Below are 461,373 nucleotides of genomic sequence, written 5' to 3'. Positions count from 1 at the left end.
CGGCCACGAGTTCCAGACTGACGGCAGAACCGTGTTGGGACAGCATCTTTCTCGTGGCGTTGAGAACCGTTTCGGTACTCACATTCAATTTTCTATCCATGTTTCTCAGACCCTCCCACGCCCCGTGCGTTCGTCAAGAGACTGATATCAAAGAAGATATTTTCACTTTACTGTAAAGTCAAATATGTTGAAGGCTAACAATTAACTGCCATTCGACCTGACGCGTGGGAGAGAACGCGGTGTGGAATCAAGCGCGATAGACTGCTGCGCCGCCCATCATTCCGGCACCTGCGGCGGTTAGCAGGATGGTTTCGCCTTCTGCAAAAGCTTTGCTTTCATTGGCAATCGACAGCGATAGCGGAACTGTCGCAGCGGAGGAATTGCCAAAGGTTGCGATTGTCCGGACCGCTTTAGCCGGATCGATTCCCAGATTATGTGCCACAGCATCGAACATGCGCGCATTGGCCTGATGCGGGATGAAGCGATCAATGTGTGCCGATTCGATTCCGGCTTTCGCAAGCGCATTTTTGGAGGCGACGGTCATAAGATCGACCGCGCGGGAAAACACCTCGCGACCATCGCTCATCGTCATCAGAAATTGCTCTGGCGGCAAATCGGGAGAAAATGGCTGGTTGCTGCCGCCGGACGGGATCGAAATCAGGTCATAACCGCTTCCGTCGGAAGTCAGATCAGCCGAGAGGATGCCGCGTTGCGGGTCTTCATCCGGCACCAGTACAACGGCTCCGGCCGCATCGGCGAAGAGGACGGCGCTTGCGCGTTCAGCGGGATTGATGCGGCGGCTCAGAATATTGGCGGCGACCACAAGGACAGGGCGTTTATGGCTGCGCACAAAGCCATCGGCCAGCGTCAGCGCATAGAGAAAGCCCGCACACGCCCCCGCCAGATCGATGGCGCCGGATCGTGCAAGGCCGAGCTTTTGCGCCAGCAGCGGCGCTGACGGCGGCAGCAGATGATCCGGCGTGGAGGTGGCCAGCAAAGTCAGCGCGACGTCTTCGCGGGCGATGGCGGCATTGTTGAGCGCCATGTCTCCAGCCATGGCTGCAAGCCCGCTCAATGTCTCGCCATCGCCTGCCCAATAGCGCGTGCGGATACCCGTGCGGCGTTCGATCCAGCCCAGTTCCAGACCGAGTTGCTGTTCGATCTCACCGTTTTCCACGCGGCGTTTTGGCACCGCATGACCGAACCCTGCCATGCGGGAGGAGCGGCACGAGCTCATAGTGCCCGCCCCGTCACGATGGATGCCACATCGTCAATCGCGTTGTAGAGGGCGGTCAACTCCTCGCTGGTCACACAATAGGGCGGCATCAGATAAATCACATTACCAAGCGGGCGGATCAGCAAGTTCCGCTCGCGAAACAATTTGCGCATCTGTTGGCCGATTTCTGCAAGATAGCCGCCGGAAGGTACGGCAATATCAAGCGCGGCAATCGTTCCCGCCTGCCGGATGCTGGCAAAGCGCCGGTCGCCTGCAAATCGCGTCAGATTGTGTTCATGAAACTCCTCGATGGAGCGAATGCGGCTCAAGACCGGCTCCTGCTGCCAGACTTCGAGATTGGCGACAGCGGCGGCGCAGGCAATCGGATTGGCGGTATAGGAGCTTGAGTGAAAAAAGGTCTTGCGTCGGTCGGTCGACAGATGCACATCGAAGATCGCCGGGGTGCAAAGCGTTGCCGCCAGCGGCAAGGCACCGCCGGTCAGTCCTTTGGAAACGCATAGGATATCCGGCGTGATGCGCGCCTGTTCACAGGCAAAGACGGTTCCGGTTCGTCCCCAGCCGGTCATGACCTCGTCGGCGATCAGCAGGCATTCGAAACGTTTGGCGATCTGTTTCAGTTCTGTCAGGAGCGCTGGGCGATAGGTTTTCATGCCGCCCGCACCGAGAACAAGTGGCTCGATCAGCAAGGCCGCTACGTGACCTGCCCTGCAATACTCCTCGAACATATCGAGTGTGCGCTGTTCATTGCCTTTTTCGGGAAAGGGCAGCCGGTCAACGCCAAACAGCAAAGGTTCATAGGCGGCATTGAACACGCCGCGCTCTCCAGTGGACATGGTGCCGATGGTATCGCCGTGATAGCTGTGTTCCATCACGACGATACGGTCGCGCTTTTGCCCGGTATTGTGAAAATAGCCGAGCGCCATTTTCAGCGCCACTTCCACCGCGGTCGAACCGCTGTCCGAATAAAAGACGTGCTGCAGGCCGGGCGGTGCGATTTCAATCAGCCCTTCCGCCAGCTGTTCGGAAGGCGCATGGGAATATTCGGCAAAGATGATCTGGTCGAAGCTTTCCGTGGCGGCGCGGATTGCCTGCATGATTAAAGGGTGTCGGTGACCATGGGTGATGACCCACCAGGAGGAGATTGCATCAAGAATGCGCTTGCCGCTCTCGTCGATCAGATAAGCGCCCTCCGTCGAAACGATGCGCTGCATCTCCGTTTCCAGCGCGTGCTGGGTGAAGGGGTGCCAGACGGTCTGCCGCTTCATGCCCACACCTCCACGAAGCTGCCGAGATCGAAATTTTCTTCGAAGGCATGCATCAATACGCCTTCGGAAAGTGACGGCAATAATGGCAGGCGACCGAGAATGCGCACACCGCTCATTTTGGCGATGATGCGCTGGGTTTCGGGATTCTCATCGCCGATAAAGGCAATGCCGCATATTGGCGTCCGGCGATGCTTCAGCGCTTCGACCGACAAGAGCGTGTGATTGATCGTGCCAAGATTGGTGCGGGCGCAGACAATGACAGGAATTTTCCACTGCGCGAATATATCGGCAAAAACCAGATCGTCCGAAAGCGGCACCAGCAAGCCGCCAGCGCCTTCGATGACCAGCGGTCCGTCGGTTGCGGGGACAGTGAGTGCGTCGGCGGAGATTGCCGCGCTGTCCAGCGCTGCCGATTGATGGGGGGAAAGCGGTGCCGAGAGCCGGTAAGCTTCCGGTAAAATGCGGCTTTGGGGCAGGCCGACGAGCTTTGCTACCGCTTCACTGTCGGTCTCCGCATCAAGGCCGGATTGCACCGGCTTCCAGTAATAGCCGTCAAGGGCGGCGGTGAGTGCGGCTGAAAAGACCGTTTTCCCGATGCCGGTATCCGTGCCGGAGACGACGAGGCGCGTTGTCATGGTCTGTCTTTCCTGATTGCGATGGAAAGCCGTTCAAACATCTCGGTGATCTGGCTTTCATTGGCATTGAGCGTGATGGATAGTCTGAGCCGGGCGGTCCCTTCCGGCACGGTCGGAGGGCGGATAGCCCTGATATCGAAACCATCGGCGCGCATGGCCTCGGCAATGCGCATGGCGCGGAAATTATCGCCGATCAGGATCGGCATGATGTGCGAACCACTGGGTTTGAGACCCAGAAGCGAAACGACCAGCGATCCAGCATGGCCGGTCAGCGTCTGCAATTGCTGACGACGCTCTGGCTCGTCTGCGATCATCCGCAGGGCCTCGCGCACGCCCGCTGCCATCAAGGGCGATGGCGCGGTCGAATAGATGAAGTTGCGGGCGCGGTTGACCAGATAATCGCGGAGTATGGCGGGCAATTGCAGCAATGCGCCGGACAGGCCCAAAGCCTTGCCACACGTATGCAACACCAGCACATTGTCGCGATTTTCGAGGTCTGCCGCCAGTCCACGTCCTTGCGAGCCATAAATGCCAGTGGCGTGGGCTTCATCGATGACCAGAAATCCGTCATGGCGGGTCGCCAGTGCGGCCAGTTCTGCGATGGGAGCCATATCGCCGTCCATGGAATAAAGGCTTTCAACGGCAATCCACGGACGGCCCTTGCCGCCCTTGCGCCGCCAGCCACTGATTGCCGTGTCGAAAGCATCGACATCATTATGTTGCACGAAGACCGCGTCTGCCTTGCTGGATGAAATTCCTTCATGGACGCTGGCATGGATCAGCGCGTCGCAAACGATCAGATCCCCACGTTGCGGCAGGGCCGCGAAAAGCGCCGTATTGGCAGCAAAACCAGTACCGAAATAGAGCACTTTTTCTGCGCCGACAAAGGCGGCTGCTTCACTTTCGAGCGCTTCATGCTCGACGTGATTGCCGCGCAACAGCCGCGATCCGCCAGCACCCGCCGGGACGCCCCGGTCGAGAGCCGCAGCGATTGCGGCCCTGAGGCGTGGTGAATTGGCGAGGCCCAGATAATCGTTCGAGGTGAAATCGACGCCCTTTTGCGGGGAAAGGGTGCGCAGGCGCGATTTCCGCTCAAGACCCTCAAGCGTTGCCTGATAACGGGCGAGTGCGGGAATGCTCAACGCATCTGCTCCAGTGTCATCGGCTTGAGACCGAGCCGCCGGAAGAGCGCACTGTCGTGATCCTCGCCGGGATTGTCGGCGGTCAGCAGCGTGTCGCCGACAAAGATCGAATTGGCCCCGGCTAAGAAGCATAGTGCTTGCGTTTCATCGCTCATATCGGTGCGCCCGGCGGAAAGCCGCACATAGGAGGTTGGCATCAGAATGCGGGCCAGCGCGATGGTGCGGATGAAATCGAACGGGTCGATGGGCGCGGCATTGGCAAGCCGCGATCCGGGGATCGGGATCAGCATGTTGATCGGCACGCTTTCGGGCGGTGTCGGAAGGCTGGCCAGTGTGACCAGCATCGAAATGCGGTCATCGACGGTTTCGCCCATGCCGAGAATGCCGCCCGCACACACCTTGATGCCAGCATCGCGGACATTCGCCAGCGTTTCCAGCCGGTCTTCGAAAGTCCGGGTAGTGATAATTTCGGGGTAAAACCGCTCCGACGTGTCGATATTGTGGTTGTAGTAATCGAGCCCGGCGTCGGAAAGGCGTGCCGATTGTTCCGGCGTCAGCATGCCAAGCGTCATGCAGGTTTCCATGCCCATCGCCTTGACGCCTTCGACCATGGCGACAAGCATGTCCATGTCGCGCTCCTTGGGACTGCGCCATGCCGCACCCATGCAATAGCGTGTCGCGCCGCCTTCCTGTGCCTTGCGCGCTTCCGCCAGTACGCGCTCGACTTCCATCAGCTTGGAGGCTTTCAGCCCGGTCGGATAATGCGCCGACTGGCTGCAATAGCCGCAATCCTCCGCACAGCCGCCCGTCTTGATGGAAAGCAGCCTGCTCATCTGAATGGCATCGGGGTCAAAATGCTGTCGATGGATTTCCTGCGCGCGGAAGATCAGCTGGATGAAGGGTAAATTATAGATAATTCTAGCAAGATTGAGCGACTCATTTTGTTCAATTGGTGAATCAACGCCAAGTTTTTGGCTAATTATCTCATTAATCTCAGTCATATAGCGGCTCTTCCCATCTTTAATAGATTTGATTCTTGATTTATCTATATTTTAGATGGGTGCATTCATGCAAGCGGCTAAAGATTGCCAGATGTCGACAGTGGTGAGCTTCTAGGGAGGGCTGGCATCGGGCCGGAAGCTGGGTTCCACACATCGCAAGGCTGCGGACACGAAACTGGCGAGGGAAGAATAGCGCTTCAGAGGAACCAGCCAGAACAGCTGAAGCCGCATATCCCCGCGCTCTGAAGCGCGGGGAGGGAGGGGAATTCATTTCACCCAGATGACGCGGCGCGTCTGCGGCTCAACGAGTGCCGGGCGCTGATCGATATAGACGTAGGAATAATTCGGCTGATCCGGGACGGCCACCAGTGGCACATCTTCCGGTATCACCATGCCTTCCGTCAACTCGCCTTCGATGGTGATGGGCTCAATTGGATGGCTTTCAATGAAGGTCACGACATCATCCGGCACAACGGGCACGGGAGGGCCTGCATTGGGTCCTTCGTCATAATAAACCACCTGCCGGTTCTGCATCGAAACGATCACCGGTTCGCCATTCACATAGATATAGCCGAAGTCGGGATTGTCCGGGATGGGGCGCACGACAACAGCTTCCGGCACCACATAGCCCTGAGCGATATCGTCCTGAATAACGACCGGATCGACGGGATGGGCGATGACATAATCGCGTGCGGACTGGGGCACTTCGATGATGACAGCATCCTGCGCGGCGGCCAGACCGGTTGTCGCAAGAAATGCTGCCGCTGTAAGAATAAGAGCCTTTTTCATTGCATCGTCTCACTTTCTGTCTTGCCCCGCAGCGGTGGATAAACCTGCACGCGGACAATCTGTTCCCCCTGCGGCGCGCACATCGTGCAACAGGCTGCAATATTCGACCCGTCGCTAGCGATCAGGGCCATGCAAAAAGCGAGCAAAGAGGAAGGGTAAGCGTAGGACGCTCCCTCAACCATAAACTGCGTGAAATCGAGTTTCCGTTGCGACTGGCAAAAAATAGTTGGCTTTGTTGTGGTAATCCGCCGTCGTTCGGATTACTCAGACTTATCCCCTCAAGACAGACCGTCACCCGTTTCGGGCGGCTTAGAGTATGGCGTATGACCCCCAAGAGCCAAGGCTACTTCTTCACGATCCTCGCGGTGACCATTTTTGCGGCGCAGGACGGCATATCGAAATATCTTGGCACGCATTACTCGCCGATTTTCATCACGATGATCCGCTACTGGGTGTTCGCAATTTTCGTCATTCTGCTGGCCATGCGGTCTGGCGGAATCGTCAAGGTCGCTTCCACGAAGCGCCCCTTTCTGCAGATTACTCGTGGTGTGTTATTGGCGGCGGAAATCGTCACCTTCATTTTCGGCCTCAGCCGGGCCGGAATGGCCATGGCGCAGTCGGTCTTTCAGGGCGCGCCACTGCTGGTCACCATGCTTTCCGTGCCGTTTCTGGGCGAAAAGGTCGGCTGGCGTCGCTGGACGGCGATCATTATCGGCCTGTGCGGCGTGCTTTTGATCATCAACCCGGTCAATGCGCATTTCGATGCCAATATCCTGTTTTCCGTGGCTGCGACCTTCATGTTCGCGATCTATGCCGTGGCAACGCGTGCGGTGAGCAAGGATGACGACGCCATGACCAGCTTCTTCTATACGGGGGTCGGGGGTGTCGTGGTGCTGACGGCGGCGGGCGTTTTTTATCTCGTACCCATCGCGCCGCATGACTGGTTCTGGATGGCCGCGCTCTGTGTTTGCGGCATTTCGAGCCATTATTGCCTTATCCGCGCTTATGACATTCTCGAAGCGGGCGAAGTGCAGCCGCTAACCTATCTCCAGCTGGTCATCGGCGCTTTTATCGCCACGCTTGTTTTCCACGAAACGCTGACATGGAACGTCATCGCTGGCGCTTTCATCGTTGTTGGCGCTGGTCTGTTCTCCATGTTCCGCGAGCGTAGCCTGTCGCTGAAACGCACCACAAGCGCGACGACGCCCTGAACCAAAAATGAATTTAAAATTCCTCTGCTGCCGACGACAAAAAATAACGGGTTTCGTTGTAGCAATCTGTGATGGCGGAGATTACTCAAAACTATTCCTTTAAGCAGATTTTCACCTGTTGCGGGCGGTTTTGAGTATTGCATATGACCCCCAAGAGCCGAGGCTACCTGTTCAAAATTGCCTCCGTATCCATCTTTGCGGTGCAGAATGGCCTGTCGAAATATCTTGGCACGGCCTATTCGCCAATCTTCATTGCGATGGTCCGTTACTGGGTGTTCGCGGCCTTTGTCATTCTGCTGGCCATGCGGTCCGGGGGCATCGTGAAGGCTGCGTCCACGAAGCATCCCTTTCTCCAGATTGCCCGGGGTGTCATATTGGCTGTTGGTGTTGTCGCAGCGATTTTTGCCTTGAGCCGGGCAGGCCTTGCCGTAGCGCAAACGATCTTTCAAAGTTCGCCTTTGCTGGTCACCATGCTTTCCGTACCGTTTCTGGGCGAAAAGGTCAGGTGGCCGCGTTGGATGGCGGTCACCCTTGGTCTGGGCGGTGTGCTTTTGATCATCAACCCGGTCAATGCGCATTTTGATGCCAATGTTCTGTTCGCCGTGGCGGCTTCCTGTCTCTTGGCGATTTATGTCGTGGCAATGCGTGCGGTCAGCAGGGATGACGACACTATGACAAGCTTCTTCTATACGGCGATCGGCGGCGCTGTGGTGCTGACAGCCGTGGGTGTCTTTTATATCGTACCTATCGCGCCGGAGGATTGGCTGTGGCTGGAAGCGTGCTGCGTGTGCGGCATTGCGAGCCATTGCTGCCTCATCCGGGCTTACGAAATCCTTGAAGCGGGGGAATTGCAGCCGCTGACCTATCTCCAGCTGCTCATAACCGCTTTTATCGCCACGCTGGTTTTCCACGAAATGCTGACATGGAACGTCATTGCTGGCGCTTTCATCGTTGTTGGCGCTGGTCTGTTCTCCATGATCCGCGAGCGGAACCTGTCGCTGAAACGCACCACAAGCGCGACGTCGCTCTGATCCATAAATGAATCCGAGGTCAAATTCTCTTGAGCGGCTATGTTTCGCCGTGATCTGTGATATATGCCGTCAACGGTGGAGGACTGAGTTTACTGCTCGCAGTTTTGTGTGAGTCGTCCATTGTTTACTCGCTGATCGGCATTGTCTCGGCGAGCGAGACCGCAGCGCTGGAATAGCCATGAGTGTCAGCCTCGAGAGCCAGAATTCAACCGCCGAAGCCGCAGCTTCGGAGGGCAAAAGCAATTTTCGCATCATCGCACTGATCGTCGCCAGCGCCATGCTGATGGAACAGCTCGATGCGACCATTCTGGCCACGGCACTGCCGACCATGGCGCGCGATTTCAATGTCGGGGCGCCTTCCATGAGCGTGGCACTGACTTCCTATCTGCTGAGCCTTGCGATTTTCATCCCGGCCAGTGGCAAGATCGCCGACCGCTTCGGCACGCGCACGGTTTTCCGCTTCGCGATTGCAATCTTCATTCTGGGTTCCGTGCTCTGCGCGCAGGCGCCGAACCTGCCCTGTCTGGTCGCGGCCCGGCTGTTGCAGGGCGCAGGCGGCGCGATGATGCTGCCGGTCGGTCGTCTGGTGCTGATCCGCTCCGTGGAACGCAAAGACCTCATCGCCGCCATGTCGTGGATGCTGGTGCCAGCCCTTATGGGCCCCATTCTCGGGCCGCCGCTTGGCGGTCTGTTTGTGACATATCTGGACTGGCGCTGGATTTTCTACATCAATGTTCCCATCGGCATTCTGGGCATGATTTTCGTGTCGCTTTATATCGGCGAATATAAAAGCGAAACGCGTGAACCGTTCGATTTCATGGGCTTGATCCTGTCCGGTATTGCGCTCGGTGCCCTGCTGTTCAGTCTGGAAACGGCGAGCAATCACGAAGGCGGGAACCTGGCGCTGAAACTCTTTGTGGTCGGCATTGTCTTCGGGGTTGCCACAATCGTCCATTCGCGCCGTCATCCGGCGCCGATGCTCGATTTTTCTCTGCTGCGGATTGAAAGCTTCGGAACCTCGATGATTGCGGGGTCGATCACTCGTATCACGCAGGGCGCGCATCCGTTTCTGCTGCCGCTGATGCTTCAGATCGGCTTTGGCCTGTCTGCCGTGGCGGCGGGCAATATGGTGCTTGCGACTGCGCTTGGTGCGCTGGCCATGAAGGCCTTCGCGCCGCGCATTATCCGGCAGTTCGGCTTCCGGATGTCGCTGGTCGTCAATGGCATATTCTCTGCATGCAGCTATGCGATCTGCGCCTTTTTCACGCCGGACTGGCCGCACTGGCTGATCTTCATCGTGCTGGCCATGTCGGGCTTTTCCATGTCGTTCCAGTTCACTGCCTATAACACCGTGGCGTATGACCGGGTGGACGCAAAGCGGATGAGTTCCGCCAACAGCTTCTATTCAACGTTCCAGCAGCTCATGCTGTCGGTCGGCGTTTGTGTGGCGGCACTGATACTGCATGCATCCATGAACCTGCATGCCCGTGACGTGCCCGTCATCTCCGATTTCTCGACGGCGTTTCTCGTCGTCACCGGCATTTCGCTGACGGCAACCTTCTGGAACCTGCGTTTTGCCAAAAATGCAGGCGAACAGATGCGGGGCAAGTAAGCGACAACGAAAAAAGCCTCCTTGCCGAGCGTTCCCGACAAGGAGGCTTTTGTTCAGATACGCTTCTTGTGTTCGGTCGATTATTCCTCGAACCAGATTTTTTCCGCCAGACGATAGCCGCTCATATCGCCGCCGGATGGCGTCGGGGTAAAGCCCTTGATCTTGTCCGTTGCTGCGGCAAGGTTGTCGGCAAAGAGCGGGATAAGCTCGCCGCCTTCATCCACCATGATTACCTGAATGTCATGGTAGATTTTCTTGCGCTTTCCCTCGTCCAGTTCGACGCGGGCTTCAGCAAGCAGCTTGTCGAAGGCTTCGTTCTTCCAGGCGGTTTCGTTCCACGGCGCATCCGATTGCAGGATCATCGACAGCATGGCGTCGGCGGTCGGGCGAACGGCCCAGTTGGAGGCGACGAACGGGCGCTTCAGCCAGATTTCGTCCCAATAGCCGTCGGACGGCACGCGTTCCACGTCGATGGTGATACCGGCCTTGGCGGCTGCTGCCTGATAGACCTGCGCCGCATCAACCGCGCCGGGGAAACCGTTTTCGGAAACGACCAGCGGAATATTTCCGCTATAGCCTGACTTCTTGAAGTGGAAGGCCGCCTTTTCCGGGTCGTAGGCGCGCTGCGGAATGTCCTTGGAATAATACGGGTTTGACGACGAAATCGGATTGTCGTTGCCAATTGAGCCGGTGCCGCCGAGAATGCTCTTCTGCAGTTCTTCGCGGTCGATGGCGTATTTCAGCGCCAGACGCACATCGTTATTGTCGAAAGGCGCCGTGTCGACCCGCATTGGCAGGCAATACATGGTGTTTTCCGGCGTTTTCAGGATCTGCACGCCGGGACGCGACGAAACGAGACCTACCGAGCGGGCGTCTACGCGATTGACGACATGCACCTGCCCGCTCAGCAATGCGGCCATGCGGGCGGTCGCATCGCTCATGGCGATGGTTTCGACGGATTCCACATTGGCGCGATCCGGCGCCCAATAGTTCGGGTTGCGGCGAGTCAGCGCCCGGACGCCCGGCTGGAAATCTTCCAGAATGAAAGCGCCGGTGCCGATACCCTTGTCGAAATCCGCATCGAGCGGCGTGATACCAAGATGCACGTCGGTCAGAGCTGCCGGGAAGTCGGCATTGCCCTTGTCGAGCGTGATCGTCACTTCGTAAGGATCGGTAGCCTTCAATTCCGTCACGGCGAGCAGGAAGCCTTTGCCACCGGAATTGCTGTTTTCGCCGCGATGATGGTTCAGCGAATAGATGACGTCCTCGGCCTTCAGCTCTTTGCCGTTATGGAACTGGATGCCCTTCTTGAGCTTGAAAACCCACTGCGATGCATCGGGCTTGGTCGCTTCCCAGCTTTCGACAAGCGCACCGTAGAGGCGACCGTCCGGGGTCGGTTCAAGCAGGGTGTTGAAGAGCTGGAAACCCACCGAATACATATAGGCTTCCGGATAATAGGCCGGATCGAGGCGGTCTGAACTCGACGCCGTGTCGAGACCCATGATCAGGTGGCCGCCCTTGCGTGGCGCGGCATCCTGCGCGCGCGCCTGACCGGGCATCCAGAAGCTGCCGGTCGCGCCAAGCGCCAGCGCGCTGCCTGCTCCAAGCAAAAACTGACGGCGATTTGGGGAAAGAGAGTTGGGGTTGTGATCCGACATGGCGGGTACTCGCATTGTATGAATTGGGCCTGGGTTGCAGGCGTACTCCTGGGTTCCGTTCTATCGGGACCGCTGGTTGCATTCGTGGTAATTTTTTCTAATTTCTACGCAATTTCTGTAATAATTTTCAATAGCTATTATCATGATCCTGCGTGTACGGAGCGTTTCGCGTAACTTATGATTGCCTGCTTCCATTTGGGATTTGACTGCGCGGTATCACACTGTCAAACGTCTGCGTGAAATCCTGCTGGTGTTTTCCTGATCGTGCCTTTCAGTGAACCGCGGCATATATGAAATGATGCGATTGAACAGTCGAATGCGCAGATTGCCGGATCAGAACATTGTTATCGTCGGAGCAGGGCTGGTGGGCTCGGCCATTGCCTGGGGGCTACTCCGCTCTGGCATACGCCCGCTGCTTCTTGATGGTGAAGACCTTTCGTTGCGCGCATCACGTGCCAATTTCGCGCTCATCTGGGTGCAGGGAAAGGGTGTCGGCGCTCCACATTATGCGCGTTGGACGATGCAATCGGCGCGGCTGTGGCCGACATTGGCAGATGATCTGCGTGAAGTAACCGGCATCGATGTCGCCTTGAAACAGAAGGGCGCCTTCATTTTCTGCTACGACGAGCGAGAGCTTGAAATGTACACGGGCGATGTAGAGGCCGTTGCACGTGAACTGGGCCATGACGCGCCGGAGCATGTCGTGCTCGACCACAGCGGAACGGCAAAAATGCTGCCGTCAATTGGTCGTGATGTTATCGGCTCGATCTATTCCCCCATGGATGGCGACGTGAATTCACTGCGTCTGTTTCATGCTTTGCATGAAGGCATGTTGAAGCTCGGCGCTTCCTATCAGCCGCACAGCGAAGTGACCTCGGTTACTCCGCAAGACGGCGGGTTTCTGCTGCGTGGCACTTGGGGCGAAGTTTTCACCGAGCGCGTTGTCCTTGCGGCTGGCAATGGCAACCCCGTCCTGGCTCAAGGTGTCGGCTTGCATACGCCGGTGGTGCGCAGCAAAGGGCAGATTCTGGTGACGGAAAAATGTGCGCCATTCTTTCCCTATACGGCGGCGACGCTGCGCCAGACCGATGAGGGCGGTGTCATGATCGGCGATAGTCAGGAGACGCATACGGACCGGATTGCCACCAATCAGGATATCAGCGCGGTTCTCGCCAACCGGGCTGTGCGGGCCTTTCCGCATCTGGCGGAGGTCAATGTCGTGCGAAGCTGGGCCGGGTTTCGCGTCAAGACACCGGATGGCTTGCCGATCTATGAGCAGTCCGCGAGCCATCCCGGCGCTTACGTGGTCATGTGCCATTCCGGCGTAACGCTGGCAGCCAATCACGCCATTACGATTGCGCAGCAAATCGCAACCGATGCAAAGCATCTGGCGGATGATGCATTCTCCGGGCGGAGGTTCCATGTTTCGTAAAACCGACATTCCGAACGAAACCGTGTCGATTACCTTCGATGCGCGCCCGCTGACCGTGTCTGCACATGTAACGGTCGCCGCCGCCTTGCTTGGCGAGGGCATAACCAAGCTTAGAAACAGTGTCGTGGGCGATCAACCACGCGCCGCCTATTGCCTGATGGGCGTCTGTTTCGAGTGCCTTGTTACCATCGATGGCGTGCAGAACCGGCAGGCCTGCATGACACAAGTGTCTGACGGAATGGTCATTTCATCCCAAAGTGGCGCTCGCGCTGTGGAGGGGAGTGATAATGTTTAGGACAATTTCCGACATTCACGCGCTCGATATGTTGTACGACCTCGCCATCATTGGTGCAGGCGCGGCAGGCATGGCTGCTGCTGCCGAAGCGAGCGCAATCGGCGCAAAGGTGGTGCTGTTCGACGAAAATCCGGCAGCGGGCGGGCAGATTTATCGTGGCATTGAGCAGAATAGACCTGAGCGCCGACCCTTTCTCGGCAAAGACTATTGGCACGGCAAGGATGTTCTGAAAGCTTTTCTGGCAAGCGAAACAACCTATGTGCCGCAGGCGCTTGTCTGGAGCGTCGAACAGCGGGAAGAACCGAACGGAACCGGCGTTGAACTGCGGGTGTCGGCAGGCGGCAAAAGCGGGATCGTTCATGCGCGCCGCGTTGTCTTTGCGACCGGAGCGATGGAACGCCCGATGCCCGTCAAAGGCTGGACATTGCCGGGCGTGATGACCGTTGGTGCGGCGCAGATTGCATTGAAGGCTGCCGGGCTCATTCCAGAAGGGCGCGTCGTGCTGGCGGGAACAGGGCCGCTGCTCTACCTGTTCGCAGAGCAGCTTTTGAAAGCTGGTGGCAAGATCGCTGCCTTGCTCGATACGACACCGGCGGAAAACTGCCGAAAAGCCATGCCGCATTTTCTGTCGTTCCTCACCTCGCCTTATGGATTGAAGGGGCTTTCGCTGCTCTTGAAAGTGCGAAAATCGGTGCCTGTCTTTTCCGGGGTTACGAGCATCGCCATTTCTGGAGAGGAGAGGGCCGAGGCCATCGTTTTTACGGCAAATGGCAAGGAACACAGGCTTGCCGTCGATAGTGTGTTTCTGCATCAGGGTGTTATTCCGAACAATAATCTCGCCAATGCGTCCGGTTGCGCGCTTGTCTGGAACGATGGGCAGAAGTGCTTCCAACCGAAACTGAGCGAGAACGGTCGAAGCTCGGTCGAGGCGATCTATGTTGCGGGCGATGGCGGCGGTATCGGCGGTGCCCTGCTTGCTGAGGTGAGCGGGCGCATTGCGGCACTGGCCGCCTGTCAGGATATTTTTCCGGAACGAGCAGCAGGCTTGCAACCGAAGATCGATGTTCTGCGCAAGCAGGGCCGACGGTTGGGGCGGGGGCGGGGTTTCATTGATGCGCTTTATCAGCCGGGGCAGGCCTTTCGCGCCCCAGCGGATCGCGGTGTGATCGTCTGTCGCTGTGAAGAAGTGACCGTGGGAACAATCCGCGATGCCGCGCCGCATGTCGTTGGTCCCAACCAGCTCAAGACCATGGTGCGCTGCGGCATGGGGCCATGTCAGGGACGTCTTTGCAGTTCCACGGTGACTGAAATTCTGGCCGAAGTGCGCAATTGCACGCCGGAACAGATCGGTTTTTATCGTCTGCGCGCGCCGGTAAAGCCGGTGCCGTTGGGCGAGATTGCCGCTTTGCCGCAAACACCAGATGCGATTTGCGCTGTGGCGGGGGAGTATTCGGAAACAGTCGAAACCCCTTGAAAAGATTGAAGATAAAACATCGGGGGATGCTTGATTTTTATTGGCTCGGTTCGGGTCAAGAAGTAAAAAATTTCTGCCCGCCGCGCGGTGGCAGTAAGAATTTGATCTTAACTTAAATAAGTAAGTATCGATTCTTTGGCATTCTGTCGCTAAACTCCCGCTTCAATATGGGCGAGAGCACGCGCCGAAAACCGCGAAAGACGGGTCTCGGGCAGAATGTGCGCGACAATAAATAGTTAGAGCGCCGATCCGGCACTGTCGGATCGCAAGCGCTTTACAGGGGTGCGGAGTTAATCTTGGAGCTAGACCAGAACACGCTATTCTTCGCAGCGGGCTTGTGTTCGCTTGCGGTGGCGCTGACGATTTTGAGTGTCTGGTATCAGAACCGGATGGACAGGTTCCTGCTCTGGGGTTGCCTGGGCATGATCCTGCTCGGCGCGGGCGCCGTGCTCAACTATTCCGGCCTCCTGGCGCTGGTTCCGTCGCTGGTCATTGCTTTCAGCGTCATGACGGTGGGCTTCGTTTTGCTGTTTGTCGGCGCAAGGCAGATATCCAGCAATCCGGTCAACAGGAAGCAACTCGTCGCATTTTCGATCATAGCGATTGCCGCTGTTCTGGGGCCGATTGTCTTGGGCGTTGCCGGTATCGGCATTGCGCTCTTCAACTTCATTGCCGCATTTCTGCTGTTCATCACCGCCAGGGAATATGTCTCGGTCTATGAGGAGGCTCCGGTTCCCGTTGTTGGCATGATGGTGCTTTATCTGCTGACGGCCATATCGTTTTTGCTCTGCGGTTCCGTCATTGTCTTTGACCGGCAATGGACGCTGACCAGTATGCCGAGCAATCTGGCGGAAGATTTCAATGCCATCATGGCGATCATCGGCATTACGGGGATCGGGGCGCTATCACTGACCTTCACGCAGTCGCGTGTGGCGCGTCGCCATGCGAACGAAGCGCGCACGGACAGCCTGACAGGGTTGCTCAACCGGCGGGCGCTTTACGACAGTCTGGCCATCGATGTGATGCGCATCGGCGATTCCGTTATCGTGTTCGATCTGGATGCCTTCAAGTCGATCAATGACAGTCACGGCCATACGGTCGGGGATCGCGTATTGCTGGAATTCGCAGGCATCATTCGTGCCTATGCCGGGCAGGATGCGCTGATTGCGCGCATAGGCGGCGAGGAATTCGTGCTCATCCTGCGCCAAACGTCCAATGTGAATGTTCTGGCGATCGCGGACAAAATCCGCAAGGCTTTTGCTTCGGCGTCTTTCGATACGACGCATGCTCCTTTCAGCACCACCACCAGCGCCGGTATCGCTTTTCTGACCGCGGCGGATACCGGGTTTGAGACGGTTTTCCGTCGCGCGGATGCCGCGCTTTATCGCGCCAAGGATCTGGGACGTAACCGTATCTGTACGGAATTGCAGATTGTAGCCTGATTATTTCTTCCAAAATGGAAGGAATTAGCTTCGTTTCACCCGGCTAATCAGCGGGTGTTTTCTCTGACAATATCCGGTTCAATAATCAATGGTTTGAAACGAGGCATCTATCCGGCGTCTCGTACTTCATGCGAACATCAAGGACAGACGCCATGCTGGTAGACGGAAAATGGACTGAAGACTGGCAGCCGGTTCAGGCCAAGGATGAGAAGGGCGGCTTCGTGCGCCAGATTTCCGGTTTCCGCAACTGGGTCACACCGGATGGCAGCGCGGGACCGACCGGCGAGGCGGGTTTCAAGGCGGAAGCCGACCGCTATCATCTCTATGTCGCCTATATCTGCCCATGGGCCTCGCGCACGCTGATCGCGCGCAAGCTAAAAGGGCTGGACAAGCTCATTTCGATCTCGGTGGTAGAGCCTGCGCTGACGGATCAGGGCTGGCGTTTCGGTGACTATCCGGGGTCCAACCGCGACAGCCTCAATGGCGCAACCTATATGCATGAGCTCTATACCAAAGCCGATCCCCACTATACGGGACGCGCCACCGTGCCGGTACTTTGGGACAAAAAGACCAAAACCATCGTCAACAACGAATCCGCCGACATCGTGCGTATGTTCAACACCGGTTTTGGCGATCTCGCCAATAACGATATCGACCTTTATCCCGAGCCGTTGCGCGGCGAAATCGATGCGCTCAACGAACACATCTATCCGAGCCTGAACAACGGCGTCTATCGGGCGGGCTTCGCCACCACGCAGATCGCCTATGACGAAGCCTTCCGCGACGTGTTCCGCACGCTTGATGAACTGGAGGCAAGGCTTTCGGCCAAGGGGCCGTTCCTGTTCGGGGAACAGTTCACCGAAACGGATATCCGCCTCTTCGTTACTCTGGTGCGCTTCGATGCGGCCTATCATGGCCTGTTCAAGTGCAATCTGCGTCGGCTGGTTGATTATGCGGCGCTCAGCGCCTGGCTGACGCGCATTTTGGATATTCGCGGCATTCGGGAAACGGCCAACATCGACCATATCAAGCGCGGTTATTATTCCATCAAGGCGCTGAACCCCACCGGCATCGTGCCGCTTGGCCCTGATCTTCCGGGACTGGCTCCCGTCCAAATTTGAAAGCGAATGACAGACAAATGCGTTCTTTGGTAATTTTCCTTCACGGTGTCGGCAGTCGCGGCGCGGACCTCGCTTCGCTTGGCACGTTCTGGGCCGATAGCTTGCCCGGCACCGTATTTGCAGCGCCTGATGCGCCTTTTGCCTTCGATCAGGGGGGCTCGGGCCATCAGTGGTTCAGCGTCAGCGGCGTCACCCCGGCCAACCGTCCGCAGCGGATTGTTGAGGCGCGTGCGCCTTTTGATGAAACACTGACAAGGATCATTTCCGAACACGGCTTCGCCGACAAACTCGACCGCGTGGCACTGGTCGGTTTTTCGCAAGGAGCGATCATGTCGCTTGACGCTCTGGTTTCGGGTCGCTGGCCCATTGCCGCTGTGGTTGCCTTTTCTGGCAGGCTGGCTTCGCCAGAACCGTTTACGCCGACGCTTGCGACGCAGGCCATGCTTGTGCACGGCAGCGCCGATCCGGTTATTCCGGCAAGCGAATCCGAAAGCGCGAATGCGCGCCTTGGCGAGATTGGCGTGAATTCCACCTGCCACATCTTTCCCGGTGTCAGCCATACGATATCAGCCGACGGAGCCGTCATGGCTGCAGCCTTTCTGCGGTCTGCTTTGAAGCTTGGATAATTTCCATATTCAGCTATTTTCCTGTTCTTAAGCGGAAGAAAATAGCTGAAATGGAAGCAATCGATGGATCGGCTTGACTGCGAACGGATGTTCGTTGCGGTGCTGGATACGGGCAGTTTTTCTGCGGCGGCGCAACGGCTTGGAACGAGCAGCGGTCAGGCGTCCAAACTCGTGTCACGGCTGGAAGCCGATCTGGGTGTCCAGCTTATCAAGCGCACCACGCGCGCCTTGTCGCCGACCGAGGTGGGGTACGCCTATTATGAGCGCATGAAAGGCCTGTTGCAGGACTTTGACGCGCTGGAAGCCGCGGTGCGCAATGCATCGGGCGCTCCGACTGGACGCATCCGGCTGACGGCTCCCTTGTCATTCGGCACCTTGCGGCTGACGCCCGTATTGCTGCAATTCGCGCAATCTTTTCCAGATATCCAGATTGATGTGAGCTTTTCTGATCGGGTTGTCAGTCTGGTCGATGAAGGTTTCGATATCGGGGTTCGGATCGGAAAGCCGCTCGACAGCAGCCTGATTGCCCGCAAACTGTGCGATGCGCGGGTGGTTCTGGTGGCCGCACCCTCCTACCTTGCCGAACATGGAACGCCGGTTCATCCACAGGAACTGACGCAGCATAGATGCATCATTGATACGAATTTCCGCGATCCTTATGTCTGGCGTTTCGCTTCCTCACAAGGCGGCGAGGGTGAGGCGGTCAATGTTGCAGGCCGGTTGCATTTTTCCAATGGCGAAGCCTGTCTCGATGCGGCCCTTGCCGGATTGGGCATAGCCCACGTCCCAACATTCATTGCCGGGCCGTCCATCCGTGAGGGCGGGTGCAGCGGCTCCTTGGCGAGTTTGAAAGCGCGCCGCTTGGCATCCATGCAGTCTATCCGCCTGCGCGCCATCTGGCGATCAAGGTACGCACCCTCGTCGACTATCTAGCGGAGAGTTTTCGCGGTGAGCCTGACTGGGATCGCGGTTGGAACTAAACAGGTTGCGGCCGCCGGAAGGCGGGCGTCGGCTCGCAGGTTTTAGCCTGCGGTGTCTTGTTCAAGCCGGCGCCAGTTGACGACAAGCTCTTCACGGAAAGCAAAGCGCACCAGATGCCGCACGACCACATCCTGCAACTGTGTCAGCGAAGGCTGATCGGGCGAGGTGAGGGCGATATGCAGAAATGCATCATCGGCCCGTAACCGGCAGTCGCCGATGGAGAAGCTGATCTGCCCCGCTGCCGGATCGAAAGTGACCGGCAGCTTATGCGCAAAATGCTTGGCCAATTGCTGCAAATAGCGGCTGGCATGGGCGGTCGCGATGGACGCTTCAGAATCCACAACCGTATTCGACGTGTCCATCAGCTTTCCTCCACAATGCGGGCAGCTTCGTTGAGTGCGGTGACGATGGCTTCAGCGCTTGCGGCATCCATCGGTCCACGATGCAGCCTTTGGCGAACCGTCATCTTCAGACTTTTCAGCGCGTGAATGACGGTGTGCGGCATCTCGCCGTTGTTTTCGGCAAAACTGCTTATTCTGCTCAAAAGCGCATCGGCTGCGGCACGGTTTGCGACCAGAAAGGCCTCACCCTCTGCCGTGATGCGATTGAGCTTCTTGCCTGAAACGCCGGGTTCGGTGACGGTGTAGCCCATGTCGTCCAGCCATGAGAGCGTCGGATAGATCACGCCTGGGCTTGGCGTGTAAACGCCTTGCAGCCGTTCGGAAATATCCTTGATCAGCTCATATCCATGACGGGGACGTTCGGCGATCATGGTAAGGACCAGCAGGCGCAGGTCGCCATAATCGAAAATCCGCTCACGACGGTGACCGCCTCGGCCACCACGTCGTTCGCCCCGATGGTCGTCATGTTCGCCATAGGAATGTTCCCCGCGATGACGGCCATGCCCACCGAAGGGACCACCCCGGTGACCGCCGCGATGATCGCCATGGCGACCGTGACGATGGCGGGTTTCTTCTTGTTCCGGATGATTTGGGCGATCCGGATCGCCATTGCTTGTGTTTGTCATGACCACAAGATAAATCCCGATATATCGAAAAACAAGATATATCGGGATTAATTTTTCGTAATGCGTTTCGGTCTGTCACTTGAACAGAAGGTCGACCTGCGCTTCGAACATGGTTGCGCTGTCGATCAGGCTATCCTGTCCGAGAAGGCCGTTATGGACGATGCTCATCCACACGGGCGCGGTCAGCAGATGCGGATAGGTTTTCAGGATGGTGCCCTTCAGCTCTCCGCGTTCTTCAGCCACGTCGATCAGCCAGCGTATCCGATCCAGAAAAGGCTCGTAGACCTCGGTGCGATAAACTTCCGTGAGATAGGGAAAGGCATGTCCTTCGGCGAGCACAAGCCGCGCCACAGTCGCGCGCCCCTTGTCCTCGATGGTCCGCATCACCGGGATCATGGTGCGTTTGCAATAATCGGAAACCCGCTCGTCCGCCCTGATCGGGAAGTTTTCAATCTCACCGAGCGGGTTGGTCACGATATCGCGGACGATGCCAGCAAAGAGATCTTCCTTGGTGTCGAAATAGCGGTAGGCCGTGCCTTTGGCGAGGCTGGCGCGTTCGGCGATACCGGCCATGGTCGCATTGGCATAGCCCTTGTCCAGAAACTCACGCATCGCAGAGCGAATGATCTGCCTGCGGGTGCGCGCCGTCTTCTCTGGGCTGGGACCGCGCGTTCTGGGCACCCTTGTTGCCGTGCGAGGCTCGGTCTTCTGCGCTTCAGCACGATTGGTCGTCGGATTGTTGACCATGGCTGTATTCCCTTCCTCATGGCATCGTCGTGTCAAAGCAGCTTGCAGAACGATTCCAGTTGAATTGGTGTTTTTGCGTGCTCCATCTTAGTGTTGTCGCGCATTATGCCACACAGAACTATTGCAGTTTTTTGCCGGGAATACTTTACGTGCACTATTGGCGATTAATTTTTGAAACCGCACCTACAGCGCGATTACATAAAACTTGGAGTCCACCGCCATGACAGGAAAACTCTCTGGCAGGGCAGACCGTTCCACCACGGTAAAACCATTCTTTTCATAAAAACGGTGTGCGCCGAGAAACTTATCCGTTGTTCCAAGATAAATGCGGCGAATGCCTTTTTCCCGGGCATGAGCGAGCAGGGCAGACAACAACTTGCTGGCAGTCCCAATCCCGGAACCCCGATAGGCAGCGGCGACGAACATTTTCCGCAGAGCGGCTTCGTTGTTGCCGATATCCTTGAGCGCGATTGTTCCTACGACATGCCCATCGTGTTCCGCAACCCAGAACTCCCCGCTGCCTAACCGATAAAAGCTGTCGATGGAATTGAGGTCGGGCTGGTCCTCGGCGGTTATGGCGATGCCATATTCGTCCCGCTGGATCGGCAGGATAACGGAAAATACGCCTTCCAGATCAGTTGGTTGAAAAGGGCGAACGGAGACGAAAACGGGTGTGGTGGTGTCGGCCATAAGGGGAGCATTTCATCAAAGGAAAGGATGACGGATTGTTAGCGCAAAATCAGCTGAGATCAATCGGTTCTGACGAGCGTGGGTGTGTCGCTCCGCAGTCAGAACTTGCGATAGATAAAGCTATCCGGGATGGGAGCAGCGGCGTTTTCCTGCGCCATGGCCGTCACCGTATCGCGCAGCGGTGAGCGTACACAGACCGGATCGGTCGCGCTTGCATCACCAGCCAGCGCCATCGCCTGACAGCGGCAGCCGCCGAAGTCTATCTCCTTGCGCTCGCAACTGCGGCAGAGGTCGGGCATCCAGTCATCGCCGCGATAGGCATTAAAGGCCTCGCCATCAAACCAGATATCGGCCAGTCCCTTATCGCGAACATTGTCGAAGCGAAGCGACGGGATTGTTTCTGCGGCATGGCACGGCAGCACGCGCCCGTCGGGCGTAACATTGAGGCCAACCCGGCCCCAACCGCCCATGCAGGCTTTCGGATAGGACGAATAATAATCAGCCGGAACATAGTCGATCACAAGTCGGCCTTCGAGACGCTTGCGCGCTTCAGCGACGGTCTGGTTGGCTTTGGCGACCTGATCGCGTGTCGGCAAAAGCGCCGCCTTGTTTTTCTCCGCCCAGCCGTGAAATTGCACGGTTGCAATTTCGATGCGGCGCGCGCCAAGCGTTAGCGCAAGCTCCAGCATCGCGTCGAGCTGGTCCATGTTCTGCTTGTGGCAGACGGCATTGACGGTCAGCGGAATGCCCGCCGTCGTGACCCAGTTCGCGACGGCCATCTTGCGTTCGAACCCGCCTTTATATCCGCCGATACGGTCAGCCGATGCGGCGTCGGTGCCTTGTATGGAAAGTTGCACATGGTCGAGACCAGCTTGCCCGAGTGCGTCCACACGCGCTTGCGTGAGACCGATGCCCGAGGTGATGAGGTTCGTGTAAAGCCCAAGCTTGACTGCGGCCCCAGTCAACTCAAGAAGATCGCGCCGCGTAGCCGGTTCTCCACCGGAAAGGTGCAGGTGCAAAACGCCCATTTTGGCGGCCTGACGAAAGACCTCTATCCACTCTTCAGTCGAAAGCTCCTGCTTTACGCCAATCAGTTCCAGCGGGTTGGAACAATAGGGGCAGGCAAGGGGGCAGCGATGCGTCAATTCGGCAAGCAAAGCTATCGGCGGCGGTGCCAGCCGTTTCAGCTTTGCTTCCTGAATTGCCAGATTCATGTCTGAACCTCGATCATGCGGCGGTTGGCCAGTTCCTGAACGAAGGCCAGCACATCGCTGCCGACCTGTTCGCGTGGCGCATTGAATTCCAATGCAAAAGCATCGCAAATCGCATCGATGCTGCGCACACCATCAAGCGCATTGACGATCAGGATCGCAATATCGTCGAGGGCCATGGCGCGCTCTGGCGCCAGAAGCACGGTTTGTCCGCGCACCTCATCGACGCGCAGTCTCACACCACGCGCAAGCGTTACGATATCGGCCGGTTTGATGGCGACGCTGCCTGTCTCGCTCATGCGGAAACCCTCTTTTCTGCCAGAGCCTTGTCCCATGCGGCATTCACGCCTTGCCTGCCATCCCACGCGCCAGGCGGGATCATGCCGGGGGCCACATAGGCCGCATAAAGCGCATCAAGCTGCGCCCACAGCACATCCGTTTTGAAGGTCAGGGCAGCGGCCACAGCATCCTGCTTTTCCAAAGTGTCGGCATGTTCCAGCACATAGGCAAGACCATATTCGACATCGACCGGCGCTTCGTTGAGCCGCTGGCGGAAATAGGACAGCGCGTCTTCATCGGCAAAGGCATAATGCTTCAACAGACCCGCAATGCGGTCTTTATGGATCTTCGGTGCGAAGAGTTCTGTCAGCGACGATGCGACCGCATCCAGCAGCGGCTTGTCACGGACATAGTGGACATAAGCACCCACCGCAAAGCGGGTTGCCGCCAGAATGCCCTTGCCGGACGCCACATAGTTGGGATCAAGGCCAACGGCTTCGGCCAGCTTGAGCCAGCGCCGGATGCCGCCGCCTTCATGGATGCCGCCGTCGTGGTCTTCGATCCGCGAGCGCCAGGCGCGGCGCATATCGACATCCTCGCAGCGTGAAAGGAACGCTGCATCCTTCATGGGAATGCTGCTTTGATAGCAATAGCGATTGATTACCCAGGCGCGCACTTCCGTGATGGTGCATTCGCCGCCATGCAGCCGGATGTGGAACGGATGCTTGTCGTGATAACGCTCGTGACCGATGGCCAGAAGTCGGGCGTGGAATGTGTCCTTGTCGGCAGCGTCTTTCATAAAGCGATCTCCTTGCCGTCAAAGGCGATTTCGAACCCGTTATCCTCGACCAGCTTCCGTTCGGGGCCATCACGCCAGACCGGGTTCGTATTATTGATATGGACATATATCTTGCGTCGCACGGCCACCTTGGCGAGCGCTTTCAGGCTGCCCTCGTTGCCCGAGATGGACATATGCCCCATGCGTTGACCGGTCTTGATGCCGGTGCCGGATTTGATCATCTCGTCATCGGTGAAAAGCGTGCCGTCGAAATAAAGAATTTCGGCGCCGCTGATCCGAGCCTTGAGATCGTCGCGCAGCAGCGCACAACCCGGAATGTAATAAATCCGGTGCCTGACCGTGATGAGTTCGACCCCAACCGTCTGCTCGCCCTCAAGTGCCGTGTCCGGGTTTTCGCTTTCCATGAAGAGCGGCACTTTTCCGGGCACGGAAAACAATCGCGCCTCGATGCCGGGCACCAGCATGAAGGGCTCATTCAGCGCCACGATTTCCTGCGTTACGAAAGCCGGATCGAGCGCATTGAAAATCGGATTTGCAGCGAGAATATCGCGAATGGCAGCAGTCATCACCAGCCGGAACGGCTGCTTTTCCCGCAGCGTCAAAAGACCGGCGATGTGATCTATATCGCCATTGGTCAGGAGCACGGTCTTGATCGGACTGTCACGCAACGCTCGCGGATGCAAGGCGGGTGTGTTGATCAGTTGCTGTCGCAGGTCGGGCGATGCGTTGAGCAGCGCCCAGCTGTCGCCATCCGATGTGACGGCCAGCGAGGACTGGGTTTGCGGCATAATTCCATCCGGCAGGCCCAATCGCGCCAGACGGCAGTTTTCACAACCACAATTCCACTGAGGGAGACCGCCGCCAGCGGCGGCCCCAATCACGATTGCGCGGAACTCCGTCATGAAACTGTTCCCGCGTCTGGGGAGACAGTTCAGAACAGGATTGGTTCGTCACCGTCTGCCGGTGCATAGCGATTGATTTCCATGCCGCAGCTAACTTCGATGAACTTCGGTGCATGCCAGGACAGAGATTTCGTCATGCGGCTTCTCCTTGGTTGGACGAATGATAACATTGTACCACCTATAAACTAGGAAGAGCCGCGCCGTTTGGTAGGCCAGATCAACCCAATTTTACCACAGGCTCAGCTATGTCGATAAACGCCTTGTCCTATCTTGCGCTATCCGTTCCGCCCTTCTTGTCCTTGATCGGCGCGTTGCCGTGGATGAGATCGCGCCCGGCATAAATGCCTTCGGTCAATTCGATTGTGAGGCGATCACTGTCGCGGCGGCGAACATCTTCCATGACACGCGCGCGCTCCTCTTCATCGACGTCCAGCATTTCCAGCGCTTTTTCGCCAAGAGCCAGCGCCGATTCAAAGGTCTCGCGGATTTGATATTCGACACCCGCATTGATGAGTTCGATGGCATGTTCGCGGTCGAGGGATCTTGCCAATACCGGAACAAGCGGAAATTCCGCCTTCACCAGTTCCGCGATTTTCAGGCTGGCTTCGCGGTCGTCAACGCTGATGACGATCAGTCGCGCATGATGTGCGCCCGCAGCATGCAGTATGTCGAGGCGCGAGCCGTCGCCGAAATAGACCTTGAAGCCGAAGTCCTTCGCGTTGCGGATGGCATCGGTGTTGGTTTCAATAATGGAAATCGAACAGCTGTTTCCAAGGAGCGGCTGGCTGACGATCTGCCCGAAACGGCCAAAGCCGATCAGGAGGACGCTGGCGGACAGATTGTCCGCCGTCTCGACATCTTCCATGGAAGGCACGGGTTTTGGCATCAGCCGGTCATGCAGGATGATCATGATCGGCGTGAGCGCCATGGAGACAATGATCGTCGCCGTCAGAATCGCATTGGCCTCGGCATCGATGATGTTGACCGCCGTGGCGGCAGCATAAAGGACGAAGGCGAACTCACCGCCCTGCGCCATCAGAACGGCCCGTTCGACGGCTTCACGGTTGCTGGCGCGAAACAAGCGGGCAACCGCATAGATACCGAACATTTTCAAGAGCATATAGGCGATGACCGCAACGATGATCAACTGCCAGCTGGCCGCAATCACCGCAAGGTCGAGCGACATGCCAACGCCGAGAAAGAACAGGCCGAGCAGCACACCGCGAAATGGTTCGACATCGGCTTCAAGCTGGTGGCGGAAGGTGGATTCCGACAGCAGTACGCCAGCAAGAAATGCGCCCATCGCCATCGATAGCCCGCCGAGTTGCATGGCAAGCGCTGCACCCAGCACGACGAAAAGTGCTGCCGCCGTCATCACCTCGCGGGCTTTGGCTTTGCCGAGAATGCGGAATAACGGGTCGAGCAGATAGCGCCCGGCCAGGATCAGGCCGACGATGGAGGCAAGCCCGATGGCAATGCCGGTCAGACGGTCGGCGAGCGTCGTTTCTTCGCCGCCCGGTGCCAGAAAGGCCACGAGCGCCAGAAGCGGCACGATGGCTAGGTCTTCGAGCAGCAGAATTGCAACGATGCGGCGACCTTTCGGCAGACCCATGGCCCGCCGTTCTTCCAGCATTTGCATCACGATGGCAGTCGACGTCAGCACGAAACCGGTGCCTGCGACGAAGCTTTGCGCAACCGGATAGCCAAGCGTAAGGCCGACGATAGTGAGAAGACCGATACAGAGTGCCACCTGTGCCAGACCGAGACCGAAGATTTCACCGCGCATAGACCACAGGCGCGAGGGCTGCATCTCCAGACCGATGATGAACAGGAACATCACCACGCCGAGTTCGGCAACATGCAGGATCGCCTGCGGATCGGAAAATAGTCCAAGACCGAACGGCCCGATGATCAGCCCGGCTGCGAGATAACCGAGAACCGAGCCGAGACCGAGCCGTTTGAACAAAGGCACTGCAATGACGGCTGCGCCCAAAAGCACGACGATGGGGATAAGATCGAAACCGCCATGATGGGCGGCTTCGGCGGCGTGGGTTGCGGTTTCAGCAGCGGCCATCGGCTATTTCCTTGCCAGTGCCAGCATTTGGCTGGCAAAAATGTGGGGGAGAGCAAAGATTGCAAAAAGAATCGGGTGTTCCGAAGTCAATGTATCGCTACGGTTGAGGAGGAGCGAGTCTCGGCATGTTCTGCACAAAGCAAATATTGCGGGGCTATGGTCTATTGCAATTATTTTTTGTAGTCTCCATGTAGTTTGTGCCCGCTAGAGGAAGCGGGCTATGGGGAGGTCCGCCGCAAGGCGGCTTTGCGTCTGATTTGGGAGGACATATGCGTAGGTTTATTCTGGCCGTAACGTCGGTCGCTGCTTTGGCAATGATGGGAGCCGGTTCGGCGTCGGCGGAAGATTACAAGCTGCTCGCGCCGGCTGCCCCGGGCGGCGGCTGGGACCAGACGGCACGCACGATGCAGAGTGTGCTTCAGGACGAAAAGATCTCCAGCAGCGTACAGGTTATCAACGTACCGGGTGCCGGTGGCACTATCGGTCTGGCGCAGTTCGTCAATCAGAACAAGGGCGACGCCAGCCAGCTGATTGTTGGCGGTTATGTGATGGTCGGCGCAATCCTGACCAACAAATCGCCGGTAACGCTGGATCAGGTCACGCCGATTGCGCGCCTGACAGGCGAATATGAAGCCATTGTTGTTCCCGCCGCATCCGATATTCAAAATCTCGGCGATCTCGTCGCCAAGCTGAAGGCCGATCCTGGTTCCGTATCCTGGGGTGGCGGTTCGGCAGGCGGCACCGATCACATCACGGCTGGCCTTTTTGCAAAGGCGGCTGGCGTCGATCCGACCAAGGTGAACTACATCGCGTTTTCAGGTGGCGGTGAAGCATTGGCCGCTATTCTCGGCAATCAGGTGACGGTCGGCATTTCCGGTTACGGCGAATTCGACTCGCAGATCAAGGCCGGTACGCTGCGCATCATCGGCATTTCCAGCGATGAGCGAGTGGAAGGCATCGATGCGCCCACCTTTAAGGAAGGCGGCGTGGACGTCTCCATCCAGAACTGGCGCATGGTTGCTGCCGCTCCGGGCATCACGGCTGAACAGGAAGCCGCGATCAACGCCGATGTCGAAAAGCTCGTGAAATCGGAATCCTGGCAGAAGGCGCTGAAGGATAAGGGTTGGGCCGATACCTATCTCGCCGGTCCGGCATTCAAGGAACAGCTCGCCAAGGATGTCGCGGCGACTGAGACAATCCTCAAGGAAATCGGCCTCGTCAAATGACAGGGTCTCAACAGCACGATGAGCGTCGCCCTGACAGGGCGGCGCCGGATATCGCCGCTCTTGTCATCGCTTTCATTCTGGCTGCCGTTTCGATCGCCATTGCCTGGTCCACGGCCTATGGCAACGAGGTGACGAGTTACTCGCCGGTCGGCCCGAAAACCGTTCCGTATGTCGTTGCCGCAGGATTGTTCGGCCTTGCCATATGGACAGTTATCGAAGCGCTACGCGGTGATTTTCCCGAAAGAGAGCATCAGGAAATTGCCCCCATGGCGTGGATCATCGGCGGTCTGGCTATCCAGATGCTGACGATGAAGACAGCCGGGTTTTCGCTGGCCACCGGATTGCTGTTCGCGGCAACCGCACGCGGCTTTGGCTATCGCAAGTTCTGGATCAGCGTTCCGGCAGGCATCATCTTTGCCTTCGTGATCTGGTTCATATTCGCGCGTGGTCTTCAGCTGTCGCTGCCATCCGGCTGGCTTGAACGTTTCGTCTAACGGCGAGGGCACATTATGGATACTGTAGCACTTCTCGCCAACGGACTGCTGGTGGCGTTGGAGCCATCGAACCTCCTCTATGCTCTGATCGGCGTGACGCTCGGCACGGCAGTCGGCGTTTTGCCGGGCATCGGCCCGGCGCTGACGGTCGCGCTTCTGCTGCCAGTTACCTACAAGCTGGACCCGTCCGGCTCGCTCATCATGTTTGCCGGTATTTATTATGGCGGCATGTATGGCGGCTCGACCACTTCGATCCTTCTCAATACGCCGGGTGAAAGCGCCTCCATCGTCACCGCGCTGGAAGGCAACAAAATGGCAAGGGCCGGGCGCGGCGGGCCAGCACTGGCCACGGCTGCCATCGGCTCATTCATTGCGGGTCTTATCGCCACGCTTGCGCTCGCCTTCGTCGCGCCGTTCGTGGTGAAATTCGCGCTATCCTTCGGCCCGTCAGAATATTTCGCCCTGATGTTGCTCGCTTTCATGACAGTCTCGGCGGCTTTCGGCGATTCCACCCTTCGCGGCCTCACATCGCTATTCATCGGACTTGCGCTTGGCCTGATCGGTATCGATCAGCTGACCGGACAGGCGCGCCTTGTGATGGGCACGCCGAACCTGCTCGACGGCATCAATGTCACGACGCTTGCCGTGGCGCTGTTTGCTATCGGTGAAACGCTGGCGGTGGTGTCGAAGAAGCTCGGCCCGGACGATGAAGTCATTGCCGTCAAAGGCTCGGTCTGGATGACCAAAAACGACTGGAAGCGCTCGTGGATGCCATGGCTGCGCGGCACGGCCATCGGCTTCCCGATTGGGGCCATGCCTGCGGGCGGTGCCGACGTATCAAGCTTCCTGTCCTATTCGGCGGAACGCCAGTTCTCCAAACATCCGGAAGAATTCGGCAAGGGCGCAATCGAAGGTGTTGCCGGGCCAGAAGCTGCCAACAACGCTTCGGCTGCCGGAACGCTCGTGCCACTTCTGACGCTTGGTCTGCCGACCACTGCTACAGCCGCGATCATGCTGGCTGGTTTCCAGCAGTTCGGCTTGCAGCCGGGACCGCTTCTTTTCGTGACCAATGCTTCGCTGGTCTGGGGACTGGTTGCGAGCTTGCTCGTCGCCAATCTGATGCTGCTGGTTTTGAACCTGCCGCTGATCGGCCTGTGGGTGAAGATGCTCACCATCCCGCGCCATTGGCTTTATGCAGGCATTCTGGTGTTTGCGACACTCGGCACAATTGGCGCCAATGCGTCCACGTCGATGCTGTTTGGACTGCCGGTTTCCTTCGAACTTGGCCTGCTCCTGGCATTCGGCCTGCTCGGCTATGTGCTGCGGCGCTTTTCCTATCCGATTGCGCCAGTGGTCGTTGGTCTGATCCTTGGGCCGATGGCGGAAAAGAGCTTGCGTCAGGCGTTGCAGATCAGTCAGGGCAACCCGATGGCGCTCGTCCATTCCTGGGTGTCGGTCGCGCTGATCGCGCTCGCAATTGCCGCTGTCGTCGTGCCGATGATCATGCGCCAGCGCGGCAAGGGCGATCTTTTGAAGCAGATGGCCACCGACGAAGATTGATCAAAAAAGAGGCTCCGGCAGCACCGGGGCCTCTTGATAGCTCCGATTTGGTGACACGGAGTTGGACATGTAGTCATCGGGACAAGAAGCTAAAATTGATCTCATTGAAAGGGAGATCATTATGCATAAGTATTTTTTATTTATCGTATTCGGCGCTGCTTTTTTTCCGAACACCGGTGCTTACGCCAACATCCGGACCAGCCTTCATAACCCGCCTGCAATGACACATATTCACCTGGCTCGCGATGCGAGGCAAGTAAATAAGCGGTATATAGGTGGTTTTGATACGGAAGATGAATGTAAGAAAGTTTGCCGTATCACTCCAGGAGATAACTACTGGTACTGCACGCGCTATTATACTATTTGGGATTGTCGTATATGGAGCAACTAGGGAAAGTATAGGTTGATTTTGATTGCTAGTAAAGATAAAAAGCCCCGGTGTTTGGCCGGGGCTGTTCAAAACGCGGATACTTGATACTCTTTACGCGAAAATTATCCGTGAATTTCGCGGAACTGCTTTGCATTGATGCCGAGCGTCTCGAGGTCTTTCGCGGCAGGCTGATGACCAACCCGCACCGCAGCCGAAGCGCGGACAGCGCTACCAAATTGCGCGAATGCACGACCGAAACGATTGTTAAAACGGGCAAACATTTTTCATCTCCAGTCCGGACAGTTTCTTCGTCCGTGACTTTTAAATGGCGATGAAGCCGGGCGTTTTGAAGAGAGTTCCGTGCATGCCTGCCATGCAGCACGTGCATGTGGTGGCCACCGCCATCAGGCGGTGGCTTTTCCCGCTGAATATCGTTCATCGCGAAATGAGACGTTATTGCGTGGGGTTTTCTTCCACGAGCGCAGGCGTCGGGTCGGATGTAGCGACGGCGGGCGGTCCTTCGACGCCGCGCTGGCGTTCGCGGATGAATGTGAACATGCCGGAAATGACGATCAGCACAATGCCGATCAGCATCGCCATATCGATATGATCGTGGAAGACGAAATAGCCGAACAGGATCGCCCAGATCATCTGGCTATATTGCGGCGATGCAATCGCACTGGCAGGCGCGTGATGTGCCGCCAGCATGAGCAGAATATTGGCGAGTGCTGCCAGCAGGCCATATCCAGCCAGATAGACCCATTGCATCGTATCGGGTGCCTGATAGGTCGGCAGCATCAGCGCGCCGCAGATGACGATGGGGCCGATGAGCCCGCTTGTATAAAGCGAGATGCGCTTTTCCTGTTTACCCATCACGCGGAAAATGATGATGCCGACTGCGCCACCCATGCCGCCGGCGAGCGCACCGAGATGGCCAATGGACAATTCGCGGAAGCCGGGCCGCAGAACCACCAGAACACCCGCAAAGCCGATGGCGACTGCCAGCCAGCGCCGCCAGCCGACCTGTTCCTTGAGGAACACGACGGACAATATAGTGACGAATGCAGGCAACAGGAAAATCAGGGCGAAAGCTTCCGCCATTGAAAGATGTGTAAATGCGGTGACGCTGCCGACAGTCCCCATCGTGGTCGTGACCATGCGCAGAAACCACATCTTCACATTGGTGGTTCGAAACATATCGAGCCAGCTGTCGGTGGCTTTCTTGGTGAAAGGGACGGCAAGCAAACCGAGCACTGCGCCGAAAAAGGCGGTTTCGTAGGGAGACAGCGAGCCGTCAATGAATTTGACGCAGGCATCACTGATAGCGAATGCAGCATAGGAAGCAAACGCGAGGAAAATTCCGTAAAGCATGACTATGTCCGTAAAGACGGGTCCGAAACCGCGGAGGCCGAAAAGAGGGGAGGAGGCTCTTGTCGATCCTCTAATCGATTGGAGACACATTGGCAAAAGACATTTTAGTAAAACTGCTGCTGAGCCAGTATAAATCGAGAGGTGCGATTTCGCCTTTTTCAAGGCTTGGAGCTCTCGCGAAAACGCATGCCTCATTTGCAATCATATCCGTGGTGGAAATTTAGACAAACGCCTATTTCATGCTCATCCAAACGAGGAGAGAGCAAATGAACATTCGTCAGAAATTCCAGCAGTATGTATCCCGTCGCCGTGCAGTTCGTGAACTCGGTGCAATGGACGACCATCTTCTTGCCGACATCGGCGTTTCGCGTTCGCAGATTCAGAGCGCCGTATTCGGTCGATAAGTGCTTATGGAGCGTCTTTCGAAGGATCGCCCCGCAAGTACAATTGAAATAAAGTGACAAAGCGTCGGTCTCCAGTCCCGGCGCTTTTGCTTTTTCTGCCTTGCCATAGAGTATTTTAGCAATTTCTTTTGTGATCAGCGCATTCCAGCTGGCAATTCTATTCCTCCGATTCTTTAAAAATTCGAGCTTGCAGACGGGTGATATAACTGTCGCATGGCTGTTGTTTTGCCGTGGGATCCACTCTCTTTTCGCCGGTTTTTTCGAAATCCAATCGCATTTGGGACATTTCTGATCCCGTTTTGAGACAACTTTGAATTGTTTCTTGCATGGTCTCTCATATACTCAATCTCGCGGGGGCTGATGATGAAGAGCATTTCAAGGTTGAGATGTTCAGGCTTTGAGTGCTTCTTCATCGTCGCTCTCTTTTCAGAGCAATGACTATTCAAACGATTGTTACAGCGGCTTGGCCGTAATATTGTGTGAAAACATCTATACTGAGACTGGCATCCTTGCGCATCGGGCGATCAGATTGCTAACTGATCGCCCGATGACATAAAAGCTCACAAGGCGATGGGGCTCGCAAGATGATGGACCTCCTATGGCGCGGTATCCTGATTGGGATCGGCGCAACAGTGGTGATGGATATTTGGGCAATCGTACTGGCAGCTATGCCGGGACAGGCTGCTCCAAACTGGGGGCGGGTTGGTCGCTGGTTTTGGCACCTTCGCAAAGGCCAGATATTCCATGACGATATAGGCCAGGCTGCGCCCTACAAGCACGAGGTCGCGCTTGGCTGGATCGGCCATTATGGTGTCGGCATTCTCTATGGCGTGATTTTCGCTTTCTATGGCGGGGCGGCGTGGTTCGAGGACCCTGTCTTTCTGCCCGTCTGGATCTTCGGCATATTAACGGTCGCTGCCGGTTGGTTTCTGCTGCAGCCGGGGCTGGGAATCGGCTGGGCGGCATCCCGTTTGCCGAATGCGCGTCATGTCCGTATTATGAACCTCGTCGCGCATACATTTTTTGCGCTTGGCATGTATGCGACCGCGCTTTTGCTGAAAAGCGCTTTCTAATCAGCATGTTGAAGATCGCATTCGTCGCCAAGACGGGTGCTTTTTTTGAAGCACTTTCAAATATTTCCCCGCAAATGGGGAACTGGTGTTCGGGGACAAGTCAGTCCACACTTCATCAAGTCAATAAATAGGCATTCTCAAGGCAGAATTGTGTGCAGATCGTGTAGAGAACTGTGCATTGCCTGCAATGAGGTGTATGGGGAACCAGTCCGTCCGTGCAAAATGCGGCGGCGTCTAACATTTTGGCAATCCCAAAGGGTTGCTCCATTCTGCATTCCGTGGCGGCGCAGCAAATCTGTCCGTGGCGGAATTGGCGTGGGCACCCAAGAAATGGGCCTACTTGCCTCGGAGGAACGATGCTCGAAAAGCTGTTCAAATTACGGGAACATGGCACCAACGCGCGGACGGAAATCATCGCCGGCGTAACGACCTTCCTGACCATGTCCTACATCATCTTCGTCAACCCGGATATCCTGTCCACCACGGGCATGGATAAGAGCGCGGTGTTCGTGGCGACCTGTCTTGCGGCAGCGCTCGGCTCGATCATCATGGCTCTCGTTGCCAACTGGCCGATCGGCATGGCGCCCGGCATGGGCCTCAACGCGTTCTTCGCGTTCACGGTCGTTGGAGCCATGGGCTTCAGCTGGCAGCAGGCGCTTGGTGCGGTTTTCATTTCCGGCATCATCTTCCTCCTTCTGACAGTAACGGGTATCCGCCGCTGGCTGGTTGAAGGCATCCCGCATTCGCTGCGCAGCGCCATCGCCGCCGGTATCGGCATGTTCCTGGCGTTGATCGGCCTCAAAACCGCAGGCGTCGTGGTTGGCAATGAAGCAACGCTCGTCGGACTCGGCGATCTGACCAAAGCTGGCACCCTGCTCGCTATTGCCGGTTTCTTCATCATCGCGGTTCTGGATGCGCTCAAGGTTCGTGGTTCGATCCTGATCGGCATTCTGGTGATTACGATTGCATCGATTGCGCTCGGCATCAGCCAGTTCAATGGCGTGTTCTCTGCACCGCCAAGCCTTGCGCCGACCTTCCTGCAGCTTGATGTCATGGGCGCGCTCCACACCGGCATTCTGCACGTGATCCTCGTCTTTGTTCTGGTCGAAGTTTTCGACGCCACGGGCACGCTGATCGGCGTTGCCAAGCGTGGCGGCCTGATCGAACCGGGCAAGCCGAACCGTCTCGGCCGCGCACTTTTTGCCGATAGCACGGCCATTCTCGGCGGCTCGCTGCTCGGTACCTCGTCCACGACGGCTTATGTCGAAAGCGCCTCCGGCGTGCAGGCAGGCGGTCGCACCGGTCTCACGGCGCTCGTCGTGGCGCTGCTGTTTCTTGCAGCGCTGTTCATTTCGCCGCTCGCCGGTTCGGTGCCTGCTTATGCAACCGCACCCGCGCTGATCTATGTGGCTTGCCTCATGATGCGCGAACTGACCGAGATTGAATGGAGCGACATTACGGAAGCAACGCCTGCCGCGTTGACGGCTCTGGCCATTCCGCTCACCTATTCGATCGCCAACGGTCTTGCCTTTGGCTTCATCAGCTATGTCGTGCTCAAGGCCTTCACAGGCAAGGCACGTGAGGTTCACCTCGCAACCTGGCTGGTGGCGGCACTGTTCGTGATCCGCTTCGCGTTCTTCGCAGAATAGTCTTGCAGCGCTGGGCGTCCGCGCCCGGCGCACTTCCTGACCAGAGATGAGGAGAGAGCCTTTGCAGTCGAACGATTTGAAGCTTCTGGAACGACTGATTGAAGTTCTCGAGAATGATATCATCCCGCTGACGGAAAAAGGCGTTGCCGCTGGCAACAAGATTTTCGGTGCAGCCCTGCTGCAAAAGTCCGATCTTTCGCTCGTTTTGGCAGAAACCAACAACGAGACGGAAAACCCGCTTTGGCATGGTGAAGTGCACACGCTGAAGCGCTTTTATGAAATGCCGGAAAAGGGCAGGCCGAACACCAAGGATATGGTGTTCTTTTCCACCCATGAGCCATGCTCAATGTGCCTTTCGGCCATCACCTGGAGCGGCTTCGACAATTTCTATTATCTGTTCAGCCATGAAGATTCGCGCGATGCGTTTTCAATTCCGCACGATCTGAAAATTCTCAAAGAAGTTTTCACGCTGGAACCGGGCGGCTATAATCGTGACAATGCCTTCTGGCATAGCCATTCCCTGCCGAAGCTCGTTGCAAGTTTGCCGGAGCCGGATCGTTCGCGGCTAGAAAAGCGTCTTGATGCCATTCGCGCGAAATATGATGCGATGTCCGGCGCTTATCAGGCCCACAAGGATGGTAACGCAATCCCGCTGAACTAAAAACTTTAGCGCGCGAAGGCCGATTATTTTTTACCGAAGCTTGACAGGCCGACGGGTTACGCCGCACATCGCTCGTGTTGCGTGATCCGGTTTTGTTTCAGCGAAGACTTTTTGACTTCGCATGCCGGTGCCAGCGTGTCGGCGAGCCTGTGAGGATATTGATGCTGCGTATGATTGTTATGGGCGTTTCGGGTTCCGGAAAGTCCACTGTCGGTGAGAAGATCGCTGCCGAATTGCAGCTGCCCTTTCTGGAAGGGGATTCCCTCCACCCCAAGGCCAATGTCGATAAAATGTCGGCGGGCATTCCGCTTCAGGATGAAGACCGCTGGCCGTGGCTGGACAAGATCGGCGAACAGCTTGCCGCTGCAAATGATGGCATCGTCGTTTCCTGTTCCGCTTTGAAAAAGACCTATCGCGACCGCTTACGCGCTGCTGCCGGTGCACCGGTTCTGATTATCTTCCTCGATGGAACATTCGAAGTTCTCCACGAGCATATGGGACACCGCACTGGCCATTTCATGCCGGTCGCCATGCTCGAAAGCCAGATCGCGACGTTGGAAAACCCGGTGGGCGAGCCGCTTGTTTTCCGGGCAGACGTTGCCGGCCCGGTGGGGAAAATCGTGGCGGAGAGCCTTGCCTGGGTTCGCGCGCAGAAGCTCTGAGCGGTCCTATTTCAGCGGCCAGAAGAACATCAATGTCGGCACGGTTACGATCGCGATGATGATGGAAAGCGGCAGCCCAAGGCGGGAATAATCACTGAATTTGTAACCGCCCGGTCCCATGACCAGCGTGTTGCATTGATGGCCGATGGGCGTGAGGAAATCGCATCCCGCGCCGATCGCCACCGCCATCAGGAAAGCTTCAGGCCTGAAGCCAAGACCAGCGGCAAAGCTGGTTGCAATGGGTGCCATGACCAGAACCGTGGCGGCATTGTTGAGAAACGGCGTCACCATCATTGCGGCGACCAAGATCAGCGCCAGTGCACCGGCGGGTGGCAGCTGATGACCAATGGTGGCGAGGGATTCGGCGATCAGATCAGTGCCGCCTGTGGTCCTGAGTGCGTCCGATACGGGTATGAGCGCCGCGAGCATCACCAGAATAGGTCCGTCGATCTCGTCATAAACTTCGTTGAGCGGGATCACCTTAAAAAGCAGCATCGCAACCGCAGCTGCGAAAAACGCAATGGCAACCGGTACGATGCTGAAAGCGGTCGCGCCAATGGCGACAATCAGAATTGCCAGTGGTATCAGGCTCTTGCGGACATTTCCAAGCATCAGCTTGCGCCGCGCCAGAGGCAAAAGCTCGAATTCCGGCAGGAAGGTCGAAAGACTGGCCTGTCTGCCTTGCAGCACCAGCACGTCACCAAAGCGCAGGCGCACTTCGCTCAATCGTTCCGTGATGCGCTCGCCGGGACGACTGACGGCGAGGAGATTGACGTCATAGCGCGCATAAAGCTCGAGCCGTTGCGCCGAAAGATCGACAAGATGGGAATTCTTGCCGATGACGGCTTCAACCACCTCAATGTCGGTCGAGCCGCTCGTGTCTTTCGGGTCGCGATTTTCGGACAGGGTCAGCTTTCCGGCGCTGACAACCGTATCGAGCGCTTTCGGATCGCCTTCCAGCATGACGATATCGTCTTCGGCAAGGACTGTGTCGGGCAGGGGCGTGATGCGCCCTTCCTTGCGGATGATGGCTGTGACCATCGCCTCACCTTCGGCGGGACGGATCAGTTCGGATATCTGCTTGCCTACCAGTGGCGAGGATTTTGAAACACGGGCTTCGGAAGCGTAGTTCTTGATCTTGATCGCTTCGTTGAGCGAAACGTTCTCGCGGGTGCGCTGCGGCACCAGCCAGTAAAAGCACACGAGATAGACGAGGCCGACAGCGGCAAGCACAGCGCCGACCGGCGTGAAATCGAACATGGTGAAAGGCTCGCCGACCATTTCGCCGCGAATACGCGAAACGACGATATTGGGCGAGGTGCCAACTTGCGTCATCAGCCCGCCGAGCAGCGCGCCGAAGGCCATCGGCATCAGGAATGTCGAGGGCGAGACATTGGAGCGGCGGGCAAACTGAAAGGCGACAGGGATCATGATCGCCAGCGCGCCGACATTCTTCACGAAGGCGGAAAGAACCGTCACGATGGCGACCAGCACGGCCAGCTGCAATCGAACGCTGTTCATTTCGGGCAGGAACCGCTGAACGGCAAGCTGCATCAGGCCAGAGCGTGCGACGCCCGCGCTAACCACCAGCGCACTGCCGACAATGATGACGATATCGTCGCTAAACCCACTGAACGCCTGGTCATAGGGGACGACACCGACCGCGATGGCAAGCAGAAGCGCGCAAAGCGCCACGATGTCGTATCGAAACTTGCCCCAGATAAAAGCCCCCATCATGAGTACGATCACAGCGAAGGACAGTATCTGTTGATGAGTCATTCAGTACGCATTCCCAGAAATGAGAAAATTATTCCCTTTCTGTGTAACGCATAAAATTTCAAACGGAAATTGATTATTCAAGGTGATGTAAACATTGCGCATATAAGAAAAGGCGGCGTCTTGCGCTCTGGTTGCAGAGCGCAAGACTGTTTCAATCAGTCGCCGATACGGCGGCCATTCGCATCAAAAAGATGCACGTTCTGCGCTGAAGCGCCGACCTTCACGACTTCATCGATTGCATGGCCCGAGCGTCCGGCCACGCGGAAGACCAGCGGCTTGCCATCGGAAAGCGAGCCATGGATGAAGCTTTCCGCGCCAACCAGTTCAATAGCGTCAATGCGCACATCGGCGTTGAAGCCATCTGCCGGCGGTTCTCCGGCTTCGATGATCTCGAATATCTTCCGGGCGCACGCCGAGCGTGAAACTGCCTGACGGGATAGTGATGGCACTGCCCGGCTGCCACAGCGTGCTTGCGCCGCCTTCCATTAGGTTCATCGACGGGGAACCAATGAAGGTTGCCACAAAGGTCGAAGCAGGCTTTTCGTAAAGCTCGATGGGCGTGCCGACCTGCTCGATATTCCCGGCATTGAGCACGACGAGGCGGTCAGCCATGGTCATGGCTTCCATCTGGTCGTGGGTCACATAAACACTGGTGGTGCCGAGCGAACGTTGCAGGCGCTTGATCTCGACGCGCATCTGAACGCGCAGTTTAGCATCGAGGTTGGAAAGCGGCTCGTCGAACAGGAATGCCGCCGGTTCGCGCACGATGGCGCGGCCCATGGCAACGCGCTGGCGCTGGCCGCCCGAAAGCTGGCGCGGCTTGCGGTCAAGAAACTGCTCGATCTCCAGCGCCTTGGCGGCCTTAGCGATCCGGCGTTCGATCTCGTCTTTCGGCGTTTTGCGGTTTCTAAGGCCATAAGCGAGGTTATCGCGCACCGACATATGCGGATAAAGCGCATAGTTCTGGAACACCATGGCGATGTCGCGTTCGGCTGGCTCGACATCGTTGACCACACGGTCGCCAATGGCAATCGTGCCGCCAGTGATGCCTTCAAGCCCTGCGATCATGCGCAATAATGTGGACTTGCCGCAGCCTGATGGGCCGACGAGAACGACGAATTCGCCATCCTGAATATCCAGTGAAACGCCTTTGATGACTTCAATGCCGGCACCATAGCTCTTGCGGACATTATCAAGAACGATTTTGCTCATTATTTTTCCGTTTCCACGAGACCTTTGACGAACCAACGCTGCATCAGCACGACAACGAGGATCGGCGGGATGATGGCCAGAATTGCCGTTACCATGACATAGTTCCATGGGGTGGATGCGTCGGCCCAATCGACCATGCGGCGCAGGCCGATGATGATCGTGTTCATTTTCGCATCATTGGTAACGAGCAGGGGCCACAGATACTGGGTCCATCCGTAAATGAAGAGAATGACGAAAAGCGCTGCGATATTCGTCTTCGACAGCGGCAGGAGAATGTCGCGCATGAAGCGGAACGGTCCTGCATTGTCGATGCGCGCGGCTTCGACCAGTTCTCCCGGAATGGTCAGGAAGAACTGCCGGAACAGGAAGGTCGCCGTCGCCGATGCCATCAGGGGCAGTGTAAGCCCTGCATAGGTATCGATCAGGCCAAGATCGACGATGACCTTGTAGGTGGGCAGGATGCGCACTTCGACCGGCAGCATCAGCGTCACAAAAATCATCCAGAAAAAGAACATGCGCAGCGGAAAGCGGAAGAAGACAATCGCAAAGGCCGACATGAACGAGATGATGATCTTGCCGATGGCAATCGCCATCGCCACGACGAACGAGTTCCACAAGAGCCGTTCAAGGCTGACACCGACAACGCGCTCCACGCCGCCGAATATGGCTTCGTTATAGTTCTCGATGAGATTATCGCCGGGCAGGAGCGAGATAGGCGGGCGGATGATTTCCGACGAGCTCATCGTCGAGGCGATGAAGGTGTAATAAATCGGAAAGGCGACGATGATGATCCCGATGATCAGGATCAGGTGGCCGATCAGATTGGAGATTGGGCGTTTTTCGATCATGGCCGCCTCGCTCACGAATAATGCACGCGCTTCTCAACGAAGCGGAACTGGAAGGCAGTCAGGGCGATGACGATGGCCATCAGGATGACCGATTGGGCCGACGACGAGCCGAGGTTCAGATTGACGAAGCCATCATTGTAAACCTTGTAGACTAGCGTTTCCGTGGCCTTGGCAGGACCGCCGCCGGTGACGGCATGGATGATGCCGAATGTATCGAAGAAGGCATAGGTCGTGTTGACTACCAGCAGGAAGAACGAAGTCGGTGCCAGCAGTGGAAACACGATGGTCCAGAAGCGCCGCGCGCCGCGCGCGCCATCGATTGCCGCTGCTTCGATTAAGGACTTAGGAATTGCCTGCAAGCCTGCAACAAAGAACAGGAAATTGTAGGAAATCTGTTTCCACGCCGCCGCGAAAACAACGAGGCCCATAGCCTGATTGCCATCCAGAAGCGGGTCCCATGCGATGCCGTTGCGGCGCAGTATATAGGCGAGTGTACCCATCGCCGGGTTGAACATGAACAGCCACAGCATGCCAGCGACCGCAGGTGCCACGGCATAGGGCCAGATCAGCAATGTGCGATAAAAGGTCTTGCCGCGTATGACGCGGTCGGCTGCGGTCGCCAGCAACAAGGCTGCGCCCATGGCCACAAAAGCCGTCAGGACGTTGAAGACAATCGTGACCCTGAAGGAATGCAGATAGTTCGGGTCCGAGAGAACCGCGCTGAAATTTGCCAGCCCTACGAAGGTGGATTTCAGGCCGAACGCGTCTTCACGCATGAAGGACTGATAAATGGCCTGACTGGCGGGCCAGAAGAAGAACACCAGCGTCAGCGCGATTTGCGGCGCCAGCAGGAAATAGGGCAAGATCTTATTGGGGAATGTGACTTTCTGCACGGCGATTTCCTTGCAGGAAACAAAGCCGCCCACTCGATTAAGAGCAGGCGGCATTGCTTGATTTAAAACTTATTGTGCGGCTGCGATCGCATCGTTTCCACGCTTGACAGCGTTTTCTAGCGCGGTCTTCGCGTCCTGCTTGCCGCCGAGCATGGCTTCGAACTCTTCGTTCAGGATATCGCGCACCTGCGGCAGATTGACGAGGCGCACGCCCTTGGAGTTCTCGGTCGGGGCCTTGCCCATCATCTGCAGGATCGGCGTTTCGCGCCCCGGATTCTTTTCATAGAAATCCGACTTCTTGGTTTCTTCGTAAGCCGCCAGCGTCACCGGCAGATAGCCGGACTTCTCGTGCAGCTTGACCTGAATCTTGGTCTGCGACAGGAAGTTGAAGAACTGCGCAATGCCCTTGTACTGGTCGTCGCTGAGGCCAGCGAAAACCCAGAGAGCCGCACCGCCGGGAATGGTGTTCTGAGGCCCATGACCTTCATAATAGGGCAGCTGGCCGATACCGTAATTGGTGCCGGATTTGACCACATCGCCGAGACCACCGGACGATTCCGTCAGCATGGCGCATTCGCCCGAGGTGAAGAGCTGCTTTGCTTCCGAGGTGCGACCGCCATAGCGGAAAGTGCCATCCTTGGCGAGATCGGCAATCGACTGGAAATGCTGGATGTAAAGCGGGGAATTGATTTCCAGCTTCACATCGGTGCCGCCGAGGCCGTTTTCGTTGGTGCCATAGGGCACGTTGTTCCAGGCTGCGAAGTTTTCGGTCTGGATCCAGGTCAGCCAGGTCGAGGTGAAACCGCAAGCCGCAGCGCCGCTCGTCTTGATCTTTTTGGCGGCTTCAAACACTTCCGGCCAGGTCTTTGGCGGGTTGTTCTCATCCAGACCAGCCTTCTTGAAGGCATCCTTGTTGTAATAGAGGATTGGCGACGAGGAATTATACGGGAAGGACAGCATGGTGCCGTCCGGCTTGGAGTAATAAGCGACGATACCCGGCAGATATTGCGACTTGTCGAACTTGAAGCCGCCCTTTTCCAGCACTTCCGCTGCCGGAACCACGGCACCCTCTGCACCCATCATCACGCCACTGCCAGCGTCGAAGACCTGAAGAATTGCCGGCGGCTGCTTGGAACGGAACGCGGCAATGCCAGCGTTCAACGTTTCCGGATAGCTGCCTTTATAGACCGGAACAACCTTGTAATCGCTCTGGCTTTCGTTGAACTCCTTGGTGAGTTCGTTGATCATTTCGTTGTTGGCGCCGGTCATGCCGTGCCACCAGGACAACTCGGTCTGGGCAAATGCCTGCGAACCGATGCAAAGAGCAAGCGCGCCTGTAAGCGCAGAGGTCGAGATCAGACGGGTAAGCATGTTTCCTCCTCGGAGTTGAGGTTGCGTGAATATCAGGAACAGCGAAGCCTGCTCGCGATAACTCCGGAACCTGCATTATCGTTATTACGCTTATATGAATGCAATTTTTAGGGAAGGATCAACCTTCGATTTCACCTATGTCAGAGTAAACCCGAAAATAGTAGCTATCGAAAAGAAAAAAATCGAAAGCCCCGCGAAAAATTGTGAGTGGCTGTGGATTAACTGCGGAGGTTTTATGACGTTACAGGAGACGGGTGTTGCTGTCTTGAGCAAAAAATATAGGAGGCCCGGAATGCCTCCTCGATACTTTGTCTGGATTCGCAGAATTGTTTCGGTCTTATTGGCCCCAGCTGCGCTCCAGCACGTCAATCCAGTTTCCATGGGCCAGTTTGACGAGGGATGCATCGTCATAACCATGTGCCCGGAAGGTTTGGATCACACGCTGAAGGTCGGCGACGCTATGCAGGCTGTTCGAGATCGTCGTGCCGTCGAAGTCCGAACCAAGCGCGATGTGATCGATGCCGATGCGGTTGACGATATAGTCGGCATGGCGCACCAGCTCGTTCAGATCGGTATTCGGGTCGCGTTTGCCATCTTCGCGCAGAAAGCCGACGCCGAAATTCAGGCCGACAAGACCACCGGTATCGCGAATGGCGTCAAGCTGCCGGTCGGTGAGATTGCGGCTTTGCTGGCAAAGCGCATGGGCATTGGAGTGCGACGCAACCAGCGGTGCATCGGATAGAGCGGCAATATCCCAGAAGCCTTTTTCATTCATATGGGAAAGATCGACCATGACCTTCAGTTCATTGCAGGCGCGGATCAGCGCCTTGCCGTGATCGGTCAGGCCCGCCCCGATATCGGGCGATGATGGAAAACGGAAGGGAATGCCATGGGCAAAAATATTGGGGCGGCTCCAGACAGGGCCGAGCGTTCGGAGGCCGGCTGCGTGCAGCACATAAAGCGCATCGAGGCTTTCATCGAAAGCTTCCACCCCTTCAATGTGAAAAACGGAAGCAAAGATGCCCTTGGCAAAAGCGTCGCGAATGTCCGCAGCCGTCCGGCAGATGCGGACCTGCCCTTCCGACTTGCGTTCGATGTTCTGCAGAATGGACGCCATGCCCAGCGTCGCCTTCATGGCATCGGGCTGGCTTGGCGTTGGCAGATTGCCGTCGGCGTCAAGCTCACGGGCAGGAGACGGAACATAGACCGCGCATAGTCCACCGCCGAGGCCCCCCTTGCGGGCGCGGGGCAGGTCGATATGCCCGACATCTTCGCCTTCCAGGAAGCGCTTTTCAGGCGTAGGCTTGTTGGAAGACCACAGGCGCAGCAGAACATCATTGTGCCCATCGAATACCGGAATCAATTGTTCTGTCGCCATGTTGGGAGTTTTCCTTCACGCTGATCATTCAGTTCAATGGCGTAGTGGACCCGCTGAGGGCAAATTGCAAACGAGTTTTCTGCGCCATGTGTCTCACACCGTACAGTGAGGCGGTCTTGCGTGGACAAGAGAATCCCATTTATCTGCGGTCGGCTACGATCCCATGCTATGGTGCTGCGATGTTTCTTGAGACAGTGAACATTCGGCATCCGGGATTGTGGAACAGCTCGGCGGCGGGGGAATTGCGCATGCAGGGAGCGTTGAAATGCAAGAGCTGTCTGACGGAGATTTTATGCCAATGCATGCGGACTGGAACGCTGCCTCACAGGCTGCGAAGGTCTATTCGAGAAGCTGGGCGAAGGATGAGCCCGGCGGTGTGATTATCGGTTTTGATCTGGACGGGGTCAAATTCGCTTATGCGGGCGGGCTGGAAAGCCTCGCAACGGGGGTTCCCTTTACGGCCAATACGGTCGTGCGCTACGCGTCCATCACCAAGCATTTGTTCTGCGCCATGGTTCTGAGCCATAGCGATGTCATAAGCCTCGATGATCGTCTCGGTGACCATCTGCCGGAACTGCAAAGCCCGCTGGCGGATGTGAGCGTGGGCCGTGCGCTGGATATGACCGGCGGCCTGCCTGATACGCGCGAATGCCTGACACTGCTTGGTCTTTCCGTCTACACGCAGACTGAAGCAAACCAGCTTCTGGATTTTATAGCATCGCTGACGCGGCTCAATTTTGAAGCAGGCAGCGAAATTTCCTATTCCAATACCGGCTATCGGCTGGTGGAAGCCGCGCTGGAACGCAAAGGCTTAAGCTTTCGCGATTTCATAAAGGCCAAAGTTGCGGCACCGCTTGGCCTTTCAATTGATGCGCCCGATCTGTGGAACGATCCGATCAAGGGATTGGCGCCGGGTTACTTTCAGGCGGGCGACAAGTGGCAATTGAGCGCTGCTGGCTTGCATCTTTCCGCTTCGGGTTGTCTGGTCGGCAGCGGCATGGCCTTGACGATCTGGGCGCAAGCGCTTCTGGAAGGCGAGGGTGCTTACAGGGGATTGCTCGCAAAACTCTCTGCGGAACGCACCCTGTCGAACGGACGTCCGACCGGCTATGGTCTGGGCCTGCGCTGGAACGGCGTGGACGGACGGGCATTTGTCGGCCATGGCGGTTCGCATCCCGGTTACAAGAGCTATTTTCTGCTCGATCCGCTTGCGAAAAGCGGCATGGTTGTTGTGTCCAACCGGGAAGACGCCGACACTTATAGGATCGCGCGCGATTGTATGGCCGCCCTCTATAGTTTGCAGCTGCCCGATACCGATTGCACGATCCCGGACGGATTGTACGTTGCCGAAACCGGGTCGCTATGGCTCGAAATGCGCAATGGCGTCGCCAATTGCCTTGATGCCCAAGAAACGCTCTACAGCGTTGGTGATGGCTGGTTCTCGTCCCTTTCTGCGTCGTCGCCGGTCAAGCTGCGCTGGACGGGTGACGTGCTGGAAGGTGAAATCGGCTATGCCCCGTGTCGCCTGAATCCGGCATCGGTGTCGCCTGCCGGAAGAGAACTGGATGGCCACTGGCAGGCATCGGCTTATGGCGCCAGTTTCGATATCAGGGACGGGCATGTCATTTGGGGAATCGGTCCCACACGCCGCGCCATACCGCTGGAAGACATGGGCAATGGACGGGCGCTCTTCACGCTGCAAGACGGCCCGTGGACGCGGCGCGTCTGTCTGCACCAGCTCGACGGTAATCGTCTCGAACTGGTTTTGAGCCGCAGCCGCATCATGGAATATCGCCGCTGACAACGCGGTATTGTTATCGACGGCGCGGCGGAAGGGCGACCTTACCGCCGCGTCTTGCATTATGATAACCTCTTTCGAATTGATTCAGTTGTGAATGGAGTAAGCGATGCTGGAACGGATGATCGATCAAGGCGTGGGCCGCGAGCCTGCCGATATCGTGCTGAAGGGTGGCCGCTTCTTCGATCTTGTCACCGGCGAGCTGGTGGAAAGCGATATTGCAATCTGCGGGGATCGCATTGTCGGCACGTTCGGGACCTATTCCGGCAAGCAGGAAATCGACATTTCGGGGCGCATCGTCGTGCCGGGCTTTATCGATACGCATCTGCACATCGAATCCTCGCACATCACGCCGCATGAATTCGATCGCTGCGTACTGCCGCAAGGCGTGACGACGGTGATCTGCGATCCGCATGAAATCGCCAATGTTCTGGGCGCGGAGGGCATTAAGTTCTTCCTCGACAGCGCGCTGGAAACCGTGATGGATATCCGCGTTCAGCTGTCAAGCTGCGTGCCTGCCACCCATATGGAAACGGCGGGTGCGGAACTGCTGATCGGCGATCTTCTGCCCTTCGCGGATCATCCAAAGGTGATCGGTCTGGCCGAGTTCATGAATTTTCCGGGTGTTCTGGCCAAAGACCCCGAATGCATGGCCAAACTCAACGCATTTCAGGGGCGACACATCGACGGTCATGCACCACTGCTGCGCGGCAAGGACCTGAACGGCTACATTTCCGTCGGCATTCGTACCGAACATGAGGCGACAAGTGCCGAAGAAGCGCTGGAGAAGATGCGCAAGGGCATGCATGTTCTGGTCCGCGAAGGTTCGGTTTCCAAGGACCTCAAGGCGCTGATGCCGATCATCACCGAGCGCCACGCGCAGTTTCTGGCGCTTTGCACCGACGACCGCAATCCGCTCGATATCGCTGATCAGGGCCATCTCGATTATCTGATCCGCACCGCTATTGCGGGCGGCGTGTCGCCTTTGGCCATCTATCGTGCGGCCAGTGTTTCGGCGGCCCGTGCATTTGGCCTGTTTGACCGGGGGCTGGTAGCGCCGGGGCAGCGCGCCGATCTCGTGATCGTGGACAGTCTGGAAGGTTGTCATGCCGCGATCGTCCTCTCGGCAGGACGTGTGGTTTCGGAAGAGCTTTTTGCCCAGCGCAAGACAATCGCCGAAGTGGGGCGCAACAGCGTGAAGGCGCAGCGTGTCAGTGCTGCCAATTTCCGTTCGCATTCCAACAGCGGCAAGACGCGCGCCATTGGCATCATTCCCGGCAAGATCATCACCGAAAGCCTCGAATTCGAGCTGAAAGTCGGATCGAAGGGTGTTGAACCCGATCTCGAACAGGATGTTGTGAAAATCGCGGTGGTTGAGCGCCACGGCAAGAATGGCAATATCGCCACCGGTTTTGTGCATGGTTTCGGGTTGAAAGCGGGAGCCATTGCTTCAACTGTCAGCCATGACAGCCACAATATTTGTGCCGTCGGCACATCGGACGAGGATATTGCGGTCGCCGCCAACCGGCTTGGCGAGATCGAAGGCGGTTTCGTGGTGGTTCGCGATGGCAAGGTGCTGGCCGAACTACCTTTGCCCATCGCCGGACTGATGAGCGACCAGCCTTATGAGGTGGTGCGGGAGGAATTGCGCAAGCTGCGCCATGCTGCCGAAGAACTGGGCTCGGTTCTGGAAGAACCATTCCTGCAACTGGCCTTTGTCGCACTGCCGGTTATCCCACATCTGAAAATCACGGATCGCGGTCTGGTGGACGTGGACAAGTTCGAATTTGTCGGCAACTGAGCGCTAGCTCAGTTTGCTGGCAGCGCTGAATCTGTTCGAAAGGAAACCCACAAAAGCAAAAATCCCGGACGAAGCCGGGATTTTGATCGTTGCCTTGCTGGAAACTGGAGCGGGCGAAGGGATTCGAACCCTCGACCCCAACCTTGGCAAGGTTGTGCTCTACCCCTGAGCTACACCCGCTCGCGCCAGTTTCGACCTGAAAACGTTTCCGAAGGAAGTCGTTTCCATCAGGCAGGCGCTATATGGACTAAGGCATTTCGGAATGCAACAGGGAAATTACAATAAAATGTCGTTTTCCGGAGATTGTCCAAAGTTCGGTTCGGGTGGTTACAGCCGTGCATGCCATGGTCTATAAACCTGAACGGAACAATTTGAATATTGAATGGAAATGGGTGGAATCATGGCTTTGTCGCCGAAGGAGCTTCTCGACTATCTGCAAAATCTCGGTATCGAGGTGACGACCGTGGAACACCCGCCTTTGTTCACGGTTGCGGATTCTCAAGGCTTGCGTGGCGAAATTCCCGGCGGACACACCAAAAACCTGTTCCTGAAGGACAAGAAGGACAATTTCTTTCTCGTGACCGTGGAGGAAGATGCCGTGGTCGATCTGAAGTCGATCCATCAGGTGATCGGTGCGGCAAGCCGCGTTTCGTTTGGCAAACCGGAAAAGCTGCTGGAATATCTGGGTGTCATTCCGGGATCGGTGACAGTGTTCGGCGCGATCAACGACCGCGACCACAATGTTCAGGTCGTCATCGATGCGGATCTGATGAAATATGATGTCATCAACGGACACCCGCTGACCAACGAAGCCACCACCTCGATCCGGCGCGAAGACCTCATCGCCTTCCTGAAATCGACCGGTCACGAACCACGTATCCTTGCAGTATCAGAAGGTGCGAAGGCAGACGCAACGGTATAGACTACGCGTCTTGAAATCCGCCGGAACAGATACAAATTGACAAGCACGAACTGAAAAGATCGACACCGGCCTTGATGCGGGGTGCATGAACAGGGCCGGAAGATATGAGGAATATTCCATGACCAGCCAGAACAATCCTTACGCCAATACGGGCGGCCAGATGACGGCAAATGTTTCTTTCGGTTCGGCGCCGGCACCCGTGGGCGGGGCGGATCTGATCAAGGATACGACGACTGCGGCATTTCAGACCGATGTGCTGGCCGAATCGCGCCAGCAGCCGGTTCTGGTCGATTTTTGGGCTCCGTGGTGCGGGCCCTGCAAGCAGCTGACGCCGGTTATCGAAAAGGCCGTCAAGGAAGCGGGCGGCGTGGTCAAGCTCGTCAAGATGAACATCGACGATCACCCGTCCATTCCGGGCCAGCTTGGCATCCAGTCCATCCCGGCGGTTATCGCCTTCGTCAACGGCCAGCCGGTTGATGGCTTCATGGGTGCACTGCCGGAATCGAAGGTGAAGGAATTCATCGCCAAGATCGGCGGGCCAAGCGATCAGGAAAGCGCGATTGCCGAGGCGGTAACAGCCGGGCAGGAACTGCTTGAATCCGGCGATTACGTTCAGGCTGGTGAGATTTTCAGTTCCATTCTTCAAGCCGCACCCGACAATGTCGATGCGATTGTCGGTCTGGCGTCTTGCGTTCTGGAATCGGGCGATGCCGAACAGGCACGCGAAATTCTGGCCGCCATTCCTGCCGATAAGCAGAATGCCGTATCGGTGCGCGCGCTCGAAGCCAAGCTGGCGCTTGCCGATCAGGTCAAGCTGATTGGTGACCCGGTTGAATTGGAAAAGCGTCTTCAGGCTGATCCGCAGGACTATCAGGCGCGTTTCGATCTGGCGCAGGTGCGCAATGCGCAGGGCCGTCGCGACGATGCCGCCAACGAACTGCTGGCCATCATGAAGGCCGACCGCAGCTGGAACGAGGATGGCGCGCGTAAGCAACTGCTCCAGTTCTTCGAAGCATGGGGCAATACGGACCCGGCGACGCTTTCGGCCCGCCGGAAGCTGTCTTCGCTGCTGTTTTCGTAGGCGATAAAAGCGGCGGGAAATCTGACTGTCAGGATGCTGCGCGCGTGGATTGCGCGAAGCATCCCAAAGGAGGTTGCAATGCAAGTGGGTAATGCCCGCTACAGAACGGGTTCCGACATTCCGGACCTGGTTCCGATATTTCCGCTGAAAGGTGCCCTGCTTTTGCCCGGCGGCCAACTGCCGCTGAACATATTCGAGCCGCGTTATCTGGCGATGGTGGAAAACGCGCTTGCCGGAAAGCGGATCATCGGCATGATCCAGCCGCAAATCGATGACGACGACGACGAGGGCGTCAATGAACTGGACGAAAGCCTTCGTCCGCCGCTGAGCAGCATTGGGTGTCTCGGTCGCATAACGACCTATGCGGAGACCGGCGACGGACGGCTTCTGATCACGCTTCAGGGCATTTGCCGTTTCCGTATCAAGGAGGAGGTCAATTGCCGCCAGCCTTATCGCCAGTGCCGGATCATGCCGTTTCTGGCCGATCTGGAAGAGGCGCGCGACACGGCTGATATCGACCGTGAAGCGCTGCTTCGTGCCTTCCGCGACTATCTGGAAGCGCATAATCTGGAAGCCGACTGGGAAAGCATCTCCCGCGCCGGAAATGAAACGCTCGTCAATGCGCTGTCGATCATGTCGCCCTTTGGGCCTGCCGAAAAGCAGGCATTGCTGGAGGCGCCCGACCTCAAGACGCGTGCTGCGACGCTGATCGCCATTACGGAAATGGTGCTGGCGAGAGTGAAAGACGACGATTACGGATCGCGCCTGCAATGATCCGGAGGATATGAAATGGTGAATGATAAAACTGAAACCGGCAGCATCGATGTGCGCCTTCTGGAACTGCTTGTCTGTCCGCTGACCAAAGGCGCGCTGGAATATGACGCGGAGCACAGCGAACTGATTTCGCGCAAGGCAAAGCTTGCCTATCCGGTGCGCGGCGGCATACCCATCATGCTGCCATCCGAAGCGCGGACGCTTGTGGACTGAGTGTCAGCATAGGTTATTTAATTTCTGCACAAGCCTCGATCTTTTTCATAAGTTTCATGCCTGCTGATTGTTGCCTGCCACGCAACAGGGCTCTATAACCCTCCCGGAACTTTGAAAAACAATTTCGGAAGACGCCCGGTTTTTCGTAATTGTGCATTGAAAAACAGAGGCTTGGCATTATGGCAACCAGAAAACTTCTTCTCCTGCCCGGCGATGGCATCGGTCCCGAAGCCATGGCGGAAGTCCGCAAGATCATCGCTTACCTCAATTCGGACCTTAAGCTCGGCTTTGAAACCGAAGAAGGTCTGGTTGGCGGCTGCGCTTACGACGCGCACGGTCAGGCGATTTCGGATGCCGATATGGAGAAGGCGCTGGCAGCCGATGCCACGCTGTTTGGCGCTGTTGGCGGCCCGAAGTGGGATAGCGTGCCTTATGAAGTGCGCCCGGAAGCCGGTCTTCTGCGCCTGCGCAAGGACATGCAGCTTTACGCAAACTTGCGTCCGGCCATTTGCTATCCGGCGCTCGCACATTCCTCTTCGCTGAAGCCGGAAGTGATCGAAGGCCTCGACATTCTTATCCTGCGCGAATTGACCGGCGGCGTTTACTTCGGCGAGCCGAAGGAAATCATCGACCTCGGCAACGGCCAGAAGCGCGGGATCGACACGCAGGTTTATGACACCTACGAAATCGAGCGCATCACCGATGTGGCTTTTGAGCTGGCGCGCACGCGCCGCAACAAGGTCACCTCGATGGAAAAGCGCAATGTGATGAAGTCGGGCGTGCTCTGGAATCAGGTCGTCACCGCGCGTCACAAGGAAAAGCATTCCGACGTGGAACTGGAACACATGCTGGCCGACGCTGGCGGCATGCAGCTCGTCCGCTGGCCGAAGCAGTTCGACGTCATCGTGACCGACAATCTGTTCGGTGACATGCTGTCGGACGTCGCTGCCATGCTGACCGGTTCGCTCGGCATGTTGCCGTCGGCTTCGCTTGGCGCAGTCGATGCCAAGACCGGCAAGCGCAAGGCGCTTTACGAGCCGGTCCATGGCTCCGCACCGGATATCGCTGGCAAGGGCATTGCAAACCCGATCGCCATGATCGCGTCGCTGGCCATGTGCCTGCGTTATTCGTTCAATCTGGTTGCCGAAGCCGACCGTCTGGAAGCAGCGATTGCCGGTGTTCTGGACGATGGCATCCGCACGGCGGACATCTGGTCGGAAGGCACAACCAAGGTTGGCACCACCGAAATGGGTGATGCGATCCTCGCCAAATTCAAGGCGCTTTCGGCTTAATCACCCGCTGAAGAATTGCGAAATTGGAAAGCCCGCCGGATAGTTCCGGCGGGCTTTTTCTTATTGAAATAAACGCCCGATTTGAGGCTGTAATTTCTGCATAGACGGATAAGAATGCGTGTCATGTTGTTCACGCTTCCAAACCAAGACAAACTTTACGACGCGCTGTTGGCCCGCGATGCCTCTTATGAGGGCAGGGCCTACGTCGGTGTCGTTTCCACCGGCATTTTTTGCCGCCTGACTTGCCCGGCGCGCAAGCCGCGCCGGGAAAACTGCCGTTTTTTCGCTTCGGTTGCCGAATGCATGGCGGATGGTTTTCGCGCCTGCAAAAGGTGCCATCCGTTGCAGCCTGCAGCCGAAGCGGAGCCTTCCATCAAGAGATTGCTCGATGCTCTGGAAGCCGATCCCGAACGGCGATGGAGCGAAGATGATGTCGCGCGCATGGGGCTTGATCTCTCCACCGTGCGGCGCAGCTTCCGGCGACATTTCGGCATGACATTTCTGGAAATGGCGCGGCAGGAACGTTTGCGTCACGGCTTTCAGGCATTGGCTGACGGAGGCCGGGTCATCGACGCGCAGATCGATGCGGGCTTTGAATCGCCGGAGGCGTTCCGCAGCGCCTTTGGCCGTATTCTTGGTCTTCCTCCCGCAAAACTGCGCGGCGACGGTCTGTTGCGCGCCGATTGGATCAAGTCGCCGCTCGGAACGATGATTGCCATTTGCGATGCGAAAAACCTGCATCTGCTGGAATTTGCCGACCGCAAGGCGCTCTCTTCCGAGTTGAAGAAACTCTATGCGACTTCTCGTGGAGATATCGGTATTGGTCGCTTCAACACGCATGATCTGGTCGAGCGGCAGCTGAATGCTTTCTTTGCAGGCAAGTCGCCGACCTTCGATCTGCCCATGGTCTTGCATGGCAGCGCGTTCATGCAGTCCGTGTGGCGGGAACTTCAGACGATTGGGGCAGGGGAAACACGCAGCTATAGCGAGTTGGCGCAAGCAATCGACAAGCCGCTTGCGGTGAGGGCTGTTGCGCGGGCCAATGGTGCCAATCAGATTGCCATCATCATACCGTGTCATCGCGTGATCGGCGCCGACGGATCATTGACCGGCTATGGCGGCGGTCTCTGGCGCAAGCAGAAACTGATTGAGATCGAAGCGCAATATCGCTGAAAATTCGTTGGGTGTACGCAAAAACGCCGCCCTTTCGGGGCGGCGTTTCGCATTGTCGTTATTGCCGGATTAGTCGAGCTTGTGCAGATCGACGCCCTTGGTTTCCTTCACGAAGATCATGCCGATCACGAAGGTGATGGAGGCGATGACGATCGGATACCAGAGGCCATAGTAGATGTCGCCCTTGGCCGCGCTGAGTGCGAACACGCCAGCCGGAAGCAGACCACCGAACCAGCCATTGCCGATATGGTAAGGCAGCGACATGCCGGTGTAGCGGATGCGGGTCGGGAACATTTCCACCAGGATTGCAGCGATTGGGCCATAAACCATCGTCACATAGATGACGAGGATGGTCAGGATCGCAATCGTCATGACCCAGTTCACCTTGGCAGGGTCTGCCACCATCTTGAATGCGCCTGCATTCGGAATGGTGTAGACGGCCTGATCGGTGCTGACGCCGAGACCTTCGGCTTCAGTCTGGGTCAGGAGCTTCTGCTTGACCAGATCGGCAGCAGGAACCATCGCCTTATCGCCACCGCGGACAGCATCAGCACTCAGCTGGAGTTCCGGATTGGCGGCCAGGAAGGCGTCAAGCTTGCTGTCCGGCACCTTGGCAGGATCGCGGACCAGTGGGAAGCCTGCCTTCTGGAGAGCCAGGTTCACGCCATGAGCGAGTTCAGCCTGCTTGCCGGCAGCACCTGCACCAGCCTGAACGGCATCAAAGGACGTAATCGTCGCGTCGCCGATGGTGACGGTTGCAGGCGTTCCAGCCGCAGCGGTCTGCACGACTTCGTAAGGCACCGAGCTCTTGGCGAGGAAGCTGGTCGCAACATCGCAGGAGCTGGTAAACTTGGACGTGCCGGTGGCGTTGAACTGGAAGTTACAATCGCCAGGGGCCGCGGTGACGGTTGCCTTGATGGTCTGCTCAGCCTGCGCCAGCGCCGGATTTGCGGCATTGGTCAGCGCCTTGAACAGCGGGAAGTAGGTTACAGCCGCCAGAAGCAGGCCCGCCATGATGATCGGCTTACGGCCGATCTTGTCCGACAGCCAGCCGAAGAAGACGAAGCCGCCGGTGCCGAGCAGCAGGGCGATAGCAACCATGATATTGGCCGACTGATTTTCCACCTTCAAAACGTTCTGAAGGAAGAACAATGCGTAGAACTGGCCGCAATACCAGACCACGGCCTGACCGGCGGTGAGGCCGAACAATGCGATAAGCGCGATCTTGGCATTTTTCCACTGGCCGAAAGCTTCGGATAGCGGAGCCTTCGAGGTCTTGCCTTCTTCCTTCATGCGCTTGAACGCAGGCGACTCGCTCATCTGCATGCGGATCCAGACGGAAATACCGAGCAGGAGAACCGAGACGAGGAACGGAATACGCCAGCCCCAGGCGGCAAAGGCTTCCTTGCTCATCATAGTCTGGATGCCGAGGATCACCAGCAACGACAGGAACAGGCCAAGCGTTGCAGTGGTCTGAATCCACGAGGTGAAGAAACCGCGACGGTTATTCGGCGCATGTTCTGCGACATAGGTTGCCGCGCCACCATATTCGCCACCGAGTGCGAGACCCTGAAGCATGCGCAGCACGATCAGGATGATGGGCGCCAGAATGCCGAGCGTTGCCGAACCAGGCAGAAGACCGACCAAAAAGGTCGATGCGCCCATGATGACGATGGTGACGAGAAAGGTGTATTTGCGTCCGACGAGATCGCCAAGGCGACCGAAGACGAGCGCACCGAACGGACGCACCAGAAAGCCCGCCGCAAAAGCCAGCAGGACGAAGATGTTGCGCGTTGCTTCGGGATATTCGTTGAAGAAGGCTGCGCCGATAAAGGAAGCGAGCGTTCCGTAAAGGTAAAAGTCGTACCATTCGAAGACGGTACCAAGCGACGATGCAAAGATGACTTTGCGTTCTTCGCCCGTCATTTTCTGCGTGCCGACATCGGCACTTGACGAGACTGCCATTAATCTGTCCTCCCAAACAGAGCCCTTAAAGGGCAATGCAAGACTGGGGTTCATTCGACGTACAAATGTAACCAGTCCGATGCGCCGCCTTGTATCCCAACAAGTGAGGCGCACTCCTCACCAAATTATGATGAACCTAAAAAAGGAGATTCGGGCAGTAGTCTTTAGTATGAGACAAAATCGACAGCTTGACGCCCGCCGGTTTTGCTTGCGGTGCAAAAAAATACAGGGCGGAAGCGGTGGAGAATTGACTCCATTCATAAAGCGCGTAAAAGCAATGCCGAACGAAGGAGAACTCGCGTGCAACGCGTTAACGTAGCGTCAGTTTCGTCTGGAACTGCCGGCATGAATGCCGGAGCAGTACGCATGCCTTCGATTACCAAAAAACTCACGGCCATCACTAAAACGACCACGAAAACGGTCTGATTCCCTTGGCCTGCTCGCCCTCTCCCCGGGTCTGGCCCGGGGACGGAAAACCCGCGTGGCCTGCGGGGTTCCGGATCTGGAAGCGGAGAGGGACAGGAGACGAAAAATGGGTTTCAAGGTAGCAGTAGTCGGCGCCACCGGTAATGTCGGGCGCGAAATGCTCAATATTCTAGAAGAACGCGGTTTTCCAGCCGATGAAGTTGTGGCGCTCGCATCGCGTCGCAGCCAGGGCACGGAAGTATCTTACGGCGACAAGACGCTGAAGGTTCGCGCGCTCGACACTTACGATTTTTCCGACACGGACATTTGCCTGATGTCTGCTGGCGGCAATATTTCGAAGGAATGGTCGCCGAAGATCGGCAAGCAGGGCTGCGTCGTCATCGATAATTCGTCGGCCTGGCGTTACGACATGGACGTGCCGCTGATCGTGCCGGAAGTAAACCCGGATGCCATCACGGGCTTCACCAAGAAGAACATTATTGCCAACCCGAACTGCTCGACTGCGCAGCTCGTTGTTGCGCTGAAGCCGCTGCATGACGCTGCCAAGATCAAGCGCGTCGTCGTTTCGACCTACCAGTCGGTTTCCGGCGCGGGCAAGGAAGGTATGGACGAGCTGTTCGAACAGTCGCGCGCTGTGTTCGTTGCTGACCCGGTCACGGCGAAGAAGTTCACCAAGCGCATTGCGTTCAACGTGATCCCGCACATCGATGTCTTCATGGAAGACGGTTACACCAAGGAAGAATGGAAGATGGTGGCCGAAACCAAGAAGATGCTCGATCCGAAGATCAAGCTGACGGCAACCGCAGTGCGCGTTCCTGTCTTCATCGGTCATTCGGAAGCGGTGAATATCGAGTTCGAAAACCCGCTTTCGCCGGAAGAAGCCCGCGAAATCCTGCGCGAAGCGCCGGGTTGCCAGGTTATCGACAAGCGCGAAGACGGCGGCTACATCACGCCATATGAATCTGCTGGTGAAGACGCGACTTATATCAGCCGTATCCGTGAAGACATTACTGTCGAAAACGGTCTGGCCATGTGGGTCGTCTCGGACAATCTGCGCAAGGGCGCAGCGCTCAATACGATCCAGATTGCAGAACTGTTGGTCGCTCGCGGCCTGATCAAGCCAAAGGCGCTTGCTGCCTGATAGAGCTTGTTATGTAGTGAAATGCAAAAGCGCCGGGAAACCGGCGCTTTTATTTTGCGGCGAATATCTAGCGTTCCACGCTGTCGGCAAGATTGCCGCGAATGTCGAGCAGGCGGGAGCGCAAATCCTTCAGCTCATCGACGGGCTGACCGAGCGCACAGAGAATTTGATCCGGTACAGATTCAGCCGCTTCCCGTAACATAAGTCCTTCGTCCGTAAGTGTGATGCGCACTTGCCGTTCGTCCTGTGGATCGCGGCGGCGCGTGATGCGTCCTGCCGTTTCAAGCCGTTTCAGGAGTGGCGTCAGCGTCCCTGAATCGAGATGGAGCTTCGCGCCGATTTCGGAAACGGTCTGGTCGTCCTTTTCCCACAGCACCAGCATCACCAGGAACTGCGGATAGGTCAGGTCCAGTTTGCTCAAGATCGGCTGGTATGCGCGCGTCAGCGCATTTGCGGTCGAATAAATCGCAAAGCAGAGCATGTTTGAAAGTTTGAGAAAAGAGTCCTGTGTCATGCGCCAATTCCTTCGAGCGCTGTTCCAGCGCATATCCTTCATACCATAAATCATGCGCAATTGCATTGTGCATCACTTAATTGTGAGAAATGATTTTGCAAAATTAGATTGCGCACAATTTAATTTTCGATAGCTTGTCTTCGGAGACAAATTATCACCGAAGGAGAAATCGAATGGCTATTCTCTACACCACCCAGTCCACAGCAACCGGCGGACGCACGGGCAGCGCCAAGACCGCAGATGGTCGTCTTAGCGTCGTTCTCGACACGCCGAAGGAACTCGGTGGTCAGGGCGGCGAGGGCACCAATCCCGAGCAGCTTTTTGCGTCCGGCTATGCGGCCTGCTTCCTTGGCGCGCTGAAGTTTGTTGCTTCGAAGGAAAAGGTTGCCATTGCTGCCGACAGCACTGTGACAGCAACCGTTGGCATCGGCCCGCGCGAAGACGGCACCGGCTTCGGTCTCGATGTTGCGCTTGAAGTGGCGCTTCCGGGTGTCGAGAAGGCAAAGGCGCAGGAGCTGGTCAATGCGGCTCACATTGTTTGCCCTTATTCGCATGCCACGCGCGGTAATATCGACGTGCGCTTGAGCGTCGCCTGACCCAAACAAAAAGGCGCCCGATCAGGGCGCCTTTTTGAATTGATATTCGGCAGAAATTATTCTGCCTGGGCTTCGATGGCTTCCATGTCGTCATCCGACAGGCCAAAGTGATGGCCGATCTCATGGATAAGCACATGGGTGACGATATCGCCCAGCGTCTCCTGATTTTCAGACCAGTAATCCAGAATGGCGCGACGATAGAGCGTGATGCGGTTGGGACCATCGCCGGTCTGCAGGCTGAAACGCTCGCCAATGCCGCGACCTTCAAAAAGGCCGAGCAGGTCGAATGGCGTGTCCAGCCCCATATCCTCGATGATCTGGTCTTCAGGAAAATCGGCGATCTGGATGATGATGTCGCCGCACAACGCACGAAACTCCTGCGGCAGATGCGCAAGAGCTTCAATCGCGATGGATTCAACTTCGTCCAGCGAGGGCGAGAAACGTCCCGCCCAGTCGCCGCTTTGATCTTCTCGGGCCATTCCAGCCAATCGTGTCCTGTTCAATTGCTCAGGCCACAGGGCTTAAAGGCCGCGTAAATTGCATTGTGTGTCATCAGGCCCAGGGACGCAGTTCGGCGCGCTTGGCTTCGAACGTGTCGATGCTCTTTGCCTTTTCCATGGTCAGGCCGATATCGTCCAGACCGTTGAGCAGGCAGTGGCGCTTGAAGTCGTCGAGATCGAAGGAAATCGTGCCGCCGTCAGGGCCATGAATTTCCTTTGCTTCGAGATCGACGGTGAGGGTGGCATTGGCACCGCGCGAGGCGTCGTCCATCAGCTTGTCGAGATCTTCCTGGCTGACCTTGATCGGCAGAATGCCGTTCTTGAAGCAGTTATTATAGAAGATGTCGGCAAACGAGGTCGAAATCACGCAACGGATACCAAAATCGAGCAGAGCCCAAGGGGCGTGCTCGCGCGAGGAGCCGCAGCCGAAATTATCGCCTGCAACCAGGATCTGGGCATTGCGATAGCCGGGCTTGTTCAGCACGAAATCAGGGTTTTCGGAACCGTCTTCATTAAAGCGCATTTCCGCAAACAGTCCCTTGCTCAGGCCCGTGCGCTTGATCGTCTTCAGGTAATCCTTCGGAATGATCATATCCGTGTCGATGTTGACGATCGGCAGGGAGCGGCGACGCCGGTGAGCTTGGTGAACTTATCCATGTCCTGAACCTGTCGGTTGGGTATTTGCTATATTGCGAACTGGTTTACATCAGCATTGCCGAGAGTCAACGTTTCAGGCCCAAACTGCCCAATAGGTCGCAACCTGCGGCGAATTTATCGAACCATCCAGACCGTTTTGAGGCGATCCGGACGGTTCGATAGTTGATTACTGCGCATAATCCTGTCGGGAAATCCCGTCAACCTTTCTGAATCATGCGCTGTAAATGCCGCATCCGCAATTATTGGACGTTCAACGCCACACCGCCGCTCTCGCTGCCGGTCAGGCGGCGGGATTTTCCGTCACTGCCGACAACAATGGTAAAGCGCCGGCGCCGCATCGACATATTTGGCGAAACGGCGACATCGATCGCCGGGTCGAATTGCAATGTGATCCGCCACAGGTCGGGCTTGATTGTTTCCTCGACGGCTATAATACGAGCGTCGAAGGGCGTGGTGTGAAACATGCCGGAGATGCGCTGGCCGACACGGTAGGGGGCGGTGTCGTCCTGCGCGGCAACCGGTGTTGCTTCCACCTTGCCGCCCGTGGCGGCAAGCGTGTTCCAGTCACGCGTGCCTGACTGGCGGGCCACGAGATCAAGCGCCTTACCGTGGCTGATGGTGATGCCTTCCTCGCTCAAAGCCTGCCGCAAACGGCGAGCCTGATGCTTGAAGTCAATAGTGGTGTGCCCAGCGGTCAAAGCTGTGGTCATGGTTTTCGCTCCTGATTGTGAGCGGCGTTTTCATGAACGGGTGCCCGCATTGCCGTTTCTGCCGTCACGGGACAGGAACGTGTATTTCGAATGCTTTACCGTGGCTTGAAACCTGCGGGCGGCTGGCGCATTCAACCGAAGGCTGGAAAATAGGCGGGCAGGGCACGGATTTCAAGCCCCCGCTTTGAAGGGAGCTTTAACCCGCTCCCAAGGCTTGCACCGTGTCGCAGTTCCGTGCACAAATCGGCCATGAAAACAATCGCTCGTCCACGCCGTTCCGTTCTGTTCGTTCCTGCCGCCAATCCGCGCGCGCTGGAAAAATCGCTCACGCTTGCAGCCGATTGCGTGATCTACGATCTGGAAGATTCCGTTGCGCCCGAAGCAAAGCAATCAGCGCGCGAGGCGTTGGTTGCGCATTTTGCAGCGCATCCGAAACCGGCCTTTGAGCGGATCATTCGCGTCAATTCTGGCGAGACGCCATGGGGCAAGGATGATGTGGCCGCAGCGGCTGATATGGGTGCCGACGCCATTCTCCTGCCGAAGGTCGAGCGACCGCAGGACATTATCGATGCGGCCAATCGGCTTGATCGCAAGGATGCTGATCCGTCTGTCGGCGTTTGGGCGATGATTGAAACTCCGCGCGGCATTTTGAACGCGGATGAAATAGCCATGCTCGGCCATCGCTCGGCAGTGCGGCTCGCCTGTTTCGTTGTTGGTCCGAACGATATTGCACGGGAAACTGGTGTTCGCCCGCAAGCCGGGCGGCCTTATCTCGTGCCGTGGCTGATGCAGATCATTCTCGCGGCGCGAGCAGGCGGGTTTACTGTTCTCGATGGCGTGTTCAACGATTTTCGCGATTCTGTCGGCTTTGAAGCCGAGTGTTTGCAAGGGGCCGCGATGGGCTTCGACGGCAAGACGCTTATTCATCCGGGTCAGATCGAGGCCGCCAATCGCGCCTTCTCACCGACGGATGAGGAAGTGGCGCATGCACGGGCCGTTGTCGATCTGTTTGCTCAACCAGAAAATGCGGATAAGGGCGTTGTGTCACTGGATGGCCAGATGATCGAACGGCTGCATCTGGCAATGGCCGAAAAGCTGCTCGCGAAAGCATTTCCAGCAAAAGTGTGAAACGGTTTTGCGTTTGGAAATGCGTAATAAATAGAACCAACGCGGGCCTGAAATTTAACAAAGGAAGACAGACTATGAAGCTCTATCGTTTCATCACCGGACCGGATGATTCCGCATTTTGCCACCGCGTTACGGCGGCGCTCAACAAGGGCTGGCAGCTCCATGGCTCGCCGACCTATGCCTTCAATGCGGCAACCGGCGTGATGCAGTGCGGCCAGCCGGTTGTGAAGGAAGTTGATGGCGTTGACTATACGCCGGATATAAAGCTCGGCGAATATTGATGGCCGTCCGTCGCATCGTCGCCAATATAGCTGCCAGCGACCCTGCGGCGGCAAAACGCTTCTATGGCGAATTGTTGGGCCTCGACGTGGCGATGGATTTCGGCTGGATCGTGACCTATGCCACCGATGCGCAGGCGCGCGTGCAGGTGAGCATCATGCGTGAAGGTGGTTCGGGCACGCCGGTGCCCGATCTTTCCATCGAGGTGGACGACGTAGACGCCACGCTGGAGCAGGCAATCGCGATGGGGTTTCCTATCGAATACGGTCCGGCGGATGAGGATTGGGGCGTGCGCCGCTTTTTCGTACGCGATCCTTTTGGGCGGTTGGTCAATATCCTGACCCATAAGAACTGAAAAGGCCGGTTTCCCGGCCTTTTGCTTGATTAGTTCAACCCGCGCTTTTCGATCATCGCATCCGGTGTCGGCATCTTGCCGCGGAATGCTTTGTACAGATCTTCCGGGTCGCGACTGCCGCCAGCGGCATAGATGTGCTGCTCCAGCTTGGCGGCGAGTTCCGGGTTGAAAGCGTCGCCGGTTTCCTCGAAAGCCGAGAACGCATCCGCATCCAGCACTTCCGACCACATGTAGGAATAGTAACCGGCGGAGTAGCCATCGCCGGAGAACACATGGGTGAAATGCGGTGTGCGGTGGCGCATGATGATCGCATCAGGCATGGAAAGCTTTTCGAGCGTTTTTGCCTCGAAGGACAGCGGATCGGCGATCTTCTCATTACCGGTATGGAAAGCCATATCCACCAGCGCGGACGCGGTAAATTCAACCGTGTTGAAACCGGCATTGAACGAACGCGCCGCCAAAACCTTATCGAGCAGGGCTTTCGGCATTGCTTCGCCGGTGCGGTAATGCACGGCGTATTTTTCCAGAACGGCGGGTACGGTCAGCCAATGTTCGTAAAGCTGCGACGGCAGTTCCACGAAATCGCGCGATACGGCAGTGCCGGAAACGGCAGGCCACGTCACATCCGATAGAAGTCCGTGCAGCGCATGGCCGAACTCGTGGAACAGCGTGCGGGCATCATCGAGCGACAGCAGGGCGGGTTCACCGGCCTTCGGCTTGGCGAAATTCATCACATTGTAGATGATCGGCTTCTGGCCGCCGTCGAGCTTGTGGCTGGATTGCAGCGCACTCATCCAAGCGCCGGAACGCTTCGATGTCCGGGCGAAATAATCGCCGAGGAAAAGACCGCGTTCGCTGCCATCCGGGTTGAAAACCTGAAACACGCGCACGTCCGGGTGCCAGGCGGCAATGCCCTTCTTCTCTTCGAAGCGAACGCCGAACAGGCGCGTGGCCACATCGAAGCTCGCTTCGATGATCTTTTCCAGTTGCAGATAAGGCTTTAACTCGGCCTCGTCGAAGGCAAAGCGTTCGGCCCGCAACTTTTCTGCATAGAAACGCCAGTCCCATGGCGCGACTTTGTGATTGCTGCCATCGGCGGCGATCAGGCGCTCAAGCTCTGCCTGTTCTTCACCAGCCTTTGCGCGTGCCTTGTCCCAAACGGGTTCCAGCAGGTCCATGACGGCCTTTGGCGTCTTGGCCATGGTGTCGTCCAGCTTATAGGCTGCAAAATTGGCATAGCCGAGCAGATGGGCCTTGCGCTCGCGCAGTTCGACCATCTCACGCACAATCTCGCGATTGTCGGAGTCGTTGCCATTCTCGCCGCGCTTGGCCCAGGCATTGAAAGCCTGCTCGCGTAAGGCGCGGTTTTCTGAGAAGGTGAGGAATGGCTCGACGATGGAACGCGACAGCGTAACTGCATAAGCATCCGGTTTGCCGCGTTCGCTTGCTGCGCTCTGCATGGCGTTTTTCAGAAAATCCGGCAGCCCGGCGAGATCGGCTTCATCGGTGATGAACAGTGCCCAGCTCGACTCGTCTTTCAGCACATTCTGGCCGAAGCGTGCACCGAGACCGGCAAGCTTCTCGTTGATGCCAGCGAGTTCCGCCTTGCCAGCTTCATCGAGTTTCGCGCCGGACCGGACAAAACCCTTCCAGGTCTTTTCCAGAACGCGTTTGGTTTCCGTGTCGAGATCAAGCAGATCGCGATTGTCATAGAGCGCGTCGATCCGGGCGAACAAAGCCGGGTCCATCATGATGCGCGAATAATGACGCGACATTTTCGGCGCAATTTCCCGCTCCAGTGCTTGAATGGTGTCGTTGCTATGGGCGCCTGCGCGCATCCAGAAAATGGCCGACACATGGTCAAGCGCCTTGCCTGTCAGTTGCAAGGCCTTCAGCGTGTTTTCGATGGTTGCTTCGCCAGTTGCGCTGGCAATGGCTTCCACCTCGGCGAGATCGGATGCGAGCGCTGCCTCAAAGGCTGGCGCGAAATCGTCGTCTTTGAATGCGGTGAAATCCGGCAGGCCCAGCGGTCCGGTCCATTCTGTGAGCGCATGATTATAGGTGGGCTTGTCGGACATGATGAAACTCCGGATCAAATGAATTCGATGGTCAAGACTTAAGGTTTCGGTGTCGGGTGAGCAAGGGCGTTCAACCGGCTTTTACGGTTAAGGCGCCAGACGACAGCATTCGACGCCTTGCTCGCAAAAACCTCTTCAGATTACTGTGTGGGGCTTGACTTTAAGGGCGACCAAGCGCACATCACGCTGGCTGTCCGAAGTCTCTTTGCGACAGCAATCTTCAACCGGAGTTTTATTCTCTTATGCCCAGCGACAGTCACAGTCGATTGTGTCAGCCGTCAAGGTAGCCGTGTACTGATCGCTTGAGGTCAGCTTGCACGATCTGCCTTTGACGGCGGATCGACGGAAAGGCAAGCTTAATGACCGACAACAACTTCTCTCCGGAAGTGCTTGATGTTGCCGACCTCCCGGCGGCTGCGATTGCTGCACGTATCGCCGAAATGCATACGGGCGATGCCGTTGAGCTATTGAACGAGCTCGAAGATGATGACGCAATCTCCGTCTTCGGACAGCTCACCCATGAAGATGCCATCCGCCTGCTTGACCAGCCGGAACTGCATCGTACCGCCGAAATCGTAGCGGCGCTTGCGCCGGGGCTTGCGAGCCTTCTTTTGGACGGTATGTCAGCTGACCGTTCGACGGACGTGTTTCAGGAACTCGACGAGGGTGACCGTGCGCGGCTGTTCGCCATTCTGGCCCCGGAAACCAAGGCCAATCTGAAAAAACTTATGGGCTATCCGCCGAATACGGCCGGTTCGCTCATGACGACCGAATTCATCGCCGTGCCGTCGAACTGGAATGTGGCCGAGACGCTCGATCATATTCGCAAGGTAGAGCGCACGCGCGAAACCGTCTACGCGATTTACGTGGTTGATCCGAAGTCCCGCGCCCTTGAAGGCGTGGTCAGCCTGCGCCGCCTGATCATCCGCGAGCCGGAAGAACCGATTCTGTCGATTGTCCGTGACGAAGAACCGATCACCATTGCGCCACTCACCAGCCGCGAAGACGTTGCGCGCCTGTTCCGCAAGCACGATCTTCTGGCCGTCCCCGTTGTGGATGAAAGCCGCCATATCATCGGCATTGTGACGGTGGACGACGTGCTTGACGCCATCACCGAAGATGCCAGCGAAGACGCCTATCGCTTCGGCGGCATGGAGGCGCTGGACAAGCCTTATATGCGCATTGGCTTCGGCGAAATGTTGAAGAAGCGCGCTGGCTGGCTGGGCGTTCTGTTTCTTGGCGAGATGCTAACGGCGAGCGCCATGCAGCATTTCGAGATGGAGCTGGAAAAGGCGCTCGTGCTGACGCTGTTCATTCCGCTCATCATGTCGTCGGGCGGTAATTCCGGTTCGCAGGCCACCTCGCTGATTATCCGTGCGCTGGCCTTGCAGGAAGTGAAGCTCAAGGATTGGTGGCGTGTCGCGTTGCGCGAACTGCCGACCGGGCTTGCTCTCGGCAGTTTCCTCGGCCTGATCGGCATTGTCCGCATTGCCGTGTGGCAGACGATTGGCATCTATGACTATGGAGAACACTGGATTCTGGTCGCTCTGACCGTCGGCATGGCGCTCGTCTGTATCGTGATGTTCGGCTCGCTGACTGGCTCAATGCTGCCTTTTGCGTTGAAACGGCTTGGATTCGATCCGGCCAGTGCGTCAGCGCCTTTCGTGGCGACATTGGTCGATGTGACGGGTCTTGTCATTTATTTCAGCGTCGCCATTGTCATACTTTCTGGCACTTTGTTGTAGCGCTTGGTGCCGACTCCGCACGCCGACTGACAAAAAACTGACAGAATGACGGTGTAAAAGCGCCGATAAACAAGGGTTTTTCGCGAGAAATAAGGGGCAGTGTCGCGCTGCCCCTTTCTAAAACGCAAAAAAACCTGTAAGAGCGCCGCATTGTTTTTCCGCGCGGGTCTGTTGGCGCGGCTCCCAACTCATATAGAAGTGATCTCCATATGGAATTGCGTAATATCGCTATTATCGCACACGTCGATCATGGCAAAACCACACTGGTCGATGAACTGCTGAAGCAGTCTGGCTCGTTCCGCGACAACCAGCGCGTTGCAGAACGCATGATGGATTCCAACGACATCGAAAAGGAACGCGGGATCACCATTCTCGCCAAGGCGACCTCGGTTGTCTGGAAGAATACCCGCATCAACATCGTCGACACACCCGGCCACGCCGACTTCGGCGGTGAAGTTGAGCGTATCCTTTCGATGGTGGACGGCGCTATCGTTCTCGTTGACGCCGCCGAAGGCCCGATGCCGCAGACGAAGTTCGTCGTTGGCAAGGCGCTGAAGGTTGGTCTGCGTCCGATCGTTGCGATCAACAAGATCGACCGTCCGGATGGCCGTCATGAAGAAGTCATCAACGAAGTGTTCGACCTCTTCGCCAATCTCGACGCTACCGACGAACAGCTGGACTTCCCGATCCTGTACGGTTCTGGCCGTAACGGCTGGATGGCGCTGAACCCGGAAGGTCCGCAGGACGAAGGTCTGGCCCCGCTGTTTGACCTCGTGCTCAAGCACGTTCCGGCACCGAAGGTTGCTGAAGGCCCGTTCCGCATGATCGGCACGATCCTTGAAGCCGATCCGTTCCTTGGCCGCATCATCACCGGACGCATCCATTCCGGCTCGATCAAGTCGAACCAGGCCGTCAAGGTTCTCGGTCAGGACGGTTCGCTGCTCGAAACCGGTCGTATCTCGAAGATTCTCGCATTCCGCGGCATCGAACGTCAGGCCATCGACGAAGCACAGGCAGGCGACATTGTTGCCATTGCCGGTCTTTCGAAGGGCACCGTTGCAGACACGTTCTGCGATCCTTCGGTCAGCGAGCCTCTGGCAGCGCAGCCAATCGATCCGCCGACCGTGACCATGTCCTTCATCGTCAACGACAGCCCTTATGCGGGCACTGAAGGCGACAAGGTAACGAGCCGCGTTATTCGTGACCGTCTGCTCAAGGAAGCAGAAGGCAACGTTGCGCTCAAGATCGAAGAATCGAACGAAAAAGATTCGTTCTTCGTGTCGGGTCGTGGTGAATTGCAGCTCGCAGTTTTGATCGAAAACATGCGCCGCGAAGGCTTCGAACTTGGCGTTTCGCGTCCGCGCGTCGTCATGAAGGACGGCGAAAACGGCGAGAAGCTTGAGCCGATCGAAGAAGTCGTCATCGACGTCGATGAAGAATATTCGGGCACCGTTGTTCAGAAGATGTCGGAACGCAAGGCCGAAATGGTCGAGCTGCGTCCTTCGGGCGGCAACCGCGTTCGTATGGTGTTCTACGCACCGACCCGTGGTCTGATCGGCTATCAGTCGGAACTTCTGACCGATACGCGCGGCACGGCGATCATGAACCGTCTGTTCCACGATTATCAGCCATATAAGGGTGAAATCTCGGGCCGTAACAACGGCGTTCTGATTTCCAACGATCAGGGCGAAGCTGTTGCTTACGCGCTGTTCAACCTTGAAGATCGCGGCCCGATGATCATCGACGCTGGCGTCAAGGTCTATCAGGGCATGCTGATCGGCATTCATAGCCGCGACAACGATCTGGAAGTCAACGTTCTGAAGGGCAAGAAGCTCACCAACATCCGCGCCGCTGGCAAGGATGAAGCCGTGAAGCTCACCCCGCCGATCAAGATGACGCTGGAACGCGCCCTGTCATGGATTCAGGACGACGAACTGGTTGAAGTGACGCCGAAGTCGATCCGCCTTCGCAAGCTCTATCTCGATCCGAATGAGCGCAAGCGCTTTGAAAAGAGCAAGTCGAGCGCTGCATAAGTTCGACAACACAAAAGAAAACGGCGCCTTCGGGCGCCGTTTTTGTTTGCAGTTTTGTGGTGAAAAACGCCGTTAGCGCTCTCCGCGACGATAGGGCTGCATCAGCGCTTGCGGAACGCGCGCGCGCCTTGCCATGACGATCAGCGCGATAATCGACATGATGTAGGGGATCATCAGGAAAAGCTGGTAAGGAACCGCCTTCCCATAGACCGTTTGCAGGCGAAGCTGAAAAGCATCGAACAGCGCGAACAGCAATGCGCCCAGCAATGCACGGGCGGGCTTCCACGATGCGAAAACGACGAGCGCGATACACACCCAGCCGCGTCCCTGCATCATGGTCGGGAAGAACGAGTTGAACGCCGAAAGCGTCAGGAACGCGCCACCAACCGCCATCAATGCACTGCCGAACATGATCGTGAAAATGCGCACACGGATCGGGTTGATGCCTTGCGCCTCGGCGGCATGAGGACTTTCTCCGGTCATGCGAATGGCAAGGCCGAGCGGTGTGCGGAAAAGCACATAGCCAAGCAAAAGTGCCAGCGGAATGGCGATCCATGTCAACGCTGTCTGTGTGCCCAATACCTGCCCGATAAAAGGCACATCAGCGAGGAACGACGGGTTCACGGGCTGAAACGGCGTGATTGTCGGCGGCGTCGAGGAGAGCGGCACCAGCAGTCGGAACAGGAAATAGCTGAGACTTGAAGCAAACAGCGTAATGCCAAGACCGACCACATGCTGCGACAGCCCGAGCGGGACAGTCAACGCCGCGTGCAGCAGGCCGAACAGCGCGCCCGAAGCGGCAGCGGCCAGCACACCCACCCACAGATCCGCCCCGTTATAGACAGTCAGCCAGCCGATCATCGCGCCAAAGGTCATGATGCCTTCGATGCCGAGATTGAGCACGCCTGCGCGTTCGCAATAAAGCGCGCCGAGCGTGCCGAAGATCAGCGGCGTTGCGATGCGCAGGACCGAGACCCAGAGGCCAGCAGAAAGCAGGATATCCATCAACTCGTTCATCGGGCGATCCTGTATTGGGTGAAGAACAATGCGACGAGCATGGTCAGGAGCGACAGCGCCACGGTGACGTCGGCAATGAAGCTCGGAATGCCGATGGCGCGGCTCATGCCGTCTGCGCCAACGAACATGGCGGCGGCAAAGAGCGCCGAGAAGATCGCGCCGATCGGGTTTAAGTTGGCGAGCATCGCGACGATAATGCCGGCATAACCGAAGCCCGGCGAAAGGTCGGTCGTGACATAGCCCTTCACACCCATGACCTGAATGGCGCCCGCCAGACCTGCCAGACCGCCGGAGATACAGGCGACCTTGATCAGTGTGCGACCGAGGGGAACACCTGCAAAACGCGCCGCACCCGGATTGATACCGGCGGCCTTGGTTTCAAGGCCGAACACGGTGCGCTTCTGCACATAGGCAATGATCAGCGCAAGCGCGATGGCGATCAGGATGCCGATATGCAGTCGCATACCCGCCATGATTTTCGGCAGCACGGCGGCATCCGGCACCGGTTCAGACTGTGGCCAGCCAAAGGCCAGCGGGTCTTTCATCGGCCCTTCGATCATCATGGAAACGAACAGCACGGCAACGAAGTTCAAAAGCAGTGTCGTCACCACTTCATCGACGCCGAAGCGCAAGCGAAGGCCGAGCGGGATCAGTAGAAAAATCATGCCAGCAATCGCGCCGACAATCAGCAGCAGCGGAATTAGGAGCGGCGCGGGCAACTGCAATTGCGTGCCCATGGCCACCACGGCCAGCGCGCCCATATAGAACTGTCCCTCAGCACCGATATTCCAAAGCTTGGAGCGGAAGGCGACAGCGGCGGCAAGGCCGGTCAGCATCAGCGGCGTGGCGCGTGTCAGCGTCTCGCTGATCGACAGCTTGTTGCCAAATGCGCCGATGGCGATCTGGCGGAAGGATTCGACCACCGGCGCACCGGCGGCGGCTATCAGCAGGCCCGCCAGCACGAAAGCGGCCAGGACCGCAATGATCGGTGCCGTAGTCACCAACGCCATGGGCCGCGTTTCGCGTCGTTCAATACGCATCAATTCAGCCCCTTCTTGGTATTTGCCTGCCATTCGCCAGCCATCATGAGGCCCAGTCTCTGCGCATTGGCTTCTTCTGCATCGATAGGCGGGGAGAGGCGGCCCTTAACAATCGCTTGAACACGATCCGCCAAGCCAATGATTTCATCAAGATCTTCGGAAATCAGCAGAACGGCTGCGCCCTTGGCGCGCGCTTCGAGAATGCGGGTGTGGATGGCCGCGACCGCGCCTTCATCCAGTCCGCGTGTCGGCTGCGCCGCGATGAGAATGCGCGGCGCGGTCTCCAGATTGCGACCCAAAATGAGCTTTTGCATATTGCCGCCGGAAAGCAGGCGGATACGACTATCCGGTGTGCCGCCGCGCACATCGAAATCCGTGATAATACGGTCGGTGAATTCGCGTGCCGCAGTGCGATTGACCAGAATACCGTTCGAGAATTTCGGATCGCGCACGCGCTCCAGAATGGCATTTTCCCACAAGGTCAGATCGCCAATGGCGCCTTCAGCATTCCGGTCTTCGGGAATACGCCCGACACCTTCTGCCACAAAGCGGCGCGGATCGAATTTGGTCACGGTCTGCCCCAACATGATAAGCGCGCCGCTTGCCGGCTGGCTAAGGCCCGAAACCAACCGTCCGAGCGCTGCTTGCCCATTGCCGGACACACCGATAATGCCGAGCGTTTCACCGGCACGAACCTGAAAATTCAGTTCCGAAAGGCGAGCAATTCCGTCCTCCACAACCGTGACATTGCTGGCTTCCAGCAACGTTTCGCCGGGGGTTGCAGCGGCGCGGGCAGGGCGCGAAACACGTCGTCCCACCATCAGTTCGGCCAGTTCTTCCTTGGAAGTCTCAGAAGCCTTGCGCTCGGCGACAAGCTTGCCGCCGCGCAGCACGATAACCCGGTCGGCGGCGGACATGACTTCATGCAGTTTGTGCGAGATGAAGATCAGCGACAGGCCTTGGCGGGCCATTTCTTTGAGCGTCGCGAACAGGCCTTCCGCTTCCTGCGTCGTCAGAACGGCGGTCGGTTCATCGAGGATCAGCACATCCGCGTCGTTATAAAGCGCTTTCAGAATTTCGACGCGCTGCTGCTCACCGACCGAAAGATCGCCAAGCCGCGCATCAGGATCGACCTTGAGGCCAAAACGCTCTGCAATCTGCGCGATCTTGGCGCGCGCTGCACCATGCGCGGATTTGAGCTTCCAGAGGCTTTCTGTGCCGGTAATGATGTTTTCCAGAACCGTGAGGTTGGGTGCGAGGGTGAAATGCTGGTGCACCATGCCTACGCCCGCATCGATGGCTGCGCGCGGCTTGCCCTGCGGGATTTCAACGCCCTTGACGAAGACACGTCCTTCATCCGGCACATAATGGCCGAACAGGATGTTCATCAACGTGGTTTTACCCGCGCCGTTTTCGCCGAGAAAAGCGAGGATTTCGCCACGCTCCAGCTTCAGCGAAATATCGTCATTGGCTGTAAGTGCACCGAAGCGCTTGGTGATGTTTTGCAGTTCAAGAACTGTTGTCGTCATTGGTTCAACCCCGCAACGGGAAATTTATGCTGCCAGCGGCGATCCGCTTCCAGCCGCTGACCGGCATTCAGAAGTAGCCTGTCCGCGCCCATGGGCGCGATAAGCTGCACGGCTAACGGCATCCCGTTGGCATCTTCTCCGAATGGTAGAGAAAGCGCCGGGAAACCGGAAATATTGGCAAGCGCCGCATAGGGCGCAAATTCGTTCATCTTCCGCCAGTGATTGTCCACATCGCCATGGTTCATCGGAAACGAGCCCAATGGCAAGGGCGCTCTGGAAAGCATCGGGGTTATCAGCACATCAATATCGCGGAAAATCTGCCAGAGCATATGCGAAGCGCTGACAGCGCCGTTCATGGCACGATAGAGCGCGGTTGCATCAAACCCGCGTCCACGCTCTGCAACCGCGCGGGTGAGCGGTTCCAGTTTCTCCTGATCGATTGCTAGAAAGTCGATTGCGGCTGCAAGATTGACGGAAATGATGCGATCGAATGCGCGTGCGCTGGAAGCGACAAGAGGACTTAGATCCTGCGCGGGGATTTCGCGGATGGCATGGCCTTGCGCTTCCAGAAAACGGGCGGCATCGGTCACAACCTGCATACGCTCTGCTGTGACAGGATAAGCGGCAAGGTCTTCCGCGACAAAGCCGACGCGCAGACGTTCCGGCAGCTCGCCCGCGCTCATGGCCGGATCAGGCAGAAAGCCCTCGGTGTTGCCCTCGACGAGCGGAAGCAGTGTCTTCGCATCGCGGATCGAGCGACACAGCGCAAACTCGCTGGCGATACCGGCGAGATAATTGCCGAAATGCGGTCCGGCGGGCATCGCGCCACGGCTCGGCTTCAGGCCGATCAGACCGCAGGTAGCGGCAGGTACGCGAATGGAGCCGCCTGCATCCGTTGCGTGGGCGATGCTGACAATCCCGGCTGCGACGGCTGCCGCCGCGCCACCGGATGAGCCAGCGGGAGAAAGTGTTCCATCGAATGGATGGCGAGCCAGTGGGCCGCTTTCCGGTTCGCTGGCGAGTGCAAGGCCGAATTCCGGCACGGTGGTCGTGCCGAAGAAATTGAGGCCCGCTTTGCGCAGGCGACTACCAAGCTCGGAATCCATTTGCGGCGAAGCGTTTTCGAAGGCACGCGAGCCAAGCCGGATCGGCAGACCGGCGCAAGGGCCGCCCAAATCCTTGAACAGCGATGGGATGCCCGCAAACGGAGCTTTGTCGGCGTGCGCGTCAAAGGCTGCGGCATTGGTACGGCCCAGTTCAGGATCGAGATATGCAATGGCGCCCAGAGGGCGCCATTTTTCTGCGGCTTCGAGGGCGGCATCCATGGCCTCTCGCGCATTTAAAACGCCTCCGGCAATCGCTTGCGCGAGTGCTGTTGCGTCCTGATGCTTGCTGTCGAATGCCACTTCTGCCGCCCTGTTTGCTGCTGTCTTACTTGGGCTCAGCCGCGTTCGGCTTGTACTCGAACTTGCCAGCCTTGATCTCGGCGCGTCGCGCTTCCATCTTGGCTTCGGCTTCTGCCGGTGCGACGCCCTTGACGTAGACGATGTCGTTGCCGCCTTCCTTCATGAGGCTGAATGGCGTGTAATCCTTACCGGTCGGCTGGGCGGCTTTCACATCTGCAATCGCTGCATTAAGGATTGGGCGGAAGTACCACATTGCATTGGCAAAAACCGTATCCGGATAGCGCGGTGTATAGTCGATCAGCGAACCGATTGCCTTGATGCCGCGTTCCTTGGCGGCGTCGGCGGTGCCGATGCGTTCGCCGAACAGAATGTCTGCGCCGGAATCGATCTGGGCAAGACCGGCTTCACGCGCCTTCGGCGGATCGAAGAAGGTGCCGATGAAGGATGCAATGAATTTCGCATCTGGACGGGTTTCCTTCACGCCATCCTGGAAGGCGTTCATCAGCATGTTGACTTCCGGGATCGGCACAGCGCCGACCGAACCGAAAGTGCCCGACTTGCTCATCGCGCCTGCCAGCATGCCTGCAAGATAGGCTGCTTCGAAATTCCAGGTGCCGAACACGCCGAAATTGTCGCCCTGCGGCTTACCGGAGGAACCCATGACAAAAGTGGTCTGCGGATAATCGCCAGCAACCTGACGCGCTTCGCGTTCGACGGCATAGGATTCGCCGACGATCAGCTTGATGCCCTGTTCGGCATATTCGCGCATGGCGCGGGGATAGTCGCTCGCCGAAACGCCTTCGGAGAAGACATATTCGATGACGCCTTCGTCATTGGCCTGCTTCAGTGCTTCGTGCAGGCGGGAGTTCCAGGCGTTTTCAACCGGCGAGGCGTGAATGCCTGCAACCTTCAGCTTTTCATCCGCTGCGAAAACACGCGTGGAAATCGCAGTTGCGCCGAGTGCCGCAGACATCGCAAGAATGTCGCGGCGGGTAAAGTTCGATAATTTGGCCATTTGGACCCCTCTTAAGGTGGTGTTTGTGCGTGCTTTCCATGCGCGACGGATTGCCCTGCACCCTGATCAGGAGGAGCATAAGCAATGTCTCGTATTTCCGACTAATCTGCCTTTAATTCAAGCGCTTTTATCGGTCGCTTGAAAAACAGGCACTGGTTTGTTGCTGCGTCGTGTTTGTTCAGCCGATGGGTGCGTAATCGGCGCCATCAACCGAAGACGGACGGCCTTCGAGATTGAGCGCACTGACACGCTGCGGCGTTTCAGCAATGATCTTGCCTCGCTTCACGACCGTCAGGCGGTTGGCCTTGAGGCGCAGCGCTTCCAGCGGGTCACGCGCCTGCAACACGACGAAGTCTGCATTGCAGCCCTTTTCAAGACCATAACCTTCCAGACCGAGCGCCTTGGCCGAATTGACGGTCAACGCATTGAAGACCTGTTTTTTGCCTTCGATGGACGTCATCTGCGCCACATGAACCGCCATATGACCCACTTCCAGCATGTCGCCGGAGCCCATCGAGTACCATGGGTCCATAACACAATCATGACCGAAGGCGACATTAACGCCAGCAGCCATCAGTTCCGGCACGCGGGTCATGCCGCGACGCTTTGGATAGGTGTCGGCGCGTCCCTGCAATGTGATATTGATGAGCGGGTTCGGAATAGCGTTCATCTGCGCTTCCGCAATCAGCGGAATGAGCTTGGAAACATAGTAATTGTCCATGGAATGCATGGATGTGAGGTGCGAGCCCGATACGCGACCCTGAAGCCCGAAACGCACGGTCTGGGCGGCCAGCGTTTCCACATGACGCGACATTGGATCATCGGTTTCGTCGCAATGAATATCGACCGGCAGGCCGCGCTCGGCGGCAATCCGGCAGAGTTCTTCCAGCGATGCAGCGCCATCGGCCATGGTGCGCTCGAAATGCGGAATGCCGCCGACCACATCGAGGCCCATATCGAGCGAGCGGTTGACGAGATCAACCGCGCCCGGCGAACGATAGTAACCGTCCTGTGGGAAGGCGACGAGTTGCAGATCGATATACGGCTTTACCTTTTCGCGCACCTCGATCATCGCTTCCGCCGTCAGGAGACGCGGATCGCTGACATCGACATGGCTGCGAATGGCCAGCAGGCCTTGGCAGACGGCCAGATCGCAATAGCGCAAGGCGCGCTCGACCATGGCTTCAACGGTCAGCATGGGCTTGAGTTCGCCCCAGAGCGCGATCCCTTCCAGAAGCGTACCGGAACGGTTGAGGCGCGGCAGGCCGAGCGACAGCGTTGCGTCCATATGGAAATGCGGATCGACGAAAGGCGGCGTGACGAGGCGGTTGGAAGCGTCGATTTCCCTGGCAGCCTGATGCTCGCCCTTGGACGGTACGATATCGGCAATCTTGCCGTCCTTGACCAGAATGTCCTGCTTCTCACGACCGTCAGGGAGATTAGCGTTTCTCACAATCAAATCGAACATCGGCAGGCCTCTTAAGTCATTGCAGGAAGATCAAGGCTGTTAAAAAACAGCACATTTCTAAAATGCCTTATACCCTCCGCGCCGTGGGCGCAATGGCGGGCAATGCGTAAGGGGTCGTCATCTACACAGGAACATGATAGGCCGCAAAATCATAGTTGCAGGATTGCCATGTTCACGATCAGTCGCATCGAAACCTATAGTCAGGAAATCAAGAAAAGTCGGTTTCTGGCAATTGCCGCGCCTGTTGCGAGCGAGCAGGCGGCGAAGGATTTCCTGAGCGAACATTCGGACCTTGCGGCCAATCACAATTGCTGGGCCTGGCGTATGGGGCAGAACTATCGTTTCAGCGACGACGGCGAGCCAAGCGGCACGGCGGGCAAGCCGATCCTGCAAGCCATCGACGGTCAGCAGCTCGACAATATTGCGGTGGTGGTGATCCGTTGGTTCGGCGGCATTCTGCTCGGTAGCGGCGGCTTGATGCGCGCCTATGGCGGCACGGCGGCGACCTGCCTGCGACAGGCGGAGAAGACCGCGGTGATCCCGATGATCGGTTTTGCCTTTGCCTGCGATTTTTCCGACCACGCGCTGTTGAAAGCGCGGCTGACCGCTGTGGATCATGTCGCGATTGCGCAGGAGAGTTTTACCGCCAATGGCGTGGAAATAACCGGCGCAATGCCTATTGCCGCGCAGGATGACCTGTCGCGGCTCGTGACGGACCTGACACGCGGCAAATCCGTCATCAAATTTGACGATTAGATATTGCCGCCCTTGGATGAATATTGCTGGCGCTTGTTTTCATACATCAGAAGATCGGCGCGTTTGGCGACGGCTTCCAGCGTTTCTCCCGGCGTGGTGGTTGCCGTGCCGATGGACAGGTTGAGCTGCAATTGGGAATAGTACTGATTGTTGATTTCAACCAGCCGCTTGATGTCTTCCACCATGGCTTCCGCGCCGCGCTCATCCACATAAGGCAGCACAATTGCAAATTCGTCGCCGCCGATCCGCGCGGCATGGCCGGGCAGCTTGACGGCTTCGTTCAGAACTTCGCCGATACGGCGCAGCAATCCGTCGCCTGACGCATGTCCCCAAAGATCATTGGCAGACTTGAGGCCATTTAGATCGATGATGATGATGGAAACAGGCAGGTGGCCCTTCCGCTCCAGCCGGTTGAGCTCATCCACATAAAAGGCGCGGTTGTGCAGCTTGGTCAGCACGTCGTGCTTGCCGAGATATTCCAGATAGGCTTCGGCCTTTTTGCGTGCGGTGATGTCCGTCAGCGCCACCTGCACCAGCGACCAGTCATTTTCATGGCCGGGCAGGACCGAGAACTGCAACAGAACGTGGCGTTCAGTGCCATCGAGTGCGTAGTTGATCACTTCGCGACGCTGGAACAGAATGCCATTCCACAGGTCGATCAGCTGTTCGCGGAAATGCGCTTCCATTTCTCCGCGCAGAATCTGCGGCAGGGATTGCAGCAATGTCTGCTTGTCGGGCGCGAGGAAAAGCTCCAGCGTCTCGTTGTTGATTTCCAGCACGCGGATTTCGCTCATGCACTGGCGCACGAATTCCGGGTGCACATCGGTGAACACGCGGAAATCGATAATGCCGCGCTCTCGCACATCGTCCATCAGTTCCTTGATGCGGCTGAAATCCTCAACCCACAGCGAAACCGGCGAATGCTCGAACAGGCCTTGCGCATGACGCTTGTGGCGATCCTGCTCGCGCATCGCGTTTTCGCGTGCGGTTACGTCTTCAATCGACAGGAGGACACGATCCCAGCTTTGTTCGTGACCGGGCAGGATACGGCCCTTCAGCTGAATATCGATGCGCCGGCCTTCCAGCGAATAGTTGATCGTGTTGCTGTAGAACGTGTCGGAGCCGTTCCAGAGCTGCACCATCTCGTCGATATGCGGTTCCAGCATATCGTCGCGGAAAACGCGCTCCAGATTGGTGACGAGGTGATCGATATCCTTCGCCTCGAACAGCGAAAGCGTCTTGCGGTTAACCGCGAGAACCCGGATGTGACTCGTGCAGATGCGAAGACGGCTCGTGTCTTCCATCAGAAAAGTCTTAAGGTCAGTGATGCCTTCCGACCGCCATGTATCGAACTGCTTGCGAAGACCGCTATAGTCTTCAAGCCAAAGAGAAATAGGAGCCAGATCGAAGATGCTGGCTTTGTCGTTCACGGCCGTCTCGATGTTCATTAGGTTCCCGCTTTTAACACCACCCTATTGCGAGGCGGCAATAAAATATCAGGGGCGCCTTATATTATGAAAGTGTTGAATAGACCAGCGGCTTTGAAGTCACAGCGATGCAATATTTATAACACTAAATAAGAAAATGCTGTTTCTTTGTGAGCCGGACGGCTTTGCCTTTTAGCTATCTGCACGAAAGACATAGGCTTTGTGTGCAGCGCTTATTGAAATTCGCCATTGCCATCACCATTCTGGCTTTTGCACATTATTCCACGCCAAATGTGGTTCATTTTCCTTGCGAACGAAGCAAAATTTTACGAGGTGTCTGGTATGAAAACCTGGAAGTGGTTGCATGAAACGAATTGAGTTGATGATTGAGAACATCATTCTGGCCTCGCGTTGGCTGTTGGTGGTTTTCTATCTGGGTTTGGCCATTGCCTTGGCCATTTATGCCGTATCTTTTGCGGGTAAGCTTTTCGACTTCGCCAGCAAGGCCACGTCGCTGAACGACACCGATACGATCCTGAAAATATTGGGGCTGATCGATGCGGCGCTGATTGCCAGCCTCGTGGTAATGGTGATCATTTCCGGCTATGAAAATTTTGTCAGCCGCTTCGATCAGGCGGGCGACGAGGTGCACTGGTTGGGCACGATTGATGCCGGTTCGCTCAAGATCAAGGTCGCGTCGACGATTGTAGCCATCTCGTCGATCCATCTTTTGCAGATATTCCTGAATGCCACGACCTATACGTCGAACCAGCTTATGTGGTTCACGATCATACATCTGGCCTTCGTCGTGTCTGCGCTGTTCCTTGCCTATATCGACAAGCTCACAGCCAAGGATAAGGGCAAGGCCAAAGGCAAGATCGAACCGAATATCTGATCGGCCTTCGCAGGCGTCAACACAGATCAAAAACGCCCGGCACTGCCGGGCTTTTTTATTTTTCTGGATGCTAATAAAGGAATTTGATCGCAATCAATGAAATCAAGCCGCTGGCGTGGGTTGATAGCGCCGGGACGTGTTCCATATCGCCTATGGGATGCGTTGCATTGCCATTCATCAAATCACTCAGGAAAGGATGAATCATGTCGGCTAACACGAAAGTTGCGCTCGTCACCGGTGCGGCACAGGGCATCGGTCGGGGCATCGCCCTTCGGCTGGCCAAGGACGGTTTTGATGTCGCACTGGTCGATCTCAAGGCGGACAAACTCAATGCTGTCAAAAAAAGAGGTGGAAGCCCTGGGCCGCAAGGCGTCCACATTCTCAGCCGATGTCAGCAAACGCGACGATGTCTATGCCGCTATCGACCATGCGGAAAAGGAACTGAGCGGTTTCGACGTGATCGTCAACAATGCCGGTATCGCGCAGGTTCAGCCGATTGCGGATGTGAAGCCGGAAGAGGTCGAGCGTATTTTCCGCATCAATGTCGATGGTGTGCTCTGGGGCATTCAGGCGGCTGCCGCCAAGTTCAAGGTGCGCAACCAGAAGGGCAAGATCATCAATGCTTCGTCCATTGCCGGTCATGATGGTTTTGCAATGCTCGGTGTTTACTCCGCCACGAAATTCGCCGTGCGTGCGCTGACGCAGGCCGCAGCCAAGGAATATGCAAGCGCGGGCATTACCGTGAACGCCTATTGCCCCGGCATCGTGGGCACCGACATGTGGGTGGAAATCGACGAGCGTTTCGCCGAGATTACCGGCGCGCCGAAAGGTGAAACCTACAAGAAATATGTCGACGGCATTGCGCTTGGTCGCGCCCAGACGCCGGACGATGTGGCATCTCTCGTCTCTTTCCTGGCGAGCCCGGATTCCGACTACATCACCGGTCAGGCCATCCTGACCGATGGCGGTATCGTCTACCGTTGATCCTACGTAAAGCGGGAAGATACCCCGCGCTTTCGCACGTGGGGTATCTGTCATTTATCCGGAAGCACCCTGTGTTAAACTGACCTCCTTGAAAGAGGAGAGAGCTGCCCATGGCACGTTTAACGGCAAAAGACTTCCCGCAGGAACTGCTCGAGCTTTACGACTTTTACGCGCATGGCAAGATCACCAAACGCCAGTTTCTCGACCGGGCCGCAAAGTTCGCCGTCGGCACGATGACGGCAACCGCTATATTGGCATCGCTCAGCCCGGATTACGCCATGGCGCAGCAGGTTGAGTTTACCGATCCTGATATTCTGGCCGAATACATCACCTATCCATCACCGGAGGGCACCGGTCAGGTACGCGCCTATCTTGTCCGTCCTGCGAAGGTGCAGGGCAAGGTTCCGGCGGTCGTGGTGGTGCACGAGAACCGCGGCCTCAACCCTTATATCGAGGATGTCGCGCGCCGTGTGGCCAAGGCCGGTTTCATCGCATTGGCACCGGATGGTCTTACGTCGGTCGGCGGCTATCCCGGCAATGACGAAAAGGGCCGCGAATTGCAGCAGCAGGTCGACCCGACCAAGCTGATGAACGACTTCTTCGCTGCCGTCGATTTCATGATGAAAAGCGATCTGACCACCGGCAAGGTCGGGATCACCGGCTTCTGCTATGGTGGTGGCGTTGCCAATGCGGCAGCAGTCGCCTTTCCCGAACTGGCCGCTGCCGTGCCGTTTTATGGTCGGCAGGCACCCAAAGACGAGGTTTCGCGCATCAAGGCGCCAATCTTGCTTCATTATGCCGAGTTGGACACGCGTATCAACGAAGGCTGGCCGGCCTATGAAGAAGCGCTGAAAAAGAACGGCAAGACCTACGAGGCCTATATCTATCCGGGCGTCAATCACGGCTTCCACAATGATTCCACCCCACGCTATGACGAGGCCGCCGCCAAGCTCGCCTGGGACAGAACAATCGCCTGGTTTAGGCGCTATCTGGCGTGATCAGGCCTTGGATTTAACCGCCTTGACGACATGTACGATGCCGACAATGACGGCCCCGATCAGGATGGCGAGCACTGCTTGCAGGAAAGACGTTGCGATCCACTCCAGAACGCCGCCGAAGCTGCTGCCTTCGGTCGGCAGATGGGCGACGATGTTGTGAATGAATTCCTCGACGCTGTGAACGCCGATCGATGCCAGACCGTGAACGATGATGCTGCCGCCAACCCAGAGCATGGCGACGGTGCCTACGGTGCTGAGCACCTTGAGCACGATGGGCATACCCGCAACCAGACCCTTGCCGAACCGCTTACCAAAACCGGTATGGGCATTGCGGGCAAGCGCGACACCCATGTCATCGAGCTTGACGATAAAGCCGACAACGCCATAAACGGCGAAGGTGATCAGGACGGCGACACAAACAAGGATCGCCGCCTGCGTATAGACATTCGAAGGCGGCAGACCGGCAAGCGTGAGTGCCATGATCTCCGCTGACAGGATGAAGTCGGTTCGGATGGCCCCGCTCACAGTTGTCGCTTCAATTTCCTTCGCGGTGGTGGCCTTTGTTTCCGCTTGTTCCTCATCCTTATGCGGCACGAAAAACTCGACCAGCTTTTCCGTGCCCTCAAATGCGAGATAGGCGCCGCCGATCATCAGAAGCGGCATGATGAGACCGGGCGCGAAATAGCTGAAGATCAGCGCCAGCGGCAGCAGAAAGATCAGCTTGTTGCGCAGCGATCCCTTGGTGATTTTCCAGATGACCGGCAATTCCCGTTCCGGCTTCAGACCAACGACATATTTCGGCGTCACCGCCGTATCATCAATCACAATGCCTGCCGCCTTGGCGCTGGCCTTTGCGGTTTGTCCAGCCACGTCATCCAAAGAGGCCGCCGCCATTTTTGCGATTGCTGCCACGTCATCGAGAAGTGCAAACAAGCCGGACGCCATGGGAGGCCTTTCTTTGTCATTGCGATAAAGGTTAGCTAAACTTGTAGGGGGCCTCAGTCCAGCACCTATTGGCAGGGAAAGCCAATTGTATTCGATCTGGAGACAATCTGTGTATGATTGTCAATATATCCAGATGCATTCCGATCATTATATCTTGCTGCAACACAACAGGAGAGATCGCCATGCTTAATCAGATCAAAGGCCTTCACCACGTTACGTCGCTGGCAGCAGATGCCCGTTCGAACAACAAGTTCTTCACGGATGTGCTGGGATTGCGCCGCGTCAAGAAGACCGTGAACTTCGATGATCCGAGCGTTTATCACCTCTATTACGGCGATGAAGTCGGCACGCCGGGCACCGTCATGACCTATTTCCCCTTTCCCGGCATTCAGCGCGGTCGCGATGGTACGGGCGAGGTGGGAACAACCGTTTTTGCAGTCCCGCAAGGCTCGCTCGGTTTCTGGAAGGATCGCTTCGCGCAATCCGCCGTCACGGTCGAATCGGAAGATGCAGCTTTTGGCGAAAAGCGCGTCTTCTTCCGTGGCCCGGATGGCGACAGCTTCGCTCTGGTGGAAGTGAAGGACGATCCGCGCGAGCCTTGGGCGCATGAAGGCATCGATGCCGATCACGCCATTCGCGGCTTTCATTCGGTTTCGATGCGCTTGCGTGACGAGGGCGCGACTTCGGAACTGCTCAACTATATGGGCTATCAGAAACTGGACGCGAAGGATGGCATTACCCGTCTCATCATGCCGGAAGGCAACGGAGCCGGTGTGATCGATCTTCAGACCTTGCCTTCTGTCGGTCGTAACCAGCAGGGAGCAGGTTCGGTGCACCACGTCGCCTTCGCGGTCGAAAACCGCGAAAAGCAGCTGGAAGTTCGCAAGGCCCTGATGGATACCGGCTATAATGTCACTCCAGTGATCGACCGCGATTATTTCTGGGCGATCTACTTCCGGACACCGGGTGGTGTTCTGTTCGAAGTCGCAACAAACGAACCCGGCTTTGATCGCGACGAAGACACCGCGCATTTGGGCGAAGCTCTGAAGCTGCCGTCGCAGCACCAGCATCTTCGTGCTTATCTCGAAGAACATCTCGACAAGATTTAAGCGCGAGCAGGAGACAGATTATGACCATTCAGACCTACGTGCACCGGCTGAAGGCCGGTGCGGTCGGCGCGCCGCTGTTCATTGTCTTTCACGGCACCGGCGGCGATGAAAATCAGTTCTTCGGTTTGGCCGAACAGCTTTTGCCGGAGGCGACCATTGTTTCCCCGCGCGGCGACGTGTCGGAATTTGGTGCCGCCCGCTTCTTCCGTCGGACGGGCGAGGGCGTCTATGACATGCCAGACCTTGCCCGCGCCACGGACAAAATGGCTGCGTTTATCGCCGCTCTGGTCGAAGAGTATCAGCCGTCGGAAGTGATCGCTTTGGGTTATTCAAACGGGGCCAATATCATGGCCAATCTGCTGATCGAGAAAGGCAGGATATTTGACAAGGCAGTGCTTCTACATCCGCTTATCCCGTTCAAACCAGCGAATAATCCGGGGTTGGAAGGCGTGAAAATCCTGATGACGGCTGGCCGAATGGACCCGATCTGCCCGCCGGATTTCACGGAGGCGCTCGCGCACTACTTTGAAAGCCAGCAGGCCTACGTCGATCTTGTCTGGCATCCGGGCGGTCATGAACTGCGCCAGACCGAACTGACAGCTGTGCAGGAATTCCTCGGCTGACAAAGTCGATCACCGCCATTCGTAAGGATGGCGGTGATTTTTATCTCTGTGGAACTCCAGATACCGCACTTGATTTTATCAATATATATTATATGTAAGCGTATATTGAATTTGGAGTTGCCTCATGGATAGTGTTACGGGCACCCTTGCCGTCATGTCGCGCCAGCAGATGGAAAATCGTGCGGGCGAAGTGGCCGAATTGCTGCGCACCCTGTCGCATCCGGCCCGTCTGATGCTGGCCTGTGCGCTGGCGGAAAAAGAATATTCGGTTGGTGAATTGGAACATGGGCTTGGCATTCGTCAGCCGACCCTGTCGCAGCAACTCGGTGTACTGCGGGAATCCGGCATCGTCGAAACCCGGCGCGAAGCCAAGCAAATATTCTATCGCCTGACGGAAACCAAGGCGGCGCAGCTTATCGAGGCGCTGTATGGCATCTTCTGTCATGACGCGCCTAAGGGAGATTTGTCATGATGACCTATCTCCAGTCGCTGGCAGGCGGCATGCTTCTCGGTGCAGCGGCGATTTTTCTTCTGATTTTCAATGGTCGCATTGCCGGTATCAGCGGTATCGTCGGCAGATTGCTGAACGGAAGTCAGGCCGCGCTCAATGCAGCTTTCGTTCTTGGCCTCATTCTCGGTCCGTTGGTCTATGCTGCGCTTTTCGGGAGCTTTCCTGCTACAACCATTTCGGCTTCCTGGCCGATTATCGTCGTCGCCGGTCTTCTGGTCGGCATTGGAACGCGCATGGGCTCGGGCTGCACATCTGGCCACGGTATCCTCGGCATGGCCCGTTTTTCCAAACGTTCCATCGCTGCAACAATCACCTTTCTGATAACTGGTGTTGCAGCAGCAACTCTCGCGGGAGTTCTGTTATGAAAAGTTTCGCTTATTACCGGCTCGCGGCAGCTCTTTTCACAGGCGCGTTATTCGGGTTCGGATTGTCGCTTTCAGGCATGATCGACCCGTCACGGGTGCAGGGCTTTTTGAATATCGCAAGCGGTCACTGGGACCCCAGCCTTGCATTCGTGCTCGGCGGCGCTCTTCTGGTCGCCATCCCGGGCGTAATGCTACAGCGTAAGCTGGCAAAGCCGGTGCTGGATGACAGCTTTCACCTCCCCGAAAAGACCCAGATCGACCGGCCTCTGCTGTTTGGCTCGGCGTTGTTCGGTCTCGGCTGGGGACTGGCCGGCTTCTGCCCGGGACCTGCGGTCGCAGCCTTGTCTATCGGCTTGCCGCAGGTCTGGTTATTCGTGGCTGCCATGGCGGCAGGCATGATCATTCACGACCGTTTTTGGAAGGCTTAAAGCCCGCGCGCAATCACGAGTCGCTGAACTTCGCTCGTGCCTTCATAAATCTGGCAGACGCGCACATCGCGATAGATGCGCTCAACCGGATAATCGGCAAGGTAGCCATAGCCGCCGTGAATCTGGATGGCGGCGGAACAGACTTCCTCTGCCATTTCCGACGCCACAAGCTTGGCCATCGAGGCTTCCGTCAGGCAGGGTTTGCCCGCCTCGCGCAAGGCTGCGGCATGCAGGACCATCTGGCGGGCCGTTTCGATCTTCGTCGCCATATCGGCAAGACGGAAGGCTACGGCCTGATGTTCGGCAATCGGCTTGCCGAAGGTGATGCGCTCTTTGGCATAGTCGCGGGCTGCTTCGAAAGCGGCGCGCGCCATGCCCACGGCCTGCGCGGCAATGCCGATGCGTCCGCCTTCAAGATTGGCAAGCGCAATTTTATAGCCTTCACCTTCCGCCCCCAGCCGGTTTTCCAGTGGCACGCGCATATTGGTGAAAGCCAGCGCGCAGGTATCGGATGAATGCTGGCCGAGCTTGTGTTCGACCGTCATGACCTCGTAGCCTGGTGTGTCGGTCGGCACGATAAAGGCCGAAATGCCCTTCTTGCCCGCAGCGGGATCGGTGACCGCAAAGACAATCACCACACTGCCATTCTTGCCGGACGTGATGAATTGCTTGGAGCCGTCGATCACATAATGATCGCCATCAAGCCGGGCGCGGGTTTTCAGCGCCGACGCATCGGATCCGGCCTGCGGTTCAGTCAAAGCAAAGCCGCCGATCCATTCGCCCGAAGCCATTTTCGGCAAAAAGCGGCGTTTCTGGTCCTCCGTCCCGAAGCGCAGGATGGGTACGCAGCCCACCGAGGAATGCACCGAAACGATGGTGGAGCAGGCGCCGTCGCCTGCCGCGATTTCTTCCAGAGCCAGCGCATAGGCCACCATGCCGAGGTCGGAGCCGCCCCATTCTTCCGGCACAAGCATGCCGAGAAAGCCAAGTTCGCCCATCTCGGTCAGTTCCGCACGCGGAAAGGCATGTTCGCGGTCACGTTGGGCGGCACCCGGTGCCAGACGCTCCTGCGCGTAATCGCGGACAGCCTCGCGGATCTGCTCCTGCGTATCGGTCAGAAGCATCACACGATCCTTTCAATGCCGATTGAGGTGGCTTCGCCGCCGCCGAGGCAGATACCAGCCACGCCGCGTTTCAGGCCATGCGTTTCAAGTGCGGCGAGCAGCGTCACCAGAATGCGCGCGCCGGAAGCGCCGATCGGGTGGCCGAGCGCGCAAGCGCCGCCATGAATATTGACCTTGTCGTGCGCCAGATCGAGATCGCGCATGGCCGCCATCGTGACGACAGCGAAAGCTTCATTGATCTCGAACAGATCGACATCCTTGAGGTTCCAGCCGATCTTTTCCGAGAGCTTGCTGATTGCGCCGATAGGCGCGGTCGCAAAAAGGTTCGGCTTGTCGGCATAGGTCGCATGACCAACCAGCACCGCGCGCGGGGTCAAGCCACGCTTCTCCGCTTCAGATGCGCGCATCAGGACGAGCGCCGCAGCGCCATCGGAAATCGACGAGGAATTGGCCGCCGTTACTGTGCCGCCATCGCGGAATGCAGGGCGCAGCGAGGGGATCTTGTCGAGCTTCGCCTTGCCGGGCTGTTCGTCAATCGAAACCTGCACCTCGGCGCGACCGGATTTCACCGTGACGGGTGTGATCTCTGCCGCAAACAGACCGTCCTTGATGGCCTTTTGCGCGCGGGTCAGCGAGGCAATGGCGAACTCGTCCTGCGCTTCACGGGTGAACTGGTAGGCTTCCGCGCAATCTTCCGCAAAAGTGCCCATCAGGCGGCCCTTGTCATAGGCATCCTCAAGACCGTCGAGGAACATATGATCCAGAATCTGGCCGTGGCCCATGCGATAGCCGCCACGCGCCTTGGACAGCAGGTGGGGCGCGTTGGTCATGCTTTCCATACCGCCGGAAACGATCACATCCGCCGAACCGGCCAGCAACAGATCATGCGCCAGCATGGTGGCTTTCATGCCCGAACCGCACATTTTGTTGACGGTCGTAGCCCCGGTCGAAACGGGCAGTCCAGCCTTGATCGAAGCCTGCCGCGCCGGGGCCTGTCCCTGACCCGCAGGCAGGACACAGCCCATCAAAACTTCTTCGACAGCTTCTGGTGCCAGACCCGCACCGGCCAGTGCGCCGCTGATTGCTGCCGCGCCGAGATCGGTCGCCTGCGCGCCGGAAAAGTCGCCCTGAAAGCCGCCCATGGGGGTGCGGGTTGCGCCGACAATGACAATAGGATCGCTGTGGGACATGATTATTCCTCGCTTCCTGATGGTGAATTTATTTCGCAGCCATGCGCAGCGCACCGTCGAGACGGATGACTTCGCCGTTGAGCATCTGGTTTTCCGCAATGTGGCGCACGAGCGCTGCATATTCCGCCGGGCGTCCAAGCCGCGACGGGAACGGCACCGATGCGCCGAGCGCGTCCTGCACGTCCTGCGGCATGCCTGCCATCATCGGTGTCTCGAAAATGCCGGGGGCAATTGTCATGACGCGAATGCCGTGGCGCGCCAGTTCACGCGCGACAGGCAAGGTCATGGCCGCAACGCCGCCCTTCGAGGCGGAGTAGGCGGCCTGTCCGATCTGGCCGTCAAAGGCGGCAACCGAGGCGGTGTTGATGATCAATCCGCGTTCGCCGCCATCGCCCGGTTCATTATTTGCCATGGCTTCGGCTACCAGCCGCAGCATGTTGAAGGTTCCGATCAGATTGATCGAAATGGTGCGCGCAAAACTGTCGAATTTGTGTGGACCTTCGCGGCCTAGCACCTTTTCGCCCGGCGCAATGCCTGCGCAATTGACGAGCGCATCGATACGGCCAAAAGCCTTGAGCGCGGCAGCAATGGCAGCTTGTCCATCTGCCTCGCTGGTCACGTCGGTGCGCTGGAACATAGCGGCTGCACCAAGCGCTTTCGCCGCCGCTTCACCCGCTTCCGTGTTGACATCCAGAAGGGCTACCTTGCCGCCAGCTTCGACAACCATCCTGGCCACAGCCGCGCCGAGACCTGAGCCCGCGCCGGTGATCAGAAATACCCGATCTTGAATCTGCATAATTGTACCTCAGGCTGTTGTCTGTTGCTGTTTGTCGATTTCTGCCTTGCGCAGCAGAAAGCGCTGGATTTTTCCGCTTGGCGTTTTCGGCAGCTCGCTGACGAAATCGATCTCGCGCGGATAGGCATGGGCGGAAAGCCGTTTCTTCACATGTTGCGCCAGTTCTTCGGCAAGCGCGGGCGTGCCTTCCTGTCCGGGTGCCAGAATGACGAATGCCTTGACGATTTCGGTGCGTTGCGGATCAGGAACGCCGACGACCGCCGCCTCATTGACCGCCGGATGCTCCAGCAGGGCGCTTTCCACGTCGAACGGTCCGATGCGATAGCCGGATGAGGTGATGACATCATCGGCACGACCAATGAAGCTGACGGAACCGTCGTCTTCGAATTCCACCGTATCGCCGGTGCGGTAATAGCCGCCTGCAATGGCTGGTGTTTCCTGCTTGTAATAACCGAAAAACCAGAGCAGTGGCGATTTTGCGATATCGATGGCGAGAACACCCGGCTGGTTCGGGCCGAGTTCATTTCCGGCCTCATCCAGAACCGCGACGCGATAGCCCGGCATGGCATAGCCCGCCGAACCCTGACGCACGGCATGTTCAAGACCGTGGTGATTGTTGACCACCATGCCGAGTTCCGTCTGTCCGTAATGGTCGTGGATCGGCGCGCCGAGATTGGCGTCGAACCAGCGGATCACTTCCGGATTGAGTGGCTCGCCCGCACTGGAAACCACGCGCAGACGTCCCTTGATCCGGGCTGCCGCCTCCGGGCCTGCCGCCATCAACAGGCGAAAGGCGGTTGGCGAACCGGCCAGACTGGTAACGCCCAGACGTTCGATAATGTCGTAGGTGCTTTCGGCGTTGAAACCGCCTTCGTAAAGCGTGGTGGCGATGCCCAGTTGCAGTGGGCCCGTCACGGCATAGTAAAGCCCATAGGCCCAGCCGGGATCGGCAATATTCCAGAAAATGTCGTCGGATCGCAGGCCCACGGCTTCGCGCATATAGGCGCCAAAGGCGAGCAGTGCGAAAAGCGGAACCGGCACGCCTTTTGGCAGGCCAGCCGTGCCGGAGGTGGACATCATCATGAAAAGATCATCACCCTTGCGCATGACAGGCGGACAATCGGTGGAGGCAGCGGCGAGCGCTGCGCGGAAATCGATATCAGCGGCAGGTGCGGTTTCGTCGGGCGCAAGTATCGTTGCGACCTGCGGGCAATTTTCGACTTCGTCAAGCTTGCTGCGATTGGCAAGATTGGTCACGACCAGTTTTGCATCGCTTGTCTTGAGACGGTGTTCGATGGCCTTTGGACCGAAAGCGGTGAAGAGCGGCTGATATATAGCGCCGATACGCCAGGCACCGAGAATGGTTGCAACAAGTTCGGGTGTGCGTGGCAGGAGACCGGCAACGACATCGCCCGCACTGACGCCTGCATTCTTCAGCACGTTGCCGACTTTTGCGGAAAGATCGCGCAATTTTTCAAAGGTGAGTTCTGTCACCTGGCCGTCGGCGGAAATCGCGCGCAGCGCTATCCGGTTCTCGCCGACATAACGGTCGCAGCATTCCACGCAGGCATTGAGGCCGGTGTCGGGATGGCCCGCAAGCTGTGTGATGGCATGATCGAGTTCAAACTTTGCCACGGCGTCATCATAACGCACACGCTGCGTGAAAGCAGACGCTTCAGTCATTCCGGTATTCCTCCCAGACTAGTCACGGCAGCGCCAAGCTCCTCTAGTAACGCTGCGAGGAAGAGGTTAATCCCTCAATCATTGCAAACAATGACATTAGAGGTCTTAATTGGTGACCGTTTTTGCAATAAAGTTCAGTCCATGGAACGCCATAATATCACACCCGGCTTCGTTGAAGATGCTTTGGAAAGCGTGCGCCAGCGTGGCATCGATACCGCGCCATTGATGGCGGCAGTCGGTTTGCCGGATAGACTGACCGAGCCGGTCACGAATATCCAATACGGTCGCCTGTGGTGGCTGATTGCCGAAACCATCGATGATGAGTTCTTCGGTTTGGCCGCACGCCCGATGCGGCCCGGCAGCTTCAACCTGCTTTGTCATGCCGTTTTACATGCGGGCACTCTGGAGCGTGCCTTGCGCCGTGCCTTGCAGTTTCTCAATGTCGTGCTGGACGATCCGCGTGGCGAATTGCGCATTCGCGACGGCATGGCGCATATCGTGCTGACGGATGCAGGTTCGCCGCGCCCAGCCTTCGCCTATCGCGCCTACTGGCTAATCCTGATGGGCGTGGCGTGCTGGCTGGTGGGGCGGCGCATTCCGTTGCGAACACTCGATTTCGCCTGTCCGGCACCCGTGGACCGGCAGGATTATCGAAAATTCTTCGGCGCGCCGGTGCTGTTCGATCAGTCCGCAACGCGACTGGTTTTCGATTCATCCTATCTGGCCTTGCCGATCATTCGCAGCGACGTAGCGCTCGAAAATTTTCTGCGTGAGGCTCCGGCCAATATCCTGATCCGCTATCGCCACGATCACGACATTTCCTCACGGGTTCGCGGGCATCTGAGTCAGATGCCTGCGCAGGAATGGCCTTCATTCGAAGATATAGCCGTACAGTTGAAAATGTCCGCCCCGACGCTGCGGCGCAGGCTGAAAGCCGAAGGGCAGAGTTTTGGAACGATCAAGGACGAGTTGCGCTTCGTAACAGCACAGCAACTGTTGCAGGAGGACAGGCTGACCGTTGCGGAAGTTGCGGCGGAACTCGGCTATAGCGAGCCCAGCGCATTCTATCGCGCCTTTCAAAAATGGATCGGGCAAAGCCCCGGGACATTCAGAAAAATCGAGCCTTCCCAATAAAGGCCAGCGGGTGCAAGCGCATCTGCTCCAACTTTTTTGCGAATGAAAGCGTTAATATCTGTACCCGGCGGTTCTCCGGTGTTAAAGCACCCGCGCAACAAGAACTGGCGGCCTCCCACCGCGCAAGCAGCTGACATATCCGAAAATATCGTATTGACGACAGATTTGGCTTCATTCATGTCGTAATCCGACCGTTTGCTGTTCCAGCCTGGAAACCCTGACAATGACCGAACGTCTTTCTTTCGCCCGTGATCGCATCAATGTTCTTCTTCTCGAAGGCATCAATCCGACTGCCGTTGAATACTTCAAATCCTCCGGCTACACGAATGTCACGCATCTTCCCAAGGCGCTGGACAAAGCCGATCTGATTGAAGCGATTTCGCATGCGCATATCATCGGTATCCGCTCGCGCACGCAGCTGACCGAAGAAATCTTCGCCGCAGCGAACCGTCTGGTTGCAGTCGGCTGCTTTTCCGTCGGCACCAATCAGGTCGATCTGAAAGCGGCCCGCAAGCGCGGCATTCCGGTTTTCAACGCGCCGTTTTCCAATACGCGCTCGGTTGCAGAATTGGTGATCGGCGAGATCATCATGCTGATGCGTCGCATTTTCCCGCGGTCGGTATCGGCTCATGCCGGCGGCTGGGATAAGACTGCGACCGGCAGCCGCGAAGTGCGCGGCAAGACGCTCGGCATTATCGGATACGGCAATATTGGCTCGCAGGTCGGCAATCTGGCCGAAAGCCTCGGCATGACCGTTCGCTACTACGACACATCCGACAAGCTGCAATACGGCAATGTGAAGCCAACGGCGACACTCGACGAATTGCTGAAGATTTCCGATGTCGTCAGCCTGCATGTACCGTCGAACAAGTCCACGTCGAAGCTCATCACCGAAGCACGACTGCGCAAGATGAAGAAGGGCGCCTTCCTCATCAACAATGCGCGGGGCACGGTTGTCGATCTGGATGCGCTGGCAAAAGTTCTTCAGGAAGGCCATCTTGCCGGTGCGGCAATCGACGTTTTCCCGGTCGAGCCTGCTTCCAACAACGACAAGTTCGTTTCACCGATTCAGGGCATCGAGAATGTCATTCTGACGCCGCATATTGGCGGTTCGACGGAAGAAGCGCAGGAGCGCATCGGCATCGAAGTGACGCGCAAGCTGATCGAATATTCCGATGTTGGCTCGACGCTGGGCGCCGTGAACTTCCCGCAGGTTCAGCTTCCGCCGCGCCCGACCGGCACGCGCTTCATGCATGTGCATGAAAACCGTCCCGGCATCCTCAACAGCCTGATGAACATTTTCTCCACGCATGGCATCAACATCGCCAGCCAGTTTCTGCAGACGGATGGCGAAGTGGGCTATCTCGTGATGGAAGCTGACGGCGTCGGCGAGGCCAGCGACGACATTCTGAACGCCATGCGCGAAATTCCCGGCACCATTCGCGCGCGCCTTCTGTACTAACAGTCAAAACAGCTGTTTTAATTCTATGACGGCGTACCCCGGTGCGCCGTCATATTCGTTTCAAGAAACTGTATTATATGCCCGGCAAATAAGGACTTTTTGCCATGCAGTTTTTAAAGACATTTGATCTCTTTCCTTTTCTGGATACGGTCGTCAGCCTGACCGCAGCATTCATTTTCGGCACGCTGATCGGCGCGGAACGCCAGTATCGGCAGCGGACCGCAGGACTGCGCACCAATGCTCTGGTGGCGCTCGGCGCTGCCGCTTTCGTCGACCTTGCGGTACGTATTGCCGGGGCGCCGGAATCCACGCGTGTAATTGCCTATGTCATTTCGGGTATCGGCTTTCTGGGCGCAGGCGTCATCATGAAAGAGGGCATGAATGTGCGCGGCCTCAACACTGCCGCGACGCTCTGGTGCTCGGCAGCAGTGGGCGCATTTGCGGGAACCGACATGGTTGCCGAAGCTGCGTTGCTCACGGTTTTTATCCTGTTCGGCAACACGCTTCTGCGTCACCTCGTCAATCTCATCAGCCGCATCCCGATCCATGAACGCGCTTTGGAGCAAACTTACGAAGTGCGCGTCATCGCTTCTCATGACGGGATGGAGGAACTGCGCGAATTGCTGGTCGAACGGCTGGAAGACGCGAAGTATCCGGTCAGCGACGTGGAGATCACTGATCGCAACCCGAAAACCGTGGAGATACTGGCAACCCTGGTCAGCACATCCATCGAGCCGGATGAAATCGAGGCAGTCACTGCTTTCATGGAAAAGCAGAACGGCGTTTTCTATGCGGGCTGGGAAGGCAGTTCGAAGGACTGACGCTCGAAGGCTATGCGCTTATCGGTCGATGCGCGTGGAAAGCACAATGGACGACATGGTGCGTTCCACGCCTTCAAGCGCGCCGATCCTGTCGAGAACTGCGTCCAGTTCCTGAATAGAGGGCGCTTCAACCACGACAATCATATCGAAATGACCGCTGACGGAATGGAGCGTTCTGACCGTCATCATGCCGCGCAGCGCGGTTTCAACCTTTGGCGCTAGTTTGGGCAGTGCTGTCACTAGCACATGGGCGCGCACCAGATCGCGCTCGAATTCCGGTGCGATTCGAACGGTATAGCCCTCGATGACGCCCTGCTTTTCCAGCTTTTCGATGCGGCTTTGCACAGTTGTTCGCGAGACGCCCAGGCGTCGGGCGAGCTCGGCTGTGGAAGCGCGCGCGTTTTCACGAAGGAGGGCGATGAGGTTCAGGTCTGCATTTGTCGGCATAATGCATAATTATTACGGCATAATGTGCAAAGAAACAACGTCAGATCGTCGGTTCATACGCTTCTTTTTGCATAAGACTATGCGATTCTTGCATATCGAATTGCATTCCAGTGGGACCAGAAAGGCCAAGGGGAAAACAAAATGAAACAGATCGTTGTCGTCGGCGCAGGTAAAATCGGTGCAACCATTGCCGATCTTCTGGCTTCCACAGGTGAGTATGACGTCACCGTCGTCGATCGTTCGCAGGCACAGCTCGACGCGCTGGAATCCGGTGCCGCAGTCAAGACGCAGGCGCTCGACATTGAAGACGCCAAGGCGCTTGAAGCTGCCCTTACCGGCAAGTTTGCCGTGCTGAGCGCCGCTCCGTTCCACCTGACCACCCGCATCGCCGAAGCCGCTGCCAAGGCAGGCGTTCACTATCTCGATCTGACCGAAGACGTTGCCAGCACGCGCCGCGTGAAGGAACTGGCCCAGGACGCCAAGACGGCTTTCATCCCGCAGTGTGGCCTTGCCCCGGGCTTCATCTCCATCGTCGCTTATGATCTGGCCAAGCGTTTCGACAAGCTCGATAGCGTTCGCATGCGCGTCGGCGCTCTGCCGCAATATCCGTCCAATGCGCTCAACTACAACCTGACCTGGAGCACCGACGGCGTCATCAACGAATATATCGAGCCTTGCGAAGCCATCGTGGACGGCGAACTGTCGGAAGTTCCAGCGCTGGAAGAACGTGAAGAATTCTCGCTCGACGGCGTGACCTATGAAGCGTTCAACACCTCGGGCGGACTCGGCACGCTGTGCGAAACACTGGAAGGCAAGGTGCGCACCCTCAACTACCGCACCATTCGCTATCCGGGCCACGTTGCGCTTATGAAGGCGCTTCTGAACGATCTCGGCCTGCGTCATCGCCGCGAAGTTCTGAAGGACATCTTCGAAAACGCGCTACCGACTACGCTTCAGGACGTTGTCGTGATCTTCGTGACCGTTTCCGGCACCAAGAATGGCCGTCTGGTTCAAGAAACCTACGCAAACAAGGTTTATGCTGCGCAGGTTGGCAAGATCGTCCGTTCCGGCATCCAGATCACCACGGCTTCGGCCATTTGCGCGGTGCTCGACATGCTGGCCAAGGGCGACCTGCCGCAGAAAGGCTTCATTCGTCAGGAAGACATCACGCTGGAAGCATTCCTCGCGAACCGCTTCGGCAAGGCCTATGCACAGGACGACCATTCCACGCGTCTGGTTGCCTGATTTTTCTGGGCTGATGAACTTGGGCTCACTGCGTGTCAGCGCAGTGAGCCCTTTCGTGCTTTTGGCCAAGGGGGCTTGCCACCGGGGCTTTGAGAAACGGGCGAACTCTCGCCTCATGCAACGGCACTCCGGTCAACAGCCGGAATTGCACAGGACTATGAAACAGGGAAATCATGTTGAAATCAGTTTTGCTGGCCGGTCTGGCCACTGTCGTCCTCGCCTTGCCCGTTCAGGCCAAGGAATGGAAGGAAATCCGTATCGCCAGCGAGGGCGCATATCCTCCGTTCAATTACATGTCGCCAGAAGGCAAGCTCGTTGGCTTCGATCTCGATATCGCCAATGCTCTGTGCGAAGCCATGGAAGCCAAGTGCACGGTCGTCGCCAATGATTGGGATGGCATGATCCCCGGCCTGCAGGCCAACAAGTTCGACGCAGTGATCGCATCGATGGCCATCACGCCGGAACGCGAACAGCAGGTTGCCTTTACCGAGCGCTATTACACGACGCCGCTTGCGGTCGTCGTGCCCAAGGATACGGACCTCACTTCGCTTGAACCGTCGGCATTTGATGGCAAGACCATCGGCGCACAGGCTGGCACCACGCAGGGCAATTATGCCGATGACGTTTATGGCAAGGCTGGCGCTGACGTGAAGCTCTATCCGACCGCCGACGAAGCCAATGCCGATCTGGAAAGCGGTCGCGTCGATGCGATTGCAGCCGACAAGTTCCTCGCTGCCGACTGGCTGAAGAAGCAGGGCGCGGATTGCTGCAAGTTCCTCGGCGACATTCCGGGTTCCGAAACCAAAATCGCCGTGGCGCTGCGCAAGGGCGATGACGATCTGCGCGAGCAGTTCAATGCCGCGATCAAGAAGATCCGCGAAAACGGCACCTACGACACGATCCGCAAGAAGTACTTCGATTTCGACATCTATTGATCTTAAAATATCATCGGATGCCGCCAAAAGGCTACTTGATGTTGGCGGCATCCGGTGCTTCAGTCAAACTGAAGCCGATGAGGTTCGCGCGCTGCACTAAACAGCGAATTTCTGTCGGACGAACTAAAAAGCAGTCAACAAAATAAGCATTTAAGGGGAAACCATCATGCTGAAATCTATCCTTGCCGCGGGCCTTTTTGCTGGCCTTTCCACTGTGGCCGCCGTTATTCCGGCGCAGGCAAAGGAATGGAAGGAAATTCGCATCGCGACGGAAGGCGCTTATCCGCCCTTCAACTTCGTTGCTGCTGACGGCTCCCTTCAGGGGATGGACGTTGAAATTGGAAAAGCGCTCTGCGCTGCCATGCAAGCCAAGTGCACGATTGTCGCCAATGACTGGGACGGCATGATCCCCGGCCTGAAGTCGAATAAGTTCGACGCTGTTCTCGCTTCCATGAGCATCACCGAAGAGCGCAAGAAGCAGGTCGCATTCACGGACAAATATTATTCCACGCCGCTCGCAGTCGCCGTTCCGAAGGACAGCGCGATCACTTCGGTTGACGTTGAAGCGTTGAAGGGCAAGACCATCGGCGCGCAGGCTTCCACGACGCAGGCAACCTATGCCGAAGACGTTTATGCAAAGGGTGGTGCCGAAGCCAAACTTTACCCGACCGCCGACGAAGCCAATGCCGATCTCAAGAGCGGTCGTCTGGATGCCGTCGTGTCGGACAAGTTCCCGCTCGTGGATTGGCTTAAGGCTGATGGCGCTGATTGCTGCAAGCTGCTCGGAGACGTGCCGGGAACGCAGACCGCAGCCGGTATTGCCGTCCGGCAGGAAGACAACGATCTGCGCGAACAGCTGAATGCCGCGATCAAGAAAATCCGCGATGACGGCACCTATGCCACCATCGTGAAGAAATATTTCGACTTCGACATTTATTGATCCCGACCAGCAGCAGACTTTGCTGCAAGCAGAAACGCGCCAGCTAAACGCTGGCGCGTATTGTAATGAGAATGCCGGAAATACCGATGCAAAATCAGGATATTATCGTTCTAGGCGCTGGCATTGTCGGCGTTTCGGCTGCGCTTCATTTGCAGGCGCGCGGACGTTCCGTCTGTCTGATCGACAAGGCAGAGCCGGGGCAGGGAACGAGTTTCGGCAATGCCGGCCTGATCGAACGCTCCAGCGTCATTCCCTATTCCTTTCCGCAGGGTTTTGGGAAGCTTCTGCGCTACGCCACCAATCGCCGTACCGATGTGCGCTATTCTCCGCTTTATGTTCCGCGGATGGCGCGCTGGCTTTACCGTTACTGGCGGGAATCGTCGCCGGAACGTCTGGAGATTGCCGCGCAGGCCATGCTGCCGCTGATCGAAGCAAGCGTGCATGAGCATGATGCTCTGATTGCAGAGGCGGGCTGCGAAAAGCTCATTCGCAAACAGGGCTGGATGCAGGTTTACCGCAACCAATCCGCTTTTGATGCCGCGGTGCGTCGTCTACCCAATTTACAGCGTTTTAATCTGGCCTATGACATTCTGGATGCCGGAGCCTTGCGCGCACGCGAAACCGCTCTGGGCGAGGTTGCGGGTGCCATTCACTGGCTCGATCCCAAATCGGTGGTCAATCCGGCTGGACTTGTGCGGGCCTACGCCGATCTATTCATCAATCGCGGCGGCAGATTTGTACATGGCGACGCGTCAACGCTGGCGCAGAATGGCGACAACTGGCAGGTGACGACGCGGGAAGGGCCGGTTAAGGCGCGTGAGGTTGTCGTGGCGCTTGGGCCTCAGTCGGGGCTCATTTTCCGCCGCTTCGGCTATCCCATTCCGCTGGGCATCAAACGCGGCCATCACCTGCATTTCGCAATGCGCAACAATACGCGACTGGGCCATACAGTGGTGGATGAGGAAGCCGGTTACGTTTTGGCGCCGATGGTGCAGGGTGTACGGCTGACCACCGGCATCGAATTCGCTTCGCCCTCGGCTGCGGCCAATCGTATCCAGCTTGGAAAGACGGAGAAGATTGCGCGGCGTCTGGTGCCGCAGCTTGGAGAGCCGGTGGACAGCACGCCATGGCTTGGTCTGCGCCCATGCCTACCAGACATGCGACCGGTGATTGGTCCGGCACCGCGCCACAAGGGATTGTGGTTCGATTTCGGCCACGCCCATCATGGCCTGACGCTGGGCCCTGCAAGCGGACGCCTCATCGCTGAAATGATGACAGGCGAGAAAACCTATATCGATCCGACGCCTTATTCGGCAGAACGCTTCCTGTAATCGTTGAATATTTTGTGACAGGCTTGTCAGAGGCGACGAAGCGGGGCTATCAATTCACCCCTCACATTATTCCGCAGTTCTGCGGACCAATTGATCCGGAAAATCCTCGTGAAAAAGAATTCCCTGGGCCGCACCGGCCTCTCTGTCACTGAAATTTGCCTCGGAACCATGACCTGGGGTGTGCAGAACACCGAAGCCGACGCCCACGAACAGCTGGATATTGCTGTCGATGCAGGCATCAACTTCATCGACACGGCGGAAGGCTATGCCATTCCGATGAGCGCTGAAAGCTACGGCAAGACCGAGACCTATATCGGCAACTGGTTCAAGAAATCGGGCAAGCGCGACAAGGTCATTCTCGCCAGCAAAATTGCGGGCGGCGGTCGTCAGGAGTGGATTCGCGGCGGCGCCCGCCCAAGCCGCGCCAGTGTGCGCGAGGCGGTTGAGAACAGCCTGAAGCGCCTTCAGACCGATCACATCGATCTTTACCAGATCCATTGGCCGATGCGCTCGCATTATCATTTCGGACAGGGGTGGAATTTTGATTTCACCAAGAACGATGCGAAGTCGGAATTGCAGCATATGCATGACACTTTGCTCGGCTTCGACGATATGGTTCGCGAAGGCAAGATCCGTCATGTCGGTCTTTCCAACGAAACCGCATGGGGAACGATGCGCTGGCTGCGTCTGGCTGAGGAACACGGTCTGCCGCGCATGGCGTCGATCCAGAACGAATATGGTCTGTTGCAGCGCCACTATGATTACGACATGGCTGAAGTGTCTTTGGCGGAAGATATCGGACTGCTGGCCTATTCGACACTCGCCGCAGGCGTGCTGACGGGCAAATATCTTGGCGGCAATGTGCCAGCCGGTTCACGCGCGGCGGTCACCGATGGCGGCCTGTGGCGTGACAATTCCCATTCGGAACCGGTGGTGCGTGCTTATATCGATGTTGCCAGGAAGCATGGCCTCGATATCGCCCAGATGGGCATTGCCTTCTCGTTGACCCGCCCGTTCATGACCTCGGTCATCATCGGGGCCACGACTGTTGAGCAGCTAAAGACGGATATCGCGGCCCATGAGCTGAAACTGTCGGACGAAGTGCTGGCTGATATTGCGGAAGTTTACCGCAACAATCCGCGCCCGCTCTGATCGCGCTCAATAGAGCGCGGTTCGATGTGATTGGATCAGATCGGCGCTCTAATTCTTTGTTTTAACGCGCATCTTTTCCGAAAACCGTTTCACACTTTTCGGGATGCGCTCTAATGCTGACTATGAAAAGCCCGGTTTTGACCGGGCTTTCTGTTATCCGGCCAGATAAATCTCATTCTTGACGATCCACTGGTCGATTGGGGTCATGCTGGACGAACTGACAATGACCATGCGATCAAAACGAAGACTACGACCGGACAGTGCATCTGAAAGACGTTTCATTTCGACGCGTTTCTCCGGCGTCTCATGAACGCCATAGGCAAGAGACACATGCGGGACGAAACTTGCGAGATCGTCCATGCCCGAAATGCCGATTGTATCTCGCTTCAAATTCATCAGCGGCGGCGTTTTCTCCAATTCGGCATAGAACGAACGGAAATACGCTTCCGTTGTAGTTATACCGTCGATCTTGATATCGAGCGGCTTGCGCCCTATCGCAAGGCTGAGAATCAGCGGTTGAAGCTCTTCAGCCGAACGTTCCATATCGGGGATCAAGGTCGCATGCGGTTCGAAAACTGGTGTATCAAAGCGAAGCGCCAGATCGCGAACTATCGTTTCGAGAAACTGGAGGTCGCCACGCGACGGGCGCAGCCAGACGGAATGAAATGTCATGGGTCAGGCACCCTTTGCGCCCTTGGTCGCATGGTCGGTTTTCAGTGGCCGCACACTACCGCGCAGAATGAGCGGCATGTCCAGGATAATCGTCTGCGGCGGCTCATTGGGTGCGCTTTGTCGTTCATCGAGCAGGCGAACGATTTCCGCCGAAAGGCGCTCCGCATTCTGATCGAATGTCGTCAGACGATATGCGCCCCAGCGCGCCTCGGCCACATTATCGAAACCGATGATCGAAAGGTCCTCCGGAATGCTGAGATTATAGACATCGCGCGCGCAGTCCATCAGGCCAAACGCCATCAGATCATTGACGCAAAGCACGGCTTCAACCCGATCCTTATCGCCAAGAAGCAGCGAACCGGCGGCGAACCCGCTGTCATAGTCCGTCAGTTCACCGCGCTGCACGACCACCGGCAGGCCCATACTGGCCGCCTTGGCTACAAATGCTTGCTCTCGTTCCACAAGGCTCGGACTGCCGACGCTTGATGTAATCAGGCCAAGCTTTTTTAAACCCCGCGCAGTAAAAACATCGACCGCCGTTTCTGCTGCGAGTTTGTTGTTGGCGTGGACGCGGTCTGCCCCGGCCTCGGTCCGGCCCACGAGAATGAGCGGTTGGCCATTTCGCTGCGCCAGTTCGACGAAGGACGAGGAAGGCATGCCCGACAAAACCACCGTCGCTTCCGCACGATAGCGCAACAGCGCCTCGTGGGCGGCAGAAAGGTTCTCGCCATGCTGACCGGTGGGGATCAAAACCGGCACATTGCCGCGCGCCGCAAGACGTCGGGAAAGGGTGGCGATCTGGCGGGCACGAAAAGGGCTGTCGGGATCGGCGGCGATCATGCCGACGATACGGCTGCGGTGGGCGAGAAGACCGCGAGCAAGATCATTGACCTGATAGCCAAGCTTGTCGGCGGCTTTCAGCACTTTCTCGCGGGTTGCAGCCGAGACGCTCGCGCCGGGCGTGAAGGTGCGCGAGACGGCGGAGCGCGAAACGCCTGCTTCCTGCGCCACTTCATGCGCGCTGATGAAGCGCGGGCCACCACTGGCGTCCTGATCCTGCTGAGCCATTTCTAGCGCCCCACTTTCGAAAGAACATCGGCGCGAAGAAAGCGCTCCACAACGAACATGAATGCAATCGACGGCACAAGCAGTATCAAAGCGCTGATTGATGCAATCTGATAGTTGCCGCCAGAGCTTGCCGTATAGAGCAAGAGCGGCAGGGTGGAAATGTCCGGTGCGCCCACGAAATAGGTCCCGGTAAATTCATCCAGCGATTCGAGGAAAACGAAGATTGCGCTTGCCAGCAGCCCCGGTGCGGCGATTGGCAATGTGATGTCGAAGAAGGTTTTCATCGCGGAAGCGCCCATGGAACGCGCGGCTTCTTCAAGCTCGCTGTCGATGGCCGAGAAGGCAGCGGTTGCAATCCAGACCGCATAGACCAGACCATGCGTGACATGCACCAACACCACGCCGATGATCGTGCCGTTGAGGCCGAACGAATAGAACATTTGCGCGATGTTCACATAGACCGGGAGGTTGGGAAAGGCTTGCGGGATCAGGAGCGTCAGCAGGATCAGGCCACGAAACGGCAGTTTCAGCCTTGCCAGCGCATAGCCCGCTGGAATGGCCAGACCAAGCGAGACGATCACGGTCAGGATCGCGATGAGAACACTGGTTCCAAGCGACGACAAGGCATTGCCGCGCGGCGAAAACACATTCGCCCAGAAGGAGAAACCGTATTGCAGCGGCAGTGTGTGTGGAAAATACCAACGTTCCGCCACAGCCCACAGGAGGAGGTTGGCCAGCGGGCCGAAAATCGCGAAGGCCAGAAGGCCGAGTATGATGCCGCGCGGTATCCAGCGCCAGTCGAAGGTGGTGCTCATTTGCCGTGCTCCTTCATGGTCTGGCGCAGATAGATCCACGCCACCAGACTGGTCATCAGCAGCGAAATCGTGCCAAGCGCATTGGCGACACCGTAATCGCCATAGGCATTGATGCGGAAGGCCATATTGGCGGTAATCATGGTGGGTGATTGCGCGTTGATCATCAGCGGTACGGACAGGACCGACATCATGGTCACGAAGCTTAAGATAAGCCCCACAAGAAGCGTCTGGCGCACCTGTGGCAGAACAATCTCGATCAGGATACGCAGGCGTCCTGCGCCCAGATTGCGGGCGGATTCAATGGTGCTTCTGTCGAGCGAAGCCATAGCGCCTGCCAGCAGCAGGGTGACGAACGGGGTCTGTTTCCAGACGAAAGCGATGGTAATGCCGCGCCAGTCAAGAAAGCTCATCGCCTGCAACGGCGTCAATATGCCGGTTTCGATCAGCAGGCTGTTCATCAGACCGTTCTTGGCGAGAAAGGTCCGCAAAATCTGTCCGACGACGATAAAGGGAATGAACAAGGGCCAGCGATAGAGCCACCGCAGGACCGCGACAGCGCGCGGATTGGAGCCGAGCGTCAGGTAACCGCTGATCACGATGGAAAGCAGCGCTATCAGCGCCGACGACAGCACGACGATCAGCAATGTGAACAGAATGTCGCTTGAATAAAGCTCGAATGTCTTGGTAAAATTGCCGAAACCCCATTGCCCGGACACATAAAATGCTCCGGTGAGGGCGCCGAACAGCGGCACGATGAACAATACCACGACGATTGCCAATGCAGGCGCGACCAGCAGTAAACCCGTCAGTCTTGGCGACATTCGAGACCTCATGAAAACGATGGAATGCCGGATGCGCCTGCGGCGGCGCATCCGGCAACGCGGTTATCAGTTGCCAACTTGACGTTCGTAGGCTTCGAGAATGGCGGTGTTGTACGGCGCAATCGGGAAGGACTTGCCGAACTTGCCCAGATCATCTGACGAGATATCGGTGAAAAGCTTGTTCCAGGTGTCGGCATCGAGTTCCGATTTGACGTTATCGGCGTCAATGCCCGGATACCAGTTGAAGCGCTTCACAATGCCTTCGGCCTGAACCTTCGGGCTGGTTGCCAGCGCGACGAACTTTTCGGCCAGTTCTTTATTCGCACTCTTTTCCGGGATCACATAATGCATCGGCTGGCCCGGCATGCCCGGCTCAGGCAGAACAAGCTTCATTTCCGGCGGCAACTGGCCATTGGCCTTCCATGAATAGAACATATCCACCCAGACCGGACCCATGGCGATTTCGCCACGGCTTAGCATGTCGAGCGTTCCGGCATTGCCCGGCGTCAGGGTCGCGTTCTTGGTGAACTCCTTCAGCGATGCAAAAGCCTTGTCCCAATTCTTGGCTTCGCCTTCTTCAAACGGTCCCTGCTGAAGCTTGTTCGCATCGCCGCCATAGGCATAAATCCAGCCCATGACGAAGCTGACGCCCGAAGCACCGCCCTTGATGCCGTTATAGCCGAACTGCTTCGGATTTTCCTTGGCCCAGGCGACAAGCTCATCATAGCTCTTGGGCGGTGTGGCGACGAGTGCGGGATTATAGGCAAGCGCGGTCTGGCTGTTGAACATCGGCATGACATAGCCGTCGACATTGGTGCCGAGCGCCATCTTGGCATTGCCGCGGGTTACCAGCTTGCCGGTTTCGATCTTGCCGCGATAATTCTCAAGGAATTTGCCGGTGACCATCGGCCCGGCGAATTTTTCATGGATGACGGCAACGTCCGTATCCCATTTTTCGACATCCGCCTTGGACTGGGCTTCGAAACGCTCGAGAATCTTCTGCGAACCGGCATCGCCCGGGCCGGTGCCGACAACGCGCACGGTCGTGCCCGGATTTTCCTTCTCGAACAATGGTCCGAGATACTGGTTGACGTAATCGACCATGTTCTGGTCACCGGCGGTAAGCACCGTCAGTTCGTCGGCGGATGCAGGGGCCACGGTAAGACCGAGTACCATTGCTGCTTTCAGGACCGTTCTCATGAAAAACTCCTGTTAAATCCGGATCATCCGGTTTGTGGATTGCGATTGGGATGCAAGGCATCCTGTTGCTTCATCGGGAATTTTTAAGCTGCTGCGGACTGGTTGATGCCCGCAGTTACTGACATTGGCCGAGCCGAAACGCCGCCCGGCAAAACTGGTGCGGGACTACTTGTCGAACAGAAACAGCGCCTGTTCGGGTATCTGGATTTCGACATCCGTACCGGGTTGGTGGCTTTCCTGCGCATCGACCATGATATGGCGGTCGCCGATGCTGACCATGTGTCGCCAAAGGCCGCCGGGATAGCTGGTCTGCTCCACCCTGCCTGTGAGGACGAGGGCAGGTGCATTGTCGCGCTGTGTGCCCGGCTTTACGAGATGCGCAGCTTCGCTGCGGAAGCGCGCGGAAGCGATCCCGTCGGAAAGAGTGCGCCTTCCGGCTGGAATAGTGCTTGCCTTGTTATGCGCGCCTGCCGCGATTTCGATCCTGTCAGCTTTGATCGCAACAGGCAGTTCAATCAGATTTTCCGCGCCCATGAAGGCGGCCACAAAATCGGACGCCGGATGGTTGTAGACTTCCTCGGGTGCGCCAGCCTGGGCGATCTCGCCATTGTTGAGAATCACGATCCGATCCGCCATGACCATCGCCTCTTCGCGATCATGGGTCACGTGAACCGCCGTAATACCCAGACGGCGCTGCAAGGCGTTGATTTCATGACGCACCGACAGACGAATACGCGCGTCAAGATTGGAGAGGGGCTCGTCAAGAAGCAGAATGTCGGGCTGGATGGCCAGTGCACGACCCAGCGCGACGCGCTGGCGCTGACCTCCGGACAAAGCTGCGGGCTTCCTTTCCAGCAGTGCGTCGAGGCCAAGCAGGCGGGCAACTTCCTGCACCTTCTGCTTGATCGTGTCTTTGGCAATACCGCGAATGCGCAGACCATAGCCGATGTTCTGCGCAACCGTCATGTGCGGCCACAACGCATAGGACTGGAATACCAGCGCCATGCCGCGCTTGTCCGGGGGCAGGCGAGTCACATCAGCACCATTGACCCTGATCGCGCCGCTGCTGGGCGTGTTGAAACCAGCGATTGCACGCAGCAGGGTTGTTTTTCCACAACCTGACGATCCGAGCAGGGCAACGAATTCGCCTTTGCGGACCGACAGATCTACCCCTTTGAGAACCTCATTATTGCCATAACGAACGCGCGCGCTCGCCACCTCCAGAAAAGCTGGCATAGGCGTCTCCTCCCCAGGATCGCCGGCTGCTTCTGTTTTTTCTGCACAGCCGTGCAATTCAGATTGAAACATCTTTATGAGACCTCGACAAGCGGCAAAAACAGTTCCAATGCAGAAACAGCGCGAATGCACCCCCACATCGTGGCCCCCTGTTTAGCGGGCCTTTATTACAGCGGTGTGACGCAGCGCGACCGAGGTGGACAGCTTTGCATTCAATTCGGACAGGCCCTGTGCATTATTCAAGGTCGATGAAGAAGCCGTCAAGGAAGCCCAAACCGCGCTGCATTTCGGTTTTCAATGGATGCAAAAATGCAATGGCGTGCAACAGCCCCAATATCCGCCTGATTTACATGAGAAGCTGCTAATGAGAGCAAAGGAAGGATACAACAACGGAGCCTTATTCCGTGCCGCAACACGTTTTGTCCGGCTTCAATAATTCGGTTGCATAATCTTTCAATTGCAACTAAAGATTGATTTGCGGCATTCACACGGTTTTTGAGGGAAGGCCGTTTTGATTTTCTAAAATCCAGGGGGAATACAGGTTTCGAGTCCGTTCCATTAAACCCGTGGCGCTCCCAATATTTATTCTTTTTTTCGGTTTGATGATTGAGGATAATATGAGCATCTTCATGAAGAATAACTCAATGAATTTTTCTACTTATGATCCATCGCCAGTAATCAACGCAATGCAGCTGGCATCGCTGGATGGCGGTGGCAAACCCGATATTGATTACGGTTTTTCAGACATTGGCGAGAGGACGTATCACTCGCTCGAAACCATAGCCATCATCGTGCTCGAAATGGTGCGCGGGTTGAGATGGAAGCCCTTTGAGGGGCCTGAGGAGACCATCAATTGCCCGGCAGGTATGACGTTCATCATTCCCGCTCACATGAGCTGCGCAATTGTGTGGCCCCAAAATACCGCGCATCTGACGGTGACGCTCGACACGTCGTTCTTCTCGGCGGAAGAATGCGAAGAAGCTACCCATAGCTGGACGCCAATTCATTTTTCCAACAGACAGTGCCTGCAACTGGCGCAGATCCTTTGGGGCGAGCTACAAGTATCACCTCATGTAAGCAGCACCTATATGGATGCGTTCCGCACGGTGCTGACAGGCGTGCTGGTGCGCAATGCGTCTATCGCCCGCGGTAGCAACAAACAACAGTTTGGGCTCAGCAATTATGCCTGCCGGCAGATTGAGAATTATCTCAGGGAAAATTATCGCCAGCAGGTATCTGTGCCGGACATGGCATCCCTGATCGGGATTTCAGCGGGCCATTTTGCAACCTGTTTTCGCGCAAGCTTCGGTCTCACACCACATCAATATCTGATGCGACTGCGGCTGGACGAAGCCGAGCGATGCCTGCGCGAGACCGATATATCCTTGAGTGAGCTTGCCGCCACGTTGGGTTTCTCCAGCCAGAGCCACATGACGACTGCGCTTCGGAAATATCGCCATCTGACGCCGGGAGAAGTCCGGCGGCGCAGTTACGCGCAGCGGCGGAAGAATCTGTCCTGAACCATCAACTGATACGCGGACTCGGATTGGCCCGGCTTCATGCCGGGCCATGTCGTTTCTATCGCGTTGGTTCTGTTGAGCGCTCAGGCCTGCAACGGCGCGAGATATCAGTTTCCCGTGCCACCATTGGCATTTGAGGACGCGTTGCGGCGCACCCATTTGCGCCAGATGTAGATTTCGCTGCGCCGGCGGATACGACGAACCCGGTGAGAATCGTGAGAAAGCACGATCAGGCCAAGCGGAAGCATCCAAAAACCCAGCACAGGAAGAAAACCCAGTGCACCACCGGCCACCAGAGTGCCGCCCAACATGCGGCGCATCATCACCGATTGGGGAATCGGGATTCGCCGACCAAGAATCAAAATGACCTTGCGGGGCGCTTTGGGGTTCGTTTCTTCGTTCACTGGACCAGGTCTCTCCACAGCTGCTGCATATTTTTTACGTCTGAATGTCCCAGAGAATATAGGGTTTCGTGAGGCAGATGCAAAAAGTTGGAAAAAATACGATTTTGCCCTTTGCAAACCCGAAATCCTTTTGCTATACGCCACATCGCTGACGCAACGAGCACCTGTTCCCCGGTAGCTCAGTGGTAGAGCAACCGGCTGTTAACCGGTTGGTCGCTGGTTCGAATCCGGCCCGGGGAGCCACTTCAATTGCTGAAGTTGCTTAATATCTCAATCACTTGCACAAAACTAGTCAAGCATTGCATTAGCAATGGACTGTGACTGAACGGCGTTTTACCCGTTTCAGTTCAGGCAAATTTCTCCATCTTTAAATCGTCACGTGCAGAGCGCGAATCACTTCGCCGCAGTGGCACATTGGGCCGCAGAACCGTCATTGAATGCTGATGGCTTCAGGCAGGCGCAGGAGAGCGTTCAGTCGATTTTTCCGCAATCCCCAGTCCAGAGATGAATCACGAGCCAGCGGGCTGCGCTGGAGCCGCAGGGTGCCGTTGTGCGGAGAAGAGCAGGTCCGGTTTGAGATCCCCCATCCCGACATAGGGATTTGCGTGGTTTGCCAATATCCAAAGACTGATCGTGGCTGTGAGCACGTAGAGGATCAGGGCACGCCGCCCGGCAAGCGGTCGGTCGGCATGGACCGAAGCAATCGTGATGGCTGTCAGCAGGGTCAGGAAAAGGACGAGATACCACTTGGATTCGTCGATCGACGCGCTCGCCACCGCCAATCGCTCATTACGGGCATCCTGAAGTTCGTCAAAATCATTGACGAGTTGCGAGACAATCGGACCGGGCAGGCCCGAAAGCGCAATCTTTTGGACCATGGCGCGAATCTCCAGAATCGCGTGATCCACTTCCAATGTCGAAGCCGTGTTGTTCCGTCGTCCCCATTCATCGTCGACCACGATGGTGCGATAGTTGAGCACCGCAGTCTTTAGTTCCTCATCGTTGAGAACCAAGGGGTTAGCTGTATCCAGCAATCGGTGGATGGCAGAGCGCTCCTTGCTCACCGAAAAATCGGCGCGAGAATTGAGCGACCATGCGTCGGCAGCGACAAAGCCAATGGAAAGCGCCCATGCGGTTGCAATCGTTCCGAGAAAGGCTGGTGCAGGTATGGAAAAAATATCGTGTTTGGCGTGCACATTGAGATATCGTAGCGCGCAATAGCCTATAGCGAATAGTATAAGAGCAAAAGCTATGAAAAACAAAAAAGACGGCATAGGTGGGAAATTCTAGAAACGTCGCGAGCATTGTTTATGTCTCCACCTAACCCCTGAATAGTGGGGGGCAATAATAACTGCTCGTCCGGCTCTGGCAATCGAGAGCGCAAACAATAAACAGAAAGGTCGGCCCGTAAACAACGCCGACGCGGAACCTCCGGGGAGGGAGTTTTGATGATTTATCCTGTGCATGACAGTCATGGTAATCGCATCGGCACCATCATGCCTGAAGACAGCGAAAACCCCGAGGAACGCTGGATCGCCTACGCGCTGCACAATCAGCGAATGGCCTTCGGCAGCTGGCAGGCAGCACGGGACTGGATTGAAAGAAAAGCCGCAGATGAGGGCGCGCGATAAGCCACTTCCGAAAGATGTTCCGCGTGCTTCTTTTCGGTTAACCTAATTTAGCGGTTTCATGTGCATTTAAAACTGACATAGCTATACTTTTTTTGAAAAGGAACTGTCACGCTTGGGAGAATATTGATGCTACGGATTGCAGCTGTTGGTCTTGCTTCGCTTTTTCTTTGTCTGCCTGCGACGGCGGCCTCTAAAAAATGCGCCAATGCGCAAGATCAGGCCACGATGACCCAATGCGCTGGCGATGATTTTTCTGCTGCCGAAAAGAAGCTCGCCGGCAACTTCAGGGAAATCCAGAAGCGTCTTGCCGATGACGCAGATGGAAAGGCGCGGTTTGTCAAAGCCCAGCGCGCATGGATTGCATTCAGAGATGCCGAATGCGGTTTCAATGCGGGCAATTCTTCCGGTGGCAGCATCTATCCGATGCTTGTTGCCAGCTGCAAAACCGACCTGACCGAGCAGCGCAATAAGCAACTGCGGACTTATCTAAGCTGCGAAGAGGGTGATCTCAGTTGTCCGGTTCCGGCTAATTGATTCTTTGCTTCCGAATCGCTGCGCCATATTTCGGGCTGCAACGGGGCGCAAACTCCCGATCGGAAGAACAGGCGGAACTATAAACGATCATATGCCTGTCTTCCGAACCAAGGAGGATATGCCGTGAAAACGATGCTTCTAGCGATCGGATTGGTCGCGCTATCGACGGCTGGCGCGTTTGCAGCCGAACCTGCCAAGATGATGGATAGCCAGTCCGGCAAAATACTGACCACGCCGAAGGGCATGACGCTCTATACGTTTGACAAGGACGAAGGCGGTAAATCGTCCTGCGATGCCAAATGCCTGAAGATGTGGCCTGCATTTCATGCCGACAAAGGCGCAAAATCGGACGGCGACTTTTCTGTCGTCAAAGCCACGGACGGCAAGGATATGTGGGCTTACAAGGGAATGCCGCTTTATCGTTACCACGACGACATGAAGATGGGTGACGTTAAAGGCGACGGCAAGGGCGGCGTCTGGCACGTCGTCAAATGAAAGAGGGCGCTACGGCGCCCTTTTCGCTTCTAATCGTCATGAAATCATCCGCGTATGGTGACGGCGTAAAGCAAAGCCAGAAAATTGACGAGCATGAAGCCTGTTCCCATATAGGGCAAGGCCTTTGCAAAAAAAGAACTGCAGCTTGGCCATAAATCATCTCCGCAATTGAACGATTGCGGCACTCTACGAGCCATTTCAATCCAGGATTCGGCAGCGAGGTTTCCAGCTGTTGCAATTTGTAACGTCAGATTGCCGACGAGGGATCAATTTCCGGTCGGCGCTGTCGCGCCGGAAACACCCTTGTCGGGAACCGGCGGTTTGTTACCGTCCGGATTGGTCACCATGGTCAAAGCCGCTAATGCCAGCAGAATGGGGGCGGCCAGCATGGCCACGCGCAAAACGAAGCAAGCCGCGTGCTTCACTCGTCTCCATGTCGGCGCTTGTCTCATGGCCTTATTGTTGCACAGCCTGTCCTTTCCAATGCGTTAACAGATCGTAATGTTCTAAAATTCCCCAATCACACTGGCCGCAGGCGTTCATTCGTAGGCCAAGAGAAAACACCAAGGATTTTTTACACAAAGGGCTCGAATCGCTTGACGAAGTGGGCAGGGATCAATATTGGAACTGCGCAGAGCCGAACCAATTGATTTGGAAACGCTCTCAGGAAGGCCTCGTGGCGGAGTGGTTACGCAGAGGACTGCAAATCCTTGCACCCCGGTTCGATTCCGGGCGAGGCCTCCATCTCTTTCTCAAAATCACTGTAAGCGGTTGATATCCAAGGTTTTATTTTCTTGGGTGTGGCAATCTATTCACACGGTGTTCTGCCGCACTTTGATCGGGTGTGGCAAACCATGCCGTCTTTTGGCTCTCAGCCTCCGCAATATGTTCGCCCCGGCTTAGTAACTGACTGAAATTTCAATACTGTGGAGGGCGTCTAGATGCCGAAATACGGCATGTGCCGTATATCATCGAGGCCAAATCTGGCGTTTTCTAAACGCCGGATTGTGCGTCAACGCCCGCATGATCTCATCGTATATCGGCGTCAGCTGGCGGGGCCAGCAAAGGAGGAACGATGAAGACCATAGCTTTGTTAGCCGTTGGTGCATTCATGATGGCAGGAACTGCATTTGCGACCGCGCCAACGAACGGAAACCTGGATACCCAGACGGTAAAGTCCGATAAATCTACCGGGGTCATTGTCGCGGGCGGCAAGAACAGGAGCGGATTTACGACCAGTTCGGGATCGGGTTTCAGCGGTGGACGGACCATTTTCGGCGGTTGAATGATTTGCCCCGTTTAGGCGGGGCAGACGCTCACATGTGCTCTCCCGCAAGAGAGTTCTGCCTTAATGCTTATGCCTGCAGATAGTGTATCAAAACGAAATCCGGCGTTCGCAGTACAAACGGCTCTTTGAACGGCCACGGCACCAATGTGTCAGGTGACGTCATCCTGGGCTATGATGCCGCCTTCGCCTTCGAGGATCGCTATGCGTTTGGCTTCGGAGGCGGTGAATTTCAAGCGAACGCCAACTCCGCGCGTTCATCTTCCGGGATAAAAACTGCGCCGAGATCTTCCAACGCGCTTTGTAGCTGATTGATCGTTTCAGCGGACGGCTTGTCGATCTTCCGCTCAAAATCTTCGATAACCGATGCATCCACCTTGGATAGTTTGGCGAGGTTATCGCGTGAAATCTCAACGAGCGCGCGGCCTGCTCGACACAATGGGCCTGTCAGCATTTTTAACCTCCATGTTTTAGCTGCGGGAATTGAACCGTGAGTCTAAAGCGGAAACAAGTCGGATAACGCGGTGAATTCCCGTCAGGCCGCCAATCACTCAGTCGTGGTCGTCATGATCGCGGTCGGATGGTGTCTGCGTGCGGGCGAGATTACCTTTTGAGAAAGTATAGCCGGTCTCAACTGCATTCAGCCCGAACTTGTTGCGCAGGCGATCAATCGCGGTTTCGGCGACAGCACGCTTTGTGGCCTGCGTATCGACCAGATCTGGCGGGTCAGCCCGGTCGCTTGAGGATAGCTCGCCGACACCGATTCCAAGCAGCCGGAATTTGGTGCCATCCAGCTCCTTTTCCAGAAGCTGCAATCCATGCCGGAAAATGCGGTCAGCCAGCTGGGTCGGGTCCGAAAGCTGGCGATTGCGGGTGCGTAGCTTGAAGTCCTGCGTCTTGAGCTTGAGGACGACAGTGCGCCCGGCAATTTCGCCTGCTTTGAGCCGTCGCGATACTTTTTCTGCAAGCGCACGCAAAACAGGAACCAGATCGGCCGCAGTGGAAAGATCGGTGCTGAAGGTCGTTTCCGCCGAAACGCTTTTCATATCATGTTCCGGCTCTACCCGTCGGCTGTCCTGCCCCCGCGACAGGCGATAGAGACGCTGGCCCATGGTGCCATAGGCCTTCATCAGCCCGCCTTCATCCATCGTCTGGAGCTGGCCTATGCTGCGGATGCCGTCGCTTTGCAGCTTGGCCGCAAATGCTTTGCCGACGCCCCAGATCATGCTCACCGGCTTATCGCGCAGAAAATCGAGCGCCTCGGCTTCTCCAATAACGGAAAACCCGCGCGGCTTTTCCAGATCGGAGGCCACCTTGGCGAGATATTTGCAATAGGACAGGCCGATGGATGCGCTGATTCCAATCTCGCTTTCCACGCGCTTGGAAAAGCGTGCGAGAACCACGGCGGGCGGCGCCTTGTGCAGCCGTTCTGTACCGCTGAGATCGAGAAACGCTTCGTCAATGGAAAGCGGCTCAACCAATGGGGTGAGATCACGCATCAGCTGGCGCACTTCGCGCCCCACGCGGGCATATTTCTCCATATTAGGCTTGATAACGACCGCCTCGGGACAGGCTTCCAGCGCCTTGAACATCGGCATCGCCGAACGCACACCATGAATACGGGCGAGGTAACACGCTGTCGAAACGACGCCGCGCTTGCCGCCGCCGATGATGAGCGGCTTGTCGCGCAATTCAGGATTATCGCGCTTTTCAACAGAAGCGTAGAAGGCGTCGCAATCGATATGCGCCAGCGTCAGCTTGTACAATTCCGGATGTCGCACCAGGCGCGGGCTGCCGCAGGAATAACACCGGCGCACCGAAGCACTCTTCTGTAGCGACAGGCAGTCGCGACATAAGCCTTGCTCCGAACTGTTTCCGGCGAAATTCTCAACCATCGTCCACATGCGCAGCTTCGTCGTCTGGCCCAGCTTCGACTCGATGAAGCCTGCTCAAACGAACATAAAAGGAACATGCTTTGTATATCACCAATCCCGCGCCACGCCACTGGCAGAGGCGCGCGCAACCGTCATGCTCTTGACATTGGCAGCGATATCACCAAGTTTAGTGTTATGAACAACCGTTTCGCCGCCATACTCCATCGGGTTCAACCGATCGCGGGATAAAGGCCCTCGAGTCCTGCCTAGCGCAGAAGGACTCCGGGGATGGTTCGTCGCTTGCCTCAAGCGAATTCGACAAGCGCTTTCATGAAAACATCCCAATAATCCGCTTCGAGCCATCATGCTCGGAGATATTTATCTTTTATAACAGTGAGCTATCGCCATGAGCGTCAAGAATCGCAAGAAGCCCAATATTGTCGTCAGCGACGTCGATTACGAGCGCCTGATGGGGCTGGCCAACAGCGTCGCCGAGCAGCACGAGGAAATCGCCGACGAGCTGATGGCCGAACTTGACCGCGCCAAGGTCGTGCCTGCCAAGCGGCTGCCGCAAAATGTGGTGCATATGGGTTCGGTGGTCGAATTCCGTTCCAATGACGGACATGAGCGCCGCGTGACGCTGGTTTATCCGGGCGAGGCGGACATTGCACAGGGCAAGGTTTCGATTCTGACCCCGATTGGCACGGCATTGATCGGGCTTGCACCCGGCCAGTCGATTTCATGGACTGCACGCGACGGGCGGGCGCATGAGCTGAACGTTCTCAATGTGTCCGCGGCGGAAGAGGTCGTCACCGGGCCGAGCGCAGCCTGATTTCAGCGCAAAAACAGGGCGGTGTCGGTCGAATCAGTCGGCGCCGCTTTGCAAATGCTGGCCCGCACCGCCGGGCAAGAAAGACGCCGCTTTCTGGATGATAGCCGGGTCACGCCCGGTTTCTTCGCAAAAGCGCATCAGCGTTGGCTCGTGGCTTAAGAAAAACTGCAGCACACCGGCCAGAAAGCCCGGCTCACGCGCTGCCTGACGGATGGACGAGGCTTCGATGCCCGTCAGCGCTAGAAAGCGCGGGAGTAAATCCTTGTCCTGCGCAAGCCAGGCCAAAGCTTCAATGGCGAGACCCTGCGCTTCTGTTTCGTTCATAAGCGTTTTCATCGTCACCTCCATTTCAGCCGATCCATGCAGCCGCCACGCGGGCCTGCAATTGTTTTCATATAAGATGCAGGTCCTTGTAGCGACAACGGAATTATTTGCCTTTCGTCAATGAAATGAGGTTAAATCATAGAGTGGACCGAGGGGAATGTCGGTGCACACACTGTTTGGTGTCAGCCAATGCCAGTAGATGAATGAATAATCGGGCCGGGCAGTTGCCCCAGGGAAGTTTCGATGACGAAAAGCGTAATGATCGTCGAAGACAACGAATTGAATATGAAGTTGTTTCGCGATCTTATCGAAGCCAGCGGATACGAAACGATCCGGACACGAAACGGTCTAGAGGCGCTTGATCTCGCACGCGAACACCGGCCAGATCTCATTCTCATGGATATTCAGCTTCCGGAAGTCTCAGGTCTGGAAGTGACCAAGTGGCTGAAAGACGATGAAGAACTGCGCCATATTCCGGTGATCGCGGTCACGGCTTTCGCCATGAAAGGCGACGAGGAACGCATCCGGCAGGGCGGATGCGAGGCCTATATATCCAAGCCAATTTCTGTTCCAAGATTTATAGAAACGATAAAGTCTTATCTGGGCGACGCTTAGGCTCGACCAGGCGAGGGGGATCATGACTGCCAGAATTCTCGTCGTCGATGATGTGGCTTCCAATGTGAAGCTTCTGGAGGCAAGGCTGCTTGCTGAGTATTACGAAGTTGTCAGCGCTTATAACGGATCAGATGCTTTCGAAATCTGCTTAGGCGGGCAGATTGACGTTGTCCTGCTGGATGTTCTCATGCCGGGCATGGATGGCTTCGAAGTTTGCCGCAAGCTGAAGGACGACCCGCGCACCTCCAATATTCCTGTGGTCATGGTGACGTCGCTTGACCGCCCGGAAGACAAGATTCGTGGGTTGGAGGCGGGTGCAGATGATTTTCTCTCCAAGCCGGTCAATGATCTCCATCTGATGTCGCGCGTGAAAAGCCTCGCCCGCCTGAAGCTGGTCTCGGACGAACTGTTCCAGCGCAGCAACAGCGTGGCCGATGCCGAGGTGGAGGCGCTGCTTTCAGCCAAGGTTTCTGGTTCCGGTCCGAACTTGCAGGATGCCGCCCGCATCCTCGTTGTGGACGAGGATGAAACGGCGGCAGCACGGCTGCGCGTTATTTTGGGCGAAACCTATCGGGTCGATATCGCCACAGACGCCAATGCTGCTCTCATCAAGGCCATCGAGGCGGATTATGACAGCATCGTCGTTTCGGCGGCTTTCACCTATTACGACCCGCTGCGCCTCTGCTCCCAATTGCGCACCATCGAGCGTACCCGACTGGTGCCGATCATCCTGATTGTGCGGGAAGACGAAGGCGCGCTTGTTGTTCGCGCGCTGGAGCTTGGCGTTAACGATTATCTGATGCGCCCGCTGGAAAAGCTGGAACTTTTTGCGCGGCTGCGCACGCAGATCAAGCGCAAGTGCTACAATGATCTGCTGCGGCAGAGCCTGAACCGCTCGATCACCATGGCGGTAACGGACGATCTCACGGGGCTGCACAACCGCCGCTATCTCGATACGCATATGCCGGTGCTCTATAGCCGCGCCACGGGCCGGGAGCGCCCGCTGACGGTCATCATGATCGACTTCGACTATTTCAAGCGCGTCAACGACCAGTACGGGCATGATGCTGGCGACGATGTCCTGCGCGAATTCGCATCGCGCCTGCGCAAGAATATCCGCGGTATGGACCTGATGTGTCGCTATGGTGGCGAGGAGTTCATCGTCGTGCTGCCGGATACGGATTTGCAGGCTGGTGCAGCCGTTGCAGAGCGTATCCGCACCTCTGTGGAGGCAGTGCCTTTCTCGGTCGCTAGCGGGCGCCACAAGGTCAATATGACGATCAGTGTCGGTCTGGCTGGCTTGCGCCTGATCGGCGACAGCGTGGAAGCGCTGTTCGACAGAACTGATGCTGCGCTTTATCTTGCCAAGAAGAATGGTCGGAATCGCGTTGTCGCTTCGGCTGCCTGAATGTTTTGATAAACAGCAGATCAAAAACAAAAAGCCGTCTCGTGAGAGACGGCTTTTTTGATTCCGGTCACCGCATGGGCAACGCGGGAAACGAATTACTTGATCTTCGTTTCCTTGAACTCGACGTGCTTGCGCGCAATCGGGTCGTACTTGGTCTTTGTCATCTTTTCCGTCATCGTGCGGCTGTTCTTCTTCGTAACGTAGAAGAAGCCGGTGTCAGCGGTCGACAAAAGCTTGATCTTGATCGTCGTAGCCTTGGCCATATCGAAATACCTGCTCTTTAACTTTGCCGGAGCATCACCTTTTCGGAAACCGGACCCGCTTATCGGGCTCCCATTCTCCGGGGTCATACTCTATGGATGGTAACCGCCAGCGATTCCGGCAATTCACCCGGCAGCGGAAATTCGCCGCATAACTACGGATTGGGGCCGAAAAGTCAAGTCCGCTTCTTTCTGAAAAGCAGTCTTCCTGCTGCAAAGATCGCATATGCGGCAAAAAATACCCCAAGCGTCCACGAAAAACCTGCCGGGCCGAAAGCATCCATGCCGACACCCACGGCCTGCGGGCCTGCCAGCATGCCAATTGCATAGCAGAACACGAAGGCGGCATTGGCCGACGCCAGTTCGCGGCCTGTGAGTTCGGAACCAAGATGCGCAAGACCGACCGTGTAGAGACCAGCCACCACGCCACCCCACAGGAACAGCACGCCCGCCATCAGATACCAGTGTTGCATCAGATAGGGCAGCGCGATCATGCCGATGAGGCCTGTGACTGCGCAGAACAGCAGAAGCTTGCGGCGGTCGGGAATCTTGTCGCTGATGATGCCAAGCGGAATTTGCAGCAGCACATTGCCGAGACCGATCATCGTCAGCAACAACGCAGCATCCGCTTCCGGATAGCCAATGCGCGCGCCAAAGACCGGGAAAAGCGCGAAGCCGCCTGTTTCCACGGCACCAAAGACGAAGACCGCCATGGTCGCGGTTGGCACGGCGAAGATAAACGGCAGGAAGGGAACATGTTCACCTTCCTCGAAATCCGGGCTGTCGCGCCAGGCAATTGTCACCGGGATGAGCGCAATCATGATGATTGCGAATCCAACGAAGAATGGTAGGCCACCGGCGCTGCCGATCTTTGAGAAAAGCCATGGTCCGAGCGCGAAACCGAGCGAGAGCGACGTGGAATAGATCCCAAGCACCAGTCCGCGTTTTTCAGGTGGTGCTGATGCATTGATCCAATATTCTGACAGGACGAACAGCACCGTCAGCGCGAAATGCAGCACGATGCGCAACGCGAACCATGCCCAGAGCGGCTGGAAAAAATGAAAGCCGAGGAAGGCAATACCGCCGATGACGAGCATCAGAAAGATGGCTCTGACCACGCCGAGCTTCGCCGCAATCGGAGCGGCGAGGGGGCGGCGGCAATCGAGGCAAGCCCGGCAACAGCGGTATTGGCGCCGATAAGGCTTGCCGAATGACCGCGGGCTTCCAGCAGCACGCTCAAAAGCGGAATGCCCAGCCCGATAGCTGCACCCACTGCGCTGATGGTCGCAATGGCCGCAGCAAGCGAACGCCAGTGCATCTGGCCTTCCTGCGGAAGAGCGCCGTTCACGCCTTCCGTGCTTGTTTTGGCAGAATCACGGTCGGTTGCTGGAATTTCTGTATTCATCAGGTCAGATCACTTCACGGACAAAGCGGCCGTGCCGCACACGGTATTGCACCACCGGAAGGGCCGCAGGCAAATCAAGGCGTGTTTCAGCCAGTAGATTTTGTGCTTCCTCCAGGATGATCTGGGTAATGCGAGCGAGATCGAGTTTGCCCACATCATCGATCGATACCCAGTCGAGATTTTCCAGTTCACCGCTTGGTGCGAGCTTTTGCTTGCCGAATTCCGGCAGGCTGTCGCAAAATGCGATGAAGAAGCGTGTATCGAATCGACGGACATGTTCCGGCGGGGTCACGGCACGCGCAAAATAGCGCAGGCTGGACAAAGCGGGCAGGGCGCCCTGGCCGAGAAAGGCCCGCCAGTCCTGATGATTGGCCGCGGGGCCAAACGGCGGTTCAGCCGAAGAATCGCTGTTGACCGGATGCGCCACACGGAGACCGGTTTCCTCGAATGTTTCGCGGATGGCGCAGAGGCCAAGCGCGCGGGCGCGACGCATCGAGGGGCGGGAACCCATGCCATTCAGAAGTTTCAATGTGTCGTCGTGGCTGAGTTCGCTCGAAGCTGAAATCGCGCCGTCAATTGAATCGGCACGGCCGCCAGGAAACACGAATTTTCCCGGCATGAAGGCAAGGCTGTGATGGCGCTTGCCCATCAGCACGCAAGGCTTGCCGGATGAACGGTCGATCAGAAGCAGCGAGGCTGCGTCGCGCGGGCGCAGCACCTTCTTCTTCTGTTCAGCCAAGGGCGTGGAAACTGTCACGGTCATGATAGCCGGATCAGGTCACGTCGCCGTAGTCGCCTTCGCCCTTGCCCCCGAAACCATGCATGTAAAGCGCCCATTGCAGGCCGATGGTTGCCCCTTTGAGCGGCTGGAGCAGCATGAGCGACAAAATGACCGTCAGCGGCCCCCAGATCGCCATATGTGCCCACAGCGACAGGTTGGTCGTGGCTTCCACGCCCATGAAAGCGCCGACCACGATGTGACCGACAACCAGAATCGTCAAATAGGCCGGAAGGTCATCAGCACGCTGTTCGGTATAATCCTCGTTACAGACGGAACATTTGGCGACCGGCTTGACGAAAGCGCGGAAAAGCTTGCCTTCGCCGCAATGCGGACAGCGGCAGCGGAAACCGCGCCACATGGCCTCGCCAAGCGGGCGCTTGGGATGGGCTTTTCTGCTGGTTTCGCCACCGAAAACCTGAATGTTCTGCGCGGAATTGGCCTCAAGCGTGCTCATTACCGACCTCTCTTCTTGTGACGCGGGATGCCCGAAGGCTTGCCCTTTCGTCCGCGCATCGTCCGGGTTGCCTTGTGATGCGAGCGCGTCGACATCGGCAGGGGATGCGGTTCCGATACCATCTCAAAACGAAGCGCGCCCGCAACGGGGAGCGCCTCAACCAGCCTGACCGTGACAGTATCACCGAGGCGGAAGCCTTTTCCGCTTCTTTCTCCGGCAATCGCATGGTTGGCTTCGTCATATAAATAGTATTCATGACCCAAAGTTGAAATGGGCACCAGTCCATCCGCGCCATATGTCGCAAGGTTCACGAAAAGACCGGCCCGGGTAACACCCGTCACGCGACCTTCATACTCGTCACCGAGATGTGAAGCGAGGAAATGCGCGATCAAACGATCCACGGTTTCACGCTCTGCCAGCATGGCGCGGCGCTCGGTTGAGGAAATCAGCGCGGAGATTTCCTCAAGGCGCGCTTCCTCATCGGTCGTTATTCCGTCCTTGCCAAGCCTCAGCGCCTTGATCAGCGCGCGATGCACGATCAGATCGGCATAACGGCGGATTGGTGAGGTGAAATGCGCATAGCGGCGCAGATGCAGCCCGAAATGCCCGATATTGTCAGGGCTGTATATGGCTTGGCTCTGCGTGCGCAGCACGACCTGATTGACCAGTTCCTGATGATCGGTGTCCTCGACAGCCACCAGAATACGGTTGAACTGCGATGGTTGCAGCGGCCCGCCCTTGGCGAGATTGAGGTCGAGCGTGCGCAGAAATTCGCGCAGGCTTTCCTGCTTGGCAAGCGCCGGCTCGTCGTGGATGCGGAAGATCAATGGCTGACGATGATCTTCCAGTGTTTCAGCTGCCGCGACATTGGCCTGAATCATGAACTCTTCGATGAGTTTGTGCGCATCGAGACGTTCCGGCACGATCACCTTGTCCACCTTGCCATCCGGCGTCAGCAGGATTTTCTTTTCAGGGAGATCGAGTTCCAGCGGCTCGCGGGCGTCCCGCCCGCGCTTCAACACCGCATAAGCTGCCCAAAGCGGCTTCAGCACACTATCGAGGATCGGTGCCGTCTTGTCATCTGTCGCGCCGTCAATGGCGGCTTGAGCCTGACCATAGGCAAGCTTGGCGGCAGAGCGCATCATGATGCGGTGAAACTTGTGCGATTTCTTTCTGCCGTCAGCGGCAAAGACCATCCGCACAGCCAAGGCCGGGCGGTCTTCCAGCTCGCGCAGCGAACAGAGATTGTTCGATATGCGCTCTGGCAGCATCGGCACAACCCGGTCCGGGAAATAGACGGAATTGCCGCGCTTCAAAGCTTCCCGGTCCAGCGCCGAACCGGGGCGTATATAGGCCGCCACATCGGCAATCGCCACGATAACGATCTGGCCACCGGGGTTTTCCGGGTCGGTATCCGGCTCCGCATAGACGGCGTCGTCATGGTCCTTGGCGTCGGCCGGGTCGATGGTGAGAAGCGGAACCGCGCGCCAGTCTTCGCGGCCATCGAGCGTCGCGGGCTTGGCATCTTCGGATTCGCGGATCACTTCATCCGGGAACACATGCGGAATTTCATGTTCGTGGATGGCGATCATCGACAGCGCCTTTTCGCTATCGATAGAACCAACCACCTGTCGGACCTTGCCACGCGGCAGCCCCTGACGGCGCGACGAGATCAGTTCGACTTCCACCAAATCGCCGCTTTCGGCATTTTCCAGTTGGGCAGGGTCAAGCTGCACTTCCGCCTGCTTGCGATCCACAGGCTCCAGCCGCCACTCGCCATTGCCAAGCTTGCGTACAACGCCCAGCACCGCATCGGTGCGGTGTTCGAGCCGCTTCATCACGCGCGCGGTATAGTCCGGTCCGTCGCGGTCCTCATTGCGGAAAATCTTCGCGAGAACGCGGTCACCGACACCGACCGCCGGACCGCCTTCGGACGCCTTGTTAAGCCGCGTGCGGCGCACCAGCACCACGGGCGGCTTGCCATAGGCGGCCTCGTCCCATTCGGCTGGACGGGCCAGCAACCCGCCATCCTCGTCGCGTCCCGTGACATCCAGTACGGTGACGCTTGGCAATGAGCCGGGACGTGAAAGCTTGCGTGCACGCTTTTCGACAAGACCGTCATCGGCCAGTTCGCGCAACAGGTCTTTCAGATAGACCCGTGCATCGCCCTTGATATTGAACGCCTTGGCAAGTTCACGCTTTCCAGCGCGATCAGGATTTTCCTCAATATATTTGAGGACTTCCTCACGCGTCGGCAGAAAGGCATGCGGATCACCCGCATGCGCCTCTGATTTCGCCTGTGCTGCACGCCGTTCGGTCCGTGCGGATCGACCGGAATCGGGTTTGGGAAAACGACGTGCCAATTGTTACTCCTCTGCCGCTGCGGCCTTCTTAGCCTTCGGAGCGGCTTTTGCCTTTGCGGGCGCTTTCCTTGCTGTCGGCTTTTTGGCTGCGGCTTTCTTTTCCGTACTGGCGGCAGATTTGCGGGCAGGGGCTTTCTTGCCCTTGGTCGAGCCAGCCTTTTCGGTGATCAGCGCCAGCGCTTCTTCCAGCGTGACACTTGCCGGGTCCTTGCCCTTTGGCAAAGTCGCATTGACCTTGCCCCAGTTCACATAAGGACCATAGCGTCCGTCGCGCACCGTGATCGACCCGCCATCCGGGTGGTCGCCAAGCGTTGCCAGCGCCGCAGGTGTCGAACGCCCGCGACCGCCCTTCGACTGCTTGTCTGCCAGCACCGAAACGGCGCGGTTGAGACCGACCGAGAACACTTCTTCGGCATTTTCCAGATTGGCGAATGTGCCGTCATGGCTGACATAAGGCCCATAACGCCCGATGCCCGCTGAAATCATCTTGCCGGTTTCCGGATGCTGGCCCACATCGCGCGGTAGCGACAGCAGGGCCACAGCCTTTTCATGGTCGACCGTATCCAGCGTCCAGCCTTTCGGCAGGCTGGCGCGCTTGGCTTCCTTGCCTTCGCCGCGCTGGATATAGGGACCGAAACGGCCAGTCCGCGCAGTGATTTCCTCACCCGTAAACGGATCCTTGCCGAGTGACTTCGGCTCATCAGCTGCTGCTGCCTCGCCATTGGCTTCGCCGCCGAGCTGACGGGTAAATTTGCACTCGGGATAGTTGGAGCAGCCGACAAACGCGCCATACTTGCCAAGTTTCAGTGACAGCACGCCGGTGCCGCAGGTCGGGCACGAACGCGGATCGCTGCCGTCTTCGCGAGCGGGGAAAGCCAGCGGCGCCAGTTCCTCGTTCAGCGCATCAAGAACATTGGTAACGCGCAGTTCCTTGATGTCATCGACCGAGCCGGAGAAATCGCGCCAGAAATCACGCAGCACGTCTTTCCAGGAAAGCTTGCCATCGGAAATGAGATCGAGCTTCTCTTCAAGGCTCGCCGTGAAATCATATTCGACATAGCGGTCGAAGAAGCTTTCAAGGAAAGCCGTGACCAGACGGCCCTTCGGTTCCGGGATCAGCTTGCGCTTGTCCATGCTGATATATTCGCGGTCGCGCAGCGTGGCGAGCGTGGCGGCATAGGTCGAAGGACGACCGATGCCCAGCTCTTCCATCTTCTTGATCAGCGAGGCTTCCGAATAGCGCGGCGGCGGTTCGGTCGAATGCTGGGTGGCATCGATCTTTTCGCGCGCCAGCGCTTCGCCACTACGAATCTCCGGCAGCTTTGCGCTGTCCTCGTCGTCGTCCTCTTCCTCGCGATGATCCATATAGGCTGCAAGGAAGCCGTCAAACTTTGTCACCGAGCCATTGGCGCGCAGCATGGCCGAGCGCGAACCATTGACGGCTTCAATGTCGGCCGTGGTGCGCTCGATATCGGCGGCCTGCATCTGGCTGGCGATAGCGCGCTTCCAGATCAGCTCATAAAGCCGCGCCTGATCTTCATCGAGATAACGGCGCACTTCCTTCGGATGACGCGAAAAATCGGTCGGACGAATGGCTTCGTGCGCTTCCTGCGCGTTCTTGGCCTTGCTGGAATAATAGCGCGGCTTTTCGGGCACATATTTCGCGCCGAACGTCTCGCCAATGGCCTGACGTGCGGCAGTGATCGCTTCCGGCGCCATCTGCACGCCGTCGGTACGCATATAGGTGATGAGACCGGCGGTCTCGCCACCGATATCCACGCCTTCATAAAGGCGCTGCGCCACCTGCATGGTACGCGACGCCGAGAAACCGAGCTGGCCGGAAGCGGCCTGCTGCAAGGTCGAAGTGGTGAAAGGTGGTCCGGGATTGCGCTTGGTCGGCTTGGCTTCGACCGAAATAGCCTTAAAGCTTGCGCCTTCCAGCATGGTGCGGATGCCGGTTGCCTGTTCACCATTCTTGATGTCGAGCTTGCCGAGCTTTTTGCCGTCCACGGCGGTCAGCCGCGCTGTGAAGCTGTCACTGCGCGGCGTCTTCAAAAGAGCGGCAATGTTCCAGTATTCTTCGCGAATGAAACGCTCGATTTCCGACTCGCGGTCGGCGACGAGGCGCAGGGCGACGGACTGCACGCGGCCAGCCGAACGTGCGCCCGGCAGTTTACGCCACAGAACCGGCGACAGCGTGAAACCGAAGAGATAGTCGAGCGCACGGCGCGCAAGATAGGCATCGACCAGCGGCTCGTCGATATCGCGCGGATTGGCGATGGCGTCGAGAACGGCCTTCTTGGTAATGGCGTTGAACGCGACGCGCTTGACCGTCTTGCCCTTCAGCGCCTTTTTCTGATTGAGCACTTCCAGCACGTGCCAGGAAATGGCTTCACCTTCGCGATCCGGATCGGTTGCGAGAATGAGGCCATCGCTGTCTTTCAGCGCCTTGACGATATCTGACAGTCGCTTGGAGGAATTGCCGTCCACTTCCCACGACATGGCAAAATCTTCGTCCGGACGCACCGAACCATCCTTGGCTGGCAAGTCTCGCACGTGACCAAACGATGCCAGAACCTTATAGTTCGAGCCCAGATACTTATTGATAGTTTTCGCCTTGGCAGGCGATTCGACAACAACGACGTTCATTTAAAACAGCCCAGATTCGCGCCCCGCAGAGGCGTTTTGCCTCCCAACCGCGTCATATTTGTTGCCTTCCACATGAACAGAGGGCGGCGTTTGGTCAAGAGTGCGAGACAAAAAATCGCGAAATACAACTATAAATAGTGATTGCTAGATATGTAACTTTTGGTAGATTTGGAGCCAAATATGGTCGGAGCGTTCATAATTTGCATAGTGATTTTCTAATAAAGCTACTTGCTTATTTGTTGGGGGCAGCATGAAGCAACGTCGTGAAGATAATCCTGAGACCCTCGTATATATAGAACAGATGCTGGGCGAACTTGGGAAACTGGCAAAGAAGACAGACAATCCCTTATTGGCTTACATGATTCAAATGGCTTCGGAAGAGGCGAAGGATCTGATTGAGGGGAAGCGAAATCATTAAAGGAACGGGCGGGGCACAGATTACCCCTCGGGGAGGAGGGCGATCTGATTACCGGGATAGCGCACAAGGCGACCGGCCAGATCGAATTCCAGCAGAATAAGCTGGACCTGACTGGCACCAATGCCGGTATGGCGGACAAGACTATCGATATCGACCGGGCTCGGACCAAGGACATCCATAATGCGGTAACGTTCCTCATCCGTCATGAGCGCGGGCAGTTCATCCAGCGGTTCTTCCAGTTGATGGTTACCGTCAGCCTGTGGAACTTCAGCGCTAAAAGGTCTTGCGGTCGCAAGATCGGATTGAGTGCCTCGATCACATCTTCCACGCCGGTGACCAGTGTTGCGCCTTGTTTCAGGAGCGCGTTGGTGCCACGGGCGCGTGGGTCCAGCGGTGAGCCGGGCACGGCAAAAACCGTGCGGCCCATTTCGCCCGCCATCCGCGCGCTGATCAGCGAACCGGAGCGTTCCGCCGCTTCCACAACGATCAGGCCGAGCGAAAGCCCGGCAATGATGCGGTTACGGCGCGGAAAATCGCGGGATCGCGGTTCTGCGCCCATCGGCATTTCGGTGATCAAAGCGCCGTCATGTTCGGGGATTGCGCGGTATAGCGGCAGGTTTTCAGGCGGGTAGGGGCGATCCAGCCCTCCGGCCAGCACGGCGACCGTGCCGCTTGCCAAGCTGGCCTTGTGTGCGGCGGCATCAATGCCACGCGCGAGCCCGGAAATCACGGCAAAGCCCGCATCGCCGAGATCACGCGCCAGTTTCTCCGTGAAGCGCGCACCCACAACAGAAGCATTGCGCGAGCCGACGATGGCAACGGGTGGCTTGCGGAACACGTTCTCACCGCCCTTGATGATCACCAAAGGCGGCGGCGCTTCGCAGTTCTTCAGTTGCGCGGGATAATCCGGTTCGCCCATGCCGACGAGGCGAGCGCCATGGCGCTCAATTGCCTCCAGCTCACGCTCGGCATCTTCCATCGGCGTAATGCGAAGTGGTCTGGTGCTGCCGCCCCGGATATTGAGATCGGGTAGCCGCTCCAACGCATTGGCGGCGGAACCGCAAAAAAGGATAAGGTCGCGAAAGGTAACCGCACCGATATTGTCGGTGCGAATAAGGCGCAGCCAGTTCAATCTCTGGCGATCTGAGAGGCGAATTCCGGCTTTTGAATTCGCGCCCTCCATCACCCCTTGGCTCCGATCCGGCTTTCTGTGCCGTTCAGAAGCCGCTTAATATTGGCGTGGTGCTTGAAGAAGATGATCACTGTCAGCACTGCAAACAGGCCCGCAATCGCGTGGTCGCCTTTGAAATAAAGGCCAATCGGCACGATGACACTGGCCAGAAGCGCGGATAGCGACGAATAACGCGTGACAATTGCGGTTACGATCCAGACAGCGGCGAAGATCAAGGCGCCGGGCCATGCCAGGCCGATCAGAATGCCGAGATAGGTGGCAACGCCTTTGCCGCCCTTGAAGCCGATCCATACCGGAAAGAGATGGCCGATAAAGGCACCAAAGCCCGCAGCAATCGCGGCACCTTCGCCATAGCGCCATGCGACCAGCACCGCAAAGGTGCCCTTCAGCGCATCGAGAATGAGCGTCGCAGCGGCGAGCTTCTTGTTGCCGGTGCGCAGCACATTGGTTGCGCCGATATTGCCCGAGCCGATGGACCGCACATCGCCCAAGCCCGCCAGTCGGGTCAGGATCAGCCCGAAGGGGATGGAACCGAGGAGATAGCCGAAAATAAGTGTCGCGATGTGCACGAGATTAAAGAAACCGGTTTCGGCCATATAGATTCCCTCTGGCTTTTATTGTTATCCAAGGTCCCGAAAAGAGTTCTCCTGTCGGGACTATGGATTCTTATGCCGAATAAACGGTCTTGCCGGCGACTATAGTGCGGACAACGCGACCCTGAAAGCGGGCGCTTTCAAAACAGCTGTTCTTCGAAAGCGAATGCAGCTCTTCCTCCCGCACAATCCACGGCTCGTCGAGATCGACAATGGCAAGGTCTGCCGACGCGCCGGGCTTCAGCGTACCGGCATCGAGGCCGAAAATCTTCGCCGGGGCGGTAGACAGCACTTCAACCAGACGCAACAGCGGGATGCTGTCATTGTGATAAAGACGAAGGGCTGCGCCCAGAAGCGTTTCCAGGCCGATGGCTCCGGCTTCTGCATCCGCAAAGGGCAGGCGCTTGGTGTCGACGTCCTGCGGATCATGCGCGGAGACCACAATATCGATCGTGCCGTTCTTGACCGCCTCGACCATGGCAAGCCGGTCCTGTTCACTGCGCAGCGGCGGCGACAGGCGGAAGAAGGTGCGGAACTCGCCAATGTCGTTCTCATTGAGCGACAAGTGGTTGATCGACACACCTGCCGTCACCTTGGCGCCAAGGTCCTTGGCACGGCACATGGCTTCTGCCGACATGGCGCAGGAAAGCTGTGCCGCGTGATAATTGCTGTTGGTCAGCGCGGCGAGGCGCAGATCGCGCTCCAGCGGGATGACCTCGGCTTCACGCGGGCTCCCGGACAAGCCGAGCCAGCTTGCGAACAGGCCTTCATTCATCACGCCGTTGGCACCGAGATAGGGGTCACGGGTTTCGCAGGCGATGACCGCGTTGAAATCGCGGGCATAGGTCAGTGCGCGGCGCATCAGCTGCGTATTGGCTATTGTCTGACGGCCTTCGGTGAAGGCGACCGCACCGGCATCGCGCAACAGACCAATCTCAGTCATTTCTTCGCCATGCAGCCCTTTGGTGATAGCAGCCGCCGGGTGCACATTGACGATGGCCGTATCCCGCGCGGTGCGCTTGACGAATTCGACCAGCGCCACATCATCAATGACCGGATCGGTATCCGGCATCATGATGATAGAAGTCACACCACCCGCGGCAGCAGCGCGGCTGGCTGAAGCGATGGTTTCGCGGTGTTCTGCGCCTGGCTCGCCGATAAACACCCGCGAATCGACCAGACCGGGCAGAACTGCCTTACCGTCCAGATCGATGATTTCCGCACCTTCCGGTGCGCCCTGATTACGGGCATCCGCTCCGGCGGCAACGATCTTGCCGTCGCGGATCAGCACACTGCCGGTTTCATCGAGACCGCGTGACGGATCGACGATGCGCGCATTTTCAAACAGAACGGCGCTCATGCTGCTTCTCCGTTGCTTGGATTTCGGCGCGGATCGAGTAGGGCTTCCATCACGGCCATGCGCACCGCAACGCCCATTTCCACCTGCTGCTGGATGACGCTCTGCGGGCCATCGGCGACATCCGAGGCGATTTCGACGCCACGGTTCATCGGACCGGGATGCATGACGAGCGCGTCAGGCTTGGCGTGTTTCAGTTTTTCCTTATCGAGGCCGTAGAAGCGGAAATATTCACGCACCGACGGCACGAAGGCACCTGCCATGCGCTCGCGTTGCAAGCGCAACATCATGACCACATCGGCGTCTTTCAGACCTTCCTCCATCGAGTTGAAGACTTCGACACTCATATCCGCCATGCCGGAAGGCAGAAGCGTGGATGGCGCGACGACACGCACGCGCGCACCGAGGGCGTTGAGAAGCAGAATGTTGGAGCGCGCCACACGTGAGTGGAGCACATCGCCGCAAATGGCGACAATCAGGTTTTCGATCTGGCCTTTGGCGCGACGGATCGTCAGCGCATCGAGCAGGGCCTGTGTGGGATGTTCATGCGCGCCGTCGCCCGCATTGACGACCGAGCAGCCGACCTTTTGCGCGAGCAGGGCGGCAGCTCCGGCGGACGCATGGCGTATGACCAGAATATCCGGTTGCATCGCGTTCAGCGTCATCGCCGTATCGATGAGCGTTTCGCCCTTCTTGACCGACGAATTGCCGACCGACATGTTCATCACGTCGGCACCGAGCCGTTTACCGGCCAGTTCGAACGACGATTGCGTTCGCGTCGATGCTTCGAAGAAAAGATTGATTTGCGTGCGACCGCGCAGCACGGACTTTTTCTTCTCTGGCTGCCGGGATACGGCGATTTCCTGATCGGCAAGATCAAGGAGGCAGAGAATGTCCAGGGGCGATAGCCCCTTGATACCAAGCAGGTGGCGGTGAGGGAAAAGCGGAGAGACCGGTTCTTTTATCATGGCAAGTCACCCGTATAGGACCATAGCACTAAGCCCGCAACCGTCCTTATAACGGCATCTGCCGATTCCCCAAGAAAAACCTGTGTCGTTTGAGCGACAAATTCGGGAATGGATGGCAAATTTTTAGCAAATGCGGTGCAAGACGGTTAAGTTGAACAAAACGAACAGCACGGAATGAGCCTTTGAAAACGCACGAAGTCACCAACCAGACGCCGCCCATGACAGGCACCAATGCATATCTGGGCGATCCGCTTCTGATGCAGATTGCGGCTCGTTTTCCAAAAGAGCTCCACAATGAGCTGGAACAGACAGGGCGTTTCGTGCTGTCGGCGGAAGCGCAGGATCTGGCGCGACTGGCTAATACGGAACTGCCAAAGCTGCGCACCCATGACCGGCAGGGCAACCGTATCGATCTGGTCGAATATCACCCGGCCTATCACGCACTCATGCGCCGCTCCATCGCCCAGGGCCTGCATTGCTCGATCTGGGAAGACAATCCGGCTGAAACCGGTCGCCGTCATCAGGCGCGCGCCGCACGCTTTTATCTGACCGCACAGCTTGAGGCCGGGCACCTTTGCCCACTCACCATGACAAGCGCCTCGCTTGCGGCATTGATGGGCGCGCCGGACATCTACAAAGAGTGGTCTCCGGCGGTCCTGTCGCGCAAATACGACTTTTCTCAAAAGCCCGCGCTCGGCAAAAACGGCGTCACGCTCGGCATGGGCATGACGGAAAAGCAGGGCGGCACGGATGTGCGCACCAACACGACCCGCGCGACAGTCAATGAGGACGGCACCTATACGATCACCGGGCATAAATGGTTCATGTCTGCGCCGATGTCGGATGCGTTTTTGGTTCTGGCGCAGGTCGATGAGCAGCTTTCCTGCTTTCTGGTTCCGCGCCTCACTTCGGAAGGTAAAGGCAACGGCTTTGCCTTCCAGCGTCTCAAGGACAAGCTCGGCAACAAGTCCAACGCCTCTTCGGAAGTCGAGTTCGACGGCGCGATCGGCCAGCTGATCGGCAATCCGGGCGAGGGCGTGAAAACCATCATGGACATGGTAACGCTGACACGGCTTGATTGTGCCGTCGCATCGGCAGGCCTGATGCGCTCCGGTCTGGCCGAGGCCGTGCACCACTGCCGTCACCGCGAGGTCTTCGGTAAGTCTCTGATCGAGCAGCCTTTGATGAGCCGTGTTCTGGCCGATATGGCGCTGGATGTTGCTGGTGCGACAGCGCTTTCCATGCGCCTTGCCCGCGCCTTTGACATGGCGGCTGGTGATCGCGCCGAAGCTGCCTTCGCCCGCTGCATGACGCCGGTGGTGAAATATTGGGTGTGCAAGATTGCGCCTGCCTTGCTTTACGAAGCCATGGAGTGTCTTGGCGGCAACGGCTATATCGAAGACGGCAATCTAGCCCGCGCCTATCGCGAAGCGCCGGTCAACGCCATATGGGAAGGTTCTGGCAATGTCATGGCGCTGGACGTGGCGCGGGTGCTTTCGCGTGCGCCCGGTCTGTTTGACGAAGTGCTGGAATGGATCGGCGGACAACTTGGCCAGCGCGGGCAGGGCACCATCGACGTTCTGCGCGCTGCTTTGCAACTGACGGAAAGCGATCAGGGGGTTGCCCGTCTTCTGACGGAACAGCTTGCCTATGCGGCTGCGGCGGCGGAATTGCGCCAGCTCGGCGCTGACGACATTGCCGATGCCTTCATCGAAACCCGGCTCGGCGGCCAGTGGCGCAGCACCTATGGCATGCTCGATGCGCGCCATGATGCGATGCGCATTCTCGACCAGCTTTATCCGGCGTCGTAATCGTCATCGGCTTCCGACCGCCTGATCAGATGCAGGCGGTCGAGCGCGCCTTGCAGGATGAAGGCAGCAGCAGCCGGATCGATGCGTTCGGCGCGCTTGCCGCGTGATACATCCATGCCGATCAGCGCGCGTTCAGCGGCAACGGTGGACAGCCGTTCATCCCAGAACACGAAGGGCAGATCGGTCAGCGGCTGCATGGTGCGCACGAAAGCGCGGGTTGCCTGAACACGGGGACCGGAAGTGCCGTCCATATTCATAGGCAAGCCGATCACGATCACGCCGACCCTATCCGCCTCCAGCGCCTTCAAAAGCGTTTGCGCATCGAGCGTGAATTTCACGCGTTTGATGACTGGACGCGGATTGGCAAAGGAGAAACCGAGGTCCGAAACGGCGACGCCTATGGTTTTGGTGCCAAGGTCCAATCCGGCAATCGTCTGACCGGGCTTCAGCAGCGCCGGGATTTCCTCGATTTCAACGATAGCCATAAGTCCTCATCGGAATTTGAAGTGGTCTTCATATTGCTTTCAACTTTATGGGCGTCATATCTGTTCTCAACCCGGAAATCGAGATCGAAGGAGAATCTTCATGAAACTGACCTGGCTTGGCCATGCCGCCTTCCGCATTGAAACCGCAAAGGCGGTCATCCTCATCGATCCGTTCCTGAACGGTAATCCCGGGGCGAAAGGCATCGACTTCAAGGAAGCGACCAAAGGCGTCACCCATATTGCACTGACCCACGGCCACGGCGATCACATCGGCGACACGGTTGCCATTGCCAAGGAGCATGGCGCGACGGTTATCGCCAATGCCGATCTGGCAAGCTGGCTCGGCACACAGGGCGTTGAAAAGCTCGAGATGGGCAACACCGGCGGCACGCAGTCGCATGACGGCTTCACCGTCACCTTTGTCAATGCGCTGCATTCCTCGGCTTTTCTGACGGAAAACGGCGTCTCACAGGCGCTCGGCAACCCGAACGGTCTGGTGTTCCACTTTGAAGAAGACCCAACGCTTTATCACATGGGCGATACGGATATTTTCTCCGACATGGCGCTTATCAACGAGTTGCACCAACCGGAAATCGGCATTGTGCCGGTTGGCGACCGCTTCACCATGGGCGGTGCGGTGGCGGCTTTGGCCTGCCAGCGTTACTTCAACTTCAAGACCGTGTTGCCGTGCCATTACGGTTCGTTCCCGATCATCGACCAGACCGCGGAAAAGTTTGTGGCCGGTATGGCCGATCATCCCGGCACGAAGGTTCTGGCAGATCCTGCCGGCACCGTTCACAGCTTCTAATCCCCGTTGAAGCGCCAAGAAATGTTGCGCTTCAACAATCGCGCCGTTATAGCCGTAGCAAAGAACCTTCAGGGTGGCGGGTCGCCGCCCTGATACAGCATTTGCGGAGAACAGAATGTCCGTCGATATTTCCACCGTCAAACGCGTTGCGCATCTCGCGCGCATCGCCGTCAGCGAAGACGATGCCGAGCGCATGACCGGTGAACTCAATGCAATTCTGGGCTTTGTCGAGCAATTGAACGAAGTCAATGTTGACGGCGTCGAGCCGATGACCTCGGTGACGCCGATGAATATGCGCCTGCGCGACGACAAGGTGACCGATGGCGGCATCGCCGATGCCGTGGTTGCCAATGCGCCAGTCACGGAAGACAATTTCTTCGTCGTTCCGAAAGTCGTGGAGTAGGCCATGGCCGTTCGGGTTTCCGTCGAGACCCCATTGCAGGACGATGTGCGCGAGCTGGTCGAGCACCTGAACGCGCATATGCTGCCGCTGTCACCACTGGAATTCCAGTTCAAGATGACAGTTGAGCAGATGGCGGAGCCGGATACCACGGTTTTCGTGGCCCGCGACGAGACGGGCAGGGCTGTCGGTTGCGGCGCTTTGAAGCTGCATGAAGACGGCATCGGCGAGTTGAAACGAATGTTCACCCGCCCGGAAGTGCGCGGCAAACGTGTGGGGTCTGCTCTCGTGGATGCGATTGTCGATGCGGCAAACGCCAAAAACGTTTCCCGCCTTGTGCTCGAAACCGGGACGGGCCCCGGCTTTGCCGGTGCCTGGCGGCTTTATGAGAATTCGGGTTTTACGCGCTGCGGTGTGGTTCTGGACTATCCGGACTCCGAATACAGCGCCTTTTTTGAAAAGCGTCTCTCTGAGGCGCACTGACAGGATTTGACGATGAGCGAACTGACCGCACTGACCATTGCCGAAGCGCGCGACAAGCTGAAGGCCAAGGCCATCACCGCGACCGAGCTGACCGATGCCTATCTGGCCGCTATCGACACCGCCAATGAAGCCATCAATGCCTATGTGACCGTTACGCACGATCAGGCGCGTTCCATGGCCAAGGCCTCGGATGAGCGCATCGCCAAGGGCGAAGCGGGCACGCTGGAAGGCATCCCGCTCGGCGTGAAAGACCTGTTCGCAACCAAGGGTGTGCATACGCAGGCTTGCTCGCATATTCTCGACGGCTTCAAGCCGGAATATGAATCGACCGTCACCGCCAATCTCTGGGCTGACGGCGCGGTCATGCTGGGCAAGCTCAACATGGACGAATTCGCCATGGGCTCGTCCAACGAAACCTCCTATTATGGCTCGGTCAAGAACCCGTGGCGCGCCAAGGGTTCCAATGCCGATCTGGTGCCGGGCGGTTCGTCCGGCGGTTCGGCTGCTGCCGTCGCCGCACAGCTTTGCGCCGGCGCCACCGCGACCGATACGGGCGGCTCGATCCGCCAGCCTGCAGCCTTCACCGGCACGGTCGGCATCAAGCCGACCTATGGACGCGTGTCGCGCTGGGGCACGGTTGCCTTCGCTTCGTCGCTCGATCAGGCTGGTCCGATTGCCCGCGACGTACGCGATGCCGCTATTCTGCTCAAGTCCATGGCATCGCTCGACCTGAAGGACACCACCTCGGTCGATCTGCCGGTGCCGGATTATGAAGCCGCCATCGGCAAGTCGCTGAAGGGCATCAAGATCGGCATTCCGCGGGAATATCGCGTCGATGGCATGCCGGGCGAGATCGAAGAACTGTGGCAGAAGGGCATCCAGTATCTGAAGGATGCCGGTGCCGAGATCGTCGATATTTCGCTGCCGCACACGAAATATGCGCTGCCTGCTTATTACATCGTCGCACCGGCGGAAGCTTCGTCCAACCTCGCGCGCTATGACGGCGTGCGCTATGGCCTGCGTGTGCCCGGCAAGGATATTGCCGACATGTACGAGCAGACCCGCGCGGCCGGTTTCGGCAAGGAAGTGAAGCGCCGTATCGTGATCGGCACCTATGTGTTGTCAGCTGGTTATTACGACGCCTATTATCTGCGCGCCCAGAAAGTTCGCACGCTGATCAAGAAAGACTTCGAGGACGTTTTCGCCAAGGGCGTGCACGCAATCCTCACGCCTGCGACGCCGTCGGCTGCATTCGGCCTTGCCGATGAAGACCTCGCCAACGATCCGGTCAAGATGTACCTCAACGACATCTTCACCGTGACTGTGAACATGGCCGGTCTTCCGGGCATTGCAGTGCCTGCTGGCATCAACGGGCAGGGGCTGCCGCTCGGTCTTCAGCTGATTGGCCGCCCGTTCGAGGAAGAAACACTGTTCCAGACAGCCCACGCTATCGAGCAGGCTGCCGGACGCTTCACTCCGGCCAAATGGTGGTAAAAGTCGAAACTGCAATTCGCCGGGGATTGCATCGGCCCGAAAATCGAAGTCGATTTTCGGAAAGCACGATGCAACACTCAGAAGATATCGAGCGTCCTTTGTGCGTCCTTTCGGACACACGGCGCTCGATGGCCGGCGAATTTGTTTTCATGGCCGCTCTTGCGGTCAGGGCGTGGGAAATCCCTGCCAAGACAGGTCCCTTAAGCGATCAACGTCGTGCAGAGCTGGAAGCGAATTTCCTTGGTTATCTGCATGAAAATGCCGACGGCGTTTTGGTTGCGGAGCTCGACGGAAAAATCCTCGGCTGGGGTGCGCGCGTTCCCGGCAGCAATTATATCGCCGATCTCTGGATCGATCCGCCCTATCACGGACAGGGCATCGGCAGACGCATTCTCGACGCGCTGATGGCGCAAATTCTGCTGGATGGCTTCGATTCAGTAACGATTGGCACACATGCCGATAATCTCCCGGCCATCGGCCTTTACGAGAAAATGGGCTTTCGCATCGAGTGGCGCGGCGAAGAAGCTTCTGTCAGCATGGGCCGTGTTGTTGAAAAAGTGCGTATGCGTGCAACGCTTTGAAACCCCTTGGAGTGCACCCCTTCTGTTGCCGAACAGTCCGGCGCGCCTATCCTTCTCTTGAGAGTTCCAGTTTTTCTTAGGAGGAGGGCTATCATGTGGATCATGCTGACGGATGTGAGTGGCGAAAAGCTCGCGATCAATTTCAACCACGTTCTATCCTATAATGCCTACGGTACTGGCACACGCATTCTGACGATGAGTGCGGACCAGACTTTCTTCGTTAAGGAATCGCTGGAAGATATCGAGTCGCGCCTCGGTATCAACGTGAAAGCGTAAAAATCTTTCTTTTCAGTCAGTTGAAATATCTGGCTCAGATATAAATAAAGCGGCGGTTGGCCAAAACCAACGCGCCGCTCTCTGTTCATGATAAGCTTAATTTAAATGTCGAGTTCTTCCACGAAAGCAGCGCGATCCGTGATGAAGCGGAAACGGGCTTCCGGCTTGGTTCCCATCAGTTCATCGACGGTGTTGCGGGTTTCATCGATATAGTCTTCGTCCACCTGCACCCGCAGCAGCGTGCGCTTCTTCGGGTCCATGGTGGTTTCCTTCAACTGCTCGGCGCGCATTTCGCCGAGACCTTTGAAGCGACCGATTTCCACCTTGCCGCGTCCGGTAAACATGGTACGCAGCAATTCGTCCTTATGGGCGTCATCGCGGGCATAGGCTGTCTTGCCGCCTTGGCTCAGACGGTAAAGCGGCGGTACGGCCAGATAAAGGTGGCCGTTACGGATCAGTTCCGGCATTTCCTGATAGAAGAAAGTGATCAGCAGCGATGCGATATGCGCGCCGTCCACGTCGGCATCGGTCATGATGATCACGCGGTCATAACGCAGGTCGTCTTCGCGATAATTCTTCCGCGTGCCACTACCCAGCGCCTGAATGAGATCGGCAATCTGCTGGTTTGCTGTCAGCTTTTCGCGGCCAGCGCTGGCGACGTTCAGAATCTTGCCGCGCAGCGGCAGGATCGCCTGCGTGGCGCGATTGCGCGCCTGCTTCGCCGAACCGCCTGCCGAGTCACCTTCGACGATGAACAATTCCGCACCCGCTGCCGCATTCTGTGTGCAGTCGGCCAGTTTGCCGGGCAGGCGCAGCTTGCGCGTTGCGCTCTTGCGCACCGTTTCCTTTTCCTGACGACGGCGCAGACGTTCTTCCGCTCGGTCCACCACCCAGTCGAGCAGGCGCGAGGCTTCCTGCGGTGAGGCCGCGAGCCAGTGGTCGAACGGATCGCGGATTGCATTTTCCACAATGCGCTGCGCTTCCACCGTCGCCAGCTTATCCTTGGTCTGACCGACGAATTCCGGTTCGCGGATGAAGACCGACAACATGCCCGCAGCCGAAACCATGACGTCATCCGTCGTGATGATCGAAGCGCGCTTGTTATTGGTCAGTTCCGCATAGGCCTTGAGACCACGCGTCAGCGCAATGCGCAGGCCAGCCTCATGCGTGCCGCCATCGGCAGTCGGAATCGTATTACAATAGGAATGGACGAAGCCGTCGCCGCCATACCACGTGACCGCCCATTCGACGGCGCCGTGCCCGCCCTGCTTCTCGGTCTTGCCGGCAAAAAGCTCGCGGGTAACCTGATGTTCCTTGCCAAGGGAGGCCTGAAGATAGTCCTTCAGACCACCGGGGAAGTGGAACACGGCCTTTTCAGGTGTTTCCTTTTTCGGGTCGAGCAGCGAAGGATCGCAGTTCCAGCGGATTTCGACGCCGCCGAACAGGTAAGCCTTCGACCGCGCCATGCGATAAAGCCGGTGCGGGTCGAAATGCGCCGTCTTGCCGAAAATATCCGGATCCGGGTGAAAGCGAACACGTGTGCCGCGACGATTATGCACTTCGCCTGCATCTTCCAACCCGCCCTGCGGAATACCGCGCGAAAAGCGCTGGCGATAAAGACGACGGTTGCGCGCGACTTCCACTTCCAGCACGTCGGACAGCGCATTGACCACCGAAACGCCGACGCCGTGCAGGCCGCCCGATGTTTCATAGGCCTTGCCGTCGAACTTGCCGCCCGCATGCAGCTTGGTCATGATGACTTCAAGCGTGGACTTGCCCGGCACCTGCGGGTGTTCGTCAACCGGAATGCCGCGGCCATTATCGGAAACGGTGATGAAACCTTCTGCATCGAGGCTGACTTCGATGAAATTTGCATGGCCTGCCACCGCTTCATCCATCGAGTTATCGATGACTTCCGCAAATAGGTGGTGCAATGCCTTTTCGTCGGTGCCACCGATATACATGCCGGGGCGCAAACGCACCGGCTCCAGCCCTTCGAGAACGCGGATGGACGAGGCGTTGTAATCATCGCCACCTGATGAAACCGGCGGGGCCTTGGTCGCAACCGGCTTTGCAGCCTGTTGAACAGGTGCAGACGGCAATGGCGTTGCCGCAGGTGGTGCGACGGGTTGAGGCGCGGCGCTCTGTTCCGTGCGTCGTTCCACCTGCCGCTCCCGGGCATTATTCACCACTCTCGAAAAGAGATCGTTGCTGTCGTCCATCTTTACCCGATAAGCTCTCTGTCAGAATTTCAGGAAGGACCATGCGGCTTGCTGCCCCGGCATGGACCGAAAATATACTGTCTGCGAATCATCCGAATGATGCCATGCGCAGCCGTGAAAGGCGAATGAAGTTCGCCTTACGTTCCACTTTCGCACGGCTTTATCAAAGGATTTCGCGTGATGTCGTGTCGGTTTGCACCAGAAACAAGGCGAAAGTCAAACAAGCGGCTGTTCATTCGATGAATATGATGGAAACGGGGCCGTTGTTGGCCTACAGCGAACAAACGAGCATTTAGAAGAAATCGTGAGCGGGAAATGCAGGGCAGCGCGGCAGGCGGCGTAGAAGCGCATGTAAAAGGCATGGCCATTATGGTCGTCTCGGTGCTGATGCTGCCGCTGATGGACGCCATCGGCAAATGGCTGGCCATGATGGATAATATGCCTCCGGCAACCGTCACGTTCATGCGCTTTTTCGTGCAATGCTGGTTGATGTTCTTCATTCTGCTTGTGGCAGGTGGTGGGGTGGCGGCACTTCGCACGCAGCATCTGGCGGGCAACCTCATACGCGGGGTTCTGATGGGCTTTGGCGGCCTCTGCTTTTTCACAGCTGTCAAATATATGCCACTTGCCGACGCCATGGCCGTATTCTTCGCAGAGCCGCTTATTTTGACGCTGCTTTCGGCGATCTTCCTCAAGGAGAAAGTTGGCTGGCGGCGCTTTAGCGCGGTCGGCATCGGCCTTATCGGTACGATGATCGTCATCCAGCCAAGCTTCGAGATTTTCGGCGCGGTGTCGTTGCTGCCGCTGGCGACGGCGGTTACATTCGCGATCTATCTGATCCTGAACCGCAAATTCGGCGCGAAGGAGAGCCCGCTCGTCATGCAGTTTTACGCAGGCGTTGGCGGCTGGGTGTTTGCGGGGCTCGCCATGCTCGTCGGGCCAACCATGGGCCTCGAAGATTTGAGCTTCGGCGTGCCCAACGGCATCCAGCCCTGGCTGCTGTTGCTGCTTCTGGGCACTATCGGCACGGTCAGCCATTTGATGGTCGTGCACGCCTTCAAACTGGCGCCAGCTTCCATGCTGGCACCGTTTCAATATCTGGAAATCGTGAATGCGGTTCTGGTCGGGCTGATCGTCTTCGGCGATTTTCCAACGCCATCCAAATGGTTTGGCATCGTGATCATCATCGGCTCGGGCTTCTATGTCTTCATGCGCGAGCGCAAACTAAAGGTCGAAGCCTGACGCTTACTTCACCGCGCGACGACCGAATACGTTTTCGAACGCCTTGCCGAGCGCCACATCCATATCGCCCAAGGTCACGGGCAGGCCGAGATCGACGAGGCTCGTGACGCCGTGTTCTGAAATGCCGCACGGCACGATGCCGCCGTAATGGCCGAGATTCGGCTCCACATTGATGGCGATGCCATGAAAGCTGACCCAGCGGCGCAGACGAATGCCGATAGCGGCAATCTTGTCCTCGCACATATCACCATTGGCAAGCCGAGGCTTTTCAGGGCGCATCACCCAAACACCGACGCGATCTTCGCGGCGCTCGCCCTTCACGTTGAATTCGGCGAGGCTTTCAATGATCCATTGTTCCAGTGCGGCCACGAAAGCGCGCACGTCTTCCCGCCGGCGCTTCAAATCCAGCATCACATAGGCCACACGCTGGCCCGGACCGTGATAGGTATATTCGCCGCCGCGCCCGGTGTTGAACACCGGTAAACTGTCCGGCGTCAGCAGGTCTTCTGCCCGCGCGCTCGTGCCCGCCGTATAAAGGGGAGGGTGTTCCACCAGCCAGACGAGTTCACTCGCCGTGCCTTCGCGGATGGCCTGCACCCGCGCTTCCATGAAGGCGAGCGCTTCCTCGTAATCGGTAAGCCCATCCGCGACGAGCCATTCCACCGGCGGCGCATCGGCGTCCACAGGCAAGAACTGCACGTTGAGCGCGTCGCGTTGCGGCTTGGAGGAACTATCCATAAGTGATGCAGAATTGGTCATGATGGCAGCATATGGCGGTTTTCAGCGCCCGTTTCCAGATGTCAAAATGCCTCTGCTCTTCACTGAACCGCGAGCGGCACTTCCGTTTCGCAGCGATTGCGGCCAGCCTGCTTGGCCCGATAGAGCGCCTGATCGGCGGCGTCGACCAGATGCGTATAGTCCGGATGGCCATTGAATGTGGCGATGCCGATGGAAAGCGTCACGGTGTCCACCGTGCCATTGGTCAGATTGAATGTCTGTTGCTCGACCAGCTTACGCAGCTCTTCGCCAATACCAAAGGCCCTGTGTTCGTCGGTTTCGACGAGCGCGACCAGAAACTCTTCCCCGCCATAGCGGAAGACAAAATCTCCCGGACGGCAATGGGCCAGAATCGTTTCTGCGACCTGCTGCAATACGGCGTCGCCACCGCCATGCCCATGGGTGTCGTTGATCTTCTTGAAATGATCGATATCGACCATCAAAATGCTGAGATCGAGTCCTTTCTGCGAGGCCATGCGGATTTCGCGGGTCAGAATAGGCGGCAGAAAACGGCGGTTCAGGGCGCGTGTCAGCGGATCACGGCCTGTCTCCATCGTTGCTGCGGCCTGAAACAATTCCGCCAGCAGAAACTTCGCTTCGCCAATCCTCGTCTGAAACTCGGCCATCGCAGCTGGAAGCGCTGCCGGGTCACTTTTGCGGGCCGTATTCAAAGTTGGCAACAACTCATAGTCGATGAGACTGACGGTCTGACGCAGACGTTCAAGCGTTGCCGAACCGGAAAACAGCATATCAGCCTTGTGCTGCAGCCACAGGCCGAAATCCGAGCTGCCGAGCAAGAGCAGTGGGCTGTCGCCGTTGCCATAAAGGTTGAACAACAGGGACTGGCTCCATTCCATCAGGGCGGCGCGCTGCGATTCCCGTTCGAGTGGAATGTCGTGGCTTAGCGTGAAGGCGCGATAGGCTTCGTCCGTTTGGGCGCTTTTGCGCGCGTCTTTGACGAAGGCCTGACTCATGATTTCAATGGCAATATCGACCGCATTGCTGACATGCACGATCAGCCGAGCCAGCGCATCGGGCTCCGGCACAGTCTTCTTCAACTGGCGGATGATTTCGTTTTTCAGCAGCCGTGCGCCCTGCATGACGATATGGATCGGCACCTGAATACGCGCATGAACCTCGCCAATCTTGCGCTGTTCCTGCACGAAAGCGGCGACATCCGTGGGACGGCTCACCAGGAGATGAACCAGCCAGTCGCTGAGCGAATGTTGCAGACGATCATGCACGACAGTTTGCGACAGGAAGACCGCCGCCTCGCGATTTTGCATCAGGCGACTATAAAAGATGTCCACGAAGCTCTGTTTGTGCTGCTCGACCAGATCCGACAAAAGCCGCGACTGGTCTTCAGACAGGTGCGAGACCAGCTCTACCCATTCCTCTTCGGTCGCCCCAAGGCCTGTTTGAGATCCCCACCGCGTTGCATCGTTCAACAAGGCCGCACCACCCATATCCAAAATCCCGCCAAGCGCTGCCAGTTCCAGCAACCATCGTTACCGGCCAAGACCGATTGAAATGGGGAACAGGATTCTGCAGCTTTCTTCAGGTTCTATAAGGTGTGCTCGGCGGAACTCAATGCCTTATGTCGTTGATGCGCGAATTTGCCTGCGAACGGCGTTGCTCGGGGAAATTCGGGGTCGAAAAAGCCCTCGAAGTCGCTGTGGCGCCGTTTTTATGCCTTCAGCCGGTTAATTTCGCCGTTTCATACTTCATAGTAAATTACTGAAATATAGGAGGTAAATTGCGTTCGGCTTGAAATTTGATATGATTGCTAATCATATTCAGGGTGCATTCATGTGGGAGACTTCATGATGCATGCACCTGAAAAGGAGAAGCATAATGAAGAGCAACCTTACAAGTTTTTGGTCTGGCAAGGCATTGCTGGCCGGAACGATTGGCGCGACACTTCTGATCGGCGCCATCGCACCCGCAGCTGCGGCGCCGGTCATGCCTTCGGCTCCAGCTGTCGCCAACGAAAACATCCAGCAGGTTCGCGACCACTGGAGAGGCCGCGGCGGACATTGGAACGGTTACCGCCATGGACCACGTCCGGGCTGGCATGGCGGCGGTTATCGCCCGGGGCCGGGCTATTGGAACGGCCATCGCGGCTATAACTACTACCGACATGGCTATCGCCGCCACAGCGACGGCTGGTGGTATCCGCTTGCGGCCTTCGGTGCGGGCGCAATCATTGGCGGAGCCATCGCGGCCCCCCGCCTCCGCCGGTCTACCGCGCTCCAGCCTATAACAGAAGTTCACATGTCGAATGGTGCTATGACCGTTACCGGTCCTACCGCAGCTCGGACAATACGTTCCAGCCTTACAATGGTCCGCGCCAGCAGTGCTATTCGCCGTATCGCTGATAGATTCGGCCTCAATGAATAGGAAGTCGCCCTTCGGGGCGGCTTTTCTTTTGCAAAAAGCAGCTAAAAACCATCAGCTTGCGCTGATTGAAGCCAGTCTCGTTTCGCGATGGCGCGGGATTACGTGCAGTTGACAGGATTTTTTGAATTTATGTTGGAGAAACGTGATTTTATGGTGTTGACCATTCTAAAACTCGCCCTTATGTTCCGCCGCACTTCCAGGGACGATTTGTTCCTCAGGGAGCGCGTAGCTCAGCCGGTAGAGCAACTGACTTTTAATCAGTAGGTCCAGGGTTCGAATCCCTGCGCGCTCACCACTTTTCCAAGACCTTATTTGATCGATTCTCCGGTCTTTGGATCGATTTTGATTTCGACTTTCGCGCCGTTCTTCATGAAATACTCGATCTCATAATAGCCACGATCATTCCAATCGACTTCATCGACATATGACACGTCCGAGGTTTGCTCGATCTTCGAAATGATTTCAGAAAGTTTTTGACCTTCAGGGGCGGCGGCTGACGCCAGACCACAGGTCGTTGCAAATGCCAGAACGGTAAGCATCAAACGCATTGGTTCTCTCCATTTTCCATTGTTACATGGGGAGATATAGGCCCGCATTCATCAATGTTAAGAAACTAAATCCTCGGCACCTCGAATCTGGTCGCCTACGACCCTTCTTCCTCGACGGCAGTTTGTGCGATCTGTTGGGAACCGCTGTTGATCTGTTGCGCGGCAAGGAAGCCAAGCCAGACCGCAATGAGGCAAAGGATAACCGAAATGCCGATATTGAGCAGAGCTTTGCCGGCCTGGCCTGCTCGCAGGAGATCCAGTGTCTGCAGGCTGAATGAAGAAAATGTGGTGAAGCCGCCGCACACGCCGACCATGAAGGCGATACGCCAGATTTCCGGCACCGCAAAGCGCCCCTGTTCGAGTGTCAGCGCACCGAAAAAGGAAATAGCAAACGATCCGGCTATGTTGATGACGATTGTGCCCCAGGGAAGGTCGCGACTGACCGGCAACATCAAAAGCGCGAGCCAGTAACGCGCTACACTTCCGATTGCGCCGCCGAGAGCCACCATGATGGTTGCTTGCATAATTCACCTGTCAAAATTGCGGAACGAAATGCCTGCTGGAGAAAGTCGGGCAGGGGATAACCCACAGCCCCGACAGCTTCCCGCTATCGACGCATTGCGTTCCTGTTGTCAATTCGAGCAGGAGTCATCAGCCAGAAGCGGCGGTTTCGGGAGACCCCCATTCCCATCATGCGCATTATTTATATAGAATAGCCGCACGCCCCGTCAACGCGGCTGGAGCTTCACAATCGCGCAACCCGATTCCGCAACGCATCGCTGATGCGATAAATAGTGGAGGTCGGTGCGGGAAGGGTACGTCGCATGAATGCAACTTTCTTCAGGTAGCGGTCGATCTTCCAGGTGGCCCATGTTCCACCGCGGAAATAGCCCACATCACCGGCTTTCAGCGTTCGATGTTTTCCGTCGGCATCGGTGACATGCACCTCGCCTTCGAGAATATAAACCGTTTCATCCCAGCCGAAATACCAGCGAAATTCGCCCGCGGTGCAATCCCAGATCGCAGTGAAAGCCGCGCGGTCGCCGCTGGCGGATTGCTCGCATGAACGTGCCTTTGGCGATCCAGCCAGTATCCATTCAGGATTAATCGGCGCGGATTTCAGCTCCATGTCGAATGCATTATCGGCAATGAGCGCAGGCTTCGCCGGTGTGTTAAAAATATTAGGCTTAAAGACATTTGGCATAGTACGCGCAACCGCCATAACGGCTGTCGCCAGCATAAATTTCCAGGCCATGGTATCCCCCCGATCCACAATGGCCTGTTCTTAGTTGTAAATCGTCGGAAAAGTATTAATTCGCGAATAAAATTTGGCGCGGCGAAACCAGAAATACTGTTCCCAACGGCGCATTCCATGCTTCAATTTTATTGAACTTATGGGGCGTTTTAGCCAATGAAAATGAAAATAAGCTTGTGATAAGTGTGATGACGAACCCTCTGTCAGAGGGCATTGTCAGATCGATTTCAATAAGAGGCGCGCGAGCTAATGAGCCAGACGAAGCTATTTTCTCCTTTGGACGTGGGCGGTTTGCATCTGAAAAACCGCATTGTCATTGCCCCGATGTGCCAATATTCGGCTGAAGACGGCAAAACTACCGATTGGCATCTGATGCATCTGGGTAGTCTCGCTCAATCCGGAGCAGGGCTGTTGACGATTGAGGCAACGGCAGTCAGCCCTGAAGGCCGGATCAGTTATGCGGATGTCGGGCTTTATTCCGATGAAACCGAAGCCGCGCTGGAACGGACGCTCGACGGTATTCGTCGCTGGTCATCCATGCCCATCGCCATACAGCTTGCGCATGCAGGCCGCAAAGCATCTACTGATTTGCCGTGGCAAGGTGGACGCCAGATTGCGCCGCAGCACGAGAACGGCTGGCAGACCATTGCGCCATCTGCAGTGGCGTTTAACCCCGCCGACAATGCTCCGACAGCGATGGATAAAGACGAGTTGAAGCGCATCCGCGATGCATTTGTAAGCGCTGCCAAACGCTCGGCGCGGCTCGGTCTCGATGCAATCCAGGTGCACGGAGCCCATGGTTACCTTTTGCACGAATTCCTGTCGCCGCTCTCGAACAAGCGCGACGATGAATATGGCGGCTCGCTGGAAAACCGTCTGCGTTTTCCGCTCGAAGTGTTCGACGCTGTTCGCGCCGCTTTCCCAGCGGATCGTCCGGTCACGATGCGCGTTTCCGGAACGGATTGGGTCGAAGGCGGTTGGGATATCGAACAGACCGTAGCGTTCTCGCAAGCTTTGGCCGCAAGAGGTTGCGCAGCAATTCACGTTTCGAGCGGCGGCCTTGATGCGGCACAGAAAATTCCAGTCGGCCCGAGCTATCAGGTACCGCTGGCGCGCGCTGTAAAAGCGGCTGTCAATATTCCCGTCGTTGCTGTCGGTCTGATTACCGATTTCGAGCAGGCTGAAGCCATTCTGGCCACTGGTGATGCTGATATGATCGGACTCGCACGCACGGTTCTCTATGATCCGCGCTGGCCGTGGCATGCGGCGGCGCATTTCGGCGAAACGATTGAGGCGGCTCCCCAGTTTCTGCGTTCACAGCCGCGCCAGTTCCGCAATCTCTTCACACAGGCAAAGTAACGAACACCCGCCAAGCAGGATTCAACGGGGCAGCCTAAAGCATGTCGCTGTTAACCGGATTCGGGATTCCCGTTTGGCTTGATCTGTGATTCACTTGTCTCATGGAAGGAGATGCACCATGGGCAAGCCGCATCCGATTGAGTTGCGTGAGCGTGTCGTTGCGTTTGTGAATGAGGGCAATAGTCACCGGGAAGCCGCTCGGCATTTCCGTGTTTCGCCTCGGTTCGTCAACAACATGATGATCCTGTATCGGTCATCCGGCTGTCTGGCCGCCGCCAGGCAGGGCCACCCGCCTGGTAGTGTGAAGCTTTTGGCTCATGGTGATTGGGTCCGCGAGCAGATGTCCGCCCGTGGCGAAACGACTTTGGACGAACTGTGCGTTGCGCTCGCGGAGCGCGGTATTGAAGTCCACCGCGCCACGGTCGGGCGATTTCTACACCGACTTGGGCTGAGTAATAAAAAAAAGCCTCAAGGCAAGCGAGCAGCGTAGACCAGAGATCGCCAAGGCGCGTGATCTTTGGATCAATCGCCGAAAGCGGTTCTTCAACAAGGCCTTGTCGCGTCTCATCTTTATCGATGAGACTTCCACGAATACGCGCCTGACAAAACGCACCGGATGGTCTGCCAAAGGCAGGCGCTTTGCCGCCTATGCGCCCTTCGGAAAATGGAAGACACAGACCTTCATTGCCGGACTGCGCTGCCATGGCCTGACCGCGCCATGGATCGTCGATGCACCGATGAACAGCCGCATCTTCGAAACCTGGATCGAGACACAGCTTGTGCCGACACTGTCAGCCGGTGATATAGTCATCCTCGACAATGTCGGCTTCCACAAAAGCCGGAAGGCTGAGCAACTGGTCAAGGCAAAGGGCGCTTGGTTTCTCTTCCTGCCGCCCTATTCGCCGGACCTGAACCCAATCGAAATGGCTTTCTCAAAACTCAAGGCACTTCTGAGAAAGCGAGCAGCACGCAGCTTCGACGCCATCTCAAAAGCACTTGGCGATATCATCAGTCTCTTCTCCATCAATGAATGCCAGAACTTCTTTAAGGCTGCTGGGTATGAGGCCGAATAAATGCGACACGCTTTAGGCTGCCCCCAACTGCCACGCTTAATTGCATAAGCTATGTTATGGAACATAAGTATCCATAAGTTTGCGACACAACAGCAAAACCCGACCGTGCATTATTTTTGGTGTTGGGGGCGGTAATTTTCGAAATGCAAACATTCTGGCTTGTCGTCCGGCCTATAGATTCACCCAGATAATCAAGTTGCAGCCTTGCGGTTGAACGTTATCCCCAGCCAACCCCCGAGTGAAAATTCATCCGAATCGAGTTTGAATTTCTGTCCCTTCAACTGACAAACGGAAGCCTCAAACCCTAGAAATTACGGAGATTTTTGCCAGAATCTGATGTAAAATAGAGTGGCAAAATTGTACGGAAATTCGTTTTTCCGTACCCGTTTTCGCCCACAAAAATCGCTCCCAATTTTTTGATTATTTGTATTGATTCAATGTGTTGCTAAGTTCGCTTGCATGTGGTCCGCTTATCCATAAGATGCAGGACATTTCATAAATTTCAAAAGAGGGGTTCTTAAATGTATCGGAAATTTCTACTGACAGGCGTATGTCTTCTGGCACTGGCAGGTGCGGCATCTGCCGAAACCGTACTCAATCGCGGTAATGACACAGATCCGGCCACTCTCGACCATCACCGCACCTCCAGTGTTGCCGAGGGTAACGTGCTGCGCGATCTCTATGACGGTCTGACCATTCAGGATGCTGACGGCAAGGCAATTCCCGGCGTCGCCAAGTCCTGGGATGTTTCCGAAGACGGCACGGTCTACACCTTCCATCTGCGTGACAATGCGAAATGGTCGAATGGCGATCCGGTCACCGCAGGTGATTTTCAGTTCACGTTCCGTCGTCTGATGGACCCGAAGACAGCTGCCGGTTATGCCAGCATGCTGTTTGTCATCAAGAACGCAGAAGATATTGCAGGCGGTAAAAAGCCTGTCGACCAGCTTGGCGTTGAAGCTCTCGACGACCATACGCTGAAGATCACGTTGAACGCCCCTGCTCCGTATTTTCTCGAGCTTCTGACACACCAAACCGGCTTTCCGATGAATCAGAAAAGCGTTGAGGCCAATGGCGACAAGTTCACCACGCCCGGCAAGATGGTGACCAACGGCGCCTATATGCTTGAGAGCTTCACGCCGAACGACAAGATCGTCATGAAGAAGAACCCGTATTATTATGAAGCGGATCAGGTGAAGATCGATACGGTGAACTGGATTCCCTTTGAAGACCGCGCCAGCTGTATGCGCCGCTTCGAGGCCAAGGAAGTGCAAATCTGTTCCGACGTTCCCGCCGAGCAGATGGATTATGTGAAGAAAAATCTCGCCAAGGAATTCCGCATGGCGCCTTATCTCGGCGTCTATTATCTGCCGGTCAAAGGCAAATCGGCGGACAGCAAGCTGAAGGACGTCAAAGTGCGTCAGGCGATCTCGCTGGCCATCGACCGTGAATTTCTGGCCGATCAGGTCTGGCAGGGAACGATGCTGCCCGGCTATTCCATGGTGCCGCCCGGTATCGCCAATTACCTGAAAGACGCGCCGAAGCTCGATTATTCCGACGACATGCTGGAGCGTGAGGACAAGGCCAAGGAGCTTCTGAAAGAAGCCGGCGTAGAGCCAAATACGCTCTCCATCGAGTTGCTTTACAACACGTCCGAGAACAACAAGAACACCATGGCGGCCATTGCCGACATGCTGGGCAATATTGGCGTGAAGGCCTCGCTCAACGAGACCGAAGGCGCAACTTATTTCAATTTCATGCGCGATGACGGCCCGTTTGATATCGCGCGTGCTGGCTGGATCGGCGATTACAACGACCCGCAGAACTTCCTGTTCATCAGCCAGGGCAATGTCAGCTTCAACTATTCCAAGTGGAAGAACGCCGACTATGACGCGCTGATGGCCAAGGCGGAAAAGACCACCGATCTCGGTGAACGCGCCAAGGTGCTGGGCGAAGCCGAAAAAATCCAGCTTGATGAAGTGGGCAATATTCCGATCCTCTATTACTCCTCGCGCGCGCTCGTTTCGGACAAGGTCGCCGGATGGAACGACAATCTTATGGATAGCCACAAGACCCGCTGGCTTTCCCTCAAACAGTAATTTCAGACAGGGCTGCGCTTGGTGGCGCGGCCCTATTTTTTGACGGAAAAGGGACGAGATACCCCTCTCCCGCCAGCGTTTCCGTTTTCGCCTTACGATGGGCGAAAGCAGACAAAATACCAGAACAACAATAATCTAAAGCCCTTAGTGGGATTTGCCGGACAGGTTTTTGACCATCCGGCAAAGAAGGGACAACGACATGCTGGGCTATACGCTCCGACGATTGGGTAGTGCGATACCCACGGTCTTCATTATCGTCACGCTGACATTTTTTCTGATTCGGCTCGCGCCGGGCGGCCCATTCGACCTTGAGCGCCCGATTGATCCGCTGATCCTCGAAAACCTCAAGCGCGCCTATAATATGGACGCGCCGCTCTGGCAGCAGTATCTGATTTATCTTGGTAATCTCTTGCAGGGCGATCTCGGCCCGAGCTTTACGCGGCGCGATTTTTCCGTGAATGACCTGTTCGCGTCAGGTTTGCCGGTGTCGATCATGCTTGGCACTTTGGGCCTGACGCTGGCGGCGATCATCGGCACTTTTCTCGGCACGCTTGCCGCGCTGAAGCAGAATTCCGCCGTCGATTATTTCGTGGTGGCTCTGGCGACCTTCGGCATCACAACGCCCAATTTTGTTGTAGCCCCCCTTCTCAGCCTGCTCTTCGGCGTCATTCTGGGCTGGGTTCCGGCAGGCGGTTGGTCATCGGCCAATGTCACCTACTGGATATTGCCGGTGCTGACGCTTGCTCTGCCGCAAGTGGGGGTTATTGCCCGTCTGGTGCGTGGCGCAACCATTGAAGCGTTGCGCGCCAATCATGTGCGCACCGCCCGCGCCTATGGCTTGCCGACCCGTGTTGTGGTTGGCGTTCATGCTTTGCGTGCTGCTATGCTGCCCGCCGTTTCCTATCTTGGGCCGACTGCCGCCGCCCTCCTCACAGGTTCGGTTGTGGTCGAGACGATTTTCGGCATTCCGGGCATCGGACGCTATTTCGTGCAGGGCGCGCTCAGCCGTGATTACACGCTCGTCATGGGCACGGTTGTGGTGATCTCGATCTTCGTCGTGGTGTTCAATCTGATTGTCGATCTTCTCTATGCATGGCTTGATCCGAGGGTTCGCTATGACTGATCTGACCGTACCAACGGAAACCGCCGAATTGAGCATGCCAAGCCGCTCGCTCTGGCAGGATGCATGGCTGCGCCTGCGCAGGAACAAGGCCGCCGTCGCCAGCGCTATCGTGCTTGCCGTCTTGGCTCTTGCGGGCATTTTCGGGCCGATGCTGAGCCCGCATCCTTATGACAAGATTTATCCGCAGTTCGTGCGTGTTGCGCCAAGCCTCGAAGCCTATCCGCGCGCGGATACGATCCTGCCCGGCCTTGAACGCGAACTCGCCCGCGCGCGATTGAAGGCCTCCGCCGAACCGGAACTGACCGGCAACAACATCATTGTCGACTTTACGGCGCAACGCCCAACCGACGACCGTGTTCTGCGTTATTTCCAGCGCTCCGATCTGTTCAGCAATCCGAAGGTGGAACTGGCCGCCGACGGCCTGAGCGGCAAGCTGACGCTCAACGTAAGCCGAAATTATTTCCTGCTTGGCACGGATAATCTCGGTCGCGATCTGATGACGCGCATCTTCATCGGCGTGCGCATGTCGCTGGCCATCGGCCTGCTAGCCTCGGCCATGTCGCTGGTGCTGGGCGTCTCCTTCGGTGCGATTTCCGGCTATCTCGGCGGGCGCATCGACAATGTCATGATGCGTGTTGTCGATATCCTTTATTCGCTGCCGTTTATCTTCTTTGTGATCCTGATGCTCGTCTTCTTCGGGCGGTCAATATTCATCATCTTCATTGCCATCGGCGCGACAGAATGGCTGGATATGGCACGCATCGTGCGCGGCCAGACATTAAGCCTCAAGCGGCAGGAATTTGTACAGGCGGCGGAAGCGCTCGGCGCTACACGGCGCGGGGTCATCACGCGGCATATCATTCCCAACGCGCTGGGCCCGGTGATCGTCTTCGTCACATTGCTTGTGCCGAAAGCCATTCTGCTGGAAAGCCTGCTCTCCTTCCTCGGCCTTGGTGTGCAAGACCCCCTCACCTCGCTCGGCTTGCTGATCTCGGAAGGTGCCCAAAACATGCGCGGTGCAAGCTGGCAATTGATCTGGCCCGCAGCAACATTGACCATCATTCTGTTTGCGCTGAACTTTTTGGGCGACGGCCTGCGTGACAGTCTTGACCCGAAGGACCGCTGAGATGACGAAGGAAACCATTCTGAGCGTTCGCGATCTGCGCGTGACCTTCGACACCCATGATGGCCCGGTTCCGGCAGTGCGTGGTATCGACCTCGACGTCAAGGCCGGGGAAACGGTGGCTATTGTGGGGGAATCGGGTTCCGGCAAAAGCCAGACAACAATGGCGCTGATGGGGCTGTTGGCGCGCAACGGCAAGGCAACAGGACAGGCGCTCTATCGCGGTCAAGACCTGATCGGCATGTCCGACAAGGCGCTGAACAACATTCGCGGCGCCAAGATCACCATGATCTTTCAGGAGCCGATGACTTCGCTCGATCCGCTCTATCGCATCGGCGACCAGCTTGCCGAACCGTTGCGCTATCACCGCGGCATGAGCAAGAAACAGGCGCGCCCGCGCATTCTGGAACTGCTGAAACTCGTTGGCATTCCGGAGCCGGAACGCCGCTTCGACAGCTATCCTTACGAACTGTCGGGCGGCCAGCGTCAGCGCGTGATGATCGCCATGGCGCTCGCCAACGAGCCCGATATTCTGATTGCCGATGAGCCGACCACGGCGCTCGATGTCACCATTCAGGCGCAGATACTCGATCTCCTGGCCGATCTGCAACAGCGCCTTGGCATGGCGGTTGTGTTCATCACCCATGACCTCGGCATCGTACGCCGCTTTGCCGACCGGGTTTATGTGATGCGCTCCGGCGAGGTGGTCGAGACCAACCAAACGGAGGCGCTTTTTACCGGGCCGCAGCACGCGTACACCCGGATGTTGCTTGATGCCGAACCGGAAGGCGAAAAGCTGCCACCGCCGGATGAAGCGCCTGTCTTGGTCCGCGCCGATAATGTCAAGGTCAACTTCCTGATCCACAAACCTTGGCTCGGCGCTGCCAATTACATGACCGCCGTTAACAATGTCTCGCTCACGCTCAAGGAAGGTCAGACCATTGGCATCGTTGGCGAGTCCGGTTCGGGCAAATCCACGCTCGGCCGTGCTATCCTGCGGCTTCTCGATTCCGAGGGCCGCATCGCCTATCTCGGCAAGGAATTGCCGCGCGACCCGCAAGCCATGCGCCCGAAACGCCGGGAACTGCAACTGGTCTTTCAGGACCCGTTTGGTTCGCTCAGCCCGCGCATGACGGTGGGGCGCATCATCACCGAAGGGCTGCTGATCCACGAGCCACAGCTTTCAGCCAGGGAGCGTGACCGTCGGGCGCAGGAAGCGCTGAAAGAAGTCGGGCTGGACCCCGCCATGCGCAATCGCTACCCGCATGAATTTTCAGGCGGACAGCGCCAGCGTATCGCGATTGCCCGCACGATGATCTTGAAACCACGCGTCATCGTTCTGGACGAGCCCACAAGCGCGCTCGACCGCTCGGTGCAGAAGCAGATCGTGGCACTGCTGCGTGATCTGCAAAAGGACCACGGCCTTTCCTATCTATTCATCAGCCATGATATGGCCGTGGTTCGCGCCGTGTCGGATTATGTGATCGTGATGCGCAATGGCAGGATCGTTGAACAAGGCGACACCGAACAAATCTTCGATCATCCTCGTGAAGACTATACCAAGACGCTGATGGCGGCAGCGCTCAGCGAGGAACGTTTCGGTTCGGCAAGCTAACGCAACCGATATTTTGCAATACAGACGATGAAAACGGGGCTTCGGCCCCGTTTTTTATTGCCCGGTTTAGAACTGCGAAGAAACGATGTGTCCGGCTGTAATTTCAAAATAGGTATCAATAAAACAAAGGCAACTAATAGGCGTTGTAAAATAAATATTAAAATGAACAAACTGTCATATTCCTTATATTATTGCAGAAATATTGCAAGCCTAAGTATTTGGAATGAAATTATTCTCAATAAAATAAGGAATGAAATCTGAAATAATTTCACCTAAACCGGGAGAGATATATGCGAAGTTCTCGTCGAATTGTTCGATTATTAGCTGCGACTATTTATCTGTTTCCTTCTTATTCCAACGCGCAACAGGCCGAACCATCTCGAGCATTCACGTCCGACGCGGAATATCTGGCAAGCTGGGGCCTCCCCATGATCAACCCCATCCCCGCATACCGACGCGGTTTTACAGGAAAAGGCATCACGGTCGCCGTGCTCGACACTGGCATTGATATCTACCATCCGGAATTTGCCGGGAAAGTGCATCCCTGGTCGAGAAACTTCGGCACTTTCATGCACGAGCGGGATGTTCGGGACCTTCAGCGAAACGGGACGCCCATCGGGCACGGAACCCATGTCAGCGGCACCATCGCCGCAGCCCGCAATGGAACCGGCATGCATGGCGTTGCCTATGATGCACAAATCCTCGCCTTGCGGGCCATCGTGCCGGACCGGCAATATGACGCGATCAACAGGGCACTGCGCTATGCATCAACGACAGGGGTGAAGGTGCTGAACGGCAGCTATGGCCCCTATGCGTTTCCTACCCCTTACAACAATCGCAATTATCAACGGTTGAGCTATCAGCCGATTCTGTATGGCAACTATCTTCGTAATGATTACGAGGCACTGAAAGTCGCCGCCAAAGCCGATATCGTCATGGTCTTCGCTGCCGGCAATAATTACAAGGTTCAGCCATATTCGTCAGCGCAGCCGAGCGGCAGCGCCCTGTTTCCTGCAATCACACCCCAGAATACCGCGCTCGGCAAATATAAATTTGTCGATGGTCGCCGCCGCGATCTCGACATGAACAATCCCAACACATTCCGCCTTTTGGCACCGAATGATCCTGCCGTCGCCAATCTCGACTTTTCGGATTTGAGAGGCTCGATCATTGCCGTTGTTTCCGTTGGTCCAAACCGGCAAATTGCGAGCTACAGCAATCGCTGCGGTATTGCGGCAGAATGGTGCATGGCGGCCCCAGGCGGTGATACGGGCGGCGCTGTTTACTCGACCTATCCCGGTGGCGGTTATTCCTACATGCAGGGCACATCCATGGCGACGCCGCATGTGGCCGGTGCCGCCGCCGTTGTGCGTCAAGCCTTTCCCTATATGAATGCGCGGCAGACCATTGAAACCCTGCTGACCACCGCCACCAATATCGGCCCGACCGAAATCTACGGCCAAGGCCTCCTGAACCTTGGCGCTGCGATCAACGGGCCGATGAAATTCCGCCATGCCGAAGGTTTCGACGTCGATACGCAGGGCTATTCTTCAACGTGGTCCAATCCCATCTCCGGCATCGGCGGTCTGACAAAACGTGGCGCAGGCATTCTGCGGCTCACCGGTGATAATAGCTTTACCGGCGATTCCGCAGTCGTCGGCGGAACGCTGATCTTCGACGGCGACAACTACACATCCGTCCGGGTTGCAAGAGCCGGGCGACTAAGCGGCATCGGCAGCGTCCAATCCGTGACCAACGAAACCGGCGGTGTTGTCGCTCCCGGTGATAATGGTGTCGGCACACTGACCGTCAAAGGCGATTACATCGGCAAAGGCGGCACGGTCGAGATTGCCACCGGTATCGGTGCCGATAATAGAGAGACCAGCCGTCTGGTCATAGCTGGCGACAGTTCCGGCAACAGCCAGCTTCGCCTTGTTTCCTATGGCCAGTCCAGCCAGCAGATTGCCGATGATACCAAGATCATCGAGGTTGCAGGCAATCCGGCGGGTACATTCGCGCTCGCAGGCGATTATACGACGGAAGACGGCGAAGCGGCGGTTGTCAGCGGCGTCTATGCCTACGAAATCACCGCAACACCTGACCAGCCGACCGAAGCCCCCTCGCCTGCGGCGTCAGAACCCGCTGCTTCTGCGGCAACCGCGAACAGCGTGGCGCTGACTGGTGACGGCGGATTTTATCTCCGCAATACATCCGCCAATGGCGAAAAGCGCTACAATCCGTCCATGCCGATCTATGAAGGCTATGCCCGCAATATGCAGGCGTTGAACCAGATGCCAAGTTTGCAGCAGCGCGTCGGCAATCGATACTGGACCGGTGATATATTGCCGAGTGAGGATATCAAGGACGGCCATGCGACGGCAGGTCCGGATATCGCCATCGACAAATATGGCGTCTGGGGCCGTATCGAAGGAACCCACAGCAAATTTGCGGCGGGCGGCTCCACCGCCGATGTGACGCAGGATATCGGCGTATTCGTCATGCAGGCCGGTATCGACGCGATGTTTCACGAGAGCGAATCCGGTCGCCTGATCGGCAGTCTGACGGCGCAATATGGCAAAGCCAGCAGTGATATCTCGTCGTTTAGTGGCGATGGCACCATCGACACCGACGGCTGGGGATTAGGCGGCGCACTCACCTGGTATGGCAATAATGGCTATTATCTCGATGGACAGCTCCAGTTGACCTGGTATGACAGCAAGCTCGTGTCCGATACACTTAAAAAGTCATTGGCCGATGGCAATAAGGGCTTTGGCTATGGTCTCAGCCTTGAAGGTGGACGACGTATCGAAGTCAACGAACATTGGTCGATCACACCGCAGGCGCAGCTTGTCTGGTCTTCGGTGGATTTCGACAGTTTCCACGATGTCGCGGGCGTACCTCTCGATCTGCGTAACGGCGACAGCCTCAATGCCCGCATTGGGCTGGCGGCGGAATACCATAATGCATGGCATGACGAAAATAACAGGCTGACCCAGACCAAACTCTATGTCGCCGCCAATCTCTATCAGGAGTTCATGAACGACTATAAGATCAGAGCGGGTGGTGTTGATTTCAAAAGCGAAAACGACAAAACCTGGGGCGGTATCGGCGCCGGTGGAACCTATGCCTGGGCCGATGGCAAATATGCGCTGTTCGGCGAAGGCATGGTCAAGACCAGCTTCGAGGATTTCGGCGATAATTATAGCCTCAAGGGAACGCTCGGTTTCAAGGTAAACTGGTAATCTCACTTCATAACAACCAGAGGACCCCGACAGGGGTCTTCAATTAGAAAGCAGATTTCGGGACGTTTCAGCAGCGGCCTATGCTAAAAAGCCTTATGAGAGATTTGTTTGATCAGCTTGAACCCGTGGAGATTCTTGCGCCCGGCGCAGTACTTCTGCACGGCTTCGCATTGCCGGAGGAAGAAGCGATTTTGAAATCAGTCGCGGATGTCAGCGCCGCCGCGCCATTTCGGCATATGGTGACGCCCGGTGGCTATCGCATGTCGGTCGCCATGACCAATTGCGGGCAAGCGGGCTGGGTAACCGACAAAACTGGCTATGGATATAGCGCCAATGACCCTGAAACCGGGAAGCCATGGCCAGCCATGCCGGACGCCCTTCGGTCTCTCGCTGAAAATGCCGCCCGACAGGCCGGATATCCCGATTTTTCGCCCGATGCCTGCCTGATCAACCGTTACGAGCCCGGCGCAAAGCTGTCCTTGCATCAGGACAAGGACGAGCGTGATTTCGCCAATCCGATTGTATCGGTTTCGCTTGGTCTTCCCGCTACCTTCCAGTTTGGCGGTCTTAAACGCAACGACCCGATCACCAAATACCCCTTGCACCATGGCGATGTGGTTGTCTGGGGTGGCCCGTCACGCCTTTATCACCATGGCATATTGGCGCTGAAAGATGGCGAACACGACAAGGTTGGTCGTGTTCGCCTCAATCTGACTTTCCGAAAAGCGTTTTAAACGCCTAGTTCAAAGCCTGCTGGCGCGTTTCGACATTGATCAGGAACGCAATCACACCTGCGAGCGCCAGAAGGCCAGCAAACATTGCGACAGCCACGTTGAAGCTCTGGCTGATGACGATGGCCAAAGCCGACGGCGCCAAAAGGCCACCAAGACGCGCCATGGCACCTGCCGCGCCCATGCCGCTGGCGCGCAGGGCTGTCGGATAAAGCTCCGGCGTGAAGGCATAGAGCGCGCCCCATGTGCCGAGCAGCGCGAAGCTCATGATCAGGATCGATGCGCCGACTACAGCCGAACTATCGGCAATCGTGAACAAGGCACAGGCCGCAGCGCTGATGAACAGGAAGCTGATCAGCGTCTTGCGACGGCCCCATGTTTCGACGCCGTAAGCGGCGAGTGCATAGCCCGGCAATTGCGCCAGCGCCACCACGACCAGAAAGCCGTAACCGCGCACGAAGCCGAAGCCGTCACCGGCGAGCTTGGCCGGTATCCAGGTGAAAATGCCGTAATAGGACACGGAAACGAGAAACCAGATCGCGAGCGTTGCGAGCGTGCGCTGGCGAAGCTTTGGCGACAAAAGCCGTTCATCCGTCACGAGAAGCGGGGCTTCAAGCCGCGCCTTCGGCGGCAGTTCCGGCTTTCCGTTGCGGCGCAACACGCGGTTCATCACCGATTTTGCTTCATCCGCGCGACCGGATTTCAAAAGATGCATTGGTGATTCCGGCACCCAGAGGCGCAGCCAGATACCGATAAGCGCAGGCGCTGCGGTGACGACGAAAATATAGCGCCATGCATCCTCGACACCGGCAAGGCTCGCGGCCCATGCGGCTAGCGCGATCACCACGGTGCCCACGGCCCAGAAACCTTCCAGCATGACCAGCCAGCGACCACGGTTCCTGGAGGGCAAAAACTCAGCCATCATGGCATAATCGACAGGCAGCGTTCCACCGACGGCCACGCCGGTCAGGAAACGCAGTGCAAGCAGAACTTCGAAACCAGGTGCGAAGGCTGACAGCAGACCAAACACGGCATCGCACGCGACGGTGATCAGCAGCACACGGCGACGGCCATATTTATCGGCGAGTCTGCCGAACACGGCTGCACCGACCAACATGCCGAAGAAGAAAAGCGTTCCGGTTTGCAATGCCTGCGGCACGGTCAGCCCGAATGTTTTTGCAATGGACGCTGCTGTGAAGCCGACAGCCAGAACCTGCATCGCGTCCGCTGCCCAGACGAGGCCGAAAACCCCGAGCAAGCCTCGTTGGAATGCGCCCGTCCCCGCCTGATCGAGCGATTGTTCGATGGTGATCTTCATGCCGTCTACGTCCCTCTCCGGCCGAATAAAGTGCGAGCATTTACAGCGCTGCGCATGCCGTCCTGTCAATCGCTGTTTTCTGAAACTGCACCGTCTTTTGCCTGCAAAAAAGCCCACAGGCTTTCAGCACGTGTCGAAAGCGGTGCATCGTGGCGGAAGATGCGAATTTCCGTCGTCAGATCCCAATAGGGATCGACCGAAGCGGGCACCATATCGCCACGACGGATTTCTTCTAGAACCAGACTTTCCGGCAGCCATGCCATGCCCCACCCGGCCTGAACCATCGCTTTGAGACCGATAGACATGGTGTTCTCATGCACGACCTTGCGCGCAAAACTTGGACCGGACGCAAATTTCTGCGCCAGAGCCGCGCCGAAGAATGAAAAGTCGCCATAGCTGAGATAGGGCAGTGGCGCGCCGGTCTCGATAGCGCGATCCAGCACAGGCCCTTCCCCGGACGGCAACGACACCGGGATCAGCCTTTCTGTGCCCAGAATGATCGACGGAAACCGTTCCCTGTCGATCAGGATCGGCACTGACGGATGCGCATAAGTCAGAAAGAAATCGACTTCGCCTTCGGTCAGGGTCGCGATATTGTCTTCAAACCCGCCGCGATCCGGCGCCAGATGCGAATGAATATTGCCGATGGTCGCATCAATCCCCTTCAGCCATTGCGGAAAGAACGTGACGGTCAAAGTATGCAAGGCAGAAAATTTCAGCGCAGGGTTTTGTCCTTGCCGGCTTGGCTGAAGGCTTCTGCGCGTGGCGTAAAACTGCCGGACCGCATCTTCCGCGACGTGAAGAAAGGTCTTCCCTTCATGGGTCAACTGAGCCGGAAAGGTGGCGCGATTGACGAGCGTTACCCCCAGCCAGACCTCAAGCTGCTTGATCCGCCGCGAAAAGGCCGACTGCGTCACATGGCGCGCCTCTGCCGCCCGGGAGAAGCTCGACGTTGACGCAAGCGCGATGAAGTCTTCCAGCCATTTCAGTTCCATAGGCGCTCCTTAGGGGAGTAGGGGAATAAGGGAGTAAGGGAATAGGGCAGTAAGGCAGTATGTTTGCGTCTCGGACAGGCGATAACAACAGCTATCCACCTATTCCCTTACTCCCTTATTCCCCTACTCTCTTCCCCTTATGCAATTTCTGCATAGTGATTGCAAAACATAGCATTGGCCAGCCAAATTCTTTTTTCCTACCGTCCTTTCAATCGAGAAATGCAGATGCCGAGGACGTATTTTGGCCAGAGTAATTTATGTGAACGGAGCCTTCGTCGACGAAAGCGACGCAAAGGTTTCGGTTTTTGATCGCGGCTTTCTGTTTGGCGACGGAATCTACGAAGTGAGCGCTGTGATCGATGGACGTCTGGTCGATAATGATCTTCATCTCGCCCGGCTGGAACGCTCGGTCAAAGAAATCGACATCGCCCTGCCCGTCTCGCTTGACGATATTCGCAAGGCGCAGATTGAACTCATCCGCCGCAACACGCTGCGCGAAGGCGTGGTCTATATGCAGGTGACGCGTGGCGAAGCTGATCGCGATTTTGTCTATGCAGACGATATCAAGCCCAATCTGGTGATGTTCACGCAGGCCAAAAATCTGGCCAATGCACCGTCGGTGCTGCATGGGGTTCGTGTCGATGTCACACCGGATACGCGCTGGGCACGCCGCGATATCAAGACCGTCATGCTGCTGGCGCAGGTGATGGCCAAGAAACAGGCCAAGAGCAAAGGCTTTCATGAAGTCTGGCTGGTTGAAGACGGCTTTGTCACCGAAGGCGCTTCATCGACCGCCTTCATCATTTCGCATGACAATGTGCTGGTGACCCGTCCCAATTCGCATTCCATCCTGCCCGGCTGCACGCGCCGGGCCGTTCTGAAAATCGCCGAAGAACAGAACCTCACCATCGAGGAGCGGCTGTTCACGGTCGATGAAGCCAAGGCCGCCAAAGAGGCCTTTCTCACGAGCGCATCGAGCTTCGTGACGCCGATTATCGGCATTCAGGACCACACCATCGGCGATGGCAAGCCGGGTCCGCATACGCGTCGTCTGCAGGAAATCTACATGGATCTGGCCCGCACGGGTGCAGAAGCCGTTCTCTAACCCAAAAGAAAGCAAGAGGGGAATATGACAATAAAAAACCTATTTAAGTCAGCAGCTTATGGCGCATTGTTCGCAAGCGTCGCCACAGCGGCAGGAGTAAGCAGTGCGTCTGCCGCCACCGAAGGTTACGGCGATTGCCCGCTGATCGGAGATAAGGGATCGGCATCGATCACCCCGGCTGTGCCCGGTCAGTTCACCGTCATCATCAACCTGCCTGCCATCGGCCAGTTCAATGGCGATACGCCGGACACGATCAAGGACGGCTATGAATTCTGCATGGCCGTTAATATTGCGCATCGCCTTGGCCTTGAGAAAGTAAAGCTGGTCAACGCCTCGTTTGACTCCATCGTTGCAGGCCAGAACAAGGATTATGACATCGCGCTGGCGCTGATCTCCGTCACCGAACCGCGCAAGAAGGTCGTTGATTTCTCCACGCCTTACATGAACTCCGATTATGGTGTAGCGGCCCGCGCCGACAAGCCGGTGACGGAAGCTGAAATGAAGACGGTGAAGGTCGGCACGCAGGCTGGCACGACGCTGGTTCCTTTCGCGCAGGAAACGCTGAAAGTTGCAAGCCTCGATGTCTTCGACGACACCGCGTCGATGTTCACCGCGCTTGCCGCTGGCAAGGTCAATGCCGTGATGACCGATCTGTCGATCATTCTCGGTCAGGTGAAGAATTCCAACGGCAAGCTGGCAGTGGTCGGCAAGTATGAATCCAGCGGCGAAACCGCCGGTATTTATCCGAAGGGCACGGAAAACAAGAAAGTCATCGATCAGCTGATCGCCGACATGGGAAAAGACGGAACCCTGAAGAAGCTGGAAGCAGCCTATTTGCTGCCGTCATGGGGCATGTCTCCGTCCGACGTTCCACTTTGGAAGCCTTGATCTGACGGTTGGCCGGGCCGCGCCTGCGATGGCAGCCGCGGCCCGGTCTTCCGATTTTGACACCGTGGCAGCACGTTTCCAAAACGGCGCGCGACCACCTTGCCTCAGCGAGAATATCTATGTCCCATCCGGCACCGGAAGCCAGCGCAGAGCGCGCGCGGCAATGGCGCAGCCGAAACAAAGTCCGCACCCATAGCGGTCGGTCCTTGTTGGCTTTCGCCTTTTCGTTCATCACCCTTCTGGCTTCGGCGCAGACCGTCCACAGTGTGACCAGCTATACGATCTCGCAGGGCTGGCCTGCGACGCCCGTTCTGACCATCGGCTGGTTGCTGCTTTTGGCTCCGCTCGCCGTATTGTGGTTCGCCTGGCGGGCTGTACAGCTTTCAATGCAGGCCGGGAAAAGCGCCGATATCTACGCGGGCCGGGAACTGGGTGCACGTGCTTCGGATATGTCCTGGCAGGTCATCTCCTATGCCGTTGCCGTGCTGATCCTCTGCGCTGGCGCATGGTTCATGATCGTCAATGATGCTGCGGTCAGCCGCACTTTCTTCGATGTCAGCCTGATTGCCAAGTCGGCGGGTACCGTACTCAAGGCCTTCGGCACCAACATCGTCATCTTCTTCGTTTCAGCCATTCTGATCCTGGTCTGGGCGCTGGTCATTGCGATTGCCCGCACGCTTCCCGGAATGGCTGGCAGGCCGATCCGCCTGCTCGCCACCTTCTACAGCGATCTGTTTCGCGGCCTGCCCGCCATCATCACGATCTATCTCATCGGTTTCGGGCTGCCCCTGACGGGCCTGCCGATCCTGAAAGACCTGTCGTCCAATGCCTATGCGATCATCGCGCTGACGCTGACCTATGGTGCCTACACGTCCGAAGTCTATCGCGCCGGCATTGAAAGCGTGCATCCAAGCCAGATTGCAGCAGCGCGCTCGCTCGGTCTCTCTTATGTCCGCACCATGCGCTATGTCGTGGTTCCGCTGGCCGTGCGCGGCATCATTCCGCCGCTGATGAACAACTGCATCAGCTTGCAGAAAGATACGGCGCTGGTCGCGATCATCGGCACCATCGACGCCTTCAACCAGTCGAAAATCATCGCCAGCAATTATTTCAACCTGTCGGCTGTCACCACCGTCGCCATTCTGTTCATCCTGATCACCATTCCGCAGGCCCGTTTTGTCGATCGTCTGATCGAACGGGATCGCCGGAAAATGCGTTCGAGTATGTGAGGAATACGGATATGGCACTCGTTGAAATCGACAAGGCAATCAAGCGTTATGGATCGCTGGAGGTTCTGTCCGGCATCAGCCTCGACATCGAAGAGCATCAGGTCGTTTGTCTGATCGGCCCTTCGGGCTGCGGCAAGTCCACGCTTCTGCGCTGCATCAACCGGCTCGAGACCATTGATGAAGGCGAAATCCGCCTGCATGGTGACCGTGTGACCGGACCGGGCGTTGACCTCGATGTCCTGCGCCGCGAAATCGGCATCGTGTTTCAGGGCTATAACCTGTTTCCGCATATGACCGTGATGGAAAACGTCACGCTCGGCCCGACAAAGGTGCTGGGCATGCCGGTCAAACAGGCGCAGGAAAAAGGGCTTGCCCTCCTTGCCCGTATCGGCCTTGACCACAAGGCGAAGGAATATCCGGACCGGCTTTCCGGCGGACAACAGCAGCGCGTCGCCATCGTTCGGGCGCTGATGATGGACCCGACATTGCTGCTTCTGGATGAGATCACCTCGGCGCTCGATCCAGAACTGGTATCGGAAGTGCTTGATATCGTGCGCGATCTGGCGACCAAGGGCATGACCATGGTGCTGGCCACCCATGAAATGGGTTTTGCACGTGAGGTTGCAGACAAGGTCTGTTTCCTGCAAAACGGTAAGGTCTATGAAGAAGGTCCGCCGTCGCAAATCTTCGGCAATCCGCAGGGCGAGCGCACACAAGCCTTTCTCAAGCGTATTATCGAAGCCGGGCGTCTCTGACCCACAGGTCTTTTAAAAACGGAACTATGACATGACTGCAACCGCACGTGACTTCGGCATCATCTGTGGCACCATGCCAACCGGCGCAAAAAATGCCATCACTGATGTGCCGGGTGTGCGGGTCGGCCACCACACTCTGCGCTATGGCGATATCAATACCGGCGTGACGGCCATTTTGCCTCATGATGGCAATCTGTATCGGCGTAAGGTTCTGGCTGCCTGCGATATCATCAACGGGTTCGGCAAGAGTACGGGGCTGGTTCAGATTGAGGAACTCGGCACGCTGGAAACGCCGATCCTGCTGACCAACACTTTTGGCGTCGGCACCTGCGCCAACGCCCTTATCCGCGACGCAATTGCCGCCAATCCCGATATCGGACGCACCACCGCCACCGTCAATCCGGTGGTTTTGGAATGCAATGACGGTCCGCTCAGCGACATTCAGGCCATGGCCGTAACCGAGGAACACGCGCGCCTTGCCTTGCAAGCAGCAAGCGACGACGTGGCCCAGGGTAATGTCGGAGCTGGAACCGGCATGAGCTGCTTTGGCTTTAAAGGCGGTATTGGTTCATCGTCCCGGCAATTCGTGCTGGATGGCTCGACCCATCATCTTGGTATTCTAGCGCTAACCAATTTCGGACGCGCTGGGGACCTCGTGCTTCCCGATGGACGCCGCCCCTCGCCCAAGGCCGAAGCGCAACCAGAAAAAGGCTCGGTCATTCTCGTGCTCGCAACCGATGTGCCCATGGAACACCGACAGCTGAAACGCGTCACGCGTCGTTGTGGTGCGGGTCTGGCGCGGCTCGGCGCATTCTGGGGCCACGGCAGTGGTGATATTGCTGTCGGCTTTTCAACCGCCGTGACTTTCGATCACGACGAGCCGAGTGACTTCACCCGGATATCGGTCCTCAATGAAAACCGGATCGACACGCTGTTTCGCGCCGCGGCGGAGGCAACGCAGGAAGCGGTGTTGAATTCCATGTGCGCGGCGGAAGCCATGCGCGGACGTGCCGCAAACCGCCGTTCATTGGCCGACTGGCTTGCCGCAAACGCCGCATAGGCCACTGCCCCCCAATATTTCAGTCCCCGTTCCGGCAACTGAACGGGGGCACATAGTTGGCGTTGTAACCACAACGCGAATATCATATTCCTCGCGCATCCGTCACTGTAATCGGAAGTCTGATCGCAGCTCTTTCAAGCATTATAAATAGTATAGCCAATTTTATTGCTAGCAATTTAAAAATATGTTGCCTCGATGTACATACTCTCCAATCCATATTAAAAACAATGCGAATTTTTTATTGATTACTTTGAGGAAATATCAAAATTTCGAAAGTCCCCCTTTGCGCGATTTTGTTGTTTTTTCCGTTCAGCGCGGGCTGTGTTGCAGTTGGGCCGGATTATCGCGCCCCTGTCATCAATACGCCCCCCGCGTGGAACAGTAAGGCCAGCACCGTTGCTCCCAATCTCGCAGACTGGTGGAAAAACCTGCGCGATCCAATTCTGGACCAGCTCATTGCTGACGGCATTGAGGGCAGTCCTAACGTTGCGATAGCAAAAGCAAAAGTACGCCAGGCGCGCGCCAGCTACGCGTCGGCGGGTGGCACACTTTATCCGTCCGTGGATGGAAAAGGCAGTTTCACGCGTTCTGGTGGTGGTGGCAGCGCCGCCACTAGCACGTCGAGTTTCGGGTTAGATCCTGCATGGGATATCGATTTGTTCGGCGCGAACCGGCGCGGTGTCGAAGCGGCGTATTACGCAAAAGAGTCGGCGAGCGAACAGTTGCGTGCGGCGCTCGTCAGTCTGATCGGTGATATCGCAACCAATTATGTCCAGTTGCGCGGCGCGCAGGCGCAGATCGCAATCGCCGGGCGCAATGCTGCTTCACAGCGCCGAACTGTTGCCCTCACCCGCACGCAACTGGAAGCCGGCAACATATCACAGGTTGATCTGCTGAGCGCACAAACGCAGGCCGATACCACAGAGGCCGAAATTCCTTCACTGCGCATCAGCTATGCCAGTTCTCTGAACAAGCTATCCACGCTGACGGGGCGTTCGTCGCTTGCGCTGGCCGCGATATTGGACAGGCCCCGGCCCTTGCCTTCCGCACCGCGCAGAATAGCTGCCGGATTACCTGCAAATCTCTTACTAAGCCGCCCCGACATCCGCGCTGCAGAACGAGATTATGCTGCCGCAACAGCCAAGATTGGCCAGAGTCAGGCGACACTTTATCCAAGCGTCTCCCTTATTGGCAAAATCGATACCGGCGGTGCAAACTTTGGCGATCTTGCCCGTTTGTCGACCATAGGCTGGTCATTCGGTCCCAACCTCACGATACCTGTTTTCCAGGGCGGCAAGCTGCTTGCTGATGTTGATGCGGCCCGGGCAACGCGGGACGAGGCTTTCATCAAATACCGCCAAACTATTCTGGACAGTTTGAGCGAAGTGGAAAACGCCAGTGTCCAATTCAACCAGAACCGTCTGCGCATCGCTCAGCTCGAGAAGATTGTGGGTAACAACCGTAAGATCACTGCGTTGACGCTCGACCAGTTCAAGGCCGGATCCAAAAATTTCCTCGACGTCCTCAACGCCCAACGCAGTTTGCTCGATCAGGAAAACGCGTTGGCGCAAGCACGCGTGGAGATCATCACCAACTACGTCGCTTTGCAGAAGGCACTCGGCGGAGGTTGGAACGGTCGGATCGACATCGACAGATCTGAAGTCGTGGACGGCTATACTGGTCCGCATCTCATGAAACCTCCCATGGCGACCGCGCCTGATCATCCTGCGAGGCCGCAATGAATTCCGCCAACTCTGTATCGAAGCGACGTTTTCGCAAACGTTGGGGCGCGGCCCTCCTTGTCTTGATGCTGGCCGCTGGTCTGTCGTTCGAACAGTGGTCCGCTCACGAGCCGCTGCCCGAGATGACAACCGTAGAACGCGGTGACCTTGAAAGCTCTGTGGTTGCGTCGGGCACATTGCGCCCTAAAAATCTGGTTGCCATTGGCACTCAGGCCACGGGGCGGATACTTTCGCTCAAAGTGAAAACCGGACAGCATGTGAAACAGGGCGAAGTCGTCGCGCTCATCGATGCCGCGAGCCAGCAGAACGATCTGGACAAAGCCCAGGCAACACTGCGTCAGAACGAGGCCACTCGTCAGCAGAACCTCGCCGATCTGGAACTGGCGAAGCTGGATCTTGCCCGCAATCAGGCGATGATCGGAAAAAATGCTGTCGCGCGATCTGAATATGACAAAGCAGTAGCCGGATTGAAAAAGCAAAAAGCGGCCTTGGCCAATACGGAAGCCTTGATCGCGGCGTCGAAGGTTGAAGTCCGTATCGCGGAAACCAAGCTTGCCTACACTCGGATCACGGCTCCCATTGATGGCACCATACTTTCAACGGTGGCGCAGGAGGGCCAGAACGTCAACGCGCAGCAAACCGTCCCGACAATCGCGATCCTCGGTCAGCTCGACACGATGACGGTGGAAGCCGATATTTCGGAAGCGGATATTACGCAGGTGCACGATGGCCTGCCGATCTACTTCACCATTTCCGGAAGAAATTCAAAACGTTACGATGCAAAGCTCGAAACAATCGAGCCTGCGCCGGATTCCGTTGTGAGCGACAAGAGCTTCGGCACCAGCAACGGCCTGTCGGCTTCAAGCGGCGTGACGGCCTCTGCCGTTTATTACAAAGGCAAGTTCAGCATTCCCAACACCGATGGTCTGCTTCGCACCTATATGACGGCGGAGATCCATATCGTTCTGGCGAAGGTCAAAAATGTCCTGCTCGCTCCTGTGTCGGCGCTGAAACCGCTCGGTAATGACGACCCGGATAGTCCGGGTAAAGCAACCGTCCGCGTGCTGAATGCCTATGGAACGCTGGAGGAGCGCACCGTGGAAACCGGAATCACCGACAAGATCAACACGGAAATCCGCTCAGGCTTGCAGGAAGGTGACAAGATCGTCACCGACAATCAGGAAACCACTGTAACGACTGACGGTGCCTGACATGAGCGATATGCCGTTGATTTTGTTGAAGGCTGTTTCGCGCCATTACCCATCCGGCGACGGTTTCACCACGGTCCTGCGCGATATCGACCTCACCATCCAGTGCGGCGAGATGGTGGCGATTGTCGGTGCGTCCGGTTCTGGAAAATCCACGCTGATGAATATTCTGGGCTGTCTGGATCGTCCCTCGGAAGGGCAATATCTGATTTCAGGACGTTCAACGGCGAAACTGGAGCCGGATGAACTGGCTCAGCTGCGGCGGGAGCATTTTGGTTTTATCTTTCAGCGCTATCACCTGCTGAATGAGCTGGACGCAGTCGGCAATGTCGAAATACCCGCGATTTATGCGGGACAGGCGCGTGAAGCGCGGCGCGAACGCGCCCATGAAATCCTGCGGCGGCTTGGCATGAGCGGTCGGACGCACCACCGGCCCAACCAGCTTTCCGGCGGCCAGCAACAGCGTGTGTCGATAGCCCGCGCGCTCATCAACAACGCTGATGTCATACTCGCAGACGAACCGACCGGCGCGCTCGATAGCCGGAGCGGCGAAGAAGTACTCGGCATTCTTCAGGAACTGAACCGTGAAGGCCGCACGATCATCATTGTCACGCATGACAGGGCTGTCGCGGCGCGCGCAAACCGCATCATCGAAATCCACGACGGAGAAATCACAGCCGATACGCTGAAGGCTGTCGATTGCCGCAGCATTCGGACCAATGATCCCCTTGCTGCATCGGAGTCGGAAAAACATAATCTTTTCAGCGGTATGCGTGATCGCTTTAAAGAAGCCTTTGCGATGGCCTTGCGCTCCATGAACGCGCACCGCATGCGAACATTCCTCACCATGCTGGGGATCATTATCGGAACGGCCTCCGTCGTCTGCGTCACGGCACTAGGGCAAGGTTCACAACAGCGCATCCTCGAACAGATCAGCAGCCTCGGCACCAACACGCTCTATATCGGCCCCGGAACCGGCTATGGCGATCTGAAAGCGGCGCTTGTCACCACATTGAACGTTGACGACGCAAACGAACTGGCCAAGCTGCCCTATGTCGTCGCGGCAACACCTGAAAGTTCCACGATGGGAACGGTCCGCGTTGGCAACAAGGAAGTCAGCATCACGGTCAATGGTGTCAGCGAACGTTATTTTGCGACCCGTAAAAGCAAGCTGGTTGAGGGGCGTTTCTTCGACAAAAGAAGTCTCGATAATCTCGCGCAGGACGCGGTGATCGACACGAACACCAAAAAGGAATTGTTCCCCAACGAGCAGGGCACCGTGGTCGGCAGGGTCGTTTTTCTGAAACAGATTCCTGTACGGATCGTCGGAGTTACCAAAGCCGATGAACAAGGCATGTCCGGATCGAGCAAGTTGGAATTGTTTCTGCCCTATACAACTGTTCAGACGCGCATGACCGGCTCGCGCGCTTTGCAGTCGATAGCCGTTCGCATTCGCGACACTATGGACCCGGCGATCGCCGAAAAGATGGTGACGGCGTTTCTGCAAAGGCGTCATGGCAAAAAGGACTTTTTCATCTTCAACAGCGACACATTGCAGAAAACCATTCAGGCCACGACGGCAATGCTGGCCCTCCTTGTGGCGAGCATCGCGGGCATTTCGCTCTTTGTTGGGGGAATCGGCGTGATGAACATCATGCTGGTCGCAGTTTCGGAAAGAATCAACGAGATCGGCGTGCGCATGGCAGTTGGGGCGCGGCAAAGCGATATCCTGCAACAATTCCTCATCGAATCTATCTTGGTCTGTCTGATCGGCGGCATTGTCGGGGTGCTTGTCGCTGGCGGTTTCGGTCTGCTGTTCGCGCAGTTCAGCACAATGTTCAAACTGATCTACTCGCCGACATCCATTGTAGCGGCGCTGCTGTGTTCCAGCCTTATCGGAATCGGATTCGGTTTCATGCCCGCCCGCAATGCCTCCCGACTCGATCCCGTCGTAGCGCTTGCCCGTGACTGAGCCGCGCACCGGCAGCGTTTCGGGTAACGCGCTTTAAGGGAGTAATTTATATTCACAACCCATGCGGGTTTTCATATTTCTAATAAAATTCATTAACTTATAATACTTACTATTTGTTTTTGTTGACTATTCTTGTTCTTTGGAATGAATTTCCCCACAGAAAACCAGCTGTCAACCGCGGCGACCCTGTCAGAATTTTCTGGGCGACGGCGAATTTATGAAGGGGGTTGTTAACCTTCATTTTTTATTACTTGGGCTCATTCAGGCGACAGTATCTATGGTTCAGGTATCATGCGTAATTTGAGAGAAAATTTCCCCCATTCGAATGGAAATCATACAGAGAACGCCTCGGACCCGAAGCCCCAGCGTGGCCAGACGGAGGCGCGTAATCCGACAGATGACGGCGCCTGGAAAATCCATTTTTCTCTGGGCGAGAATGTCCGTTTCACCCGCACGCCGGAAGTGGAACTGATGCGTCGTCGCGGCGAGGACCTGCCGGATGTCAACGCTCGCCCGCAGGTTCAGCCTGTTGCGGAAGCGCAGGAAGCCGTTGTTGAAAAAGCAGCCGAAGTCCAACCAATGGCGGTCGCCGCATTGCAGCAGAGCGTTTCGCTCGGCATGGTGCAACCGCCCGTCGTACCCGTTCCGCCTGCCCTGCCGGTCATGCCAGCTGCCGTCGCGGCACCTGTCGTTCAGGCGATACCAGAACCTGTGGTAGCGCAGGCTCCTATCGCGCCCGCAACTGACATCACAACGTCTGCCTTCGCCTATATTTCCGACTTCGCCTTCTGGGAAGGATGCGATGTTGAGGCAAGCCTTGCGCCGACCGTGCCGCTTGTTGCTGCGGTACCCGCCGCTCCCAAAAAGCCAGCGCCGACTGTTGAATCCATTCTGGCACAGTTCCGCATTCGTGAATGGAACAGCCAGCCGGAAGAAACGCCGGTTGCGGCAGTTGTTGCTGAACCACAGCCAGTAACAGAAGTTCCGACTCCTGAACCCATTGTAGCGTCAGAACCTGTCGCCGTGGCTCCAGTCATTGCTCTGGTTGCAAAGGCAAAGGCAATCGCTCCGAAGAAGGTCGAAGCTGCACCGCAGATTGCGGAAGTTGCCGAGGTTTCAGGTGAAGCGACCGAAGACGATGTGGTGCTTGCCGTCGCAGAAGCCGAAGAGCACAGCGTTGAAGAAATCGAAGCGCCTGCACCAGTCGCAGCTACGCCTGCTCCGGCAAAGGCTGCGCCGTCGATTGCCCTCTATCAGCCGCAACCCCTCCCCCGCGCGGAAGCCCCGGTCATTCACGGCGAGTACGAATTCCCGCCACGCGAGTTGCTGCAAATGCCGCCCGCACTGGATGGCAATGTCATCACGCAGGAAATGCTGGAACGCAGCGCAGGTCTGCTGGAAAGCGTGCTGGAAGATTTCGGCGTGCGCGGCGAGATCATCCATGTCCGTCCCGGTCCGGTGGTCACGCTCTATGAATTCGAGCCTGCTCCGGGTGTGAAGTCCTCGCGTGTCATCGGCCTCGCTGACGATATCGCCCGCTCCATGTCGGCGCTCTCCGCCCGCGTGGCTGTGGTTCCGGGTCGCAACGTCATCGGCATCGAATTGCCGAATGCCAATCGCGAAACCGTCTATCTGCGCGAGATGATCGACTCCCGCACCTTCGAAGCATCGAATTACCGCCTGCCGCTTTGCCTTGGCAAAGGCATTGGTGGCGAGCCGATCATTGCTGAACTCGCCAAGATGCCTCACCTGCTGGTCGCCGGCACCACGGGCTCGGGCAAGTCGGTTGCTATCAACACCATGATCCTGTCGTTGCTCTATCGGTTCAAGCCGGAAGAATGCCGCCTGATCATGGTCGATCCGAAGATGCTGGAACTGTCGATCTATGATGGCATTCCGCACCTGCTCACCCCCGTCGTGACCGACCCGAAAAAGGCCGTTGTTGCCCTGAAATGGGCCGTGCGCGAGATGGAAGAGCGCTATCGCAAGATGGCCCGCCTCGGCGTCCGCAATATCGAGGGTTTCAACGCCCGTGCGGCTTCGGCCAAGGGCAAGGGCGAAACCGTCATGTGCACCGTGCAGGCTGGTTTCGACAAGGAAACCGGCGAGCCGACCTATATTCAGGAAGAACTCGACCTGACGCCCATGCCGTATATCGTGGTCATCATCGATGAAATGGCCGACCTGATGATGGTTGCGGGCAAGGATATCGAAGGCGCGGTGCAGCGTCTGGCGCAGATGGCCCGTGCCGCTGGTATTCACCTGATCATGGCGACCCAGCGTCCAAGCGTTGATGTCATCACTGGCACGATCAAGGCCAACTTCCCGACCCGTATTTCCTTCCAGGTTACGTCGAAAATCGACAGCCGCACCATTCTCGGTGAAATGGGCGCCGAACAGCTTCTCGGCCAGGGCGACATGCTGCATATGGCCGGTGGCGGTCGTATCGTCCGCGTCCATGGACCGTTCGTTTCGGACGAGGAAGTGGAACAGGTCGTCAATCATCTGAAGGAACAGGGTCGCCCGGATTATCTGGCAACCGTGACGGAAGATGAGGACGCCGAAGAAGAAACCGCCGATGCGGCTGTCTTCGACGCGACGTCGATGGGGTCCGAAGACGGCGACGACGTCTATGATCAGGCGGTCAAAGTGGTGCTGCGCGACAAGAAGTGCTCAACCTCCTACATCCAGCGCCGTCTCGGCATTGGCTACAACCGTGCAGCCTCGCTCGTCGAGCGCATGGAAAAGGAAGGTCTGGTCGGACCTGCGAACCATGTCGGCAAGCGCGAGATTCTCACGGGCAATCGCGACTGATTTAATCGATATAATCACTTTAAAAGGCCGGTTTGCGAAAGCGAATCGGCCTTTTCTCATCCAATCTCAAGCGCTTGCGCGATGTTGCAAGAATGCCCTTGTCAATATGTAAATTATGATTAATACTTTGGATATTCGTACATTCTTGATGACCGGCCGGGGTAGCCCGGATGCTACTCTGTGCCCAAAAAAACAGGGAGAATGGTTGATGAAAAGCATAATCATTGGGCCTACCGACAAGGATCGTACAGTTACGCAGCAGATACTGCATCGCATTCATGAGCAGATGCCAAAGCCGTCTGAAGACAAGACGCAGGTTTGCAATGTTTTGCGCCGTTCGAAGGGCGGTTATTCGCACCGGCGGCACAAGGTTCACAAGCTTGCCTGATTTTGCCCCATGAATTGAATATTATGTCGGTTCGTTATCAGCGCCACATGCCATTCTCGGCCTGCTGGCGCTGTTATTTTATCCGCTCCAAACTATCTAAATCCGCATGGCTGGTTTATGAGGGAGCATTGCTCCAGTTTCAGTAAATTCAGGAATGTGCGATGACGACCGAAGCCGATGGAAACGACGTGAAAAAGAAATCCGGTTTCTTTCTCGGTTTTATGGCCGTTTTGGCTGGCCTGTTTTTCCTGCTTTTTATGGGTCTTGGCGTCTGGCAGATCGAACGTTTGCAATGGAAACTCGATCTGATCTCGCGCGTGGATGCTCGCGTCCACGCCGAGCCCGTTGCTGCGCCGGGCAAAGATGACTGGGCCAATGTCAATCAGAAGGACGATGAATATCGTCATGTCACCATCACCGGCACTTATCTGAACGATAAGGAAGTGCTTGTGCGTGCGTTGACCGAACGCGGCGCCGGCTATTGGATACTCACGCCGTTGCGCACTGCTGATGGATCACTGACCTATATCAATCGCGGCTTTGTGCCGGGCGACAAGCGTGATCTGTCAACCCGCCCGGAAACGCAGATTGCCGGTGAAACGACCGTGACCGGACTTCTGCGCATGCCGGAGCCGGATGGGTTCTTCCTGCGGCCCAACGATCCAGAGAAGAACAGCTGGAACTCTCGCGATGTTGCGGCTTTCGCCGCGAAAGAGAAACTTGGCACCGTCGCACCCTATTTCATCGATGTGGACGCCAAGTCCAATCCGGGCAACCAGCCGATCGGCGGGTTGACGGTTGTATCCTTCCGAAACAGCCATCTGTCCTATGCAATCACCTGGTTTGCGCTCGCAGCCATGGTCGCCGGGGCTGCGGTGTTCGTCTGGCGTTACGAGCGCAAATCCAGAGCTTAAACATGCAATGCGTGGCCAAGCGCCTTCATGCTGGCCTCGGCAAAGCCTTCGCCCAAGGTCGGATGTGCATGGATTGTCCCAGCAATATCTTCAAGGCGCGCGCCCATTTCAACGGCTTGCGCAAAGGCAGACGACAGTTCAGAAATACCGACACCGACCGCCTGAATCCCCAGAATGACGTGATTGTCTGCCCGCGCCACCACGCGGATAAAACCGTCTTCCCTCTCAACCGTCATGGCGCGGCCATTTGCCTGAAACGGAAAAATACCGGTCTGCGTATTGTGGCCTGCCTTGCGCGCCTCATCGGGCAGCAGTCCCACCGTTACGATTTCCGGGTCGGTGAAGCAGACGGCGGGGATGCAGCGCTTGTCCCAGGCCTGCTTGCCGCCCGCGATGATCTCGGCAACCATTTCGCCCTGCGCCATGGCGCGATGCGCCAGCATCGGCTCTCCCGTGACATCGCCAATTGCGTAAACGCCGCGCATCGACGTGCGGCAGCGATCATCAATGCGGATGAAACGCCCATCCATATCGAGCCGGATTTCGCTCAGACCCCAGCCGTCAGTCTGCGGCTTGCGCCCGACCGTCACCAGCACCTTGTCGGCCTCGATGCGTTTCGCTGAACCGTCAGCCGCCAACACTTCCAGCGCCTTGCCGTCGGCGGTCAGTCCCTTGGCCGATGTGCTGGTCAACACCTCCACGCCAAGCGCTTTCAATCGTGCCATGACGGGACGCGTCAGTTCGGCATCATATTGCGGCAGGATGCGGTCGGTGGCTTCCACCACGGTGACTTTGGAACCCAGCTTGGCGTAAGCCGTGCCGATTTCGAGCCCGATATAACCACCGCCCACAACAGCTAACTTCTCCGGTATCGCTCCCAGAGACAGGGCTTCCGTGGACGAAATGATATTGCCACCGAAGGGCAGCGCCTCGATTTCAACCGGCACGGAGCCGGTGGCAATCACGATATTTTCCGCATGAATGGTCTGGCGGCCCGTATCGGTGTCAACCAGCACGGTCTTGCCGTCCATGAACCGCGCCTGCCCCTGAAACATGCGCACGCGCGACCGTTTCAACAGCCCTGCGACGCCGCTATTCAGCCGATTGACGATGCCGTCCTTCCATTCAAGCGTTTTGCCAAAATCGATAGCCGGATTTTGCGCGGTAATACCGAGTGCGCCTTTCGATGCGAAATGCGTCACGCGGTGGAATTCATCCGCCGCATGGATCAGCGCTTTCGACGGAATACAGCCGACATTGAGGCAGGTGCCGCCGAGGCGCTTTCGCTCGACCAGCACGGTGTCGATGCCGAGTTGCCCTGCCCGGATGCCACAGACATAGCCGCCGGGACCGCCACCGATGATCAGAAGTTTGCAGTTAATCTCACTCATAAGTTCAGCCTTCCACAAAGATCATCGCAGGCGTTTCGATGAGGCTTTTCAGCTTCTGCACAAAGACAGCCGCATCCCATCCATCGATCACCCGATGATCGAAGCTGCATGAAAGGTTCATCATCTTGCGCGGCACGAACTGGGTTCCGTCCCACATTGGACGCACGGCAATCTTGTTGACGCCGACAATCGCGACTTCCGGTCGATTGATGATCGGTGTCGTGGCAATCGCCCCGAGCGGTCCAAGCGACGTGATGGTGATGGTGGAGCCGCTCAGTTCTTCCCGCTTTGCCGTGCCGTTGCGGGCGGCGTCGGTCACACGCGATAGCTCGGAAGCTGCTGCGAAAACGGTCATGCTCTCGGCATGACGCACCACGGGGACGATCAGGCCATTTGGTGTCTGTGTGGCAATGCCCACATGCACACCGCCAAACTGGCGGATAATATCGGCTTCATCATCGAAATGCGCATTGAGACCCGGCTGTTCTTTCGCCGCCTTGACGATGGCGCGGATGACGAATGGCAACAACGTCAGGCGCGGACGCCCTTCCTTCTTCTCATTGTTGAGACTGGTGCGTAGCTCTTCAAGCTGCGTGACATCGACTTCCTCAACAATGGTAATATGGGGAATATGGCGTTTTGCATCCGCCATTCGTTCGGCGATCTTGCGCCGAAGCCCGATCACTTTGATTTCGTTAACGGATGTATCGGCGGCATAGCCGGACAAGGCCGTTGCAGCCCCGCTTTCGGCCTCAAAAAACGCGTCCAGATCTTCATGCGTGATGCGGCCCGCAGGGCCGGTTCCGCGAACACGTCGTAGATCGACACCCGCGTCGCGCGCGCGCAACCGGACCGATGGCGTGGCCAGAGGCTTTTCGCCTTCTGCCCGGACAGGGCCAGCGCCCGCAAAAGTGCGGCTCGGGGTTTCACGCTTTGGTGCTGCCGGCTTTGGCGGAACGGGCGTCTGCAACAAGACCGGCACTTCCGGATTCTGCGGCTTTGGCGTTTCAGCCTCTATCGGACTATGCGCTGGCTCTTCCGCCTTCGGTTCCGCGCTTGCACCGGAAGCACCTTCGATTTCAAGCCGCACCAGTTCAGAACCGACGGCGATCTTTTCCCCCACTTCGCCATTGATCGCGATGACTTTGCCAGCGCGTGATGACGGGATTTCCACCGTCGCCTTGTCAGTCATGACAGCGGCCAGAAGATCATCCTCACGAATGATATCGCCAACCTTCACATGCCATTCGACAAGTTCTGCCTCGGCAACGCCTTCGCCAACATCGGGGAGTTTGATTGTAAAATGAGCCATGGTCTCTCCCCTCACGCTTCCATGATAGACACAAGTGCGCGACCGACACGATCAGGACCGGGGAAATATGCCCATTCCTGCGCATGCGGATAAGGCGTGTCCCAACCGGTCACGCGAATGACAGGCGCTTCGAGGTGATAGAAGCAATCGCGTTGCACGAGTGCCGCGAGTTCGGCGCCATAGCCACAGGTCAGCGTTGCTTCATGCACGATGACGCAACGGCCCGTCTTGCGCACCGATGCCATGATCGTCTCCGTATCGAGCGGCAGAAGCGTGCGCAGATCGATGATTTCGGCATCGACGCCGGTTTCCTCGGCGGCGGCCAGCGCCACATGCACCATGGTGCCATAGGCCAGCACCGTAACCGCGCTGCCCTCGCGGCGAATGGCGGCCTTGCCGAGTGGAACCGTATAATAACCTTCCGGCACTTCGCCCAGATCGTGCTTCTTCCACGACGTCACCGGCTTGTCGTGATGGCCGTCGAAGGGGCCGTTATAAAGCCGTTTCGGCTCGAACATGATCACCGGATCGGGATCTTCAATGGCTGCAAGCAGCAGGCCTTTGGCGTCGGCTGGTGTGGACGGCATGACCGTCTTCAAGCCCGACACATGGGTGAAAAGCGCTTCCGGGCTTTGGCTGTGGGTTTGCCCGCCATAAATACCGCCACCGGATGGCATGCGGATCACGATGGGGCATGTGAACTCGCCCGCCGAGCGATAGCGCAGACGGGCGGCTTCGGAAACAATCTGGTCATAGGCCGGATAGACATAATCCGCGAACTGCACCTCGATGCATGGGCGCAAGCCGTAAGCCGCCATGCCAATTGCCGTGCCGACAATACCAAGCTCGCTGATCGGCGCATCGAAACAGCGCTCCTTGCCGTATTTCTTCTGCAAACCGGCGGTGCAGCGAAACACGCCGCCGAAATAGCCGACATCCTCACCGAACACGACCACGTTCTTGTCGCGCTCCATGGCAATGTCGTGGGCATTTTGGATCGCCTCGATCATTGTCATTCTGGGCATAGTCATCTTGGTCATTGATCAGAACCCCGCTTCCTGACGCTGGCGAACAAGATGCGGCGGCGTTTCTGCGTAAACATCCTCGAACATGTCGCGCATGGACGGTTTGCGCCCGTCATGCAGGGTGCCAATGGCTTCCGCCTCGCGCTGCGCGCTGACGACAAGGTCCATCACTTCCGCTTCCGCCTGCTTGTGGCGGTCTTCCGACCAGACGCCGCGCAAGATCAGATAGTTCTTCAGTCGCAAGATCGGATCGCCAAGCGGCCATGCATCGCTTTCCGCCTTGGGGCGATAAGCGGACGGGTCGTCCGAAGTGGAATGGCCGCCAGCGCGATAGGTCACATATTCAATGATCGTTGGGCCAAGATTGCGCCGCGCGCGCTCGACCGCCCATTTGGCAACAGCGTGAACGGCCAGATAGTCATTGCCGTCAACGCGCAGCGCCGGAATGCCGAAACCATGCCCGCGCGCCGCGAAAGTACCGGAGCCACCGCGTGCAATCCCCTGAAATGTCGAAATCGCCCACTGGTTGTTGACGATGTTCATCACCACAGGCGCCTTGTAGGTCGAGGCGAACACAAGGGCTGCGTGAAAGTCGCTTTCAGCCGTCGAGCCGTCGCCGATCCATGCGGCGGCAATTTTGGTGTCGTGGCTGATTGCCGAGGCCATCGCCCAGCCGACAGCCTGCGTATATTGCGTCGCGAGATTGCCGGAAATGGTGAAGAAGCCGTGTTCCTTGGAGGAATACATCACCGGAAGCTGGCGGCCCTTCAGCGGGTCCTGCTCGTTGGAGAAAATCTGGTTCATCATGGTGACGAGCGGATAATCATCAGCAATCAGAAGTCCGGCCTGCCGATAGGTGGGGAAATTCATGTCGCCCTTGCGCAGCGCCTTGCGAAAGGCGCAGCTGACTGCCTCCTCGCCCAGATGCTGCATGTAGAACGACGTCTTGCCCTGACGTTGCGCCATCATCATACGCGCATCATAGGCACGCAGGATCATCATGTGGCGCAGACCGTCTTTCAGCTCGTCATCGGTGAGCGTCCCGGCCCACGGACCAACCGCCTCGCCTTCGCGATTGAGCACGCGAATGATGCTGAAAGCCAGATCGCGCATCGCTTCCGGCTTTTCGTCTATTTCCGGTCTTCTGACACTGCCAGCACGAGGAATTTTGACATGGGAGAAATCCGGCGCATCGCCGGGCCGCCATTCCGGTTCGGGAACATGCAGGGATAGTACGACATCGTCGCTCATGCGGGCATACCTCGCAATGGGCCAAGAACTGGCCTCGCAAAACTGGCACTGAATGTCGAACGGGTGGAATTCTGTTTGGGTCCGGCGAACAGGCTTCTTCAAAACCCGGTTTCCGGGTGGCCTTTCAAACACAGATTGACCGCATTCCTCCCATGCGACGTGAAGCCGGTTTTCCTCCTCCGATTTCACTGTCATTCAGGGTGATACGGGTTACAAAATAAAGCAAGATTATTTTCATGGCCTCGAGAGGTGATCCTGAAGTTTAGTTCTCCTACCTGAAAATGCATCGCTTCATGAGGTCAATGAAATAAGTGTATTTCCATGTTTTATATAGGATTTGATATGGAATGTTTCGGCGGTCATGCGCGCAATTTTCTTACGCAGCATTGACGAATGCGTCAGTACCATCTGGTACTCTATCGAGCGATATCCGCTTCATCCGATAGTGCCTGAGGCACTTTGTCCACCGCGTCGCGATGATAAAACTCACAGAAAATGCGATCCGGGAACCTGATTCTCGCGGGCACAAAAAACCGCGCTTGAAACAAGCGCGGTTCAATTTCATCGAATGTCGAATGGTTTAGCGGACAGCCTTGCCGTCATCGTCAAAGCGATGCGTCTTGTCCGCTTCCGGCGACACGAAGATGATGTCATCTTCCGTATAATGGTGTTCACCAAACAGGCGAACGGTGATGAGTCCCGCCGCTTCGGTTTCCACATAAAGAATGGTATCCGCACCAAGATGTTCGGCGTGAATGACCTTGCCCTTCCATTTGCCGCTTTCGCGGCTGACGCCGAGATGTTCCGGACGGATGCCGATGGTCTTCGCGCCCGTTTCACCGATACGGCCCGCTTCGACGAAATTCATCTGCGGCGACCCGATGAAGCCTGCCACGAACAGATTGTCAGGCTTGTTATAAAGCTCCATCGGCGAGCCGATCTGTTCAATCCGACCCGCATTCAGCACCACGATGCGGTCAGCAAGCGTCATCGCCTCGACCTGATCGTGGGTGACATAGATCATCGTCGCCTTCAACTCACGATGCAGCTTGGCAATTTCGAGACGCGTTTGCACGCGCAACGCGGCATCGAGATTGGATAAAGGCTCGTCAAACAGGAACAGTTCCGGGTCACGCACGAGCGCGCGACCGATAGCGACGCGCTGGCGCTGGCCGCCCGACAGTTCCGCCGGACGTCGTGCCAGATAGGGATCAAGCGACAGCATGGATGAAGCGCGCGTAACGCGGCTTTCAATCTGCTCCTTCGGCGCGCCGGACTGTTTCAGGCCAAGGCCCATATTGTCCTTCACCGTCAGATGCGGATAAAGCGCATAAGACTGGAACACCATCGCGATGCCGCGCTTGGAAGGCGGGATGACGGTCACGTCCTTGTCGTTGATCAGCACCTGACCCGACGAAACATCTTCAAGGCCGGCAATCGAGCGCAAAAGCGTCGATTTTCCGCAGCCGGAAGGACCGACGAAAATGATGAACTCGCCGTCGCGCACTTCCAGATTGATATCTTTCAGAACAGCCTGCGCACCGTAGCTCTTATGTACCGATTTGAGGAGAAGCGATCCCACGAAGCAATTCCTTATAGTTTGACAGGCTGGCCGAGACGCACGCTTTCGTCAGCGGCGAGACAGATGCGCAGCGATTGCAGCGCGTCATCCATATGGCGGTTGAGATCGATATCCTCGCGAATGGCCTTCAGCATGTAAGCCTGCTCGCGTTCGCACAATTCCTGATGGCCCGGCTCGTCGGACATGGAAAGATCCGTATCGGGTTTGAGGAATTTGCCGTCCGCCCCGCGTTCGGCACGATGGATGCGGATGGTCGAGGTTTTTGTGTGTGCATCCACATCGTCGGACTTGGTGACGGCCTCGTTCATGACGATGGAGACGCAGCCATTCGGCGATATGACATCCTTCACGAAGAAGGCCGTTTCCGACATCATCGGCCCCCAGCCCGCCTCGTACCAGCCAATCGTGCCGTCATCGAAAAACACCTGAAGATGACCGTAATTATACATGTCCGGCTTGATTTCATCGGAAAGGCGCAGGCCCATGCCGCGCACTTCCACCGGCTTGGCATCGGTGATCTGGCACATGACATCCACATAATGCACACCGCAATCGACAATCGGCGATGTGGTGTTCATCAGGTTCTTGTGCGTTTCCCAGGTCGCGCCGCTCGACTGCTGGTTGAGGTTCATACGGAAGACATAAGGACCGCCAAGCTGGCGTGCTTCGGAGATCAGCCGCATCCAGGACGGATGATGGCGCAGAATATAACCGATGACGAGCTTGCGTCCGTTGGCCCGCGCGCAGTCGATGACGCGGCGTGCATCTTCCACCGTCGTCGCCAGCGGCTTTTCGACAAAGACATGCGCGCCCTGCTCCATCGCGGCCACAGCGTAATCCGCATGGCTTTCCGAATAGGTGGCAATGCAGGCCATGTCCGGCTTCAACTCGGCCAATGCCTCGTGAAACGACGGATGAATTTCATAACCGGCAAGTTCATCCGGAACCGCAACTTTGGTGCGATTCACAAGACCGACGATCTCGAAGCCCGGATTGCGGTGATAGGCCAGCGCATGGCTGCGGCCCATATTGCCGAGACCGGCGGACAGGACGCGGACCGGGGCCTGTTGGGTTGATGAACTCATTTAACAGCTCCGGCAGTAATGCCGCGGATCAATTGCCGCGAGAAGAGGACGTAGAGGACGAGGATCGGGAACATTGCCAGCGACAGCGCCGCCAGAACCGCGTTCCAGTTGGTGACGAACTGGCCGATGAAAAGCTGCGAGCCGAGCGTGACCGTCTTGGTGGCTTCGCCGGGCGCAAGGATCAGCGGGAACCAGAGGTCGTTCCAGATCGGAATCATGGTGAAGACGGCGACCGTCGCCATGGCAGGCCGGATCAGCGGCAGCACCAGCTTGAAGAAGATCGCATATTCCGACATGCCGTCTATTCGCCCGGCATTTTTCAGATCGTCGGACACAGTTCGCATGAATTCGGACAGGATGAAGATGGCAAGCGGCAAGCCTTGAGCCGTATAGACGAGGATCAGCGAGGTCAGGCTGTTGACAAGCCCCACCGCGACCATGCCCTGCAACAATGCAACCGTACCGAGCCGGATCGGGATCATGATGCCGATGGCCAGATAAAGCCCCATTAGCGTGTTGCCCTTGAACCGATATTCCGACAGGGCAAAGGCAGCCATGGCGCCAAACAGGATGACGAAGAAGATGCTCGCCACCGTGACAATGGTGCTGTTCTGGAAATAGGTCAGGAACGAGCCCTGTTTCAGAACCGTTTCATAGCCGATCAGGCTAAAGCTTTCCGGTGTCGGAAACTGCAGCGGCGTGCGAAAAATCGCGTTGCGGTCCTTGAAGGAATTGATCAACGTCAGCGCCACCGGAAAGACGGCGACAAGCATATAGATGATCAATGCCGCATGAACGAACGTTGTGCGAAGGGGCGAAGTGCGTGCTTTCGACATGATTTCTCGCTCCTCAGAATTGATAGCGGCGCATGCGACGCTGGATGCCGAACAGATAGAGCGACACACCGGCGAGGATGATGAGGAACATCACGGCGGCGATGGTGGCGCCCATGGACGGATTGCCAAGCTGCAACTGGAAGCCGAAGAAGGTGCGGTACAGGAAGGTGCCCAGAATGTCGGTCGCCTTGTCCGGCCCCGCGAGTGCGCCCTGCATCGAATAGACCAGGTCGAACGCGTTGAAATTCGCAACAAAAGTCATGACCGAGATCAGGCCAATCGATGGCAGAATGAGCGGCAGCTTGATCTTCCAGAACTGGCTCCAGCCGGTAATGCCATCGCATTCGGCAGCTTCGATGATTTCATCGGGAATATTGAGCAACGCCGCGTAGATCAACATCATTGGAATACCGACGAACTGCCAGACGGAAACAAGCGACACCGTGACCAGTGCTGTTTCGGCCTTGCCGAGCCATGGCCCAAAGGCCCATTTCATGCCCACCAGATCCATCATCCATGGCGCAACGCCCCAGATCGGCGACAGGATAAGCTTCCAGATAAAGCCGACAATCACGAAGGAGAGTAGCGTCGGCAGAAAGATCGCCGTGCGATAGAAGGCGGCAAAACGCAATCTCGGCAGCGACAGCATGGCTGCCAGCAAAATGCCGATCGGGTTTTGAACCAGCATATGAATACAGAAGAATATGACGTTGTTTTTCAACGCATTCCAGAAATCACGCGACCAGTTTGCATCGCCGAAAAGCGTCTGGAAATTGGCAAAGCCGACAAAGACGCGCTGCCCGTCCACGACATTGAAGAACGCTTGCCGCAATGTCTCGATCAGTGGCAGCACCATGACGAGCGTATAAACCAGCACGCAAGGCAACAGGAACACAAGAATGTGCCATCGCCTCGGGCGTTTTTGCTCAATGATTGGCAGGTCGGCAGACTGGCTCATCAACACTCGCTGTTCTTCGGCTTATGCGGTTCTTGCGAACATTCTTTTGCCGTGAGACTGACATGGATCGCGTAATGCGCGAAAGAAAAACTGCCTGTTAGGCGCCTTGCAAGTCTGTTCGGCATCGAAAATGCACACGGGCGGCCTGCCCTCAAGCAAAGCCGCCCGTGAATGATCATATTACTTCGCAGGCTTGTACCAGCTGTCGAGGCCTTCCTGCAGCTTCTTGGCGGCATCTTCCGGCGTTACAGTGCCGTTGATGACGTTAGCTGACTGAACCCAGGTTTCGTTTTCCAGGTTCGGCGTGCCGCGCGACAGGATCTGGTAGGTCGAACGGATCGTCGGCTTGCACTTTTCGCGCCAGGACACGAATTCCTGTGCCAGCGGATCGGACATCTTCACAGCCGTCGAATTCAGGCTGAAGAAGCCCGGCAGCGCGTTTGCGTAGATTTCCGCGAATTCCGGCGAAGCCACCCAGTTCAGGAACACTTTGGCCTGTTCGGCATTCTTGCTCGAAGCATTCAGGCCGAGACCGATATCGTTGTGATCCGAGATGTAGCAGCTGTCGCCTGCATTCTTAACCGGCGGCGGGAATGCGCCCATCTTGAACTGCGCCTGCGTGTTGAACAGGCCAATTTCCCACGAACCTGCCGGATAAATCGCGGCGCGACCGAGCGTGAAGAGATTCTGGCTGTCCGGATAGGTCTGTGCTTCAAAACCGTCGCCCAGATAATCCTTCCACTTGGCAAGAACCTTGAACGGCTCAACCCATGGCTCGTCGGTCAGCTTCTGCTCGCCAGCGATCAACGCCTTGCGGCCTTCCTCACCCTTCCAGTAGGTCGGACCGATATTCTGGTAGCCCATGGTCGCGGCTTCCCACATATCCTTCGTGCCCATGGCCATCGGGATATAAGTGCCGTCCGCCTTGATCTTCTCAAGCACGTCGAAGAACTCGGCTTCGGTCGCCGGAGCCTTCAGGCCGAGCTTGTCAAAGGCTTCCTGATTATAGATGAAGCCGTGAATGACCGAAGCCATCGGCACGCAGAAAGCTTTCTTGCCATCGTCGGTGGTCCATGCGGACTTGGCGACGTCGGAAAAATTCTTCATGCCTTCCAGATCGGTGAGATCGGCAAGCTTGCCTTTGTTGAACAGCTCCAACGAAGTGTCGAACGGACGGCATGAAATCAGATCGCCGCCCGAGCCAGCATCCAGCTTGGCATTGAGAGCGGCGTTATATTCTGTCGGCGCGCTTGGCGCGAAATTGATTTTGATGCCCGGATTCTTTGCTTCAAAGGCCGGAATGATCTTTTCCTGCCAGATTTGCAGATCGTCGTTACGCCAGCTTTCAACCGTCAGCGTGACGTCCTGAGCCAATGCGGCAGAACCCGACGCCAGCAGCGTCGAACCCAGCAGCATGAATTTCAAGGTATTGCGAACCATTTGACCTTCTCCCGTTTTTTTGAACGCAGACGCACAAAAGAGGCGAGATACGCCTGTCCATTGCGATACACCACGTTAATAACGATGGCCCATCACGGTACGGGATAAGTGCCGGCTCCGCCGGTCTTCGCTCCATCCCATTTCCGCGCGACCCTCGCCTGTTAACAACCTTTGGCGACCCCTGGCGGCATTGCGCTCCCCTTTGATTGAATTTAATGCCAAAAACGTACCAATTGTCCAGCGAAGTTTACGAAATTCTCGCATAAAAATTGGAGGCAAGATAATTTACCTCACTTTATCAACGCATTAATCAAATTTGCTCGTCTCCGATAAATCTGCTTGGTTAATGGTATTTTTTTGGTATCTTCAAGCTGGAGGTATCTCATGGCAGAGTTTTTCATTGGCGTGGACGGGGGCGGCACCGGATGCCGCGCTGTGGTGGCAGATGGCAACGGTGCGATTCTCGGAACGGGACGCAGCGGATCGGCCAATATTGTCACTGATCCGCAGACTTCGCTCGTCAATGTACGTGCAGCCATAGACAATGCCTTCGCCGATGCGGGGCTGGACCAAAGCCACTATGACGAAAGCCATGCGGTGCTCGGACTTGCTGGCGGCAATGTCCAAGGCGCGGGCCTGCCTATTGAACGCGGCCTCCCCTTTGCTCACGCCAATGTCGAGTTCGACGGTCTTATCGCATTGCAGGGTGCGCTTGGCGATCAGGACGGGATCGTGGCCATTTTAGGCACCGGAACGGCCTATATCGTCCGGCAGCACGAACGAATTCATTCGGTCGGTGGCTGGGGGTTTCCGCTCAGCGATCTTGGCAGCGGCGCGCGGCTTGGACAAAGCTTGTTGCAAGAATGCCTGCTGGTGCATGACGGCATTCATCCCCGCAGCCGCCTGACAACAGACGTGCTCAATGAGTTCGGCAATAATCCCGACAATCTGGTTGAATTCGCCTGGACGGCAAAGCCGGGCGATTTCGGCAAATATGCTCCGCGTATTTTCCAATATGCTGCTAATGGCGATGAGACCGCGCGCATGCTTCTGCAACGCTCGGCAGGCTATGTCAGCGAAACGCTGGACATGTTGATTGCTCAGGGCGCGGAACGGATCAGTTTGTTGGGCGGGATGGCGCCGCTTTATGTGGAGTGGCTCCCCGCAAGCCAGCAGAAGCTCATTGTTCAACCGGCAGCGGACGCTTTGACCGGAGCTTTGCAGCTCGCGCTCAAGCGCTACGGCCACAAGGATGAGGCGCGTGCATGAGCGGCAATTTCAGCGCCTTTCTCCCCAAAAACCTTCAGGGCACTGCGCCAACTTCTGGCGCGGGACCGCTTTACATGCAGCTGCGCCAGTCGCTGGAGGCAGCGATTCGTGCCGGACATCTTGCCGATGGCGAGGCGCTGCCGCCCGAACGTGACATTGCGGAATATGCTAATATCAGCCGCGTAACTGTGCGCAAGGCGGTGGACGATCTCGTCAAATCGGGACTTCTGGTGCGTCGTCACGGCTCCGGCACTTTTGTTGTGCGCCCGAGCGAGCGGGTGCAGCAGTCGCTTTCCATGCTCACATCTTTTACCGAAGACATGGCGCGGCGCGGCATCGCCACCCAATCCAAATGGCTGGAACGCGGCCTCTATTATCCGTCGCCCGAAGAAATGATGAAGCTTGGCGTTTCATCCGAAACCCGGGTTGCGCGACTTGGCCGTTTGCGCATGGCAAGCGATCTTCCGCTGGCTATCGAGCGCGCCAGCTTGTCGAGCGAAGTTTTGCCCGATCCCGATGCAGTCAAGGGATCGCTCTATGCCGAACTCGGACGTACCGGCTTTCGTCCGGTACGCGCCGTGCAGCGCATCTCCGCCTGCAACATCAAGGACCCCGATGCCCGGATACTCGGCGTCAAGACCGGCGATGCCGGTTTGTCCATCGAGCGTATTTCCTATCTCGCATCAGGCCGCGCGGTCGAGTTCACCAAATCGCTCTATCGTGGTGATGCCTATGATTTCGTAGCGGAACTCTCGATACCATCGGCCTAAGACCAATATCAGCCCATAAAGAAAACGGCCCGTTTCCGGGCCGCTCCGTTTGTTAGTGATGCTTCGTACCTTGGTGTGCCAGATCTGCAGTCGGATCGGCTGCAAGACGCTTGCGTGCCCGGTCGTCCATCAGTTCATACCACATGGCATTGAGCACAGCGAAAGCTGCGGCGAGCGGCAAGCCCAGAAGCCAGGAAAAATACCACATATTGCTTTCCTTTCTTAGATTGAAAGGCGCGGGCGGCTAAGCCGCCCGCTGCCCGATCAATAAGCGTGGTTGCTCTCGTCTTCGATCATATCCTTGTCCACCTTGCCCCACAGCACCCGGTAAACCCAGGACGTGTAGGCAACGATGATCGGCAGGAAGATGAGCGTTACGACCAGCATAATGAACAAGGTCATGTGGCTGGAAGACGAATCCCAAACCGTCAGGCTTGCCCGGGGATCGAGCGAAGACGGCAGAATGAACGGGAACATAGACACACCGACCGACGAGATGATGCCGAAGATCGTGAGCTTGCCCAGCAGAAGCGGAGCAACTTCACGTCCGCCACGCAGTGTCAGAAACACCGCAATCGCGCCCAGAATGCCAAGCGCCGGAGCAATCAGCAGGATCGGATAATTCGCATAGTTGGCAAACCATGCGCTGTGATCCAGCTCCACCGTCTTGCGCAGCGGATTGGAAGGTCCATCGGTAACGACGGCGCTTGTGATCCGGTAGCCCGACACCCAGAACCAGCTGGCAACACCGGCCAGAGCATAAAGAACGAGCGTGAGAAGTGCGGCGATGCTGCCATAACGCCGCGCTCGTTGCTGAATTTCTCCGGTAGTTTTGAGGACCAGCCACGAGGCGCCATGCATCGACAGCATGGTGACCGACAACACGCCGCACACAAGTGCAAACGGGTTGAGCAGACCGAAGAACGAACCCTCATAGAATATCTGGAGATCATCGTTGAGACGGAACGGTACGCCCTGCAACACATTGCCGACTGCGACGCCGAAGATCAGAGCCGGTACAAACCCGCCGATGAACAGGGCAATGTCCCAGCCGCGACGCCATGCCTTGCCCTCACGCTTCGAGCGGTATTTGAAACCAACCGGGCGCAGGATGAGGGCAAACAGGATAACGAACATCGCCAGATAGAAGCCCGAGAAGGACACCGCATAGAGCGGTGGCCAGGCGGCGAAGATTGCGCCGCCGCCGAGGATCAGCCAGACCTGATTGCCTTCCCAGACTGGGCCGATCGTGTTGATGATGACGCGACGCTCGACATCCGTTTTGCCGACGAGCGGCATCAGAATATCCACGCCCAAATCAAACCCGTCCATCGCGGCAAAGCCGATCAGCAGCACGCCGAGCAGTACCCACCAGATGATGCGAAGGGTTTCATAGTCCAACAATTCGCTGAGTATCATGGTCCTTACTCCGCTGGCGCAATGCTGGCAGGTGCAAGCATGGCTTCAGGTTTGCTGTCGGGTTCCGGCCCGGCTTTGATAGCGCGGATCATCAGGCCCATTTCGATGATGAACAGGACTGTGTAGATCGCGACAAAGCCGATGATGGTGAGCAGAACCGTCGACGCGCCGAGATTGGAGACGGCAACTGCTGTCGGCAGAATGCCTTCGATAATCCATGGCTGACGTCCGAATTCGGCGACGATCCAGCCCATTTCGGCAGCGATCCACGGCAGCGGAATTGCAAAGACCGCCACTTTCAAAAGGAAGCGATGCTGATCAAGCTTGCGCCGCGCCGACAGCACAAAGAACGTGCCAGTCAGCAAGATCAAGGCGAAACCGATGGCAACCATGATGCGGAATGCCCAGAACAGCGGCAGAACACCCGGAACCGTGTCGTTTGCGGCCTTGGTGATCTGTTCGTCGGTAGCCGTGCGCGGATCGTCCACATAACGCTTCAGAAGAAGCGCATAGCCCAGCCATTGGCTGTTGTCGGCGAAAACGTCCTTCACATCCTGTGGCACCGCACTGGTGTCGCCAGCGGCACGGATTTTCTGCAACGCATCATAGGCGACGATACCGTTGCGGATATGGTTCTCCGCATTCTGAACCAGTTCGTTGATGCCCTGGATCGGCGTAGTTAGCGAACGCGTGCCGATCAACCCCATGACCCACGGAATTTGCACTGCGAAATGGGTTTCGCGCGCCTGCTGGTCCGGGATGCCGAAAGCGGTAAACGGCGCGGGTGCCGGTTCCGTTTCCCACATAGCTTCGATGGCGGCGATCTTCATCTTCTGGTGTTCGTTGGCCAGATAACCGCTTTCATCGCCCAGAACGACGACGGAAAGCGAAGCGGCCAGACCGAACGATGCGGCAACCGTCATCGAACGCTTGGCGAGCTCAACCGAGCGTCCTTTCAGGAGATACCAGGCGGAAACCCCCAGAACGAACACCGATGCAGTCGCATAACCGGCTGAAACCGTATGTACGAATTTGGCCTGCGCCACCGGGTTCATCAGAACCGCGAAGAAATCGGTGATTTCCATGCGCATGGTTTCGGGATTGAAGGCCGATCCGACCGGGTTCTGCATCCAGCCATTGGCGATGAGAATCCACAAGGCGGAGAAATTCGATCCCGCCGCGACGGCATAGGTCGCGATCAGATGGCCCACCTTGGAAAGACGGTCCCAACCAAAGAAGAACAGACCCACAAAGGTCGCTTCGAGGAAGAAGGCCATCAGGCCTTCAATGGCCAGCGGGGCGCCGAAAATATCGCCCACATAATGGCTGTAATAGCTCCAGTTCATGCCGAACTGGAATTCCATCACAATGCCCGTCGCGACACCGATCGCGAAGTTGATGCCAAACAGAGTACCCCAGAATTTCGTCATCTGTCGCCAGATGAGTCGCCCCGTCATCACATAAACGGTTTCCATGATGGCCAGCAGCACGGAAAGACCCAACGTCAGAGGTACGAAGAGGAAGTGATAAAGTGCCGTGATTGCAAACTGCAATCGCGACAGGGAGACAATATCGAGTTCCATCTTTTTCAGCCGGTAATCCCCGGCCCTCCTAGAGCATTTGCGGCCGGAAAAATCCCCGGCATCGCAGAATGCGACCAAAACGAGTTCATTTTGCACGTCGCATTAATTGGCAGACGCGACGCGCTTTCGCGTAACGGGCGTGGTCATGACATTGCCCGTTTGAAACGAAGATCGGATAAAGACCGCCCGCCGTTTCCATTCTCATGTGTTGGCAAAGCCCCTGATAGATGGACCTTCGCCCGCCCGGCTTACCTCATGGTATTGAGTATCTCACCGAAACGCTGGTCACTCATGCGCACAGACTCAACTAGAGCGCCTTGATTCAAAACAATGATCCGGTCGCAAATCCGCGCTTCGCGCTGGATATGTGTGGCGACAAGCAAGGTTTGTCCGCCCGACTGCGCCCGCAACCGCGCCAGCACATCTTCGGCCGTCGCCCCGTCGAGCCCCTCGGTCGGTTCGTCGAGAAGCCATAAGGACGATTCGCTTAATAACAGGCGCGCCAGAGCAAGACGCCGCGCCTGCCCGCCGGATAATCCCAGACCGCCCTCGCCCAGCATCGTGTCGAGACCGCTCGGCAGGGTTTCGACGAATTCTCCGAGACCAGCGGTCTGCAAAGCCTGCATCAGCGCCGCATCATCGGCGTCCGGTTTGGCGAGCCGCAGATTATCGCGAAGGCTATCCTGAAAAAGCTCTGTGCGCTGGGTCAGCAAACAACTGGCCAGCACTCTAGCGCTGCCGTCCTTCACCGCGATTTCACCTGCGAGCACGTTGAACAGCGTCGATTTCCCTGCACCGCTGGTGCCAACGATGGCGACGCGCTCGCCCTCTTCGACGGTAAGATTGATGGATTTCAGGGCATCGACGGCTGCATCGTCATGGCGAACAGACAGGTTTTGAAGCTGTATTGCCAAACCATCCGGCGGCGTAGGTAGACCGGCAACCACCTTCTCATCACGCAATTGCGGGCCAACGCGCCGGGCAGCCAGAATGGTGCGGCCAAGTTCCATCGCGCCGCGCCGTAGCGCCGCGAAAGGCTCCATTGCGCCAAGAATAACCAGCATCGCCAAAGCTGCAACCGGAGCGCCGATTGTCCCCGCCTGCACCAGCCAGCCAGCGCCAATAAGGCCGCCAGCCAAAAGTGCGGCATGGGCCACCCCAAGCCCCGCGCCGGTTCTGATCTCGACGCGGTTCAGTGTGCGGTCAGACGCCGCCACATAACTGTCAGCCCGGATAAGCGCTTCATTTTGTCCCTGCATCCGCCCGGCCATCAGCAGTTCCGTCTGGCCCGCAACAAGATCGACCGTGCGGGCGCGCAATGCTTCCGTGCCCTTGGCGCGCCTGCGCATCGGCTTTTCCGAACGTCGTGCAGCCAATAACGGCAGGCTCAATCCGACGAGAAGAAGGAGAAGTGCAACAGCAAGTCCGAACAGCGGGTGCATCAGTGCAAGCGCTATGCCAGCCACAAGCGCGGTTGCGAGCGCGGCGCCAATCGGCACGACGACACGCAGATAAAGCGAATCCAGCGCATCGATATCCGCAGTCAAGCGGAACAGAAGCCGTGCCGGGCGCTTCAACAGCGCATTGGCCGCTGCCGGTTTTGCCCAGCTGCGAAACAGCGTTTCGCGCAGCGCCGCCAGAATGGCGAGTGTGGCGTCGTGGGTGACAAGGCGTTCGAGGTAACGCGCGCCTGTGCGCACGATCGCGAGAAACCTTATACCGGCAGCTGGTGCGAAAACGTCGAACACGATGGCGGTTGCAAGGCTGAGGCCCGCAATGGCGGTTGCCGTAATGAACCAACCGGAAAGACCGAGCAGCGCGATGCCAGCCAACACCGTGACCGTAGCCGCGGCAATGCCTGCATAAAGGGCGGAACCTTTGGTTCTGAAAAACAGGCGCAGGATCGGGCGGAGTGCTTGCAGACCGTTCATTCGGCTGCCCTCCTCTGCCACAACGGATCACTATCTTGATTGTCAGCCAAGCGTATGATGCGGTCCATTTTGCGCGCCAGTCCCTCATCATGGGTAGCGACAATCAGGGTCTTGCCCTTGGCCAATCGCAACAGGCTGTCCGCAATATGCTTGGCCGTCTCTTGGTCGAGATGGGCCGTCGGCTCGTCGGCAAGGATAATATCGGCCTTAGGATCGACCGCGATGCGCGCCAGTGCAAGCCGCAACGCCTCGCCGCCAGAAAGCCCGGCACCGTTCTCGCCGATAACACCATTGCCGGTGATGCCCACAACATGCGCCAGCGCCATATCTTCGATGATCGAGGCGGTGGGGCTGACAGTGGTTTCGCGTCCGAGCGTGATATTGTGGCGCGCGGAGCCCGCGAATATATGCGGCTTTTGGCCGATCCAGCTCATGCGTTGGCGCAGGGACATTGCATTTTCAGGAGCCATGGCGATTCCGCCAATTCTTATCGCGCCGGTCTCCGGCGCAGCCAGTCCGGCAATCAACGCCAGAATGGTAGACTTGCCGTAACCACTTGGCGCAAGCAGAGCGACGTGTTCGCCCGCTTCGATTGCCAGGTTGAAGCCTGTTAAAACCGCAGGCCCTGCCGGATATTGAAAACCGACATCGTGTAGTTGAACGGTCGGGTCTGTTTCCGTCAGTTCGTTCGCCGCGACACCGCTGCCGCCAACAACCGGCATGGCATGACGGCTCAGATTCTCCAATGCATCGATTGCAGCTTCACCTGACGCACGGTCGTGCCAGACGGCGGAAAGGTCGCGCAAAGGTTCGAAGAAAGCAGGAGAAAGCAACAGGATGAACAGGCCTTCGCCCAGCGTCAGCTTCTGTCCCCATGCGCCGAACTGCAAGGTGCCAAGTAGGTGAAACCCGATATAGACGGCGACCATGGCAACGCCAAGCGCTGCAAAAAGCTCCAGCACTGCGGACGACAGGAAAGCAATCCGGAGAACCTTCATTGTCTTTGTACGCAGGGTCTCGGCATTATCACGCAGCCGCGTGGCTGTCGCATCCACGGCATGAAAACTGCGGATGGTCGTCAGACCGCGCAGCCGGTCCAGCAGAAAACCATTCATGCCGCCAAGCGCCACCAGCTGCTTTTCGCTGGCAGCTTTTGCCCGCCAGCCAATGAGCGCCATGAAGATCGGAATCAGCGGTGCTGCAATCAGGAGAACAAGCGCCGCCGCCCACGAAAACCAGAAGACGGCCAGCAGGATCGCCAGCGGCACCAGCATGACCCGAATGCGCACCGGCACAAAACGCGACAGATAAGGCACGACCATTTCCGCCTGTTCGGCGAGAATACTTGCAGCTTCACCCGACGATGGCCGGGCGGTGTCGAGCGGCGACCGGCTGGAAAGCGCTGCAAAAGCGCGCTCGCGCAAGGCTGTCAGTTCAGCACGGGCAGCGTCAAACGCCTTGGCCGCACCAGCACCGTCAATCAGACTGCGCAGGCAACCCAGCACGAATATGCCAAGTGCCGCATAGTAAATCCGATTGTCGAAACCGGTATCGGCGAGCCGCCCGCTGGCATAGGCTATCAGCCCGGCCTGCGGCAGCCACAAAAGCGCTGCCAGTGCCTGAAGATTTGCCCCCGCCGAAGCATGGCCGGAACCGTCCGGCGCTGAGAACGACGCTTGGAAGACCGTGGGCGGCCTTTGCCGCTTTGCGCCTTTCCGTCGTCTGGCGTCAGATTTTCCGCCAGTTGCTCCGTTTGGGGGACATCAGATGTCAATCTCGCTTTGGCTCCTTCTTGGCCGATGTTCGTCCGCGCCCCAAAGCCACAATCCTGTCGGTGGTTTCGAGGAAGCGGGTCACCTTCGCGCCCAGCGCCAGAAGGCTTGTAAGACGGTCGGTATCGAGCTTCTTCACGTCGTCGTACCAATTGGTCAGCCGCTCGATCAGGCTGTACATGTCTTTCATGCGCTCCTGAGCGTAGCGGTCGCTGTCATCCTGCGGCGCTTCCATCAGCACTTCGCGCAGAACCGACAGTGTCGGATCGATCTCGCGCTTCTTGCGCTCTTCGGCAAGCGTACGCAGAATCTGCCAGACGTCATCCGGCGTCGTGAAGAAATCGCGACGGTCGCCGGGAATGTGCTTCAGCAGCACAAGATTCCAGCCTTGCAGTTCGCGTATGCCCATGGAGACATTCGAGCGTGACACGCCGAGTGCGTCGACGATCTCGTCGGCGCACATCGGCTGGGGCGACAGGTAGAGCAGCGCGTAAATCTGCCCCACCGTGCGATTGATGCCCCAACGGCTGCCCATCTCTCCAAAGTGGAGCACGAACGACTGAACGATTGGCGACAATTCCAAAATTCTCTCTCCCGTACTTTCTGAATTTTCAGAAATTACTGAAATCCAGATAATCTAAATGATGAAAACCTTCAATCCGTCTGACCATCGATGCGCCGCATCCGGACAATTGGCCGCAGCCAGTAAGCACTCCTCCAAATGCCACCAGCCGCTCCTTCCGAACCCAACAGGCCGCAGGCAATATGCTTCAGATTCGGGAAAGAGCGAATATCGTGACCGAACAAGAGGATATGAGTCTTTAAGCGAACCCGAAAAAGCTCAATCCGTCCGTCCGAAAAACGATGGCGGCCCTTCTGGAAAGAAGCCGCTGAATTTCCCCGTTCTGCACTGCGGAAAAGCCGAAAACGCCCTTTCCGCACCCTCAAGCATGATGTCTACCGGCCTCAATCGGGGTCGGAAGATGAAGGCAGCTCCTTGCTGTCCTGCGTCGTGTCGCGATGGATCACGGCGCGGCTGAGCAGCATGAGCGTCACCGGCGTTGTGATGACCACAAAGACGGTAATCAACACTTCATGCAGAATCGGCTTCGATTGCAAGATGGAGAAAAATATGATTGAAGCAATCAAGATTCCCCCAGCCCCAAAAGACGAGCCGATGGTCGGCGCGTGGATGCGTTCATAAAAGGTCTTGAAACGCACAAGGCCAATGCATCCGACAAGCGTCAGGAAAGCACCGGCGACGAGAAAAAACGAAATGAGGATGGCGGCCCAGAGCGGGATTTCGGCTGCATGGATCATTCGATCACCTCCCCGCGCATCAGGAATTTGGCGAGCGCGACAGTGGCGACGAAGCCGAGCAACGCGATAATCAGTGCTGCTTCGAAATAAAGAACACTGCCGGTGCGAATGCCGAAAGTAATCAGCAGCAGCAGTGCATTGAGATAAAGCGCATCGGTGGCAAGCACGCGGTCCTGCGCGCGGGGTCCGATAAGCAGACGGTAGACCGCGCAGCCAATAGCGCCGATCAACATCAATTGTGCAGCGAGCAGAGCCCAGAAGATGATAACGGCGCTCATGCGGATTTCTCCTTCTCGACGATGTCTGCTGCGCCGAAAATCGCGATCAGCGGCTTTTCGTATTTTTGCTTGATCAGATCACGCCAAACCTGCGCTTCCTCAAGGTCGAGCACGTGAATGGTCAGTTCGCGGCGCGCGCTATGATGATCCACCCACGCTGTGCCGGGGGTGGCTGTTACCACGCAGGCGAGAACCGCCAGCGCTGTACGGTTTTCCAGCTCCAGTGGGATAACCACGAAGCCGGGACGCCGCTTGCGGTTGGACAGGATAATGCGCGTGACGGTAATATTCGATTGCAGAATATCGAGGCTGAACGTGACGAAAAGCCGGAACATCGTCGGGATAGAGCGCAGATGGTTTTTCTGCGGCTGAAGCGCCGTCATGATCTGGCAGGCGAACAGCGCGATAATCGCGCCAAGGATAAGCTGCGCGCGGGTGAAACCGTTCAGCAGCAGCCAGAACAGGACAAGCGCCGCGAACATCAGCGGATATGGCAGGATCTTTTTCATTCTACCCCCGCCGCTTGCGCGTCCGTTGCCTTGGACGGCTCATATTCGACCTTGGGTGCTTTCAGGACACTGTTGATATAATCGGACGGATTGTGTAGCGAACGCGCCGTTTCATCCATGTAGCGCATGGCTGGACCGGCTGCGATTGTCAGCGCAAGGCAGAGCCCCAGAAGTCCTGCAATCGGCACGACTTCTCGCACCAGAACACGTGGCACATTGCCTTCGAGCGAGGCCCAGAAGGTGCGGATGCCGGTACGCGTCATGGCGATGAGCGCCGAAAGGCCGGACAGGAGAATCAGCGCAATCAGCGCCCAGCTTGCCGGACTGACCGGCATGGCGAGTTGCGGCGCCGCCCCGTCACCGTTGAAGACTGCAGCAAGGATGAGGAACTTGGCGATGAAACCCGAGAATGGCGGCAGGCCGATCAGCAAAATGGCGCAGATCGCGAAGAACGTGCCAAGGATGGCAAGGGTCGCGGGCAAGACCGCGCCGACCTCTTCTTCCTCTTCTTCTTCCTCGTCATCGCCATAGGCTTCCATCGTCACCGCAAGAACGTTGGCTGCGGCGTCCTGTCCGCGTTCGACCAGTTCGATCAGCAGGAAGAATGCGGCAATCGTCAGCGTGGAACTGACCATGTAAAACAGCGCCGCCCCGGCCATGGCGGTGTTGCCACTGCCGATGGCAGCCAGAAGAGTGCCCGACGAAACAAGAATGCTGTAGCTTGCGAGCCTGCCCATGGCCTGCGACGCGACCACGCCGATCAGGCCGAAGGCCAGCGTGACCATGCCGCCGAAATAGAGCCAGTCATTGCCGAAACCGTAAGACGAGCCGGCATCCAGCCCGAACATCAGCGGCGACAGGCGCAGCAGCACATAAATGCCGACCTTGCTCATGATCGCGAAGATCGCGGCAACCGGCGCTGCGGCTGCCGTATAGGTCGGCGCCAACCAGAAATTAAGCGGCCACATGCCAGCCTTGATCAGGAAAGCGACGCCCAGCACCGCCGCACCGGCTTCCAGCAGCATACGGTCCTCGGGCGCAACCTGCGTGATCCGCTGCGCAAGGTCCGCCATATTGAGCGTTCCGGTAACACCGTAGATGAGGCTCACGCCAATCAGGAACAGCGACGACGCCACCAGATTGACCGCGATATAATGCAACCCCGCCTTGACGCGGGCCGGGCCTGAGCCATGCAGCGCCAGACCGTAGGAAGCGGCCAGCATAACTTCGAAGAAAACGAACAGGTTGAACAGATCGCCGGTGAGGAACGCGCCGTTCAGCCCCATCAGCAAAAGCTGGAAAATCGTATGGAAATGTGGGCTTGCCTTGTGCCAATGCGCCAGCGCGAAGCTGAGCGCGGCCATTCCGAGCAGACTTGCCAGCAACAGCATCAACGCCGCCAGCCTGTCGAGCACCAGCACGATGCCGAACGGTGCGGGCCAATTGCCGATCAGATAGACGATGGCTTCCGGTGCTTTTTCGCTGGCCATGCCGACCAGCATGCAGGCAATGCCGATCAGGCCGAGCGTCGAGAGCGAGTTGATCGCCATCTTCAGCTTGCGGCTGCGCTCGTCGATCAACAGCAGCACAGCCGCCGTTACCAGCGGCAGAAGGATCGGAGCAACGATGAGGTGTGATTTCCAATCCATCATCAGTTCTCCTTGCCGTCGACATGGTCGGTGCGTGTCAGGCCGCGCGAGGCGAGCAACACGACAAGGAAGAGCGCCGTCATGGCGAAGCCGATAACGATTGCCGTCAGCACAAGCGCCTGCGGCACCGGATCGGTATATTGGGCCGCCTGTACGTCCACTCCGGGTCCAGCACCGGCGCAGCGTTGGAACGCAGCCGCCCCATCGAGAAGATGAACAAATTGACCGCATAGGAGATCAGCGACAGGCCAATCGCCACCTGAAACGTGCGCGGACGCAGCACCAGCCAGACGCCGGAAGCCATCAGCACCCCGATTGCGAGAGCAAGAACCAGCTCCATCAGTTCTCCTCCTTCGCAGTCGCTGCGGCGAGTTTCTCGACGCGATGTTTACGGATCGATTGGTGCGCCAGCGCGATCAAGACAATAACCGTCGCGCCCACAACAAGCGCGAAAACGCCGAAATCGAACAGCAACGCGCTTGCCACCGGCAATTTTCCAACCTGGGGTATGTCCACATACTGGAAGAACGAGGTCAGGAACGGATAGCCGAACAGCCATGCACCCGAACCGGTTGCCGCAGCGCTGAGCAGACCCACACCGATCCAGCGCAAAGGCAGAATGCGCAGCCGGTCTTCAACCCAGCGCGTTCCAGCAGCCAGATATTGCAGGATGAAGGCAATCGCCAGCGCAACACCGGCCGCAAAACCGCCGCCCGGCAGATCATGCCCACGCAGGAACAGATGCACGGCCAAAACGATGATGACCGGAAACAGCCATTGCATGATGACCGACGGCACGGCCAGATAATCGTTCAGCGTCTCGCCCGCTTTGCGGTCGGGCATGGCCTCGTCATAGGCGTCCTGAATCTTCTGCTGCGCGGTCGAGCCGGTAGAATCCGGCGCGGGACGGAAACGACGCAGCAACGCAAAGACCGTCAGGCCGACAATGCCGAGGACGGCGATCTCACCGAATGTATCGAAAGCGCGGAAATCGACCAGAATGACATTGACGACATTCTTGCCGCCGCCACCCGAATAGGCGTTTTGCAGGAAATAATCGCCGATGCTGTTAGGCGACGGGCGCGTCATCATCGCATAGGCAATGATCGAAACGCCGACCCCACTAGCAACAGCCAGCACAAGATCGCGATAGCGACGGATACGTGGGCCGATCTTCACCGGAACCGGATCGGGATCTTCCCAACGCTTCGGCAGCCAGCGCAGACCGAGCAAAAGCAGAACCGTCGTGACGATTTCCACCAGAAGCTGCGTGACGGCAAGATCGGGCGCGGAAAGCCAGACAAAGGTGATGCAGGTCATGAGCCCCGCCCCGCCAAGCAGGATCAAGGCGGCGAGACGATGGAATTTAGCCTGATAGGCAGCGCCCACGGCGCAGGCACAGCCAAGAAGCCAGAGGCCGGCGAAAATCGGATCAACCGGCTGCGGCCCCAATAGACCCGAGCGCAGACCATCCTCAATCAGCGGCCATGCAGCAACCACAACGGCCACCGCCACGATGATGCGCAATTGCGGCTGCAAGCGGCGCGTGCTGAGGAAATTTTCAGCCTTACGCGCCCAGTTCCATGACAACGTCACCAGTACGCGCTCGAAAATGCGCTGACCTTGCAGGTGCCGGAACAGCGGCGGTCCATCCTCGCTGGTTGTCAGATAGTTTTTCAAGCACCAGTGCAGAAGTACGCCACCGATCATCGCGGCGATACTCATCATCAGGGGCAGATTGAAACCATGCCAGACTGCGAGACTATATTCCGGCGTCGCATCGCCAAGCACCGAGCGCACCGCCGAATGCAAGAATGGACCAATGGACAGGCCAGGAACGATGCCGATCAGAAGGCAGAGCAGAACGAGAAGTTCTATAGGGCGGCGCATCCAGTGCGGCGGTTCATGCGGCTCTCGCGGCAGATCATGCGGCGGCGGGCCGAAGAAGGTCGAGTAAATGAAGCGGATCGAATAGGCCACTGTGAAGATGCTGGCGAGCGTCGCCACGTAAGGGGTGATCGTGTCGAGCCAGGACGCAAGATGCGTTTCAACCGCCTCGGCAAAGAACATTTCCTTGGAAATGAAACCGTTCAGCAGCGGAACGCCAGCCATAGCAGCGCTCGCCACCATGGCGAGTGTCGCCGTATAGGGCATTAATCGGAACAATCCGCTCAGGCGACGCATATCGCGCGTTCCGGTTTCATGGTCGATGATGCCTGCCGCCATGAAGAGCGACGCCTTGAAAATGGCATGGTTGACCATGTGGAAGATCGCGGCCACCGCAGCAAGCGGACTACCGAGGCTCAACAGCGCCGTAATCAGACCCAGATTGCTGATCGTAGAATAGGCGAGCAGCCCTTTGAGGTCCTGCTGGAACACAGCAAAGAAGCTAGCAAGCAAAAGCGTGATCAGGCCCGCAGAACCCAATATCCAGAACCATTCCTCGGTTCCGGCGAGCACCGGCCACAGGCGGGCCAGCAGGAACACGCCTGCCTTCACCATGGTCGCCGAATGGAGATAGGCCGAAACGGGCGTTGGCGCAGCCATGGCGTTCGGCAGCCAGAAATGGAACGGAAACTGCGCGCTTTTGGTGAAAGCCGCAAGCAAGATCAAGATGAGCGCGACGGTATATAGCGGATGGGTGCGAACCTCGTTGCCCGCTGCCAGCACGACATCGAGATCATAACTGCCGACGATATGACCGAGCAGCAGCATGCCCGCCAGCAGACAGAAGCCGCCAATGCCGGTGACCGTCAGCGCCATACGCGCGCCATCGCGCGCACTGGCATTATGATACCAGTAGCCGATGAGCAGGAACGAGAAGATACTCGTCAGTTCCCAAAAAACCGCAAGCAGGATGATATTGCCGGACAGAACGACGCCCAGCATGGATCCCATGAAGGAGAGCAGGAACGAGAAGAAACGCGGTACCGGATCGTCAGGTGACATGTAATAGCGCGCATAAATCACGACCAGAAGGCCGATGCCGGTGATCAGCATGGCAAACAGCCAAGCGAAACCGTCCATGCGCAATGTCACATTGAGACCGTAGGCGGGCAGCCAATCGACTGTGCCGCGCAAAACTTTCCCGTCCGAGACGATGGGATAAAGACTGGCTGTGACAATGAAGGCGACGAGAGCGATGGCTGCCGTGAACCAGGCGGAACCGCTTCGGTCCGCGCCCCTGAAAAGACCCGTGATGACGCTGCCAATAAAAGGAAGAAGGACAAGCAGGAAAAGCATTCTGCCGTCCATCGTCATGCGCCCAAGGCCTCCAATCCGCTCTTACTGTCTATAATCACACACATCTGGTCCGAAAGCTGTTCACACTTTTGGAGATGCGCTCCACTTTGTCGTAATTTCCGGGCGCAAAACCGTCAGGCACTTTTGCAGGAAACGCTTTACAACTGATCCGGCGCATGCGCGGCTCAGGCGAGCAGCAACTGAAATGCCCCGATCAGATGTTGTGAGGAATCATATATTCCGATGTCGTTATTATGACCGGCCAGCCAATATATTGGCAATAGCTTTCGATAGTTTATATGGGACAAATCAGAGGCTTATCGCAATTTTCTGACTTTTTGGCCGCCAATTCCACGCGAATCTCTTTCTTTCGCCGCATATCAGCCCCTGCAACCTTGCCTTTAAGGGCAACTTGCCACGAAAATCTTGTCGGTGAACGATCAGCAGCACGGCATCGCTGGTCGAAAGATTCGTTTCAGGCTTCCCCTTCAAACAAGGTCTCGACCAGCCTGGCCGCCTGAACGCGAATATCCGGAACGGCTGTCGATTCCCAGAAGACGCCCTTCGTCACCGGACCGATAGCAAAGAACGAGCCCGACGGTTCACCGCGCGCATTGATCAGCTGGAAATCCTTGGTGACATCCAGACCGAGATCAAGCGCATCGGGCTTTGCCAGCCCATGCTCCATAAGGCCAAGCAAGGCGAGATTGCGTGTCGTTGAAAACCTTGGGTTTCCGCCACGGCAATCGATGATCGTCGCGATTTTCAGCCGCTGGAACGAACCCGTATGACGCTCGCGATAGCGGATCGTCATATCCGTTTCGTTTTCCTGCACGGAAAGAAGCCGACCTGCTGCAATTTCAAGCTGCCCCGAGGCGCGCGCTGCGTCGATCCGATCAGCGACAGCGGGCGCCATACGATGACGGTGCGTGTCCCACCAGGGCCGCAGATGACGCAGAAAACTTTCACGTTGCGCCAGCGGCAACCGCGTCCAGATATGCTGCGTGTGCGGTCGCAGCGCATCCATGACAGCGCGCCAGTTCGAACCCGCAGTGTCGGCCTCCTGCATCAAAGCGCGAACGCGACGCAACAGACCGACAATACCGGACGCGACGAATAACGAATCGGTATCAACGTCAAACGGCTCCACCGCCGCATGGCGCGCAGGCACCAGTCCGCGCCGGGAGATCGCATGAATGGTTCCCTGATGCCCACGATCAAGCAGCGATAGCACGCTATCGACCATCGACAGTCCAGTCCCGAAAATCGCCACCGGCGCATCAGCCGGAATGTCGAAATAGCCGCTACTGGACCAGTATTCGGCAACATTCGCGCCAGAAACGGCAATCGCCGTTTCGTTGCCCGTCGCGACAATCACCGCATCTGCGGAAACAATCTCGCCTTTTTCAGTGACCACGGCAGGCTTGCCGCCGTCGAGTACGACATCGACAATCTCGCGCTGATCGACAACCAGTCTGGGTGCGTCGCCTGCACGGTATTGTTCGACAAGATCGTTCAGGTAATCGCGATAAAGCCTGCGAGGTGCGAATGACTGCGGTTGCCATTCATTGGCGATTTTAGCGCCTGCCGTCGTTTGCCGCGTGTGAAGCCAGTTCAGGAAATGATCGGGATTGCCGGGAAAAGCGCTCATATTGCTGGCGCGAACATTGAGAAGGTGGCCGGGATTTTCCGTCGAATAGGCGATTCCCCTGCCGATCTGGCCGGATCGCTCAAAAATGCGAACCATCGCATCACGCGAGCGCTCCAGCACTTGCGCCGCAAGAATGACGCCGCTCGCGCCGCCACCGATAATGACAAAAGACTTCAAACTATCGTGACCTATCCCATTTCGCGACGGTTTCACCCTCTGAACAGGTTCCGTCGTCCTTCCCATAATCCCACCAATTTAATAAGATTCCAACATCGTGCCCAAGATGTAAACCCCGGTTTGGCTGGGAATTTCCCCACAACGCACAGGCTCCGCCCCGTTATCGCTGATCAATATGGAAACAATGGCGGCTTCACTATCCCAATTTGTTGACAGTGTGTCTCTGAAAAGCGGGCTGGCGTTGAACGGTTTGACCCCAATATCTTGGGGCACGTCATGAATGTAACTTCTGGACATTCTGCATCGATAGATGTGTCGGGAAGTTCGCAATCTACTGCAACATCAGGATTAGAACGAATGAACAACAGCCATCTCGCATCCATCAAGAAGCGTCGCACCCAGTATGCTCTTGGCAAGAACCTCCCGCTCGCAAAGGAGCAGGTTGCGGAACTGATCCGCGAAGCCGTCAAGCACACGCCTTCATCGTTCAACTCGCAGAGCTCGCGTGCAGTCATCCTGTTTGGCGCTGAAAGCGACAAGCTGTGGAACATTGCCAAGGAAGAACTGCGCAAGATCGTTCCTGCCGATGCCTTTGCGCAGACGGAAGGCAAGCTCAACAGCTTCGCAGCCGGTGCTGGCACGGTTCTCTTCTTCGAAGACCAGAACGTCGTGAAGGGCCTGCAGGAGCAGTTCGCACTTTATGCCGACAACTTCCCGGTCTGGTCGGAACAGTCGGGCGGCATGGCGCAGCATTCGGTCTGGACTGCCCTCTCCGACGCCGGTATTGGCGCCAGCCTTCAGCACTACAACCCGCTGATCGACGCGGAAGTCGCCAAGACCTGGGATATTCCGTCGTCGTGGAAGCTGCGCGCCCAGATGCCGTTTGGTTCCAATGAACAGCCTTTCGGCGAAAAGACCTTCATGGATGACGGCGAGCGCTTCAAGGTATTCGGCTGATCCCGAATTTAAAAATACGAGACAGGGCCGGAGATTTTCTCTGGCCTTTTCTTTTTGCGGGCACAATATTGCCTTATCAACGCACTCTATATTGTGAACCTTCCCAAAATAGGAATCTAATGGCGACGCGCCAAAGCGAGTCGTGAACCGCCGCTTGCTCAAAAAATGAGGCGCATTTTCTATGCATGGTCCGGCCCAAACATTCGTCGTGACCGAAGGGGAAGTTGCATGACCACCGGAATCCTGTCCTTCAATCATCGTCGCCCGCGCGATACAGCCTCCAGAACGAGCCTCCAGTCTGGCTTTGTGCGACGCCTGTTGCGCAGCACAATTCCCGCCGCACTGGCTTTTGGCCTGCTGCTTTCAGCGGCACCAAAGGCTGTGCAGGCGGCCACGCCAGCCGATACGCTGGTCATCGCCATGGGAATTGATGACGTCATCTCGCTCGATCCTGCGGAAATCTTCGAAATCACCACCTCGGAAGTGCTCACCAGCACTTATGAGCGTCTGGTGACGACCGATACTAAAGACCCGACCAAGATCATCCCGCAGATCGCCGAAAGCTGGACGTTCTCGGAGGATGGGCGCTCGATCACCTTCAAGATTCGCAAAGGCCTGAAATTCGCCTCCGGCAATCCGTTGACGGCACAGGACGCTGCCTATTCGCTGCAACGCGCGATCAAAATGGACATGAGCCCGGCGTTCATCTTGAGCCAGTTTGGCCTGACGCGCGATAATGCCGATCAGAATATCGTGGCGACCGATGACGAAACGCTGGTTTTCACCACCGGAAAGGCGTTTGCGCCAAGCTTCGTTCTGAACTGCCTCACCTCCAGCGTTGCATCCATCGTGGACAGCAAACTGGTCAAGGAACACGAGCAGAAGACTGAAAAGACTGACGCTCACCCTTATGAAACCGACTTTGGCTATGAATGGCTGAAGGGCAATTATGCCGGTTCTGGTCCGTTCGCATTGAAACAATGGCGCGCCAATGAAGTGCTGCTTCTCGAACGCAATGAGAATTATGCCGATGCCAAGCCTGCGATGAAGCGCGTCATCTATCGTCATGTGAAGGAAGGCAGCTCGCAGCGTCTGCTTTTGCAGGCGGGCGATATCGACATTGCGCGCAATCTGGAACCGGGTGACCTTGAAACGCTGAGCAAGGACGACAAGTATCACGTTCTCGCCGCCCCCAAGGGACGCGTCTATTATCTGGTTGCAAACCAGAATGTCCCTGAACTTGCAAAGCCGGAAGTGCGCCAGGCAATCAAATATCTCATTGATTACAACACCATTGAATCCCAGCTGATCAAGGGTATCGGTCGCACCCATCAGTCCTTCCTGCCGCTTGGCATGTTTGGCGCGGTGGATGACAAGCCTTTCACTTACGACGTGGACAAGGCCAAGGAACTGCTTACTAAAGCCGGTTTGAAAGACGGCTTCAAGGTGACGCTCGATGTCCGCAATACGCAGCCAGGCGTCGGCATTGCCGAAAACATCCAGCAGACCATGCGCAATGCCGGTATCGACGTGGAAATCCTGCAAGGCGACGGCAAGCTGACGACGACCAAGGTGCGTGCGCGCAAGCATCAGCTGGCTCTCGGCATCTGGGGGCCGGATTATTGGGATCCGCACACCAATGCGGTGACCTTCACCAACAATCCTAACAATGGCGAGGATGTATCCATGCGCACCAATGCCTGGCAGGCGCATTGGGATATTCCAGACCTGACTGCTGAAACCATGGCTGCCGCCGAAGAGCGCGATACTGCCAAGCGTGAAGCGATGTATCATGATCTTCAGAAGAAGTTTCAGGAAACGAGCCCGTTCGCGATCCTTTACCAGCAGATCGAAACGGCTGTGACCGGTGCCAACGTGCACGGTTTCAACATGGTCGCCGACGCGAACTACATTCAGACCGTGACGAAAGACTAACGAAAAAAGACCGGGCATCCTCTGATGCCCGGTCTTTTTTTAGACAACTGAATTTTCCTATTTAGTCTTCAAAACAGAATGGCGGCAACTGTACGAGCGCCGATTTCAGCGCTTCGGACCAGCTTTCGGATACCGTCTGGTAATAAGGGTCCGTTGCCTCGAAGCGCCGTTGCACGCCGGTCTTGAGGCTATCAGTTTCGTAAATCTGCATATCCAGCGGAAGGCCGACAGAGAGATTGGCTTTCAGCGTGGAATCGAACGAGACGAGCAGCAGCTTCACTGCATCCTCGAAGCTCATATCCGGCTGATAAGCGCGCACCAGAATGGGCTTGCCATATTTGTTCTCGCCGATTTGGAAAAACGGAGTATCGACCGAGCTTTCGATGAAATTGCCTTCGGGATAAATATAGAACAGTCGCGGTTGGCCGCCTTTGATCTGCCCGCCCAGAATGAACGAAGCGCCGAACGCATCCGCTGCCTTCTGGCCGCCGGTAGCAGAACTCTGAATCACTTCCTTGACCGTATCACCAACCAGCCGTGCAACCTGAAACATGGACGGCGCGTCGAACACCGACGGGTGACGGTCAGCGGGCGCCTTCATCCGTTCTTCCAGCAAACTGGCGACTGATTGCGTCGTGGCAAGATTGCCAGCCGAGAGCAGGACGATGACGCGGTCACCGGGCTTCGACCAGCTCCGCATCTTAGAAAATTTCGAAATATTGTCGAGCCCCGCATTCGTCCGGGTGTCGGACATGAACACAAGGCCACGATCGATTTTCATTCCAACGCAATAGGTCATCGGCAGTATCCGGCAGGCGATATCATCGTTCTCGTCCGATCACTGCCCTACATTGATGTGAACCGCAAGGCTTTCGACCGTTCCACCAAGCCGAACGCCTGAAATTGGAGCCGCATCGCGATAATCGAGCCCGGTCGCCAGACGCACATAGCGATCATTCGGGCAAATATTATTCGCCGCATCGAAACCAACCCAACCCAATCCGTCGATATGCGCTTCCGCCCAGGCGTGACTTGCAGTCTGGTCTTCCACGCCCTCCATCATGAGATAGCCGGAGACATACCGCGCCGGAATGCCGAGCAGCCGCGCGACAGACAGGAAGATGTGGCTATGGTCCTGACAGACGCCCTTGCCCGCGCCGAGCGCCGTTTCCGCATCGGTGAAAACGCTGGTTGTGCCGGGCATATAGGCGACAGAACCATGGACGCGGTTCATCAACTCGTGAAGCAGGGCAAGCCGCTCCTGCCCGGTTGAAACTTCGCCCGCGAGCGCGCGAATGCCCTCGCCCGGCAGAGTCAGTTCGGTTTCGCGTTCGAACAGCCATAAGGGCGCATAGCCATAGACCGGACCGAGTACGCCGACACCGTCTTCCACATCGACAGTGCCGCTGGCGGTGATGATAATCTCGCTGGTATTGCGCTGGTGCTGCACCAGGTCGGTCTTGTTTCCGAAACCGTCGATATAGGAGACTTCCGGTTCGCCGCCTTCGATTGTCAGCTCCCAGTGCTTCACCATCTGTCCCGGCACGGTCGGCGGGCGCAAACGCAAACGCTGCACCGCATAGGGCACCGGATGTTCATAAACATAATGCGAAACGTGCCGGATATTGAGCTGCAAGCGAGGACCTCAATTGAAATTATAGGTTTCAGCGATCTCGTTGCCGAGCCGGTTGTTGCATTTGATGAAGTCCGTCAGGAATTCATGCAGACCAACATCGAAGATTGCACTTATGTCCTGATTTTGCAGTGTCGAAAAGATTTTCTCCCCTGTTTCATGACAGGTAGCATGGCTGTCATAGTCCTTGGACAGAAAATCCAGATGCTCGTTGATGCTGCGATAGCAATAATTAAGCGAGCGTGGCATGCGTCCGTTCAGGATCAGATAATCCGCGACATGCGCCGGACGATAATCCCCGTCATAGACCCAGCGATAGGAGCGATGCGCCGAGACCGAGCGCAGGATCGACTCCCACTGATAATTATCGAGCGTTGTCCCGACATAGGAAATGGCCGGCAGCAGCACATAATATTTCACGTCCAGGATGCGCGCGGTGTTGTCGGCGCGTTCAATGAATGTGCCCAGGCCCGCAAAATCGAAAATCTCGTTGCGCAGCATGGTCCCGTGAAAGGCTCCGCGGATCAGTGCCGTTTCGCGCTTGATCTGGTCGAGAAGCGGCGGCAGGTCGCTTTCCTTGAGCGGCTTGCTCAGCGACTTCTTCAAAAGCATCCACGCTTCATTGACGCTTTCCCACGCCTCGCGCGTCAAAGCGGTGCGCACCATGCGCGCATTGGAACGCGCCGTCTCAAAACAAGACATCACGCTTGACGGATTGCTGGTATCACGCAGCAGGAAATCGGCTACATTCGCCGCATTATACGCATCGTATCTTGCGGAAAAGGCCTGACTGGCGCCCGCCGACACCACCACGGAAGACCATTCTTCCGGCGCGTCGGACGTCTTGGTCAGAGCCATACGCAATCCGGCATCCACCAGGCGAGCCATATTTTCCGCCCGCTCAATGTAGCGGAACATCCAGAAAAGCCCGTTTGCCGTGCGGCCTAAAAGCATGAATTCATTCCCCTTATCGAGCCTTTAAGGCTCCATCTTCACGCGCCGGTCTTAATGCCGGATTTTGCGTACAAATTCGTTTCTGCTTCAGTTCTAGTCGTCCAGAACCCAGGTGTCCTTGGTGCCACCGCCCTGACTGGAATTCACCACCAGCGATCCTTCCTTCAGCGCCACGCGGGTCAAACCGCCGGGCGTGATGCGGATACGGTCGGAAACCAGCACGAACGGGCGCAGATCGACATGGCGCGGCGCGAGACCCTTTTCGGTAAAGATCGGGGTGGTGGAAAGCGCCAGTGTCGGCTGCGCGATATAATTGCGCGGACGCGCCTTCAGCTTTTTCGCAAAGGCTTCGCGTTCAGCCTTGGTGGATGCAGGCCCCACCAGCATGCCGTAACCGCCGGAACCGTGCACTTCCTTGACGACAAGATCGGCCAGATTGTCGAGCACATAGGCCAGACTGTCCGGTTCCGAGCAGCGCCATGTCGGCACGTTTTCGAGGATCGCCTTGCGGCCCGTATAGAACTCTACGATTTCCGGCATATAGGAATAGATCGCCTTGTCGTCGGCAATGCCGGTGCCCGGTGCATTGGCAATGGTGATATTGCCCGCGCGGTAGACATCCATGATACCTGCGACGCCAAGTGTCGAATCCGGACGGAACGTCAGAGGATCGAGATAGGCGTCGTCCACGCGACGGTAAAGCACGTCGATGGCGCGATAGCCCTGCGTGGTTCGCATGGCGACGCGCCCATCAACCACCCGCAGATCGCTGCCCTCCACCAGTTCGACGCCCATCTGGTCGGCCAGAAACGCGTGTTCGAAATAGGCGGAATTATAAATGCCGGGCGTCAGAACCGCGACGGTCGGCACGCCCTGCGTACCGGGAGGCGCGACGCTCGCCAGCGACTGGCGCAGCAATTGCGGATAGTTCTCAACCGGGCGAACCTTGACGTTCTGGAACAGCTCCGGGAACAGCTGCATCATCGTTTCGCGGTTTTCCAGCATATAGGAAACACCGGACGGCGTGCGGGCATTGTCTTCCAGCACGTAGAACTGGTTCTCTGCGGTGCGCACGATATCGACGCCGATAATATGCGTATAGACGTTGCCGGGCGGACGAAAGCCGATCATCTCGGGCAGAAATGCCTCGTTCCTGGTGATCAGTTCTTTCGGGATGCGCCCTGCCCTGACAATTTCCTGCCGATGATAAATATCGTCGAGAAACGCGTTAAGCGCCATGACGCGCTGTTCGATGCCTTGCGAAAGACGCCGCCATTCCTGACCGGAAATGATGCGCGGGATGATATCGAAAGGGATAAGCCGTTCGGCTGCTTCCTGATCCCCGTAAACCGCGAAAGTAATGCCCGTCTTGCGAAAGACGCTTTCTGCGTCCTGAGATTTCTGCAGAAGCTTGCCAGAATCCTGGCCGTCGAGCCATTGTTTGAGAAATTCGTAAGGTGGCCGGACATTCCCGCCATGGTTGAGCATTTCATCAAATGGCTTCACTGAGTACCCCTTTTTCCGCTATTATTCAGCGCGACTTTGGGGAAATGCAAGCATTGAAATCATATAAAAGTGCAAAGCAGGGTTGCGCAATTCGTCGTGATGACAACGGACGAATTGGAATGTAGACTCCCGGCCAAACTGGGAATCGCTTGGCCCGTTTCTATCCCGGACGATGTGCCTTGACGACCGCCGGGTCGGTTTCGATACGGCCAGCACCGATCAAATCAAGACAATATGGGATAGCCGGAAAGACCGCCTGCAAGGTCATTGCGATGGATGCAGGCTTGCCCGGCAGGTTGAGAATAAAGCTCTTGCCGCGGCTGCCCGCCGTCTGGCGCGAGAGAATAGCTGTCGGCGTTTGTTCGAGGCTGACGCGGCGCATCAACTCGCCAAAACCCGGCAATTCCTTGTGCAGAACGGCATGCATGGCTTCTGTTGTCTCGTCGCGCGGGCTTGGCCCCGTGCCGCCCGTCGTCAGGATCAGATCGCAAGCCTCATCATCGCAAAGCGCGATCAGCGTATCGCGTACCGACGCCATCCCGTCGGGAATGACGCGCTTCACCGTTTCGTAAGGCGTGACGATGGCGTTCTTCAGCCATGCTTCGATGGCCGGGCCGCTCAAATCCTCATATTCGCCACGGCTTGCGCGGTCGGAAACGGTAACAACGCCGATTTTCAAAACTGCATCCCCAAATCCTCTGAACGACGGCACTCATATCGTCCACCCGCGACAATGTGAAGACACCGTGTTCCGTTCCATGCTTGACGCGGGTGCAAAACCGCTATCAACGTCAATCGTAGCCCGCGCGTCGAAGGATGCGCAATATCACCGCCAAAAGCTTCTTCCGGTCATCATGATCATCAAGCGCAACGATCTCATTTTTGCGGTACGGACCACCGCCGCATCGCTGATCGCGCTTTATATTGCCTTCCTGATGAATATGGATGACCCGAAATGGGCCGCCATGACGGTCTGGATTGTCGCTCAAAGCAGCCGTGCAATGAGCGTTTCCAAGAGCATCTATCGCCTCATGGGCACGGCAATCGGCGTCGTGGTCGCGGTGTTGCTCACGGCAATCTTCATCCAGACACCCACTCTGTTTCTGCTGGTGCTCGCAGGCTGGATCGGCCTTTGTACTGCGCTTTCGACGGGCCTGCGCAACTTCCGCTCCTATGGCGCGGTGCTTGCCGGCTATACGGCTGCCATCGTCGCCATCGACTCTTTGTCCGACCCGGAAAATGTGTTTGAAATCGCTGTATCGCGGTTGATCTACATTGCATTGGGCATCGTGACCGAAGCCATCATCACCTGGCTGTTCAGCACCGATAATCCCTTTGAGGAAGCACGTGCGCAGCTTGGAAAATTCATGCGGCAGACGGCCAAGCTCTGCGCAGAAATGCTGGGCGGTGAAGCCGGAACCGGCGCGCTGCAAACCGCCTATCGCAATGCCATCGCCTTCGATACGGCCATTGAGTACAAGGCCGCGAGTTCCGTCACGGTCAGGCGCAGCGTTGGCTATCTCAGGCAGGCGATGGTGGTCACGCTGCAACAGGCATCGGCTGTGCGCGCCATATTGGAAATGCCATCACAAACCACGAGCGGCGATCCATTGTTGCTGGAAGCCAAAAACGCCATGGCGCAGATCGCCGATGGCGACGAAACCGTTGATCTCGAAGCTCTGCGCGAAAAGATCATGCGCACGGCGGAAGAAGAAACGAGCGGCAATACCGATCTCACTTCCGGGCGGCTGATGTTTTTGTATCGCCTAAGAAGCATGCTCGGTTTTCAGGAACAGGCACTCGCCATCGAAGCCGAACTCGACACCGCGCATCCGAAAGCGAACCGTGTACGGCTTTCCTACCATGTCGATCACACGGCAGCGTTTATCAACGGTATTCGCGCATTTGTGGCGCTGGCCGCAGCATCCGCGATCTGGATCTTCACCGCATGGCCATCCGGTCCAGGTTTCGTCATCGTGGTTGGTGTGGTCAACGCGCTTTTCGCAACCCGGCCAAACCCGGTTGCCAGCGGAACGGAATTTTTGAAAGGCTCGGCGATTGCCGCAATCGTGGCGGCCATCATGAATTTTGGCGTTTTGCCCGTCATTTGGGGGTTCCTCCCCTTCACCATCGTCATAGCGCCCGTTCTGATCTGCGCCGGGCTTGCCATGCGCAATCCGTCTACCATCGCCAAAGGATCGGCATTCGCCATTTTTTTCTGGGATTTGATTGGCCCTGACAATTTCACGCGACCCGACGCCACGTCCTTTCTGAATGGCGTGCTTGCGCTGCTTCTCGGCATCGGTATTGGCACGCTTGTCTTCTCGCTGCTTTTTCCACCGAACGACTATGCCGCGCAGCGCCGCATGAAGCGCGCCATGCGCGACAGCCTGAAGAAGATCGGTGCGGCGCCACGTTCCATCTCCATCGAGGCGTGGATCAGCCAAAGTGCTGACCGTATCTCGCGTCTGCTCATAACCGAGACCTCTGCCGCATCACCTGAGGCGCATCAGGATTTGCGCGGTATGCTGGCCGTCCTGAACCTCGGCTCTGCGGCACTGGAACTGGCACAATTCACCGACCATCCCCAGCCGGATGTCCGCCTAGCAGTCCGCAACATGCTGCGGACATTGGCGGTTTTCGAGCCTGTAATGCTGATTGAAACCACCACGGCTGGCGCAGGCCAGATTCTGGCCGCATCGGAAGCTGCCAGAGCTGCGGAAAAAGACCGGTTGTTGCACGCGGCTGCACTCATGCAAGCCATGGCCATGACGACGGAAGCGAATGCTGCATTCCTGCGTTGACGTCTATTCCATAAAAGCAGGCATCAGTAAGAGATGCATTATTGATTAAAACAATACTTATTTATGCAACAATTATTCCAAAAAAATTCAAATATTTTAGAAGACGTAAACGATTGCCGGTTACTATCTATGGTCATATGCTATAGTGAGCTTTAGCAAACTGGAAAGTTTTCGAACACAGACTTGCGGTGGCAAGCCCCCACCGGTCACATTGCGGAATGCATGGAAATGCCATTTTCGAGGGATTATTACTTCGGACGTTTCAAGGCCGACGAACTGGCAAGGTTGCAACAGGCCTATATTCAGTCCTGCGCAGCCATCGGTTGCTGCCCGATCACCTCGCCTTTGAAGGACGAGCTGGTCCGCGAAATCATCCAGATTTATGAGTGCGGCGTTTCCCAGCCTGAGAAGATCGCCGAACTCATGAAGCAGATCGAAAGCGTCAAACACCGTGCCGATCAGGCCCAGACGCTCGACCAATTTGCCGTTATACACTCCAAGACTGCATAAGCCCTGTTAGAGATCCGGGACTTATTCCGCAGCATCCGCCAGATAGCCGAATTGCAGCACATTTTGGGGCGCTTTTACGCCCGGCAACAGACGCTCATCGTCAATCGGTTCGCCCAGATGTGTCGTCACCGGAATGATGCCCGCCCAGATCGGTAGCGCATAATCCGGCTCGTCATCCTTGGGTGGACCGGAGCGGACTTTCGCTGACGCTTCATTCAGTTCCAGTTCCAGCAGCATGGTCGCCTTCAGTTCCTTGGCCATCATCGGGCGTAGCCCTTCCCAGCGATCAGGAAAAAGCCCATTCACGAAGTTGCGCAAATGTCGCTCCTTCGCCACAACATCGGTAATTTTCTTCGCCGTACCGAAAGCCATCACGGAACGATAATTGCAGGAATGGTGAAAGGCAGAACGCGCCAGCACCAACCCGTCCAATGTTGCGAAGCTGACGCAGACTTCCGCTTCCTCACAAGCTTCCAACATGCGGCTTGCCGAGGATCCGTGCCAGTAAATGAAATTGCCTTCCCGCCATACGAGCGTCGGCGACACATAGGGCGCGCCGTTGAAAACATAGGCTACATGGGCGAGCGGCTGAGCATCAATGATCGCGTGAACACTGTCCGCATCATAGCGGCCGCGATCATGCAGGCGCTTCACTCTGGTTCTTTCTGTTGGGGCATTCGTCATGCTGGTCGGTCCTGTTTGCATTTGCACTTTCGATGCATGCAAAATGCCGTCATAGTGGTATGTTGAAAATAACCACTTATAAGATACTGAACCATGCCACTTATCGCATCGATACCGGAATTCGGGATTGACCGTACGAGCGCTACGCCTCTCGCCGTTCAGCTTGCAGAACAGATAAGGCAGGCCGTTCTGACCGGAAGGCTGAAGCCTGAAAGTCGCCTTCCCTCGACCCGCGCTTTTGCGGAAGAACTGGGCGTCTCGCGCGCCACAGCGCTTGCGGCTTATGACCAGCTGATCGCGGAAGGTTATCTGGAAGGCAGGCACGGTTCAGGGACGCGCATTGCCGCTCAATTGCCGGATGTAACGTTGAAAACCGGGCCAACGGGCAGCGCCCCGACAGCGAAGACGACCACCAAGGCAACACTTACACCGCAGCCCTTTCAGCAAGGTGTATTCGACAGCGATCACTTTCCACATGCGGAATGGGGCAAATTGCTTGGGCGCATCTGGCGCAAGCCTGACACCAACCTGCTGAACGGCAACGATCCATTCGGCTATTTTCCGCTGCGTGTCGCGCTTGCCCGCCATCTGCATGAATGGCGCGGCATGGCGGTGGATGCAGGGCAAATTCTGATTACCGGCGGCAGTACCGACGCATTTTCGCTTCTCCGGGCAGCCATCTTCGAACCAGGCGACAAAATCTGGATGGAGGAGCCCGGCTATTCGCCTGCCCGTAACATTCTCGGCGGTCAGGGAATCGATGTTGTTTCCGTGCCGGTCGATGACAACGGTCTTGATGTGGCCGCCGGGCGACAAAGCGCGATGCAGGCACGTGCGGCTTTTGTAACACCGGCCCGCCATCATCCGACGGGTGTAACCATGCCGCTGGCGCGACGGCTCGATCTCATTGCCTGGGCGCGCGAAAGCGACGCATTCATCATCGAAGACGACTATGACAGCGAGCATCGCTATATCGGTCAGCCGCTTCCGGCCCTTATGTCGCTCGACCGCGACCGCATTCTTTATATCGGCAGTTTCTCGAAGGTATTTTCACCCGTCTTGCGGCTCGGCTTCCTGATCGTGCCTCTGCATTTGACGGAAAAGTATCGCACACTCCGGCGCGAACTTTTGCCGCCGCCGTCGATGCTTGCGCAACCGGCACTGGCACAATTCATCGAAACTGGCGCTTTTGCCCAGCACATCAGGCGAATGCGCCGTCTCTACGCGGCGCGTCGTAACAAGCTTATTGCGGCACTATCCCCCGGTGAACCGTCGCTTTTCAGCATTGAAGCGCCCCCCGCCGGGCTGACGCTTTTGCTGGCGCTTTCAGACGAGCAAAACGATGTGATGCTTGCAAATAAACTCGCCGACAGCGGTATAAAGGTTCAGCCTCTGTCGCCACTCTATGGCATTTTCCAACCAAGACAGGGACTTATCCTCGGTTTCTCAGGCTTTGAAGAAGCTTCTCTGGAGAAATCTGCAACAGCGCTGATAAAAATCCTCGAAAGCTCAATTTGAACATCGTGCGTTAGCACTTTCGTAAACTTTGGATTCAGTTTTTGCAGGTAATCTGACCTGAGCAATGACTCGGGAGAGCGTTGCAGCCCATTTGTTCTGAGTACGGGTGCCCATGCGTTCTTCGCCTTCGCGTTCTTTGGTCGTGTCTGCCATTGCGCTCGCTTGCGCCGCCCTGTCGGGCTGCACATCGAGTTCCGGCATCGACAGCATCATGCTCCAGCCGAAACCCTCGGCGGAGATGACCAGTTCTGTTGTGAGGCCGGTTCCGCCCGCAGCCGTAACCGAAACAGCAAGCGCGCCACGCGCGCAGCCACTCCCCCGCAAGAAGAGGTGCTTGCCTGGGCCGGACCTGTTCCAGACGGCGGACAGTTCAAGGTGCAGCCGCCTGCGCCGGTTGCGCCGCAACCGCGCGGGCCATTGCAGGAGCGCCCCGTCGCGCAGATACCTACACCCGTGCCGCAAACCGAAGCACCGCGCATGCCTGCACCGCAGGTGGCGGCCTATCCGGCAGTGCGTCTGGAACCGCAAGCGCGCACGGCACAAGATCGCTCCAGAATCTACAGCCATCGCTTCCGCGATGCGAAGCCGATCAATTTTGGCCGTGCATCGCCGCGCAAACTCGCCGTGCATGGCGTAGACGTGTCGCGCTGGCAGGGGGATATCGACTGGCCGAAGCTGCGCACGCAAGGCGCGAACTTCGCCTATATCAAGGCCACAGACGGCGGTGATCATCTCGACCCGATGTTCCGCAAGAACTGGCGCGAGGCCAAGGCCGCCGGTATCAAGCGCGGCGCTTATCACTTCTTCTATTGGTGCCGTGTCGCCAGCGAACAGGCTGACTGGTTCATCCGCAACGTGCCGAAAGACCCCGACGCACTGCCGCCGGTGATCGACGTGGAATGGAATGGCGATTCCGCCTGCCGCCGCCGCCCGTCGCCGCAACAGGTGCGTGAAAAGATGCAGGTCTTCATGGACAAGCTGGAGCGCCATTACGGCAAGCGCCCGGTCATCTATACCGCTCCGGATTTCTACGATGACAATCTGAAAGGTGCGTTCACCAACTATCCGTTCTGGTTGCGCGCTGTGGCACAACACCCATCGAAGGTCTATCCGGGCCGTCCATGGCTGTTCTGGCAATATTCTGGATCGGGCCTGTCTCAGGGCGTGAGCAACAAGATCGATCTCAATGTTTTCCATGGCTCCGAAGCAGAATGGCATCGCTGGCTGGAACGGGTCGGCAGCTGATAGTGCTTCATCCCAAACAAAACCCCGGAATTTCCATTCCGGGGTTTTGTTTATTCAGCGGCAGTCACTTCTTGCCGATATTTTCCAGATCGTACGGCGTCGACTGGTAAATTTCATTGATCCAGTTGCCGAACAGCAGATGCGCGTGGCCACGCCAGCGGTTTTGCGGCGGGCGGGTCGCGTCGTCGTCCGGGAAATAATTTGCGGGCACCTTGGTTTCAGGCTCAGCCTGAATATCGCGGAAATATTCGTCGGCCAACGACGTCGTGTCATATTCGACGTGGTTGAACATGTGCAGCGCCCGATGGCGTGGGTCTTCCAGCAGACAAAGGCCGGATTCAGCGCTATCGACGAGAACATTCAGGCCGCTATCCTGCGGAATGTCTTCCTTGCGCACTTCCGTCCAGCGCGAAACCGGAATGGTGAAATCGTCCGAAAATCCGCGCAGATAGGGCGAGGCCGGGGCAAGGTTCTGCTGGCTGTAGACACCGGAGGCCTTGGCCGGAAGTTCATACTTGCCCATACCATGGAAATGATGGACGGCGGCCTGCGCCGACCAGCAGATGTTCAAAGAACGATGCACATGGGTCTGCGTCCAGTCGAAAACGCGCTGCAATTCATCCCAATAGGTCACTTCTTCGAAGTTCAACCGTTCCACTGGCGCACCGGTGATTACGAAGCCATCGAAGCGTTCGTCACGCACATCTTCCCATGGGCGATAGAAGGAGAGCATGTGATCGGCGGAGGTGTGGCGCGCGACGTGATTGGTAATGCGCACGAGCGTCAGTTCCACCTGAAGCGGTGTCGCGCCTAAAAGGCGGGCGATCTGCGTTTCCGTGGTCGCCTTGTTGGGCATGAGATTGAGCAGGCCGATGCGCAAGGGCCGAATGTCCTGACGCACGGCATCCGCCTCGCGCATGACCATAACGCCCTCGGCCTGGAGAACACTGGTTGCTGGCAGATCGTCAGGAATTTTTATCGGCATGATCGCGTCGGTCCCTAGTTCTGTCAGGTCGACGCGAGTGGCTTTATCCGCATAGTTGCCGGTTTGGCCACATCCTCCTTTTTCAGGGAGTACCACCTTGCCCGGAGCGGCAGGTTGGCGTTGGGCGTCTCCCCAACTCTTGATGTATTCGCACTTCTACTCAAACGCAGGCATAATGGCAATAGCTTTACGCAACGACAGCCGTGGCTGGAACAAATGTCCGCTTTCCACGTTGTTCGAAGTGCCCGCATACTGTCTCAGGCTCTTGTTTCGGTTTGAGGGCAACAGGGAGGGAGAAAATGAGCAACATCATATTTTGGACCGGAATTCTGATTCTGCCGATACTGGTGGGAACAGCGTTCGCCTATCTGCGCCATTATCATCACGAAGACGACTTCTGACGTAAAACCAGAAGCCGCCTATGGATTTAGAAGTTTATGCGCTTTTGCGCACGCTCTTTATTGTGTCGCTGAAACCAGCGAGAAGGCAACGCCCTTCGGATCAAGACATTGGATGATCCACTCGCCATTCGGGACTTCCGTTGGTCCGAATGTCACCGTACCGCCCAGCGATTTCACACGTTCGGCAGCAGCGTTCGTTCCATCCACCATGAAATAAAAGCCCCAGCCACTTGGCACATTCGGCGGTGCGGTCATGATGCCGCCCGCATCTGCTCCGTTTACGCTAAAGATCTTATATTTGCCCATTGCGCCCATATCGAAGTCGCGCGCCAGCTTCCAGCCAAACACTTTCTCATAGAAACCAAAGGCTTCTTCGCCATTCTTGGCATAAAGCTCATGCCAGCTCGGATGGCCCACCTTGCGCGAACCGAAATCAGCCGGAGGCTCCGGCGGGTCTTTCGGCTCGAACAGCGCAAAGACCGAGCCTTGAGGGTCTGCCACGACAGCAAATCGCCCGACGCTTGGGATATCATGAGCCGGTTGCAGGATTTTGCCGCCTGCGGCTGTGACCTTCTCGGACATGGCGTCTACGTCGGCCACGCCGATATAGCCAAGCCAGCCGGGCTTTGTGTCACAATTTTCGCTCGGCATATCGGAAAGCGCCATCATACCGGCAACCGCACAACCCGGTGCTTCAAACAGCGTGTAGTTCACGCCGGGAACACCTGAGTCTTTCGTGTTCCAGCCGACGACCTTGCCGTAAAAATTTGCGGCCTCGGCGGCATCTTCAGTCATCAGTTCGTACCAGACGAACGGTGATGCTCTGTTATTCATTGTCATTCCTCCCAGAATTTGATTTTGGCGTTCAACTGCAGCAGCTGTGGTTTGCTGCAGGCGCGGCATATTCATCGTGGCGCCTCACGAAATGCATGGTGCTGTCTTCGTTGCGTCCTTTGGGTGCGCGGTCGAGGATCATGAGTGTGCTGATCCACTCCTCAATGCCGCGCGCATAGCTGGAATAGGTATGGTAGATCGTGCCGTCGTCGGCCTTGATGAAGGCGCTCATACCGGGCAGTTCATCATGCGCCTGTTCCGGCGGCAGCTTGTCGAAATTGTAGAAGACGCGCCCTTCTTCGATCTCGGCCTTGTCGAACGATACATGGAAATCGAAGTTGAAATCACCGCCATAGGACGACACCCATGGAAAGTGCCAGCCCATGCGGCGCTTGTAGTCTTCAAGCTTCGCAAGCGGCCCACGCGAAACGGCAATGAGCGTGACATCGTGATTGTTGAGATGGGGCAGCGCGCCGTCGAGATTGTCGGCCAGGAATGAACAGCCGACGCAGCCCTGCTCCCATTCCGGCCCGAACATGAAGTGATAGACGACCAGCTGGCTGCGTCCGTCAAAAAGCTCTGCCAGCGTTCGGCGTCCTGTCGGGGTGTCGAAGACATAGTCTTTCTCCACCTTGACCCAGGGCAGCGCCTGTCTTTCCTGATTGACGCGATCGCGAAGATGCGTCGCTTCCTTTTCTCTGGCCAAAAGCGCGCGCCGCGCCTCCAGCCAGACTTCGCGGGATACGACTTCATTCATGATGCAAGTCCTCCTCCGCCCCCGGATGGTAAAACGCCCAGTTTTTATAGGATATTAGCTTGACGATTTACATTGATATCAATATTAATGGATCATGTCAAACGCTGCCGAAGTTCCTTTTGAAACGACCCTTTTAGTCAAAGACACCTGCCTTTGTCTGCATGTTCAGCGCGCGGCCCGCGCACTTGCACGGCGATTTGACGAAGCACTTCGTCCGGCTGGCATGACGAATGGGCAATTCTCCCTGATGATGTCGCTCAATCGGCCCTCGCCGCCGCCAATGAAGCCGGTTGCCGAATTGCTGGCAATGGATCAGACCACCCTCACCGCCGCTTTAAAGCCGCTGCAAAGGCAGGGCTGGGTGGAAATACTGGTCAATCCCGCTGACCGGCGTGAGCGCCTGCTGCAACTGACACCGGAAGGCAAAGCGGCACTGGCTGCCGCTGTCCCCATCTGGACCTCCACGCATGCGGAAATCGAAAAGAACCTGTCGCAAGGCAATGGCGACCAGATCCGTAGCGATCTGATTGCGCTGTCGTTCTAAAATTTCAAAACTCGGCCTCAGATAGTCTGCAAGAATTCATGCAGCACGACGGCCTGATTGTGTTCCTCGTCCTTCGCGCCATAGAGTAAAGTCAGCGGCGCATCACCGGCCTTGGCAACCAGCGCTGAGAGATCCGGCAATTTATTTTGCAACTCGCGGTGATAGCGTTTCTGAAACTCGCCCCACTTCGACAGATCATGATTGAACCATTTGCGAAGCTCCGTGGACGGGGCAACATCTTTCGCCCAGAGATTGATGGCGGCCTTCTCCTTGGTCATGCCGCGCGGCCAGACACGATCAACCAGAACCCGGTAGCCATCATCAGGTGATGGCGCTTCGTAGATCCGTTTGAGGCGAATATCGGTCAAGTTGGAATCTCCGCATCGTCGCTACTGTCACTTATTTAACGTAGCTGCGGGGAATAGGCGACAACAGAAGCGCCACGCGGGGGCGCAGCGCTTCTGTGTTTCGCAGGATTACGCGGCTTTGCCGAGCAAACCGTGCGGATCCAAGACGAACTTTTTCGCCACACCCTGATCGAAGCTTTCATAACCGGCTGCCGCATCTTCAAGCGAAATGACTTCCGCATTGACGATTTCGGCAATATTCAAACGCCCGTGCAGGATCGCCTGCATCAGTTGTCGGTTATATTTCAACACCGGCGTCTGCCCGGTATGGAACGATTGCGCCTTGGCCCAGCCAAGCCCGAAGCGAAGCGACAGGCTTCCCTGCTTGGCCGCGCCGTCCACCGCGCCCGGATCTTCCGTCACGTAAAGTCCCGGAATACCAACGGACCCGGCAGGGCGCGTGATTTCCATCATCTGGTTCAGCACGATGGCAGGCTGCTCACCACCGCTATGGCCTCTGGCTTCGAAGCCCACCGCGTCAATGGCGCTGTCAACCTCGTTGCTGCCGGTGACTTCCGCAATCATGTCGCCCAGACGGTCGCTGGCGGAAAGGTCGATCGGCTCGAACCCGACCTTGCGGGCATGTTCCAGACGTTCCTTGTTGAAGTCTCCGACCATCACGACAGCCGCGCCAAGAATTCGCGCGGAAGCCGCCGCCGCCAGGCCGACAGGTCCGGCACCGGCCACATAGACCACCGACCCGACACCGACACCCGCCTTGACCGCGCCGTGAAAGCCCGTTGGCAAAATATCCGACAACATGGTCAGATCGCGAATTTTCTCCATCGCCCGGTCACGATCCGGGAATTTCAGCAGATTGAAATCGGCGTAAGGCACCATGACATAGCGGGCCTGCCCACCGATCCAGCCACCCATATCGACATAGCCATAGGCGCCGCCAGCGCGTGACGGATTGACGGTCAGGCAGACGCCTGTGTCCTGCTCCTTGCAGCAACGGCAACGACCACAGGCAACATTGAACGGCACGGATACGATGTCGCCGACATCAAGCATCTCGACATCTGCGCCCTTTTCGATGATCTCGCCGGTAATCTCATGACCAAGCACAAGTCCGGGCATCGCCGTCGTGCGACCGCGCACCATATGCTGGTCCGACCCGCATATATTGGTCGAGATGACTTTGAGAATGACGCCGTGACCGAGTTTCCTCCCATCAGGTGCAGACAGCACCGGGTCTTCGATATCACGGACTTCGACTTTTCCGGGTCGCATATAGACGACGCCACGGTTCCTGCTCATGTCTACCTCCTCCAGGTTGGACAACAAACGAAGATGTCAGAAGTGAAAACGTAACGGCGATGGGAGCAATGCTCAGTCTCAATCGCGACACGTCTCATTCAATTTGCACGCCGCAGAACAGCCGTCATAATTGCGGGTGATGATAATAGAACATTGTATATATTAGCGAAGCAGCTTGACTCTGGGTTGTGCGCAAGCTTCACATGACGCGGATTCTTTCCGCTCTTCCAGGGGACATTGGTCGGGCATGAAATCGCAAGGAGAGGCAGATGCTTAACGGTTTCAAACGGCAACTCGGGCGTGCGCTATCGGCACAGATTTTCCTGACGCTGGCTGCAATCACCGGTTTGACCGCAGGGCTTGCGATTGCGCCTGCGCCTTCGAACGCCGCTGAAACGCGCCGTATCGAGATAACTGAAGATAGCGATTATTTCGGCTTCGACCTGCGCACCCAGAAGAACCTCACGCTGGACCAGTGCAAGAGCACCTGCCTCGGTGACAATGCCTGCCGTGCCTTCACCTATAATCCGAAGGTGAAGTGGTGCTTCCTCAAGACGGATTTCAACAAGCTCAATCCCTCTGTCGGTTCCATTGCGGGTAAGGTTGTATCGGGCGCGGCCAAGGACACCGCCAAAGCTGACATTGGTGCCCCACCGGCCATCACCTTCTTCGCTGACAATCTTGTCGACGAAGCGCGCCGTTTCCGCACCTCTATCCTGGCTGCCGACAGCAGCGAGGGCCTCAGCACCCTGAAGGCCGATGCAGCCACGGCGCTCGCCAACAGCGACCCGCGCACGGCGATGGAAAAGTTTGCAGCCGCAGCGGGTGCTGCTCCTGACGACAGCGCGCTCTGGACCGGGCTTGCTCTCGCCACTTTGGCGACCGAGCCTTCCAACAGCGAAGAGACGGCCAAGTTCAAACGCGACGCCACATCAGCAGCCTGGAACGGCTATCAGACCTCGCGCAGCAAGGCCGCGCGCGCCGACGCGCTGAACGCGATGGCGCAGGCGCTTGACCGTCGCGAGCTGTCCCGCCCTGCGCTTCAGGCCTATGATGCGAGCCTCAATCTCGTCAATTCAGCTTCCGTTCGCGCTGCCTATGAAGACCTCAAGGCCCGCAAGGGTTTCCGCATCGTTGACCACAGCGTCGATAATGACAATGCGTCGCCGCGCATCTGCGCCCAGTTTTCCGAAGAACTGGTCAAGAGCGGTGCCGACTATTCCAGTTTCGTGACGCTGGATAGCGCTGCGCCCAAGGCGATTGAAGCCAAGGATCGCCAGATTTGTGTCGAAGGTCTGGAACACGGCCGCACCTATAGCGTGACGTTCCGCGCCGGCTTGCCTGCCGCCATTGGCGAAACGCTGCCAGCGCCGGTAACCCTGTCTGTCTATGTGCAGGACCGCGCACCCTCGGTACGCTTTACTGGCGACAGCTTTGTGCTGCCTGCCAAGGCGCGTCGTGGCATTCCGCTGGTCAGCGTGAATATGGATGCGGCCAAGGTGAAGCTCTATCGCATCGGCGACCGCTCCTTGGCGCAGCTTCTGTCTGGTTATCAGTTTCTGCGTCAGCTCGACGGCTATGATGTCAGTACGGTTTCCGACCAGATGGGCGCGCCCGTCTGGGAAGGTGAGATCGAAACGGCTGGCGGCGAGCTGAACAAGGAAGCCACCACCAGTTTCCCCATCGATGAAGCACTGCCGCAGCGCAAACCGGGCGTTTATGTGCTAACGGCAGAACCGATCAAGGCAAGCGGTGAAAGCTATGACACCAAGGCAACGCAATGGTTCGTCGTATCGGATATCGGCCTTTCGACCTATGCCGGTCAGGATGGCATCAATGTCTTCGCGCGATCACTTGAAACGGCTGAGCCCCTTTCCGGCGTCAAGCTGACGCTGCTGGCCCGCAACAATGAAGTGCTGGGTGAAGCGACAACCGATAGCGACGGTCGCGCCACCTTTACCGCCGGTCTCACCCGCGGCTCCGGCGGCATGGTTCCCGCCGTCATGATGGCCAATCAGGGCGAAGACGATTTCGTCTTCCTCGATATGGCGCGTGCTGGCTTCGATCTCTCAGATCGCGGCGTCACCGGTCGTGCAGCGCCCAAGGCGCTCGACGTCTATGCCTGGACCGAACGCGGCATCTATCGTGCAGGCGAAGTGGTTCATGCCGCTGCCCTTGCCCGGGACGATGCGTCGCTCGCCGTGGACAATCTGCCGCTGACCTTCATCTTCACGCGCCCAGACGGCGTGGAAGACCGCCGCCTCGTCTCGGACAGCAGCAAGGTTGGTGGACATTCCGTCGACCTGACACTGCCCGCCAATGCCATGCGTGGCACATGGAACCTGAATATCTACACCGACCCCAAGCAACCGGCGGTCGCATCGCAGATGTTCCTGGTTCAAGATTTCGTGCCAGACCGCATCGAGTTCGACCTGACATCGGACAAGCCGGAAATTGCGAGCGGCGAAGCTGCCAATGTGACCGTCGATGGACGTTTCCTTTATGGTGCGCCCGCAGCCGGTCTGGCGCTGGAAGGCGAAGTCACGCTTTCAACCAAGCGCGACTGGGACCGTTTCGAGGGCTATTATTTCGGTTTGGCCGATGAAGGTCAGGGCGAAGCTACCCGTCTGCCACTCGACCAACTGCCCAAGGTTGGCGACGATGGCAAGGCGACATTCCCGGTCGTGATTGACGACCTGCCATCCACCACCCGTCTGATCAATGCAGCCGTCACCGTTCGCATGCGCGAAAGCGGCGGTCGTGCTGTGGAACGCAAGCTTGACCTTGCCGTTCGTCCGCAAGGATCGATGATCGGTATCCGGCCAGATTTTTCCGGCGATGAAGTACCGCAAGGCGGCACCGCAAAATTCAGCTTCATCGCTTCCGACGCCAAGGGCAACCGCACCAACATTGACGGCGCGGTCTGGTCGCTGGTGAAAGTCGAGCGCAATTACCAATGGTATCGCAGCGGCAATAGCTGGAACTACGAGCCGGTCACATTCACCAAGTCGATCGCAACCGGCAAGATCGACCTCAAGGCCGATGTGGAAGCCAGCATCACTCAGCCGGTCGACTGGGGCCGCTATCGTCTTGAAATCGAGACGGGGGATGCTTCGGGTCCGGCTTCAAGCTACGAATTCGACGCGGGCTGGTATGTGGCCGCAACCTCGACGGAAACGCCCGACGGCCTCGAAATCGCGCTCGACAAGGATCATTATGCAGCCGGTGAAACCGCCAAGCTGAAGGTCAGCCCACGTTTTGCCGGTGAACTGCTGATCACCATCGGCGCAGAAAAGCTGCTGACGACCATCAGCGAAAGCGTTTCGGCGGATGGCGCAACCATAGACATTCCAGTCGGCGAGGACTGGGGTGCTGGCGCTTACGTCACTGCAACGCTGTTCCGTCCGGGCAGCGCGCAAGAAAGCCGCATGCCCGCCCGTGCTATTGGCCTCAAATGGCTGAAGGTTGATCCTGCCGACAAGCAACTGGCAGTCAAGCTGACGCCACCGGAGAAAGCCACTCCGCGCGGCACGCTCTCGGTTCCCGTTTCTGTGGAAAATGCAGGCGGCGAACAGGCCTATGTCATGGTCGCCGCTGTCGATGTCGGCATTTTGAACCTCACGCGCTATCAGCCGCCTAATCCGGACAACTGGTTCTTCGGCCAGCGCCAGCTCGGTCTTGAACTGCGCGATATGTACGGACGCCTTATCGATGGTTCGCTGGGCACCACCGGCAAGCTGCGCACCGGCGGCGACGGCGGCAACATGGCAGCTGAAGGCAGCCCGCCGACTGAAAAGCTGGTCGCGCTTTTCTCCGGCCCGGTCGAGCTGGATAGCGATGGCAAGGCAACCATTGATTTCGATATTCCGCAATTCAACGGCACTGTCCGCGTCATGGCCGTAGCTTGGACAGTCAAGGCCGTGGGTCACGCTTCCAGCGATGTGATCGTGCGCGATCCGGTGGTCATTACGGCTGGTCTGCCGCGCTTCATGGCGCCGGGAGATCAGGCGACACTGCGCCTCGATATCGCCAATACGGACGCGCCCGATGGAAATTACCGTCTTAGCGTCGAAACGAGCGACAATCTCGGCACGGAAATCGGCTCTTATCCCGACACGCTTGCGCTGGCCGGTGGCAAACGCCATTCCGTCGCTGTGCCGCTCAACGCGCAGAAGACCGGACAGGGCAATATTACGATACGCCTTGCCAATGATGCCGGACTGGCCATCGAACAGAAGCTTTCGCTGCCGGTGCGTCCCGTCGATCTGCCAGTCACGACACGTCAGGTGGTCAGCCTTCCGGCCAATGGCGGTAGTCTCAAGATCGATGGCGGCCTGCTTTCCGAAAGCCTGCTCGACGGTGCTTTCGTGAGCGTCGGCGTCACCCGCAGCGCGGCGTTCGACGTGCCGTCGCTTCTGATGGCGCTTGATCGCTATCCTTATGGGTGTGCTGAGCAGACCACGAGCCGCGCCCTGCCCTTGCTTTATCTGAGCGAGATGGCGGCAGGCTCCGAAGCAAGTGCTGGCCTTGGCGATCAGGATGAACTGAAAAAGCGCGTGCAGGACGCCATCTATCGCGTGCTGAGCTATCAGTCTTCGTCCGGTTCGTTCGGCCTGTGGGGACCGGGTTCCGGCGACCTGTGGCTTGACGCCTATGTCACCGACTTCCTCACCCGTGCCCGCGAGAAGGGCTATGTGGTTCCGCAGGAAGCCCTGCTCTCGTCGCTGTCGAACCTGCAAAATGCGCTCGGCTATACGACCGACGCCAAGGAAAAAGGCAACGAAATCGCCTACTCGCTCTATGTGCTGGCGCGCAACAAGAAGGCTTCGGTCGGCGATCTGCGTTATTACGCGGATACGCAGCTCGATAATTTTGCAAGCCCGATGGCGATTGCCCAACTGGCCGCCGGACTGGCGCTTTATGGCGACCAGCAGCGTTCGGACCGGGTGTTCAACGTCGCTCTCGACCGGGCAAGCACCAATACGGCATTTGACTATAATCGCTCCGATTATGGTTCGCGGCTGCGTGATGGCGCGGCCATGCTGGCGCTGGCCGCCGAAAGCAAGCCTGCGCCGAAAGTGCTGCCTTCGCTTGTCACGCTGGTCGGTTACGAACGCGACCAGGCGAAATATCTCAGCACGCAGGATCAGGCGTGGATGCTGCTCGCAGCCCGTGGTCTCAAGGAGAACAATGCAGCGATTAATCTCGATATCAACGGCACGGCCCATGATGGCGCTTTCTCCGAACGCGTCAATGGCAACGCGCTGGAAGCTGAACCACTTGTTCTGACAAACAGGGGCAGTGATGCAGTGGACGCGGTTGTAACAGCCGTTGCGCCGCCCGCGCAATCGCTGCCTGCCGGTGGCGAAGGCTTCAACATCGAGCGTGCCTATTACACGCTCGATGGACAGGAAGCCAACATCACCAGCATCAATCAGAACGAGCGTTTCGTCGTGGTGTTGAAGATCGACGATCTGCAACAATGGCAGTCGCGCCTGCTGGTCACCGATCTTCTGCCAGCCGGTCTGGAACTCGACAATCCGGGCCTCGTTTCGAGTGCCGATCTCGGCAACTTCCCATGGCTCGAAAGCACGCAGGCCGCGCATCTCGAATTCCGCGATGATCGCTTCGTCGCTGCGTTTGACCGCTCGGCAGGTGAGAAAAAGCAGATTGTTCTTGCCTATGTCGTACGTGCAGTGACGCCGGGGCTTTACACCCATCCGGCGGCGACCGTCGAGGACATGTATCGCCCGCAATATGCTGCGCGCACGGCGACTGGCATGATGGAGGTCACTGCGCCGTAGGACGGGCTTTCGGATAAGATATGAAACGGCGTTGGAAAATAGCAATTGGCGGTGCCGTAGTTCTCGGCATCGCCGCCGTTGCGACGGTCGGCCTTGACTGGCTCGACCGCGCTTTTCCTCCACCCTTGCCTGAACGCCTGACCATTTCCACGGAAGTGATGGACCGTGACGGTGAATTGTTGCGCGCCTATGCGACACCGGACGGCTATTGGCGTCTCAATACACGCATTGAAGATGTCGATCCGAAATTCGTGAAAATGCTGATCGCCTATGAGGATAAGCGCTTTTACGATCATAGCGGTATCGATCTCTGGGCCTTGGCGCGCGCAGCGGTGCAGCTTGCAGGCAACCAACGCATCGTGTCCGGCGGCTCCACCCTCTCCATGCAGTTGGCCCGGCTCATCGAACCACGCGAAAGCCGCAGCTTCGGCTCCAAATTCCGCCAGCTTGCCCGCGCCATGCAAATCGAGCGCCGTTTGAGCAAGGACCAGATATTAGAGCGTTATCTGACACTTGCCCCCTATGGCGGCAATCTGGAAGGCGTGCGCTCAGCATCGCTTGCCTATTTCGGCAAGGAGCCACTGCGGCTCACCACATCGGAAGCCGCAATGCTCGTCGCGCTGCCGCAATTGCCGGAACGTCGTCGTCCGGACCGCGCCGCCAGCACCGCACGCATGGCGCGTGATCGCGTGTTGACGCGAATGGTTCAGGCCGATGTTCTGACCAACGACGAAGCCGAACGCGGCAAGCGCGAGGCGATCTCCGCCGCCCGTCATGCTTTACCCGCCCTTGCGGCACACTTTACAGATCTGGCGCTCAAGAAAGCGCCGACAGAAGCCCGCCACACACTGACGCTGAAGAAATCCGTCCAACGGGGTCTCGAAGCATCGGCCCGCGAGGCGGCATCAAAACTTGGACCCACAGTGTCAGTGGCCATGGTGCTGGCCGATAGCCGCAACGGCAATATTCTCGGCGAAGTCGGGTCCGCGGATTATTTCGATGGCAGACGGCAAGGCTGGATCGACATGACGCGCGCCGTGCGCTCGCCTGGATCGACGCTCAAGCCATTCATCTACGGGCTGGCCTTCGAACAGGGCATGATTGCGCAGGAAACCATCATCGAAGACCGCCCGCAGGACTTTGCCGGTTATCGCCCGCGCAATTTTGACATGAGCTATCAGGGCGATGTCAGTATCCGTCAGGCGCTGCAAATGTCGCTGAACGTCCCGACCGTCAGCCTGCTGGACGCTATCGGTCCTGCCCGGTTGACCACGCGGTTTCGGCAGGCGGGTGTCAGCCTGCAACTGCCCAAGAACGAGATCACCCGGTCTCGCCATCGGGCTTGGCGGCGCCGGGATCAGCCTGCGCGATCTGGTGCAGCTTTATACCGGCCTTGCCAATGGCGGACGTGGAGCCGCCTTGCGCGACGGAACCGAAATGGCAGAGCCGACGCAACCGTCCGGCCCTATTCTCACAGAACAAGCCTCATGGCAGATCGGCGATATTCTGGCCGGTGTCGTGCCTCCTCAAGGGGCACCCCGCCGTGGCCTCGCTTACAAGACCGGCACATCCTATGGTTATCGCGATGCATGGTCGGTCGGCTATGACGGGCGTTATGTTCTCGGCGTCTGGGTCGGGCGCGCCGATGGCGGTTCCGTGCCAGGGCTTGCCGGTTATGCATCCGCCGCGCCAATTTTGTTCGATGCTTTCGTCAAGTCGGGCGTGGTTTCCGTGCCATTGCCGCGCGCGCCAGCCGGAACATTCCGCACGGCCCGTGCCGATTTGCCTGTTACGCAGACACGGTTTTCGTCGGCGAGCGATCCGCTCCCTGTGCTGAAAGCCGCAACCGAACCCGCACCGCGCATCATTTTTCCGCCCGATGGCGCGCATGTGGAGTTAAAAGCACTGACTGAAACCGCATCGCCGCTGGTGCTGAAATTGCAGGGCGGGCGCGCACCGTTTCGCTGGCTCGCCAACGGCAAGCCCGTGGCAGAGCCGGAACGCCGCCGCACCGCCACATGGCAACCGGACGGCACGGGCTACTCGACCCTGACCGTGATCGACGCCGCAGGCCGCGCGGCAAGCGTGAAGATTTTCGTGGAATAGCGCTTATTGCGCCGCTTCCGCGACGACCTCGCGAACCTCAGTCTTTTTCTCCAGCGACATGACTTTCAGATTGCCGGAAAACAATATGCCGGTGATCGGCAGAACAGGTTCGGCTGGCAGTTCATCCTGACGAACGCTATCCTTCGGCACATGCAGCTTGTGTTCGACATCGCTATCCGCACCGGAAAGCGTCAACGCGACATTGCCCCGCGCGTCGAGAAGATTGGTGCCGTAGAGAAATTCGAAGCTCAGCATGGAGACGAGAAACTTGTACGTTCCGTCGCGCACACCACCCTTCATCATCGCTGCGCGGTGCAGCTCGTCGCGGATCTTGACATCGAGCGGCGGAATGCGTGGATCGCAGACATAGCCGACCGCCAGCAACTGGCCGTTGTCCACTTCAAAGCGCATACGCTCATTGCCGAGGTTCAGGGCGGAAATGGAAAAGCGGCGGTTGCTATATTCCACCGGAACACGCCCCAGCCGCTTGCATAGCTGCTCGCCACTTAAGGCGCGTGCATTGGCAAAGTGGTCGGGATCGATTGCAAAGGGAAGCGCCTTTGGACGATGGGGCGCGGAGAGCGCCGGTTCGAGCACATCAGCAATCAGGTTGGCGACGATGGTGGTGGCGATGGGCCGCGAATAATGCCCCTGATCGAGATAGAAAGACGGGTTGGTCACGGCATCGCGACCATATTGCTGCATCAGCATGCGCGAAACATCGGCGCAGATCGTGCCATACCATTGCGAGATGTAATTGATGCCCGCATCGATAGACGGAACCGAATTGAGGAAAGACCCGTTGCGCGCACCGAAGACGAGCGTTGCGATACGCAGGTTCGGATTGCGCTCCAATGCATAGCGGATAATCCCTTCATAGAACCGCGCCCAATGGCGGAAGGGCCTGCGCTCGTCGCCATAGACGAAAGCGTCGTTGATCGCATATTCGATCAGCAGCAATTCGCAGTCTTCCAGCTGCTCGAAAATCTTCAGCTGATAAAGACCGAGCGCGCTCGTCGTACCGCCGACCGCCAGATCGGCAACGATATCCAACTCCACCCCGCGTCGCGCCATGGTTGAAAGCAGGGTCGGCAGATAGCCGGGCAGCATGACGGTGTTGGAACCGCCAATGATTACAGTCTTGAGTTTCATTTCGTCACCGTTGCGGCCTGACCTGCAGGGGTCAGAGCCCCGCAGCGCCAGACGCCGTAATTTCCCTCATCCCAATCGAAATAATAAGCAGCCGCGATCTGGCCGCTATCCATCATCTGGCGAAAGCGTTCCCGCGCTTTCTCGACCAGTTGCTGGCGGTTATTGTCATCTGCCGGGCAGGCCTTGGATTTGTTGGCAAAGCCCCATTCCGTGATCCAGCACGGCTTTCCATCGGCACCGCCGCAGAAGGAAAGCGCCTTATCGACATGCTTGGCCCGCGCCGCCCGCGTTCCACTGCTGCCGGGATAAATGTGAATCCCGTAGCCATCGGCCACCGTATCGAGGCCGTGCTTTTTCAGAAGATCGGTGAAGGCCGCCGGATCGACCGTATCGATCCCGCGTCGATCTGCGTCGGCAAAGGGGATATCCGAAAGCCCCGCTGAAACCACCTTTGCGCCCGCATTGTGTCTGGTTTTCGCCAGTTCGGTACGAACGACGCGCAGCAGTTCGACATATTTCTCCGCGCCCTTCTCCACGAGAGGCAGTTCTTCCATTTCGCTCAGCGAGCGAGCGGTCTTTGTCTTTTCCTTCGGCAGAATGGCCAGATCGCCATTATAGGCGCCCCAGTTGATTTCGTTGCCGGTCTCGACACCGATCAGCTTCACGCCAAGCGCGTCGATTTTCTGCAACGCATCACCAATCGCTGTCTGAAAGCGTTTCGGATCAATATCCGATAGCCGGTACATGTCCCAGATACGGCCTCGCCCTGAACGCGGCTTTGTGCCTTCCGGATAGAAGTCCACATTGTTCAGCGAAACTTCCAGCAGGACTGCGAGCTTCTTCTCATGCGCAAGCCGCACTGCATCAATGCTCTGGTCGATTGGCCGCGTCAGCGAAAGCCGCACGGCAACAACGCCATTCTTCACCATCTGGTCGAAGATCTGTTCGCGCTCCCCAGCGGGCAACCAGGCCATATTGACCCGGTTGACGCCGAAGCGCGTATCGGCAAGAGCACCGTTCGGCACGATGTTGAGCAGGACAGCACCCAAAAGCGCTGCAATTGCCCGTTTGCTGCCCCCGGTGCTCCTGACCGTCAGTTTCATCGGATACCGATATCCTTCAGCGCGCCGTTGAAATTGGCTTCGCATTCCGAATAACGATTGATGGCGGCGGGCACATCGATCTTCGAAAGGAAGTCGCGCAGGTAAGCCTTTTTCTGCGGTTCACGGTTCCACACGCTGGCATCAATATGCGGAAAACCGACAAAACCCAGCATTTCGCGCATTCGGTCATCGACGGCGATCATCAGCCCCGGAATGCCGGACTGCATGCCGATGATCGTGCCGTGGAAGCGGCGGCTCAAGCCGAAATCCTGACTGGAAATCCAGCTGCGCCATTTGTGCGTATCGAAGAACACCAGCAGCTCATTCTTGCGCTGCCATTTTTCCATATGCTTGTATTCGACAGGCGCCGTGATGCGGCTTGCCGCCTGATCATAGGCTTCGGAGTGGTCTTCACCCGCCATGTTCATGTTGTAGACGATCACTTCGTCCTGAAGGACATAGCTTGCGACACTGTCCTTTTCGAGCAGCGCATGCGCGTCCACAATCGTATCAGCAACGCTGCCGAGATAGCCGCCGAAAGAGATTTTCTGCGCGTCCGCAAGGCTTGGATCAGCCAGACGGCTCAGCGAGCGTTTCATCTGGTCCGGTGCATAATAAAGCGATGGACAGCCGGTCGGACGGACATATTTCATGCCCGCATCCTTCAGGAATTCCGCCGTGAAATGGCCACGGGTCAGAAAGAAGCTTTCCTTGCGGCGCAGAATTTCAAGGAAGCGGCGCGTGCCTTCCGGCAGCTCTTCCTTCAGATTTTCCTTCTTCTGAATACCGATACCCATGACGACAATCGGCATGTTCAGCTTTTCAAAGACGAAGGATTCGGTCGTTGCCGCATAGCCCGGGCGCAAGAGATTCGCCGAGGCGAACAGGCAAAGATCAAAGCTCTCATTGAGCTTTGCATAGGTGTCCGGTGAATTGAGGCTGTTGGCGAGATGCCAGAACGGAACATAGGTCACGTCGTGGCCGCGCACGGCGTTGGCTGCGCCCTCACCGATAAGATAATTACCTGTATTGGCAATCTTCTTGACCTGATCGATCACATCCTTCTTCGTGCGGATAGGTTCGAAATAGGGGCGATGCTTCACGCTCGCCCCGGAAACACTTTCGACGGTCCGCATCAAATATGACGGAATGCCGGTAATCATTATGCGCATGATGATCCATCTTCGCTGGAGTTATAAAACGGCTCGTGGATTGGGAGCTATCCAATGCCGATTTCTGAAAGGGCGCTTCGGAAGTTGCGTTCGCGGTCCGAATATTTTTCGATCACGTCGGGGATGTTCATCGCCGCAATATGATCGCTCACGAATGCGCGCCGGTCGTTGGCGGCGTTGAGATCGCGGGCGTCGATCTTCGGCAGGCCGGAGAAATTCAGCATTTCGCGCATGCGATCATCGACAGCCACCATCAGGCTCGGCACGCCAGCCTGCATGGAAATGACATTGCCGTGGAAACGGCGACCGAAGGAGAAATCCATGGTCGAGCACCAGGCACGCCACTGATTGGTGTCGAGAAAAGCGTGAACGCTGATCTTCTTCTTGAGATCGCCGGAGCCCTTATAGGTGAGCGGGCCGACCAGTTCGCCTGTGGTCGAATCGTAGGCGCGGCCATTGGCGTCTGGCTCAAGCTGCATGTCGAAATGCAAAAGCTCATCCTGCACGACATAGGCCGAACGACCATCATCGGAACTAAGTGCATTCATGTCTCCGATGGTTTCCAGTTCCGCGCCCATATAGCCGGTGAAGACGGTGCGACCCTCGCCCACTTTCACATCCGGCAAGCGGCTGATTGCCTTGCGCATATTGTCGGGACGGAAATAGAGCGACGGACAGCCAACCGGGCGAACATAGGAAAAGCCCTGATCGCGCAGATAACCGGCGGCATTCTCGCCGCGCGTGAGGAAATAATGCTCACGGGATTTCAGGACTTCGAGAAGCTTCTTCGTGCCTGCTGGCAGACCGTCTTCACCTTCAATGTCCGGACGATTCTGAATGCCGATACCGAGCATCACCACCGGCATGTCGAGCTTGGACAGGACGAGTGCTTCAGCATCCGCTGACAGGCCCTTGCGCAACAGATTGGCGCAGGTAAAGACGCAGATGTCGAATTCCTTGTTGATCTCTTCGAGACCAGTCCCGTTATTGATGCAGTTATAAAGATGCCAGAAGGGAACATGTTTTGCAGATGGCAGAAGGGCGGTCATGGCGCCCTCTCCAATCAGATAATTACCCGTGTTGCTGATGTTCTTCAGTTCCTGGATAAAGTTATCCTTGGATTCCGAATCCCGCTGCTTTTCCGAATAATAAACCTGCGCTTTGTCCGCGCGCTGGATGAGGCGGGTCAAATGGCTCGGAATGCCGGTGACGAGAATTCGTGGGTTGGCTGGGCGGCTCATAGGTCGACCTTTCTGGTATGATCAGGCAACTGCGCGGCCGGGGAGAACGGCAATCGCGCTGGCATCATCTGCAACGTCCGGCTGGGAAGACCGGGATTTCGGATAGACAGGGCTGATTTCATTGGCCCAGTCCGTGAAGTCGGAAAACGCAGCGCTCCATGTGCGGTGCGCCGCCGAGGCAAGCGCGCCTTCGGCCGTGCGCATCAAGGCGTCACTGTCCTGCGCAAGAATGGTCAGGATACGCGTCATGTCGGAGACGATCTGCGCATCATTGCCATTGCGGATCAGGATGCCGTCACGGCCATGATTAATGAGCTCGTCAACCGCACCGACCGCTGTTGCAACCGGCACACAGCCAAGCTGTTGCGCTTCCGCGATCATCAATGGCGCGCCCTCCCAACGGGAAGGCATCAGAAGCACATCGGCCCAGGCAAGATGGTTTGCGATGTCCTTGCCGTCGAAGACCGGCGGCGACACGCGAACGCCCGCCTCTTGCAGCTTCGTCATCCAGGATGCGCTCGGATCGTCGGACAGAATCTCTCCACCAATTGCCTGTGCGTCGAAGGAAATGCCCTGCTCTCGCAGCTTCATGATCGCGTCGTGCAGCCGGTCGATGCCCTTCTGGCGGTCAAGGCGGCCCATATAGAGGATGCGCAGAGGTCGGCCTTTTCGGCCTTCCTTGCGGGCTGCTGTCACCTGCGCGCGCTGCTTCGCATCGATTGAGAAGCTGGCGCCATTGGGCACCGAGAACACTTTCTCGAACGGCACGCCAAAACTGTGCAGGTAGATTTTCAGCTGATCCGAACAGGTGAGAAACGCATCATAGGCATGTTCGAAGGCGATGGCCGCATAAGGCTGTCCAGCCTGACGGCGGAAGACCGTTTCGTCCACCACATGGAGATAACAGGCCGTGCGCGTTCCCTCGGATCGAAGCTTGCCCATCAGCGGATGTGCGGCCATGACGTGGTTGTTCACGACCAGATCGAAGCCTGAAAGCTGACCACGGAGAATGCTCCAGTCGAGCGGATGATCCTCGGTGATGAAATCCTGCCCCAGAAAACGGTTCGTATCGCCCCAGGCCGGAATACCATCCTTCCAGAAATGGAGATAATCGAAGGACTGGTCGAACTCGTCCAGCACGTCCATGCGTTCATTGCCGAGGACGAAGAGATGGGTTTCAAAGCCCTGATTCTTCAATTCGCGGCCTGCGGCATAGGCCACCTTTTCCGCGCCGCCAAACGATGCGTTCGGAACCAGAACGGCAGCCGTCTTTTTCTTCGCTGGATTATGGCCGAGCGGCAGGACAGGCCCGCCGCCCAGCTCGTCACGCAGCACCTGATACATGTCCGACAAAGCGGGCAGACGGCGCGGACGCCACGTCCAGCGCATTGCCGCGCTCTGCTTGAGCGGGCTTGTGGCAATCGACGTGACCAGATTGAGCATGGATTGTTCCGGTCGCGACAAAGCGCGACGCTGGCGCACCCGCGGGAATGGAAAGCGCACTTTCATACGCGCCGATGTGGGCCACAATTGCTGCGTGCCGAGCGAGGCGAACCAGTTCAGCGCATCGTTCTCGATAATGTCCCGGATCAGTCGGGTCGAAACGAAAATCAGATCAGCATGCGGCTGTCGCGTACCGGATGGCATGATTTCCGTATCGATCCGCCGCTCGTTTTCGACATTCGTCAGTTCCACGAAAACGATATTGGCCTGCTCAGCGAGCTTCTCCAATCGCGACAGAATGTTCGGGAACAAGCGTGAGCGCGCCAGCAGTTTCAGCGTCTCGGTATTGGATGAGGCGAGGAATGGCGGGAAATGGAAATTATCGGGTTCCGACACACTGCCCCAAAAGGCCCGGATCGCATCATCGAATTTGAGATCGGTCGCACCGAGGCTCGGATCGGTGAAGAAACTGACGGTTCCCTCGCCTGCGCGAATGACGCCATAGCGCGGGCATTCCTCATGCTCGAAACCAACCAGAGTAGGACGACGGAACAGCGCCTTATGTCGCTTGCGCAGGAAATTGATCGAACCGGAACGGTCGCGATTGGCTTCCTTGAAGCGGCTTTCTGCGCGCAGACGATATTCGAAGCCGGTGTCATGGCACGGCGTACCAACAAAGCCTGCCTCAATCGCCGAAAGCCAGAATTCCCAGTCTTCAAATCCGTTCTGGCGGTCATCATCGAAGCGCACACCGCTGCGGAACACATCCGCCGATATCATCGACCCCGTATCGCAGATATTGTCCGTGATGCAGTGGATGAGCCGCGAATAGCTGTCGCCATAATGGGCACGCCAGTTGACCGAAAACGTATCGATATTCGTGTAGACCCAGCCCGCATTCGACGCGAGAAGCTTGCGGTAAAGCGTATCGATGGTGTGCGGCTGCACACGATTGTCGGCATCGACGAAATAGACCGCCTTGACGTCCGGCATCTCGTCGAGAATGTATTCAACAGCGCGATTGCGCGCGCCGCCCGGGCCGGCGTTTTCGCCGAATATCACATGGATATTCGGATGGGCTGCGGAATAAAGCGCCAGACTGTCGAATACCTCGCGGCGCGGATCGCCATCGACCGACACAACAATCTGCGTGCGGAACACGGTCTGTGACGCGAGGATCGATTCCAGTGCCTCAAGCGCCAGCGCCGCATGGCCGTAGAGCGGCATGGCGATGACGATCAAATCCTTCGATCTATCGTACATTCGCGGCCTCTTTCAGCACCTCTTGGGCGGGACTGGCTTCGATGTGCTTGACCAGCCGGAAGTTGAACACTTTCAGCCATGAGAAATCGACGGAATCGCCTGCCGCCTTGCTCAGCACGATGAGGTCCATCGTGCGGTCGATGGGTTCTTCCAGCATGAAATTGATGTCGATGGGACGATTGGGCGCCACTTCCGACCAGCCACTGAACAGCACCTGCGAACGCCGCCGGTCCATGGAAGCCAGCGCACCGATTTCTTCCTGCGCATCCGATGCCAGATTGACGAGCAGCAGACCGACAGCGCAAGCTTGGCCCTCGGGGTGATCGATCACAGCACGGGCCGAAATCCGCACGGTCCCCGGCGCGACCACGCGGCGGATGGCAGCGGCGGTGATCCCCTCTGCAAGCGGGTGGCAACCGATAGCGTCTTCGTGTTCCAGAAAACGTACCGTCGGGAAATCCGGCGTAAGCGGTGTCACCGAAACATTGGTGACATTGCGCAGCAATTCAATCGGCAGACGGTAATCATCCACCTTGCGACCGTTGATCATCGATGTCGGCACGATGGCGTTTGGCAGCGATGCCGGACGCACACCCGGCAGACCGGTGAAAATCCGCAGCGCCAGTGGGCGCATGTCGAGATCGGCATGCGGAATGCGCGCACGCGCGGCATAGCGCTCATTGGCGATCACATTGCCCAGCGAGATTTCTGGCGGCACGCCGCCCGTCGCCGCGATGCGAAGCCGCAACGTTCGATGGCTGCCGTCACAGGCTTTCGGGAGCGAGAAGAAGTTCCACTCCGAATGCAGCGTGCCATAAGGCACCAGCCATTCGGCGATACCCTCGCCGTTTTCGAGATAGTCCAGGGTGACGATCAGCTGACCGTTACGGTTGGCGGGCAGATCGCGGAAATGCAGCGCAAAGCCCGACACGGCATAGCTCGACACCGGGAAAAGCTGTTCGATTTCAGATTCGCGCAGCAGGCGCGCAAAGCCTTCGTCCTTGGGATCGACCAAAGGCGCGTGGCTGAATATCTCGGTGGAAGAATCCCAGTTGCGCGCATGAAAGGCGTCTTCGATAGCGCGATAGTTCTCGAACATCGTTTCGCGCTCACGTCGCAGCATGGCAAGTTCTGCATGCACCTTGCTGACATGCCCGACAAGGCGGTCCAGACTGCTTTCCAGCAGCTGGGTCACCAGCATGGGCACGGTTTCAGGCCCTGCCTCATCGACGCGCACAACCGGCACTTCCGGTATGGTGCGCATGCGATAAAGCTGCTGCAGTATAGCGTTCAGTTCGTGGGCGCCTTCATCGGAAGCGGCAACCGCGATGAGTGGAAATGTATTCGCCAGACGCAGACGCTTGCCGTCGCCTTCGACGAAAGCAGTCACGTCGCCCAGAGAAGTCGCCTCCAGCGCTTCACGATCACGCATCGAAGCAATGGCATAGCGGCGGTTCTTCCGCCCCGAGATCGCAGGAAGTGGTGTGCTCAACATAGTCGTCCATTGTCTGATGGCCGATTGGGAGGTTCGGCTTACAAGTACAATGAGAAAATACAGACAATGTATTGTCAACAGGGATATAGCATCAACTATATGATAATATTGCGAATAATTGGAAGCGGTTTAATTCAAAATTTGAAACAATATGCATCTATATTCATTATACGTCGTAAATACGCAGAATTGCGGGCTATTATATTATAAAACAAACCCTTGAATGCCCGATTGTCGCCACATACTGCTCATCGAACATTCAATACTGCGTCGATCAACGTTTTTTGCTGACGTAAACATTCCGACAACCGAAAGCGATTTTCGACGGTTCTGCGTGCCGCCGCGCGCATTTGAAGGCAAGCATCGGGGTGGGCTAGGATATCCAGCACTGTTTGAGCCAGCACATCCGTGTCATAAAATGGAACAAGCAGACCATTTTGACCGGCACGGATCACCTCGCGCACCGGCGGCGTGTCGGACCCGATGATGAGGGCGCCGCACGCCATGGCCTCGATCACCGACCAGGACAGCACGAACGGATAGGTCAGATAAATATGCGCTGTCGATATCTGGTAGAGCTTGCGCAAATCTGCATGGGGGATGGCCCCCAGAAACACCACCCTGTCGGGCGGCAAGTCGTGATTGCACACCAGATGTTCGCGCCATGATCCTCCACCCGGCGGCGGCGTTCCATAGCTGACCCCGTCTCCGCCGACGAAGACGAAGATGGCGTCCTTGTTCTGGCGAATGACTTTCGCCGCGGCCTCCAGCGCCTGCGGGAAGCCCCGATAGGGTTCGAGATCGCGCGACACGAAGGTGATGACGCGCGATTCTCCGGCCTTCAAAACGCGACCGTCGGTTAGCTGCAAAGATGCATGGCGGTCGGGATAGAAAACCTTGGTATCGACGCCCTCATGCACGACGGCGATGCGATTTTGCACAGCCTTCGGATATAAGCTCTTCTGCCAGTGTGTCGGGCTGAAACCGCCATCCATGCTTTCAAGCGTGACGAGCTGCGCCATATTTCTAAGCCGCAGCCGCTTCCGCATCTCCACATCAGGCTTGTCGTCGGGCGCAAAGCCGACATCCGCACCATGCGCCCGATAGAAAAATTCGCAATAGCCAAGCGCCGGCGTCGAGGGCAGCACGTCCTTGACGAACATCATGCTGCCCCAGCCGATATGACCGATGACTATGTCCGGCGGTTGACCGTGTCGCGCCATCGCTTCAAGCGTTTCGGCGACACGGTAACCGATCCGGGTATGATGATCCGGAACCTCGAGATATCTGGCCATCGCACCATCGGTGCGAGGACCAGATTCAACTCTGTGGCGAATGACGCGGACCGCAGGGAGGCGACGGTCCACCGTTTCGCAAATCAGGCTTACATCATGTCCGCTCTCGGCCAGATGTCCGGCGAAAGCAGCGAACTGACCAAATCCACGTCTGTGCACAAAAGCTATATGCATGTCACAAAACGTGTACGATTTTTGGTCGTTTTTCGTCGATCAACATCAAATGCCATACCGTGCGGCGTTGCCCCACAGCAATTCCAGCCTGTGTAAAGTCTGGTATGCGATTTCGAGATTTCTAAGATCATCGTCATCGCGAGCAAGGATATGATGATAGTCCCTGCTGGCGTTTCTCAGGTTCATGCAAAGGCGTTCGCCCTTGTCTGTCAGACGAATGCGCGCCGACCTTTTGTCTCGCTGGGAGGCGACACGATCGACATAACCACCATCGGTAAGCTGCTTTAAATAATAGGAAATGTTGGACCCGACATAATGCCCGCGATCCAGTAGTTCACCCACAGTGAGTTCAACATCGCCGATCGCCATCAGAACAAGCGTCTGTGCCGGGCCAATGTCCTCTACCCCCAGCTTGGTAAGCTCCGTCTTCAGAAGGCTCACAAAGCGGCGGTTCACTCTTTCAATCATCCGGGCCAGTTCGAAATGTGTAATAACGACTGTATGCACCGGATTTCTGCGTTCCTGTTTCTCGGCGGTTACTTCAGGAAAATCGACGGCTGAGTATCCGTCAATTGATGTTTCGACTTCCACTCCCTCGTGCAGAAGTTTTTGCATCTCTTACTCTCCATTTTCAATTTTACTTCAAATTTTGAAGAAATTTTCAATTAGATTTTCTTGTCTCCTTTCGCATTTCCCCGCCGTAATAACTTTTTTCCGTCACATTCTGAGCGGTATTACTTGAATAATACTGATAGAAGGGTGACTCTCTTTAGGGATATCCACGACCTGTGACCATACCAAGGCAGACCGCGTATGAACGATACTGGCCAAAAGAACCCAAATGGCAAGAGCTCCGTCGGCAAAAAAGCCACCGATGAAGTGGGGATTTCGCCGAAAAGCCTAATTTACCGGGCCCGGCGCGTGTTCCTGTCAGGGCTGCTTTATGCGGTGCTTTTAAGTGCCTGTATCAATTTGCTACAACTCACCGTACCGCTCTACATGTTGCAGGTTCATGACCGCGTCCTGAACAGCCGCAGTCTCGATACACTGACCATGCTGACGATTCTCGCGGTCGGCGCGATGATCGTATTCGGCGTTCTGGAGTTTATCCGGGCGTTGTCGTTTCAGGCCATGGGCACCGCGCTTGTGCGCCGTCTCAACCTGGCCGTGTTGACCGCCGCCGTTCAGGCCTCGGTCGATCAGGGGCTGCCGAAAGCGACGCAGACCCTGCGCGACCTGACCGAATTGCGTGGCTTCCTGACCTCGCCCGCCATCAATGCCCCGCTCGACGCGGCATGGTCGCCGATCTTCCTCGGCGTCCTGTTTCTGCTCCATCCGATGCTCGGCGTGATCGGCGTGATAGCGGTCGTCATTCTGGTTGCCTGCGGTCTGTTGACCGATCTCCTGACGCGTAATCTCATTCAGGAGGCCAATCAGGCCAATATCGAAGCCGTGACGAAAATCGGTAGCAGCCTGCGCCACGCGGAAGTCATCGAGGCTATGGGCATGCTGCCTGCTCTCGCCCGTCGCTGGCGCACTGTGCAGATGCAGGCGCTCGAAGTGCTCGACCTCGGCGGCACCCGCGTGAAAGCCCTGTCGTCTATTGCACGTACAGCGCGCTTCATCATCCAGATTGCTTCGCTCGGCATCGGTACGCTGCTTGCCATGCAGCAGGAAATCACCCCCGGCGCGATGATCGCGACCAGCATCATCATCGGTCGCCTGCTGATGCCTTTCGACCGCATCGTTGAGAACTGGCGTCAGTGGGTCAGCGCCATAGCAAGCTGGAAGCGCGTTCAGTCGCTCCTGTCTGAAAACCTCGCCGTGCGCCAGACCATGCCGACGCCGCGCCCCAATGGCGATCTGGTGATCGACAAGCTGATTTATGCCGCGCCCGGCGTTGAAGTTCCGATCATCAAGGGCATCTCCTTTTCAATTTCGCCCGGTGAAGTGCTGGGCGTCGTCGGCCCCTCGGCTGCAGGTAAATCCACACTTGCGCGCCTGCTGATCGGCATCGTTAAACCCACCTCGGGCGGTGTCTTCCTCGACGGCAACAATGTCTATCTTTGGGAGCGCGGTTCGTTCGGCGAGATCGCCGGTTACCTGCCGCAGTCGGTTTCGCTTTTGGACGGCACAATCAAGGACAACATTGCGCGCATGGGCGACAGCGATCCACATCGTGTGCTGGAAGCCGCCCGTCTTGCCGATGTGCACGAGATGATCGGGCGCATGCCGCTCGGCTACGACACGCCGGTCGGTGATGGGCGGCTGACGCTTTCGGGCGGCCAGCGCCAGCGCATCGGCCTTGCGCGCTGCCTCTATAATCGCCCGCGTCTGATCGTGCTTGATGAACCCAATTCCAATCTCGACGCCATCGGCGAACGCGCCCTGATGCGCGCCATCGAACATGCGCGCGACGACGGTGCCATTGTCATCATGATCGCCCATCGCCCGACCATCATGCAGGTTGCCGACAAGCTGCTGGTGCTGGAAAACGGCCGTATCACCCAGTTCGGCCCGCGCACCGACGTTGTGGCGTCGCTGACGCCCGGCAACAATAATCCGCAGGCAGGAGCCGTAAACTCATGACCGGAAAATCCGTCATTCCGCGCCGTGTTTCGAATTTGCTCGCGCCGCGTGCAGAATCGTCAGACCACACGGCACTTACCCGCTTCGGCAGCGTCAAACCCGAATGGGCCTATGATCTGGAACGCGAGGACAACCAGTCTCCGCTGCGCCGCCTGATCATCGCGGGCCTCGCCACTATCGGCGTCGCTTTTGGCGGCTTCTTCGCCTGGGCCTATTCTGCCGAGCTCGGCAGTGCCGCTGTCGCCAACGGAACCGTCATCGTCGATTCCAAGCGCAAGACGATCAGCCATCTGGAAGGTGGCATTCTCGACCGGTTGCTGGTGCAGGAAGGCGATCTGGTCAAGGCTGGCCAACCACTGCTTCGTCTCGATGCCACCAAGGCCCGCTCACAGCTGAAATCGCTGGAAAGCCGTCGGATCGGCCTCATCGCCAAACTGGCGCGCCTGCGGGCCGAGCAGGCCGGTGAAACCGAAATCACCTTCCCCGATAAATTCGCGGAAGGTGGCGAGAACGCAGAAAATGCCATGCGCGCCGAGCAGATCTTCTTCGAAAAGCGGAAGACCCAGAAGCGTAGCAAGATCGATATTCAGCAGAAAACCATCGAGCAATATACCGAACAGGCCAAGGCATCGACGGCGCAGATCGCCGCCACCGACCGCCAGATCGCGTTGATCGAAGAGCAACGCAAGGCAATCGCCAGCCTGGTCGAAAAAGGCTTTGCGCAGAAATCCAAGCTGACCGAAATCGAGACCCGGTTGAGCCAGCTTGCGGGCGACCGGGGTGAATATACCGGCGACAAGGCCAAAGCCGAACAAGCCAAGGCAGGCGCAGAATTCGCCCTTTCCGGCATTGAAAGCGACCTGCAATCGGAGATTGCCGGTGAAATCACGACCAGTCAGGTCGAACTTTCTGACGCGGAAGAGCAGATCATCGCGGCGAAAGACGTGATGCGTCGCGTTGAGGTGCTCGCCCCGCAGGACGGCATCGTCGCCAATATTCGCCTGCGCACACCGGGCGGGGTCATCTCTCCCGCCGAAGCGATCATGGATATCGTTCCTGAAAATGAACCGCTTCTGGTGGAAATGAAAGTCAGCCCCAACGATATCGACAGCGTTGCGGTGGGTTCAAAGGCGCAGATCAAGCTGACTGCCTATAATCAGCGGTCCATGGCGCCCTTCGATGGCAAACTGACCTATATCGCCGCCGACCAGACGATCGACGACAAAACCAACACGGCCTATTTCGTGGCCCGCGCTGAGATTAATCCGGATTCTTTGTCCGCCAATCCGACAGCCCGTATGTATCCGGGCATGCCCGCCGAAGTCATCATCGTGCACAAGGAACGCCGCGCAATCGACTATATTGTTTCGCCGATCACCGACAGTCTGAACCGCGCATTCCGCGAGGATTAAGGTCGAAACTGCGCGTTCTTACCCGGACATTTAGAAAATGCGTTCTACAGTATAGTTTGAATTAAGTACGCAATTTCAAATTCTATCGCCGCCGCGCATTGGAAACGATGCGCGGCGGCATCGTTTTGAAAAACAGGCATTTTCTTGACAATTCCGTGACGTTTCAAATTTTGAAGCAATTTGCGCTTAAATATAATCCAAATACAAATTATATTTGATACAAAAGTAATTTTAAAAGAAGTTCACAATTCTGGAATATAAATTTTCCGTAATAAATTGTTACACGGCATTTCTATAATTATACCATTTTCCGATGTTGTATTTATCAAAGATACGTATCAGACTACTACGAGCATAATGGTCGGAGCATTCCGGCTTGTGAAACCCAACGGAACACAAGGAGAAGCAGATGGCCACTCTAGAAGGCGGCGCCTACGACGACGTGTTGTTCGGCTCCCGCTTTGACGATTTCATCCGTGCCCATGGCGGTGATGATCTCGTTTTCGGAGGGGATGGCAATGACACCATCTTCGGTGGGAATGGCAGCGACATTCTTTTCGGCGGTACGGGGAACGACACCCTATTCGGCGAGAATGGCAATGACATTCTTTACGGCAATGAAGGAAACGATGTCCTGAGCGGCGGCAATGGCAGCGACGTGCTGTTTGGCGGCAATGGAGATGACATTCTCCAGGGCGGCAACGGCAGTGACCTGCTCTATGGCGGCGCGCACAACGATATCCTGTATGGCGGCAACGGCAACGACATCCTTGATGGCGGCGCCGGAAACGACATCCTTATCGGGGGCAACGGGAGCGACACGTTCCTGTTCAATGGTGGCGGCGGAAACGACGTCATTCTCGACTTCAATCCTGGCGAGGACATCCTTCAGATTCAGAAGGGTATCAATGGCCTCGACATTTCGTCCGCGGACGATCTTGCCGATCGCGTCACGCAGGTTGGTGGCAATGTCGTTGTCGATCTCGGCAATGGCGACAGCGTTACCCTCGTGAACACCAGTGCCGACGACGTACAGTCGCATCCCGACCAGTACTTCACCGTTCACTGATTGAACCAATGATGGCGTGCCCGGCAGCCTCCCGCCGGGCACGTTTTCTTTTGAAGCGAATTCCGAAAAGTGACTGCCAGTTTTCGGATCAGAATGCGGGCTTGTTGTTGAATTCCTGCATCCGACAAGAATGAAAGGGTATTCGCATTGAACCTCGACCATTCGGCGGAATTTGCAAGCGGCATCGGGGCAAGCGATATCGGCTCGCGCGACCTCCGGGAAAGCAAACCCGAAAACCTTTCGATTTGCCGTCTTTGCGCCGATATTGCAGTGATTGCCTGGGATATTCCAAGCCCGGCACGCCAGTCGACCAAATGCGCGCTCGAAATGCCTGTTCAGCCGGTGCCTCTGCTGAGCGTCGGCATTCCGCTGGAAAGCGGCGGCACGCGTATGTTCTGGGCCATGCGCACCGGCAGCGAGCCGGTCGAGTTTGCGCTTTCTGCGGGTTCCCTCGGCCCCACTGTTCAGACCGTTCTCTACCCCGCCAACGAACTTGCATCCTTTGATAGCGAGCGCATCCTGTCGGACCTGACGCTGCCCGGGCATATCAAGCTGCTCTCGACCATTCTCTCCACGTGGCGCAGCGCGTTTCGCCTGTCGCGCAATCAGACTTTTGCAGCCCTCGTCCGTGACATCACGCTGGCGCTGACCCCGGAACCGCGCGATATCCAGAACTGTGGCCAGCCGGTTGCAGGGCATCATCTACTGGAAACCGCCGTTGACCCGATGCTGGGCGAAATTTCTGCCATCTATGGCGTCAGTAATGGAAGCGTCATCGTCATCCCGCCGCGCTTCACGGTCGGACAGCAATCACGCAAGGCGTGGCAACCCTGCCATCTTCTGGTCGAATCGCCACAGGATCTGCCATCATCCTTTCTGTTCGTCCTAACAGGACAAAAAGGTGTTGCGATCCGCAAACTCGCCGATGGCCCGTCAGAGCCGATGGATTTCGGCAAATGGTGGTCCAAATGGCAAGGCAATGCCGATCTGCGCGAATTTCTGGTTGGCGAACTCGCCAAACTCGGCACAAGCGGCCCTGCGGTCGCCATCGATCTGCAAAGCCGTTCGCCTCTTCCGGTGCGCCAGATCACGCAATCCGCAAGCCATAACCCGGCAGCGGAAATCGATCTCGCGCTTGCACTGGATAACGGGCTGATCGTTGGCGGGTGGTATCACGATCCCTCCGCCATGCTGGGCGATATCGAATATCTGCCGGCCAATGGCAGTGCGATTTCGCTGAAAGCCCATTTCCACAAATTCCCCGGCAAGATCGCCAAGCGTGAAGATGCCCCGCAGGCCGATGTGACGGGTTTCGTCGCGTGGCTGCCTGCGGCCAAGCACCTTGGCCCACTTCTGCAACCGCGTTTCCAGATGCGGCTTACATCCGGTGCAACCGCGCCGCTTGTTCCTGCCCCGCAGCCATTCGAACCGGCGGAGCAGCGCAAGCGCATCTTGCGCGCCGTGCCGCCGCAACATGCCCGCCCGAAGGTGTTCGAGACCATTCTCGCCCCGGCCTTGACCGAAGTGGAAAAGAAGCTCGGCGCAACCGTGCGCATTTCGGAGGTCAAGGATTTCGGCACGATACCCGCCAATCCGGTCGCCTCAATCGTCATTCCGCTTTATCGCAATCTCGATTTTCTGCGCTTCCAGTTTTCGGCCATGGCGACCGATCCATGGATCGTCCGCAATGCCGAACTGATTTTCGTTCTCGATCTGCCGGAAATACACGACGACACCGAGCATATGCTGGGCGGCCTGCATATATTGCACGATCTGCCGTTTCGCCTTGTCATCATGAACCGCAATGGCGGTTATGCCCGCGCCTGCAATGCCGGTGCAAGCGTAGCAACGGGCACCGCCATTGTGATGCTGAATTCTGATGTCGTGCCGGAAAAGCACGGCTGGCTGCAACAGCTTCTGCAACCGCTCTTCGATAACAAGCGGCTTGGAGCTATCGGCCCTCGCCTGCTGTTCGAAGACGGCTCGCTCCAGCATGCGGGCCTCTATTTCGCTCGTGACCGCCACGGCGTCTGGCTCAACCATCATTATTACAAGGGCATGCCCGGCAGCTATGCTCCTGCCCTTGTGGGACGCGATGTGCCCGGCGTTACTGGTGCCTGCCTTATAACCCGCAAGGATATCTTGGATCTCGTCGGCGGATATACTGAAGACTATGTGATCGGCGACTATGAAGACAGCGATCTTTGCCTGAAAATCCGCCAGCTCGGCTTTCAGGTCTACTACGACCCTGCCGTGGCGCTCTACCATTTCGAGCGGCGCTCGATCCGCCGCAGCGCCGATTATATGCGTGGTCTCGCCAGCCAATATAATTCCTGGCTGCATACCCAGCGCTGGGATGAAGACATCACCGACCTGATGGCTCCGCCTGAAGACGAAGCGCAGACCGCGCCGTCGGCCAATGTGATCGATGCCAAATATGAAAGGAGCGTCGCTTGACCGACGTGGTAGCGCTGAAACAGCCTGAAACCAAACTTCCAATCCCCGAAGAACAGATCGGCTGGCTGACACGCGCCGTCTTGAAGAACCGCTTCCTGCCCTCTCCCGACCCCAACAGCGTGTTTGTCGGCGACGGCGATTTCCGGGCTGTCGGTGCCGAGTTTCTCGGACATTTCATCCGCAAAGGTGGCCTCAGGCCCGACGCGCGCGTTCTCGATATCGGTTCGGGCATCGGGCGCATGGCGGTGCCACTGACGCAATATCTCGACCCAGCCAAAGGTCGTTATGCGGGCATCGACCCGGTTGCGGGCGGGACAAGCTGGTGTCGCCAGCATATCAGCGCGCTTTATCCGAACTTTCAGTTCCAACATATCGACATTGCCCATGCGCTCTATAATCCGCGTGGCGCTGTCGATGGCCTTCACCTCGTTCTGCCGTTTCCCGACAAGAGCGTCGATTTCGTCATCATGACATCGGTGGTGACACATCTCGACGCTGACGAAGTCAAAGTCTATCTGCGGGAGATCGCGCGCGTGCTGGCGCCCGGCGGCAAATTGTTCATGACGGCGTTTGTCGTGGATGATATTGCCGCGCGCGATCGCCATGGCAAACGCGATCCGCGCCTCAGTTTCGAACGCAGCGGTGCGGGGCCCTGCTGGTATGTGCCGGAACTTCCGCCGCTTGCCGCCGTCGGCTTTGAGAACGGCTTTATGGATCGCGCCCTTGCAGGTGTCGGCCTGTCGCTGGAACTGAAATCCTTCGGTCACTGGCGCGGGATCGCATCCGACCATTATCAGGACCTCTTCATCGCAACACGCGGAGGCGCTGCCTGATGGCCGAACGCATGCTCGTTGCTGCCCATAATCACCCCTCGCTGCATCCCGGCGGGACGGAAATCTTCGCGCATGACCTGTTCCGCGCCTATCAGCGCGCCGGTTGCGAAGCATTGTTTCTGGGAGCCACCAACAAGATTCACCGTCAGGAACGCCCGGGAACCAGCTTTCAGAGCATAGGTAACGGCGGCGATGAAATCCTGCTCTGGTCGGGTCATTTTGACCGTTTCAACCTGAGCCAGGTCGATCTCTACGGCATCGTGCCGGACATTGTGGAACTGCTGAAGGATTTTCGCCCGGATGTGGTGCATCTTCACCATCTGTTGCTGCTGGGCGCAGAATTTCCGCATATCGTCCGCCGCACATTGCCGGATTGCCGTATCGTCCTGACATTGCACGACTATTACCCGATCTGTCACCATGACGGGCTGATGGTGCGTACGACCGGCAAGGAACTCTGCTACGGCGCCAGCCCGGATCGCTGTCATGCCTGTTTCAAGGACATAGCGCTCGACAAATTCGTACTGCGCGAGCGCCATATCAAATCATTGTTGAGCGCTGTTGACGCCTTCGTGTCTCCCAGCGAATTCCTGAAACAGCGTTATGTTGACTGGGGCCTGTCGGAAGAGCTGATCAGCGTCATTCCCAACGGCCAGCCGGAGCGCCCTGCTATCGACACCCCGCGCCGCGCAAGAACCAAGCCTGTCTTCGGCTATTTCGGCAATCTGAACCCATGGAAGGGCGCGACGGTTCTGCTCCGGGCAGCGCAGCAACTCATCAATGAAGGTTTCGATTTCGAATTGCGCGTGCATGGTGCGGCACCCTTTCAAAGCGAGAGCTTTGTCAGCGAGATCGACCAGCTTTTCTCTGACACGGCCCCCTTCGTGCAACGGCGTGGCGCCTATCGGCGTGAAGATATCGCGCAGCTTATCCGCACCGTCGATTGCGCCATCATGCCGTCGATCTGGTGGGAAAATGCGCCCCTCGTCATTCAGGAAGCGCAGGGACAGGATTGCCCGGTCATCTGCTCCAATATCGGCGGCATGGCTGAAATGATTACGGACGGCGTGAACGGACTGACCGTTCCGCCCAATGATCCGCAGGCGCTGGCGGAAGCCATGCGTCGTATGGCGGAAAACCCGGAGCTGCGTCAGTCGCTGAGCCGCAATGCACGCCATCCGGACACTATCGACACGACGGCATCGCGCTATCTCGATCTGATCGGAACACTGCGAACGACCCGTGTCGAGGCAGCATAAGAGGTACACTATGAACATCGCGACCAAAGTTCCAGCCGAAGGGGCAGCAAATCCGGCAGCAGCACAGACTGCATCTGCCGCACCTCAGAGGACAGAAGCCATGAAAGGACGCGTTGACGCCATCGAGGAAGGCCGCCTTTACGGCTGGGCGTTTGATCCCGGAGCGCCCACGGAACGGCTTTTGATCCGCGTTCTTCTTGATGACAAACCCATCGCGGAAGCACCGGCGGACAAGGAACGTCCCGACCTGAAGCGCAACGGCATCGGCGACGGCCTGCATGCTTTCGAAGTGATGCTGCCGCAATTCGCGGCTGCCCGCGCCGGTGAACTTGTTGTCGTCGCAGCCAATGCGGCAGGCAATGAGCAGAAACTGCGTGTGCCGAAGCCCGACGAACAGGCCGCCGAAGCGCTAATTGCAGCGCCGATGACGCGCATTCTCGACAAGCTCGACATGCTGATGGCCGCGCAACGCCAATTGCAGGTCAACCAGCGTTCACTGCAACGCGTAGCCCCGGTGCTCGATAGTTCGGGCAACGCTGCGCCTGCCGAAATGGCGGACATAGCCACATCCGTCGACGGATTGCGCACCGATCTGCATCAACGCATGACCGAGCTCGACGTGCACATCATGCGCATGGATGGTGTGGTCGCTGGGCTCGAAAAGCGCATTGACGACGTGCGCAAACGCGCCGGTGGCGACGTGAAGCTGCTATTCATGCTGATGTATGTGATGGCGGGCTTCGTCGCGGGTGCTATCCTGACGCTTTTCGTGATGCGCTGAGGGGAAACCCATGACGCAAGACGAACGACCCGCCACGCAGCAACCGGCAGTAAAACCTGCCCGACCATCGGAACGCCCGCCCATGATGATGGAAGGCGAGATGGTTGTCGGCTGTGTGATCGAGGATACGCTTCTGCTCGTGCTTGGGATCGGCAATGCGACCGGCGATCAGGTCACTGCCTTTCTGAATGGCGATCCGGCATTGAGCGTCAAGGTGAACATCGTCACCTGGCCGCTGAAGGAGCCGTCGCCCGCCGGAACCCATGGATTCGTCGCGATTGTGCCGACCGGCATTTTGCGCCGGGGCATCTTGAAGACGATCATGTTCCAGCACAAGGCGAAGGTCGCGCGTTACAATTTCGCCTCGCGCGCAGCACCTGTGGCCGATTTCGTCGCCATGATCGGCGATCTGGCCGGGCCGAGCCTGCCAACGGTCATCGATGAACTGGTGGAAGGGCTGATCTCCGGTCCTATCGGACGCAAGAAACTTGCCGCCATCACCGTTCTTTTGCAGGTGGGTGCGCGCTCCGATGGCTGTATCGAGCTGATTGGCGGCAGCGATGAAGGCGAGATTTTCGTTCAGGGCTGGGCGCAGGATTTGACGCCCGCCGTCACACGACTGCTCATCAGCGGCAAAAACTCTTCACTGGCGGAATGTTCGATCAGCGTTTTCGCGCGCCCCGATCTCAACGATCAGGCGTCGGGCTTTGCCGGATTGCTGCTTGCCAATGAGCCGGTAGAGCCCAACGACATTGAACGGCTGTTGTTTCGCGGGCGGCGCGGCTGGCGCTTCACGGAAGTCTATGATCGCAGGCTGCTGGCGGGATCGCGCGAGACGCCAAGCCATATTCGCGCCATCCTGCCGCGTGTGCGCAGTTCGACGGATATTTTGCTCCGGCTGCGCTCCGCCGCCAACCGCTTTGACGGCGGCGAGACCGTTTCCGGCCTGCCTTTCCCGGTGCGGCTTGGCATCGACAATGTGTTCCGTGTTGAGGGCAGCGGCATACTGGTTTCCGGCTGGCTACTCGACCCCGACAGCCATGTGGAAAGCGTCAAGCTGCGCCGCCATCGCGGCGAGATACAGATCGACGGCACATGGACCCGTTATGACCGGCCTGACGTCACCCGCGAATTCGACAACCAGCCGCCCTTCAATGCCGGTCTCGACCCGAACCGCCATGCGCATGGTTTCGTGGCCTTTGCACCTGAACTCGCGGGCGATAGCACATCACCCTTCTATATCGAGCTTGCCATCAGCGATGGACGCCGCGCCTTTCATCCGCTGACGCCGACCCGTGTCACATCACGCGATGCGATTGTCCGGCAGATACGCGCGACGGACCCGAATGCCTGGGCGCTGCGCCACATTGTCGATCAGCAGCTTGTTCCGCTGCTCAGCGGCGTCAGCCGCCCGGCGCCAGAAGTGTTTGGCGTGGTCGATCTCGGCCCGTTCGAAGACGCGGTCAATCACGCCGCCAATCTGGCGATCATCATCGGCGTCGATGAACGAGTAGAAGAGATCGAGCCTTTGCTGGCCCTGCTCGCACTCGATCCCGAAACCCGCATCGCGCCGATTGTCATTTCGGCGGCGACGGAAATCATCGACCGCATCGGCGTGCAGGTTCGAAGGCTCGCCGACTTCTATCGTCTGTGCATCCGCCTTGTTTCTGCCAGCGGCTCGGAAGACCTCTACGATGCGCTGGAAGTGGGCGCGCGCGCCGTTACAACCGACAAGGTGGTCTTTTTGGCAGGTTCGCTGTTGCCGCGACGCGCAGGCTGGTTGAACAAGCTCGTCACGGCCTATGACGCGCATCACGACTGCGTACTGTCGCCGACACTCGTTTACGAAGACGATTCCATCCGCTGGGCCGGAACCTGGGTTGCCGGCCCGCAATCGGATCGCGCCCTCATCAGCCGTTATGCCGGTTATCCGATGGATTCCGTTTCCGGCATGTCTCTTACCGAAGTCGCCACCGCGACCTTCGAATGCTGCATCCTGCCCCGTGATGCGTTGTTTTCGGTCGGCGGATTCACGCGCGGCTATCTCGGCACGCATGAAAAAGGCCTCGACCTTGGCTTGAAACTCAAACAATCCGGCCTGCGCTCCTATTGGCTGCCATCAGCGCAAATGCTTGGCTCCGACGATGTGTCTGTCACCGACCGGGCATCAACCATCGCATTGATCGAGCGGATCGACCGTCAGGTCTTTGATGCGCGCTGGTCGACTATTCTTGCTGGCAGGCGCAGCGCACCGATTGAGGAACCCGCATGAGCGACAAACTCCGCGTTCTGGTTATATCGCACGCCCACCCGTCGATTTCCCTCGGCGGCGGTGAAATCGCATCTTATAATTTGCACAAGGGCCTGAACGCCATTCCCGGCGTGCAGTCGGTCTATTTAGCCCGCGCCGGGCACCCGATTCCGCGTCATGGCACGACGGCATTGATGAGCATGCGCCGCGCCAGCGACGAAATCCTGTTTCATGCCGACGAATACGATCACTTCTACCTGTCGAACAAGAACACGGACGAAATCCGTCGCGATCTGCTGCGTTTCGTGCGCGATTTCGATCCGGATATCGTGCATTTCCATCATGTGATGGGACTCGGACTGGAAACGCTTTACGCAATCCGCGAGGCCTTGCCGGATCGCATTATTCTGGTCACGTTCCATGAATTCCTGTCGATCTGCAACAATGACGGCCAGATGGTCAAAGCCGGAACCTCGAAGCTTTGCAACGAGGCCTCGCCCATCGATTGCCACGCCTGCTTTCCGCAGGTTCCGCCAGCGCGGTTTCTCAAGCGCGAGCGCTTTGTGCGCGGGATGCTGGAACTGGCCGATGCCTTCATTTCGCCAAGCCAGTTTCTGGCAAACCGCTATCATGAATGGGGGCTGAGCCCCGACAAGATGGCCGTCATCGAAAATGGGATCGCCATCCGCGAAGTTACGCCGCCACGCGAACTGACCGGCCCGAACCCGCGCCGCAGCCGCTTCGCCTTTTTCGGCCAGATCAATCCGTTCAAAGGCATAGATGTGCTGGTTGATGCGGTATCGCGTGTGCCGGAACAGGTGTGGGGCGAAGATTCCCGCCTGATGATTTTCGGCGGCAATCTGGAAAAGCAGCCGCCCGCCTTTCAGGAGCGCATGCAGAAACTGATCGAAGAGGCTGGTCCCCGCGTGCGCTTTTATGGTGCTTACCAGAATTCGGAAATGCCGCGTCTCATGCAATCGGTCGATTGGGTGGTGATGCCGTCGATCTGGTGGGAAAATTCACCCATCGTTATTCAGGAAGCCTTGCATCATCGTCGCCCGGTGATCTGCTCCGACATTGGCGGCATGGCCGAGAAAATCCGCGACGGTGAAGACGGTCTGCATTTCCGCGTCCGCAGCGCTGAAGATCTGGCTGACCGTTTCACGGAAGTTCTAAGCGAGCCGAGCATATGGGATCGACTTCACAATTCCATCCGTCGTCCTGTACACTATGTGGATTGCGCCAAGGAACATCTCGACCTTTATAACCGATTGCGCGAGGCGAAGCCTCGCAAACCGAAGCCGACAGTGAGTGAAACTGTCCTCTCTCAGGCAAGCTGAGCCTGGCTCGTCTGAACTTAAACTCAACTAAAGGAAAACCGAATGGCCCGTGCCCCCCGCGCCCTCGTGATGATTCCCGCTGGAGAAGTGTATGACCACGACAATGTGCGCTGGTATCGTCACACCGACGTGCAGGGCAGCATCAACCACTATCACAATATCGGCGATGCTTTCGTGTTCGAGTCATCGCTCAAGCTGATGAATTATGAAAAGGCGTCCGAGCTTCCCATAACCGCTTATTCGCCGGAAAAGATCGACCAACTGCGCGAGGAATATGACTATGTCATCCTGCGCGGGTCGAACTATGTCAACAAGGACATGAACTGGCGCGAGAGTATCGCCGTCCTGCAACGGTTGAAACTGCCCGTCATCGCTTTTGGCATTGGCGCGCAGGCCCCCTCCAAGGGTGCGCTGGAACTTTCCGAAGAAACCAAGGCCGTGCTACGCATCATCGCGGATTCGACCGTTTCCATCGGCGTTCGCGGCGCTTATACGGCGCAGGTCCTGAACGATATCGGCATTCGCAATGTGCGCATCATCGGTTGCCCCACGGCCTTCCGCCGCAACAACCAGCATTTGCGCATCAAGCTGCCGCCGCTCGACAGCGTGCAAAAGGTTGGCGTCACTGTACGCCGCGAGGTTTCACCTGCCTATGCACAGGACATTGAGCAATATCTCACCCGCCACCGTGATCTCATCAAGACAATGGCGCGGCGCTTCGACGTTACCCTCATGGCGCAAGGCGAGATTGACGAGAAAAAGATGGTATTCGGCACGCCCGAGCAGAAGGAAGAGGCCATCGCCGCACTGAAAGGCCATCGCTGGACCGCCGACTGGTATTTCGATGATGAAATCGAAAACCTCTACCGGAACAAGATGTTCTATTCCGATGTTGTGGCCGACTATGAGAACCTCGTGCGTCAGCAGCAGCTTGTGCTTGGTTATCGCCTGCACGGAAACCTGATGGCGCTCGCCAATGGCGTGCCGTCTGTCTATTTCACCTATGACAGCCGTACCGCCGAATTTGCCGAGACCTACAAGATTCCGAGCTATGACGTGTTCAGCGACAAGCCGTTCCGTCTGGAAGACTATTGGGATCAGTCGCTATTCGACAAATACAACCGCGCATGGTTTGAGACCTATGCGGAGATGAAGCAGTTTCTCGATGAAAACGGCATCGACAACAAGATGACCGATACCGGCTTGCCGGTGGAAACGCTCAAAGTCGCCTGATCTTTCTGCGACCTTATTTCGAGCGTCTTGCCTTCGCCGCTGCTGGTTTGGGACTGTCGGCGGCAATGGGCTTGTCCTTCTGTTCTTCGGCCAGCAGCGACCATGCGGCAATAAACATGGCGGCGATCAACGGCCCGATGACAAAGCCGTTAATGCCGACCAGTGAAATGCCGCCAACCGTCGAGATCAGCACCACATAGTCCGGCATGCGCGTGCCCTTGCCGACCAGCGGTGGGCGCAGCAGATTATCCACGAGACCGATAACCAGCGTTCCGATCAGGACCAGAATGACGCCTTTGCCCCAGTCGCCGCTGACGAAGAACCATACGGCGGCAGGCACCCAGACGAGAGCTGCGCCAACCGCTGGTAGCATGGAAAAGAAGGTCATCATCACGCCCCACAGCAGGGCGGCTTCGATGCCCAGCAGCCAGAAAGCGACGCCGCCGATCAAACCCTGAATGATCGCGATGATGATATTGCCTTTGACCGTCGCACGGATAACAGCGGTGAATTTCTCCAAAAACTGGCGCGTGTAGTCATCGCTCAGCGGGATTGCCTGCCGGATTCTGCGTCCAAGATCCGCACCGTCGCGAAACAGGAAGAACAGCAGATAGAGCATGATGCCGAAGCCGATAAAAAATTGCAGCGTGTTCTGGCCAAAGCTGACCAGACGCCCAGCGAATAGCTGGCTGCCTTGTAGGATCGTCGATGAAATTCGCGAGCGCCATTCGGCGAAACTGCCAAGCTCAAAGCGCTTGAGCCAGTCTTCCAGCGAATCCGGCAGTACGGAAAGAATGCTGGTGATATAGCTGTTCAGGTCAAATTCCCGGCTGCTCAGTCGTTGGTAAAGCGAGTTTCCTTCCTGCACCAGCGAGCTGAAAATGATCAGCATTGGAATGATGACCAGACAGATACACATCAGCACCGACATGAAAGCCGCTAGATTGCGCCGTCCGCGCAGAACCCGCACGAGATATTGCTGAACCGGATAGAAGATAACGGCGAGAATGACCGCCCACAGGACTGCGGTGTAATAAGGGATGAGCAGCCAGGCGAAGGCGATCGTGACGAGCGCCAGTAGAATATAGAAGCTTACGCGCTGGACGGACATATTCACTCACCGACATTGTCTTGGGAGTAAACCCTGCCCAAAATCCGCTTTTTATTCAATAGGGTATTTCCGGCGGGGACTCGGAGACGCCAGCCGAAATGTCAAGCTGCGGCCCGGATGGAAACCGGGGCAGTTTGGGGCAGAACGCGCGCAATGGCACTGAGAAGGTCACTTTTCGACACGACGCCGACCACAAACCTGTTCTCGTCCACGATCACCGCCACATGCGTCAGACCATCGGTCAGGACCGGAAGCAGGCCCATTGCCGCATCGTCCGGGGCAGCCGTGATCGCCGGGACCACATGATCCTTGAGGCTTTCACCGGGCTGAACCAGCTCACGCAGGCCCACCATGCCAGTCAGTCGCCCATCCGCGCCCGTCACCGGCAAGGTCAGGATGCGATGGCGCAGAAGAAGATGACGGGCCTGATCGGCGGTATCGTTTTCCCCAATGCTGATGACGTCACGAGACATGATATCGGCGCAGGTCAGATCGCCATGCGCGCGGATCGATGCCTGCAACTCAACCTGCCGCAGCAACCGGCCAAGATCGTTGCGATCAATGTCGAAACTTTCGTCCAGTGTGTTCAGCGCTTCATCGATATCCTCTTCGCGGATGCCTGCCCGCACGGAAGGGGGCAAGTCCTTGGTCGCGTGCATGCTCACCGGGGCAGCCGCCACATTATGCGGATATTTGCGCCGGGAAAGCTTGTGAAACAGGATGCCCAGCCCCACCAGCAGACATGAATTGAAGCCGACCGGCACAAGCGGGAACCACAGTCCCCAGCTGGCGACCGCCTGACCACCCAGCACAGCCGTCAGCGCAGCAGCGCCGCCGGGCGGATGCAGGCTGCGGGTGACCGACATGGCTGCGATTGCCAGCGAAACGCCAAGACCGATGGCGAGCGCCGGATCGCTGACATACTGGGCCACAATCACACCCACTAGCGCCGAAATCGTATTGCCGCCGATGATCGACCATGGCTGCGCAAGCGGACTGTTCGGCACGGCGAACAGCAGCACCGCCGAAGCGCCGATGGGTGCAACGATCAGCGGCAGATATGGCCCCTTACCCAACAAAAGCCCCGAGACGAAACCGGTGAGAGCAATGCCCACCAGCGCACCGACACAGGCAATGGCGCGTTCGCGCAGCGTTGCGCCAGCAAGCATCGGATTAAACATCCGGAATCGCCACCAAGGCGCTCCGTTATGGTCAGGAGGATTATGTCGTGTCATGTCACACTACAGCCAGAGGCGGCCTGTCTATTCCGAGCTTTCCCGGGAACTGCAACAGATCCCGCAATTCATGGAGCGTGAGTATCCTGTCTCCGGTATATGCGAACAAGAAAGCAAATCCGCATGTCTCGGATGAGAAAAGAAAATTCTTCCGCTATTGAAAGCTTAATAAGAAAATCGGCCTCACCAGCATTTCCGCTCCCAATAGCATAAGCCCGACAAGAAACCAGAGGCGAAACCGTTCTGGACTTATTTTATGGCGGAAAAGCTGCCCAAGCCCCATGCCAGCCAGCGCAGGCAGGACAGCTGCGAGCGAAATCAGAAGGATATCGCCGCTATAGGCCTGATGTGAGGAGAGCCCGATCGCCAGCGCAATCGTCGATACCGTGAAGGACAATCCCAGCGCCTGCACGAGATCGTCTTTCTTCAAGCCCAGTGCCTGAAGATAGGGAACGGCTGGAATCACAAACACACCGGTCGCACCGGCAATCAGGCCGGTCAATAAACCGATCAGCGGAGACAGCCAGACTTCATGCCGCCGCGATACCTGCCACTGTCGGGCGAAAAGGGTGTATCCGGCATAAATGACCAGACTTGCGCCGAGCAGCGACGCCGTCAGGATCGTTTCACCGCCCACCAGCAGGAAGGAGCCGATCCACGTTCCAGCGATGATTGCGACCATCATCGCCCACAGGCGCAGAGCCAGCGCACGAAAACTTGGCCCGGCCAGCAGCTGCCAAACATTGGTAATGAATGACGGAACAATCAGCAGGCTCGCGGCAGTGAGCGGCGAGATCAACGCCCCCAATACACCCATGGCGACAGTCGGCAACCCCATGCCGGTCAGGCCTTTGACGAAGCCTGCGCCGAGGAAAGTAAGCGTAATCGTGACGAGAAGTGCGACGGATTGGGTCATGCTTCCGCTATAGAGAATTCCCCATTTTGCGAAATGCGGAAGTTCCATATTCTGCCTTCGGCTTTACCGAAGGCAGAATATAAGCGATAAATATGCATGCGTTTTGACCTCACAGACCTTCGCCTTTTCATCGCCGTTGCCGACGCCGGAAGTATTACGCATGGCGCAACGGAAGTGGGGCTCGCCCTGCCCTCGGCCAGCGAACGCCTGCGTGACATGGAAGCCATTGGCGAGGTCAAGCTTCTCGAACGCGGCAGACGCGGCGTCACCCTCACTGCGGCGGGTGAAGCGCTTGCCCATCATGCGCGCCTCGTGCTGCGCCAGATGACCGACATGCATGCGGACCTCATCACCCATGCCAAAGGCATGCGCTCAACCGTGCGCGTGGCAGCCAACACAGCCGCTGTGACCGAATATCTTCCCATGCGGCTCGCGCAGTTCATGGCAGACAATCCACAGATCGACGTCGAACTGAAAGAACGGCAGAGCGCGGAAATCGCAAGGTCCGTTGCGAGCGGCTTTGTCGAGATCGGCATATTGTCCAACGCGGTCGATACCGGTGGTCTGGTTCTCATCCCCTTCACCATCGACCGGCTGGTTCTCATCACCGGGCAGCAGCACTCCCTTGCCGCCAGAAAATCGACGTGTCTTGCCGATGTCCTGCATGAACCGTTCATTGGCCTCTATTCCGGCGCGCTCTACGATCACATCGAAGCGCATGCGGCACGCCTTGGCGTCAAGCTGAAGATGCGCACGCGACTGCGCACATTCGAGAGCATTTGCCCCATGGTCGCCGCTGGCGTCGGCCTGGCGATCATCCCGGAACTGGTCGCTCATCGCATGATGACAACGACGAGCATCGTGCCGATTGCGCTGACGGACACTTGGGCCACACGGCATTTGTCGCTTTGCATACGCGCGCCGGACGAACTGACATCATCAGCCCGCGCGCTGATCGAACATCTTTCGGCAGAAACTCTGGTAGCGCTTCCCACGATTCAATCTTAACCGGAACGCTCTAGAAAACTTGCGGAGGCCCATCCTCTTGTCTATCACACGGCATCGAAGAACATGTTGTTTGGAAGCCGATGGCCACGCAGGACGAAGCAATCATCAGAACGGTTGGCGTTTCCGTCAGTTTTGACGGCGCGATGGCTCTGAATTCGGTCGATGCCTCGGTTCAATCCGGGCGGATAACGGTCATTTGCGGGGCCAATGGTTCGGGCAAAAGCACACTGTTGCGCAGCATGGCGCGGCTTCAGACGCCAACGAGCGGACAGGTTCTGTTTGACAGTGAAGACATCAACCGCATGAAACGGATTGATCTGGCCCGCAAGATCGCCGTGCTGGGGCAGATGCCGGAAATTCCCGCTGGCCTGACCGTCGAAGAACTGGTCGAAAACGGACGTCACCCGCATCGAGGTCTGTTTTCCCGACTGGGCAATCATGACCGAAAGGCAATCGAACGCGCCATCACGCAAACCGGCCTGCAAGCCCTGCGTCATCGTCAGGTGGCTTCGCTATCTGGCGGCGAACGTCAGCGCGCATGGGTTGCGCTGGCGCTGGCGCAGGAACCATCCGCCCTGTTTCTCGATGAGCCGACGAATTTTCTCGATATCCGCCATCAGGCCGAGTTGCTGACATTGCTCAAGCAATTGAACCGCGATCATGGGCTGACCATCGTTGCTGTTCTGCACGACCTCAATCAGGTGCTGGAACTGGCCGACGACGTTATCCTGATGCGTAAAGGCCGCTTGATGGCTTCTGGCTCTCCTGAAGAGGTATTCACAACGGAACGCCTCCGAGAAGCTTTCGATTTCGATATCGAAGTGACCGCGCACCCGGTTCTGCCGATCCCTTTCTGCATGCCACGCTGGGTCAACCATGTATACAACAAGCCATCTGCCGGAAATCAGCAGAACGAGCGGAGCGCGGAATGACCGCGCAGCCTCTGATCACAAGCCAAACTCAACCGGCAGGTTTCACAATTGGAATTGTCGTTCTGGCAATCCTGCTGCTGATCGCGCTGACGGCCGCCGAACTCGTCATCGGCAGTGGAAATGTCGCGCTACAGGACGTTTTGCAGTCGCCGTCGCGGCCGCAAACGCTGGCGCAGATTATCATCGAAACCATTCGCCTGCCCCGCGCAATCGCTGCCATATTGGTCGGCGCAGCGCTTGCCGCCGCTGGCACGGTGATGCAGACCATTTTGCGCAACCCGCTTGCCGCGCCAGACATTCTGGCTGTCACCAGCGGCGCGCAACTGGCCCTGGTTGTTTCCAGTCTGCTGCTTCCATTTGCCTTTCCGGGCTTCCTCGCCACGATCATCGGCGGCGCACTGGGCGGAACATTATGCCTGCTGGTCGGCGGCGGTTTGCGCGCCCAAGCGGTTCGGCTGGCACTGGCGGGCGTGGCGGTATCCCTCGCCTTCTCGGCGCTTTCTTCCGCCATCATATTGATTGCAGATGATCGCGCGTCCGGCATCATCCTGTGGTCTTCCGGCATGCTGGAACAAACAGGCTGGGCTAAAGTTGCACCGCTCGCCCCCTTTATTGTCGGAGCCATCCTGCTGCTGGTCGCCCTTGCCCGCCAGTTCGACGTCATGGCGCTCGGCAGCGACATGGCGGCAAGCCTTGGGCTTGGCAAAGCGACTGCGCTGATCGGCCTTCTGGCCACAATCGTGCTATCAGGTGCTGCCGTTACCATTGCTGGGCCTATCGGTTTCATTGGTCTCGCAGTGCCCAATCTGCTCCGCGCCACTGGCATGGTTCGGCACAAAGCGCTTTTGCCCGCAGCCTGCCTGTGGGGAGCGGTTGCGCTGCTTTCAGCCGACATTGCCGCACAATGGATGAGCAGCGCCGGCACCATCATCCCGACCGGAATCCTCGCTGCCTGTTTCGCAGCACCGGCGCTGATCTTCGTCTTGCGTCGTATGAAAGCGGAGGCACCCGCCCACAACGCGCAGATCCTCGGGAAAACCATATTCAAGCGACCGGTCGCACTTTATGAGAGCCTTGGCATGGTTCTGTTAGCAGCTCTTCTGGCCGGGCTTCTGTTCGGCGACGGCATCGCAGGACGCGACATTGACTGGCAGGCGATACAGGCACTGCGCGCGCCACGCGTGTTGGTGGCCATGGGCGCGGGCGCTTTGCTCGCAATGGCTGGATTGTTGTTGCAAGCCGTGACGCGCAACCCGCTTTCCGGCCCGGAAACTCTGGGCCTCGCACAAGGCGCAGTACTCGCAAGCCTCGTCGCACTGCTCGGCGGCATCATTCCGGGAAGCGCGCTTTTTGCGCTCTGCTCGGCAGGCGGCGCCTGTCTTGTGGTCTTGCTTCTAAGCCTGCTCGGCAAAAACCTGTCACCGACCCGCACGGCGCTGACCGGACTTGCAGTGGCAGCCAGCCTTTCAGCGTTGAGCACGATTGTGGTGATTGAGGCAAAGCTTCAGATTGCCGAAGCACTTGCCTGGCTCGCAGGCTCCACCCATGGGCGCAACTGGCAGGATGTGGCGGCGCTTGCCCCCTGGCTTCTGCTGATCGCTATTGCACTTGCATTCGCGAAACGCCTCGACATTCTGGCGCTCGGTCGCGATGCGGCGGAATCTCTTGGCGTGGATACGGCCATGACCCGCTTATGGCTACTACTACTGTCAGCCCTTTCTGTGGCAGGCGCGGTGTCCGCCGTGGGCGCAATTGGCTTCGTGGGATTGATCGCGCCGCATGCAGCGCGCCTTTGTTGCGGGGCGCGCTACCGACATCAGTTGCCAGTGACAGCGTTGATCGGCGCAATATTGACCGTTCTGGCTGATACGCTGGGCCGCGCGATCTTCGCTCCGCAGGAAATCCCGGCGGGCATCGTGACGGCCTTCATTGGTACGCCACTCTTCATTCTGCTGATGCGCAGACAATCGCGCTGATTGCCAATCTCACAATAAAACCTCGATGAGAAGCGCCGGATTCGAGGGAGAACCAACACTGCTCACCGAGTGAGGACGGCGCTAACCGTCCTGTTTGACGCATCCGCGAATTACCGAGCGGCCATCACACCAGCGATAAGACCGGTTGCCGCGGTAATCAGAAGATACTGATTATCGACCTTCACCCAACGCTGCCCCTTGCCCGGTGCACGAAGCCCATAACGCTTGTAATCCTTGACTTCGCTTTGACGCGAACCATTGAAGCGCTGCCCTTTAGACCAGCCCTTTGCGGACTGTTTCTTGTTCTGCACCTGGTGCACTGCTGGTTTGCGCTGCGGCTGGTTGTCACGAGCTTGCGCCAACGGCGCGCCAATGAACGAAAGAGCAATCGCCGCGAGTAGAATTTTCTTGAACATGTTATTCTCCTTTCGTGATGAACTCACGCTACCCAACCCGCTATGAACAATAAATGAATTAAAACGAGAATAATCATTAAATAAAATCAATGTTATTATTGATTTTTCAATTCCATATTATTTCTTATTATTTGTAATTTAATAGGTATAAACTTGATAAGTTAAATTATAAATTCAAACTATTTAAATGATTTTCTTATTATTGTATATTTAATAAAGTATAATATTCTATATATTGAGAACGATCGATCACGCCAAGCGCAGGCTTGGAAAGCCAAAACCGTCGCCGGTTTTGACGGCACCATCGAAAACAAAAAGGGAAATAATGGCGGAGGGGTGGGATTCGAACCCACGGTACAGTCTCCTGCACGCCGGTTTTCAAGACCGGTGCCTTAAACCGCTCGGCCACCCCTCCAAGTGATTGTAATGTCTTCTTTTCCCTCAGCGGGAAAAGCAGCAAATCACCGATTTGCGAACCAATCACTCAACGGGTGACTTCTTAGCAGCTTTTATCGCCGCGTCAACTTGATCGCGACCGTTCTGTACGATCTCTCAGGGGAACCGCAACTTCGCCGGAAAACAAAAAAAGGCCGGGGCGAAAACGCACCGACCTTCCTGATCCATCGCTTTCCTACCAGTGCCAGTACATCCGTGGTCAAAAGCATTAAACGATGGCGGCAATAGCGAGCAACAGACGCGTCCAGCGCTCTTAAGCTTTGCCGATGGGAGCGATATAGGTGGCCAATGTGTTCAAAACAAGTCCGTGCGGGAAAAAATAGCATCTGCGCCACATCATGCTGTCCATCCGGTCTGCATTTCGTCGTTTATCGGCAATTATTATTCAATTGACCAATTCCACCAAAATTATAACAGTTCTAGGGTTGCTCTCATCGTTGATGAGACATAAACTTGAGTTTAATTATCATCATAAAGGGAAGCCATGAGTCTGGAATCCGTAAAGGCATTTTTTGCTGACAAGGCGCCCGAAGTCGAAGTCATCGAATTGCCGACCAGCACCGCGACCGTAGCTCTGGCTGCAGAAGCGCACGGCGTGGAACCTGGCCAGATCGCAAAGACGCTTTCCTTCTCGACCAAGGACCAGACAATTCTTGTTGTCACACGCGGCGATGCGCGTATCGACAATCGCAAGTTCAAGGATCGCTTCGGCACCAAGCCGCGTATGCTGGACGCCGACACCGTACTGGCCGAAACCAGCCATCCAGTCGGCGGCGTGTGCCCCTTCGGCTTGCCGAGCGCGCTTCCCGTCTATTGCGATGTCTCGCTGAAAGCATTCGAGGAAGTGGTTCCGGCAGCGGGGGCAACCAACAGCGCGGTTCGTATTGCGCCTGACAGGATGGCCGCATTGGTAACCGCCGAGTGGATCGACGTTTGCCAGTGAAATGCAAGCCGGGCACAGGAGGGCTCGCAATCAGAAAAATACGACTCGTTTTTTCCACTTTAAATGTGGTGAAAGACCTCGTATATATTAAGAATGATTCTAAACTGGGCCATCAAGGAAATCCGGTTTCCATGAAAATGCCATGAGCTGAGAGTGTTCTCGGCGCGGCTTTGTGGAGTTCAACCGAAATTTCGGTCCAGATTTTGGAACCAGGATACAAAGAGCGAGGGCATTTTCCGACCTGACTTGGTCGGGTTTGAAAATGCTCTGGACGTGCTGAAAGGAACTGTCATGCGCCTTACTCGCCAGACGAATTATGCCGTTCGGATACTCATGTACTGTGCCGCGAATGAAGGCAAGCTGAGCCGCATTCCGGAAATTGCTCGCGCTTACAGCGTTTCGGAGCTTTTTCTTTTCAAGATTTTGCAGCCGCTCGTGGAAAACGGGCTGGTAGAAACCGTGCGCGGTCGCAATGGCGGCGTGCGCCTTGGCCGTGCGGCCAACGATATCAGCCTGTTCGATGTCGTGCGCGTCACCGAAGAAAATTTCGCCATGGCGGAATGTTTTGAAAACGATGCGACCGAGTGCCCACTGGTCGATAGCTGCGCCCTTAACTCAGCGCTGCGTGAAGCGCTGAACGCCTTCTTCGGCGTCTTGATGAAATACAGCATTTCAGACCTCGTAAAAGCCCGCCCGAATGTACGCGCCCTGCTCGGTCTCGATGAAATGGAAGAACAGCGCGTCGCGAGCTAATCCTGCGACAGCGTGAGAAGCAAAAGGTCCGGTGAAAACCGGACCTTTTATAATGCGTTGAGGTTACTCAGCGGCGGCGCGATAGGCCGATTGCGGCAGCACGAAGGGCACACCACGCGCAGGCGGCACCCCTACCCGCAGCGCGCATTCATAAACCCGTTCCAGCCGTTCATCGGTCAGCGCCTCCTGCGGGGAGCCGATTGTGTCGAGCCTGCCCTGACACATCACCGCGATCCGGTCGGCGAACATGGCCGTCAGATTGAGATCGTGCAGAATGGCGATCACGCCGCCGCCTTCAGCGGCAAAATCCCGCGCGATCTCCATCACAACGATCTGGTGCCGGATATCGAGGCTCGAAATCGGCTCATCCAGAAAAAGATAACGCGCGGAGCCATCGACCACGGGCCTCCAGACCTGGCAAAGCACGCGGGCGAGTTGCACCCTTTGTTGCTCGCCGCCGGAAAGTTCCTGATAGAGCCTGCCGCCGAAGCCGCCAAGGTCCACCCGCTGCAAGGCGAGGTCGGGCAAGCCAGTTTCCAGATCGCGCGACAGGCCGCTATAGCCGCCTGTCAAACCAAGGCCGACGATCTCGCGTACCGTGAACGGAAAGGACAAGGCGCTCGCCTGCGGCAGCACCGCGCGACGCGCCGCCATTTCCCATGGCTTGATATCCTTAAATGACCGCCCGTCCAGAAAGGCACCGCCTGTAAAGGGCACATCGCCGGAAAGAGCGCGCAAAAGCGTCGTCTTGCCCGATCCGTTGGGACCGACGATTGCCGTCACCTCTCCAGCGCGCGCCGTAAAATCGATGTTCTCGATAATCGACTTGCCCGAGAGACGAACACTGAGTGCCTTGGTTTCAATCATGACAGTTTCACAGATCAAGAAGGCCGCGCTGGCGCAGCAATATCCAGAGGAAGAACGGCGCGCCGCACATGGCGGTGATGATGCCGATGGGCAATTCCGCCGGTGCAACGATGGTGCGGCTGACCGCATCGGCCAGCAACAGCAGTATGGCACCCAGCAGAGCCGACGCAGGCAGAAGATAGCGGTGATCCGGGCCGATGCTGAGACGCAGCATATGCGGCACCACGATACCGATAAAGCCAATGCCGCCCGCTACCGCCACGGTCGCGCCAGTGGCCGCAGCCACGGTAACGATGGCGACATTCTTGATGCGCTGCACCTGAATGCCGAGATGTCCGGCGGCGGCTTCGCCCAATGCCAGAGCGTTGAGACCGCGCGCCAGCATTGGCGCTGCAATCAGCACCACGGCGATAATGGGTCCGGCAGCGACGATCTTGCTCCAGGTCGCACCCGCAAGCGAACCAAGACCCCAGAAGGTCAGATCGCGCAACTGCCGGTCGTCGGCCATGTAGACCAGAACGCCGGTCGCAGCCCCCGCCAGCGCGCCAAGCGCGATGCCCGCCAAAAGCATGGTGGCAACAGAGGTGCGCCCGCGTCGGGTCGCAACCCGGTAGAGCAACAAGGTTGTGGCAAGGCCGCCGAAGAAGGCAGCCAATGGCAGCGCGTAGATGCCGAGAACGGCGATAACAGGCGCCAGAACGGTGCCGCCCAATACGATCATCGACACCGCACCAAGACTGGCGCCCGAGGCCACGCCCACCAGACCCGGATCGGCAAGCGGATTGCGGAACAGGCCCTGCATGACGGCACCAGACACGGCAAGCCCCGCACCGATCAACATGCCGAGGATAATGCGCGGCAGGCGGATTTCCATAATAATCAGATGATCACGCTGGAAGGTTTCCGCGCCCTCGCCGCCAGCAAACCCGCGCAGCAGCGTGAGAAGCGAAGCATCCGAAGCCCCTGCCGTGAGGCTGAACAAAGCTGTCAGGCAGAGGACAACCGCCAGCACGACCAGCACCATGCGCGCGCGTTGCGTGCGATCCCCGACCTTTGCGCTGTTTGAGCCGGCGTTCTTCCGACTGTCTCCGGCTCGATGACGCATGGTGAAGGGCTCTCCGCCTGCCACACGGCCTTGGCTGGTCATTTGCTTATTCCTCATGTCGGATGCGTGATCCGATTATTGCGCTGCTGGCGCACCATAGAGTTTTGCCGACAATTCACGAATGGCAGCACCGGTGCGCGGGCCAAAGCCCAGCAGATAAAGCGCGTCCATGGCGACGACATTTTTGTTGCGGCCCGCAGGTGTGCTTGCAATGGCCGGGTTCTTCAAAAGTTCATCCGGACCGACACCGTCACCACCGTTGTTCATCATCAAAACCATATCCGGTGCGGCCTTGCCGATGGCTTCATCGGTCAGCTGCTTGTAACCGGGATATCCAGTGATGACGTTCACACCCCCTGCAAGCTTGATCATGCCGTCAGCCGCCGTACCCGTTCCAGACGCCATCAGACGCCCACTAGCGCCGTTCAAAACGAACAGCACGCGCTTGCGTTGCTCATGCGCAGCGGCGGCCTTTTTCAGCAGCCTGAAGATCGCTCGCAACGCTATCCGCCAGCGCCCTGGCTTTGTCTTCGAGGCCAAGCGCCTTGCCGACAGCTTCGATCTTCGCAATGACGCTTTTGCCGGTATAATCTTCCGGCACGATGACCATCGGCACCGAGGCCTTCTTCAAGACCTCCAGCGTGTCCTGCGGCCCGCTGCCCTGAATGAGCAAGATGCCGGTCGGGTTGACCGACAGCACCCCTTCGGGCGCCAGCTGGCGCATGTAGCCGACATCTGGCAGAGCCTTCGATTCCGCTGGATAGGTGCTGGTCTGGTCGCGTGCGACAAGCATCTTTTCCGCGCCAAGCGCATAGATGATCTCCGTCAGCGGCCCGCCGACGGAAACAATGCGGGACGTATCGGCAAAACGCTCGACGGTATCGGCACCGGCAATGCCGGTTGCCAATGACCAAGCCAAAGCGGCGACAGCCCCAACGCGCATGAAACGTGCTGAAATGACAGACATGATGCGCGTCCTATGCAGCGGTCGACCGGGGAAGACGCGGCAGGTTTTCAGCAATCATGCGCCAGTCGGCCAATTCCGCCTCACCCTCGTGACGCTCACCGAAGAACTGCACGATCAGTTCGCCATTGGCGTCGTAAGCTTCCAGCGAAGTCACATGACCGTCCTTGGTCGGCTTGCGCACGACCCAGGCATCGGCAATGTGATCGAGACGCAGATGCATGTGGAAGGTCGGATCAAGCACATTGAGCCATGGGCCCATCATCTTGATCTCATGGATCGGGCCGGTATGGATCTGGATGCAGCCGCGATTGCCGACAAAGCACATGATCGGCAGCTGTTGCTGCACAGCGTGGTTCATCATCGCTTCCACGGATGAAAGATCAACACGCCAAGCGAAATCCTGTCCGGCAAGATGCATGGCCTGATGGCGGTCAACGCCAAAATCCTTCAGCAGCCCCATGAACTGATGCACATCGGTCAAAGCGCTCCAGCGCTCGCGGAAGGCATCGGTATCGACAAGCGCGACATTGGCCTTTGCACCTTTCGGCGCAATCGCGGTCGTTTCGATAGAACCCGACTGATCATCAAGCAGAAGTTCGGTGACAAGCGCCTCATAGGCTTCAACATCGGATGCCGGGCGCAGGTGAATCTTGTGAACGGCCTCACCGGAGGCATCGAAGAATTGCAGGCTGCGGCGCAGTTCCTCGCCGTCCTTTTTGCGAACCGCAAAACCATGCACCCAATGCTTCGGGAAAATACGCAGATCAATCTGCTTGCCCAGCACGATCGACGCATGCGGGCCCCAAACGGCCTTTTCGAACGGTCCGATCTTTTCGTGCACGACACTTTCGTTGCGCGTCAGCGCCATCACTTCGCCAAGGGTCGATGCGCGCTTAAGCAATGTCTCGACATCCACGCGAATGCGGCGGGCCGAAATGGCGGCATCGTCGCCGAGGCCACAATGGGCAGCAACGAAATCAGCTTCTGAAATACCGAGGCTCTGCGCGAAATCGCGTTCACGCGCCTTCGGGTTGTCCGCCCGTGCCTGAAGAATCTGCTCTGGGGAGGGCTTGGAATGTTGCGTCATGTGTGTCGTGCCTACTTGTTCAAAATGAGCTTGCCTTGGCGGGTAATCTTGAGGCGATAGAGCGATCCGCCATGCTCTATCCCTACCTCGCGGGAGCCGTCGAAAAGTTCGCGGCTGCCATAAATTTTGATCTGCGCTTCTTTCAGGGTCGCGCGAATCGGCGGCGCGGTGCGCTCAACCGAACGCCCCGTTCGGTCGCCAGTATTGTCGCCTGCCGGACCGTCGATCATGCGATTGGCAGAACGGTCGGCGGCGTGCCCGCGGGGCAAACGCACTTGCATGTCGATATGAATACGCCTGTTCATTTTATCGCCCTGACGTTGACTTGAAAGCTCCGCTCGGAAGCCCCGTTTTCACAAAACCATATCCGCCTGTTCATCGCGAAATTGATTTGTTGACATCACTAGTCATGTTTACTAATCACTGCATTACTGGATTAATCGAGTCAAGTTTAAATCTCGCCCTTCCAGCGCAAGCCACGAAGAATTCGTCTTCGCCAGCCAGCAGAGCTGCCTCCATATTGGAAGCATTCTAAACAATTGAATTCTCAGGGCTTCCTGCCGTGTCTCAGGTCGGCGGGGGAGCACATTTGCGCAGAGGAAATACAGCAATGCGGGCGACTGGTGGGGTACACAAGCGTTCATTCCTGGCGAGCAGCGGGCTCGCAGTCATTCTTGTCGCGATGGCATCGCAGTCATGGGCGCAGGAGCAAAAAGCAGCCGAAGGCGAAAACGACGTCACGCTAAAGACGATCACCATCCGGGGCGATGGCGCCAGGGGTGATGCGACCTACAACACGCCCGCCGCCGTCAGCACTGTTTCCAGCGAAGAGCTTCGCCGCAACGGCGATGTGAAGCTGGACGATGTGCTACGCGACAAGCCGGGCGTCTTCACCCGCATGAACGGCTCCCAGCCGGGCGTGGCCGTCAATATTCGCGGCTTCGAAGGTTCTGGACGCGTCAACATGATGGTCGATGGCGTTCGTCAGAACTTCCGCTTCACCGGCCATGAGGCGCAGGGCTTCACCTATGTCGATCCGAACCTTCTCGCCGATATCGACATTTCGCGCGGCGCAGTGACCGGCACCGGCGGCGGCGGGCTCGCAGGCAGCGTCAATTTCCGCACGCTCGGCGTGGATGACATCGTCCGTCAGGGCCAGCAATATGGTGTTCTCGGACGCGCCTCGTGGGGCAGCAACGGCGTCGGTTTCTCTGAAATGCTGGCCGCCGGTGCGCGCGTCAATTCGATGGGCGTTGCCGCAGCCATCAGCCGCCGCGATTCCAACAATTACAAGAATGGCGATGGCGTTGAACAGCCGGATACCGGTCAGGAACTGACCTCCGGGCTCGTCAAAACCGAGTTCGGCTTCGGCGAAGATCACAAGCTGGCGCTTGGCGGTGTTTTTTACAACAACGATTTTGGTGCCAATTCCTACGATCAGAACGTCAAGAACAAGACGTTCACGGCGAATTACACCTACAATCCGTCGGATAACGACCTGATCGACCTGCATGTCAACGCTTACTACAATCGCCTCGACATGACCTATTACAACAGCCTGTCCACGGGCCTTCCGGGCAGCGCGACAGGCCGTGGCATCACCGACAAGGGCTATGGCTTCGATATTTCGAACACATCGCGCTTCAATGTCGGCGAAGTGGGCGTCAAGTGGAACTACGGCGTCGAATATTTCCGCGACAACATTTCGGGCGACAATTCCGGCGTCAATCCAGTCGACGGACGCAGCAGCAACGGCGCAGTCTTCTCCGAAACCACCTTCAGCTACGGCATTGTCGACCTGATCGCCGGCCTGCGCTACGACTTCTTCAACACTTCTGGCAGCGCCGATACCGGCCTTGCCAATTTCGGTGACGGCGGCCTCTACGACGTCGATATTTCCAAGCAGCGCCTCGATCCGAAAATCACGCTGGCGATCAACGCGACCGACTGGTTGCAGCCATACGTGACCTATTCCCAGAGCATGCGTTCGCCAACGCTGCAGGAAACCATGTTGGGCGGCAACCATCCCGGCTCGACAAGCGTCAGCTTCCTGCCGAATCCGACCCTATCGCCTGAAACCCAGAAGGGTTGGGAAATCGGCGTAAACCTCAAGAAAGACGATCTGTTTCTTGCTGGAGACTTGCTGCGTCTGAAGGCCGATTATTACGACATGGATGTCGAGGACTACATCACGTCCACGTTCAACCCGACCTATCGCAAGTACCAGTTCGTCAATGTCGACGGCACTTCGCAGGTGCGCGGCTTCGAACTCGAAGCGATGTATGACGCAGGCATGGCCTTCGGCGGCATTACATATACCCACTCGAAGTCGGAACTTCCGGCGCAGACCCCAGGTCTCGGTGCAGGTCAGTACATGCCGGATGATGTCTTCTCCGTCAGCGGCGGCGCACGCTTCCTCGAGCGCAAGCTGACGGTTGGCGGTCGCTACTCCTATGTTTCGGGCGGCGATACCGTCGGTTACACCGGCGTTACCCAGTCCGACAGCTATGGCCTCGTGGATGTGTTCGCCAATTACAAGTTCACCGAGAACGTCGATCTGACTTTGAAGGTCAATAACCTGTTCGACAAGAGCTATACGCCATTCCTGAGCACATCAGGCTCCGGTCAGGGTCGTACGTTCCTCGTGGCGACACAGTTCCAGTTCTGACCATGGCGGGCGCCTGATCGCCCGTTTTAACCGTCGCATCTGTGAAGACTGGCCCACCTTCTGACCGCGGCTGTGGCCTTCTGATCCCGAGATGCGACGCGGCGCGTGCGGCCTTGACCCCGCACGCGCCTGAAATTCGAATTCAGTTTTCTGGCCATGCCGGCCCGAAAACCCATATAGTCGATCTAAAGCCAGTCCAAACCTAATGGAAAAGGATGAGCCATGTTCATAGCCATGAATCGCTTCAAGGTGCGCGTCGGCAGCGAAGCCGATTTCGAAGCCGTCTGGAAAAACCGCGATTCCACGCTTTCCGATTTGCCGGGCTTTGAAACGTTCCACCTGCTGCGCGGCGCAACCAATGAGGAAGAAGGCTATACGCTCTATGCTTCCCATACGGTCTGGCGCAGCCGCGAAGACTTTGTCTTCTGGACCAAGTCGGAACAGTTCCGCGAAGCGCATCGCAATGCCGGAACCAACAAGCCTCTCTATCTCGGACCACCGCAGTTTGAAGGCTTCAGTGCCGTCGAAGGCGCCTAGTGGATTGAATTTGGCGTTTTAATCCCGGCTGACACATAAGCTGTTTCAAACGTCAAATTCGAAAAAGCCATCGGATTACGCTTCAAGCCATTGCCACGCCCACCTTTTCCACATGGGTGCGGCGAAATGGCACAGCCTCTATCGGCATCGCTTCAACGCCCTTCCCGATAGAGCATTTTAACAGACAATTAGTGTTTAAACATGGGTAGTTAACTCATATTTAGAATGATTCTAAGTTATTGTTTTTTAGAACATTTCAAAAACATAGAATTTGACAGATACCCCGCTCGCCAGCCATAACCTGACCTAGTTTGGCGAGTTTAACAGACCGTCGAAATAGACCTTTAATGTTCGGGCCTTTAACCCTTGCAATTGGAGGAACCATTGTCCGGTTCATCTTGGCCTTGCGCCACCAGTAAAATAACGCTGCGCGTTTCCAGCAGCGATCTTGAAGTAGAAGTACCGGGCAATCAGGTAAACTTCCTCCGTTTTTCGCATTCCGCGTCGGGTTTTTACTGCCAAAACGGCATGGGAGTATCCATCTCATGCTAGTTTGCAGCTGTAACGTCATCACAGATAAAGATATCGAAGCAGTTGTGATCGAACTTCTCGATCAGGACTGCTGGCAGCTTATCGTCCCCGGCACCGTCTATAATGCCATGTCCAAGCGCGGCCGCTGCTGCGGCTGCTTCCCAAACGTCGTAGAAACGATCATAAGGGTGACTGAAGAGTATCATCTTCGTCACAACCAAATGGACGAAAACGTTATCCAGTTCATGGATCGTGTACGTTCTCTACGCGACAAATTCGGGAGTTCATGGAATGAAAGGCGAACCAAAGGTCATCGAGCGGCTTAACGAGGCTCTGTTTCTCGAGCTCGGCGCCGTCAACCAGTATTGGCTGCACTACCGCCTGCTGAACGACTGGGGTTTCACGCGTCTTGCCAAGAAAGAGCGTGAAGAATCCATCGAAGAGATGCATCACGCTGACAAGATCATCGACCGCATCATCTTCCTCGAAGGTCACCCAAACCTGCAGACTCTCGCACCGCTGCGCATCGGCCAGAACGTCAAGGAAGTTCTGGAAGCCGATCTTGCCGGTGAATATGACGCTCGTGCTTCCTACAAGAAGTCGCGCGAAATCTGCGACGAACTCGGCGACTACGTTTCCAAGCAGCTTTTCGACGAGCTTCTGGCGGATGAAGAAGGTCATATCGACTTCCTCGAAACCCAGCTCGACCTGCTGTCCAAGATCGGTGAAGAACGCTACGGCCTGCTGAACGCTGCTCCCGCCGACGCTGCCGAATAAGCCTGTTTCACAGGATGTTATGAAACCGGGACCTCGAGTCCCGGTTTTTTTTATTGCCTATAACAACCCGCCGCTTTTCGATGCTGCGGCCCTGGCTGCGGCAACACTACCCGGCATCCAAGCTTTACCTTGGCCCCTTGGTCGTGGTATTGCGCGCGCAATTTCCGAAATTTGCAAGGTTTCCCCAATGAGCGCACCGCGCGTCAGTTTCGTTTCACTTGGCTGCCCGAAGGCGCTGGTTGATTCCGAACGCATCATCACCAGCCTCCGCTCGGAAGGCTATGAAATCTCCCGCAAGCATGACGGCGCCGATCTGGTGATCGTCAACACCTGCGGCTTTCTCGATTCTGCCCGCGATGAGTCGCTTGATGCCATCGGCCTCGCTCTCAACGAAAACGGCAAGGTGATCGTCACCGGCTGCCTCGGTGCCGAACCGGAGGTCATCCGCGAACGTCACCCGAATGTTCTCGCCATCACCGGCCCACAGGCCTATGAAAGCGTCATGAGTGCCGTGCACGAAGCTGCCCCGCCCGCGCATGATCCGTTCGTCGATCTGGTGCCGCCGCAGGGTGTGAAGCTCACGCCGCGCCATTATGCCTATCTGAAGATTTCCGAGGGCTGCTCGAACCGCTGCTCTTTCTGCATCATTCCGGCGCTGCGCGGCGATCTCGTCTCGCGCCCGATCGATCAGGTGCTGCGCGAGGCCGAGAAGCTGGTGAGCGCCGGGGTCAAGGAAATCCTTGTTATCTCTCAGGATACGAGCGCCTACGGCCTCGACATCAAGTATCAGGAAGCCATGTGGCAGGACCGTACGGTCCGCACAAAATTCCTCGACCTTTCGCGCGAACTGGGCGACATGGGCGTCTGGGTGCGCATGCACTATGTCTACCCCTACCCGCATGTCGACGAAGTCATTCCGCTGATGGCGGAGGGCAAAATTCTGCCTTACCTCGATATTCCGTTCCAGCATGCTTCGCCTGCGGTTCTGAAAAACATGCGCCGCCCAGCCCATCAGGAAAAGACCTCGCGCCGCATTCAGGCATGGCGTGAAACCTGCCCTGATCTGGCGGTACGCTCGACCTTTATCGTCGGCTATCCGGGTGAAACGGAAGAGGATTTCCAGCTGCTGCTCGACTGGCTCGACGAAGCCAAGATCGAACGCGCGGGCTGCTTCAAATATGAGCCGGTCAAGGGTGCAAAGGCCAATGATCTTGGTCTTGAGCAGGTGCCGGAAGAAATCAAGGAAGCCCGCTGGCATCGTTTCATGGCTAAGCAACAGCAGATATCCACCAATCTTCTCAAGAAGAAAGTCGGCAAGCGTCTGCCGGTCATTATTGACGAGGCAAACGGCACCGTTGCCAAGGGCCGCACCCGCTATGACGCACCCGAAATCGACGGCAGCGTGCATATCCAGTCGCGCCGACCGCTGCGCGTCGGCGACATTGTGACTGTAAAGATCGAAGCGAGCGACGCCTACGATCTGCATGGCATCGCGGTCTGATGGTGGCTCCGGCTGCCATTGCCATCAGAAAAGCAACATCGGCAGATGTGGCGGCTATCGTCGCCATGCTTGCCGATGACGGGCTTGGCGCAAAGCGCGAAGACGCCAGTCTGCCATTGCGCGACGAATATCTGAATGCCTTCGCAGCCATCGACGCCGATCCGAACCAGTTTCTGGCCGTGGTCGAGCATGACGGGCGGATCATTGGCTGCATGCAGCTGAGCTTCATTCCGGGCCTGTCCCGCCTGGGCCAATGGCGCGGCCAGATCGAAAGTGTGCGCATAGCGAGCGATATTCGCGGCGGCGGCATTGGTCGTCAGATGATCGAATGGGCTATCGAGAAATGCCGCGAACGGGGCTGCGGGCTGGTGCAGCTCACCACGGACAAATCCCGTTCCGATGCGCTGCGTTTTTATCAGTCGCTTGGTTTCACCGACAGTCATGAAGGCCTTAAACTGTCGCTTTAAGAAAGCTCTGTAAAAAAGCTTATAAAAAAGAAAAAGGGCGCTTGAGGCGCCCTTCTTTTTTTGCCTGTGAACTATGCTTACTGCGGGAGCTTGTCGTCCACGCCAGCGACATAGAAATTCAGGCCAAGCAGGGTCTTGTCGTCGGCCTGTTCGCCAGCCTTCAGCCATTCCGAACCGTCCTGCTTCTTGATCGGGCCGGTGAAAGGCTTCAGTTCGCCAGACTTGATCTTGGCTTCGGTTTCCTCGGCCAGTTTCTTCACGTCATCCGGCATGTTGGTGTAAGGCGCCATCTTGACGAGGCCTTCCTTCATGCCCCACCAGACATTCTGGCTCTTCCAGCTGCCGTCGAGAACAGCCTTGGTGCGGTCGATATAGTATGGACCCCATTCGTCCACGACTGCCGTAAGCTGCGTGTCGGGGGCGAACTTGATCATGTCCGAAGCCTGACCAAAAGCCTTGATGCCGCGATCATGCGCCACCTGAATGGCAGCGGTGGAATCGGTGTGCTGGGTGATGATGTCCACGCCCTGATCGATCAGAGCCTTGGCGGCATCAGCTTCCTTGCCCGGATCGAACCAGGAATTGACCCAGATTACCTTGACCTTGAATTCAGGATTGATCGACTGTGCGCCGAGCATAAAGGCATTGATGCCCTGCACGACTTCCGGAACCGGCACTGAGGCGATGTAACCGGCAACGCCCTTGGTCGACATCTTGGCGGCGATCACGCCCTGCACATAACGGCCTTCATAGAAGCGCGCATTATAGGCTGACATGTTGTCGGCGGTTTTATAGCCGGTCGCATGCTCGAACTTCACCTTCGGGAACTTCTTGGCGACCTTGACGGTCGGGTCCATATAGCCGAACGAGGTCGTGAAAATCAGCTGATTGCCAGCGCGCGCCAGACGTTCGATGGAACGCTCGGCGTCAGCACCTTCCGGCACGTTTTCAAGAAAGGTGGTCTCGATCTTGTCGCCCAGCGCTTCGACCAGTTCCTTGCGCGCCTGATCATGCTGATAGGTCCAGCCGAAGTCGCCCGGAGGTCCGATATAGATGAAGCCCACTTTGAGTTTGTCTTCTGCATGCGCCGCGCCGCCGAGCATAAAGCTGGCAGCGGTGGCGATGGCCATAAGCGTCTTTTTCATGGTCCCTGCACTCCTTGTTTGCACCCTATAAAAACGAAACCGTCCTGTCGTGGGAACCGGTTCGCGTTTAACCCCTATCTGTCCGGAACGAACGGCTTACCGAGCGACGCAGGCGTGTTCATCATCGTCAGGCGCTTGTTGCGCGAGATGATGACCAGCACCACGATGGTCGCGATATAGGGCAACGCCGAAAGCAATTGCGACGGCAGGCCGAAACCAAGCGCCTGCGCATGCAGCTGGCCGATGGTCACAGCGCCAAAAAGATAAGCCCCGATCAGCACCCGCCATGGTCGCCACGACGCAAAAACGACGAGCGCCAAAGCGATCCAGCCGCGACCGGCGGTCATGTTTTCCACCCATTGCGGCACATAGACGAGCGAGAGTTGCGCGCCCGCAAGGCCTGCGCAGGCACCGCCGAACAGCACCGCCAGATAGCGTGTGCGCACCACATGCACGCCAAGCGCATGGGCGGAACCGTGGCTGTCGCCAATGGCGCGCAAGGTGAGCCCCGCGCGCGTGCGAAACAGGAACCACGTCACTGCTGCAACCAGCATGAGCGAGAAGTAAAAGATCGGGTCTTGCCCGAACAGGAACCGCCCAACCAGAGGAATATCCGTGAAATAGGGAATATAGATAGCATCGAGCCGGACACCCGGAACACCAACAAAGCTTTCGCCCAAGAGTGCTGAAGCGCCGATACCCAGAATGGTGAGAGCAAGACCAGTTGCCACCTGATTGGTGACCAGAGTAAGCGTCAGGAAGCCGAAAATGGCCGAGAACAGGGTTCCAACGGCTATGCCCGCCAATAGGCCGAGCCATGCCGAGCCGGTGAGCTGCGCTGCTGCGAAGCCGGAAACAGCGCCCATCAGCATCATGCCTTCGACGCCCAGATTGAGAACGCCCGAACGTTCAACCACCAATTCTCCAATGGCTGCGATCAGCAGCGGTGTTGCGGCGGTGGCGATAGTGAGAAGAATGGCCTGTGTCAGTTCCATCGGATCAGGCCTTTCCCGTTTTGTGTGCGCTGACAAAACGAATGCGGTAGAGAATGAGCGTATCACAGGCCAGCACAAAGAACAGGATCATGCCCTGAAACACGCGCGCCGATTTTTCTGAAATGCCGATGGCAACCTGCGCCGCCTCGCCGCCGAGATAGGACAGCGCCAACACAAGGCCTGCAGCGATAGCGCCGAGCGGGTTCAGACGCCCGAGAAACGCGACGATGATTGCGGTGAATCCGTAGCCGGGTGAAATGACCGGACGAAGCTGCCCGATAGCGCCAGATGTTTCCGCAATACCGGCAAGGCCGGCCAGCGCGCCTGAAACGGCAAAGACGAAAAACACTAGTTTGCCGGAACTGAAGCCCGCGAAGCGCCCTGCCCTCGGGCTTTGGCCGATGACCTTGACCTCGAAGCCCTTCAGCGTGTGCTTGAGCAGGAACCAGACCAATAGCGCGGCAATCAGCGCCAGAATGAAGCCCCAATGGGCGCGTCCCGATTCACTCCATATTTCCGGCAGAATAGCGCTGTCATTAAACTGGCGCGTTTCCGGGAAGTTATAGCCTTCCGGGTTACGCCACGGTCCGCGCACCAGCCAGTCGAGGAAGAGTTGCGCCACATAGACCAGCATCAGGCTGGTGAGAATCTCGTTCGTATTGAAGCGGACCTTGAGAAAGGCCGGAACCGACGCATAGGCAGCACCGCCCGCCATGCCCATCAGCATCATCAGCGGCAGCACGAGCCACGACTGAAAGTCGGGAAACATCACCGGCAGAATAGAACCGGTGACGGCCCCCATGATGAATTGCCCTTCAGCACCGATATTCCAGTTGTTCGACAGGAAGCAGACGCACAGACCCACCGCGATCAGGATCAGCGGCGCGGCCTTGACCAGCAATTCATGCCACGACCAGATATCGAACAAAGGTTCGACAAAGAACACATAAAGCGCATTGAGCGGGTCTTTGCCCATCAATGCGAAGGCGAGACCGCCGAAAATGAAGGTCAGCGCCAGAGCCAGCAAGGGCGACAAGGCGCTGAAAAGCTTAGACGGCTGGGGGCGTTTGACGAGTTCGATCCGCATCAGGCCGCACCCATCTCTGCTTCACCGGAAATGCCGCCCATCAGCAGGCCGATCTTTTCAAGAGTCAATTCGGCAACAGGCATAGGCTCGGAAAGCTGACCGTGATTCATGACCGCTATCCGGTCACTGATTTCGAAGAGTTCATCGAGATCCTGGCTAATGACAAGAACGGCAGAGCCCGATCGCGCAAGGTCCACAAGGGCCTGCCGGATATGAGCCGCAGCACCCGCATCGACGCCCCATGTCGGCTGGTTGATGACCATGACCGATGGCGAACGATCAAGTTCACGACCAATGATGAACTTTTGCAGATTGCCGCCGGACAGTGCCGAAGCTGGCGGGTTTTCTGCGCTTTTGCGCACATCCATCCGCTCAATAATGCGTCGCGCAGCGGAATGCAGTGCGCTTTCGGCGATCAACTTTAACGCGCCGCCGCGCAGGAACGCTTTCGCATCGGTCTTGTAGCGCGACAGAAACAGATTGTCGGTCAGTGACAATGACGGCACCGCACCGTGGCCAAGCCGCTCTTCCGGCACAAAGGCCGCCCCCATCATGCGCCGTTCGCTGATGCCGAGCCTGCCTGCATCCTTGCCTCGAATACGTACAGTCGATGCAGCCGATTGCAGCACCTCGCCGGAAATGGCTTCAAAGAATTCGCCCTGCCCATTGCCAGCAACGCCCGCAAGCCCCACGACTTCGCCAGCGGCCACCGAAAGCGAGATATCTTTAAGCGCTGTGGAAAACGGCCCCCGTGGCGGTTGTGACAAAGACTTGATTTCAAACAGCGCTTCGGCGCGCGTCGCCGGAGCATCCATCGGGCTGCGCGCCACCACCTTGATGTCGTTGCCAACCATCATGCGGGCGAGCGACGCCGCCGTTTCCTTGCGTGGATCGCAATGCCCAACCACCTTACCGTGGCGCAACACCGTTGCGCGGTCGCAAAGCCGCTTCACCTCTTCCAGACGATGACTGATATAGAGAATGGATTTGCCTTCAGCCTTCAGCCGTTCCAGTGTTTCAAACAGGCGGTCGGCTTCCTGCGGCGTCAGAACCGAGGTCGGTTCGTCCAGAATGATCAGGTCCGGTTCCTGCAACAGACAACGCACGATTTCGATGCGCTGGCGCTCGCCGACCGAAAGGTCGCCGACATGGGCCTGCGGATCGACCGGCAAGCCATAGGTCTTGCCCACTTCGCTGGCCCGTTTTGCCACATCGGACAGCGACAGAGCGCTATCCAGCGAGAGAGCGATATTTTCAGCGGCAGTCAGCGAGTCGAAAAGCGAAAAATGCTGAAAAACCATGCCGATGCCGAGCGTTCTTGCAGCGGCAGGTTCGCCAATGACGACGCTCTGGCCCTTCCAGACGATTTCGCCTTCAAGCGGTTGCAGCGCACCGAACAGCATCTTAACGAAAGTGGATTTTCCAGCGCCGTTCTCGCCCAGAAGCGCGTGAATTTCGCCCTTGGCAATGGTGAGATCAACCCCATCGCAAGCTCTGAGCTGCCCAAATAGTTTCGTGAGCCGGCGGACATCCAGAAGAGGCCGGTCGGATAAATTGGCTGACATTATTCCCCAAATGTATTTTTTGAAAGACCTTAGCAGCAATTTTGCACTTGAAAAGAGCAAAAGCAGGCTCTGCCTAACATATGCACATCGGCGATAGGTCGCCCCTCACCCGCGCCACGAAAACAAGGTCAATCAGACGACATTACGGGAGTAAAATACTGGTTCCGGTGGTCTTGCGCGCTTCCAGTTCCTCATGCGCCTTGCGGGCGTCTTTGAGCGCATAGGTCTGGTTGATTTCTATCTTCACCGCACCGCTGCCCACCACGTCGAAAAGCTCGGCTGCGGTCTTTTCGAGGTCGGAACGCTTGGCGACATAGTTGAACAATGTCGGACGGGTTGCGAAGAGCGACCCTTTCTGCGCCAGAAGCCCAAGATCAAACGGCGGAATGACACCCGATGACTGGCCGAAACAGGCGAACATGCCGAGCGGCTTCAGGACGTCCAGCGATCCCATATAGGTATCGCGACCGACAGAGTCGTAAACCACGTCCACGCCTGCGCCATTGGTCAGTTCACGCACTCTTTCGGCGAAATTTTCCGTGCGGTAATTAATGACATGGTCATAGCCATGCTGCTTGGCAAGCGCGATCTTGTCTGGCGATCCGGCTGTGCCGATAACCGTTGCTCCAAGATGCTTGGCCCACTGCCCTGCGATCAGGCCGACACCGCCAGCCGCCGCATGAAAAAGGATCGTCTGTCCGGCTTCAACCCGGAAGGTGCGCCGCAACAGATATTGCGCCGTCATGCCCTTCAGCATCATGGAAGCGGCAGTTTTGAGATCAATGCTTTCCGGCACGATCACCAGACGGTCGGCAGGCAAAATGCGCTCGTCGGCATAGGAACCCGGCGTTGCCACATAAGCGACGCGGTCACCCACCTTCACATTGTCAACACCGGCACCAACGGCAATAACCGTGCCAGCACCTTCATTGCCGGGCGTGAACGGCATTTGCGCTGCCTTGTAGAGACCCGTGCGGAAATAAACGTCGATGAAATTGAGGCCGACGGCTTCATGGCGAACCTTCGCTTCACCCGGCCCCGGCTCACCGATTTCGATCTGCTCATAGTTCAGAACTTCAGGCCCGCCGGTCTGATGAACGCGAATGGCATTGATCATCATACGTCTCCGCTCTTTTTTGCAGCTGCAACTTTCTCGGCCTCAATAACGGCGGCGGTGCGCCCAAGGCCGGGGAAGAACTGCATCACTGCGCCAATGAAATAGATATAGAGCCCGGTCACGGAAATGCCCACGCGCACCCAGAGCGGCGCATCCAGCGTATAATAAAGCGCGATCGCACCAAAGGCGCACCAGAGCAGAAACACCGTGAGATTGATCGGGCGCAGGCGCACAACGCGCACCGGATGCAGGAAGTTGATCGGCAGGAAGGACAGGATCGCCGATGCAACCACGGTGCCGAACGCCACCCATTCTCCCGGCCTGACGATGAACAGGGTGAAGACCACCATGTTCCACACCACCGGGAAGCCCTTGAAGAAGTTCTCCTTCGTCTTCATGCCGGTATCGGCATAATAGATCGCGCTCGACACGACGATGATCGCGCCGGATATGAAGGAGAGGTTCGTCCCCATAAAGCCGCTCTGATACAAGGCAAAAGCAGGGATCAGGACGTAGGTGACATAGTCGATGATGTTGTCGAGCAGTTCACCCGACCAGTTGGGCAACACATATTTGACTTCGAGCTTGCGCGCGATTGGCCCGTCGATGCCATCTACGAACAGCGCGAGGCCAAGCCACCACCACATCGCCGTATATCGCCCGTCGCTGGCCGCGACGATGGACAGAAAAGCCAGAAACGACCCCGATGCCGTCAGCAAATGGACAGAAAACGCCTTGGCTTGCGGCGCGGTGACTTTCTTGGCTTTGAGTTTTCCGGTCAGTTTGGTTTTCACGCTGTTCGCCATTCCGTTTTGTCGCCGCGCAGTTTCCGCAGAAGATACAGCGATTTTATTTCAAATCTCGCCTTGGCTCACCTTGGGCTTACCTTAGGCTCATCGTGGGCGTTTACACCAAACAAACTGACGCCCCAACTGTTCTGTTGGATCCTGACGTGATCTATCCCAGAAAAGCCGTGTTCTTAGTGGAAGCTTTCCCCGAATAAGCTCAAAAGAGCAAGTAAGGCATGAGGCAAATCAGCCTTAATTCCACGGAAGAATGGCCTTTGCCGGCATTTCGGTCTAAGTGCTGCTTGAGAACGGCACGGAAGAATCATCTTCATAGCTGCACTTCTGGCCGACACGTCCCGACGAAGGATGAAGCGAATGAACGATCTGGTTGCGAACAAGCCAATGACTGACATCGTGATCAGCGGTGGCGGCCCTGCTGGCATGATGGCCGCGCTTGCGCTTGGCGCGAAGGGCTATCGCACCATCCTTCTGGGACCCGAAACGGACAAGGGCGACCGCCGCACGACGGCGCTGATGATGCCCGCCATCCGTTTTCTCGAACAGATCGGCGTCTGGTCGTCCATCCAGCCGGAAGCCGCACCGCTCGCCTCCATGCGCATTGTCGATGCGACGCAGCGCCTTGTCCGCAGCCCGACAGTCACCTTCCGCGCCGGTGAAATCGGCGAAGAGGCATTTGGCTATAATATCCCCAATGCCGTTCTCAACGCGAAGCTTGCCGAAGCTGTGGCCGAGAGCGCCAATATCGAGCGCAACACGGCGTCGGCTATCGAATATCGCCCCAATGGCGACCATGTAACGGTGACATTGGCGGGTGGCGATACGCTCCATGCCCGCCTTTTAGTCGCCGCTGATGGGCGCAATTCCGGCGCACGCGAAGCCGCAGGCATCCGCGCGCGCCGCTGGAACTATCCACAAACCGCTGTTGTCTTGTCCTTCGCCCACAGCATCAGCCACGAAAACATCTCGACAGAATTTCATACCGAACACGGCCCGTTCACGCAGGTTCCACTGAAAGGCAAGCGTTCGAGCCTTGTGTGGGTGGTGAACCCGGAACGCGCAGAAACCTTGCTCACGCTGGACGATCAGGCTCTGGCCGCACAGGTCGAGGAGATGATGCAGTCGATGCTCGGCCGGATCGAAATCGACGTGCGCCCGCAGGGCTGGCCTCTGTCCGGGCTGGTGCCAAACGCATTTGCAGCCAAGCGAACCATCCTGATTGGCGAAGCAGCCCATGTTTTCCCACCCATCGGTGCACAAGGGCTTAATCTCGGCACACGCGACGTGGAAACGCTGGTAAAGGCCATCGAAAGCGATTCTGTCGATCCAGGTTCTGATCGTGTGATCCGCGCTTATGACCGCGCACGCCGTCCAGATATTCTGGCCCGAACCGGCTCGGTCGATGCGCTCAACCGCTCGCTTCTGTCGCCCATGCTACCTGCGCAGATCGCGCGCGGCGTCGGGTTGGAAATGCTGCGATCCTTCGCGCCGTTGCGGTCATTCTTCATGCGGGAAGGCCTGCGCCCCGGCAGCGGCTTTACGCATTTTCTCCCCAAACTTCCCAAGCTGGCAGACCGTCGACGCGACAACGCCAGCAAATAAAGGCTTCCCTCAAAAACTTCATGTTTCACGCCCGCTTTAATTTGGCGGACGGTGAACTACATAACATCTCATGGGTATGACACAGATAAAACACGCGAAATTCCAAATCGGCCAGGTGGTGAAACACCGGCTGTTCCCGTTCAGAGGCGTTATCTTCGACGTGGACCCCGAATTCGCAAATACGGAAGAATGGTATGAGTCCATACCGGAGGACGCACGTCCTCAGCGTGACCAACCCTTCTATCATCTCTTCGCGGAAAATGCGGAATCCGAATATGTGGCCTATGTGTCCGAGCAAAATCTGCTGCCCGACGTCAGCAACGAGCCTTTGCGCCATCCGCAGATCGACGAGATTTTCGACCGACTCGACAACGGCACCTATCGGGTGAAATCGCAGCACGCGAACTAAGTTGTCCTCACCTTTAAAAGCGATAGTTCAAAGAAAAAGGGCGCTGAAAAGCGCCCTTTTATTATGACCATGGTTTTGCCGATTAGTTGGCAGCGCCCTTGGCTTTTTCCTGTTCAGCCTTCATCTTGGCTTCGAAATCTTTCTGCTTCTTCTGGACGGCGTCCTGAAGTTCCTTCTGGCGGTCTTCCAGTTCCGACTGCTTCAGAGCCGGGCCGGTGAGAGCCTGCGAGAAGCCGGTCAGGGCAACCGGGATCGGGTTCGGCTTGTTCTGATAATTGACCGAGGTCAGCGTCAGCTTGCCGCCCTTCTGGAGAGCCTTGATCAGATCGTCGTTCAGCGGTGCCTCTGCGATGCAGCGATCAGGGAAGCAGATGCCGTATTCAAGCTTTACCGCTTTGTTGTTGTCGATCTGCATGCCAACGCCAGCCGGAATCAGGCGGCCAATCGGCACGGTGACCTGGAAAATCTTGCGATTGATCTTGCCCTTGATCTCGATGAGGTTAACGGCGGTCAGCAACTGGCCGGAATCGGCAGTGATGATGTTCTGCGTGTTGCAGATGTCGTTATCTTCCTGCTTCGAGCAGACCTTGAACCAACCCTGCGGCGGCTGCTGCGCCGATGCAGGCATCGTTGCGGAGGCAAGCAAGGCGAACGCGCCAGCGATGGCCGATGTGGCAGCGATTGTCTTCGTGCTGGACATGATCAACAGGTTCCTTTCAACGCTCTGATCTGTAGTTCCCGTATTCTGGTTAGTCAGCGATAGACCGTCACTGGTTTGAAAATGCGGCAACAGCGTGACCTTTAGGACTCTTCAATCCTATTCCGGGGCGGTGTTACAACGACTGCGGGCGCGAATCCAGACCAGTTTCCATCTGGAAGGCTCGGAATCCCGTAAAATCACCATTTTCATTTGTACTGTAACGCGCGGAACACGCCCAAAATACCTATATATTATAGGATCATGATAATTTCGCCTAACGAATCAATGCTATTTCGTATTTCCTGAAAAACAAGCGCCTCACGCTTACTTACAATGGACGAATGAAGTTGAACGGATCGATCGCTCATTTGCGCAGAAAATTCCTGCTGGCAATCACGCGGGGGCTCAGATTAGGGCTTCCGGCGGCTATGGTCGTCTCGATGACGGGAATCGGTGCGCGTATGGCGCAGGCCGAAACAGCAGCTGCGCCCGATTATGCTCTCTCCATGCATGGAGACGTGGCGCTTCCTGCCGACTTTACGCATTTTCGCTATGCCAATCCTGATGCACCCAAGGGCGGCAAACTGACCGTCGGTGTTGTCGGCACGTTCGACAGCCTCAATCCGTTCGTGCTCAAAAGCATGCGCACGACTGCGCGCGGCCTGTTCAGCGATGGTGAGTTCGGCAATCTCGTCTTTGAGACATTGATGCAGCGCTCACGCGATGAACCTTTCACGCTCTACCCGCTGCTTGCGGAAAAAGTCGCCATAGACCCCGAACGGAAATGGGTGGAATTCACGCTGAACCCGAAGGCCAAATGGTCGGACGGGCAGCCAGTGACGGTGGATGATATTATCTTCACCTATCAAATTCTCACCGAAAAGGGCCGTCCCCCTTTCAACAACCGAATGAGCCGGATCGACAAGATCGAGAAGACTGGCGAGCGCTCGGTGCGTTTCAACTTCAACGACAAGTCGGACCGCGAGTTTCCGATGCTGATCGCGTCGGTGATGCCGGTTCTTCCGAAACACGCAACCGATCCGGCGACCTTCGGTAATTCCACACTGAAGCCGCCGCTCGGCAGCGGTCCCTATCTGGTGTCCGGCGTGCAGCCCGGCCAGCGCATCATCTATAAGCGCAACCCGGATTATTGGGCCAAGGACATTCCGTCCAAGCGTGGCACGGACAATTTCGACACGCTGACGATCGAATATTATCGCAACGAAACCTCCCTGTTTGAATCCTTCAAAAAAGGACTGCTCGATGTTTTCATCGAGGGCAATCCGACGCGGTGGGAAAAATCCTATGATTTTCCGGCTGTGCAGCAAGGCAAAGTCATCAAGGAGAGCTTCGAAAAGGGTACGCCCGCGAACATGCTGGGCTTCGTGTTCAACACGCGTCGTCCGATCTTCGCAGACCGTCGCGTGCGGCAGGCGCTTGGATTGCTGTTCGACTTTGAATGGGCGAACCGCAATTTGTTTGCAGGCCAGTACAAGCGCACCCAGAGTTTTTGGGAAGGCTCCGAGCTTTCTTCCGTCGGCAAACCCGCCGATGCCCGTGAAAGGGAACTTCTGGCACCCTATCCCGATGCGGTGCGTGAAGATGTGATGAATGGTACATGGCATGTGCCCGTCACCGACGGCACCGGCCATGACCGGACGCCCGCCAAACAGGCCTATGATCTTCTGATGGAAGCCGGTTTCCAGTTCCACAATGGGCTGGCCGTCGATTCCACCGGCAAGCCGCTGCAATTTGAAATCATGACGCGCTCGGCGGAAGAAGAGAAGATCGGGCTTGCCTATAAGCGCAATCTGGCCCGGCTCGGCATTACGGTGGATATCCGCACTGCTGATGACGCACAATATCAGCAACGGCTCCAGACCTTCGATTACGACATGATCCTCGGCGCTCTGTCCAGTTCGCTGTCGCCCGGCAATGAGCAGTGGATGCGCTGGGGCGCGGCGTCGCGTGATGCGCAAGGCAGCTTCAATTATCCAGGCGTGGCCGATCCCGCCGTCGATGCGATGATTGATGCGCTGCTCGCCGCGCGCACGCGTGCTGATTTCGTCAGTGCGGTGCGTGCGCTCGACCGGATATTGCTATCGGGCGATTATTATATTCCTCTGTATCACCTCCCTTATCAGTGGGTGGCACGCTGGGACCGGATCGAACATCCTGCAAAAACAGCGCTCTATGGCTTTCAGCTACCGACATGGTGGCGCGCTCAGCCTTGAGTTCTGTTTGATAAGGTCGTAATTCGCCCTAAATCCATTTCCTATAATATGCATATCGATGCGGGAGGCGTGCCTCCCGCAACCACACGGAGCATCCCGCATGAGCGAAAAGAAAATCACCATCGATGTTGTATCGGATGTCGTCTGTCCGTGGTGTTTCCTCGGACGCAAGCGGCTTGAAAATGCGCTCGCCATGCTACCCGATGTGGAAGCTGAAATTCGCTGGCGTCCGTTTCAGCTCGATCCGACACTGCCGCCGCAAGGCAAGGACCGGCAGGCCTATATGCGCGAGAAATTCGGCAACAGCTCTAAGATCGATGACATTCATAAGCAACTGACGGAGCTTGGCGAAGAAAACGGCATTGTCTTCGATTTTGAAGCCATCACTCGCGCGCCCAACACGCTCGATGCGCATCGTTTGATCCACTGGGCGGCACAGGCCGCACCCGACACGCAGAACAAGCTCGTCGGCACTCTGTTCTCGCTCTATTTTGAGCAGGGACAGGATATTGGCGACCATGAAGTGCTGGTCGATGCGGCAGCTAGCGTCGGCATGGATGCAGCCGTTGTCGCCCGTCTTCTGGAAAGCGACGCCGACAAGGCCACGATCCGCGAGGAAATCGACACCGCCAACCGTATCGGCGTGCGCGGCGTGCCCTGCTTCATCATCGATCAGAAATATGCCGTCATGGGCGCACAAAACGCCGATGTTCTGGCCGATGCCATTCGCCAGACGGCGGAAGGCTTTGAGCCGGGGATTTCGGAAGATCGGTAGACCAATTATGGCGGCGGGTTAACCCGCCGCGATTTTCGCCAGCTGCGTCATGATGACAGCCGAGCCGTTGAGACGTTTTTCCGGCGTCGGCCAGTCGCGGATGAACACAATGCTCTGATCCGGCCTGATCTTTGCCATGGAGCCCTGCTCGCCGATCATCTTCACCAGACCGACCGGATTGTTAAACGTTGCATGACGGAACTGGATGACGACGCCCTTCGGACCGGCATCCAGCTTTTCAACATTAGCGCGACGGCAGAGCGCCTTGATATAGACGATCTTGAGCAGATGCTGCACTTCTTCCGGCATCGGACCGAAACGGTCGATAAGTTCCGCACCGAAGGCGTCGATATCCTGTGGCTCTTCCAGATCGGCAAGGCGGCGATAAAGGCCGAGGCGCAATTGCAGATCCGGCACGTAGTTTTCGGGGATCATGACCGCCGTGCCGATGGCAATCTGCGGCGACCACTGGCTGTCTTCCACTTCGCCCGAACCCTTGAGGGTCGCGACGGCCTCTTCCAGCATCTGCTGGTACAACTCGAAACCGACTTCCTTGATATGGCCCGACTGTTCCTCGCCCAAGAGATTGCCGGCACCGCGAATATCCATGTCGTGGCTGGCAAGCTGGAAGCCCGCGCCAAGCGTATCCAGCGATTGCAACACTTTCAGGCGACGTTCCGCCATCTGCGTCAGCATCTTGCCCGCCGGAAGCGTGAAGAGCGCGAAGGCGCGATGCTTGGAACGACCCACGCGCCCGCGTAGCTGATAAAGCTGCGCCAGGCCAAACATATCGGCGCGATGCACGATCATCGTGTTCGCGGTCGGGATATCGAGGCCGGATTCCACGATGGTCGTCGAAAGAAGCACGTCGTACTGACCGTCATAAAAGGCGTTCATGATATCGTCGAGCACGCCCGGCGCCATCTGGCCATGCGCCACGGCGACTTTTAGTTCCGGCACATGCTCTTTCAGGAATTCTTCGATATCGCCCAGGTCGGAAATACGCGGACAGACATAGAAACTCTGACCGCCGCGATAACGCTCGCGCAGCAACGTTTCGCGAATAACGAGTGGATCGAATGGCGAAACAAAGGTGCGGACCGCCATGCGATCCACCGGCGGTGTGGTGATGAGCGAGAGTTCGCGCACACCGGTCAGCGCAAGCTGCAAGGTGCGCGGGATCGGCGTTGCCGAAAGCGTCAGCACATGCACATCGGATTTCAGCTCCTTGAGCCGTTCCTTATGCTTGACGCCAAAATGCTGCTCCTCATCGATGATGAGCAGGCCGAGATTCTTGAACTTGATCGAGTTGCCGAGCAGCGCATGCGTGCCGACGACAATATCGACCGTGCCTTCTTCCAGACCTTTCTTGGTGGCGGCCAGTTCCTTGGTGCCAACCAGCCGCGAGGCATGGGCAACGGTGATCGGCAGGCCGTGGAAACGCTTGGAGAAAGTCTTGAAATGCTGGCGCGACAAAAGCGTGGTCGGCACCACGACAGCCACCTGAACTCCGTTCAGCGCTGCGATAAAGGCGGCGCGCAACGCCACTTCCGTCTTGCCGAAACCGACATCGCCGCAGATCAGGCGATCCATCGGCTTGCCTGCGGCCAGATCATCCGCCACCGCTTCGATGGCCGTCATCTGGTCTTCGGTCTCATCATAAGGGAAGCGAGCGGAGAATTCCGCATAAAGCCCATCGGGCGGCGTCATCACCGGCGCACCGCGCATCTGGCGTTCGGCGGCGATCTGGATCAGATGGCCCGCAATCTCAAGCAGTCGCTTCTTGAGCTTGGCCTTGCGCATCTGCCATGCGCCGCCGCCAAGCTTGTCGAGAACCGCGTCGGAGCCTTCCGAGCCGTAGCGCGAGAGAAGCTCGATATTTTCGACCGGCAGGAACAGCCGGTCATCGCCTGCATAGTGAAGTTCAAGACAATCATGCGGTGCGCCCGCTGCGGTAATCGTCTTGAGGCCGATGAAACGTCCGATGCCGTGATCGACATGGACGACAATATCGCCTGCCGTCAGCGACGCCACTTCCGAGATGAAATCCTGATCACGCTTGCGGCGCTTGGAACGGCGGATAAGACGGTCGCCGAGAATATCCTGTTCGGCAACGACGACTAGGTCACCGGCATCAAAGCCGCTTTCCACGGCAAGAACTGCCGCCGTCACCTTATCGCGAGACAGCGCCTTGACGGTTGAAAGCCGATCTACCGTCTCGATCTTTTCCAGCCCGTGCTCATCGAGAACCTGCAACAGACGGTCAAGCGAACCTTCCGTCCAGGCGGCAACCAGAACTTTCTTGCCGGAGGCGCGCAGTTCGGCAATGTACTTCACCGCGGCCTCGAACAGGTTCACGTCGGTGGCGGCCCGTTCCTCGGCGAAGTTGCGGCCCTTATGGGCGTCGGCGTGTACAATGGTGCGGTTCGATACGTCCGGTGTGCCGAAGGGCGTAAGGTCGATGCGAAGTCCGCTCGCCTGCACCGCATCTTCGACCGCTTGCGGCGTGAGATAGAGGGTTTCCGGCTTGACCGGTTTATAGGGTACGGCGTCGCTGCCTGCTTCATTGCCTTCAGCCTGACGCAGCCGCGCTTCATAATGGTCCACCACCATGGTGTGACGCTCGGTCAGCGCTTCATGCACCAGATGGTCGAACACTACAGGCATGCCGCCCGCATGGTCGAAAACCGTTTCCAGATGATCGTAGAACAGCGGCAGCCAGTGTTCCATACCGGCAAAGCGACGTCCCTCGCTGACTGCCTGATAAAGCGCATCGTCACGTTGCGGCGCGCCAAACATCGCCACGTAATTCTTGCGGAACCGGCTGATCATATCGGGCGAGAGCGTGATTTCGCTCATCGGCTGCAGCACGAATTCCTTGCGCGTTCCCGTCGTGCGCTGCGATGCGGGATCGAAAGCGCGGATCGTTTCCAGCGTATCGCCGAAAAAATCCAGCCGCAAAGGTTCTTCCGCGCCCGGCGCGTAAAGATCAAGGATGCCGCCACGCACGGCAAATTCGCCAATATCGCGCACGGTCGACACACGCTCGAAACCGTTGCGTTCCAGCCGCGAAGCCAGATCGTTCATGTCGAGCTGATTGCCGGGACGCGCCGAAATCACCTGTTCGGCAATGGCCGCCTGCGGCGGCAGTTTTTGCAGTACCGCATTGGCCGTGGTGAGAATAATTGCCGGATGCGGCGTCTTCTTGAGCGCTGCCAGAGCACCCAGTGCGGTCAGCCTGCGCGCCGATGCATCGGCACCGGGCGATACGCGGTCATAAGGCAGGCAGTCCCAGGCGGGCAGATGCAGCACCGGTAGATCCGGCGCGACGAAGCCCAACACCTGCTCCAGATCGGCAATGCGCTGCCCGTCGCGCACGATATACATAATTGGCCCGCGTTCGCCGATCTCGTCCACCAGACGCGCGAGGCAGAACGCCTCGAAGCCATCGGCAACACCGTCAATGACGATGTGGCGTCCGGCTTGCGTATCCGTATTGGGCTTGAGACCAAATTTGCTGAAAACGGGCATGGATTTCTTAAAACTCTATGCGGTCACGGAAGGCGACAATATCGCGGAACAGCGGCGTATCATGTTCTGCGGGGATAGGGCTTTCGCCCGTCACCCATTTGAGAAGATCACGATCCAGCACTTCCAGAATCTGCTCGAATTCATCCAGCTGGGCATCGGTGAAACTGACAATATAAGCATCAGCATATTGGCCAAGAATCAAATCCATCTCACGCATGCCGCGATGCCAGGCGCGAAACAAAAGCTTGCGACGCCGTACATCCAGATTTTCCGCCGCAAGTGTGCTGCCAGTCATGTCGGAACTGCTCCATTTATCAAAATCGCTGCCGGTATATAGCATCTGCGACCGAACAGGGAACCTGTTTATCAGACAAGAACAAAAAGAGCACGAAAAGATGATGGCGCACACTTGCACCTGACCGCGAAGCAGTTAATGGTCTGAGCCATGCGCCCATCCATGCTCGATCCGTTTTTCGCTTCCGTCCGCTCGCTTTCCGGCATTGGCCCGAAGGTAGCGGTTTTACTTGGCAAACTTCTCGGCACCGATGTGCCCGGTGCGGAACCGAAAGTCGGCCAGCTTCTGTTTCTGCCGCCGAACAGCGTGATCGACCGGCGCAACCGCCCCGGCATTGCGCTGGCGCAGGAAGGCGCCATCGTCACGTTGGAAGTGGTCGTTGATCAGCACCAGCCTGCACCGCCTGGAAGGGGCAATGTTCCGCATCGCGTCTTTGCCCATGACGAAACCGGCGAAATTGCGCTGACTTTCTTCCATGCGCAACTGCCATGGCTGCAAAAAATGCTGCCCGAAGGCGAAACCGTCATCGTGTCCGGCAAGGTGGAATGGTTCAACGGGCGTGCTTCCATGGTACACCCGGATTACATTGCGAGCCTCGAAGACGCCGCCAATCTGCCAATGGTAGAGCCGGTCTATCCGCTGACAGCAGGCCTGTCGCCCAAAACCCTCGGACGTGCCGTCAAGGAAGCGCTGACGCGTGTTCCGCCACTGCCGGAATGGATCGACGGCCCCTTGCTGGCGCGCGAGCGTTTTCCAAGCTTTCAGGACGCGCTTGATACCCTGCACCAGCCGGAAGACCCGTCCGACATTGCGCTTGAAGGCATCACGCGGCGCAGGCTGGCTTATGACGAGTTTTTAGCCGGGCAATTGGCGCTGGCCCTCGTCCGTGCCAAGACACGCAGGCTTTCCGGTCGACCGCTGGAAGGCACCGGACGCATTGTGACCGAAATCATGCGGCACCTGCCCTATCGCCTGACCAAGGGGCAGGATCAGGCCGTGCGTGAGATCATCACAGACCTCAAGTCGCCGGAGCGCATGTTGCGGCTTCTGCAAGGCGATGTCGGTTCCGGCAAAACCGTGGTGGGCCTGCTTTCCATGGCGCATGCCGCCGAATCCGGCGGTCAATCGGCGCTGATGGCTCCAACCGAAGTGCTCGCCCGCCAGCATTTCGCAACCATCGCGCCGCTTGCCGAAAAAGCCGGGCTGAAAGCTGCCCTGCTGACGGGCCGCGAAAAAGGCCGAGACCGCAACGCCGTGCTGGAAGGCTTGAAAAGTGGCGAAATCGATATCGTCATCGGCACCCATGCGCTGTTTCAGGAAAAGGTCGAGTATCACGACCTCGTTCTGGTCATCATCGACGAGCAGCACCGCTTTGGCGTGCATCAGCGCCTGATGCTGACGGCAAAGGGCACCGCCCCCGATATGCTGGTGATGACAGCAACACCGATCCCGCGCACGCTGGTCCTGACCGCATTCGGCGATATGGACGTTTCTAAGCTCACCGAAAAACCCGCCGGACGACAGCCCATCACAACCGCGATCCTGCCGATGGAACGTATGGGTGAACTGGTGGAGCGCATCCGCAAAGCGGTTCAGGAAGGGCAAAAAATCTACTGGATCTGCCCGTTGGTGGAGGAATCCGAAGTCGTTGAACTGACCTCAGCGGAAGAGCGTTTCGAAAGCCTCAAATCCGTGTTTGGTGACCGGATCGGCCTTATCCATGGCCGTATGAATGGGGCCGAAAAAGACGAAGCGATGCGCGCCTTCAAGCAAGGCGAGACGCGGCTTCTGGTTGCCACCACCGTTATTGAAGTCGGCGTGGACGTGCCCGACGCAACCATCATCGTCATTGAGCACGCCGAACGGTTCGGCCTGTCGCAATTGCATCAGTTGCGCGGGCGTGTGGGGCGTGGCGACAAGCCATCGACCTGCCTTCTGCTCTACAAGGGACCACTGGGTGAAATCGGACAGGCGCGGCTGAAGGTGATGCGCGAGACGGAAGACGGTTTCCGCATTGCCGAGGAAGACCTGAAACTGCGCGGCGAAGGCGAGCTGCTCGGCACCCGCCAGTCTGGCACGCCGGGTTTTCGTCTGGCTTCCATCGAGGCGCATGGCGATCTTCTGGAAATCGCCCGCAAGGATGCACGTTATATCCTGACCAGCGATCCCGATCTGGAATCCGAACGCGGGCAGGCACTGCGTGTGCTGCTCTATCTCTTCGGACGCGATGAAGCGATAAGGCTGCTTAGGGCCGGATAACAGAACGAATAAAGGACGCACTACCGCTCCCCTCACCCTGAGCTTGTCGAAGGGTGGGCAGTAACGCCTTGTCCTTCGAGACAGTGCTTCGCACTTCCTCAGGATGAGGCGTTATGAGACGTCGAGGCATAGATCGACGTCTTCTATCACTTCATTAAGATAACTCTATAACGAGCTAATTTTATTCAACCGTAACCGATTTTGCCAGATTGCGCGGCTGATCGACGTCCGTGCCCATCAGGACAGCGGTGTGATAGGCCAGCATCTGGATCGGCAGCGCATAGACGAGCGGCGTGATGAATTCCGGCACGTCCGGCAGGACGATCGTTGCCATCGTATCGACGCTGGCGCTTTCCGCACCTCGTCTGTCGGTGATCAGGATGATGCGACCGCCACGGGCCGCCACTTCCTGCATGTTGGAAACGGTCTTTTCATAAAGACGGTCAGACGGTGCAATGACGATGACCGGCATGGTTTCATCGATCAGCGCGATTGGGCCGTGCTTCAACTCGCCGGCGGCATAGCCTTCGGCGTGGATATACGAGATTTCCTTGAGCTTCAGCGCGCCTTCCATGGCAAGCGGAAAGGACGTGCCACGACCGAGATAAAGAACGTGATTGACCTTGGCGAGATCGGTACAAACTGCCGCGATTTGATCTTCCAGCTTCAGCACTTGATTGAGGAAACGCGGGGCTTCGGAAAGCTGGCGCAGCAGTTCCTGTTCGCGCGCATCGTCAATCGCGCCGCGCGCCTTGGCGGCGGCGATGGCGAGCGACGCCATGGCCGAAAGCTGGCAGGTGAAGGCCTTGGTGGAGGCAACGCCAATTTCCGGACCGGCAAGCGTCGGGAACACGGCATCGGATTCACGCGCGATGGTCGAGCCTGTGACGTTAACGACGGCGGCAATCTTCAAGCCTTGCGACTTGCAATAACGCAGCGATGCCAGCGTATCCGCCGTTTCGCCGGACTGGGAAACGAACATCGCCAGCGAATCTTTCGACAACGGCATTTCGCGATAGCGGAATTCCGATGCGATATCGCTATCGACCGGCAGACGGGCAATCTGTTCGAACCAGTATTTACCCACCGATGCGGCATAGTAAGCCGTGCCGCAGGCTGAAATCGTCAGACGATCAATCTTGCTGAAATCGACGCCGATCGCTTCCTGACGCACCTTGCCGGTGGTGAAATCGAGATAATTGGCAAGCGTATGCGAAATCACTTCCGGCTGCTCAAACATCTCCTTCTGCATGAAGTGACGATGATTGCCCTTGGAAATGAGCATATTGGCCGTCTGCGTCTTCTGGATCGTGCGCTCGACCTGATTGTTGTTCTCGTCATAAATGGTGACGCCCTTGCGGGTCAGCACAGCCCAGTCACCATCTTCCAGATAGGCAATGGTGTCGGTGAAGGGCGACAGCGCAATCGCGTCGGAGCCCAGGAACATTTCGCCGTCGCCATAGCCGACAGCCAGCGGCGGTCCCTGACGGGCGCCGATGAGCAGTTCTTCGTCGCCTTCAAACAGGAATGCGAGCGCGAATGCGCCATGAAGCTGCGGCAGGCAATCGCGCACGGCCTCAACCGGCGACTTGCCCTTTTCCAGCTCACGCGTCACCAGATGCGCAACGGCTTCGGTGTCGGTTTCGGTCTGGAACTTGCGGCCTTCGGCTTCCAGCATGGTGCGCAGTTCGGCAAAGTTCTCGATAATGCCGTTATGAACCACCGCAAGGCGCTCGGTGATGTGCGGATGCGCATTACGCTCCACCGGCTTGCCATGGGTAGCCCATCGCGTATGACCGATGCCTATCACGCCCGGAAGCGGCTCACCGGCAAGGCGCTTTTCCAGATTGACGAGCTTGCCTTCCGCACGACGGCGGTCAAGCTTGCCGCCCTGCAAGGTGGCGATACCGGCGGAGTCATAACCGCGATATTCCAGTCGTTTCAGAGCATCGACCAGAAGCGGCGCGACTTCATCCTTGCCGATAATACCGATAATTCCACACATGCATCTGCTCCAGATCTGGGTCGCTTGCTTTTGCCAGCCGGTTTAAAGACTCTAAAGCGGAACGGCAAGCCAAGCCATCCGCCCTGGGGTCGTCTGATAGTCGATTTATTTCGATGAGGTTTTAGCCGCTTTGATGGCGGCATACTTCTCCCGCAGGATCTTGCCCCGGCCTTCTTTGGTTTCCTGTCGGGCACGACCGAAAGCCAGCGCGTCGGCAGGCACATTGTCGGTGATCGTGCTGCCGGATGCGACATAGGCGTTGTCGCCGATTTCCACCGGCGCCACCAAAGAGGAATTGGAGCCGATAAAGGCATTTTCGCCGATAATCGTCTTATACTTGTTGTAACCGTCGTAATTGCAGGTGATCGTCCCTGCCCCGATATTGCTGGATGCGCCGACGGTCGCATCGCCGATATAGGTCAGGTGATTGATCTTGGCACCCTTGCGCACATCGGCGTTCTTCACTTCGCAGAAATTGCCGACCTTGGTTTTCTCGCCGAGCTTTGCACCGGGACGCAGTCGTGCAAAAGGCCCGATTTCCGCGCTCGGACCGACATTCGCGCCTTCCATATGCGAGAAGGAATGAATGAGCGCACCCGTTGCAACATGTACGCCCGGACCGAAGAATACGTTCGGCTCGATGATGACGTCAGCTTCAACCAGCGTGTCATGGCTGAAGAACACCGTTTCCGGCGCGATCAGCGTCACACCGGCCAGCATCATCTCGCGGCGCTTGCGGTTCTGCCAGATGGCCTCGGCTTCCGCGAGTTCTGCACGGTTGTTGATGCCGATGACATTATCAACCGGCACTTCGATGGCGGTTACGTTGAGGCCCTTGTCATGCGCGATGGCCACAATGTCGGTAAGATAATATTCGCCCTTGGCATTGTCGTTGCCGACTGCATCCAGCAGTGCAAGAGCATGACTGCCGCGCACGGCCATCAAGCCGCCATTACAGAAGCCGATCTTCTTCTGGGCGTCCGTCGCTTCCTTTTCTTCGACAATGGCGACCAGTCGGTCACCGTCTTCGATCAGGCGGCCATAGCCGTGCGGGCTGGTCGGACGGAAACCGATTACAACGATATCGGCGCCATCGGCCAGACGCGAACGCGCGGCCTGCAGAGACTGCGCTTCGATCAGTGGCGTATCACCGAAGACGATCAGCAGATCATCATAGCCATTTGCAATCGCCTCACGCGCGGCAAGCACGGCATGGGCCGTACCGAGGCGTTCCGTCTGTTCGAAAGAGGACACTGGACCCGCGATTTTCTCAACCGCGCCGCGCACGTCTTCCGCTCCGCGTCCGACGACCAGCGCGACATCGCTTTTGCCTGTCCCCTGCACGGCCTTGACCACATGGCAGACCAGCGGCAGGCCCGCGACTGCATGCAGCACTTTCGGCAGGCTTGATTTCATGCGTGTGCCTTCGCCGGCAGCAAGCACGATGGAAAGGCAAGTACGGTCTGTCATGACATTATCCAGAAAATCGTGATGTTCATCCGCTTTAACATCAAAGCGTATATGGAAGCTTACGGTTGTTGCCTAGCCCAGACGCCCCAACGCTGGAAAAGTCTCCAGTAGCCAGAACGAGAAGGATTGCATGCCGCCGGTCAGGAACAGGACCCCGGCCACGACGAGCAGTGCGCCCATTGCCTTTTCCACCTTGCCGAGATGCACACGGAAGCGGGACAGGAAGCGCATGAAGGCGCCGGAGAAAAGCGCAGCGACCAGAAAAGGAATACCAAGCCCCAGCGAATAGATTGCGAGCAGAAGCGCCCCCTCGCCGACGGTGCTGCTGCCACCGGCCAGTGTCAGGATCGGCCCCAACACAGGGCCGATGCAGGGCGTCCAGCCGAATGCGAAGGCCAGCCCCATGACATAAGCGCCGAGCGGCGAAGCAGGCGCATTGCGTGCCTGAAAGCGCGCCTCGCGCGACAGGAAGGACAAGCGCAGCAGGCCCAGAAAATTGAGGCCCATAAGTATGATGACCACACCGGCGACAATGGCGATCTCCTGCTGCCATGCGCGCAAAAATGCACCGATAGACGATGCGCCAGCACCCAGCGCCACGAAAACTGTGGTGAAGCCGAGGACGAAGCAGATAGCGGCAAAGGCAAGCGAGCGACGCGCGGACGGTTCAGCCGCAACGCGGGCGGCTTTATCAGCGCGGAAATCTTCAACGCTCACGCCAGCCATATAGCAAAGATAAGGGGGCACCAGCGGAAGAACGCAGGGCGATAAAAAGGACAGCGCTCCCGCACCAGCCGCCGTCATGTAGGAAACATCGAGCACGATTACCTCATTCGTTCATGAAATTGCTTGCTGCCCGGGCGAACCGCAGGCTTATATAGACCAAGTTTTGTGCAACTCTGAATATTTTTGATACAATAGGACATTAGAACACAAGTTTGCCCAAAATCGGGATCACTCCCCGCCTTTACTATAATTTGTTGATTGCTCCAACTGGACGACGCTCCGATGAGCTTGATTGATGATGAAGTGCCTTCTCAACATAACGCTGCGTCTTCCGGGCCTTTAGGCTGGCTGAGGCGATATCAGCATTTTCTGTTTCCGGTTGCGGGCATCGCCATCGCGCTGCTGGCGATCTATGTTCTGGAAACAATGCTCCAGCACACGTCGCGTTCGGAAACGCTTGCAGCACTGCATAGCATTTCCTGGACGACGCTGGCGCTCGCCGTCTTCTTTACGGTGTTGAGCTATGCCGCTGTCGCTCTTTACGATGTCGTGGCCGTAGACACCATCGCGCCAAACCAGATTCCGCGCCGTATCGCGGCGGTTGCAGGCGCTGCGGGCTATGCGATTTCCAATGCGCTCGGCTTTTCGCTTTTGACCGGCGGCGCGCTGCGCTATCGCATCTATGCCGCCGAAGGCGTCAGCCTCGCCGATATCGGCAAGATCGTCGGCACATCGTGGTTCGCAATCTGGTTTGCGCTGATCATCATGGTCGGGGCTGCACTCCTCATCGATCCCCAGGATGTGCCTTGGCTATCCGCCATCGATTCGCGCATCGATATCGTGGCGGGCGTGGTTATCCTCGGCGGCATCGGCTGGCTTATCTACTGGCTGTCGCATGGCGAGCGCAGCGTCAGGATCGGTTCGTTCAGCCTGCGCCTTCCCAATTCCAAAGGCGCACTGATCCAGATTTGCGCCGGATTGGTCGATGTCGGCGCTGCCGCGGCCACACTCTACGTCCTGATGCCCGCTGATGCAGTGCCAAGTTTCGCCGTCTTCGCACTCGTCTATGTGATCGCCATTGTTCTCGGCATCGCCAGCCACGCGCCCGGCGGCCTCGGCGCCTTCGAAGCAACGATCATCGCCGGGTTGGGCCTCGGCGGAAAACCGGACGCGATCGCAGCACTTCTCGCCTATCGCATCATCTACACGGTCATGCCGCTCGTCGTGGCAACGGCTGGCATTCTCGTCTGGGAAGCGATGCGGCGGCGTCAGATGCTGGGCAAACAGGCCGCCTTCGCCAAACGCCTTTTCGAGCCTCTGGTGCCAAGCCTTTCCGCTGGCATCATCTTTCTGGGCGGCATCATCCTGCTCATTTCGGGCGCGACACCCAATTTGCGCTATCGCGTTGAGCTTTTGTCCGACATCGTGCCTGAATTCCTGATGGAAATGTCGCATCTGGCGGCAAGCCTCGTGGGCGTCGCGCTGCTCATCGTTGCGCGTGGCCTTTCCAAGCGTCTGGAACGGGCTTGGGTTGCGGCGATGACGCTGCTTCTCAGCGGAGCGGTGTTTTCACTCGCCAAGGGCCTCGACTGGGAAGAAGCCGTCATTCTCTGCATCTTCGCTTCAACGCTCTGGAATTTTCGCGATTCCTTCTATCGCCGCCCGATATCCGGACCTTTCGAACTGAGCTGGAACTGGATCACCACAGTCGGCACCACGGTGCTTGTTTCCACATGGCTTGGCTTCTTCGTTTACCGGCACGTCGAATATTCGAGCGATCTTTGGTGGGATTTCGCATGGAGCGGGAATGCGCCACGCTTCCTGCGGGCGACCGTGCTGGTTTTTGCAGTGGTCGCCGCTGTCGGCCTGCATTCGATCATCAACCGCAACAGCCATCGCAGGCGAAAGGTCGATTATTCGATCCCCGAAGTAGTGCCTACTCTGGTGGCGGAATGTCCGCATACGGACGCGGCGCTGGCCATGTTGGGGGACAAGCAGTTTCTGCTCGCACCGGATAACAGCGCCTTCATCATGTATGCCCAATCCGGTGGCAGCCTGATCGCGCTCGGCGAGCCGATCGGCAACCCCGAAACCGGCAAGGAAACGGCATGGTCGTTTCACGCGCTTGCGGACAGATTAGCGCTGCGCACGGTTTTCTACGGCGTTGGCCCGCAAAGCCTGCCGCTGTTTCTCGACATGGGGCTTGTCGCACTGAAACTAGGCGAAGTGGCCCGCGTGAACCTGACGGACTTTTCACTGGAAGGGCCGCGTCGCCAGCCATTCCGCTATGCCGACCGCAAGATCGACAAGGACGGCCTCACCTTCGAAATTATTCGGGCGGCTGACATTCCACCGATCCTCCCGCGCCTGCGTGAAATTTCCAACGCCTGGCTCGATTTCAAATCCGGCAGCGAAAAGGGATTCTCGCTCGGCTATTTCGATGACGACTATATGCAGCGCTTCGATGTCGCCGTGCTGAAAAGCGAAGGCGAGATCGTGGCCTTTGCCAATCTGTGGCGCGGCGCAAACAAATACGAGATCACCGTGGACCTGATGCGCTATATGCCCAATGTGCACAAGCTGCTGATGGATGCGCTTTTCGCCAAGCTGCTCATGTATAGCAAAAACGAAGGCTACCAGTGGTTCAATCTCGGCGCGGCCCCGCTTGCCGGACTGAGCGGCAGCAGGCTCGCCTCGCGCTGGAACCGGCTCGGCTCCTTCATCTACAAGCGCGGTGCGGACCTCTATCATTTCGACGGATTGAAAGCCTTCAAGGAAAAATTCGATCCTGTCTGGACCCCGCATTACATGGTCTGCCCCGGCGGACTGGAAACACCGCGCGCCCTTCTCGACGCCACAACCCTGATCAACGGCAGCCCACTGGAGTTCATCCGTAAATGAAGAAAGAACGCGTCCTCTTTACCGTGGTCGGGCTTGTGCTGCTTGGAGCGGCGGGCGTTTACGCGTCGCTGCATACTGGCAAGATCGCCCGCATGTGGACCAAACTTACAGGCTCTGAAGAGCCGGTCATTCATGCAAGCGCCGAACGGCTGTCGAGCATCCCGGTCTATATGCCGAACGGTGACCCGGTCGGACTTACGATCCTTCTCAGCGACGAGGCGGGCATCGGCGAGAAGGAGCGCGCCTATATGGACGCGCTGCTTGCGAAAAACATGATCGTCCTGCCGGTGGAACTCGGCCCATGGCGGGCTTCGCTCGATAAGGAAGATGGCGAATGCAACTACCTCGACTCCGATTTTGAGGCCATCGCCAAGGAAGCGCTGCGCGGGCTTGATCTCGATGTCTATTTCCATCCGGTGCTGACCGGCATCGGCCAGGGTGCGACGATTGCCTATGCCGCGGCGTCGGATTCGCCCGATGCGACCATTGCGGGCGCTGTCTCGCTCGACCCTGCCCCGGCGAAAACCCGCCTGCCCTCCTGTACAGAAAAGGCGGCTGCGACGAAAACACCGGATGGTGCATTTACCTATGCTTTTGGCGCCCAGATACCAGCACCTGCTCTGGTGGTCGCCCCTCCCGGAACGGAGACCAACAACCCGGTCGAAGCACGGCAACAAAATATCGCCATTCTCCAGAGCGCCAAGGATTTCCCGGCGCGCATGAAAATGGCGGTTGATAACATTGTCGCCATGGCTGATCAGGACGCCAAGAATGAAGCCCTGCCGATTGTCAATCTTCCCGCCAAGGGCGGCAATGCGGAGATGGTCGCGGTCTTCTATTCCGGTGACGGCGGCTGGCGCGATCTCGACAAATCCATCGGCGAATGGCTGCAAGCGCATGGCGTACATGTCATCGGCGTCGATTCTCTGCGCTATTTCTGGTCGGAGCGCACACCGGAAGAAATCGCCAAAGACACCACGGCAATGATCAGGAAGGCCGATCCGACAGGGAAATTGCCTGTTGCGGTGCTTGGCTATTCCTTCGGGGCCGATACTTTCCCCTTCGCGTGGAAATATCTCGATCCAGCCATTCAGGACCGCACAAAAATGATCGGGCTGCTTGGTGTCGAAACCACGACAACCTTTCAGGTCTCCATTGAAGGCTGGCTTGGTATGGATGGCGACAAGGATGTCGTTCCGGCGATTTCCAGCATTCCGCTCGACCGTGTCGTCTGCGTCTATGGCGAGGAGGAAGACGACACCGCCTGCACGGCAAGCGAGTTGAAGGGCATGGACGTCATGAAACTGGCGGGTGGCCACCACTTCGACGAAAACTACGAGCCGATTGCAGCCGCCCTGCTCGACAAAATGCGCGCACGCGCCGGTCTGCCGCCGCGCCCGTCAAGCTGACGGGCGACTTCCGGTAAAGGCGCTAACCCTTTATCGCGCCTGACGGATTTTGCGCGCCAAGCGCGCGCTGCACCGCCACGCGGGCCGACGCGAGATCGGGCATGACCCAGTTCGGCTCGCCACCCAGAAACTTGTCGAGGAAGGCTATCGCATAGCCCGGCATGTCGGCCACGTTTTCCCGGTAAGACCACCAGGTTCGCAAATCGTCCGCACAGGCGTCGATATCCTGTGCCACGCCGAATTCCTGCTCCTGCACGGCGGCAATCGCGCAAATGCAGTAATTGGTATAGAGGAACCCCTCCGGCCAGAAGGCGATAATGTCGTGTTGCGGCGTATTCTCGCCCTCGTTCGCCTTCGGGATCGATAACGCCCGGGCAGGCGACAGGCGGATCAGTTCACGCAGAACCAGCCCGGCGGCAAAGGTGATGAAATCCTTGCGGTCCACCTTGGCATAACGCTTGTTCTGCTCGACCAGTTCTACCCAGTTCAGAAAAGCTTTCGTCAGTTTCTGCTCGTCGATCTCATAATCGACACCATAGACATCATGGAGAAGACTGGCGTGTTTGCGAAACGTCGCCCTGAACCAGCGCAACTGCCGCAAGCGACGCCGCAAGTCCGGCATCGATGCCATCTGGTTCTTCAAAAGCAAATCCATATTCCACGCCTCCAATGCCGACAGACCATATGCGAAACCGCTACCGTTGTCAGCTTGTCCTTCCCGCAATCTTCACCTCATAATTATACATATTGACATTTAAGAAAACAAATGTTCTGTGAAGAGGCGGAGACTGGCGGCGCTCAAAGACGCACGAAGCCTCCGGTGGAGGAGGAGAAAATGGCTATCTGGCAATGGGCTTTACTGGCTTTGGCTCTTTTATGGGGAGTGCAGTCGCTGGGCGTCTGGTTTCAGATGCGCCATTACTCCGACGTGCTGAAAGGCGTCACATCCCGCTACTCTGACGGATTCGTGGGTGCAGGCCATGTGCGCGGGCGCTTCGGCAAAGGCGTCATTGTCATGATCGTGGTTGACCGCGACCTGAAGGTCCGGCGCTTTCTCGAAATGAGCGGACGAACCGTGTTCGCAAAGTTCAAGCGGCAGGAAGCCTATGAGGGCATGCCGTTCAATGCCTTGCGGCGTGAACAGGAAGCGCTCGAAAAGTCGCCTGTCAATGCTGCCGCAAAGCAGGCGATGGACCAGATCGACCGCATCCGCGAACAATCCGACGGCACGTCTCTCGAAGGACTGAAGCTGGCGCACGCCTGAGCGTGTGTCCAACCGTGAACTGGGTGGCAATGTTCAGGGGTATCGCCCGACGAGGACGGGCGTGGAGGAGGAGAAATGTCTATAGCTGCAATGCTGGCGCAAGGCGCCGATACGACCTTACAGTCCTTGCATGTGGCGAGCCAGATGGCCGCCAACATAGCAACGGACGCGGTGTTTCACGGCAAGCTAGCCGTCGAACACGGTAGCGATAACCTTGTGCAGCTTGCACAGGCAACCGGCACGGACAATCTGACTGTCGATCAGTTCAAGGAACGACTGCAAAACGTCACTCAAGAAGAACAGCTGGGCTGGCTGGCCTCGATCGGCAAGCACTTCATCGGCATCTTCCAAAAGGGTGGCGAAGTGTTTTCCGGTTTTGTGACCGGCATCATTCCGACCCTGGTGGTTCTGATGACCGCCTTCTACGCAATCACCGAACTCGTCGGCGAAAAGCGCGTGCACGGTTTGGCACAGGGTGCGGGCCGCATCGCGCTAACCCGTTATACGGTTCTGCCGGTGCTGTCGGTGTTCTTCCTGACCAATCCGATGGCCTATACCTTCGGTTCGTTCCTTGAGGAAAAGCACAAACCTGCCTTTTACGACGCGGCAGTGTCCTATGTGCATCCGCCACTTGGCCTCTTCCCGCATATCAATCCCGGCGAATATTTCGTCTGGGGTGGCGTACTCGTGGCGCTGCTTGAACTGGAAAAGAAAGGCGCTGTCGCCAATGGCTATCACATCAATGTGGCCATCTGGTACGCCATCGTCGGCCTCGTCGTGATCCTGCTCAAAGGCATGCTCACCGAACGCATCACCGCCATCATGGCGCGCCGTCAGGGCATCGAGCTTTAAGGCGCGCGGGAGGACATCATGGCCAAAACCTACAAATCCGTTAGAATTTCCCATGGCTCCGGTGGCTGGGGCGGACCGCTCGTCATCCAGCCGACCGAACAGCGCAGCAAAATCGTATCCGTGACCGGCGGCGGCATTCATCCGCTCGCCAGACAGATCGCGGAAATGACCGGGGGCGAAGCCGTAGACGGTTTCCGCGCTCCCCCCATTGAAAGCGAAATGGCCGTCGTCGTGGTCGATTGCGGCGGCACCGCCCGTTGCGGCGTCTATCCGCGCAAGCGCATCCCGACCGTCAACCTGACGCCAGTCGGCCAGTCAGGCCCCCTGGCGCAGTTCATCACCGAAGACATTTATGTCTCCGGCGTAAAGCCAGAAAATGTCGTTCCTGCTGATGGTTCCGAGGCTCCTGCAGCCGCAGCTTCCTTAGGAGCTGCCGCCGCCAAGGCCGATGAAAAGCCTGCAGTGCCGATCGATACGTCGAATGATGGCGGCCTCGTCGGGCTGATCAGCCGGATCGGCCGCGTCATGGGCCGTGTCGTCGGCATTTTCTTCAACGCCGGTCGCCGCACCATCGATCAGGTCATCCGCAACGTTCTGCCATTCATGGCTTTCGTGACGATGCTGATCGGTCTCATTCTTTACACCGGCATCGGCGATATTCTTGCCCAGCCGATGGGACCACTCGCCAACAATATCATTGGCCTGCTTGTGCTGTCGGCTATCTGCGGCTTGCCGTTTCTTTCTCCGATCCTTGGACCGGGCGCAGTCATCGCGCAGGTAGTGGGTGTGGCCATTATCGGCCCGCAGATTGCCAATGGCACCATCGCTCCGGCAATGGCCCTGCCCGCGCTCTTCGCCTACAACACGCAGGTCGGTTGCGACTTCGTGCCAGTGGGTCTGGCGCTCGGTGAAGCCAAACCGAAGACGATTGAAATCGGCGTGCCTGCGATCCTGATCAGCCGCCAGATCATGGGCCCTGTCTCGGTGCTCATCGCCTGGCTCGTCAGCCTCGCCGTGCTTTGACGCAAACTGGCTCGTCGCATCAAAGCGGCGGGCCACTCCTCCCAATCTCTGCCTTTAATTTTCGGCATCCTCATCTCCCCAATTTTTGGAGGATGCCGATTGAGTGAAATTGAAAAGGACTGCCGCCATGCCGATACATCTCAAGACACGGATCACCGCAATTGGTCCCGAAGTGGCTGATCTCGCCGAAGGCGGCGTTCTGATCCTGTTTGCAGAGGGCTCCCCGCCCGAACTGGCGGAAGTCTCGGTGATGCACGCAGTCGAAGATGGTCCGCAGGAAGCTGCGCCGCCGGTTGGCGCGCTGATCACCATTGGCGACATTACGGCAAACATTACGGCGGTTGGAACAAGCGCCTGGCAAAAAGTGCGTGACATCGGTCATGTGGTGATATCGTTTACCGGGGCCGACTCGACCGACCGTCCGGGCGAAATCTGTGCCAGCGAAGTTGACGGCGCCGCTCTGGTTGCCGTGCTGCGCGAAGGACATATGATCGTCATCAGCGACTGATCTCAAGAAGCATTCATGATCCAAGGCTCTCAAATGGAACGCTCCACCATCGTCCGGGTGCATGAAGGGTTGCATGCGCGCCCCGCCACCCGTTTCGTCAAGCTCGCCAAGGGGTTCGAGTGTAATATCGAGATCGCAAAGAGCGGCAAAAGCGTCAGCGCGAAAAGCTCCGTTAAGCTCATGCTGCTTGGCGTGAAGGAAAATGACGAAGTCACCGTCAGCGCCGAAGGGGCTGACGCGATTGAAGCACTGGAAGCGCTGATCGGCTATCTCGAAAACCCGCGCGCGGGGCTTGAGGAAAATGACGGCGCAGCCGTTGCCGCGGTGGTGGAGACTGCTCCCGTCGCCGTCCCGGTCGCGAGTGTTGCGATTGCAGCGTTGCCGGAAGGCCAGATCAAGGGCGTTGCCGCCAGTGAAGGTCTTTCGCTTGGCGAGGCGTTTCCGTTTTTCCCTGCCGAAATCACGCCCGGCACCGGCAAGCTGGCACCTCACGAAATCGCACCGGAAATCAGCCGTTATGAGGCCGCTGTTGCAACTGTTCAAGAGCGGATGGAACATTCGCTCGCGCGCGGCGATCTCGCCGAAAGTGATCGCGGCATCGTTGCTGCATTGAAGGACATTGCCTCCGACGACAGCCTGCGGGATGAAGCGCTCGCCCTTATTCGCGGCGGCATGGATGCGGTCTCCGCAACGCTCGGCGCTGCCTCGACGGTCGCGCAGCAATTCGCCAACCTCGACGATCCCTATCTCAATGCCCGCGCCGACGATGTGCATGCAATCAGCCGCCAGATTTGTCTCGCCTTGCTCGGTCAGGAAGACCTCAATCTCGACGGACTACCGGACGGTGCCATTCTGATCGCCGAAGACATCGGCGCTTGGGACTTGGCCCGCGCACCGCTGAAGCGCATTCGCGGCGTGGTTTGCGGCCATGGCGGCGCGACCTCGCATGTCGCGATCATCGCGCGCACGCACGGAATCCCGGCAGTGCTTGGACTTGGCGACGCTGTTCATAGACTGAAGACAGCGCGACAGGTTGCCGTCGATGGCAGTGCGGGCATTGTCCATCATGACCCGGATGCCTCCGTTCTGGCCGAAATCGAAAGCCGCATTGCCAAGGCCACGGAAGAACAGCGTGCGCTGGACAAGTATCGTGACTACACGCCGCATCGCGCCGATGGCGTGGTGATTGAGGTTGCGGCCAATCTCGGCGCTTTGGAGGAAATCGAAGCGGCCCAGACCGCAGGCGCGATGGGCGTCGGCCTGTTCCGCACCGAGCTTCTGTTCATGAAGCATATCCATTTGCCGTCCGAAGACATGCAAATGGAAACCTATGCATCACTTCTGCGCGCTTTCGCACCCCAGTCTGTCATTGTCCGCACACTCGATATCGGCGGTGACAAGCCCGTCGCCGGCATCGAGTTTCCCGAGGAGGAAAACCCGTTCCTCGGCTGGCGCGGCATCCGCATGTGCCTTGACCGCCCGGAGGTGTTTAAGCCGCAATTGCGCGCCCTACTTCGCGCCGCCGTGCACGGCAATCTGAAGGTCATGCTACCGATGGTTTCCGATATCGAGGAGATTCGGGCGACAAAAAGCCTGATTGCCGAATGCGAGCGCGAGCTGGCAGCAGAAGGCAAGCCTTACGGCACGTTTGAACTGGGTGTTATGATCGAAACACCGGCAGCGGTTTTCGCAGCCGATCAGCTGGCCAAGGAATCCGCCTTCTTCTCCATCGGCACCAATGATCTAACGCAATATGTCATGGCGGCAGACCGTCTCAACCCGACGGTCGCGAGGCTCAACGACGTGCATCATCCAGCTGTAATAGCGGCCATTGAAATGACCGCGAAAGCAGCCACGACAGCGGGCATCATGGTTGGCATGTGCGGGGAAGCGGCAGGCAAGCCGGATTTGATACCGGAATTTATCCGCATGGGACTGACCGAGCTCAGCATGAGCCCGGCTTCCATTCCCCGCGCCAAGAAAATCATCGCCGATCTGTTCGGCGACTTAAGGTAGGTGGGCAATCAGCGTCGCGAAGAGGGTTTCGAGCTTCTTCGCGTCGTGGGTTTCTGCCGCATCCACCAGCCGCTCATAGCGTGCCTCCAGCACCATGAATACACTTTCCAGCGGATCGATATCGGCGAGATCAGCAGGTTTTACGGTCGCCAGCCCGCAAGCGAGGCAAGCTGCCGCAAGCCCGACCACTTCCGCCTTGCGCAGATTTTCCGGGTCGCACGAGGCTTCTGACGGCATCAGGCGGACGGGCTTTTCAGCCAGCGCTTCCAGATAAAGCGCGGCCAGCGCCTGTGCAACCTTTAGAGGATCGCGCAGAAGTTCCGCATGCTTGCGCAACAGACGCCCGTGGATGACCGAAAAAGCCGCTTCGTGGATAAGTGCGTTTTCAAGTCCGTAGCGCCGCATCGTTCCCTTGAGGAAATAATACATATCGCTGCGGAAACCGCGCGCACCTTCCGCGCCGGTGCCGAAATAAAAGGATAGGCTGCGCATCTGTGGCGCGCCATGATGTTTGGCCGGTTCAGACGAAATAATCGAGATTGAGATCGCTTCGGCGGCGGTCAGCGCCGTATCCATCACGCCTGCGGCATGGCCCAGAAGCGCTTCCGGCGCAGGCAGGCTGGTTTCGGGCGCACGCGAACTTTGCCGGGCGCGCCTGATCACATAGCGCACGTCACGCAGACGGTCTTTCAGATTGACGGCGATTTCATCGGAAAGTGTGCGCAGCATGCCGGTCGTCCCTCCCTGCGAGGCCAACAATCGTATCTTAACCGATACAAAAGAAGTATTGTTTTCCTCGTCCCGGAAAAGCAATAGGGTCCATATCACAAAGACGCAAACTGTAAGAATTTTGGGGAATCGATTTGAGAAAGACCGCCAAGGGGAAACGGAACGCAGCTGAAACCAACGACCTTCTGGTGGGATCCGAAGGCGTTGCAGCGGAAAACCGCACCAGCCGCCTCAGAACCCGTGCGGCGTGGATGTATTATGTCGAGCAGATGACCCAGAGCGATATTGCCGATGCGCTGGGTGTTGGCCGTGTGACCATTGTGCGTCTTCTTGCCGATGCCCGCGCCCGCAATGAGGTGAAGATCACTATCGAAGGCAAGCTTTCGGCTTTGACCGCGCTGGAAGCGGCGCTTGAAAAGGCTTTCGGGCTGGAGCAGGCCATTGTCGCGCCCCTCTCCTCTGCCGAGACCGATCCGATTCCTCCGATAAGTGCTGCGACCGGCGCTTATCTGTCGGAAAAAATCCAGCACGGCATGCGCATTGGCGTCGGCTGGGGCCGCACTTTGTCCAGCACCTTGCAGCATATCGGCTCGCGTCCGGTGAACGATCTCAAGGTCATTTCGCTTCTCGGCGGCATTGTGCAGCCACGACGCTCCAACCCGCCCGAATTTGCCTGGCAGTTCGCGCAGATGCTGCAAGGCGAAGGCTACCTTATCCCCGCGCCCGCCCTTGTGGACAGCAAGGAGACTCGCACAGCCCTGATTGAGCGCTGTGGCCTGAACACGGTGCTGAACATGGCGGAAGATCTCGACATGGTGTTGCTCAGCATTGGCGGCATCGAGACCGCCAGTAGCACGTCCTACCGCGTGGGGCTCGTCGATGAAGAGCAGAAACAATCGCTGCGCGCCAATGGTGCGGTCGGCGACGTTCTGTTCCATTTCTACAATGCCGATGGCCGTATCGTCGATGATCCGGTGCATGAGCGCGTCATGTCGGCCAGCATCGAAAGCTTGCAGAACACGCCGCAACGCATCCTGACATCCGGCGGCAAGGAAAAGATCGAAGCGCTTCTGGGCGCGATGAAACTTCTGCGGCCAACGGTGTTCATCACCGACGAGGAAAGTGCCGCCGAAATGCTCCGGCGCATCGGACATTCCGTTCCGAACTGAACCGCTCAGTAGTGAGAATACAAATAGTTAGGGCGCTTTCGTGATCCTGCACGAAAGCGCCCTTTGAAATGGGGCCGAAATTACTTGCGCAATTCGGCTTCGATTTCGTCCAGAACCTTGTCCTTGCCGATGCCGGTCAGGAATGCGAGGCCCTTGATGACCCGCTTCTCGACCGCGGCGGAAATAGGCGTCGTGGAAACGATGAAATCCACATTGTCAGCCAGAGACGGCACTTCGGTCGCCTTGGCCTGCTGGGCGTTGAAGGTCAGCCCGCGCTTTTTCATCTCTTCGGTGACGGCAGCATTCACGGCAGTGGATGTTGCGACGCCGGTGCCGCAGGCAAAGAGAATCGTTTTCATTTTGGCCATTTTGGTTCCTCCGATTAACCGAGCGCGGCTTCCACGTCACTCAATGTGCGCGATTTCTTGAGATGCTCGAGCGCGTCCTCATTTTGAATGGTCGCCATCACCTGTTGCAAGGTCTCAATCTGTTTGTCCTTGTCATTGATGGCAAGCAGGAAAACAAACCCGACCGGAACGTCCTCTTCCGGATCTTCCATATTGGAGAAGATGACAGGAGATTTCAGCGTCGCGAAAGCGATGCCTGCTTTCAGGACATGCTCGGGATCGGTATGCGGGACGGCGACGTTTTCTTCGCGCTCCAGCGGCAGACCGGTCGGCATGGTCTGTTCCCGCTTCACGACCGCATCCGCATAGCTTGGCTTTACATAGCCGAGCCGTTCCAGCTTCGCCGCCAGAATACGGATAATTTCCTCATTGGTTTTGGCCTCGCTCTGCAGCTCTATCGCTTCAGGATCCAGAAAAGCCATCAGGCCGTTCGCCATTCCATCCTCCATTGCGGATAGCCGCATACCTCTCCGGTATGCGGCCAGTATTGCTTTTGCGCCTTACCAGTTGTTCTGCTCGGCTGGTTCGTCTTCCGCACCGGCAGCGCGTTCCCAACCGTCGGTGTTGCGACGATAGAGAATGAACGCTGCGGCGATGACGACTGCAAGAACCGCGATTCCAACAACGCCTAACCACTGGATTGCGGCGATGATGACATAAGGCACCCACAGGAAGCCGTCGACCACCGAAGTGATCTGCAACGCGTTTTCCGGCAACTTGAAGCCAGACGACACGGCAGCGCTCGTGAAGAGCGGAGCCAGCGCATTGGCCACATAGAAGCCGATGGCGAGCGTCACCGTGCCGACGACAACCATGCGGAACACGTTGCCCTTCAACAGCGGCGCAGTCATGGCGACGATGAACGGAATAACCGCAAGATCGGCGAACAGGATGACGCGGTTGCCCGGCAGAATCACCGACAGGATGATCGCAATCGGCACGAGGATCAGCGACGACGAGATCGCAGCCGGATGGCCGATCAGGATTGCCGAATCGAGACCGACCAGCAATTCGCGGTCGCCGGTGCGCTTGCGCACGAATTCCTGTGCGGCATCAGAAACCGGCAGCAGGCCTTCCATCAGGATTTTGACCATGCGCGGCAGAAGCAGCATCACGGCGGCAAGCGTCATGCCGGTGCCCAGCACCTTGGCCAGCACATGGCCGAAATCGCCTGAATTGTAGAAAGCGATGAGACCAAGCACGAGACCGATAATCAGGCCCAGAACCACCGGTTCGCCGAAAACGCCGAAACGGCGTTCGATGGTTTCGGTGCTGATGTGGATCTTGTTGATGCCAGGAATGCGATCCATGATCCAGTTGAGCACGATGGCAATCGGCAGAATTTGCGCCGATGCCAGGTGCGGTACCGAAACGCCCGGAACGCCATAGAACTGCTGTACGGCGCGTGCCGACCAGTCAGCGAACAGCAGCGACAGAGCCGCAACAAGAGCTGCAACGATAATACCATAGGCGAGATTGTCCGTTGCGGCGACGACAAGCGAGCCGACAAAGGCAAAGTGCCAGAAGTTCCAAACATCGACATTGAGCGTGCGGGTCCAGCGCATCAAAAGCAGCGCGATGTTGACCAGAATGCCGACCGGAATGACCCAAAGCCCCACGGACGAACCGAAAGCGATGGCCGCAGCCGAAGGCCAGCCCACATCGACGATATCGCGCTTGATGCCCGTATTGGTAACAATCGCCTGAGCCACCTCGCCAATGGAGGTGAACATCAGCCCCAATACGAGGTTGATACCGATGAAGGCGACGCCGATGGTCACGGCAGCACGGAAGGCTTTGCCCACCTTTGCGCCAAGAACCACGGCTATAATGAAAATGACGATAGGGAGCAGGACCGTCGCCCCCAACGTATCGATGGCCGATTTCAGGCCGCTTAGAAATGCGTCCATAGTTTTCTCCTCCCCCCGGCCATCCTCCAACGAATGCCAGGCCGTTCGAACGCTTGTATCAAGTTCCGCGCCGCATGCCCCCACAAGATTTTGTTGTGTTGCATTTTGAAACACCGGGCAGAACATTTGTTTTTTATAGCAGACCAATGTTTGTTCACAAGCGATAAAGCACGGTAAGGAATAACAGGTCTGTGGCGCGTGATAAATGTACACTCGTATTGACTTGGAAACAAATGTTCATTATCGGGTAAAGGAAGAGAGGCGCGAAGGCGTCTGGAGGAACATCAGGAGGAAAAGATGGCGACGAATGTGGCGTTGACGGGCTTGGCACGTGATATGCAAGCGCGTGCGGACAGCGGACGGCCGATCCGTATCGGGCTGATCGGCTCCGGCGAAATGGGCACCGACATCGTGACCCGCGTGGCGCATATGCCCGGCATCGAAATCGGCGCCATTTCCGAACTGCGTGTTCCGAACGCTTTGAAAGCGGTTGATATCGCCTATCAGGAAGAAGGCCACGGCAGGCAAGTTTCAAACGCTTCCGACCTGACCTCGGCCATGGAAGGCGGCAAGGTCGCCGTTACGGACAATGCCAGTCTGATCCTCGAAAATGATTTGATCGATGTGGTCATCGACGCCACCGGCGTTCCTGCTGTCGGCGCGGAAATCGGCCTGCGCGCCATGGAACATGGCAAGCATCTCGTCATGATGAATGTCGAAGCCGATGTCACCATCGGCGCTTACCTCAAGGCAGAAGCCGACCGTCTGGGCGTCACCTATTCGCTGGGTGCCGGCGACGAACCATCGTCCTGCATGGAGTTGATCGAGTTCGTTTCAGCCATGGGGCATCCCATCGTTGCCGCTGGCAAGGGCAAGAACAACCCGCTCAATATCGACGCCATTCCCGACGATTATCTGGAAGAAGCCAAACGCCGCAACATGAATGTGCGTATGCTGGTGGAGTTCGTCGATGGCTCCAAGACCATGGTGGAAATGGCAGCCATCGCCAATGCCACGGGTCTGGTGCCGGACAAGCCGGGCATGCACGGCCCTGCCGCAACGCTCGACCAGCTCAACAAGACGCTGATTCCTGAAAAGGATGGCGGTGTGCTTTCGAAGGTCGGGGTCGTGGATTACTCCATCGGCAAGGGCGTGGCTCCGGGTGTCTTCGTCGTCGCCGACATGTCGCATCCGCGTGTTTCGGAACGCATGGAAGATTTGAAAATGGGCAAAGGCCCTTACTTCACCTTCCACCGCCCTTATCACCTGACCTCGCTCGAAGTTCCCCTCACCTGCGCCCGTGTCGTGCTTTACGGCAAGCCGGACATGGTGCCCCTGGCAAAGCCGGTGGCCGAAGTCTGCGCTGTGGCCAAGAAGGATATGCAGCCGGGCGAAAAGCTCGATGCCATTGGCGAATATTGCTACCGCGCCTGGATCATGACGTCTGGCGAAGCGCGTACCGCGCGCGCCATTCCCTGCGGTCTTCTTCAGGGTGGCAGTGTGACAAAGCCGATCAGGAAGGGCGAACTCATCACCTATGACAATGCTGCCGTCGCGCCGGGATCGAAGATCGCCGAACTGCGCGCTCGCCAGGACAAGCTCGTTTACGGAGCATAAGGAGCCGCACCATGGTTCAGGCCAGAAAGATTGATGCGCAGGTCGCAGATCGCCACAACCTGCCCTTCGCTTTCCGCACCTATTCTCCCGAACAGCTGAAGGAAGCGCTGCACAAGATGTATCTCATCCGCCGCTTCGAAGAAGGCGCGGAAGAAAGTTACACGCGGGGTTTTATTCACGGCACGATGCACCTGTCCATCGGACAGGAAGCAAGCGCCATGGGTTCATGCCTGCCTTTGACCGAAGATGACATGATCACCTCGACCCATCGCGGCCACGGTCATTGCATCGCCAAGGGCGCGGATGTGAAACGCATGTTCGCGGAATTTTTCGGCAAGGAAACCGGCTATTGCAAGGGCCGCGGCGGCTCCATGCACATTGCTGATGTATCCAAAGGCAATCTCGGCGCAAATGGCATTGTCGGTGGCGGTATTCCGATTGCTGTCGGCGCTGCCCTTTCCGCAAAAAAGCAGAAGAACAACAAGGTGGTCGTGTCGTTCTTCGGCGATGGCGCCAACAATGAAGGCGCTTTCCATGAAGCGCTCAACATGGCTTCCGTCTGGAAGTTGCCGGTCGTTTTCGTTTGCGAAAACAATGGCTATGGCATGTCTACTTCAACCAAGCGTTCAACGGCGGTGGTGAATGTCGCGGACCGCGCATCGGCCTATGCCATGCCGGGCAAGGTCGTGGACGGCAACAACCTTTCCGACGTTGCCGAAGCCATCAACGAGGCCGTGGAGCGTGCGCGGCGCGGGGAAGGCCCGTCGCTGATCGAGAACAAGACGTACCGTCTGCGTGGTCATTCGAAGAGCGACCGCAACCGCTATCGCACCAAGGAAGAGATCGAGGATTGGGCCAATAATCGCGATCCAATCGCGCATTTCGAAGCCGATCTGAAGGCTTATGGCGTGATCGACGACAAGGAGATCGAAGCCATTCGGGCCAATGTCGAGAAGGAAATCGCTGACGCGATTGAATATGCCCGCAACAGCCCTTCTCCCGACCTCACCAACCTGACCCGCGACGTATATACGGACGAAATCTGATCATGGACACCACCATCCGCGAGTTGAGCTATTCGCAAGCCATTCAGGAAGCCATGGCGATTGCCATGGAGCGCGACGACCGTGTTTTCCTGATGGGCGAGGACATCGGCGTCTATGGCGGCGCGTTTCAGGTAACCGGCGATCTCGTGCATCGCTTCGGCGAAGACCGCGTCATGGACACGCCGATTTCTGAACTGGGCGGTGCGGGCGTCGCCGTAGGTGCAGCGCTGACCGGCATGCGCCCGATTTTCGAATTCCAGTTTTCCGATTTTGCTGCGCTCGCCATGGAGCAGATCGTCAATCAGGCCGCAAAAATCCGCTATATGCTGGGTGGCGCGGTTTCGGTGCCGCTGGTCATGCGTTTTCCCGCCGGTTCAGGCACGGGCGCCGCCGCACAGCACAGCCAGAGCCTCGAAGCCTGGCTCGGCCACGTGCCCGGCCTGAAGGTTCTGCAGCCTTCCACCCCGCATGACGCCAAGGGCATGTTGCTTGCAGCTGTCGAAGACCCCGACCCGGTGATGATTTTTGAGCACAAGCTGCTCTACAAGATGAAGGGGCCGGTGCCGGAAGGCTATTATACCGTTCCCATCGGCAAGGCCGATGTGGTGCGCGAAGGCCGTGATCTCACCATCGTCGCGACCGCAATCATGGTGCACAAGGCGCTGGATGCGGCGGTAGAACTGGCCAAGGAAGGCATCGACGTCGAAGTCATCGATCTGCGCACCGTGCGCCCAATTGATCGCGACACGATCATCAGAAGCGTCAAGAAAACTTCGAAGCTGCTTTGCGTCTATGAAGCTGTGAAAACACTCGGCATCGGCGCGGAAATCTCTGCAACCGTCGCCGAAAGCGATGCTTTCGATTATCTCGACGCCCCGATTGTCCGCCTTGGCGGCGCCGAGACGCCGATCCCTTACAATCCCGATCTTGAACGCGCGACCGTGCCGCAGGTGCCGGACATTCTCAAAAGCGCCCGCGATCTTGCCAGGGGAGTGCGCTGACCATGGCAGTGGAAGTCATCCTGCCGAAAGTCGACATGGATATGGAGACCGGCCAGATTTCGCGCTGGTATGCCAAGGATGGCGATACCGTCACGAAGGGTCAGCTCCTGTTCGAAATCGAAACTGACAAGGCGGCCATGGAAGTGGACGCACCGGCCAGCGGCATTCTTGCAGATGTGAGTGTTGCCGAAGGCACTGTTGTGCCGGTCGGACAGGCTGTCGCGTGGATTTACGAAGAAGGCGAAGAGCGCAAAGCACCACCATCCGTTGAGCGCCCCGCCGATGCGCAGCCTGCTCCCTCGCAGAGCGCGCCAGTACCGGTTCGGGAGGATGGCCCCCCACCTGTCGAACCGGTCGTTTCTACCTCCCAAGCTGCTACCGCTCAGGACACAGCCGTGCGTGCAACGCCGCTTGCACGCCGGCTGGCCCGGGAGGCTGGCATCGATCTTGAGGCGATTGCAGGTTCCGGCCCCAAGGGACGCGTCCAGAAAAAGGATGTCGAGGCGAAGATTGGCTCTGCCCAAGCTGCGGTTGCGGCTGGCGCTGTAAGCCAACCGGTTGCACCCCCGCACGAAGACCTACCGCCGGTTCCGCTGCACCGCTCAATGCAGTCTGGCTGCGTGAGGGTGAAGCCGGAAAACTGCCTGTTGTCCTAATCCACGGTTTCGCCGCCGACCTCAATTCATGGCGCGGCCTGTTCGCAGGGGCAACACTCGGCCATCCGGTTCTGGCGCTTGACCTTCCCGGACACGGTGCTTCCACGCGCACAGTGCCGGACAGCATCGATGCGATCGCGGAGGCCATTGAAGCCACACTTGCCGCCTTTGGCGTGAACGCCTGCCTGCTTGGCGGTCATTCCCTTGGTGGTGGCGTTGCGGCGACCGTTGCCGCACGCGGCATCGTGGATGTGCGCTCGCTGGTGCTGATTTCGTCCGCCGGTCTCGGCCCTGAAATCAACGGCGCCTTCACCAAGGGCCTGATCGCCGCCAAAAGCGAAGCGAGCATCATCCCTTGGCTGAAACTGTTGGTCAGCGACGAAAGCCTGCTCACGCGGCCTTTCATCAATGCCACAGTCGCTCAGGCCGCTGATACCGAATTGCGCGCCGCGCAAAGCGCGATTGCGGAACGGTTCTTCACCGATGGCACGCAGACCTTCGATCTGCGGTCAACCATAGCCGGATTGCCGATCCCTGTGCGGCTGATCTTCGGTGCGGAAGATCGGGTCATTCCCGTCAGCCACGCCCATGGGCTGCCCGGAAAAGTCGGCGTGCATATCTTCCAGCGTTGCGGACATATGCCGCAAATCGAGGAACGCGCCGAAGTACTGCGTATTCTTGGCGAATGCGCCCGCGCCGTTGCCTGAAACAACAAAGCCCCGGTTGAACCGGGGCTTTTCTCATATATCAGGCAGTTAACGCCGCTAACGTCCGCTCAACCAGCCGCGTCATGGAGCGTGTCGAGCCAAAAGGCCAAATATCGCCGCCGAGATGATAAATATGACCGGCGCTGACCGCAGGCAGGACCGGCCAGATCGCGCTTTCCGTCAGTTCCTTCGGCGTCGCGTCATCCAACAGGCAAAGCCGTGTCTCCGGCGCTAGCGTGGCAAGCTCTTCCAACCCGAATGTCGTAAAACCAAAGGGCTGCACGCCGCGGTCGACTGCTTCCGAGAAGCCAGCTTGCACCATCGTTTTCATCACGGCAGAATTGGTCGTGAATATTCTCAATCGCGCCACACCGGGCAAAGGCTGCGCAATCACGACAGGCAATGGGCCGGATAGTTTCGCCCGCGCTGCCGACAGGCCATCTTCGAAAGATTGCCACGCGGCCCTGCGTTCCGCCTCGCGTTGCAGCGCACTTGCGGCAACGGCGAGATTTGATTTCATATCCTGAAAGAGATCGGCGCTATCGGATGCGCCGTCGAGCAGCACCGTCGGTGCAATCGCCTTGAGGCGCTCGGCAATCGCCTTATGGCGCAACGCCGATGTAAGGATCAGGTCCGGTTTCAGCCGTGTCAGCGCTTCAAGGCTCGGCTGCTGCCGTCCGCCCACATCGGCCGCATCGGTGAGCCCGTCATTCTCGATATTGACCCACTGGCGATAGCCCGCCAGATCGGCAACGCCCAGAGGGCGAATGCCGAGCGACAAAGCAATTTCCGTTTCCGCCCATTCGAGCGTGACAACCTTACGCGGCGTCTCGGCCCGAACAGAAGACGTAAGGGCGGCCAAAGCCGCCCCCACAAAAATTCACGTCGTGAGAAACTCACTACCATTTCACACTCGTTGTCGCCACGATGGAGCGGCCCTGACCGTAATAGCACTGGCTGGTCGAATTGCAGCCCGCCACATATTTCTTGTCGCCGAGATTATAGGCATTCACCTGAAGGCGATAGTTGCCAAGATCATAGCGCAGGAAAGCATCCACCAGCGTATAGGATGGCACGAAGAAGGTGTTCAGCGTATCGCCAGCGGTCTTGCCGATGCGTCGTACACCGCCGCCAAGAACGAGATCGCCCTTGAGGTTATCCGGCAGCGGCACATTATAGCTGACGAACAACGACTGCTGATCCTTCGGCACGGTATAAGGCAGCTTGCCAATCTGGGCAGGCGTCTGGCTTTCGCTGACTTCCGGGTCCTGGAAGCTCATGGCAGCCGTCAGGTTCAGGCGATCCCACAATTGGGCCGTGCCTTCCAACTCGACGCCGCGTACGCGCACTTCGTCCGTCTGATAGTAGACGCCGGAAATACGATTGACGACATTCTGCTGTTCAGCTTCGAAGGCCGAAAGCGTAACGCTGTAATTCGCGCCTTCCGGGGCGTATTTAATGCCCACTTCCTTCAACGTGCCCGTGGTCGGCTTGAGCGGCGTATCCGCCAGCGTCAGCGTCGGCAGGAAGGACGTCGAATAGAGCGCATAAGGCACAAAGCCACTGTCGAAGACATAGGCTACGCCCGCACGGCCCGTGAACTTTTCAGGGTCCTGCTCATAGTCGACGCTACGGCCTGTTGAGAGCGTCGTCTGTTCGGAATCAACCCGGACGAAGTCCTTGCGACCGCCGAGCGTCACGCGCAGATTGCCTGCTTCGATCTGATCCTGCACATAAATGCCGGTCTGATACTGGTTTTGCAGAAGACGCGTCGTCGCCTTCACCGGCGTCAGCGGCTGATTGAAGGTCGGGTTGAACAGGTCCTGCGACGGACCAGCCGCCGAGCCAGTATAATTGTCGAGGCGCTGCCATTGCTGATCAACGCCGACCAGCAAAGTGTGCTCCAGAGAGCCGGTATCGAAGCGCGATTCAAGCTGCGTGTCGAAGGCAATTGAATCGAGTTCGGGCTGTGCCAGATAATTGGTGCGCGGCAGCGTTCTGCCATTCCAGCCACTGGTCGGCAGCACGCCCGCAAACAGGTTGCGATAATCGGTCTTCAGATGCGAATAGCGAAAGTTCTGGCGCAGCGTGAACGTGTCGTTGAAGCGATGCTCGAACTGATAGCCAACGTAACTGATTTCCTTCTTATAAGTCGCGATGCGCGGATCGCCATCGGTGAAATCACGCGGAATACTCTGGCCGGTCGGGTTCGGCAGCACGCTGCCATAGGCCGGAACGATCACGCCCGCCTGTCCCAGATCATCCTTGAGATAACCGCCCGAAACAATCAGGCTGGTATCCGCATCCGGACGCCAGGCGAAGCTCGGATTGATGGCAATACGGTTGTTCTTGCCCAGATCGTAGGACGTGTCGGCATCGCGGATCATGCCGTTCAGGCGATAGGTGAAACGAGGGTCGTTGTTGATCGGCCCCGTCAGATCGAAGCCGAATTCCTTGCGCTGGAAACTGCCGCCACGCAGATAGACCTCATTGGATGCCTCGGCCTGCGGCTGCTTGCTGACCATGTTGACGATACCGCCGACATTGCTCTGGCCAAACAGCGCGGAACTTGGACCGCGCAGAACTTCCACGCTTTCGAGCGAATAGGGTTCGACCACGAAGCCCGAATAACCGCCGGTCTGGTTGGCTATCTGCGGAATACGGATGCCATCAAGATAGAGATCAGCCGGGAAACCACGAATGGTGTAATAATCCGAGCGCACATCCGCGCCATAACGCTGACCGTTCACATTGGCGCTGTAAAGCAGTGCTTCACTAACCGACGAGACGGCGCGATCATTCATATTGTCGCGCGTGACAACGGAAATCGACTGCGGCGTTTCGCGGATCGGCGTGTCGCTCTTGGTGGCGGCGCGGCTATATTCAGCAATATAGCCCTCGACGGGAACGCGTGGCCCTTTGTCACCGGAGGTCTGCACCTCGATGGTGTTGAGCTGAATGACGCCCGTGTCCTGGGCCAATGCCGGAACGGCCACAGCGCCAAGCGCCACGCTAGCGAGAAGCACGGTTTTGAGTAGCGATCCGGCGCGTCTGCTGTTGTGAATGCGATCTGTATTGCGCACGGTGTCCCTGCTGGTCTTCAACTCTGTTCTCCTGCCGTTCCTGCAAAACGGCTACTGTCCGCAGCCCATCAAAGCAGCGGCTATAGCGATTATTTTTTATTGTTGCGCAAGTTCAGAATTCAGAATAATTCTAATTTACTCACACATATCAATGCGTTGCGCGAGCGAATATATTCGGGACAGTTTGGTGAGTCAGGCCAATCTTGGTTGCATTCGGGTCAAAATTTTGCAATTCCATTTAAATATGACAATTTCAGTCAAATTGGGCCAAAATGGAAATTCGCACGCGACCGAAACACGCCATCGACTATCAGGACATCGCACGCCCTCTGGCGGTGATGCGGCGCGACTATGAGAAAAGTGCCTCGTCCGGCTGGCATAGTCACCGGCGCGGCGAGCTTCTCTATAGCAATAGTGGCTATATGACGGCGCAAACCGAAGATGGCGCTTTCATGCTGCCGAGCGGTTATGCCGTGCTTCTCCCGCCCGATGTGCCGCACAGCGTCGATATTTATGGCTCGGTCGAAATGCATGCGGTCTTTATTGAAGAATCGGTCCTGCGCGATCATTGGGAGCCGACGCGCGTTTTGAAAGTTTCCCCCCTGTTGGACGCCAGCGTGCAGGCTCTGGCCGAAGAACCGGTGCTCTATGATGAGCGCGGGCGCGGCCAGCATCTGACAGCGCTTATTCTGGACGAAGTTCGCTCGGCGAAAGAACAGCCCTATGTCGTTTCGCTGCCGACCGATAAACCGTTGCGCAAGCTTTGTCGCAGCCTTCTGGATAATCCCGGTCTCGATCTCACGATTGACGACTGGGCGGATGAAGTCGGCATGAGCCGCCGCACCATGACGCGCAAGTTCCGTCTCCAGACCGGCATGAGTTTTGTCGAATGGCGGCAGCGCCTGCGGGTATCGCATGTCATGCGTAAACGTGCGGAGGGCATACCGCTTGCCATTGCCAGTGTCGAAGCGGGATATCAAAGCATTTCGACCTTGAAGAAAACGATGAAACGGTTGGGCGGGCAATAATGGCGTGCCTCACTGGTAGCGTGATTATATCCGCCGTACAGGCAAATTGATTTCAGCTGCCACGAATAGTCCCAATTGGGAGACCAGACTGGTGCCGTTAAACGAGATGGAGAAACGACATGAGAGTGTCGGTACTTTCTTTAGCTGCGGCACTGGCGGTGTTCGCCTTTAATGCCGAAGCCAACCCGGTCGGCAATCTGCAAGCGCCCGCGCAATCGGGACTGGTGCAGAAAGCGGATTACTGGTGCGGCCCCGGCTGGCGCATGTCACGTCGCGGCGTATGTGTTCCCCGATATCGCCGTCCGCCACCCCCGCCTCCCGGTTGGGGATGGGGCCCGCCGCCACCACGCTGGGGCTGGGGTCCGCCGCCAAGAGACTGGCGCCGTCATCATTGGCGCGACGAATATCGCGACGGGCCACCACGCCACAGACCACGCCCCTATTGGGATTGATTCCAAGAAACAGGATCGGGCGGCTGAAGCCGCCCTTTCCTTTGGCATCTGCGTCATCACGTTACGTCATATCTGCTTCGCCCAACGCGAATTTACCGCCAGACCCTGTTGATATCTCAACAAAAATCGAAATTAAAATTTTTTGATTTACGTACCTCATTTTTGCTCCTATGGTTTGTGCGGAGGAGCAGGAATGAAACCTACCGTTCATGATATAGCGCGCACTGCAGGCGTCAGCCTTGCCACGGTTGATCGCGTTTTGAACGACCGTCCCGGCGTCCGGTCCAAAACCCGTGAACGGGTGACGGAGGCGATGAATACGCTTGGCTATGTCCGCGATGTGGGGGCCGCCAATCTGGCCCGCAGCCGGCTCTATCATTTCGATTTCATTGTGCCCGACAATGACAACACCTTCATGCTCAGCCTTCGCGAAGAGATCGCTGTTGCGAGCGAACACGCGCTGACCGAGCGTGTCTCGATCAATCTCGTTCTGGTTCCGGCGTTTGACGAGCTTGCGCTGGTCGCAGCACTTGACGCCAGCGCCCTTGGCAAGCCGGATGGGGTGGCTTTTGTCGCGCTCGATACCGATCCGGTTCGCGCGGCCTGTGACCGGCTGCGCGCAAGCGGCGTGCATGCCGTGACGCTGGTTTCTGACCTCGGCCATTCCGCCCGTGAACATTATGTCGGCGTGGACAATGTTGCAGCGGGACGCACGGCAGCCCGTCTTCTCGGCCTGTTCGCGAATGGGACAGACGGTGTCATCGCCATTCTCACCGGCTCGTTGAAAGTGCGCGATCATCGCGAACGTTTCGACGGCTTCACCTCCGCCATGCGAAGCGATTTTCCGGAACGCTCCATCCTCCCCGCCCTTGAAGGCCTCGACGAAGATGTGCGCGTGGAAAATCTGGTGCGCACCCTCCTTCGCGAGCGCAGCGATATTGCAGGCATCTACAGCCTCGGCGCTGGCAATGGCGGCCTGCTTCGCGCGCTCGCCACCCATGAGGGAAAACGCCCTCTGGTGATTGCCCATGAACGCGACGAAGCCACCTCGCAGGCGCTGGAACAGGGGCTGGTGCATGGCGTTCTGTCACAGGATGCCGGGCATGAAATCCGCAGCGCCATTCGCATCCTGAAAGCGTCCGCAGATCGTCTGCCGATCATTGCGGGGCAGGAACATATCCGCATCGAAATCTTTCTCAAAGATAACTTGCCGCAGTTCTGCTGAACCATCGGCCATCGTGAAATTCCGACAGGAGCCACCATGTATCTCGGCCTCGATCTTGGAACATCCGGCGTCAAAGCGCTTCTGATCGACGACAATCAGCGACTTGTTGGTTCCGCCCATGGCGAGTTGGACGTTTCGCGCCCGCATGCAGGCTGGAGCGAGCAGAACCCCGCCCAATGGATCAGCGCGACTGAAACTGCCATCGACGCCCTGCGGCAAGCTCATCCGAAAGAATTCGCAGCCATCAAGGGCATCGGCCTTTCTGGCCAGATGCATGGTGCGACATTGCTGGACGATACGGATCAGGTGCTGCGCCCCTGCATTCTCTGGAACGACACGCGGAGCTATCGCGAAGCCGCAGAGCTTGATGCCGATCCGGCCTTCCGCACTATTACCGGCAATATCGTCTTTCCGGGCTTTACGGCACCGAAACTGGTCTGGGTCGCCCGCAATGAATCCGAAACCTTCGCCAAGACGCATAAGATACTGTTGCCCAAGGATTATCTGCGCCTCTGGCTAACCGGCGAACACGTATCAGACATGTCGGATTCCGCCGGGACAAGCTGGCTCGACACGGGCGGGCGTCACTGGTCGTCCGAATTGCTTGCAAAGACGGGACTGACCGAAAGCCACATGCCGCGCCTTGCGGAAGGCAGCGACGCCACGGGCCAACTGCGTGCCGAACTCGCCGCGCGCTGGGGTATAGACGGTCGCCCTGTGGTCGCTGGCGGTGCGGGAGACAACGCCGCTTCGGCCTGCGGCATGGGGACTGTAAAGCCCGGCCATGCGTTCGTGTCGCTTGGCACATCCGGCGTCCTGTTTGCCGCCAATGGCGCTTATCAGCCAAAGCCGGAAAGCGCTGTCCATGCCTTTTGCCACGCGCTGCCGGGCACGTGGCACCAGATGGGTGTCATCCTTTCGGCGGCAAGCGCGCTTGACTGGTTCGCGCGTGTCGTCGGCACGACCCCGCACACGCTTGATCAGGAACTGGGTGACACCGTCCAGACGCCCGGCAGTGTAACTTTCCTGCCTTATCTCTCCGGCGAACGCACCCCTTATAATGACGCCAAAATTCGCGGCAGCTTCAATGGTCTCGAACATGAGACCGACCGCAACGCCATGACACAGGCCGTTCTGGAAGGCGTCGCCTTCGCCATTCGCGACAGTCTCGTCGCGCTCCAATCGGCGGGCACCGAAATTCATTCGCTCATCGCAGTTGGCGGCGGTTCCCGCTCGGCCTATTGGCTAAAATCGATCGCAACGGCGCTGAACACGCCCATCTCGCTGCCGGAAGAAGGCGACTTTGGCGCGGCTTTTGGCGCAGCACGTCTGGGGCTGATTGCAGCCAGCGGCGCCGATCCGTTTTCGATCTGCACGCCGCCGCGCACCGCCCGTACTGTCGTGCCGGAACAGGCGCTGCTCTCCGCTTATGACGAAGCCTATCAGCGCTATCGCGCGCTCTACCCGGCCCTGCACTCGTTGGCTGGCTGAAGATCAAAACAAATGGGAGGATAACAATGGCGACCGGATTTTTCGGGGACATCGAGAAAGTTCGTTTTGAAGGCGCAGACAGCGATAATCCGCTGGCATTTCGACACTACAATCCTGACGAGATCGTGCTTGGCAAACGCATGGAAGATCACCTGCGTTTCGCGGTTGCCTATTGGCACACATTCGCCTGGGAAGGTGGCGACCCGTTTGGCGGGCGTACATTTGAGCGGCCTTGGTATTCCAACGATATGGAAGCGGCAAAGCTGAAGGCCGATGTCGCCTTCGAGTTCTTTTCGCTGCTCGGCGCACCGTACTACTGCTTTCACGATGCCGATGTGCGTCCGGAAGGCGCGAACTTCGCGGAAAACACCAAAAACCTTAACGAAATTGTTGATATTTTTGAGAAAAAGCAGGCTGAAACCGGCATAAACCTGCTCTGGGGGACCGCCAATCTCTTCTCTCATCGCCGCTATATGGCGGGCGCGGCAACCAATCCCGACCCGGAAGCTTTTGCCTTCGCGGCGGCCACGGTCAAAACCTGTCTTGACGCCACGATGCGGCTTGGCGGCCAGAATTACGTGCTTTGGGGCGGTCGTGAAGGCTATGAAACGCTACTCAACACCGATCTATCACGCGAACTCGACCATATGGGACGTTTCCTCAATCTGGTTGTCGAGTACAAGCACAAGATCGGCTTCAAAGGCACGATCCTGATCGAACCGAAGCCCCAGGAACCGACCAAGCACCAATATGATTACGATGTGGCCACGGTTTATGGCTTCCTGAAACGCTATGGCCTCGAAAACGAAGTGAAGCTGAACATCGAACAGGGCCACGCCATTCTTGCCGGGCACTCGTTCGAGCATGAACTGGCGCTGGCGCGCACGCTCGGCATCCTCGGTTCCATCGATATGAACCGCAATGATTACCAGTCCGGCTGGGACACGGACCAGTTTCCCAACAATGTGCCGGAAATGGCGCTCGCTTATTATCAGGTGCTTCTTGGTGGCGGTTTCAAAACGGGCGGCACGAATTTCGACGCCAAGCTACGCCGCCAGTCGCTCGACCCGCAGGATCTGCTGATCGGACATATCGGCGGCATGGACTGCTGTGCGCGCGGCCTCAAGGCTGCGGCGCGCATGCTGGAGGATGGCGCGCTTTCAAAGCCGCTGGAGGAACGCTATGCGGGCTGGGGCGGCGACTTCGGCAAGAAGCTTCTGGGGGATATGTCCCTTGAACAGATCACCACTGCCGTTGAAACGCAGGATATCAATCCGCATCCGAAATCAGGCCGTCAGGAATATCTGGAGAACGTGGTCAATCGCTACGTCTGACCTAGCGCATTTCCAGCAAAAGTGCGAAGCGCCTACGCAGGGAAATCAGTCCACTGGACTGATTTCTGTTCCCGCTTCGATACGTAGGATAATGCTTAAGAACAAGTAGATAGAGCGGTTCCCCGATTCTGTTTTAACCGGAACCGCTCTAGATGCTATCAAATCCCGCCATTCGGCGGGGTTTCAACTTAGTTCAACGCCACCGTGTGCGGCTTGCGGCACACGGCAAAACGGTCGAGCTTTTGATCGTAAACCGTTGTTTTGATTTGCATCATGCCAAGCACCGTATGAAACAGATTGTCATGCGAGGACGGTTCGGCAACTGTCTTCTTCAGGCAATCGACGTCAAGTCCCGTATCAGCCGCATAGTCCGGCGCAAACCATGTGATGAACGGCACATGGGTCTGCTGCGATGGCGCAATGAAATACGGCGCGGCATGAAGATAGAGACCATCTTCGCCGAGAGACTCGCCGTGGTCGGACATGTAGATCATCGACGAAGCGAATTTATCTTCATGCGCTTTCAGCATATCAATGACTTCAGACAGGATGTGATCCGTATAAAGGATTGAATTGTCGTATGCATTGACGATCTCGTCATGCGAGCATTTGGCGAAATCGTTGGAGCGGCAATCAGGCTTGAACTTCGCAAACTCTTCCGGGTAACGGCGAAAATAGGCTGGGCCATGGCTGCCCGTCATATGCAGCACGATGGTGGCATTGCCCGAAAGCGCGTTCAGTTCCTTGCCCAGACTATCGACCAGAATCTGGTCGATACATTCGCCGCCCTCGCAGTAACGCGCGTCCTTGACGGCTTGCAGTTCGATCGTCTTGATCCGGTCGGCAACGCCCTTGCTGCCGGTATTGTTTTCATACCAGGCCACTTGGACACCTGCGTGTTGCAGCACGTCCATCAGATTTTCCGATCCACGAAACTTGGTATTGGAAAACTCCTCGCGTGTAAAAGGCGAGAACATGCAGGGCACCGAAACCGAGGTTTCCGTCCCGCAACTCGTCGTGTCGGTGAAGGCGACAACATTGCGCTGCTTCAATTCCGGATTGGTTTCCCGCGAATAGCCGTTGAGGCTGAAATTCTGTGCGCGTGCAGTCTCACCCACGACAACAACCGTCAGCAGCTTCTTATCTGCCGGCAGCTTCGTCATCGCCTGTTTGGCATCAAGCCCGAGCGGCTCCATCGGAATGTCGCGATTCTTGATCGTATGCGCTACATATTGCACCGTGCTGGTGATCGGCGTTCCCGGCATCAGCTTTTGCATAATGTCAGCATTGTGCTCGCGGAACATTGAAGAATAGGCCGCGTAATTCACACCCAATATGGCAATCGACGCCGCGAGACAGGCGAAGATTATCCCCGTATTGACGGCCACCTTGCCGAGCAAGGGCCGATGCTTGACCCGCACCCATACGATCAACAAGGACGGCACAACACCGAACAACATCATGTGCCAAACGAAGCTTGGCGTCAGCAACGCGCCGGATTCAGCCTGCGTGGTCGTCAGCGCGGCCTCAACCACGAATTTGTCGATGATCGTCCCGAATGTATCGGTAAAATAGGAGCCGCCAGCCGCGATCAGGACAAACAGGATCAGGATCGGCTTGATGACGTATTTCGCCGAAAACACCAGAAGCAGCGCGGTATGGAGTAGCACGAGTGCCGCCGCAATGCCCGCCAGTTTCCACGGCGCATCAGCGTAATAAGCGCCGAGTGCATGCCAGAAAGAAGCGTTGGTGAAGATGAAAACGTAGAGCACCGTCAGAAGGCACAATGGGCCGCTGGCGATTGTGGGACGGAATTTCTGCATGGCGTATGTCTCAAGCGGCTCTGTGCGAGACCTGCCCTAAAAGCGGGCAGATCAGAATGACCAACACGCCTTCGCAAGCGTTTGCTTAGAAACATGCAATTAAAATGGTTTTTTAACGGCAGAGCGGCCACAAGGTGGCCGCTCAACTTAATTATTCGCTTCCGATCAGAGATTGACCCAGGCGCCGTTTCTCTTCGACGAGCGGACGCAAGCGTCGATAAAGCTCACACCTAGCAACCCATCGTCAACGGTTGGATAAATCACCGCACCGTCCGGCTTTTTGCCTTCACGATGCGCCTCGATAGCATTGGCTGCTTCGGTATAGATCGTCGCAAAAGCTTCGAGATAGCCTTCTGGATGACCAGCAGGCACACGCGTTACCCGTGCAGCTTCAGGTCCGGCACCCGCACCGCCGCGCGTGATAAGCCGTTTTTCGCCCCCGAACGGGGTAAACCACAGCCGGTTCGGGTCTTCCTGCGCCCATTCAATGCCGCCTTTGGTGCCGTAGACACGCAGGCGAAGCGCATTTTCGTTGCCGGGCGCAACCTGGCTGCACCAGAGCATGCCCTTGGCGCCGCCCGCAAAGCGCAGCATCACATGCGCATTGTCATCAAGACGACGCCCCTCGACAAAACTGTCGAGATCGGCAGCCAGACTGTCCAATGTCAGCCCGGTGACGAAGGATGCAAGATTGAAGGCATGGGTGCCGATATCACCCGTGGCACCACCAAGGCCGGACTGCGCCGGATCGGTGCGCCAGACAGCGCCCTTCGCGCCCGTGGCTTCGACGGCTTCGGTCAGCCAGTCCTGCGCATATTCCACCTGCACAACACGCAGATCGCCCAACTCACCGCTCGTCACCATGGCGCGGGCCTGCCGCACCATCGGGTAACCGGTATAGTTGTGGGTCAGCACGAACAGCGCGCCGCTCTCATCAGCCGCTTTCTTCAGCTTTTTGGCATCGGCCAGCGTGGAGGTCAGCGGCTTGTCGCAAATGACATGGATGCCGCGCTTCAGGAATTCTTTCGCGGCTTCATAGTGAACGTGGTTTGGCGTCACAATGGAAACGGCTTCAATGCCGTTTTTCAACCGCGCTTCGCGGATCGCCATTTCGCGGAAATCCGAATAGATGCGGTCCGACGCCAGTCCCAGTTCACGTCCTGACGCTTGCGCCTTTTCCGGCGAGGACGACAGTGCGCCCGCAACCAGTTCGAAGCGGTTGTCGAGCCGTGATGCCATGCGGTGCACGCCGCCAATGAAGGCCCCTGCTCCACCGCCAACCATCCCAAGCCGGATGCGCGGCGTTGCTGTTTCCTTGGTTTTGGCTTCAATCGTCATGAGTTCCTCATTTCGTCTCAAAGACCCAGCATACGGCGATTGGCAGCGTCATCGGTGCCGCCGGATGCAAAATCGTCGAACGCCTTGTCGGTGACGCGAATAATATGCGCCTTTACGAATTCCGCACCTTCGCGCGCCCCGTCTTCCGGGTGCTTCAAGGCGCATTCCCATTCGACCACGGCCCAGCCGTCAAAATTATTCGCGGCCATTTTGGAGAAGACAGCACCAAAATCAACCTGCCCGTCGCCGAGCGAGCGGAAACGACCGGCGCGATTGACCCAGCCCTGATAGCCGCCATAAACGCCCTGACGTCCGGTCGGGTTGAACTCCGCATCCTTGACGTGGAACATCCTGATCCGGTCTTTGTAGATGTCGATATTGTCGAGATAATCGAGACATTGGAGCACATAATGCGACGGGTCGTAGAGCATGTTGGCGCGCGGGTGGTTCTTCACACGCTCCAGAAACATCTCGAAGGTCACACCGTCATGCAGGTCTTCGCCAGGGTGAATTTCGTAGCAGATATCGACGCCATGCTCCTCGGCATGGTCGAGGATCGGCGTCCAGCGGCGCGCGAGTTCATCAAATGCCGTTTCGACCAGACCGGCTGGCCGCTGCGGCCATGGATAGATAAACGGCCAGGCGAGCGCGCCGGAAAAGGTCGCATGCGCGCCAATACCGAGATTGCGCGACGCCTTGATCGCCATCTTCACCTGTTCGACGGCCCAGGCCTGCCGGGCTTTGGGATTGCCACGCACTTCCGGCACGGCAAAGCCGTCAAAGGCTTCATCATAGGCCGGATGAACAGCGACAAGCTGGCCTTGCAGATGGGTGGAAAGCTCGGTGACAACCACCCCGTTTTCCTTCGCCACCCCGGCGAACTCGTCGCAATAATCCTTGGATTCGGAGGCTTTTTTAAGATCGATCAGCTGGCTTGCCCAGGTGGGCACCTGAACGCCGACATAACCTTTTTCGGCGGCCCATTTGGTGATGCCGTCCCATGTGTTGAACGGCGCTGCATCGCCCGCAAACTGCCCGAGGAAAATCCCCGGCCCCTTGATCGTCTTCATCGAAACTCCTCCAGAATAAAATGAAAATGCGCCCGCCAAACCGGCGGGCGCATACAAACGGATCAGAATGGCGAATCCGGGAAGTAGAACTGCTCGGCATTGTCTTTCGTGACGAGCGTTGCATCGAGGATGTAGTTGCCGCTGACCGGGGTCTGGTCATAGAAATGACCAGCCGTGAGCTGCATGGCCGTGCCCACCATCGCTGGCGGATAGAGCACATCGACCGGCACAAGCTTGTCGCCGTCCATGACCTTCTTGATCATGTCCTTGGAACCGGCACCGGCAACGATATACTGGATATCACTGCGGTTGGCCTGCTTGATGGCTTCGAGAACGCCAACGGCCATGTCGTCATCCTGACACCAGACCACGTCGATCTTCGGATATTTGGTCAGGAAGTCCTGCATGACGCGGAAAGCATCGTCGCGGTTCCAGTTGCCGTACTGGCGGTCGAGAACCTTGACGTTGGAGCCTTCAATGCCCTTGTCAAAGCCGTCCTGACGCTGCTGGTCGATCGGGATCGGCATGCCGCGAATAACCACGACCTGCGCATCCGGCGTGGTCTTTTTGATATATTCGCCTGCAACCTGACCGAGCGCCGGATTGTTACCGGCGACATAGAGATCGCGGATCGAATTGTCATTGTTGCTCGGCGCACGGTCGACCAGCGCGACGAATGTGCCCTTGTCCTTGATTTCCTTGATTGCGTTGACCAGCGGGTCAGGATCGGATGGCAGCACGACCAGCGCGTCAAGCCCCTGCACCGCCAGATCCTGCAACGCATTGGCCTGATTGGCCGCATCCGGCGAGGTCTTAACGATGACGTTCAGGCCCGGATGCTCCTGCATCAAAAGCTTGGCCACGCGCTCGGCGTGATAGACGACACCTGCCGTCCAGCCATGGTCGGCAGCCGGAATTGAAACGCCGATGGTGACTTTCTTGTCCTGTGCACTGGCGACACCGGTAAATGCCATGGCACTTGCAGCCAAAGCGGCGAAAGCAACGCCCAAAAATTTCCTTCGCATGTTTTCCTCCCAAAAAAACGGGGCTTGTCTCTTTCAGTGGACGCATGCCTATTCCCAGCACCGTATCCGGTTTCGGGAGACATACCCCTTTTTGCCGGGATCGCCCCTGCAATCCCGCCAATTCCTGCATGTCATCGTCGCGACAGTGACCGCTGCACCAGCATGGCGATGATGATGATCGCGCCCTGAATGGCCCCGATCAGATATTCGCTGATGAAGTTCGACAGCAGCATGATGTTGCCGACGATCTCCAAAATGAATGCGCCGCAGATGGTGCCCCAGACGCGGGCAACACCGCCGCGCAACGCAGTTCCGCCAACCACAACCGCCGTGATGGCCTGCAATTCCCAAAGAATACCGGTCGTGGCCGAGGTGGAGCCAAGGCGCGGCACGTAAAGCAGCACGGCAACGGCCACACAAAGCCCCTGCACCACATAGGCAATGGTCCGCACGCGCTTGACAGAAATGCCGGAATAGCGCGCCACATCCTCGCTGGAGCCAACCGCAATCACATGCCGCCCATAGCGCGTTCGATAGAGGACGAAGGCAGCAATTGCCGCCGTGACGAAGATGGCGATCACCGGCACAGGCACGCCGAAAACCGTGCCAAAATAGGCCGGGCGATAAAGCGACTGTATGTCTGGATTGCGGAGCGTAATCGCGCCGCCCTGCGACAGCCATGTCGTAAGACCGCGATAGATGCCCATCGTGCCGAGCGTCGCGATGAAAGGCTCGATCCCTCCAACCGTCGTGATCAGTCCGTTCAGGAGGCCGCAGGCCGCACCACCACGACCGCCAGCATGACGGCGGCAATCAGCATCATCACCGGATCGGCGATGATGCCGCTGTTCATGAACAGGATCATGATACTGGCGACAAAGGCCACCATTGCCCCGACGGAAAGATCGAGACCGCCCGACGAGATCACATAGGTCGCGCCGAGCGCGATGATGGCAATGAAGGCGCTGCGCGTTGCGACATTCAGCAGATTGTCAATGCTGATGAAGTTGGGATTGGCGATTGCCCCAAGAACCAGCAGAAGAGCAAGCGCGATGAATGGCGCGATGGCTCTCAGGTCCCAGTCGTTGGACGTCTTCGGTACCCGGCTTTTATCAGTCGCAACCTGTGTCATTGAATTCCCACTCATTGTCTTTTTCTGTTTATTGCCGTTCAGGCCGCTTCTGCATTAACACCGGTCGCCAGAACGACGATGTCATGTTCCGTCATTCGCTCGCCCGTAACCTCGCCCGCGATGCGTCCTTCGCGCATCACGATGATACGGTCGCAAATACCGATCAGCTCCGGCATTTCCGATGACACGACAATGATCGAACGCCCCTCGTCGGCCAGACTGGCGATAAACTGATAAATCTGCTCCTTGGTCCCGACATCGATGCCGCGGGTCGGCTCGTCGATGATGACAATAGATGGATCGAGCATCATCATCTTGGCCAGAAGCAGTTTCTGCTGGTTACCCCCGGACAATTGCCCGGCCAGAATGTCCTTGTTCCCCGTGCGAATGTCGAAATCGCGGATTGCATCATCCAGCGCCACGCGCTCCTTGTTGCGGTCGATCTGGAAGCGGCTGACGAATTTCTTGAGTGAAGCGAGCGTCAGATTGATGCCAAGATCCTTGGTCAGCAACAGTCCCTTGCCTTTGCGATCTTCGCTCAGATAAGCGATGCCCGCCGTCAGACTGTCATGGGCATCGCGGAAATGCGCGGGCTTGCCGTTGTGGCGCACATCGCCCTTACCGGGCCGCAGGCCCACGACGCCTTCCATCAGTTCCGTGCGGCCAGCGCCGACCAGTCCCGCGAAACCCAGTATCTCGCCTCTGTTCAGGCGGAAACTCGCTTCCTTCACATAGCCGGGCACGGAAAAGCCGCTGACCTCCAGAACAGCTTCACCGCCATGCTGCGTTGCGCGGTCTGGATAAAGCTTCGCCACATCGCGCCCGACCATCAGACGCGCCATGTCGGCTGGCTGAAGCTGCGACGCCATATGCGCAGCAACAAGCGTTCCGTCCCGCAGCACGGTTACCCGGTCGGAGATTTCCTTCACTTCCGGCAGGCGATGCGAAATGTAGAGGACCGCCACGCCCTTGGCACGGATATCGCGAATGACCTTCAACAGAGCTTCGGTCTCAACCGGCGTCAGCGAAGCTGTCGGTTCGTCGAAAATCACCACGCGGTGCGGCACCAGCAGAACCCGCGCAATCTGCACCAGCTGGCGTTGCGCTATCGACAGGCTGCCGACCACCGCATCGGGATTAATATCGGCACCGAGGTCCCGTATCGCCTTGCGTGCGCCCTCGCGCATGGAGCGGTCGTTGACCGTAATGCCGTTTAACAGCTCCCGACCGAGATAAATATTTTGCGCAACTGTCAGATCGGGTGCGAGCAATATTTCCTGATGCACAAGGACGATGCCCTGTGCTTCGGCCTCAACCGGATTTGCAAAGGCGATTGGCTTGCCGTCAATAAGGATTTCACCGGCTGTCGGGCGTTCATTGCCTGCAAGAAGCTTCATCAGCGTCGATTTACCGGCGCCGTTCTCGCCGATGATCGCGTGAACCTCACCACCGTAAATTTGCAGATTGATATTTTTCAGCACCTGCACAGGGCCGAAAGATTTCGACAGGGATCGGGCTTCAAGAAGCGCAGTTTTGTCGGGATTTGCAGCCGAAGTCATAAGCGTGCACCGTTCGATGCGCTACGCTTGCAGCCGTAACTTCCCCGCCATTGATCCTGATAATCAAATCGCACGTGAACTCCTCCCAAAGCCTCACAATTGCGAGCTTAACTTTCGTTTTGAGGTACGTAAAGCAAAATTGTGCAAACGTTGTCATTTCAGGGTTACCGAAAGCTGCAATGAACCAGCCGCAACCCTTGCGATCAAATCGGAGATCGCTATATGTATAGCACACCCATATTTTAGATTGCTAAGTAATGTATGACCCGAAACAGGAACTGCACGCCGCGTTCACGATGGGCCTATCCACTGCGGCCCGAAAAATGCGCAACCTATTTGACTCTCGCGTTCGGGCGCTTGGCCTGACGCTATCACGCGCCCGCGTGATGCTGTTGCTTGCGCAGGATCGCGACTGGAACCAGCGCGAACTGGCCGATGCATTGGAAATCGAGCATCCATCGGTTGTCCGCCTGCTGGATGGGCTGGAAAAACAGGAGCTTATCCGCCGTGTTCCGGTGGAAGGCGACCGTCGCGCCAAGCGCATCGAGCTGACGCCTGAAGGACAGGAACAGGTTCGCGAACTTCAGGAAGTGACGCATCATATCCGCGCCGAGCTTCTCGAAAAGATCGACCGTCAATCGCTGGAAAATGCGCTTTTCGTACTGCAGGAAGTGACGCGCACAGCTGAAACCGCACTGGTCACGCAAGACAGTTGAAACCCATCAAATTCCCGTGCCGTCCTCTGGAATTGTTGCGACAGACGGCCTAGATTCAAGTGGAATGACAGGGAGTTTTACCCATGAGCTACAGCAAGAATCCCGAGGCCATCGCCAAACTGTCCCCGGAGCAATATCGCGTTACGCAGGAAAGCGGCACCGAGCGCCCGGGAACCGGCGAATATCTCTATAATAAGGAAGCCGGTATTTACGTCGATATCGTTTCCGGCGAGCCGCTCTTTGCATCCAGCGACAAATACGATTCCCATTGCGGCTGGCCAAGCTTCACCAAGCCGATTGAACCGGCCAATGTCAGCGAGTTGAATGACATCTCACATGGTATGGTTCGCACCGAAGTACGGTCCGCCCATGGCGACAGCCATCTTGGCCATGTCTTCCCGGACGGCCCGGTTGATCGCGGCGGCCTGCGTTATTGCATTAACTCCGCCTCCCTGCGCTTTGTGCCGAAGGCCGAGATGGAAGCCGAAGGCTATGGCGACTATCTCGATCAGGTCGAAGACATCGCATAAACGACAAAGACCGCCTTTTCGCCCCCGCGAAAAGGCGGTCTGTCCTTCAGCGCTCACGCCGATGGCGTCACCAGTCTTTTCAGAAGCGCTTTCAGCTCTTCAATCGAGCGGTCGATTTCGCCCTTCTTCTTCTCAAGTTCAGCAAGCTTTCCGGAAAGCGTTGCGCGCAAATCATCGACCTGACCGAGATCGCTTGCGCCCTCTTTCCAGAGATCGATGAGCTGTTTCGTCTCCGCCAGCGTAAAGCCGATCTGGCGACCAAACAGAATGAGACGCAGACGGGTATGGTCCTCACGGTCATAAAGCCGCGTGACCCCGGCCCGCCGCGGGTTTAACAATCCTTTATCCTCGTAGAAACGCAATGCGCGCAGCGACAGACCAAACTCATGCGCCAGGTCGCCAATCCGGAACAATTGGCTGCGTTGCTGGTAATCTTCTCTGACCTTCAAGCTGCTCCCGGTCAGGAGCTCCGCTATCGTTACAGGCTCTATGGCCTTTTCACTCATATTAATCCCTGTTTCCGCCCCCGGAAACGCCCGTCCACCGCACCAAGGCGCGATGGAACCTCATTGAGAAAACGACTCAAGGTAAAAGCTTCGGCCACACAATGACCGGCCTGCCCGTCGATTCTGGTTGTTCGTACTGCCATGATGAACCCGGCCAGTTCCGAACCCGCAATTTGGTGCCTACCACACCTGCGCGAGCCGTCAGACCGGACAATTTTCGTTCAAAAACAAGCTGAAAACCCGCATATTAACGACTTGTTTACTACGTTTGTACAAATGTAGGTGCAGCAAGTTTCTAAGGTTCTGCGTTCCCGAATTTGCGTCCGGCGACCCTTATCATTTGGAAAAGTGAATTTCTCATGGCAAATCCAGAGCTAGCTTCCGGTTCGCGTTCCAGGATTGATGATTTGAACGCGCATCGCGAGCGTCGCCCCGCATCCGCAGCCATGCAGGAGCTCGACCGCACGCTTGCCGGTCTTGAGCGCCGCCTGATGGAGCTGGAACAGGACGCTCCCGCAGCACCGCATCCGAACGCCCCCTCCTTTGCCGCTCACCAGCCTACCGCCCCGCGCTATGCGGATGAGACCGCAGCCGGTCTCGCAGAAATCGCCGACAATCTGCGCCGCCGTCGGGACAGCCAGGAACAGGCGAAGGCGCGCTTTGCATCGAGCACTGAGATCAGCGATGCCAGCCGTGAAATGTCGCGCATGCAGCGCGCTGCCAGCGAAGAAGGTTTTTCGCAGCGCATGAGTGACGATTTCGATCGCCTCAGCGAAAGCGTGCACCTGCTTGCCGAGCGCAGCAGCGAGGCCAATGCGCAGGCGCTGCGCCGCCAGTTCGATGAATTGAACCGCACCGTCCATACGCTTGCCCGCGAGGAAACCCTGCGCCGTATCGACAATCGCTGGGACCGCTTCGACGCGCAGATGCAGGCTTTCGAAAAGCGTCATGACGCCGTTAATCCGGCGCTCAACGCCATTGGCTCGCGCCTTGAGCAGATGCGCGAAGCCATCGGCACCCTGCCGCAGTCCCATGCTTTCAGCGCCATTGAAGAGCGGATCGGTAGGCTGACCCACTCCATCGAAGACGCGCTGAACCCGCAGAACGCAGCGCCTTTCGAACAGGATATGCTGAACCAGATCGACACCCGGCTTGACGAAATCAGCCGTGCGATCATCGCGACCAGCCGCGCGCAACGTCCCGATCAGGAAGATGCGCGTCGTCTGGAGCGCATCGAGAAGCGCCTTGCCGAGCTTGCAGACCAGATCGACGGTTCGGCTTCCCGACAGAACTCAGATGTCTTGTTCCAGAAGCTGAGCGAGCTATCGCAGCGCATCGATGTGCTGTCCAGCGGACAGGCTCTGCCCGATCGCATCGCCGAACAGCTCGCACACCAGATCAGCCTTCTGGCCAATCAGGTCGCCAAGGTCACGGAAAATCTGAGCCAGTCCGATTATCGCAGCGTTGAAGCCCGCCTCGAAGCCATTGGCCAGAAGCTGGAAAACGCCGAACGGCGCAGCCATGAGCCGGACCCTGCGGTTCTCGACACCATCGACCGCCGTTTCGCGGAACTGACCGAACGGCTGGATGCGCAATATGGCGGCCGCTCCATCGACAGCGACGCGATCCATACGCTCGAAGGTCGTCTTGACGACATTTCGCAGCAGATCTCGCTCGGCTTGCTGCAAGCGCCGCATTATGAAATGCCAAATCTGGCCGACAGCGAAGCCATCCGCAATCTGGAAGATCAGATTGCCAATATCGCCCACCATCTGGCCCAGCCGGTTGCCGAACTCGCCCAGATCAAGCCGCGCCTCGATTCCATCGAACGTTCGCTCGAAACGAACCGAGAGACCGTTCTCGACGCGGCGCGTGAAGCGGCGGAAAGCGCCGTTGCGCGTGTTCTCCAGCACGGTAGCCAGGGCGACACAGCCATTGCCCGTCAGCTCGCGGACGATATGAAGTCGCTGGAAATGCTGGCCCGCAATACGGACGAGCGCAACAGCAAGACCTTTGAAGCCGTGCACGACACGCTGGTCAAGATCGTGGATCGCCTGTCCCGGCTTGAACAGGATATGGGCGGTCAGGGCAGTGAAAGCCTTGCCAATCGCAATCCGGACAAGCGTGAAGACGATGCGCGCCCGGCCATGGCTTTGGCGGGCGACCCGGCACCGCGCTTTTCCGCTCCGGAAACCGGTGCCCCGCGCCTGAACACGCCTCGTTCGCCTGCAGCCGCTGCCGCCGAAGCTGCCTTTGCCACCATTCAGGGCGAAACCGCTGTCGTTGCTGCGCCCGTTGGCGAAGCTTCCGGCAAGTCGTCGCTGTTCGGGGGGCTTGCCAAGGCAATGCGCGGACGTCGCGCTGACAAGAACGGCGCGAATACCGATGGCGATCTCAAGGCCGAAAGCTTCGACAAAAACGACGCCCCGGCTTTCGAAAGTGAAATGGCCACTGTCGAACTCATCGTCGAGAGCGAACCGGATGCCCGGTTCGGCGGCGATCATATGCCCGACCTCAACTCCATCATGAAGCGCGTGCGCGAAGAACGCCGCCAGCGCGAAGATGCAGCCGACGCCGCTCTGGCAGCCAATGGCAAGGTTGATTTTATCACTGCCGCCCGCCGCGCCGCACAGCTTGCAGCCGCCGAATCCGAACAACTCCAGAAGGGTTCGGTCAAGGGCGCAGGCAAGAAGAAAAAGTCCGTTGGCGATGTCATGCAGCGTCAGCGCAAGCCGATCCTGATGGCAATCGGTGCCGTCATGATCGCCATGGCGGGTCTGCAAGTCGGCAGCGCCTTCCTCACCCGCGATGAACCGACCGACGCGACTGTCGATGTTGCTCCGCAGCCGGAAGCGCCCGTCGCTGAGACACCAGCAGCAGCACCGCAGGCTCCGGTTCAAGCTGAGGCACCACAAATTATCGAGCCGCGTCAGGAAAAGGCCGAAGCGCCCGCTGCATCGGAACCATCGTCCACCATTGAAACGGTCATCGCCAGCGCGCCGACCACTCCGGTCGAAGCCTCTGCGCCTGCAGAGACCACGTCACCTTCCGCACCCGCTCAAGTCGCTCTTCCGGCCATCCCGGAAGAAGCGGGTCCGGCTGCCTTGCGCGAAGCCGCCGCCAAGGGCGATGCCCGCGCCTTGTTCGAAATCGGCAATCGCTACATGGAAGGTCGCGGCGTCACCGCCGACTTTACCAAAGCCGCACAATGGTATGACATTTCCGCCGGTCAGGGTTTTGCACCGGCACAGTATCGCCTTGGCAATTTCAATGAAAAAGGCCTCGGCATGCCCCGCGATCTGGACAAGGCCAAGACCTGGTATCAGCTTTCGGCGCAACAGGGCAATGCAAGCGCGATGCACAACCTCGCCGTTCTGTTCGCAACCGGCGCAAACGGCGCTCCGGACAATGCGTCGGCCGCCCGCTGGTTTACCGAAGCTGCCGACCTCGGCGTGAAGGACAGCCAGTTCAATCTCGGCATTCTTGCCGCCAAGGGCCTCGGTGTCCCGGTTAATCTGGAAGAAAGCTACAAATGGTTCGCGCTTGCCGCCAATTCCGGTGACAAGGACGCCGCCCAGAAGCGCGACCAGATCGCCGAAGCGCTGAAGCCGGAACAGCTGGAACAGGCGAAGGCCACCGTCCAGTCATGGAAGGCAAAGCCGCTTAACGAGGCCACCAATTCCATTGACGTGCCGGATGCCTGGACGGAAGCCAAGCCGACCACCACCGGCTCGGTGGATATGAAGAAGGCAGTTCGCAACATCCAGCTTATTCTCAAGAAGAACGGCTATGATGTCGGCACGGCAGACGGCGTGATGGGCGGCAAGACCCGCACGGCCATTGCCTCGTTCCAGAAGGCCAACGGGCTGCAGCCAACCGGCAATGTCGATCAGAAGCTGGTTCAGCTGCTGCTGCAGAAAAATACATAGAAAAAGCGGCTAACCATTGCAGGAAAGTAACACGTCCCGCGCAAGGTAACCGTAATACCAATCGGCGTTTGACTTCGCGGATCGGGCAGCGCAAGACGGTTAGGTGAACAGGCCTCGCGGGATTGCGCGACCGCAGCGGGCCCGAGAAGCGTATGCGTCCGTGAGAGCCGGGTTCGGAATTGGGTATTTATCTTCCCATTGCAGAATTATCGGTCAACATGCTGGTTCTGCTCAGCATGGGCGCTGCGGTCGGCTTTCTTTCCGGCCTGTTCGGTGTGGGCGGTGGATTTCTGATCACGCCACTGCTGATCTTCTACAATATTCCGCCTGCCATTGCGGTTGCGACCGGCGCCAATCAGGTTATCGCTTCGTCTGTTTCCGGTGCGCTCGTTCATTTCAAACGGCGAACGCTGGATATCAAGCTCGGCCTGTTTCTCGTTGCTGGCGGTATCGTCGGCTCGCTGCTCGGTATTTTTGTCTTCTCATGGCTGCGCGAACTGGGCCAGCTCGATCTGATCGTATCGATCCTCTACGTATTTTTCCTCGGCAGTGTTGGCGGGCTAATGCTGGTGGAAAGCCTGCGCGCTTTGCGGCGGGTCAAGAAAGGCGGCGCCATACGCCGCCCCGGCCAGCACACTTGGATCCACAGGCTGCCGTTCAAAATGCGGTTTCGCGCCTCGACCATCTATGTCAGCATCATCCCGGTTCTCGGCATCGGCTTCTTTATCGGTCTGTTGTCGTCGATCATGGGCGTCGGCGGCGGCTTCATCATGGTGCCCGCGCTGATCTATCTTTTGCATGTGCCGACCAATGTGGTTGTGGGCACTTCGCTCTTCCAGATTACATTCGTGACCGCTTTCACCACGGTCATGCAGGCGACCACCAACCAGTCTATCGATATCGTACTGGCTTTCCTGCTGATGATTGGCGGCGTGATCGGCGCGCAATATGGTGCGCGCGCTGGCCAAAAACTGCGCGGCGAACAATTGCGCCTTTTGCTGGCCCTGCTTGTGCTGGCCGTTGCATTGCGTCTTGCCTTTGGCCTCTTCGTGCGGCCTGATAATCTGTTCTCGATCACGATAGCGGATTTTTGAGATGCGGAGCGCTGCCCTCGTCTCAGCACTCACTCTTTCGCTTCTCGCGAGCGCCGCATTCGCGCAAATTAATGCCAGTGGCGACGGCAATACAGTCCCACAGTTGCAGACGCCTGCGGAAGAAACGATCGATATCGGCCTTTCGACCGAAACCATCGCCATCACCTCCAACTTCGGGGGCACGGATCTGACGATTTTCGGCGCGCTGGACAATGCCGATCCGATGATCCAACGGCAGGGGCGTTACGATATTATCGTGGTTTTGCAGGGGCCGGAACGCAACCTGGTGGTGCGCAAGAAGGAGCGTTATCTGGGCGTCTGGATCAACGCCGATTCAGAGACTTTTCTCGGCGTTCCGCTATCCTATTCGCTCGCCTCGACGCGCAATCTTCAGGATATTGCGGATGAAAAAGTCTACCGTCAGCTTTCGGTCGGCGTGCGCAATTTCTATCTGAACCCGGAAGACCCTTCGAGCCTGTCGGGCAACATTCCGAAATTCGGAACCGAGCTTCGCGAGATGAAAATCCGGCAGGGCCTCTACAATCAGCGCATTGGTGGCGTGGAATTCGTGTCACGCACCTTGTTTCGCGCGACGCTCAACCTGCCAGCCAATGTGCCGGTTGGACGACACAAGGCGCGTGCACTTTTGTTTCGCAACGGCGTCTTTCTGCGCGAAGCCAATGCCGGTCTGGAAATCGTCAAGGCCGGTCTGGAGCAAAGCGTTTATAACGCCGCCCACCAATATAGCCTGCTCTATGGTCTGTTCGCGGTTTTTCTGGCGGTCTTCACCGGCTGGTTCGGACGTATTCTGTTCAGGAAAGACTAGAGCATTTCCAGCAAAAGTGCGAAGCGCCTACGCGGGGAAATCAGTTCACTGGACTGATTTCTAATCCCGCTTCGATGCGTCGGATAATGCGTAAATGCAAAGGTTCAACCGCCATGCAGCGCGCCGCGGGCAATCGGATAGACCTTGCCTTGCCCCAGCATATAGGCGCGTAACGTTTCATCGACAAAAAGGCCGCGAAAGGCGCGGTCCAGCACGTTGAGCGCGCCGGTATATGCACCGAAAGCGGGCATGATCAGCCTTTCGCCATCGCTGACGAAACAGGGACGACGCACGGAGCGCCCACGCCGCACGATGCGCGCCGCCGGATGCAGATGGCCCGCAATCTCGCCCTGCCCAAGCATGCGCGAGGGTTCGTGCCGGAACACAAGCGGTCCCACCGCCAGTTCCTCCACACAATCGCCCGGTAGATCGACCGGGCGTTCGGGATCGTGATTGCCGGTGATCCAGAACCAGTCGCGATTTTCCATCAGCGATTTCAGTCGGATGGCGTAAAGCGACGGCAGGCGTTCGCTGGCTTTCGGATCATGAAAACTGTCGCCAAGGCTGATGATCACCTTCGGCTGGTAACGGGCGACTGCCACAGCAAGCATATCGAGCGTTGCCGCCGTATCATAAGGTGGGATCAGTTGCCCACGCCGGGCGAAGGATGAGCCTTTTTCCAGATGCAGATCAGACACGACCAGCATGGCGAGATCGGGCAGAAACAGTGCGCCGGAAGGATCGCAAACGGCGGCAATGCCGCGCACTTGCGTGTGCGCGAGACTATAGGCCTCGCCATTGCTCCAGACAGCCGCTCTCATTCCGAAACCCTCATTCTCATTTCTTATTCCATCGCCTCGCGGATGAGATCGTCAGCTGTTTCCTCAAGCAGCATTTCATCGCCCTCGCCTGCCACACGCTCGCGCCCGATTTCCAGCATCACCGGCAGGGCCAGCGGCGAAATATGCTCAAGCGGCTTGTGCAAGATATGACCTTTCACGCGCGCCAGCATGTCGCCGAGGCGCTTGATATCGAGAAGCCCTGTCGCGGCATCCGCCCGCGTTGCCCGCAAGAGGATATGGTCGGGTTCATGGCCGCGTAGCACGTCATAGATCAGATCGGTAGAAACAGTCACCTGCCGCCCGGTCTTTTCCAACCCCGGATGACGGCGCTCGATCAAACCGGAAATCACGGCACAATTGCGGAAAGTCCGCTTCAAAAGATAGCTTTCGTCAAGCCATGCTTCGAGATCGTCGCCCAGCATGTCCTCATCGAACAGGCGGGTGAGGTTTAGCGAACCGGAGCGGATCATCGCGCCCATGTCCTTCAGCCCCCACAGGCCCAGTGAATAATCGGTGGCGACGAAGCCCAACGGATGGGCGCCCATCCGTTCCAGCCGGCGCGTCAGCAACATGCCGAGCGTCTGATGGGCCAGCCTGCCCTCAAACGGATAGGCCACCATGTAGAACCGACCACCCCGCGGAAAAGTTTCGATCAGCAATTCATCGGTGCGCGGCAGCACGGATTTGAATTCCTGCACCTCCAGCCACTCGCGCACCTGTTCGGGCAGAAACTGCCAGCGTGTGCGATCAGCCAGCATGGCGCGCACCTGAGAGGCAAGATAAGTCGAAAGCGGGAACTTCCCGCCCGCATAGACCGGTATTTTCGCATCCTGACCGGCAGCACTCGTGGCGATGCATTCGTTTTCGCGAATACCTTCGAAGCGTAACACCTTGCCCGCAAACAGGAAAGTGTCGCCGGATGTCAGCGTTTCCAGAAAATATTCTTCGATCCGGCCCAGAACACGCCCGCCATAGGCGCTGGCTTTCTTGCCGCCACGTGTGAGCCGCACGTTCAGCTCCGGCGCTTCGACAATCGTGCCGATGTTCAGGCGATATTGCTGCGCGATCCGCGGATTGGACACCCGCCACCTGCCATCCACCGTCTTGCGGATTTTGGCAAAGCGCTCATAGGTTTTGAGCGCATAACCGCCCGTTGCGACAAAATCCAGAATGCGATCAAAGCTTTGGCGGGAAAGGTTCATGTAGGGTGCAGCACTGCGCACTTCGGCAAAAAGCTGATCGGCATTAAACGGTTCGGCGCAGGCCATGCCGAGCACATGCTGCGCCAGCACATCGAGCGCGCCGTCGATCAGCGGCGGCGTATCCTGCGCGCCGAGATAATTGGCGTCGAGTGCGGCGCGACATTCCATCACCTCAAAACGATTGGCAGGCACGAGAATGGCGCGGCTCGGCTCGTCCATGCGGTGATTGGCGCGACCGATACGCTGTGCCAGACGGCTCGCCCCCTTTGGCGCGCCGACATGGATGACCAGATCGACATCGCCCCAATCAATACCGAGATCAAGCGTGGAAGTGGCGACAACCGCCCGCAACGTATTGGCGGCCATGGCCTGTTCGACCTTGCGGCGCTGGCTGGCATCGAGCGAACCGTGATGCAAGGCAATCGGCAGCGTATCTTCATTGATGCGCCACAGCTCCTGAAACAGCATTTCCGCCTGACTGCGCGTATTGACGAAAAGCAGCGTGGTGCGATGCGCCCGGATCGCCTCATAGACATCGGCAGTGGCATAGCGTGCGGAATGCCCGGCCCACGGCACCCGTTCCTCGGAATCGAGGATGGATATTTCCGGTTTCGCGCCACCATCCACCGTCACCAGTCCGGCTTTGGGATCGGTGCCGTCCTGCTCCACAAGCCACTGGCGCAATTGGTCCGGCTCGGCCACGGTCGCTGACAGCCCGATGGTCTGCAATTGCGGTTGCAGACGGCGCAGCCGCGCCAGCCCCAGCGCCAGCAAGTGGCCGCGCTTGGAAATCACCAGCGAATGCAACTCGTCCAGCACCACATAGCGCAATCCCTTGAAGAACTGGTCCGCCCCCTTGGACGCGATCAGCAAGGCCAGCTGTTCCGGTGTGGTTAGCAGAATATCCGGCGGTGCCAGTTTCTGCCGCTGGCGCTTATGCGCAGGCGTATCGCCGGTGCGGGTCTCGATGGTGATATCAAGCCCCATTTCCTCGACCGGCACTGTGAGGTTGCGATGGATATCGACCGCCAGCGCCTTCAGCGGCGAAATATACAACGTATGAACGCCGCGCTTCGCCATACCCGGCTTTTTACGGCCTTTCCGCTCAAGATCCACCAGCGCGGGTAAAAACCCGGCCAGCGTCTTGCCAGCGCCAGTCGGCGCAATCAACAAGGTCGATTGCCCGTCTTCTGCCCGCGCCAGCAATTCAAGCTGATGGGCGCGCGGAGACCAGCCCTTGGAACCGAACCATTCAACAAAACGGTCCGGCAGGGCAAAAGCGGCTGATGCGGCAGCGGGTTTCAAATTCAGTGTCACACGCCCAATCTAATAGCCACGCCGCATCACGCCAAGATGTTTGTTCACTTTTGTTCTCATTTTGTCAGCAATGACGCCACCCTTCTCTTTTCAGCGGAAAGGTGCTGACCTATCTTTGGCTTATGCGCTTCAATCAGCTCTTATGTTCCTCTCCGAAAGGTCTTTATTGCCCGCCCGGCGATTTTTACATCGATCCGGTACGCCCGGTGGAGCGCGCACTGATCACCCATGGTCATTCCGATCATGCCCGCGCAGGACACACCCATGTTCTGGCCACGCAGGAAACACTCGACATCATGCGGCTTCGCTATGGCGAGGGTTTTGCCGAAACCGTGCAGCCAGTGGCTTTAGGTGAAACGCTGACGATCAACGGCGTTCGCGTCAGTTTTCACGGCGCTGGCCATGTGCTCGGTTCGGCGCAAATCGCCGTCGAGAAAGATGGGACCCGCATCGTTGCATCGGGCGACTATAAGCGCGCCGCCGACCCGACCTGCGCGCCATTCGAGCCGATCAAATGCGATGTCTTCATCACCGAAGCGACATTCGCGCTGCCGGTCTTCCGTCACCCGGATGCATCGCATGAAATCGCAAAGCTTTTGAAATCACTCACGCTCTTTCCCGAGCGCGCGTATCTGGTCGGCGCTTATTCGCTCGGCAAGGCGCAGCGCGTGATCAAGCTCATTCGCAATGCGGGCTATAGTGATCCGATCTATATTCACGGCGCTTTGGAAACATTGTGCGACTATTACCAGATGCGCGGTATCGACCTCGGCCCCCCTTGAACCCGCAACGCTGGAGCGTGGCGAGAAGCTGCCTGATTTTGCGGGTAAGATCATCGTCGGCCCGCCGACCGCCTTTTCCGACCGCTGGGCGCGACGTTTTCCCGATCCCGTTCCGGCCTTCGCCTCCGGCTGGATGCGCATCCGCCAGCGCGCCAAGCAACAGGGCATCGAACTGCCGCTGATCATCTCCGACCATTGCGACTGGGATGAGCTGACGGAAACGATATCGGAAATTGCGCCCGCCGAAGTCTGGGTCACGCATGGGCGGGAGGAAGCTCTGGTTCGGTGGTGCGAATTGCAGAACATTCCGGCGAAGCCGCTGCATCTTATCGGCTACGAAGATGAGGGCGATTGATGCGCGCTTTCGCCGAACTTCTCGACCGTCTGGTTCTCACCCCGCAGCGTAATGGCAAGCTACGCCTGCTTGCCGATTATTTCCGCACCACACCCGATCCCGACCGTGGGCTGGCGCTGGCCGCCATCACGCGCGATCTGGAATTGCAAAGCGTGAAACCCGCCATGCTGCGCGCCCTGATCGCGGAACGGACGGACCTGACGCTTTTCGCTTATTCCTATGATTATGTCGGCGATCTGGCCGAAACCATTTCGCTGATCTGGCCCGGCCCCAGCGAGACCTCGCCGGGCACCAATCTTTCGCTCGGCGTTGTGGTGCACGAACTGCAACATGCCTCGCGCCGTGAAGGCCCGATACTGGTTGCAGGCTGGCTTGATCTTCTCGGCATATCGGAGCGTTATGCCCTGCTGAAACTTGTAACCGGCGGCTTGCGCATCGGCGTTTCAGCGCGTCTTGCCAAACAGGCGCTCGCCGATTTCGGCGGCGTGGACGTGACGGAGATCGAAGAACTCTGGCATGGCCAGTCACCGCCCTATACGGCGCTGTTTGCCTGGCTGGAAGGCCTTGCTCCCAAACCAGCCGCAACTGCCGATGCGCCCTTTCGCCCTGTCATGCTGGCCACCGCACTGGATGAAGCAGAGATTTCCTCGCTCGATCCAGCCGCATTCAGCGCGGAATGGAAATGGGACGGGATTCGTGTGCAAGCCGTCTCGGAAAACGGGGTGCGCAAGCTTTATTCACGCACCGGCGATGATATTTCCGGCGCATTTCCGGATGTGCTGGAGGCAATGGACTTTGAAGGCGCCATTGATGGCGAACTTCTCGTCGGGCATCACGGTGAAACCGGCATTGAAACCGCCACTTTCTCCGACCTGCAGCAGCGATTGAACCGCAAGACCGTCAGCGCCAAACAATTGCGCGACTATCCGGCTTTCATCCGCGCTTATGATCTATTGCAAGACGGCAACCAGCAATCCGGTGAGGATTTGCGCGCCCTGCCCTTTGCCGAGCGCCGCAAACGCCTTCAAACCTTCGTCAGCACACTCGACCCGCGCCGGTTCGATCTGTCGCCCGTGCTGTCCTTCGCCGATTTCGGCGAACTGGCCGCCTTGCGCGTCAACCCTCCGCACCCGGTCATCGAGGGCGTGATGTTGAAACGGCATGATAGTGCCTATCTTCCCGGTCGCCCCAAGGGACCGTGGTTCAAATGGAAGCGCGATCCGTTCACTGTCGATGCGGTGGTTGTCTACGCGCAGCGCGGCCACGGCAAACGCTCCAGCTACTATTCCGACTTCACCTTCGCGGTCTGGACAGGACCGGAAGACGAGCCGGTTCTGGTGCCGGTCGGCAAGGCCTATTTCGGCTTCACCGATGAGGAACTGAAACTGCTGGACAAATTTGTTCGCGAAAACACCATCGAGCGTTTCGGCCCGGTGCGTTCGGTCCGCGCAGAACCCGATCACGGTCTGGTCGTGGAAGTGGCCTTTGAGGGATTGAACCGCTCAACACGACATAAATCCGGTGTCGCCATGCGTTTTCCGCGCTTCTCGCGCCTGCGCTGGGATAAACCGCCCCGCGAAGCGGATCGGCTTGAAACGCTGGAAAAGCTGCTCAGCTAAATCTCCTCCAAACCCGGAGAAGAAAAGCCAGCAACTCTCTGTTTTTCAATGACTACTGTGCATTCGCCGAAACGCGAATTTCGTAGATATCGACCGGCTTTCCGGTTCCGGTCAGATCGGAATTGATCGTGATGACACCGGCGCGGCCTGCCTTCTTGTCACCTGCGAAATCCAGATCGAACAGAAAATCGTTGCGCGATTCACCCACGTCATACCGTCTGCGCCCGCAATCGCCAAAGCCTGCGAAATCGCAACTGACAGACATTTGGGTTATCTTGCCGCCATCGGCCTTGGCGATGATATCGAATGTGGCTGTCTTGCCAGCGAGCTGGTCCAGAATGCCTTCGCCAACATCGAAGGTAACCGTATCGCCTTCACCGGAAGATTTCACGCGTGCAAAGCTGCTCGGGCCATCACGCAGGATTTCTGCGGTGGCGCGCCCTTGCACCGACATGCGTGTCGCTTCAGACGGCTGGAAAATGGTAATCCACTTCGCCCCGCCCGGCTCTTCACCATCCTTCAGCGGCGCGCCGCTTCCATCGCTGTGCAGCGGACTGCTGGATGGACCACGGCTCAAATCGATGAAGCTGCTATAAAGCGAATAGCCGATCATGACGGCGACAAACAGCACCAGCGCCGGAATGCCATAGCTGTAGAAGGGCGAATGCCGCTTCTTCTTGCCGCGCTTTTCCTTGCGCGAGACACCGCCTTCATAGCCGAGATCGGCGCTTCCGCCCTTTTTCTTCGTGGATCGGGAACGTATATCGCCGGTATCGAGCGCCGGAGCACTGCCCACAGCAGCACCCAGGACAGGATCATCGCGATGCGGCGCATCCAGCGATGGCTCTGCCTTGTCTTCATTCTGGCGCGGGGCGGAGAATTCCTGCTCGATGCTGGAAATGGCATCCTTCAGCTTCTGGCGGCGCTGTTCTTTTTGGGCGTCGCTCAAAGCAGTGTTGGCCGCGAGCGCGCGCTCATGGGCACCCCATGCGGATTCGTATATACGCTGACGGGTCGCAGGGTTATAAGCATCCGCTTTGGCAAATGCGTTTCTGATAGCGCGTTCTATACTATCCAAAGGCCACTCGTCCCCGTGTTCGCGTTTCCCGCCTGTGCTTATTCCTAAAGTTCCAAACCGACTTTCAGAAAGCGGCTTTTTCCAAGCCTCAGCGAATTTAACGTCTGAATCAAGGCATTTAGCCGTTCAATAACTGATTTGGCTACCTGATAAGACCCGCCTCGTTGCCAAATATCGACTTTCACCGTGCTTTTCCCCGAACCTTTGGTGCCGTCGCCTCACCCTAGCAGATTGAATCTGATGCAGAAACCTCATCCGACATGTGATTCAGCGACCGTTCAAGAGCATGATTTATCGGTCAGTTTCCTAAACTTCGCGGCAAATTCCTAGCCTAGCCATCTTCATGTTTTATCTCAGCTTTGTAACCCACCGGCCTAAATCGAACCGCAAAACCATGGCTGTTGCGACAGAATCATCATCCGAGCATAGAAGCCGAAGCTAAACCGAAGGCCTGACCATTCTTCGCCCGCGCGTTTTGTGCTGGCACCAGAGATGCTTACGCTTGGTTCCAAAACCGAATCTAATTTAATCTTTCGTATTGCCGTTCTGTACAGGCGTGGTAGAGATATTACGTTTACGCAAACGTCAATTTTTGAGGAGAATAATATGGCCTTGCCGGATAGTTTGAAGAACAGATTGCGCATTCCTGTTGTCGGCGCGCCCCTATTCATCATTTCGCATCCGGCGCTTGTGATGGCGCAATGCAAGGCTGGCGTCGTTGGTTCGTTCCCTGCCCTTAACGCGCGCCCTGAAGCGCAGTTGGATGAGTGGCTGGCTGAGATCACCGAAGGCCTCGCCGCTCACGACAAGGCCAATCCGGACCGTCCGGCAGCACCATTCGCGGTCAACCAGATCGTTCACCGTTCCAACAAGCGGCTGGAACATGATCTCGGCCTCTGTGTGAAATACAAAGTGCCGATTGTCATTTCTTCACTCGGCGCAGTGCCCGAGGTGAACGCAGCGATCCATTCCTACGGCGGCATTGTGCTGCACGACGTCATCAATAATCGCCACGCCAATTCGGCCATCCGCAAGGGTGCAGATGGCCTGATCGCTGTCGCAGCCGGTGCGGGCGGCCATGCTGGCCCCCTATCTCCTTTCGCATTGGTGCAGGAAATCCGCGCCTGGTTTGATGGCCCACTGCTTCTTTCCGGTGCCATCGCCAATGGCCGTTCGATTCTGGCTGCGCAGGCCATGGGCGCAGACCTCGCCTATATCGGCTCACCCTTCATCGCGACGACGGAAGCCCGCGCGGTTGATGCCTACAAGCAGATGATTGTCGATTCGACGGCGGCCGATATCGTCTATTCGAACTATTTTACCGGCATCGCAGGCAATTATCTGAAGCCCTCCATCACCCAGTCCGGCCTTGACCCAGACAATCTGCCGGAAGCCGATGCATCGAAGATGGATTTTGATCAGGCGCACAAAGAAGGCGCGAAAGCGTGGAAGGATATCTGGGGCTGCGGACAGGGCATCGGCGCCATTCATGAGGTTGCACCGGCGGCCACGCTGATCGACCGTCTGGAGCGGGAATATAAGGAAGCGCGCAGTCAACTCTGCGCTGGCGCATAAGGCACATTGCCAGCGCGTTTCGAACAGGGCCTCTCCGATGGAAGGCCCTGTTTTCACAAGGTTTGAAACAATCTGACCGTTTTTCGATTTCGGCCTTGCTTTCCGTTCTGCTTTTGGTTATCAGCGCACCGTCCAGACGGAAACGAATGGAATCTCTTAACGGAGTTGGAACGAAGGTTCCCGGGCCGCTTTAGCTCAGTCGGTAGAGCACATCATTCGTAATGATGGGGTCAGGTGTTCGAGTCACCTAAGCGGCACCAGCTATTCAATAAATTAGCTTCCACTAATATTATCAACAAATATTCTGCTCTTCCAGAACGGCGTCGCCTTCTCTACAAAAAACGCTCACTCCATAGCTGAAAGCGCTCTTGTCGCCTCTTTCAGCCGCCGCGCCATTTGAATGGCTTCGGAACGTAATCGAAACACGTTCGTTTACTGAGGCCTTCACCTCAAAGCGACGAGAAACATGGATCAGCTTCAAACCGCGCTTCAAGAGGCGCTAAAGTCCGACAATTTCAACGTTTGGCCACACGTCATCGCCTTGGCAGCCGCATACATTCTGGCGCTGCCGATAGGCTGGCATCGAGAACGAGAAGAACGAAGCGCTGGCCTTCGAACATTTCCGCTCGTGGCAGTGGCCAGCTGCGGCTTTATCCAGGCAACAGAAGGGATTACGACCGACAATCCCGAAGCGCTCGCCCGCATTATTGAGGGCGTCATCACAGGAATGGGCTTTATCGGCGGAGGCGCCATCCTTCGTTTAAGCTCGTCGGTGAAAGGTACCGCCACCGCCGCCAGCCTTTGGGCGACAGGTGCCATTGGCATTGCGTGCGCTGTAAATGCCTTTGACGTTGCAGTTATTGTGATGGCCTTTGCGCTGCTTACGCTCGTTCTTTTCTCGAATGGAAAATCGACCGCCCCACAGGGCGACACCGGGGATGAGCAATAACAACAAGGCCGTCTTCCCGTCATTTTACCTCAGATTTTCACCGCGCAGGGTTCCATGAGGGCGTTCATATAATGTCCGTTCGAGAGAAACAATTTGGCGCCAGCGGTGTTGTAACACCAACCGCGTATAAGCGTGGTGGAACATGCGGGAGCGGACAGTGGCTCAAAACAGCAGGGATCCGGAGGGAAGAATGGCGACCACCTATAAAACATTGAGATGCGGAAACGGCACCTGGTCAGTGGTGGATGGGGCAACCCAGCGCCCCATCACATTCAAAGGTCGGCTGCAAATCGCGTTGACAGAGGATGCCGCCCAAGCTGCCTTTACGATCCTTGAGCGTGTTCAACAAGAAAGAGAGCTACAGGCACAGGACGGGCGGCAGATGTAACGAATGGAGGCCCCTATGATTGAAAACGGATTTGATGTTCGGCGGGAGCACGACGGCACTTGGTCCGTTTTTGATAAGTTCAGCGGTGAAGTTGTTTCAATTGAGGGGCACGTTCAGGCGCGGTTGACTGAGACGGAGGCCAGAGATGCGCTCGATCTGCTCATTCGCAAATATATGGTTCGCCATCACGAAGATGGCAGCGGGCGACTGCCCTGAACGTCATTTTGTAGCAGGAGAGAGACATGAGTGGCGAACTTGAAAAGCAGCTCGAGATTGAAGAACTCGCGAAGCAATTATTTGATCGCGAAAACCCGGATCCTGATCTGGACTGGGATTCAACCGTTGGCAAAATCGTCAGCGGTGCCAGTGTGAGCGGCGGGGTCTCCGACGAAGTGAAAGACAACTACAGAGCAAGAGCTGCGCAGATACTCAAAGATCAGCCAGAGCACAAAGACAGCTAGGTTTACCGAACGATTAATGCTCATTTCGATGACCGACCGGTTATCCATTACTCTCTGCCATGGCCAAACGGCAAAGGTGCACTAGTTTAGGAACGGCAATCGCATTGGCAATTTGCTGAATTCATATGAAGCTAAAGCAGAGGAAATCGCTATGCAGCACAGAATTCACGAGAATATGGAAGTGATCGGCGCAGACGGTGTGCATGTCGGAACAGTGGATCGGCTGGAAGGAAACCGGATCAAGCTGAAGAAGTCCGATAATTCCGGACAGCACGCCGACCATCATCACTATATTGAGTTGGGCTTCGTCGCCGATATCGAAAGCGACAAAGTCAGGCTTTCGGCAAATGCCGATGTCGCTGTCACGCTTGAGGAAGAAGCCTCAGGCCGCCCGGTCGATCTGTAAACGCGATAACAGGAGAAGCCGGACGAGATGCCCGGCTTCGACCTGATGCTAGCCGCGTGGAAAACGCTGGTTATCCTCCAGCACGTTCAGGTCCATGTGGTTTCGCATATAGCGTTCGGATGCCTTTTGCAGCGGCTGGTAATCCCACGGGTAATAAGCGCCGTTGCGCAGGGCCGGATAGACCACATTGCGGCGGGCCTGGCTTGCGCGAACATTCGCATCGTAGAGTTCGAGGTTCCAGCGCCCCTGTGCCTTGTCCATCAGTTGTTCGAGCATCGCGCGATGCTCCGGGCACTTTGCCAAATTTTGCAGTTCATCCGGGTCGTCAGCGAGATTGTACAATTGCGGTGGATCGACATGACAGAGATTGAGCTTCCATGGCCCGTCACGCAGTGAAACCATCGGCGCGATCGTACCTTCAGCCGCATATTCACACGGCACCGCGCCGCGTTCCTTTGCACCCGAAGCGACTTCCAGCAGTGAAACGCCATCCGTCCACGGCATGATGCCATTGAGGTCGATGCCGGCAAGATCCGCAAGCGTGGGTAGCACATCAAGCGTTGACGCAGGCGTATTGATAAGGCCCGCAGGCATCTGCGGAGCGGCGATCATCAACGGCACCCGTGCTGAACCTTCGAAGAAGCTCATCTTGAACCACATGCCGCGTTCACCAAGCATATCGCCATGATCCGAGGTGAAGATGACGATCGTATCATCCGCCATGTTACAGCGCTCGATCACGTCCAGGAGGCCGCCGATCTTCTCATCGACGTAGCAAATATTGGCGAAATAAGCCTGTCGCGCCGCCCTGATCTGCTCGCGCGTCAGCTCATAATCCTCAGCCTTGCAGGCACGAAGCAGCCGCTCGCTATGGGGATCGATTTCGCCCTCCGGCAGAGGTCCGATCTTCGGATCGAGTTCCGGTATATCCGCATAGAGGTCGAAGAAGCGCTTGCGCGCAACATAGGGATCGTGCGGGTGAGTGAAGCTGACCGTCAGGCACCACGGACGCTTATCATGACCGCGTGCCAGATCGTAAAGCTTTGCTTCGGCCTGATAGGCAACTTCGTCATCATATTCGAGCTGGTTGGTGATTTCCGCAGAACCGGCCCCGGTGATGGAACCCAGATTGTGATACCACCAGTCGATGCGCTCTCCGGGCTTGCGATAATCGGGCGTCCAGCCAAAATCGGCGGGGTAAATATCCGTCGTCAGGCGCTGTTCGAAGCCGTGCAGCTGATCCGGGCCGACAAAATGCATCTTGCCGGAAAGCGCTGTCTGATAACCGGCATTGCGCAAATGATGCGCATAGGTTGGAATTTCGGACGAGAATTCGGCTGCATTATCATAAACGCCGGTGCGGAACGGCAATTGGCCCGACATCAACGAGGCACGAGCCGGAGCGCAAAGCGGGCTCGCCGTGTAGCAATTGGCAAAACGGGTCGAGCGTTTGGCAAGCTTGCGCAAATGCGGAACATGCAGAAAATCGGCGGGGCCATCCGGAAAGAACGTTCCGTTCAACTGGTCGACCATGAGAATGAGAATATTCGGCTTTTTCATTTGTGCAGAACCATTTGGCAGAAGTGAAACGCGAAATGGCGGGCATCGAAATGCCCGCCTTATAGTCTTTTGCGTCTGACGATCAGAGGCCGATGCTTGCCTTGACGGCAGCAGCACCGGGTTCGCCCTTCAGCGTCGTTACGCCTGCCAGCCACTTGTCGATCTGCTCAGGATTAGCTTTCAGCCATTCCTTCGCAGCCGCAGGGCCTTCCGCACCATCGTCCAGAATCTTGCCCATCAGTTCGTTTTCAATATCGACGGTGAAGGTGAGGTTCTTGAAAAAGGTTGCAGCGTTCGGGCAGTTCGCCGACCAGCCGGTGCGGGCCAGCGTGTAGACTTCGGCGCCACCATAGTTCGGACCGAAATAATCATCGCCGCCCGACAAATATACAATCTTCAGTTTGGTGTTCATCGGATGCGGCGCCCAGGCGAGAAACACCACCCAGCCCTTGTCCTTGTTCTTGCGGTCCACCTGCGCCAGCATGGCCTGCTCGCTGGATTCCACGATCTTCCAGCCGTCGAGCTTGAATTTCGGGTCTTCAATGATCTTCTGGATATTCTGGTTGGCGGGAGCGCCGGGCTCAATACCGTAAATCTCCTTGCCGAATTTATCGCCCTGCGCGGCAAGATCGGCAAAATCCTTGATGCCTTCGCTTGCGACATAATCCGGCACTGCGAGCGTGAACTTCGCACCTTCAAGATTCTTGACGATCACTTCGGCTGCTTTGGCCTTGTCGAGATCGTCGCGGAATTTCTGCTGAGCGGGCATCCAGTTGCCGAGGAAGACGTCGAGATTGCCAGTCTTCAGGGCCTCATAGCCAATCGGCACAGACATCGTCTTCACATCGGGCTTATAGCCAAGCCCCGTCAGCAGCACGCTCGCGATGGAATTGGTCGAGGTGATATCTGTCCAGCCCGGATCGGACAGGCGGATGGTTTCGCATGCAGCCGGATCGGCAGCATAAGCCGTTCCCGCCAGCCCGGTGAACGCCGCAAACGCCAGCGCAGTCGTCTTCAAATAGCGCATCGGTGACCCCTCCTTGATGGATGCATTCCGCATCTCGTACAATCAAAAACCGTTATGGCTTGCATTTCGACTTTCAGGAAAACACCATTTACGCTAAGGAAAAACCCATTCATTTTTTATTGGAGATATAAAGGTTCTTTATGGTTTCTCCATCCTGGGATCTTGGCAGCCTTGGCGTTTTCGAAGCGGTCGGACGTTTGGAAAATCTGACCCTTGCGGCGCGTGAACTCGGCATGACGCAACCTGCCGTCAGCTATCAAATAAAACGCATGGAAGACCGTTTGGGTGTTGCGCTGTTTGCAAGGCGGGCGCGTGGCGTTGAAATTTTGCCCGATGGGCGAATCCTTTATGAAGCGGTGCGCGCCGGTCTGGATGGGATAGAAGACGCCGTGCAGCAGATCAGGCGCAGGCAGCGCTCGCCCGGTTTGCGGATCGCAACCGATTACGGCTTTGCCACTTTCTGGCTGATGCCGCGGGTGGCGCAATTCAGGCCGAAACATCCCGAGGTGGATGTGCGGATCACGGCATCCTCCATGCTGCAGCCGCTCGACTATCGCGAGGCAGACATCGCAATCCTTTTTGGCGCGCGCAATGATTTTCCCGAAGGCTCCGTCCCCTTCATCGGCGAAAAGGTGGTGCCGGTCTGCTCGCCCGCTTTTCTCGAAAAATCCGGCGGCTTTCCCTCCGGTAAGGGGCTTGGTGCTGCCTCGCTTCTGCATCTCGACACCTTGCAGGGCGATCGCTGGTTCACCTGGCAATCGTGGCTGAATGCCATCGGCGAGGAGATCGATGACGGCAATTACGGCCTCGTCTTCAATACCTATAATCTGGTGATTGAGGCGGCGATTGCCGATCAGGGCGTCGCGCTTGGCTGGGCCGGGCTGATTGATGGCGCAGTGCAACGCGGGCAACTCGTCCACGCCTGCGACCGATCGCTAACGAGCGAAAACGGCTATTGGCTGGTTTTCAATCCCGATATTTCCGACACGGCGCGGGCGCTTGCCATGGAACTGATCGAGACACCCGACAACGGCTGATGCGGCGGCAAGCGCTATTCCACCAAGCCGACAATCGGGCCAAAACCGCCATGCCAGGATATGTCGTTGCGGCCCATAGCGGGATCATAAATGCCTGTCCCGTTTCCACCATCGAGAAACAGCGCATTCGGGCATTTCAAATGGTCGCGAAACATGCGCGCGAAATCATGAAAATTCACCGGGTCTTCGCTGATGGCTAAGCGCACAGCGCCATTTTCGCAAACACCGACGCCGCTGCGGCGTGTGCGGTCCGTCGAGCCGGCAATAAAGGCCCGGTGCAATTTGTTGCGGATGACCAGCATGGGGCCTGACTGGGTGGCAAAACTGACCTTTGGCCGGCGTTTCAAAAACGTGTCGGTCGGAAGAATTCCCGCCGCCTTGTCGTCCCAGAAGAAAACACCATTCGGCCTCTTGTAGAAATTTGGCACAGGACCACCTGCACTTTCGCCTTTCTGCCTGTTGGCGGGGCGCAGTTGCTGTCCGTTCTCAATATAAAGGCCTATCGACGCAAAATCCTGCCCGTACATTCCGGCATTCAACGCGAAAACCAGTCTGCGGCCATCGTCGCTGACGGCCTTGGCAGCGCTGGAGAATGTCCGATAGGGCTTGTCGTCGGCCCCTTTCCAGAACAGCCGCAGCCCGGCGACACCGTTTTCCGGCTTGCAGATGATATATTTCGTATTCTCGAAACTATCCGCCTCGCAAATGCCGGGCTTGCCCGGTTCCTGTGCCTGAGCAGGACAGGACATCGCCGCCACGAGCATCATGGCCACAGTGGATAATCCGCGCTTCAGATAGATCGCCAATGCCGTTGCTTCTTTCTTCATCTCGCCACTATGCAGGAAATTGGGAGATTCGAAGAAGCCTTGTTATCAAGCGATCTCCGATGCCTCGTTTCGTGCCGCCTTGCGGGTCGCATAGATGAAAGCTGCGGCGAAAGTCATTGAAAGCAAAAGCACAATTGTGGGTGCCGGAGCGCTGTCGATGAAGAACGACAGATAAACGCCGATGAACGAACCCGCCGCCGCGATGACCGCAGCCAGAACCAGCATGGTGCTGAACTTACGCGTCAGGAGAAATGCAATGGCCCCCGGCGCGATCAGCATCGCGATGGCAAGGATGATACCGACAGCCTGCAACGCACCCACAATCGTCAGCGAGATGAGGCTCAGCAGGCCGTAATGCAGGAGATTGACCCGAAGGCCCACCGCCCTCGCCTGCGCGGGATCGAAGGCATGCAAAAGGAAGTCTTTCCATTTTACGCCGATGATCGCGGAGGTGAACAGCGCAATCAGCCCTGCCTGTCCAATATCGAACCACGAAACGCCCAGCATATCGCCGAACAAAATATGGTCGAGATGCACATCCGGCCTGACCTTGACATAGAGCACCAGTCCCAGCCCGAACATGCCGGAAAACACCACGCCCATGACTGTATCCTGCTTTATGCGGCTGTTATCCTTCAAAAAGCCGGTCGCGATGGCGCAAAACATGCCCGCAACGAAAGCGCCGACCGCATAGGGAAAGCCCACGACATAGGCGATCACCACGCCGGGAAACACTGCGTGGCTGATTGCATCGCCCATCAGCGACCAACCTTTTAGAACGAGAAAGCAGGATAACAGCGCCATGGGAACAGCGACAGTGGCGGAAATCACCAGCGCATTGACCATGAATGGAAATTCGAATGGCGAAAGAAGCGTGTCGATAATGTTCACTGCGACGCCTCCATGGCCTGTGTTCTGGCGGCGCGGCGTCGGCTGGCAATCATACCATGCTTGGGTGCGAAGAAAAATGCGCTCAGGAAAATCGCCGTCTGCAACACGACAATGATGCCACCCGTCGCGCCATCGAGAAAATAACTCGCATAGGCGCCGACGAAACTGGTGGCAGCGCCGATTATCACGGCGATGACCAGCAGTCGCGGAAACCGATCCGTCAGCAGATAGGCCGTGGCTCCCGGTGTCACCACCATGCAGATGACGAGGAACGCGCCTACCGTCTGGAGCGCCGCCACCGTCGATGCCGAGAGAAGCGTGAAGAACATGATCTTCAGCGCGGTCGGATTAAGGCCAATTGAACGTGCGTGGGTCTCGTCGAAGAATGTGACCATGAGGTCTTTCCATTTGACGAGCAGAAGGGCGAGCGACACGAAGCCGATAATCCCGAGCTGCAGCTTGTCGCCAGGCGTAATCGCCAGAATATTGCCGAGCACGATGGTCTGGATGTTTACCGAGGTCGGCGAGATCGACACCATGAACAAGCCGAGACCGAAAAAGCCTGAGAAGATAAGGCCGATAATGGCGTCTTCCTTCAACTTGGTTCGCTGGTTCAAAAACAGCATGGCGCCTGCCGCCAGCCCGCCGGAAAAGAAGGCGCCAATGGAAAACGGCAGCCCCAGCATATAGGCTCCAGCGACGCCGGGAACGATGGAATGGGACAGGGCATCGCCGATCAGCGACCAGCCCTTCAGCATCAGATAACAGGACAGGAAAGCGCAGACGCCGCCGACCAGCGCCGACACCCACATCGCATCCAGCATATAGCTATAGGTGAATGGCTGCAGGAGTGTTTCCATCATTCCTGCCCTCCTTCTCCATCGCCACTGTTGCGAATGGCAGTCTTGCCGCCCTGCAAGATCAGCGGGCGTTCATCGTCGCTGATAACGCCTATCGAGGCGGAAGCCTCGCCTTGCGGTCCGTTCAATACGAAATGCCGCAGAACGCCACCAAAGGTCTTTTCCAGATTTTTTTGGGTGAATGTCTCAGCCGTCATCCCATAGGCCAGCACCGTGCCTTTTATCAGGATGGTGCGGTCGCAGAACTCCGGCACGGAACCCAAATTATGCGTTGAGACCAGCATCACGCGGCCTTCATCGCGCAACTCGCGCAACAGCGAGATGATCTGCTCTTCCGTCTTGACGTCGACCCCCGTAAACGGCTCGTCCAGCAGGATCACGCGACCGTCCTGCGCCAGCGCACGGGCAAGGAAAACGCGCTTCTTCTGCCCGCCCGAAAGCTCGCCGATCTGCCGCTTGCGAAACTCGCTCATATTGACGCGGGCAAGCGCATTGGCCACCGCTTCATGATCAGCAGCCTTTGGTCTCCGCATCATGCCCATATGGCCATAGCGGCCCATCATCACCACGTCCTCAACCAGAACCGGAAAATTCCAGTCCACCTCTTCCGATTGCGGCACATAGGCGACGAGGTTCTTGCGCAAGGCTTCGTCAACCGTCATGCCCAGCACCCGGATCGAGCCGCGCGCAAGACGCACAAACCCCATGATCGCCTTGAACAAGGTGGATTTGCCTGACCCATTGACGCCGACAAGAGCGGCAATTGTGCCGGTCGGGATGCGAAAACTCGCGTCGCGCAAGGCAGTCAGACCGTTGCGATAAGTGACGGTAGCGCCATCGACGGAAATGCCGCCATCTTCAGAACCGGAACCGAAATGGCTCTGCCAGTCGGGTTGAGCATTCATCGGATATCTCTTTCATCAGGATCGAATGCGTGCCCGCCACGATGGCGGGCACCAGATTTGTAGGGATCAGGACGGATCAGCCAGTCCCTTGACGATTGTGTCGGAGGTGACGCGCAAGAGGTCGATATAGGTCGGCACCGGGCCGTCCTTGTCGGTCAGGGAATCCACGTAAAGCACGCCGCCATAGCGGGCCCCGGTTTCGCGGGCCACCTGCTCGGCTGGCGCTGGCGAAATCGTGCTTTCGGAAAAGACAACGGTAATGCCGTTCTTGCGCACGGCATCGATGACCTTGCGCACCTGCTGCGGCGTGCCTTGCTGGTCCGCATTGATCGGCCACAGATAAAGCTCTTTCAGACCGAAATCGCGCGCGAGATAGGAAAACGCCCCTTCGCTCGAAACGAGCCAACGCTTGTCCTCGGGAACAGCGGCGAGTTTCGCCTTGATCGGCTCGATTGCAGCGCGGATCTTCTGCTTATAGGCGTCTGCATTTGCCGTGTAGGTGGCGGCATTCGCCGGATCATATTTGACGAAAGCATCGCGGATATTATCGACATAGATCAGCGCGGCGGTTGGCGACATCCAGGCATGAGGGTTAGGCTTGCCGCTATACGGTCCCTCCGTAATGCCCATCGGAGCGACGCCGTCAGACACCACAACGCTCGGCACGTCCTTCAGGTGGCGAAAGAACTTTTCGAACCAGAGTTCGAGGTTAAGCCCGTTCCATAGAACAAGCTGCGCACCTTGCGCCCGCTTTATGTCACCGGGTGTCGGCTGATAATTATGGATTTCCGCGCCCGGCTTGGTGATCGATTCAACGATTGCCGCATCGCCCGCCACGTTGCGCGCAATGTCGGCAATGACGGTGAAGGTCGTGACCGCCTTGAATTTCTCCTGTGCGCCAGCCGGAGCTATTGCAAACATCGCGGTCAATATTGCCGCCAATGCTGCTCCGGTCGCTGCCTTCAGGAAAGTTCGTCTCACCTTGTTCAGCATTTCGCATCCTTCTGCTATTAAGACTTATTTGCAACTGATAATTGGACTGTCCACCGCAGTTCGAACCGGCCTGCAATTTTGGGTATAGCCCTGTTGACTGCTTATATTCTGCAATTGCAAATTATTTGCAATAAGAAATTGCAAAAATGCCGAATTTCATCACGGGCCTGGTTGGATTCGGCGCTTGCAAATCATGGAAAATACGACTGAGGGAATACTGCGGCGCAGGCCACAGAGCCGCGATAATTATTTAAAATCAATAATCTAAACCAATTACCTCATAAAACAGGACTGCCGGCGATTACATCACCGGCAGTCCTTCAATATCGTGACCTACCATTTCACGCGGAAGCCGACCGTTCCCTTATAGGCGTAGCTGTCGCCGAAATTGGCCAGACTGGTGTTGATCGAACCTTCGCCATAGAGCGAATATTTATCGTTGTTCCAGTTATAGCTGCCACCGAGACCGATACCGCCCCAGAAGCGATCATTGCGACTGGTAAAGCTGGCGCCCGAAACGTCAACTTTCGTCCCATCCAGAAACTCGTAGTAAAGATTGGCAATACCGTACACATAGGTCCGGTCGATCAACCCCCTGTCATTGTACCACGAATTCTGGCGGTCGAGGCTCAAGCCGAGACGGCCTTGCAGGCTGTCACCCCGGTTGAGACTGACTTCAGCATCGAAGACATCATTGAAGCTGTCGAAATCGACATTCGAATAAACCAGTTGCGCCTGCGGCGTCACCGACCATTGCTCGTTCAGCATGATGCGCTTGCCGCTTTCGAGCGACAGGGCATAACCGAAGCCGTTATTACCGCTGATCAGGTCGAAACCCGCGAGCGTGGACTCCAGATCGCTATCATACCACGTTGCCTGCGCCTGACCGTCGAGATAGAAGCCGTTCTCACCATACCAGGTCAGCGTGCCCCCGAAACCGTAACCATCGGTCGATATTTCACCGTCGCCATAGATCGAGCGCGTCCTGGCCTTGCCGTGCACGTAATGCACGGTCAGCCCGCCGATCAGCTTGCCGTTTTCATTCTCGACGAAAAGACCATCAAGCCCTGCCTGCATGCGGAACGTATTGAAATCGTAATCCGTGCGGGAGGTGGAGAAGCGCGGCGCCATGCTGGTATGCACGCCTTCGACACGCCCCCAGATCCCGTTGTTTTCGATCAGGACACCTGCCTCCTGCGGCGACGCATAAGGCGAGCCGACCGGGTCTGCCCCCTCGGCAACCATGATATTGCCGGCATGGCTCCAGTAGCGGTTGCCCACGCGCTGCTGCAAGGTTGGAAGACCGTTCAGGCCGAGCAGCAATTGCGGATAGGCTTCATAGACAGGAACGCCCGGCTGGTAGAGTGGCAATTCCTCGCCCGGCTCTTCTGGCTCCGGCTCCGGGTTGCCCGGTTCGGGTTCTGGTTCCACCGCACTCACTGTCGAGCGGAGATACCAGTCGCCATCGTTCGGCGTCGAAACACCGCCCTTGTAAAGCCGATAAGCATAGGCCCCGCCGACGACCGCAGGGTCGCCCTCGAACTCGTAATCGCCCAGAAGCGTAAACGAACCATCCGAAGCGCCATCGACGCTGATGATCCTGATGCCTTCGGTCGTCACGGCGCCAGTCCCGTTGACATTGACGACATCGACCAGCGTGCTGCCTGCGGTGTCGCCGGTCACAACCAGCATATCGGTTGCGGAACTGTCATTACCCAAGGTCGTGTTGAGGCGCAGTTCGCCATCCGAACCGATATAGTTTCCGTTGATGGTGAGCCTGTCGCCGACTGAAGTGCCACCGGCGTCCAGATCGATCAGGCCTGCATTGGTCACGCCGACGGCCGTCCCCGCCACACTCGGCGAGATGGCATAGCTTCCCCCGCTGGCGACAACCGAGCTGGTGCTGTCGATGGTCAATGTGCCGGTTTCCGTCGCCGAGTCACCCAATGTCAGGTCGCCGCCCATGGTGAGCTGCGAGCCGGACAGCAGGGAGATGCTTTCCCAATTGATGAAACGCTCCGGCTGTGCAGTCTGCACATTGGTCAGCGTGAGCGCGTCCGTGCCGAGACCGCCATCAAGGAGCGTGGTCGGCTGCACAGTCGTTTTGGTCAGATTCGTTAGATTGGCAACGTCATCGCCGTCATTGAGATGAATTTCACCGGCAATCGTCCCGGCGCCGGTCCAGTTCAGCGTGTCGACCCCGGCTCCCGTCAGCACGTCGCCCGTTATGGTACCGCCCGTCACGTTGATGGTGTTGACACCACCCGCCAGACTGATCGCCGTGCCATTGCCGCCGGTAATGATACCGGCGTTGCTCACGGTATAGCGGCTGCCGGCGCCGAGAACACCGGTGGCCAAAGTGCTGGTGATCACGCCCGTTTCGGTGTTCGTTAGGACTGTGCCGCCTAGCATATAGACGCCATTACCGCCATCGCCGGTGGCCGAAATCGTGCCGGAGTTGACGACGGTTTCATTGACGCCCGCCAGGACGCCATAGGCATTCAGGCCGCTGACGCTGACTGTGCCCGTATTGGTCAGAAACCCGAAGCCGCCCAACGAGCGCATACCATGCGCCGTCTGGCCGGACGTCTCAATCGTACCGTTATTGGCCAGTTCCCCCATATACTGCTTCGACATGCCGAAGCCGTTCAGCGAGGTCGTCGTGATGGTTCCGTTGTTGACGGCATTGGCGTAATCGTCGAGCAAAACGCCGGAACCCAGCGCATCGATGATCGTGCCCGCACCGATCGTCACAGTGATGTAGTCTTGTCCCGTGGTCGCGATAACGCCATAAGTGAAAGGGTTGGGCGCAGTCGCATCGCAGGTAATGGTTTCGCCCTCATCCGGCTGGCCTTCCGCCGTGCTGGAACCGGTGATCGCTATTGCGCGCGTGACATTGAAGCACGCTGCTTCGACAATATCCGGAAAGGCTGTTCCGGCGAGTGCCATCAATCCCGCAAGCGCCAGCGATGGAAAAGCCCGGCTCAATACGCCTTGCACAGTCACGGATTTCATATGGTTAGCGAGAGTACGGTCATATTTCCAACTGGCCATCCGGAAACTCCAACGAGAACGAACATCTCTAGGACTGTGCATGTACGAAAGAGCGGAAAAGCCCGAGAACAAATATCACCCAAAATGAATTGCTACAGAATACAGCAAGTCATTCTGGTGTAACGATATCCGCCGTTGAAAAGAAACACGCCCCTCAACGCGCAAATCAGTTCTTTCTAATTAAGAGAATTATTTCGAACCATTCGCCTGTCAAGGGCGCTCGCAGCAGATTTGACGCATAGGTCAATCATAGATTGTGAAACGTTGCCTGATTGCATCGGCAAGTGCTAAAATTCCCTCACTGAAAAAAATAAGACCCGCTGCACAAACCCAATTGTGCAGCGGGCCCATAGAAACTCCTGGATCTGACAATGCGTTCAGCGCATTCAGAAAATCCGCCTATTCCTTCACCGCTCCGGTCATCGACGACACGTAGTAGTCAACGAAGAACGAATAGAGGATCACCACCGGCAGCGAACCGAACAGCGCCCCCGCCATCAGCGCGCCCCATTCGAAAATATCGCCACGCACCAGTTCGGTCAGCACGCCCACGGGAACAGTCTTGTTCTCGGAAGACTGAATGAATGTCAGCGCATAGATGAATTCGTTCCAGGAAAGCGTGAAGGCGAAGATGCCTGCCGAAATCAACCCCGGCACGGCCAGCGGCAGGATGATCTTGAGCAGAATCTGCCACCGGTTGGCGCCATCCACCAGAGCACTTTCCTCAAGCTCGAAGGGTATTGAGCGAAAATAACCCATCAGCAGCCATGTACAGAAAGGAATGAGGAAGGTGGGATAGGTGAAGATCAGCGCCAGACGTGAATCATAGATGCCGAGCTTGAAGACGATGAACGCCAGCGGAATGAACAGGATCGACGGTGGCACCAGATAGGCCAGAAAGATGAACAGGCCAACCGAGCGCGAGCCGGTGAAGCGGATGCGTTCAATCGCATAAGCGCCCAACACGGAAGCAATCAGCGACAGGAAAGTCGAAGCCGTCGCCACCAGCATCGTGTTCCACAACCAGCCCGGATAGGAGGTCTCGAACAGCAGATATTTGATATGGTCAAGCGTCGGCCCCACCACCCAGAAGGGGCTGAAATTGTCATAATCCGTCAGCTGCGAGTTCGGTTTTACGGCGGTGATCGCCATCCAGTAAAACGGAAACAGCAGCACGAAGACGAACAGCGCTATGGGTATGTAGATCGTCACCACCCGCCGCGGCAGGCGATTGAGATAGGACATGCCCTGGCTGTCGTCCTTCAAAGCGGCTTCATTGGAAGGTGCCTTGGAATTCATGGTCATCTCCATTGTCAGTCGCTTCCGCCCTGCTGCCATTTGCGACGCTGCAAGCCGAAGAAAGAAAACATGATGGCGGCAAGGAGGAACGGGATCATCGCGACCGCAATCGCAGCACCCTCACCCAATTGGCCGCCGGGAATGGCGCGCTGGAAAGACAGGGTCGCCATCAGGTGGGTTGCGTTGACCGGGCCGCCCTTGGTCAGAACGTAGATCAACTGGAAATCCGTGAAGGTGAACAACACGGAGAACGTCATCACCACCGCGATGATCGGCGTCAGCATCGGCAATGTCACATGCCGGAACCGCTGCCAGCTTGAGGCACCATCCAGCGATGCTGCTTCCTGCAATGAGGCGGGAATGGTCTGCAAGCCAGCGAGAAGCGAAATCGCCACGAAAGGAATGCCGCGCCAGACATTGGCTGCAATCACCGAAAGACGCGCATTGGTTGGATCGCCAAGGAAATTGATGGGTTGATCGATGAGGCCCATTTTGATCAGCGACCACGAAATGATCGAGAACTGGGAATCGTAGATCCACCAGAATGCCAGTGCTGAAAGCACGGTCGGCACCACCCATGGCAACAGCACGATGGCGCGGAAGAACGATTTGCACGGCAGGTTTTCGTTCAACAGCAGCGCGAGCCAGAGGCCGAGACCGAATTTCAACACCGACGCCACGGTTGTGTAGAGTACGGTGTTGAACACCGACAGCCAGAAGACACTGTCATCCCACAGAAACTCGTAATTTTCCAAGCCGATGAAAATGCCATCGCGGCCAATCTTCGTGTCGGTAAAGCCGAGCCAGACGCCGAGACCAAGCGGATAGGTCAGGAAGCAGACCAGAAAAACCGCTGCGGGCAGCATGAACAGAAAGCCCAGCATGTTGTGATTATTCGCAAGGCGAGACATGAAAGGCCGTTTTATCGCACCGGGATCGCCGGATACTCCGGCTCCGGGTGAATTGGTCATCGTCATGGATACAAATCTCCAGAACCCAAAAAGAAACGAGGCGCGAAGTTAGGCTTCGCGCCTCCGCTCCAGCGACTAGACGCGATAATAGCGGTTGGCGCGTTTTTCGGCGCTCGCCACAGCTTCTTCCGGCGTGGAAGCACCGGTAACGGCGGAGGCGAACATGTCGACCAGAACATAGTCGGCCATGACGGCTGCCGAAGCATAGCCGAGCGGACCGGCATAGCCGTTCGGACGCAGCGTTTCCGAAGCGCGGGCATAAGGCGTATGGATCGGATTTGCCTTCCACACCGGATTATCCGCGAAAGCCTTGAGCGGCTGGCAGCAATAGGCGCTGGAACCTTCAAGCCAGGCGTTCATCTGATCGGCTTCCATCATGAATTTGATGTAGGCCTTGGCTGCTTCCGGATATTTCGAATGCTTGAACAGCAGAAGCGAGCTGGTCTGGTGCAGTTCTACGCTCTTGCCGACCGGGCCAATGGGGAAGTTCGTGCTGCGCATGTCAGCGGCGAATTCGCTAAGTTTCGGATCATTCTTCGCCGCATAGTAGATGGAAACGCCATTGGCCGTCAGCGACACCTGACCGGCGAGGAACGCACGGTTGTTGTTGATGTCGAGCCAGCTTTCCGTGCCCGGAATGAAGGTCGCATAAAGCTCCTTGGCATAGTTGATGGCGGCAATGGTTTCCGGCGAGTTGATCGTCACCTTGCCGCTTTCATCAACCATCTGCGCACCATGGCTCCAGAGCAGCCAATGCGCATAGTTGTTGCCGTCACCGACAGCCTTGCCATGCGGGAAGCCAGCAGGTGTTCCCTTGGCTTTCATGGCCTTGCAAAGCTCAAGGAAGCCCTTGGTGTCCTGCGGGAATTCGCTGAAGCCAGCCGCTTTCATATGGCTGTCGCGATAGACAATCGCGTTGCCGATTGCTGTCAGCGGCATGGCGATGAACTTGCCTTCGCGGGTCGCATAACCCTTGAGGCCGTCATAGAAACCGCCATATTTCCCGTCGAGATAAGTGCCAAGCTCCGTCAGATCGACCAACTTGTCAGGATACTGGTGGGCATCGTCGAACCAGCACATCACGATATCGGGGCCAGAGCCCACATTGGCGGCAACCGCAGCCTTTGGACGAATATCTTCCCAGCTTTCCTTGTCGATGCGCACTTCCACGCCGGTGGCTTCGGTAAACTTCTTGGTGTTGGCGAGCCAGCTTTCCTCATCGCCCTTCACAAAAGGCGTCCAGCGCAACACGCGCAGGCTGGCGCCCGCTTCCGGCTTATAATCCGGTTCGGCTGCAAAAGACGGACGGATGCCGAGGCCCGACAAACCCGCCGCGCCAACAAGACTTGCCGTTCCTGTCAGGAATGTTCTTCTTCTGATAGTCATTATGCTCCTCCTCCAAAAATGGGACTTGGTTACGCCGTGTTCACTGTCCCTGCAGGCGAAAACGGCTATCTGGTGAAATGCACTTTCCCAGAAAAGACACGGCCTCCGGCTCTCCCCTCCTTCAGCGTGCCTTGTATAAATTCATCCAATAAGGCGCATGCCGCTCTCTTCGTCGAAGAGGTGAACATTGCCGGGGTCGATAGAAATATTGATCGCCTCGCCGGGGCGCACATCGACGCGTTCGCGGAAAACACAGGTGACTTCCGTGCCGCCGAAATTCACGACCATCTGCGTTTCATAGCCGGTCGGTTCGATCACCACCACGGGCGCGGCCAGACCCGCACCGTCAAGCCGGATATATTCCGGGCGCAGACCGTAAACGAGGTCTCGCCCCACAGCCTGCGGATAGCTGCGCGACAGGGGCAGCCTCGTGCCATCGGTAGCCACGAACACCTGCGGGTTTTGCGGATCAAGCTTGCCCTTGATCATGTTCATAGCCGGAGAACCGATAAAGCCCGCCACAAACAGATTGTTGGGATTGTCATAGAGTTCCAGCGGCGAACCCACCTGCTCAACAATGCCGTCATGCATGACGACGATCTTGTCGGCCATGGTCATGGCTTCGATCTGGTCGTGCGTCACATAAACGGTCGTCGTTTTCAGGCGGTGATGCAGTTCCTTGATCTCGGCGCGCATCGCAACGCGCAGCTTGGCGTCGAGATTGGACAAAGGCTCATCGAATAGGAAAACCTGCGGATCGCGAACAATGGCGCGTCCCATAGCCACGCGCTGGCGCTGACCACCGGAAAGCTGGCGCGGATAGCGGTCGAGCAGATTGGTTAGGCCCAGAATGCCAGCGGCATAATTCACACGCTTGTCGATTTCCGCCTGCGGCGCTGAATTCAGCATCAGCGAGAACGCCATGTTCTTGGCGACCGTCATATGCGGATAGAGCGCATAATTCTGGAACACCATGGCGATATCGCGTTCCTTGGGCGGCAGGTTGTTGACCGGCCTGCCACCGATGCGAATTTCGCCGCCGGAGATATTCTCCAGACCGGCCAGCATGCGCAGCAGGGTCGATTTTCCGCAACCCGAGGGGCCGACGAGAATGACGAACTCGCCGTCTTCAATATCGATATTAACGCCTTTGATGACGGGGAAATTGCCGAAAGACTTTTTCACTTCGGCGAACTGAACAGTGGCCATGCATCTCCTCCCAGACTGCATTCTGTATTTTCAGAAGATGTGAATGTCGGCTCCTCACTTCCGACGCTCAGATCTTTCGCGAATATTCTCCTTGCTTTGCATGCTCTCCGCGCCGAATTCCTCTTTCGGTGCGCATTCCTGCTTTTATTTAACCCCGACCCACAAAGGGCATCTTGGTTGCCATGACGGTCATGGTCAGCACATTGGCGTCGAGCGGCAGGCTTGCCATATAGACAACCGCGTTTGCGACATGTGCAGGATCAATGGTCGGCTCTGCCGCCATGGTTCCATTGGCCTGAATGACGCCGGTGGAAATCTTCTGCGTCATATCGCTGGCGGCATTGCCAATATCGATCTGGCCGCAGGCAATATCGAAATTACGCCCGTCGAGAGCGGTTGATTTGGTCAGCCCGGCAATGGCATGTTTCGTCGCCGTATAAGGCGCTGAATTGGGGCGCGGCGTGGTGGCGGAAATGGACCCATTATTGATGATCCGCCCGCCGCGCGGGCTTTTGCGCCTTCATCACGCGGAAAGCCTGCTGCGTGCACAGAAAAGCGCCCGTGAGATTGGCACCGACAATCGCGCTCCAGTCTTCGAACGTAACCTCTTCAAGCGGCACGCCCGGAACGAGAACGCCCGCATTGTTGACCAGAAGGTCGAGCCGTCCGAACTTTTCAACAATCGCATCAAACAGTTTGCGCACGGCGACCGGGTCGCCCACATCGGCAGCGATTGGATGAAAGCTTCCACCGGTTTGCGAGGCAAGATCGGATGCTGTCTTTTCCAGCACATCGATGCGACGACCGGAAATCACGACGTGATAACCTTGTGCTCCGAGGGCTTTGGCGATAGCGCGGCCCACACCTGTACCGCCGCCGGTGACAAGCGCAATGGCCCCACTTTTCGCACCCGTTGCCTCACTCATCGCAGCATTCCTCCGTGTTGCGGCCCCGGCCTCAGAGCGCGTTTTCAATTTGAATTTTCTATTGAAGCAAGATCCTGACGATCCTCGAAACCCGGAGGGCGGATATGCTTCGGCCTGCATGCATTATCGAATTTCAATAGTGGGTCGATGCTGCGCAACCGATAGTCAGGCGCGCTTATTGCGTATGCCGTCAATTTCCTGCCGGAACCGTTTCACCCTTAACTGGTAAGGTGAACGGACCACTTGTCCATTGTTGGCCGGTCGAAGGCCGCGAGTCAATCTCGTTTTGCCGCAATCCCGAAACATTAGCTAAAGAGATTGTGCGACCCGTTGCCCTCATCGCGAAGCCTTCATCCCCACCAGCCATGACAGCCCGGCATCGGTCGTGGTTTTCGGGCGATATTCGGCACCGAGCGGCCTTTCATAGCCGAGAGCATCAAGCAACTGTACAATATGCCGGTAATCCAGTTCGCCGTGGTCGGGCTCGGCTCTATCCGGCACAGCCGCAATCTGGACATGCCCGATATGCGGCTGCAACGCTTCCAGCCGTTTGCTGATATCGCCTTCCATGATTTGAAGATGGTAGCAATCGAACATCAGCTTCAGATTGCTTGCCGCCACTTCTTGAATGATTGCAATAGCTTGTTCTGATGTCTTCAGAAAATATCCCGGCGCATCACGATGATTGAGCGGTTCGATCAAGATCGTTATACCGTGGGTGGCGGCCAGTTCGCAGGCATAAGTAAGATTTGCAATGAATATGCGATGCGCCGCTTCGCCTTCTGCTTTTCCGGCCATCACATGGATATTCAGGGCACCGATGGCGACGGCATAATCCACAGCCTGACGAATCGCTGCCTGCGCCTCATCTTCCCTTCCGGCAAGCGCCGCCAGACCGTTCTCGCCAGCCTCGACATTGCCGCGAATTGTATTGAGGCCAAGCATCGTCAATTCGGTATCGCGCAAGGCGGCAGCGACATCGCCAGGTTCGAATTTATAGGGCCAATGGCATTCCACAGCATCGAAACCGGCGGCCTTTGCAGCGCGGATGGCGTCAGGCAGCGGCAATTCTTGCCAGAGAAAGCCGAGATTGGCTGAAAAACGCGCCATATCAATCCCACTCCACATCAAATTTATCGACGATCTGGCGGATTTGCGCCTCCGTCAGCATGTTCGGTTTCAAACCGCGCGTGAGCATGGCGAGCTTCGCGGTTTCCTCAAGCTCTTCAACGGCATAGACCGCCGCTTCCAGATCCTTGGCGGCAACGACCGGACCGTGATTAGCCAGCATTACGGCGCTTCGCTTGCCTGCCAGACCACGAATCGCATCGCCCATCGCGGGATCGCCGGGGATGAAATAGGGCAGCAGCTTTACCTTACCGAGTTTCATAATCGAATAGGCGGTCAGCGGCGGGAGCATATTGTCCGGGTCCACATCCGGCAGCATGGACAGCGCGACGGAATGGCAGGAATGCAGATGCACCACAGCGCCCGTTTTGGCTGCCCGCGTTTCGTAAAATGCAGCGTGCAGCGGCATTTCCTTGGTCGGCTTGTCGCCGCCGACAAATTTGCCTTCGCTGTCAAACAAGGCCAGCCTTGCCGGATCGAGATTGCCGAAAGAACTGCCGGTCGGGGTGACGAGCAACCGCCCGTCTGACAAGCGGGCTGAAATATTGCCCGACGAACCGCCGGTGAGCCCTCGGTCGAACATGGATTTCGCCATCAGGCATATGCTTTCGCGTAGCCGCGCTTCTTCGCTCATACTGCCCCCAGCTTGCGCAGCGCCGTTTCAAAAAAGCTCTCGGAACCGAAATTACCTGATTTGAGCGCCAGCGCCGCTGTCTCGCCCTTGATCGTGGCAAAGGTCCACGGAACGCCGGGGGCGATTTCCCTGCCGACCATCACGCGCGAGACGCCAAGCGCCTGCGCCACTGCGCCGGATGTTTCACCACCCGCCACCACGAAACGGCGAATGTCAAGACTGAAAGCCTCGCGCGCCAGAGCGGCAAGAGCCTCTTCGACAATCTGGCCTGCCCGCTCCACGCCAAGCTTTTCCTGCGCCGCACGAACCGATGCGGGTTCTGCGCTGGCATAGATCAGCTTCGGTTCATTCAATGAGCGCTGCCGGAGCCACGCGAAAGCCTCGCCAGCGCCATGTTCCGCCAGTTCCAGCGGGTCGAGCCGGTAGCTCGCGGCTCTTTGCGCATAATGCGCAACCTGTTTGAGTGTCATCGCCGAACAACTGCCGGAAAGCACGATTTGGCCTTCACCAACGGCAGGCTCCTGCGCCTCTTGCCTGTCTTGCTGCAACTGCCCTGCCTCAGCCAACAGACGCGGCAATGGCATGGCAAGCGCGCTACCCCCGGTGAGCAAGGGCAGATTAAGCGTAGCCTCGGCAATGGTTCCAAGGTCCTCATCGGCGACCGCATCAACGATGACATGTGCCACGCCCTGCCCGGCCAATTCCACAAGACGCGCTTTCAAGGCATCGGCACCGCGTGCCACAACGAGGCGATTGGCCAATCGGACCTTGCCTTTGACCTGCGGTTGCAGCAAACGCACCAAGCTGGAATCCCGCATCGGCGTCAGCGGATGATCCTTCATCGGGCTTTCGTCCAGCGGCTGTTCACCGACAAAAAGATGCCCCATGAAAATGCTGCGGCCGTTTTCAGGAAAAGCCGGACAATAGATCGTCTGCGACGTGCCAATATCAGCCATCAAAGCTTCGGCGACCGGCCCAATATTGCCCTCGGCAGTGCTGTCAAAAGTCGAGCAATATTTCCAGTAGAACCGCTGCGCACTGGCAGCTTTCAGCCACGCATATGCCGCGCGCACCTGAGCGACGGCCTCATCAACGGGAACTGTCCGGCATTTCAGCGCGATGATTTCGAACGGCGCTGTCGTTTCCGCCGCGTCAGTTTCACTGGGCAATCCGAAGCGCAGCGAAACCGGATAGCCGCTGCGGGCCAATAGTCCGGCAAGGTCCGTGGCTCCGGTGAAGTCATCAGCAATGGCGCCCAATACGATAGCCATCGATTATTTCTCCATGCCCGGCAGGGCAATGCCGCTGCGCGCGGCCAAAATCTTGGCAACGGCGGCATCGTCTTCGAGGCCGAAACCGGCCTCGGATGCTTGCTTGAACAAGGCCAGCGCGGCTTCGCTAAGCGGCGTGGAGCCGCCTGCATCAGACGCTTCGCCAGCCACAATCCCCATATCCTTGACGAAAATATTGACCGCAGAACGCGGCGTATAATCACCATCGACGATATGCGGTCCGCGATTTTCGAACATCCAGGACGAACCAGCAGAAACGCGGATAACATCGAACACAGTTTGCAAGTCGAGACCCACTTTGGCGGCCAGCGTCAGCGCTTCAGCGGCAGCGGCGATGTGAACACCTGCCAGCAACTGATTGATCATCTTGACTTTTGAGCCAAGGCCCAACTCTTCCCCAAGCCGGAACACTTTGGCCGCAACGGCGTCCAGAGCCGGGGCAGCTTTGCCAAAAGCCGCATCCGCGCCGGAACCCATGACCGTTATTTCGCCGGTCAGCGCCTTTTGAAAACCGCCAGAAACCGGTGCATCGATAACCGCCATTCCCGCAGCTTCAAGCTTGGCAGCGATCTCGACCGTCACGCTTGGCGCCATTGTCACGCATAGAAGAAATACCGTGCCGGGCGCCGCAGTCTGCACCGCGCCTTTCGGGCCGAACAGCACTTCCTTGGCCTGATCGGAATTGACCACGAAGACAAAGACGACATCGCTTTTGCCCGCATCGGCAGGTGCGGAAAAAGCCTCGCCGCCTTCCGCCGCGAACCGCTTCAGCACTTCGTCACGAATATCCACGCCCTTGACTTGAAAGCCCGCGCGCAGCAGGGACAGGGCTGCGCCCCACCCCATCGAGCCAAGACCAATCACGGTTGCCGTTTTGCCCGGCGCCATGCGAACCTCCCTTTATTTCAGTTGCCTTGCCGATCAGGCCTTCTCAAGTTCATCCTCGATATGGATACGGATGATTTCATCGAAGGATTTGTCGCCGACAAAACCGAGCGCGATGGCGCGGCTCGCATCGAAGTCCTGCGCCCAACCGGCGACGATGCCTTCAATCAGCGGGTCGGACTCCCGGCGGATAAGCGCCACGGCCTTGTCGCCAGCGACACGGCGCAATGCTTCAATTTGTTCTCCAACGGTGGCAGACAAACCCGGCATATTGAGGATGCAACGATGCCCGACTTTAGCCAGATCGATAGTCGCGGCATGAAGCAGGAAGCCAACCGCCCGGCGCGGGCTCACATGCCAATGGCGTACCGATTCATCGACCGGCAGGATCGCTTCCTGTCCGACCAGCGGTTCGCGCAGAATATTGGAGAAGAAGCCCGATGCCGCCTTGTTTGGCTTGCCGGGACGAATGCAGACGGTGGGCAGGCGAATGCCGATCCCATCCAGAAAGCCTTTGCGGGCATAGTCTGCCAGCAGCAGTTCGCCGATTGCCTTTTGCGCGCCATAGCTGGTGCGCGGCGTCAGGAAAAACTCGTCGTCGATCTTTTCCGGGAATGGCGCGCCGAACACGGCAATGGACGAGGTGAAAACAACACGCGGTTTGTAGGGCGCCTTTTCGCCTTCCTTGCGGATCGCCTCGAGCAGATAGCGCGTACCGTCGAGATTGATCGCATAGCCTTTGTCGAAATCGAGTTCCGCTTCACCGGAAACGATGGCCGCCAGGTGAAAGATAAGGTCCGGTCGCTTGGCAATCAGCGCGCGTGTGACGGCTGGATCGGAAATATCCCCGGCGCTCGCATGGACCGTACCAGTAAAGCCCTCCGGCGGGGTCGGCGCAACCACATCCACCAGCGTCAACTGCTCGACGGGCTTTCCGTCAATGCCGCCATCACGGGCGATTGCTTCGGAAAGCTTGCGGCCAACCATTCCTGCTGCGCCGATAATCAAAACATGCATGCGATTTCGCCTTTCCCATTCACGGATGCTGACCGCATCCAACTCCCTCAGCCGCGCTTGTCGCGCACCTTGGCAAGCAAGTTCTTGGTTGAAACATAAATGCGTTCTTCATGCGCGGCGAAGGCCGCCATCGCCGCCTCGCGGTCGCGCTTTTCAAGCGCTTGCAAGATCGCCTGATGGTCGGAAAAACTGCCATCAATTGCGCCCGGCTGCGCAACGGCGCGGCGGCGATGCTCCAGCATATAGGTGTAAAGATCGGTAACGATGTCGGCGAGCAGCGGGTTTCCGCATTCACGATAGATCGTGACGTGAAACTCGCGGTCGCAGATCAGGAAACGAACCGGATCATTCAGGCAATCAATCTGCGCCTTGAGCGAGCGACGCAATATATCCAGCGCTTCGTCGGAAATGCGCTCGGCGGCATCGCCGACGATCTGCTGCTCGACCAGCAGTCTCGCCGCATGCACGGCATGGACATCGTAAAGATCGACATTGAGCCTTGATGTTATGCCGACCGCCATGCCGGTAAGATCGGCTTTGGCGACGCGCGTGCGCGATCCGTGCGAAACTTCCAGCACACCGCGCGCCGCAAGCGTCTGGATGGCGCTGCGCACCGTCTGGCGACTGACCGAAAGCGCTGCGGACAATTCGCGTTCGCCCGGCAGCTCATCGCCCACCGCCAGCAAACCGGACGCAATAAGCGCTGCGATCTTGTCGGCGATCACATCCTTGATGGTACGCCGCTCCAGGTTTCGCCCCAGGCCCGTGTTCTTATCGAGCAGAAGATTATGTGCGACGATCAACGCTGCTCCCACTGACCCACTGGTCTTTCCACTAGTCCAGTTGGAATTTATCGATATCGCAATGGCTGTCAAGGGCGGGCACGGGTTCGCGCCGCGATCAATTCAGATCGCAGCGTTTTTCATATCGTGTTTTTGGGAGATCGCTTAGAGCCTGAACCAAAAAGCAGCATGTGTGCGTGAAAATGGTGATTTTCGCGTACCGGAGCGGAGCGTACTTAAGGTACGTGAGCACCGGAACGTAGAAAATTGCCATTTGCAGCCGCACAGGGCGACTTTTGGAACAGGCTCTTACACCGCGTCCAGAATCCGCTTTTGCAGGTCAATCGCGCGGGCATCGGCAAGTTTGCGGCGCGGGCGCTCCAGATCAATGTCGATATCGAGCGCAATCGACCCCTCGCGTAAAACGATGACCCGATCAGCGAGTGCGACAGCTTCGGCCACATCGTGGGTGATCAGGACCGTCGTAAAGCCACGCTTCGTCCAGATGCGTTCCAGAAGACGGTGCATCTCGATACGCGTCAACGCATCGAGCGCGCCAAAGGGCTCGTCCAAAAGCAGGATTTTCGGATCGCTGACCAGCGCCCTCGCCAACGCCACACGCTGCCGCTGGCCGCCGGACAGGACGGAAGGCCAGTCATTGCCGCGCCCTTCAAGCCCCACATCCGACAGGACGGAGAGTGCGGCCTCGCGCCAGTTTTCGCCACGCGCTATGCCGACATTGTCGGTCACGCGCTGCCACGGCACCAGCCGTGCTTCCTGAAACAGCAGACGCACCGATGGGCTGATGCCAGTCAGCGCTTCTCCACCCACCGTAACGCGCCCGCCATCGGGCAGGTCGAGCCCCGAAATCAGGCGCAGAAGCGTGGACTTGCCACCGCCAGAGCGCCCGACAACGGCCAGAAACTGCCCGGACGGCACCTCCAGGTTGAAGTGCCGCAGAACCTTGAGGCTACCGAAGGTACGGTCGACACGGGAAAGCGAAATGGGCAATCCACCATCCACTTCCGCACCGCGAGCGGTCGTTGCGACATCATATGTGTCCTGAACCGCAGCCATCAGTTTTTGCCTTTCTCCGGCTGATAGGCCGGATGCCAGACAAGCACACGCTTTTCGATGAGACGGGTTGCCGTGTCGGCCACTTTGCCGAGAAGCGCATAGATGATGATGCCGAGCAACACCACATCGGTCATCAGAAACTCACGCGCATTCATGGTCATATAGCCAATGCCGCTGGTGGCCGAAATGGTCTCGGCAACGATCAGCGTCAGCCACATGAAGCCCAGAGCATAGCGCAGGCCGACAAGGATCGACGGCAGAGCACCCGGCAAGATAATGCGCTGGATCAGCGCCTTCCGATCCAACCCATAGACATGCGCCATCTCGATCAATTGGGGATCGATGGTGCGCACGCCGTAAAACGTGTTGATATAGATCGGAAAGAAAACGCCGATGGAAACGAGAAAAATCTTGGCGGTTTCATCAATCCCGAACCACAGGATGACGAGCGGAATAAGCGCCAGATGCGGGATGTTGCGCAGCATTTGCAAGGTGCTGTCGAGCAGCGTTTCGGCTGGTTTCCAGAGACCGTTGACGATCCCGGCGACAAAACCCAAGCCACCACCGATGACGAGACCGATCAAGGCGCGCTGTGTGGAAATATAGGTATGATAGATCAGCGTTCCGTCCAGCAGCGACTTCCAGAATGCCGCCGCCACCGTGCTGGGAACCGGCATCAATCGCGCCGTGATCAGGCCGGTACGCGCGGCGATCTCCCAGACGATCAAAAGAACAATCGGCAGCGCCCATGGTGCAAGCAGTTTGCCGAGCGATTTGAAACGCGGGACATTGCCTGTGCTGCTCTTACCGGCAAAGCCGGAAATGCCCGAAATGCTTGAATCCGCCATCAAACCGCTCCCTTGCGCGTCACCTCGGCAATGGAAATTTCCTTGGGAATGAGGCCGAGTTTGAAGAAGGTGTCTGCAATTTCCTGCTGCTGGGCGATGACCGCTGCATCGAGCGGCTTGACGCCATAGGACTGACGCTCAACGGCACGGACAAGAACATTTTCCGGAATGCCGACCGAAGGCGCAAGTTCTGCCGCGACCGTCGCCGTATTGTCCTTGATCCATGTATCGATCTCGGCAATCGCATCGATAACGATATCGATGGCTTGCGGGTTCGCATCCACAAAGGGCTTTGCGCCAAGATAGAACTGATGGTTGGGCACAAGCCCTTCGCCGTTGCGCAACTCGCGCGCTTCAATGGCGATTTCCGCTGCGGCCTGAAAAGGATCCCAGATCACCCAGGCATCGACTGCGCCACGCTCAAAAGCGGCGCGCGCATCGGCAGGTGGCAGGAAGGTGGTTTTGATGTCGGTATAGGCAAGGCCTGCATCTTCAAGCGCCTTGACCAGAAGGTAGTGAACATTCGAACCTTTGTTGAGCGCGACGTTCTTGCCCTTCAGCTCTGCAACCGTCTTGATGGGGCTGTCCTTCGGCACCAGAATGGCCTCGCCGGTCGGCGCCGGAGGCTCATGCGCAATATAGACAAGCGGCGCACCGGCTGCCTGCGCGAAGATCGGCGGCGTTTCGCCGGTGGTGCCAAAATCAACCGCGCCGACATTCAGCGCTTCGAGAAGCTGTGGCCCTGCCGGAAACTCGGTCCAGCGCACGTCAAAGCCGATCTTCTGCAACTTCTCTTCGAGAATGCCGCGCGCCTTGAGCAGAACCAGCGTGCCGTATTTCTGGTAACCGATGCGCAGCACGTTTTCCTGCGCGAAAGCAGGCACACTGCCGATCAATGGTAATGCAGCCGAACCGGCGAGAAGTCCTGCAAATTTACGTCTTGTAATGCGCATCAATACTGCTCCTGAAACACCGGCTTCTTCTTGTTCTTATGTTAGAGACAAATAAGCGCAGCCACAGAAACGAACGTCTAACCTCACGGGGTTCAGGGGAAATTCTTTACTTCTCGAACGCTATCGCCGCGCAAGACAGTGCACGACATATTGTAAAGCCTGCTGCCTCAATCGCGCCCCGCCCAGGGCACCAGCACGGATTCAAGCTTGCGCAACGACAGTTCAAACGCAAAAGCGATCAGCGCAATGACGATAATGCCCATGATCACCACATCGGTCACAAGGAACTGCGCGGCCGACTGGATCATGAAACCAAGGCCTCTGGTCGCTGCAACCAGTTCCGCGGCTACCAGCGTGGTCCAGCCTGCGCCCAGCGCAATGCGCACCCCGGTAAAGATCGAGGGCAGCGTATGCGGCAGCACAACGAAACGCACCAGTTGCCGACGACTTGCATCGAAGGCGCGCGCAGCATTCAAACGCTCCTGCGAAACGCTGCGCACGCCGGATGCCGTGGAAAGCGCAATCGGCGCCAGCATCGCCAAAAAGATGACCAGCACTTTCGACGTTTCGCCGATGCCGAACCAGATCACCACCAGCGGCAGATAAGCAAGCGGCGGGATCGGGCGCAGAAATTCCAGAATGGGGTCGAGAATACCCCGCCCGACGGGACTAAGGCCAATGGCAAGGCCGACCGGCACGGCAATGACGATCGAAACGACCAGCGCCGCAAAAACGCGGGCAAGACTCGCGATCAGATGCTGCGCCAGCGTCGCATCGACGAAACCGTTTTGCGCCACGCTGAAAAACTTGGCCAGAACCTGTGCGGGCGACGGCAAAAAGACCGGCGAGACCAGTTTCAGGCTTGCCGCCAACCACCAGACAAGGATGAGAGCAACAATCGTCGCCGCGCTGATCGCACGCGTGCCGGAAAATAACGACAGCCATGGCCGTGAACCCAGCCGGGGCAGATCAGTGGAACTCTCCGATTTGCTTTGCGCAATATCGTCATAGCTGCGCGTTTCTGTCGAAACACTCATGCGGCTTCTCCTTCGAATATGGCATCCGCCAGTTCGCCCCGCGCTTGCAGGAACGCCGGGTCCGTCTTGATGGACCGCACTGGCTCGCCCGCCAGATAACGCCTGCCGAAATTCACATCGAACACCCGCTCGATCCGCCCCGGATGCGGCAGCATCACGACAATTCTGGTTGCGAGCAGCAATGCTTCCTCAATGCCATGCGTGACCATCAGGACGCCCGCCGCGCTTTTGCCCCATATGTCGAGCAACAGCGTCTGCATGCGTTCACGCGTCAGCGCGTCGAGTGCGCCCAGCGGCTCGTCCATCAATAGAAAATCCGGCTTTGAGGCCAGCGCCCGCGCCAGTCCGACACGCTGGCGCATGCCGCCCGACAATTCCCAGATCGCCTTGTCGCCCGCGCCTTCCAACCGGACCTGCGCCAGCAATTCATCGGCGATGCGGCGTCGCTCGCTCTGGGGAATGGCTTTCAGTCGCAAGGCAAAGGCGACATTGTCGCGCGTGTTGAACCATGGAAACAGCGCATCGTGTTGGAACACCACCGCCCGCCCTTGTCCTGCACCTTGCAGACGAACACCGTTTCGCGTCACCGCGCCGCTTTGCGGCTGCAACAATCCGGCAGCGACATTGAGCAACGACGTTTTTCCGCAACCTGAACGCCCGGTGAGTACAACGAATTCGCCCGCCGAGAGGTCAAGCGATACATTGTTGAGCGCCGGTGTCGCAGTGCCGCCATAGTGCACGCTGATCTGACTGAGTTTGAGCTGGCTCATATGCCCTACCTGTTACCGCAAATGCCCCTGCCCGCCGGAATGGTCGGCGGACAGGGGTTTGTTCGATCTGAAACGCTCAGGATCAGTTGCTGGCGAGCGCGTCCGTCACGAATTTCGTGGTGACGTAAGGCGCATAATCCGGCAGCGCGTTGTCGATCTTGCCCTGCTCCTTCAGGAAGGCGGAAGTGTCCGCAATCGCCTTCACGGTTGCGCCGCCCAGATAGTCGGCAGAGGCCTGATCCTTCAGCGACGGATAGACATAGCCTTTCAGGAGCGCTGGAATTTCTTCCTGCTTGGCGCCGGTCAGGCGGGCAATCTTTTCCGCCTGCGGTGATTTGGCATCCCAGGCTTCCGGCTTGGAATTATAGGCATCATAGGCCTTGCCGGTTACCTTCACGAAATCCCGTACCGCTGCCGGATGCTCGCTGGCGAAATCCTTGCGGACGATCCATGCGTCAAAGGTTGGCGCACCCCATTCGGCAACCTTGGCCGAATCCAGAATGACTTTGCCCTTGGTCTTGATCTGGCCCAATGCCGGGTCCCAGACATAAGCGGCGTCAATGTCGCCGCGTTCGAAAGCGGCGGCAATTTCCGGCGGACGCAGATTGAGGATTTCCACCGACTTGCTGTCCATGCCCTCATGCTTGAGCGCGGCCAGCAGGCTGTAATGCGTGGTCGAGACAAACGGCACGGCAACCTTCTTGCCTGCGAGGTCCTTGACGGAGGCGGCATCCCGCGCGACCAGCGCCTCGGATTCACCGATCAGCCCCACGACGAAAAACGTCTCAATCGGCAGTTCGCGGCTGGCGGCAGCAGCCAGCGGGCTGGAGCCGACATAGCCGATGTCGATATCGCCGGAAGCCACAGCCGCAATCACATCCGCGCCTGAATCGAACTTGCGCCAATTGATGTCGGCATTGGCCGCCTTTTCATATTCGCCATCGGCCTGCGCAACCTTCGACGGCTCAACCACCGTTTGATAACCGATATTGATTTTTACATCAGCGGCGGAGCTTGCGCTTGCAGCCACCACCCCAATAACAGCCGTGGAAGCGGCCAGAAAAATACGTCTTGTAAGTATTGTCATCCTACGCCCTCGTTCAAGCTGTCGATTACCCCGAAAGCGCCAGCCTGTGCCCCGGCCTCAAGCGCTTCCAATACCAACAATGATCGAGCAACGCGCGGCGGTTGTAGAGGAACGGGATACCAATTTTACGTGCAAAGGAAAAATATTCGCACCACCGGCAACGTCGGGATATGCACCCAAAAGAGGACTATCCGTCCGCGCGGCAGAAGCTACATTGCTGTTATAGGACATTGACGCTTGTGCTACTTTGTGGAAGGTAATTTTGATGCAGCATGCAGCGAATATCGGGCGCCATCATGTATGATTATTGTCTCGTTGGTGGCGGTATTGTCGGCCTTGCCACGGCGCTTACCATTGTCAGGAGAGAGCCTTCAGCCCGCATTCTGGTGCTGGAAAAGGAAAACGCCGTTGCGATGCATCAGACCGGCCATAATAGCGGTGTGATCCATGCGGGCATCTATTATCAGCCCGGCAGCTTCAAGGCAGAGCTTTGCCGCGCTGGCGAACGCATGACGAAGCAGTTTTGTGACGAGAACAACATAGCCTATCGCGTTCCGGGCAAGCTTGTCGTGGCGACCAACGATGTGGAAGTGCAGCGCCTTGCTGCCCTTGAAACCAATGCCGCCGCAAACGGCATCACCTGCCGCCGTCTCAATGGCGGTGAATTACGCGAATTCGAACCCGCTGTGACCGGACTTGCCGCTTTGTTGGTCGAGCAAAGCGGTATTGTTGATTATCGCGCGGTCTGCCGCGCCATGGCCGATCTCATTCGCGCCGCGGGCGGCGATATCGTATTCAATATCAGTGTCGATCGCATTGAAGAACGGGCGGATAACGCGCGCGTTCATGCGGGCGACAAGGTTTGGGAAAGCAGGCAGGTTATCGCCTGCGCCGGTCTGCAGGCCGACCGCCTTGCCCGCCGGTCGGGCGTCGATATCGATTTCCAGATCGTGCCGTTTCGCGGCGAATACTATGCCTTACGGCCCGAATTGAACAAACTCGTTGAACGAATGATCTATCCGGTGCCCGATCCTTCAATGCCGTTTCTCGGCATACATCTGACGCCAATGATCGATGGCAGCCTGACCGTCGGTCCCAATGCCGTTTTGGGTCTTTCCCGCGAGGGTTATCCCAAATTCTCGGCGAGTCTGCGTGACATGGCGACTTATGCCGCATTTCCGGGCTTCTGGAAGGTGATTACTGCCCATCTTTCGTCCGGGTTCGAAGAAATGAAGGATAGCCTCCTCAAGACGAGCTATCTGGAAAAATGCCGGAAATATTGCCCTTCCCTGCAGGAAAGCGACCTGCGTCCTTATCGTGCGGGGATAAGGGCGCAAGCCGTTTCGCGAGACGGCAAGCTCATTCACGACTTCAAATTCCACCAGACCAAACGTGTGCTGCATGTGTGCAATGCACCGTCCCCAGCTGCAACATCGGCCATACCGATCGGAAATCTGATCTTTCAACGCTTGCAAACAGGCAATTGAACAGGCGTTTTTCTCCATCATAAAATGAAAACCCGCATCATCGCTGATGCGGGTTTTGTTTGTCCCTTGAAGGCGTTTTCAGATCAACTGCGACCGAGCGAGGCCGCGACCTCATCCAGCGACTTCTTCGTTGCCGCAACAACATCATCGACCTGCGCAGGCGTGATGATCATCGGCGGACAGAAGGCAATTGCGTCGCCCATATTGCGGGTGATGACCCCATTGCCGAACATCGCAGCATTGGCAAGACCGCCCAGCGCGCCAACCTTCTCATGCGGTGCCTTGGTGGCCTTGTCGCCAACCAGCTCAAGTGCCGCAATGAGACCAACGCCTCGCACTTCGCCGACCAGCGGATGATCGGCCAGTTCGCGCAGGCGCTTTTGCATATAGGCACCCGTTTCACGCGCATTGGTCACCAGATCACGCTCTTCGATAATCTTGAGATTCTCAACCGCAACGGCGGCTGCGACCGGATGGCCCGATCCCGTATAGCCGTGACCGAACACGCCAAGACGCGCGCTTTCATCGGCCACCGGCTGATAGACGCGGTCGTTGAACATGAAAGCCGAGATCGGCAGATAAGACGACGAAATCTGCTTCGACAGCGTCATGATATCCGGCTTCATGTTGAAGGTCTGCGAACCGAACATGTTGCCGGTACGACCAAAACCGCAGATCACTTCGTCGGCGATCAGCAGAATATCGTATTTCTGCAGCACGGCCTGAATCTTTTCCCAATAACCTTCCGGTGGCACGACAACGCCCCCTGCGCCCATCACCGGCTCGCCGATGAAAGCTGCAACCGTTTCCGGTCCTTCCGCGAGGATCATGTCCTCCAATTCCTTGGCAAGACGCGTGGTGAATTCATCCACCGTCTCGCCCGGCAGCGCATCGCGGTAATAATGCGGACACGTCGTGTGCAGGAAGCCTGGCAGGGGCAGATTGAACGAGTTGTGATTGACCGGCAGGCCGGTGGCGCTGGCCGAAGCAATCGTCACACCATGATAACCGCGCTTGCGACCGATAATCTTGGTGCGCTGCGGCTGGCCCATGGCATTAGCGCGGAACCACAACATCTTGATAATCGTGTCGTTGGCTTCGGAGCCGGAATTGGTGAAATAAACCTTGCTCATCGGCACCGGCGCAATGCTGATCAGCTTTTCAGCCAGTTCGATAACCGGCGGATGCGAGCGATGCGTGAAAGTATGCGAATAAGGCAACTTCAGCATCTGCTTATGCGCTGCATCGGCCAGACGCTTTTCCGAAAAGCCGACGCCGACGCTCCAAAGCCCAGCCATCGCCTCAATGTAGCGCTTGCCGTTATTGTCTTCGACGTAGATGCCATCGCCCTTTTCAATCACCACCGGGCCGATTTCTTCATGACGGCGCGCATTGGTGTTTGAATGGAAATGATAAGCGATATCGCGAGCTTCAACGGAATTGGGCTGTCTGGTCATTCGAATTCCCCTTTTAAATCCGATCAGAGCAGCTTTCACGTCACTCATCTATAGCCGCTTCAACGGCAATATTATCCTGCCAGCGCCCGAGATGCGGAAAACCACTTGTCGTTAGGATCGAAGCTATAAACAAATAATCTTTGGCGCAACGAGAACGAAAACCGTTTTCGAGAAAATCTGGACCGCCGAGGAATAATGCAGTCACTCGCCAGCTTCTTCCATCTGCGGACGCTTCTTCTTCCGCGATGACAGAACCGAATCGCTCTGCCGGATCACAAGGTCAGCGCCCACAAGCACCTTGACCGCAGGCTGTTTGTCAGCCGCATTGATCAGATCGTCCAGTATCGACACGGCCAGATTGCCGATCTTGCGCTTGGAGACATCCACCGTCGTCAGCATCGGCTCCATGGTGGCGCTCTGCGGCAGATTGTCGAAGCCGATCACCGAAACATCTTCCGGTATGCGCACGCCGCTTTCCTTCAGGGCCCGGATGAAGCCATAGGCAATAATGTCATTGGTGCAGAAATAGCATTCGGCAAGCTCATGCCCCGATTGCAGCAATTCGCGCGTGTCGCGATAAGCGCCTTCATAGGTCGATTCGACCGACAGGATATCCTCGGGCTGAACCTTGAGGTTCAACCGCTGCATGTTCTTTACATAGGCTTCACGACGCAACCGGAAGTTCATCGTCTCGGTGGGGCTCGCAACAAAGCCTATGCGGGAGAAGCCGGACTGCTTGAAATGCGACAGCACCTTGAAGACGGCGTCTTCATTGTTCATGTCGACAAAATTGGCCTCAACGACATCGTAAAACGTATCGATGAAGACCGTGGGCAGGCCCATGCCCTGTATCATGTGGATATCAACCGCCGACAATTCGGTGCCGAGCGCGATGACACCGCGAACCGGCGCACCCGCCAGCGACTCGGCCACGGCGCTGACCGGCTGCCCCTCGAAGCTCGCCACCTCCAGCGTGTAATTGCGGCGGGACGCTTCCGACGACATGCCGTCGATATAGTCCGAAACGAATACGCTGTGATCGCGATTGACCGTGCCGCCGTGCTTGGAAATTTTAAGGAAGCGAATCGTCTCGCCCGGCCCTGTGGTGCCGTTGCTGGTCTTGGCCACACGCGGCACGTAATTCAGCCGCGACACGGCTTCAAGAACACGCGTGCGGGTCTCGCCAGAGATTTCTCCCTTGCCGTTGAGCACAAGCGAAACCGTGGCGGGGGAAACACCCGCATTCTCGGCAATATCTCTGATCGTAAAAGATTTCTTCTTTTTCATACGCTCCGCACGGCTGCCGTCATCAGCACGTCATTCCCCTCTTGGACCCATTCGGCCCCACCGCCCGCTCAGGCAAAGCCAGAAAGGATGGGCTGGAATCCTCTTCAATGCGCATCTTATTCGGAAATCCGCATCATGCTACTGAGAAAGCACCACGATAAAACACAATTTGTTTAGTAAACACAACAGCCGTGTTTTTAAAACGATTAAGCTGAAAACCTGCGCAAATCAACGGAATTTTCAGCAGCATCCGCTTGACATCGCCGTCAGCTAGGCAATAGGTTTAGTGAAATAAGTTTTTGTTTAGTAAACGCTGTAGGAGGAGACCATGCAGAGGACAAGCAACCCGCTTGCCATGCTTGTTGTCATTAATGTGGGATTGCTCGCGCTTGGCGCGTACATCTCCGGCGGGTCTTTTCTCTCCCTGTTCAACTTGCAGTCCATGGCTGGTCAGGTGCCTGAAATCGGCCTTCTCGCCATCGGCGTGATGCTGGCCATGTGCGCCGGCAATGGCGGCATCGACCTTTCGGGTATCGCGCTTGCCAATCTCGCAGGCGTGGTTGCAGCGGTTATTGCATCGTCTTTCGTGTCGGCCTCTGTCAATCCGCTCGGTTTCAGCATTGCATTCATCGTGCTTGCGCTGATCGTCGGCCTTGCAGGCGGCATTATCAATGGCATCCTGATTGCGCGTTTCAACATCACGCCCATTCTCTGCACGCTCGGCACGCAGATGGCTTTCATGGGTCTGGCCGTCGTGGTCTCGGAAGGCCGCGCCGTGATGGTCGGCAGCCCTGACCTGTTGTCGCGCATCGGCAATGACATGTTCCTCGCCGTCCCGATCAGCTTTCTGATTTTCCTTGCGGTCGCCATTCTGATCGGCGCCGTGGTTCGCTTCACGCCTTTCGGCGCATGGCTGATGCTGATGGGCACCAACCCGAAGGCAGCCGTCTTCGCCGGTTTTCCCCGCGCCCGCGTTCTGATTGCGACCTATGCAACAAGCGGCCTTCTGGCAGGCATTGCAGGCATCATCATCGCCGCACGCAACGTCAATGTGAAATATGATTACGGCAGCTCTTATCTGCTGGTCGCCATTCTCATCGTCGTGATGGCAGGCGTGAAGCCAGAAGGTGGTTACGGTCGTATCATCTGCGTGGTGCTGAGCGCCATCGCCTTGCAGCTCATGTCGAGCCTGCTCAACTTCGGTGGACTGTCCAACTTCGTCCGCGACTTTGCCTGGGGGCTGCTACTGCTCGCATTCCTCGCTGTCGGACGCTACGACGTCGCCAGTTTCTTTACCTTGGGCAATCGCTCCAAGGCACCCATTGGTGCTCAACCCTCAAGCACCAAACCGTAATACTGAGGGACTCTTAACGAGGAGGAAGTCATGAAAGCAAAGACAAAGAAGCTGCTCACTGGTGCGCTCATTGCTGCCACTGCACTCGCAGGCGGCGCAGGCACGCTGGTCGCGCAGGAAAAGCCGGTCATCGCAACCGTCGTCAAGATCAGCGGTATTCCGTGGTTCGACCGCATGAACACCGGCGTTGAAGCCTATCAGAAGGCCAACCCGGATGTGGTTGCAACCCAGAGCGGCCCGGCAACTGCCGACGCGGCACAGCAGCTTCAGATCGTTCAGGATCTGGTTGCCAAGGGCGTTAACGCTCTGGCCGTCGTGCCGATGGATCCGGCTGTTCTCGAAGGCACCTTCAAGCGCGCCATCGAACGCGGCATTGTTGTCGTGACCCACGAAGCCGACAACCAGGTCAACACCATGGCCGACGTCGAAGCATTCGACAATGCCGACTATGGCAAAGCCCTGAACGAACGTCTTGCACAGTGCATGGGCAAGAGCGGCAAGTGGACGACCTTCGTTGGTTCGCTCGGCAGCCGCACGCATATGCAGTGGGTTGGCTCGGCTGAAGAAAACGCCAAGCAGTACCCGGATATGCAGCTGGTCGATCCGAACAATGAATCCTTCGACGATGCCAACGGCACCTACGAGAAGGCCAAGGAAATCCTGCGCAAGCATCCTGACCTGAAAGGCTTCCAGAGTTCGGCTGGCAACGACGTTCTCGGCATTGGCCGCGCGATCGATGAAGCGGGCTTAAGCGGCAAGGTCTGCCTCGTCGGCACCGGCCTTCCGAACCCTTCGGCTGACCTTCTGGAATCCGGCGCCATCACGGCTATCGGCTTCTGGGACCCGCAGAAGGCTGGCATGGCGATGAATGCTGTCGCCAAGCTTCTGCTGGAAAAGAAGGAAGTCAAGGACGGCATCGACCTCGGCGTTGAAGGCTACAACAAGGTTTCGGTGAAGAAGGGTGCAGGCGAAGGCCTCCTCGTCATCGGTAACGGCATGGTTATCGCCGACAAGGATTCCTACAAGGAACACCTGTTCTAAGAAGTCTCAGAAGATCCGACTGCGGGTGGCGACCGTTCCGTTCACCATCGCCACTTAGCGTCAAGGCCTCGGGTGCTTTCCGCGAATGGAAAGCATCCGGGCAACTAACCCCGGTTGATTTTGCCGCCAACCAGCCGACAGCGGAACCGCTGCGCGCAAGCGCAATGATGCACTGTGGCAGAGGAATTAACGTGTCAACTACGATGAACAATGAGACGGAAAATGGCCGGACACCGGAACGTTTTCTCGAATTGCGCAACATCCACAAGCGGTTCGGCGGCGTGCATGCATTGCGCGGCATCGACCTCACGCTCGATCTAGGAGAGGCTTATCACCTTCTCGGCGAGAATGGATGCGGCAAGAGCACCGTTATCAAGATCATGTCCGGCGCGCATGGTCCGAGCGAGGGTGAAATTGTTCTCAACGGCAAGACCTATAAAGAACTCGATCCGATTCAGTCACTGGCTGCAGGCATCGAGACCGTCTATCAGGACCTTTCACTGATCCCTAACCTCACGGTTGCCGAAAACGTAGCGCTTAATCAGCAGCTCGTTGAAGGCAATGGCAAGTTGTTGCGCCGTTTCGACCGCACCAAGCTGCGCCAGACGGCGGAACGTGCGCTCGCCACTGTCGGGCTGCCGACGGACCGCGCCTTCCTGAACACCATCGTTTCCGAACTGCCGCTTGCCATGCGCCAGCTGGTCGCCATTTCCCGTGCGATCGCCACGAGCGCCAAGCTGGTCATCATGGACGAGCCGACCACGTCGCTGACGCGCCGCGAAGTCGACAACCTCATCGAAGTCGTCAATCGCCTGCGCGCAGACAATGTCGCCGTCCTCTTCGTGACCCACAAGCTCGACGAATGCTATCGCATTGGCGGTAACGCCGTCGTGTTTCGCGACGGCCAGTGCGTGGCGCAAGGCCCGATTGAAAATTACACCAAGAAGCAGTTGTCCGAACTGATGATCGGCCGTGAAATTGACGCCGAACGTTACCGCACCGGCACGCCGGGCGAGGCAGAACTGCTGAAACTGGACGGTCTATCGTCGCCGGATTTCAAGAATGTCAACCTGGCGCTCCGAAAGGGCGAGGTTCTCGGCATTACGGGTCTTGCCGATTCTGGCCGCAACGAGCTGGCAATGGCAATCACCGGCGTTGATCCGGCATCCAACGGCGCGATTACGCTCGAAGGCCGCAAGATCAACGTCAAGAACCCTGCCGAAGCCATAGAACTCGGTATCGGCTATGTGCCGGAGGATCGTCTGGCCGAGGGGCTTTTCCTCGACAAGTCGATTTTCGAAAACGAAATCGCGCTGATCCTGACCCGCCTCAGCAACAAGATCGGCATCGTGGACCAGAAGAAAGGCCGCGAAATCGCAGCCTCGCTGATGGAGCAGATGCGCCTCAATACCAAAAATATGGACCTGCCGGTCGGCGCTCTTTCGGGCGGCAATCAGCAGCGCGTTCTCATCGGTCGCTGGCTCAGCATCGGTCCGAAGCTGCTTGTGCTGCACGGCCCGACTGTCGGCGTCGATGTCGGATCGAAGGATACAATCTACCGCGCAATCCAGACACTGGCCGAAGCAGGCATGGGTCTCATCATCGTCAGCGATGACCTGCCCGAACTGCTGCAAAACGCCGACCGCATTCTCGTCATGAACGCGGGAAGCATCGTCAAGGAATTTGACGCCGCCGAGGCGACGGAAGACCAGCTCTACCAAGCCATGATGTCGTCGCAAAAGGAGCTACCGCAATGAGCGCGTCGCAATATCAGCAGGAACTGGGCCAGACCCGGTCCTTCAAGCTGGGTGACTTCATTCGCAGGCGCCCTGAATCCATCACCTTCTTCCTTCTGGTCGCGATCTGCGTGATCGTGTCGATCGTCAATCCTGCATTCCTGCAGGCTTCGACCCTGATCGATATTGGTCGCGCCAGTGTCGTGATGGGCCTGTTCGCGCTTGGCGTCTTCATCATTCTCGCCGCTGGCGGCATCGATGTCTCGTTTACGGCCATTGCCGCCTGTACAGTCTATTCACTGACGCTTCTGGTGCAGGCCTATATGCCGACGCTGCCCATCGTCTTCGTCATCCTGATGGCGATTGCGGGTGGCGTCATTCTCGGCCTTATCAACGGCGTTTTGGTACACAGTCTGAAAGTTCCGTCGCTGATCGTCACCATTGGCACGCAATATCTGTTCCGTGGCTTTTTGCTCGCGTTCGTCGGCACGGTCTGGATCATGTCGCTGCCGCCGACGATGGGCGCGTTTGGCCGCCTGCCTTTGTTCCAGTTCGAGATCCGCCAATGGCGCCACCATCACCATGCCGTTCTACTTCCTGATCCTGCCAGCCGCGGCGATCCTGACCTGGTGGATCTTAAACCGCACCTTGATGGGCCGTGCCATTTTCGCCATGGGCGGCAACAGCCAGATCGCCAGCCGCCTCGGCTATAATCTGCGTACCATCCACCTATTCCTGTTCGGATATGCCGGTGGTCTCGCGGGTCTTGCAGGCATCATCCATGTTTGCGCCAACCGTCAGTCCAGCCCGTTCGACTTTGTCGGAACCGAAATCAGCGTCATCGCCGCTGTGGTTCTGGGCGGCGCACGGATTACCGGCGGCACGGGCAGCGTTTTCGGCACCATTCTGGGCGTTTTGCTCATCACCGTCATCAACAGCGTTCTGGTGCTCGTCGGCATTCCCAGCACATGGCAGCGTCTCGTCGTCGGCTGCTTCATTCTTCTGGCCGCCGCCTTCTTCGTCACCCAGCAGCGCAAGAAATAACCCGATAATCTCAAGAGGAAATCATGAAGAAATTCCTGAACGATCCAGTCAATTTCGTTGATGAGATGCTGGAAGGCATCTATCGGGCGCATCCCGAACTCACCTTCGTCAATGACGACAAGCGCTGCATGGTCACCGCCACGCCGAAGGCTGGCAAGGTTGGCATCGCAACCGGCGGCGGCTCGGGCCATCTGCCGACCTTCCTCGGCTATATCGGCGAAAACATGATCGACGGCGCAGCTGTCGGTGGCGTGTTCCAGTCGCCAAGCGCTGAACAGATGTATCAGGTCACCAAGGCTATCGATCAGGGCGCGGGCGTGCTCTACATCTATGGCAACTACACGGGCGACATCATCAATTTCGACATGGCTGCGGAATTGGCCGACCTCGACGGCATCACCGTCAAGCAGGTTGTCGGCAACGATGACGTAGCTTCGTCGGTCGTCGGTGAAGAACACAAGCGCCGTGGCGTTGCAGGCATTTTCTTCATCTACAAGGCAGCCGGTGCGGCAGCCGCCAACGGCCTGTCGCTCGATGAAGTGACGCGTCTCGCCGACAAGGCGCGCCTGCGCACCCGCACGATGGGTGTTGCGCTATCGAGCTGCGTTGTGCCTGAAATCGGCCATGCCACTTTCTCCATCGGCGACGATGAAATGGAAATCGGCATGGGCATCCATGGCGAACCGGGCATCAGCCGCACCAAGCTTGCACCGGCCGACTCCGTTGTCGACCAGCTTCTGGGCCGCATCTTTGCCGAACAGGATTATGCCAAGGGCGATGAAGTTGCCGTTCTGCTGAACGGTCTCGGCGGCACCCCGCTGGAAGAACTTTACATCATGTTCCGTCGCGTAGCCCAGCTTTTCGACGAGCGCGGCGTCAAGGTAAAGCACATCTGGATCGGCGAATTCGCCACCGCCATGGAAATGGCTGGCGCTTCGATCTCCGTGCTGCATCTGGACGACGAACTGGAGCCGCTTATCGCCGCTTCGGCGAACACGCCGTTCTTCAAGCACATTGCCGGTTGAGGTAACGCCATGAACTCCATCAAGGCTTCCGATCTCATCAACCTCTTCGACAGCTGGAAGCAGCTTTTCGCAGAACAGCGCGAATTCCTGATCGCGCTTGACGGCAAGGTCGGCGACAGCGATCTCGGCATCACCATGAGCAAGGCTTTCGCAGCCGCTGCCGAAGCTACCGCCGCAGAAGGCGAAGCGGCTGGTATCTCCAAGCTGCTGCGTCTGGCGGGTGCCACCATGGCCCGCGTCGCCCCGTCCACCATGGGCACGCTGACGGCAACCGGTTTCCTGCGCGCAAGCAAGGCGACCGAAGGCGTCGAAGAACTGGGCACTGCGGAAGTTGCCGCCTTCTGGCGCGCTTATCGTGACGGTATTGCCGAACGTGGCAAGGCCAAGGTCGGCGACAAGACCCTGCTCGACGTGCTCGATCCGATTGCCGTTACGCTTGAAGCACAGGCTGCCGTCGGTGCTTCCCTGCCCGACGCACTGGCTGCGACAGCCAAGGCCGCTGAAGACGCGCTGGAAGCAACCAAGTCTCTGGTGGCCCAGCATGGCAAGGCAGCAGCCTTCCAGGAAAAGACCATCGGTCTTCAGGATGCCGGTGCGACCGTCGGCACCTTCCTGATCGTCAGAATGTCGGAGTTCGTATCAGCTCATTCCTGATACGTCTCCACACATGTCGAAGGCCGGGAACCCGCCAGATTCCGGCCTTCGATGCGTTTTAGAGATAGGCCAGCATTATAATTTTCGGCGCACGGCAAAAGACGACCCGAACCGTTCTGCCTGTCGTCGTATGCGCATATCCCTGCTGAAGATCGACAATGATGTCGTCATAGTTCAGCACCACGCGGTCCAGCGGATAGACGGCCTTATAAACCGCCTCTTTGGCGCAAAAAAGAATACGATCTGCATCGGCTGCGCCTTCAGGCAAACGGTCGCCCGGCTGTTTCACCAGCGCGGCAATGTCCTCCGGCAGCGCAATAGCCGGCTCCACATCGATCCCGACCGAAAGAAAATCGGCGCTGCTTGCAACAGCAGCAACAGCCATATCGTCATCATGGGCGAGCGACCCGACAATGCCCGATGGCCAGATTGGTTCGCCCGAGCTACCCCGCAAAATCGCAAAACCGCCTCTGCCATGCTTTATGAGCAATTCCCGCGCCGCAAGGCGGGCGGCCCCGCTGGCGCGACGGCGAACCGGATTTCGCGTCGGAAGCGTAGCATTTTCGTCGGCCAGCAATCGGGTTTCATCCCCGTCCCGAATGACCCGGCAAGCGGTTGAAATGCCCGCCGTGGCGACAGCCTGCATGGCTTGGTTCAGCGCAATTTCCAATGGATCGAAGCGCGCCATATCCGTTTCATCAGTCCCGAAGATTGAGGTGGGCGATCATCTCGCCATCTTCATCGAGACCATCTTCGACAAAGCCCGCTTTAGCATAAAGTTGGCGCGCGCCTTCGTTTTCGGGTTCGTAGCAGATCGAGATGCGACGAATATGATCGAGCGCCCTGATCTCAGCCAGGACCAGCTGCAACGCGGCCTTTCCGTAACCCCGCCCCTGAAAAGCGCGGTCGATCATGAAGCGATAGATCAACGCATTGTCCCCGTCGCTTGTCGCATCATACATGAGGAAGCCGACCAGATCGTCGCCTGCAAACACAGCGCGTGGCCGCGCATCCTCGTCCTCGTCCGCTTCCTCCAGTGAACTGGCATTGTCCGCGACCAGCTCTTCCTGACCCGGTGCCAGCTCCAGCGCCGCGATCCGTGACCGCAATTCTGCCGTCACGGCTGCGAGCCGGATTTCGCTCGTGTCGGAGACGGCTTTGCTCAAGCGGCAGCCTCCGTCGGGCGATGCGCTATCGAAGCGCCCGCCTGTTTGACATTGGCCAGCACCGTCCCATCCTTCGTCACCGGGACGACGAAACGGTTGAGCTTGGCCGGATTACCACGCCAGACGGAATAAGGCTCAAGCACCTCACCCTTCATGACAAAGGAATCCACATCAACGATAGAGCCGTCGCCCATGACGACGCCATAATGGACGAATGCCGATGGTCCGAGCGTGCAGCCATTGCCGATGCGGATGAAGTCGGACTTGAAAGCACCCTCCTCCAGCGAATGCGGCTGGATCACACAACCTTCATTCAAGGTTGCATCGTCGCCGATTTCCACCAGCGAACGTTCGGTCAGATTGGCGCCGCCGTCATAGACGCGGCGACCGACCTTCACGCCAAGGCAGCGCAGAATCATCGGACGGAACGGCGTTCCGGCGAAAAGCTGCGTAATCGGCGAATCCGACAGTTTCCAATGGCGCTCATGCCGCCAGAAAGCTTCATCATAGATCGTCGTCATACGCGGTTTCAGTCTGCCGAAGCCGAGCGAGAGCCTTTCGATGAAGATATAGAACGGTATTGCAATGCCCGCCGTCAGAACCACGGCCACAAACAGCGCGTTGTACTTCCAGTCGTCATAATAGTTCAGCGCACGGTCCCAGATCGCCAGCGTTGCAAACAGCATCAGCCATTGCTCCGCCAGGAACATCAGTCCGGTGCGGAAATTGTGGAAGTTCTTGCGGCGCAAGCGGCGCAGGCGGTCCTCTTCCTCAATATTGGCGATCAGTTCCTTGTCGCGATTGACCATGCGCGGAATTTCAAAGCAGGGCGAACCCAGAAGCCCGACATTCTCGCGCATAGGCCCCTCGATCGGCACCATAACCTTGGTGCCGAGCAGACAGTTATCCCCGGTCCGTCCGTCGGACGGATAGAAGATATTATTGCCGAAATAGTTCCGCTCGCCGACCTTGGTATGCTCCAGCCGGAATGTCGCCGCCGACTTGTGCGTGTTGATCATAAACAGACCATCCGACACCATTGTCTGACTGCCGATTTCGCACAGAAGCGGGTTTTCATGCTGCTGGTTGGTGCCGAAATTGGACCCGGTCTGGACCACCTTGTTGAGCTTCCAGCCGATGGCCCGGATATAGTGCACGACGGCAGAACTATCGCCGAACAGCAGATTGAGAAGACGCGAATTGCTGGCCAGTTCCACCATCGACTGCAGCCAGTAATGGAAGCCGTAAAGCGTATAGGTGCGGTTTGGCTTCAGGAACAGGCTGGCCAGTCGCGGCACGGCAACCGCAGCAATAAACGAGGTTGCCAGCACGCCGAATAGCGTAACGGTCGTGCCGATGGCCACGATGCCGATGGTTTCCTGATAATCGTCGCTGACATTTTGCCAGTAGCTATGGAACAGTAAAGGGAACGGCGTGACCAGCATGAACAGCCCGACAAGCTGCACGATCTCGAACATGATACGGCGGGTTTTCGACAGCGTAATGCTGCGCACCTTGCAATAATCCGCAGTAGTGGGCGCTGCGGGCGACCCATGCCAATGTTCACCATCGGGGATGCTCTGGCCACGCTGCAACGACGACGCATGGCCAAGCTGCGCGCCATTGCCGATTTTGGTGTCGATATCGATGGTCGAACCAACGCCCACAAAAGCGCCGTCACCAATGGTGATCGTGCCCGTATGGATATAGCCGCTTTCAGCCGTAAAGCCGAGAATGTTGGATTCGCGGCGCAAAATGGAATTCTCGCCAATGGAAATCAGATCGGTGCAAACCGGAATTGCCCGGCATTCGATGGCCGTGTTGCGGCCAAGCTTTGCACCGAGCAGCCGCAGATAGAGGCTATAGAGCGGATTGCCGCGGAACAGCACCACCGGCGCGGTGCGGATCAAGGTCTTCACCACCCAGAAGCGGTAATAGCGCAGCCCCCAGATTGGAAAGCTTTCTGTCTTCCAGCGTCCGATCAGCAGCCATTTTGCTGCGATGGCAAAGCCCGTCATCGCGAAGAAGCTTGCCCCAGCGAGAACGACACATCGGAAATAGAGCTGAAGCGGGTTGTCGAGCGCGTCATAGACCCAGTCGAGACCGCCATCGAAGAAAACCAGCCCGATATAGGCATAGACTGCATAGAAGGCGAGCTGTGCAGCGCCGCAGGTCCAGTAAGCAAAATTCGATGCCTTGTGAGTGAGTTGACGCTCAACCGTGGCCGCGGTCTTCTGCTGCGGCGCGTGCAGATGCGTCGCCAGACTTGCGATGGTTGGATGCAGGTAGATATCCCGCATCGACGCCGTTTCCCAACCCTGCGCTGTACGCACGCGGGCGCAGAACCGCGCCATCAGCAGCGAATTGGCGCCCAGATCGTCGAAGAAATGATCCTCGACCGAAACTTCATCGAGATTAAGCACTGCGGCCAGCGCGTCCGCCATGAAGCGCTGATCGTCATTGCTCGGCGGGACGATTTCGCGCTCCGCCGAAAGGCGCACATTGGTCGGCTTTGGCAGGCGCTTCAGATCGGCCTTGTTGGAGACCGTCATTGGAATGGCGTCAAGTTCTTCAAGATAGGCGGGAACCATGTAGGACGGCAGACGACGCTTCAGCTCACGCGCAATATCGGCACGCTGCAGCGGTGGCACGCCCGACTTCAGCGCGTAATAGGCGACCAGCTCCACACGACCTGGCTCGATTTCCCAGGTGGTGACGGCAGCTTGCGCAACGCCGGGCTGATCGAGCAGAACGGCTTCGATCTCGCCAAGCTCGATGCGGTAGCCGCAGATCTTCACCTGCGTGTCGATACGCCCATGATACTCGATCTCGCCCGCAGCATTAATGCGCCCCAGATCGCCGGTGCGATAGATGCGTGCTGACGGATTGTTAGGCAGACCGATGAAATCAGGAATGAATTTCTGGTCGGTCAAATCCTGCCGGTTGAGATAACCGACCGCGAGGCCGATACCGGCGATGCCGATTTCGCCCAGTTGATCCGGGTCGGTCAGCTTCGGCTCGGTCGGTTCGATGATGACTATCGAATAGGTCGGCAACGGCGCACCGATGGTCACTGGCTTGTCGGGCGTCAGAACGCCCATGGTTGCCGTGACGGTCGCTTCCGTGGGCCCGTAAGTATTGAGAAGCAGGCGTCCCGGCTTTGTCCAGCGCGCCACCAAATTGAGCGGACAGGCTTCGCCGCCCACCATCAGCAGGCGCAGCTTCGGCACATCGGTTTCGATGGAAGACAAAAGCGTTGGGCTGCACGCCATGCAGTTGATGTCATTCTTCCGCAGGAAATCCGCGAGTTCTTCGCCCACCAGCGTCATCGGCCCCGGGGCGGGCACTACGGTCGCGCCTGCCGTAAACGGCACCCAATATTCTTCAGCCGAAAAATCGAAGGCGATGGTCATGCCGTGATAAACACGGTCGCCCGGCCTGTAGCCATAGGACATCGCCGCGACACGCAGGAAGTTGCAGAAGCTCTGATGCAGGATGGCGACGCCTTTTGGCCTGCCGGTCGTGCCAGACGTATAGAGAATATAGCAAATCTGATCCGGATTTGCGGCCCTTGCAGCCTTGTCCAGTGGCGCGACGGACTGCTTTGAAATTTCAGCGCCCGCCCCGTCGATCAGCACATGCGGCACGGGCATCTGTTCGACGCGGGCCGTATAGGCCTCAAGCGAAATGACGAGCTTTACATTGGCATCCTCGATGATGAGGGCCATGCGATCTTCCGGAAATGCGGTCGCCAGTGGCACATAGGCCGCGCCCGCCTTCATGACGGCGAGCAGCGCGATATACGTGTCGGCAGAACGGTCGAGCAGCAGGCCGATGCGGTCACCAGGACGAACACCGCGTTCGATCAGCAGACGCGCAAACTGGTTGGCGCGGTTGTCGAGTTCCCGATAGGTCCAGTTGCGCCCGTCCGAAACAACGGCAACCGGATCCGAAAATCTGTCGGCCAGTTCTTCGAAGAAGAGGTCCAGCCGTTCGCCCGGTTTTCCGGGGTCAGCGAAATCAGCACCTGTCAGGATCTGCTCGCGAGCAGCCCCAAGACCCGCCTTGCCCAGCGCCTTTTTTCCCTGCGCATCGTCGATGGGCAGACCATTTACGCCTGTCGTCGCTGCGGCTTCGCCGTGTCCAGCGCCACGATTTTCATAATTCATTTTTCAACACTCACTGACCAAAGGTCGAGCATCAACGGGCAATTATACGCGTTAGGCGGCACGCTTTGCCTGCAATGAGGCATTATCTGTCGTCGAACCGTTCACTGCGGGTGAAGAAGACCGCTATTGGCGCAGGCCACTACTCAAACTGGTTGAAATAAGAAAGTGAATTTATTTTTATCTTAGATGTTCGTCTCTCAGTGTTGCAAAACTAGCATACAACGCCGTTCAGATCATCCGCTTTTAGTTCCTATCCACCACTCTTGCAATCTTTCACCGGTCACGGTTAACTGCCGAAATGGCGTTTACATTAAGGCAGTTACAGTATTTCGTTGCAGTTGCGGAGCAAGGGTCGATCACCCGTGCGGCGCAAAAATTGTCAATTTCGCAGTCTTCTGTCACGGAGGCGATCAAGGAGCTGGAAACCGACCTGAATGTCGAGCTTTTCGAGCGCCATCCCCGCGGCCTGACGGTGACACATAACGGCCATCAGTTTCTGCGCCACGCCACCAAGATTCTGACCGGCGTTTCGGATGCCCGCCGCTCTTTCGTCGACCAGCGCATTCAGGAAAAAGGCAAGCTCAATCTTGGTGTAACATCGCTGGTCGCTGGCTACGTGTTGTCCGACCTGCTCGCCCGCTATCGCCGCGCCTTTCCGGGCGTCGAAATCAGCGCCATCGAAGACAATGGTTCCTATCTGGAACATCTGCTTGTTGGCGGTGAACTGGACGTGGCGGTGATGGTGATTTCAAACCTGCGTGACCGCATGGCGCTACATGCGGAAATTCTCGAAACCTCGCCCTATCGGTTGTGGCTGCCGCTCGGGCACGAGCTCGTCTCCATCGACAGCATTTCAGTCAGTGATATCGCGAAGGAACCGCTGATCATGCTGACGGTTGATGAAATCGAGGAAAATACCGGCAAACTTCTGGCCGCCCTCGGTGCCCGTCCGCATGTGGCTTTCCGCACGCGATCGGTGGAAGCCGTGCGCAGTTTGGTGGCCACGGGCGCGGGCATAGCCCTCCTCCCCGATCTCGTCTATCGCCCCTGGTCGCTGGAAGGCGACCGGATCGAAAGCCGCGATGTTTCGGGATCGCTGCCCGTCGTGCAGATTGGTATGGCATGGCGAAAAGGATCGAGCCTGCCGCAATCCGCACGCGACTTCATCGGCATTGCCGAGGCTGCGCGTTCTGGCCGACTGCGTTAGCACACCAGCTCCGATATCGGAAAAATCGATACCAGCTTTCCGATAAATGAATTTGCGAAAGGCAGGGTTTAAGCACACCATCTGCTCCGGGAACAAAATCACTGAATGTGAATAAAACGGGAGTGGTCGATGAGAAAATTTCTGCAATCCTGTACCGCTTTAATGGCCGTCGCGAGCTTTGCCACGCAGGCCATTGCCGCCGAACCGCTGAAAGCAATTGGCGAAGGTGAAGGCGCGCTGAGCATCGTGGCCTGGGCGGGCTATATCGAACGCGGCGAAACCGATAAGAACTACGACTGGGTCACCGATTTCGAAGGGGAAACCGGCTGCAAGGTCAGTGTGAAGACTGCCGCCACCTCCGACGAAATGGTGGCGCTGATGAATGAAGGCGGCTTCGATCTCGTCACCGCCTCTGGTGACGCCTCATTGCGCCTCGTGGCGGGTAAGCGCGTGCAGCCGATCAATACGGACCTCATCCCAAGCTGGAAAACGGTGGACGAACGGCTGCAAAATGCGCCGTGGTTCACCGTCAAAGGCGTGCATTACGGCGTGCCCTATCTCTGGGGTCCGAATGTGCTGATGTACAACACCGAGGTCTTCAAGGGCGAAGCGCCGAAGAGCTGGAACGTGGTGTTCGAAGAACAGACCCTGCCGGACGGCAAGTCCAACAAGGGCCGCGTACAGGCCTATGACGGGCCGATCTATATCGCCGACGCCGCGCTTTATCTCATGAAGCACAAGCCGGAACTCGGCATCAAGAACCCGTACGAACTCAACGAAGACCAGTATAAGGCAGCGCTCGATCTCCTGCGCGGGCAGCGTAAGCTCGTCAGCCGTTATTGGCACGACGCCATGATCCAGATCGATGACTTCAAGAATGAGGGCGTCGTGGCTTCCGGTTCATGGCCGTTCCAGGTCAATCTCCTGAAGTCGGAAAATGCCAAGGTCGGCTCGACTTTCCCAGAAGAAGGCGCAACCGGCTGGGCTGACACCACCATGCTCCACGTGGATAGCGAGCACCCCAATTGCGCCTATAAGTGGTTCGAGCACTCGTTAAAACCGAAGGTTCAGGGCGACGCCGCCGCATGGTTCGGTGCCGTACCGTCCGTTCCAGCAGCCTGTAAGGGCAATGCGCTTCTGACCGACGAAGGCTGCGCGATCAACGGCTTCGATAATTTTGCCAAGATCAGCTTCTGGCGCACACCGACGGCCAAATGCGAAAGCCAGGGCGAATGCGTACCCTATCATCGCTGGGTGTCGGATTATATCGGCGTCATTGGCGGTCGCTGACATCGACCATCACAATTACAAACATTGCCCTTCCTTCAGCTGAAGGAAGGGAACGGACAGACGCGCCCGCCAACGGAGGCTGGCGTTCTCGATGATGGGTAGAGCCATGACAGCAGCAGTTCGTTTTGAAAATGTGAGCCGGCACTTCGGCGAAGTCCGGGCCGTCGATCACGTCAACCTGACCATCGCGCCCGGCGAGTTCTTTGCCATGCTGGGCCCTTCCGGTTCCGGCAAGACGACCTGCCTACGGTTGATCGCGGGCTTCGAACAGCCGACCGACGGAACAATAGAGATTTTTGGCGAAAGCGCCGGTGGCGTGCCGCCCTATCGGCGCAACGTCAACACGGTTTTTCAGGATTATGCGCTGTTTCCGCATCTTAGCATTCTGGACAATGTGGCCTATGGGCTGATGGTGCGGGGTGCCGGAAAGGCTGAACGCCACCGCGCCGCCGAGGAAATGCTCGAACTGGTCAAGCTGCCCGGCTATGGCGCCCGCAAGCCAAGCCAGCTTTCCGGCGGGCAGCGGCAGCGCGTCGCGCTGGCGCGCGCCCTCGTCAACAAGCCGAAAGTGCTACTTCTCGATGAGCCGCTCGGCGCGCTTGACCTCAAACTGCGCGAACAGATGCAGGAAGAGCTCAAGAGCCTGCAAAAGGCGCTCGGCATCACCTTCGTCTTCGTGACCCACGATCAGGGCGAAGCACTGTCCATGGCGGACCGCATCGCAGTCTTCAACAATGGCCGCATCGTTCAGGCCGGAACACCGCAGGAAATCTATAATCGTCCCCAGACCCGTTTCGTTGCGGATTTTGTCGGCTCTTCCAATGTCGTCGCACCGGAAATCATGGCCGCATTTGGCGGCGAGCGCCGCTGGGCCAGCCTCCGGCCGGAATCCATTCGCCTTGCAGATAAAGGCGACAAGGTCGGCGTTGCAGCGCGGATCGAAACCGCCAGCTTTCTCGGCTCCGCCACACGTCTCGGGGTTGAAGCCGAAGGTGCCAGATTGCATGTCATGCTGCCCGCAGGTGCAAGTGTTCCCGAGACGGGATCGGATATCCGCATCGTCTGGAATCCGGTTGACGTTCATTACATGGATCAGGCAGCATGAGCGGCGCGCAGGCTTCCACACTCGGAAACTCCGGAGCAAATTCTGGGGCCAATCCGACCTCCATCCTGCCGCAGCACGGCGGGATACTTGGTCGTCTCTCCGACCTTTTCTGGCGTCGTCCGGGGATGCTGCTGTTTCTCATGCTCACGCCGCCGCTTTTGTGGCTGGGCATTATCTATATCGGCTCGCTGATCGCGCTTCTGTTACAGAGCTTCTTCTCGGTCGACGATTTTTCCGGGCTCATCGACTATAGTTTCACGCTCGCGACCTACGCGCAGCTTTTAAACTCCGCCAATCTCGACATCATCATCCGCACCGTATCAATGGCCGCACTGGTGACGGTTGCGTCTGCCTTCGTCGCCTTTCCAATCGCCTATTATGCCGCCCGCTATGCGCGCGGCCGCTGGAAGGCGTTGTTTTATCTCGGCATCATGCTGCCGCTTTGGTCTAGCTATCTGGTTAAGGTCTATGCGTGGAAGCTGATCCTTGCCAAGGAAGGCATTCTGACCTGGATATTCGCAAAATTGCACCTGTCCTGGCTGCTCGACGGCATCCTGTCTGTGCCAATTATCGGCGGCAATTCACTGTCGGTCAGTTATCTCGGCACGTTCATCGTCTTTGTCTATATCTGGCTGCCCTATATGATCCTGCCGACACAGGCGGCGCTGGAGCGTGTGCCGGGCAATCTGGTGGAAGCCTCGTCCGACCTCGGAGCAACGCCTGCGCAAACCTTCCGAACCGTGCTGATGCCGCTCGCCATGCCCGGCATCATCGCGGGGTCGATCTTCACCTTTTCGCTGACACTCGGCGATTACATCATTCCGCAGATCATCGGCTCGTCGCGCCTGTTCATCGGACAAGCCGTCTATACCCAGCAGGGAACGGCAGGCAATGTGCCGCTCGCTGCTGCCTTCTCCGTCGTGCCGATCGTCATCATGGCCATCTATCTTTGGATCGCCAAGAAACAGGGGGCTTTCGATGCGCTCTGATCGCAACAACCGCGCTTCCTTCGGATTGAAGCTTGCTGCCGGACTGGGCCTCGCCTTCCTGCATCTGCCCATCCTGCTGATCTTCGTCTATGCCTTCACGACGGAAGAGAAAAGCTATCAATGGCCGCCGCCGGGCTTCACACTGCAATGGTTCGCCGTGACATGGAACCGTGCCGATGTGTGGTCGTCGCTTGCGCTCTCCGTGCAGGTGGCCACGATTGCGACCCTGATTGCGCTCGTGCTTGGTACGCTCTGTGCCGCTGCTGTTAGCCGAACCCATTTTTTCGGACGTGAAAGCATTTCGCTGCTGGTCATCCTGCCCATCGCACTGCCCGGCGTTGTCACCGGCATTGCCTTGCGCTCGGCCTTCTCGCTGTTCGACATTCCGTTTTCGATGTGGACCATTGTGCTTGGTCACGCCACCTTCTGCGTGGTGGTCGTCTACAACAATGCCGTGGCCCGCTTTCGACGCACTTCCGGTTCGCTGATCGAAGCCTCGATGGATCTTGGCGCAAACGGGTTCCAGACCTTCCGCTATGTGATCCTGCCGAATATCGGAACGGCCTTGCTCGCAGGCGGCATGCTCGCCTTTGCACTGTCTTTCGACGAAGTGATCGTCACCACATTTACCGGCGGCCAGCAGATGACCCTGCCAATCTGGATGCTTCAGGAACTGATCCGGCCACGCCAGCGCCCCGTCACCAATGTGGTGGCCATGGTAGTGGTTCTGGTGACCTTCCTGCCCATCCTCGCCGCCTACTATCTCACCCGCGATGGCGATCAGGTCGCCGGTCACGGGAAATGACACAAGGGAGAACGATATGAACACCGAAATGCTGATTGGCTCGCGCTTTGAAGCTGGCACGGAAACCGAGGAAAACGTCCTCAATCCCAAGACCGGCGAGACCGTTCTCAAACTGCCGGAAGCCTCGCTGGCGCAGGTCGATGCCGCAGTCAGCGCCGCCGACAAGGCGTTCAAAAGCTGGTCGCGCACCACGCCCGGCGAACGTTCCAACTACCTTCTCAAGATCGCCGATGCGATTGAGCGCGATGCGGAGGCCTTTGCCACACTGGAAGCGCTTAATTGCGGCAAACCGATCAACGCCGTCATCAATGACGAGATTCCGGCCATTGTCGATTGTTACCGCTTCTTTGCTGGCGCGGTGCGCAATCTCCACGGACCGATTGCCGCCGAATATTTGCCGAACCACACGTCGATGATCCGCCGCGATCCGGTCGGCATCATCGGCTCCATCGCCCCGTGGAACTATCCGCTGATGATGATGGCGTGGAAACTGGCGCCAGCCATTGCGGGCGGTAATACGGTGGTTTTCAAACCATCCGAACAGACGCCGCTGACCGCGCTGAAAATGGCCAGACTGCTGGCGGATATTCTGCCGGAGGGTGTCGTCAATATCGTGTTGGGACGTGGTGAAACGGTCGGCAACGCGCTGATCAATCATCCGCGTGTCGATATGGTGTCGATCACTGGGGACGTCGCAACCGGCAAGAAGGTCTTGCAGGCGGCAGCCAAGAGCGTGAAGCGCACCCATCTGGAACTTGGCGGCAATGCGCCGGTCATCGTCTTTGACGATGCGGATGTGGAAGCTGTCGTCAACGGCATTCGCACCTTCGGCTATTACAATGCCGGTCAGGACTGCACCGCCGCCTGCCGCATCTATGCCGATGCGCGCATCTATGATCGTTTCGTCGCTGACTTGTCATCCGCCGTTTCCAGCATCCGCTACAATCTGGAAGACGACAGCCAAAACGAGATCGGACCACTCATTTCCCGCCGTCAGCGGGATCGTGTCGAGAGTTTTGTCGCCCGCGCCCGCGAGCATAAGCATATCGAGGTGACGACCGGCGGCAAGACATCGGGCGCCAACGGCTTCTTCTTCGAGCCGACCGTGATTGCCGGAGCAACGCAGGATGATGAAATCGTACGCCGCGAAGTCTTCGGTCCGGTTGTTTCGGTCACGCGCTTCAGCGATGTCGATGAAGCCGTGCAATGGGCCAATGACAGCGATTACGGTCTTGCCTCGTCGGTGTGGACCAAAGATGTCAGCAAGGGCATGCAGACCGCAGCCCGCCTGCAATATGGCTGCACCTGGATCAATACACATTTCATGCTGACCAATGAAATGCCGCATGGCGGGTTGAAACAATCCGGCTATGGCAAGGACATGTCGATCTATGCGCTTGAGGACTATACCGCCGTGCGCCATGTCATGATTGCGCATTGAGCGATCACAGATAGAGCGAACGAAACGGCTTGGATGGCGGCAGATTTGCCGCCATTTCCATTTGATCTCAAGGCCTTATCTTTTAATAGCCAGCTAAATTAGCTTGAGCATCAGGGCGACTTGGCCTATTCGGTTCTCGAATTCAATCTCAGGGCGAGCGGGATTTTGAGAATTGACACGCATTAACTGCATTCCCCCAGCGGAGCTGACCGGGCCGCATCTTATTGCGGAATACCGGGAATTGCCGCGTGTTTTCGCCCTTGTGAAAGCAGCGATCCAGCGCGGCGAAACCACCACGGATCGGAGAAACCCGCCCGCCTACACGCTTGGAACCGGCCATGTCCGGTTTTTCTATATGCGCCTCGGCTATCTGGCGAAACGTCAGGCCTCGCTTGTGGCCGAAATGCAGGCCAGAGGTTACGCGCCCCAGTTCACCGCAACCCATGAATTGCCGATCGGCATCCCGCCTGAATGGTGTTGCGACTGGGAACCTTCCGACGAAGCAATGGCGATCAACAGAGCCCGTATTGCCGAACGTCTGCGGAAATAGGCTCGACTGGACGCCAGCACATAAACAACCATACCTAGAAGCAACCCGGAAATACAATTGATTACCGTAGGTTGAAGCTGAGTTTAAATAAAACGAGGATACTTATGTAATTTTCAAATTATTCACTAGATTGTATATTTCTAAACAATAATACTATATTCTGGAAAGTACGGATAAAATTTGATATGATTAAGCAGCAACATCCCCCATGCTGAGACATACCGCATGACAGAGAAAAAAGCGGCGCCGGAAAAGAAGCACGCTCTGGACCAGCAGACATCGTCTTTTACCGACGCTGTTGAAGAGATTGCGCGGAAGCTGCAAAAGCCCTTGCAGCCCGATCTTGAAGACGACTTCATTCGCTATGCGCTCGACAGCGCTGCGATTGTCGCTCACACGGATGTGCGCGGCATCATCACCTATGTCAATCGCAAGTTCTGTGAGATCAGCGGCTATACGGCGCGCGAACTGATCGGCGCGAACCACCGCATCCTGCATTCGGGCGTCCACAGCAAGGACTTCTTTCGCGACATGTATCGCGAGATCGCCCATGGCAAAATCTGGCACGGCGAAATCTGCAATCGGCGCAAGGACGGCTCGCATTACTGGGTCGATACAACCATCGTCCCGCATTTGTCACCTGCTGGAAAGGTGGATAGCTACACGGCCATCCGCTTTGATATTTCCGACCGCAAGAAACTTGAAAGCGCCTTGCGGACCAGCAAGGAACATCTCGACCGGCTGGCCAATCTCGACCCGCTGACCGGACTACCGAACCGCCGTCGTTTTCAGGAATATCTGGAAATGCAGGTGCAGGACCACGAAAGGTCCAACGGCATATTCCATCTGGCGCTGCTCGATGTGGACTCCTTCAAGGAGGTCAATGACACGTTCGGGCATCACGCAGGCGATGTTCTGCTCCAGAATATCGGCAAGCGTCTGCGGTCCTTCGAGGACAGTCAGTTGTTCATGTCGCGCATGGGCGGCGACGAGTTCAGCCTCATTCTCGTCGGCGCGACGGACTGCGAAGCCGATGAGCTTTTCGAAGAAATTCTCGAAGCCATTCGTCAGCCCATGGTGATTGGCACGACTCCACGGCGCATATCGTCCAGCCTCGGCATTGCGCGCTTTCCGCGCGATGGCAAGGATGTCGGCAATCTGTTCAAGGCGGCAGATCTCGCGCTCTACAAAGCCAAGGCTCTGGGACGGGACCGCGTGGAAGTGTTCCAGCCGCAGCTGCGCGAAGTCGCCCGGCGCAAATCCGCGCTCTATGAAGAGATCGAGGGCGGGCTGGAACATGGCGAATTCGAACTGCATTATCAGCCGATCATTCCGCTGCTTTCCGGTCAGGCAATTTCGTTGGAAGCGCTGATGCGCTGGCGTCATCCCGAACGGGGATTGCTCACGCCTGCCTATTTCGGCGAAGGCTTTGAAGACCCGGCCATACGGGCGGCGCTCGGCATGTTCATGCTGGAGCGGATTTTTGCGGATGCTCAATCGCTGCGTCAGGCGGAAGCGCCCTTGCATCGCATTGCGATGAATCTGACCAATTCCGATTTCCGCTCGGATATCTTTCTCGACCGCTTCTTTGAATTATGCGCCGAAACCGGTATCGGACCGGAGAGCTTCAGCGCGGAGATGACGGAAGGCATGTTGCTCGGCCTTGCGCAAAAGCGCGTCGAACAGGGTCTCAAACGGCTTCACATGGCAGGCGTGGAAGTCGCCCTTGATGATTTTGGAACCGGCTTCGCCTCGCTCACGCATTTGCGCCGCCTGCCGATTGATCGCCTTAAGATCGACCGCAGCTTTGTGGCCAATATCGCGGCTTCACCGGAAGATCGGGCCATCGTGCGCGGCGTCATTCAGATCGCCCATAGTCTCGGCAAGACGGTGACCGCCGAAGGCGTCGAAACCATCGAACAGATCGACCTTTTGAGTGACATGAAATGCGATCATTTGCAGGGCTGGTATTTCAGCCCCGCCTGTGAGGTGCGCGAACTGCCAGAGGTTCTCGCCATGATGCCCAAACTGGATGCCGAAAAGCTGCATTAAATAGCCCGCACTTTCCAAGGAGATAGGCCGATGCGCACTGCGCACCGGAATTGTTGCCGTTTTGACATAGTGCGCTTCTTTTTGTCATCGAAGGCCCTTGACAACGTTTACCAGGGCGCGACTCGTGCTATTAATCTTGCATCTCGCCATTGGGGGCTTTGGCGGAGATTCACCGCCCTAGCGCGTTTATTCGCGGCTGGGGCGGTTTCGTTTTGGGGCGCGTTTTAACGCCTTGCAAAATACGCATATCTCGGTTGCAGGATCGGTTGTTGTAAGGCCCGGCTCACGGCTCTATTTTGCAGTTGTTCGGTTTTACTCCTCCTCCCAAAAACCGAACCTGAAGCGCGATACTCCTCCTCCCAATCGCGCTTTACCAATCCGCCCGCAGCAACTCTCCTCCTCCCAAATTGCTGCGGGCGTTTTGCTATCCAGATTTCCCTTAAAAAGATAAATCCTTGATGCGGACCTTTCAGCCCGCGATCTTTCCGCCTGTCATGGGCGCAGGTACGCCTGTTGTGCTTGGAAAACTGATCGGCAAGCCACGCAAGGCGCGCACGGCGAGAAACGCGAAGCACTCAGCCTCAACCGCATCGCCCCGCCAGCCCAAGGTCTCGACCGGCACAAGCTCGACGCCAGCACGCTCGACCAGCATACGCATCATCGTCGGGTTGTGACGCCCGCCACCGGAGACCGCCAGCCGGTTCGGGCGCTGTGGCAGAATATCGAGCGCCTTTGCCACCGCCGATGTGGTGAAAGCGGTGAGCGTTGCAGCCCCGTCTTCATCGCTGAGGCCATCAGCCATAGCAGCTGTAAAGTCAAAGCGGTCCAGCGATTTCGGAAAAGGCGCGGTCATATAAGGATGTTCAAGCAGTTTGGCGAGGCGCGCTTCGTCAACCTCGCCTTGCGCCGCCAGCGCGCCGTCGCGGTCCATCTCGCCCAAACCACGCGCTTTCATGAAATCATTGATCGGCGCATTGGCCGGGCCGGTATCGAAGGCGACCAGCGTGTCGCCGCCATCCCACCATGTAATATTGCCGACACCGCCGAGATTGAGAATCGCCGTATCGCCGCTGGCATCGGCACTGCGCAGCAAAGCCGCGTGATAGATTGCAGCCAGGGGCGCACCCTGTCCGCCTGCACGAATGTCGGCGGTGCGGAAATCATAGACAACCTTTGTGCCCAGCAACTCGCTCATCAGCGCACCGTCGCCAAGCTGGCGCGTATCGCCAAGCCGTCCCGGCTGTGGCGCACGATGCAACACGGTTTGGCCATGAAAACCGACAACGCCGATATCGGCCATAATCAGCCCGCTTTCTTCAACCAGCGCGCGCACGGCAGCCGATTGCGCTCGGGTCAGGGCATCTTCCGCCTCGGCAAAAATCGCCGGTTCCGGGCCTTCAAAATTCCAAACGCGGGCTTCGGCCTGCGCCTGCTGCAACAGTTCCAGAATACCGTCCGGATAAGGCTTCAGCGCATAGGTGCCGAATATATCGACCGTCTCGCCATCCGTTTTCAAAAGCGCGACGTCGATATTTCCATCGAGAACGGTGCCGGTCATCAGACCCACGGCCCAGATTGGCTGCATAGAATTCTCCAGACTCTCACATTACCGAGAGTCTGAGTATTAAAGGAGTTCGCCGTTCAATGGAAATGGTCAGGCGCTGACACGCATCCCCTTTTCCGGCTCGAAGACGTGGCTCGTTGCCGGATCAATGGCGATTGGCAGCACATCGCCTGGACGCACGGTCAAACGCTCACGGAACAGGCAGGTGATCGGCTGCGTGCCGAGCTTGCCCATGACCATGATTTCCGAACCGGTCGGCTCGACGATTTCCGCCGTAACCGGAACGCCGCCTTCTGCGATCTTCATATGCTCGGGGCGTACGCCATAGACGGCCTTGGCCGAAAGGCTGGAATAGTCACCTTGCGGCAGCGACAGGCGGAAACCGCCCTCAGCCACGAACGAACCTTCCTCGATCTTGCCATTGATGAAATTCATCGACGGCGAGCCGATGAAGCCCGCAACGAACATATTGGCCGGGCGATCATAAAGGTCGAGCGGCGCGCCGATCTGCTCGACCAGACCATCGCGCATCACCACAATCTTGTCGGCCATGGTCATGGCTTCGATCTGGTCGTGGGTCACATAGATGGTGGTGGTCTTCAGGCGCTGATGCAGGCCCTTGATCTCGCCGCGCATCTGCACGCGCAGCTTGGCATCAAGGTTGGAGAGCGGTTCGTCGAACAGGAACACCTGCGGATCGCGCACAATGGCGCGGCCCATGGCCACGCGCTGGCGCTGACCTCCGGAAAGCTGGCGCGGAAAGCGGTCGAGCAGCTTGTTGAGGCCGAGAATTTCGGCTGCACGCGCAACGCGGTTGTCGCGCTCTTCCTTGGGCGCGTTCTTGAGCATGAGCGCGAAGCCCATATTGTCGGCAACCGTCATATGCGGATAAAGCGCATAGTTCTGGAATACCATGGCGATGTCGCGTTCCTTGGCGCGCAGGTCGTTTACCACGCGCGGACCGATGGCGATTTCGCCGTCGCTGATTTCCTCAAGCCCTGCGATCATACGCAGAAGCGTGGACTTTCCACAGCCCGAAGGGCCGACGAGCACGACGAACTCGCCGTCCTCGATGCTGACTGACACGCCGTGCAGAACACCGACATTGCCATATTTCTTGACTGCATTACGGATGGATACAGATGCCATCTTGAACCTCAACTCTTATTTGACGGCGCCTGCGGTCAGACCTGCAACGATCTGGCGCTGTGCGAAGACGGTAAGCAACAGAACAGGCAGAGTGACCACAAGTGCTGCGGCAGCGAGCGGCCCCCAGCTCACCTGTTCGAAGGAAAGCATGTTATAGACAGCGACCGGCAGCGTGCGCGTTTCGCGGCTTGCGAGCACGATCCCGAACACGAAATTGTTCCAGGAGAAGATCACTGCAAGAATAAGCGACACCACGATGCCGGGCTTGGCAATGGGCAGCGCTACTTTGAGAAACACCTGCAACGAGGACGCGCCGTCGATTATCGCCGCCTCTTCCAGTTCCATCGGCGTCGTTTCGAAATAACCGATCATGATCCAGATCACGATTGGAACAGTGACGACCAGATGGATGATGATCTGCGGCCAGAGCGTGCCAAGCAGACTCAGTGTCTGGAACAGAAGGAACAGCGGGATCAGATAGGACAGACCCGGCGTCATGCGGGCGATCATGATGACAATCGCCGATTTATGCGCCTTGAGTCGCGCGATGCCGTAGCCCGCTGGAACCCCGACCAGAAGGGCGAGCAGTGTCGCCATGCCGGTCACCAGAAGGCTGTTCCAGAAATAGAGCAGAAAATCATTGGCTTCGAAAATCTGCGTATAGTTCGACCAGGCGAAACGTTCCGGGATCAGGATCGGCGGATAGGCACCGTTGTCGATTTCGTATTTGAGCGAAAGCGACAGCATCCAGATGAAAAAGAAAAGCGCCGGCGAAACGATAACGAAAACAAGAAGCGCAGTGCCGAGCTTCGACAGAATTGACTTGCGTGCCATGAGCCGGTCCTCAAGCGTTCCATTTGGTCCGCTGGCGAAGCGCCAGCAGGATCATGGACATGGCGATGATCACGATGAAGAACACCACGGCAATCGCCGAAGCATATCCGATGTCGTAATACGAAAACGCCACGTTATAGAGATAGATGTTGATGGTTTCCGATGCCGTGCCCGGGCCGCCCTGCGTCATCGCATAGATGATGTCGAAGCTTTTCAGCGCATCGATCGAGCGGATGATGACGGCCACCATGATGAAAGGCAGGATCATCGGAAGCGTGATGTAGCGGAATTTCTGCCAGCCATTCGCGCCGTCGATTTCAGCGCTTTCAAACGGATCGCGCGGCATGGAGGCAAGGCCACCGAGCACGATCAGCATGACCAGCGGTGTCCATTGCCAGGTCTCGACCGCGACCAGCGACGGAATAACCGTGTTCTGATTGAAAATCCATTCCTGCGGACCGATCCCGACCAGCGACAGGAGATAATTCAGCACACCGAGCTGCGGGTGATACATCATCGTCCAGACCAGAGCGACGGCAACAGGTGTCGCCATCATCGGCATGACGAAGATACCGCGCAACAGGCCCCGCATCGGCAGCTTGCTGTCGAAGATCAGAGCGGCAATCGTGCCCAGCACCATGGGCGCCACCACGGACAGCACCGTATAGACCGCCGTGTGCCACATGGAATCCCAGAAGCGCGCATCGGCTGCCAGACGGATATAATTGTCGAAGCCGACGAAGCTGATGCCTCCGCCGAGCTGCCATTGATTGGCACTCATCCAGAGGGTGAACAGCCAAGGGAAGACGATCACCGCCCCGACGGTGATCAAGGCGGGAAGCACAAACGGCCAGTAACTCGGTTTCAGATGGCTTTTGCCAGACTTGCTACCGGTTCTGGTTGTGGAAGCCGCCTTTGTGGCGGCCTCCCCATTCATGCTCTTTGTTGCTCCTGTCGGGGCGGCAGATGTCATTTTCCTTCGCTCCGTGCGAGGACCGGACGGAATTCTTCCGTCGCGCGCTTCATTTCAGCTTCTGCTTCGGCACCATTCAGAAGATTGGTGAGGCCAACGCCCATGATGTCGCGGAATTCCGTGACCGGGACGATAACCGGCAGGCAGAGCTGGCTGATTGGTGCGGATTTCGACAGGGCTTCGACCCAGCCTTCCGGCATGGTCACGCCCTTGCGCACTTCCGCATCGTCGATGATCGACTTGCGGAACGGAACGCCCGAACCCGTCTGCAGCAGACGAGCGCCCATTTCTTTCGAAATGGCCCACTGGCAGTAGAGATAGGCGGCTTCCTTCTTGGTAGAAGCTTCGGTCACGCCGATGCCGTCGCCGGTGGTCGGTGCAGCCTGGGCCTTCGGTCCAGCCGGGATGACGCCATAGCCGACCTTGCCGACAACGCGCGACTTGTTCGGATCTTCGAGCGGCGGCGCAAAGCCGATACCGTCGAGCCACATGCCGACTTTGCCTTGCAGGAAGCTCGACTGGCATTCGGCCCAGTTGAAACCGGCAACACCGGGAGGTGCCGCTTTGGTCATCAGGCGCTGATAGAGCTTGGCGGCTTCGATGGCTTCTGCCGAATCCGTCTTCAGATTGCCGTCGGCATCGACCGAGCTCTGGCCATAGCCGAGCATCAGGCTCGTCCAGACCGGAACATTGGCGTTCTTCATGCCGCGGGCCACGAAGCCGTAGGTGTTCGAAGACGGATCGGTCAGCGCTTCCGCAGCCTTCACCAGTTCTTCGAAGGTCTTCGGATATTCGATACCCTTGGCTGCGAACAGGTCCTTGTTCCAGTAGATGATCCAGTAATCGACCGAGAACGGCAATGCGCCGAAGCGGCCATTGGCGTCCTTGGCGAAGGTCAGACCAGCGCTTGCGAAATCGTTTTCCGTCAGCGACGCATCGGTCAGCGTCGGGTCTTTCAGGAACGGGTTGAGATCGGCAAGCCAGCCGCCCTTTTCGAACTGGCGCTTCTGCACGTGATAGCTGATGTGAATGACGTCGAAGCTCGGGCGACCGGAGGTCAGTTCGATGACCGCCTTCTGACGCTGCTGCTGTTCCGGCATCTGTTCGGAATGAACCTTGATGCCCGTCAGCTCTTCGAATTCCTTCTGATGCTTCTGAAGGATTTCGCCGCGCGGGCTCTTGATGAGATTCACCTCAAGCGTGGTGCCCGCATATTTCTTCCAGTCAACCGTGGAAGCGGCGAAAGACGGGCTGATGCCTGTCACGCCGGATGCGGCGATGGCCGCTGAACCCGCCAGAAACTGGCGACGTGTCGGATGAAATAGTTTCATTCTGCTCCTCCCCTATGTTTCAAACCCGGCAACTCCTCTTGCTGGGCCTTTGTTTGATCTAGATGTGTAAAGCCAGCTTCCGCGCATTGTTGATATGAACGGCGATGGCATCCATGGCGATTTGCGGGTGGCGGGTTTCAATCGCCGTCAGGACCGCCAGATGTTCCTGCATGACCGGAATGACGCGCCCGGTGATCCGGAAACGCTCCTGATTGATCAGGCGCATCTTGATCGTATTCGTCTGGTAAGCGCGCCAGATGATTTCATTGTCGAGCGAAGCGACAATGGTGTCGTGCAGGCTCCAGTCGATATTCTGCGCCCGCTCCTCAAGCTCCGGCGTTTCGCCTTCGCTCATGGCGCGGTTCAGCGTGTCTTCATGCTCGGCCCGCAGCGAACGCAGCAATTCATCCGATGCCGACTGGCAGAAAATGGCAACCGACTCTTTCTCGATGAACAAGCGAAACTGGAAAGCCTCACGAATGAGATTGAGATCAATATGTGCGATCTGAAGTCCGCGCTGCGGCACGGTCTTGATCAGACCTTCCGCCTCAAGCCGGGGGATCAGTTCGCGGATTGCGCCAAGCGGCAGGCCGGTCATGGTCACGAGCTGGCGCTGCGAGACGAACTGGCCCGGATGGAAATCGCGCGCCAGCAAATGCTGGGTAAAGCTCTGATAGGCTTTGTCCCGCAACTTCACCGGCTCGTTCTGATCTTCCGCCAAGGCTTTGTCCTCCCCCAACCGCTTTGGTTATACTGCGGAAACGTCTCCCACATTTCCGCAGCATGTCTGCAACGCTTATGCCCGGCTCAGGCCGCCTTTGCCATATGCAATCCGGCAAATACACTGCCAATTGCATCGAAATCCGCATCGTTCAGCGCAACCAGCGGTGCACGGACACGGCGCCATTCCTGATCGCCGGTATGCCGCGCCACCAGCGCCTTCACCGCAGGCGTCACCGGATAGTTGAGAAGCTTGCGCACAGCATCGACCAGTTCGGCATCGTCCTGCCCGTCATTGATCATGCGCAGCAGGCGGTCCGGGAACAGATTGGCCATGCCGGAAATCGCGCCCTGCCCGCCGAGACGAACACCGGCGGCGAGATCGCGCTCGTCGCCGATCAGGATTGCAATGTCCTTATGCGCAGCCAGAAGCTTCTCGGTATAAGCCCAGTTGCCCGATGAATCCTTCACGCCAGAGATAATCGCGCCGAAAGCAACTCGCAGACGACCGACCAGATCGACCGAAAGTTCAACCGCCGTCACCGAAGGGATGTTGTAAAGGATGATATCGCGCGCATCCGAACCGAGACCCTTCAGCACGGCGGAGAACCAGTTGAAAAGGCCATCGTCGGAAAGGTTCTTGAAATAGGACGGCGGCGCCAGAAGAATGGCCTTGCAGCCGCGACGCAGCGCATCGCCCGACTGAAGCACCGCATCGGCAATGGAGTTCTCCATCACGCCGACAACGATATTGGCTGCTGGAAATCCCTGCGCGATGAATGCGTCGAGAAGCGCTGCGCGCTCCGCATCGCCAACCGAAGATCCTTCGCCGGTGGTGCCGAACAGCGTGACGCTGGAACAGCCGCTATCCAGACGCGCCTTGGCATGCGCCAGCGCACGCTTGACGTCGATCTTGCCATCCGCATCGAATGGCGTTGTGAGCGCTGCAGAAAGCCCGAAGCGCTTCTGCCCAGAATTGTTTTGGGGCCCAGAATCTGTTGGCAAAGCCGTCTCCTCCCAAGATTGAACTGTAAGTTGGCACATACTAACATGTTAGTAAATAGTCAATTCGAGTTCACTGTGCATTTATGTAAATTTTGGGGATTGGAGATTTAAACCGGAAACAGTCCGCTTTCCATAAATGCCTGCACTTCTGCCCGGCTTGGTGAACCGGAACGTCCGCCGAACCGTGCGCATTTGATGGCGGCGGCGGCATTGGCAAAGCGGATGATGTCATGCATCGCGCCGCCTTCGACCAAACCGAGCGCGAAGGCGCCATGGAAGACATCGCCCGCAGCGAGCGTGTCGACCGCCTTTACGGGAAACCCGGCGACATGCTGCACCGAATGCCCGGCCCGTTCAGTCCAGTAGCACCCCTGCGCGCCAGCGGTAACGGCTGTGAAAACATCATAGCGGCTGGCCAGTATCGCGACGCATTCGCTCAAATTCGCCGTTCCCGTCAGGCTGATGGCGGCGGGTTCTGACGCGACAATATGCGTTGCAAGCGGCAACAGTCGTTCAAGGCGTTCGACCGGGGCCGTGTCTGCATCAAGAATGGCGGGTATACCGGCGCGACGCGCGGCCTTGAGGCCGGTTTCTGCGGCCCAAGCCCAACGGACATCGGCCATGACCGCTGCAAATGCACCTGTTTCGACAGGCGGCACGCTTGAAGCCGGGCTACCCAGTTGCGGATCATAGAACGGCACGATCACGCGCTCGCCGGACGGATCAACCAGAATCGACGAAAACGCGGTGCGCGCGCCTGGAAGCCTGCGAATATGAGAGCAGTCGATGCCTTCGGCCCGCAATTCAGCAATCACCCGCTCGCCGGTGGCGTCGTCGCCGGTCGATGCCCAAAGCGCCACATCGCCCCCAAGACGGGCGATGGCGGCTGCGGCACTCGATGCCATACCGGCTGCGATCTGCACCGCTTCTCTGGGCAGATATTTCCCGGCTTTTTCCGGCAATGCGTCAAGGCGGAGGATTGTGTCGAGCGTAAGGGCGCCCAGGCAGAGAATAGTGCGGCTCATAATATGCGATCCAGAACTTGCAAGAATCTGACAGCGTCCTCCCCGGATCGCGCCGCTCTCGCCATATCACGTTTTCGCCAGTTGCAAAGCGTCCGTCGCACCAAGCCAGAAGGCGCGCAGGCTGTTGCGCCAAACAGCAAAAGCCCTGCTATCCATTTGTTTCGACAAAGCTTCCGTCATAAAGCCATCATGCAAAATTGCTGAAATGGACCGGAAATTTTTTCTCGCTGAAAGCTCATGCTTGAGAAAGAAAGGCCAAAGAATTTCAATATTATGCGATGCGGTTTAATCTCGACAATGCATAAGATGCAAATTACGCTTTCGGCATGAATCAGTCGGTCCAGCGGCGTGCCGTATTCTTTATTGGCGGGTATGATCCGAAAACGCCAGACGCGTTTTTCAAGCGGCTGCGTAAGGAAATTGCTCGTTTCGACACGCTGTGGGGCTACCAGTCAGCGGTCTCTTCCGTGGATCAGGCACCCGATCACGAGATCGGGCTTGCAACCATCGAAACCCGTGCTGCGCACGAAGATTGGTCAACGACGACCGATTTCAATTTTCTCGCACTCGACAGCATCGTATTGGCAGATTTCGCCCGGCCCCTGCCTGTTCGGCTCGGCAAATATCTGCGCGCTTTTGCCGACTTCGTCTTTTCCGGCACGGCTTTCCAATTCTTTGCCAAAGCTTGGCGCTTCGGGCTTTATTTCCTCTATCCTTTCCTCGCAATCGTCCTGTTCGCGCTGTTGGGATATGCCGCCGTTCGTCTCACGGCGCATTGGCTTGGCGCACTTGGCTGGATCATCGGGCTTGCCGTGTTCTCGTTCGCATTGATGGTGCTGGGCAAACGCTGGTCCACCAATCATCTGATGGATCTCTGGTCCTTCTCGTTGAGCTTCTTTCGCGGCAGGCGACCGGATGCCGAAGCGCTGATGCAGCGTTTTGCGGAAAGCATTGTCCAGCGCGTCAGAGCGGGCAGATATGACGAGGTCATCCTGATCGGCCACAGCACCGGCGGCATGCTGATGCTGGATGTCGCCGCCCGTTGTCTGGCCATAGACCAAGCCTTTTCAACGCGCGCGCCGAAGGTTACCATTCTGACGCTTGGTTCCACGGCGCTCAAGGCGGGCTACCATCCGGCAGCCAAGAGATTTCGTGAAGACGTGCAAAGACTTACCGATGATGGTAAGCTTGAGTGGGTGGAAATCCAGTGCCTCACCGACGCTATCAACTTCTATAAAACCGACCCGGTGGCGGAAATGAAGCTCAAGCGTGCGGAGGGCAGAAGGTTTCCGTTCGTGCGTCAGGTGCGCATCAAGGATATGCTGCTGGCCGAGACTTACACGCGGGTGAGGCGCAATCTCTTTCGCGTGCATTATCAATATGTATTCGGCAATACGAAGCCCTATTGGTACGATTTCTTTCAGGTCTGCTGCGGCCCGATTTTCCTCGCAGACCGTGTGCGTGACCATATTGTGGGCGGCTCGTCGCCAGAAAAGGATATTTCCGAATGACGCCCACCTTGGCAATGATCGTTTGGGCCATTGGCCTCGTTGCGTGGGTGGTCATCCGGGTGCCGCACCAGCGGCGCGCCCGCAAGATCAAAGTTACGACCAATGCCAAGACACTGCCCGACCGGGCGGCGCTGGCTGCCGCGACCGTCGGCCTGTCGCTGATCCCGATTATCTATGTTGCAACGGGCTTTCCAGCATTTGCTGATTATACCTTTCAGCCGTGGCTCGGCTGGATCGGCCTTGTCGTGGAACTCGCCTTTCTATGGCTGTTTCATGCAAGTCATCGCCAACTCGGCAAGAACTGGTCGGTGTCGCTGGAAATCCGCAAGGAACACAAACTCGTGACGGATGGGCTCTATAAATATGTCCGCCATCCGATGTATTTATCGTTCTGGCTTTGGGCGATAGCGCAGTTTTGCCTGCTCCCCAACTGGTTCGCCGGACTGGCGGGCATTGTTGGTGTCGGCATTCTCTATTTTTACCGCGTAGGCCATGAAGAAGCGATGATGCGCAACGCATTCGGCGCTTCATATGACGAATATGCCAGGCGCACCGGACGTATTATTCCGAGACCTTGGCCATAACCCCGGTATTTTTACATGACGAACAAATCAGGCAATTCGGCGAAAAATTTCATCAGCCGCCGCTTTCTGCTGCTTTCTGGCCTTGTGCTGGCCGCGATGCCGGTCGCAGCACACGCCAAATCGGCGAAACCTGCCGGACAGGTGCCCGCTACGAATGACAAGACGGGAAACGCCGCCCAGCCGGGACGCCCCGACGTCTATCTCCTGCGCGGTTTCGCCAATATCTTTTCCGCCGGCATCGATGAAATCGGTGCAGAATTGCAGGCCGCAGGTGTAGATGCGCATGTCGATGGCAACGCCGCCTGGCGGCTCGTCGCCAACCGGATTATTGCCGACCGGCAGAAATATGGCCCGCAGCCGGTCATTCTCGTCGGCCATTCATTGGGTGCCAATGCCATTATTTCCATCGCCGAAGTCCTTGAGAAAAAAGGCATTCGCGTGGATTACATGGCCTCGTTTGCCGCCACGGCACCCGATCCCTTGCCAGGAAATATCCGCCGCGTTGTGAATTTCTATTTCTCGCAGCACGGTTGGGGGCTTCCGCTGGTACCCGGCCCCCGTTTCAAGGGGAAGCTGGACAACCGCGATTTCTCCGGCGTGAAGGAAGTCGGCCATTTCAACATCGAAAAACAACGCCCGCTGCAGGCGGAAGTCGTCCGCGATATTCTCCGTGTCCTTCAATAACGGCCAGCAACAACACGCGTTTCTGCTAATAATGGCATCACTCATTATCACGAAGTGAACAACTGCCGCTCTCAATCAATTTAATTGCCGGGCGGCACCGTTGTGTTAGCGTTCGGACAGCCGGTATTACGGCGTATCCCTTCGTTGACAGGAGCGTTGAGTGAAGCGTTGGGTTGTTTGGGGTGTCCCGATCCTATTGGTTGCCGGTGCCGGTTTTGTCGGCTGGCAACATACCACGAAACAGAACGGCACCAGTGCTCCAAACGCAGTTCAGACAGACAGTCGAAAAGGCGGTAGCCGCTCGGTCAGTGCCGAGCATGCCGTCAAGGTCGCGGTTGCAACCGCTGGATCGCTGCCGATCCAGCGCAGCACCATCGGCACGGTGGTTGCCGTCGCCTCCACCGCAGTCAACAGTCCCGAGCCCGGCAATGTGGCCATCCTCAAGGTCAAGGACGGGGCCATCGTCAGAAAGGGCGACCTGATCGCTCAACTTGATGACCGAGCCATCCGCGCCACCGTCGTGAAAGATCAGGCTTCCGTCGCCAAATCGCAGGCCACGCTGAACAATGCGCAAATCCTGCTGAAGCGGATGCAAGACCTTGTCAACAAGGGCGTCAGTACATCGCAGGCGGGCGATGATGCGCTGGCCGCTCTCAAAGTGGCTGAAGCCCAGTTGCAAGTCGATCAGGCACAGCTGGCGGCTGATCAGGTGACCCTCGACAACACCCGGATTATAGCGCCTTTCGACGGCCAGCTTGGCGCCGTGCTTGTATCCGCTGGCGCCTATCTTTCCGCCGGTTCGCCGGTCGCGACCATCACGCAGATGAAGCCGATTTACGCAGATTTTACACTAGCGGAAACGGATATCGCGCTGATCCGCGAAACGCTCGCCACCGGCACACTAAAAGCCACAGCTTCCGCAGTATCGGCTGACGGCAGGGATATTTCGGAAAGCGGCCCGGTCAGTTTCCTTGACAACACAATCGACGAGGCCAGCGGCACCGTGCGTCTGCGCGCCACGCTGGACAATCAATCCGGCAATTTCTGGCCAGGCCAATCGCTGCGTGTACTGGTGGAAGCCGGACAGGCAGACAATCTGGTGCTTGTGCCCGGCGTTGCCGTGCAGCCGCAGGAAAGCGGTTCGATCAGCTATGTCGTGAAGACGGATAACAGCATCGAAGTGCGCCCGGTCACGGTTGCGCTTCGCGCCAATGGCATGGCCGGTCTCAGCGCTGGCCTGCAACCCGGTGAAAAGGTCGTGACCGAAGGTCAGGCCTCGCTTGCCAATGGCAGCAAGGTCAAACTGGCCAGCAACGACGCAGAGACAAAAGTCTCGTCCAACTGAATGAAGGCACCAGGGCGATGAACATTTCCGAAGTCTTCATTCGCCGCCCGGTTGCGACGATCCTCCTTGTCATCGGCGGATTGATCGGCGGCATCGCGGCTTATCTCCAGCTTCCAGTCGCGGCTCTACCCGAGGCGGATTTTCCGACCGTCAACGTGTCGGCACAGCTGGCAGGCGCGTCGCCGGATACCATGGCATCGTCTGTCGCAACCCCGCTTATCAAGCAATTCGAGACGATTGCGGGTATCGATACGATCAGCGCCACCTCGTCGCTCGGCAACACGTCGATCACGCTTCAGTTCAACCTGTCGCGCAATATCGACGCGGCAGCTGCCGACGTGCAGGCGGCGATTACCCGCGCCCAGCGTCAGTTGCCCGACAATCTGACCACGCCGCCAAGCTACCGTAAGGCCAATCCAGCCGATGCGCCGGTCATCATTCTGGCGCTCACCGGCGACGGCGCACGCCTGACGCAGATGGACGACATCGCGCAGAACATCATATCGCCAGCGCTTTCCACCATTTCAGGCGTTGCGCAGGCGCAGGTCTACGGCTCCAAAACCTATGCCGTGCGCGTCGAGGTCGATCCCGACAAACTCGACAGTCGCAGCCTGTCGCTGTCTGGCCTTGGCGATACCATCGCCGCCGCGAACAGCCAGACGCCAGTCGGCACATTGCAGAACGGGTCGCAGGCGCTGACTGTCAATGCCAAAACCCAGCGCACCAATGCTGAAGAGTTCAAAAGCCTGATCATCTCCGGCAGCGGCAATCGCATCGTCCGCCTCTCGGATGTAGCCAATGTTCTCGACAGCGTGGAAAACATCAATCAAGGCAGCTGGCTGGATGGCAAACAGTCGATTGCGCTTGCGGTACAACGCCAGCCGGGATCAAACACGGTTGCCGTTGTCGATGCGATCAAGGCCAAGCTGCCGGAGATCGAAGCCGCCCTGCCCGCGCAGATGCATATTTCTGTCGTCAACGACGTATCCCGGTCGATCCGCGATGCGGTGGCCGATGTTCAAAAGACGCTTGGCATTACGATTGTCCTAGTAGTGCTGGTGATCTTTCTGTTTCTCGGCCAGTTCTGGGCGACGATGATCCCCGGGCTTGCCGTGCCGCTTTCGCTGGTTGCGACATTTGCCGCCATGTATGCGTTCGGCTTTTCCATCGACAATATCTCGTTGCTTGCCCTCACACTGGCGGTCGGCCTTGTGGTGGACGATGCCATCGTGATGCTCGAAAACATCGTGCGCTATACCGAACAGGGATGCAGCCTTTTGAGGCCGCCATCAAGGGCAGTCAGGAAGTGACCGGCACGATCATCTCCATGTCGTTGTCGCTTGTGGCGGTGTTTCTGCCCATTCTCCTGATGGGCGGCATCGTCGGGCGTGTGCTGAACGAATTCGGCATGGTGGTGACACTCGCCATTCTCTCCTCGGCGCTCGTGTCGCTGACCGTGACGCCGATGCTCGCCGCACGCCTGCCGCACAAGGAAATCAAACCGGGCCGGATCGCTCGCCTGTTCGATCAGGTGACAGAAAGCTATGGGCGCGCTGTCGGCTGGTGCCTCAGGCATCGGGCGCTGGTGCTGCTGGTGTTCGGCCTCAGTTTCCTTGGCTCGATCTGGTCGTTCACGACGCTGCCGCGCAGCTTCTTCCCGCAGGAAGATATTGGCCTTCTCACCATTTCCACGCAAGCGCGGCAGGATATTTCCTATCAGGCGATGCGCAACCTGCAACAGCAGGCGGCGGCGATCGTTTCCGAAAACCCCGCCGTCCAGCACGTTACGGCGTCACTCGGCAGCGGCCCCGGCGGCTCGACCTTCAACACCGGCTCGCTGCTGGTGCAGCTGAAAGCGCGTGACAGCCGCCCTCCGCTCGACCAGACTTTGAGCGCGTTGCGCAAATCGCTCGCCGCCCTTCCCGGTATCAGCGCCTATATAACGCCGGTGCAAAATCTCCGTTTCGGCGGACGCAGCACGCAGAGCCAGTATCAGATTGTGCTGCAATCGCTCGATGCCGACGAAGCCCGGTCCTGGTCGGTGAAACTGGCCGACGCCATGAAGGCCGAACCGCAAACCTTTGTCGATGTGGCGTCCGACCTGCAAAACAACGCGCTGCAAGCGAGTATCGAAATCGATCACGACAAGGCGGGAAGTCTTGGCATCAGCTCGCAGGCGATCCGCAGCACACTGGAAGCCGCCTATGGCACGCTGACAGTTTCGCAAATCCAGACCACCGGCAACAGCTATGATGTCATTCTGGAACTCGATCAGAACCGCCAGTGGGACGAAACGCAACTCGGCGCGCTGCGCGTTCCATCGTCATCGGGTACTCTGGTTCCGCTCGCCAGCTTTGCCACAATCAAGCGGACCAACGGGCCGGTGACCGTCAACCAGTCGGGACAGCTCGCATCGGTCACGCTGTCCTTCAACCTGCCCGCAGGTGTTTCGCTTGGCACCGCAACCGACCGCGTGACGGCACTGCGCAGTGAAATCGGCATGCCAGCCTCGGTATCGGCGCGGCCTTCGGGCGCGGCGCAGATTTTTGCCCAATCGACCGGCAATATGGGTCTGCTGATCCTCGCCGCCGTTGCTACGATCTATATCGTACTCGGCGTTCTCTACGAGAGTTTCGCGCATCCGCTGACCATTCTGTCCGGCCTGCCATCGGCCGCGTTCGGCGCGCTGATTACGTTACAGCTGTCCGGTTTCGACCTGTCGATAATAGCGCTGATCGGGCTTTTGATGCTGATCGGCATCGTCAAGAAGAACGCGATCATGATGGTCGATGTCGCGCTCTACCTGAAGCGTGATGAAAACCATGCGCCGGAAGAAGCAATCCATCAGGCAGCTATTCGCCGCTTCCGTCCCATCATGATGACGACATTCTGTGCGCTTCTCGCGGCTGTTCCCGTAGCACTTGGCGGCGGTCAAGGGTCTGAGCTGCGCCAGCCGCTTGGTGTGGCGGTGGTGGGCGGCCTTGTGCTCAGTCAGGTGCTGACACTGTTCATCACACCGGTGATTTTTGTGGAGATTGACCGTCTGGCAAGTGCACGCTGGTTCCTCAGACGGACAGCAGCACCGCATGAGGCATGACCGCCTAAAGCGTGTCGCATTTATTCGGCCTCATACCCAGCAGCCTTAAAGAAGTTCTGGCATTCATTGATGGAGAAGAGACTGATGACATCGCCAAGTGCTTTTGAGATGGCGTCGAAGCTGCGTGCTGCTCGCTTTCTCAGAAGTGCCTTGAGTTTTGAGAAAGCCATTTCGATTGGGTTCAGGTCCGGCGAATAGGGCGGCAGGAAGAGAAACCAAGCGCCCTTTGCCTTGACCAGTTGCTCAGCCTTCCGGCTTTTGTGGAAGCCGACATTGTCGAGGATGACTATATCACCGGCTGACAGTGTCGGCACAAGCTGTGTCTCGATCCAGGTTTCGAAGATGCGGCTGTTCATCGGTGCATCGACGATCCATGGCGCGGTCAGGCCATGGCAGCGCAGTCCGGCAATGAAGGTCTGTGTCTTCCATTTTCCGAAGGGCGCATAGGCGGCAAAGCGCCTGCCTTTGGCAGACCATCCGGTGCGTTTTGTCAGGCGCGTATTCGTGGAAGTCTCATCGATAAAGATGAGACGCGACAAGGCCTTGTTGAAGAACCGCTTTCGGCGATTGATCCAAAGATCACGCGCCTTGGCGATCTCTGGTCTACGCTGCTCGCTTGCCTTGAGGCTTTTTTTTATTACTCAGCCCAAGTCGGTGTAGAAATCGCCCGACCGTGGCGCGGTGGACTTCAATACCGCGCTCCGCGAGCGCAACGCACAGTTCGTCCAAAGTCGTTTCGCCACGGGCGGACATCTGCTCGCGGACCCAATCACCATGAGCCAAAAGCTTCACACTACCAGGCGGGTGGCCCTGCCTGGCGGCGGCCAGACAGCCGGATGACCGATACAGGATCATCATGTTGTTGACGAACCGAGGCGAAACACGGAAATGCCGAGCGGCTTCCCGGTGACTATTGCCCTCATTCACAAACGCAACGACACGCTCACGCAACTCAATCGGATGCGGCTTGCCCATGGTGCATCTCCTTCCATGAGACAAGTGAATCACAGATCAAGCCAAACGGGAATCCCGAATCCGGTTAACAGCGACATGCTTTAGACAAAAAAGCCTCCCGCGCGGACAGCACGGGAGGCTTCGTTTTGATCGGCAGTCGCCTCACTTCGCCAGAACTGAAATGTCCTGCGAGGATTTGATTTCGTCGGCGGATGCACAAAACTCTGGCTTGCTGTCATCGCTGCCTTCGGCGAGAAACAGACCAAAACGCGCGCCGAAGGCCACAAGAACAGCTGCTTCGCGCAGATCGGCCTGCTCGTCGCTCAGCTTTTTGTCCGTATCTTTGATGACGTCTTCAATTTTCCTGCGGAATGCTTCATGATCGAGCTCATGCCCATCGCAGAGCCTGACGATGGCCGCCTGATAGGCGAGATTGTTCAGGCTGGCAAATTGCTTCGTTGACAGAAATTCGCCTTCGCCCTTGGCCAGAGCGTCCCAAGCGGCATGGAGCCGATTATTGGCAGCGTCTTCAGCCATAGCCACTTTTGGAAAGGCTGCCAGCAATGCCGCACCCAGTAAAAAATGATGAAATTTCATAATATGTCCTAATTGCCGAACTGCGAATGGGTCGTGAGGCCCGTATAATGTCCGTTCGCCAGGTAACAGGCCCGCTGCGCCGGATAACAGGTGATGCCGTTGCTCAGGCGATAAGGCGGCGGCGCATAATAAGGTTGTGGCGGCGGAGCATAAACATCGTGAGGACGGTTGTTGCCATTGTCGGCAATGGCGGCGGCAATCGCCAGTCCGAGAATCCCTGCGGCAACGGCAGCACCAGCATGATCGTGATGATGAAAACCATGGTCATGACCGAAAGGCGGAAAATCATGGTCATGATGGCCCCAATGGTCATGATCCCAGTCATGCCCGAACGCGACCTGCACGGGTGACGCCAGTGCAAGCACCACCATGCTGGCAAGCAGCTGCGTTCTTCGCTTCACGATCATAATCGATCCTTTCTGATAAAGCGGTTTGTTCCAGTGAAAGGTTTTCGTTGTGTCGAGCGCGCCCTGCTCAAGCGACGCCAAGCGTCTATATCCGTGAGGGATAGCGACGTCTGGTGGGGATAATTCCGCCAAAACCTTCGCATATGCGACTTTTTCCGTCGTAAACAGAATGATGGCTTGGCAACCCTGAATTGCGCCCGCTGTATAATTTCACCGCCTCCGCCAGATTTTTTCTTTCAATATAAGAGTTGTTTAATCCAACGATTTAATTGATCTGGAATACCCGTTTCAACGAGACAGCTTTACTTCGAACATCGGGCGGGCGGTTATCGCGTTAGACCCTGATTTAATTCCGCAATTCGATACTTCACCAAGATCTAACAATAAAGAATTCGACTTAATAGAAATAGCTGAGGCAATCGCACTGACAATACATGTATGTCCCTAATATGCGGTATTTTTGTCCCATCTTGCGTTTTGAGGGACAAATTTGATAGAATAGGTCCGGGCTTGGGAGTAGTAGGAAACAGTTGGATGCTTAAAAAGTGCGTAAGCTTATGCGCATGCAAAGTTGCCAGCTGATAATTGTCGCAGTTGGGGGCACATGAAGAGCGGCCATTACATATCGGCGGATATGGTTGACGAGAAAATCCGCAATGATTTCTGGCGGGACACGTCGTCCATCATCTATGAGGTTTCGCCAACGCTCGAAAAGGGCGACAAAGTCATGAGCGGCTCCGTCCGCTCGCGTCTGTTCGGCGACATGGTGGTCGGCAATACCACATTCAGCAGCCAGTTCTGTGATCGAACGCCGAAAATCATCGCGAGAACGGATCTCGACCTTTATCTGCTGCAACTGGTTCTGGCTGGCGACTACCGGGGCGACTTCAACGGCAAGAATGTCGATGTGAAGCCGGGCGACATATTCATTCTCGATCTGACGCAGGTGTTGACCAGCAAGAAAGAGGCTGGCGCACGCGTGACGCTGGCCATTCCGCGCAAGGAACTCAACAAGGCCTTTCCGGGCAAGAACCTGCACGGTCTCGTGCTGCCTTCCAACATTGCAACCAACAAGATCCTGTTCAATTTCATTCTGACACTCGACCGGATCATCGATACGATCGACCAGAATGATTATCCTGAAATTCAGGAATCCCTGATGGTTCTGCTGAAAGCGGCGATCAACAGGCAGGCTTTCACATTGGAAGAATATCTTGCCGTCAGCCAGCCGCTGCGTCAGCGCGTGCTCGACCATATCGACGCGAACCTGGCTGATCCGAACCTTTCGCCAAAGAGCATTATGCAACAGTTCAAGCTGTCGCACTCTCATCTCTATCGCGCGTTTGAACCTGACAACGGTGTCACAAAGCTGATCCGCAACAAGCGGCTCGACCTTGCTTATCGACGCCTCATCAATGATGGCGGACGACGGCTGAGCATGAAGGAAGTCGCCTATGCCTGCGGCTTTTCAGACCGCGCGCAGTTTACCAAATTCTTCAAGGAGCGGTTCGGTATAGCGCCGCAGGATTTGAAAGGTTTTCCAAAATCACCGGATCACAATCCGGCTACGTCGTTCACATTGCATACCTTTGTTTCCGAGCGGATTCGGCAGCAGAGTTCGGAAGAATAAACCGGATAGAGAGCGAACCGGCGCTTATGCACCGGTCAGTAGCTTCCATGCGATTGCCCACATTACAAAAGCAATCAAGCCCTCCAGCACACGCCAGGCGGACGGCTTGGCGAAAACCGGGCGTAGCCAGCGCGCACCAAATCCCAGCGAAAAGAAAAATACGAACGAAGCCGTGATGGCGCCCATAGCGAATGCGCTTTCGAGGCCCGGAAACTGGGTAGAGATCGTGCCCAGCAAGACAACCGTATCCAGATAGACATGCGGATTGAGCCAGGTCAAAGCGAGGCAGGTGGCAATGGTTTTCCCCAAGCCTGTTGCCTGACCGTTGCCGGTCGAAAGCGCCGTTGACGATGTGATTGCCGAATAAAGGCTTAGCGCTCCATACCAAATCAGAAAAGCGGCACCGCCATAGCGCATGACCGGATCGATTGACGGAAGCGCCGCCGCGATCTTCTGAAAGCTGGTGATCCCTAGCGTGATCAGTACTGCGTCCGAAACAGCACAGACAAGACTGACCGCGAAGACATGCTCGTCGCGCAGCCCCTGCCGCAGAACAAAAGCGTTCTGCGCGCCGATGGCTACAATCAGGCTGAGGCCCATGGTCAGGCCCGTCAGATAAACGGAGAAATTCATTTCGGCTCGCTACGGAGCATGGCGCCAGATGCCACGCAAATTGGAATGGTTGATAGCGCTTGGATACAAACCTCGTCTGGATTAGTATAGTTAAAGATACTAACTATAATTAAGATAAACTAATGATCGATTATTCCGCACTTCGTGCCGTCGCGATGGTCGTGCAAACTGGCAGTTTCGAGAAAGCGGCCCGCGCCTTGAACGTGACGCCGTCTGCCATATCGCAACGGGTGAAACATCTGGAGGAGCGGCTTGGCACGGTGCTTATTTCGCGCGGGACGCCTTGCACCGCGACCGAAAAAGGCGACTGGCTTTGTCGCCACATCGAACAGGTGGGTATGCTGGAACGCGAGTTGCTGGAAGAATTGCCAGCCCTTGCCGGGCCGGACGACCTGAAGCAGCGCGTCACGCTGAACATCGCCACCAATGCCGACAGTCTGGGAACATGGTTTTTGAAAGCCATTTCCGCTTTTACCAAAGGTTCCGAGCATCTTCTCAACATCGCCGTGGATGATCAGGATCACACAGCCGAATGGCTTCAGCATGGGCGTGTTCTGGCGGCTGTGTCCTCTCACGCGAAACTGGTGCAAGGCTGCCGTATCGTTCCGCTCGGCACGCTGCGGTATCACGCAACCGCATCGCCGGATTTCATGGAACGATATTTCAAAAATGGCGTGACGCCGGATGCGCTTGCCACTGCGCCAGCCTTGACTTTCAACCAGAAAGACCGGCTACAGGAGCGCTGGATCAAGGACAACCTGAAGGCGGATGTCAATTGCCCGACGCATTGGTTACCTTCTACGCAAGGATTTGTCGAAGCGAGCCTTGACGGCATGGGCTGGGGTGTAAACCCAAACGTGCTGGTGAAGGACCACCTTGCATCCGGCCAGCTGGTCGAACTTGTAGCCGACACACCGCTCGACGTACCGCTCTATTGGCAGGTCAATCGGCTTGCGGCTGATCGGCTCTCCGATTTGACGCAGCAGGTTGTCGCAACAGCGCGGCGCGAACTGCTGCAGAACACCGCCTGATACGTTCCCTGCCTCCGCACGTCGATCACCATCAGTTTTATTGAACGTGAGCGGAGATTGAGCGAATGCTGTTTTATGAAAATTCTGGCTCTCATAGCGGCTGCGGTCGTGCTTTTGTTTCTCGGCTGCTATTTGCAGACGCATTTTGCCGTGCCGTAAAAGACGCATGAGCCAGCGAAAAAGGCAGGATCAATGATCCTGCCCCGTTTGCGCTAGGCCTGCGGCCTCCTCGCAGACCCTGACATGTTCTGCCAGAGCGTCGAGAGGTAGAAAGGCGCTTACCGTACAGATATCGCGCTTCTGAAACTTTGGCAGTTCCTGAAGCTCCTTCAGACGGATAAGAAGTGTGCCGCGGTTCATGGAAAAATCCCTCCATTATCGCCCCCGCACGTTATAGTAAGCACTTCCAGACACGATTTGCCGGAAATGCTTTGAAGATCAGGCTGCCCGCACCTTTTTCTTCAAGGGAAGCTCGATATCGACTTCCAGTGTCGACATCTGATCTCCCCGATCCATCTTCACGCTGACCTTGTCGCGATCGATCTGGATATGTTTGGCGATCACCGCCAGAATTTCTTCCCTCAGCACAGCCACAAGATCGGAATGTCCCTCGGACGCTCGCTCATGCGCCAGCAGAACTTGCAGACGTTCGCGCGCCAAGGGCGCCGATGCCTGCTTGGTGAAGAAACGAAATAGGCTCATGCCGCTCTCCTTCCGAAAATTTTGCCCAGAAGGCTGCGCTTTTCGGATGGAACAGTCATCGGCACTTCTTCGCCCGCCAGACGGCGTGCTGCATCCAGATAGGCCAGAGCCGGCGCACTGCGCTGGTCGGCAAGCGTCACTGGAGAGCCGATATTGGATGCGCGCAGCACATCCTGGCTTTCAGGGATGATGCCCAGAAGCGGGATAGACAGGATTTCAAGTACGTCTTCGACTTTCAGCATGTCGCCGCGTTCGGCGCGGATCGGGTCGTAGCGGGTCAGCAAAAGATGCTTTTCCACCCGTTCGCCGCGCTCGGCCTTGAGAGTCTTGGCGTCGAGAAGGCCGATAATACGGTCGGAATCGCGCACCGACGACACTTCCGGATTGGTCACCACAACGGCCATGTCGGCATGGCGCATGGCAAGCGTCGCGCCGCGCTCGATCCCGGCCGGGCTGTCGCAGATGATCCAGTCGAATTCCTTCTTGAGGTCTTCGATCACACGATCAACGCCCTCGGTGGTGAGGTTGTCCTTGTCGCGGGTCTGGGAGGCGGGCAGCAGATAAAGCGTGTCGAGACGCTTGTCGCGGATAAGCGCCTGCGGCAGCTTCGCATCGCCCTGAATCACATTTACCAGATCGAACACCACGCGGCGTTCGGCGCCCATCACCAGATCGAGATTGCGCAAGCCGACATCGAAGTCGATAACGACAGTCTTTTCACCGCGCTGCGCAAGAGCGGCGCCGATGGCTGCGGTGGATGTCGTTTTGCCAACGCCACCCTTGCCGGAAGTTACAACAATTACTTTTGCCATATTGGTCTCCTGTAGCTCCCGCACGCCTTATGAGAGTATTGCCCGCCCAACCGGACATGATTTCTTTTCAATAAATTCGATCAACCGAGCGTTTCGGCCATCATGTAATCGCCATCGAGCCAGAGCTGCACCGCCTGACCGCGCAACCGGGCTTCCATGTCTTCAGCCGTCTTGTAGAGGCCGTCGATTGCAACCAATTCGGCTTCCATCTTGCGGCAGAAAATGCGCGCGTTGGAATTGCCTGCCGTCCCGGCCATCGCACGACCGCGCAGCGCGCCATAGACATGGATCGAACCGCCCGCCACCACTTCCGCACCAGAAGCCACCGAACCGACAACAGTAACGTCGCCATCCGGGAAATAGATGGACTGGCCGGAGCGCACAGGCTCCGTTACCACCATCGAAGGGACGGCCTTCACCAGTTGCACATTGGCGGGTGCTGCGGTTGCAGCCGGCTTTGCCGGGGCCGCAGGCTCGCTCACCTCGGGATTGAAATCCGCGGCCACCTGCCCGCCACGCAGCGCTGGCGGCATGCCAGGACCGAGAAGCGAAGGACGCGCATTTTCAAACCCCGTGATCCAGACACCGCGACCTGCAAGATCTTCCAGTAGCTGAACCAGCTGCATCCGTTCGATAACCAGATTCTCAAGATCAAGCACGACTGGCCGGTTCAGAAAGAACCCCGCCGAACGCGCGGCAAGATCGTCTAGCCTGTCCAGCCAGCCATCCAGCGGCAGTTCAGGCGAGAGCACCAGCGCAAGAAAGGAGCGCCCTTTCAAACGGATCGGACGGGATTGTGTTAGCACTTGATTCATCTTGGTTAAAAAACGGTTTACTCGGTCTATATGCGGAATGGTTAACAGATGGTTAATTTTTGGCTGACGTCCTGACATGTAACCCCTCCGACGAAGCGAAGGCGCGCTAGCATGAAGCCGGACCCGCTGCTGCATGCATTCCAAGACGTGGCCAAGCTGCGGTGCACCTCGCGCACCAATCGACTCAACTGGCTTAAACGTACCCGAAGAATAGGGCATCAGCCGGGCTTTTCGGCGTCTTCCACAGAAGAAAGCGCTTCAGATTTACGATTAAATCCCAATCAAATGTGACGCTGCGTAACGTCTTAAAACGTGACTGCGATTTTTATACGAACTGAAGGGTAACGCGCGTTGCAACTCAAAATGCGCGGACCGAAGCCAGCATATTCGATTGTTACGATTCTTGGGAAAAACTGATGGTTCCTGGATAAGGAACCGCCTCGCGTTTGGGCGGGGGGCTTAGGGGCGCGAGGCGGGCGAGCTCTCAGGAGTGCACGCAGGGAAAAAATGGCGACTAAAGACCGATTCTAAAACCAACAAAGGGTTCCAGTCTGAAAGATTACGTGATCAGAACGGATAATTATCCCACTTAATTGGGAGGGCGATCTGGTTAAACACCCGAGATCATAAGGCTTTTTTTTGAAACTCTTATTGAGTCAGAGTTTTTATAGTCCTGTCTAAATTTCCACCGCGCAAGCCTATCGCATCAGTGAAATTTGAAGACTGATTCCTTAAATCCGTCGGCGCGAACCTAATCACACCTGTTCCAAAATGGAAATAGCAATCTCGGAGAATTGCGGGGTACAACTGCGAAGCGCACTCAAATGACAGCTTCACACAGGTGCCGTGGTTCCACTCCGCCTCACGGCAATTAGATAGTCCATAAAATATATCAAATATTAGCCAAAGTTTTGTTCGGCTGGGAGCCACACAGTGTGGGCGAGTACGACCCGAGATCAGTCGAGACCCAACCGCTCATCAGCAGGAGACCCGGCAACTACTCAATTAGCTTCATGGATTTCAGTATTTTCTGAAATTTATAGAGTTTTGTCGGGGGCTTGCTTTTAGAAACTCCCACATTATTGTGTGCTCCACTTGGAGGAGGGAGTGACCGCCCCAGCGCGCTAGACCGCTGCGGGGCGGTTTCTTTTTTTAGCCCTTTAAAAAATGCATAGCTGCCCTGCAGCATGTCCTCTTGTAAACCTCTGACCGCGCACCTATTTTCACGTTGTTCGGTTTCACTCCTCCTCCCAGAAACCGGACACGAAGCGCGATACTCCTCCTCCCAATCGCGCTTTACCAATCAGCCCGTTGCGCACTCCTCCTCCCAGCGCGACGGGCTTTTTTTGTATCTCCAGACAAAGCTAAAACAGTCGCAGCTTGCGCATATGAAACGCTTCGGCATAGGTTTCCGGCGCGCGACATTCCATACCGCGCAATCGCGCCAATCCGCGAAATGTTTCGGGGTCGAACCAGTCCTTCGAACGTTGTGTGCCGAAATGCTTCATCAAAAGCTCGACCTTGTGTTCCATGATCGCCGCCGAAAGGGCCGAATAGGCATTGGGCTGGCCGAGGTCGCCATCCCATTTCGGGATTTCATATTCGAGGATCAGCTGGTCGCGGAAGAGGTTCCAGGTCAGTTCGTTGACTGTGCGGTGATCCTGATGCGCGTCGCCGTGGCGGTGGGTGAAAACAATATCCGGCGTCTGGCGGCTGCGTTGTTCGATCAGCCACGCCTTGATCTCGCGGATCTGCGCCGGGAAATAACTGTCCTCAAACGCCGCAAGCCGGATGCCGGGATTTTCCGTACCGCGCAGAAAATCGCGCGCTGAAGCCTCCGCCTCGGCGCGTCGTTCTCCACTGCCCGACAACACACACCATTCGATGTGCATCGGCGTTCCCGCTTCGATCAGACTGAGGAGCGTTCCCCCGCAACCGATTTCGATATCGTCCGAATGCGCGCCCAGACATAAGAGCTGAAGCGGCCTGCCCGGATTGGCGAGAGAACGCAGGTCGATCATAACGCTATGGCGATGTTGGCTGCGCGCTGCTCCGCCTTGTGTTTCTTCCAGGGCATATCGCCCTTCTCGACCATGTCTTCCAGCGTCTGCCAGTCGCGCAGCGTATCCATTGAACGCCAGAAGCCCTCATATTTATAGGCCATCAGTTGATTGTCGGCGATAAGACGGCTGAACGGTTCCAGCACCAGCTCTTCGCCCTCTCGCATGTAATCGAAGATTTCCTTGCGGAAGAGGAAATAACCGCCATTGATCCAGATATCAGAGGTGTTTGACGTCCGAAAAGCCCGCACGTCCCCGCCTTCGGCGATATCCGCCAGATGATAGGTCAGCGGCGGACGCACGGCGAGGAAGCAGGCTATCTTGCCGCTCGCCTCGAAACGCCGCGTCATGTCGTCGAGATCGACATCGCTCAGACCATCGCTGTAATTGGCGAGGAACATGTCCTCCTTCTCGACATGGGCACGCGCGCTCCACAGGCGCTCGCCGATATTGCGCCAGATGCCGGTGTCGAGCAGGGTCACGCTCCAGTCGCGGTCCACTTCCTCCAGCAATTCGACATTGCGCCCGCCATTGGAGACGACGCAATCGGCGAAAGTCTGCGGGCGGATCGTCAGAAAGAAATCCTTCACGACATTGGCCTTGTAACCGAGACAGAGGACAAAGTCGTTGTGGCCGTAATCGCTGTAATACTCCATGACATGATGCAGGATCGGCTGGTGGCCGAGCGGGATCATTGGCTTGGGCACATTTTCCGAATATTCGCGGATTCTGGTTCCAAGACCGCCGCAAAACAGAACGACTTTCATGACTAACGCTCCTCTGCAATCAGAGCTGGATCGATCAATCGGACATGAGGAATGGGGATAATGAATTTCGCGCCCCATTCGACCACGTGCTGCATCTGCCGGATAATCTCATCCTTGAAGTTCCAAGGCAGGATGAGAATGTAGTCCGGCTTGTATTTGTCTATCGCCGATACGTCATAGATCGGGATATGCATGCCGGGCGTATAGCGCCCGTGCTTGTAGGGATTGCGGTCCACGGTGAAATCCAGAAAATCCGTGCCGATGCCGCAATAGTTCAGAAGCGTGTTGCCCTTGCCCGGCGCACCATAACCGCTGATGCGCTTGCCCGAATTCTTGGCTGCAATCAGGAAGGACAGGAGATCACGCTTGGCGTGACGGGTCTTTTCCGCAAACTGTTCATAGGTCGCGATATCGGTGAGGCCGAAGCTCTCTTCCTTCTTGAGAAGGGCCGCTACCCGGGGCGACGCCTTGCGCTTGCTGCCGGTGCGCGCCAGATAGACCCGCAGCGATCCGCCATGGGTCGGCACTTCCTCGACATCGATGATCTTGAGGTGGTGCCTGTGCGCCATGAAGCGAATGGTCAGCAGCGAGAAATACGAGAAATGCTCGTGATAGATCGTGTCGAACTGGTTGAACTCAATCAGATTGGCAAGATGCGGAAATTCCAGCGTGATGACACCTTCGGGTTTCAGCAGAAGCTGCATACCGCGCACGAAATCATTCAGATCGGGCACCTGCGCCAGAACATTGTTGCCGATAATGAGATCGGCGCTTTGATTAGCACCGAGCATTTCCAGCGCCAGTTTCGCGCCGAAGAAATCAACCCGGGTTGGCACGCCCTTGGCGATTGCGGCTTCCGCCACATTGGCCGCAGGTTCTATGCCCAGAACCGGAATGCCCTTTGGCAGGAAATGCTGCAGCAGATAGCCGTCATTGCTGGCGACTTCCACCACGAAACTGTTCTCGTCCAGTTCCAGCCTTTCGGTGATCGCGTCGCAATAGGCTCTGGCGTGATCCACCCAGCTTGTCGCAAAGGACGAGAAATAGGCATATTCCGTGAAAATCTCGGCGGGCGAAAAATACTCCTTCAGCTGCACGAGATAGCAATGATCGCAGACCAGCGCATAGAGCGGGTAATAAGGCTCCATGCGGTCCAGCTGATCGGCGGCAACGAAACTTTCGCAGGGCGGCGACATGCCCAGATCCACAAAGGTGTGTTTGAGCCGCTTACCGCACAGGCGACAGCCGGTCCGCTCTTGCGTCATGCTTTTGCTCCGCGAAATATCCGGTGTCTGGATGGTCATACACACCCCCTCGGCTCTGGCCCTCACAATGGCCGCCACTACTCTGCCCCCAAACTACTAAGCGGTCTAAAGATTGCCGAGACTGCCATCTGGAGCGCGGCGCACATACCATTGGGCGCAGCCATCACCGAACGAATACTGCCAATCCTCACCCGGCTTGCGTCATAGGGCGGGCAAGGGTGTAGGCCGCTCGCCCATCCGGGGGAAAGCCCTACGTCGGAAGGTGAAGATCGTCCCTCGAAGAAGGCTCTACCGGGCGCTGACCACGCTGTCAGAATGTCGGCAGGCGGAAACGGGGCGTTCCATATGCGGTTTACTTCTCTGAACATTGATGGCGCATGGTCTATCGAGCCGGAACGGATGGAGGACGAGCGCGGCTGGTTTGCGCGGGTTTATTCCGAAACGGCTTTTGCCGAACGGCAGATGGAAACGCACTATCCGCAACACAGCCTTTCCTTCTCGCGTGAGAAGCGCACGCTGCGCGGCTTGCACTACCAGCATGACCCGCATTCGGAGACAAAACTCGTCACCTGCCTGCAAGGCACGGTCTGGGATGTGCTGGTCGATATACGCCCCAAGTCGCCCACCTATATGCGCTGGGTTGGTCTGGAGCTTTCGGCGGAAAATGGCGTGCAGCTTTATATACCGGAAGGCTGCGCCCATGGATTTCAGGCGCTTACCGATAATGTCCTCATCCGCTACATGATCTCGCATCCCTACACGCCGGACCATGCAACGGGCCTGCGCTATGATGATCCGGCGCTCGGCATACCGTGGCCGAACCAGCCCAGCGTGATTTCGGACAAGGACCGCTCTTGGCCTTTACTTTAGGCCCATTACTTCAACTCGATCAGCAATCCGGCATCGCGCAATCTCTCCGCAGCCCCGGCGAGCGTTGCGAAAGGCAATTTCGACCGCTCGGCCATGTCGAGAAGTGACGCGCCGCCGTCAGATAGATTAAGAATCCAGAGCATGGCCATCGCTTCCTGCGCGGCACGGCTGTCACCACCGGTCTTGCCGTAAAGCCCACGACGGCCCAGTTGCGGCTCGCCCTTTGGCGAGGTGTTGAGCGGAATCCAATTTCGCTCCGCTATATCAATGGCCTGCATGATGAGATTGAAAGATTGCTCAAGACATTCCGGCTTGATGAAATCCAGATTATCCGCTGAGGTATGATATTCCGAGAAAGTGCCATAAAGGCTGCGTTGAAACATGCCGACCGGCAGGTTGAACCCCGGCGAGCAGAACTGCCTTTCATCATATCCATAGGGCCAGAAATCATGCATTGTCGCCCCGGCCAGACCGGACTGCGCGAGCACCTGCCCCATGATCCGGTCGATCGCCGCGTTGCCGCGACGGCTGCGCTTGTAATTCGGCCCGCCATCATCGCCAACGCAGGACAGGACAAGGCCGTGACTGACACGGTCAAGGTGCGGCTCGTTCTCTCTCAGCCAGGCAAGCGCGCCGAATGTCGCCGGGCCGAACAGGAAGCGATAAGTCAGCCGCGTGGAGCGCGCTTTAAGCGCCGTCCCCAGAAGCGTCAGCAATGCCAGACCTGAGCAATTGTCATTGGCAAGCGATGGGTGACAAAGATGCGCGGAGATCAGAAACGTCTCGTCCGTTGTTCCGCGATGCGTGAACTCCCCGAAGACGAGCGCACCATCGCGCCGCTCGGCATCGATAACCACGTCATAGTCTCCCTCGGCCATTGCCAGAAAGTCGCTATGCGCCATGCAGAAACCCCAGTCCTCCGCATGATAACAGGTACGGTAGGGAATGAGGTCCGGCTGATCGGGCAGCGTGTGAATGTGGCCTCTCAAGGCTTCGAGCGAAAGCCTTGTTCGTACAGGAATACTGAAGTTCACCACATGCAGATTGTGCCGCGCAAAATCGACAATCCGCTGGCCGTTTCTGTTCGCAATATAGGCTTCGCGGATCACCCATTCCTGCGGCGCTTTCCAGTCGAAAAGCGGGGTGCCGGTCGGCACCTCGTGAATCTCCAGCGGCAAATGCCTGCCAATAATGGCGAGCGTGTCCCGCACGCCCTCACCCGTCAGACTGCGGCAGATAGGATAAAGCTGCGCGGCCAGATCATAGATCGCCTGCCCGTCTGGAGACCGGTGCATGTCCGTGATTGCTGGCCGCGCATCCATCATGCGATCGCTCTGAGCGGCGGCTGCATAAGCTCCACGCGCCGCAGATCGCTGTCGAGAACACCTTCCTCCAGAAGCTTGCGAATATGGGCGATGCGCTGGAACCGAGGCCCTTCGAATTCTTCAAGCGTCAGGGTCGAGCGGCTATAGGCTGCCAGAAGCTCTTCCGCACCCGCCGCCGCATCCCATTGCGGCTTTGCGTTGGGCAGAACCCGCGCCAGCTTCTCGAAGCTGACACGGTAGGACCGTGTATCCGGGCCGGCATCTTCGGCAAATTCGATCCGGCAATCGGGCACCGTCTCGGCGACAATGCCCGCAATGTCACGAATACGGTAATTGTGTTCGGTGGAGCCGACATTGAAGGCTTCATTGAAGACCTTTTCGCGCGGCGCTTCCATGGCCGCCATGAAGGCTCGGGAAATATCACGAATATGCACGATAGGCCGCCATGGCGTGCCATCTGATTTCAGATAGATCAGCCCCTTGGTCACGGCCCAGGCGACAAGATTGTTCAGCACGATATCGAAGCGCAGGAAAGGCGACACGCCATAGGCCGTTGCGGGTCGCAGATAAACCGGGCAGAAATTCGCATCGGCCAGCTCACGGATTTCCTGCTCGGCGCGCACTTTCGAGCGGCCATAGGCCGTCACCGGCTTCAACTCGCCGGTTTCGTCGATCAGATCGGCATCGCTGATGCCATAATTGCTGCATGACGAGGCAAAGAGAAAACGCCCCACGCCCGCACGCTTGGCGGCTTTCGCCATTGCCACGCTGGCGCGGTGGTTGATGTCATAAGTCAGTTCTTCATTGAGGTTGCCCAGCGGATCGTTCGACAGCGCGGCCAGATGAATGACTGCATCGAAACCTTCCAAATCGCGCGGCGACACATCGCGCACATCCTTGCGCAGCGTCGGTACATGAACAACCGCACCACCTTCTTCGAACAGGCAATGTTCGTAAAGACCGATATCGTAGCCCGACACCTCATGGCCCGCATGAACGAGGATCGGCACCATGACCGATCCGATGTAACCCTGACTTCCGGTAACCAGCACTTTCATAGTCGTTTCCTCTGCATCCCCAATAATCCAAGTTAATCACGCAGCAGTGGGGGTAGCGATTTGACCGAAGGCATATCCGGTTAAAGACAAGCGGGGTGCACGGCAGCGGAAGGGCGTAGCGCTTACCCCTTTCGGTTAAGCGCAAATCGGCCCGGCTTACCGATCAGCAATATCCAGTCTCCGTCCCCGCCCGCATTCTTTTCTGATGGGGTGCGAAAGGTCAGCGTCTGGCCATCTTCCTGCGGCGTGGCCGCTTGTATCCCTATCCCGGAAGATGGGTCGATCCAGACGACATCATCGCCAGTTTTCACTGCGGCCTTACGGACGGAAAAGCTGCCCCCTTCGCCGTAGATCACCGCTCCAGTCCCGCCGGAAAACGATGCAGCATAAAGGTTGCGCGCATCGGTAATCAGGCCGTTGCGGTCGGGCTGGAGTTCGGTCCATGGCAGCACCGCAAACAGCTTTCGCAGCACCGTCATCGACCGCGCACCCGGACTGTTCAGCTCTTGCCGCCAGTCCCGATCGGAGTCGAACACGCCCGGCCCGCCAAAATGCCAGATCGGACTATTGCCGAAGAACTGCCCGACCGCTCCAGCCAGCAGCGCGCCATAAGCATTCCGGCGTATCATTTGCGCAGTCGTTCCATGCTCATTCTCGTAGAGCGTCTCAACCAGAATGACCGGCATTCGGTTGGCTTTGGTCTGCGCAAGCACGGAACTATGAACATCGTCATAGTCATAGACGGTGTCGATAGAAAGCCATTTGGCGTCGGACCAGATTTCGGCGGTGTTGGTGTTGCGGCGCGTATGAACGGTTTGCAGGGCATTCGGCAAAACGGCCGCGATGCCGTCGGCCAGGCTGGACACCAGCCTTTTATCCGGCGCATCAAAATCGCCGCCCAACACCCAGATAATATTGGTATATTTGGCGAAGCGGCGCGCCACCGCCTCGCCATAGGCGCGCATCCGTTGCGGCCCTGCGGCTTCGATTTCCAGATACCAGCCCTGCCCGCCGCCATTGGCGCCAAGATAGGCCGGGGCCAGCAGAACCACAAAACCAAGCGTCTGCGCCCGCTCGATGACCCATGCGGCATGGTCGAAGTAGCGCGGATTGATCGCGCCAAAAGCTGCATCTTTAAACGGCTTGTCGCCATAGGCATTGGCAGGCGGATTGCTGGAAAACTGATGTTCCAGAAGATTGACCAACAGGGTGTTGAAGCCGCGTTTGCGGCGGTCTTTCAGGTAGAGATCCACATCATCGCGTTTGAGTTGAACGATCAATGACCATGCAGTGTCTCCCTGCATGAGAAATGGCTTGCCGGATGCATCTTCAAAATAGCGGTGGCTTTCGCTGACATGGATCGGCAGCTTGACCTCCGTCGCGGCTTGCGTCGCCCCATTCAGCAACACAAACGCAAGCAAACCTGCCAGCATCCCTCTCATAGCGTCGCGGGCGGACATGCATTCACGTTTTCATTGAAGCGGCGATAGACCACCTGCGATGGACGTCCTGTCAGATAGGTCTCGACACCGTCATTCAGCGCCCGCGCATAGATAGCAAGAGCGCCGTCAATCGCATCGACCGTCTTCGCGATATCATCATCGCTATGGGTATAACTGACCACCAGCGAAGGCATCAACACACCACGCCGGATGGTCTCCTGAAGAAACAGGGAGCGGAACGCCTGCGATGGCGCGCCGGTTTCGTCCAGCGTCGCATAGGCGAGGCAACTGTCGCGTCCAACCGTGCTGACATAGTTGCTTAAGCCGTGGCGGGTGATCGCCTCGTTCATACCGCTCGCAAGCTTGGTCCCCTGTTCATACAGGTGCTCGATAACCGGTTCATCGCGATAAACCGCTATTGTCGCCATGGCAGCGGCCATAGCGTGGGTCTCGGCACCATGCGTGGTCGACAGCAGAAACACACGCGGAAACTCGGTCTGACTGAGGCCGCCGAGCTGCATATATTCCGCCTTGCCTGCAAGCGCCGAAATGGCAAAACCATTACCGAGCGCCTTGCCGAAACAGGAAAGGTCCGGAACAATATCGTAGAGTTTTTGCGCGCCCTGGCTGTGCCAGCGGAAGCCAGTGATCATTTCGTCGAGCACGAAAAGCGCACCATTTTCATGGGCAATGCGCATCGCTTCATGCAGAAAATTTTTCTTTGGATCATCGGCACGCGCTGGCTCCAGAATGATAGCCGCAATACGCCCCGGATAATCCTCAAACAGAGCCTTTACGCTGGCGAGATCGTTGTAGCGGAAGGTCGCCGTCAGGGCCGAGACTGACGCCGGAATGCCCGCATTCATCTTCGTCGTCCCGATGAACCAGTCATCGGTGGAAAAGAACGGGTGGTCCGCACAGCAGGCGATCATGTCGCGCCCGGTATAGGCCCGCGCCAGACGCATTGCGCCCGATGTAGCGTCAGAACCATCCTTGCAGAATTTGACCATCTCGGCATTGTCGATCAGCTCAAGAAAACGCTCCGCGCAATCCACTTCCATCGCGCTCGGGCGGGTGAAATTGCACCCATCCTCCAGCGCATCGCGCACGGCCTTCAAGACCGGCGGATAGGCGTGACCCAGCCCCACGGCCCGGTTGCCCATGCCATATTCGATATATTCATTGCCATCGACATCGAAGACATGCGAGCCGCAACCGCGTTGGATAAAACCCGGAGCGAGGACCGGATACTGGTCGTCGCCCTTGGCATAGGTGTGGCAGCCGCCGGGTATAAGCGCATGGGCCTTGCTACCCAACAATTGAGAATTGCGAAACTGCGATGTGAACAGATTCATGGCGAATACCTTCGATTGCTCGGCAGCCGGTCAGGCTGCGGACCATCCCGCATACATTCGTTCCCTTATCCGGCGCAGCCAGTTCTTGACCGGCTGCGGCAGGCGGCTGCGCAAATTCTTCTGCAGCGCATTCGGCATAGACCATTGCGACAAGGCCAGTGGCGGCGCGATTTCCGGACGGTCCCGGTGCAGCTTTTGCAGCAGATTTACATAAGCGCCCCCAACAATATCGCTGTCGAAAGTCGAAGTGACTTTCTGCACTGCCGCTTCCGCCATGCGGTTGCGCAATTGCGGATCACCGGCAAGCCGGTCAATCTGTGCCGCCGCCCGCCCGCAATCGCCAATCGGGAAGAGCATCCCGTCTTCGCCATCGGTGACGATCATATCCGTCACACCTGCAATGCGCGATACGATGGCCGGACACCCCTGGCTCATCGCTTCCATAAGCGTCATCGGGCACCCCTCATAGCGGGAGGGCATGACCAGCGCATCGTGCTGACTGACCAGCCATGACACATCGGAAGGCGCGACCCATCCGGTAAAGCTGACCTTGTCGCCGAATGGTTCCAGCTTGTGGCGCAGCGCTTCGAGGTCCGGCCCATCGCCTGCAATCGTCAGATGATAATCGCAGCTGAGCCGCCGCAAAATGCCCGGCAGCCAGAACACACCCTTCGAACTGTCGTCTATACGACCCAGATGCAAAAGCCGGATCGGCTTTCCATCTGCATTACGCGATGGGGCGCGCCCGATATGCGGATCGCGGCTCAACCCGTTCGGAATCACCAGCGTTCGCGACGCATCGAAACCGTAGCCGCGAACAAGATCGTCGCGGCAGCGGTTGGAGACGCCGACCGTCGCATGAACATGATCGCGGATTGCGCGTGCCGCCTCGTAAGTGCCGGGCGTGATGCTGTGGACGATCATGATGCGCAGAATATCGGCAGGCAGATAGCGGACGAGATTGGTTTCGAAACGCTGCGACAGCACATTGACGAAGACAGCATCGAACCGATTATCGCGCAGAAAATCCACAATGCGCTTTGCGCGGGTTTCTTCATCGAGAACACCCATCCGGTCAATGGCGTCGCCCTGCCGCTCGGCATCCTCCAGCCCCTGCCCTTCCGGCACGCTGACGGTATCGCCCGCAGCCCCCGTTGCAAGCCAGCGCAGTTCAATGTCCGAGCGCGCCAGTGACGCACGCATCCGCGTGAAAACCGAATAGGTCCCGCCTATGTGCGGGCGCACGAAGTAGGCACATTTCATCGTAAACACCCCCTTTAGAGCGGCTCCATTACACTTGAATAGGGGTGCCGCTCTAAATGTCTTTTCGTCCGCATTTCCAACGCAAAACCGCTTCGCACTTTTGCTGGAAATGCTGGTTTTCCGTCGCATTATCCCACGCAAAACCGCTTCGCACTTTTGCTGGAAATGCTCGGACCCCGGAAACCAGACTTCGAGGGAAAATGTCCCTCGAAGCCTTGTTCCGGTATATCGAGGGGGCAAGTTGATATACCGCTGCCAGTGTATCGAATTCGCAGGCGGGCGCATTCTGGCCATGAGGGGTAAGAGAGGTATGCTCCATCCTACATTAGACGATGGGCTTCCCCCTTCTGCCAGTTTTCCCGCGCGGTGATCCCAGAGTACCGTGCAACAGGCGCTTCGGGGGCGCTTCTGGAGACACCAGTATGAGAATAGGCCTTTTCGGACAGTTCGGTTCCGGCAATGCAGGCAATGACGGCTCTCTGGAAGCCATGCTGCAATTACTGAAACGCAACTGTCCCGATGCGGATCTGCTATGCATCTGCGCGCGCCCCGATATCATCTCGGAAAAATACAATGTCGCGACAGTGCCGGTGGGAAACCCCGCGCTAGAAAGCGACCTCTTTCGCCTGCTCGACAAGGCGCTGCTTCAGCTGCCACGACGGCTCGCCGGATTTCTCACCGCAATTTCCGTCGCACACGGCCTCGACATCATCATCGTGCCCGGCACGGGCATTCTCGACGACTTCAACGAAGGTCCGTTCGGCTGGCCGTTCGTCATCCTGCGCTGGTGTCTGGCGGCACGCCTTGGCCGCGCCAAGCTTGCCTTCGTGTCCGTTGGCGCCGGGCCTGCCGATCATCCGGTCAGCCGTTTTTTCTTCCGCAAGGCGGCGCTCTCCGCAGTGTTCCGCTCTTATCGCGATGAAATCTCTCACGATTTCATGAAATCGCTGGGGGTTAGTGCGCGCAGCGATACGGTGAGCGCAGATATTGCCTTCGCGCTGCCACCGGCCAGCAACGCAATCCATGACAGCGTTGCCGGACGCGTGGGCCTTGGCGTCATGACCTATCGCGGGTGGAAAAGGCGAGCGGCCAACGCCTCGGACATCTATGATACCTATCTCGGCAAAATCGCAGAACTGGCGAAAACACTTCTGGCCAGCGGGCGCGAGGTGCGGCTGCTCACCGGCGACAAGGGCGACGTTCAGGCCATCGGCGATCTGATGGCGCGGATCGATTCACCGGACGCCGCGAAGATTATTATCGAGCCTGTCGCGTCTCTGCACGAGCTAATGCAGCAGATCGCGAAAACAGATATCGTGGTGGCGAGCCGTTATCACAACATTGTTTGCGCACTTGCCATGGGACGCCCTGCAATCTCGCTCGGCTATGCCGCGAAAAACGAGGCGCTGCTGCACGATACCGGCCTTGACGGCTTTGGCCATCATATCGAACGGTTCGACCCGCAAACCATTCTGGCGCAAATCGATGATATGTTCGCCCGGCGTCAACAACTGGCCGAAAGTGTTGAGGCCGGGGTGGCCCAATATCGGCTGAAACTCGCGCAGCAGGAAGAGACCTTGCGCGTACAACTGCTGACGAAACGGAAAAGCGTTCGTCTATTGTCGCCCGGTCGCCGCCAGAGGGCGAGCTAGCATCGTATCGACGTAGCTGCGCAAGCGCCGCTTCGTATCGGGCCGGTGCAGGAGATAATTGACCGGCGGGATAAAAGCCGTCTGTGTCCGCTGCGACACTGCGAATTTCAGAAGCTGCCGCCAGGCCGGATCACCACGCAGCAGGTGGGATATGGCTGACCAATAGGCCCGTTCCGCGATGCCCCGGCGCGCCATGCGATGCAAAGCATCGCAATCGGGCAAGACACGCCCCTCACGGGTAAAAAAATACTCGCCCGCATCCGCCGTGTGCTGAATATGCAGCAGATGGGTGTCGCGCAATTGCTGCGAACGGTTCTGCCCATGCGAGCGCGTACCGCCCTGAACACAGTCCAGTTCGGCAATCCTCCCCTGCAATCCAAGCCGCAGCCACATGTGATAATCGTCGCTATGCGGTAGGGCCTCGACATAGTGTCCCGCCGCTTTCTGCGCCGCAGTGCGAACCACCATCGCCGAACCCGGCAACTGGAACACGCCGAGCCGGCAAAAGCGCTCGATGAAGGCCGTGCCTGTCTCGACGCGGCAGGGCACATCGTCCGGCTGGGGCGGGATGGGGGGAATCGGTGCGTCGCCATTCACCGCAACGTCGCGCCCGTAGGAGAATGCGATTGTTGGATCGGTTTCCATGATCGCCAATGCGCGTCGAAGCGCGCCGGGAACGATGAAGTCGTCGGAACACAACAAAACGAAATAGTCGCCGCTGGCCCAGTCGATACCATCGTTGAACGAGGCATGCTGGCCCTTATTGACTGGCCTCAGCAGCAGTTCCACCCGCGCATCTTCGGCAGCGAGCGCACGCGCCACATCGGCGCTGTCATCAGTAGAGGCGTTATCGATGATCAGCACCCGCAGGTTTTCAATATCCTGCGACAGCACACTGCGAACACAGATGCCGAGATAGCGGCCGTAATTGTAATTCGGAATGACGACATCGACACCTGGCTGTCTCATACTCGATCTCCTCATTCGGCTGGCGTGGAGGTGGAGAAACGCCCGCGTCCCAACCGGCCAAGACGACCCGCAACTCTACTGAGCGCCCATCCAAGGACCGGTGTGATTTCCGATGCAAAAGGATGGCGCGTGATCAGCACGGCTCCGATCCAGCTGGCGACACCAGCAAGGCCGATGGCAAAACCCAAGCCCCAATGAACTTCCAATGTGCCAGCAGCGGCAATCATTGCAACCGGAATGGCAAGCGTCAGCAGCGTTACGAACCCGCTACGCAACAATTCGACGCCCAGCATCCGGTAGGAAAAAGCCACGTGCTTGCGCACATAGACCACGGAAACAACCATCTGGAACGGTGTACTGATGAACAGGCTGAGCGCTACCGCCATCAGGCCATGGTAAGCGGCGACGCAAAGAATGATCGCCGTCACCACGCGTGAAATCAGGTTGGATATGAAGGCATCGCGATTGGCGCCGAGCGCCATCAAAAGCGGATAGGTCAACACGACCGAAAACCAGAACATGCTGGAGAGGCACATGATGACGACAATCGACGTTGCGCCATACCAGTCTGGTCCGAGCACCAGATGGACCGCCGGAAAAGCGAGCAACGCCAGCAGCGCCTGCGCAGGCCAGTAAACAACCGAAATATAGGACAGCGCGCGCACATAGGATTGCGCTATATCCACACCCGCCCGAACCTGATCGGAAAGCATCGGAAAGGCGACCGTAAAGATCGCCGACAGAAACACCCGGTCGGGCAAACCGCTCAATGTGCTGGCGCGATTATAGATCCCGACGGATGCGGCGGGCATGAAACGCCCCAGCATAAGCTGCGGAAAAGTCTCGCAAATCTTGCTCAACCCCGCACTGCTCCCGAGATACATGCTGAATTGCCACGCCATGCCGATACTTGCGAGCGATGGGCGCAGCAGTCGACCCAATGGATAAAGCGCTGCCGCAAAAGCGGTTGTGACTGCCGCCGCAGCCAGCGATCCGAAGGCGAAGCACATATGCCCCACGCCCCACCAGGCCATTGCGATGGTTATGGCTGCGCCGCAAACGGAACCGGCGGTGCGAATGCGCGCCAGAGCGCCAAAAGCCATGTCGCGCCGCAACAGGGCAACAACCGGCAATGAAACGCTTTCGATCACCGCCGCGATGATGGTGACGGTGAGAAAAAGCGACAGCAGAGGATCATGATAGGTGACGGCAAAATAATCGCGCGCCAGAAAGAGCGCTGCGGCCAGCACCAGCGTCACGCTCATCAAAAACGTGAATGCCGTCTGGATATCGCGATCCTCGACCTTCTCGATCCGGATCAGGAATTCGGCGCTTGCGAATTCACGCAGCGAAAAGACAATCGCCGCGACACTGAGGCCGACAACGCCCATGCCGGTCTCGGACGGCCCCAGAAAACGCGAAACCGCAACGACAGTCAGAAAATTGCACAGCAATCCGGCATATTGCTCCAGCGTGGCAATCACGAAGCCCCGGCGATGATTTTTCATGATCGGCTCCGTGTAACGAAGAACAGCGGGAGCGCCGACATTTCCGGCAGACAATTTTCCAAGATGCGATACCCCCTCGCAACCGTGCCGGGCGGAAAAGTCCACCCGGCTTCCTGGCGCCTTCAGAATAGCCTTTCGCCCGCCGCGGGGAATGTCACCGATGGTATTAGCGCCTGACCTGAAAGGGGTATGCCGCTCGCTCTAAAGCCAAGTCGTGGGACATCAGCTGACTGGGTAAAAATTCCAGAACGTTCCCAATGGAATCGCCACGCGGTTCGGTTGGGAAATGCAGCAAGGAAAAAGAACAATAGACCTTCTTTCGCGCCTCGGAGGAGACATGAGCAATCTTTCCTGGATCACGCTTCTGGCCTTCGTCCTCTCGGTCGCCTTTTGCATCGGCTTCCGTGAACTGGCCCGCGAATGGTATCTCATCGACATTCCGGACGACCGGAAACGGCATGAGGGTGCGGTGCCGCTTTGTGGTGGCATTGCGATTTTTCTGGCCTTCGCCATCGCCGCTTCGATTGTGCATGGGGCTTCCCAGCAAGCCAATATGCTGCAGCTGCTGCCCGGTCTGGCGGTCGTTCTTGTCACAGGCGTGCTGGACGACCGTTTCAACCTGCCGGTGATGCCGCGTCTGACCATCCAGCTTTTGGCCGCGGCCCTGATCATCGGAATGGCCGATATTGAGCGGCTTAGTCTCGGCATGACTATCGGCTGGCCTTCCGGCCTGACCGCAGACGGCGGCAGCGTTTATCTTATGGGGCCTCTTTCACTGCTGCTTGCACTGGCATTCATCGTCGGCCTTATCAACGCGGTCAATATGAGTGACGGCGTGGATGGACTGGCAGGCGCATCCAGTGCCGCTGCCTTTTTCTGGCTTGCCGTGATCGGCTTCGACTTTGGACAGCATCGGCTCGGCCTTCAGACGCTGGCGCTCGCGGCGGCGTGCCTGGGCTTTCTTGTCTTCAATATGCGCCACCGCTGGCGCATGAAGGCCAGCCTCTTCCTAGGCGATGGCGGGAGCACCCTTCTGGGTGCGGCCCTTGCGGGCACATCCCTCATCCTCGCAAGTGGAGAACCCGCCATCGCCTTCCCTGTTCTGCTGTGGGTCGTCGCCGTTCCCGTCATTGATACGCTGAGCCTCATCATCCGCAGGCTTGGCGCGCGACGCAGCCCGTTTTCCGCCGACCGCCAGCACCTGCACCACCTGTTGATGGATGCTGGCCTGAGCTGCGGGCAAACGGCCATGGCTGTGATGGCGCTCAACCTGCTGGCTGGCGCGATCGCCTATATCGCGATCCGGGCCGGTGTGCCCGCATGGATCATGCTGGCTTTGCTCCTGCTGCCAGCCACGCTGCACACGCTTTTCGTGCTGCGCATGACCAGAGGCACACGTCCCGCTGTCGTCGTTGCCGCGACAATCTCCGAGACAGCCAAGACGGCAAAACCCAATCTCACATTTCCGGGGACCACTTCATGACCGTTTCCGCGCTCATCATGACATTCAACGAGGAAATGAACCTGCCCGCCTGTCTGGAATCGCTTGCCTGGTGCGACGATATCGTGGTGCTCGATTCATTCAGCACCGACCGCACCGTGGAAATCGCCAAGGCTGCGGGCGCGCGGGTCTATAGCCATGCTTATGACACCGAGGACCGCCAGCGCATGTATGGACTTACGGAAATCAAGTTCAAGCATGACTGGGTTTATACGCCTGACGCCGATGAAATCACGCCGCCGGACCTGCGCGACGAAATGCTGGCTATTGCCGCCGATCCTGATCGACCGGAAGTGTTCTTCAAGGCGCGCTACAAGAATATGTTCATGGGGCGCTGGATACGCCATGCGAGCCTTTACCCGACCTGGATAACCCGCCTTGTCAGACCCGACCGTGTCCGCTTCGAACGCTCGGTGCATTCCCGTGCCAGTGGTGGACCGGGCGGCGAATTGCAGGCGCATTTCATCCATTACAGTTTCAACAAGGGGCTGGAAGCCTGGTACGCGAAACACAACCGCTATTCCTCGGTAGAAGCCGACCTTTCAGCAGCGCGCCTTCTGGAACGGCACATCGACTGGGGTGGTATTTTCTCCACCGAGCCTGAGAGACGGCGGCGTGCGCTGAAATCGCTGTCCTACAATATGCCCTTCCGTCCAAGCCTGCGCTTTTTCTACATGTATGTGCTGCGGCGCGGTTTTCTCGATGGCAAGCCCGGCTATCTTTATTGCCGCCTGCTTGCAGCCTATGAGTTCATGATCGTCGTCAAGATGGAAGAGCAGCGCAGCCGTCAGAGCGCGCAGCCTTCCCGCTCTTCTGTCCAGCAGCGACCGCTGGACGCCAAAAAACCGGAGCGACACATGGTATGATGTTGCTCGCCCTTCTGCCCTGCGCCGTGTTCTTCGGACTGGCCGCCATGTTCTTCTCTGAACCCTTGCTGGCACTGCCGGACGACGGCAGCCGGGCCGATGTGATCGTCGTGCCGGGCGGTGACGGTCAGCCGCGTGCGGAACAGGCGGCACGGTTGTGGAAGGAAGGGCGCTCGCCCTATATCCTCGTCACCGGTGATGGCGACTGCCTTTTCAACAAGCAGATCATCGTGCGCGAAGGTGTGCCGCCATCGGCTATTTTCGTGGAATGCTATTCCGGCAGCACCTGGCAGAATGCGCGCTATTCCGCCCCTATGATGCGCAAAATCAATGCGAAGAGCGCGCTTATCGTCACCAACTGGTATCACTCGCGCCGCGCTGTTGCGAGCTTTCGCGCCGTTTGCCCGCAGATGCATTTCGTGTCCGCGCCTGTCAATGACAGCGACGAACATATCGGCTTTCCCACCACACGCACTGATGTAGAGGTGATCGCCAAGGAATATGTCAAGCTTGGCTGGTATCTGCTGTCCGGCCGCATCTTCCCGCAGGATCTGACCGGGCACGGCCCAGCGCTCAACCTGTCCTCAATCTGCAAATCGACGGAGGACGGGCTGTGAACCTCTCGCTGACATGGATGTTCGTTCTTCTGGTTGTGGCATTTCTGGCCACCGGCTTTCTGGGGCGGCCTGAGCGCATGTATCAATTTCCGTTTCTGGCCGGTGTAATGACCTTCGGTTTCATCCTGCCGCAGGTTCCAGCCCTGGTGTATGACCAGTTCATACCCGCGGGCGCCTATGCGAAAACCATGGTGATGGGCATATTGGCTCTGCTTGCTCTGGCGCTCGGCTGGCAGATGGGGAACCGCCCGATAAAATTCCTCAGCATGAGCTTCAGCGAAAGGCGGCTTTTATGGGCTGCTGCCGGGCTATCGGTTTTCGGCGCATCCTTCTATTTCCTTTTGAGCCGCCTGCCCGGCGAAGTATCCATCGGCGTGCAGATGACCGGCATGCCCGTCATCTGGCTCTTCTTCGCGCAGCTCATGCCCTATGGTCTCGCGATTGCGCTGCTTTGCTTTGCCCGGCGCAGCTCGTGGCTCGCACTGGGCATCATCCTGTTTGATCTGGTGTTCTATCTCGACCGCATCGTCGTTACCGGCAAACGCGCCGAGGCCATCCAGCTTCTGTTGATGTTCCTGCTTGCTTTCTGGTTCTACCGGCGCTGGGTAGTGCCGCGCACATTAATGTTCATCGGCATCATTGCAGGCACGTTCCTGATGACCAGCATGGGCGATTACCGTCAGGTGACGCGTGCTGCCTCGGGGTTCGTCCTCGACCAGATTCTCGATATCGACTATGCGGCCAATTTCGAGGAAACGCTGGAACGCGGCGGCCCCGAAATGCGCAACGCCGTATTGCGAATGGATGAGATCGACCGGCGACTGGAGTTCGATTACGGCAAGTTCCACTGGAACCGGATCGTCTTCACCTATGTGCCCGCCCAACTCGTCGGCAGCCAGATCAAGGACAGTCTCTATCTGTCCACACCGAAGCCTGACCGCAATTACAACCCGCTGACCGGCACGACCGAAACCGGGCTGATCGATGCCTTTTCATCATTCTGGTATTTCGGCGCGCTGAAATTCCTGCTGCTGGCCTGGGTCATTCGACGCCTCTGGGAAACGGCCATGGCAGGTGAGATGCTCGGGCAGCTCGTCTATATGTTTTCTATCGTGCCCGCCATGCATGCCATCTCGCATCAGACAGACTGGGTGATCACAGTCTGGATACACATGGCCCTGTTTCTCATTCCGATCCTGTCTGTCTGCGTCATTCGCAACCGCTCCGTCCACTTGCCGGTATCGCCTTCCGGGTCGATACCGCAACTCATCCGGGGATGACCCATCATGACCGCCATGCCCAATCACCCCCGTCTCCGATCCGCAGCGTCCATTGCGGGACGAAAAGATGCTTCGCGTCCGCTGGAAGGCGGGGCGACATTCACCTTGCAGCACCGGCTGCAGCGTCTTGGCTGGCAAATGACATGGCTGGTGCTCGCCGCCTGGACGCCCTCGTTTTTCTGGCGCTGGCGCGGCATGGTGCTGCGGCTGTTCGGCGCAAAAATCCACAAGACTGCCATCGTGCGCGGCAGCGCGCGCATCTGGTGGCCGCGCAATCTCATCATGGGTGCGCATTCCTCGCTTGGTCCCGGCGCACACTGCTACAATGTCGCCAATGTCACGCTGGCGCCCTTTGCCATCATCTCGCAAGGCGCGCATCTCTGCACGGCGGGCCACGATATCGACCGCGCCGATTTTCCGCTCACGGCATCGCCCATTCATATTGGCCCGCATGGCTGGATCGCCGCTGAAGCGTTTGTCGGTCCCGGTGTGAATGTGGGTGAAGGCGCAGTGCTTGGCGCGCGCGGTGTCAGTTTCCGCGATATGGAACCATGGACGGTTTATGCCGGAAACCCGGCAAAAGCCGTGCGGCAAAGACGAAAAGCCGTGTGATTGGGCTGGTTAAACCGGTCCCATCCGGCGCTCGCGGATAAGGCTATAGCCATTTCCGCCCATGATCGAGCCTGTCTTGCGCTTTTGATAGGACTGATAGGCATCGAGGGTTTGCAGCGCGATGCGCGGCCAGGTGTAATTGTCCCCAACCAGCTTATGGCCCGCCTCGCCCATCCAGACCGCCCGCGTGGGATCGTCCAGAATCTGCATCAGCCCAGCCGCAACGGCTTCGGCATCCACAGCGCAGACTACGCCCGCTCCCGCCTCGGCGACTTCAGGAAAATGGCAGGCATCGGTGATCACCACCGGCACACCGCAGGCAAGCGCCTCGGTAATGGCGACGCTGAAACCTTCCTGCCGGCTTGGCAGGCAAAAACAGGCTGACCGTTTCAGCGCAGCGATCTTGTCGGAACCATAAAGCCCGCCAACCAGATGCACACGCTTTTCCAGCCCATATTGGCGGATCTGCTCGCGAAAATCATGCTCAGCACCGCCATCCGGCCCCGCAACGACGAGATCGACATCTGGCAGGATCGGTGCAATCCGGCGATAGGCATCGGCCAGAATGTCGAGACCCTTCTTGTAATGCAGGCGCGACAGAAACAGCACAAAGCGCCGGTTCGGCAGTTTTGCCAGTGCTGCACTGTCGTCAGCGCCAGCGTCACCTTCGACTTCATCGAGGAAAATGCCATTTGGAATGATCAGGCTTGGCGGCTTCAGCCCCAAGGGTCGCATCAGCTCGATTTCATCACGATTGAGCGCCTGAATGAAGGCCGCGCCATCGAGCATCCGGCGAAAGGCCAGCGCCAGCGCCAGTTTCTTCTTCCACGATCGCTGTTGCATGCTCCACATATCGAGCATGCCGCAACAACAGATGCAGTATGGCACGCCGAAGCGACGGCACAGCATGGAAGCCCGCAGCAGATTGGTTTCCCAGACACCGTGCAGATGCACAAAATCCGCCGCACGGATTAGCGGCGCCATAGCCTTTGCCGCCCGGCTTCCGAACAGCATTTCCCGCAGATCGGGCATCGGAAGCAATAACGTCTGCACCTTGTCGAAATCCGGTATGGTTTCGGCGGCCTTGGCCGCGCGGCGGTTCACGTCTTCATCGCTATAGCTGACGATCGTCACGCTATGTCCAAGTGCTGCCTGCGCCGCCGCCAGCCTGACAATGACCGCCTGCGGGCCGCCTTTGGCGGGATCGTAGGAACCGATGACGTGAACAATCTTCATGCCGCCAATCTCCGTGTGTGCTGCGAAAGGGCTGCGACAAGACGCTCGCCATAACGCGCCACCGTATAATCGGCGGCGCGCTCACGTGCGCTGTCGCTCATCCGTGCCAGCATGGCCGGATTGCCAGTCAGTTGTTTGAGAATTTCCGCCGTCTCGGCCACGTCGCGTATCGGCACAATGTAGCCATCAATGCCATGCCGCACGACGCTGCCGGTATTGTCCGTGCAAATGACCGGCAAGCCTGCCGCCAGCGCTTCATAGACGGCGGTGGCCGACCCTTCGCAAAGCGATGGCAACAGGAACACATCCGCCCATTCGAACTGCGCCTGCATTTCGCTGCGCGGGATCGGGCCGGTCAGCTCCACGCTGGCCGACAGGGTCGCAACAGCTTCCGGCTGCACGTCAATCGGCCCGACCATGCGAAACTGCGCGATATCCCGCACAGCCCTCGCAACCGCGCCCACATAGGGCGAGCCCTTGCGCAACCCGACTGCACCGACCGTCAGCACCCGCAACGGCCCCGGCGCGCGCAGCGATTGATTGAGCGGAAAGCGCTTGTCCACCCCATAAGGCACGACCACCACCTTATCCGGCTGGCATCCGGCCTCGATTACATGGCGCGCCACAAAGTCCGACGGACAGACCACCGCGTCGGCAATGGCCCATTCCGCCCTTTCACGTGCTGCAAAATCATCGGCATGCACATCGTCGGCAGCGGACACATGCCAGCCGGGATTGAGCACTTCCTCTTCGCAGGCCAATTGATCGACCACAGTGCGCGGCGCGATCATCTGTTCAACGGCAGTCCATAATCCTGCCTGTCGCGCAGCGGTCAGCTGCTCCAGCGCCTCACCGCTGAACGCGTAAACCCCGCTTGCCCCGTGAAAACCGCTGTCCGCCACCAATTGCCCAAATCGCTGTCCGGCCCAGATGGCGTTGGCGGTCGATTTCGGCCCGGTCTGGTTGGCAAGCCTGCGCACGGCGGAATGCAGGCCGAAGCCCGGAAAAGTCGTCATCCGCTCCTGCGGGATGCCCTGCGGCGCACGCCCGATCAACCGCCGCACGGCGGTTGGAAGCATGGTGGGCGGCAGACCGTTCAAAAGACGCGGCCAGCCCTGCAAGGCGCAAATATCGGTATAGAAATGCGCGAGCCTTTGCCGGTCGGCAAAAATGCGCGGTACGGCATAATGCATACGCGCCCCAAGCTGGGTGACGACAACTGAGCCATCCATCATCGAAGCTCTCCCGACTGGAATTTGCGATCCAGAACCGGCATTGCTGCCGGCACGCTTTTCTCTTCCAGACGCCCCACCGCCGATTGCCACATGGCCGCGCCATATTCGCGGGAATAGGCGGTTTCCATCAGATAGCGTGCATTGTTACCCATGGTCATGCGGCCAACCGCCGAATGGCGCATATGCAAAACGGCCTCGACCAGACGGTCCACCTCGCCCGGACGCAATGCTGCGCCGCATTCGAAATCACGAACGATGGAGCCTATCTCGCCATCGGGGTCGCCAATGAAGATTGTCGGACGCCCCGCTGCCAGCACCCCGTAGAACTTGCTCGGCACGATGCAATGTTCCAGTTCTGGCTTAAGCGACACCAGATGGACATTGGCAGCGCCGAGGCTTTCGGAGAGTTTTTCGACCGGTTGAAACGGCTTCATCATCACATTGGTCAAGCCGCGCCGTTTGACTTCGCTTTCGACAAAGCCCCGCTGCTGCCCCTCGCCGATCATCAGGAAAACAACGCTTTTCATATGTTTCAGCCGCTCGGCTGCGTCGAGAACGGTCTGGAATTCATGCGCCCGACCGAAATTACCGGAATAGCCGATGACGAATTTTCGCCCCAGCCCCCAGGCGCGGCGCAGCGGATTTTCCGAAGGGGCTACCGGCATGATCTCGTTGCGATCCGCCCAGTGATGCACAACGCTCAAATTCTCGCGCGCTATGCCCGTTGAAGCAAGATAGCGCGACATGCGCTCAATGGGGCAGATCGTCAGTGCCGACTGGCGCATGGACCAGTTGCGCAGCGCCAGCGTCAGCCTTGCCGATGCGCTGCCCGGTTTAACCAGACCAAGCTCGATTGCCGTTTCCGGGAAAAGATCCATCACCCAGTTGACAAGCTTTGCCCGCCGAAGCCGGATCGGCAATGCTGCCGAAACCGACAGCAAGGGCGGATCGGTGCAGATCACGCAGATATCGTCCTTGCGGGCATGGGTCGCGAACCAGGCCGCAGCGGAAAGATGGAAGGTGGCATAATCGACCGCCCGCCCGGCCAGTTTTCCGCGACCAAAGCCTGAGGTCCAGATGCGATGCACATCGACACCATCAATCGTCTCACGCGCGGGCAAGGTTTCCCTGCGGTTGTCATGGAAACTGCGGCTGGTCAGAATCGCCGTTTCAATGCCCTCGCCCACAAGCGTCTGCGCCAGACTGGAGACCATGCGACTTGTCGCGGACTGGTCCGGATAAAAATAACGATTGGCAAGCACAACGCGCATGAGCCCCGTCTCCCGTCTTTTCGACCTCATGGAAGTAGCATCGCAACAGCGGGTCGTTCATCGCAAGAAACCCAAAGGCATGGGCGGCACGCCAAGCGGGCGAAGTGCCTACCTCTTTGGGTGCATCGGGTCATAGCGGACACCATCACCGCTTCACCCGAAGAGGGTTAGGCACAGCCGTGCTTGCCGTTTTGGAGCCGTTCTGCCGCGACACGAAATCGGTAACATGGTCTCATGGATATTCAGGACGGAGGGCAGTCCCTTGAACGATAGATTGCACGATAGCTTGCATGATAATCAGCGTGAGAAAACCGCGCTCATCATCGGTGTTACCGGCCAGGATGGCGCCTATCTGAGTGAGCTTCTGCTCAAGAAGGGCTATCGCGTTCATGGTCTGAAGCGGCGTTCGTCCTCGTTCAATACCGGGCGTATCGACCATCTCTATCAGGATCCGCACGAGGAAGACGTGCGCTTTCGCCTGCATTTCGGCGACTTGACCGACGCCACCAATCTATGCCGCGTCATACAGGAAGTGCGCCCCGACGAGATTTACAATCTCGGCGCGCAAAGCCATGTGCAGGTGAGTTTCGAAACGCCGGAATACACCGCCAATACGGATGCGCTCGGCACGCTGCGCCTCCTGGAATCCATCCGTATTCTCGGCCTTGGCAAGACTTGCCGCTTCTATCAGGCTTCAACCTCCGAGCTTTTCGGCAATTCCTCGCCACACGCGCAGAACGAGCATACGCCGTTCATGCCCCAGAGCCCTTATGCAACGGCCAAGCTCTATGCCTATTGGACCACGGTGAATTATCGCGAGGCCTATGGTTTCCACGCCTCGAACGGCATCCTGTTCAACCATGAAAGCCCGCTGCGCGGTGAGACTTTCGTTACCCGCAAGATCACCCGCGCCGTCGCGGCCATCGAGCGCGGTTTGCAGGATAAGCTGCGTCTTGGCAATCTGAATGCCCGCCGCGACTGGGGCCATGCCCGCGATTATGTGGAGGGCATGTGGCGCATCCTGCAGGAAGAGACACCGGATGATTATGTGCTCGCCACCGGCGAGACCCATACGGTGCGTGAATTTGTCGAACATGCCTTCAAGGCCGTCGACAAGCAGATTGAATGGAAGGGCGATGGCGTGGAGGAAATCGGCATTGACCGGAAGACCGGCAATTGCCTGATCGAGATCGACCCGCGCTATTTCCGTCCGAATGAGGTGGATTTCCTGTTGGGCGACGCATCGAAAGCCCATAGCCGCCTTGGCTGGCAGCACACGACCGGCTTCGACAGCCTTGTTGCCGAGATGGTGGATTGGGATTTGCGCAATATCATGCGGGAGGCTGGGCGCAATGACTTCTATGGACATTAACGGGACCGCAGAACCGGTCTATTCGCTGGCAGGCAAGAAGATTTTCGTCGCCGGGCATACCGGCATGGTCGGTTCGGCCATCCTGCGCCGCCTGCACGGCACGGATTGCGACATCATCACTGCCGCGCACAGCGCGCTGGACCTGACCCGTCAGGGACCAACCGAGAACTTCATTACCGGGCGCAAACCTGATGTCATCATCATTGCGGCGGCCCATGTCGGCGGCATTCTTGCCAATGCGCAATCCCCCGCCGATTTTCTCTATGACAATCTCGCCATCGGCATAAATGTCATCCACGCCGCGCACCAGACCGGCGTGGAACGCCTGCTCTGGCTGGGGTCTAGTTGCATCTACCCGCGCGACGCGGCGCAACCGCTGACCGAAGACGCCCTGATGATGGGGCCGCTTGAAGCGACCAACGAAGCTTATGCCATCGCCAAGATTGCCGGGCTGAAATATGCCGAGGCCTGCGCGCGCCAGTTCGGTGACTGCTTCATGACGGCAATGCCGACCAATCTCTACGGTCCGAATGATAATTTCGACCTGAAAACGTCGCATGTGTTGCCAGCGTTGATGCGCCGAATCCATGAAGCGAAAATCATGGGTGCAGAGCAGGTGACCCTATGGGGCAGCGGCACGCCGCTGCGCGAATTCCTGCATGTTGATGATCTGGCCGAGGCCTGCCTGCATCTCTTGCAGTTTCACCATGGGTTCGAGCCGGTCAATATCGGCTCCGGCGAGGAAATATCGATCAAGGATCTGGCGCTGCTGATTGCCCGTGTCGTGGGCTATGAGGGCCGGTTCGAGCATGATCTGAGCAAGCCGGATGGCACGCCGCGCAAGTTCCTCGATACATCCCGCATGGCCGCACTCGGCTGGAGGCCACGCATCAGCCTCGAAGATGGCCTACGCGCCGTCTATTCCGCCTGGGTGGAAGAAAGCGCTGAAGCCGTCGCGGCATAGAGGACCTGTTTCACCCATTATCGCCCACACCCTCATGCTGAGGAGGCGCGCAGCGCCGTCTCGAAGCACGAGGGTTCCAGATGGAAATTGATATGTTTGCCAGCCGTTTCCCGTCCTTCGAGACGCCGCCTGCGGCGGCTCCTCAGCAACCGTGTTGTTGAGAGGTCCAAGGAGTTCGCCTTCGCAGGATGGTGTTAAGAATGGTTGCGAGCTTTCGCATGGCGGCGACGATGGCGACCTTTGGCGGTTTTCCGGCATCGCGCAGCCTTGTGTAGAAGATCTTGATTGTTGTCGAGCAACGAATGGCCGACAGGGTGGCCATGTAGAGTGCGCAACGCACGGTAGTGCGGCCACCGCCGATATGGCGCTGCCCGCGCATCATGCCGCTGTCATAGGCTATAGGAGCAACCCCTATCAGAGCGGCGAGCTTCTTGTCATCAATGCTGCCCAGTTCCGGCAGTTCGGCGATGAGAATGGCGGCTGTTGTCTCGCCGATGCCGGGTACCGAGAGCAGGAGGTTGCGCCGTTCTGCCATCTCGGGTTCAGCCTCGATGGCCAAGGCGATAGCCGTGTCGATGCGGATGAGCTGCGCCTTGAAGGAGGCAAGCAACTCATGGATGAGAGCGGCGATGTCTGCAGATGCATGTTCGAGGCGGTTCTTCTCGGCAATGGCCATGTCGATGAGTTGGCGGCGGCGTGTCACCAGCGCGGCCAAGGCAATGCGGCCGTCGTCGATATGGGGGATCTGTGCCGGCCGCATCGCCTTGGCGAAGTGCAGGATGACCCGCGCATCGACCCGATCGGTCTTGGCCAACCGACCGCTGGCTCTGGCAAAGTCGCGGACCTGGCGGGGATTAACGACGGCAACCGCAATGCCAACCGCCGCCAACGTGCGCACCATAGGCGTCTCGTAGCCGCCAGTTGCTTCGACAACGACCAGACTGGCTCCCGCTACCGCGGCTGCGAGTTCATGGCAGCCTGTCACATCGTTGTTCCATCGCGCCACCGATGTGACCCCGTAGCGCGCAACATCCAGATAGGCCTTGGAGACATCTATCCCGACCATAAAATCCTGTGAGGCATCCATGGGTGCTCCTCCTTGCAACGCGGGCTCAAAGCCCAGCCAACCGTTCGAGCGAAAGGATGCAACGGAGGCGCTTGCTGAGGCACGGGGTCAAGTCCCAAGGATGACACGCGCCTCCGTCACGTCACCTATTTTACACTATCGACAACGTACAAGGATGAGGGAAAAGGATCACTACGACGGCGACGTGTTGATTTTGCTCATATCGAGTTCGATACGCAGAATATCGCCCGGTTTGATTTCCGTCCGCTCGTTGCCGACGATGTCCTGAAACGAGCCATTGACGTTGCGGCTGATCGTGAAGATCAGCTTCTTGCGCATATCGGATGATGAGATATTGCCGGAAGACTTGGCGATTTCCGCCATGGTCTGGATTTGCGCGCCGCTGCGCCGCTCCATCCGCGCCAGATTGAGATCGACCTCCTGCAAGCTGGTTGCCGCATCGCTGCGCCGGACCTCTTCCAGATTGGCGATACGCTGCTGCACGGCGAGCTGGTTTTGCCGCGCCCGCGCCAGAAATGACGCCAGCTCCAGCGCATCTCGGCGGGTCGCCGACAGGTCACGTTCCTGATCACGCAGGTTCGATTTGGCGGCAAGGCCGCGATCGACCAACGACCGGCTGGAATCTACATTTTCCTGCAACAGCTGGATTTCGGAATCATGCAGCTTGATGCTTTCCTGCAATGTGCGGATTTCATCGCCATAACTTGCGACCTGCGCTTCCAGTGCCTGCCGCTCGGCTTTCATATTGGTGCGGCGCACGTCGAACAGCGTGCGTTCGCCTTCCAGCATATGCTGGACCATCACCTGATCGTCTTTCGATACGTTGGATTGCTGCGATGGCGTGTAGTCGAACTCGCCCCCCTGCAATTCGGCAGCCAGGCGCGCACGGCGGATTGTCTGGGCGGCAATCTGCAATTGCAGATCGGAATATTCCTGCTGTGCAGCGATCAGCTGCATCCCTGCGGTCATGGCGGGCGCTTCGCCCTTGCCCGCGCCACCGCCGAGCGCCATCAGTTCCAGCGCGACCATACCCGGCCTGTACTCATATTTGCCGGGCGACTTGATATCGCCGACAACAAAGACCGGCGCATATTGATTGATCGTCGCCGTCACCGTCAGACCCGGAATATGCTGCGACAGGGATGCGGCGATCCTCTCACTGATTTCAATCGTCGTCAGTCCGCGCACGGAAACGTTGCCGACAACCGGGTAACCGATATTGCCATCCACATCGACGGGATAGAGCCCGGTGAGGGAAGGTTGGCCATAAACCGTGACTTGCAGCACGTCATTCGCTCCGACGCGGTAAATCTGCCCCTCGGCCAGCGCCAGATTGCCCGCGCCGAACAACAGCGCGGCGGAAAACACCGATGCCTGCAAATGACGGGCGAAGCGGTGCCTCTCTATGATCTTTGGCATGGCTCCCCCTCCTATATCTGTCTCTGGGTCGGGTCCGGCACAGACCGGCCACGCTTGAACAGCGCCGACAGCAGGGCGCGGCCTGTCGCCAACGTGTCGGCCATCCTTCCCGTGTAGATCGCCGGGGCCTGACTGACGACGGCAAGCGCGGGCTTGCGGCCAAAAGAGGCCAGCGTCTGCACCAGCGCATTGGTTGCACCGGAATCGCGCCGGTCATCGCTGACCACAAGAAGTGCTGTATCCGTGGCGCGGGACATCAGAACCGACCGCTTGTCTTCCTTGAAGGGCGGCAAATCCACCAGGATGATCTTGTGATCGGCGCGCAGCTGCGCAATGAGCCCGCCCAGCCAGTCGCCTTCCGGGGCTGGTCGATGCGGCCTGATGATATCGATGCCCGAGCCATGATCGTGAATCAGTGCCGCACCACTCAGCTTTTTGGCTGTAGCGGGTGGCTGCAAATCACCAACAGGCAGACCGAAAGCCGCACAAAGGCCGGACTGGCCATTGGTCGCATCAATCACCGCTATCGAAACACCGCTCGCGGCAAATTGCTGTGCCAGCGCCGTGATTACCAGACTTTTGCCGTCGGTATCGGACAGGGAAATGACGGATAGAGCGAGTGAATCGCGTCCTCGCGTCAACGCCCGCAGACGATCGTGCACGGACTTGATGGCGCGCCCGAAAGCGCTGGCCGGGTCCAGCCCGCCATTGATCAGCAAAGGTACGGTCAGGCGCGGCGTTTTAGGCAGCAAGGTTGCCGCCGGAATTCCCGGCAAAGCGAGCGATGAAGTCTGCGCCGGTCTGATCCGATCGAAGGTCTCCTTCAGCATCGCACCCGCAACGGCAAAAAGCCCGCCCAAGCCGATGCCGAGCAGCAGCCAGTTGATCAGTTTCGGGCTTGCCTTGGCCATCGCCGGTTCGGCGCTGGAAATAAGCTGCGCTTCTGCCGAGGCGATACCGTCCTGCTCGATCAGTTGCTTGTACCGCGTCAGATAACTTTCATAGACAACGCGGCTGGCATTGGCTTCGCGGTCGAGCTGCGCCGCCGTTACCTGCGCCTGATTGGCGCTGGCAAGGTCCGCTTCAGCGGCTTTCAGCGCCTCTTCGAGACTTGACCGCCTTTGCCGGGCGATCTGGATTTCATTGCTAAGGCTCTGCACGATCTGATCGACCTGCCCGACAATCTGTTGTCGCAGCGCATCCCGCTCTGCCGTCAAAACCGGAATCTCGGCGCTTTTCAAAGCACCGTTCGATTGCAGCTCGCCCAGCTGGCGTTCAACACGCGCCTCTTCATTACGCAATTGCTGGATGGCCGGCGAGGCCAAAACTTCTGCCAGGGCCGGCGCATCGCTGCTGCCTTTCAGAGCTTGCGCAGTCTGCAACCGCGCTTCTGCTGACGACACGGCACCGGTTGCCGCGACGATCTCCGTATTCAAGGCCGCAACGCGCTGCGCCTGAAAGGTCATCTGCCCCTGATCACCCGCCAGACCGGATTTCTGCCGGAAATCTTCCGCCGCCCGTTCGGCGGTTTCAAGATCGTTGCGCAATGTGACCAGCTTTTCGCCAAGCCACTCGCTGACGCGCTTGGCCGCCGATTGCTGCACATCCACCTGATGGTCGAGATAGGCGGTCGCGAATGCATTGGCGACCTTGGCGGCATAGACCGGATCGGATGCACGATACGAAATGAAGATCGTATAGGAACGACCGTCGTTGGTAACCTGCAACCGCGACAGCAGAAGGTCGATCTGCTGCCGCTCCTGTGTCGCCGGATCGCTATCCTGCGTCGCCGCGGGCGGCACCGTGAAGCCGTCCGCCTTCAGGATATCGATGACCTTACGCGCCATCATCCGCGAATTGATGATATCAAGCTCGGAGCGCAAAACCGGGCTATCCTGCGGCAGCGGCGTGATGGCGCTTTCACTTGGAAGCGCCTGTAGACGGCGCATGTCCAGAACAACCACAGCCTCCGAGACGTAAGAGACCGGGGCATTCATATAGCCGAGGAAACCGGCCCCTATGCCCACGAGAATGGGCACGGTCAGCATCAGCCTTCTGCGCTTGACAGTGTCCAGAAGGTCGGCAACCGGCTGCCGCGCGCTTCCTGATGAAACGTCGGAGATAATCACAACAATGCTCCTTCACGGGAGGATCAGCTTGGATTGGACGGCTATTGCAGGTCGGAAAATGAAGTTTCCGAAGGGAAAAGCTCGTTGATGATGCAGGCTACTTCCGTGCGGTTGGTCACCTTGAGCTTCTTCATGATATTGCGAATATGCACTTTCACCGTGCTTTCGCGCAGCTTCAGCTCATAGGCGATGATCTTGTTGGCCTTGCCACGACGCAACGCATTGACGACCTCGGCCTGCCGCTGTGTGAACATGCCGCCCAGTGGCTGAATACGCTGCGCGCCCGTGTCGGTTGCATGGCGCAGCGCCAGAACACTGCTTGCCGGGACGAAAGTGCCGCCCGCCATGGCGAGACGCAGCGCTTCGATACAGACATTCAGATTGACCGATGTGGGGATATAGCCCTTCACGCCATGCTCCAGCGCGCGGACGACCTGCGATATTTCTTCCTTGTCGGCAAGGATGATCACCGGCGCAGGCGCGCATTCGGAAACGAGTGATTTCAGATAATTGCCGACCGCCGGATCGGATACTTTCTGCCCGCCCACATTGAAGAGAACAGCGGCAGCGGTCCGGCTACGACGCTGATGTTGCCATTGCTCGAAAGAACTGAAGGTTGCAATGGCCATATCGGCGCAATTATTGGTTAATCCATGCGCCAGACATTCGCGATCCAAGGCGCGGCTGTCTATGATGACGATCAGGGACTGTTCCCTTTCCTTGGTAAAGTCACGCTGGTCAGCAACGCGGCCCCCATACACATTGCGAGAGTTGAGGCTCTCGTCCTTATCCTTGAACTGTGCAGAAATATTCATTTTAACGCCCTCTGAATCTTTTAAGAACGCAACCCTCTTCCATGTTTAACCGCAGTTAAACACAAGGATTACATCGTGTTCTATTTTATGATTGTATTCAGTCGCCCTAAGATCTTGTATATTTCTTATTTTTCTAAATTATTGCCGAACTCCCCCGGGCTGTCATTAACCTAGATTAACGGGCGAATAGAAATATGGTTTAGGGTGTATCCGTTATTCTACCCAATTAGTGGTAGAAAATGCCCTCTTGCCAAATCATTGCCCCTCACGGAAGCTTGGCCGTCGAATATGACGCTTTTCGTGCAGGACGAGCCGGGCAATCATCCTGATATCCAAACCACGCACCGGGTAACGCCGATGGGGCTGAATAACGAAGACAACACGCTGCTCAATCTTCTCAAGAACCCACCCATCGATGCGACCTTCGAGGCGAATGACCTGAATGTTCTGCGATCGATGCCGGTTTCGACCAGGCACTATGCGCCACATACGATCATATCCAGACAGGGTGACTGGACGAATTCGGTGCTCATCATCAACAGCGGATGGTGCTGCATCTATCGCGACCTGTCGAATGGCGACAGGCAGATCCTCGACTTTCCGATGAAGGGCGACCTTTTGGGGTTCCGCACGGGATTGGGCTTCAACTATTACACGCTGTTTTCAATCACTGACATTTCGGTGCTGGAAATCAACCTCGATACGCTGGTTGAAAACATGCTGAAATCGGCGCGTCTGGCCATGGCTTTCATGGAGATGACGGCGCGCCAGCGCACCATTCTGCTGGAACATCTGATCAGTCTGGGACGACGCGCATCAGTTTCGCGCGTTGCACATCTTCTGCTTGAACTGGGCTATCGCGCGCGGGCCAATGGCACCGGCGACGAGAACGGCTTCTATTGCCCCATCACCCAGAGCGAACTGGCCGATGCGCTCGGCCTGACGCCGATCCACACCAACCGGATGCTCCGCGAACTGCGGGAGGACAATCTCTTGACCTTCCGGAACAATGAGGTGAAATTCCTCAACCGGACGGCGCTCATGCAGATTTGCAGCTTCGATGAAAGCTATCTCGCGGCCAATATTTTTGCGAGCATCCACAAATCCAACCGTTGAAGCTTTACTAGCCCTCACGGCATCCGCTCCGTTAGTCAGCATTATCGGCTTTGTTTATCAAATCTTATCCGTATAGAGGCCAATACTGCGCCTGAGCAATCAGACGAGGAAAAACGTATGGGCGGCGCGGCAAGCGAAGAACTCATTCACGTGCTCTATATCACGGCCATTGTCGCCGAAGCCATGACAGCAGCGCTGGCCGCCGGGCGTCGGGAAATGGACTGGATTGGCGTGTTCCTGCTTGGCTGTGTAACCGCCCTTGGCGGCGGGTCGGTACGCGATGTTCTGCTTGATCATCATCCGCTGTCATGGGTGCAGCATCCGAGCTATCTGGTGATCACCGGTTTTGCTGCTTTGGCCACCATCCTCATCGCGCGCCATATGCATCGCCTGCGGCAGATGTTCCTTTTCCTCGACGCTATCGGCCTGGTGGTGTTCACGGTGATTGGCTGCGGCGTGGCGCTTGGCATGAATATGCCGATCATCATCGTGATTGCAGCAGGCATGATCACCGGCTGCGTCGGCGGCGTGTTGCGGGATGTGCTGTGCAACGATGTGCCACTGCTGTTCCGCTCGGAGCTCTACGCCACCGTGTCAGTCGTCACCGGCGGCATTTTTCTCGGCGGCCTATATCTGAATGTGCCGCACGGTCCCGCCGCCTTCGTGGCGATGGCGGCCGGGCTTGTTCTGCGACTTCTGGCGCTGCGCTTCAACTGGAGCATGCCCAAATTCGTCTATACAAAGGACCTGCACTGACTTGAGTTGGGTCTATCGTTGCTTTTTCTGGCGGCGTGAGCGCAGCCAGAAAATGGCGAAGAAACCCAGCACGAAAACAATCGCGAAGATTGCGGCGGCCACATGCGAGCGCGCGCCCAGTGCCAGCATGATGCTCGGCACAAAATAAGCGAGTACCCCGAAACCAATCAGGATGACGGCGGCGGCGATGGCCGGATGGCTTTTCTGCGGTTCAGCCAAGATTTCGGAACTCCTCAAATCTCTTTATCTGCTGGCCGTCACTATCAAAGTTTTCCGGTGCAAGCCATGCCTGATAGGCTTTCTTGAGCGCAGGCCATTCACTGTCGAGGATCGAATACCAGGCCGTGTCGCGGTTCTTGCCCTTGGCCACCATATGCTGGCGGAAAATCCCCTCGAAGGTAAAGCCGAAACGCTCCGCTGCGCGCTTGGACGGCGCATTGTCGTTGTTGCACTTCCATTCATAACGACGATAGCCAAGCTCATCGAAGATATATTGCATGAACAGAAACTGCGCTTCCGTTGCCGCGGGCTTGCGCGAAATCAGCGGCCCCCAATAGATATTGCCGATCTCGATCACGCCATACACAGGATCAATGCGCATCAGGGTCTGGCGACCGGCCACCTTGCCACTGGCCTTGTCGATGACGGCGAAGAACAACGGGTCCTCGCTTTTTGACACCTTGTCCAGCCAAGGCTCGAATTCCGCGCGGGTTGCGGGTGGAAATTCGAACAACCAGGTGAAACGCTGGTCGGCGTCAGTCACCGACGACGCTGCAAAAAGCTCGTCGCCATGCTTTTGCGGGTCGAGCGGTTCAAGGCGCACATAGCGCCCTTCCAGCACTTTGCGTTCAGGTTTCGGGCGTGGCGTCCAGTTCTGCAAATCAGTCATGTTGTTCTCCCAGTCAGCAAGACAGGAGCATAAAAGCAGTGCCACGCAAACCAGATTATTGTAGCCGTTTCATTTTTACCGAATGGCAGCCCGGTCCACCGAGACAGCCTTCACCAAGGCAACCACCCGTTCGCCTGCCCGCAAGCCCAGATCGTCCACCGAGCGGCGCGTCAGACGCGCCTCCAGATGCCGCCCCTGAAAGTCGAGGGAGACATGCGCGTTCGGCCCCTCGCCTGCTTCGATGCCCGTAATGATGACCGGCAGCACATTGCGAATGCTGATTGCGTCTGGCGCCTGACGCGCCAGAGAAACGTCCCGCGCCCGCACGCGCAGTCGCACATGCATACCCTGTTTCAGCCCCGTATCCGTCAACTGGAACGAAGTGCCGCCGAGGTCGATTTCCGCCAGCTTGTAACTCTGGTCATAAGAGGCGACCGTGCCTTCCAGCAGCACGCCTGCTCCATCGCCTTCATCGATC

At 57.5% G+C, this 461,373-nt stretch carries 401 protein-coding genes, 6 tRNA genes, 16 pseudogenes and 2 riboswitches (2 of these 425 cut by a window edge); of the genes and pseudogenes, 197 read left to right on the top strand and 226 right to left on the bottom strand.

The genetic code is table 11. The features are described from left to right. The 7 genes from QLQ11_RS14730 to QLQ11_RS14700 form a co-directional block, all read right to left on the bottom strand. Positions 1 to 100: the start of a TetR/AcrR family transcriptional regulator gene (locus QLQ11_RS14730; RefSeq protein WP_109367241.1), read on the bottom strand. Its footprint begins 500 nt before the window's first position; 100 of the gene's 600 nt are visible here — the first part of the coding sequence; the start codon lies at positions 98 to 100; its stop codon lies beyond the left edge, outside the window. Positions 101 to 247: 147 nt separating this feature from the next. Further along, positions 248 to 1,237, bottom strand: a complete 990-nt coding sequence (locus QLQ11_RS14725; RefSeq protein WP_109367242.1) for a beta-ketoacyl-ACP synthase III — start codon at positions 1,235 to 1,237, stop codon at positions 248 to 250. Beyond that, the gene (locus tag QLQ11_RS14720) at positions 1,234 to 2,502 is read right to left on the bottom strand and encodes an adenosylmethionine--8-amino-7-oxononanoate transaminase (RefSeq protein ID WP_109367243.1); all 1,269 of its coding nucleotides are present in this window, start codon (positions 2,500 to 2,502) and stop codon (positions 1,234 to 1,236) included. Before QLQ11_RS14720 ends, QLQ11_RS14725 begins: the two co-directional genes overlap by 4 nt. Continuing rightward, positions 2,499 to 3,137 (bottom strand): dethiobiotin synthase, encoded by a 639-nt coding sequence (bioD, locus tag QLQ11_RS14715; protein ID WP_124915845.1) that lies wholly within the window; start codon positions 3,135 to 3,137, stop codon positions 2,499 to 2,501. The genes QLQ11_RS14720 and bioD overlap by 4 nt, the downstream gene beginning before the upstream one ends. Continuing rightward, positions 3,134 to 4,279 (bottom strand): 8-amino-7-oxononanoate synthase, encoded by a 1,146-nt coding sequence (locus tag QLQ11_RS14710; RefSeq protein WP_109367245.1) that lies wholly within the window; start codon positions 4,277 to 4,279, stop codon positions 3,134 to 3,136. The genes bioD and QLQ11_RS14710 overlap by 4 nt, the downstream gene beginning before the upstream one ends. Further along, complete coding sequence (gene bioB, locus QLQ11_RS14705; protein WP_371831103.1) at positions 4,276 to 5,271, bottom strand: biotin synthase BioB; 996 nt, start codon at positions 5,269 to 5,271, stop codon at positions 4,276 to 4,278. The genes QLQ11_RS14710 and bioB overlap by 4 nt, the downstream gene beginning before the upstream one ends. A gap of 276 nt (positions 5,272 to 5,547) precedes the next feature. Further along, positions 5,548 to 6,069: a DUF1236 domain-containing protein gene (locus QLQ11_RS14700; RefSeq protein ID WP_109367247.1), complete on the bottom strand. Its 522-nt coding sequence runs from the start codon at positions 6,067 to 6,069 to the stop codon at positions 5,548 to 5,550. 323 nt (positions 6,070 to 6,392) lie between these two features. Between QLQ11_RS14700 and QLQ11_RS14695 the strand changes: the two genes are divergently transcribed. From QLQ11_RS14695 to QLQ11_RS14685, 3 genes are all read left to right on the top strand, one after another. Then, on the top strand, positions 6,393 to 7,280 hold the full coding sequence (locus QLQ11_RS14695; RefSeq protein WP_109367249.1) for a DMT family transporter: 888 nt from the start codon (positions 6,393 to 6,395) through the stop codon (positions 7,278 to 7,280). Positions 7,281 to 7,423: 143 nt separating this feature from the next. Beyond that, positions 7,424 to 8,311 (top strand): DMT family transporter, encoded by an 888-nt coding sequence (locus QLQ11_RS14690; RefSeq protein WP_109367250.1) that lies wholly within the window; start codon positions 7,424 to 7,426, stop codon positions 8,309 to 8,311. A gap of 178 nt (positions 8,312 to 8,489) precedes the next feature. Beyond that, positions 8,490 to 9,923 carry a DHA2 family efflux MFS transporter permease subunit gene (locus tag QLQ11_RS14685; RefSeq protein WP_121538263.1) on the top strand — a complete coding sequence of 478 codons (1,434 nt, stop codon included), beginning with the start codon at positions 8,490 to 8,492 and terminating at the stop codon, positions 9,921 to 9,923. Between the two features lie 80 nt (positions 9,924 to 10,003). On the opposite strand, the gene QLQ11_RS14680 is transcribed toward QLQ11_RS14685, so the two are convergent. Further along, positions 10,004 to 11,581, bottom strand: a complete 1,578-nt coding sequence (locus tag QLQ11_RS14680; protein ID WP_109367252.1) for an ABC transporter substrate-binding protein — start codon at positions 11,579 to 11,581, stop codon at positions 10,004 to 10,006. A gap of 316 nt (positions 11,582 to 11,897) precedes the next feature. Here QLQ11_RS14680 and QLQ11_RS14675 point away from each other — a divergent pair, with 316 nt between their 5' ends. From QLQ11_RS14675 to QLQ11_RS14645, 7 genes are all read left to right on the top strand, one after another. Then, entirely contained in the window at positions 11,898 to 13,013 is a 1,116-nt protein-coding gene (locus QLQ11_RS14675) for an FAD-binding oxidoreductase (protein WP_109367253.1), read from the top strand. Next, positions 13,003 to 13,308 (top strand): (2Fe-2S)-binding protein, encoded by a 306-nt coding sequence (locus QLQ11_RS14670; RefSeq protein WP_109367254.1) that lies wholly within the window; start codon positions 13,003 to 13,005, stop codon positions 13,306 to 13,308. Before QLQ11_RS14675 ends, QLQ11_RS14670 begins: the two co-directional genes overlap by 11 nt. Then, the gene (locus QLQ11_RS14665) at positions 13,301 to 14,782 is read left to right on the top strand and encodes an NAD(P)/FAD-dependent oxidoreductase (protein WP_109367255.1); all 1,482 of its coding nucleotides are present in this window, start codon (positions 13,301 to 13,303) and stop codon (positions 14,780 to 14,782) included. The genes QLQ11_RS14670 and QLQ11_RS14665 overlap by 8 nt, the downstream gene beginning before the upstream one ends. A 296-nt stretch (positions 14,783 to 15,078) precedes the next feature. Next, positions 15,079 to 16,224 (top strand): diguanylate cyclase, encoded by a 1,146-nt coding sequence (locus tag QLQ11_RS14660; protein ID WP_109367256.1) that lies wholly within the window; start codon positions 15,079 to 15,081, stop codon positions 16,222 to 16,224. A 152-nt stretch (positions 16,225 to 16,376) separates the two neighbouring features. Continuing rightward, positions 16,377 to 17,345, top strand: a complete 969-nt coding sequence (locus QLQ11_RS14655) for a glutathione S-transferase family protein (protein ID WP_109367257.1) — start codon at positions 16,377 to 16,379, stop codon at positions 17,343 to 17,345. Then, positions 17,342 to 17,971, top strand: a complete 630-nt coding sequence (locus QLQ11_RS14650) for an alpha/beta hydrolase (RefSeq protein ID WP_268967059.1) — start codon at positions 17,342 to 17,344, stop codon at positions 17,969 to 17,971. The genes QLQ11_RS14655 and QLQ11_RS14650 overlap by 4 nt, the downstream gene beginning before the upstream one ends. Positions 17,972 to 18,034: 63 nt before the next feature. Further along, on the top strand, positions 18,035 to 18,904 hold the full coding sequence (locus QLQ11_RS14645) for a LysR family transcriptional regulator (RefSeq protein ID WP_371835954.1): 870 nt from the start codon (positions 18,035 to 18,037) through the stop codon (positions 18,902 to 18,904). An 89-nt stretch (positions 18,905 to 18,993) separates the two neighbouring features. Here QLQ11_RS14645 and QLQ11_RS14640 read toward each other — a convergent pair whose 3' ends face one another. The 10 genes from QLQ11_RS14640 to QLQ11_RS14595 all read right to left on the bottom strand — a co-directional run bounded on the left by QLQ11_RS14640 (position 18,994) and on the right by QLQ11_RS14595 (position 26,681). Further along, entirely contained in the window at positions 18,994 to 19,314 is a 321-nt protein-coding gene (locus QLQ11_RS14640) for a DUF2218 domain-containing protein (protein WP_109367260.1), read from the bottom strand. Further along, on the bottom strand, positions 19,314 to 19,979 hold the full coding sequence (locus tag QLQ11_RS14635; protein WP_121538269.1) for a PadR family transcriptional regulator: 666 nt from the start codon (positions 19,977 to 19,979) through the stop codon (positions 19,314 to 19,316). Before QLQ11_RS14635 ends, QLQ11_RS14640 begins: the two co-directional genes overlap by 1 nt. A gap of 75 nt (positions 19,980 to 20,054) precedes the next feature. Next, the gene (locus QLQ11_RS14630) at positions 20,055 to 20,726 is read right to left on the bottom strand and encodes a TetR/AcrR family transcriptional regulator (protein ID WP_109367262.1); all 672 of its coding nucleotides are present in this window, start codon (positions 20,724 to 20,726) and stop codon (positions 20,055 to 20,057) included. A gap of 183 nt (positions 20,727 to 20,909) precedes the next feature. Next, positions 20,910 to 21,416 carry a GNAT family N-acetyltransferase gene (locus QLQ11_RS14625; RefSeq protein ID WP_109367263.1) on the bottom strand — a complete coding sequence of 169 codons (507 nt, stop codon included), beginning with the start codon at positions 21,414 to 21,416 and terminating at the stop codon, positions 20,910 to 20,912. A gap of 98 nt (positions 21,417 to 21,514) precedes the next feature. Then, positions 21,515 to 22,630: a pyrroloquinoline quinone biosynthesis protein PqqE gene (gene pqqE / locus QLQ11_RS14620; RefSeq protein WP_109367264.1), complete on the bottom strand. Its 1,116-nt coding sequence runs from the start codon at positions 22,628 to 22,630 to the stop codon at positions 21,515 to 21,517. Next, positions 22,627 to 22,926, bottom strand: coding sequence for a pyrroloquinoline quinone biosynthesis peptide chaperone PqqD (gene pqqD / locus QLQ11_RS14615; RefSeq protein ID WP_109367265.1), 300 nt, complete (start codon positions 22,924 to 22,926; stop codon positions 22,627 to 22,629). The genes pqqE and pqqD overlap by 4 nt, the downstream gene beginning before the upstream one ends. Beyond that, on the bottom strand, positions 22,923 to 23,705 hold the full coding sequence (gene pqqC / locus QLQ11_RS14610) for a pyrroloquinoline-quinone synthase PqqC (protein WP_109367266.1): 783 nt from the start codon (positions 23,703 to 23,705) through the stop codon (positions 22,923 to 22,925). Before pqqC ends, pqqD begins: the two co-directional genes overlap by 4 nt. Further along, a complete protein-coding gene (gene pqqB, locus QLQ11_RS14605; protein WP_121538271.1) occupies positions 23,702 to 24,607 on the bottom strand; it encodes a pyrroloquinoline quinone biosynthesis protein PqqB in 906 nt (301 codons plus the stop codon). The genes pqqC and pqqB overlap by 4 nt, the downstream gene beginning before the upstream one ends. A gap of 29 nt (positions 24,608 to 24,636) precedes the next feature. Continuing rightward, positions 24,637 to 24,732, bottom strand: coding sequence for a pyrroloquinoline quinone precursor peptide PqqA (gene pqqA, locus QLQ11_RS14600; RefSeq protein ID WP_078337071.1), 96 nt, complete (start codon positions 24,730 to 24,732; stop codon positions 24,637 to 24,639). Positions 24,733 to 24,872: 140 nt separating this feature from the next. Next, positions 24,873 to 26,681: a monovalent cation:proton antiporter-2 (CPA2) family protein gene (locus QLQ11_RS14595; protein ID WP_109367268.1), complete on the bottom strand. Its 1,809-nt coding sequence runs from the start codon at positions 26,679 to 26,681 to the stop codon at positions 24,873 to 24,875. A gap of 269 nt (positions 26,682 to 26,950) precedes the next feature. On the opposite strand from QLQ11_RS14595, the gene QLQ11_RS14590 reads away from it, so the two are divergent. From QLQ11_RS14590 to QLQ11_RS14580, 3 genes are read left to right on the top strand one after another with little or no spacing between them, the layout of a single operon-like run. Then, complete coding sequence (locus QLQ11_RS14590; protein ID WP_109367269.1) at positions 26,951 to 27,907, top strand: tripartite tricarboxylate transporter substrate binding protein; 957 nt, start codon at positions 26,951 to 26,953, stop codon at positions 27,905 to 27,907. Continuing rightward, positions 27,904 to 28,401 carry a tripartite tricarboxylate transporter TctB family protein gene (locus tag QLQ11_RS14585; RefSeq protein WP_109367270.1) on the top strand — a complete coding sequence of 166 codons (498 nt, stop codon included), beginning with the start codon at positions 27,904 to 27,906 and terminating at the stop codon, positions 28,399 to 28,401. Before QLQ11_RS14590 ends, QLQ11_RS14585 begins: the two co-directional genes overlap by 4 nt. 15 nt (positions 28,402 to 28,416) lie before the next feature. Beyond that, positions 28,417 to 29,961, top strand: a complete 1,545-nt coding sequence (locus tag QLQ11_RS14580; RefSeq protein WP_109367271.1) for a tripartite tricarboxylate transporter permease — start codon at positions 28,417 to 28,419, stop codon at positions 29,959 to 29,961. Positions 29,962 to 30,453: 492 nt separating this feature from the next. On the opposite strand, the gene QLQ11_RS14575 is transcribed toward QLQ11_RS14580, so the two are convergent. After that, positions 30,454 to 30,612 carry a hypothetical protein gene (locus QLQ11_RS14575; RefSeq protein WP_167836079.1) on the bottom strand — a complete coding sequence of 53 codons (159 nt, stop codon included), beginning with the start codon at positions 30,610 to 30,612 and terminating at the stop codon, positions 30,454 to 30,456. A 172-nt stretch (positions 30,613 to 30,784) separates the two neighbouring features. After that, the gene (locus QLQ11_RS14570; protein ID WP_109367272.1) at positions 30,785 to 31,702 is read right to left on the bottom strand and encodes a DMT family transporter; all 918 of its coding nucleotides are present in this window, start codon (positions 31,700 to 31,702) and stop codon (positions 30,785 to 30,787) included. Positions 31,703 to 31,968: 266 nt separating this feature from the next. Between QLQ11_RS14570 and QLQ11_RS14565 the strand changes: the two genes are divergently transcribed. From QLQ11_RS14565 to QLQ11_RS14545, 5 genes are all read left to right on the top strand, one after another. Beyond that, positions 31,969 to 32,106, top strand: coding sequence for a DUF1127 domain-containing protein (locus tag QLQ11_RS14565; RefSeq protein WP_078336882.1), 138 nt, complete (start codon positions 31,969 to 31,971; stop codon positions 32,104 to 32,106). Positions 32,107 to 32,690: 584 nt separating this feature from the next. Then, a complete protein-coding gene (locus QLQ11_RS14560; RefSeq protein WP_167836080.1) occupies positions 32,691 to 33,179 on the top strand; it encodes a DUF2938 domain-containing protein in 489 nt (162 codons plus the stop codon). Between the two features lie 356 nt (positions 33,180 to 33,535). Then, positions 33,536 to 34,828 carry an NCS2 family permease gene (locus QLQ11_RS14555; protein ID WP_121538279.1) on the top strand — a complete coding sequence of 431 codons (1,293 nt, stop codon included), beginning with the start codon at positions 33,536 to 33,538 and terminating at the stop codon, positions 34,826 to 34,828. A gap of 61 nt (positions 34,829 to 34,889) precedes the next feature. Then, on the top strand, positions 34,890 to 35,489 hold the full coding sequence (locus QLQ11_RS14550) for a deaminase (protein ID WP_109367275.1): 600 nt from the start codon (positions 34,890 to 34,892) through the stop codon (positions 35,487 to 35,489). Positions 35,490 to 35,650: 161 nt separating this feature from the next. Next, positions 35,651 to 36,151 (top strand): gluconokinase, encoded by a 501-nt coding sequence (locus QLQ11_RS14545; protein ID WP_283736157.1) that lies wholly within the window; start codon positions 35,651 to 35,653, stop codon positions 36,149 to 36,151. A gap of 6 nt (positions 36,152 to 36,157) precedes the next feature. Here QLQ11_RS14545 and QLQ11_RS14540 read toward each other — a convergent pair whose 3' ends face one another. The 6 genes and pseudogenes from QLQ11_RS14540 to QLQ11_RS14515 all read right to left on the bottom strand — a co-directional run bounded on the left by QLQ11_RS14540 (position 36,158) and on the right by QLQ11_RS14515 (position 43,632). Continuing rightward, positions 36,158 to 37,930, bottom strand: a complete 1,773-nt coding sequence (locus tag QLQ11_RS14540) for an SLC13 family permease (protein WP_109367277.1) — start codon at positions 37,928 to 37,930, stop codon at positions 36,158 to 36,160. A 155-nt stretch (positions 37,931 to 38,085) separates the two neighbouring features. Continuing rightward, positions 38,086 to 39,142 (bottom strand): annotated as a pseudogene (locus QLQ11_RS14535) (sn-glycerol-3-phosphate import ATP-binding protein UgpC). Further along, the gene (gene ugpE / locus QLQ11_RS14530; RefSeq protein WP_121538360.1) at positions 39,142 to 39,990 is read right to left on the bottom strand and encodes a sn-glycerol-3-phosphate ABC transporter permease UgpE; all 849 of its coding nucleotides are present in this window, start codon (positions 39,988 to 39,990) and stop codon (positions 39,142 to 39,144) included. The pseudogene QLQ11_RS14535 and the gene ugpE overlap by 1 nt, the downstream one beginning before the upstream one ends. 11 nt (positions 39,991 to 40,001) lie before the next feature. Next, a complete protein-coding gene (ugpA, locus tag QLQ11_RS14525; RefSeq protein ID WP_109367974.1) occupies positions 40,002 to 40,883 on the bottom strand; it encodes a sn-glycerol-3-phosphate ABC transporter permease UgpA in 882 nt (293 codons plus the stop codon). 69 nt (positions 40,884 to 40,952) lie between these two features. Continuing rightward, positions 40,953 to 42,254 carry a sn-glycerol-3-phosphate ABC transporter substrate-binding protein UgpB gene (gene ugpB, locus QLQ11_RS14520; RefSeq protein ID WP_167836081.1) on the bottom strand — a complete coding sequence of 434 codons (1,302 nt, stop codon included), beginning with the start codon at positions 42,252 to 42,254 and terminating at the stop codon, positions 40,953 to 40,955. A gap of 337 nt (positions 42,255 to 42,591) precedes the next feature. Further along, positions 42,592 to 43,632: a dipeptidase gene (locus tag QLQ11_RS14515; protein WP_109367279.1), complete on the bottom strand. Its 1,041-nt coding sequence runs from the start codon at positions 43,630 to 43,632 to the stop codon at positions 42,592 to 42,594. A gap of 292 nt (positions 43,633 to 43,924) precedes the next feature. On the opposite strand from QLQ11_RS14515, the gene QLQ11_RS14510 reads away from it, so the two are divergent. Together QLQ11_RS14510 and ade are read left to right on the top strand one after the other, a co-directional pair. Next, positions 43,925 to 45,433 (top strand): serine hydrolase, encoded by a 1,509-nt coding sequence (locus QLQ11_RS14510; protein WP_109367280.1) that lies wholly within the window; start codon positions 43,925 to 43,927, stop codon positions 45,431 to 45,433. 106 nt (positions 45,434 to 45,539) lie between these two features. Beyond that, on the top strand, positions 45,540 to 47,231 hold the full coding sequence (gene ade, locus QLQ11_RS14505) for an adenine deaminase (RefSeq protein ID WP_109367281.1): 1,692 nt from the start codon (positions 45,540 to 45,542) through the stop codon (positions 47,229 to 47,231). Positions 47,232 to 47,336: 105 nt separating this feature from the next. Here ade and QLQ11_RS14500 read toward each other — a convergent pair. Then, positions 47,337 to 47,411: transfer RNA gene (locus QLQ11_RS14500), tRNA-Gly, on the bottom strand. Positions 47,412 to 47,631: 220 nt separating this feature from the next. On the opposite strand from QLQ11_RS14500, the gene QLQ11_RS14495 reads away from it, so the two are divergent. From QLQ11_RS14495 to QLQ11_RS14470, 6 genes are all read left to right on the top strand, one after another. Then, positions 47,632 to 48,153, top strand: a complete 522-nt coding sequence (locus QLQ11_RS14495) for a prolyl-tRNA synthetase associated domain-containing protein (RefSeq protein WP_109367976.1) — start codon at positions 47,632 to 47,634, stop codon at positions 48,151 to 48,153. 118 nt (positions 48,154 to 48,271) lie between these two features. Next, positions 48,272 to 49,234 (top strand): thioredoxin, encoded by a 963-nt coding sequence (trxA, locus tag QLQ11_RS14490; protein WP_109367282.1) that lies wholly within the window; start codon positions 48,272 to 48,274, stop codon positions 49,232 to 49,234. A gap of 78 nt (positions 49,235 to 49,312) precedes the next feature. Then, positions 49,313 to 50,008: an LON peptidase substrate-binding domain-containing protein gene (locus QLQ11_RS14485; protein ID WP_109367977.1), complete on the top strand. Its 696-nt coding sequence runs from the start codon at positions 49,313 to 49,315 to the stop codon at positions 50,006 to 50,008. Positions 50,009 to 50,026: 18 nt separating this feature from the next. Beyond that, positions 50,027 to 50,221, top strand: a complete 195-nt coding sequence (locus QLQ11_RS14480; protein WP_109367978.1) for a Trm112 family protein — start codon at positions 50,027 to 50,029, stop codon at positions 50,219 to 50,221. A gap of 179 nt (positions 50,222 to 50,400) precedes the next feature. Further along, entirely contained in the window at positions 50,401 to 51,513 is a 1,113-nt protein-coding gene (leuB, locus tag QLQ11_RS14475) for a 3-isopropylmalate dehydrogenase (protein WP_078336896.1), read from the top strand. Positions 51,514 to 51,636: 123 nt separating this feature from the next. Beyond that, the gene (locus tag QLQ11_RS14470) at positions 51,637 to 52,686 is read left to right on the top strand and encodes a bifunctional transcriptional activator/DNA repair enzyme AdaA (protein ID WP_283736290.1); all 1,050 of its coding nucleotides are present in this window, start codon (positions 51,637 to 51,639) and stop codon (positions 52,684 to 52,686) included. Between the two features lie 69 nt (positions 52,687 to 52,755). On the opposite strand, the gene QLQ11_RS14465 is transcribed toward QLQ11_RS14470, so the two are convergent. Beyond that, the gene (locus tag QLQ11_RS14465) at positions 52,756 to 54,651 is read right to left on the bottom strand and encodes an MFS transporter (protein ID WP_109367283.1); all 1,896 of its coding nucleotides are present in this window, start codon (positions 54,649 to 54,651) and stop codon (positions 52,756 to 52,758) included. Between the two features lie 532 nt (positions 54,652 to 55,183). On the opposite strand from QLQ11_RS14465, the gene QLQ11_RS14460 reads away from it, so the two are divergent. Then, positions 55,184 to 56,218, top strand: coding sequence for an aspartate-semialdehyde dehydrogenase (locus tag QLQ11_RS14460; RefSeq protein WP_109367284.1), 1,035 nt, complete (start codon positions 55,184 to 55,186; stop codon positions 56,216 to 56,218). Between the two features lie 67 nt (positions 56,219 to 56,285). Here the strand turns inward: QLQ11_RS14460 and QLQ11_RS14455 are convergent, their stop codons facing one another. Beyond that, positions 56,286 to 56,732, bottom strand: a complete 447-nt coding sequence (locus tag QLQ11_RS14455; RefSeq protein WP_121538362.1) for a MarR family winged helix-turn-helix transcriptional regulator — start codon at positions 56,730 to 56,732, stop codon at positions 56,286 to 56,288. 173 nt (positions 56,733 to 56,905) lie between these two features. Here QLQ11_RS14455 and QLQ11_RS14450 point away from each other — a divergent pair, with 173 nt between their 5' ends. Further along, on the top strand, positions 56,906 to 57,328 hold the full coding sequence (locus QLQ11_RS14450) for an organic hydroperoxide resistance protein (RefSeq protein ID WP_109367285.1): 423 nt from the start codon (positions 56,906 to 56,908) through the stop codon (positions 57,326 to 57,328). Positions 57,329 to 57,384: 56 nt separating this feature from the next. Here QLQ11_RS14450 and QLQ11_RS14445 read toward each other — a convergent pair whose 3' ends face one another. The 3 genes and pseudogenes from QLQ11_RS14445 to QLQ11_RS14435 form a co-directional block, all read right to left on the bottom strand. Next, a complete protein-coding gene (locus QLQ11_RS14445; protein WP_109367286.1) occupies positions 57,385 to 57,807 on the bottom strand; it encodes a metallopeptidase family protein in 423 nt (140 codons plus the stop codon). Between the two features lie 73 nt (positions 57,808 to 57,880). Further along, positions 57,881 to 58,485 (bottom strand): annotated as a pseudogene (leuD, locus tag QLQ11_RS14440) (3-isopropylmalate dehydratase small subunit). Between the two features lie 239 nt (positions 58,486 to 58,724). Then, entirely contained in the window at positions 58,725 to 59,195 is a 471-nt protein-coding gene (locus QLQ11_RS14435) for a glyoxalase superfamily protein (RefSeq protein WP_109367288.1), read from the bottom strand. Positions 59,196 to 59,444: 249 nt separating this feature from the next. Between QLQ11_RS14435 and QLQ11_RS14430 the strand changes: the two genes are divergently transcribed. From QLQ11_RS14430 to QLQ11_RS14420, 3 genes are all read left to right on the top strand, one after another. Further along, on the top strand, positions 59,445 to 60,323 hold the full coding sequence (locus QLQ11_RS14430; protein WP_109367289.1) for a CoA ester lyase: 879 nt from the start codon (positions 59,445 to 59,447) through the stop codon (positions 60,321 to 60,323). A 74-nt stretch (positions 60,324 to 60,397) separates the two neighbouring features. Further along, positions 60,398 to 60,604, top strand: a complete 207-nt coding sequence (locus QLQ11_RS14425; RefSeq protein ID WP_109367290.1) for a DUF1737 domain-containing protein — start codon at positions 60,398 to 60,400, stop codon at positions 60,602 to 60,604. Next, on the top strand, positions 60,604 to 60,957 hold the full coding sequence (locus QLQ11_RS14420; protein ID WP_109367291.1) for a VOC family protein: 354 nt from the start codon (positions 60,604 to 60,606) through the stop codon (positions 60,955 to 60,957). The genes QLQ11_RS14425 and QLQ11_RS14420 overlap by 1 nt, the downstream gene beginning before the upstream one ends. Positions 60,958 to 60,986: 29 nt before the next feature. Here the strand turns inward: QLQ11_RS14420 and QLQ11_RS14415 are convergent, their stop codons facing one another. After that, positions 60,987 to 63,035 (bottom strand): M3 family metallopeptidase, encoded by a 2,049-nt coding sequence (locus QLQ11_RS14415; RefSeq protein ID WP_109367292.1) that lies wholly within the window; start codon positions 63,033 to 63,035, stop codon positions 60,987 to 60,989. Between the two features lie 359 nt (positions 63,036 to 63,394). Between QLQ11_RS14415 and mgtE the strand changes: the two genes are divergently transcribed. After that, on the top strand, positions 63,395 to 64,780 hold the full coding sequence (mgtE, locus tag QLQ11_RS14410; protein WP_109367293.1) for a magnesium transporter: 1,386 nt from the start codon (positions 63,395 to 63,397) through the stop codon (positions 64,778 to 64,780). A gap of 209 nt (positions 64,781 to 64,989) precedes the next feature. Beyond that, positions 64,990 to 66,813: a translational GTPase TypA gene (gene typA / locus QLQ11_RS14405; protein ID WP_109367294.1), complete on the top strand. Its 1,824-nt coding sequence runs from the start codon at positions 64,990 to 64,992 to the stop codon at positions 66,811 to 66,813. A 72-nt stretch (positions 66,814 to 66,885) separates the two neighbouring features. On the opposite strand, the gene QLQ11_RS14400 is transcribed toward typA, so the two are convergent. The 6 genes from QLQ11_RS14400 to QLQ11_RS14375 all read right to left on the bottom strand — a co-directional run bounded on the left by QLQ11_RS14400 (position 66,886) and on the right by QLQ11_RS14375 (position 74,288). Beyond that, positions 66,886 to 67,830 (bottom strand): ABC transporter permease, encoded by a 945-nt coding sequence (locus QLQ11_RS14400; protein ID WP_109367295.1) that lies wholly within the window; start codon positions 67,828 to 67,830, stop codon positions 66,886 to 66,888. Further along, complete coding sequence (locus QLQ11_RS14395) at positions 67,827 to 68,870, bottom strand: ABC transporter permease (protein WP_283736154.1); 1,044 nt, start codon at positions 68,868 to 68,870, stop codon at positions 67,827 to 67,829. Before QLQ11_RS14395 ends, QLQ11_RS14400 begins: the two co-directional genes overlap by 4 nt. Next, on the bottom strand, positions 68,870 to 70,399 hold the full coding sequence (locus QLQ11_RS14390) for an ABC transporter ATP-binding protein (protein WP_109367297.1): 1,530 nt from the start codon (positions 70,397 to 70,399) through the stop codon (positions 68,870 to 68,872). The genes QLQ11_RS14395 and QLQ11_RS14390 overlap by 1 nt, the downstream gene beginning before the upstream one ends. Then, positions 70,396 to 71,805, bottom strand: coding sequence for an amidase (locus QLQ11_RS14385; RefSeq protein ID WP_244597130.1), 1,410 nt, complete (start codon positions 71,803 to 71,805; stop codon positions 70,396 to 70,398). Before QLQ11_RS14385 ends, QLQ11_RS14390 begins: the two co-directional genes overlap by 4 nt. Positions 71,806 to 71,830: 25 nt before the next feature. Then, positions 71,831 to 72,820 (bottom strand): BMP family protein, encoded by a 990-nt coding sequence (locus QLQ11_RS14380; RefSeq protein ID WP_109367298.1) that lies wholly within the window; start codon positions 72,818 to 72,820, stop codon positions 71,831 to 71,833. A 178-nt stretch (positions 72,821 to 72,998) separates the two neighbouring features. Then, complete coding sequence (locus QLQ11_RS14375) at positions 72,999 to 74,288, bottom strand: amidohydrolase family protein (RefSeq protein ID WP_124915850.1); 1,290 nt, start codon at positions 74,286 to 74,288, stop codon at positions 72,999 to 73,001. A gap of 168 nt (positions 74,289 to 74,456) precedes the next feature. Between QLQ11_RS14375 and QLQ11_RS14370 the strand changes: the two genes are divergently transcribed. Next, on the top strand, positions 74,457 to 75,044 hold the full coding sequence (locus tag QLQ11_RS14370; protein WP_109367300.1) for a YigZ family protein: 588 nt from the start codon (positions 74,457 to 74,459) through the stop codon (positions 75,042 to 75,044). Here the strand turns inward: QLQ11_RS14370 and QLQ11_RS14365 are convergent. Next, on the bottom strand, positions 75,041 to 76,492 hold the full coding sequence (locus QLQ11_RS14365) for a GGDEF domain-containing protein (RefSeq protein WP_109367301.1): 1,452 nt from the start codon (positions 76,490 to 76,492) through the stop codon (positions 75,041 to 75,043). The two genes, QLQ11_RS14370 and QLQ11_RS14365, sit on opposite strands and share 4 nt — an antisense overlap. A 343-nt stretch (positions 76,493 to 76,835) precedes the next feature. Here QLQ11_RS14365 and QLQ11_RS14360 point away from each other — a divergent pair, with 343 nt between their 5' ends. The 4 genes and pseudogenes from QLQ11_RS14360 to yghX all read left to right on the top strand — a co-directional run bounded on the left by QLQ11_RS14360 (position 76,836) and on the right by yghX (position 79,348). After that, positions 76,836 to 77,366 carry a TIGR00645 family protein gene (locus QLQ11_RS14360; RefSeq protein ID WP_109367302.1) on the top strand — a complete coding sequence of 177 codons (531 nt, stop codon included), beginning with the start codon at positions 76,836 to 76,838 and terminating at the stop codon, positions 77,364 to 77,366. A gap of 203 nt (positions 77,367 to 77,569) precedes the next feature. After that, positions 77,570 to 77,653: pseudogene (locus QLQ11_RS14355) on the top strand (diacetyl reductase); the annotation flags it as partial. Positions 77,654 to 77,696: 43 nt separating this feature from the next. After that, positions 77,697 to 78,350 carry an acetoin reductase gene (locus tag QLQ11_RS14350; RefSeq protein ID WP_371835994.1) on the top strand — a complete coding sequence of 218 codons (654 nt, stop codon included), beginning with the start codon at positions 77,697 to 77,699 and terminating at the stop codon, positions 78,348 to 78,350. A gap of 110 nt (positions 78,351 to 78,460) precedes the next feature. After that, positions 78,461 to 79,348 carry a YghX family hydrolase gene (gene yghX / locus QLQ11_RS14345; RefSeq protein ID WP_124915851.1) on the top strand — a complete coding sequence of 296 codons (888 nt, stop codon included), beginning with the start codon at positions 78,461 to 78,463 and terminating at the stop codon, positions 79,346 to 79,348. On the opposite strand, the gene QLQ11_RS14340 is transcribed toward yghX, so the two are convergent. After that, the gene (locus QLQ11_RS14340; protein WP_109367305.1) at positions 79,349 to 80,293 is read right to left on the bottom strand and encodes a DUF808 domain-containing protein; all 945 of its coding nucleotides are present in this window, start codon (positions 80,291 to 80,293) and stop codon (positions 79,349 to 79,351) included. Positions 80,294 to 80,475: 182 nt separating this feature from the next. Between QLQ11_RS14340 and QLQ11_RS14335 the strand changes: the two genes are divergently transcribed. From QLQ11_RS14335 to QLQ11_RS14315, 5 genes are all read left to right on the top strand, one after another. Continuing rightward, positions 80,476 to 81,402 carry a VOC family protein gene (locus QLQ11_RS14335; RefSeq protein WP_109367306.1) on the top strand — a complete coding sequence of 309 codons (927 nt, stop codon included), beginning with the start codon at positions 80,476 to 80,478 and terminating at the stop codon, positions 81,400 to 81,402. 20 nt (positions 81,403 to 81,422) lie between these two features. Then, positions 81,423 to 82,025, top strand: coding sequence for an alpha/beta hydrolase (locus tag QLQ11_RS14330; RefSeq protein ID WP_109367307.1), 603 nt, complete (start codon positions 81,423 to 81,425; stop codon positions 82,023 to 82,025). Positions 82,026 to 82,149: 124 nt separating this feature from the next. Beyond that, complete coding sequence (gene bigR, locus QLQ11_RS14325) at positions 82,150 to 82,497, top strand: sulfite-sensing transcriptional repressor BigR (RefSeq protein WP_109367308.1); 348 nt, start codon at positions 82,150 to 82,152, stop codon at positions 82,495 to 82,497. Next, entirely contained in the window at positions 82,494 to 82,901 is a 408-nt protein-coding gene (locus QLQ11_RS14320) for a YeeE/YedE family protein (RefSeq protein ID WP_109367309.1), read from the top strand. Before bigR ends, QLQ11_RS14320 begins: the two co-directional genes overlap by 4 nt. Further along, the gene (locus QLQ11_RS14315; RefSeq protein ID WP_109367310.1) at positions 82,898 to 83,329 is read left to right on the top strand and encodes a YeeE/YedE family protein; all 432 of its coding nucleotides are present in this window, start codon (positions 82,898 to 82,900) and stop codon (positions 83,327 to 83,329) included. The genes QLQ11_RS14320 and QLQ11_RS14315 overlap by 4 nt, the downstream gene beginning before the upstream one ends. On the opposite strand, the gene QLQ11_RS14310 is transcribed toward QLQ11_RS14315, so the two are convergent. The 4 genes from QLQ11_RS14310 to QLQ11_RS14295 are packed head-to-tail and all read right to left on the bottom strand — an operon-like array spanning position 83,326 to position 88,122. Beyond that, entirely contained in the window at positions 83,326 to 84,453 is a 1,128-nt protein-coding gene (locus tag QLQ11_RS14310) for an acyl-CoA dehydrogenase family protein (RefSeq protein WP_109367311.1), read from the bottom strand. The genes QLQ11_RS14315 and QLQ11_RS14310 overlap by 4 nt on opposite strands. Next, on the bottom strand, positions 84,453 to 85,643 hold the full coding sequence (locus QLQ11_RS14305; protein WP_283736152.1) for an acetyl-CoA C-acyltransferase: 1,191 nt from the start codon (positions 85,641 to 85,643) through the stop codon (positions 84,453 to 84,455). The genes QLQ11_RS14310 and QLQ11_RS14305 overlap by 1 nt, the downstream gene beginning before the upstream one ends. 28 nt (positions 85,644 to 85,671) lie before the next feature. Continuing rightward, entirely contained in the window at positions 85,672 to 86,439 is a 768-nt protein-coding gene (locus QLQ11_RS14300) for a 3-hydroxyacyl-CoA dehydrogenase (RefSeq protein ID WP_283736151.1), read from the bottom strand. 9 nt (positions 86,440 to 86,448) lie between these two features. Then, on the bottom strand, positions 86,449 to 88,122 hold the full coding sequence (locus QLQ11_RS14295; protein WP_109367314.1) for an acyl-CoA synthetase: 1,674 nt from the start codon (positions 88,120 to 88,122) through the stop codon (positions 86,449 to 86,451). A gap of 141 nt (positions 88,123 to 88,263) precedes the next feature. Here QLQ11_RS14295 and QLQ11_RS14290 point away from each other — a divergent pair, with 141 nt between their 5' ends. The 3 genes from QLQ11_RS14290 to QLQ11_RS14280 all read left to right on the top strand — a co-directional run bounded on the left by QLQ11_RS14290 (position 88,264) and on the right by QLQ11_RS14280 (position 91,539). After that, the gene (locus QLQ11_RS14290; protein ID WP_109367315.1) at positions 88,264 to 89,256 is read left to right on the top strand and encodes an AraC family transcriptional regulator; all 993 of its coding nucleotides are present in this window, start codon (positions 88,264 to 88,266) and stop codon (positions 89,254 to 89,256) included. A 223-nt stretch (positions 89,257 to 89,479) separates the two neighbouring features. After that, positions 89,480 to 90,718 (top strand): phosphoglycerate dehydrogenase, encoded by a 1,239-nt coding sequence (serA, locus tag QLQ11_RS14285; protein ID WP_109367316.1) that lies wholly within the window; start codon positions 89,480 to 89,482, stop codon positions 90,716 to 90,718. A 104-nt stretch (positions 90,719 to 90,822) separates the two neighbouring features. Further along, a complete protein-coding gene (locus tag QLQ11_RS14280; protein ID WP_109367317.1) occupies positions 90,823 to 91,539 on the top strand; it encodes an MgtC/SapB family protein in 717 nt (238 codons plus the stop codon). Positions 91,540 to 91,557: 18 nt separating this feature from the next. Here the strand turns inward: QLQ11_RS14280 and QLQ11_RS14275 are convergent, their stop codons facing one another. Continuing rightward, entirely contained in the window at positions 91,558 to 91,986 is a 429-nt protein-coding gene (locus tag QLQ11_RS14275; RefSeq protein WP_078336932.1) for an Lrp/AsnC family transcriptional regulator, read from the bottom strand. 141 nt (positions 91,987 to 92,127) lie between these two features. Here QLQ11_RS14275 and QLQ11_RS14270 point away from each other — a divergent pair, with 141 nt between their 5' ends. The 5 genes from QLQ11_RS14270 (at position 92,128) to QLQ11_RS14250 (ending at position 97,589) form a co-directional block, all read left to right on the top strand. Next, positions 92,128 to 93,231, top strand: a complete 1,104-nt coding sequence (locus QLQ11_RS14270; protein ID WP_109367318.1) for a saccharopine dehydrogenase family protein — start codon at positions 92,128 to 92,130, stop codon at positions 93,229 to 93,231. A gap of 173 nt (positions 93,232 to 93,404) precedes the next feature. Further along, a complete protein-coding gene (locus QLQ11_RS14265; protein ID WP_109367319.1) occupies positions 93,405 to 94,166 on the top strand; it encodes an ABC transporter substrate-binding protein in 762 nt (253 codons plus the stop codon). 178 nt (positions 94,167 to 94,344) lie between these two features. Beyond that, positions 94,345 to 95,106, top strand: coding sequence for an ABC transporter substrate-binding protein (locus tag QLQ11_RS14260; protein ID WP_371830817.1), 762 nt, complete (start codon positions 94,345 to 94,347; stop codon positions 95,104 to 95,106). A gap of 80 nt (positions 95,107 to 95,186) precedes the next feature. Beyond that, positions 95,187 to 96,437 carry an FAD-binding oxidoreductase gene (locus QLQ11_RS14255; RefSeq protein WP_109367982.1) on the top strand — a complete coding sequence of 417 codons (1,251 nt, stop codon included), beginning with the start codon at positions 95,187 to 95,189 and terminating at the stop codon, positions 96,435 to 96,437. A 108-nt stretch (positions 96,438 to 96,545) separates the two neighbouring features. Further along, positions 96,546 to 97,589, top strand: a complete 1,044-nt coding sequence (locus tag QLQ11_RS14250; RefSeq protein WP_283736150.1) for an aldo/keto reductase — start codon at positions 96,546 to 96,548, stop codon at positions 97,587 to 97,589. 153 nt (positions 97,590 to 97,742) lie between these two features. Here the strand turns inward: QLQ11_RS14250 and QLQ11_RS14245 are convergent, their stop codons facing one another. The 6 genes from QLQ11_RS14245 to QLQ11_RS14220 all read right to left on the bottom strand — a co-directional run bounded on the left by QLQ11_RS14245 (position 97,743) and on the right by QLQ11_RS14220 (position 103,401). Further along, the gene (locus QLQ11_RS14245; RefSeq protein ID WP_283736149.1) at positions 97,743 to 98,261 is read right to left on the bottom strand and encodes a 2'-5' RNA ligase family protein; all 519 of its coding nucleotides are present in this window, start codon (positions 98,259 to 98,261) and stop codon (positions 97,743 to 97,745) included. Positions 98,262 to 98,264: 3 nt separating this feature from the next. Beyond that, positions 98,265 to 99,329: a LacI family DNA-binding transcriptional regulator gene (locus QLQ11_RS14240; protein WP_109367323.1), complete on the bottom strand. Its 1,065-nt coding sequence runs from the start codon at positions 99,327 to 99,329 to the stop codon at positions 98,265 to 98,267. A 2-nt stretch (positions 99,330 to 99,331) separates the two neighbouring features. Beyond that, complete coding sequence (locus QLQ11_RS14235; RefSeq protein ID WP_109367324.1) at positions 99,332 to 100,144, bottom strand: ABC transporter permease; 813 nt, start codon at positions 100,142 to 100,144, stop codon at positions 99,332 to 99,334. Then, positions 100,141 to 100,965 carry an ABC transporter permease gene (locus tag QLQ11_RS14230; protein WP_121538298.1) on the bottom strand — a complete coding sequence of 275 codons (825 nt, stop codon included), beginning with the start codon at positions 100,963 to 100,965 and terminating at the stop codon, positions 100,141 to 100,143. Before QLQ11_RS14230 ends, QLQ11_RS14235 begins: the two co-directional genes overlap by 4 nt. Positions 100,966 to 101,031: 66 nt before the next feature. Then, positions 101,032 to 102,165 (bottom strand): extracellular solute-binding protein, encoded by a 1,134-nt coding sequence (locus QLQ11_RS14225; RefSeq protein ID WP_167836082.1) that lies wholly within the window; start codon positions 102,163 to 102,165, stop codon positions 101,032 to 101,034. Between the two features lie 165 nt (positions 102,166 to 102,330). Further along, on the bottom strand, positions 102,331 to 103,401 hold the full coding sequence (locus tag QLQ11_RS14220) for an ABC transporter ATP-binding protein (RefSeq protein WP_109367327.1): 1,071 nt from the start codon (positions 103,399 to 103,401) through the stop codon (positions 102,331 to 102,333). Positions 103,402 to 103,597: 196 nt separating this feature from the next. On the opposite strand from QLQ11_RS14220, the gene QLQ11_RS14215 reads away from it, so the two are divergent. Together QLQ11_RS14215 and QLQ11_RS14210 are read left to right on the top strand one after the other, a co-directional pair. After that, positions 103,598 to 103,837 (top strand): hypothetical protein, encoded by a 240-nt coding sequence (locus tag QLQ11_RS14215; RefSeq protein ID WP_124915852.1) that lies wholly within the window; start codon positions 103,598 to 103,600, stop codon positions 103,835 to 103,837. 181 nt (positions 103,838 to 104,018) lie between these two features. Continuing rightward, on the top strand, positions 104,019 to 104,921 hold the full coding sequence (locus QLQ11_RS14210; RefSeq protein ID WP_283736147.1) for an AraC family transcriptional regulator: 903 nt from the start codon (positions 104,019 to 104,021) through the stop codon (positions 104,919 to 104,921). Positions 104,922 to 105,028: 107 nt separating this feature from the next. On the opposite strand, the gene QLQ11_RS14205 is transcribed toward QLQ11_RS14210, so the two are convergent. Beyond that, complete coding sequence (locus QLQ11_RS14205; protein WP_235858964.1) at positions 105,029 to 105,244, bottom strand: hypothetical protein; 216 nt, start codon at positions 105,242 to 105,244, stop codon at positions 105,029 to 105,031. Positions 105,245 to 105,493: 249 nt separating this feature from the next. Between QLQ11_RS14205 and QLQ11_RS14200 the strand changes: the two genes are divergently transcribed. Continuing rightward, positions 105,494 to 105,568: transfer RNA gene (locus tag QLQ11_RS14200), tRNA-Asn, on the top strand. A gap of 266 nt (positions 105,569 to 105,834) precedes the next feature. Here QLQ11_RS14200 and QLQ11_RS14195 read toward each other — a convergent pair. After that, entirely contained in the window at positions 105,835 to 106,521 is a 687-nt protein-coding gene (locus QLQ11_RS14195; protein WP_235858958.1) for a DUF4239 domain-containing protein, read from the bottom strand. A gap of 252 nt (positions 106,522 to 106,773) precedes the next feature. Here QLQ11_RS14195 and QLQ11_RS14190 point away from each other — a divergent pair, with 252 nt between their 5' ends. The 3 genes from QLQ11_RS14190 to QLQ11_RS14180 all read left to right on the top strand — a co-directional run bounded on the left by QLQ11_RS14190 (position 106,774) and on the right by QLQ11_RS14180 (position 107,985). Further along, positions 106,774 to 106,956: a hypothetical protein gene (locus QLQ11_RS14190; RefSeq protein WP_109367330.1), complete on the top strand. Its 183-nt coding sequence runs from the start codon at positions 106,774 to 106,776 to the stop codon at positions 106,954 to 106,956. Between the two features lie 126 nt (positions 106,957 to 107,082). Beyond that, complete coding sequence (locus QLQ11_RS14185; RefSeq protein ID WP_109367331.1) at positions 107,083 to 107,490, top strand: lysozyme inhibitor LprI family protein; 408 nt, start codon at positions 107,083 to 107,085, stop codon at positions 107,488 to 107,490. 123 nt (positions 107,491 to 107,613) lie between these two features. Further along, positions 107,614 to 107,985, top strand: a complete 372-nt coding sequence (locus tag QLQ11_RS14180) for a hypothetical protein (protein ID WP_109367332.1) — start codon at positions 107,614 to 107,616, stop codon at positions 107,983 to 107,985. A 266-nt stretch (positions 107,986 to 108,251) separates the two neighbouring features. Here the strand turns inward: QLQ11_RS14180 and QLQ11_RS14175 are convergent, their stop codons facing one another. Then, positions 108,252 to 108,410, bottom strand: a complete 159-nt coding sequence (locus tag QLQ11_RS14175) for a hypothetical protein (RefSeq protein WP_167836083.1) — start codon at positions 108,408 to 108,410, stop codon at positions 108,252 to 108,254. A 245-nt stretch (positions 108,411 to 108,655) separates the two neighbouring features. Here QLQ11_RS14175 and QLQ11_RS14170 point away from each other — a divergent pair. Both QLQ11_RS14170 and QLQ11_RS14165 read left to right on the top strand, forming a co-directional pair. Further along, positions 108,656 to 108,729 (top strand) — tRNA-Cys (locus tag QLQ11_RS14170). A 331-nt stretch (positions 108,730 to 109,060) separates the two neighbouring features. Next, entirely contained in the window at positions 109,061 to 109,270 is a 210-nt protein-coding gene (locus tag QLQ11_RS14165; protein ID WP_109367333.1) for a hypothetical protein, read from the top strand. Positions 109,271 to 109,502: 232 nt separating this feature from the next. Here the strand turns inward: QLQ11_RS14165 and QLQ11_RS14160 are convergent, their stop codons facing one another. Both QLQ11_RS14160 and QLQ11_RS14155 read right to left on the bottom strand, forming a co-directional pair. After that, positions 109,503 to 109,724, bottom strand: coding sequence for a hypothetical protein (locus QLQ11_RS14160; RefSeq protein ID WP_349496906.1), 222 nt, complete (start codon positions 109,722 to 109,724; stop codon positions 109,503 to 109,505). Between the two features lie 97 nt (positions 109,725 to 109,821). Next, positions 109,822 to 111,165, bottom strand: a complete 1,344-nt coding sequence (locus QLQ11_RS14155) for a DNA polymerase IV (RefSeq protein ID WP_109367984.1) — start codon at positions 111,163 to 111,165, stop codon at positions 109,822 to 109,824. A 385-nt stretch (positions 111,166 to 111,550) separates the two neighbouring features. Here QLQ11_RS14155 and rnk point away from each other — a divergent pair, with 385 nt between their 5' ends. Then, entirely contained in the window at positions 111,551 to 111,976 is a 426-nt protein-coding gene (gene rnk, locus QLQ11_RS14150; protein WP_109367335.1) for a nucleoside diphosphate kinase regulator, read from the top strand. A 33-nt stretch (positions 111,977 to 112,009) separates the two neighbouring features. Here the strand turns inward: rnk and QLQ11_RS14145 are convergent, their stop codons facing one another. Continuing rightward, positions 112,010 to 112,312 carry a DUF3572 domain-containing protein gene (locus QLQ11_RS14145; protein WP_109367336.1) on the bottom strand — a complete coding sequence of 101 codons (303 nt, stop codon included), beginning with the start codon at positions 112,310 to 112,312 and terminating at the stop codon, positions 112,010 to 112,012. A 231-nt stretch (positions 112,313 to 112,543) separates the two neighbouring features. Here QLQ11_RS14145 and QLQ11_RS14140 point away from each other — a divergent pair, with 231 nt between their 5' ends. Next, positions 112,544 to 112,915, top strand: a complete 372-nt coding sequence (locus QLQ11_RS14140) for a response regulator (protein WP_007878616.1) — start codon at positions 112,544 to 112,546, stop codon at positions 112,913 to 112,915. Positions 112,916 to 112,937: 22 nt separating this feature from the next. After that, the gene (locus tag QLQ11_RS14135; protein WP_109367337.1) at positions 112,938 to 114,323 is read left to right on the top strand and encodes a PleD family two-component system response regulator; all 1,386 of its coding nucleotides are present in this window, start codon (positions 112,938 to 112,940) and stop codon (positions 114,321 to 114,323) included. Between the two features lie 95 nt (positions 114,324 to 114,418). On the opposite strand, the gene rpmG is transcribed toward QLQ11_RS14135, so the two are convergent. From rpmG to topA, 6 genes and pseudogenes are all read right to left on the bottom strand, one after another. Continuing rightward, positions 114,419 to 114,586, bottom strand: a complete 168-nt coding sequence (gene rpmG, locus QLQ11_RS14130) for a 50S ribosomal protein L33 (RefSeq protein WP_002966024.1) — start codon at positions 114,584 to 114,586, stop codon at positions 114,419 to 114,421. 173 nt (positions 114,587 to 114,759) lie between these two features. Continuing rightward, a pseudogene (locus QLQ11_RS14125) lies at positions 114,760 to 115,901 on the bottom strand (MFS transporter). A gap of 91 nt (positions 115,902 to 115,992) precedes the next feature. Further along, positions 115,993 to 116,751 (bottom strand): NUDIX domain-containing protein, encoded by a 759-nt coding sequence (locus QLQ11_RS14120; protein WP_109367338.1) that lies wholly within the window; start codon positions 116,749 to 116,751, stop codon positions 115,993 to 115,995. A gap of 10 nt (positions 116,752 to 116,761) precedes the next feature. Then, a complete protein-coding gene (locus tag QLQ11_RS14115) occupies positions 116,762 to 117,223 on the bottom strand; it encodes a DUF983 domain-containing protein (RefSeq protein ID WP_109367339.1) in 462 nt (153 codons plus the stop codon). Further along, positions 117,223 to 119,586 (bottom strand): ribonuclease R, encoded by a 2,364-nt coding sequence (gene rnr / locus QLQ11_RS14110; RefSeq protein ID WP_109367340.1) that lies wholly within the window; start codon positions 119,584 to 119,586, stop codon positions 117,223 to 117,225. The genes QLQ11_RS14115 and rnr overlap by 1 nt, the downstream gene beginning before the upstream one ends. 3 nt (positions 119,587 to 119,589) lie before the next feature. Further along, a complete protein-coding gene (gene topA, locus QLQ11_RS14105; RefSeq protein ID WP_109367341.1) occupies positions 119,590 to 122,235 on the bottom strand; it encodes a type I DNA topoisomerase in 2,646 nt (881 codons plus the stop codon). Positions 122,236 to 122,485: 250 nt separating this feature from the next. Between topA and QLQ11_RS14100 the strand changes: the two genes are divergently transcribed. Continuing rightward, the gene (locus QLQ11_RS14100) at positions 122,486 to 122,653 is read left to right on the top strand and encodes a hypothetical protein (RefSeq protein WP_167836084.1); all 168 of its coding nucleotides are present in this window, start codon (positions 122,486 to 122,488) and stop codon (positions 122,651 to 122,653) included. Between the two features lie 20 nt (positions 122,654 to 122,673). Here QLQ11_RS14100 and dprA read toward each other — a convergent pair. The 4 genes and pseudogenes from dprA to QLQ11_RS14080 all read right to left on the bottom strand — a co-directional run bounded on the left by dprA (position 122,674) and on the right by QLQ11_RS14080 (position 126,763). Continuing rightward, positions 122,674 to 123,839 (bottom strand): annotated as a pseudogene (gene dprA / locus QLQ11_RS14095) (DNA-processing protein DprA). Then, positions 123,836 to 124,441 (bottom strand): glycerol-3-phosphate 1-O-acyltransferase PlsY, encoded by a 606-nt coding sequence (gene plsY, locus QLQ11_RS14090; protein WP_109367343.1) that lies wholly within the window; start codon positions 124,439 to 124,441, stop codon positions 123,836 to 123,838. The pseudogene dprA and the gene plsY overlap by 4 nt, the downstream one beginning before the upstream one ends. Positions 124,442 to 124,511: 70 nt before the next feature. After that, positions 124,512 to 125,798 carry a dihydroorotase gene (locus QLQ11_RS14085; RefSeq protein WP_109367344.1) on the bottom strand — a complete coding sequence of 429 codons (1,287 nt, stop codon included), beginning with the start codon at positions 125,796 to 125,798 and terminating at the stop codon, positions 124,512 to 124,514. Beyond that, positions 125,795 to 126,763, bottom strand: coding sequence for an aspartate carbamoyltransferase catalytic subunit (locus QLQ11_RS14080; RefSeq protein WP_109367345.1), 969 nt, complete (start codon positions 126,761 to 126,763; stop codon positions 125,795 to 125,797). Before QLQ11_RS14080 ends, QLQ11_RS14085 begins: the two co-directional genes overlap by 4 nt. Before the next feature lie 182 nt (positions 126,764 to 126,945). Here QLQ11_RS14080 and QLQ11_RS14075 point away from each other — a divergent pair, with 182 nt between their 5' ends. Beyond that, positions 126,946 to 128,574: an acyl-CoA dehydrogenase family protein gene (locus QLQ11_RS14075; RefSeq protein ID WP_121538332.1), complete on the top strand. Its 1,629-nt coding sequence runs from the start codon at positions 126,946 to 126,948 to the stop codon at positions 128,572 to 128,574. Here QLQ11_RS14075 and ruvX read toward each other — a convergent pair. After that, a complete protein-coding gene (gene ruvX, locus QLQ11_RS14070) occupies positions 128,559 to 129,059 on the bottom strand; it encodes a Holliday junction resolvase RuvX (RefSeq protein ID WP_371835993.1) in 501 nt (166 codons plus the stop codon). The genes QLQ11_RS14075 and ruvX overlap by 16 nt on opposite strands. A 100-nt stretch (positions 129,060 to 129,159) precedes the next feature. Between ruvX and QLQ11_RS14065 the strand changes: the two genes are divergently transcribed. From QLQ11_RS14065 to QLQ11_RS14040, 6 genes are all read left to right on the top strand, one after another. Beyond that, entirely contained in the window at positions 129,160 to 129,867 is a 708-nt protein-coding gene (locus QLQ11_RS14065) for a metal-dependent hydrolase (protein WP_109367348.1), read from the top strand. A gap of 115 nt (positions 129,868 to 129,982) precedes the next feature. Beyond that, complete coding sequence (gatC, locus tag QLQ11_RS14060; RefSeq protein ID WP_078336964.1) at positions 129,983 to 130,270, top strand: Asp-tRNA(Asn)/Glu-tRNA(Gln) amidotransferase subunit GatC; 288 nt, start codon at positions 129,983 to 129,985, stop codon at positions 130,268 to 130,270. Positions 130,271 to 130,273: 3 nt separating this feature from the next. Beyond that, positions 130,274 to 130,750 (top strand): GNAT family N-acetyltransferase, encoded by a 477-nt coding sequence (locus QLQ11_RS14055; protein WP_109367349.1) that lies wholly within the window; start codon positions 130,274 to 130,276, stop codon positions 130,748 to 130,750. A 12-nt stretch (positions 130,751 to 130,762) separates the two neighbouring features. Beyond that, positions 130,763 to 132,244: an Asp-tRNA(Asn)/Glu-tRNA(Gln) amidotransferase subunit GatA gene (gene gatA, locus QLQ11_RS14050; RefSeq protein WP_109367350.1), complete on the top strand. Its 1,482-nt coding sequence runs from the start codon at positions 130,763 to 130,765 to the stop codon at positions 132,242 to 132,244. Between the two features lie 68 nt (positions 132,245 to 132,312). Then, on the top strand, positions 132,313 to 132,825 hold the full coding sequence (locus QLQ11_RS14045) for a GNAT family N-acetyltransferase (RefSeq protein ID WP_244597132.1): 513 nt from the start codon (positions 132,313 to 132,315) through the stop codon (positions 132,823 to 132,825). 93 nt (positions 132,826 to 132,918) lie between these two features. Continuing rightward, positions 132,919 to 133,101: a hypothetical protein gene (locus tag QLQ11_RS14040; protein ID WP_109367351.1), complete on the top strand. Its 183-nt coding sequence runs from the start codon at positions 132,919 to 132,921 to the stop codon at positions 133,099 to 133,101. A gap of 101 nt (positions 133,102 to 133,202) precedes the next feature. On the opposite strand, the gene parE is transcribed toward QLQ11_RS14040, so the two are convergent. Further along, positions 133,203 to 135,323 carry a DNA topoisomerase IV subunit B gene (gene parE, locus QLQ11_RS14035; protein WP_109367352.1) on the bottom strand — a complete coding sequence of 707 codons (2,121 nt, stop codon included), beginning with the start codon at positions 135,321 to 135,323 and terminating at the stop codon, positions 133,203 to 133,205. Between the two features lie 41 nt (positions 135,324 to 135,364). Between parE and QLQ11_RS14030 the strand changes: the two genes are divergently transcribed. Together QLQ11_RS14030 and QLQ11_RS14025 are read left to right on the top strand one after the other, a co-directional pair. Next, positions 135,365 to 135,619 carry a hypothetical protein gene (locus QLQ11_RS14030; protein ID WP_109367353.1) on the top strand — a complete coding sequence of 85 codons (255 nt, stop codon included), beginning with the start codon at positions 135,365 to 135,367 and terminating at the stop codon, positions 135,617 to 135,619. 19 nt (positions 135,620 to 135,638) lie between these two features. Beyond that, positions 135,639 to 136,565 carry a DMT family transporter gene (locus QLQ11_RS14025; protein WP_109367354.1) on the top strand — a complete coding sequence of 309 codons (927 nt, stop codon included), beginning with the start codon at positions 135,639 to 135,641 and terminating at the stop codon, positions 136,563 to 136,565. Positions 136,566 to 136,568: 3 nt separating this feature from the next. Here QLQ11_RS14025 and lipB read toward each other — a convergent pair whose 3' ends face one another. Next, positions 136,569 to 137,303 carry a lipoyl(octanoyl) transferase LipB gene (gene lipB / locus QLQ11_RS14020; protein WP_371830819.1) on the bottom strand — a complete coding sequence of 245 codons (735 nt, stop codon included), beginning with the start codon at positions 137,301 to 137,303 and terminating at the stop codon, positions 136,569 to 136,571. Between the two features lie 80 nt (positions 137,304 to 137,383). Further along, the gene (locus QLQ11_RS14015; RefSeq protein WP_244597133.1) at positions 137,384 to 138,844 is read right to left on the bottom strand and encodes a GGDEF domain-containing protein; all 1,461 of its coding nucleotides are present in this window, start codon (positions 138,842 to 138,844) and stop codon (positions 137,384 to 137,386) included. Between the two features lie 352 nt (positions 138,845 to 139,196). Between QLQ11_RS14015 and QLQ11_RS14010 the strand changes: the two are divergent. Continuing rightward, positions 139,197 to 139,720: pseudogene (locus QLQ11_RS14010) on the top strand (BA14K family protein). Positions 139,721 to 139,961: 241 nt separating this feature from the next. After that, positions 139,962 to 140,037 (top strand) — tRNA-Lys (locus tag QLQ11_RS14005). A gap of 13 nt (positions 140,038 to 140,050) precedes the next feature. Here the strand turns inward: QLQ11_RS14005 and QLQ11_RS14000 are convergent. From QLQ11_RS14000 to QLQ11_RS13990, 3 genes are all read right to left on the bottom strand, one after another. Next, positions 140,051 to 140,290, bottom strand: a complete 240-nt coding sequence (locus QLQ11_RS14000) for a PepSY domain-containing protein (RefSeq protein ID WP_121538348.1) — start codon at positions 140,288 to 140,290, stop codon at positions 140,051 to 140,053. A gap of 95 nt (positions 140,291 to 140,385) precedes the next feature. After that, positions 140,386 to 140,814 carry a fluoride efflux transporter CrcB gene (gene crcB / locus QLQ11_RS13995; protein WP_124915874.1) on the bottom strand — a complete coding sequence of 143 codons (429 nt, stop codon included), beginning with the start codon at positions 140,812 to 140,814 and terminating at the stop codon, positions 140,386 to 140,388. 111 nt (positions 140,815 to 140,925) lie between these two features. After that, positions 140,926 to 140,988, bottom strand: a riboswitch (Fluoride riboswitch). Between the two features lie 47 nt (positions 140,989 to 141,035). After that, positions 141,036 to 141,545, bottom strand: a complete 510-nt coding sequence (locus QLQ11_RS13990; protein ID WP_109367382.1) for a cupin domain-containing protein — start codon at positions 141,543 to 141,545, stop codon at positions 141,036 to 141,038. Positions 141,546 to 141,794: 249 nt separating this feature from the next. Between QLQ11_RS13990 and QLQ11_RS13985 the strand changes: the two genes are divergently transcribed. The 9 genes from QLQ11_RS13985 to alkB all read left to right on the top strand — a co-directional run bounded on the left by QLQ11_RS13985 (position 141,795) and on the right by alkB (position 153,913). Beyond that, positions 141,795 to 142,904 (top strand): NADH:flavin oxidoreductase/NADH oxidase, encoded by a 1,110-nt coding sequence (locus QLQ11_RS13985; protein ID WP_109367383.1) that lies wholly within the window; start codon positions 141,795 to 141,797, stop codon positions 142,902 to 142,904. A 118-nt stretch (positions 142,905 to 143,022) separates the two neighbouring features. Then, a complete protein-coding gene (locus QLQ11_RS13980) occupies positions 143,023 to 143,394 on the top strand; it encodes a winged helix-turn-helix domain-containing protein (protein ID WP_244597082.1) in 372 nt (123 codons plus the stop codon). After that, positions 143,360 to 143,977: an IS630 family transposase gene (locus tag QLQ11_RS13975; protein WP_342210488.1), complete on the top strand. Its 618-nt coding sequence runs from the start codon at positions 143,360 to 143,362 to the stop codon at positions 143,975 to 143,977. Before QLQ11_RS13980 ends, QLQ11_RS13975 begins: the two co-directional genes overlap by 35 nt. 521 nt (positions 143,978 to 144,498) lie before the next feature. Beyond that, positions 144,499 to 146,076, top strand: coding sequence for a peptide ABC transporter substrate-binding protein (locus QLQ11_RS13970; RefSeq protein ID WP_109367384.1), 1,578 nt, complete (start codon positions 144,499 to 144,501; stop codon positions 146,074 to 146,076). A gap of 199 nt (positions 146,077 to 146,275) precedes the next feature. After that, positions 146,276 to 147,199: an ABC transporter permease gene (locus tag QLQ11_RS13965; protein ID WP_109367385.1), complete on the top strand. Its 924-nt coding sequence runs from the start codon at positions 146,276 to 146,278 to the stop codon at positions 147,197 to 147,199. Then, positions 147,192 to 148,325, top strand: coding sequence for an ABC transporter permease (locus tag QLQ11_RS13960; protein WP_109367386.1), 1,134 nt, complete (start codon positions 147,192 to 147,194; stop codon positions 148,323 to 148,325). Before QLQ11_RS13965 ends, QLQ11_RS13960 begins: the two co-directional genes overlap by 8 nt. 1 nt (position 148,326) lies before the next feature. Then, complete coding sequence (locus tag QLQ11_RS13955; RefSeq protein ID WP_109367387.1) at positions 148,327 to 149,937, top strand: ABC transporter ATP-binding protein; 1,611 nt, start codon at positions 148,327 to 148,329, stop codon at positions 149,935 to 149,937. 428 nt (positions 149,938 to 150,365) lie between these two features. Beyond that, complete coding sequence (locus tag QLQ11_RS13950) at positions 150,366 to 153,179, top strand: autotransporter outer membrane beta-barrel domain-containing protein (protein WP_181376033.1); 2,814 nt, start codon at positions 150,366 to 150,368, stop codon at positions 153,177 to 153,179. A 95-nt stretch (positions 153,180 to 153,274) separates the two neighbouring features. Continuing rightward, entirely contained in the window at positions 153,275 to 153,913 is a 639-nt protein-coding gene (gene alkB / locus QLQ11_RS13945; protein ID WP_109367389.1) for a DNA oxidative demethylase AlkB, read from the top strand. Between the two features lie 4 nt (positions 153,914 to 153,917). Here the strand turns inward: alkB and QLQ11_RS13940 are convergent, their stop codons facing one another. Next, on the bottom strand, positions 153,918 to 155,228 hold the full coding sequence (locus QLQ11_RS13940) for an MFS transporter (protein ID WP_124916057.1): 1,311 nt from the start codon (positions 155,226 to 155,228) through the stop codon (positions 153,918 to 153,920). Positions 155,229 to 155,293: 65 nt separating this feature from the next. Continuing rightward, positions 155,294 to 156,223, bottom strand: coding sequence for a LysR family transcriptional regulator (locus QLQ11_RS13935; RefSeq protein ID WP_109367391.1), 930 nt, complete (start codon positions 156,221 to 156,223; stop codon positions 155,294 to 155,296). Between the two features lie 241 nt (positions 156,224 to 156,464). On the opposite strand from QLQ11_RS13935, the gene QLQ11_RS13930 reads away from it, so the two are divergent. The 11 genes from QLQ11_RS13930 to QLQ11_RS13880 all read left to right on the top strand — a co-directional run bounded on the left by QLQ11_RS13930 (position 156,465) and on the right by QLQ11_RS13880 (position 170,298). Further along, complete coding sequence (locus QLQ11_RS13930; RefSeq protein WP_109367392.1) at positions 156,465 to 157,328, top strand: D-amino-acid transaminase; 864 nt, start codon at positions 156,465 to 156,467, stop codon at positions 157,326 to 157,328. A 24-nt stretch (positions 157,329 to 157,352) separates the two neighbouring features. After that, a complete protein-coding gene (locus tag QLQ11_RS13925) occupies positions 157,353 to 158,216 on the top strand; it encodes an ABC transporter substrate-binding protein (protein WP_109367393.1) in 864 nt (287 codons plus the stop codon). A gap of 119 nt (positions 158,217 to 158,335) precedes the next feature. Next, on the top strand, positions 158,336 to 159,445 hold the full coding sequence (locus QLQ11_RS13920; RefSeq protein ID WP_109367394.1) for an amino acid ABC transporter permease: 1,110 nt from the start codon (positions 158,336 to 158,338) through the stop codon (positions 159,443 to 159,445). 11 nt (positions 159,446 to 159,456) lie between these two features. Continuing rightward, positions 159,457 to 160,200: an amino acid ABC transporter ATP-binding protein gene (locus QLQ11_RS13915; protein ID WP_109367395.1), complete on the top strand. Its 744-nt coding sequence runs from the start codon at positions 159,457 to 159,459 to the stop codon at positions 160,198 to 160,200. A gap of 31 nt (positions 160,201 to 160,231) precedes the next feature. Beyond that, a complete protein-coding gene (locus tag QLQ11_RS13910) occupies positions 160,232 to 161,260 on the top strand; it encodes a P1 family peptidase (RefSeq protein ID WP_109367396.1) in 1,029 nt (342 codons plus the stop codon). Positions 161,261 to 161,556: 296 nt separating this feature from the next. Further along, positions 161,557 to 163,002: an efflux transporter outer membrane subunit gene (locus tag QLQ11_RS13905; RefSeq protein WP_283736143.1), complete on the top strand. Its 1,446-nt coding sequence runs from the start codon at positions 161,557 to 161,559 to the stop codon at positions 163,000 to 163,002. Next, a complete protein-coding gene (locus QLQ11_RS13900) occupies positions 162,999 to 164,213 on the top strand; it encodes an efflux RND transporter periplasmic adaptor subunit (protein WP_109367398.1) in 1,215 nt (404 codons plus the stop codon). The genes QLQ11_RS13905 and QLQ11_RS13900 overlap by 4 nt, the downstream gene beginning before the upstream one ends. Before the next feature lies 1 nt (position 164,214). Then, complete coding sequence (locus tag QLQ11_RS13895) at positions 164,215 to 166,182, top strand: MacB family efflux pump subunit (RefSeq protein ID WP_109367399.1); 1,968 nt, start codon at positions 164,215 to 164,217, stop codon at positions 166,180 to 166,182. Between the two features lie 291 nt (positions 166,183 to 166,473). Beyond that, positions 166,474 to 168,996: a DNA translocase FtsK gene (locus QLQ11_RS13890; RefSeq protein WP_121538838.1), complete on the top strand. Its 2,523-nt coding sequence runs from the start codon at positions 166,474 to 166,476 to the stop codon at positions 168,994 to 168,996. Between the two features lie 208 nt (positions 168,997 to 169,204). Then, a complete protein-coding gene (locus tag QLQ11_RS13885; RefSeq protein ID WP_109367401.1) occupies positions 169,205 to 169,384 on the top strand; it encodes a hypothetical protein in 180 nt (59 codons plus the stop codon). 221 nt (positions 169,385 to 169,605) lie between these two features. Continuing rightward, positions 169,606 to 170,298, top strand: a complete 693-nt coding sequence (locus QLQ11_RS13880; protein WP_109367988.1) for an SURF1 family protein — start codon at positions 169,606 to 169,608, stop codon at positions 170,296 to 170,298. On the opposite strand, the gene lpdA is transcribed toward QLQ11_RS13880, so the two are convergent. The 9 genes from lpdA to QLQ11_RS13835 form a co-directional block, all read right to left on the bottom strand. Then, positions 170,295 to 171,689, bottom strand: coding sequence for a dihydrolipoyl dehydrogenase (gene lpdA, locus QLQ11_RS13875; RefSeq protein ID WP_283736142.1), 1,395 nt, complete (start codon positions 171,687 to 171,689; stop codon positions 170,295 to 170,297). The two genes, QLQ11_RS13880 and lpdA, sit on opposite strands and share 4 nt — an antisense overlap. Before the next feature lie 4 nt (positions 171,690 to 171,693). After that, the gene (locus tag QLQ11_RS13870; protein ID WP_109367403.1) at positions 171,694 to 173,001 is read right to left on the bottom strand and encodes a dihydrolipoamide acetyltransferase family protein; all 1,308 of its coding nucleotides are present in this window, start codon (positions 172,999 to 173,001) and stop codon (positions 171,694 to 171,696) included. 11 nt (positions 173,002 to 173,012) lie between these two features. After that, entirely contained in the window at positions 173,013 to 174,026 is a 1,014-nt protein-coding gene (locus tag QLQ11_RS13865) for an alpha-ketoacid dehydrogenase subunit beta (RefSeq protein WP_109367989.1), read from the bottom strand. A gap of 18 nt (positions 174,027 to 174,044) precedes the next feature. Beyond that, positions 174,045 to 175,277, bottom strand: coding sequence for a 3-methyl-2-oxobutanoate dehydrogenase (2-methylpropanoyl-transferring) subunit alpha (locus QLQ11_RS13860; protein WP_109367404.1), 1,233 nt, complete (start codon positions 175,275 to 175,277; stop codon positions 174,045 to 174,047). 580 nt (positions 175,278 to 175,857) lie between these two features. Continuing rightward, complete coding sequence (locus QLQ11_RS13855) at positions 175,858 to 176,859, bottom strand: ABC transporter ATP-binding protein (RefSeq protein WP_109367405.1); 1,002 nt, start codon at positions 176,857 to 176,859, stop codon at positions 175,858 to 175,860. Positions 176,860 to 176,870: 11 nt separating this feature from the next. Continuing rightward, positions 176,871 to 177,944, bottom strand: coding sequence for a Gfo/Idh/MocA family protein (locus QLQ11_RS13850; RefSeq protein ID WP_283736141.1), 1,074 nt, complete (start codon positions 177,942 to 177,944; stop codon positions 176,871 to 176,873). Next, positions 177,941 to 178,780: a carbohydrate ABC transporter permease gene (locus QLQ11_RS13845; protein ID WP_109367407.1), complete on the bottom strand. Its 840-nt coding sequence runs from the start codon at positions 178,778 to 178,780 to the stop codon at positions 177,941 to 177,943. Before QLQ11_RS13845 ends, QLQ11_RS13850 begins: the two co-directional genes overlap by 4 nt. Positions 178,781 to 178,793: 13 nt before the next feature. After that, the gene (locus QLQ11_RS13840) at positions 178,794 to 179,738 is read right to left on the bottom strand and encodes a carbohydrate ABC transporter permease (RefSeq protein WP_109367408.1); all 945 of its coding nucleotides are present in this window, start codon (positions 179,736 to 179,738) and stop codon (positions 178,794 to 178,796) included. A gap of 180 nt (positions 179,739 to 179,918) precedes the next feature. Further along, positions 179,919 to 181,178 (bottom strand): ABC transporter substrate-binding protein, encoded by a 1,260-nt coding sequence (locus QLQ11_RS13835; RefSeq protein ID WP_109367409.1) that lies wholly within the window; start codon positions 181,176 to 181,178, stop codon positions 179,919 to 179,921. A gap of 384 nt (positions 181,179 to 181,562) precedes the next feature. Here QLQ11_RS13835 and QLQ11_RS13830 point away from each other — a divergent pair, with 384 nt between their 5' ends. Further along, positions 181,563 to 182,447, top strand: coding sequence for an N-acetylglucosamine kinase (locus QLQ11_RS13830; protein WP_109367410.1), 885 nt, complete (start codon positions 181,563 to 181,565; stop codon positions 182,445 to 182,447). Then, a complete protein-coding gene (locus QLQ11_RS13825; protein WP_109367411.1) occupies positions 182,444 to 183,217 on the top strand; it encodes a GntR family transcriptional regulator in 774 nt (257 codons plus the stop codon). Before QLQ11_RS13830 ends, QLQ11_RS13825 begins: the two co-directional genes overlap by 4 nt. A gap of 52 nt (positions 183,218 to 183,269) precedes the next feature. On the opposite strand, the gene cydX is transcribed toward QLQ11_RS13825, so the two are convergent. The 13 genes and pseudogenes from cydX to QLQ11_RS13760 all read right to left on the bottom strand — a co-directional run bounded on the left by cydX (position 183,270) and on the right by QLQ11_RS13760 (position 198,749). Then, positions 183,270 to 183,425 carry a cytochrome bd-I oxidase subunit CydX gene (gene cydX, locus QLQ11_RS13820; RefSeq protein WP_109367412.1) on the bottom strand — a complete coding sequence of 52 codons (156 nt, stop codon included), beginning with the start codon at positions 183,423 to 183,425 and terminating at the stop codon, positions 183,270 to 183,272. Positions 183,426 to 183,481: 56 nt separating this feature from the next. Further along, the gene (gene cydB / locus QLQ11_RS13815) at positions 183,482 to 184,636 is read right to left on the bottom strand and encodes a cytochrome d ubiquinol oxidase subunit II (RefSeq protein ID WP_109367413.1); all 1,155 of its coding nucleotides are present in this window, start codon (positions 184,634 to 184,636) and stop codon (positions 183,482 to 183,484) included. Between the two features lie 5 nt (positions 184,637 to 184,641). After that, a complete protein-coding gene (locus tag QLQ11_RS13810) occupies positions 184,642 to 186,219 on the bottom strand; it encodes a cytochrome ubiquinol oxidase subunit I (protein ID WP_109367414.1) in 1,578 nt (525 codons plus the stop codon). Between the two features lie 248 nt (positions 186,220 to 186,467). Continuing rightward, the gene (cydC, locus tag QLQ11_RS13805; protein WP_121538834.1) at positions 186,468 to 188,150 is read right to left on the bottom strand and encodes a thiol reductant ABC exporter subunit CydC; all 1,683 of its coding nucleotides are present in this window, start codon (positions 188,148 to 188,150) and stop codon (positions 186,468 to 186,470) included. Continuing rightward, positions 188,147 to 189,795, bottom strand: a pseudogene (gene cydD / locus QLQ11_RS13800) (thiol reductant ABC exporter subunit CydD). The gene cydC and the pseudogene cydD overlap by 4 nt, the downstream one beginning before the upstream one ends. Positions 189,796 to 189,920: 125 nt before the next feature. Then, complete coding sequence (locus QLQ11_RS13795; RefSeq protein WP_171317289.1) at positions 189,921 to 190,505, bottom strand: GbsR/MarR family transcriptional regulator; 585 nt, start codon at positions 190,503 to 190,505, stop codon at positions 189,921 to 189,923. Positions 190,506 to 190,888: 383 nt separating this feature from the next. Next, positions 190,889 to 191,242, bottom strand: coding sequence for a monovalent cation/H(+) antiporter subunit G (gene mnhG / locus QLQ11_RS13790; protein WP_078337010.1), 354 nt, complete (start codon positions 191,240 to 191,242; stop codon positions 190,889 to 190,891). Next, positions 191,239 to 191,520: a K+/H+ antiporter subunit F gene (locus QLQ11_RS13785; protein WP_109367418.1), complete on the bottom strand. Its 282-nt coding sequence runs from the start codon at positions 191,518 to 191,520 to the stop codon at positions 191,239 to 191,241. The genes mnhG and QLQ11_RS13785 overlap by 4 nt, the downstream gene beginning before the upstream one ends. Continuing rightward, entirely contained in the window at positions 191,517 to 192,029 is a 513-nt protein-coding gene (locus QLQ11_RS13780) for a Na+/H+ antiporter subunit E (protein WP_109367419.1), read from the bottom strand. Before QLQ11_RS13780 ends, QLQ11_RS13785 begins: the two co-directional genes overlap by 4 nt. Beyond that, positions 192,026 to 193,678: a monovalent cation/H+ antiporter subunit D gene (locus tag QLQ11_RS13775; protein ID WP_109367420.1), complete on the bottom strand. Its 1,653-nt coding sequence runs from the start codon at positions 193,676 to 193,678 to the stop codon at positions 192,026 to 192,028. Before QLQ11_RS13775 ends, QLQ11_RS13780 begins: the two co-directional genes overlap by 4 nt. Positions 193,679 to 193,680: 2 nt before the next feature. Continuing rightward, positions 193,681 to 194,018, bottom strand: a pseudogene (locus tag QLQ11_RS13770) (Na+/H+ antiporter subunit C). After that, entirely contained in the window at positions 194,018 to 196,939 is a 2,922-nt protein-coding gene (locus tag QLQ11_RS13765) for a monovalent cation/H+ antiporter subunit A (protein ID WP_121538828.1), read from the bottom strand. The pseudogene QLQ11_RS13770 and the gene QLQ11_RS13765 overlap by 1 nt, the downstream one beginning before the upstream one ends. Before the next feature lie 457 nt (positions 196,940 to 197,396). Further along, positions 197,397 to 198,749 (bottom strand): FAD/NAD(P)-binding protein, encoded by a 1,353-nt coding sequence (locus QLQ11_RS13760; RefSeq protein ID WP_109367423.1) that lies wholly within the window; start codon positions 198,747 to 198,749, stop codon positions 197,397 to 197,399. 357 nt (positions 198,750 to 199,106) lie between these two features. Here QLQ11_RS13760 and QLQ11_RS13755 point away from each other — a divergent pair, with 357 nt between their 5' ends. Then, the gene (locus QLQ11_RS13755; protein WP_109367424.1) at positions 199,107 to 199,706 is read left to right on the top strand and encodes a nitroreductase family protein; all 600 of its coding nucleotides are present in this window, start codon (positions 199,107 to 199,109) and stop codon (positions 199,704 to 199,706) included. A 228-nt stretch (positions 199,707 to 199,934) separates the two neighbouring features. Continuing rightward, the gene (locus QLQ11_RS13750) at positions 199,935 to 201,641 is read left to right on the top strand and encodes an ABC transporter substrate-binding protein (RefSeq protein WP_235858990.1); all 1,707 of its coding nucleotides are present in this window, start codon (positions 199,935 to 199,937) and stop codon (positions 201,639 to 201,641) included. Between the two features lie 61 nt (positions 201,642 to 201,702). Here QLQ11_RS13750 and QLQ11_RS13745 read toward each other — a convergent pair whose 3' ends face one another. The 5 genes from QLQ11_RS13745 to mog all read right to left on the bottom strand — a co-directional run bounded on the left by QLQ11_RS13745 (position 201,703) and on the right by mog (position 206,413). After that, on the bottom strand, positions 201,703 to 202,440 hold the full coding sequence (locus QLQ11_RS13745) for a proteasome-type protease (RefSeq protein ID WP_121538824.1): 738 nt from the start codon (positions 202,438 to 202,440) through the stop codon (positions 201,703 to 201,705). A 39-nt stretch (positions 202,441 to 202,479) separates the two neighbouring features. Then, on the bottom strand, positions 202,480 to 203,277 hold the full coding sequence (locus QLQ11_RS13740) for a transglutaminase family protein (protein WP_121538823.1): 798 nt from the start codon (positions 203,275 to 203,277) through the stop codon (positions 202,480 to 202,482). A gap of 9 nt (positions 203,278 to 203,286) precedes the next feature. Next, positions 203,287 to 204,228: an alpha-E domain-containing protein gene (locus tag QLQ11_RS13735; RefSeq protein WP_109367427.1), complete on the bottom strand. Its 942-nt coding sequence runs from the start codon at positions 204,226 to 204,228 to the stop codon at positions 203,287 to 203,289. A 93-nt stretch (positions 204,229 to 204,321) separates the two neighbouring features. Next, positions 204,322 to 205,734: a circularly permuted type 2 ATP-grasp protein gene (locus QLQ11_RS13730; RefSeq protein ID WP_109367428.1), complete on the bottom strand. Its 1,413-nt coding sequence runs from the start codon at positions 205,732 to 205,734 to the stop codon at positions 204,322 to 204,324. A 160-nt stretch (positions 205,735 to 205,894) separates the two neighbouring features. Next, positions 205,895 to 206,413: a molybdopterin adenylyltransferase gene (mog, locus tag QLQ11_RS13725; RefSeq protein ID WP_109367991.1), complete on the bottom strand. Its 519-nt coding sequence runs from the start codon at positions 206,411 to 206,413 to the stop codon at positions 205,895 to 205,897. A gap of 67 nt (positions 206,414 to 206,480) precedes the next feature. On the opposite strand from mog, the gene QLQ11_RS13720 reads away from it, so the two are divergent. Both QLQ11_RS13720 and QLQ11_RS13715 read left to right on the top strand, forming a co-directional pair. After that, a complete protein-coding gene (locus QLQ11_RS13720; RefSeq protein ID WP_167836103.1) occupies positions 206,481 to 208,538 on the top strand; it encodes an FUSC family protein in 2,058 nt (685 codons plus the stop codon). Positions 208,539 to 208,766: 228 nt separating this feature from the next. Further along, positions 208,767 to 209,048 (top strand): hypothetical protein, encoded by a 282-nt coding sequence (locus QLQ11_RS13715; RefSeq protein ID WP_109367992.1) that lies wholly within the window; start codon positions 208,767 to 208,769, stop codon positions 209,046 to 209,048. 21 nt (positions 209,049 to 209,069) lie between these two features. On the opposite strand, the gene QLQ11_RS13710 is transcribed toward QLQ11_RS13715, so the two are convergent. Beyond that, positions 209,070 to 209,732: a pyridoxamine 5'-phosphate oxidase family protein gene (locus QLQ11_RS13710; protein ID WP_109367993.1), complete on the bottom strand. Its 663-nt coding sequence runs from the start codon at positions 209,730 to 209,732 to the stop codon at positions 209,070 to 209,072. Between the two features lie 93 nt (positions 209,733 to 209,825). Between QLQ11_RS13710 and QLQ11_RS13705 the strand changes: the two genes are divergently transcribed. Next, positions 209,826 to 211,250: a PLP-dependent aminotransferase family protein gene (locus tag QLQ11_RS13705; RefSeq protein ID WP_109367430.1), complete on the top strand. Its 1,425-nt coding sequence runs from the start codon at positions 209,826 to 209,828 to the stop codon at positions 211,248 to 211,250. 90 nt (positions 211,251 to 211,340) lie between these two features. Here the strand turns inward: QLQ11_RS13705 and QLQ11_RS13700 are convergent. Continuing rightward, positions 211,341 to 211,609 (bottom strand): annotated as a pseudogene (locus QLQ11_RS13700) (thiamine biosynthesis protein ApbE); the annotation flags it as partial. Here QLQ11_RS13700 and QLQ11_RS13695 point away from each other — a divergent pair. After that, positions 211,581 to 212,495 (top strand): GH25 family lysozyme, encoded by a 915-nt coding sequence (locus QLQ11_RS13695; protein ID WP_283736137.1) that lies wholly within the window; start codon positions 211,581 to 211,583, stop codon positions 212,493 to 212,495. The pseudogene QLQ11_RS13700 and the gene QLQ11_RS13695 sit on opposite strands and share 29 nt — an antisense overlap. A gap of 64 nt (positions 212,496 to 212,559) precedes the next feature. Here QLQ11_RS13695 and metA read toward each other — a convergent pair whose 3' ends face one another. The 3 genes from metA to QLQ11_RS13680 all read right to left on the bottom strand — a co-directional run bounded on the left by metA (position 212,560) and on the right by QLQ11_RS13680 (position 215,475). After that, a complete protein-coding gene (gene metA / locus QLQ11_RS13690) occupies positions 212,560 to 213,480 on the bottom strand; it encodes a homoserine O-succinyltransferase (RefSeq protein WP_109367994.1) in 921 nt (306 codons plus the stop codon). Between the two features lie 41 nt (positions 213,481 to 213,521). Then, positions 213,522 to 213,631: riboswitch (SAM-I-IV-variant riboswitch) on the bottom strand. A gap of 307 nt (positions 213,632 to 213,938) precedes the next feature. Next, a complete protein-coding gene (locus QLQ11_RS13685; RefSeq protein ID WP_109367432.1) occupies positions 213,939 to 214,715 on the bottom strand; it encodes a VOC family protein in 777 nt (258 codons plus the stop codon). A gap of 31 nt (positions 214,716 to 214,746) precedes the next feature. Continuing rightward, complete coding sequence (locus QLQ11_RS13680) at positions 214,747 to 215,475, bottom strand: thioredoxin family protein (RefSeq protein ID WP_180917898.1); 729 nt, start codon at positions 215,473 to 215,475, stop codon at positions 214,747 to 214,749. A gap of 91 nt (positions 215,476 to 215,566) precedes the next feature. On the opposite strand from QLQ11_RS13680, the gene QLQ11_RS13675 reads away from it, so the two are divergent. Then, a complete protein-coding gene (locus QLQ11_RS13675; RefSeq protein WP_109367434.1) occupies positions 215,567 to 216,016 on the top strand; it encodes a MarR family winged helix-turn-helix transcriptional regulator in 450 nt (149 codons plus the stop codon). A 17-nt stretch (positions 216,017 to 216,033) separates the two neighbouring features. On the opposite strand, the gene QLQ11_RS13670 is transcribed toward QLQ11_RS13675, so the two are convergent. Together QLQ11_RS13670 and fdhA are read right to left on the bottom strand one after the other, a co-directional pair. Further along, positions 216,034 to 216,384, bottom strand: a complete 351-nt coding sequence (locus tag QLQ11_RS13670; RefSeq protein ID WP_109367435.1) for a DUF488 domain-containing protein — start codon at positions 216,382 to 216,384, stop codon at positions 216,034 to 216,036. A gap of 108 nt (positions 216,385 to 216,492) precedes the next feature. Continuing rightward, on the bottom strand, positions 216,493 to 217,683 hold the full coding sequence (gene fdhA, locus QLQ11_RS13665; RefSeq protein ID WP_109367436.1) for a formaldehyde dehydrogenase, glutathione-independent: 1,191 nt from the start codon (positions 217,681 to 217,683) through the stop codon (positions 216,493 to 216,495). A 269-nt stretch (positions 217,684 to 217,952) separates the two neighbouring features. On the opposite strand from fdhA, the gene QLQ11_RS13660 reads away from it, so the two are divergent. Continuing rightward, positions 217,953 to 223,487 (top strand): alpha-2-macroglobulin family protein, encoded by a 5,535-nt coding sequence (locus QLQ11_RS13660; protein WP_109367437.1) that lies wholly within the window; start codon positions 217,953 to 217,955, stop codon positions 223,485 to 223,487. 20 nt (positions 223,488 to 223,507) lie between these two features. Then, positions 223,508 to 225,593: pseudogene (gene pbpC, locus QLQ11_RS13655) on the top strand (penicillin-binding protein 1C). 3 nt (positions 225,594 to 225,596) lie between these two features. Here the strand turns inward: pbpC and QLQ11_RS13650 are convergent. The 8 genes from QLQ11_RS13650 to QLQ11_RS13615 form a co-directional block, all read right to left on the bottom strand. Next, positions 225,597 to 226,745 (bottom strand): SGNH/GDSL hydrolase family protein, encoded by a 1,149-nt coding sequence (locus QLQ11_RS13650; protein WP_109367439.1) that lies wholly within the window; start codon positions 226,743 to 226,745, stop codon positions 225,597 to 225,599. Then, the gene (locus tag QLQ11_RS13645; RefSeq protein WP_235858989.1) at positions 226,742 to 227,848 is read right to left on the bottom strand and encodes a glycosyl hydrolase; all 1,107 of its coding nucleotides are present in this window, start codon (positions 227,846 to 227,848) and stop codon (positions 226,742 to 226,744) included. Before QLQ11_RS13645 ends, QLQ11_RS13650 begins: the two co-directional genes overlap by 4 nt. After that, the gene (locus tag QLQ11_RS13640) at positions 227,845 to 229,020 is read right to left on the bottom strand and encodes a polysaccharide pyruvyl transferase family protein (RefSeq protein WP_109367440.1); all 1,176 of its coding nucleotides are present in this window, start codon (positions 229,018 to 229,020) and stop codon (positions 227,845 to 227,847) included. Before QLQ11_RS13640 ends, QLQ11_RS13645 begins: the two co-directional genes overlap by 4 nt. Positions 229,021 to 229,067: 47 nt before the next feature. Beyond that, positions 229,068 to 230,261 carry a polysaccharide pyruvyl transferase family protein gene (locus QLQ11_RS13635; RefSeq protein ID WP_109367441.1) on the bottom strand — a complete coding sequence of 398 codons (1,194 nt, stop codon included), beginning with the start codon at positions 230,259 to 230,261 and terminating at the stop codon, positions 229,068 to 229,070. Positions 230,262 to 230,282: 21 nt separating this feature from the next. Then, complete coding sequence (locus QLQ11_RS13630) at positions 230,283 to 232,967, bottom strand: glycosyltransferase (protein ID WP_121538819.1); 2,685 nt, start codon at positions 232,965 to 232,967, stop codon at positions 230,283 to 230,285. Beyond that, the gene (locus QLQ11_RS13625) at positions 232,957 to 234,462 is read right to left on the bottom strand and encodes a DUF6212 domain-containing protein (protein ID WP_109367443.1); all 1,506 of its coding nucleotides are present in this window, start codon (positions 234,460 to 234,462) and stop codon (positions 232,957 to 232,959) included. Before QLQ11_RS13625 ends, QLQ11_RS13630 begins: the two co-directional genes overlap by 11 nt. 248 nt (positions 234,463 to 234,710) lie before the next feature. Next, positions 234,711 to 235,931, bottom strand: a complete 1,221-nt coding sequence (locus QLQ11_RS13620) for a glycosyltransferase family 4 protein (protein ID WP_109367444.1) — start codon at positions 235,929 to 235,931, stop codon at positions 234,711 to 234,713. 45 nt (positions 235,932 to 235,976) lie between these two features. Then, a complete protein-coding gene (locus QLQ11_RS13615; RefSeq protein WP_109367445.1) occupies positions 235,977 to 236,546 on the bottom strand; it encodes a MarR family winged helix-turn-helix transcriptional regulator in 570 nt (189 codons plus the stop codon). A 198-nt stretch (positions 236,547 to 236,744) separates the two neighbouring features. On the opposite strand from QLQ11_RS13615, the gene QLQ11_RS13610 reads away from it, so the two are divergent. From QLQ11_RS13610 to QLQ11_RS13565, 10 genes are all read left to right on the top strand, one after another. Further along, positions 236,745 to 238,520: a type I secretion system permease/ATPase gene (locus tag QLQ11_RS13610; protein ID WP_109367446.1), complete on the top strand. Its 1,776-nt coding sequence runs from the start codon at positions 236,745 to 236,747 to the stop codon at positions 238,518 to 238,520. Continuing rightward, entirely contained in the window at positions 238,517 to 239,932 is a 1,416-nt protein-coding gene (locus QLQ11_RS13605; RefSeq protein ID WP_109367447.1) for an HlyD family type I secretion periplasmic adaptor subunit, read from the top strand. The genes QLQ11_RS13610 and QLQ11_RS13605 overlap by 4 nt, the downstream gene beginning before the upstream one ends. A gap of 409 nt (positions 239,933 to 240,341) precedes the next feature. After that, complete coding sequence (locus tag QLQ11_RS13600; protein ID WP_109367448.1) at positions 240,342 to 241,001, top strand: calcium-binding protein; 660 nt, start codon at positions 240,342 to 240,344, stop codon at positions 240,999 to 241,001. Positions 241,002 to 241,148: 147 nt separating this feature from the next. Continuing rightward, positions 241,149 to 243,458 (top strand): glycosyltransferase, encoded by a 2,310-nt coding sequence (locus QLQ11_RS13595; RefSeq protein WP_371835992.1) that lies wholly within the window; start codon positions 241,149 to 241,151, stop codon positions 243,456 to 243,458. After that, positions 243,455 to 244,291: a class I SAM-dependent methyltransferase gene (locus tag QLQ11_RS13590; RefSeq protein ID WP_109367449.1), complete on the top strand. Its 837-nt coding sequence runs from the start codon at positions 243,455 to 243,457 to the stop codon at positions 244,289 to 244,291. The genes QLQ11_RS13595 and QLQ11_RS13590 overlap by 4 nt, the downstream gene beginning before the upstream one ends. After that, on the top strand, positions 244,291 to 245,550 hold the full coding sequence (locus tag QLQ11_RS13585) for a glycosyltransferase family 4 protein (protein ID WP_109367450.1): 1,260 nt from the start codon (positions 244,291 to 244,293) through the stop codon (positions 245,548 to 245,550). The genes QLQ11_RS13590 and QLQ11_RS13585 overlap by 1 nt, the downstream gene beginning before the upstream one ends. A 10-nt stretch (positions 245,551 to 245,560) precedes the next feature. After that, entirely contained in the window at positions 245,561 to 246,331 is a 771-nt protein-coding gene (locus QLQ11_RS13580; protein WP_109367451.1) for a hypothetical protein, read from the top strand. Between the two features lie 10 nt (positions 246,332 to 246,341). Further along, entirely contained in the window at positions 246,342 to 248,603 is a 2,262-nt protein-coding gene (locus QLQ11_RS13575; RefSeq protein WP_121538817.1) for a glycosyltransferase family 2 protein, read from the top strand. Next, entirely contained in the window at positions 248,600 to 249,922 is a 1,323-nt protein-coding gene (locus QLQ11_RS13570) for a glycosyltransferase family 4 protein (protein ID WP_121538815.1), read from the top strand. Before QLQ11_RS13575 ends, QLQ11_RS13570 begins: the two co-directional genes overlap by 4 nt. Positions 249,923 to 249,964: 42 nt before the next feature. Further along, positions 249,965 to 251,155, top strand: coding sequence for a polysaccharide pyruvyl transferase family protein (locus QLQ11_RS13565; RefSeq protein ID WP_109367454.1), 1,191 nt, complete (start codon positions 249,965 to 249,967; stop codon positions 251,153 to 251,155). Positions 251,156 to 251,168: 13 nt separating this feature from the next. Here the strand turns inward: QLQ11_RS13565 and QLQ11_RS13560 are convergent, their stop codons facing one another. From QLQ11_RS13560 to QLQ11_RS13550, 3 genes are all read right to left on the bottom strand, one after another. Beyond that, complete coding sequence (locus QLQ11_RS13560) at positions 251,169 to 252,266, bottom strand: AI-2E family transporter (protein ID WP_109367455.1); 1,098 nt, start codon at positions 252,264 to 252,266, stop codon at positions 251,169 to 251,171. Positions 252,267 to 252,367: 101 nt separating this feature from the next. Further along, complete coding sequence (locus QLQ11_RS13555) at positions 252,368 to 253,501, bottom strand: HPP family protein (protein WP_109367456.1); 1,134 nt, start codon at positions 253,499 to 253,501, stop codon at positions 252,368 to 252,370. A 154-nt stretch (positions 253,502 to 253,655) separates the two neighbouring features. Beyond that, the gene (locus QLQ11_RS13550) at positions 253,656 to 254,417 is read right to left on the bottom strand and encodes a sulfite exporter TauE/SafE family protein (protein ID WP_109367997.1); all 762 of its coding nucleotides are present in this window, start codon (positions 254,415 to 254,417) and stop codon (positions 253,656 to 253,658) included. Between the two features lie 96 nt (positions 254,418 to 254,513). Between QLQ11_RS13550 and QLQ11_RS13545 the strand changes: the two genes are divergently transcribed. From QLQ11_RS13545 to QLQ11_RS13535, 3 genes are all read left to right on the top strand, one after another. Beyond that, positions 254,514 to 255,425, top strand: a complete 912-nt coding sequence (locus QLQ11_RS13545) for a LysR family transcriptional regulator (protein WP_109367457.1) — start codon at positions 254,514 to 254,516, stop codon at positions 255,423 to 255,425. Between the two features lie 80 nt (positions 255,426 to 255,505). Continuing rightward, on the top strand, positions 255,506 to 256,357 hold the full coding sequence (locus QLQ11_RS13540) for an ABC transporter ATP-binding protein (RefSeq protein ID WP_109367458.1): 852 nt from the start codon (positions 255,506 to 255,508) through the stop codon (positions 256,355 to 256,357). Further along, the gene (locus QLQ11_RS13535; protein WP_371835991.1) at positions 256,354 to 258,333 is read left to right on the top strand and encodes an iron ABC transporter permease; all 1,980 of its coding nucleotides are present in this window, start codon (positions 256,354 to 256,356) and stop codon (positions 258,331 to 258,333) included. Before QLQ11_RS13540 ends, QLQ11_RS13535 begins: the two co-directional genes overlap by 4 nt. A 110-nt stretch (positions 258,334 to 258,443) precedes the next feature. Here QLQ11_RS13535 and QLQ11_RS13530 read toward each other — a convergent pair whose 3' ends face one another. Beyond that, the gene (locus QLQ11_RS13530; RefSeq protein ID WP_109367460.1) at positions 258,444 to 258,749 is read right to left on the bottom strand and encodes an RcnB family protein; all 306 of its coding nucleotides are present in this window, start codon (positions 258,747 to 258,749) and stop codon (positions 258,444 to 258,446) included. A gap of 326 nt (positions 258,750 to 259,075) precedes the next feature. Then, a tRNA-Ser gene (locus tag QLQ11_RS13525) sits at positions 259,076 to 259,164 on the bottom strand. Between the two features lie 525 nt (positions 259,165 to 259,689). Between QLQ11_RS13525 and QLQ11_RS13520 the strand changes: the two genes are divergently transcribed. Together QLQ11_RS13520 and rirA are read left to right on the top strand one after the other, a co-directional pair. Continuing rightward, positions 259,690 to 260,148 carry a YbaK/EbsC family protein gene (locus QLQ11_RS13520; RefSeq protein ID WP_121538813.1) on the top strand — a complete coding sequence of 153 codons (459 nt, stop codon included), beginning with the start codon at positions 259,690 to 259,692 and terminating at the stop codon, positions 260,146 to 260,148. Positions 260,149 to 260,439: 291 nt separating this feature from the next. After that, the gene (gene rirA, locus QLQ11_RS13515) at positions 260,440 to 260,901 is read left to right on the top strand and encodes an iron-responsive transcriptional regulator RirA (protein ID WP_109367509.1); all 462 of its coding nucleotides are present in this window, start codon (positions 260,440 to 260,442) and stop codon (positions 260,899 to 260,901) included. A gap of 63 nt (positions 260,902 to 260,964) precedes the next feature. Here the strand turns inward: rirA and QLQ11_RS13510 are convergent, their stop codons facing one another. The 5 genes and pseudogenes from QLQ11_RS13510 to hemP all read right to left on the bottom strand — a co-directional run bounded on the left by QLQ11_RS13510 (position 260,965) and on the right by hemP (position 265,157). Then, positions 260,965 to 261,768 carry a heme ABC transporter ATP-binding protein gene (locus QLQ11_RS13510; RefSeq protein ID WP_109367510.1) on the bottom strand — a complete coding sequence of 268 codons (804 nt, stop codon included), beginning with the start codon at positions 261,766 to 261,768 and terminating at the stop codon, positions 260,965 to 260,967. A 7-nt stretch (positions 261,769 to 261,775) separates the two neighbouring features. Then, a complete protein-coding gene (locus tag QLQ11_RS13505; RefSeq protein WP_235858992.1) occupies positions 261,776 to 262,873 on the bottom strand; it encodes an iron ABC transporter permease in 1,098 nt (365 codons plus the stop codon). 75 nt (positions 262,874 to 262,948) lie between these two features. Continuing rightward, positions 262,949 to 263,840, bottom strand: a pseudogene (locus tag QLQ11_RS13500) (hemin ABC transporter substrate-binding protein). Positions 263,841 to 263,850: 10 nt separating this feature from the next. Next, complete coding sequence (locus tag QLQ11_RS13495) at positions 263,851 to 264,927, bottom strand: hemin-degrading factor (protein WP_121538811.1); 1,077 nt, start codon at positions 264,925 to 264,927, stop codon at positions 263,851 to 263,853. An 11-nt stretch (positions 264,928 to 264,938) separates the two neighbouring features. Next, complete coding sequence (hemP, locus tag QLQ11_RS13490; RefSeq protein ID WP_109368004.1) at positions 264,939 to 265,157, bottom strand: hemin uptake protein HemP; 219 nt, start codon at positions 265,155 to 265,157, stop codon at positions 264,939 to 264,941. Positions 265,158 to 265,537: 380 nt separating this feature from the next. Here hemP and QLQ11_RS13485 point away from each other — a divergent pair, with 380 nt between their 5' ends. The 6 genes from QLQ11_RS13485 to QLQ11_RS13460 all read left to right on the top strand — a co-directional run bounded on the left by QLQ11_RS13485 (position 265,538) and on the right by QLQ11_RS13460 (position 271,408). After that, positions 265,538 to 267,595 carry a TonB-dependent receptor domain-containing protein gene (locus tag QLQ11_RS13485; protein WP_109367514.1) on the top strand — a complete coding sequence of 686 codons (2,058 nt, stop codon included), beginning with the start codon at positions 265,538 to 265,540 and terminating at the stop codon, positions 267,593 to 267,595. A gap of 222 nt (positions 267,596 to 267,817) precedes the next feature. Next, complete coding sequence (locus QLQ11_RS13480; protein WP_109367515.1) at positions 267,818 to 268,132, top strand: antibiotic biosynthesis monooxygenase; 315 nt, start codon at positions 267,818 to 267,820, stop codon at positions 268,130 to 268,132. A gap of 545 nt (positions 268,133 to 268,677) precedes the next feature. Further along, complete coding sequence (locus QLQ11_RS13475) at positions 268,678 to 268,989, top strand: bacterioferritin-associated ferredoxin (protein WP_109367516.1); 312 nt, start codon at positions 268,678 to 268,680, stop codon at positions 268,987 to 268,989. Beyond that, on the top strand, positions 268,955 to 269,440 hold the full coding sequence (gene bfr, locus QLQ11_RS13470) for a bacterioferritin (protein WP_109367517.1): 486 nt from the start codon (positions 268,955 to 268,957) through the stop codon (positions 269,438 to 269,440). The genes QLQ11_RS13475 and bfr overlap by 35 nt, the downstream gene beginning before the upstream one ends. Before the next feature lie 187 nt (positions 269,441 to 269,627). Further along, the gene (rimO, locus tag QLQ11_RS13465) at positions 269,628 to 270,941 is read left to right on the top strand and encodes a 30S ribosomal protein S12 methylthiotransferase RimO (RefSeq protein ID WP_121538809.1); all 1,314 of its coding nucleotides are present in this window, start codon (positions 269,628 to 269,630) and stop codon (positions 270,939 to 270,941) included. Continuing rightward, the gene (locus tag QLQ11_RS13460) at positions 270,941 to 271,408 is read left to right on the top strand and encodes a GNAT family N-acetyltransferase (RefSeq protein WP_109367519.1); all 468 of its coding nucleotides are present in this window, start codon (positions 270,941 to 270,943) and stop codon (positions 271,406 to 271,408) included. Before rimO ends, QLQ11_RS13460 begins: the two co-directional genes overlap by 1 nt. Before the next feature lie 77 nt (positions 271,409 to 271,485). Here the strand turns inward: QLQ11_RS13460 and QLQ11_RS13455 are convergent, their stop codons facing one another. The 6 genes from QLQ11_RS13455 to pcsA form a co-directional block, all read right to left on the bottom strand. Next, the gene (locus tag QLQ11_RS13455; RefSeq protein ID WP_121539622.1) at positions 271,486 to 272,553 is read right to left on the bottom strand and encodes a BMP family ABC transporter substrate-binding protein; all 1,068 of its coding nucleotides are present in this window, start codon (positions 272,551 to 272,553) and stop codon (positions 271,486 to 271,488) included. Positions 272,554 to 272,627: 74 nt separating this feature from the next. Next, positions 272,628 to 273,548, bottom strand: a complete 921-nt coding sequence (locus tag QLQ11_RS13450) for an ABC transporter permease (protein ID WP_109367521.1) — start codon at positions 273,546 to 273,548, stop codon at positions 272,628 to 272,630. Between the two features lie 4 nt (positions 273,549 to 273,552). Further along, positions 273,553 to 274,635, bottom strand: coding sequence for an ABC transporter permease (locus tag QLQ11_RS13445; protein WP_109367522.1), 1,083 nt, complete (start codon positions 274,633 to 274,635; stop codon positions 273,553 to 273,555). Beyond that, the gene (locus tag QLQ11_RS13440) at positions 274,635 to 276,200 is read right to left on the bottom strand and encodes an ABC transporter ATP-binding protein (RefSeq protein ID WP_109367523.1); all 1,566 of its coding nucleotides are present in this window, start codon (positions 276,198 to 276,200) and stop codon (positions 274,635 to 274,637) included. The genes QLQ11_RS13445 and QLQ11_RS13440 overlap by 1 nt, the downstream gene beginning before the upstream one ends. 142 nt (positions 276,201 to 276,342) lie before the next feature. Next, positions 276,343 to 277,317, bottom strand: coding sequence for a quinone oxidoreductase (locus QLQ11_RS13435; protein WP_109367524.1), 975 nt, complete (start codon positions 277,315 to 277,317; stop codon positions 276,343 to 276,345). Continuing rightward, positions 277,317 to 278,123 (bottom strand): phosphatidylcholine synthase, encoded by an 807-nt coding sequence (pcsA, locus tag QLQ11_RS13430; protein WP_109367525.1) that lies wholly within the window; start codon positions 278,121 to 278,123, stop codon positions 277,317 to 277,319. The genes QLQ11_RS13435 and pcsA overlap by 1 nt, the downstream gene beginning before the upstream one ends. 357 nt (positions 278,124 to 278,480) lie before the next feature. Here pcsA and QLQ11_RS13425 point away from each other — a divergent pair, with 357 nt between their 5' ends. Beyond that, the gene (locus tag QLQ11_RS13425; protein WP_109367526.1) at positions 278,481 to 279,725 is read left to right on the top strand and encodes a UbiH/UbiF family hydroxylase; all 1,245 of its coding nucleotides are present in this window, start codon (positions 278,481 to 278,483) and stop codon (positions 279,723 to 279,725) included. Between the two features lie 70 nt (positions 279,726 to 279,795). Continuing rightward, entirely contained in the window at positions 279,796 to 280,134 is a 339-nt protein-coding gene (gene hspQ, locus QLQ11_RS13420) for a heat shock protein HspQ (RefSeq protein WP_109367527.1), read from the top strand. An 82-nt stretch (positions 280,135 to 280,216) separates the two neighbouring features. On the opposite strand, the gene QLQ11_RS13415 is transcribed toward hspQ, so the two are convergent. Further along, on the bottom strand, positions 280,217 to 280,834 hold the full coding sequence (locus QLQ11_RS13415) for an invasion associated locus B family protein (protein WP_109367528.1): 618 nt from the start codon (positions 280,832 to 280,834) through the stop codon (positions 280,217 to 280,219). Between the two features lie 341 nt (positions 280,835 to 281,175). Between QLQ11_RS13415 and QLQ11_RS13410 the strand changes: the two genes are divergently transcribed. Together QLQ11_RS13410 and QLQ11_RS13405 are read left to right on the top strand one after the other, a co-directional pair. Then, positions 281,176 to 283,068, top strand: coding sequence for an extracellular solute-binding protein (locus QLQ11_RS13410; protein ID WP_371831101.1), 1,893 nt, complete (start codon positions 281,176 to 281,178; stop codon positions 283,066 to 283,068). A gap of 100 nt (positions 283,069 to 283,168) precedes the next feature. Beyond that, positions 283,169 to 283,843 (top strand): DsbA family oxidoreductase, encoded by a 675-nt coding sequence (locus QLQ11_RS13405; protein WP_109367530.1) that lies wholly within the window; start codon positions 283,169 to 283,171, stop codon positions 283,841 to 283,843. Between the two features lie 18 nt (positions 283,844 to 283,861). Here QLQ11_RS13405 and mfd read toward each other — a convergent pair whose 3' ends face one another. Continuing rightward, on the bottom strand, positions 283,862 to 287,374 hold the full coding sequence (gene mfd / locus QLQ11_RS13400) for a transcription-repair coupling factor (protein ID WP_109367531.1): 3,513 nt from the start codon (positions 287,372 to 287,374) through the stop codon (positions 283,862 to 283,864). A 7-nt stretch (positions 287,375 to 287,381) separates the two neighbouring features. Further along, positions 287,382 to 287,669, bottom strand: a complete 288-nt coding sequence (locus QLQ11_RS13395) for a succinate dehydrogenase assembly factor 2 (RefSeq protein WP_109367532.1) — start codon at positions 287,667 to 287,669, stop codon at positions 287,382 to 287,384. Between the two features lie 150 nt (positions 287,670 to 287,819). Here QLQ11_RS13395 and recG point away from each other — a divergent pair, with 150 nt between their 5' ends. Beyond that, positions 287,820 to 289,928, top strand: a complete 2,109-nt coding sequence (gene recG, locus QLQ11_RS13390; protein WP_283736133.1) for an ATP-dependent DNA helicase RecG — start codon at positions 287,820 to 287,822, stop codon at positions 289,926 to 289,928. A 181-nt stretch (positions 289,929 to 290,109) separates the two neighbouring features. On the opposite strand, the gene glmS is transcribed toward recG, so the two are convergent. The 3 genes from glmS to QLQ11_RS13375 form a co-directional block, all read right to left on the bottom strand. Continuing rightward, complete coding sequence (glmS, locus tag QLQ11_RS13385) at positions 290,110 to 291,933, bottom strand: glutamine--fructose-6-phosphate transaminase (isomerizing) (RefSeq protein WP_283736132.1); 1,824 nt, start codon at positions 291,931 to 291,933, stop codon at positions 290,110 to 290,112. A gap of 105 nt (positions 291,934 to 292,038) precedes the next feature. Next, a complete protein-coding gene (gene glmU / locus QLQ11_RS13380; RefSeq protein WP_109367535.1) occupies positions 292,039 to 293,403 on the bottom strand; it encodes a bifunctional UDP-N-acetylglucosamine diphosphorylase/glucosamine-1-phosphate N-acetyltransferase GlmU in 1,365 nt (454 codons plus the stop codon). A 72-nt stretch (positions 293,404 to 293,475) separates the two neighbouring features. Beyond that, positions 293,476 to 294,225: a cytochrome c biogenesis CcdA family protein gene (locus tag QLQ11_RS13375; RefSeq protein ID WP_109367536.1), complete on the bottom strand. Its 750-nt coding sequence runs from the start codon at positions 294,223 to 294,225 to the stop codon at positions 293,476 to 293,478. Positions 294,226 to 294,411: 186 nt separating this feature from the next. Between QLQ11_RS13375 and mprF the strand changes: the two genes are divergently transcribed. After that, complete coding sequence (gene mprF, locus QLQ11_RS13370; protein ID WP_167836101.1) at positions 294,412 to 297,030, top strand: bifunctional lysylphosphatidylglycerol flippase/synthetase MprF; 2,619 nt, start codon at positions 294,412 to 294,414, stop codon at positions 297,028 to 297,030. Next, positions 297,027 to 298,439, top strand: a complete 1,413-nt coding sequence (locus QLQ11_RS13365; RefSeq protein ID WP_181376044.1) for an AcvB/VirJ family lysyl-phosphatidylglycerol hydrolase — start codon at positions 297,027 to 297,029, stop codon at positions 298,437 to 298,439. Before mprF ends, QLQ11_RS13365 begins: the two co-directional genes overlap by 4 nt. Positions 298,440 to 298,461: 22 nt before the next feature. Here QLQ11_RS13365 and QLQ11_RS13360 read toward each other — a convergent pair whose 3' ends face one another. Beyond that, complete coding sequence (locus QLQ11_RS13360; RefSeq protein WP_283736131.1) at positions 298,462 to 299,094, bottom strand: hypothetical protein; 633 nt, start codon at positions 299,092 to 299,094, stop codon at positions 298,462 to 298,464. Positions 299,095 to 299,274: 180 nt separating this feature from the next. On the opposite strand from QLQ11_RS13360, the gene QLQ11_RS13355 reads away from it, so the two are divergent. The 5 genes from QLQ11_RS13355 to ptsP all read left to right on the top strand — a co-directional run bounded on the left by QLQ11_RS13355 (position 299,275) and on the right by ptsP (position 304,102). Further along, positions 299,275 to 299,703 (top strand): transcriptional regulator GutM, encoded by a 429-nt coding sequence (locus tag QLQ11_RS13355; RefSeq protein ID WP_109367539.1) that lies wholly within the window; start codon positions 299,275 to 299,277, stop codon positions 299,701 to 299,703. Between the two features lie 75 nt (positions 299,704 to 299,778). After that, complete coding sequence (locus tag QLQ11_RS13350) at positions 299,779 to 300,555, top strand: PTS glucitol/sorbitol transporter subunit IIC (RefSeq protein ID WP_109367540.1); 777 nt, start codon at positions 299,779 to 299,781, stop codon at positions 300,553 to 300,555. Between the two features lie 18 nt (positions 300,556 to 300,573). Beyond that, positions 300,574 to 301,578, top strand: coding sequence for a PTS glucitol/sorbitol transporter subunit IIB (locus tag QLQ11_RS13345; RefSeq protein WP_109367541.1), 1,005 nt, complete (start codon positions 300,574 to 300,576; stop codon positions 301,576 to 301,578). Between the two features lie 127 nt (positions 301,579 to 301,705). Further along, positions 301,706 to 302,086 (top strand): PTS glucitol/sorbitol transporter subunit IIA, encoded by a 381-nt coding sequence (locus tag QLQ11_RS13340; protein WP_109367542.1) that lies wholly within the window; start codon positions 301,706 to 301,708, stop codon positions 302,084 to 302,086. A gap of 33 nt (positions 302,087 to 302,119) precedes the next feature. Beyond that, positions 302,120 to 304,102, top strand: a complete 1,983-nt coding sequence (gene ptsP / locus QLQ11_RS13335; RefSeq protein ID WP_109367543.1) for a phosphoenolpyruvate--protein phosphotransferase — start codon at positions 302,120 to 302,122, stop codon at positions 304,100 to 304,102. Here ptsP and QLQ11_RS13330 read toward each other — a convergent pair. Next, a complete protein-coding gene (locus QLQ11_RS13330; protein ID WP_121538795.1) occupies positions 304,094 to 304,831 on the bottom strand; it encodes a hypothetical protein in 738 nt (245 codons plus the stop codon). The two genes, ptsP and QLQ11_RS13330, sit on opposite strands and share 9 nt — an antisense overlap. Positions 304,832 to 304,965: 134 nt before the next feature. Here QLQ11_RS13330 and QLQ11_RS13325 point away from each other — a divergent pair, with 134 nt between their 5' ends. After that, positions 304,966 to 306,000: a sugar-binding transcriptional regulator gene (locus QLQ11_RS13325; RefSeq protein WP_109367545.1), complete on the top strand. Its 1,035-nt coding sequence runs from the start codon at positions 304,966 to 304,968 to the stop codon at positions 305,998 to 306,000. 80 nt (positions 306,001 to 306,080) lie between these two features. Here the strand turns inward: QLQ11_RS13325 and QLQ11_RS13320 are convergent, their stop codons facing one another. From QLQ11_RS13320 to QLQ11_RS13310, 3 genes are all read right to left on the bottom strand, one after another. Next, positions 306,081 to 306,368, bottom strand: coding sequence for a PTS sugar transporter subunit IIB (locus tag QLQ11_RS13320; RefSeq protein WP_078340332.1), 288 nt, complete (start codon positions 306,366 to 306,368; stop codon positions 306,081 to 306,083). Positions 306,369 to 306,382: 14 nt separating this feature from the next. Continuing rightward, positions 306,383 to 306,844 carry a PTS sugar transporter subunit IIA gene (locus tag QLQ11_RS13315; protein ID WP_124915969.1) on the bottom strand — a complete coding sequence of 154 codons (462 nt, stop codon included), beginning with the start codon at positions 306,842 to 306,844 and terminating at the stop codon, positions 306,383 to 306,385. Positions 306,845 to 306,907: 63 nt separating this feature from the next. Further along, entirely contained in the window at positions 306,908 to 308,317 is a 1,410-nt protein-coding gene (locus QLQ11_RS13310) for a PTS galactitol transporter subunit IIC (protein ID WP_109367547.1), read from the bottom strand. 297 nt (positions 308,318 to 308,614) lie between these two features. Between QLQ11_RS13310 and QLQ11_RS13305 the strand changes: the two genes are divergently transcribed. From QLQ11_RS13305 to QLQ11_RS13285, 5 genes are read left to right on the top strand one after another with little or no spacing between them, the layout of a single operon-like run. Then, positions 308,615 to 309,934 carry an NAD(P)H-dependent oxidoreductase gene (locus tag QLQ11_RS13305; protein WP_124915970.1) on the top strand — a complete coding sequence of 440 codons (1,320 nt, stop codon included), beginning with the start codon at positions 308,615 to 308,617 and terminating at the stop codon, positions 309,932 to 309,934. A gap of 11 nt (positions 309,935 to 309,945) precedes the next feature. Further along, on the top strand, positions 309,946 to 310,980 hold the full coding sequence (locus tag QLQ11_RS13300; RefSeq protein WP_109367549.1) for a thiamine pyrophosphate-dependent dehydrogenase E1 component subunit alpha: 1,035 nt from the start codon (positions 309,946 to 309,948) through the stop codon (positions 310,978 to 310,980). Between the two features lie 2 nt (positions 310,981 to 310,982). Further along, a complete protein-coding gene (locus QLQ11_RS13295; protein ID WP_283736130.1) occupies positions 310,983 to 311,981 on the top strand; it encodes an alpha-ketoacid dehydrogenase subunit beta in 999 nt (332 codons plus the stop codon). Positions 311,982 to 311,983: 2 nt separating this feature from the next. Then, positions 311,984 to 312,637, top strand: a complete 654-nt coding sequence (locus QLQ11_RS13290) for a biotin/lipoyl-containing protein (protein WP_283736129.1) — start codon at positions 311,984 to 311,986, stop codon at positions 312,635 to 312,637. Then, complete coding sequence (locus QLQ11_RS13285) at positions 312,598 to 313,344, top strand: alpha/beta fold hydrolase (protein WP_349496909.1); 747 nt, start codon at positions 312,598 to 312,600, stop codon at positions 313,342 to 313,344. Before QLQ11_RS13290 ends, QLQ11_RS13285 begins: the two co-directional genes overlap by 40 nt. 40 nt (positions 313,345 to 313,384) lie before the next feature. Here QLQ11_RS13285 and QLQ11_RS13280 read toward each other — a convergent pair whose 3' ends face one another. Together QLQ11_RS13280 and QLQ11_RS13275 are read right to left on the bottom strand one after the other, a co-directional pair. Further along, a complete protein-coding gene (locus QLQ11_RS13280; RefSeq protein ID WP_371835990.1) occupies positions 313,385 to 314,206 on the bottom strand; it encodes an iron-siderophore ABC transporter substrate-binding protein in 822 nt (273 codons plus the stop codon). A 37-nt stretch (positions 314,207 to 314,243) separates the two neighbouring features. Further along, a complete protein-coding gene (locus tag QLQ11_RS13275) occupies positions 314,244 to 316,448 on the bottom strand; it encodes a TonB-dependent siderophore receptor (RefSeq protein WP_109367553.1) in 2,205 nt (734 codons plus the stop codon). A 251-nt stretch (positions 316,449 to 316,699) separates the two neighbouring features. On the opposite strand from QLQ11_RS13275, the gene QLQ11_RS13270 reads away from it, so the two are divergent. The 5 genes from QLQ11_RS13270 to xylA all read left to right on the top strand — a co-directional run bounded on the left by QLQ11_RS13270 (position 316,700) and on the right by xylA (position 321,957). Further along, positions 316,700 to 317,455, top strand: a complete 756-nt coding sequence (locus QLQ11_RS13270) for a helix-turn-helix domain-containing protein (RefSeq protein ID WP_109367554.1) — start codon at positions 316,700 to 316,702, stop codon at positions 317,453 to 317,455. A gap of 119 nt (positions 317,456 to 317,574) precedes the next feature. Then, positions 317,575 to 317,907: a hypothetical protein gene (locus QLQ11_RS13265; RefSeq protein ID WP_124915971.1), complete on the top strand. Its 333-nt coding sequence runs from the start codon at positions 317,575 to 317,577 to the stop codon at positions 317,905 to 317,907. Between the two features lie 193 nt (positions 317,908 to 318,100). Continuing rightward, positions 318,101 to 319,132: a LacI family DNA-binding transcriptional regulator gene (locus QLQ11_RS13260; protein WP_109367556.1), complete on the top strand. Its 1,032-nt coding sequence runs from the start codon at positions 318,101 to 318,103 to the stop codon at positions 319,130 to 319,132. Positions 319,133 to 319,168: 36 nt separating this feature from the next. After that, positions 319,169 to 320,623 (top strand): xylulokinase, encoded by a 1,455-nt coding sequence (gene xylB, locus QLQ11_RS13255; RefSeq protein WP_124915972.1) that lies wholly within the window; start codon positions 319,169 to 319,171, stop codon positions 320,621 to 320,623. 26 nt (positions 320,624 to 320,649) lie between these two features. After that, complete coding sequence (xylA, locus tag QLQ11_RS13250) at positions 320,650 to 321,957, top strand: xylose isomerase (RefSeq protein WP_109367558.1); 1,308 nt, start codon at positions 320,650 to 320,652, stop codon at positions 321,955 to 321,957. Positions 321,958 to 322,145: 188 nt separating this feature from the next. Here xylA and QLQ11_RS13245 read toward each other — a convergent pair whose 3' ends face one another. The 6 genes and pseudogenes from QLQ11_RS13245 to QLQ11_RS13220 form a co-directional block, all read right to left on the bottom strand. Further along, on the bottom strand, positions 322,146 to 323,780 hold the full coding sequence (locus QLQ11_RS13245) for a phosphoethanolamine transferase (protein ID WP_109367559.1): 1,635 nt from the start codon (positions 323,778 to 323,780) through the stop codon (positions 322,146 to 322,148). Between the two features lie 165 nt (positions 323,781 to 323,945). Beyond that, positions 323,946 to 325,118: a Gfo/Idh/MocA family protein gene (locus QLQ11_RS13240; protein ID WP_109367560.1), complete on the bottom strand. Its 1,173-nt coding sequence runs from the start codon at positions 325,116 to 325,118 to the stop codon at positions 323,946 to 323,948. Positions 325,119 to 325,135: 17 nt separating this feature from the next. Continuing rightward, positions 325,136 to 326,188 (bottom strand): sugar phosphate isomerase/epimerase, encoded by a 1,053-nt coding sequence (locus QLQ11_RS13235; protein WP_109367561.1) that lies wholly within the window; start codon positions 326,186 to 326,188, stop codon positions 325,136 to 325,138. Positions 326,189 to 326,250: 62 nt separating this feature from the next. After that, positions 326,251 to 327,213 carry a substrate-binding domain-containing protein gene (locus QLQ11_RS13230; protein ID WP_109367562.1) on the bottom strand — a complete coding sequence of 321 codons (963 nt, stop codon included), beginning with the start codon at positions 327,211 to 327,213 and terminating at the stop codon, positions 326,251 to 326,253. A gap of 131 nt (positions 327,214 to 327,344) precedes the next feature. Further along, positions 327,345 to 328,345 (bottom strand): annotated as a pseudogene (locus QLQ11_RS13225) (ABC transporter permease). Between the two features lie 38 nt (positions 328,346 to 328,383). Then, on the bottom strand, positions 328,384 to 329,904 hold the full coding sequence (locus QLQ11_RS13220; protein WP_109367564.1) for a sugar ABC transporter ATP-binding protein: 1,521 nt from the start codon (positions 329,902 to 329,904) through the stop codon (positions 328,384 to 328,386). 257 nt (positions 329,905 to 330,161) lie between these two features. Here QLQ11_RS13220 and QLQ11_RS13215 point away from each other — a divergent pair, with 257 nt between their 5' ends. Together QLQ11_RS13215 and msrB are read left to right on the top strand one after the other, a co-directional pair. Continuing rightward, positions 330,162 to 330,620, top strand: coding sequence for a MarR family winged helix-turn-helix transcriptional regulator (locus QLQ11_RS13215; RefSeq protein WP_109367565.1), 459 nt, complete (start codon positions 330,162 to 330,164; stop codon positions 330,618 to 330,620). Between the two features lie 83 nt (positions 330,621 to 330,703). Further along, a complete protein-coding gene (msrB, locus tag QLQ11_RS13210) occupies positions 330,704 to 331,150 on the top strand; it encodes a peptide-methionine (R)-S-oxide reductase MsrB (protein WP_109367566.1) in 447 nt (148 codons plus the stop codon). 53 nt (positions 331,151 to 331,203) lie between these two features. On the opposite strand, the gene QLQ11_RS13205 is transcribed toward msrB, so the two are convergent. Further along, complete coding sequence (locus tag QLQ11_RS13205) at positions 331,204 to 331,656, bottom strand: MerR family transcriptional regulator (RefSeq protein WP_109367567.1); 453 nt, start codon at positions 331,654 to 331,656, stop codon at positions 331,204 to 331,206. A 707-nt stretch (positions 331,657 to 332,363) separates the two neighbouring features. Between QLQ11_RS13205 and QLQ11_RS13200 the strand changes: the two genes are divergently transcribed. The 3 genes from QLQ11_RS13200 (at position 332,364) to QLQ11_RS13190 (ending at position 337,505) form a co-directional block, all read left to right on the top strand. Beyond that, the gene (locus tag QLQ11_RS13200; RefSeq protein WP_371831106.1) at positions 332,364 to 335,585 is read left to right on the top strand and encodes a peptidoglycan-binding protein; all 3,222 of its coding nucleotides are present in this window, start codon (positions 332,364 to 332,366) and stop codon (positions 335,583 to 335,585) included. 218 nt (positions 335,586 to 335,803) lie between these two features. After that, complete coding sequence (locus QLQ11_RS13195; protein WP_235858985.1) at positions 335,804 to 336,679, top strand: sulfite exporter TauE/SafE family protein; 876 nt, start codon at positions 335,804 to 335,806, stop codon at positions 336,677 to 336,679. A gap of 1 nt (position 336,680) precedes the next feature. Next, a complete protein-coding gene (locus QLQ11_RS13190) occupies positions 336,681 to 337,505 on the top strand; it encodes a TIGR02186 family protein (RefSeq protein WP_109367570.1) in 825 nt (274 codons plus the stop codon). Between the two features lie 104 nt (positions 337,506 to 337,609). Here the strand turns inward: QLQ11_RS13190 and pdeM are convergent, their stop codons facing one another. Together pdeM and QLQ11_RS13180 are read right to left on the bottom strand one after the other, a co-directional pair. Further along, positions 337,610 to 338,326 (bottom strand): ligase-associated DNA damage response endonuclease PdeM, encoded by a 717-nt coding sequence (gene pdeM, locus QLQ11_RS13185; protein ID WP_109367571.1) that lies wholly within the window; start codon positions 338,324 to 338,326, stop codon positions 337,610 to 337,612. Between the two features lie 23 nt (positions 338,327 to 338,349). Further along, positions 338,350 to 340,866, bottom strand: coding sequence for a ligase-associated DNA damage response DEXH box helicase (locus QLQ11_RS13180; protein WP_109367572.1), 2,517 nt, complete (start codon positions 340,864 to 340,866; stop codon positions 338,350 to 338,352). A 122-nt stretch (positions 340,867 to 340,988) separates the two neighbouring features. On the opposite strand from QLQ11_RS13180, the pseudogene QLQ11_RS13175 reads away from it, so the two are divergent. Together QLQ11_RS13175 and QLQ11_RS13170 are read left to right on the top strand one after the other, a co-directional pair. Further along, positions 340,989 to 342,003, top strand: a pseudogene (locus QLQ11_RS13175) (ligase-associated DNA damage response exonuclease). Next, positions 342,003 to 343,622, top strand: coding sequence for a cisplatin damage response ATP-dependent DNA ligase (locus tag QLQ11_RS13170; protein ID WP_109367573.1), 1,620 nt, complete (start codon positions 342,003 to 342,005; stop codon positions 343,620 to 343,622). The pseudogene QLQ11_RS13175 and the gene QLQ11_RS13170 overlap by 1 nt, the downstream one beginning before the upstream one ends. Before the next feature lie 52 nt (positions 343,623 to 343,674). Here QLQ11_RS13170 and QLQ11_RS13165 read toward each other — a convergent pair whose 3' ends face one another. Then, positions 343,675 to 344,700, bottom strand: coding sequence for a hypothetical protein (locus QLQ11_RS13165; protein ID WP_109367574.1), 1,026 nt, complete (start codon positions 344,698 to 344,700; stop codon positions 343,675 to 343,677). A 606-nt stretch (positions 344,701 to 345,306) separates the two neighbouring features. Here QLQ11_RS13165 and QLQ11_RS13160 point away from each other — a divergent pair. From QLQ11_RS13160 to QLQ11_RS13130, 7 genes are all read left to right on the top strand, one after another. Continuing rightward, on the top strand, positions 345,307 to 346,275 hold the full coding sequence (locus QLQ11_RS13160; RefSeq protein WP_109367575.1) for a nitronate monooxygenase family protein: 969 nt from the start codon (positions 345,307 to 345,309) through the stop codon (positions 346,273 to 346,275). 184 nt (positions 346,276 to 346,459) lie between these two features. Further along, a tRNA-Thr gene (locus QLQ11_RS13155) sits at positions 346,460 to 346,535 on the top strand. A gap of 206 nt (positions 346,536 to 346,741) precedes the next feature. Next, positions 346,742 to 347,224 carry an MgtC/SapB family protein gene (locus QLQ11_RS13150; RefSeq protein ID WP_109367617.1) on the top strand — a complete coding sequence of 161 codons (483 nt, stop codon included), beginning with the start codon at positions 346,742 to 346,744 and terminating at the stop codon, positions 347,222 to 347,224. Between the two features lie 190 nt (positions 347,225 to 347,414). Continuing rightward, on the top strand, positions 347,415 to 347,612 hold the full coding sequence (locus QLQ11_RS13145) for a hypothetical protein (protein ID WP_109367618.1): 198 nt from the start codon (positions 347,415 to 347,417) through the stop codon (positions 347,610 to 347,612). A 15-nt stretch (positions 347,613 to 347,627) separates the two neighbouring features. Then, entirely contained in the window at positions 347,628 to 347,828 is a 201-nt protein-coding gene (locus tag QLQ11_RS13140) for a hypothetical protein (protein WP_235858981.1), read from the top strand. Positions 347,829 to 347,854: 26 nt separating this feature from the next. Then, on the top strand, positions 347,855 to 348,073 hold the full coding sequence (locus QLQ11_RS13135; RefSeq protein ID WP_124915973.1) for a hypothetical protein: 219 nt from the start codon (positions 347,855 to 347,857) through the stop codon (positions 348,071 to 348,073). Between the two features lie 151 nt (positions 348,074 to 348,224). Continuing rightward, on the top strand, positions 348,225 to 348,479 hold the full coding sequence (locus QLQ11_RS13130; protein ID WP_109367621.1) for a DUF2171 domain-containing protein: 255 nt from the start codon (positions 348,225 to 348,227) through the stop codon (positions 348,477 to 348,479). Positions 348,480 to 348,527: 48 nt separating this feature from the next. On the opposite strand, the gene betC is transcribed toward QLQ11_RS13130, so the two are convergent. Both betC and choX read right to left on the bottom strand, forming a co-directional pair. Beyond that, positions 348,528 to 350,039, bottom strand: a complete 1,512-nt coding sequence (gene betC / locus QLQ11_RS13125) for a choline-sulfatase (RefSeq protein ID WP_109367622.1) — start codon at positions 350,037 to 350,039, stop codon at positions 348,528 to 348,530. An 82-nt stretch (positions 350,040 to 350,121) separates the two neighbouring features. Continuing rightward, entirely contained in the window at positions 350,122 to 351,066 is a 945-nt protein-coding gene (gene choX / locus QLQ11_RS13120; protein WP_109367623.1) for a choline ABC transporter substrate-binding protein, read from the bottom strand. Positions 351,067 to 351,206: 140 nt separating this feature from the next. Between choX and QLQ11_RS13115 the strand changes: the two genes are divergently transcribed. After that, positions 351,207 to 352,103 carry a LysR substrate-binding domain-containing protein gene (locus QLQ11_RS13115; RefSeq protein ID WP_109367624.1) on the top strand — a complete coding sequence of 299 codons (897 nt, stop codon included), beginning with the start codon at positions 351,207 to 351,209 and terminating at the stop codon, positions 352,101 to 352,103. Between the two features lie 14 nt (positions 352,104 to 352,117). Here the strand turns inward: QLQ11_RS13115 and QLQ11_RS13110 are convergent, their stop codons facing one another. The 23 genes and pseudogenes from QLQ11_RS13110 to tauA all read right to left on the bottom strand — a co-directional run bounded on the left by QLQ11_RS13110 (position 352,118) and on the right by tauA (position 376,934). Then, complete coding sequence (locus tag QLQ11_RS13110; protein WP_371835989.1) at positions 352,118 to 352,930, bottom strand: phosphodiester glycosidase family protein; 813 nt, start codon at positions 352,928 to 352,930, stop codon at positions 352,118 to 352,120. 45 nt (positions 352,931 to 352,975) lie between these two features. Beyond that, the gene (locus tag QLQ11_RS13105; RefSeq protein WP_109367625.1) at positions 352,976 to 353,821 is read right to left on the bottom strand and encodes a metal ABC transporter permease; all 846 of its coding nucleotides are present in this window, start codon (positions 353,819 to 353,821) and stop codon (positions 352,976 to 352,978) included. Beyond that, positions 353,818 to 354,684 carry a metal ABC transporter permease gene (locus tag QLQ11_RS13100; RefSeq protein WP_109367626.1) on the bottom strand — a complete coding sequence of 289 codons (867 nt, stop codon included), beginning with the start codon at positions 354,682 to 354,684 and terminating at the stop codon, positions 353,818 to 353,820. Before QLQ11_RS13100 ends, QLQ11_RS13105 begins: the two co-directional genes overlap by 4 nt. Next, entirely contained in the window at positions 354,681 to 355,586 is a 906-nt protein-coding gene (locus QLQ11_RS13095; protein WP_109367627.1) for a manganese/iron ABC transporter ATP-binding protein, read from the bottom strand. The genes QLQ11_RS13100 and QLQ11_RS13095 overlap by 4 nt, the downstream gene beginning before the upstream one ends. Before the next feature lie 66 nt (positions 355,587 to 355,652). Beyond that, positions 355,653 to 356,579: a metal ABC transporter substrate-binding protein gene (locus QLQ11_RS13090; RefSeq protein ID WP_109367628.1), complete on the bottom strand. Its 927-nt coding sequence runs from the start codon at positions 356,577 to 356,579 to the stop codon at positions 355,653 to 355,655. A 333-nt stretch (positions 356,580 to 356,912) separates the two neighbouring features. Beyond that, positions 356,913 to 359,633, bottom strand: coding sequence for an autotransporter outer membrane beta-barrel domain-containing protein (locus tag QLQ11_RS13085; RefSeq protein ID WP_371835988.1), 2,721 nt, complete (start codon positions 359,631 to 359,633; stop codon positions 356,913 to 356,915). Positions 359,634 to 360,032: 399 nt separating this feature from the next. Beyond that, entirely contained in the window at positions 360,033 to 360,938 is a 906-nt protein-coding gene (locus QLQ11_RS13080) for a carbohydrate ABC transporter permease (RefSeq protein ID WP_171319087.1), read from the bottom strand. Between the two features lie 8 nt (positions 360,939 to 360,946). Further along, on the bottom strand, positions 360,947 to 361,909 hold the full coding sequence (locus QLQ11_RS13075) for a carbohydrate ABC transporter permease (RefSeq protein WP_371830832.1): 963 nt from the start codon (positions 361,907 to 361,909) through the stop codon (positions 360,947 to 360,949). A gap of 69 nt (positions 361,910 to 361,978) precedes the next feature. Next, positions 361,979 to 363,289 carry an ABC transporter substrate-binding protein gene (locus QLQ11_RS13070; RefSeq protein ID WP_109367629.1) on the bottom strand — a complete coding sequence of 437 codons (1,311 nt, stop codon included), beginning with the start codon at positions 363,287 to 363,289 and terminating at the stop codon, positions 361,979 to 361,981. A gap of 141 nt (positions 363,290 to 363,430) precedes the next feature. Continuing rightward, complete coding sequence (locus QLQ11_RS13065; RefSeq protein ID WP_121538773.1) at positions 363,431 to 364,498, bottom strand: ABC transporter ATP-binding protein; 1,068 nt, start codon at positions 364,496 to 364,498, stop codon at positions 363,431 to 363,433. Positions 364,499 to 364,646: 148 nt separating this feature from the next. Further along, positions 364,647 to 365,424 (bottom strand): annotated as a pseudogene (locus QLQ11_RS13060) (SDR family oxidoreductase). Between the two features lie 336 nt (positions 365,425 to 365,760). Then, entirely contained in the window at positions 365,761 to 366,534 is a 774-nt protein-coding gene (locus QLQ11_RS13055) for a hydroxypyruvate isomerase family protein (protein WP_109367632.1), read from the bottom strand. A gap of 1 nt (position 366,535) precedes the next feature. After that, the gene (otnC, locus tag QLQ11_RS13050; RefSeq protein ID WP_109367633.1) at positions 366,536 to 367,186 is read right to left on the bottom strand and encodes a 3-oxo-tetronate 4-phosphate decarboxylase; all 651 of its coding nucleotides are present in this window, start codon (positions 367,184 to 367,186) and stop codon (positions 366,536 to 366,538) included. Continuing rightward, complete coding sequence (gene otnK, locus QLQ11_RS13045; protein ID WP_109367634.1) at positions 367,183 to 368,457, bottom strand: 3-oxo-tetronate kinase; 1,275 nt, start codon at positions 368,455 to 368,457, stop codon at positions 367,183 to 367,185. Before otnK ends, otnC begins: the two co-directional genes overlap by 4 nt. A gap of 3 nt (positions 368,458 to 368,460) precedes the next feature. Next, positions 368,461 to 369,366: an L-threonate dehydrogenase gene (gene ltnD, locus QLQ11_RS13040; protein ID WP_109367635.1), complete on the bottom strand. Its 906-nt coding sequence runs from the start codon at positions 369,364 to 369,366 to the stop codon at positions 368,461 to 368,463. Between the two features lie 33 nt (positions 369,367 to 369,399). After that, positions 369,400 to 370,380, bottom strand: a complete 981-nt coding sequence (gene denD / locus QLQ11_RS13035) for a D-erythronate dehydrogenase (protein ID WP_109367636.1) — start codon at positions 370,378 to 370,380, stop codon at positions 369,400 to 369,402. 47 nt (positions 370,381 to 370,427) lie between these two features. Beyond that, positions 370,428 to 371,183 (bottom strand): FadR/GntR family transcriptional regulator, encoded by a 756-nt coding sequence (locus tag QLQ11_RS13030; RefSeq protein ID WP_121538761.1) that lies wholly within the window; start codon positions 371,181 to 371,183, stop codon positions 370,428 to 370,430. A gap of 288 nt (positions 371,184 to 371,471) precedes the next feature. Continuing rightward, the gene (locus QLQ11_RS13025) at positions 371,472 to 372,239 is read right to left on the bottom strand and encodes an ABC transporter ATP-binding protein (protein WP_109367638.1); all 768 of its coding nucleotides are present in this window, start codon (positions 372,237 to 372,239) and stop codon (positions 371,472 to 371,474) included. Continuing rightward, positions 372,239 to 373,087 (bottom strand): ABC transporter permease subunit, encoded by an 849-nt coding sequence (locus QLQ11_RS13020; RefSeq protein WP_109367639.1) that lies wholly within the window; start codon positions 373,085 to 373,087, stop codon positions 372,239 to 372,241. The genes QLQ11_RS13025 and QLQ11_RS13020 overlap by 1 nt, the downstream gene beginning before the upstream one ends. Next, positions 373,087 to 374,040, bottom strand: coding sequence for a sulfonate ABC transporter substrate-binding protein (locus QLQ11_RS13015; protein WP_109367640.1), 954 nt, complete (start codon positions 374,038 to 374,040; stop codon positions 373,087 to 373,089). The genes QLQ11_RS13020 and QLQ11_RS13015 overlap by 1 nt, the downstream gene beginning before the upstream one ends. A gap of 167 nt (positions 374,041 to 374,207) precedes the next feature. Continuing rightward, positions 374,208 to 375,077 carry a taurine ABC transporter permease TauC gene (gene tauC, locus QLQ11_RS13010; protein ID WP_121538756.1) on the bottom strand — a complete coding sequence of 290 codons (870 nt, stop codon included), beginning with the start codon at positions 375,075 to 375,077 and terminating at the stop codon, positions 374,208 to 374,210. After that, entirely contained in the window at positions 375,074 to 375,847 is a 774-nt protein-coding gene (locus QLQ11_RS13005) for a taurine ABC transporter ATP-binding protein (RefSeq protein ID WP_109367642.1), read from the bottom strand. The genes tauC and QLQ11_RS13005 overlap by 4 nt, the downstream gene beginning before the upstream one ends. Before the next feature lie 82 nt (positions 375,848 to 375,929). Then, the gene (gene tauA / locus QLQ11_RS13000) at positions 375,930 to 376,934 is read right to left on the bottom strand and encodes a taurine ABC transporter substrate-binding protein (protein WP_109367643.1); all 1,005 of its coding nucleotides are present in this window, start codon (positions 376,932 to 376,934) and stop codon (positions 375,930 to 375,932) included. Between the two features lie 296 nt (positions 376,935 to 377,230). On the opposite strand from tauA, the gene lhgO reads away from it, so the two are divergent. After that, positions 377,231 to 378,421: an L-2-hydroxyglutarate oxidase gene (gene lhgO, locus QLQ11_RS12995; protein ID WP_209445991.1), complete on the top strand. Its 1,191-nt coding sequence runs from the start codon at positions 377,231 to 377,233 to the stop codon at positions 378,419 to 378,421. Between the two features lie 83 nt (positions 378,422 to 378,504). Here lhgO and QLQ11_RS12990 read toward each other — a convergent pair whose 3' ends face one another. From QLQ11_RS12990 to QLQ11_RS12980, 3 genes are read right to left on the bottom strand one after another with little or no spacing between them, the layout of a single operon-like run. Then, positions 378,505 to 379,878, bottom strand: coding sequence for an aspartate aminotransferase family protein (locus tag QLQ11_RS12990; RefSeq protein WP_109367644.1), 1,374 nt, complete (start codon positions 379,876 to 379,878; stop codon positions 378,505 to 378,507). Positions 379,879 to 379,918: 40 nt separating this feature from the next. Continuing rightward, a complete protein-coding gene (locus tag QLQ11_RS12985) occupies positions 379,919 to 380,083 on the bottom strand; it encodes a hypothetical protein (RefSeq protein ID WP_167836100.1) in 165 nt (54 codons plus the stop codon). Next, positions 380,080 to 381,165: a LacI family DNA-binding transcriptional regulator gene (locus QLQ11_RS12980; protein WP_109367645.1), complete on the bottom strand. Its 1,086-nt coding sequence runs from the start codon at positions 381,163 to 381,165 to the stop codon at positions 380,080 to 380,082. The genes QLQ11_RS12985 and QLQ11_RS12980 overlap by 4 nt, the downstream gene beginning before the upstream one ends. 328 nt (positions 381,166 to 381,493) lie before the next feature. Here QLQ11_RS12980 and QLQ11_RS12975 point away from each other — a divergent pair, with 328 nt between their 5' ends. The 6 genes and pseudogenes from QLQ11_RS12975 (at position 381,494) to QLQ11_RS12950 (ending at position 388,019) form a co-directional block, all read left to right on the top strand. Further along, positions 381,494 to 382,519, top strand: coding sequence for an ABC transporter permease (locus tag QLQ11_RS12975; protein WP_109367646.1), 1,026 nt, complete (start codon positions 381,494 to 381,496; stop codon positions 382,517 to 382,519). A gap of 30 nt (positions 382,520 to 382,549) precedes the next feature. Next, positions 382,550 to 383,560, top strand: coding sequence for a substrate-binding domain-containing protein (locus QLQ11_RS12970; RefSeq protein ID WP_109367647.1), 1,011 nt, complete (start codon positions 382,550 to 382,552; stop codon positions 383,558 to 383,560). Positions 383,561 to 383,763: 203 nt separating this feature from the next. Then, on the top strand, positions 383,764 to 385,317 hold the full coding sequence (locus QLQ11_RS12965) for a sugar ABC transporter ATP-binding protein (protein ID WP_109367648.1): 1,554 nt from the start codon (positions 383,764 to 383,766) through the stop codon (positions 385,315 to 385,317). Continuing rightward, a pseudogene (locus QLQ11_RS12960) lies at positions 385,314 to 386,340 on the top strand (ABC transporter permease). The gene QLQ11_RS12965 and the pseudogene QLQ11_RS12960 overlap by 4 nt, the downstream one beginning before the upstream one ends. Before the next feature lie 23 nt (positions 386,341 to 386,363). Further along, positions 386,364 to 387,365, top strand: coding sequence for a dihydroxyacetone kinase subunit DhaK (locus QLQ11_RS12955; RefSeq protein ID WP_109367650.1), 1,002 nt, complete (start codon positions 386,364 to 386,366; stop codon positions 387,363 to 387,365). 9 nt (positions 387,366 to 387,374) lie between these two features. Then, positions 387,375 to 388,019: a dihydroxyacetone kinase family protein gene (locus QLQ11_RS12950; protein ID WP_109367651.1), complete on the top strand. Its 645-nt coding sequence runs from the start codon at positions 387,375 to 387,377 to the stop codon at positions 388,017 to 388,019. Positions 388,020 to 388,077: 58 nt separating this feature from the next. On the opposite strand, the gene QLQ11_RS12945 is transcribed toward QLQ11_RS12950, so the two are convergent. Genes QLQ11_RS12945 through QLQ11_RS12935 form a run of 3 tightly spaced genes read right to left on the bottom strand, consistent with a single transcriptional unit; the run spans position 388,078 to position 393,354 of the window. Beyond that, positions 388,078 to 388,707: a 4'-phosphopantetheinyl transferase gene (locus tag QLQ11_RS12945; protein ID WP_109367652.1), complete on the bottom strand. Its 630-nt coding sequence runs from the start codon at positions 388,705 to 388,707 to the stop codon at positions 388,078 to 388,080. A 10-nt stretch (positions 388,708 to 388,717) separates the two neighbouring features. Beyond that, the gene (locus QLQ11_RS12940; RefSeq protein WP_235858979.1) at positions 388,718 to 389,185 is read right to left on the bottom strand and encodes a GNAT family N-acetyltransferase; all 468 of its coding nucleotides are present in this window, start codon (positions 389,183 to 389,185) and stop codon (positions 388,718 to 388,720) included. After that, positions 389,182 to 393,354, bottom strand: a complete 4,173-nt coding sequence (locus QLQ11_RS12935) for a Pls/PosA family non-ribosomal peptide synthetase (RefSeq protein ID WP_371835987.1) — start codon at positions 393,352 to 393,354, stop codon at positions 389,182 to 389,184. Before QLQ11_RS12935 ends, QLQ11_RS12940 begins: the two co-directional genes overlap by 4 nt. 298 nt (positions 393,355 to 393,652) lie before the next feature. Here QLQ11_RS12935 and QLQ11_RS12930 point away from each other — a divergent pair, with 298 nt between their 5' ends. The 8 genes from QLQ11_RS12930 to QLQ11_RS12895 all read left to right on the top strand — a co-directional run bounded on the left by QLQ11_RS12930 (position 393,653) and on the right by QLQ11_RS12895 (position 402,793). Then, on the top strand, positions 393,653 to 394,561 hold the full coding sequence (locus QLQ11_RS12930) for a LysR family transcriptional regulator (protein WP_109367654.1): 909 nt from the start codon (positions 393,653 to 393,655) through the stop codon (positions 394,559 to 394,561). Positions 394,562 to 394,690: 129 nt separating this feature from the next. Next, the gene (locus QLQ11_RS12925) at positions 394,691 to 395,851 is read left to right on the top strand and encodes an ABC transporter substrate-binding protein (RefSeq protein WP_121538754.1); all 1,161 of its coding nucleotides are present in this window, start codon (positions 394,691 to 394,693) and stop codon (positions 395,849 to 395,851) included. A 106-nt stretch (positions 395,852 to 395,957) separates the two neighbouring features. Then, the gene (locus QLQ11_RS12920; RefSeq protein ID WP_109367656.1) at positions 395,958 to 396,956 is read left to right on the top strand and encodes an ABC transporter ATP-binding protein; all 999 of its coding nucleotides are present in this window, start codon (positions 395,958 to 395,960) and stop codon (positions 396,954 to 396,956) included. After that, positions 396,953 to 397,945: an ABC transporter permease gene (locus QLQ11_RS12915; protein ID WP_109367657.1), complete on the top strand. Its 993-nt coding sequence runs from the start codon at positions 396,953 to 396,955 to the stop codon at positions 397,943 to 397,945. The genes QLQ11_RS12920 and QLQ11_RS12915 overlap by 4 nt, the downstream gene beginning before the upstream one ends. Next, complete coding sequence (locus QLQ11_RS12910; RefSeq protein WP_109367658.1) at positions 397,935 to 398,750, top strand: ABC transporter permease; 816 nt, start codon at positions 397,935 to 397,937, stop codon at positions 398,748 to 398,750. The genes QLQ11_RS12915 and QLQ11_RS12910 overlap by 11 nt, the downstream gene beginning before the upstream one ends. A gap of 16 nt (positions 398,751 to 398,766) precedes the next feature. After that, entirely contained in the window at positions 398,767 to 400,191 is a 1,425-nt protein-coding gene (locus QLQ11_RS12905; protein ID WP_283736280.1) for a gamma-aminobutyraldehyde dehydrogenase, read from the top strand. A 172-nt stretch (positions 400,192 to 400,363) separates the two neighbouring features. Continuing rightward, entirely contained in the window at positions 400,364 to 400,741 is a 378-nt protein-coding gene (locus QLQ11_RS12900; protein WP_109367660.1) for a pyrimidine dimer DNA glycosylase/endonuclease V, read from the top strand. Between the two features lie 225 nt (positions 400,742 to 400,966). After that, positions 400,967 to 402,793 carry a bifunctional diguanylate cyclase/phosphodiesterase gene (locus tag QLQ11_RS12895; protein ID WP_109367661.1) on the top strand — a complete coding sequence of 609 codons (1,827 nt, stop codon included), beginning with the start codon at positions 400,967 to 400,969 and terminating at the stop codon, positions 402,791 to 402,793. 469 nt (positions 402,794 to 403,262) lie between these two features. Here the strand turns inward: QLQ11_RS12895 and QLQ11_RS12890 are convergent, their stop codons facing one another. From QLQ11_RS12890 to QLQ11_RS12855, 8 genes are all read right to left on the bottom strand, one after another. Beyond that, a complete protein-coding gene (locus QLQ11_RS12890) occupies positions 403,263 to 404,378 on the bottom strand; it encodes an anhydro-N-acetylmuramic acid kinase (protein ID WP_109367662.1) in 1,116 nt (371 codons plus the stop codon). A 69-nt stretch (positions 404,379 to 404,447) separates the two neighbouring features. Further along, positions 404,448 to 405,506: an ABC transporter ATP-binding protein gene (locus QLQ11_RS12885; RefSeq protein ID WP_121538752.1), complete on the bottom strand. Its 1,059-nt coding sequence runs from the start codon at positions 405,504 to 405,506 to the stop codon at positions 404,448 to 404,450. Positions 405,507 to 405,521: 15 nt separating this feature from the next. Then, positions 405,522 to 406,340: a carbohydrate ABC transporter permease gene (locus QLQ11_RS12880; protein ID WP_109367664.1), complete on the bottom strand. Its 819-nt coding sequence runs from the start codon at positions 406,338 to 406,340 to the stop codon at positions 405,522 to 405,524. 10 nt (positions 406,341 to 406,350) lie between these two features. After that, positions 406,351 to 407,313, bottom strand: a complete 963-nt coding sequence (locus tag QLQ11_RS12875; protein WP_109367665.1) for a carbohydrate ABC transporter permease — start codon at positions 407,311 to 407,313, stop codon at positions 406,351 to 406,353. Further along, positions 407,310 to 408,644, bottom strand: coding sequence for an ABC transporter substrate-binding protein (locus tag QLQ11_RS12870; RefSeq protein WP_109367666.1), 1,335 nt, complete (start codon positions 408,642 to 408,644; stop codon positions 407,310 to 407,312). Before QLQ11_RS12870 ends, QLQ11_RS12875 begins: the two co-directional genes overlap by 4 nt. A gap of 58 nt (positions 408,645 to 408,702) precedes the next feature. Next, entirely contained in the window at positions 408,703 to 409,365 is a 663-nt protein-coding gene (locus tag QLQ11_RS12865) for a GntR family transcriptional regulator (RefSeq protein WP_109367667.1), read from the bottom strand. 86 nt (positions 409,366 to 409,451) lie between these two features. Continuing rightward, complete coding sequence (locus QLQ11_RS12860) at positions 409,452 to 410,408, bottom strand: dihydrodipicolinate synthase family protein (protein ID WP_121538750.1); 957 nt, start codon at positions 410,406 to 410,408, stop codon at positions 409,452 to 409,454. 68 nt (positions 410,409 to 410,476) lie between these two features. After that, the gene (locus QLQ11_RS12855) at positions 410,477 to 411,394 is read right to left on the bottom strand and encodes a PfkB family carbohydrate kinase (protein ID WP_109367669.1); all 918 of its coding nucleotides are present in this window, start codon (positions 411,392 to 411,394) and stop codon (positions 410,477 to 410,479) included. A 326-nt stretch (positions 411,395 to 411,720) separates the two neighbouring features. On the opposite strand from QLQ11_RS12855, the gene QLQ11_RS12850 reads away from it, so the two are divergent. The 5 genes and pseudogenes from QLQ11_RS12850 to QLQ11_RS12830 all read left to right on the top strand — a co-directional run bounded on the left by QLQ11_RS12850 (position 411,721) and on the right by QLQ11_RS12830 (position 418,615). Further along, complete coding sequence (locus QLQ11_RS12850) at positions 411,721 to 412,905, top strand: alpha/beta fold hydrolase (protein ID WP_109367670.1); 1,185 nt, start codon at positions 411,721 to 411,723, stop codon at positions 412,903 to 412,905. After that, a complete protein-coding gene (locus tag QLQ11_RS12845; RefSeq protein ID WP_109367671.1) occupies positions 412,902 to 413,489 on the top strand; it encodes a protein-S-isoprenylcysteine O-methyltransferase in 588 nt (195 codons plus the stop codon). The genes QLQ11_RS12850 and QLQ11_RS12845 overlap by 4 nt, the downstream gene beginning before the upstream one ends. Positions 413,490 to 413,540: 51 nt before the next feature. Continuing rightward, a complete protein-coding gene (locus QLQ11_RS12840; protein WP_121538805.1) occupies positions 413,541 to 414,173 on the top strand; it encodes a lipase in 633 nt (210 codons plus the stop codon). A gap of 358 nt (positions 414,174 to 414,531) precedes the next feature. After that, on the top strand, positions 414,532 to 415,518 hold the full coding sequence (locus QLQ11_RS12835; RefSeq protein ID WP_235858982.1) for an efflux RND transporter periplasmic adaptor subunit: 987 nt from the start codon (positions 414,532 to 414,534) through the stop codon (positions 415,516 to 415,518). A gap of 17 nt (positions 415,519 to 415,535) precedes the next feature. Beyond that, positions 415,536 to 418,615: pseudogene (locus QLQ11_RS12830) on the top strand (efflux RND transporter permease subunit). 20 nt (positions 418,616 to 418,635) lie between these two features. Here the strand turns inward: QLQ11_RS12830 and QLQ11_RS12825 are convergent. The 4 genes from QLQ11_RS12825 to QLQ11_RS12810 all read right to left on the bottom strand — a co-directional run bounded on the left by QLQ11_RS12825 (position 418,636) and on the right by QLQ11_RS12810 (position 420,654). Beyond that, positions 418,636 to 419,187 carry an IS630 family transposase gene (locus tag QLQ11_RS12825; RefSeq protein ID WP_371835998.1) on the bottom strand — a complete coding sequence of 184 codons (552 nt, stop codon included), beginning with the start codon at positions 419,185 to 419,187 and terminating at the stop codon, positions 418,636 to 418,638. A gap of 31 nt (positions 419,188 to 419,218) precedes the next feature. Further along, positions 419,219 to 419,590: a winged helix-turn-helix domain-containing protein gene (locus QLQ11_RS12820; RefSeq protein ID WP_244597082.1), complete on the bottom strand. Its 372-nt coding sequence runs from the start codon at positions 419,588 to 419,590 to the stop codon at positions 419,219 to 419,221. A gap of 141 nt (positions 419,591 to 419,731) precedes the next feature. Then, positions 419,732 to 420,166 (bottom strand): hypothetical protein, encoded by a 435-nt coding sequence (locus QLQ11_RS12815; RefSeq protein WP_109367674.1) that lies wholly within the window; start codon positions 420,164 to 420,166, stop codon positions 419,732 to 419,734. 8 nt (positions 420,167 to 420,174) lie between these two features. After that, complete coding sequence (locus QLQ11_RS12810; RefSeq protein WP_283736278.1) at positions 420,175 to 420,654, bottom strand: hypothetical protein; 480 nt, start codon at positions 420,652 to 420,654, stop codon at positions 420,175 to 420,177. Between the two features lie 523 nt (positions 420,655 to 421,177). Here QLQ11_RS12810 and QLQ11_RS12805 point away from each other — a divergent pair. Next, on the top strand, positions 421,178 to 422,203 hold the full coding sequence (locus QLQ11_RS12805) for a helix-turn-helix domain-containing protein (protein ID WP_109367676.1): 1,026 nt from the start codon (positions 421,178 to 421,180) through the stop codon (positions 422,201 to 422,203). A gap of 24 nt (positions 422,204 to 422,227) precedes the next feature. On the opposite strand, the gene QLQ11_RS12800 is transcribed toward QLQ11_RS12805, so the two are convergent. Beyond that, positions 422,228 to 422,836 (bottom strand): LysE/ArgO family amino acid transporter, encoded by a 609-nt coding sequence (locus QLQ11_RS12800; RefSeq protein ID WP_109367677.1) that lies wholly within the window; start codon positions 422,834 to 422,836, stop codon positions 422,228 to 422,230. A gap of 122 nt (positions 422,837 to 422,958) precedes the next feature. Here QLQ11_RS12800 and QLQ11_RS12795 point away from each other — a divergent pair, with 122 nt between their 5' ends. Further along, positions 422,959 to 423,867: a LysR family transcriptional regulator ArgP gene (locus tag QLQ11_RS12795; RefSeq protein WP_109367678.1), complete on the top strand. Its 909-nt coding sequence runs from the start codon at positions 422,959 to 422,961 to the stop codon at positions 423,865 to 423,867. Positions 423,868 to 424,056: 189 nt separating this feature from the next. Here the strand turns inward: QLQ11_RS12795 and QLQ11_RS12790 are convergent, their stop codons facing one another. The 7 genes from QLQ11_RS12790 to QLQ11_RS12760 all read right to left on the bottom strand — a co-directional run bounded on the left by QLQ11_RS12790 (position 424,057) and on the right by QLQ11_RS12760 (position 430,327). Next, positions 424,057 to 424,227, bottom strand: a complete 171-nt coding sequence (locus QLQ11_RS12790; RefSeq protein ID WP_181376050.1) for a hypothetical protein — start codon at positions 424,225 to 424,227, stop codon at positions 424,057 to 424,059. Positions 424,228 to 424,305: 78 nt separating this feature from the next. Beyond that, positions 424,306 to 424,569: a cell division topological specificity factor MinE gene (minE, locus tag QLQ11_RS12785; protein WP_109367679.1), complete on the bottom strand. Its 264-nt coding sequence runs from the start codon at positions 424,567 to 424,569 to the stop codon at positions 424,306 to 424,308. After that, the gene (gene minD, locus QLQ11_RS12780) at positions 424,566 to 425,381 is read right to left on the bottom strand and encodes a septum site-determining protein MinD (protein WP_109367680.1); all 816 of its coding nucleotides are present in this window, start codon (positions 425,379 to 425,381) and stop codon (positions 424,566 to 424,568) included. Before minD ends, minE begins: the two co-directional genes overlap by 4 nt. Positions 425,382 to 425,461: 80 nt before the next feature. Further along, on the bottom strand, positions 425,462 to 426,196 hold the full coding sequence (gene minC / locus QLQ11_RS12775) for a septum site-determining protein MinC (RefSeq protein ID WP_109367681.1): 735 nt from the start codon (positions 426,194 to 426,196) through the stop codon (positions 425,462 to 425,464). Between the two features lie 1,364 nt (positions 426,197 to 427,560). Beyond that, positions 427,561 to 428,217, bottom strand: a complete 657-nt coding sequence (locus tag QLQ11_RS12770) for a PIG-L deacetylase family protein (RefSeq protein ID WP_121538748.1) — start codon at positions 428,215 to 428,217, stop codon at positions 427,561 to 427,563. After that, on the bottom strand, positions 428,214 to 429,023 hold the full coding sequence (locus QLQ11_RS12765) for a sugar phosphate nucleotidyltransferase (protein ID WP_121538746.1): 810 nt from the start codon (positions 429,021 to 429,023) through the stop codon (positions 428,214 to 428,216). Before QLQ11_RS12765 ends, QLQ11_RS12770 begins: the two co-directional genes overlap by 4 nt. Positions 429,024 to 429,025: 2 nt before the next feature. Beyond that, on the bottom strand, positions 429,026 to 430,327 hold the full coding sequence (locus QLQ11_RS12760) for a class I SAM-dependent methyltransferase (protein WP_109367684.1): 1,302 nt from the start codon (positions 430,325 to 430,327) through the stop codon (positions 429,026 to 429,028). Positions 430,328 to 430,633: 306 nt separating this feature from the next. On the opposite strand from QLQ11_RS12760, the gene rfbC reads away from it, so the two are divergent. Continuing rightward, positions 430,634 to 431,158, top strand: a complete 525-nt coding sequence (gene rfbC, locus QLQ11_RS12755; RefSeq protein ID WP_371835986.1) for a dTDP-4-dehydrorhamnose 3,5-epimerase — start codon at positions 430,634 to 430,636, stop codon at positions 431,156 to 431,158. A 5-nt stretch (positions 431,159 to 431,163) separates the two neighbouring features. Here the strand turns inward: rfbC and QLQ11_RS12750 are convergent, their stop codons facing one another. The 5 genes from QLQ11_RS12750 to QLQ11_RS12730 form a co-directional block, all read right to left on the bottom strand. Continuing rightward, complete coding sequence (locus tag QLQ11_RS12750) at positions 431,164 to 432,483, bottom strand: DUF4910 domain-containing protein (RefSeq protein WP_109367686.1); 1,320 nt, start codon at positions 432,481 to 432,483, stop codon at positions 431,164 to 431,166. Continuing rightward, positions 432,480 to 433,541 (bottom strand): NAD(P)-dependent oxidoreductase, encoded by a 1,062-nt coding sequence (locus QLQ11_RS12745; protein ID WP_109367687.1) that lies wholly within the window; start codon positions 433,539 to 433,541, stop codon positions 432,480 to 432,482. Before QLQ11_RS12745 ends, QLQ11_RS12750 begins: the two co-directional genes overlap by 4 nt. Positions 433,542 to 433,663: 122 nt before the next feature. Next, positions 433,664 to 435,001 carry a DUF4038 domain-containing protein gene (locus QLQ11_RS12740; protein ID WP_371830831.1) on the bottom strand — a complete coding sequence of 446 codons (1,338 nt, stop codon included), beginning with the start codon at positions 434,999 to 435,001 and terminating at the stop codon, positions 433,664 to 433,666. Beyond that, the gene (locus tag QLQ11_RS12735; protein ID WP_283736276.1) at positions 434,980 to 436,338 is read right to left on the bottom strand and encodes a glutamate-1-semialdehyde 2,1-aminomutase; all 1,359 of its coding nucleotides are present in this window, start codon (positions 436,336 to 436,338) and stop codon (positions 434,980 to 434,982) included. Before QLQ11_RS12735 ends, QLQ11_RS12740 begins: the two co-directional genes overlap by 22 nt. Before the next feature lie 30 nt (positions 436,339 to 436,368). After that, the gene (locus QLQ11_RS12730; RefSeq protein WP_283736275.1) at positions 436,369 to 437,601 is read right to left on the bottom strand and encodes a glycosyltransferase family 4 protein; all 1,233 of its coding nucleotides are present in this window, start codon (positions 437,599 to 437,601) and stop codon (positions 436,369 to 436,371) included. 422 nt (positions 437,602 to 438,023) lie between these two features. Between QLQ11_RS12730 and QLQ11_RS12725 the strand changes: the two genes are divergently transcribed. Continuing rightward, positions 438,024 to 439,253 carry a polysaccharide pyruvyl transferase family protein gene (locus tag QLQ11_RS12725; protein ID WP_109367690.1) on the top strand — a complete coding sequence of 410 codons (1,230 nt, stop codon included), beginning with the start codon at positions 438,024 to 438,026 and terminating at the stop codon, positions 439,251 to 439,253. Here the strand turns inward: QLQ11_RS12725 and QLQ11_RS12720 are convergent. Together QLQ11_RS12720 and QLQ11_RS12715 are read right to left on the bottom strand one after the other, a co-directional pair. Then, positions 439,218 to 440,222: a glycosyltransferase family A protein gene (locus tag QLQ11_RS12720; protein WP_109367691.1), complete on the bottom strand. Its 1,005-nt coding sequence runs from the start codon at positions 440,220 to 440,222 to the stop codon at positions 439,218 to 439,220. The two genes, QLQ11_RS12725 and QLQ11_RS12720, sit on opposite strands and share 36 nt — an antisense overlap. An 11-nt stretch (positions 440,223 to 440,233) precedes the next feature. Then, positions 440,234 to 441,730, bottom strand: a complete 1,497-nt coding sequence (locus tag QLQ11_RS12715) for an oligosaccharide flippase family protein (RefSeq protein ID WP_109368016.1) — start codon at positions 441,728 to 441,730, stop codon at positions 440,234 to 440,236. Positions 441,731 to 442,067: 337 nt separating this feature from the next. On the opposite strand from QLQ11_RS12715, the gene QLQ11_RS12710 reads away from it, so the two are divergent. Genes QLQ11_RS12710 through QLQ11_RS12690 form a run of 5 tightly spaced genes read left to right on the top strand, consistent with a single transcriptional unit; the run spans position 442,068 to position 446,606 of the window. Beyond that, positions 442,068 to 443,213 (top strand): MraY family glycosyltransferase, encoded by a 1,146-nt coding sequence (locus tag QLQ11_RS12710; RefSeq protein WP_109367692.1) that lies wholly within the window; start codon positions 442,068 to 442,070, stop codon positions 443,211 to 443,213. Further along, positions 443,210 to 444,097 (top strand): glycosyltransferase family 2 protein, encoded by an 888-nt coding sequence (locus QLQ11_RS12705; protein WP_109367693.1) that lies wholly within the window; start codon positions 443,210 to 443,212, stop codon positions 444,095 to 444,097. Before QLQ11_RS12710 ends, QLQ11_RS12705 begins: the two co-directional genes overlap by 4 nt. Continuing rightward, entirely contained in the window at positions 444,097 to 444,714 is a 618-nt protein-coding gene (locus tag QLQ11_RS12700) for a YdcF family protein (RefSeq protein WP_371830835.1), read from the top strand. Before QLQ11_RS12705 ends, QLQ11_RS12700 begins: the two co-directional genes overlap by 1 nt. Beyond that, positions 444,711 to 445,994: a hypothetical protein gene (locus QLQ11_RS12695; RefSeq protein ID WP_109367695.1), complete on the top strand. Its 1,284-nt coding sequence runs from the start codon at positions 444,711 to 444,713 to the stop codon at positions 445,992 to 445,994. The genes QLQ11_RS12700 and QLQ11_RS12695 overlap by 4 nt, the downstream gene beginning before the upstream one ends. A 15-nt stretch (positions 445,995 to 446,009) precedes the next feature. Beyond that, positions 446,010 to 446,606, top strand: a complete 597-nt coding sequence (locus tag QLQ11_RS12690; RefSeq protein WP_109368017.1) for a putative colanic acid biosynthesis acetyltransferase — start codon at positions 446,010 to 446,012, stop codon at positions 446,604 to 446,606. A 9-nt stretch (positions 446,607 to 446,615) separates the two neighbouring features. Here QLQ11_RS12690 and QLQ11_RS12685 read toward each other — a convergent pair whose 3' ends face one another. From QLQ11_RS12685 to QLQ11_RS12675, 3 genes are read right to left on the bottom strand one after another with little or no spacing between them, the layout of a single operon-like run. After that, positions 446,616 to 447,842, bottom strand: coding sequence for a glycosyltransferase (locus QLQ11_RS12685; protein ID WP_109367696.1), 1,227 nt, complete (start codon positions 447,840 to 447,842; stop codon positions 446,616 to 446,618). Continuing rightward, positions 447,839 to 449,074: a glycosyltransferase family 4 protein gene (locus QLQ11_RS12680; RefSeq protein ID WP_109368018.1), complete on the bottom strand. Its 1,236-nt coding sequence runs from the start codon at positions 449,072 to 449,074 to the stop codon at positions 447,839 to 447,841. Before QLQ11_RS12680 ends, QLQ11_RS12685 begins: the two co-directional genes overlap by 4 nt. Further along, positions 449,074 to 450,348 carry a glycosyltransferase family 4 protein gene (locus QLQ11_RS12675; RefSeq protein WP_109367697.1) on the bottom strand — a complete coding sequence of 425 codons (1,275 nt, stop codon included), beginning with the start codon at positions 450,346 to 450,348 and terminating at the stop codon, positions 449,074 to 449,076. Before QLQ11_RS12675 ends, QLQ11_RS12680 begins: the two co-directional genes overlap by 1 nt. Positions 450,349 to 450,634: 286 nt before the next feature. Here QLQ11_RS12675 and gmd point away from each other — a divergent pair, with 286 nt between their 5' ends. Beyond that, the gene (gmd, locus tag QLQ11_RS12670) at positions 450,635 to 451,720 is read left to right on the top strand and encodes a GDP-mannose 4,6-dehydratase (protein WP_109367698.1); all 1,086 of its coding nucleotides are present in this window, start codon (positions 450,635 to 450,637) and stop codon (positions 451,718 to 451,720) included. Then, the gene (locus QLQ11_RS12665; RefSeq protein WP_109367699.1) at positions 451,710 to 452,684 is read left to right on the top strand and encodes a GDP-L-fucose synthase; all 975 of its coding nucleotides are present in this window, start codon (positions 451,710 to 451,712) and stop codon (positions 452,682 to 452,684) included. The genes gmd and QLQ11_RS12665 overlap by 11 nt, the downstream gene beginning before the upstream one ends. A 142-nt stretch (positions 452,685 to 452,826) precedes the next feature. Here the strand turns inward: QLQ11_RS12665 and QLQ11_RS12660 are convergent, their stop codons facing one another. The 4 genes from QLQ11_RS12660 to QLQ11_RS12645 form a co-directional block, all read right to left on the bottom strand. Further along, the gene (locus tag QLQ11_RS12660; RefSeq protein ID WP_371830834.1) at positions 452,827 to 453,750 is read right to left on the bottom strand and encodes an IS110 family transposase; all 924 of its coding nucleotides are present in this window, start codon (positions 453,748 to 453,750) and stop codon (positions 452,827 to 452,829) included. A 192-nt stretch (positions 453,751 to 453,942) separates the two neighbouring features. Then, positions 453,943 to 455,190, bottom strand: a complete 1,248-nt coding sequence (locus tag QLQ11_RS12655) for a polysaccharide biosynthesis/export family protein (RefSeq protein WP_109367701.1) — start codon at positions 455,188 to 455,190, stop codon at positions 453,943 to 453,945. Between the two features lie 11 nt (positions 455,191 to 455,201). Beyond that, positions 455,202 to 457,319 (bottom strand): exopolysaccharide transport family protein, encoded by a 2,118-nt coding sequence (locus QLQ11_RS12650; protein WP_109367702.1) that lies wholly within the window; start codon positions 457,317 to 457,319, stop codon positions 455,202 to 455,204. Positions 457,320 to 457,360: 41 nt separating this feature from the next. After that, positions 457,361 to 458,134, bottom strand: coding sequence for a response regulator transcription factor (locus tag QLQ11_RS12645; protein ID WP_109367703.1), 774 nt, complete (start codon positions 458,132 to 458,134; stop codon positions 457,361 to 457,363). 357 nt (positions 458,135 to 458,491) lie between these two features. Here QLQ11_RS12645 and QLQ11_RS12640 point away from each other — a divergent pair, with 357 nt between their 5' ends. Beyond that, the gene (locus QLQ11_RS12640; protein WP_349496908.1) at positions 458,492 to 459,250 is read left to right on the top strand and encodes a Crp/Fnr family transcriptional regulator; all 759 of its coding nucleotides are present in this window, start codon (positions 458,492 to 458,494) and stop codon (positions 459,248 to 459,250) included. Positions 459,251 to 459,367: 117 nt separating this feature from the next. Then, positions 459,368 to 460,006, top strand: a complete 639-nt coding sequence (locus tag QLQ11_RS12635; protein WP_109367704.1) for a trimeric intracellular cation channel family protein — start codon at positions 459,368 to 459,370, stop codon at positions 460,004 to 460,006. A 12-nt stretch (positions 460,007 to 460,018) separates the two neighbouring features. Here QLQ11_RS12635 and QLQ11_RS12630 read toward each other — a convergent pair whose 3' ends face one another. From QLQ11_RS12630 to modC, 3 genes are all read right to left on the bottom strand, one after another. Further along, positions 460,019 to 460,225, bottom strand: coding sequence for a hypothetical protein (locus QLQ11_RS12630; RefSeq protein WP_109367705.1), 207 nt, complete (start codon positions 460,223 to 460,225; stop codon positions 460,019 to 460,021). Continuing rightward, a complete protein-coding gene (locus QLQ11_RS12625) occupies positions 460,218 to 460,895 on the bottom strand; it encodes a GNAT family N-acetyltransferase (RefSeq protein ID WP_121538740.1) in 678 nt (225 codons plus the stop codon). The genes QLQ11_RS12630 and QLQ11_RS12625 overlap by 8 nt, the downstream gene beginning before the upstream one ends. 75 nt (positions 460,896 to 460,970) lie before the next feature. Continuing rightward, on the bottom strand, positions 460,971 to 461,373 hold the 3' end of the coding sequence (gene modC, locus QLQ11_RS12620; protein WP_109367707.1) for a molybdenum ABC transporter ATP-binding protein. Its footprint extends 668 nt past the window's final position; 403 of the gene's 1,071 nt are visible here — the last part of the coding sequence; its start codon lies off the right edge, out of view; its stop codon occupies positions 460,971 to 460,973.

The sequence above is a fragment of the Ochrobactrum sp. SSR genome (assembly GCF_030067775.1).
Taxonomy (GTDB): domain Bacteria; phylum Pseudomonadota; class Alphaproteobacteria; order Rhizobiales; family Rhizobiaceae; genus Brucella; species Brucella teleogrylli.
Note: the sequence above shows the minus strand (reverse complement) of the source record. Positions and strands in the feature narration are given on the sequence as shown.

Coding starts and splice junctions, on each gene's coding strand:
- QLQ11_RS14725 (WP_109367242.1), bottom strand. CDS start 1,237: ATGAGCTCGTGCCGCTCCTCCCGCATGGCAGGGTTCGGTCATGCGGTG.
- QLQ11_RS14720 (WP_109367243.1), bottom strand. CDS start 2,502: ATGAAGCGGCAGACCGTCTGGCACCCCTTCACCCAGCACGCGCTGGAA.
- bioD (WP_124915845.1), bottom strand. CDS start 3,137: ATGACAACGCGCCTCGTCGTCTCCGGCACGGATACCGGCATCGGGAAA.
- QLQ11_RS14700 (WP_109367247.1), bottom strand. CDS start 6,069: ATGAAAAAGGCTCTTATTCTTACAGCGGCAGCATTTCTTGCGACAACC.
- QLQ11_RS14695 (WP_109367249.1), top strand. CDS start 6,393: ATGACCCCCAAGAGCCAAGGCTACTTCTTCACGATCCTCGCGGTGACC.
- QLQ11_RS14690 (WP_109367250.1), top strand. CDS start 7,424: ATGACCCCCAAGAGCCGAGGCTACCTGTTCAAAATTGCCTCCGTATCC.
- QLQ11_RS14685 (WP_121538263.1), top strand. CDS start 8,490: ATGAGTGTCAGCCTCGAGAGCCAGAATTCAACCGCCGAAGCCGCAGCT.
- QLQ11_RS14680 (WP_109367252.1), bottom strand. CDS start 11,581: ATGTCGGATCACAACCCCAACTCTCTTTCCCCAAATCGCCGTCAGTTT.
- QLQ11_RS14675 (WP_109367253.1), top strand. CDS start 11,898: ATGCGCAGATTGCCGGATCAGAACATTGTTATCGTCGGAGCAGGGCTG.
- QLQ11_RS14670 (WP_109367254.1), top strand. CDS start 13,003: ATGTTTCGTAAAACCGACATTCCGAACGAAACCGTGTCGATTACCTTC.
- QLQ11_RS14665 (WP_109367255.1), top strand. CDS start 13,301: ATGTTTAGGACAATTTCCGACATTCACGCGCTCGATATGTTGTACGAC.
- QLQ11_RS14655 (WP_109367257.1), top strand. CDS start 16,377: ATGCTGGTAGACGGAAAATGGACTGAAGACTGGCAGCCGGTTCAGGCC.
- QLQ11_RS14645 (WP_371835954.1), top strand. CDS start 18,035: ATGGATCGGCTTGACTGCGAACGGATGTTCGTTGCGGTGCTGGATACG.
- QLQ11_RS14640 (WP_109367260.1), bottom strand. CDS start 19,314: ATGGACACGTCGAATACGGTTGTGGATTCTGAAGCGTCCATCGCGACC.
- QLQ11_RS14635 (WP_121538269.1), bottom strand. CDS start 19,979: ATGACAAACACAAGCAATGGCGATCCGGATCGCCCAAATCATCCGGAA.
- QLQ11_RS14630 (WP_109367262.1), bottom strand. CDS start 20,726: ATGGTCAACAATCCGACGACCAATCGTGCTGAAGCGCAGAAGACCGAG.
- QLQ11_RS14625 (WP_109367263.1), bottom strand. CDS start 21,416: ATGGCCGACACCACCACACCCGTTTTCGTCTCCGTTCGCCCTTTTCAA.
- pqqE (WP_109367264.1), bottom strand. CDS start 22,630: ATGAATCTGGCAATTCAGGAAGCAAAGCTGAAACGGCTGGCACCGCCG.
- pqqD (WP_109367265.1), bottom strand. CDS start 22,926: ATGAGCGAGACAGGCAGCGTCGCCATCAAACCGGCCGATATCGTAACG.
- pqqC (WP_109367266.1), bottom strand. CDS start 23,705: ATGAAAGACGCTGCCGACAAGGACACATTCCACGCCCGACTTCTGGCC.
- pqqB (WP_121538271.1), bottom strand. CDS start 24,607: ATGACGGAGTTCCGCGCAATCGTGATTGGGGCCGCCGCTGGCGGCGGT.
- QLQ11_RS14595 (WP_109367268.1), bottom strand. CDS start 26,681: ATGGCCGCTGCTGAAACCGCAACCCACGCCGCCGAAGCCGCCCATCAT.
- QLQ11_RS14590 (WP_109367269.1), top strand. CDS start 26,951: ATGCGTAGGTTTATTCTGGCCGTAACGTCGGTCGCTGCTTTGGCAATG.
- QLQ11_RS14585 (WP_109367270.1), top strand. CDS start 27,904: ATGACAGGGTCTCAACAGCACGATGAGCGTCGCCCTGACAGGGCGGCG.
- QLQ11_RS14580 (WP_109367271.1), top strand. CDS start 28,417: ATGGATACTGTAGCACTTCTCGCCAACGGACTGCTGGTGGCGTTGGAG.
- QLQ11_RS14575 (WP_167836079.1), bottom strand. CDS start 30,612: ATGTTTGCCCGTTTTAACAATCGTTTCGGTCGTGCATTCGCGCAATTT.
- QLQ11_RS14570 (WP_109367272.1), bottom strand. CDS start 31,702: ATGCTTTACGGAATTTTCCTCGCGTTTGCTTCCTATGCTGCATTCGCT.
- QLQ11_RS14565 (WP_078336882.1), top strand. CDS start 31,969: ATGAACATTCGTCAGAAATTCCAGCAGTATGTATCCCGTCGCCGTGCA.
- QLQ11_RS14560 (WP_167836080.1), top strand. CDS start 32,691: ATGATGGACCTCCTATGGCGCGGTATCCTGATTGGGATCGGCGCAACA.
- QLQ11_RS14555 (WP_121538279.1), top strand. CDS start 33,536: ATGCTCGAAAAGCTGTTCAAATTACGGGAACATGGCACCAACGCGCGG.
- QLQ11_RS14545 (WP_283736157.1), top strand. CDS start 35,651: ATGCTGCGTATGATTGTTATGGGCGTTTCGGGTTCCGGAAAGTCCACT.
- QLQ11_RS14540 (WP_109367277.1), bottom strand. CDS start 37,930: ATGACTCATCAACAGATACTGTCCTTCGCTGTGATCGTACTCATGATG.
- ugpE (WP_121538360.1), bottom strand. CDS start 39,990: ATGATCGAAAAACGCCCAATCTCCAATCTGATCGGCCACCTGATCCTG.
- ugpB (WP_167836081.1), bottom strand. CDS start 42,254: ATGCTTACCCGTCTGATCTCGACCTCTGCGCTTACAGGCGCGCTTGCT.
- QLQ11_RS14515 (WP_109367279.1), bottom strand. CDS start 43,632: ATGGCGACAGAACAATTGATTCCGGTATTCGATGGGCACAATGATGTT.
- QLQ11_RS14510 (WP_109367280.1), top strand. CDS start 43,925: ATGCCAATGCATGCGGACTGGAACGCTGCCTCACAGGCTGCGAAGGTC.
- ade (WP_109367281.1), top strand. CDS start 45,540: ATGCTGGAACGGATGATCGATCAAGGCGTGGGCCGCGAGCCTGCCGAT.
- QLQ11_RS14495 (WP_109367976.1), top strand. CDS start 47,632: ATGGCTTTGTCGCCGAAGGAGCTTCTCGACTATCTGCAAAATCTCGGT.
- trxA (WP_109367282.1), top strand. CDS start 48,272: ATGACCAGCCAGAACAATCCTTACGCCAATACGGGCGGCCAGATGACG.
- QLQ11_RS14485 (WP_109367977.1), top strand. CDS start 49,313: ATGCAAGTGGGTAATGCCCGCTACAGAACGGGTTCCGACATTCCGGAC.
- leuB (WP_078336896.1), top strand. CDS start 50,401: ATGGCAACCAGAAAACTTCTTCTCCTGCCCGGCGATGGCATCGGTCCC.
- QLQ11_RS14470 (WP_283736290.1), top strand. CDS start 51,637: ATGTTGTTCACGCTTCCAAACCAAGACAAACTTTACGACGCGCTGTTG.
- QLQ11_RS14465 (WP_109367283.1), bottom strand. CDS start 54,651: ATGGCAGTCTCGTCAAGTGCCGATGTCGGCACGCAGAAAATGACGGGC.
- QLQ11_RS14460 (WP_109367284.1), top strand. CDS start 55,184: ATGGGTTTCAAGGTAGCAGTAGTCGGCGCCACCGGTAATGTCGGGCGC.
- QLQ11_RS14455 (WP_121538362.1), bottom strand. CDS start 56,732: ATGACACAGGACTCTTTTCTCAAACTTTCAAACATGCTCTGCTTTGCG.
- QLQ11_RS14450 (WP_109367285.1), top strand. CDS start 56,906: ATGGCTATTCTCTACACCACCCAGTCCACAGCAACCGGCGGACGCACG.
- QLQ11_RS14445 (WP_109367286.1), bottom strand. CDS start 57,807: ATGGCCCGAGAAGATCAAAGCGGCGACTGGGCGGGACGTTTCTCGCCC.
- QLQ11_RS14435 (WP_109367288.1), bottom strand. CDS start 59,195: ATGACCACAGCTTTGACCGCTGGGCACACCACTATTGACTTCAAGCAT.
- QLQ11_RS14430 (WP_109367289.1), top strand. CDS start 59,445: ATGAAAACAATCGCTCGTCCACGCCGTTCCGTTCTGTTCGTTCCTGCC.
- QLQ11_RS14425 (WP_109367290.1), top strand. CDS start 60,398: ATGAAGCTCTATCGTTTCATCACCGGACCGGATGATTCCGCATTTTGC.
- QLQ11_RS14420 (WP_109367291.1), top strand. CDS start 60,604: ATGGCCGTCCGTCGCATCGTCGCCAATATAGCTGCCAGCGACCCTGCG.
- QLQ11_RS14415 (WP_109367292.1), bottom strand. CDS start 63,035: ATGTCCGACAAGCCCACCTATAATCATGCGCTCACAGAATGGACCGGA.
- mgtE (WP_109367293.1), top strand. CDS start 63,395: ATGACCGACAACAACTTCTCTCCGGAAGTGCTTGATGTTGCCGACCTC.
- typA (WP_109367294.1), top strand. CDS start 64,990: ATGGAATTGCGTAATATCGCTATTATCGCACACGTCGATCATGGCAAA.
- QLQ11_RS14400 (WP_109367295.1), bottom strand. CDS start 67,830: ATGAACGAGTTGATGGATATCCTGCTTTCTGCTGGCCTCTGGGTCTCG.
- QLQ11_RS14395 (WP_283736154.1), bottom strand. CDS start 68,870: ATGCGTATTGAACGACGCGAAACGCGGCCCATGGCGTTGGTGACTACG.
- QLQ11_RS14390 (WP_109367297.1), bottom strand. CDS start 70,399: ATGACGACAACAGTTCTTGAACTGCAAAACATCACCAAGCGCTTCGGT.
- QLQ11_RS14380 (WP_109367298.1), bottom strand. CDS start 72,820: ATGGCCAAATTATCGAACTTTACCCGCCGCGACATTCTTGCGATGTCT.
- QLQ11_RS14375 (WP_124915850.1), bottom strand. CDS start 74,288: ATGTTCGATTTGATTGTGAGAAACGCTAATCTCCCTGACGGTCGTGAG.
- QLQ11_RS14370 (WP_109367300.1), top strand. CDS start 74,457: ATGTTCACGATCAGTCGCATCGAAACCTATAGTCAGGAAATCAAGAAA.
- QLQ11_RS14365 (WP_109367301.1), bottom strand. CDS start 76,492: ATGAACATCGAGACGGCCGTGAACGACAAAGCCAGCATCTTCGATCTG.
- QLQ11_RS14360 (WP_109367302.1), top strand. CDS start 76,836: ATGAAACGAATTGAGTTGATGATTGAGAACATCATTCTGGCCTCGCGT.
- QLQ11_RS14350 (WP_371835994.1), top strand. CDS start 77,697: ATGCTGTCAAAAAAAGAGGTGGAAGCCCTGGGCCGCAAGGCGTCCACA.
- yghX (WP_124915851.1), top strand. CDS start 78,461: ATGGCACGTTTAACGGCAAAAGACTTCCCGCAGGAACTGCTCGAGCTT.
- QLQ11_RS14340 (WP_109367305.1), bottom strand. CDS start 80,293: ATGGCGTCCGGCTTGTTTGCACTTCTCGATGACGTGGCAGCAATCGCA.
- QLQ11_RS14335 (WP_109367306.1), top strand. CDS start 80,476: ATGCTTAATCAGATCAAAGGCCTTCACCACGTTACGTCGCTGGCAGCA.
- QLQ11_RS14330 (WP_109367307.1), top strand. CDS start 81,423: ATGACCATTCAGACCTACGTGCACCGGCTGAAGGCCGGTGCGGTCGGC.
- bigR (WP_109367308.1), top strand. CDS start 82,150: ATGGATAGTGTTACGGGCACCCTTGCCGTCATGTCGCGCCAGCAGATG.
- QLQ11_RS14320 (WP_109367309.1), top strand. CDS start 82,494: ATGATGACCTATCTCCAGTCGCTGGCAGGCGGCATGCTTCTCGGTGCA.
- QLQ11_RS14315 (WP_109367310.1), top strand. CDS start 82,898: ATGAAAAGTTTCGCTTATTACCGGCTCGCGGCAGCTCTTTTCACAGGC.
- QLQ11_RS14310 (WP_109367311.1), bottom strand. CDS start 84,453: ATGCTTCTGACCGATACGCAGGAGCAGATCCGCGAGGCTGTCCGCGAT.
- QLQ11_RS14305 (WP_283736152.1), bottom strand. CDS start 85,643: ATGTCCCACAGCGATCCTATTGTCATTGTCGGCGCAACCCGCACCCCC.
- QLQ11_RS14300 (WP_283736151.1), bottom strand. CDS start 86,439: ATGCAGATTCAAGATCGGGTATTTCTGATCACCGGCGCGGGCTCAGGT.
- QLQ11_RS14295 (WP_109367314.1), bottom strand. CDS start 88,122: ATGACTGAAGCGTCTGCTTTCACGCAGCGTGTGCGTTATGATGACGCC.
- QLQ11_RS14290 (WP_109367315.1), top strand. CDS start 88,264: ATGGAACGCCATAATATCACACCCGGCTTCGTTGAAGATGCTTTGGAA.
- serA (WP_109367316.1), top strand. CDS start 89,480: ATGACCGAACGTCTTTCTTTCGCCCGTGATCGCATCAATGTTCTTCTT.
- QLQ11_RS14280 (WP_109367317.1), top strand. CDS start 90,823: ATGCAGTTTTTAAAGACATTTGATCTCTTTCCTTTTCTGGATACGGTC.
- QLQ11_RS14275 (WP_078336932.1), bottom strand. CDS start 91,986: ATGCCGACAAATGCAGACCTGAACCTCATCGCCCTCCTTCGTGAAAAC.
- QLQ11_RS14270 (WP_109367318.1), top strand. CDS start 92,128: ATGAAACAGATCGTTGTCGTCGGCGCAGGTAAAATCGGTGCAACCATT.
- QLQ11_RS14265 (WP_109367319.1), top strand. CDS start 93,405: ATGTTGAAATCAGTTTTGCTGGCCGGTCTGGCCACTGTCGTCCTCGCC.
- QLQ11_RS14245 (WP_283736149.1), bottom strand. CDS start 98,261: ATGACATTTCATTCCGTCTGGCTGCGCCCGTCGCGTGGCGACCTCCAG.
- QLQ11_RS14240 (WP_109367323.1), bottom strand. CDS start 99,329: ATGGCTCAGCAGGATCAGGACGCCAGTGGTGGCCCGCGCTTCATCAGC.
- QLQ11_RS14235 (WP_109367324.1), bottom strand. CDS start 100,144: ATGAGCACCACCTTCGACTGGCGCTGGATACCGCGCGGCATCATACTC.
- QLQ11_RS14230 (WP_121538298.1), bottom strand. CDS start 100,965: ATGTCGCCAAGACTGACGGGTTTACTGCTGGTCGCGCCTGCATTGGCA.
- QLQ11_RS14225 (WP_167836082.1), bottom strand. CDS start 102,165: ATGAGAACGGTCCTGAAAGCAGCAATGGTACTCGGTCTTACCGTGGCC.
- QLQ11_RS14220 (WP_109367327.1), bottom strand. CDS start 103,401: ATGCCAGCTTTTCTGGAGGTGGCGAGCGCGCGCGTTCGTTATGGCAAT.
- QLQ11_RS14210 (WP_283736147.1), top strand. CDS start 104,019: ATGAGCATCTTCATGAAGAATAACTCAATGAATTTTTCTACTTATGAT.
- QLQ11_RS14205 (WP_235858964.1), bottom strand. CDS start 105,244: ATGATGCGCCGCATGTTGGGCGGCACTCTGGTGGCCGGTGGTGCACTG.
- QLQ11_RS14190 (WP_109367330.1), top strand. CDS start 106,774: ATGATTTATCCTGTGCATGACAGTCATGGTAATCGCATCGGCACCATC.
- QLQ11_RS14185 (WP_109367331.1), top strand. CDS start 107,083: ATGCTACGGATTGCAGCTGTTGGTCTTGCTTCGCTTTTTCTTTGTCTG.
- QLQ11_RS14165 (WP_109367333.1), top strand. CDS start 109,061: ATGAAGACCATAGCTTTGTTAGCCGTTGGTGCATTCATGATGGCAGGA.
- QLQ11_RS14160 (WP_349496906.1), bottom strand. CDS start 109,724: ATGCTGACAGGCCCATTGTGTCGAGCAGGCCGCGCGCTCGTTGAGATT.
- QLQ11_RS14155 (WP_109367984.1), bottom strand. CDS start 111,165: ATGGTTGAGAATTTCGCCGGAAACAGTTCGGAGCAAGGCTTATGTCGC.
- rnk (WP_109367335.1), top strand. CDS start 111,551: ATGAGCGTCAAGAATCGCAAGAAGCCCAATATTGTCGTCAGCGACGTC.
- QLQ11_RS14145 (WP_109367336.1), bottom strand. CDS start 112,312: ATGAAAACGCTTATGAACGAAACAGAAGCGCAGGGTCTCGCCATTGAA.
- QLQ11_RS14140 (WP_007878616.1), top strand. CDS start 112,544: ATGACGAAAAGCGTAATGATCGTCGAAGACAACGAATTGAATATGAAG.
- QLQ11_RS14135 (WP_109367337.1), top strand. CDS start 112,938: ATGACTGCCAGAATTCTCGTCGTCGATGATGTGGCTTCCAATGTGAAG.
- rpmG (WP_002966024.1), bottom strand. CDS start 114,586: ATGGCCAAGGCTACGACGATCAAGATCAAGCTTTTGTCGACCGCTGAC.
- QLQ11_RS14120 (WP_109367338.1), bottom strand. CDS start 116,751: ATGACCGTGACAGTTTCCACGCCCTTGGCTGAACAGAAGAAGAAGGTG.
- QLQ11_RS14115 (WP_109367339.1), bottom strand. CDS start 117,223: ATGAGCACGCTTGAGGCCAATTCCGCGCAGAACATTCAGGTTTTCGGT.
- topA (WP_109367341.1), bottom strand. CDS start 122,235: ATGAACGTCGTTGTTGTCGAATCGCCTGCCAAGGCGAAAACTATCAAT.
- QLQ11_RS14100 (WP_167836084.1), top strand. CDS start 122,486: ATGAAGCAACGTCGTGAAGATAATCCTGAGACCCTCGTATATATAGAA.
- plsY (WP_109367343.1), bottom strand. CDS start 124,441: ATGGCCGAAACCGGTTTCTTTAATCTCGTGCACATCGCGACACTTATT.
- QLQ11_RS14085 (WP_109367344.1), bottom strand. CDS start 125,798: ATGAGCGCCGTTCTGTTTGAAAATGCGCGCATCGTCGATCCGTCACGC.
- QLQ11_RS14080 (WP_109367345.1), bottom strand. CDS start 126,763: ATGATAAAAGAACCGGTCTCTCCGCTTTTCCCTCACCGCCACCTGCTT.
- ruvX (WP_371835993.1), bottom strand. CDS start 129,059: ATGGCTATCGTTGAAATCGAGGAAATCCCGGCGCTGCTGAAGCCCGGT.
- QLQ11_RS14065 (WP_109367348.1), top strand. CDS start 129,160: ATGAAACTGACCTGGCTTGGCCATGCCGCCTTCCGCATTGAAACCGCA.
- gatC (WP_078336964.1), top strand. CDS start 129,983: ATGTCCGTCGATATTTCCACCGTCAAACGCGTTGCGCATCTCGCGCGC.
- QLQ11_RS14055 (WP_109367349.1), top strand. CDS start 130,274: ATGGCCGTTCGGGTTTCCGTCGAGACCCCATTGCAGGACGATGTGCGC.
- gatA (WP_109367350.1), top strand. CDS start 130,763: ATGAGCGAACTGACCGCACTGACCATTGCCGAAGCGCGCGACAAGCTG.
- QLQ11_RS14045 (WP_244597132.1), top strand. CDS start 132,313: ATGCAACACTCAGAAGATATCGAGCGTCCTTTGTGCGTCCTTTCGGAC.
- QLQ11_RS14040 (WP_109367351.1), top strand. CDS start 132,919: ATGTGGATCATGCTGACGGATGTGAGTGGCGAAAAGCTCGCGATCAAT.
- parE (WP_109367352.1), bottom strand. CDS start 135,323: ATGGACGACAGCAACGATCTCTTTTCGAGAGTGGTGAATAATGCCCGG.
- QLQ11_RS14030 (WP_109367353.1), top strand. CDS start 135,365: ATGCGGCTTGCTGCCCCGGCATGGACCGAAAATATACTGTCTGCGAAT.
- QLQ11_RS14025 (WP_109367354.1), top strand. CDS start 135,639: ATGCAGGGCAGCGCGGCAGGCGGCGTAGAAGCGCATGTAAAAGGCATG.
- lipB (WP_371830819.1), bottom strand. CDS start 137,303: ATGGATAGTTCCTCCAAGCCGCAACGCGACGCGCTCAACGTGCAGTTC.
- QLQ11_RS14000 (WP_121538348.1), bottom strand. CDS start 140,290: ATGCGTTTGATGCTTACCGTTCTGGCATTTGCAACGACCTGTGGTCTG.
- crcB (WP_124915874.1), bottom strand. CDS start 140,814: ATGCAAGCAACCATCATGGTGGCTCTCGGCGGCGCAATCGGAAGTGTA.
- QLQ11_RS13990 (WP_109367382.1), bottom strand. CDS start 141,545: ATGGCCTGGAAATTTATGCTGGCGACAGCCGTTATGGCGGTTGCGCGT.
- QLQ11_RS13985 (WP_109367383.1), top strand. CDS start 141,795: ATGAGCCAGACGAAGCTATTTTCTCCTTTGGACGTGGGCGGTTTGCAT.
- QLQ11_RS13980 (WP_244597082.1), top strand. CDS start 143,023: ATGGGCAAGCCGCATCCGATTGAGTTGCGTGAGCGTGTCGTTGCGTTT.
- QLQ11_RS13970 (WP_109367384.1), top strand. CDS start 144,499: ATGTATCGGAAATTTCTACTGACAGGCGTATGTCTTCTGGCACTGGCA.
- QLQ11_RS13965 (WP_109367385.1), top strand. CDS start 146,276: ATGCTGGGCTATACGCTCCGACGATTGGGTAGTGCGATACCCACGGTC.
- QLQ11_RS13960 (WP_109367386.1), top strand. CDS start 147,192: ATGACTGATCTGACCGTACCAACGGAAACCGCCGAATTGAGCATGCCA.
- QLQ11_RS13955 (WP_109367387.1), top strand. CDS start 148,327: ATGACGAAGGAAACCATTCTGAGCGTTCGCGATCTGCGCGTGACCTTC.
- QLQ11_RS13950 (WP_181376033.1), top strand. CDS start 150,366: ATGATCAACCCCATCCCCGCATACCGACGCGGTTTTACAGGAAAAGGC.
- alkB (WP_109367389.1), top strand. CDS start 153,275: ATGAGAGATTTGTTTGATCAGCTTGAACCCGTGGAGATTCTTGCGCCC.
- QLQ11_RS13940 (WP_124916057.1), bottom strand. CDS start 155,228: ATGAAGATCACCATCGAACAATCGCTCGATCAGGCGGGGACGGGCGCA.
- QLQ11_RS13935 (WP_109367391.1), bottom strand. CDS start 156,223: ATGGAACTGAAATGGCTGGAAGACTTCATCGCGCTTGCGTCAACGTCG.
- QLQ11_RS13925 (WP_109367393.1), top strand. CDS start 157,353: ATGACAATAAAAAACCTATTTAAGTCAGCAGCTTATGGCGCATTGTTC.
- QLQ11_RS13920 (WP_109367394.1), top strand. CDS start 158,336: ATGTCCCATCCGGCACCGGAAGCCAGCGCAGAGCGCGCGCGGCAATGG.
- QLQ11_RS13915 (WP_109367395.1), top strand. CDS start 159,457: ATGGCACTCGTTGAAATCGACAAGGCAATCAAGCGTTATGGATCGCTG.
- QLQ11_RS13910 (WP_109367396.1), top strand. CDS start 160,232: ATGACTGCAACCGCACGTGACTTCGGCATCATCTGTGGCACCATGCCA.
- QLQ11_RS13900 (WP_109367398.1), top strand. CDS start 162,999: ATGAATTCCGCCAACTCTGTATCGAAGCGACGTTTTCGCAAACGTTGG.
- QLQ11_RS13895 (WP_109367399.1), top strand. CDS start 164,215: ATGAGCGATATGCCGTTGATTTTGTTGAAGGCTGTTTCGCGCCATTAC.
- QLQ11_RS13890 (WP_121538838.1), top strand. CDS start 166,474: ATGCGTAATTTGAGAGAAAATTTCCCCCATTCGAATGGAAATCATACA.
- QLQ11_RS13885 (WP_109367401.1), top strand. CDS start 169,205: ATGAAAAGCATAATCATTGGGCCTACCGACAAGGATCGTACAGTTACG.
- QLQ11_RS13880 (WP_109367988.1), top strand. CDS start 169,606: ATGGCCGTTTTGGCTGGCCTGTTTTTCCTGCTTTTTATGGGTCTTGGC.
- lpdA (WP_283736142.1), bottom strand. CDS start 171,689: ATGAGTGAGATTAACTGCAAACTTCTGATCATCGGTGGCGGTCCCGGC.
- QLQ11_RS13870 (WP_109367403.1), bottom strand. CDS start 173,001: ATGGCTCATTTTACAATCAAACTCCCCGATGTTGGCGAAGGCGTTGCC.
- QLQ11_RS13865 (WP_109367989.1), bottom strand. CDS start 174,026: ATGCCCAGAATGACAATGATCGAGGCGATCCAAAATGCCCACGACATT.
- QLQ11_RS13860 (WP_109367404.1), bottom strand. CDS start 175,277: ATGAGCGACGATGTCGTACTATCCCTGCATGTTCCCGAACCGGAATGG.
- QLQ11_RS13850 (WP_283736141.1), bottom strand. CDS start 177,944: ATGAGTTCATCAACCCAACAGGCCCCGGTCCGCGTCCTGTCCGCCGGT.
- QLQ11_RS13845 (WP_109367407.1), bottom strand. CDS start 178,780: ATGTCGAAAGCACGCACTTCGCCCCTTCGCACAACGTTCGTTCATGCG.
- QLQ11_RS13840 (WP_109367408.1), bottom strand. CDS start 179,738: ATGAGCCAGTCTGCCGACCTGCCAATCATTGAGCAAAAACGCCCGAGG.
- QLQ11_RS13835 (WP_109367409.1), bottom strand. CDS start 181,178: ATGGTTCGCAATACCTTGAAATTCATGCTGCTGGGTTCGACGCTGCTG.
- QLQ11_RS13830 (WP_109367410.1), top strand. CDS start 181,563: ATGGCAGAGTTTTTCATTGGCGTGGACGGGGGCGGCACCGGATGCCGC.
- QLQ11_RS13825 (WP_109367411.1), top strand. CDS start 182,444: ATGAGCGGCAATTTCAGCGCCTTTCTCCCCAAAAACCTTCAGGGCACT.
- cydX (WP_109367412.1), bottom strand. CDS start 183,425: ATGTGGTATTTTTCCTGGCTTCTGGGCTTGCCGCTCGCCGCAGCTTTC.
- cydB (WP_109367413.1), bottom strand. CDS start 184,636: ATGATACTCAGCGAATTGTTGGACTATGAAACCCTTCGCATCATCTGG.
- QLQ11_RS13810 (WP_109367414.1), bottom strand. CDS start 186,219: ATGGAACTCGATATTGTCTCCCTGTCGCGATTGCAGTTTGCAATCACG.
- cydC (WP_121538834.1), bottom strand. CDS start 188,150: ATGAACGGTCTGCAAGCACTCCGCCCGATCCTGCGCCTGTTTTTCAGA.
- mnhG (WP_078337010.1), bottom strand. CDS start 191,242: ATGATCCATGCAGCCGAAATCCCGCTCTGGGCCGCCATCCTCATTTCG.
- QLQ11_RS13785 (WP_109367418.1), bottom strand. CDS start 191,520: ATGAGCGCCGTTATCATCTTCTGGGCTCTGCTCGCTGCACAATTGATG.
- QLQ11_RS13780 (WP_109367419.1), bottom strand. CDS start 192,029: ATGAAAAAGATCCTGCCATATCCGCTGATGTTCGCGGCGCTTGTCCTG.
- QLQ11_RS13775 (WP_109367420.1), bottom strand. CDS start 193,678: ATGGATTGGAAATCACACCTCATCGTTGCTCCGATCCTTCTGCCGCTG.
- QLQ11_RS13765 (WP_121538828.1), bottom strand. CDS start 196,939: ATGACGATGGACGGCAGAATGCTTTTCCTGCTTGTCCTTCTTCCTTTT.
- QLQ11_RS13755 (WP_109367424.1), top strand. CDS start 199,107: ATGAACAACAGCCATCTCGCATCCATCAAGAAGCGTCGCACCCAGTAT.
- QLQ11_RS13750 (WP_235858990.1), top strand. CDS start 199,935: ATGACCACCGGAATCCTGTCCTTCAATCATCGTCGCCCGCGCGATACA.
- QLQ11_RS13745 (WP_121538824.1), bottom strand. CDS start 202,440: ATGACCTATTGCGTTGGAATGAAAATCGATCGTGGCCTTGTGTTCATG.
- QLQ11_RS13735 (WP_109367427.1), bottom strand. CDS start 204,228: ATGCTTTTAGGCCGCACGGCAAACGGGCTTTTCTGGATGTTCCGCTAC.
- QLQ11_RS13715 (WP_109367992.1), top strand. CDS start 208,767: ATGCCATTTTCGAGGGATTATTACTTCGGACGTTTCAAGGCCGACGAA.
- QLQ11_RS13710 (WP_109367993.1), bottom strand. CDS start 209,732: ATGACGAATGCCCCAACAGAAAGAACCAGAGTGAAGCGCCTGCATGAT.
- QLQ11_RS13705 (WP_109367430.1), top strand. CDS start 209,826: ATGCCACTTATCGCATCGATACCGGAATTCGGGATTGACCGTACGAGC.
- metA (WP_109367994.1), bottom strand. CDS start 213,480: ATGCCGATAAAAATTCCTGACGATCTGCCAGCAACCAGTGTTCTCCAG.
- QLQ11_RS13685 (WP_109367432.1), bottom strand. CDS start 214,715: ATGAATAACAGAGCATCACCGTTCGTCTGGTACGAACTGATGACTGAA.
- QLQ11_RS13675 (WP_109367434.1), top strand. CDS start 215,567: ATGTCAAACGCTGCCGAAGTTCCTTTTGAAACGACCCTTTTAGTCAAA.
- fdhA (WP_109367436.1), bottom strand. CDS start 217,683: ATGAGCAGGAACCGTGGCGTCGTCTATATGCGACCCGGAAAAGTCGAA.
- QLQ11_RS13660 (WP_109367437.1), top strand. CDS start 217,953: ATGCTTAACGGTTTCAAACGGCAACTCGGGCGTGCGCTATCGGCACAG.
- QLQ11_RS13650 (WP_109367439.1), bottom strand. CDS start 226,745: ATGAAACTCAAGACTGTAATCATTGGCGGTTCCAACACCGTCATGCTG.
- QLQ11_RS13645 (WP_235858989.1), bottom strand. CDS start 227,848: ATGAAACTGACGGTCAGGAGCACCGGGGGCAGCAAACGGGCAATTGCA.
- QLQ11_RS13640 (WP_109367440.1), bottom strand. CDS start 229,020: ATGCGCATAATGATTACCGGCATTCCGTCATATTTGATGCGGACCGTC.
- QLQ11_RS13635 (WP_109367441.1), bottom strand. CDS start 230,261: ATGAGCCGCCCAGCCAACCCACGAATTCTCGTCACCGGCATTCCGAGC.
- QLQ11_RS13630 (WP_121538819.1), bottom strand. CDS start 232,967: ATGTACGATAGATCGAAGGATTTGATCGTCATCGCCATGCCGCTCTAC.
- QLQ11_RS13625 (WP_109367443.1), bottom strand. CDS start 234,462: ATGTTGAGCACACCACTTCCTGCGATCTCGGGGCGGAAGAACCGCCGC.
- QLQ11_RS13620 (WP_109367444.1), bottom strand. CDS start 235,931: ATGCATATAGCTTTTGTGCACAGACGTGGATTTGGTCAGTTCGCTGCT.
- QLQ11_RS13615 (WP_109367445.1), bottom strand. CDS start 236,546: ATGCAAAAACTTCTGCACGAGGGAGTGGAAGTCGAAACATCAATTGAC.
- QLQ11_RS13610 (WP_109367446.1), top strand. CDS start 236,745: ATGAACGATACTGGCCAAAAGAACCCAAATGGCAAGAGCTCCGTCGGC.
- QLQ11_RS13605 (WP_109367447.1), top strand. CDS start 238,517: ATGACCGGAAAATCCGTCATTCCGCGCCGTGTTTCGAATTTGCTCGCG.
- QLQ11_RS13600 (WP_109367448.1), top strand. CDS start 240,342: ATGGCCACTCTAGAAGGCGGCGCCTACGACGACGTGTTGTTCGGCTCC.
- QLQ11_RS13585 (WP_109367450.1), top strand. CDS start 244,291: ATGGCCGAACGCATGCTCGTTGCTGCCCATAATCACCCCTCGCTGCAT.
- QLQ11_RS13580 (WP_109367451.1), top strand. CDS start 245,561: ATGAACATCGCGACCAAAGTTCCAGCCGAAGGGGCAGCAAATCCGGCA.
- QLQ11_RS13575 (WP_121538817.1), top strand. CDS start 246,342: ATGACGCAAGACGAACGACCCGCCACGCAGCAACCGGCAGTAAAACCT.
- QLQ11_RS13570 (WP_121538815.1), top strand. CDS start 248,600: ATGAGCGACAAACTCCGCGTTCTGGTTATATCGCACGCCCACCCGTCG.
- QLQ11_RS13565 (WP_109367454.1), top strand. CDS start 249,965: ATGGCCCGTGCCCCCCGCGCCCTCGTGATGATTCCCGCTGGAGAAGTG.
- QLQ11_RS13560 (WP_109367455.1), bottom strand. CDS start 252,266: ATGTCCGTCCAGCGCGTAAGCTTCTATATTCTACTGGCGCTCGTCACG.
- QLQ11_RS13555 (WP_109367456.1), bottom strand. CDS start 253,501: ATGACACGACATAATCCTCCTGACCATAACGGAGCGCCTTGGTGGCGA.
- QLQ11_RS13550 (WP_109367997.1), bottom strand. CDS start 254,417: ATGACCCAATCCGTCGCACTTCTCGTCACGATTACGCTTACTTTCCTC.
- QLQ11_RS13545 (WP_109367457.1), top strand. CDS start 254,514: ATGCGTTTTGACCTCACAGACCTTCGCCTTTTCATCGCCGTTGCCGAC.
- QLQ11_RS13540 (WP_109367458.1), top strand. CDS start 255,506: ATGGCCACGCAGGACGAAGCAATCATCAGAACGGTTGGCGTTTCCGTC.
- QLQ11_RS13535 (WP_371835991.1), top strand. CDS start 256,354: ATGACCGCGCAGCCTCTGATCACAAGCCAAACTCAACCGGCAGGTTTC.
- QLQ11_RS13530 (WP_109367460.1), bottom strand. CDS start 258,749: ATGTTCAAGAAAATTCTACTCGCGGCGATTGCTCTTTCGTTCATTGGC.
- QLQ11_RS13520 (WP_121538813.1), top strand. CDS start 259,690: ATGAGTCTGGAATCCGTAAAGGCATTTTTTGCTGACAAGGCGCCCGAA.
- rirA (WP_109367509.1), top strand. CDS start 260,440: ATGCGCCTTACTCGCCAGACGAATTATGCCGTTCGGATACTCATGTAC.
- QLQ11_RS13510 (WP_109367510.1), bottom strand. CDS start 261,768: ATGATTGAAACCAAGGCACTCAGTGTTCGTCTCTCGGGCAAGTCGATT.
- QLQ11_RS13505 (WP_235858992.1), bottom strand. CDS start 262,873: ATGCGTCATCGAGCCGGAGACAGTCGGAAGAACGCCGGCTCAAACAGC.
- QLQ11_RS13495 (WP_121538811.1), bottom strand. CDS start 264,927: ATGACGCAACATTCCAAGCCCTCCCCAGAGCAGATTCTTCAGGCACGG.
- hemP (WP_109368004.1), bottom strand. CDS start 265,157: ATGATCGACGGTCCGGCAGGCGACAATACTGGCGACCGAACGGGGCGT.
- QLQ11_RS13485 (WP_109367514.1), top strand. CDS start 265,538: ATGCGGGCGACTGGTGGGGTACACAAGCGTTCATTCCTGGCGAGCAGC.
- QLQ11_RS13480 (WP_109367515.1), top strand. CDS start 267,818: ATGTTCATAGCCATGAATCGCTTCAAGGTGCGCGTCGGCAGCGAAGCC.
- QLQ11_RS13475 (WP_109367516.1), top strand. CDS start 268,678: ATGCTAGTTTGCAGCTGTAACGTCATCACAGATAAAGATATCGAAGCA.
- bfr (WP_109367517.1), top strand. CDS start 268,955: ATGAAAGGCGAACCAAAGGTCATCGAGCGGCTTAACGAGGCTCTGTTT.
- rimO (WP_121538809.1), top strand. CDS start 269,628: ATGAGCGCACCGCGCGTCAGTTTCGTTTCACTTGGCTGCCCGAAGGCG.
- QLQ11_RS13460 (WP_109367519.1), top strand. CDS start 270,941: ATGGTGGCTCCGGCTGCCATTGCCATCAGAAAAGCAACATCGGCAGAT.
- QLQ11_RS13455 (WP_121539622.1), bottom strand. CDS start 272,553: ATGAAAAAGACGCTTATGGCCATCGCCACCGCTGCCAGCTTTATGCTC.
- QLQ11_RS13450 (WP_109367521.1), bottom strand. CDS start 273,548: ATGGAACTGACACAGGCCATTCTTCTCACTATCGCCACCGCCGCAACA.
- QLQ11_RS13445 (WP_109367522.1), bottom strand. CDS start 274,635: ATGCGGATCGAACTCGTCAAACGCCCCCAGCCGTCTAAGCTTTTCAGC.
- QLQ11_RS13440 (WP_109367523.1), bottom strand. CDS start 276,200: ATGTCAGCCAATTTATCCGACCGGCCTCTTCTGGATGTCCGCCGGCTC.
- QLQ11_RS13435 (WP_109367524.1), bottom strand. CDS start 277,317: ATGATCAATGCCATTCGCGTTCATCAGACCGGCGGGCCTGAAGTTCTG.
- pcsA (WP_109367525.1), bottom strand. CDS start 278,123: ATGGCGAACAGCGTGAAAACCAAACTGACCGGAAAACTCAAAGCCAAG.
- QLQ11_RS13425 (WP_109367526.1), top strand. CDS start 278,481: ATGAACGATCTGGTTGCGAACAAGCCAATGACTGACATCGTGATCAGC.
- hspQ (WP_109367527.1), top strand. CDS start 279,796: ATGGGTATGACACAGATAAAACACGCGAAATTCCAAATCGGCCAGGTG.
- QLQ11_RS13415 (WP_109367528.1), bottom strand. CDS start 280,834: ATGTCCAGCACGAAGACAATCGCTGCCACATCGGCCATCGCTGGCGCG.
- QLQ11_RS13410 (WP_371831101.1), top strand. CDS start 281,176: ATGAAGTTGAACGGATCGATCGCTCATTTGCGCAGAAAATTCCTGCTG.
- QLQ11_RS13405 (WP_109367530.1), top strand. CDS start 283,169: ATGAGCGAAAAGAAAATCACCATCGATGTTGTATCGGATGTCGTCTGT.
- mfd (WP_109367531.1), bottom strand. CDS start 287,374: ATGCCCGTTTTCAGCAAATTTGGTCTCAAGCCCAATACGGATACGCAA.
- QLQ11_RS13395 (WP_109367532.1), bottom strand. CDS start 287,669: ATGACTGGCAGCACACTTGCGGCGGAAAATCTGGATGTACGGCGTCGC.
- recG (WP_283736133.1), top strand. CDS start 287,820: ATGCGCCCATCCATGCTCGATCCGTTTTTCGCTTCCGTCCGCTCGCTT.
- glmS (WP_283736132.1), bottom strand. CDS start 291,933: ATGTGTGGAATTATCGGTATTATCGGCAAGGATGAAGTCGCGCCGCTT.
- glmU (WP_109367535.1), bottom strand. CDS start 293,403: ATGACAGACCGTACTTGCCTTTCCATCGTGCTTGCTGCCGGCGAAGGC.
- mprF (WP_167836101.1), top strand. CDS start 294,412: ATGAGCTTGATTGATGATGAAGTGCCTTCTCAACATAACGCTGCGTCT.
- QLQ11_RS13365 (WP_181376044.1), top strand. CDS start 297,027: ATGAAGAAAGAACGCGTCCTCTTTACCGTGGTCGGGCTTGTGCTGCTT.
- QLQ11_RS13360 (WP_283736131.1), bottom strand. CDS start 299,094: ATGGATTTGCTTTTGAAGAACCAGATGGCATCGATGCCGGACTTGCGG.
- QLQ11_RS13355 (WP_109367539.1), top strand. CDS start 299,275: ATGGCTATCTGGCAATGGGCTTTACTGGCTTTGGCTCTTTTATGGGGA.
- QLQ11_RS13350 (WP_109367540.1), top strand. CDS start 299,779: ATGTCTATAGCTGCAATGCTGGCGCAAGGCGCCGATACGACCTTACAG.
- QLQ11_RS13345 (WP_109367541.1), top strand. CDS start 300,574: ATGGCCAAAACCTACAAATCCGTTAGAATTTCCCATGGCTCCGGTGGC.
- QLQ11_RS13340 (WP_109367542.1), top strand. CDS start 301,706: ATGCCGATACATCTCAAGACACGGATCACCGCAATTGGTCCCGAAGTG.
- ptsP (WP_109367543.1), top strand. CDS start 302,120: ATGGAACGCTCCACCATCGTCCGGGTGCATGAAGGGTTGCATGCGCGC.
- QLQ11_RS13330 (WP_121538795.1), bottom strand. CDS start 304,831: ATGCTGCGCACACTTTCCGATGAAATCGCCGTCAATCTGAAAGACCGT.
- QLQ11_RS13320 (WP_078340332.1), bottom strand. CDS start 306,368: ATGGCCAAAATGAAAACGATTCTCTTTGCCTGCGGCACCGGCGTCGCA.
- QLQ11_RS13315 (WP_124915969.1), bottom strand. CDS start 306,844: ATGGCGAACGGCCTGATGGCTTTTCTGGATCCTGAAGCGATAGAGCTG.
- QLQ11_RS13310 (WP_109367547.1), bottom strand. CDS start 308,317: ATGGACGCATTTCTAAGCGGCCTGAAATCGGCCATCGATACGTTGGGG.
- QLQ11_RS13305 (WP_124915970.1), top strand. CDS start 308,615: ATGGCGACGAATGTGGCGTTGACGGGCTTGGCACGTGATATGCAAGCG.
- QLQ11_RS13300 (WP_109367549.1), top strand. CDS start 309,946: ATGGTTCAGGCCAGAAAGATTGATGCGCAGGTCGCAGATCGCCACAAC.
- QLQ11_RS13295 (WP_283736130.1), top strand. CDS start 310,983: ATGGACACCACCATCCGCGAGTTGAGCTATTCGCAAGCCATTCAGGAA.
- QLQ11_RS13290 (WP_283736129.1), top strand. CDS start 311,984: ATGGCAGTGGAAGTCATCCTGCCGAAAGTCGACATGGATATGGAGACC.
- QLQ11_RS13270 (WP_109367554.1), top strand. CDS start 316,700: ATGGAAATTCGCACGCGACCGAAACACGCCATCGACTATCAGGACATC.
- QLQ11_RS13265 (WP_124915971.1), top strand. CDS start 317,575: ATGAGAGTGTCGGTACTTTCTTTAGCTGCGGCACTGGCGGTGTTCGCC.
- QLQ11_RS13260 (WP_109367556.1), top strand. CDS start 318,101: ATGAAACCTACCGTTCATGATATAGCGCGCACTGCAGGCGTCAGCCTT.
- xylB (WP_124915972.1), top strand. CDS start 319,169: ATGTATCTCGGCCTCGATCTTGGAACATCCGGCGTCAAAGCGCTTCTG.
- xylA (WP_109367558.1), top strand. CDS start 320,650: ATGGCGACCGGATTTTTCGGGGACATCGAGAAAGTTCGTTTTGAAGGC.
- QLQ11_RS13245 (WP_109367559.1), bottom strand. CDS start 323,780: ATGCAGAAATTCCGTCCCACAATCGCCAGCGGCCCATTGTGCCTTCTG.
- QLQ11_RS13240 (WP_109367560.1), bottom strand. CDS start 325,118: ATGACGATTGAAGCCAAAACCAAGGAAACAGCAACGCCGCGCATCCGG.
- QLQ11_RS13235 (WP_109367561.1), bottom strand. CDS start 326,188: ATGAAGACGATCAAGGGGCCGGGGATTTTCCTCGGGCAGTTTGCGGGC.
- QLQ11_RS13230 (WP_109367562.1), bottom strand. CDS start 327,213: ATGCGAAGGAAATTTTTGGGCGTTGCTTTCGCCGCTTTGGCTGCAAGT.
- QLQ11_RS13220 (WP_109367564.1), bottom strand. CDS start 329,904: ATGACTTCGGCTGCAAATCCCGACAAAACTGCGCTTCTTGAAGCCCGA.
- QLQ11_RS13215 (WP_109367565.1), top strand. CDS start 330,162: ATGTATGACCCGAAACAGGAACTGCACGCCGCGTTCACGATGGGCCTA.
- msrB (WP_109367566.1), top strand. CDS start 330,704: ATGAGCTACAGCAAGAATCCCGAGGCCATCGCCAAACTGTCCCCGGAG.
- QLQ11_RS13205 (WP_109367567.1), bottom strand. CDS start 331,656: ATGAGTGAAAAGGCCATAGAGCCTGTAACGATAGCGGAGCTCCTGACC.
- QLQ11_RS13200 (WP_371831106.1), top strand. CDS start 332,364: ATGCAGCGCGCTGCCAGCGAAGAAGGTTTTTCGCAGCGCATGAGTGAC.
- QLQ11_RS13195 (WP_235858985.1), top strand. CDS start 335,804: ATGCTGGTTCTGCTCAGCATGGGCGCTGCGGTCGGCTTTCTTTCCGGC.
- QLQ11_RS13190 (WP_109367570.1), top strand. CDS start 336,681: ATGCGGAGCGCTGCCCTCGTCTCAGCACTCACTCTTTCGCTTCTCGCG.
- pdeM (WP_109367571.1), bottom strand. CDS start 338,326: ATGAGAGCGGCTGTCTGGAGCAATGGCGAGGCCTATAGTCTCGCGCAC.
- QLQ11_RS13170 (WP_109367573.1), top strand. CDS start 342,003: ATGCGCGCTTTCGCCGAACTTCTCGACCGTCTGGTTCTCACCCCGCAG.
- QLQ11_RS13160 (WP_109367575.1), top strand. CDS start 345,307: ATGGCCTTGCCGGATAGTTTGAAGAACAGATTGCGCATTCCTGTTGTC.
- QLQ11_RS13150 (WP_109367617.1), top strand. CDS start 346,742: ATGGATCAGCTTCAAACCGCGCTTCAAGAGGCGCTAAAGTCCGACAAT.
- QLQ11_RS13145 (WP_109367618.1), top strand. CDS start 347,415: ATGGCGACCACCTATAAAACATTGAGATGCGGAAACGGCACCTGGTCA.
- QLQ11_RS13140 (WP_235858981.1), top strand. CDS start 347,628: ATGATTGAAAACGGATTTGATGTTCGGCGGGAGCACGACGGCACTTGG.
- QLQ11_RS13135 (WP_124915973.1), top strand. CDS start 347,855: ATGAGTGGCGAACTTGAAAAGCAGCTCGAGATTGAAGAACTCGCGAAG.
- QLQ11_RS13130 (WP_109367621.1), top strand. CDS start 348,225: ATGCAGCACAGAATTCACGAGAATATGGAAGTGATCGGCGCAGACGGT.
- betC (WP_109367622.1), bottom strand. CDS start 350,039: ATGAAAAAGCCGAATATTCTCATTCTCATGGTCGACCAGTTGAACGGA.
- choX (WP_109367623.1), bottom strand. CDS start 351,066: ATGCGCTATTTGAAGACGACTGCGCTGGCGTTTGCGGCGTTCACCGGG.
- QLQ11_RS13115 (WP_109367624.1), top strand. CDS start 351,207: ATGGTTTCTCCATCCTGGGATCTTGGCAGCCTTGGCGTTTTCGAAGCG.
- QLQ11_RS13110 (WP_371835989.1), bottom strand. CDS start 352,930: ATGAAGAAAGAAGCAACGGCATTGGCGATCTATCTGAAGCGCGGATTA.
- QLQ11_RS13100 (WP_109367626.1), bottom strand. CDS start 354,684: ATGATGGAAACACTCCTGCAGCCATTCACCTATAGCTATATGCTGGAT.
- QLQ11_RS13095 (WP_109367627.1), bottom strand. CDS start 355,586: ATGAATGCTCAACCCGACTGGCAGAGCCATTTCGGTTCCGGTTCTGAA.
- QLQ11_RS13090 (WP_109367628.1), bottom strand. CDS start 356,579: ATGCTGAACAAGGTGAGACGAACTTTCCTGAAGGCAGCGACCGGAGCA.
- QLQ11_RS13085 (WP_371835988.1), bottom strand. CDS start 359,633: ATGGCCAGTTGGAAATATGACCGTACTCTCGCTAACCATATGAAATCC.
- QLQ11_RS13080 (WP_171319087.1), bottom strand. CDS start 360,938: ATGACCATGAATTCCAAGGCACCTTCCAATGAAGCCGCTTTGAAGGAC.
- QLQ11_RS13075 (WP_371830832.1), bottom strand. CDS start 361,909: ATGACGATGACCAATTCACCCGGAGCCGGAGTATCCGGCGATCCCGGT.
- QLQ11_RS13070 (WP_109367629.1), bottom strand. CDS start 363,289: ATGACTATCAGAAGAAGAACATTCCTGACAGGAACGGCAAGTCTTGTT.
- QLQ11_RS13065 (WP_121538773.1), bottom strand. CDS start 364,498: ATGGCCACTGTTCAGTTCGCCGAAGTGAAAAAGTCTTTCGGCAATTTC.
- QLQ11_RS13055 (WP_109367632.1), bottom strand. CDS start 366,534: ATGGCGCGTTTTTCAGCCAATCTCGGCTTTCTCTGGCAAGAATTGCCG.
- otnC (WP_109367633.1), bottom strand. CDS start 367,186: ATGAGCGAAGAAGCGCGGCTACGCGAAAGCATATGCCTGATGGCGAAA.
- otnK (WP_109367634.1), bottom strand. CDS start 368,457: ATGGCTATCGTATTGGGCGCCATTGCTGATGACTTCACCGGAGCCACG.
- ltnD (WP_109367635.1), bottom strand. CDS start 369,366: ATGGCGCCGGGCAAAACGGCAACCGTGATTGGTCTTGGCTCGATGGGG.
- denD (WP_109367636.1), bottom strand. CDS start 370,380: ATGCATGTTTTGATTATCGGCGCAGCAGGAATGGTTGGCCGCAAGCTT.
- QLQ11_RS13025 (WP_109367638.1), bottom strand. CDS start 372,239: ATGGCTGCGGTTCAGGACACATATGATGTCGCAACGACCGCTCGCGGT.
- QLQ11_RS13020 (WP_109367639.1), bottom strand. CDS start 373,087: ATGGCGGATTCAAGCATTTCGGGCATTTCCGGCTTTGCCGGTAAGAGC.
- QLQ11_RS13015 (WP_109367640.1), bottom strand. CDS start 374,040: ATGCGCATTACAAGACGTAAATTTGCAGGACTTCTCGCCGGTTCGGCT.
- tauC (WP_121538756.1), bottom strand. CDS start 375,077: ATGAGTGTTTCGACAGAAACGCGCAGCTATGACGATATTGCGCAAAGC.
- QLQ11_RS13005 (WP_109367642.1), bottom strand. CDS start 375,847: ATGAGCCAGCTCAAACTCAGTCAGATCAGCGTGCACTATGGCGGCACT.
- tauA (WP_109367643.1), bottom strand. CDS start 376,934: ATGACAATACTTACAAGACGTATTTTTCTGGCCGCTTCCACGGCTGTT.
- lhgO (WP_209445991.1), top strand. CDS start 377,231: ATGTATGATTATTGTCTCGTTGGTGGCGGTATTGTCGGCCTTGCCACG.
- QLQ11_RS12990 (WP_109367644.1), bottom strand. CDS start 379,878: ATGACCAGACAGCCCAATTCCGTTGAAGCTCGCGATATCGCTTATCAT.
- QLQ11_RS12980 (WP_109367645.1), bottom strand. CDS start 381,165: ATGAAAAAGAAGAAATCTTTTACGATCAGAGATATTGCCGAGAATGCG.
- QLQ11_RS12975 (WP_109367646.1), top strand. CDS start 381,494: ATGCAGAGGACAAGCAACCCGCTTGCCATGCTTGTTGTCATTAATGTG.
- QLQ11_RS12970 (WP_109367647.1), top strand. CDS start 382,550: ATGAAAGCAAAGACAAAGAAGCTGCTCACTGGTGCGCTCATTGCTGCC.
- QLQ11_RS12965 (WP_109367648.1), top strand. CDS start 383,764: ATGAACAATGAGACGGAAAATGGCCGGACACCGGAACGTTTTCTCGAA.
- QLQ11_RS12955 (WP_109367650.1), top strand. CDS start 386,364: ATGAAGAAATTCCTGAACGATCCAGTCAATTTCGTTGATGAGATGCTG.
- QLQ11_RS12950 (WP_109367651.1), top strand. CDS start 387,375: ATGAACTCCATCAAGGCTTCCGATCTCATCAACCTCTTCGACAGCTGG.
- QLQ11_RS12945 (WP_109367652.1), bottom strand. CDS start 388,707: ATGGCGCGCTTCGATCCATTGGAAATTGCGCTGAACCAAGCCATGCAG.
- QLQ11_RS12935 (WP_371835987.1), bottom strand. CDS start 393,354: ATGAATTATGAAAATCGTGGCGCTGGACACGGCGAAGCCGCAGCGACG.
- QLQ11_RS12930 (WP_109367654.1), top strand. CDS start 393,653: ATGGCGTTTACATTAAGGCAGTTACAGTATTTCGTTGCAGTTGCGGAG.
- QLQ11_RS12925 (WP_121538754.1), top strand. CDS start 394,691: ATGAGAAAATTTCTGCAATCCTGTACCGCTTTAATGGCCGTCGCGAGC.
- QLQ11_RS12920 (WP_109367656.1), top strand. CDS start 395,958: ATGACAGCAGCAGTTCGTTTTGAAAATGTGAGCCGGCACTTCGGCGAA.
- QLQ11_RS12915 (WP_109367657.1), top strand. CDS start 396,953: ATGAGCGGCGCGCAGGCTTCCACACTCGGAAACTCCGGAGCAAATTCT.
- QLQ11_RS12910 (WP_109367658.1), top strand. CDS start 397,935: ATGCGCTCTGATCGCAACAACCGCGCTTCCTTCGGATTGAAGCTTGCT.
- QLQ11_RS12905 (WP_283736280.1), top strand. CDS start 398,767: ATGAACACCGAAATGCTGATTGGCTCGCGCTTTGAAGCTGGCACGGAA.
- QLQ11_RS12895 (WP_109367661.1), top strand. CDS start 400,967: ATGACAGAGAAAAAAGCGGCGCCGGAAAAGAAGCACGCTCTGGACCAG.
- QLQ11_RS12890 (WP_109367662.1), bottom strand. CDS start 404,378: ATGCAGCCAATCTGGGCCGTGGGTCTGATGACCGGCACCGTTCTCGAT.
- QLQ11_RS12885 (WP_121538752.1), bottom strand. CDS start 405,506: ATGGCATCTGTATCCATCCGTAATGCAGTCAAGAAATATGGCAATGTC.
- QLQ11_RS12880 (WP_109367664.1), bottom strand. CDS start 406,340: ATGGCACGCAAGTCAATTCTGTCGAAGCTCGGCACTGCGCTTCTTGTT.
- QLQ11_RS12875 (WP_109367665.1), bottom strand. CDS start 407,313: ATGACATCTGCCGCCCCGACAGGAGCAACAAAGAGCATGAATGGGGAG.
- QLQ11_RS12870 (WP_109367666.1), bottom strand. CDS start 408,644: ATGAAACTATTTCATCCGACACGTCGCCAGTTTCTGGCGGGTTCAGCG.
- QLQ11_RS12860 (WP_121538750.1), bottom strand. CDS start 410,408: ATGTGCCAACTTACAGTTCAATCTTGGGAGGAGACGGCTTTGCCAACA.
- QLQ11_RS12855 (WP_109367669.1), bottom strand. CDS start 411,394: ATGAGCCGCACTATTCTCTGCCTGGGCGCCCTTACGCTCGACACAATC.
- QLQ11_RS12850 (WP_109367670.1), top strand. CDS start 411,721: ATGAATCAGTCGGTCCAGCGGCGTGCCGTATTCTTTATTGGCGGGTAT.
- QLQ11_RS12845 (WP_109367671.1), top strand. CDS start 412,902: ATGACGCCCACCTTGGCAATGATCGTTTGGGCCATTGGCCTCGTTGCG.
- QLQ11_RS12820 (WP_244597082.1), bottom strand. CDS start 419,590: ATGGGCAAGCCGCATCCGATTGAGTTGCGTGAGCGTGTCGTTGCGTTT.
- QLQ11_RS12815 (WP_109367674.1), bottom strand. CDS start 420,166: ATGAAATTTCATCATTTTTTACTGGGTGCGGCATTGCTGGCAGCCTTT.
- QLQ11_RS12805 (WP_109367676.1), top strand. CDS start 421,178: ATGAAGAGCGGCCATTACATATCGGCGGATATGGTTGACGAGAAAATC.
- QLQ11_RS12800 (WP_109367677.1), bottom strand. CDS start 422,836: ATGAATTTCTCCGTTTATCTGACGGGCCTGACCATGGGCCTCAGCCTG.
- QLQ11_RS12795 (WP_109367678.1), top strand. CDS start 422,959: ATGATCGATTATTCCGCACTTCGTGCCGTCGCGATGGTCGTGCAAACT.
- QLQ11_RS12790 (WP_181376050.1), bottom strand. CDS start 424,227: ATGAACCGCGGCACACTTCTTATCCGTCTGAAGGAGCTTCAGGAACTG.
- minE (WP_109367679.1), bottom strand. CDS start 424,569: ATGAGCCTATTTCGTTTCTTCACCAAGCAGGCATCGGCGCCCTTGGCG.
- minD (WP_109367680.1), bottom strand. CDS start 425,381: ATGGCAAAAGTAATTGTTGTAACTTCCGGCAAGGGTGGCGTTGGCAAA.
- minC (WP_109367681.1), bottom strand. CDS start 426,196: ATGAATCAAGTGCTAACACAATCCCGTCCGATCCGTTTGAAAGGGCGC.
- QLQ11_RS12770 (WP_121538748.1), bottom strand. CDS start 428,217: ATGATCGACCTGCGTTCTCTCGCCAATCCGGGCAGGCCGCTTCAGCTC.
- QLQ11_RS12765 (WP_121538746.1), bottom strand. CDS start 429,023: ATGAAAGTCGTTCTGTTTTGCGGCGGTCTTGGAACCAGAATCCGCGAA.
- QLQ11_RS12760 (WP_109367684.1), bottom strand. CDS start 430,327: ATGACCATCCAGACACCGGATATTTCGCGGAGCAAAAGCATGACGCAA.
- rfbC (WP_371835986.1), top strand. CDS start 430,634: ATGCGGTTTACTTCTCTGAACATTGATGGCGCATGGTCTATCGAGCCG.
- QLQ11_RS12750 (WP_109367686.1), bottom strand. CDS start 432,483: ATGATGGATGCGCGGCCAGCAATCACGGACATGCACCGGTCTCCAGAC.
- QLQ11_RS12745 (WP_109367687.1), bottom strand. CDS start 433,541: ATGAAAGTGCTGGTTACCGGAAGTCAGGGTTACATCGGATCGGTCATG.
- QLQ11_RS12740 (WP_371830831.1), bottom strand. CDS start 435,001: ATGTCCGCCCGCGACGCTATGAGAGGGATGCTGGCAGGTTTGCTTGCG.
- QLQ11_RS12735 (WP_283736276.1), bottom strand. CDS start 436,338: ATGAATCTGTTCACATCGCAGTTTCGCAATTCTCAATTGTTGGGTAGC.
- QLQ11_RS12730 (WP_283736275.1), bottom strand. CDS start 437,601: ATGAAATGTGCCTACTTCGTGCGCCCGCACATAGGCGGGACCTATTCG.
- QLQ11_RS12725 (WP_109367690.1), top strand. CDS start 438,024: ATGAGAATAGGCCTTTTCGGACAGTTCGGTTCCGGCAATGCAGGCAAT.
- QLQ11_RS12720 (WP_109367691.1), bottom strand. CDS start 440,222: ATGAGACAGCCAGGTGTCGATGTCGTCATTCCGAATTACAATTACGGC.
- QLQ11_RS12715 (WP_109368016.1), bottom strand. CDS start 441,730: ATGAAAAATCATCGCCGGGGCTTCGTGATTGCCACGCTGGAGCAATAT.
- QLQ11_RS12710 (WP_109367692.1), top strand. CDS start 442,068: ATGAGCAATCTTTCCTGGATCACGCTTCTGGCCTTCGTCCTCTCGGTC.
- QLQ11_RS12705 (WP_109367693.1), top strand. CDS start 443,210: ATGACCGTTTCCGCGCTCATCATGACATTCAACGAGGAAATGAACCTG.
- QLQ11_RS12700 (WP_371830835.1), top strand. CDS start 444,097: ATGTTGCTCGCCCTTCTGCCCTGCGCCGTGTTCTTCGGACTGGCCGCC.
- QLQ11_RS12690 (WP_109368017.1), top strand. CDS start 446,010: ATGCCCAATCACCCCCGTCTCCGATCCGCAGCGTCCATTGCGGGACGA.
- QLQ11_RS12685 (WP_109367696.1), bottom strand. CDS start 447,842: ATGAAGATTGTTCACGTCATCGGTTCCTACGATCCCGCCAAAGGCGGC.
- QLQ11_RS12680 (WP_109368018.1), bottom strand. CDS start 449,074: ATGGATGGCTCAGTTGTCGTCACCCAGCTTGGGGCGCGTATGCATTAT.
- QLQ11_RS12675 (WP_109367697.1), bottom strand. CDS start 450,348: ATGCGCGTTGTGCTTGCCAATCGTTATTTTTATCCGGACCAGTCCGCG.
- QLQ11_RS12665 (WP_109367699.1), top strand. CDS start 451,710: ATGGACATTAACGGGACCGCAGAACCGGTCTATTCGCTGGCAGGCAAG.
- QLQ11_RS12660 (WP_371830834.1), bottom strand. CDS start 453,750: ATGGTCGGGATAGATGTCTCCAAGGCCTATCTGGATGTTGCGCGCTAC.
- QLQ11_RS12655 (WP_109367701.1), bottom strand. CDS start 455,190: ATGCCAAAGATCATAGAGAGGCACCGCTTCGCCCGTCATTTGCAGGCA.
- QLQ11_RS12645 (WP_109367703.1), bottom strand. CDS start 458,134: ATGAATATTTCTGCACAGTTCAAGGATAAGGACGAGAGCCTCAACTCT.
- QLQ11_RS12640 (WP_349496908.1), top strand. CDS start 458,492: ATGGGGCTGAATAACGAAGACAACACGCTGCTCAATCTTCTCAAGAAC.
- QLQ11_RS12635 (WP_109367704.1), top strand. CDS start 459,368: ATGGGCGGCGCGGCAAGCGAAGAACTCATTCACGTGCTCTATATCACG.
- QLQ11_RS12625 (WP_121538740.1), bottom strand. CDS start 460,895: ATGACTGATTTGCAGAACTGGACGCCACGCCCGAAACCTGAACGCAAA.